The 454384-nt window shown below is 67.7% G+C and carries 409 protein-coding genes, 2 tRNA genes, 2 pseudogenes and 1 riboswitch (1 of these 414 cut by a window edge); of the genes and pseudogenes, 173 read left to right on the plus strand and 240 right to left on the minus strand.

Annotated features, from left to right (window positions below; genetic code table 11):
* Positions 1–222: 222 nt before the first annotated feature.
* Entirely contained in the window at positions 223–2259 is a 2037-nt protein-coding gene (locus ACILRJ_RS00005) for an Ig-like domain-containing protein (RefSeq protein ID WP_395679067.1), read from the minus strand.
* 185 nt (positions 2260–2444) lie between these two features.
* On the opposite strand from ACILRJ_RS00005, the gene grxD reads away from it, so the two are divergent.
* Positions 2445–3368, plus strand: a complete 924-nt coding sequence (gene grxD / locus ACILRJ_RS00010; protein WP_395679069.1) for a Grx4 family monothiol glutaredoxin — start codon at positions 2445–2447, stop codon at positions 3366–3368.
* A gap of 148 nt (positions 3369–3516) precedes the next feature.
* Positions 3517–4035, plus strand: coding sequence for an adenine phosphoribosyltransferase (locus tag ACILRJ_RS00015; RefSeq protein WP_395679072.1), 519 nt, complete (start codon positions 3517–3519; stop codon positions 4033–4035).
* Positions 4036–4069: 34 nt separating this feature from the next.
* Here the strand turns inward: ACILRJ_RS00015 and ACILRJ_RS00020 are convergent, their stop codons facing one another.
* From ACILRJ_RS00020 to ACILRJ_RS00040, 5 genes are all read right to left on the minus strand, one after another.
* A complete protein-coding gene (locus tag ACILRJ_RS00020) occupies positions 4070–6478 on the minus strand; it encodes a penicillin acylase family protein (protein ID WP_395679074.1) in 2409 nt (802 codons plus the stop codon).
* A 70-nt stretch (positions 6479–6548) separates the two neighbouring features.
* A complete protein-coding gene (locus tag ACILRJ_RS00025) occupies positions 6549–8237 on the minus strand; it encodes an AMP-binding protein (protein WP_395679076.1) in 1689 nt (562 codons plus the stop codon).
* A gap of 167 nt (positions 8238–8404) precedes the next feature.
* Entirely contained in the window at positions 8405–9115 is a 711-nt protein-coding gene (locus tag ACILRJ_RS00030; RefSeq protein ID WP_395679078.1) for a VIT family protein, read from the minus strand.
* A gap of 42 nt (positions 9116–9157) precedes the next feature.
* Positions 9158–9946, minus strand: coding sequence for an AMP nucleosidase (locus ACILRJ_RS00035; RefSeq protein WP_395679080.1), 789 nt, complete (start codon positions 9944–9946; stop codon positions 9158–9160).
* 73 nt (positions 9947–10019) lie between these two features.
* Positions 10020–11357 carry a hypothetical protein gene (locus ACILRJ_RS00040; RefSeq protein ID WP_395679082.1) on the minus strand — a complete coding sequence of 446 codons (1338 nt, stop codon included), beginning with the start codon at positions 11355–11357 and terminating at the stop codon, positions 10020–10022.
* A 241-nt stretch (positions 11358–11598) separates the two neighbouring features.
* Here ACILRJ_RS00040 and ACILRJ_RS00045 point away from each other — a divergent pair, with 241 nt between their 5' ends.
* Together ACILRJ_RS00045 and ACILRJ_RS00050 are read left to right on the plus strand one after the other, a co-directional pair.
* Positions 11599–14016 carry an acyl-CoA dehydrogenase gene (locus tag ACILRJ_RS00045; protein ID WP_395679084.1) on the plus strand — a complete coding sequence of 806 codons (2418 nt, stop codon included), beginning with the start codon at positions 11599–11601 and terminating at the stop codon, positions 14014–14016.
* 104 nt (positions 14017–14120) lie between these two features.
* The gene (locus tag ACILRJ_RS00050; protein ID WP_395679086.1) at positions 14121–14753 is read left to right on the plus strand and encodes a 2-hydroxychromene-2-carboxylate isomerase; all 633 of its coding nucleotides are present in this window, start codon (positions 14121–14123) and stop codon (positions 14751–14753) included.
* 168 nt (positions 14754–14921) lie between these two features.
* On the opposite strand, the gene ACILRJ_RS00055 is transcribed toward ACILRJ_RS00050, so the two are convergent.
* Both ACILRJ_RS00055 and ACILRJ_RS00060 read right to left on the minus strand, forming a co-directional pair.
* Complete coding sequence (locus ACILRJ_RS00055) at positions 14922–16643, minus strand: GGDEF domain-containing protein (RefSeq protein WP_395679088.1); 1722 nt, start codon at positions 16641–16643, stop codon at positions 14922–14924.
* A 77-nt stretch (positions 16644–16720) separates the two neighbouring features.
* A complete protein-coding gene (locus ACILRJ_RS00060; protein ID WP_395679090.1) occupies positions 16721–17782 on the minus strand; it encodes a threonine aldolase family protein in 1062 nt (353 codons plus the stop codon).
* Between the two features lie 114 nt (positions 17783–17896).
* Here ACILRJ_RS00060 and ACILRJ_RS00065 point away from each other — a divergent pair, with 114 nt between their 5' ends.
* Positions 17897–18538 carry a DUF4124 domain-containing protein gene (locus ACILRJ_RS00065; RefSeq protein ID WP_395679092.1) on the plus strand — a complete coding sequence of 214 codons (642 nt, stop codon included), beginning with the start codon at positions 17897–17899 and terminating at the stop codon, positions 18536–18538.
* Between the two features lie 22 nt (positions 18539–18560).
* Here the strand turns inward: ACILRJ_RS00065 and ACILRJ_RS00070 are convergent, their stop codons facing one another.
* Positions 18561–19058 carry a methylated-DNA--[protein]-cysteine S-methyltransferase gene (locus ACILRJ_RS00070; protein ID WP_395679094.1) on the minus strand — a complete coding sequence of 166 codons (498 nt, stop codon included), beginning with the start codon at positions 19056–19058 and terminating at the stop codon, positions 18561–18563.
* A 10-nt stretch (positions 19059–19068) separates the two neighbouring features.
* Positions 19069–20532: an AlkA N-terminal domain-containing protein gene (locus tag ACILRJ_RS00075; RefSeq protein ID WP_395679096.1), complete on the minus strand. Its 1464-nt coding sequence runs from the start codon at positions 20530–20532 to the stop codon at positions 19069–19071.
* A 93-nt stretch (positions 20533–20625) separates the two neighbouring features.
* On the opposite strand from ACILRJ_RS00075, the gene ACILRJ_RS00080 reads away from it, so the two are divergent.
* Together ACILRJ_RS00080 and ACILRJ_RS00085 are read left to right on the plus strand one after the other, a co-directional pair.
* Positions 20626–20892 carry a hypothetical protein gene (locus ACILRJ_RS00080; protein ID WP_395679098.1) on the plus strand — a complete coding sequence of 89 codons (267 nt, stop codon included), beginning with the start codon at positions 20626–20628 and terminating at the stop codon, positions 20890–20892.
* A gap of 50 nt (positions 20893–20942) precedes the next feature.
* Entirely contained in the window at positions 20943–21437 is a 495-nt protein-coding gene (locus tag ACILRJ_RS00085) for a hypothetical protein (RefSeq protein ID WP_395679100.1), read from the plus strand.
* On the opposite strand, the gene ACILRJ_RS00090 is transcribed toward ACILRJ_RS00085, so the two are convergent.
* Complete coding sequence (locus ACILRJ_RS00090; protein WP_395679102.1) at positions 21425–22204, minus strand: SDR family oxidoreductase; 780 nt, start codon at positions 22202–22204, stop codon at positions 21425–21427. The genes ACILRJ_RS00085 and ACILRJ_RS00090 overlap by 13 nt on opposite strands.
* A 73-nt stretch (positions 22205–22277) precedes the next feature.
* Here ACILRJ_RS00090 and ACILRJ_RS00095 point away from each other — a divergent pair, with 73 nt between their 5' ends.
* The 7 genes from ACILRJ_RS00095 (at position 22278) to ACILRJ_RS00125 (ending at position 28743) form a co-directional block, all read left to right on the plus strand.
* The gene (locus ACILRJ_RS00095; RefSeq protein WP_395679104.1) at positions 22278–22532 is read left to right on the plus strand and encodes a hypothetical protein; all 255 of its coding nucleotides are present in this window, start codon (positions 22278–22280) and stop codon (positions 22530–22532) included.
* A 192-nt stretch (positions 22533–22724) separates the two neighbouring features.
* On the plus strand, positions 22725–24557 hold the full coding sequence (locus ACILRJ_RS00100; protein ID WP_395679107.1) for an FAD-dependent oxidoreductase: 1833 nt from the start codon (positions 22725–22727) through the stop codon (positions 24555–24557).
* On the plus strand, positions 24554–26389 hold the full coding sequence (locus ACILRJ_RS00105) for a 2-oxoacid:acceptor oxidoreductase subunit alpha (RefSeq protein ID WP_395679109.1): 1836 nt from the start codon (positions 24554–24556) through the stop codon (positions 26387–26389). The genes ACILRJ_RS00100 and ACILRJ_RS00105 overlap by 4 nt, the downstream gene beginning before the upstream one ends.
* Positions 26390–26668 carry a hypothetical protein gene (locus tag ACILRJ_RS00110; RefSeq protein WP_395679111.1) on the plus strand — a complete coding sequence of 93 codons (279 nt, stop codon included), beginning with the start codon at positions 26390–26392 and terminating at the stop codon, positions 26666–26668.
* 11 nt (positions 26669–26679) lie between these two features.
* Positions 26680–27198, plus strand: a complete 519-nt coding sequence (locus tag ACILRJ_RS00115; protein ID WP_395679113.1) for a hypothetical protein — start codon at positions 26680–26682, stop codon at positions 27196–27198.
* Positions 27191–27691: a hypothetical protein gene (locus ACILRJ_RS00120; RefSeq protein WP_395679115.1), complete on the plus strand. Its 501-nt coding sequence runs from the start codon at positions 27191–27193 to the stop codon at positions 27689–27691. The genes ACILRJ_RS00115 and ACILRJ_RS00120 overlap by 8 nt, the downstream gene beginning before the upstream one ends.
* On the plus strand, positions 27688–28743 hold the full coding sequence (locus ACILRJ_RS00125) for a 2-oxoacid:ferredoxin oxidoreductase subunit beta (RefSeq protein WP_395679117.1): 1056 nt from the start codon (positions 27688–27690) through the stop codon (positions 28741–28743). Before ACILRJ_RS00120 ends, ACILRJ_RS00125 begins: the two co-directional genes overlap by 4 nt.
* 129 nt (positions 28744–28872) lie before the next feature.
* Here ACILRJ_RS00125 and sppA read toward each other — a convergent pair whose 3' ends face one another.
* Together sppA and ACILRJ_RS00135 are read right to left on the minus strand one after the other, a co-directional pair.
* Positions 28873–30720, minus strand: a complete 1848-nt coding sequence (gene sppA / locus ACILRJ_RS00130; RefSeq protein ID WP_395679119.1) for a signal peptide peptidase SppA — start codon at positions 30718–30720, stop codon at positions 28873–28875.
* 144 nt (positions 30721–30864) lie between these two features.
* Positions 30865–32229, minus strand: a complete 1365-nt coding sequence (locus ACILRJ_RS00135) for an MATE family efflux transporter (RefSeq protein WP_395679121.1) — start codon at positions 32227–32229, stop codon at positions 30865–30867.
* A 144-nt stretch (positions 32230–32373) separates the two neighbouring features.
* Between ACILRJ_RS00135 and ACILRJ_RS00140 the strand changes: the two genes are divergently transcribed.
* Entirely contained in the window at positions 32374–33636 is a 1263-nt protein-coding gene (locus ACILRJ_RS00140; RefSeq protein WP_395679123.1) for a DUF3667 domain-containing protein, read from the plus strand.
* Positions 33637–33704: 68 nt separating this feature from the next.
* Here ACILRJ_RS00140 and ACILRJ_RS00145 read toward each other — a convergent pair whose 3' ends face one another.
* The 3 genes from ACILRJ_RS00145 to ACILRJ_RS00155 are packed head-to-tail and all read right to left on the minus strand — an operon-like array spanning position 33705 to position 35399.
* Positions 33705–34460 (minus strand): DUF3106 domain-containing protein, encoded by a 756-nt coding sequence (locus tag ACILRJ_RS00145; protein WP_395679125.1) that lies wholly within the window; start codon positions 34458–34460, stop codon positions 33705–33707.
* Positions 34447–34803: a hypothetical protein gene (locus ACILRJ_RS00150; protein ID WP_395679127.1), complete on the minus strand. Its 357-nt coding sequence runs from the start codon at positions 34801–34803 to the stop codon at positions 34447–34449. The genes ACILRJ_RS00145 and ACILRJ_RS00150 overlap by 14 nt, the downstream gene beginning before the upstream one ends.
* Positions 34800–35399, minus strand: coding sequence for an RNA polymerase sigma factor (locus tag ACILRJ_RS00155; RefSeq protein ID WP_395679129.1), 600 nt, complete (start codon positions 35397–35399; stop codon positions 34800–34802). The genes ACILRJ_RS00150 and ACILRJ_RS00155 overlap by 4 nt, the downstream gene beginning before the upstream one ends.
* Positions 35400–35881: 482 nt before the next feature.
* On the opposite strand from ACILRJ_RS00155, the gene ACILRJ_RS00160 reads away from it, so the two are divergent.
* The 3 genes from ACILRJ_RS00160 (at position 35882) to ACILRJ_RS00170 (ending at position 41389) form a co-directional block, all read left to right on the plus strand.
* Positions 35882–38047: a primosomal protein N' gene (locus tag ACILRJ_RS00160; protein ID WP_395679131.1), complete on the plus strand. Its 2166-nt coding sequence runs from the start codon at positions 35882–35884 to the stop codon at positions 38045–38047.
* Between the two features lie 81 nt (positions 38048–38128).
* Positions 38129–40039 (plus strand): ABC transporter ATP-binding protein, encoded by a 1911-nt coding sequence (locus tag ACILRJ_RS00165; RefSeq protein WP_395679133.1) that lies wholly within the window; start codon positions 38129–38131, stop codon positions 40037–40039.
* 72 nt (positions 40040–40111) lie between these two features.
* Positions 40112–41389: a choice-of-anchor Q domain-containing protein gene (locus tag ACILRJ_RS00170; RefSeq protein WP_395679135.1), complete on the plus strand. Its 1278-nt coding sequence runs from the start codon at positions 40112–40114 to the stop codon at positions 41387–41389.
* 349 nt (positions 41390–41738) lie between these two features.
* On the opposite strand, the gene rpoH is transcribed toward ACILRJ_RS00170, so the two are convergent.
* From rpoH to rhlB, 11 genes are all read right to left on the minus strand, one after another.
* Complete coding sequence (gene rpoH, locus ACILRJ_RS00175) at positions 41739–42599, minus strand: RNA polymerase sigma factor RpoH (protein ID WP_395679137.1); 861 nt, start codon at positions 42597–42599, stop codon at positions 41739–41741.
* Positions 42600–42813: 214 nt separating this feature from the next.
* Positions 42814–43533, minus strand: coding sequence for a uracil-DNA glycosylase (gene ung / locus ACILRJ_RS00180; protein WP_395679139.1), 720 nt, complete (start codon positions 43531–43533; stop codon positions 42814–42816).
* Positions 43530–44384: a response regulator gene (locus ACILRJ_RS00185; RefSeq protein WP_395679141.1), complete on the minus strand. Its 855-nt coding sequence runs from the start codon at positions 44382–44384 to the stop codon at positions 43530–43532. Before ACILRJ_RS00185 ends, ung begins: the two co-directional genes overlap by 4 nt.
* On the minus strand, positions 44381–45376 hold the full coding sequence (ftsX, locus tag ACILRJ_RS00190) for a permease-like cell division protein FtsX (RefSeq protein WP_395679143.1): 996 nt from the start codon (positions 45374–45376) through the stop codon (positions 44381–44383). Before ftsX ends, ACILRJ_RS00185 begins: the two co-directional genes overlap by 4 nt.
* A complete protein-coding gene (gene ftsE / locus ACILRJ_RS00195; protein WP_395679145.1) occupies positions 45373–46053 on the minus strand; it encodes a cell division ATP-binding protein FtsE in 681 nt (226 codons plus the stop codon). Before ftsE ends, ftsX begins: the two co-directional genes overlap by 4 nt.
* A 144-nt stretch (positions 46054–46197) precedes the next feature.
* Positions 46198–47412, minus strand: coding sequence for a type II secretion system inner membrane protein GspF (gene gspF, locus ACILRJ_RS00200; protein ID WP_395679147.1), 1215 nt, complete (start codon positions 47410–47412; stop codon positions 46198–46200).
* Between the two features lie 154 nt (positions 47413–47566).
* On the minus strand, positions 47567–48295 hold the full coding sequence (locus ACILRJ_RS00205) for an alpha/beta fold hydrolase (protein WP_395679149.1): 729 nt from the start codon (positions 48293–48295) through the stop codon (positions 47567–47569).
* Between the two features lie 25 nt (positions 48296–48320).
* Positions 48321–49811, minus strand: coding sequence for a type II secretion system ATPase GspE (gspE, locus tag ACILRJ_RS00210; RefSeq protein WP_395679151.1), 1491 nt, complete (start codon positions 49809–49811; stop codon positions 48321–48323).
* Complete coding sequence (gene gspD, locus ACILRJ_RS00215; protein ID WP_395679153.1) at positions 49808–51871, minus strand: type II secretion system secretin GspD; 2064 nt, start codon at positions 51869–51871, stop codon at positions 49808–49810. Before gspD ends, gspE begins: the two co-directional genes overlap by 4 nt.
* A gap of 29 nt (positions 51872–51900) precedes the next feature.
* Entirely contained in the window at positions 51901–52794 is an 894-nt protein-coding gene (gene gspC, locus ACILRJ_RS00220) for a type II secretion system protein GspC (protein ID WP_395679155.1), read from the minus strand.
* A gap of 257 nt (positions 52795–53051) precedes the next feature.
* Positions 53052–54764 carry an ATP-dependent RNA helicase RhlB gene (rhlB, locus tag ACILRJ_RS00225; protein WP_395679157.1) on the minus strand — a complete coding sequence of 571 codons (1713 nt, stop codon included), beginning with the start codon at positions 54762–54764 and terminating at the stop codon, positions 53052–53054.
* 304 nt (positions 54765–55068) lie between these two features.
* On the opposite strand from rhlB, the gene trxA reads away from it, so the two are divergent.
* On the plus strand, positions 55069–55398 hold the full coding sequence (trxA, locus tag ACILRJ_RS00230) for a thioredoxin TrxA (protein ID WP_395679159.1): 330 nt from the start codon (positions 55069–55071) through the stop codon (positions 55396–55398).
* A 127-nt stretch (positions 55399–55525) separates the two neighbouring features.
* Positions 55526–57214, plus strand: coding sequence for a transcription termination factor Rho (rho, locus tag ACILRJ_RS00235; protein WP_395680741.1), 1689 nt, complete (start codon positions 55526–55528; stop codon positions 57212–57214).
* A gap of 101 nt (positions 57215–57315) precedes the next feature.
* On the opposite strand, the gene ACILRJ_RS00240 is transcribed toward rho, so the two are convergent.
* From ACILRJ_RS00240 to ACILRJ_RS00250, 3 genes are all read right to left on the minus strand, one after another.
* Complete coding sequence (locus tag ACILRJ_RS00240) at positions 57316–58164, minus strand: hypothetical protein (RefSeq protein WP_395679161.1); 849 nt, start codon at positions 58162–58164, stop codon at positions 57316–57318.
* Between the two features lie 176 nt (positions 58165–58340).
* The gene (locus ACILRJ_RS00245; RefSeq protein ID WP_395679163.1) at positions 58341–59312 is read right to left on the minus strand and encodes a patatin-like phospholipase family protein; all 972 of its coding nucleotides are present in this window, start codon (positions 59310–59312) and stop codon (positions 58341–58343) included.
* The gene (locus ACILRJ_RS00250; RefSeq protein WP_395679165.1) at positions 59309–60289 is read right to left on the minus strand and encodes a helix-turn-helix transcriptional regulator; all 981 of its coding nucleotides are present in this window, start codon (positions 60287–60289) and stop codon (positions 59309–59311) included. Before ACILRJ_RS00250 ends, ACILRJ_RS00245 begins: the two co-directional genes overlap by 4 nt.
* A 135-nt stretch (positions 60290–60424) precedes the next feature.
* Between ACILRJ_RS00250 and ACILRJ_RS00255 the strand changes: the two genes are divergently transcribed.
* Positions 60425–61000 carry a hypothetical protein gene (locus ACILRJ_RS00255; RefSeq protein ID WP_395679167.1) on the plus strand — a complete coding sequence of 192 codons (576 nt, stop codon included), beginning with the start codon at positions 60425–60427 and terminating at the stop codon, positions 60998–61000.
* 108 nt (positions 61001–61108) lie between these two features.
* Here the strand turns inward: ACILRJ_RS00255 and ACILRJ_RS00260 are convergent, their stop codons facing one another.
* Positions 61109–61936 carry a DUF6498-containing protein gene (locus tag ACILRJ_RS00260; RefSeq protein WP_395679169.1) on the minus strand — a complete coding sequence of 276 codons (828 nt, stop codon included), beginning with the start codon at positions 61934–61936 and terminating at the stop codon, positions 61109–61111.
* Positions 61937–62033: 97 nt separating this feature from the next.
* Between ACILRJ_RS00260 and ACILRJ_RS00265 the strand changes: the two genes are divergently transcribed.
* The 5 genes from ACILRJ_RS00265 (at position 62034) to ACILRJ_RS00285 (ending at position 69275) form a co-directional block, all read left to right on the plus strand.
* Positions 62034–64811 (plus strand): molybdopterin oxidoreductase family protein, encoded by a 2778-nt coding sequence (locus ACILRJ_RS00265; protein ID WP_395679171.1) that lies wholly within the window; start codon positions 62034–62036, stop codon positions 64809–64811.
* The gene (locus ACILRJ_RS00270; protein ID WP_395679173.1) at positions 64808–66574 is read left to right on the plus strand and encodes an SLC13 family permease; all 1767 of its coding nucleotides are present in this window, start codon (positions 64808–64810) and stop codon (positions 66572–66574) included. The genes ACILRJ_RS00265 and ACILRJ_RS00270 overlap by 4 nt, the downstream gene beginning before the upstream one ends.
* Positions 66571–67329, plus strand: a complete 759-nt coding sequence (locus ACILRJ_RS00275; RefSeq protein ID WP_395679175.1) for a 4Fe-4S dicluster domain-containing protein — start codon at positions 66571–66573, stop codon at positions 67327–67329. Before ACILRJ_RS00270 ends, ACILRJ_RS00275 begins: the two co-directional genes overlap by 4 nt.
* Before the next feature lie 9 nt (positions 67330–67338).
* Positions 67339–68346, plus strand: coding sequence for a dimethyl sulfoxide reductase anchor subunit family protein (locus ACILRJ_RS00280; protein ID WP_395679177.1), 1008 nt, complete (start codon positions 67339–67341; stop codon positions 68344–68346).
* Between the two features lie 131 nt (positions 68347–68477).
* Positions 68478–69275 (plus strand): YdiY family protein, encoded by a 798-nt coding sequence (locus ACILRJ_RS00285; RefSeq protein ID WP_395679179.1) that lies wholly within the window; start codon positions 68478–68480, stop codon positions 69273–69275.
* 198 nt (positions 69276–69473) lie between these two features.
* On the opposite strand, the gene hemC is transcribed toward ACILRJ_RS00285, so the two are convergent.
* The 4 genes from hemC to ACILRJ_RS00305 all read right to left on the minus strand — a co-directional run bounded on the left by hemC (position 69474) and on the right by ACILRJ_RS00305 (position 73010).
* Positions 69474–70391 carry a hydroxymethylbilane synthase gene (gene hemC, locus ACILRJ_RS00290; protein WP_395679181.1) on the minus strand — a complete coding sequence of 306 codons (918 nt, stop codon included), beginning with the start codon at positions 70389–70391 and terminating at the stop codon, positions 69474–69476.
* A complete protein-coding gene (locus ACILRJ_RS00295; RefSeq protein ID WP_395679183.1) occupies positions 70388–71119 on the minus strand; it encodes a LytR/AlgR family response regulator transcription factor in 732 nt (243 codons plus the stop codon). Before ACILRJ_RS00295 ends, hemC begins: the two co-directional genes overlap by 4 nt.
* Positions 71116–72174, minus strand: a complete 1059-nt coding sequence (locus ACILRJ_RS00300) for a sensor histidine kinase (RefSeq protein ID WP_395679185.1) — start codon at positions 72172–72174, stop codon at positions 71116–71118. Before ACILRJ_RS00300 ends, ACILRJ_RS00295 begins: the two co-directional genes overlap by 4 nt.
* A 167-nt stretch (positions 72175–72341) precedes the next feature.
* Positions 72342–73010, minus strand: coding sequence for an alpha/beta hydrolase (locus ACILRJ_RS00305; RefSeq protein ID WP_395679188.1), 669 nt, complete (start codon positions 73008–73010; stop codon positions 72342–72344).
* 146 nt (positions 73011–73156) lie between these two features.
* Here ACILRJ_RS00305 and ACILRJ_RS00310 point away from each other — a divergent pair, with 146 nt between their 5' ends.
* The gene (locus ACILRJ_RS00310) at positions 73157–75598 is read left to right on the plus strand and encodes a prolyl oligopeptidase family serine peptidase (protein WP_395679190.1); all 2442 of its coding nucleotides are present in this window, start codon (positions 73157–73159) and stop codon (positions 75596–75598) included.
* A gap of 25 nt (positions 75599–75623) precedes the next feature.
* Here the strand turns inward: ACILRJ_RS00310 and ACILRJ_RS00315 are convergent, their stop codons facing one another.
* From ACILRJ_RS00315 to ACILRJ_RS00340, 6 genes are all read right to left on the minus strand, one after another.
* Positions 75624–76544 (minus strand): hypothetical protein, encoded by a 921-nt coding sequence (locus tag ACILRJ_RS00315; protein ID WP_395679192.1) that lies wholly within the window; start codon positions 76542–76544, stop codon positions 75624–75626.
* Positions 76541–77473, minus strand: a complete 933-nt coding sequence (locus ACILRJ_RS00320) for a hypothetical protein (protein ID WP_395679194.1) — start codon at positions 77471–77473, stop codon at positions 76541–76543. The genes ACILRJ_RS00315 and ACILRJ_RS00320 overlap by 4 nt, the downstream gene beginning before the upstream one ends.
* 10 nt (positions 77474–77483) lie before the next feature.
* Positions 77484–78041 (minus strand): GTP-binding protein, encoded by a 558-nt coding sequence (locus ACILRJ_RS00325; RefSeq protein ID WP_395679196.1) that lies wholly within the window; start codon positions 78039–78041, stop codon positions 77484–77486.
* Positions 78042–78052: 11 nt separating this feature from the next.
* Positions 78053–79012 carry a hypothetical protein gene (locus ACILRJ_RS00330; RefSeq protein ID WP_395679198.1) on the minus strand — a complete coding sequence of 320 codons (960 nt, stop codon included), beginning with the start codon at positions 79010–79012 and terminating at the stop codon, positions 78053–78055.
* 67 nt (positions 79013–79079) lie between these two features.
* Positions 79080–79436, minus strand: a complete 357-nt coding sequence (locus tag ACILRJ_RS00335) for a roadblock/LC7 domain-containing protein (RefSeq protein WP_395679200.1) — start codon at positions 79434–79436, stop codon at positions 79080–79082.
* Between the two features lie 67 nt (positions 79437–79503).
* Entirely contained in the window at positions 79504–79953 is a 450-nt protein-coding gene (locus ACILRJ_RS00340) for a roadblock/LC7 domain-containing protein (protein WP_395679202.1), read from the minus strand.
* A gap of 277 nt (positions 79954–80230) precedes the next feature.
* On the opposite strand from ACILRJ_RS00340, the gene ACILRJ_RS00345 reads away from it, so the two are divergent.
* The 3 genes from ACILRJ_RS00345 to ACILRJ_RS00355 all read left to right on the plus strand — a co-directional run bounded on the left by ACILRJ_RS00345 (position 80231) and on the right by ACILRJ_RS00355 (position 81904).
* Entirely contained in the window at positions 80231–80917 is a 687-nt protein-coding gene (locus tag ACILRJ_RS00345; RefSeq protein WP_395679204.1) for a response regulator transcription factor, read from the plus strand.
* 123 nt (positions 80918–81040) lie between these two features.
* Complete coding sequence (locus ACILRJ_RS00350) at positions 81041–81469, plus strand: DUF3574 domain-containing protein (RefSeq protein ID WP_395679206.1); 429 nt, start codon at positions 81041–81043, stop codon at positions 81467–81469.
* 60 nt (positions 81470–81529) lie between these two features.
* Positions 81530–81904: a cupin domain-containing protein gene (locus tag ACILRJ_RS00355; protein WP_395679208.1), complete on the plus strand. Its 375-nt coding sequence runs from the start codon at positions 81530–81532 to the stop codon at positions 81902–81904.
* A 58-nt stretch (positions 81905–81962) separates the two neighbouring features.
* Here ACILRJ_RS00355 and trpC read toward each other — a convergent pair whose 3' ends face one another.
* The 4 genes from trpC to ACILRJ_RS00375 form a co-directional block, all read right to left on the minus strand.
* Positions 81963–82757, minus strand: a complete 795-nt coding sequence (gene trpC, locus ACILRJ_RS00360; protein WP_395679210.1) for an indole-3-glycerol phosphate synthase TrpC — start codon at positions 82755–82757, stop codon at positions 81963–81965.
* An 81-nt stretch (positions 82758–82838) separates the two neighbouring features.
* On the minus strand, positions 82839–83888 hold the full coding sequence (gene trpD / locus ACILRJ_RS00365; RefSeq protein WP_395679212.1) for an anthranilate phosphoribosyltransferase: 1050 nt from the start codon (positions 83886–83888) through the stop codon (positions 82839–82841).
* A gap of 19 nt (positions 83889–83907) precedes the next feature.
* Positions 83908–84798 (minus strand): TolB family protein, encoded by an 891-nt coding sequence (locus ACILRJ_RS00370; RefSeq protein WP_395679214.1) that lies wholly within the window; start codon positions 84796–84798, stop codon positions 83908–83910.
* Positions 84799–84812: 14 nt separating this feature from the next.
* Entirely contained in the window at positions 84813–85409 is a 597-nt protein-coding gene (locus tag ACILRJ_RS00375; protein WP_395679216.1) for an anthranilate synthase component II, read from the minus strand.
* Positions 85410–85621: 212 nt separating this feature from the next.
* Between ACILRJ_RS00375 and ACILRJ_RS00380 the strand changes: the two genes are divergently transcribed.
* Complete coding sequence (locus tag ACILRJ_RS00380; protein ID WP_395679218.1) at positions 85622–86209, plus strand: CHASE3 domain-containing protein; 588 nt, start codon at positions 85622–85624, stop codon at positions 86207–86209.
* Here the strand turns inward: ACILRJ_RS00380 and ybaL are convergent.
* The 5 genes from ybaL to pdsR all read right to left on the minus strand — a co-directional run bounded on the left by ybaL (position 86121) and on the right by pdsR (position 93749).
* Positions 86121–87857: a YbaL family putative K(+) efflux transporter gene (ybaL, locus tag ACILRJ_RS00385; protein ID WP_395679220.1), complete on the minus strand. Its 1737-nt coding sequence runs from the start codon at positions 87855–87857 to the stop codon at positions 86121–86123. The two genes, ACILRJ_RS00380 and ybaL, sit on opposite strands and share 89 nt — an antisense overlap.
* Positions 87858–88108: 251 nt before the next feature.
* Complete coding sequence (trpE, locus tag ACILRJ_RS00390; protein ID WP_395679222.1) at positions 88109–89581, minus strand: anthranilate synthase component I; 1473 nt, start codon at positions 89579–89581, stop codon at positions 88109–88111.
* A 106-nt stretch (positions 89582–89687) separates the two neighbouring features.
* Positions 89688–90725 (minus strand): sialidase family protein, encoded by a 1038-nt coding sequence (locus ACILRJ_RS00395; RefSeq protein ID WP_395679224.1) that lies wholly within the window; start codon positions 90723–90725, stop codon positions 89688–89690.
* 174 nt (positions 90726–90899) lie between these two features.
* Positions 90900–92936: an ATP-binding protein gene (locus ACILRJ_RS00400; protein ID WP_395679226.1), complete on the minus strand. Its 2037-nt coding sequence runs from the start codon at positions 92934–92936 to the stop codon at positions 90900–90902.
* A 123-nt stretch (positions 92937–93059) separates the two neighbouring features.
* A complete protein-coding gene (pdsR, locus tag ACILRJ_RS00405) occupies positions 93060–93749 on the minus strand; it encodes a proteobacterial dedicated sortase system response regulator (RefSeq protein ID WP_395679228.1) in 690 nt (229 codons plus the stop codon).
* A 305-nt stretch (positions 93750–94054) separates the two neighbouring features.
* Here pdsR and ACILRJ_RS00410 point away from each other — a divergent pair, with 305 nt between their 5' ends.
* Complete coding sequence (locus ACILRJ_RS00410; protein WP_395679230.1) at positions 94055–94240, plus strand: hypothetical protein; 186 nt, start codon at positions 94055–94057, stop codon at positions 94238–94240.
* Between the two features lie 307 nt (positions 94241–94547).
* Here the strand turns inward: ACILRJ_RS00410 and rpe are convergent, their stop codons facing one another.
* A complete protein-coding gene (gene rpe / locus ACILRJ_RS00415; protein ID WP_395679232.1) occupies positions 94548–95222 on the minus strand; it encodes a ribulose-phosphate 3-epimerase in 675 nt (224 codons plus the stop codon).
* A 30-nt stretch (positions 95223–95252) separates the two neighbouring features.
* On the minus strand, positions 95253–96044 hold the full coding sequence (gene djlA, locus ACILRJ_RS00420; RefSeq protein ID WP_395679234.1) for a co-chaperone DjlA: 792 nt from the start codon (positions 96042–96044) through the stop codon (positions 95253–95255).
* A 199-nt stretch (positions 96045–96243) separates the two neighbouring features.
* On the opposite strand from djlA, the gene ACILRJ_RS00425 reads away from it, so the two are divergent.
* A complete protein-coding gene (locus tag ACILRJ_RS00425) occupies positions 96244–97140 on the plus strand; it encodes a phosphoribosylaminoimidazolesuccinocarboxamide synthase (RefSeq protein WP_395679236.1) in 897 nt (298 codons plus the stop codon).
* Positions 97141–97290: 150 nt separating this feature from the next.
* On the opposite strand, the gene ACILRJ_RS00430 is transcribed toward ACILRJ_RS00425, so the two are convergent.
* The 6 genes from ACILRJ_RS00430 to ACILRJ_RS00455 form a co-directional block, all read right to left on the minus strand.
* Positions 97291–97755: a DUF962 domain-containing protein gene (locus ACILRJ_RS00430; protein WP_395679238.1), complete on the minus strand. Its 465-nt coding sequence runs from the start codon at positions 97753–97755 to the stop codon at positions 97291–97293.
* Between the two features lie 52 nt (positions 97756–97807).
* A complete protein-coding gene (locus ACILRJ_RS00435; RefSeq protein WP_395679240.1) occupies positions 97808–99916 on the minus strand; it encodes an Ig-like domain-containing protein in 2109 nt (702 codons plus the stop codon).
* A gap of 137 nt (positions 99917–100053) precedes the next feature.
* Complete coding sequence (locus ACILRJ_RS00440; RefSeq protein ID WP_395679242.1) at positions 100054–102180, minus strand: Ig-like domain-containing protein; 2127 nt, start codon at positions 102178–102180, stop codon at positions 100054–100056.
* 281 nt (positions 102181–102461) lie between these two features.
* On the minus strand, positions 102462–103211 hold the full coding sequence (locus tag ACILRJ_RS00445; protein WP_395679244.1) for a DUF2884 family protein: 750 nt from the start codon (positions 103209–103211) through the stop codon (positions 102462–102464).
* Positions 103212–103265: 54 nt separating this feature from the next.
* A complete protein-coding gene (locus ACILRJ_RS00450) occupies positions 103266–104126 on the minus strand; it encodes an NAD-dependent epimerase/dehydratase family protein (protein ID WP_395679246.1) in 861 nt (286 codons plus the stop codon).
* 5 nt (positions 104127–104131) lie between these two features.
* Positions 104132–104716 carry a hypothetical protein gene (locus ACILRJ_RS00455; RefSeq protein ID WP_395679248.1) on the minus strand — a complete coding sequence of 195 codons (585 nt, stop codon included), beginning with the start codon at positions 104714–104716 and terminating at the stop codon, positions 104132–104134.
* A gap of 170 nt (positions 104717–104886) precedes the next feature.
* Between ACILRJ_RS00455 and ACILRJ_RS00460 the strand changes: the two genes are divergently transcribed.
* From ACILRJ_RS00460 to ACILRJ_RS00470, 3 genes are all read left to right on the plus strand, one after another.
* On the plus strand, positions 104887–105210 hold the full coding sequence (locus tag ACILRJ_RS00460; RefSeq protein ID WP_395679250.1) for an antibiotic biosynthesis monooxygenase family protein: 324 nt from the start codon (positions 104887–104889) through the stop codon (positions 105208–105210).
* Positions 105211–105371: 161 nt separating this feature from the next.
* Complete coding sequence (locus tag ACILRJ_RS00465; protein ID WP_395679252.1) at positions 105372–107924, plus strand: choice-of-anchor B family protein; 2553 nt, start codon at positions 105372–105374, stop codon at positions 107922–107924.
* Between the two features lie 76 nt (positions 107925–108000).
* The gene (locus tag ACILRJ_RS00470; protein WP_395679254.1) at positions 108001–108339 is read left to right on the plus strand and encodes a glutaredoxin family protein; all 339 of its coding nucleotides are present in this window, start codon (positions 108001–108003) and stop codon (positions 108337–108339) included.
* Between the two features lie 212 nt (positions 108340–108551).
* On the opposite strand, the gene lpdA is transcribed toward ACILRJ_RS00470, so the two are convergent.
* Both lpdA and aceF read right to left on the minus strand, forming a co-directional pair.
* Positions 108552–110330, minus strand: a complete 1779-nt coding sequence (gene lpdA / locus ACILRJ_RS00475) for a dihydrolipoyl dehydrogenase (RefSeq protein ID WP_395679256.1) — start codon at positions 110328–110330, stop codon at positions 108552–108554.
* A 10-nt stretch (positions 110331–110340) separates the two neighbouring features.
* Positions 110341–111720 carry a dihydrolipoyllysine-residue acetyltransferase gene (gene aceF, locus ACILRJ_RS00480; RefSeq protein ID WP_395679258.1) on the minus strand — a complete coding sequence of 460 codons (1380 nt, stop codon included), beginning with the start codon at positions 111718–111720 and terminating at the stop codon, positions 110341–110343.
* Positions 111721–111805: 85 nt separating this feature from the next.
* Between aceF and ACILRJ_RS00485 the strand changes: the two genes are divergently transcribed.
* Positions 111806–112438 carry a glutathione S-transferase family protein gene (locus ACILRJ_RS00485; RefSeq protein WP_395679260.1) on the plus strand — a complete coding sequence of 211 codons (633 nt, stop codon included), beginning with the start codon at positions 111806–111808 and terminating at the stop codon, positions 112436–112438.
* A 106-nt stretch (positions 112439–112544) separates the two neighbouring features.
* Here the strand turns inward: ACILRJ_RS00485 and ACILRJ_RS00490 are convergent, their stop codons facing one another.
* Positions 112545–113447 carry a diguanylate cyclase gene (locus tag ACILRJ_RS00490; RefSeq protein WP_395679262.1) on the minus strand — a complete coding sequence of 301 codons (903 nt, stop codon included), beginning with the start codon at positions 113445–113447 and terminating at the stop codon, positions 112545–112547.
* A gap of 125 nt (positions 113448–113572) precedes the next feature.
* On the opposite strand from ACILRJ_RS00490, the gene ACILRJ_RS00495 reads away from it, so the two are divergent.
* Entirely contained in the window at positions 113573–115987 is a 2415-nt protein-coding gene (locus ACILRJ_RS00495) for a protein kinase domain-containing protein (protein WP_395679264.1), read from the plus strand.
* Positions 115988–116226: 239 nt separating this feature from the next.
* On the opposite strand, the gene ACILRJ_RS00500 is transcribed toward ACILRJ_RS00495, so the two are convergent.
* The 3 genes from ACILRJ_RS00500 to ACILRJ_RS00510 form a co-directional block, all read right to left on the minus strand.
* Positions 116227–117558, minus strand: coding sequence for a M48 family metallopeptidase (locus tag ACILRJ_RS00500; RefSeq protein WP_395679266.1), 1332 nt, complete (start codon positions 117556–117558; stop codon positions 116227–116229).
* 117 nt (positions 117559–117675) lie between these two features.
* Positions 117676–120132, minus strand: coding sequence for a protein kinase domain-containing protein (locus ACILRJ_RS00505; RefSeq protein WP_395679268.1), 2457 nt, complete (start codon positions 120130–120132; stop codon positions 117676–117678).
* Between the two features lie 22 nt (positions 120133–120154).
* Entirely contained in the window at positions 120155–120709 is a 555-nt protein-coding gene (locus ACILRJ_RS00510; RefSeq protein WP_395679270.1) for an ECF-type sigma factor, read from the minus strand.
* A gap of 151 nt (positions 120710–120860) precedes the next feature.
* Here ACILRJ_RS00510 and ACILRJ_RS00515 point away from each other — a divergent pair, with 151 nt between their 5' ends.
* Positions 120861–124100, plus strand: a complete 3240-nt coding sequence (locus ACILRJ_RS00515) for a hypothetical protein (protein WP_395679272.1) — start codon at positions 120861–120863, stop codon at positions 124098–124100.
* Between the two features lie 96 nt (positions 124101–124196).
* Here ACILRJ_RS00515 and ACILRJ_RS00520 read toward each other — a convergent pair whose 3' ends face one another.
* The 3 genes from ACILRJ_RS00520 to ACILRJ_RS00530 all read right to left on the minus strand — a co-directional run bounded on the left by ACILRJ_RS00520 (position 124197) and on the right by ACILRJ_RS00530 (position 125869).
* On the minus strand, positions 124197–124658 hold the full coding sequence (locus ACILRJ_RS00520) for a hypothetical protein (RefSeq protein ID WP_395679274.1): 462 nt from the start codon (positions 124656–124658) through the stop codon (positions 124197–124199).
* Positions 124659–124737: 79 nt separating this feature from the next.
* Positions 124738–125310, minus strand: a complete 573-nt coding sequence (locus tag ACILRJ_RS00525; RefSeq protein ID WP_395679276.1) for a DNA-deoxyinosine glycosylase — start codon at positions 125308–125310, stop codon at positions 124738–124740.
* A gap of 13 nt (positions 125311–125323) precedes the next feature.
* Positions 125324–125869, minus strand: a complete 546-nt coding sequence (locus tag ACILRJ_RS00530; protein ID WP_395679278.1) for a peroxiredoxin — start codon at positions 125867–125869, stop codon at positions 125324–125326.
* A gap of 138 nt (positions 125870–126007) precedes the next feature.
* Here ACILRJ_RS00530 and ACILRJ_RS00535 point away from each other — a divergent pair, with 138 nt between their 5' ends.
* Entirely contained in the window at positions 126008–126235 is a 228-nt protein-coding gene (locus ACILRJ_RS00535) for a hypothetical protein (protein ID WP_395679280.1), read from the plus strand.
* 66 nt (positions 126236–126301) lie between these two features.
* On the opposite strand, the gene ACILRJ_RS00540 is transcribed toward ACILRJ_RS00535, so the two are convergent.
* Together ACILRJ_RS00540 and ACILRJ_RS00545 are read right to left on the minus strand one after the other, a co-directional pair.
* Entirely contained in the window at positions 126302–127000 is a 699-nt protein-coding gene (locus ACILRJ_RS00540; RefSeq protein WP_395679282.1) for a hypothetical protein, read from the minus strand.
* A 64-nt stretch (positions 127001–127064) separates the two neighbouring features.
* Positions 127065–127622, minus strand: coding sequence for a DUF4124 domain-containing protein (locus ACILRJ_RS00545; RefSeq protein ID WP_395679284.1), 558 nt, complete (start codon positions 127620–127622; stop codon positions 127065–127067).
* 153 nt (positions 127623–127775) lie between these two features.
* On the opposite strand from ACILRJ_RS00545, the gene dinB reads away from it, so the two are divergent.
* A complete protein-coding gene (gene dinB / locus ACILRJ_RS00550) occupies positions 127776–128840 on the plus strand; it encodes a DNA polymerase IV (RefSeq protein ID WP_395679286.1) in 1065 nt (354 codons plus the stop codon).
* Between the two features lie 136 nt (positions 128841–128976).
* Here dinB and ACILRJ_RS00555 read toward each other — a convergent pair whose 3' ends face one another.
* Both ACILRJ_RS00555 and ACILRJ_RS00560 read right to left on the minus strand, forming a co-directional pair.
* Positions 128977–129960: a DMT family transporter gene (locus tag ACILRJ_RS00555; RefSeq protein ID WP_395679288.1), complete on the minus strand. Its 984-nt coding sequence runs from the start codon at positions 129958–129960 to the stop codon at positions 128977–128979.
* Positions 129961–129970: 10 nt separating this feature from the next.
* Entirely contained in the window at positions 129971–130165 is a 195-nt protein-coding gene (locus tag ACILRJ_RS00560; protein ID WP_395679290.1) for a hypothetical protein, read from the minus strand.
* 110 nt (positions 130166–130275) lie between these two features.
* Here ACILRJ_RS00560 and ACILRJ_RS00565 point away from each other — a divergent pair, with 110 nt between their 5' ends.
* Complete coding sequence (locus tag ACILRJ_RS00565; RefSeq protein WP_395679292.1) at positions 130276–131226, plus strand: LysR substrate-binding domain-containing protein; 951 nt, start codon at positions 130276–130278, stop codon at positions 131224–131226.
* A 116-nt stretch (positions 131227–131342) separates the two neighbouring features.
* A complete protein-coding gene (locus ACILRJ_RS00570) occupies positions 131343–132935 on the plus strand; it encodes a pyrroloquinoline quinone-dependent dehydrogenase (protein ID WP_395679294.1) in 1593 nt (530 codons plus the stop codon).
* A gap of 84 nt (positions 132936–133019) precedes the next feature.
* On the opposite strand, the gene ACILRJ_RS00575 is transcribed toward ACILRJ_RS00570, so the two are convergent.
* Positions 133020–133979 (minus strand): MBL fold metallo-hydrolase, encoded by a 960-nt coding sequence (locus tag ACILRJ_RS00575; RefSeq protein WP_395679296.1) that lies wholly within the window; start codon positions 133977–133979, stop codon positions 133020–133022.
* 39 nt (positions 133980–134018) lie between these two features.
* On the opposite strand from ACILRJ_RS00575, the gene ACILRJ_RS00580 reads away from it, so the two are divergent.
* Together ACILRJ_RS00580 and ACILRJ_RS00585 are read left to right on the plus strand one after the other, a co-directional pair.
* Positions 134019–135539, plus strand: a complete 1521-nt coding sequence (locus ACILRJ_RS00580) for a serine hydrolase domain-containing protein (protein WP_395679298.1) — start codon at positions 134019–134021, stop codon at positions 135537–135539.
* 48 nt (positions 135540–135587) lie between these two features.
* Positions 135588–136268 carry a glutathione S-transferase gene (locus tag ACILRJ_RS00585; RefSeq protein WP_395679300.1) on the plus strand — a complete coding sequence of 227 codons (681 nt, stop codon included), beginning with the start codon at positions 135588–135590 and terminating at the stop codon, positions 136266–136268.
* A 39-nt stretch (positions 136269–136307) separates the two neighbouring features.
* On the opposite strand, the gene ACILRJ_RS00590 is transcribed toward ACILRJ_RS00585, so the two are convergent.
* The 9 genes from ACILRJ_RS00590 to ACILRJ_RS00630 form a co-directional block, all read right to left on the minus strand.
* Positions 136308–138038, minus strand: a complete 1731-nt coding sequence (locus ACILRJ_RS00590) for a carboxypeptidase-like regulatory domain-containing protein (protein ID WP_395679302.1) — start codon at positions 138036–138038, stop codon at positions 136308–136310.
* Complete coding sequence (locus tag ACILRJ_RS00595; protein ID WP_395679304.1) at positions 138035–140212, minus strand: hypothetical protein; 2178 nt, start codon at positions 140210–140212, stop codon at positions 138035–138037. The genes ACILRJ_RS00590 and ACILRJ_RS00595 overlap by 4 nt, the downstream gene beginning before the upstream one ends.
* Entirely contained in the window at positions 140209–141378 is a 1170-nt protein-coding gene (locus tag ACILRJ_RS00600) for a BatA domain-containing protein (RefSeq protein ID WP_395679306.1), read from the minus strand. Before ACILRJ_RS00600 ends, ACILRJ_RS00595 begins: the two co-directional genes overlap by 4 nt.
* Entirely contained in the window at positions 141375–142265 is an 891-nt protein-coding gene (locus tag ACILRJ_RS00605) for a DUF58 domain-containing protein (RefSeq protein ID WP_395679308.1), read from the minus strand. Before ACILRJ_RS00605 ends, ACILRJ_RS00600 begins: the two co-directional genes overlap by 4 nt.
* Before the next feature lie 198 nt (positions 142266–142463).
* A complete protein-coding gene (locus ACILRJ_RS00610) occupies positions 142464–143456 on the minus strand; it encodes an AAA family ATPase (protein WP_395679310.1) in 993 nt (330 codons plus the stop codon).
* A gap of 76 nt (positions 143457–143532) precedes the next feature.
* Positions 143533–144255, minus strand: a complete 723-nt coding sequence (locus ACILRJ_RS00615) for a DUF4159 domain-containing protein (RefSeq protein ID WP_395679312.1) — start codon at positions 144253–144255, stop codon at positions 143533–143535.
* A 5-nt stretch (positions 144256–144260) separates the two neighbouring features.
* Complete coding sequence (locus tag ACILRJ_RS00620; RefSeq protein ID WP_395679314.1) at positions 144261–145592, minus strand: TldD/PmbA family protein; 1332 nt, start codon at positions 145590–145592, stop codon at positions 144261–144263.
* Positions 145593–145611: 19 nt separating this feature from the next.
* The gene (locus ACILRJ_RS00625) at positions 145612–146946 is read right to left on the minus strand and encodes a TldD/PmbA family protein (protein WP_395679316.1); all 1335 of its coding nucleotides are present in this window, start codon (positions 146944–146946) and stop codon (positions 145612–145614) included.
* A gap of 20 nt (positions 146947–146966) precedes the next feature.
* On the minus strand, positions 146967–148601 hold the full coding sequence (locus ACILRJ_RS00630) for a TldD/PmbA family protein (protein WP_395679318.1): 1635 nt from the start codon (positions 148599–148601) through the stop codon (positions 146967–146969).
* Between the two features lie 201 nt (positions 148602–148802).
* On the opposite strand from ACILRJ_RS00630, the gene queD reads away from it, so the two are divergent.
* The 19 genes from queD (at position 148803) to ACILRJ_RS00725 (ending at position 170899) form a co-directional block, all read left to right on the plus strand.
* Positions 148803–149162 carry a 6-carboxytetrahydropterin synthase QueD gene (gene queD / locus ACILRJ_RS00635; RefSeq protein WP_395679320.1) on the plus strand — a complete coding sequence of 120 codons (360 nt, stop codon included), beginning with the start codon at positions 148803–148805 and terminating at the stop codon, positions 149160–149162.
* Between the two features lie 172 nt (positions 149163–149334).
* The gene (locus ACILRJ_RS00640; RefSeq protein ID WP_395679322.1) at positions 149335–149730 is read left to right on the plus strand and encodes a phasin family protein; all 396 of its coding nucleotides are present in this window, start codon (positions 149335–149337) and stop codon (positions 149728–149730) included.
* Between the two features lie 408 nt (positions 149731–150138).
* Positions 150139–150507, plus strand: a complete 369-nt coding sequence (locus ACILRJ_RS00645; protein WP_395679324.1) for an ATP synthase subunit I — start codon at positions 150139–150141, stop codon at positions 150505–150507.
* Positions 150508–150511: 4 nt separating this feature from the next.
* Positions 150512–151381: a F0F1 ATP synthase subunit A gene (atpB, locus tag ACILRJ_RS00650; RefSeq protein WP_395679326.1), complete on the plus strand. Its 870-nt coding sequence runs from the start codon at positions 150512–150514 to the stop codon at positions 151379–151381.
* Between the two features lie 166 nt (positions 151382–151547).
* Positions 151548–151835 (plus strand): F0F1 ATP synthase subunit C, encoded by a 288-nt coding sequence (gene atpE / locus ACILRJ_RS00655; RefSeq protein ID WP_277871135.1) that lies wholly within the window; start codon positions 151548–151550, stop codon positions 151833–151835.
* A 61-nt stretch (positions 151836–151896) separates the two neighbouring features.
* Positions 151897–152367 (plus strand): F0F1 ATP synthase subunit B, encoded by a 471-nt coding sequence (locus tag ACILRJ_RS00660; protein ID WP_395679328.1) that lies wholly within the window; start codon positions 151897–151899, stop codon positions 152365–152367.
* A 3-nt stretch (positions 152368–152370) separates the two neighbouring features.
* The gene (locus ACILRJ_RS00665) at positions 152371–152904 is read left to right on the plus strand and encodes a F0F1 ATP synthase subunit delta (RefSeq protein ID WP_395679330.1); all 534 of its coding nucleotides are present in this window, start codon (positions 152371–152373) and stop codon (positions 152902–152904) included.
* Between the two features lie 115 nt (positions 152905–153019).
* A complete protein-coding gene (gene atpA / locus ACILRJ_RS00670; protein ID WP_395679332.1) occupies positions 153020–154567 on the plus strand; it encodes a F0F1 ATP synthase subunit alpha in 1548 nt (515 codons plus the stop codon).
* A gap of 73 nt (positions 154568–154640) precedes the next feature.
* Positions 154641–155504, plus strand: coding sequence for a F0F1 ATP synthase subunit gamma (gene atpG / locus ACILRJ_RS00675; protein ID WP_395679334.1), 864 nt, complete (start codon positions 154641–154643; stop codon positions 155502–155504).
* Positions 155505–155604: 100 nt separating this feature from the next.
* Positions 155605–157038, plus strand: coding sequence for a F0F1 ATP synthase subunit beta (atpD, locus tag ACILRJ_RS00680; RefSeq protein WP_395679336.1), 1434 nt, complete (start codon positions 155605–155607; stop codon positions 157036–157038).
* Positions 157039–157166: 128 nt separating this feature from the next.
* A complete protein-coding gene (locus tag ACILRJ_RS00685) occupies positions 157167–157589 on the plus strand; it encodes a F0F1 ATP synthase subunit epsilon (RefSeq protein ID WP_395679338.1) in 423 nt (140 codons plus the stop codon).
* Between the two features lie 162 nt (positions 157590–157751).
* Entirely contained in the window at positions 157752–159704 is a 1953-nt protein-coding gene (locus ACILRJ_RS00690) for a right-handed parallel beta-helix repeat-containing protein (protein ID WP_395679340.1), read from the plus strand.
* Positions 159705–159933: 229 nt separating this feature from the next.
* Positions 159934–161304, plus strand: coding sequence for a bifunctional UDP-N-acetylglucosamine diphosphorylase/glucosamine-1-phosphate N-acetyltransferase GlmU (gene glmU, locus ACILRJ_RS00695; protein ID WP_395679342.1), 1371 nt, complete (start codon positions 159934–159936; stop codon positions 161302–161304).
* 320 nt (positions 161305–161624) lie between these two features.
* Positions 161625–162917 carry a nucleotide sugar dehydrogenase gene (locus ACILRJ_RS00700; RefSeq protein ID WP_395679344.1) on the plus strand — a complete coding sequence of 431 codons (1293 nt, stop codon included), beginning with the start codon at positions 161625–161627 and terminating at the stop codon, positions 162915–162917.
* A gap of 112 nt (positions 162918–163029) precedes the next feature.
* Positions 163030–164037, plus strand: a complete 1008-nt coding sequence (locus ACILRJ_RS00705) for an NAD-dependent epimerase (RefSeq protein WP_395679346.1) — start codon at positions 163030–163032, stop codon at positions 164035–164037.
* 262 nt (positions 164038–164299) lie between these two features.
* A complete protein-coding gene (locus ACILRJ_RS00710; protein WP_395679348.1) occupies positions 164300–165637 on the plus strand; it encodes a hypothetical protein in 1338 nt (445 codons plus the stop codon).
* Positions 165634–166395, plus strand: coding sequence for a polysaccharide biosynthesis protein (locus ACILRJ_RS00715; protein ID WP_395679350.1), 762 nt, complete (start codon positions 165634–165636; stop codon positions 166393–166395). Before ACILRJ_RS00710 ends, ACILRJ_RS00715 begins: the two co-directional genes overlap by 4 nt.
* Before the next feature lie 171 nt (positions 166396–166566).
* Positions 166567–168399: a glutamine--fructose-6-phosphate transaminase (isomerizing) gene (gene glmS, locus ACILRJ_RS00720; protein WP_395679352.1), complete on the plus strand. Its 1833-nt coding sequence runs from the start codon at positions 166567–166569 to the stop codon at positions 168397–168399.
* 448 nt (positions 168400–168847) lie between these two features.
* The gene (locus ACILRJ_RS00725) at positions 168848–170899 is read left to right on the plus strand and encodes a hypothetical protein (RefSeq protein ID WP_395679354.1); all 2052 of its coding nucleotides are present in this window, start codon (positions 168848–168850) and stop codon (positions 170897–170899) included.
* A 58-nt stretch (positions 170900–170957) separates the two neighbouring features.
* On the opposite strand, the gene ACILRJ_RS00730 is transcribed toward ACILRJ_RS00725, so the two are convergent.
* The gene (locus ACILRJ_RS00730; RefSeq protein ID WP_395679356.1) at positions 170958–171230 is read right to left on the minus strand and encodes a hypothetical protein; all 273 of its coding nucleotides are present in this window, start codon (positions 171228–171230) and stop codon (positions 170958–170960) included.
* Between the two features lie 95 nt (positions 171231–171325).
* Here ACILRJ_RS00730 and ACILRJ_RS00735 point away from each other — a divergent pair, with 95 nt between their 5' ends.
* On the plus strand, positions 171326–171904 hold the full coding sequence (locus tag ACILRJ_RS00735) for a TIGR00730 family Rossman fold protein (RefSeq protein WP_395679358.1): 579 nt from the start codon (positions 171326–171328) through the stop codon (positions 171902–171904).
* Between the two features lie 39 nt (positions 171905–171943).
* Here ACILRJ_RS00735 and ACILRJ_RS00740 read toward each other — a convergent pair whose 3' ends face one another.
* Both ACILRJ_RS00740 and ACILRJ_RS00745 read right to left on the minus strand, forming a co-directional pair.
* Complete coding sequence (locus tag ACILRJ_RS00740; RefSeq protein WP_395679360.1) at positions 171944–172375, minus strand: TfoX/Sxy family protein; 432 nt, start codon at positions 172373–172375, stop codon at positions 171944–171946.
* Positions 172372–172884: a GAF domain-containing protein gene (locus ACILRJ_RS00745; RefSeq protein ID WP_395680743.1), complete on the minus strand. Its 513-nt coding sequence runs from the start codon at positions 172882–172884 to the stop codon at positions 172372–172374. Before ACILRJ_RS00745 ends, ACILRJ_RS00740 begins: the two co-directional genes overlap by 4 nt.
* A gap of 91 nt (positions 172885–172975) precedes the next feature.
* Between ACILRJ_RS00745 and ACILRJ_RS00750 the strand changes: the two genes are divergently transcribed.
* Genes ACILRJ_RS00750 through ACILRJ_RS00770 form a run of 5 tightly spaced genes read left to right on the plus strand, consistent with a single transcriptional unit; the run spans position 172976 to position 177133 of the window.
* The gene (locus ACILRJ_RS00750) at positions 172976–173716 is read left to right on the plus strand and encodes a TMEM175 family protein (protein ID WP_395679362.1); all 741 of its coding nucleotides are present in this window, start codon (positions 172976–172978) and stop codon (positions 173714–173716) included.
* Entirely contained in the window at positions 173713–174384 is a 672-nt protein-coding gene (gene bioD, locus ACILRJ_RS00755) for a dethiobiotin synthase (RefSeq protein ID WP_395679364.1), read from the plus strand. The genes ACILRJ_RS00750 and bioD overlap by 4 nt, the downstream gene beginning before the upstream one ends.
* Positions 174385–175812, plus strand: coding sequence for a hypothetical protein (locus ACILRJ_RS00760; RefSeq protein WP_395679366.1), 1428 nt, complete (start codon positions 174385–174387; stop codon positions 175810–175812). It begins immediately after the preceding gene.
* A complete protein-coding gene (locus tag ACILRJ_RS00765) occupies positions 175775–176125 on the plus strand; it encodes a hypothetical protein (RefSeq protein ID WP_395679368.1) in 351 nt (116 codons plus the stop codon). The genes ACILRJ_RS00760 and ACILRJ_RS00765 overlap by 38 nt, the downstream gene beginning before the upstream one ends.
* Before the next feature lie 24 nt (positions 176126–176149).
* A complete protein-coding gene (locus ACILRJ_RS00770; RefSeq protein ID WP_395679370.1) occupies positions 176150–177133 on the plus strand; it encodes an energy transducer TonB in 984 nt (327 codons plus the stop codon).
* Between the two features lie 94 nt (positions 177134–177227).
* Here ACILRJ_RS00770 and ACILRJ_RS00775 read toward each other — a convergent pair whose 3' ends face one another.
* Entirely contained in the window at positions 177228–178592 is a 1365-nt protein-coding gene (locus tag ACILRJ_RS00775) for a glutamate--cysteine ligase (protein WP_395679372.1), read from the minus strand.
* 122 nt (positions 178593–178714) lie between these two features.
* The gene (gene yihA / locus ACILRJ_RS00780) at positions 178715–179329 is read right to left on the minus strand and encodes a ribosome biogenesis GTP-binding protein YihA/YsxC (RefSeq protein WP_395679374.1); all 615 of its coding nucleotides are present in this window, start codon (positions 179327–179329) and stop codon (positions 178715–178717) included.
* Between the two features lie 178 nt (positions 179330–179507).
* Between yihA and ACILRJ_RS00785 the strand changes: the two genes are divergently transcribed.
* The 4 genes from ACILRJ_RS00785 (at position 179508) to ACILRJ_RS00800 (ending at position 182842) form a co-directional block, all read left to right on the plus strand.
* A complete protein-coding gene (locus ACILRJ_RS00785) occupies positions 179508–180248 on the plus strand; it encodes a c-type cytochrome (RefSeq protein ID WP_395679376.1) in 741 nt (246 codons plus the stop codon).
* A gap of 107 nt (positions 180249–180355) precedes the next feature.
* Complete coding sequence (locus ACILRJ_RS00790; RefSeq protein ID WP_395679378.1) at positions 180356–181042, plus strand: thiol:disulfide interchange protein DsbA/DsbL; 687 nt, start codon at positions 180356–180358, stop codon at positions 181040–181042.
* 128 nt (positions 181043–181170) lie between these two features.
* Complete coding sequence (locus ACILRJ_RS00795; protein WP_395679380.1) at positions 181171–181860, plus strand: thiol:disulfide interchange protein DsbA/DsbL; 690 nt, start codon at positions 181171–181173, stop codon at positions 181858–181860.
* 184 nt (positions 181861–182044) lie between these two features.
* Positions 182045–182842: an endonuclease/exonuclease/phosphatase family protein gene (locus ACILRJ_RS00800; RefSeq protein ID WP_395679382.1), complete on the plus strand. Its 798-nt coding sequence runs from the start codon at positions 182045–182047 to the stop codon at positions 182840–182842.
* Positions 182843–183237: 395 nt separating this feature from the next.
* Here ACILRJ_RS00800 and ACILRJ_RS00805 read toward each other — a convergent pair whose 3' ends face one another.
* A complete protein-coding gene (locus ACILRJ_RS00805; RefSeq protein WP_395679384.1) occupies positions 183238–186141 on the minus strand; it encodes a TonB-dependent receptor plug domain-containing protein in 2904 nt (967 codons plus the stop codon).
* Positions 186142–186343: 202 nt separating this feature from the next.
* Here ACILRJ_RS00805 and ACILRJ_RS00810 point away from each other — a divergent pair, with 202 nt between their 5' ends.
* Entirely contained in the window at positions 186344–188422 is a 2079-nt protein-coding gene (locus ACILRJ_RS00810) for a transglycosylase SLT domain-containing protein (protein ID WP_395679386.1), read from the plus strand.
* A 196-nt stretch (positions 188423–188618) separates the two neighbouring features.
* The gene (locus ACILRJ_RS00815; RefSeq protein WP_395679388.1) at positions 188619–189548 is read left to right on the plus strand and encodes a complex I NDUFA9 subunit family protein; all 930 of its coding nucleotides are present in this window, start codon (positions 188619–188621) and stop codon (positions 189546–189548) included.
* Between the two features lie 108 nt (positions 189549–189656).
* Here the strand turns inward: ACILRJ_RS00815 and ACILRJ_RS00820 are convergent, their stop codons facing one another.
* Positions 189657–190121: a group 1 truncated hemoglobin gene (locus ACILRJ_RS00820; RefSeq protein ID WP_395679390.1), complete on the minus strand. Its 465-nt coding sequence runs from the start codon at positions 190119–190121 to the stop codon at positions 189657–189659.
* A gap of 62 nt (positions 190122–190183) precedes the next feature.
* Between ACILRJ_RS00820 and ACILRJ_RS00825 the strand changes: the two genes are divergently transcribed.
* A complete protein-coding gene (locus ACILRJ_RS00825) occupies positions 190184–191422 on the plus strand; it encodes a multifunctional CCA addition/repair protein (RefSeq protein WP_395679392.1) in 1239 nt (412 codons plus the stop codon).
* Between the two features lie 142 nt (positions 191423–191564).
* Here ACILRJ_RS00825 and ACILRJ_RS00830 read toward each other — a convergent pair whose 3' ends face one another.
* Positions 191565–192737 carry a class I SAM-dependent methyltransferase gene (locus ACILRJ_RS00830; RefSeq protein ID WP_395680745.1) on the minus strand — a complete coding sequence of 391 codons (1173 nt, stop codon included), beginning with the start codon at positions 192735–192737 and terminating at the stop codon, positions 191565–191567.
* 82 nt (positions 192738–192819) lie between these two features.
* Between ACILRJ_RS00830 and ACILRJ_RS00835 the strand changes: the two genes are divergently transcribed.
* Positions 192820–193563 carry a pteridine reductase gene (locus ACILRJ_RS00835; RefSeq protein ID WP_395679394.1) on the plus strand — a complete coding sequence of 248 codons (744 nt, stop codon included), beginning with the start codon at positions 192820–192822 and terminating at the stop codon, positions 193561–193563.
* A 232-nt stretch (positions 193564–193795) separates the two neighbouring features.
* Here the strand turns inward: ACILRJ_RS00835 and folK are convergent, their stop codons facing one another.
* From folK to tsaD, 3 genes are read right to left on the minus strand one after another with little or no spacing between them, the layout of a single operon-like run.
* Positions 193796–194278 (minus strand): 2-amino-4-hydroxy-6-hydroxymethyldihydropteridine diphosphokinase, encoded by a 483-nt coding sequence (gene folK / locus ACILRJ_RS00840; RefSeq protein ID WP_395679396.1) that lies wholly within the window; start codon positions 194276–194278, stop codon positions 193796–193798.
* Positions 194279–194300: 22 nt separating this feature from the next.
* Positions 194301–194666 carry a dihydroneopterin aldolase gene (gene folB / locus ACILRJ_RS00845; protein WP_395679398.1) on the minus strand — a complete coding sequence of 122 codons (366 nt, stop codon included), beginning with the start codon at positions 194664–194666 and terminating at the stop codon, positions 194301–194303.
* Positions 194667–194718: 52 nt separating this feature from the next.
* Positions 194719–195774, minus strand: coding sequence for a tRNA (adenosine(37)-N6)-threonylcarbamoyltransferase complex transferase subunit TsaD (gene tsaD, locus ACILRJ_RS00850; protein WP_395679400.1), 1056 nt, complete (start codon positions 195772–195774; stop codon positions 194719–194721).
* A gap of 57 nt (positions 195775–195831) precedes the next feature.
* Between tsaD and rpsU the strand changes: the two genes are divergently transcribed.
* From rpsU to ACILRJ_RS00880, 6 genes and pseudogenes are all read left to right on the plus strand, one after another.
* A complete protein-coding gene (gene rpsU, locus ACILRJ_RS00855) occupies positions 195832–196047 on the plus strand; it encodes a 30S ribosomal protein S21 (RefSeq protein ID WP_131996031.1) in 216 nt (71 codons plus the stop codon).
* A 219-nt stretch (positions 196048–196266) separates the two neighbouring features.
* Complete coding sequence (locus ACILRJ_RS00860) at positions 196267–196713, plus strand: GatB/YqeY domain-containing protein (RefSeq protein ID WP_395679403.1); 447 nt, start codon at positions 196267–196269, stop codon at positions 196711–196713.
* Between the two features lie 12 nt (positions 196714–196725).
* On the plus strand, positions 196726–196923 hold the full coding sequence (locus ACILRJ_RS00865; protein WP_395679405.1) for a PspC domain-containing protein: 198 nt from the start codon (positions 196726–196728) through the stop codon (positions 196921–196923).
* Between the two features lie 44 nt (positions 196924–196967).
* Positions 196968–198743: pseudogene (locus tag ACILRJ_RS00870) on the plus strand (CHC2 zinc finger domain-containing protein); the annotation flags it as partial.
* Positions 198744–199077: 334 nt separating this feature from the next.
* A complete protein-coding gene (locus tag ACILRJ_RS00875; RefSeq protein WP_395679407.1) occupies positions 199078–199287 on the plus strand; it encodes a cold-shock protein in 210 nt (69 codons plus the stop codon).
* A gap of 74 nt (positions 199288–199361) precedes the next feature.
* Entirely contained in the window at positions 199362–199532 is a 171-nt protein-coding gene (locus tag ACILRJ_RS00880) for a hypothetical protein (protein ID WP_395679409.1), read from the plus strand.
* 66 nt (positions 199533–199598) lie between these two features.
* Here ACILRJ_RS00880 and ACILRJ_RS00885 read toward each other — a convergent pair whose 3' ends face one another.
* The 4 genes from ACILRJ_RS00885 to ACILRJ_RS00900 all read right to left on the minus strand — a co-directional run bounded on the left by ACILRJ_RS00885 (position 199599) and on the right by ACILRJ_RS00900 (position 203802).
* Positions 199599–200084 (minus strand): hypothetical protein, encoded by a 486-nt coding sequence (locus ACILRJ_RS00885; RefSeq protein ID WP_395679411.1) that lies wholly within the window; start codon positions 200082–200084, stop codon positions 199599–199601.
* A gap of 291 nt (positions 200085–200375) precedes the next feature.
* Positions 200376–201968 (minus strand): phytoene desaturase family protein, encoded by a 1593-nt coding sequence (locus ACILRJ_RS00890; RefSeq protein WP_395679413.1) that lies wholly within the window; start codon positions 201966–201968, stop codon positions 200376–200378.
* A 45-nt stretch (positions 201969–202013) separates the two neighbouring features.
* Positions 202014–203318, minus strand: a complete 1305-nt coding sequence (locus tag ACILRJ_RS00895; RefSeq protein ID WP_395679415.1) for an MFS transporter — start codon at positions 203316–203318, stop codon at positions 202014–202016.
* 4 nt (positions 203319–203322) lie between these two features.
* Positions 203323–203802 carry a glutathione peroxidase gene (locus ACILRJ_RS00900; protein WP_395679417.1) on the minus strand — a complete coding sequence of 160 codons (480 nt, stop codon included), beginning with the start codon at positions 203800–203802 and terminating at the stop codon, positions 203323–203325.
* Positions 203803–203955: 153 nt separating this feature from the next.
* Between ACILRJ_RS00900 and ACILRJ_RS00905 the strand changes: the two genes are divergently transcribed.
* On the plus strand, positions 203956–205929 hold the full coding sequence (locus tag ACILRJ_RS00905) for a S9 family peptidase (protein ID WP_395679419.1): 1974 nt from the start codon (positions 203956–203958) through the stop codon (positions 205927–205929).
* Between the two features lie 96 nt (positions 205930–206025).
* Here ACILRJ_RS00905 and cyoE read toward each other — a convergent pair whose 3' ends face one another.
* From cyoE to ACILRJ_RS00925, 4 genes are all read right to left on the minus strand, one after another.
* Positions 206026–206934, minus strand: coding sequence for a heme o synthase (gene cyoE / locus ACILRJ_RS00910; RefSeq protein WP_395679421.1), 909 nt, complete (start codon positions 206932–206934; stop codon positions 206026–206028).
* A 115-nt stretch (positions 206935–207049) separates the two neighbouring features.
* Entirely contained in the window at positions 207050–208189 is a 1140-nt protein-coding gene (locus tag ACILRJ_RS00915) for a heme A synthase (protein WP_395679423.1), read from the minus strand.
* A complete protein-coding gene (locus ACILRJ_RS00920; RefSeq protein WP_395679425.1) occupies positions 208189–208737 on the minus strand; it encodes a hypothetical protein in 549 nt (182 codons plus the stop codon). Before ACILRJ_RS00920 ends, ACILRJ_RS00915 begins: the two co-directional genes overlap by 1 nt.
* A complete protein-coding gene (locus tag ACILRJ_RS00925) occupies positions 208734–209489 on the minus strand; it encodes an SURF1 family protein (RefSeq protein ID WP_395679427.1) in 756 nt (251 codons plus the stop codon). Before ACILRJ_RS00925 ends, ACILRJ_RS00920 begins: the two co-directional genes overlap by 4 nt.
* 62 nt (positions 209490–209551) lie before the next feature.
* On the opposite strand from ACILRJ_RS00925, the gene ACILRJ_RS00930 reads away from it, so the two are divergent.
* Complete coding sequence (locus tag ACILRJ_RS00930) at positions 209552–209758, plus strand: twin transmembrane helix small protein (protein WP_395679429.1); 207 nt, start codon at positions 209552–209554, stop codon at positions 209756–209758.
* Between the two features lie 95 nt (positions 209759–209853).
* On the opposite strand, the gene ACILRJ_RS00935 is transcribed toward ACILRJ_RS00930, so the two are convergent.
* The 5 genes from ACILRJ_RS00935 to coxB form a co-directional block, all read right to left on the minus strand.
* The gene (locus ACILRJ_RS00935) at positions 209854–210720 is read right to left on the minus strand and encodes a cytochrome c oxidase subunit 3 (protein ID WP_395679431.1); all 867 of its coding nucleotides are present in this window, start codon (positions 210718–210720) and stop codon (positions 209854–209856) included.
* Positions 210721–210754: 34 nt separating this feature from the next.
* Positions 210755–211336: a cytochrome c oxidase assembly protein gene (locus ACILRJ_RS00940; protein WP_395679433.1), complete on the minus strand. Its 582-nt coding sequence runs from the start codon at positions 211334–211336 to the stop codon at positions 210755–210757.
* Positions 211333–211515, minus strand: a complete 183-nt coding sequence (locus tag ACILRJ_RS00945; protein ID WP_395679436.1) for a hypothetical protein — start codon at positions 211513–211515, stop codon at positions 211333–211335. Before ACILRJ_RS00945 ends, ACILRJ_RS00940 begins: the two co-directional genes overlap by 4 nt.
* Positions 211516–211608: 93 nt before the next feature.
* Entirely contained in the window at positions 211609–213216 is a 1608-nt protein-coding gene (gene ctaD / locus ACILRJ_RS00950; RefSeq protein ID WP_395680747.1) for a cytochrome c oxidase subunit I, read from the minus strand.
* A gap of 78 nt (positions 213217–213294) precedes the next feature.
* Positions 213295–214200, minus strand: coding sequence for a cytochrome c oxidase subunit II (gene coxB, locus ACILRJ_RS00955; RefSeq protein WP_395679438.1), 906 nt, complete (start codon positions 214198–214200; stop codon positions 213295–213297).
* 312 nt (positions 214201–214512) lie between these two features.
* On the opposite strand from coxB, the gene putA reads away from it, so the two are divergent.
* The 3 genes from putA to ACILRJ_RS00970 are packed head-to-tail and all read left to right on the plus strand — an operon-like array spanning position 214513 to position 218840.
* Positions 214513–217662 carry a bifunctional proline dehydrogenase/L-glutamate gamma-semialdehyde dehydrogenase PutA gene (putA, locus tag ACILRJ_RS00960; protein ID WP_395679440.1) on the plus strand — a complete coding sequence of 1050 codons (3150 nt, stop codon included), beginning with the start codon at positions 214513–214515 and terminating at the stop codon, positions 217660–217662.
* A gap of 23 nt (positions 217663–217685) precedes the next feature.
* On the plus strand, positions 217686–217919 hold the full coding sequence (locus ACILRJ_RS00965) for a hypothetical protein (protein ID WP_395679442.1): 234 nt from the start codon (positions 217686–217688) through the stop codon (positions 217917–217919).
* A 42-nt stretch (positions 217920–217961) separates the two neighbouring features.
* Complete coding sequence (locus tag ACILRJ_RS00970) at positions 217962–218840, plus strand: hypothetical protein (RefSeq protein WP_395679444.1); 879 nt, start codon at positions 217962–217964, stop codon at positions 218838–218840.
* An 11-nt stretch (positions 218841–218851) separates the two neighbouring features.
* On the opposite strand, the gene ACILRJ_RS00975 is transcribed toward ACILRJ_RS00970, so the two are convergent.
* The 3 genes from ACILRJ_RS00975 to ACILRJ_RS00985 all read right to left on the minus strand — a co-directional run bounded on the left by ACILRJ_RS00975 (position 218852) and on the right by ACILRJ_RS00985 (position 219679).
* Positions 218852–218980, minus strand: coding sequence for a hypothetical protein (locus ACILRJ_RS00975; protein WP_395679446.1), 129 nt, complete (start codon positions 218978–218980; stop codon positions 218852–218854).
* An 82-nt stretch (positions 218981–219062) separates the two neighbouring features.
* Positions 219063–219380, minus strand: a complete 318-nt coding sequence (locus tag ACILRJ_RS00980) for an addiction module antidote protein (protein ID WP_395679448.1) — start codon at positions 219378–219380, stop codon at positions 219063–219065.
* Complete coding sequence (locus tag ACILRJ_RS00985) at positions 219377–219679, minus strand: type II toxin-antitoxin system RelE/ParE family toxin (protein WP_395679450.1); 303 nt, start codon at positions 219677–219679, stop codon at positions 219377–219379. Before ACILRJ_RS00985 ends, ACILRJ_RS00980 begins: the two co-directional genes overlap by 4 nt.
* Before the next feature lie 116 nt (positions 219680–219795).
* Here ACILRJ_RS00985 and ACILRJ_RS00990 point away from each other — a divergent pair, with 116 nt between their 5' ends.
* On the plus strand, positions 219796–220929 hold the full coding sequence (locus ACILRJ_RS00990) for a hypothetical protein (RefSeq protein WP_395679452.1): 1134 nt from the start codon (positions 219796–219798) through the stop codon (positions 220927–220929).
* 540 nt (positions 220930–221469) lie between these two features.
* Here the strand turns inward: ACILRJ_RS00990 and ACILRJ_RS00995 are convergent.
* Positions 221470–222810: an OmpP1/FadL family transporter gene (locus ACILRJ_RS00995; protein ID WP_395679454.1), complete on the minus strand. Its 1341-nt coding sequence runs from the start codon at positions 222808–222810 to the stop codon at positions 221470–221472.
* Positions 222811–223026: 216 nt separating this feature from the next.
* Between ACILRJ_RS00995 and ACILRJ_RS01000 the strand changes: the two genes are divergently transcribed.
* Complete coding sequence (locus ACILRJ_RS01000; RefSeq protein ID WP_395679456.1) at positions 223027–223905, plus strand: hypothetical protein; 879 nt, start codon at positions 223027–223029, stop codon at positions 223903–223905.
* 3 nt (positions 223906–223908) lie between these two features.
* Here ACILRJ_RS01000 and ACILRJ_RS01005 read toward each other — a convergent pair whose 3' ends face one another.
* The 5 genes from ACILRJ_RS01005 to ACILRJ_RS01025 are packed head-to-tail and all read right to left on the minus strand — an operon-like array spanning position 223909 to position 229993.
* Positions 223909–224145 carry a formate dehydrogenase subunit delta gene (locus ACILRJ_RS01005; protein WP_395679458.1) on the minus strand — a complete coding sequence of 79 codons (237 nt, stop codon included), beginning with the start codon at positions 224143–224145 and terminating at the stop codon, positions 223909–223911.
* Entirely contained in the window at positions 224142–224981 is an 840-nt protein-coding gene (gene fdhD, locus ACILRJ_RS01010) for a formate dehydrogenase accessory sulfurtransferase FdhD (protein WP_395679460.1), read from the minus strand. Before fdhD ends, ACILRJ_RS01005 begins: the two co-directional genes overlap by 4 nt.
* Positions 224968–227874: a formate dehydrogenase subunit alpha gene (gene fdhF, locus ACILRJ_RS01015; RefSeq protein ID WP_395679462.1), complete on the minus strand. Its 2907-nt coding sequence runs from the start codon at positions 227872–227874 to the stop codon at positions 224968–224970. The genes fdhD and fdhF overlap by 14 nt, the downstream gene beginning before the upstream one ends.
* 44 nt (positions 227875–227918) lie before the next feature.
* Positions 227919–229463 carry a formate dehydrogenase beta subunit gene (locus ACILRJ_RS01020; protein ID WP_395679464.1) on the minus strand — a complete coding sequence of 515 codons (1545 nt, stop codon included), beginning with the start codon at positions 229461–229463 and terminating at the stop codon, positions 227919–227921.
* Positions 229460–229993 (minus strand): formate dehydrogenase subunit gamma, encoded by a 534-nt coding sequence (locus ACILRJ_RS01025; RefSeq protein ID WP_395679466.1) that lies wholly within the window; start codon positions 229991–229993, stop codon positions 229460–229462. Before ACILRJ_RS01025 ends, ACILRJ_RS01020 begins: the two co-directional genes overlap by 4 nt.
* A 305-nt stretch (positions 229994–230298) precedes the next feature.
* On the opposite strand from ACILRJ_RS01025, the gene ACILRJ_RS01030 reads away from it, so the two are divergent.
* Positions 230299–231852, plus strand: a complete 1554-nt coding sequence (locus ACILRJ_RS01030; protein WP_395679469.1) for an alkaline phosphatase D family protein — start codon at positions 230299–230301, stop codon at positions 231850–231852.
* Positions 231853–232351: 499 nt separating this feature from the next.
* On the plus strand, positions 232352–232951 hold the full coding sequence (locus ACILRJ_RS01035) for a class I SAM-dependent DNA methyltransferase (protein ID WP_395679471.1): 600 nt from the start codon (positions 232352–232354) through the stop codon (positions 232949–232951).
* 83 nt (positions 232952–233034) lie between these two features.
* Here ACILRJ_RS01035 and ACILRJ_RS01040 read toward each other — a convergent pair whose 3' ends face one another.
* The 9 genes from ACILRJ_RS01040 to ACILRJ_RS01080 form a co-directional block, all read right to left on the minus strand.
* Positions 233035–234756: an alkaline phosphatase gene (locus ACILRJ_RS01040; protein WP_395679473.1), complete on the minus strand. Its 1722-nt coding sequence runs from the start codon at positions 234754–234756 to the stop codon at positions 233035–233037.
* 120 nt (positions 234757–234876) lie between these two features.
* Entirely contained in the window at positions 234877–235866 is a 990-nt protein-coding gene (locus ACILRJ_RS01045) for a hypothetical protein (protein WP_395679475.1), read from the minus strand.
* A gap of 249 nt (positions 235867–236115) precedes the next feature.
* Positions 236116–236826, minus strand: coding sequence for a hypothetical protein (locus tag ACILRJ_RS01050; protein ID WP_395679477.1), 711 nt, complete (start codon positions 236824–236826; stop codon positions 236116–236118).
* Positions 236827–236835: 9 nt separating this feature from the next.
* Entirely contained in the window at positions 236836–237135 is a 300-nt protein-coding gene (locus tag ACILRJ_RS01055; protein WP_395679479.1) for a hypothetical protein, read from the minus strand.
* 14 nt (positions 237136–237149) lie between these two features.
* Positions 237150–237866 (minus strand): TIGR04255 family protein, encoded by a 717-nt coding sequence (locus tag ACILRJ_RS01060; RefSeq protein WP_395679481.1) that lies wholly within the window; start codon positions 237864–237866, stop codon positions 237150–237152.
* Positions 237867–238252: 386 nt separating this feature from the next.
* Positions 238253–238636 (minus strand): hypothetical protein, encoded by a 384-nt coding sequence (locus tag ACILRJ_RS01065; protein ID WP_395679483.1) that lies wholly within the window; start codon positions 238634–238636, stop codon positions 238253–238255.
* A gap of 76 nt (positions 238637–238712) precedes the next feature.
* Positions 238713–239123 carry a hypothetical protein gene (locus ACILRJ_RS01070; RefSeq protein ID WP_395679485.1) on the minus strand — a complete coding sequence of 137 codons (411 nt, stop codon included), beginning with the start codon at positions 239121–239123 and terminating at the stop codon, positions 238713–238715.
* A gap of 113 nt (positions 239124–239236) precedes the next feature.
* The gene (locus tag ACILRJ_RS01075; RefSeq protein WP_395679487.1) at positions 239237–240718 is read right to left on the minus strand and encodes an AAA family ATPase; all 1482 of its coding nucleotides are present in this window, start codon (positions 240716–240718) and stop codon (positions 239237–239239) included.
* Positions 240719–240902: 184 nt separating this feature from the next.
* Positions 240903–241151 (minus strand): helix-turn-helix transcriptional regulator, encoded by a 249-nt coding sequence (locus ACILRJ_RS01080; RefSeq protein WP_395679489.1) that lies wholly within the window; start codon positions 241149–241151, stop codon positions 240903–240905.
* A 524-nt stretch (positions 241152–241675) separates the two neighbouring features.
* Between ACILRJ_RS01080 and ACILRJ_RS01085 the strand changes: the two genes are divergently transcribed.
* Positions 241676–241834 (plus strand): hypothetical protein, encoded by a 159-nt coding sequence (locus ACILRJ_RS01085; protein ID WP_395679491.1) that lies wholly within the window; start codon positions 241676–241678, stop codon positions 241832–241834.
* Positions 241835–241889: 55 nt separating this feature from the next.
* Here the strand turns inward: ACILRJ_RS01085 and ACILRJ_RS01090 are convergent, their stop codons facing one another.
* The 7 genes from ACILRJ_RS01090 to dtd form a co-directional block, all read right to left on the minus strand.
* The gene (locus ACILRJ_RS01090) at positions 241890–242069 is read right to left on the minus strand and encodes a hypothetical protein (RefSeq protein ID WP_395679493.1); all 180 of its coding nucleotides are present in this window, start codon (positions 242067–242069) and stop codon (positions 241890–241892) included.
* A gap of 64 nt (positions 242070–242133) precedes the next feature.
* Entirely contained in the window at positions 242134–242295 is a 162-nt protein-coding gene (locus tag ACILRJ_RS01095) for a hypothetical protein (RefSeq protein ID WP_395679495.1), read from the minus strand.
* Between the two features lie 9 nt (positions 242296–242304).
* The gene (locus tag ACILRJ_RS01100; RefSeq protein WP_395679497.1) at positions 242305–242997 is read right to left on the minus strand and encodes a hypothetical protein; all 693 of its coding nucleotides are present in this window, start codon (positions 242995–242997) and stop codon (positions 242305–242307) included.
* Between the two features lie 42 nt (positions 242998–243039).
* Positions 243040–244263 (minus strand): tyrosine-type recombinase/integrase, encoded by a 1224-nt coding sequence (locus tag ACILRJ_RS01105; RefSeq protein ID WP_395679499.1) that lies wholly within the window; start codon positions 244261–244263, stop codon positions 243040–243042.
* 178 nt (positions 244264–244441) lie between these two features.
* Positions 244442–244517 (minus strand) — tRNA-Ile (locus ACILRJ_RS01110).
* An 85-nt stretch (positions 244518–244602) separates the two neighbouring features.
* Entirely contained in the window at positions 244603–246450 is a 1848-nt protein-coding gene (gene rpoD / locus ACILRJ_RS01115) for an RNA polymerase sigma factor RpoD (RefSeq protein ID WP_395679501.1), read from the minus strand.
* A gap of 167 nt (positions 246451–246617) precedes the next feature.
* Positions 246618–247058, minus strand: coding sequence for a D-aminoacyl-tRNA deacylase (gene dtd, locus ACILRJ_RS01120; RefSeq protein WP_395679503.1), 441 nt, complete (start codon positions 247056–247058; stop codon positions 246618–246620).
* Positions 247059–247195: 137 nt separating this feature from the next.
* Between dtd and ACILRJ_RS01125 the strand changes: the two genes are divergently transcribed.
* Positions 247196–248101, plus strand: a complete 906-nt coding sequence (locus ACILRJ_RS01125) for a lysophospholipid acyltransferase family protein (RefSeq protein WP_395679505.1) — start codon at positions 247196–247198, stop codon at positions 248099–248101.
* Here ACILRJ_RS01125 and ACILRJ_RS01130 read toward each other — a convergent pair.
* The 5 genes from ACILRJ_RS01130 to ACILRJ_RS01150 all read right to left on the minus strand — a co-directional run bounded on the left by ACILRJ_RS01130 (position 248070) and on the right by ACILRJ_RS01150 (position 253039).
* On the minus strand, positions 248070–248603 hold the full coding sequence (locus ACILRJ_RS01130) for a hypothetical protein (RefSeq protein ID WP_395679507.1): 534 nt from the start codon (positions 248601–248603) through the stop codon (positions 248070–248072). The genes ACILRJ_RS01125 and ACILRJ_RS01130 overlap by 32 nt on opposite strands.
* A gap of 65 nt (positions 248604–248668) precedes the next feature.
* The gene (locus tag ACILRJ_RS01135; protein WP_395680749.1) at positions 248669–248998 is read right to left on the minus strand and encodes a tetratricopeptide repeat protein; all 330 of its coding nucleotides are present in this window, start codon (positions 248996–248998) and stop codon (positions 248669–248671) included.
* Between the two features lie 198 nt (positions 248999–249196).
* Positions 249197–250348, minus strand: coding sequence for a patatin-like phospholipase family protein (locus ACILRJ_RS01140; protein ID WP_395679509.1), 1152 nt, complete (start codon positions 250346–250348; stop codon positions 249197–249199).
* A gap of 92 nt (positions 250349–250440) precedes the next feature.
* Positions 250441–251223 (minus strand): 3-hydroxybutyrate dehydrogenase, encoded by a 783-nt coding sequence (locus ACILRJ_RS01145; protein WP_395679511.1) that lies wholly within the window; start codon positions 251221–251223, stop codon positions 250441–250443.
* Between the two features lie 418 nt (positions 251224–251641).
* On the minus strand, positions 251642–253039 hold the full coding sequence (locus ACILRJ_RS01150; RefSeq protein WP_395679513.1) for a sigma-54-dependent transcriptional regulator: 1398 nt from the start codon (positions 253037–253039) through the stop codon (positions 251642–251644).
* Between the two features lie 158 nt (positions 253040–253197).
* Here ACILRJ_RS01150 and ACILRJ_RS01155 point away from each other — a divergent pair, with 158 nt between their 5' ends.
* On the plus strand, positions 253198–254193 hold the full coding sequence (locus ACILRJ_RS01155; protein WP_395679515.1) for a glycosyltransferase: 996 nt from the start codon (positions 253198–253200) through the stop codon (positions 254191–254193).
* A gap of 75 nt (positions 254194–254268) precedes the next feature.
* Here ACILRJ_RS01155 and ACILRJ_RS01160 read toward each other — a convergent pair whose 3' ends face one another.
* From ACILRJ_RS01160 to ACILRJ_RS01185, 6 genes are all read right to left on the minus strand, one after another.
* Entirely contained in the window at positions 254269–256434 is a 2166-nt protein-coding gene (locus tag ACILRJ_RS01160) for an ATP-binding protein (protein WP_395679517.1), read from the minus strand.
* Entirely contained in the window at positions 256413–256976 is a 564-nt protein-coding gene (locus ACILRJ_RS01165; RefSeq protein WP_395679519.1) for a DUF4390 domain-containing protein, read from the minus strand. The genes ACILRJ_RS01160 and ACILRJ_RS01165 overlap by 22 nt, the downstream gene beginning before the upstream one ends.
* Positions 256969–258336, minus strand: a complete 1368-nt coding sequence (rsmB, locus tag ACILRJ_RS01170) for a 16S rRNA (cytosine(967)-C(5))-methyltransferase RsmB (protein ID WP_395679521.1) — start codon at positions 258334–258336, stop codon at positions 256969–256971. Before rsmB ends, ACILRJ_RS01165 begins: the two co-directional genes overlap by 8 nt.
* On the minus strand, positions 258333–259250 hold the full coding sequence (fmt, locus tag ACILRJ_RS01175) for a methionyl-tRNA formyltransferase (protein ID WP_395679524.1): 918 nt from the start codon (positions 259248–259250) through the stop codon (positions 258333–258335). The genes rsmB and fmt overlap by 4 nt, the downstream gene beginning before the upstream one ends.
* 146 nt (positions 259251–259396) lie before the next feature.
* Complete coding sequence (gene def, locus ACILRJ_RS01180) at positions 259397–259900, minus strand: peptide deformylase (RefSeq protein ID WP_395679525.1); 504 nt, start codon at positions 259898–259900, stop codon at positions 259397–259399.
* A 294-nt stretch (positions 259901–260194) separates the two neighbouring features.
* Positions 260195–260446 (minus strand): hypothetical protein, encoded by a 252-nt coding sequence (locus tag ACILRJ_RS01185; RefSeq protein ID WP_395679528.1) that lies wholly within the window; start codon positions 260444–260446, stop codon positions 260195–260197.
* A gap of 283 nt (positions 260447–260729) precedes the next feature.
* On the opposite strand from ACILRJ_RS01185, the gene ACILRJ_RS01190 reads away from it, so the two are divergent.
* From ACILRJ_RS01190 to ACILRJ_RS01215, 6 genes are all read left to right on the plus strand, one after another.
* Positions 260730–261887 (plus strand): LysM peptidoglycan-binding domain-containing protein, encoded by a 1158-nt coding sequence (locus ACILRJ_RS01190; protein WP_395679530.1) that lies wholly within the window; start codon positions 260730–260732, stop codon positions 261885–261887.
* Positions 261888–262068: 181 nt separating this feature from the next.
* Positions 262069–263229, plus strand: a complete 1161-nt coding sequence (gene dprA / locus ACILRJ_RS01195; protein WP_395679532.1) for a DNA-processing protein DprA — start codon at positions 262069–262071, stop codon at positions 263227–263229.
* 310 nt (positions 263230–263539) lie between these two features.
* The gene (locus ACILRJ_RS01200; RefSeq protein WP_395679534.1) at positions 263540–266029 is read left to right on the plus strand and encodes a DNA topoisomerase I; all 2490 of its coding nucleotides are present in this window, start codon (positions 263540–263542) and stop codon (positions 266027–266029) included.
* 27 nt (positions 266030–266056) lie between these two features.
* Positions 266057–266488 carry a hypothetical protein gene (locus ACILRJ_RS01205; RefSeq protein ID WP_395679536.1) on the plus strand — a complete coding sequence of 144 codons (432 nt, stop codon included), beginning with the start codon at positions 266057–266059 and terminating at the stop codon, positions 266486–266488.
* A 9-nt stretch (positions 266489–266497) separates the two neighbouring features.
* The gene (locus ACILRJ_RS01210) at positions 266498–267052 is read left to right on the plus strand and encodes an L-threonylcarbamoyladenylate synthase (protein ID WP_395679538.1); all 555 of its coding nucleotides are present in this window, start codon (positions 266498–266500) and stop codon (positions 267050–267052) included.
* Between the two features lie 55 nt (positions 267053–267107).
* Positions 267108–268436, plus strand: a complete 1329-nt coding sequence (locus ACILRJ_RS01215; protein ID WP_395679541.1) for an AMP-binding protein — start codon at positions 267108–267110, stop codon at positions 268434–268436.
* Positions 268437–268922: 486 nt separating this feature from the next.
* On the opposite strand, the gene polA is transcribed toward ACILRJ_RS01215, so the two are convergent.
* Together polA and ACILRJ_RS01225 are read right to left on the minus strand one after the other, a co-directional pair.
* A complete protein-coding gene (gene polA, locus ACILRJ_RS01220; RefSeq protein ID WP_395679543.1) occupies positions 268923–271700 on the minus strand; it encodes a DNA polymerase I in 2778 nt (925 codons plus the stop codon).
* A gap of 103 nt (positions 271701–271803) precedes the next feature.
* A complete protein-coding gene (locus tag ACILRJ_RS01225; protein ID WP_395679545.1) occupies positions 271804–272556 on the minus strand; it encodes a hypothetical protein in 753 nt (250 codons plus the stop codon).
* 70 nt (positions 272557–272626) lie between these two features.
* On the opposite strand from ACILRJ_RS01225, the gene ACILRJ_RS01230 reads away from it, so the two are divergent.
* The 3 genes from ACILRJ_RS01230 to ACILRJ_RS01240 all read left to right on the plus strand — a co-directional run bounded on the left by ACILRJ_RS01230 (position 272627) and on the right by ACILRJ_RS01240 (position 276532).
* The gene (locus ACILRJ_RS01230) at positions 272627–273193 is read left to right on the plus strand and encodes an ECF-type sigma factor (RefSeq protein ID WP_395679547.1); all 567 of its coding nucleotides are present in this window, start codon (positions 272627–272629) and stop codon (positions 273191–273193) included.
* Positions 273190–275949, plus strand: coding sequence for a protein kinase domain-containing protein (locus ACILRJ_RS01235; protein WP_395679549.1), 2760 nt, complete (start codon positions 273190–273192; stop codon positions 275947–275949). Before ACILRJ_RS01230 ends, ACILRJ_RS01235 begins: the two co-directional genes overlap by 4 nt.
* 88 nt (positions 275950–276037) lie before the next feature.
* Complete coding sequence (locus ACILRJ_RS01240) at positions 276038–276532, plus strand: DUF2782 domain-containing protein (RefSeq protein WP_395679551.1); 495 nt, start codon at positions 276038–276040, stop codon at positions 276530–276532.
* 169 nt (positions 276533–276701) lie between these two features.
* On the opposite strand, the gene hemF is transcribed toward ACILRJ_RS01240, so the two are convergent.
* Entirely contained in the window at positions 276702–277682 is a 981-nt protein-coding gene (hemF, locus tag ACILRJ_RS01245; RefSeq protein WP_395679553.1) for an oxygen-dependent coproporphyrinogen oxidase, read from the minus strand.
* A 124-nt stretch (positions 277683–277806) separates the two neighbouring features.
* On the opposite strand from hemF, the gene ACILRJ_RS01250 reads away from it, so the two are divergent.
* Genes ACILRJ_RS01250 through ACILRJ_RS01265 form a run of 4 tightly spaced genes read left to right on the plus strand, consistent with a single transcriptional unit; the run spans position 277807 to position 281747 of the window.
* The gene (locus ACILRJ_RS01250) at positions 277807–278994 is read left to right on the plus strand and encodes a beta-ketoacyl-ACP synthase (RefSeq protein WP_395679555.1); all 1188 of its coding nucleotides are present in this window, start codon (positions 277807–277809) and stop codon (positions 278992–278994) included.
* A complete protein-coding gene (locus tag ACILRJ_RS01255) occupies positions 278991–279767 on the plus strand; it encodes a beta-ketoacyl synthase chain length factor (protein ID WP_395679557.1) in 777 nt (258 codons plus the stop codon). The genes ACILRJ_RS01250 and ACILRJ_RS01255 overlap by 4 nt, the downstream gene beginning before the upstream one ends.
* Positions 279764–280528 (plus strand): glycosyltransferase family 2 protein, encoded by a 765-nt coding sequence (locus ACILRJ_RS01260; RefSeq protein ID WP_395679559.1) that lies wholly within the window; start codon positions 279764–279766, stop codon positions 280526–280528. The genes ACILRJ_RS01255 and ACILRJ_RS01260 overlap by 4 nt, the downstream gene beginning before the upstream one ends.
* Before the next feature lie 7 nt (positions 280529–280535).
* Complete coding sequence (locus ACILRJ_RS01265) at positions 280536–281747, plus strand: cation:proton antiporter (RefSeq protein WP_395679561.1); 1212 nt, start codon at positions 280536–280538, stop codon at positions 281745–281747.
* Between the two features lie 99 nt (positions 281748–281846).
* Here the strand turns inward: ACILRJ_RS01265 and ACILRJ_RS01270 are convergent, their stop codons facing one another.
* Both ACILRJ_RS01270 and fabG read right to left on the minus strand, forming a co-directional pair.
* Positions 281847–282653, minus strand: a complete 807-nt coding sequence (locus tag ACILRJ_RS01270) for a hypothetical protein (RefSeq protein WP_395679563.1) — start codon at positions 282651–282653, stop codon at positions 281847–281849.
* A 152-nt stretch (positions 282654–282805) separates the two neighbouring features.
* Positions 282806–283534 carry a 3-oxoacyl-ACP reductase FabG gene (gene fabG, locus ACILRJ_RS01275; RefSeq protein ID WP_395679565.1) on the minus strand — a complete coding sequence of 243 codons (729 nt, stop codon included), beginning with the start codon at positions 283532–283534 and terminating at the stop codon, positions 282806–282808.
* Between the two features lie 143 nt (positions 283535–283677).
* Here fabG and ACILRJ_RS01280 point away from each other — a divergent pair, with 143 nt between their 5' ends.
* Both ACILRJ_RS01280 and ACILRJ_RS01285 read left to right on the plus strand, forming a co-directional pair.
* Positions 283678–284199: an RNA polymerase sigma factor gene (locus ACILRJ_RS01280; RefSeq protein WP_395679567.1), complete on the plus strand. Its 522-nt coding sequence runs from the start codon at positions 283678–283680 to the stop codon at positions 284197–284199.
* Between the two features lies 1 nt (position 284200).
* Complete coding sequence (locus tag ACILRJ_RS01285; RefSeq protein WP_395679569.1) at positions 284201–284860, plus strand: hypothetical protein; 660 nt, start codon at positions 284201–284203, stop codon at positions 284858–284860.
* A 33-nt stretch (positions 284861–284893) separates the two neighbouring features.
* On the opposite strand, the gene ACILRJ_RS01290 is transcribed toward ACILRJ_RS01285, so the two are convergent.
* Complete coding sequence (locus ACILRJ_RS01290; RefSeq protein WP_395679571.1) at positions 284894–286372, minus strand: hypothetical protein; 1479 nt, start codon at positions 286370–286372, stop codon at positions 284894–284896.
* A 336-nt stretch (positions 286373–286708) separates the two neighbouring features.
* On the opposite strand from ACILRJ_RS01290, the gene ACILRJ_RS01295 reads away from it, so the two are divergent.
* The 6 genes from ACILRJ_RS01295 (at position 286709) to ACILRJ_RS01320 (ending at position 294957) form a co-directional block, all read left to right on the plus strand.
* Positions 286709–288874, plus strand: coding sequence for a hypothetical protein (locus ACILRJ_RS01295; RefSeq protein WP_395679573.1), 2166 nt, complete (start codon positions 286709–286711; stop codon positions 288872–288874).
* Between the two features lie 88 nt (positions 288875–288962).
* Complete coding sequence (locus ACILRJ_RS01300) at positions 288963–289196, plus strand: hypothetical protein (RefSeq protein WP_395679575.1); 234 nt, start codon at positions 288963–288965, stop codon at positions 289194–289196.
* A gap of 1 nt (position 289197) precedes the next feature.
* Positions 289198–290364, plus strand: coding sequence for an SPFH domain-containing protein (locus tag ACILRJ_RS01305; protein WP_395679577.1), 1167 nt, complete (start codon positions 289198–289200; stop codon positions 290362–290364).
* A 137-nt stretch (positions 290365–290501) separates the two neighbouring features.
* On the plus strand, positions 290502–293015 hold the full coding sequence (locus tag ACILRJ_RS01310; RefSeq protein WP_395679579.1) for a M14 family zinc carboxypeptidase: 2514 nt from the start codon (positions 290502–290504) through the stop codon (positions 293013–293015).
* 104 nt (positions 293016–293119) lie between these two features.
* Entirely contained in the window at positions 293120–293641 is a 522-nt protein-coding gene (locus ACILRJ_RS01315; protein ID WP_395679581.1) for a tetratricopeptide repeat protein, read from the plus strand.
* Positions 293642–293760: 119 nt separating this feature from the next.
* Positions 293761–294957 (plus strand): plastocyanin/azurin family copper-binding protein, encoded by a 1197-nt coding sequence (locus ACILRJ_RS01320; RefSeq protein WP_395679583.1) that lies wholly within the window; start codon positions 293761–293763, stop codon positions 294955–294957.
* Between the two features lie 60 nt (positions 294958–295017).
* On the opposite strand, the gene ACILRJ_RS01325 is transcribed toward ACILRJ_RS01320, so the two are convergent.
* The 6 genes from ACILRJ_RS01325 to ACILRJ_RS01350 all read right to left on the minus strand — a co-directional run bounded on the left by ACILRJ_RS01325 (position 295018) and on the right by ACILRJ_RS01350 (position 300473).
* Positions 295018–295455: a phosphotransferase gene (locus ACILRJ_RS01325; RefSeq protein WP_395679584.1), complete on the minus strand. Its 438-nt coding sequence runs from the start codon at positions 295453–295455 to the stop codon at positions 295018–295020.
* On the minus strand, positions 295452–297827 hold the full coding sequence (locus tag ACILRJ_RS01330; protein ID WP_395679585.1) for an MMPL family transporter: 2376 nt from the start codon (positions 297825–297827) through the stop codon (positions 295452–295454). The genes ACILRJ_RS01325 and ACILRJ_RS01330 overlap by 4 nt, the downstream gene beginning before the upstream one ends.
* A 79-nt stretch (positions 297828–297906) precedes the next feature.
* On the minus strand, positions 297907–298578 hold the full coding sequence (locus tag ACILRJ_RS01335; RefSeq protein ID WP_395679586.1) for a LolA-related protein: 672 nt from the start codon (positions 298576–298578) through the stop codon (positions 297907–297909).
* A complete protein-coding gene (locus ACILRJ_RS01340) occupies positions 298487–299455 on the minus strand; it encodes an acyltransferase (protein ID WP_395679588.1) in 969 nt (322 codons plus the stop codon). The genes ACILRJ_RS01335 and ACILRJ_RS01340 overlap by 92 nt, the downstream gene beginning before the upstream one ends.
* Positions 299452–299733 carry a hydroxymyristoyl-ACP dehydratase gene (locus ACILRJ_RS01345; protein WP_395679590.1) on the minus strand — a complete coding sequence of 94 codons (282 nt, stop codon included), beginning with the start codon at positions 299731–299733 and terminating at the stop codon, positions 299452–299454. Before ACILRJ_RS01345 ends, ACILRJ_RS01340 begins: the two co-directional genes overlap by 4 nt.
* The gene (locus ACILRJ_RS01350) at positions 299730–300473 is read right to left on the minus strand and encodes a xanthomonadin biosynthesis protein (protein WP_395679592.1); all 744 of its coding nucleotides are present in this window, start codon (positions 300471–300473) and stop codon (positions 299730–299732) included. Before ACILRJ_RS01350 ends, ACILRJ_RS01345 begins: the two co-directional genes overlap by 4 nt.
* 170 nt (positions 300474–300643) lie before the next feature.
* Here ACILRJ_RS01350 and ACILRJ_RS01355 point away from each other — a divergent pair, with 170 nt between their 5' ends.
* Complete coding sequence (locus ACILRJ_RS01355) at positions 300644–301939, plus strand: NAD(P)/FAD-dependent oxidoreductase (RefSeq protein ID WP_395680750.1); 1296 nt, start codon at positions 300644–300646, stop codon at positions 301937–301939.
* 85 nt (positions 301940–302024) lie between these two features.
* Here ACILRJ_RS01355 and ACILRJ_RS01360 read toward each other — a convergent pair whose 3' ends face one another.
* Positions 302025–302315, minus strand: a complete 291-nt coding sequence (locus tag ACILRJ_RS01360) for a phosphopantetheine-binding protein (protein WP_395679594.1) — start codon at positions 302313–302315, stop codon at positions 302025–302027.
* A gap of 105 nt (positions 302316–302420) precedes the next feature.
* Here ACILRJ_RS01360 and ACILRJ_RS01365 point away from each other — a divergent pair, with 105 nt between their 5' ends.
* The 4 genes from ACILRJ_RS01365 to gfa all read left to right on the plus strand — a co-directional run bounded on the left by ACILRJ_RS01365 (position 302421) and on the right by gfa (position 306567).
* Positions 302421–303425, plus strand: a complete 1005-nt coding sequence (locus ACILRJ_RS01365) for a pteridine-dependent deoxygenase (RefSeq protein ID WP_395679596.1) — start codon at positions 302421–302423, stop codon at positions 303423–303425.
* Positions 303426–303776: 351 nt separating this feature from the next.
* Positions 303777–304760 carry a beta-propeller fold lactonase family protein gene (locus tag ACILRJ_RS01370; protein ID WP_395679598.1) on the plus strand — a complete coding sequence of 328 codons (984 nt, stop codon included), beginning with the start codon at positions 303777–303779 and terminating at the stop codon, positions 304758–304760.
* A gap of 4 nt (positions 304761–304764) precedes the next feature.
* Positions 304765–305877, plus strand: coding sequence for an S-(hydroxymethyl)glutathione dehydrogenase/class III alcohol dehydrogenase (locus ACILRJ_RS01375; protein WP_395679600.1), 1113 nt, complete (start codon positions 304765–304767; stop codon positions 305875–305877).
* A gap of 111 nt (positions 305878–305988) precedes the next feature.
* A complete protein-coding gene (gfa, locus tag ACILRJ_RS01380; protein WP_395679602.1) occupies positions 305989–306567 on the plus strand; it encodes an S-(hydroxymethyl)glutathione synthase in 579 nt (192 codons plus the stop codon).
* A 24-nt stretch (positions 306568–306591) separates the two neighbouring features.
* On the opposite strand, the gene ACILRJ_RS01385 is transcribed toward gfa, so the two are convergent.
* Complete coding sequence (locus tag ACILRJ_RS01385; protein ID WP_395679604.1) at positions 306592–307941, minus strand: alpha/beta hydrolase; 1350 nt, start codon at positions 307939–307941, stop codon at positions 306592–306594.
* Positions 307942–308188: 247 nt separating this feature from the next.
* Here ACILRJ_RS01385 and ACILRJ_RS01390 point away from each other — a divergent pair, with 247 nt between their 5' ends.
* Positions 308189–310513, plus strand: coding sequence for a Tex family protein (locus ACILRJ_RS01390; protein ID WP_395679606.1), 2325 nt, complete (start codon positions 308189–308191; stop codon positions 310511–310513).
* A 71-nt stretch (positions 310514–310584) separates the two neighbouring features.
* On the opposite strand, the gene ACILRJ_RS01395 is transcribed toward ACILRJ_RS01390, so the two are convergent.
* From ACILRJ_RS01395 to ACILRJ_RS01410, 4 genes are all read right to left on the minus strand, one after another.
* Positions 310585–310660, minus strand: a tRNA-Thr gene (locus ACILRJ_RS01395).
* A gap of 102 nt (positions 310661–310762) precedes the next feature.
* Complete coding sequence (locus ACILRJ_RS01400) at positions 310763–311428, minus strand: SPOR domain-containing protein (protein ID WP_395679609.1); 666 nt, start codon at positions 311426–311428, stop codon at positions 310763–310765.
* A 78-nt stretch (positions 311429–311506) separates the two neighbouring features.
* Positions 311507–312265 (minus strand): type III pantothenate kinase, encoded by a 759-nt coding sequence (locus ACILRJ_RS01405; RefSeq protein ID WP_395679611.1) that lies wholly within the window; start codon positions 312263–312265, stop codon positions 311507–311509.
* Positions 312262–313215, minus strand: a complete 954-nt coding sequence (locus tag ACILRJ_RS01410; protein WP_395679613.1) for a biotin--[acetyl-CoA-carboxylase] ligase — start codon at positions 313213–313215, stop codon at positions 312262–312264. The genes ACILRJ_RS01405 and ACILRJ_RS01410 overlap by 4 nt, the downstream gene beginning before the upstream one ends.
* A 317-nt stretch (positions 313216–313532) precedes the next feature.
* Here ACILRJ_RS01410 and ACILRJ_RS01415 point away from each other — a divergent pair, with 317 nt between their 5' ends.
* The 3 genes from ACILRJ_RS01415 (at position 313533) to ACILRJ_RS01425 (ending at position 317759) form a co-directional block, all read left to right on the plus strand.
* Positions 313533–313883, plus strand: a complete 351-nt coding sequence (locus ACILRJ_RS01415; RefSeq protein WP_395679615.1) for a hypothetical protein — start codon at positions 313533–313535, stop codon at positions 313881–313883.
* A 185-nt stretch (positions 313884–314068) separates the two neighbouring features.
* The gene (locus ACILRJ_RS01420) at positions 314069–314824 is read left to right on the plus strand and encodes a zinc-dependent peptidase (RefSeq protein WP_395679617.1); all 756 of its coding nucleotides are present in this window, start codon (positions 314069–314071) and stop codon (positions 314822–314824) included.
* 238 nt (positions 314825–315062) lie between these two features.
* Positions 315063–317759: a C25 family cysteine peptidase gene (locus tag ACILRJ_RS01425; protein ID WP_395679619.1), complete on the plus strand. Its 2697-nt coding sequence runs from the start codon at positions 315063–315065 to the stop codon at positions 317757–317759.
* 155 nt (positions 317760–317914) lie between these two features.
* On the opposite strand, the gene ACILRJ_RS01430 is transcribed toward ACILRJ_RS01425, so the two are convergent.
* The 11 genes from ACILRJ_RS01430 to ACILRJ_RS01480 all read right to left on the minus strand — a co-directional run bounded on the left by ACILRJ_RS01430 (position 317915) and on the right by ACILRJ_RS01480 (position 330353).
* The gene (locus ACILRJ_RS01430; RefSeq protein WP_395679621.1) at positions 317915–318892 is read right to left on the minus strand and encodes an FHA domain-containing protein; all 978 of its coding nucleotides are present in this window, start codon (positions 318890–318892) and stop codon (positions 317915–317917) included.
* Entirely contained in the window at positions 318880–320232 is a 1353-nt protein-coding gene (locus tag ACILRJ_RS01435) for a S1C family serine protease (RefSeq protein ID WP_395679623.1), read from the minus strand. Before ACILRJ_RS01435 ends, ACILRJ_RS01430 begins: the two co-directional genes overlap by 13 nt.
* 64 nt (positions 320233–320296) lie before the next feature.
* A complete protein-coding gene (locus tag ACILRJ_RS01440) occupies positions 320297–321454 on the minus strand; it encodes a glycosyltransferase family 4 protein (RefSeq protein ID WP_395679625.1) in 1158 nt (385 codons plus the stop codon).
* Positions 321451–322488, minus strand: coding sequence for a GDP-mannose 4,6-dehydratase (locus ACILRJ_RS01445; RefSeq protein WP_395679627.1), 1038 nt, complete (start codon positions 322486–322488; stop codon positions 321451–321453). The genes ACILRJ_RS01440 and ACILRJ_RS01445 overlap by 4 nt, the downstream gene beginning before the upstream one ends.
* Entirely contained in the window at positions 322485–324065 is a 1581-nt protein-coding gene (locus ACILRJ_RS01450; RefSeq protein ID WP_395679629.1) for a glycosyltransferase family 2 protein, read from the minus strand. Before ACILRJ_RS01450 ends, ACILRJ_RS01445 begins: the two co-directional genes overlap by 4 nt.
* A 1-nt stretch (position 324066) precedes the next feature.
* Positions 324067–326682, minus strand: coding sequence for a glycosyltransferase (locus ACILRJ_RS01455; RefSeq protein ID WP_395679631.1), 2616 nt, complete (start codon positions 326680–326682; stop codon positions 324067–324069).
* A 3-nt stretch (positions 326683–326685) separates the two neighbouring features.
* Entirely contained in the window at positions 326686–326925 is a 240-nt protein-coding gene (locus ACILRJ_RS01460; RefSeq protein ID WP_395679633.1) for a hypothetical protein, read from the minus strand.
* The gene (locus tag ACILRJ_RS01465; RefSeq protein WP_395679635.1) at positions 326922–327626 is read right to left on the minus strand and encodes an ABC transporter ATP-binding protein; all 705 of its coding nucleotides are present in this window, start codon (positions 327624–327626) and stop codon (positions 326922–326924) included. Before ACILRJ_RS01465 ends, ACILRJ_RS01460 begins: the two co-directional genes overlap by 4 nt.
* A gap of 1 nt (position 327627) precedes the next feature.
* Positions 327628–328389, minus strand: coding sequence for an ABC transporter permease (locus ACILRJ_RS01470; RefSeq protein ID WP_395679637.1), 762 nt, complete (start codon positions 328387–328389; stop codon positions 327628–327630).
* A gap of 49 nt (positions 328390–328438) precedes the next feature.
* Positions 328439–329779, minus strand: a complete 1341-nt coding sequence (locus tag ACILRJ_RS01475) for a hypothetical protein (protein WP_395679639.1) — start codon at positions 329777–329779, stop codon at positions 328439–328441.
* A gap of 22 nt (positions 329780–329801) precedes the next feature.
* Positions 329802–330353 carry a hypothetical protein gene (locus ACILRJ_RS01480; RefSeq protein WP_395679641.1) on the minus strand — a complete coding sequence of 184 codons (552 nt, stop codon included), beginning with the start codon at positions 330351–330353 and terminating at the stop codon, positions 329802–329804.
* Positions 330354–330413: 60 nt separating this feature from the next.
* Between ACILRJ_RS01480 and ACILRJ_RS01485 the strand changes: the two genes are divergently transcribed.
* From ACILRJ_RS01485 to ACILRJ_RS01505, 5 genes are read left to right on the plus strand one after another with little or no spacing between them, the layout of a single operon-like run.
* Complete coding sequence (locus tag ACILRJ_RS01485; RefSeq protein ID WP_395679643.1) at positions 330414–331532, plus strand: hypothetical protein; 1119 nt, start codon at positions 330414–330416, stop codon at positions 331530–331532.
* A 60-nt stretch (positions 331533–331592) separates the two neighbouring features.
* Entirely contained in the window at positions 331593–333149 is a 1557-nt protein-coding gene (locus tag ACILRJ_RS01490; protein ID WP_395679645.1) for a methionine biosynthesis protein MetW, read from the plus strand.
* Positions 333150–333168: 19 nt separating this feature from the next.
* The gene (locus ACILRJ_RS01495; RefSeq protein ID WP_395679647.1) at positions 333169–334254 is read left to right on the plus strand and encodes a glycosyltransferase family 4 protein; all 1086 of its coding nucleotides are present in this window, start codon (positions 333169–333171) and stop codon (positions 334252–334254) included.
* Complete coding sequence (locus ACILRJ_RS01500) at positions 334251–335336, plus strand: glycosyltransferase family 4 protein (protein WP_395679649.1); 1086 nt, start codon at positions 334251–334253, stop codon at positions 335334–335336. The genes ACILRJ_RS01495 and ACILRJ_RS01500 overlap by 4 nt, the downstream gene beginning before the upstream one ends.
* Entirely contained in the window at positions 335333–336514 is a 1182-nt protein-coding gene (locus ACILRJ_RS01505) for a glycosyltransferase family 4 protein (RefSeq protein ID WP_395679651.1), read from the plus strand. The genes ACILRJ_RS01500 and ACILRJ_RS01505 overlap by 4 nt, the downstream gene beginning before the upstream one ends.
* Positions 336515–336526: 12 nt before the next feature.
* Here the strand turns inward: ACILRJ_RS01505 and ACILRJ_RS01510 are convergent, their stop codons facing one another.
* The 5 genes from ACILRJ_RS01510 to ACILRJ_RS01530 form a co-directional block, all read right to left on the minus strand.
* On the minus strand, positions 336527–337912 hold the full coding sequence (locus ACILRJ_RS01510; protein WP_395679653.1) for an ATP-binding protein: 1386 nt from the start codon (positions 337910–337912) through the stop codon (positions 336527–336529).
* A gap of 11 nt (positions 337913–337923) precedes the next feature.
* A complete protein-coding gene (locus ACILRJ_RS01515) occupies positions 337924–338637 on the minus strand; it encodes a response regulator transcription factor (protein WP_395679655.1) in 714 nt (237 codons plus the stop codon).
* 48 nt (positions 338638–338685) lie between these two features.
* A complete protein-coding gene (locus ACILRJ_RS01520; protein WP_395679657.1) occupies positions 338686–338919 on the minus strand; it encodes a PepSY domain-containing protein in 234 nt (77 codons plus the stop codon).
* A 129-nt stretch (positions 338920–339048) separates the two neighbouring features.
* On the minus strand, positions 339049–339963 hold the full coding sequence (locus tag ACILRJ_RS01525; RefSeq protein ID WP_395679659.1) for an arginine deiminase-related protein: 915 nt from the start codon (positions 339961–339963) through the stop codon (positions 339049–339051).
* Entirely contained in the window at positions 339960–340550 is a 591-nt protein-coding gene (locus ACILRJ_RS01530) for a DNA-3-methyladenine glycosylase I (protein WP_395679661.1), read from the minus strand. The genes ACILRJ_RS01525 and ACILRJ_RS01530 overlap by 4 nt, the downstream gene beginning before the upstream one ends.
* Before the next feature lie 101 nt (positions 340551–340651).
* On the opposite strand from ACILRJ_RS01530, the gene ACILRJ_RS01535 reads away from it, so the two are divergent.
* Entirely contained in the window at positions 340652–341548 is an 897-nt protein-coding gene (locus ACILRJ_RS01535) for a DMT family transporter (RefSeq protein ID WP_395679663.1), read from the plus strand.
* Here ACILRJ_RS01535 and ACILRJ_RS01540 read toward each other — a convergent pair.
* Together ACILRJ_RS01540 and ACILRJ_RS01545 are read right to left on the minus strand one after the other, a co-directional pair.
* On the minus strand, positions 341523–341975 hold the full coding sequence (locus ACILRJ_RS01540) for a DUF2214 family protein (RefSeq protein ID WP_395679665.1): 453 nt from the start codon (positions 341973–341975) through the stop codon (positions 341523–341525). The two genes, ACILRJ_RS01535 and ACILRJ_RS01540, sit on opposite strands and share 26 nt — an antisense overlap.
* Positions 341976–342117: 142 nt before the next feature.
* Positions 342118–343074, minus strand: a complete 957-nt coding sequence (locus tag ACILRJ_RS01545; protein ID WP_395679667.1) for a pyridoxal-phosphate dependent enzyme — start codon at positions 343072–343074, stop codon at positions 342118–342120.
* A gap of 92 nt (positions 343075–343166) precedes the next feature.
* On the opposite strand from ACILRJ_RS01545, the gene pepN reads away from it, so the two are divergent.
* Positions 343167–345812 carry an aminopeptidase N gene (gene pepN / locus ACILRJ_RS01550; protein WP_395679669.1) on the plus strand — a complete coding sequence of 882 codons (2646 nt, stop codon included), beginning with the start codon at positions 343167–343169 and terminating at the stop codon, positions 345810–345812.
* 522 nt (positions 345813–346334) lie between these two features.
* Here pepN and ACILRJ_RS01555 read toward each other — a convergent pair.
* The gene (locus ACILRJ_RS01555; protein ID WP_395679671.1) at positions 346335–346520 is read right to left on the minus strand and encodes a hypothetical protein; all 186 of its coding nucleotides are present in this window, start codon (positions 346518–346520) and stop codon (positions 346335–346337) included.
* An 815-nt stretch (positions 346521–347335) separates the two neighbouring features.
* Here ACILRJ_RS01555 and mnmG point away from each other — a divergent pair.
* From mnmG to ACILRJ_RS01570, 3 genes are read left to right on the plus strand one after another with little or no spacing between them, the layout of a single operon-like run.
* Positions 347336–349210 carry a tRNA uridine-5-carboxymethylaminomethyl(34) synthesis enzyme MnmG gene (mnmG, locus tag ACILRJ_RS01560; protein WP_395679673.1) on the plus strand — a complete coding sequence of 625 codons (1875 nt, stop codon included), beginning with the start codon at positions 347336–347338 and terminating at the stop codon, positions 349208–349210.
* A gap of 18 nt (positions 349211–349228) precedes the next feature.
* Positions 349229–349897 carry a response regulator gene (locus tag ACILRJ_RS01565; protein ID WP_395679675.1) on the plus strand — a complete coding sequence of 223 codons (669 nt, stop codon included), beginning with the start codon at positions 349229–349231 and terminating at the stop codon, positions 349895–349897.
* A 22-nt stretch (positions 349898–349919) separates the two neighbouring features.
* The gene (locus ACILRJ_RS01570; RefSeq protein WP_395679677.1) at positions 349920–351284 is read left to right on the plus strand and encodes a sensor histidine kinase N-terminal domain-containing protein; all 1365 of its coding nucleotides are present in this window, start codon (positions 349920–349922) and stop codon (positions 351282–351284) included.
* A 251-nt stretch (positions 351285–351535) separates the two neighbouring features.
* Here ACILRJ_RS01570 and ACILRJ_RS01575 read toward each other — a convergent pair whose 3' ends face one another.
* The 3 genes from ACILRJ_RS01575 to glyQ all read right to left on the minus strand — a co-directional run bounded on the left by ACILRJ_RS01575 (position 351536) and on the right by glyQ (position 355688).
* Positions 351536–352354: a YbaY family lipoprotein gene (locus ACILRJ_RS01575; RefSeq protein ID WP_395679679.1), complete on the minus strand. Its 819-nt coding sequence runs from the start codon at positions 352352–352354 to the stop codon at positions 351536–351538.
* Positions 352355–352620: 266 nt separating this feature from the next.
* The gene (gene glyS / locus ACILRJ_RS01580; protein ID WP_395679681.1) at positions 352621–354783 is read right to left on the minus strand and encodes a glycine--tRNA ligase subunit beta; all 2163 of its coding nucleotides are present in this window, start codon (positions 354781–354783) and stop codon (positions 352621–352623) included.
* On the minus strand, positions 354783–355688 hold the full coding sequence (glyQ, locus tag ACILRJ_RS01585; RefSeq protein ID WP_395679683.1) for a glycine--tRNA ligase subunit alpha: 906 nt from the start codon (positions 355686–355688) through the stop codon (positions 354783–354785). The genes glyS and glyQ overlap by 1 nt, the downstream gene beginning before the upstream one ends.
* 70 nt (positions 355689–355758) lie before the next feature.
* Between glyQ and ACILRJ_RS01590 the strand changes: the two genes are divergently transcribed.
* Together ACILRJ_RS01590 and ACILRJ_RS01595 are read left to right on the plus strand one after the other, a co-directional pair.
* Complete coding sequence (locus ACILRJ_RS01590; protein ID WP_395679685.1) at positions 355759–357573, plus strand: GspE/PulE family protein; 1815 nt, start codon at positions 355759–355761, stop codon at positions 357571–357573.
* A gap of 11 nt (positions 357574–357584) precedes the next feature.
* Positions 357585–358322, plus strand: a complete 738-nt coding sequence (locus tag ACILRJ_RS01595; RefSeq protein ID WP_395679687.1) for a glutamine amidotransferase — start codon at positions 357585–357587, stop codon at positions 358320–358322.
* Positions 358323–358386: 64 nt separating this feature from the next.
* Here the strand turns inward: ACILRJ_RS01595 and ACILRJ_RS01600 are convergent, their stop codons facing one another.
* The 6 genes and pseudogenes from ACILRJ_RS01600 to ACILRJ_RS01625 all read right to left on the minus strand — a co-directional run bounded on the left by ACILRJ_RS01600 (position 358387) and on the right by ACILRJ_RS01625 (position 362296).
* Complete coding sequence (locus ACILRJ_RS01600; protein ID WP_395679689.1) at positions 358387–358599, minus strand: hypothetical protein; 213 nt, start codon at positions 358597–358599, stop codon at positions 358387–358389.
* A gap of 162 nt (positions 358600–358761) precedes the next feature.
* Entirely contained in the window at positions 358762–359520 is a 759-nt protein-coding gene (gene tatC / locus ACILRJ_RS01605) for a twin-arginine translocase subunit TatC (protein WP_395679691.1), read from the minus strand.
* 120 nt (positions 359521–359640) lie between these two features.
* Positions 359641–359818, minus strand: a pseudogene (gene tatB / locus ACILRJ_RS01610) (Sec-independent protein translocase protein TatB); the annotation flags it as partial.
* A gap of 19 nt (positions 359819–359837) precedes the next feature.
* Positions 359838–360056 (minus strand): Sec-independent protein translocase subunit TatA, encoded by a 219-nt coding sequence (gene tatA, locus ACILRJ_RS01615; protein WP_395679693.1) that lies wholly within the window; start codon positions 360054–360056, stop codon positions 359838–359840.
* A gap of 42 nt (positions 360057–360098) precedes the next feature.
* On the minus strand, positions 360099–360779 hold the full coding sequence (locus ACILRJ_RS01620; protein ID WP_395679695.1) for a lipid-binding SYLF domain-containing protein: 681 nt from the start codon (positions 360777–360779) through the stop codon (positions 360099–360101).
* 539 nt (positions 360780–361318) lie between these two features.
* Positions 361319–362296 carry a hypothetical protein gene (locus ACILRJ_RS01625; RefSeq protein ID WP_395679697.1) on the minus strand — a complete coding sequence of 326 codons (978 nt, stop codon included), beginning with the start codon at positions 362294–362296 and terminating at the stop codon, positions 361319–361321.
* Positions 362297–362460: 164 nt separating this feature from the next.
* On the opposite strand from ACILRJ_RS01625, the gene hemH reads away from it, so the two are divergent.
* Together hemH and ACILRJ_RS01635 are read left to right on the plus strand one after the other, a co-directional pair.
* On the plus strand, positions 362461–363576 hold the full coding sequence (gene hemH / locus ACILRJ_RS01630; RefSeq protein ID WP_395679699.1) for a ferrochelatase: 1116 nt from the start codon (positions 362461–362463) through the stop codon (positions 363574–363576).
* Positions 363563–364417, plus strand: coding sequence for an alpha/beta fold hydrolase (locus tag ACILRJ_RS01635; RefSeq protein ID WP_395680752.1), 855 nt, complete (start codon positions 363563–363565; stop codon positions 364415–364417). The genes hemH and ACILRJ_RS01635 overlap by 14 nt, the downstream gene beginning before the upstream one ends.
* A 138-nt stretch (positions 364418–364555) precedes the next feature.
* On the opposite strand, the gene ACILRJ_RS01640 is transcribed toward ACILRJ_RS01635, so the two are convergent.
* From ACILRJ_RS01640 to ttcA, 3 genes are all read right to left on the minus strand, one after another.
* Complete coding sequence (locus ACILRJ_RS01640; protein ID WP_395679701.1) at positions 364556–365311, minus strand: M48 family metallopeptidase; 756 nt, start codon at positions 365309–365311, stop codon at positions 364556–364558.
* A gap of 34 nt (positions 365312–365345) precedes the next feature.
* Complete coding sequence (locus ACILRJ_RS01645) at positions 365346–366263, minus strand: recombination-associated protein RdgC (protein WP_395680754.1); 918 nt, start codon at positions 366261–366263, stop codon at positions 365346–365348.
* Positions 366264–366396: 133 nt separating this feature from the next.
* The gene (ttcA, locus tag ACILRJ_RS01650; RefSeq protein ID WP_395679703.1) at positions 366397–367263 is read right to left on the minus strand and encodes a tRNA 2-thiocytidine(32) synthetase TtcA; all 867 of its coding nucleotides are present in this window, start codon (positions 367261–367263) and stop codon (positions 366397–366399) included.
* A 171-nt stretch (positions 367264–367434) separates the two neighbouring features.
* Here ttcA and tkt point away from each other — a divergent pair, with 171 nt between their 5' ends.
* Together tkt and ACILRJ_RS01660 are read left to right on the plus strand one after the other, a co-directional pair.
* Complete coding sequence (tkt, locus tag ACILRJ_RS01655; protein ID WP_395679705.1) at positions 367435–369432, plus strand: transketolase; 1998 nt, start codon at positions 367435–367437, stop codon at positions 369430–369432.
* Between the two features lie 93 nt (positions 369433–369525).
* The gene (locus ACILRJ_RS01660; protein ID WP_395679707.1) at positions 369526–369732 is read left to right on the plus strand and encodes a YdcH family protein; all 207 of its coding nucleotides are present in this window, start codon (positions 369526–369528) and stop codon (positions 369730–369732) included.
* Between the two features lie 126 nt (positions 369733–369858).
* Here the strand turns inward: ACILRJ_RS01660 and plsB are convergent, their stop codons facing one another.
* From plsB to ACILRJ_RS01675, 3 genes are all read right to left on the minus strand, one after another.
* The gene (gene plsB, locus ACILRJ_RS01665; RefSeq protein WP_395679709.1) at positions 369859–372384 is read right to left on the minus strand and encodes a glycerol-3-phosphate 1-O-acyltransferase PlsB; all 2526 of its coding nucleotides are present in this window, start codon (positions 372382–372384) and stop codon (positions 369859–369861) included.
* A gap of 85 nt (positions 372385–372469) precedes the next feature.
* Positions 372470–373423, minus strand: a complete 954-nt coding sequence (locus ACILRJ_RS01670; RefSeq protein WP_395679710.1) for a hypothetical protein — start codon at positions 373421–373423, stop codon at positions 372470–372472.
* Positions 373424–373736: 313 nt separating this feature from the next.
* Complete coding sequence (locus ACILRJ_RS01675; protein WP_395679712.1) at positions 373737–374642, minus strand: 5'-nucleotidase, lipoprotein e(P4) family; 906 nt, start codon at positions 374640–374642, stop codon at positions 373737–373739.
* A 117-nt stretch (positions 374643–374759) separates the two neighbouring features.
* Here ACILRJ_RS01675 and ACILRJ_RS01680 point away from each other — a divergent pair, with 117 nt between their 5' ends.
* Positions 374760–375776, plus strand: coding sequence for an AI-2E family transporter (locus ACILRJ_RS01680; RefSeq protein WP_395679714.1), 1017 nt, complete (start codon positions 374760–374762; stop codon positions 375774–375776).
* A gap of 36 nt (positions 375777–375812) precedes the next feature.
* On the opposite strand, the gene ACILRJ_RS01685 is transcribed toward ACILRJ_RS01680, so the two are convergent.
* Entirely contained in the window at positions 375813–377792 is a 1980-nt protein-coding gene (locus ACILRJ_RS01685) for a UvrD-helicase domain-containing protein (protein WP_395679716.1), read from the minus strand.
* 126 nt (positions 377793–377918) lie between these two features.
* Here ACILRJ_RS01685 and ACILRJ_RS01690 point away from each other — a divergent pair, with 126 nt between their 5' ends.
* Positions 377919–378161 (plus strand): hypothetical protein, encoded by a 243-nt coding sequence (locus ACILRJ_RS01690; protein ID WP_395679718.1) that lies wholly within the window; start codon positions 377919–377921, stop codon positions 378159–378161.
* Positions 378162–378444: 283 nt separating this feature from the next.
* Here the strand turns inward: ACILRJ_RS01690 and ACILRJ_RS01695 are convergent, their stop codons facing one another.
* On the minus strand, positions 378445–379272 hold the full coding sequence (locus ACILRJ_RS01695) for an NAD-dependent protein deacetylase (RefSeq protein ID WP_395679720.1): 828 nt from the start codon (positions 379270–379272) through the stop codon (positions 378445–378447).
* A 118-nt stretch (positions 379273–379390) separates the two neighbouring features.
* Between ACILRJ_RS01695 and ACILRJ_RS01700 the strand changes: the two genes are divergently transcribed.
* Entirely contained in the window at positions 379391–380032 is a 642-nt protein-coding gene (locus ACILRJ_RS01700; protein ID WP_395679722.1) for a thymidine kinase, read from the plus strand.
* Entirely contained in the window at positions 380029–380790 is a 762-nt protein-coding gene (locus ACILRJ_RS01705; protein WP_395679724.1) for a hypothetical protein, read from the plus strand. The genes ACILRJ_RS01700 and ACILRJ_RS01705 overlap by 4 nt, the downstream gene beginning before the upstream one ends.
* A gap of 120 nt (positions 380791–380910) precedes the next feature.
* Here ACILRJ_RS01705 and mutM read toward each other — a convergent pair whose 3' ends face one another.
* From mutM to ACILRJ_RS01735, 6 genes are read right to left on the minus strand one after another with little or no spacing between them, the layout of a single operon-like run.
* The gene (gene mutM / locus ACILRJ_RS01710; protein ID WP_395679726.1) at positions 380911–381723 is read right to left on the minus strand and encodes a bifunctional DNA-formamidopyrimidine glycosylase/DNA-(apurinic or apyrimidinic site) lyase; all 813 of its coding nucleotides are present in this window, start codon (positions 381721–381723) and stop codon (positions 380911–380913) included.
* Positions 381724–381754: 31 nt separating this feature from the next.
* The gene (locus ACILRJ_RS01715; protein WP_395679728.1) at positions 381755–382132 is read right to left on the minus strand and encodes a YbjQ family protein; all 378 of its coding nucleotides are present in this window, start codon (positions 382130–382132) and stop codon (positions 381755–381757) included.
* 30 nt (positions 382133–382162) lie between these two features.
* On the minus strand, positions 382163–382675 hold the full coding sequence (locus tag ACILRJ_RS01720) for a DUF4340 domain-containing protein (protein WP_395679729.1): 513 nt from the start codon (positions 382673–382675) through the stop codon (positions 382163–382165).
* A 24-nt stretch (positions 382676–382699) separates the two neighbouring features.
* Positions 382700–384064 (minus strand): GldG family protein, encoded by a 1365-nt coding sequence (locus ACILRJ_RS01725; protein ID WP_395679731.1) that lies wholly within the window; start codon positions 384062–384064, stop codon positions 382700–382702.
* A complete protein-coding gene (locus tag ACILRJ_RS01730; RefSeq protein WP_395679733.1) occupies positions 384061–384822 on the minus strand; it encodes an ABC transporter permease in 762 nt (253 codons plus the stop codon). Before ACILRJ_RS01730 ends, ACILRJ_RS01725 begins: the two co-directional genes overlap by 4 nt.
* Positions 384819–385751 carry an ABC transporter ATP-binding protein gene (locus tag ACILRJ_RS01735; RefSeq protein WP_395679735.1) on the minus strand — a complete coding sequence of 311 codons (933 nt, stop codon included), beginning with the start codon at positions 385749–385751 and terminating at the stop codon, positions 384819–384821. Before ACILRJ_RS01735 ends, ACILRJ_RS01730 begins: the two co-directional genes overlap by 4 nt.
* 160 nt (positions 385752–385911) lie before the next feature.
* Here ACILRJ_RS01735 and ACILRJ_RS01740 point away from each other — a divergent pair, with 160 nt between their 5' ends.
* On the plus strand, positions 385912–387117 hold the full coding sequence (locus ACILRJ_RS01740; RefSeq protein ID WP_395679737.1) for an acyl-CoA desaturase: 1206 nt from the start codon (positions 385912–385914) through the stop codon (positions 387115–387117).
* 265 nt (positions 387118–387382) lie between these two features.
* Here the strand turns inward: ACILRJ_RS01740 and rpmG are convergent, their stop codons facing one another.
* The 10 genes from rpmG to ACILRJ_RS01790 form a co-directional block, all read right to left on the minus strand.
* A complete protein-coding gene (gene rpmG / locus ACILRJ_RS01745) occupies positions 387383–387547 on the minus strand; it encodes a 50S ribosomal protein L33 (protein WP_395679739.1) in 165 nt (54 codons plus the stop codon).
* A gap of 10 nt (positions 387548–387557) precedes the next feature.
* Positions 387558–387794: a 50S ribosomal protein L28 gene (gene rpmB / locus ACILRJ_RS01750; protein ID WP_395679741.1), complete on the minus strand. Its 237-nt coding sequence runs from the start codon at positions 387792–387794 to the stop codon at positions 387558–387560.
* Positions 387795–388084: 290 nt separating this feature from the next.
* Positions 388085–388801 (minus strand): glycosyltransferase family 2 protein, encoded by a 717-nt coding sequence (locus ACILRJ_RS01755; protein ID WP_395679743.1) that lies wholly within the window; start codon positions 388799–388801, stop codon positions 388085–388087.
* 104 nt (positions 388802–388905) lie between these two features.
* Complete coding sequence (locus tag ACILRJ_RS01760) at positions 388906–389634, minus strand: DUF3379 family protein (protein ID WP_395679746.1); 729 nt, start codon at positions 389632–389634, stop codon at positions 388906–388908.
* Positions 389621–390184, minus strand: a complete 564-nt coding sequence (locus ACILRJ_RS01765) for a sigma-70 family RNA polymerase sigma factor (protein ID WP_395679748.1) — start codon at positions 390182–390184, stop codon at positions 389621–389623. Before ACILRJ_RS01765 ends, ACILRJ_RS01760 begins: the two co-directional genes overlap by 14 nt.
* 9 nt (positions 390185–390193) lie before the next feature.
* Positions 390194–390952, minus strand: a complete 759-nt coding sequence (locus ACILRJ_RS01770; protein ID WP_395679750.1) for a BACON domain-containing protein — start codon at positions 390950–390952, stop codon at positions 390194–390196.
* A 61-nt stretch (positions 390953–391013) separates the two neighbouring features.
* A complete protein-coding gene (locus ACILRJ_RS01775) occupies positions 391014–391883 on the minus strand; it encodes a ParB/RepB/Spo0J family partition protein (RefSeq protein WP_395679752.1) in 870 nt (289 codons plus the stop codon).
* A 74-nt stretch (positions 391884–391957) separates the two neighbouring features.
* Positions 391958–392740, minus strand: a complete 783-nt coding sequence (locus ACILRJ_RS01780; protein ID WP_395679754.1) for a ParA family protein — start codon at positions 392738–392740, stop codon at positions 391958–391960.
* Complete coding sequence (gene rsmG / locus ACILRJ_RS01785; RefSeq protein ID WP_395679757.1) at positions 392737–393408, minus strand: 16S rRNA (guanine(527)-N(7))-methyltransferase RsmG; 672 nt, start codon at positions 393406–393408, stop codon at positions 392737–392739. The genes ACILRJ_RS01780 and rsmG overlap by 4 nt, the downstream gene beginning before the upstream one ends.
* 68 nt (positions 393409–393476) lie before the next feature.
* Positions 393477–393899, minus strand: coding sequence for a hypothetical protein (locus ACILRJ_RS01790; protein WP_395679758.1), 423 nt, complete (start codon positions 393897–393899; stop codon positions 393477–393479).
* A 241-nt stretch (positions 393900–394140) separates the two neighbouring features.
* Here ACILRJ_RS01790 and hemB point away from each other — a divergent pair, with 241 nt between their 5' ends.
* The 4 genes from hemB (at position 394141) to ACILRJ_RS01810 (ending at position 396537) form a co-directional block, all read left to right on the plus strand.
* A complete protein-coding gene (hemB, locus tag ACILRJ_RS01795) occupies positions 394141–395130 on the plus strand; it encodes a porphobilinogen synthase (RefSeq protein WP_395679760.1) in 990 nt (329 codons plus the stop codon).
* A gap of 170 nt (positions 395131–395300) precedes the next feature.
* Positions 395301–396110 (plus strand): shikimate dehydrogenase, encoded by an 810-nt coding sequence (aroE, locus tag ACILRJ_RS01800; protein ID WP_395679762.1) that lies wholly within the window; start codon positions 395301–395303, stop codon positions 396108–396110.
* Between the two features lies 1 nt (position 396111).
* Positions 396112–396369, plus strand: coding sequence for a YkgJ family cysteine cluster protein (locus tag ACILRJ_RS01805; RefSeq protein ID WP_395679764.1), 258 nt, complete (start codon positions 396112–396114; stop codon positions 396367–396369).
* 45 nt (positions 396370–396414) lie between these two features.
* Positions 396415–396537, plus strand: coding sequence for a hypothetical protein (locus ACILRJ_RS01810; RefSeq protein ID WP_395679766.1), 123 nt, complete (start codon positions 396415–396417; stop codon positions 396535–396537).
* 15 nt (positions 396538–396552) lie between these two features.
* On the opposite strand, the gene ACILRJ_RS01815 is transcribed toward ACILRJ_RS01810, so the two are convergent.
* A complete protein-coding gene (locus tag ACILRJ_RS01815) occupies positions 396553–397089 on the minus strand; it encodes a gamma carbonic anhydrase family protein (RefSeq protein WP_395679768.1) in 537 nt (178 codons plus the stop codon).
* A gap of 105 nt (positions 397090–397194) precedes the next feature.
* Here ACILRJ_RS01815 and ACILRJ_RS01820 point away from each other — a divergent pair, with 105 nt between their 5' ends.
* The 3 genes from ACILRJ_RS01820 (at position 397195) to ACILRJ_RS01830 (ending at position 400776) form a co-directional block, all read left to right on the plus strand.
* Positions 397195–399240: a M3 family metallopeptidase gene (locus tag ACILRJ_RS01820; protein ID WP_395679770.1), complete on the plus strand. Its 2046-nt coding sequence runs from the start codon at positions 397195–397197 to the stop codon at positions 399238–399240.
* 119 nt (positions 399241–399359) lie between these two features.
* On the plus strand, positions 399360–400133 hold the full coding sequence (gene xth, locus ACILRJ_RS01825; protein WP_395679772.1) for an exodeoxyribonuclease III: 774 nt from the start codon (positions 399360–399362) through the stop codon (positions 400131–400133).
* Entirely contained in the window at positions 400123–400776 is a 654-nt protein-coding gene (locus ACILRJ_RS01830) for a YecA family protein (RefSeq protein ID WP_395679774.1), read from the plus strand. The genes xth and ACILRJ_RS01830 overlap by 11 nt, the downstream gene beginning before the upstream one ends.
* A gap of 88 nt (positions 400777–400864) precedes the next feature.
* On the opposite strand, the gene ACILRJ_RS01835 is transcribed toward ACILRJ_RS01830, so the two are convergent.
* The 8 genes from ACILRJ_RS01835 to rpmH all read right to left on the minus strand — a co-directional run bounded on the left by ACILRJ_RS01835 (position 400865) and on the right by rpmH (position 411470).
* Positions 400865–403099 (minus strand): DPP IV N-terminal domain-containing protein, encoded by a 2235-nt coding sequence (locus ACILRJ_RS01835; RefSeq protein ID WP_395679776.1) that lies wholly within the window; start codon positions 403097–403099, stop codon positions 400865–400867.
* A 64-nt stretch (positions 403100–403163) separates the two neighbouring features.
* A complete protein-coding gene (locus ACILRJ_RS01840) occupies positions 403164–405503 on the minus strand; it encodes an ATP-binding protein (RefSeq protein WP_395679778.1) in 2340 nt (779 codons plus the stop codon).
* On the minus strand, positions 405500–406711 hold the full coding sequence (locus ACILRJ_RS01845) for an EAL domain-containing protein (RefSeq protein ID WP_395679780.1): 1212 nt from the start codon (positions 406709–406711) through the stop codon (positions 405500–405502). The genes ACILRJ_RS01840 and ACILRJ_RS01845 overlap by 4 nt, the downstream gene beginning before the upstream one ends.
* A 145-nt stretch (positions 406712–406856) precedes the next feature.
* Positions 406857–407558 (minus strand): glutathione S-transferase N-terminal domain-containing protein, encoded by a 702-nt coding sequence (locus ACILRJ_RS01850; RefSeq protein WP_395679782.1) that lies wholly within the window; start codon positions 407556–407558, stop codon positions 406857–406859.
* Between the two features lie 181 nt (positions 407559–407739).
* Positions 407740–409089 (minus strand): tRNA uridine-5-carboxymethylaminomethyl(34) synthesis GTPase MnmE, encoded by a 1350-nt coding sequence (gene mnmE / locus ACILRJ_RS01855; protein WP_395679784.1) that lies wholly within the window; start codon positions 409087–409089, stop codon positions 407740–407742.
* Between the two features lie 4 nt (positions 409090–409093).
* On the minus strand, positions 409094–410812 hold the full coding sequence (gene yidC / locus ACILRJ_RS01860; protein WP_395679786.1) for a membrane protein insertase YidC: 1719 nt from the start codon (positions 410810–410812) through the stop codon (positions 409094–409096).
* Positions 410813–410928: 116 nt separating this feature from the next.
* Positions 410929–411309, minus strand: a complete 381-nt coding sequence (rnpA, locus tag ACILRJ_RS01865; RefSeq protein WP_395679788.1) for a ribonuclease P protein component — start codon at positions 411307–411309, stop codon at positions 410929–410931.
* 20 nt (positions 411310–411329) lie between these two features.
* Positions 411330–411470, minus strand: coding sequence for a 50S ribosomal protein L34 (gene rpmH, locus ACILRJ_RS01870; RefSeq protein WP_131993844.1), 141 nt, complete (start codon positions 411468–411470; stop codon positions 411330–411332).
* Between the two features lie 195 nt (positions 411471–411665).
* Here rpmH and dnaA point away from each other — a divergent pair, with 195 nt between their 5' ends.
* The 9 genes from dnaA to ACILRJ_RS01915 all read left to right on the plus strand — a co-directional run bounded on the left by dnaA (position 411666) and on the right by ACILRJ_RS01915 (position 422084).
* Positions 411666–412985, plus strand: coding sequence for a chromosomal replication initiator protein DnaA (gene dnaA, locus ACILRJ_RS01875; RefSeq protein WP_395679791.1), 1320 nt, complete (start codon positions 411666–411668; stop codon positions 412983–412985).
* Positions 412986–413197: 212 nt separating this feature from the next.
* The gene (dnaN, locus tag ACILRJ_RS01880; RefSeq protein ID WP_395679793.1) at positions 413198–414298 is read left to right on the plus strand and encodes a DNA polymerase III subunit beta; all 1101 of its coding nucleotides are present in this window, start codon (positions 413198–413200) and stop codon (positions 414296–414298) included.
* A 21-nt stretch (positions 414299–414319) separates the two neighbouring features.
* Entirely contained in the window at positions 414320–415396 is a 1077-nt protein-coding gene (gene recF, locus ACILRJ_RS01885; RefSeq protein WP_395679795.1) for a DNA replication/repair protein RecF, read from the plus strand.
* Between the two features lie 68 nt (positions 415397–415464).
* Positions 415465–417873, plus strand: coding sequence for a DNA topoisomerase (ATP-hydrolyzing) subunit B (gyrB, locus tag ACILRJ_RS01890; protein ID WP_395679797.1), 2409 nt, complete (start codon positions 415465–415467; stop codon positions 417871–417873).
* A gap of 158 nt (positions 417874–418031) precedes the next feature.
* A complete protein-coding gene (locus ACILRJ_RS01895) occupies positions 418032–419306 on the plus strand; it encodes a tetratricopeptide repeat protein (RefSeq protein ID WP_395679799.1) in 1275 nt (424 codons plus the stop codon).
* 242 nt (positions 419307–419548) lie between these two features.
* Positions 419549–420205, plus strand: a complete 657-nt coding sequence (locus tag ACILRJ_RS01900; protein ID WP_395679801.1) for an energy transducer TonB — start codon at positions 419549–419551, stop codon at positions 420203–420205.
* A 93-nt stretch (positions 420206–420298) separates the two neighbouring features.
* Positions 420299–421012 (plus strand): MotA/TolQ/ExbB proton channel family protein, encoded by a 714-nt coding sequence (locus tag ACILRJ_RS01905; RefSeq protein ID WP_395679803.1) that lies wholly within the window; start codon positions 420299–420301, stop codon positions 421010–421012.
* 3 nt (positions 421013–421015) lie between these two features.
* Positions 421016–421432: an ExbD/TolR family protein gene (locus ACILRJ_RS01910; RefSeq protein ID WP_395679805.1), complete on the plus strand. Its 417-nt coding sequence runs from the start codon at positions 421016–421018 to the stop codon at positions 421430–421432.
* Between the two features lie 250 nt (positions 421433–421682).
* Positions 421683–422084 carry an ExbD/TolR family protein gene (locus ACILRJ_RS01915; protein WP_395679807.1) on the plus strand — a complete coding sequence of 134 codons (402 nt, stop codon included), beginning with the start codon at positions 421683–421685 and terminating at the stop codon, positions 422082–422084.
* 17 nt (positions 422085–422101) lie between these two features.
* On the opposite strand, the gene ACILRJ_RS01920 is transcribed toward ACILRJ_RS01915, so the two are convergent.
* The 7 genes from ACILRJ_RS01920 to ACILRJ_RS01950 all read right to left on the minus strand — a co-directional run bounded on the left by ACILRJ_RS01920 (position 422102) and on the right by ACILRJ_RS01950 (position 426567).
* Complete coding sequence (locus ACILRJ_RS01920; RefSeq protein ID WP_395679809.1) at positions 422102–422866, minus strand: pyridoxine 5'-phosphate synthase; 765 nt, start codon at positions 422864–422866, stop codon at positions 422102–422104.
* A 154-nt stretch (positions 422867–423020) separates the two neighbouring features.
* Complete coding sequence (locus ACILRJ_RS01925) at positions 423021–424016, minus strand: PDZ domain-containing protein (protein ID WP_395679811.1); 996 nt, start codon at positions 424014–424016, stop codon at positions 423021–423023.
* 19 nt (positions 424017–424035) lie between these two features.
* Positions 424036–424506 carry a hypothetical protein gene (locus ACILRJ_RS01930; RefSeq protein ID WP_395679813.1) on the minus strand — a complete coding sequence of 157 codons (471 nt, stop codon included), beginning with the start codon at positions 424504–424506 and terminating at the stop codon, positions 424036–424038.
* On the minus strand, positions 424499–425095 hold the full coding sequence (locus ACILRJ_RS01935; protein ID WP_395679815.1) for an RNA polymerase sigma factor: 597 nt from the start codon (positions 425093–425095) through the stop codon (positions 424499–424501). The genes ACILRJ_RS01930 and ACILRJ_RS01935 overlap by 8 nt, the downstream gene beginning before the upstream one ends.
* Positions 425096–425142: 47 nt before the next feature.
* Positions 425143–425754 (minus strand): 4'-phosphopantetheinyl transferase family protein, encoded by a 612-nt coding sequence (locus tag ACILRJ_RS01940; protein ID WP_395679817.1) that lies wholly within the window; start codon positions 425752–425754, stop codon positions 425143–425145.
* 180 nt (positions 425755–425934) lie between these two features.
* Positions 425935–426192, minus strand: a complete 258-nt coding sequence (locus ACILRJ_RS01945; protein ID WP_395679819.1) for a GlsB/YeaQ/YmgE family stress response membrane protein — start codon at positions 426190–426192, stop codon at positions 425935–425937.
* Between the two features lie 87 nt (positions 426193–426279).
* Positions 426280–426567 (minus strand): hypothetical protein, encoded by a 288-nt coding sequence (locus ACILRJ_RS01950; protein ID WP_395679821.1) that lies wholly within the window; start codon positions 426565–426567, stop codon positions 426280–426282.
* Between the two features lie 122 nt (positions 426568–426689).
* On the opposite strand from ACILRJ_RS01950, the gene ACILRJ_RS01955 reads away from it, so the two are divergent.
* Positions 426690–427283, plus strand: a complete 594-nt coding sequence (locus ACILRJ_RS01955; RefSeq protein WP_395679823.1) for a DUF4126 domain-containing protein — start codon at positions 426690–426692, stop codon at positions 427281–427283.
* A gap of 10 nt (positions 427284–427293) precedes the next feature.
* Here ACILRJ_RS01955 and ACILRJ_RS01960 read toward each other — a convergent pair whose 3' ends face one another.
* The gene (locus tag ACILRJ_RS01960) at positions 427294–428340 is read right to left on the minus strand and encodes a LysR family transcriptional regulator (protein ID WP_395679825.1); all 1047 of its coding nucleotides are present in this window, start codon (positions 428338–428340) and stop codon (positions 427294–427296) included.
* A gap of 121 nt (positions 428341–428461) precedes the next feature.
* Here ACILRJ_RS01960 and aceB point away from each other — a divergent pair, with 121 nt between their 5' ends.
* From aceB to ACILRJ_RS01980, 4 genes are all read left to right on the plus strand, one after another.
* Positions 428462–430066, plus strand: a complete 1605-nt coding sequence (gene aceB, locus ACILRJ_RS01965) for a malate synthase A (RefSeq protein ID WP_395679827.1) — start codon at positions 428462–428464, stop codon at positions 430064–430066.
* Between the two features lie 61 nt (positions 430067–430127).
* Positions 430128–431432, plus strand: coding sequence for an isocitrate lyase (gene aceA / locus ACILRJ_RS01970; RefSeq protein WP_395679829.1), 1305 nt, complete (start codon positions 430128–430130; stop codon positions 431430–431432).
* Between the two features lie 557 nt (positions 431433–431989).
* Complete coding sequence (locus ACILRJ_RS01975) at positions 431990–433045, plus strand: diguanylate cyclase domain-containing protein (protein WP_395679831.1); 1056 nt, start codon at positions 431990–431992, stop codon at positions 433043–433045.
* A 145-nt stretch (positions 433046–433190) separates the two neighbouring features.
* A complete protein-coding gene (locus ACILRJ_RS01980) occupies positions 433191–435830 on the plus strand; it encodes a putative peptide modification system cyclase (protein WP_395679833.1) in 2640 nt (879 codons plus the stop codon).
* Positions 435831–435854: 24 nt separating this feature from the next.
* Here ACILRJ_RS01980 and ACILRJ_RS01985 read toward each other — a convergent pair whose 3' ends face one another.
* Positions 435855–436124: an NHLP-related RiPP peptide gene (locus tag ACILRJ_RS01985; RefSeq protein ID WP_395679835.1), complete on the minus strand. Its 270-nt coding sequence runs from the start codon at positions 436122–436124 to the stop codon at positions 435855–435857.
* 344 nt (positions 436125–436468) lie between these two features.
* Here ACILRJ_RS01985 and ACILRJ_RS01990 point away from each other — a divergent pair, with 344 nt between their 5' ends.
* Together ACILRJ_RS01990 and ACILRJ_RS01995 are read left to right on the plus strand one after the other, a co-directional pair.
* Positions 436469–437638, plus strand: a complete 1170-nt coding sequence (locus ACILRJ_RS01990; protein WP_395679837.1) for a putative peptide maturation dehydrogenase — start codon at positions 436469–436471, stop codon at positions 437636–437638.
* A 55-nt stretch (positions 437639–437693) separates the two neighbouring features.
* Entirely contained in the window at positions 437694–440249 is a 2556-nt protein-coding gene (locus ACILRJ_RS01995; protein WP_395679839.1) for a putative peptide modification system cyclase, read from the plus strand.
* Positions 440250–440260: 11 nt separating this feature from the next.
* Here ACILRJ_RS01995 and ACILRJ_RS02000 read toward each other — a convergent pair whose 3' ends face one another.
* Positions 440261–440521, minus strand: a complete 261-nt coding sequence (locus ACILRJ_RS02000; protein WP_395679841.1) for an NHLP-related RiPP peptide — start codon at positions 440519–440521, stop codon at positions 440261–440263.
* A gap of 171 nt (positions 440522–440692) precedes the next feature.
* Between ACILRJ_RS02000 and ACILRJ_RS02005 the strand changes: the two genes are divergently transcribed.
* Positions 440693–441898 carry a putative peptide maturation dehydrogenase gene (locus ACILRJ_RS02005; protein ID WP_395679843.1) on the plus strand — a complete coding sequence of 402 codons (1206 nt, stop codon included), beginning with the start codon at positions 440693–440695 and terminating at the stop codon, positions 441896–441898.
* A 45-nt stretch (positions 441899–441943) separates the two neighbouring features.
* On the opposite strand, the gene ACILRJ_RS02010 is transcribed toward ACILRJ_RS02005, so the two are convergent.
* The 7 genes from ACILRJ_RS02010 to ACILRJ_RS02040 form a co-directional block, all read right to left on the minus strand.
* On the minus strand, positions 441944–444193 hold the full coding sequence (locus tag ACILRJ_RS02010; RefSeq protein WP_395679845.1) for a molybdopterin cofactor-binding domain-containing protein: 2250 nt from the start codon (positions 444191–444193) through the stop codon (positions 441944–441946).
* The gene (locus ACILRJ_RS02015; protein ID WP_395679847.1) at positions 444183–444653 is read right to left on the minus strand and encodes a (2Fe-2S)-binding protein; all 471 of its coding nucleotides are present in this window, start codon (positions 444651–444653) and stop codon (positions 444183–444185) included. The genes ACILRJ_RS02010 and ACILRJ_RS02015 overlap by 11 nt, the downstream gene beginning before the upstream one ends.
* Positions 444654–444752: 99 nt before the next feature.
* On the minus strand, positions 444753–445340 hold the full coding sequence (locus tag ACILRJ_RS02020; RefSeq protein ID WP_395679849.1) for an NTP transferase domain-containing protein: 588 nt from the start codon (positions 445338–445340) through the stop codon (positions 444753–444755).
* Complete coding sequence (locus tag ACILRJ_RS02025) at positions 445333–446364, minus strand: XdhC family protein (protein ID WP_395679851.1); 1032 nt, start codon at positions 446362–446364, stop codon at positions 445333–445335. Before ACILRJ_RS02025 ends, ACILRJ_RS02020 begins: the two co-directional genes overlap by 8 nt.
* Positions 446365–446442: 78 nt before the next feature.
* On the minus strand, positions 446443–448221 hold the full coding sequence (locus ACILRJ_RS02030; protein ID WP_395679853.1) for a potassium/proton antiporter: 1779 nt from the start codon (positions 448219–448221) through the stop codon (positions 446443–446445).
* Positions 448222–448357: 136 nt separating this feature from the next.
* Positions 448358–449857, minus strand: a complete 1500-nt coding sequence (locus ACILRJ_RS02035; RefSeq protein ID WP_395679855.1) for a YifB family Mg chelatase-like AAA ATPase — start codon at positions 449855–449857, stop codon at positions 448358–448360.
* Positions 449858–450197: 340 nt separating this feature from the next.
* Positions 450198–450464, minus strand: a complete 267-nt coding sequence (locus ACILRJ_RS02040) for an accessory factor UbiK family protein (RefSeq protein ID WP_395679857.1) — start codon at positions 450462–450464, stop codon at positions 450198–450200.
* Positions 450465–450753: 289 nt separating this feature from the next.
* On the opposite strand from ACILRJ_RS02040, the gene glnK reads away from it, so the two are divergent.
* Complete coding sequence (gene glnK / locus ACILRJ_RS02045) at positions 450754–451092, plus strand: P-II family nitrogen regulator (RefSeq protein WP_395679859.1); 339 nt, start codon at positions 450754–450756, stop codon at positions 451090–451092.
* A gap of 112 nt (positions 451093–451204) precedes the next feature.
* Here glnK and ACILRJ_RS02050 read toward each other — a convergent pair whose 3' ends face one another.
* Complete coding sequence (locus ACILRJ_RS02050; RefSeq protein ID WP_395679861.1) at positions 451205–451762, minus strand: TMEM165/GDT1 family protein; 558 nt, start codon at positions 451760–451762, stop codon at positions 451205–451207.
* A 90-nt stretch (positions 451763–451852) separates the two neighbouring features.
* Positions 451853–451961: riboswitch (yybP-ykoY riboswitch) on the minus strand.
* A 332-nt stretch (positions 451962–452293) separates the two neighbouring features.
* Between ACILRJ_RS02050 and hemP the strand changes: the two genes are divergently transcribed.
* Positions 452294–452485 (plus strand): hemin uptake protein HemP, encoded by a 192-nt coding sequence (hemP, locus tag ACILRJ_RS02055; RefSeq protein ID WP_395679863.1) that lies wholly within the window; start codon positions 452294–452296, stop codon positions 452483–452485.
* Positions 452486–452495: 10 nt separating this feature from the next.
* Here hemP and ACILRJ_RS02060 read toward each other — a convergent pair whose 3' ends face one another.
* Positions 452496–453491: a multidrug resistance efflux transporter family protein gene (locus ACILRJ_RS02060; RefSeq protein ID WP_395679865.1), complete on the minus strand. Its 996-nt coding sequence runs from the start codon at positions 453489–453491 to the stop codon at positions 452496–452498.
* Positions 453491–454384: the 3' portion of a malonyl-ACP O-methyltransferase BioC gene (gene bioC, locus ACILRJ_RS02065; protein ID WP_395679867.1), read on the minus strand. It continues 21 nt past the right edge of the window; 894 of the gene's 915 nt are visible here — the last part of the coding sequence; its start codon lies off the right edge, out of view; the stop codon is at positions 453491–453493. The genes ACILRJ_RS02060 and bioC overlap by 1 nt, the downstream gene beginning before the upstream one ends.

Below are 454384 nucleotides of genomic sequence, written 5' to 3' on the forward strand. Positions count from 1 at the left end.
GCCTACGGCAGTTGGGCAAGTGCGCCAAAGTCGCCATTACCGCCTGCATGCGTGTCTTGCTCGTCCGACTCAACGCCATGGTGCGCGACAAGGTCGAATGGAAAATGCCTGTGACTGGGTGAAGACAGTTGCTCCCACAGTCTCGGCGTCGCTACGCTCGCACCTTGCCGCCGCGCTGCTCGCGTCGACATCTCCCCGGCCGGGAGATGTGACAAGGAGGCTCTAGAACGGGGGGGACTGCTCGTACACGAACACCGCGATCGTGCCGGTCGCGGTGCCGCCCTTGCCGTCGGACACGGTGTATTCGAAGTAGTCCTGGCCGAACCAGCCGTGGACCGACTGGTAGTGCACGGTGAAGTCGGGATTGATCGAGACCGTGTTGTCCGGCAGCGGGCCGGTGTGGGTGACCGAGACGACGGTGAGCGGATCACCATCCGGATCGGACGCGGCCTGCAGAACCGGGATGTCGATCGAGCTGCCCTTGAGCACGCGCACCGACAGTGGCCCTGCGACCGGCGGATGGTTCGGCGTGATGACGGTGACGTGCACGGTCGCGGTCGCGTTGCCGCCGTGGCCGTCGCTGATCGTGTAGGTGAAGCTGTCGTCGCCGAGGTAGCCCGCGGCCGGCGTATACACGACGCCACTCGCGCTTGTGCTCGCGCTGCCGTGCGCCGGCGGCGTCACCGCAGTGACCTGCAGCGTGTCGCCGTCGGGATCGCTGTCGTTGGCGAGCACGGCGATCGTGTTGTCGGTCGAGTCGCGGTCGACGGTCGCGACGTCGTCCTGCGCGACCGGCGGATGGTTGAGGTATTCGCGCGGCCCGAGCGTGGTGGTGCTCGTGTTGCGCTCGAAGCGGTACACGTCGACGGTGCGCTTGTGTTCGGCCGGGTTGCGCAGCGCGCGCTCGATCCAGGCGGGCGAAGCCTTGACCGGTTCCTTGATCCATTCGACCTGCGGCGACGGCGTCGGCGGCGACGGCTGCGTGGTTTCCTCGATGGTGAGGAAGTCGACGTCGACGCGGCGGTTCTTCTGCCGGTTTGCGCGCGTGTCGTTCGGGAAGGTCGGGTTCAGCTCGCCTTCGCCGTGCGTGTCGATCTGCTCCGCTTCGATGCCGTGCGCGACCAGGTACGCCTTCGCGCTCGCGGCGCGGCGTTCGGACAGTTTCTGGTTGTAGGCGACGCTGCCGACCGAATCGGTGTGGCCGACCACGCTGACTCGACTGACGCGGCTCGCCGACTTCAGTTTCGCGATGAGCTTGTCGAGGGCGGCGCGCGCGTCCGGGCGCAGTTCGGCATGGTCGAAGTCGAAGAACGCGTCACCGTCGAGGCGCACTTCGTTGCGCACGACCTGCGGCGCCACCGGCGCAGGCGCGGCGTCCACACGCGGGGCCTCGACCATGCGGAACGGTTGGCGTTGCCGGTAGTTCTGGCCAATGTCGTAGCGCAGCAGCAGCCAGCCGCGCGTGTCGTTCTTGTCGAGCTCGAAGTCGCCGCTCTTGTGCAGGCTCTCGCCGAGCAGCGAAACGCTGAAACCGGTGTTCGCGAAATACTTGTCGAGGCCGAGCGACAGCGTCCACTGGTCCGAGCTGTACTTGCCGCGCTCGTAGTCGAGGCCACCGCGCACGCGCAGCAGCGGCTGGTCGAAGTACTTGCCGAAGCGCACGCCGACGCCGTTGTCGTATGGATGCTCGAACGATTCGGTCAGCGTGTCGATCGTCTGCGTCTGCGTGTAGTCGCCGTTCGCGTCGCTGCCGGTGAGCTGGGTGACGTCGATGGTGTGGATCGCGCCAGCGAGGCGCGAGCCGCTGGTCGCATGCATGAGGTAGCCGTCGATCGACAGGTCGTTCTTCTCCCAGCCAAAGCCGAGCGAGAGCTTGCGGTCCTTCCACACGTTCTGGTCGAACGCGCCGAACGCCTTCAGCACGCTGGCACTGCCCGGGTGTTCGCTTTCTGCATCGGCGCTGCCGCGCAGCCAGTGGTAGTCGACCTGCACGCCACCGGCGCCGCCCTGGCCGAGCCAGAGCTGGGTCAGCCAGGCGTGGTCGTCGGTCTTGCCGAGGATGCCGAGGATCTCGCCGAGCACGTCGCCGTGTTCGTTGATGCCAAGCGAGATGCGCGCGTTCGAGCCGACGTAGGTCACCGGCACGTAGCCTTCACTCGGCGGTTGCGGCGGCGTCGCCTGCGCGGACGCAGCGGACGAAACCACGATGGAAGACAGCGCGAACCCGATTGCGACCGCCAGCGACTTGCGACGTGCCATGACACCCCTCCCCAGCCTGTGCATCTTTCCTTGCCGGAGTCCCCGGCGTCCTGCCGGCCTGCACGCCTCGCGGCGGGCGGATTCCGTGCCCCTTGCGGCGCGGATTATCGCCTACAAATCCGGGGGCAGCCAGACGCGTCCCGAACGGGCGCGTATCATTGCCGATTCGCCATCCGGAACCTGCCATGTCGCTCTCCCCCGCCACCCGCGCGCGCATCGAAACCCTGCTCGCGAACCACCGCGTCGTGCTTTTCATGAAGGGCACGCGCCATGCGCCGCAGTGCGGCTTTTCGGCCGCCGCGGCGGACCGACTCAACGCGCTGCTCGACGACTACCAGAGCGTCGACGTACTCGCCGACGAGGAGATCCGCGGCGGGATCAAGGAATTCGGCAATTGGCCGACGATCCCGCAGCTGTACATCGACCGCGAACTGGTCGGCGGCGCCGACATCGTGCAATCGATGTTCGATTCAGGCGAGCTGCATCGCGTGCTCGGCGTCGCCGAGCCGGATCGCACCCCGCCGCAGATCACGATCTCCGATGCCGCCGTCGAAAAGGTGCGCGCGGCGCTCGCGGACGCTGGCGAGGCAAGACTCTTCCTCGTCGTCGACGGCCGCTTCCAGCCGCAGTTCCAGCTGCGCGAACCGGGCGCGAACGACATCGTCGCGCTCGCCAACGGCCTCGAAGTGCGCTTCGACGCGGCCAGCGCGCAGCGCGCGCGCGGCGCCACGATCGACTGGACGCGCACGCCGCACGGCGAGGGCCTCGCGATCTTCCTGCCGCAGGCCCCGCAGGCACTGAAATCACTCGACGTGCACGCGTTGCAGCAACGCATGCAGGCGGGCGACATCCTCGTCATCGACGTGCGCCCGGAACAGGACCGCGCGATCGCACCGTTCGCCGGTGCCGACGTGCTGACCCCGGACTCGCACGCGCGCCTGACCGCGCTGCCGAAAGACACCGCGCTCGCGTTCATCTGCCACCACGGCAATTCCAGCCGCAATGCGGCCGAGCATTTCCGCGAGCACGGTTTCACCAACCTGTGGAACGTCGAAGGCGGCATCGATGCGTGGTCGGTCGAGATCGATCCGTCGATTCCGCGTTATTGAGGCTGGGGCCGGGGGCTGAGGGCCGAAAGGCATCGCAGCCCCGGCGCTCGCGCAATCCGGTCGCACCTGGCAGCACACGCGTGCGCGAGCGCACCAACCCCTTCGCATCCCGGTCACGCTCGCCAACACAGCCCTCGGCCCTCAGATCATGCAACAACTGCAAGCCCTGATCCGCGCGGTGCCCGACTTCCCGAGCCCCGGCATCGTGTTCCGCGACATCACGCCGCTGCTTGCCGACGCCGGCGGGTTCGCGCGCTGCATTGCGCTGCTGGCCGAGCCGTGGCGCGATGCGCAGGTGCGGACGGTGTGCGCGATCGAGTCGCGCGGCTTCATCTTCGGCGCCGCGCTCGCGACCGCGCTCGGCGCGGGTTTCGTGCCGCTGCGCAAGCCGGGCAAGCTGCCGCCGCCGGTCGTTGCGGTCGACTACGAACTCGAATACGGCCACGATCGCCTCGAGGCGCGTGCGGATGCGTTCCGCAGCGGCGAACGCGTGCTCATTGTCGACGACGTGCTCGCGACCGGCGGAACCTTGTGCGCGGCGCGATCGCTCGTCGCAAAGCTCGGCGCACAGGTCGTCGGCGCAAGCGTGCTGATCGAGCTGGCTGCGCTACCGGGTCGCGCGCGCTGGGGCGACGGCGCGCCGTTGCACGCACTGCTCGCGTATTGATCCACGCAATGCGTCTCGATGCAGCGGCTCCGCATCAGGGTGCGGGCGCGAATCTCAACGTGTGCTGCGCGGCGCCCGGCAGGAACGGCGTCGGCTTGCCCTCGGCCCAGTCCTGGTGCCCCGCGCCGTAGTACGGCGACAACGGGTGCCCGCTTTGGCCGCCGGACATCATGAAATACCCGTGCGCTTCGTCGCCCGGACGTACGGCGAAACGTTCCGACGCCCCGAACGAGGGACCTTGCACGCGCGGCATGTTGATGTCGCCCGGCAACGGCTGGTACGGCATGTCGAGCCGGCGCGCGATGAACGCGGGCAGCGCGCGCGACAGCGGATGCACGATGCGCATCGTGTTGCGCTCGCCCCACGTGCGCGCCGCGAGCCCGCCCGGTTGCGCGTCGAGTGTCGCGCCGATGCGTTCGGCACATGCGACGAGCAACGCATCCCAGTCCGCATTGCCGGGCGGCAGCAGGTGCGCGGGACGCTGCTCCAGCAGTTTCCACACCGCGTTTTCGACCAGCGACATCTTCGGCATCGCGAAATCGGGAAATCTGCGCCGTACAGCGGCGGAAAACCCGTCCAGCACGCTGTCGACGACTTCGTTGCGCCATGCGCGCACGAGCCGGTAGCCGACCGAATCGATGGCGGCCCTGCCGTTCCAGCCGGCCAGCGCCTCTTTCATTGCCGCGTTCAATGCCGACGCCGGTGCACGATCCAGTTCGCGCAGCATCAGGTCCTTCCAGCGTTCGAGCATGAGCGCGCGGTCGTCGAGCTGGATTTCAAGCATGTCCGCGGGCACGAACGCTGCGCGCGCGCGCAGGTCGTCGCGGATCTGGCGCGCACGCGCACCCATGTCGTAGCCGCCGTCGCCGAGCGAAGCCAGGGCCGCGTCGCCGACCACGCGCTGGTTCGCGGTCCACAGGCGTTGTTCCGGCGGATTCGAAACGACGGGCACATCGCCCGCATCAAGCCAGCCCGCCCAGCCGGATCCCGCCTGCGACCAGTCGCCAGGCAACGCGGGATCGAAGCCGCCCGTGCGTTTCGGAACGCGCCCGGCGATCGTCCACGCGATGTTGCCGGCGCTGTCGCCGACGATGAAATTCTGCGGCGGTATGCCGCTCGCCTGGGCGACCGCGACGGCTTCCGCGACCGTCCACGCTTCGTCCATCCGGCCAAGTTCGACGTCGATCGCACCCGGCTGCTGCGCGGTCCACGCGAGCGCGAGCGGTGTGCCGTCGGCATCCTTCGCGACGATCGGGCCCCATTGCGTCTCCTCGACGTCGAGCGTCGCGTCGGCAGCACCATGCACGTGCAGGATTTCGGTCCGCTTCGAAATGGCTGCCCAGCCCTCGGCGGTACGGTAGCGATCGGGGTTCGCCGGATCGCGCACCACGCGCGCCCAGTCGGCGGTGTCGATGTAGCTGTTGGTAAAACTCCAGGCGACCTTGCCGTTGCTGCCGATGACGACCGCGGGCATGCCGGGCAGGCCCGCGCCACTGATGTCGATGCTCGCGCCGGCGCGGTGTGGATCCGGATAAACCAAACGCACGCGGAACCACAGACCGGGCACGCGCAGATCGAGGTGGGCGTCGTTCGCAACCAGAGCGGCACCGCCGGCAAGCGCGCCGCCGACGGCGAAACTGTTGCTGCCTGGTGCACGTTCCGCATTCGCGTCCGTCGGACGCAGCAGGTGCGGATCGAGCGCATGCAGGTCGAGCTCGGCGGCGGAGGGCGGTTCGGGCCAGACCAGCGGCTCGTCGGTGATCGGCGCATCCCAGGTGCCGCCGCTGGCCACGAGATACCGGAATGCCGATTCCGGCAACGCCGCATGCATCTGCGCGAAAGCCAGTTCGCGCTTGTTCTCGGCATCGTGAAGGGTGAACGCCATCGCGGCGATCACGAGCAGGCTGTCTTCGCTGCGCCATGCTGCCGGCGTGGCGCGCGTCAGCAGATAGGTGAACGGTCGCGTCGACAACGCCGCCAGGCCTGCATTGATGCCGTCGCGGTAACAGTCGATGAGTGTGCGTTGCGCGGCCGGCAAGGCCTCGTAGGCCGCCTGCGCGCGTGCGCGCATGCGATGCGTGCGAGCCGTGCGATCGGCCGGCAGTGCAACCGCGCCGAGGATCTCCGCGAGTTCGCCGGCGGCGCGCCGGCGCAGCAGGTCCATTTCGAAGAATCGCTCCTGCGCGTGCACGTAGCCGAGTGCCCAGGTCGCATCGTTGCGACTGCCTGCGCGCACGGTCACGCTGCCTAGCGCGTCGCGTTCGACCGTTACTGGCGCACCAAGCGCCGGAGCGACGACCTCGCCGTCATAGCGCGGCAGGCTGCCGCGCAACGCGAGCCATGCGCCGAGCACGACCAGGATGAGGAGCACGGACAACAGGACGAGAAGACGTCGCAGGAAGCGCATCACGGGAATACACGGCCGCGGGAGCGAGCGGCGCATGATAGTGCACGTTCCGTGCAAGCGGGCGACATCCTGCGCCCGCCTGCCGTCCGGTGCGGCCCGACGCTGCTCACGTCAGCGGCCGATCGCTCAATTCGCGCCGCAGCAACTTGTCCACTGCCGAGCGTGGCAGCGCGTCGACGAACTCGATCCGCTTGGGCAACTTGAAATGCGACAGGCGTTCGGCGCACCACTGCGCGACGCCCGCCTCGTCGAGGGCCGGATCGCGCCGCACGACGAACAGACGCACGCGCTCGCCGTCTTCCTCGTCGGCCATGCCTACCGCGCAGACGTCGGCGATGCCGGGGTGCGCGCCGACGACGTCCTCGATCGCGGCGGGATACACGTTGGCGCCGTCGACGAGGATCATGTCCTTGATGCGACCGAGCAGGTAGAGCGCGCCGCTCGCCTCCATGCGGCCGAGATCGCCGGTGCGGAACCAGCCGTCGGCGGTGATCGCGCGCGCAGTCTCGTCCGGACGCTGGTAGTAGCCGGACATCATGAACGGGCCGCGCAGCCAGACTTCGCCGATCGCGCCGGGCGGCACCGCGCGCAGGTCGGCCTGGTCGGGGTCGCGCATCGTGAGCTCGACCGACGGGAACGGGAAGCCGACGCTGCCGACGTGACGCTCGAAACCGAGCTCGCCGGCAATCGGCACCGAGGTTTCGGTGAGGCCGTAGCCCTGCAACAGCGGCTTGCCGGTGATCTGCTCGAAGCGGTCACGGATGTCGGCGCGCAACGGCATGCCGCCGACGAGGCCTGAACGCAACGCGGAGAAATCGAGTTCGGCGAAACCCGGCGTCGCCATCAGGCGGTTGTGGAACGCGGGTCCCGCGAGGATCGAGTTGATCGGACGCTCGCGCCACGCGGCCACGACGCGCTCGGCGTCGACCATCTTCGGAAACAGGAGCTGCGTGACGCCACGGCTCGAATACTGCAGGAGGTTCACCGACATTCCGGCCGCGTGCGAGAACGGATGCACGCTCGCCACGAGGCCACCGGCGCCGCAGGTGTGTTCGGACATCGTGATGCGCAGGATCTCGATTCCGGCACGCATGTTCGCGTGGGTGGTCCGCACCGCCTTCGACACGCCGGTGGTGCCGCCGGTGTAGGACATCAGCGCGAGATCGTCGGGACGCACGATCCGTTGCACCGGTTCCATCGCTGCGCCCGCGCGGATCGCCTCCTCGAACGCGACCGCATGGGCCGGCCCCGGCGCAGCGATGCCGAAGAATTCGGCAGGAGCGCTGACCACGAGTTCGCGCATCGCATCCGCGCCGCGTGCCGCACGGGCCGTCGGCATGAGCACGTCGAGGCCGACGATCGCCTTGGGCGCGATCGCGGCGATCGGGCCTTCGAGCTCCTGGGTGGTCGCCGCGACATAGACCGGCATGACCGCGAGCCCGGCGATCCAGGCGGCGAGCAACGCGATCGGGAACGCGGGCAGGTTCGGCAGCATGAACAGCACGCGATCGCCTGCTTCGAGTCGCCATTCGTGCACGAAGAAGCGCGCGAGGGCATCGGCGCGCTGCAGCCATTCGCGAAAGGTCAGCAGCTCGCCGTCGAACTCGAACGCGATGCCATCCGCATGCTCCCTGCACGCGGCCTGCAGCAACGACAGCATGGTCGCGCCCGCTTCGATGTCGACGTCGCGCGGCATCGAATCCGGGTAGTGGACGACCCATGGGCGACGCGCATACCACGTGGCGGCGTCCTCGCCCGCGGGCAACTTCGAATCCTGGTGGTCGCTCGTCGACATGCCCTGCATGATGCTGCACCCCATTTGGCGTGTGAGCGCGAACGCGGACATCGCGTTCGGCGCAGGTCACACAAAGTGCAATTTTCCATGCAAGGCCCGTGCCGATCAGGCGATCGTCGATGCGTGCCGATGTACCCTTTTCAGCAAACGCGATTGCGCCGGATGGTTCAGACCGCGACGCCGAACAGCTTGCCGACCGCGGCGGTCGCGACCATCGCGAGGGCGCCCCAGAACAGCACGCGCACGGAGCCGGCGATGGCGGGCGCGCCTCCCGTGCGCGCCGCCACGGCGCCGAGAACGCCGAGCGCCACCAGCGCCACCGCGGCGACCGTCACCGCGACGTGCGCGGCCGGCGCCGGAACGACGGCGAGCAAGGGCAGTGCCGATCCCGCCGCGAAGGTGGCGGCCGAGGTCAGCGCCGCCTGGATCGGCCGCGCCCGCAGCGTCTCGCTGAGGCCGAGTTCGTCGCGCAGGTGCGTGCCGAGCGCGTCGTGCGCCATCATCTGGTCCGCGACCCGCCCGGCCAATTCGCGGTCGAGCCCGCGTCCGACGTAGATGTTGACGAGCTCCTCGCGCTCGCCCGACGGGTCGGACGCGAGCTCCTGCTGCTCGCGTGCGCGATCCGCCGCCTCGGTGTCGGTCTGCGAACTCACCGAAACGTATTCGCCGGCGGCCATCGAGAAACCGCCCGCCACCAGTCCGGCGAACCCCGCCAGCAGCACCGCCGACTTCGATGCCTGGGCACTGGCGACGCCGACAATCAGCCCGGCGGTCGAAAGGATGCCGTCATTCGCACCGAGCACGGCCGCGCGCAGCCAGCCGATGTGCTCGCTGCGGTGGCGTTCGCTGTGACGGTTCGCACGTGGATGTCTGGGCATGTTGCGTTCTCCCGCTGGCTTCGGTCGCGCAACCGCGATCGATCAGGCTTCGTTGTCGTCTTCGAAGCGCAGGTGCTTCACGCTGCGCCCGTTGCGGCGCACGAGCTTGAGCGCCTCGATGCCGACCTTGATGTGCGCCTCGACGAAGTTGGCGGTGATCAGCTTGTCGCTCGCCTCGGTCTTCACGCCTTCCGGGATCATCGGCTGGTCGGACACCAGCAGCAGCGCCCCGGTCGGGATGTGGTTGGCGAAACCGGCCGCGAAGATCGTCGCGGTCTCCATGTCGATCGCCATGCAGCGCGTCTTGCGCAGGTATTCCTTGAACGCGACGTCATGCTCCCATACGCGCCGGTTGGTGGTGTACACCGTGCCGGTCCAGTAGTCGTGGCCGAGGTCGCGGATCATGGTCGATACCGCGCGCTGCAGCTGGAACGCCGGCAGCGCCGGCACTTCCGGCAACAGGTAATCGTTCGAGGTGCCCTCGCCGCGGATCGCGGCGATCGGCAGCACGAGGTCGCCGAGCTGGTTCTTCTTCTTGAGGCCGCCGCACTTGCCGAGGAACAGCGCCGCGTCCGGCGCGATCGCCGACAGCAGGTCCATCACGGTCGCCGCATTCGGGCTGCCCATGCCGAAGTTGACCAGGGTGATGCCATCCGCGGTCGCGTTCGGCATCGGCCGGTCGCGCCCGCGCACCTCCACCCCGTGCCACTGCGCGAACAGTTCGACGTAGTGGCCGAAATTGGTCAGCAGGATATGCCGGCCGAAGCCGTCGAGAGGGGTACTGGTATAGCGCGGCAGCCAGTTGTCGACGATGTCGGCCTTGTTCTTCATCGGTCGATCTTCGCAGTTTCGTGCGGCCCGTCGCAACGTCCGCGCCGATCCGCCCCACCCGCGTCGCGCGCGGTCAGCGGCGGAACATGACCCACAGCATCCACAGCAGGAACGCGCCGTAGACGACGACACCGATCGAGCCGAGCGTGCCGGCGGCGAGCGACCAGCGGGCGTAGATGACGTCCGGTCGTGGCCGCGACCGCATCGCGCGCCAGTCCGACAATGGAGCACGCAGCGACCACGCGAGTGCGGCCAGGCCGAAGCAGGTGGCCAGCCACAGCAGCGAGCGCCACAGCGGAAACGGATGCGCATCGTTGGCGCCAGCGACGAGCGCGCGCGCGCCGGCGTTGAATGTGCTTGCCAGCGCCAACGGCACGGCCAATGAGAAGGATCGGTTGAGCGCACCTGCGGTCACGCACACGCCGAGCGCGGCGAGCGCCCATGCCAGCGTCGCGCGCCAGAGGCCGACGCTGTCGAACATCTCGCGCGCGCAGGTGCCACGCTCGAAACAGCTGCGCTCGCCGGCGCGATGGCGCGCAAGTTCGGCTTCATGGTCCAGCTCCGGCGTGCGGTAGTCGTTGCCACCGCGACGCACGGAGAGATGGAGATCGGGAACCGCGAGCGAGGATTCCGCGGCGACCAGTTCGACGCGATGGTCGTCGGTGCCGCGACCGCTGCGCAGCCATTCGATCGGCTCGCTCGCCGTCTTCCAGCCGAGATCGGCCATGCTCACGCACCAGAACGTGACTTCGAGGCCCGGCTTGAAGTCGATGTAACCATGCGGCTCGCAGCGCAGGCTCTTGTCGCGCTCGCCGTCCCACGAGACGACCAGGCGCAGCGGCGCGAGCGGCGTCGAGGTGATCGGCGCGGAGGCGAGGTTGCGCACCTTCACCGCGGCCCGGTAGTCGTGATAGCGGTCGATGTCGATACTCCACAAACCGGGCGTGATTGCGTTGAGCACGCGCCCGCGCGACATGTCCTCGCCGCCCTCGTAGCGCTCGAGCAGCGCCGGTGCAAGCGCGGTCTCGATCCGCACCGCGACGACTTTCGCCAGCACGTCTGCACGCAACGCGGCGAGCTCCTCCTCGTTGCCGCGGCCAGCCTCGAGCGCCGCGCCCACGTTCGCGAGCGACGGATCGTCGCGACCGAGGAAGCGGCGCCACGCGCGAGCCTGCATCCAGCGCGCATAGGCGGCGGCGTCCTCCGCTTGCTGCAACGCATAAAGCTCGGCGAATACCTGCGTGTCACCGGCCTCGTCGCCGGGCAGCGGACGCGCGCGCAGCGTGCGCATGGCCGGACTGTCGGCCGCGGCCGGCGGGACGTAGCGCGGCCCTTCGTAACGCGCCGGCCAGAGCAGGCCCGCGCCGAAGTACAGCGACAGAAGCAACAGCAGGATGGTGACGATGCGCATGCGACTCCCCCCGATCGAGCGACGCATTCTAGTGTCTGTCCCGCTTCGAAACCGTTCGTGTCGAGTGCAGCGGAACGCGTTCGCCGGACGACGAGCCGTCGAGAGAACGGATCCTGAGGCCAGGTTGCGCGATGAGGTGCGCAGGATCGGGCTCGGGGAAATTCCCGGAACACGCGGCGCTGTTCACCCGCGAGCGGGCATCGCCGTGGGCATAATCGGGCACCCGATCGGAGCTGACGCCATGTGGATCGCCGTACTCGTCGCGCTCGTGCTGTTCGCCGCGCTCGCCTTCCGCGGGCTCGGCTTTATCGCCTGGATCGCGGCGATCGGTACCTGGTTGCTCGGCTGGCGCCTCGCCGGCATCGCGCATCCAGGACTGTTCACGGCCTGCGTGATCGCCGCAATCGCGCTCGCCGCTCTGTTCGGCATTCCCGTGTTGCGGCGCGCACTGGTTTCGCGTTTCGTCATGCCGGTGTTCGCGAAAGTGCTGCCGCGGCTCGGCGATACCGAACGCATCGCGCTCGAAGCCGGCACGGTGTGGTGGGACGGCGACCTGTTCGGGGGCATGCCCGACTGGCAGAAGCTGCTGGATTTTTCACCGGCACCGCTCAGTGCCGACGAACAGGCCTTCATCGACGGCCCGGTCGACGAGTTGTGCCGGCGCCTGAGCGACTGGGAGGTCTACCAGCAACGCGACCTGCCGCCGGAGATCTGGGACTTCATCAAGCGCGAACGCTTCCTCGGCATGATCATCCCGAAGGAACATGGCGGCCTCGGTTTCTCCGCGATCGGCCATTCGCGCGTGGTCACGCGCATCGCGAGCCGCTCGGTCACCGCGGCGGTCACCGTGATGGTGCCGAACTCGCTCGGGCCGGGCGAACTGCTGCTGCATTACGGCACCGACGCGCAGAAACAGAAATACCTCGCACGGCTCGCGCGCGGCGAGGAGATTCCGTGCTTCGCGCTGACCGGCCCGGAAGCGGGCTCCGATGCAGCCGCGACGCAATCGGAAGGCATCGTAGAGAAGCGCATCGTCGATGGCGTCGAAGTGCTCGGCCTGCGCCTCAACTGGAAGAAGCGCTACATCACGCTCGCACCGGTCGCGACCCTGATCGGCCTCGCGTTCCGCCTCAAGGACCCGCACAGGCTTATCGGCGACAAGGAGGACCGCGGCATCACCTGCGCGCTGATACCGCGTGCAACCAGCGGCATCGAGATCGGGCTGCGCCACGACCCGATGGGCGTGCCGTTCATGAACGGCCCGATCGTCGGCAAGGACGTGTTCGTGCCGCTCGACGACGCCGTCATCGGCGGTCGCGAACAGATCGGCCACGGCTGGCGCATGCTGATGGAATCGCTCGCGGCCGGCCGCTCGATCTCGCTGCCGGCGCTGTCGATCGGCGCGGCCCAGCTCGCGACGCGCATCTGCGGCGCCTATGCGACCGTGCGCGAGCAATTCGACACGCCGATCGGCCGCTTCGAGGGCATCGAGGAGCCGCTCGCACGCATTGCCGGCCTCACCTACGTGATGACGGCCGCGCGCAACTTGACCTGTGGCGCACTCGACGCCGGCGAGAAGCCCGCGGTGATCGGCAACATATGCAAGGCGTATCTCACCGACAGCATGCGCCAGGTCATCGCCGATGCGATGGACATCCGCGCCGGCAGCGCGATCCAGCGCGGCCCGCGCAACGCGCTCGCACGCGCGTGGGACGCAGTGCCGATCGGCATCACGGTCGAGGGTGCGAACATCCTCACGCGTTCGATGATCGTCTACGGCCAGGGCGCGATCCGCTGCCACCCGTTCGTGCAGAAGGAAATCGACGCGGTCGCGAAAAACGACCTCGCCGCGTTCGACCACGCGATCTTCGGCCACGTCAACCTGTTCGTCACGCGCAGCGTGCGCGCGAAGCTGCTCGCGTGGAGCGGATCGCGCCTCGCCGGCGCGCCGCGCACCGAGGACACGCACCGCTACTACCAGCACCTGTCACGCTTCTCGGCCGCGTTCACGATCGTGTCGGACACCGCGATGGGCGTACTCGGCGGTTCGCTGAAACGGCGCGAGAAGATTTCCGGCCGCCTCGCCGATGCACTCGCCTGGATGTATCTCGCCAGTTGCGCGCTGAAGCGCTACCACGACGAGCCGAAGACGCGCCCGAACTTCGCTCTCGCCTCGTGGTGCGCCGAACTGTGCCTGTACCGCGTCCAGGAAGCGCTGGTCGGTGTGCTCGACAACCTGCCGGTACGCCCGGCCGCGGTTTTGCTGAAGCTGGCGATCTTCCCGCTCGGCGCGCGTTTCCGGCCGCCGTCCGACCGTCTCGGCAGCGAGGTCGCGCGCGACATCCTCGAGAACCGCGAGGCACGCACCAGCCTCACCGCCGATGTATTCGTGCCACCGCCCGGCGAACCCGGTCTCGGCACGCTTGAAGCCGCACTCGACAAGGCGGTGCGCGCAATCCCGATCGAGACGAAGCTGCGCGACGCGGTGCGCGCCGGCACGCTGGACCGCGCGCCCGGCTACCTGCTCGACGACCTCGGCGTCGCCGCCGGCGTGATCAGTGGCGCCGAGTACGACCTGCTCAACGAAGCGCGCGATGCACGCGACGAAGTGATCGCGGTCGATGCGTTCGATCCGCAGGTGTTCAAGACCCTGCACTGAGGCACGCCGCGAGAGCCGCCTCCCCGAGGGCGCCACTCCCGGGCTGGAGGGGAGGAAAGCGCGCGTGTGCTCCAATGGGCGCAACGATCGAACGGAAATCCACCATGACCACGGCCCGCTGGTACTTCGACTTCATATCGCCGTTCGCGTACCTGCAGTTGCCGGCGATGCATGCGCTGCGCGAGCGCATCGATGTCGTGCCCGTGCCGATCGTGTTCGGCGCGGTGCTTGCGCGGCACGGCCAGCTCGGCCCGGCGGAGATTCCGGGCAAGCGCGCGTTCACCTACCGCTTGGTGCAATGGCAGGCCGGGCGCGCCGGCATCGTGCTGCGCTTTCCTCCGTCGCATCCGTTTCCTTCGCTGGCCGCGTTGCGCCTGTGCGTTGCTGCGGGCAGCGGCTGGAACGCGGTGCAGGCGATCTTCGATCACATCTGGCGCGAAGGTGGCGCGGCCGGCGTTGACGATCTGCGCGAGGTCGCGCGATCGCTCGGCATCGGCGATGTCGCCGCCGAGATCGCGCGAGGCGAAGTCAAGGATGCGCTGCGCGCGAACACCGATGCGGCGCTCGGCGCCGGCGTGTTCGGCGTGCCGACGCTCGCGCTCGGCGACGAGTTGTATTGGGGCAATGACGCCACACCGATGATCGAGGATCGCCTCGCCGATCCGGCGTTGTTCGATGGCGCCGAGTACCGCCGCATTGCGACACTGCCAGTCGGCGTCGAACGCCCGCGCGGCTAGCGAAATCGCCTCGTCAACCCGCCGCAAGATTCGCACGATGGGCGCAGGCGCCATCTGTGGGAGCGGCGGAAGCCGCGATGCTTTTCGCTTCAGCGGCCGAGAGCATCGCGACTTCCGTCGCTCCCACAAAAAGACGCATCGCGCCGCGCTTTGCCGCAACGCCGTGCGTCACTCGCGCGGCAAGACGCCCTGCATCAATTCCCCCGCGGGCGATTTCGGACCGCGGTGCATGCTGACCAGGTTGCGGCCGCCGGTCTTGGACAGATACAGCGCGGCGTCGGCGCGCTCGATCAGGTCGTCGGGCGTCAGCACGTCCGCATCGAGGGTCGCGACGCCGATGCTGATCGTCAGGCCGACGCGCACGCCCGAGATCAGCATCGGCAATTCCTCCACGCGCTGGCGGATGCGTTCGGCCACGCCTTCGGCGTTGGCAGCGCTGGCGCCAGGCAGCACGACGAGGAACTCCTCGCCGCCGTAGCGGCCGAGCGCGTCGCCCTGGCGCAGTTCGCTCGCAATCGGTGCGATCACTGCGCGCAGGCACTGGTCGCCCGCGCGATGGCCGTAACTGTCGTTGACGCGCTTGAAGTGGTCGAGGTCGAGGAACAGCACCGCAAGCGGACGTTTTTTTTCGCGCGCGGCGAGAAATGCGGTGCGCAGGCGCGAGAGGATCGCGCGGCGGTTCAGCACGCCGGTCAGCATGTCGTGCTCGGCCAGCCGGTGCGCGACATCCCGCTCGTGGCGGATCGACACGATGTGATCGGCGAGGCCGAACGCGAGCACGATGCTGGCGAACGCGAACGCCGCCGGCAACGCGAACTCGAGCCAGGCTGGCTGCGGCCAGTGCAGGATCAGCTGCAGCGCGCGCACGATCACGAACAGCAGCCCCGGGGCCCACGCGCACAGGTAGTAGGCACCGCGCAGGCCACCGCGTTGCCACGCCAACAGCCCGGCGCCGAGCAGCATCGGCGCGAGCACGAGGAGCGCGAACGAGAGCGCGTCCTCGATCCACCAGCCGGGAGCGAACCACGGCACGGCCGCACACGCGGCGATCGCGACCAGCGGCCAGCGCATGCACGCCAGCACGCGATCGCTGCGCGGGGAGGCGTGCGCGAGGTCGAGGAACAGTCGCGAGAAATCGATCGACAGGACCGCCGCGGTCGCGGCCATCAGCCACGATACGCGCTCGCCGAGCGGCGCCAGCCAGGCGAACGGGGGAACCTCGAAACCGAGGCCGCATTCGTACAGCTCGAACAGCACGATGAACAGCATCTGCGCGGAGAAATACGCGTACATGCGTTCGCGCAGCACCAGGAAGAAGCTCAGCATGACCAGCAGCGTCGCCAGCTGCAGGGTCGGGAACAGCAGGTCCAGTCGCGCGTTGACGATGTCGCGACTGCGCGCGTCGATCGACTTCCTGACCGCGATTGCGCGCGGCACCGCAAGGCCCGGCTGGACGTGCAGATAGATCGGTACGCTCGCGTGCAGGCCGGCCGGCATCACGATTGCGAGCGCGTGACGCGTGAATTCACCGCTCGAGTCGGCGCGATAGATGCTGTACGGCGCGCGCGCGTACGCCGGCGGCAGGTAGGCGTCGAGCACGAGGCCTTGCGGCTCGGAAATCGTCAGCACGGCCGGGCGGCGCTCGGTCCAATCGGCGCCGAGGCTCAGGCGGTACCAGCGGCTGCCGCTGCGGGATGGCGTCAGCGCTGCATACGATTCGATGTCGAAGCGGCCATCGTAGGCGCCGGAAATCACCTTGGCCGCTTCGGCATCCTCGACGTCCAGCCGCTCGATCCGGACCGGCACATCGGCGCCAGCGACCGCCGCAGCCAGCAGCAGGACGGGCAGGATTGCCCATCGCCACTTCCGCTTCGCCGAACGTAGGTCCACGACACGCCTTTCCCGGAGTTCCCTAGGGGAATACGCAATTTGCGCGCCAAGCTCGGGGAATACCAGGAATCCTTTATCTATGACGCGTTTTGTCGCTTTTCCTCACAAAACGCGCGAATCAGGACCAACGCCCGTTCGATCGCCGCGCCATCGACGTCGAGGTGCGTCACGGCACGCACCCGTGTCGCACCCATCGCCACCATGCGCACGCCGCGCGCCTGCAGCCCCTGCACGAACGCGGCGGCACCATGGCCGCTCGCTCCGACGTCGAAATAGACCAGGTTCGTCTCGACTTCGGACGGATCGATCGCGATGCCCGGCAACCCTTGCAGACCCGCGGCAAGCCGGCGCGCGTTCGCATGGTCTTCGGCAAGGCGCGCGAGATGGTGGTCGAGGCCGTATTCGCAGGCGGCGGCGATGATGCCGGCCTGGCGCAACGCACCGCCCCAGCGCAGCTTCAAGCGGAACGCGTCTTCGCAGAACGTCCTTGAACCGGCCAGCACCGCTCCGCCCGGCGCGCCGAGTCCCTTGCCGAAATCGATCCAGACCGAGTCGTAGCCGCGCGCGAAGTCCGCGGCGGCAACACCGCTGGCGACGCAGGCATTGAGCAGTCGCGCGCCATCCATGTGGGTCGATAGACCCGCCGCATGCGCGGTCGCGGCGACGTCGTCGAGCGTGCCCCGCGACCAGATCGCGCCGCCGCCGAGGTTCGAGGTCTGTTCGACCACGACGAGCCGCTGGCGCGGTGCATACGGCGCATCGGCGCGGATCGCCGCGCGCAGTTGAGCGGCGTCGAAGATGCCGCGCGTTCCCTGCAGCGGCTCGATCATCACCCCGGCGAGCGCGGCCGGACCGCCCCCCTCGAAACCGATGATGTGCGAGGTTGCGTCGCACAGCACCGCCTCGCCGGGCCGGCAATGCACGGCCAACGCGATTTCGTTCGCCATCGTGCCGGAGGGCAGGAACAGCGCGGCTTCCTTGCCGAGCAGTTCGGCGCATCGCGCGACCAGCCGGTTGACGGTCGGATCCTCGTGCGCGCGTTCGTCGCCGACCTCGGCGCCGGCCATCGCCGCGCGCATCGCGGCGGTCGGCTTCGTCTTGGTGTCGCTGGCGAGATCGATCAGGTCGGCAGGAAGCATCACGTGCTCGGCATGGGGTCGGAACGCGCATCGTAGTCCGTCCGGCGCGACGCCGGCGCGCCCCCTGTGCAACGATTCGACCCGCGCCGCTCGAAGCGGTTTAGGATGGCGCCCATGCACCATGCGCCGATCCTGTTTGCCGCCCTGCTCGCCGCGCCGATGGCGTCGGCAACCGACATCTTCCGCTGCACCGATGCGAACGGCGCGACCTACCAGGACACGCCCTGCGCGCCGGGCTTCACGCAAACGGTCACGCACTACGCGGATCCGCCACCGCCACCGCCTGCACCGGCGCCACTCCCTGCGGACGACACGATTCCGACCACGGTCGACGCAGCGCCCGCACCGGCGCCCGCGCCGCAGGTCGCGGCGCCGGATTTCTACCTGTGCACCGCGACCGACGGCAGCCGCTACATCAGCGAGGATGGCGTCGGCCGGCGCAGCGCAGTGCCGTTCGCAATGGTTTCCGGCAACCGCCAGACCCTCTCGCAGGCGTACGGCGGCCCGAACGGGATCGGCGTCTCCGCGCCCGAACTGCAGAATCGCCCGACCATTCCCGCCAGCAAGGACCCGCTCGGCGCAAGCTACGTCTGGGTCGTCGACGAATGCCGCCACGCCGCCGCCGACGAAGCCTGCGCCTACCTGCGCAATGAACTCGACAAGGTCACCGGCAAGCTGCGCCGCGCATTCAGCGACACCGAAGCACAGCTGAAACGGGAACAGGCGACGCTGCGCGAGCGCATGGGCGGGTGCTGAGGAGGTCGCGGCTGCGCGACGACTACGACAACGCGAACGTCGCGCGCGGCGCGTGGCGACGCTCGTGCGCGAGCAGCCACTGCTTGGTCGGCAGCCCGCCGCCGAACCCGGTCAGCTTGCCGTTCGCGCCGATCACGCGATGGCACGGCACGATGATCGGCAGCGGATTCGCGCCGTTCGCGGCACCGACCGCGCGGCTCGCAGAGGGGTCGCCGACGCGCCGCGCGAGTTCGCCGTAGCTGATCGTCTCGCCGTACGGGATCTGCACGAGTTCGTCCCACACGTTCTTGCGGAAATCGGTGCCTTCGGCCGCGAGCGGCACATCGAACAGGTGCAGTTCGCCGGCGAAGTACGCCTCGAGCTGTTCGACGACGGCAGCGAGGCGAGCGCGTCCGCGCCACCAGTCCGGACCGATGCGCTTGCCCTGGTCGCCCCGTTCGAATTCGACGTAGCGCAGCCCGCGCTCGTCCGCCGCGAGCAGCAGCCGACCGATCGGGGTTTCCAGATAGTCGTATTCCATCGTCTGCACCTCACGAACCACGCCACAGCAGCATCACTGCATACGCGCGCCACGGCCGCCAATCCTCGCTGACCGCTTCCAGTTCGCGCGTGCTCAACGTGCGCCCCTGCCCTGCCGTGCGCCGAAGGATCAGATCCGCCGCGGGGAATGCATCCGGCTGCGCGAGTGCGCGCATCGCGATGTAGTGCGCGGTCCACGCGCCGATGCCAGGCAGGGCGACGAGGTCGCGTTCGAATTCCGCGAGCGACTGTTCCGCACGAAAGCCGATGCGGCCTTCGAGCACCGCCGCGGCGAGCCCACGGATCGTCGACGCGCGCGCACGCGTGATGCCGAGCTGTTCAAGTGGCGCATCGACGAGGCGTTCGGGCGTCGGGAACAACGCGCTCAGTCCGGCCGCTGCACCGCCCGCGTACGGCGTGCCGTGGGTCGCCGCGACGCGCGCAGCGAGCGTGCGTGCGGCCGCGACGCTGACCTGCTGGCCGAGCACCGCGCGGACCGCAAGTTCGAATCCGTCCCATGCGCCCGGCAGGCGCTGGCCCGGCCAGCGGCGGACCAGTGGCTTCAGCAAGGCACTGTCGCGCAGCGCGAGTTCGAGCGCGCGCGGATCCGCGTCGACGTCGAACATGCGCTTGACGCGCGCCGCGATCGTGCCGAGCGCGCTGCTCGATGGATGATGCACGCGCAGTGCGAGCGCGTCGTCGCCATCGATCGCGCTGACCGCGAACCAGCCCGGCACGCCATCGACGACGATGCTGCGCCGGTAGCCCGAGGCATCGACGGATTCGACCCCGGGAATCGTGCGCCGCCCGTAGAACTCGAGCAGGTGCGCGAAATCGTACGGAACCCGGTACGGCAGGCGCAGCACGAGCTCGTTCGCCGCGCCATCGCCGCTGCGGCCACGACGGAGCTCGCGCGGCGGCTTGCCGTACGTCGCGACGAACGCCGCATTGAAACGACGCACGCTCGCATAGCCGGACGCCTCCGCGATGCGCGATATCGGCAGCGCCGTTTCGCTCAGCAACTGCTTCGCGAACAGCAGGCGGCGCGTCGCCGCGACATCGAGCGGGCTCGCACCGAGCTCTTGCGCGAACACGCGGCGCAAGTGGCGCTCGCCGACGCCGACGCGCGCCGCGAGTTCGGGCAGCGAGCCTTCGTCGAGCGCGCCCTGTTCGATCAGTCGCAACGCGCCGCCGACCAGTTCGCTCTTCGCGCGGTGCAGAGGCGAACCCGGCGCCGCTTCCGGCCGGCAGCGCAGGCACGGCCGGAATCCGGCGGCCGACGCCGCGGCGGCGCTGTCGTAGTAGCGGATGTTCTTCACGCGCGGCGACGGCGCCGGGCAGACCGGCCGGCAGTAGATCCCGGTCGACGTCACCGCGATGTAGAACAGCCCGTCGAAGCGCGCGTCGCGGGTCAGGCGCGCCTGGTCGCAGACACGCGGATCGAGGGACGTGGTGGGCACGGCGGCAGCTTGCATGCGACCATGCTAGCGCAGCCGGAAGGCTTCGACTCGCCGTTTTCGGCTGCCGATGTCCGGCGCACGAACGGCGGTCAACGAGGACGCGACGTCATGGGCGACTTTGGTTGGACACTTTCAGTGACGATCGTCGCGGCCGCACTCGTCGCAGCCGTCTGCAACGCGCTCGTGCGCGACACGATCGCGGCGGTCGCGCTGTCGATCGCCTGCTCGTCCGCGTTGTGGTGGTATCTCGCCGCGCGCAAGGATCCGTTCTGGGTGATTGCGACGTTCGTGTTCGTGCCGATCATCGTCGGCGTATCGATCTTCATGGGCATGCTCGGTCGCGCTGCCCGCCGCGCGACCGACACCGAATGCTGACGTCTTCCATTGGAGCATGCCCGAACGCATCCACTCAGAATCCGTACTGCATGAACCCCTTCACTCGCCAGGTAGAAAAAATGCGATTTCCAATCCACTGGGTACTTGTGCTGATCCTGGCCGGATGTTCCGCGAGTTCGAGACCCGCATTTCGCGTCGAGCCGAATTATCGGTTTACGTTCGGACCAGAACGCGAGCTGCCCGTCGGGGCGATCCTGAGGTTCTCGTTCACAGGCATGAAGCCTTCCGAGACGTTCCTCGTCAACCGATGCGGAACGCCTTGCAACACGTCGAAGGTCGTCGCGTCCGTGAGCGGAGCGGAACCAGCTGAAGGAGACTTCCAGTTGCGTATCCGTGAATCCGGGGAGTACTACCTTTGGATACAAAAGAAGCTCGACAACGGCGAGACCGGCCCTGTCTCCATCGACAAGCTGCAGAGTTCCGACAAGACATTTTCCGCCGTATTCAGCGGTGGAACGGTAGTCACTGGCGCGATGGAGCTCCTGCCGGACAGCAGCCAAGGCCGCGCTGCTCAGAATCCATAACGGAGGAACCCGCCATCGACCGCGATGCATTCGCCGGTCACGTAGCTCGATGCCGGAAGGCACAGGAACGCGACCGCGCCGGCGACCTCTTCCGGTTCGCCGATGCGGCCGATCGGCGTGCGCAACAGCACGTCGTCGAGGTAGTCGGGATCGGCGAGCGGACCTTCCGTGCGTTGCGTGCGGATGTACCACGGCGCGACCGCGTTGACGCGGATGCCGTCCTCGGCCCATTCGCAGGCGAGGTTGCGCGTGAGCTGGTGCAATGCCGCCTTCGTGAAACCATACGGCGCGCCGGTGCGCACGTGGGTCAGGCCCGACACCGAGCCGACGTTCACGATCGCCGCGTTGCCGTGCTCGGCCAGATGCGCGTGCGCGAGGCGGCACATCTCGAATGCGCTCAGCACGTTCGTCTCGACCAGCGCACGGACTTCTTCGAGCGAATAGTCGAGCACCGGCTTCGACACGTTGCCGCCGACGTTGTTGACGAGCAGCGACAATTCGACGTCGAGGTCGGCGATCCAGTCGAACACTTCCAGGCGCTGTTCCTGGCTCGCGAGGTCCGCATCGCAGACAAGGATCTCGCGATCGGGGAACTCCTCGGTCAGTTCGCCGCGCACCTGCTCGAGGTGGATTTCGTCGCGCGCAACCAGCAACAGGTCCGCGCCGAGCGCAGCAAGTTCGCGCGCGCACGCAAGGCCGATACCCTTGCTCGCACCGGTGACGAGCGCGGTACGGCCGTCGAGCCGCCAGCGTGACGGGTTCGTCATGGCGATGTCCTCCTGCTTGTCCGCTCAGTGCCTGCGGCGCAGACTGTAACGGATCGACCTGCCGGAGTTCGCCATGATCCGCACTGCCGCACTTGCCGTCGCCGTACTCGCCCTCGCCGCGTGCGGCGGCACGCCCTCAGACTCGCAGGCGGACGCGGACAAGGCGGCCGCGGACCGCGCCGCCGAGCAGGCGGCCGCGAAGAAGCAGAAGACCGTGTTCGACGACCAGCTCAAGGCGCTCGACAAGGCGAAGGGCGTCGAAAAGCAACTGCAGGACGACAAGGAAAAGCGCGACGAGGAATTGCAGAAGCAGGAAAACGGCGGCTGAGCCTTCTTGCTCGTGTGGGAGCGGCGGAAGCCGCGATGCTCTTTTGGTCCCGACCGGCAGGACGCATCGCGGCTTCCGCCGCTCCCACAGCCGGCGCAGGCGACGCATGGTGCGGCGCGCTTTGCACCCCGGCGGCACAAGGTCTAGTCTCGCGGCGTAGCCATCACTGTGCGTTCCAGCAAGGGGCCAGTAGTGCAGCCAACCGATACGCGTGATCCCGCCTATTTCCACAAGGTTGTCGACTGCCAATGGGCCTGCCCGGCCCACACCCCGGTCCCCGAATACATCCGCCTGATCGCTGCCGGACGTTATTCCGACGCCTATCTCGTCAACTGGAAATCGAACGTGTTCCCGGGAATCCTCGGGCGCACCTGCGATCGTCCGTGCGAACCGGCGTGCCGGCGCAGCCGGGTCGAGGAGAGCGCCGGCGGCAAGCCGGAACCGGTCGCGATCTGCCGCCTCAAGCGCGTCGCGGCCGACCTCAAGGACGACATCCGCGATCGGCTGCCGCGACCGGCGACGACGAAGAATGGCAAACGCATCGCCTGCATCGGTGCCGGTCCCGCCTCGCTGACCGTCGCGCGCGACCTCGCGCCGCTCGGCTATTCGGTCACGGTGATCGAGGCCGATGCGAAGGCCGGCGGCTTCATGCGCACCCAGGTACCGCGCTTCCGCCTGCCCGAGGAAGTCATCGACGAGGAGACCGGCTACATCCTCGGCCTCGGTGTCGAGTTCATCGGCGGTCGGCGCATCGATTCGCTGAAAGGCCTGCTCGCCGAAAGCTACGATGCGGTGTTCGTCGGCTGCGGTGCACCGCGCGGGCGCGACCTCGACCTGCCCGGTCGCGCCGAATGCGCGGCGAACATCCACGTCGGCATCGACTGGCTCGCCTCGGTGTATTTCGGCCACGTCGAGAAGGTCGGCAGGCGCGTGATCGTGCTCGGCGGCGGCAACACCGCGATGGACTGTTGCCGTTCCGCGCGCCGGCTCGGCGGCGACGAGGTCAAGGTCATCGTGCGCTCCGGCTTCGACGAGATGAAGGCGTCGCCGTGGGAGAAGGAGGACGCGATGCACGAAGGCATCCCGATCCTCGACTACCGCGTGCCGAAGAGTTTCGTGCACGAGAACGGTCGCCTGACCGGAATGACGTTCGAGAAGGTGCGCGCCGAGCGTGACGCGAAGGGCCGGCGCACGCTCGTGCCGACCGGCGAGCCGGACGAACTGCACGCATGCGACGAGGTGCTGATCGCGGTCGGCCAGGAAAACGCGTTCCCGTGGATCGAGCGCGACATCGGCATCGCGTTCGACGAGCAGTGGGACATGCCGGTGGTCGACAAGACGACGTTCCAGTCGACCCTGCCGCACGTGCTGTTCGGCGGCGATGCGGCGTTCGGGCCGAAGAACATCATCTGGGCGGTCGCCCACGGCCACGAGGCGGCGCTGTCGATCGACAAACTGCTCGGCGGCGGCGACGTGCGCGAGCGGCCGCTGCCGATGGTCGAGATGATCTCGCAGAAGATGGGCATCCACGAGTGGAGCTACGACAACGACATCTCGCCGGACGAACGCTACAAGGTGCCATGGGCGGATGCGTCGAAGACGCTGAAGAGCATCAAACTCGAGGTCGAACTCGGCTTCGACGCGGAAACCGCGTGGAAGGAAACCCAGCGCTGCCTCAACTGCGACGTGCAGACCGTGTTCTCCGACAAGCAGTGCATCGAGTGCGACGCCTGCGTCGACATCTGCCCGATGGACTGCATCACGTTCACCGCGAACGGCGACGAAGCGGACCTGCGCCAGCGGCTGTCCGCGCAGGCGCTGAACACGAGCCAGGACCTGTACGTCTCGGGCACGCTGAAGACCGGGCGCATCATGGCCAAGGACGAGGACGTCTGCCTGCATTGCGGCCTGTGCGCCGAGCGCTGCCCGACCGGCGCGTGGGACATGCAGAAGTTCCTGCTCGAGATGACGCATGCGGGACCCGCATGCAGCGGCGCCGCCGCCGGCAAGGAGAAGGCCGCATGAAGGCGATCAGCGCGACCAACGACTTCGTCATCAAGTTCGCGAACGTGAACGGTTCCGGCTCGGCCTCGGCGAACGAACTGTTCGCGAAGGCGATCCTGCGCATGGGCGTGCCGGTCAGCCCGCGCAACATCTTCCCGTCGAACATCCAGGGCCTGCCGACCTGGTACGAGGTGCGCGTCAACGAGCACGGCTGGCTCGGCCGGCGCGGCGGCGTCGACCTGATGGTCGCGATGAATCCGCAGACCTGGGATGCCGACGTCAAGGAAATCGAGCCGGGCGGCTACCTGCTGTACGACTCGACGCGGCCGCTGCCGAAGTCGAAGTTCCGCGACGACATCCACGTCATCGGCATCCCGCTGACCGAAATGTGCAACCGCGCCTGGACCGACGCGCGCCAGCGCCAGCTGTTCAAGAACATCATGTACGTCGGCGCGCTGTCGCTGCTGCTCGACATCGACGTCGACATCATCGAGCGCCTGCTCGGCGAGCAGTACAAGGGCAAGGAGAAGCTGCTCGACGCGAACAAGCAGGCGTTGCACCTCGGTAGGGATTATGTGCGCGATCACGTCGCGCACCCGCTTGGGCTACGCGTGAGGCACTCCGACCGCGTCGGTGACAAGATCTTCGTCGACGGCAACGTCGCCGCCGCGCTCGGCTGCGTGTACGGTGGCGCGACGGTGTGCGCGTGGTATCCGATCACGCCGTCGTCCTCGCTCGCCGAGGCGTTCCAGAAATACTGCATGAAGTACCGCGTCGATCCCGCGACCGGCACGAACCGCTTCGCGATCGTGCAGGCCGAGGACGAGATCGCCTCGATCGGCATGGTCGTCGGCGCCGGCTGGAACGGCGCGCGCGCATTCACGACCACGTCGGGCCCTGGCGTGTCACTGATGACCGAGTTCATCGGCCTCGCCTACTTCGCCGAGATCCCGGTCACGATCATCGACGTGCAGCGCGGCGGTCCGTCGACCGGCATGCCGACGCGCACGCAGCAGGCCGACCTCATCTCGTGCGCGTACGCTTCGCACGGCGACACCAAGCATGTGCTGCTGTTCCCCGAGGACCCGCACGAGTGCTTCACGTTCTCGGCCGATGCGCTCGACCTCGCCGACCGCCTGCAGACGCCGGTGTTCGTCATGACCGACCTCGACATCGGCATGAACCAGCGCCTGTGCGCACCGTTCGCCTGGGACGACGCGCGCGTGTACGACCGCGGCAAGGTCATGACCGCGGAGGAACTCGAGGCCGGCAGGGACTTCGGCCGCTACAAGGACGTCGACGGCGACGGCATCCCGTACCGCACCTATCCCGGCACGCATCCGGACAAGGGCGCGTATTTCACGCGCGGCACCTCGCGCGATCCGTACGCGCGCTATTCGGAACGCGGCCCAGACTACCTCTACAACATGGAACGCCTGCTCAAGAAGTTCGACACCGCCAAGGCGCTGGTGCCGCAACCGCTGCTGCGCAAGGCGACGCAACCGACCACGCTCGGCGCGATCCATTTCGGTTCGACCGCGCCGGCGATGGACGAGGCAATCGAAGCGCTCGAACGCAACGGCGTGCACCTCGACACCCTGCGCATCCGCGCGTTCCCGTTCGCCGATTCGGTCGCCGACTTCATATCCGCGCACGAGCGCGTGTTCGTGGTCGAGCAGAACCGCGATGCGCAGCTGCGTTCGATGCTCGTCAACGAATTCGGCATGGATCCGGCGCGGCTGGTGCCGGTGCTGCACTACGACGGCACGCCGATCACCGCGCGCTTCATCACGCGCACGATCGAGCAGCAGGTCGGCGCGGCGCGCCAGCGCGAAGCGGACAAGGTGGCCTGAATGAACGCACTCTCGCCCGCGTTGCAGTCGCTGTTCTCGGTCGTGATGGCGCTGATGCTGATCCTTGCGCTCGCCCTGCTGTGGCGGCGCGACCGCTCGGTCTGGCTGCTCGTCGCGCTGGCCGCGGAAACGATTGGACTGGTGTTCCGGATCGTGCTCACCGTCATCCCCGACGTCATCCGCACGGCGCCGATGCTGTTCTCCGTGTGGACCCTTACCGCCCTCGCGTTCGCGCTCGGCCTGCTCGGCTACGCGATCGAGGCGAGCGCAAAGCGCTGATCATGCAATTCATGCGCGCCATCCACCCCGCCGTCGCATTCGGCATCGCGTTTGCGCTGTCGGCGACGCCGCCTTCGTCGCAGGCCGCGTCCAGGCGCAGCGTGAGCGACGCGGCGCTCGCCGCCGCCGCACGTTCGGCGCGCGTCGCCGACGTCGACTACGCGCGTGGCGAGTGCGGCGACGAGCGCAGCGTCCAAGCATGGCTCGACGACGCGGTCGGCGACACCGCGCGCATCACTTGGCGCGGCGGAGCATGCGTGCTCGCCAATCCGGACAACCCGATCGACGCCGGTTCGGACTGGTGCGGCGGCGCGACGATCGTGCCGAAGAAGGATCCGAAGCACCCGGCGCGCATCGAGGTCTATTTCGAGAAGCCGGTCGACGGCAAGCCGGGCAAGGCGTACGCGTTCCGCGCCGAGAACCACGACGTCGACGGCCTCGACTACAAGCGCGACACGCGCTCGTTCGAGATCGGCTACGGCCAGCGTTTCGTCGACGGCTATGCGATGCCGGAGGACGACTGTGACTGAGCGCGCGCCACCTGCGTCGTGGCTACTGGTCGTCGCCTTGCTCGCGACGACGGCGGCGGCGCAAGACCGCTATGCAGGCGTGTGGACGATCGCGCGCGGCGATCCCGCGCCCTGGGTCGGCGCCGAAGGTTCCGTGGATCCCGCCGAGGTGAAGCGCCTCGTCGGCCAGCACGTGGCGTTCGAGGCGAAGCGCATCCACGGCCCGGATCCGCTCGCCTGCAGCAGCCCGCGCTACGAGCTGACGGACGTCCCTGCCGAAGGCCTGTTCCAGGGCGGACTCGCCGAGTACGGCGACCCGGCGATCGGCGCCGACGCACTCGCGACGCGCGTCGGTTTCGCGAAACGCCCGATTGCGACGCTCGCGACCGGCTGCGAAGGCGCGATCGATTTCCACGCCACTGGCGACGACGAGTTGCTGTTCGCACTCGACAATGTGATCTACCGCCTGCACCGCGACGCCGCACACGCGACGCCGCCGAGGAAGACGCCGTGACCTACATCGCCAAGCCCAAGCTGCACCACCCGACCCTCGGCTGCAACGCGATCGGCTTCACGCGCCGCGACTACGAAGGCAAGATCTCGACGCTGTGCGCCGGCTGCGGCCACGACTCGATTTCCGCGGCGATCATCCACGCCTGCTGGGAACTCGCGATCGAGCCGCACCGCATCGCCAAGCTCAGCGGCATCGGCTGCAGCTCGAAGACGCCGGACTACTTCCTCGGCCAGTCGCACGGCTTCAACACCGTGCACGGGCGCATGCCGTCGGTGCTGACCGGCGCGAACCTCGCGAACCGCGAGCTCATCTATCTTGGCGTGTCCGGCGACGGCGACTCCGCCTCGATCGGCATGGGCCAGTTCGTGCACGCGATCCGTCGCGGCGTGAACATGGTCTACATCGTCGAGAACAACGGCGTGTACGGCCTGACCAAGGGCCAGTTCTCGGCGACCGCCGACCAGGGCTCGATGTCGAAGAAGGGCGTCGCCAACACCGATGCGCCGATCGACCTCGTCGGCCTCGCCATGCAGCTCGGCGCGAGCTTCGTCGCACGCGGCTTCTCCGGCGACAAGCAGCAGCTGGTGCCGATCATCAAGGCCGCGATCGCGCACCGCGGTGCCGCATTCATCGACGTGATCAGCCCGTGCGTCGCGTTCAACAACCACGCCGGCAGCACCAAGAGCTACGAGTACGTGCGCGAGCACAACGACGCAGTCAACCGCCTCGACTTCATCGAACCGCGCGCCGAGATCGTCGCCGACGTCGCGCCCGGCGACATCGTCGAAGTCGAGCAGCACGACGGCAGCGTGTTGCGCCTGCGCAAGCTCGACGCGAGCCACGACCCGACCGACCGCGTCGGTGCGATGAACTACGTCAACGCGCACCAGGCGAAGGGCGAAGTCGTGACCGGCCTGCTCTACGTCGACAGCGCCGCGCACGACCTGCACGGCCACCTCAACACGGTTGCGACGCCGTTCAACACGCTCGGTGCGAAGGAGCTGTGCCCGGGCATGGCGACGCTCGACAAGATCAACGCATCGCTGCGCTGAGATGGAACTCGCGGACTGGTTCGCGACACCCGCGACGCTGCCCGACGGCTATCCGCTGCCGCGCGCCGACGCGAATGGCTGCGCATTGCGCGGCGCACGCATCGCGGGCACTCCCTCAGAGCTACACGCTCAGTGCAGTTCGCAGAAGCAATGCGCGAACGCGCCGTAGCGCTTGCCACGCAGGGATTCGATCGTAGCGGCGACCTGTTGCAGCTCGCTGCTGCTGAACATGCCCGGCGGCAGGCGGAAACCGGTCCAGCGCGCGACGCGCACCATCGCTTCGCTGTCGCTGAAACTGAGCGCGACGCGTTCCCAGGTGCTGAGCTCGCGTTCGACGTAGCGCACCGAGTAGTCGTCGCCGAGCTTCGCGCGCGACGCCGCCGCGGCGATCGCGTCGCCGAGGCCACCGAGCTTGTCGACGAGACCGCGTTCCTTGGCCTGCGCGCCGCTCCAGACGCGGCCCTGCGCGATCGCGTCGACTTGCTCGGGCGTCTTGCCGCGCGCCTGCGCGACCTTGCCGATGAATTCGCTGTAGCCGCGGCGGATCACGCTGGTGATGATCGCCTCGAGCTGCGGTGACAGCGGGCGACGGATGTCGAGCGTGCCGGCGAGCGGCGTGGTGCCGACGCCGTCGGTGTGGATGCCGAGTTTGGCGAGCGTGTCCGGCACCGTCATGATGAGGCCGAAGATGCCGATCGAACCGGTGATCGTGTTCGGTTCCGCCCAGATCTCGTCGCTCGCCATCGAGATCCAGTAGCCGCCGCTCGCGGCGACGTCGCCCATCGAGACCACCACCGGCTTGCCCGCCTCGCGCGCCTGCGCGAGTTCGCGCCGGATCAGTTCGGACGAGACCGCATCGCCACCGGGCGAATCCACGCGCAGCACGATCGCCTTGACGTTGTCGTCCTCGCGCGCCGCGCGCACCAGTTGTGCGGTCGACTTGCCGCCGATCATGCCGGGCGGACGCTCGCCGGGCACGATCTCGCCTTGGGCGACGACCACCGCGACCTGGGAGCCGAAGCGCGACAGCGATTGCGGCGCGAGCGTGGCAAGGTACGACTTGTAGTCGACCTGGCGGAAACCTTCCTTGCCTTCGGCCGCGCCGAGCGCGCGCAACTGCTCGCGCGCCTCGGCGCGCGTCGTGAGCTGGTCGACCAGTTTCTGGTCGAGCGCGAGCCTGGCAAGATCGCCCGCATGCGCGGCGACGCGTTCGTCGTAGTGCGAAATGTCGTCGCTGATCGCGGCGACGTCAAGCTTGCGCAGCGCGGCAACCTCGGCAAGGTATTCATTCCAGATGCCGCCCATCCAGTAGCCGTCCGCCTCCTTCGAGGCGTCCGAAGCCTGATTGAGGATGTACGGCTCGGCGGCGGACTTGAACGTGCCGACCTTGATCAGGTGCACCTCGACGCCGAGCTTGTCGAGCGCATCCTTGTAGTAACTGCGGTAGTTCGCGAAACCTTCAAGCAAAACCGCGCCATCCGGATCGAGCAGGATGCGGTTCGCGTGCGCGGCGATCAGGTATTCGTTCTGGCCCATGCCGCCGGACAGCGCGATGACCTCCTTGCCGGTCGCCTTGAAGCGGTCGAGCGCGGCGCCGAGTTCGCGCGCGGTGGCGAGGCCGACGCTGGCGATCTCGTCGGGGATCAGCACGATGCGCTCGATGCGCGAATCCTTTGCTGCGCTGTCGATCGCGCGCAGCAGGTCGCGCAGCTGGACCTCCGGTGATTCGTTGCCGGCAATGCTCGCGAGTGCGCGCTGGGTCGGATCGGTCGAGAACTGTTCGACGATCGCGCCGCTCGGATCGAGCACCAGTGCGGTGCGTGGCGAGATCGTCGGTCGCTTCGCCAGGAACCCGCCGAGGAACGCGAGCAGGATCAGCAGGAAGATCAGGTTGAACACGAGCCGGCGGGTGAAGTTCAGCGCGTTCCAGACGCCCTGGAAGAAGCGGCGGATCACGCCGGGTTGGTTGCTCGACATCACGGATTCCTCGCCGCGCCAACGCGCGCTGTACTGTGGATCAGCCTACCCGATATGGGCGTGCGCCGGCATGCCGCAATCGTCATGCACCGGCGGATTCGCACGCCCGGTGCGCCACTACGGATTCGTGCAACCCCGTCGCACCTAGCCGCCGAAGTCGCGGCGCGCGAGTTTCCAGAACCGCCATGACAACAGCACCGCGGCCATGCTGAGGCCGGCGATCAGTCCCATCCACATGCCGCGCGCGCCGAGGCCGTGCGGGAACGCGAGCCACCACCCGACCGGCATGCCGACGCCCCAGTACGCGAAGGTCGTGATGAGCATCGGGATGCGCGTGTCTTTGAGGCCGCGCAGCGCGCCGTTCGCGGCGACCTGGATACCGTCGGAAAACTGGAACAGGCCGGCCAGCACCAGCAGTTGCGCAGCCAGCCCGATCACCAGCGCGTCGCTGGTGTAAAGGTTCGCGATCTGGCGCGGCAACAGCAGCATCGCGCCGGCGGACAAGGTCTGCACGACAAGGGTCAGGCCGATGCCGACGCGACCCGCGTCGCGCACGCCCGGACCGTCGCCACGCCCGACCGCATGGCCGACGCGTACCGTGGTCGCCATCGCGAGACCGAGCGGCACCATGAACGCGACCGAGGCGACATTCAGCGCGACCTGATGGCTCGCGACGACATCGGTTCCGAGTGTGCCGATGATCAGCGCGACCGCGACGAACAGGCTCGCCTCCATGAACAGCGTGACGCCCATCGGCACGCCGATGCGCAACAGCTCGCGCAGCGCGGCCGGATCGGGACGCTGCCAGTGCGCGAGCAGGTGCAGGTCGCGATAGTGGCGGCTGCGCAGCACGTACAGCGCGAATGCGACCGCCTGCAGCCACAGCACGAGGGCGGTCGCGACGCCGCTGCCCTGTGCACCGAGCGCGGGCAGGCCGAGGCGCCCGTACATGAACACGTAGCCGATCGGACCGAGCAGGACCAGACCGAGCAGGCTGAAGTACATCGTCGGGCGGGTCAGGCCGATGCCTTCGCCGAGTCCACGCAGGGCGAAGAACAGCGCCAGCGCGGGCGCACCGAACGCAATCGCATGCAGGAAGCGCAACGTGTCCGGCACCAGCGCGGGATCGATGCCGATGTGCGCGATGAGCGCCGTGCCGCCGAAGTAGACCCCCAGCGCGAGGGCGAGGCCGAGCGCGAGCGCGAGCCAGATCGCCTGATGGAACAGCGGCGCGATCGCCGCGCGACGGCCGGCACCGGCGAGCTGTGCGACCGACGGCGGCAGCGCCATCATCACGCCGATCACCGCGACCAGCGCCAGCGTCCACACGCTGGCGCCGACCGCGACCGCGCCAAGCGTGTGTGCATCGAGATGGCCGGCGAGCAGCACGTCGATGAGATTCATGCCGACCGCCGAAAGCTGGCCGAGCACGAGCGGCACCGCGAGGCGCAAGGTCTCTCGCAGCTCGCGCGCAAGACGCGGCCTGTGGCGATGTAAAATGGTCGGCATCGGGGGAACCTGTGCGCGGGATGACAGTGTACTGTCCCGCAAGTACCGTCAAATGATTCCGGCGTCTTCGGAATTTCTTCGCGTTACTCACGGGACAGTACACTAGCCGAGCACGGGGCACTTCGCTCGCAACGGACCGGATCGATGAACCACGAAGGCGCGCCCGAAGACGCAGCCGAGAGCGCCGGCGAAAGTCCAGCGCCCGCACCTCCCGCCGTCGAAACTCCGGCCGCGGCGACGCCCGCGGGTGCACCGCTGCGTGCCTGCGGCAACTGCGGCGCGCCGATGCACGGGCCGTTCTGCTACGCCTGCGGCCAGCCCGAGAAGGGCATGATCCGCCACCTCGCGAGCGTGATGGCGGATGTCGCCGACACGATCTTCAACGTCGACTCGCGAATCTTCCGCAGCATCCTGCCGCTGTATTTCCGCCCCGGCTATCTCACGAACGAGTACTTCGCCGGCCGCCGCACGCGTTACGTCACGCCATTCCGGCTGTTCTTCTTCCTGTGCGTGATCTCGTTCTTCGCGATCCAGCTCAGCCTGAATTTCGACGACATCAACTTCGTCGGCGAGGGAAACAACGCAGGCATCGAGCACGCGCAGACCAAGGCCGAGGTGGAAACACGCCTGCAGGCAGGCCTGCAAGGCCTCGCCACCGCGCGCGCGGCCGCCGGCAATCGCGCCAAGGTCGCGGCGAAACTCGACAAGGCCGAGTCCGAACTGCGCCACAAGGCCGAACAGCGCCTGGCCTGGCTGGCCTGGTCGGAGAAGAAGGACGCGGCGATCGCCGCCGGCAAGGCGCCGCCGCCGGAGCCGGACGAAGGCAACGACAGCGACGAGGTCGGCGTGTTGCAGTTCGACGGCGTGCCGTGGGATCCGGTCGCGCATCCGATCGCGGTCGACTGGCTGCCCGCATTCGCGAACGTCAAGCTCAACGCGATGGCGCAGCACGCAAAGGAAAACATCGCGGCAGCGAAAAAGCATCCCGCCGATGCGCTCGCGCGCCTGTTCTCGGTGCTGCCGCAGGCGCTGTTCGTGCTGATGCCGCTGTTCGCGATCCTGCTCAAGGTCGCCTATATCTTCAAGCGACGCCTGTACATGGAACACCTGATGGTCGCGCTGCACAGCCACGCCTTCATCTTCCTGTCCCTGCTGCTGGTGGTGCTCGTGCATCTCGCGGTCGGTTGGAGCGGCAACCATGCAACGTGGGCCACTCCGGTGCTGACGCTGGTACGCGCCGCGGTATGGACCTGGATTCCGGTCTACCTGTTCCTGATGGCGAAGCGCGTCTACAAGCAGGGCTGGTTCATGACCACGTTCAAGTTCTGCCTGGTCGGGTTCTGCTACATCATGCTGCTCTCGTTCGGCATTGCCGGCGCGGCGATTGCGAGCCTGGCGATTGCCTGAGGACCTATAGGGCTGGCTGGGAGAGCAAGAGCAGCGGAGCGAGTTCCGCGCTGCACAAGCCGCGGTCGCTAAGGTTTCGGCGCGGGCAACGTGGCAATGTATTCGTGTTGCTGCGTCTCGCTCATGCCGACCAGGCGCGTGCGCAACGCAACGCGATCGGCCGCGGGCAGCGTGCGTGCGTACTGACGCAGCGTGCGGCGTTCGGGCTGCGTGAACGACTGCCACATCGCGCGCAAGGCAGCGCGCTGCTCCGGCGACGCGTCGGCGAGCAGGCCCTGCCAGGCCTCGTTGCGTCGCTGTGCATCGGCGCCCGCACGAAACGCCGCGCGCTCGCCCGGCGACATCGCCTCGTAGCGTGCACGCAACGCCGCGCGCTGCTCCGGTGGCAGCTCGCGGAAATGCCGGAACGCGTCGCGCACGCCCTCCTGCTGCTCGGGCGACATGCTGCGGAAACGCTTCCAGCGTGCGCTGGCCTCCGCGCGCTGGCCGGCATCCATCGTCGCCCAGCGCGCGATGCGCTGTTCGATGAATCCGCGCCGCAGTGGTGTGGCGGTCTGCCAGCGCGACACGACATTGCGCAGGCGCGCCTGCTGCTGGGCCGGCAGCTGGTCCCATTGCCGCTGCAACGGCGCGAGCACCTGCTGCTCGGTCGCAGCGAGGCTCGACCATTCGACGCGCGCCGGCGCGTCGGCTTGCGTCGGTGCCTGCGCCGGTCCGGCGCAGGCCGCGAGCGGGAACGCCACGCCGAACGCCAGCGCAAGCGCCAGCCGCGCGCACGCCCGGTGCACGCCGGTTCCGCGCGGCGCCGGATCAGCCTTCGTCATCGTGCTGTTGCGCATCGAGCCATGCATAGAAATCGAGGTCGTCGACCATGTCGGGATTGTCATCGTCGGCAGCCAGCGCGTCGATGGCGCCGCTGTCCTGCACCGGCAGCGCGGGCGGCGACGGCAGTTCGCGGCGCGCGATACCCACCGCGAGCACGAGCGCGACCGCGCAGGTCGTCGCAACCCCCCACCACAAATGCCGCGCGTGTCGCGGCTGGGCAAGCGCCGCCTGGCGCGCGCGATTGAGGCGTGAAAGCGTCGCCGCGTCGAGGCCGTCGGCGGATTGCTGCAACAGGGCGACGGCGCGATCCACCCACGGTTCGTCGTTGCGGGGCGTGTTCATCGGTGGTCCTCCAGTCGCGTGCGCAGGTTAGCTAGCGCGCGCGACAAATGGGTCTTGACGCTGCCCTCGCTGCAGCGCATCGCGGTCGCGGTCGCGGCGACATCGAGACCTTCCCAGAGGCGCAGCAGGAATGCCTGACGCTGGCGCAGCGGCAACTTCTGCAGCGCGGATTCGAGCGCCTGCGATGCCTCGCCGTCGGCGAGACGGGCGAGCGGGCCGGGTTCGCGCGGATCCGGCACCGCGGCGACCGGATCGTCCGCGCCTTCCTCGTCGGCACGCCCGAACCAGCCGAGCCAGCGCCCGCGCACCTGCTGGCGGCGGTGCCAGTCGTTGATGCGGCTGTCGAGCACGCGCCAGAACAGCGGCCCCCATTCGGCCGCATCGCGCGTGCCGTAGTGGCGCACGAAACCGAACATCGCGTCCTGCACCAGGTCGATGGCATCCTCGCGCTGGCGCGTGGACAGCTCCGCCATGCGTAAAGCGCGCCGCTCGACCGCGCGCAGGAAGCGCTCGATCGCCTGCGCAGCATCGACGCGCTGGGCACGGTCGTCGGTCATCGACTCGGGAATCGCCATCAGGCAGGGGGTTTGCAGCATGGTCGGTGGGGCCTTTCCACGGGCTTTCGGACCTTTCCAACGCGGCGATACGCGAATGGTTGACCGGCGCCCGTGCAAACCCCGATCGAGCCGGCTTGTCAATGGGTTGTGCACAGCTGCAAAACGCCACAAGCCCCATGCTGCGAGCGCACGCGGCGCTCCCGTCCGCGCCCCGAGGTTCGATCGCAACTATTTGAATTACAAAGCCCATTACAGATTGATTAAACTTTCACCAACACAAGCACGGCGGCTTGTTCTCGCGCTCCGCGACGCTCCAGACGGGCAGTCATCCACAGAGTTATCCACAAACCTTGTGGATAAGCATTTTTTCCCCGTGTGGGTGGCAACTTAGGCGTGGATTCTCATGGTTTCGTGAGAAACAAAGCGCAAGCTTCCGTAGCCCTGCCGATGGGACGACGAGGCCGGCTAAACTGCCTCTCGCGGCGCGCTCGTGCGCACCCTTCAGACCCCTTCCCACGCCGATGACCTCGATCCTGCGCGTCGCCCTGCCGGTGCCGCTGCACACCGTGTTCGACTACCGCGAGGGCGACACGCCCGCCGCGGTCGGCAGCCGTGTGCGGGTGCCATTCGGGCGACGGGAACGGGTCGGCATCGTCGCCGCGCGGGTCGCCGCATCCGAGCTCGACGAGGAGCGTCTCAAGCCGATCGGCGCGGTCATCGACACGGCGCCCCTGCTCGACGGGGAACTGCTCGCCACCCTGCGCTGGGCCGCGCGCTACTACCAGCACCCGCTCGGCGAGGTGCTGTTCGGGGCGATCCCTACCCGCCTGCGCAGCGTGCGTGCGTTGCCGGAGCCGGGCATCGCTGCTTTCGCGCTTGCTGCGGGCGGGCGCGCGGCACTCGCCGATCCCGCACGCCGGCACGCGCCGCGCATCGATGCCCTGCTCGCCGCGCTTGCCGGCGGGCCGCGCAGCGCGGCGCAACTCACCGCGCTCGCCGGCGCCGCAGCGCGCCGCAGCGCCCTCTCACGCGGCTGGATCGAACCCGTACGCCTGACCGGCGCACCGGCGACCGCTGGCGGCACGCCCGGGCCGGCACTGAATCCGGCGCAGCGCGACGCCGCCGCGGCGGTGATCGCTGCGCGCGGCTTCGGCGCGTTCCTGCTTGATGGCGTGACCGGCAGCGGCAAGACCGAGGTCTATCTCGAGATCATCCGCGACTGCCTCGCGCGCGACCGCCAGGCGCTCGTGCTGGTGCCGGAGATCGCACTCACGCCGCAAACCCTGCGGCGCTTCCGCGAACGCCTCGGCGTGGACGTCGCGGCCCTGCATTCGGGCCTTGGCGAAGGCGAACGTGAGCGCGCGTGGCTCGCCGCCGCGCGTGGCGAAGCACCGGTAGTGCTCGGCACCCGTTCGGCGATCTGGGTGCCGCTGGCGCGACCGGGGCTGATCGTCGTCGACGAGGAACACGACACCTCGTACAAGCAACACGAGGGTTTCCGCTACCACGCGCGCGACGTCGCGGTGGTGCGTGCGAAGGCGCTCGACGTGCCGGTCGTGCTGGGCAGCGCGACGCCTTCGCTGGAATCGCTCGCGAACGTCGCCGCTGCACGCTACCGCAGCCTGCGCCTCGACCACCGCGCCGGGCTCGCGCAGCCGCCTGCCTTGCGCGTGGTCGACTTGCGCCACCAGCGACTGCAGCATGGGCTCGCGGCACCCACGCTGGACGCGATCGCGAGCTGCGTCGCGCGCGGCGAGCAGGTGCTGGTGTTCAAGAACCGGCGCGGCTATGCGCCAGTCCTCATCTGCCACGACTGCGGCTGGAGCGCGCACTGCCCCGATTGCGAGCGCGCGTTGACCCTGCATCGCGCCGACGCGCGCCTGCGTTGCCATCACTGCGGTTTCGAGCAGCGCGTGCCGAGCGCCTGCCCGGCGTGCGGCGGGCTGGCCCTCAATGCGCTCGGCGAAGGCACCGAGCGGCTCGAGGAAGTCCTCAAGTCACGGTTCGAGGGCGTCCCGGTGGTGCGCGTCGACCGCGACACCACGCGCGGACGACGCCTGCGCGATGCGCTGCTCGACAGCCTGCCTGGCGCCGGCGCACGCATCCTCGTCGGCACCCAGATGCTCGCCAAAGGCCACGACCTGCCGCACCTGACCCTCGTCGTCGTGGTCGGCGTCGACGAGGGCCTGTACAGCATCGACTTCCGCGCCAGCGAACGCCTCGGCCAGCTGATCGTGCAAGTCGCCGGACGCGCCGGTCGCGCGGAACGACCGGGAACGGTGATCCTGCAGACACACGCGCCGGACCATCCGCTGCTCGGCGTGCTGCTCGACGGCGGGTACCGCGCGCTGGCGCAGCGCCTGCTGCAGGAACGACGTGACGCAAGCCTGCCGCCGTTCGCGCAGTTCGCACTGTTGCGCGCGGAAGCAAAGGACAAGCTCGCGCTCGAGCGCTTCCTCGTCAGCGCGACGCAGGCCGCGGCCTGCGCAGGCATCCGCGCGCACGGACCGCTTGCGGCACCGATGCCACGCCGCGCTGGCGCGGATCGCGCCCAGGTTCTGCTCGAGTCGGCCGACCGCTCGACCCTGCAAGCCTTCCTGCCCGGTTGGCTCGACGCGCTGCGCGCGCTGCCGGACGAACGCCGCCTGCGCTGGTCGATCGACGTCGATCCGGTGGATCTGTATTGAGGAAAGCCGGAGCAGGCGACGCGATGTGCGATCCTCGCGCTCCGTCCATGGCCAAGGTCAAAGATGCCGCGCCAATACAGCATGGGAGGCCGCGCCGCGCCGGGCGCGCCACCACCGTCCGGTGGCGGTCCGCGCGAACCGCCACCGCCGAAGGCTCAGCCGAAGAACCTGCGCGAGCGCTTCAGCGCCTTGCGCAACCTGCCACCGTTCCTGCACGACCTGTGGGCGACCAGTCCCACCCTGCTGACGTCGGACCTCGTGCTGCGCGTGATGCGCGCGCTGCTGCCGGTCGCGACCCTGTTCGTCGGCAAGCTGATCATCGACGAAGTGGTCGAACTGCTGCGCGGCGGCGCGATCGCCGGCTCGCTGCACGATGCGCTGGCGAGCGGCCGCTTCCATCACCTCGCGTTGTTGCTCGGATGCGAGTTCGTGCTGGCGGTGCTGTCCGACCTGTTCGGCCGGGTGGTGTCGCTGCTCGACGCACTGCTGTCGGAGAAGTACACCAATGCGACCAGCATCCGCCTGATGCAACACGCGGCCACGCTCGACCTCGAGGATTTCGAGGACAGCGAGATGCAGGATCGGCTCGAACGCGCGCGCCGGCAGGCGGTCGGGCGCAGTTCGCTCATGGGCCAGTTGTTCGGCCAGGCGCAGGATCTCGTCACCGTGGTCGCGTTCGCCGCCGGCCTGGTCGTGTACGCGCCGTGGTTGATCCTGCTGCTCGCGCTCGCACTGGTGCCCGCGTTCCTCGGCGAGGCGCATTTCAACGCGCAGAGCTATTCGCTCAACTACGCTTGGACCACCGAACGGCGCGTGCTCGACTACCTACGCCAGACCGGCGCCAGCGCCGAAACCGCGAAGGAAGTGAAGATCTTCGGCCTCAACGCATTCCTGATCGAGCGCTATCGCTCGCTGTCGGAGGGGTTCTACGCGGCGAATCGCTCGCTGGCGAAACGTCGCGCGTTGTGGGGCAGCGCGTTCGCCGCGCTCGGCACGGTCGGCTACTACGCCGCCTACGCGTTGATCACGTGGCGCACCATGCATGGCGAATTCAGCATCGGCGACCTCACGTTCCTGTCGGGATCATTCCGCCGCCTGCGCAACCTGCTGGAAAACCTGCTGATCGGATTCTCGCAGCTCGCCGGGCAGGCGCTCTATCTCGACGACCTGTATTCATTCTTCGAGGTGCAGCCCGAGATCGTGTCGCCAAAGCAACCGCGGCCGTTTCCGTCGCCGATCCGCACCGGGTTCACGTTCGACGGCGTCGGCTTCCGCTATCCCGGCGCGGAGCGCTGGGCCGTGCGCGAGCTCTCGTTCACGCTGCAGGCCGGCGAGGTGCTCGCGCTGGTCGGCGAGAACGGCGCGGGCAAGACCACGCTGGTCAAGCTGCTCGCGCGCCTTTACGACCCGGACGAAGGTCACATCCTGCTCGATGGCCACGACCTGCGCGAATACGACCTCGCCGAGTTGCGCGCCCACGTCGGCGTGATCTTCCAGGACTTCGTGCGCTATGCGCTGACCGCGGCGGAGAACATCGCGGTCGGCCGCATCGAGGCACGCGAGGATCGCGCGCGCATCGTGCACGCGGCCGAACAAAGCCTGGCGGATCCGGTCATCCGGCGCCTGCCGCACGGCTACGACCAGACAATGGGCAAGCGCTTCCGCGACGGCTCTGACCTCTCCGGCGGCGAATGGCAGAAGATCGCGATCGCGCGTGCCTACATGCGCGACGCCGACGTGCTGATCCTCGACGAACCGACCGCCGCGCTCGACGCGCGTTCGGAGTACCAGGTGTTCGAGCGTTTCAAGGAATTGTCGGCCGGCAAGACCGCGGTGCTGATCTCGCACCGCTTCTCGACCGTGCGCATGGCCGACCGCATCCTCGTGCTGGAAGGCGGCCGCATCGAGGAGATCGGCACGCACGAGGAACTGCTCGGCGCGGGACGACGCTATGCCGAGTTGTTCGAATTGCAGGCAGCGGGCTATCGCTGAAGCAAAGCCACGTGTCCGGGTCGGCGACGAAACGGCGTTTTCCTGAGCATCCCCGTGCCCGGAGATTGCGCCATGTGTCCGATGTTCCGCTGGTTTGCAGCCCTGGTTCTGCTCGTCCTCGTCGCGCCGGCGGGTGCGCCGGCGATCGCCGGCACGACGACCTGGACCTGGCCCGGCCCATCGCCCTGCAATACGACCTTGCAGGCGTGCATCAACCACGCATCGAGCGGGGAGGTCGTCGAAATCGCGAGCAACGGTCCGATTGCCGAAACGATCGAGATCTCGGGCAAGAGCCTGAACCTGCGCCCTGCGAGCGGATTCTCGCCCGTGTTTGCCGGCGCCTCGTCCAACGATGCGATCGACATTTTCGGCGGCGCCGCGCTGGTCGGGATCGTCATCCAGGGCATGACCATCCGCGACGGCAGCATCACCGCGTACCAGGGCGGCAGTGCTCCGTTCTACGCGACCATCCAGGGCAACGTCATCGAGGCCGATGGACTCGACGCCAACCGCACGGCGATTGCGGTGCGACCGTTCGGCAGCAGCCCCACCGGCGAGATGCACTTCACGGTCATCGACAACGCGATCAACCTCGGCTTCCTGCAAGGCGATGATATCGCCGCGATCGGGGTCGAGGATCTGTCCGGCCCGACCACCGGCGTCATCGCAGGCAACGCGATTCTCGGCGGTGGCACCTGGAGCACGCTGGGCGCGATCCGCCTGCGCAACAGCGGCGGCAGCGCCGAGGTGGACATCCATCACAACCGCATCGCGGCGAGTGGCTACAACGGCGGCGTCGTGCTCGTACAGGACGACGCGACCGGGACGCTGGATGCGCGCGTCGTCAACAACCTCGTGACCGGCACGATCGACATCATGGGCCCGCAACCGGGCGCGATTTCGCTGCTCGCAAGCGCCGGCAGCCTGCATGCCGACGTGCTCGGCAACACGCTCGCGGGCAACGACACCGGTTTCATCGCGACGGCCAGCGCCGGCGCGAGCCTTACCGGCACGCTCGCCAACACGCTCATCGCCGACAACAGCGTGCGCGGCGTGGTGATCGGAACATCCATCGCCGGCGGCTTCATCAACAACCACAATCTCGTGTTCGGCAATGGCGCGAACACGTTCACGCCGGGATCCGGCACGGTGCAGGCCGATCCGTTGTTCGCCGGCCCCGGCGACTTCCGCCCGCGCGGAAACTCGCCCGTGCGCGACGCCGGCAACACCGCGCTGGCCGCCGGCATCGGCACCGATCTCGACGGCGCGCCGCGAGTGTCCGGAGCGGCGGTCGACATCGGCGCGTGGGAGATCGGCGATGTGATCTTCGCGAACGGCTTCGATGCGTGATCGAAGCGCACCGGGCGTGAAGGTGTTTCGACTTCGCGGAACTCCGTTCCGCGAGGCTCAGTCAGAACGGCACATGAGGCAAGCAGGCCGAAAATTGCTCCTGCATTTTCGGCATTCGGGCCGTCCGTGGCCGTCAGCCGAAAATTGCTCCTGCATTTTCGGCATTCGGGCCGTCCGTGGCCGTCAGCCGAAAATTGCTCCTGCGTTTTCGGCATTCGGGCCGTCCCTGGCCGTCAGCCGAAAATTGCTCCTGCGTTTTCGGCATTCGGGCCGTCCCTGGCCGTCAGCCGAAAATTGCTCCTGCGTTTTCGGCATTCGGGCCGTCCCTGGCCGTCAGCAACCTTCGCGCTCAGGCCTCGAACAAGGTCCGCATCTTCTTCATCGCGTTCGATTCGATCTGGCGGATGCGTTCGGCGGAGACGCCGTATTCGTCGGCAAGCTCCTGCAACGTCGCCTTTTCGCCGTCCTTCAGCCAGCGACGCTGGATGATGTCGCGGGAACGCTGGTCGAGCTTGATCAAGCCGCGCTGCAACGTGTCGAGGCTCGACTCCTCCTCCGACTCCGCCTCGACCATCGCATATGGATCGGCCGCGTGGTCGATCAGGAACGCGGACGGCGCCGGCTTTTCGTCGTCGTCGGCATCGGTCGGCGCGTCGAATGCGACGTCGCGACCATTGAGGCGTGCTTCCATTTCGAGCACGGTCGCGGCCGGCACGCCGAGTTCGCGCGCGACGGTGTTGACCTCTTCCGAATTCATCCAGCCGAGGCGCTTCTTCGACTTGCGCAGATTGAAGAACAGCTTGCGCTGCGCCTTGGTCGTGGCGACCTTCACGATGCGCCAGTTGCGCAGGATGAACTCGTGCATCTCGGCGCGGATCCAGTGGACCGCGAAGGACACCAGGCGCACGCCGTGCTCGGGGTCGAAACGCTTGACCGCCTTCATCAGCCCGATGTTGCCTTCCTGGATCAGGTCGGCGACCTGCAGGCCGTACCCGGAATAGCCACGCGCAACATGCACGACGAAGCGCAGGTGCGAAAGCACCATCCGCTTGGCCGCGTCGAGGTCGTTGTCGCCGTTGAAGCGACGCGCGAGATCCTGCTCCTCGTCCTGCGTCAGCATCGGGATCTGGTGGACCGCATTGACGTAGGCGTCGAGGCTGCCGATCGCGACCGGCATCGGGAAGTTGCTTGCGACCAAGGTATTGCTCATGGATCTGGACTCCTCATGCTGCCGTGACTCTAGCACTCGCCTCCTTGGAGTGCTAAACCCGGCCAGAGTTCCTGGTGGCCATCCCGCCACGCCTGAATACTGAACCGAGCGGTATTGTACCCTCAAGTTTTGTATTCTGCATGAGCGCTGGCGAAACAGTGTGTCCCATGGGTTCATGCTAAGTGCTTGATTAGCATGAAGCCAGTGGAAGAGGTCATGCCACGGAGACAGCTCCCGTCAGATCCGTGGCTGCGGGGAGGCGCCAGTCGACCGGTCCATGGCCGCGATCGCGCAGGTACTCGTTCGCGCGCGAGAAATGCCCGCAGCCGATGAAGCCCCGATGCGCCGACAGCGGCGACGGATGCGGCGCCTTGAGGACGAGGTGGCGCTGGCGGTCGATCAGCTTGCCTTTCGCCTGGGCATAGCTGCCCCACAGCAGGAACACGAGGTTCTCGCGCTCGCGGTTGAGTGCATCGACACAGGCGTCGGTGAAGCCTTCCCAACCCTTGCCCGCGTGCGAACCCGCGAGGCCGTGCTCGACCGTCAGCACGGCATTGAGCAGCAGCACTCCCTGCCGCGCCCACGGCAACAGGCAACCATGGTCGGGCCGCGCAATGCCGAGGTCGCGCTGGAGTTCCTTGAAGATGTTCTCCAGCGACGGCGGCACCGGCACGCCGGGGCGGACCGAAAAGCACAGTCCGTGCGCCTGCCCGGGTCCGTGGTACGGGTCCTGGCCGAGGATCACGACCTTGACCGCGTCGAACGGTGTGCAGTCGAGCGCCGCGAAGATCTGCGGCCCGGGCGGATAAATGACCTTGCCGGCGCGCTTCTCCGCACGCAGGAACTCGGCCAGCGCGAGCATCGACGGTTGTTCGAACATGGTGCCGACGCGCGCCTTCCACGTCGGCTCGAGCCGGACCCGGTCCTCGCTCACGCCGAGGCGCCGGCCTGTTCGCGCTGACGGCGCGACACGCGCAACTGGAACTGCAACTTGTTGACCAGCAGGCGCTCCTCGACCGGCTTGTGCACGAGGTCGTTCGCGCCAATGCGCAGCAGCGTGGTCTGGTTGGCCGGATTGTCGTCACCAGTCATCACCAGCACCGGCAATGCGCCCTTCGGCCAGCCGAAGTGGTTGCGGATGCGCTCGAGCAGGTCTCCTCCGCTGAGTTCGCCCTTCAGCACGACGTCGGTCAGCACGAGGTCGACGCCCGGCCCGTTGTGCTGCGCGCGCCATGTCTCGAGCAGGGCAAGCGCATCCTCGACGCTGACCACGTGCGTGACCTTGAAGCCGCACTTCTCCATCATGCGCCGCGTCGCCAGCGCGACCACGCGGCTGTCCTCGACATACAACACCGTGCCGTCGACCTGCTCCGCCGGCCTGACGTAGCCGCGGATGAACGCGGCGAGCGCATCGAAGCCGAGCGCCTTGTCGAAATAGTCGGTGACATGACTCGACAGCGTGCGCGCAACAAGACGTTCCTGCACGTCGCCGGAAACGACGATCAGCGGGATGTAGGCCTGGTTCGAGTTTTCGCGCAACAGGCGCGCGAGTTCGAGCCCGTCCATGTCCGGCAGGCGCAACGCGGTGGTGACGAGATCGAACACGCCGCCATCGAGGTGGGTGCGCGCCTCCGCACCGGTACCGCAACCGATCACCACCGCGTTCGGCAACTCGGTCTTCAGCACGCGCTCGATCAGCTGGCGTACCACGCGTGAACCGTCGACGACGAGCACGCGCGGCTCATCGCTGGAGATGTGGCGAGTGAGCGAGACCTCGCCGCTCATCCCGGCCGCCCCGCCGCCAGATGGCGCGCGGTCACGATCCATGCGCCGCACCAGCCGAGCAGCGCGCTCGCGACGACGACCGCGGCCACCGCGTTGAGACCGATGCCGTGCAGCGCGAAGCGATGTGCATAGCTGTCGACCAGCCGGCCGATCGGCTCGGCCAACGCAAGCTCCACCGCGGCGACGATCAGCAGTGCGAACGCGGCGCCGAGCAGGCCGTACCACAGGCCCGCGTACAGGAACGGGCGACGCACGAAGCCGTTGCTCGCGCCGATCATCTGCATCACCGAGATTTCCGCCGACCTTGCCTGGATGTCCATGCGCACCGTATTGCCGATCACCAGCAGGGTCGCCAGCGCGAGCAACGCGGCGACCACCGCGACCACACGCTCGCCGAAATGCAGGATTCCGGACAGCTTGCGCCGCCATGCCGCGTCATACTGCACCAGATCAACGCGCGTGTCCGCCCGCAATGCCGCAACCAGTGGCGGCTCGTCGAGATCGGTCGCCTCGCGCGGGGTCAGCACCAGCACGGTCGGCAGCGGGTTGCCCTGCAGCGCATCGAGCGCCTCGCCGAAACCCGACAGCTGGCGGAACTCGGCCAGACCCTGCTCCGGCGTGCGCAGCAGCACCGCGGCGACATCGCTGCGCCGGCGCAGTTCGTCGGCGCACGCGCTGGCGCTGCGCGCATCGAGGCCGGGCTTGAGGAACGCGGTCACCTCGCGCGCCTCGCGCAGGCCGCCGGACAATTCGCGCGCGTTGTCGAACACCAGCCAGAACAGCAGCGGCAGGGCGAGCGCGAAGCCGAGCACGAGCACGGTCAGCGCGGTCGACCAGGGTCTTGCGGCGAGCCGGCCGAGGCTGGAAAAGAAGCCGTAGAAATGCTGGTCGCGCCAGGCCGCGAGCCGCTCGCCGAGCGGTGCGCGCGGGCCGCGTGGCTCGGCGCCTTTGGGCGCCGGCGCGGCGCGATTGGGCGTTGCCTGCGGACTCATGCGGCCTTCGCCGGGGGATGGTAGTCGTCGACGAGGCGTCCATGGTCGAGCACCAGCACGCGCTTCTGCATGCGCTTGAGCAGCAGCAGGTCATGGCTGGCAATCAGCACGGTGGTGCCGACCGCACCGAACTCGGCGAACAGGTTCATGATCTCCAGAGACAGCTGCGGATCGAGGTTGCCGGTCGGCTCGTCGGCGATGATCAGCGGTGGCTTGGCGACGATCGCGCGCGCGATGCCGACGCGCTGCTGTTCGCCGGTCGACAGCGCGAGCGGCGACGCCTTCTCGCGTGCGAGCAGGCCGACCTTGTCGAGCGCCGCGCGCACGCGCTTGGCGGTTTCCGTGCGCGAGGTTCCGGCGATCAGGAGCGGCAACGCGACATTGTCGAACACGCTGCGGTCGGTCAGCAGGCGATGGTCCTGGAACACCATGCCGATGCCGCGCCGGTGTTGCGGGATGCCGCGCCGGCGCACGCGAGCAAGTTCGCGATCATTGACCGTGACGTACCCGCGAGTCGGCCGCTCCGCCAGACTCACCAGCTTGAGCAGGGTGCTCTTGCCCGCGCCCGAATGCCCGGTCACGAAGGCCATCTCGCCCGCCGCGATCTCGAAGCTGAGCTCGGCCAGCGCATCGAGTCCGGTGGTGTAGCGCTTGCTGACGTTGTCGAAGCGGATCATTGACGGCCGGGATTGGTGATTCGTGACTGATGATTGGCAAAAACCGCGTCCGCGGAGATTGTACGGGTTGCGCCCCGATTTGCATCCGGCACCGGGACGCCTGCTCGCCCGGTCCAATCACCAATCATGAATCACCAATCCGGGCTACTTCACCATCTGATTCAGATTGAAGATCGGCAGCAGGATCGCCAGCACGATGAACAGCACGATTGCGCCGACCACGAGGATCACCGCGGGACCGAGCACCGCGGTCAGCGCGGTCAGCCAGCGGTCGAGTTCGCGCTGCTGCTGCGCCGCGGCTTCTTCGAGCATGCGCGGCAACTGGCCCGAGCGCTCGCCGCTCGCGATCAGGCGCAGGGCGACCGGCGGGAACTGGCCGCTCTCGCCAAGTGCGCGCGAGAACGCGCTGCCCTCGCGCACCTTCAATGCGGCACGCTTCAACGCATCGCGCATCGGCAGGTTCGACACGACCTGCGCTGCGATCGCGAGCGCATCGAGCAGCGGCACCGCGCTGCTGGACAACAGCGCCAGCGTGCGTGTCGCGCGCGCGGTGTTGGCCGCTCGTACCAGCCGACCGACCAGCGGCAGGCGCAGCAGCACGGCATGCCAGCGCCACCGCGTTGCCTCGGACCGCAATGCGAGCCGCGCGAGCACGAGCACGGCGAGCAGCACCAGCACCAGCAGCCAGCCCCACGCGCGCAGGAATGCCGACAGCGCGATCAGTGCGCGCGTCGCCAGCGGCAACGCCTGGTGCAGGTTCTGGAACACGCCGACGATCTGCGGCACGACCCAGGTGAGCAGGCCGGCGACGACCGCGACCGCCACGATCGCCAGCAGCAGTGGATAGGCCAGCGCCGCAAGGATCTTCTGGCCGAGCGCATCGCGCGCCTCGGCATGGTCGGCGAGTTTCTCCAGCACCTGCGCGAGCCGGCCGGACTGCTCGCCCGCGGCGACGCTGGCGCGGAAGATCTCGGGGAAGCTGTCCGGGAATTCCGCCATCGCCTGCGCCAGGCTCGCACCTTCCATCACGCGCGCGCGCAGCGACATCGTCAAGCCGCGCTGGCGCTCGTTCTCGGCCTGCTCCGACAGCGCGCCGAGCGCCTCGTCAATCGGCAGGCCGGCGCCCACCAGGGTCGACAACTGGCGCGTCAGCAACGCAAGCTGCGCACCGCCGAGTCCGCGCCGACGCAGCAGCGGCTGCGTGCCGGGCGCCGAGCCTTCACGCACTTCCTCGACGACGAGCGGATTCAGCCCGCGCTCGCGCAGGTTGCCGCGCACCGCACGCGCGGTATCGCCCTGCAGCACCCCGCGCTGGGTCTTGCCGTTGCTGTCGAGCGCCTGGTAGGAGAAGGCGGGCATCTGCGGTTCCGTGTGACGACGAGCGAGTCGGTATTTGCCTTGCACTCTGGGAGCGGCGGAAGGCGCGATGCTCTTGCCAGCCCGCGGAAGCATCGCTGCTTGCGCCACTCCTGCAAGAGTAAACCGACGGCGCCGCCTTTCGCGACCATTCTTGTCAATCCGGGTGCAAGCGCAGTGTCCTGCCGCCATCGTTGCCTCCGATTCCGTGCGCTGCCCAGGCCGCGATCGCCTCGAGGCAAGCCTGCGGGCACGCCTGCAAGAGGAAATGCGGCCCATCGACCACGACCTCGTGCAGCGAGGCAGGCCGCGCATCGCGCACGATCGGAACGCGGACGAGTCGATCTCGCCGAGCGCGCAGGTGCAGCAGCGGGAGGTGCGTCGCGCATAGAGCGGCGGACTCGTCCAGCGTGCGAAGCAATGCAAGGCGCGCCGACAGGGTGGCCGCCGGCAAGGCACGCACGACGTCGCGCAGAGCGTCGACACGATCGTCCGACGCGTCACGACCGAGGCAGGACATCCGCAGCGCCAGTCGGAAAGCGGTACGGCGTGCGAGCGCGGTGACGAGGGAAATGGGCAGCACGCGCAGCAACGGATGCGGACAACGCACGAAACTCGCGACGAGCACGATCGCCTCGACGCGCGGATCGAGCCGCTGCAGGCGCAACGCGACCGGCCCCGAGAACGATTCCGCGACGATCAGGCAGCGGCCGGCCTCGCCGATTGCAGTGGCCGCATGCTTGGCATATGCATCGAGATCCGCGGCAAGGTCGTCGGGATATCGGACGACGACCGCATCGACGTCGCCAAGGCATTCGAGGAACGGCGTGAACAGGCGACCGCTGCCGTCAAGGCCAGGCAACAGGATCCAGCGCGGCGACGTCATCAGCGAACGCGCCGAACGCGGCGCGTCACTCCTCGCGCGTCACGCGCAGCACTTCCTCGGTCGAGGTGATGCCGGCGACGCACTTGCGCCAGCCGTCTTCGAGGATCGACGGCCCGCGCGTGCGCGCGTGGCGCTCGAGATCGGCTTCGGAGGCCCCTTCGTGCACGAGGCGGCGCAGCGCATCGTCGAGCGCGACCAGTTCGTAGATGCCGGTGCGACCCTTGTAGCCGCTCGCGCGGCCCTGCGCGGCGAGATCGGTGCGCGGGCGGTAGAGCGTCACGCGCGCGTCGGCCGGCTGGCCGAACGCGGCGAGTTCGGCCGGGGTCGCGGCGTACGCCTCGCGCGTGGCCGGGTCGAGCACGCGCACGAGGCGCTGCGCGAGCACGCCGACCAGCGACGAGGACAGCAGGAACGGCTCGACGCCCATGTCGCGCAGGCGCGTGACCGCGCCGACTGCGGAGTTGGTGTGCAGGGTCGACAGCACGAGGTGGCCGGTCAGCGACGCCTGCACCGCGACCTCGGCAGTCTCGAGATCGCGGATCTCGCCGACCATGACGACGTCCGGATCCTGGCGCAGGATCGCGCGCAGGCCACGTGCGAACGTCATGTCGACGCGCGTGTTGACCTGGGTCTGGCCGACGCCGTCGATGTAGTACTCGATCGGATCCTCGACCGTCATGAGGTTGCGCGACGCATCGTTGAGCTTGAGCAGCGATCCGTACAGCGTAGTCGTCTTGCCCGAGCCGGTCGGGCCGGTCACGAGCAGGATCCCGTGCGGCCGCGCGATGAGGTCTTCCAGGCGCGCACGCGTCGCGTCATCCATGCCGAGCTGGACGAGATCGAGCTTGCCGGCCTGCTTGTCGAGCAGGCGCAGCACGACGCGCTCGCCGCGGCCGGCGGGAATCGTCGACACGCGCACGTCGACCGGGCGACCCGCAATGCGCAGTCCGATGCGGCCATCCTGCGGCAGGCGCCGCTCGGCGATGTCGAGCTTGGCCATGACCTTGATGCGGCTGACCACCGCGGCGGCGATCGCCTTCTGCGGACTCAGCACCTCGCGCAGCACGCCGTCGATGCGGAAACGCACCACCAGGCGGTTCTCGTACGGCTCGATGTGGATATCGGACGCGCCTTCCTTGACCGCTTCGGTGAGCAGCGCATTGATGAGGCGGATGATCGGCGCGTCGTCGTCGCTCTCGAGCAGGTCTTCCGGCTCCGGCAGGTCGTCGGCAAGCGCCTTCAGGTCCATGCGCTCGTCGAGGTCGGACACCATCGCGCGCGCGTCATCGCCCTGTTCGTACAGGTCGCGCAGCAGGCGCTCGAACTCCTTGTCGCCGAGCGTGTTGAAATGCAGCGGCGCGCCGAGATGGCGGCGCAGTTCGGCCAGCACGTCGGTGCGCACGCCGGCGCGGCAGGCGATCTCGGCGGTGCCTTCCTTCCAGCCGGTCAGCGCGACGCCGTGGCGACGCGCGTAACCGAAGGCGGGACGCGCCGGACGCGCTGCGGCTTCGCTCACCGTTTCGGCTCCGTGCTGCGCGGCACCTGCGGATCGGCGAGGCCGGGGCGACCGTCGAGCGACGGGCTGGCGAGGAAGTCGTGCACCTCGGGCAGCATCGGCCGTTCCGCGCGCGGCGTGATCGGCCAGTCCTGCTGGCGCATCTGCAACTGCTCGGTGCGCATGTAGTTGTACTTCTCGCTCGACACTGCGGCCTCGGTCGCCGCGTCGCGCAGGATCCTCGGGTGCAGGAACACCATGAGGTCCTTCTTGGTGCGGTCGTTGGTGCGGTAGCGGAACAGGTTGCCGATCAGCGGGATGTCGCCAAGCGCGGGCACCTTCTGCACGTTGTCCTTGGCCTGGTTGTCGATCAGGCCACCGAGCACGAGCAGCGAGTCGTCCTTGACCAGCACGCTGGTGGTCAGCTCGCGCTTGTTGGTGATGAGGTCGACCGCGCCGCTCACGGTCGGTGCGAGCGAGGACACTTCCTGGTGGATGTCCAGGCGCACGGAGTCGCCGACGTTGATCTGCGGCTTGACCTTCAGCACGAGTCCGACGTCCTTGCGCTCGATCGTCTGGAACGGATTGGTGATGCCGCTGGTATTGCTCGTCGCCGTGGTCGCAGTCGCGTTGGTCGAGTACTGGCCGGTCAGGAACGGTACTTCCTGCGCGACCTTGATCTCCGCTTCCTGGTTGTCGAGCGTCAGCACCGAAGGTGTCGACAGGATGTTCGACTTGCCGTCCCCGCGCAGCGCGCTGACCAGCGCGCCGAGCTGGAAGATCGTGTTGCGTCCGACCTGCACAGTGCCGTCGATGTAGCCGAGGTTGAAGCCGTTGCCGACGCCGAGCGGATTCTGCGCTGCGGTCAGGATGTTGTTGCCGGGCGAGGTGCCGGTGAAATTCGTGCCCCCGACGATGTGGCGGCCATTGTTGCCGAGCGGCAGTTGCCACTGCACGCCGAGTTCGCTCGCAGTCTGGTCGGCGACTTCGGCGATGACCGCCTCGATCAGCACCTGGTTGCGGCGGATGTCGAGCTGGCGCACGACCGCGCTGAGCGAACGGAAGATCGCCGGCGGGGCGCTGATGATCAGCGCGTTGGTTTCTAGATGCGCCTGGATCGTAGCCACCGAAGCGCCAGCGCCGCCATTGCCGTCGCCCGCCTTCGCCGTCGGCGGCGCCACGCCGGACAGGGTCGTCGCGACGCCCTGCAGGATCGGCACGAGGTCCTTCGCGCTGGCGTAGTGCAGGTAGATCACCTGGGTGTCGCCGCCGTTCTCGATCGGCGTGTCGAGGTGCGCGATCAGCGCGCGCATCTTCAGGCGTCCGTTCTTCGCGCCGGCGAGCAGGATCGAATTCGTGCGCGTGTCGGCGAACACGCGCGCGCCTTCGCCGTTTGCCGGCGCGGCCTTGTCGTCCGCGAGCATCGTCAGCGTGCGCGCCATCTCGGAGGCGTTCGCATGGCGCAGCGGGATCATCTCGACCTCGGCATCGGACACCGTGTCGATGCGCTGGATGATGTCGGCGAGGCGCTGCACGTTGCCGGCGCGATCGGACACGACCAGCGAGTTGGAACTCGCATGCGCGATCAGTTGGCCGCCCTGCGGCATCAGCGGGCGCAGGATCGGCACCAGTTCCGCTGCCGAGACGTGCTTGACCGGCACGATTTCGGTGACGAGTTCGTCGGCCGCGCGCGCGCCGAGGCCGTTGACGCCGGTGGAGCCGTCCTGCTGCGCGGTCGTTTCCGGCACGATCTTGATCATGCTGCCGGACGCCACCGCGGCGAAGCCGTGCACGCGCAGCACCGACAGGAACACGTCGTAGATTTCGTCCGGCTTCATCGGCCGCGCCGACACCACCGTGACCTTGCCCTGCACGTTCGGGCCGACGATGAAGTTCTTGCCGGTGATCTCGCTCACCGTCGCGATCAGCGCGTTGATGTCGGCATCGTTGAGGTTCAGCGTGTGGCGACCATCGGCGGTCGTCGTGTGCCCGGTTTGCTGCGCGGCCGGCGCAGGGGTCTGGGCGTTCGCGCCGAGCGCGACGAAGGCGCCGATCAAGGCCGGTACGAGGAGTCGACGCATCGCGGTGGGTTTCCTGTTCGCTGTGCTGTTCATTGCAGTCCGACGGTGACGTCGGTCGGCTTGCCGCCGCGCAGTACGGTCACGCGGACCGAACTCGCGTTGCCGAGGCTGGACATGATCTGTTGCCCGCGCTCGATCGAATCGATCGGCGTGCCGTTCACCGAAGTCACGACATCGCCGGGTTGCAGTCCGATCTGGTTGAGCAGGGCGACGTCGGTGCCGGTCGAGAGGCGCACGCCGGACAGCTTGCCGCCATCGAGTACCGGCACGAGCTGCACGCGCTTCATCAGCTCGGCCGGATTCTGGCGCAGGCGATCGACGGTCTGCTGCCAGGTCGGCGGCGCCTTCGCGCTGGTTGTGCGGTTCGAACCGCTTGCCGCGCCCGCGCCGGCAGGCGCGGCAGCGACGCCACCCGTGACGCTGGTCGGCGTCGGCCGCACGACGTCGGCGGGCGCGAGGTTGGTGTCCCGCGCGAGCTTGAGCGTTTCCTCGCCACCGTCGCGCGCAACCACGATGCGATCCGCGTACACCGCGACCAGGCGCACACCAGGCGCGACCTGCTCGCCGACGCGCCAGCTGCGTTCGCCGTTGCCCGCATCGGCGATCACCGCGATGCCCGCCTTCGGGTCGGGATCGGCGAGCGTGCCGCGCAGGATGAGCGAGGTGGTCGTGCCGCTCGCGGCCGCTTGCGCGGGAGGGTTGCCGAACAAATGCCATTGCGCGATCGAGCGCGCCGGCGCGGGCGCGCCGCTCGACACGACACGGCTTGCCACCGCGCCGAGCGCGGCGTCGTCACTGGGCAGCAGCGCCCACAACAGGCGCACGAGCAGCCACAGCGCGAGCGCGGCGAGCACGGCGCAGCAGGCCAGGCCTGCGACCTCGGAGGCCCGACTCGAATCAGTTGCCAAACGGGACAGGGGCATGCGCTTGCGTCGCCTTCTTCCAGCGCGCAAGCGTAGCAAACGCGGCTCGCGTGCGGGCGGATCGGGTCGACGCGCAGACTGGAGGCCGGTCGCCGGCGTTTCGACCTCCCTCGCTGGCGCTCGCTGCGCTCAACGCGAACGGATGGAAACGCTACTGCTCGCCGCGCGCCAAGCGAACGGATGGCAGGTCCCGGGTCGCTGGATCCCCGCGTTCGCGAGCTTTCGCGGGGATGACGGGCAGTTGTTCGCGCCGAAAGCTACCGGCGACCGAACATGCGCATGATGCGGCGGAAGAAGCCCTGCTTCGGCGCATGCGCCTCGGGCGCCGCCACGGAGCTGGCCTGGGCCGCGTGCGGATGCGGCTTGCGTTCGACGATGCGCTGCTTGGGCGGTCCGCCGCGCTCGGAAGCCTGCGCTGCGGGAGCCGCGGTCTCGACGCCCTCGCGATGCTTGTTGCGTCCGCGGCCGCCGCGACGGCGGCGCTTGCGCGACGCCTCGCCATCGAGCGCGGCCGCGGCTGCCGGCGCATCGTCGCGCTGGACCGCCACGGGCGCGGCTTCTTTCACGACCGGCTTCGCGCCCGCCGGGCGCTCGCCGCGTGCGTGCTCGCCGCGCGGGCCACGCGACGAACCGCTGCGTGAGCCGGTGCGCTCGCGTTCGCCGGGGGCACGCGGTCCGCCGCGCGCGGGCTTGCCCGGCTTCGGTGGCGGGCCGGCGGTATTGCGCGCATCGTCGGCTGCTTCATCTTCCTCGATCGCGTGGGCGGCGGCACCCGCGGCGCGCGGGCGCGGCGGCGGCACCACCAGCATGTCCGGCGTGATCGGCGCGGTCGGGATCTTCTGCTCGATGTAGCTCTCGATGTCCGGCAGGCCCATCGCGTAGAGGTCGCAGGCGAAGCTGATCGCATCACCTTCTGCGCCGAGGCGCGCGGTGCGTCCGATGCGATGCACGTAGTCTTCCGCATCGTGCGGCAGGTCGTAGTTGAACACGTGCGAGACGTCGGGGATGTGCAGGCCGCGCGCAGCAACATCGGTCGCGACCAGGATTTCGATCTCGCCCTTCTGGAACTTGCCGAGCAGGCGCTCGCGCTTCGCCTGCGGCACGTCGCCGGACAGCGTGGCGACCGTGAAGCCCTGGCGCTCGAGCGAACGGGTGACCTTCTCCGCGGCGATCTTGGTGTTGAGGAAAACGATGCTGCGGTGGGCGTCGACGCGCGACAGCAGGTTGATCAGCAGCGGCTGCTTCTCTTCCTTGGCCGGGAAATAGACGATCTGGCGCACGCGGTCGGCGGTGACGTTGTCGGTCTCGACCGTGAGCTTCTCCGGCTCGTTCATGTGGTCGTAGGCGAGTTCAAGCACCCGATGGCTCAGCGTCGCCGAGAACAGCATGCTCTGGCGTTGCTCGCGCGGCGGCATGCGCCGGAACAGGAAGCGGATGTCCTTGATGAAGCCGAGGTCGAACATGCGGTCGGCCTCGTCGAGCACGACGGCCTCGATCGCGTTGAGGCTGAACACGTGCTGCTTGAGGTAGTCGATGAGGCGACCCGGGGTCGCGATGATCAGGTCGCAACCGGACTTGAGCAGTTCGCGCTGCTTGTCGTAGTCGACGCCGCCGTAGATCAGCGCGGACTTGAGCCCGGTGTCGCGGCCAATCGCACGGAAGTCCTTGTCGATCTGGATCGCCAGCTCGCGCGTCGGCGCGATCACGATCGCGCGTGGATCGGTCAGCTTGCGGTCGAGTGCGGCCGGGCGCGTGAGCAGGCGATTCAGCACCGCGACGAGGAACGCGCCGGTCTTGCCGGTGCCGGTCTGCGCCTGGCCGGCGACGTCGCGGCCGGTCAGTGCGATCGGCAGGGTCAGCGCCTGGATCGGCGTGCAACGGGTGAAGCCGCAGCCGTGCAAGCCGGACAACAGGAGCGGGTGGAGATCGAAACTTTCGAAGGTGATATCGGTAAGCGGATGCTGGGACATGGGTCCAAATCTGTGTGATGACGGAAAGGCGCCTGTGCGTTGCGGTGCGCCCGAAGCGCACTCGTCTCGCGAAGTTTGCGCCGCTGGGACGCGGCGCGCGGCCGGGATGGCGGCGCGTACCTGCTCTCTTGCAATGCGCGGGTGGCGTCCCCAACTTGCACCGGTCGGTCGTTTGGGCTCAAATGGGCCGTGCGTTCCGCACTCCCCGCTGTCCCGACTGCTCCGGCGCAACCGCGTGAGTGTAGCGGAACCCCGCCCGACGCGCGCGGTCGCGCCCAACCCCATGATTTCCGGAGAAGATCCCGTGAGCGAACACATTGCGCACGTGAGCGATGAGCAGTTCGAGGAGCACGTCCTCAAGTCCAGCGAGCCGGTTCTGGTCGATTTCTGGGCCGAATGGTGCGGCCCGTGCAAGATGATCGCACCGATCCTCGACGACCTCGCGGCCAGCTACAAGGGCAAGCTGAAGGTCGCCAAGATCAACATCGACCACAACCAGAAGACCCCGCGCAACTACAACGTGCGTGGCATTCCGACCCTGATGATCTTCCGCGACGGCAAGGTGCAGGCGACGCAGATTGGCGCCGTCAGCAAGACCCAGCTGGCGCAGATCATCGACAAGGCGATTGCCTGAGGGACGAGCGGCCAGGGGGCCATCGGTTTTTGCACACTGGCCCCTGCCCCCTAGCCCCTGCTCTCAACAGGTGCTAACGTAAACCCGGCGCCCGGAGCCGAACGCTGCTCCGCCCGCCTCTTCTTCGATCTTTCCCTCCAGTTCCAGCAACGGCGCCCAGCGAGGATTGCCCGTGTCCGAAAACGAAACGAATGATGGCGGCCAGGGTGCCGCCGCCGAAGGCCGTCCGGAGCCCCGGCAACGTGCCCCTCGCGGCCAGCAACAGCAGCAGGCGCAACAACCGGCGCAGGATGCTGCGCCAGCGCCGAGCGAGGCGCGCAGCCATGATGGCGGCGGCGACGGCGGGGATGGCAATGCCAATCCGCAGGGCGGCGGCCAGAACCAGGGCGGCCAACAAGGCCAGAACCAGGCCGGTCGGCGCGGTCGACGCGACCGTCGCGGCGGTCGCCATGGCGGCGGCGGTGGTGGCAATCCGCAACCCAACCGCGGTGGCATGTACGACGACGAGGAATTCGACGAGTCGAAGAACGGCGGCGGCAACGGCCCCCTGATCGATCTGACGGAACTCAAGCGGAAGACCGCGGCAGAACTGCTGCAACTGGCCGATACCCTCGGCGTCCAGGAAGGCGTCGCGCGGGCGCGCAAGCAGGACATCATCTTCCTCTTGCTGAAGGCGCATGCGCGCATCGGTGGCGGCATCTATGGCGAAGGCGTGCTCGAGATCCTGCAGGACGGCTTCGGCTTCCTGCGCGGTTTCGACGAGTCCTACCTCGCCGGCCCCGACGACATCTACGTCAGCCCAAGCCAGATCCGCCGCTTCAACCTGCGCACCGGCGACTACATCACCGGACGCATCCGCCCGCCGAAGGAGGGCGAGCGCTACTTCGCCCTGCTCAAGGTCGACCACATCAATGGCGAGCCGCCGGAAGTATCCAAGAACAAGGTCCTGTTCGAGAACCTGACGCCGCTGTTCCCGCGCAAGGCATTCCACCTCGAGCGCGGCAACGGTTCGTCGGAGGACATCACCGGGCGCATCCTCGACCTCGTCGCGCCGATCGGCCGTGGCCAGCGCGGCCTGATCGTCTCGCAGCCGAAGGCCGGCAAGACGATGATGCTGCAGAACATCGCGCAGGCGATCGTCTACAACCATCCCGACGCACACCTGATCATCCTGCTCATCGACGAGCGCCCGGAAGAAGTCACCGAGATGCGTCGCGGCGTGCGCGCCGAAGTCGTCTCCTCGACCTTCGACGAACCGGCCGTGCGCCATGTGCAGGTCGCCGAGATGGTGATCGAGCGCGCCAAGCGCCTGGTCGAGCACAAGAAGGACGTGGTGATCCTGCTCGACTCGATCACCCGCCTCGCGCGCGCCTACAACACGGTGGTGCCAAGTTCCGGCAAGGTGCTCACTGGCGGTGTCGACGCGAACGCGCTGCAACGCCCGAAGCGTTTCTTCGGCGCCGCGCGCAACGTCGAGGAAGGCGGCTCGCTGACGATCATCGCGACCGCACTGATCGACACCGGCTCGAAGATGGACGAGGTCATCTACGAGGAGTTCAAGGGCACCGGCAACATGGAAGTGCACCTGAACCGGCGCATCTCCGAGAAGCGCGTGTATCCCTCGATCGACATCAACCGCTCCGGCACCCGCCGCGAGGAACTGCTGATCGACCCGGACCAGCTGCAGAAGATCTGGATCCTGCGCAAGCTGCTGCATCCGATGGACGAGCTGGCCGCGATGGAGTTCATGCTCGACAAGATGAAGAACACGAAGACCAACGACGAGTTCTTCGGATCGATGAAACGCGGCGGTTGATCGCCTTCGGACATCCTGGAAGAGGCCGGCATTGCCGGCCTTTTTCGTTTGGATCGATCCTTCCGTGGAACGGAGCTTGCTCCGCTGCCCTGGTCCCTTCGCTAGTCCACGCTGCCGAGGTCCTGCGTCTCGGCGCGCCAGGTGTCGCCTTCCTTGACCATCAACACGCGGCCGGCGCGCTTGATCTCGTCGCGGTCGACGCCTTCGACCCGGAGCACGGCGTGATCGCCGCGCTGGATCGCCGACACGATCTTCACCGACACCGGCTTGCCGTCGCGCAGGTCCTTGAGCCCCTGTTTGGCGGCTTGCTCGTCGTCTTCCGGCAACTGCCAGCGCGAACCTTCGCCGAGCATCTTGCGCAGCGTCGGCAGGTCGCCCTTCGCCAGCGCAGCAAGATACGCCGCATACGCCTTGCCGGGCGCGCCGCCATCGGCCGGCAATGGCGTACCCGGGGTCGCGGCGGTGATGCTCGCGCTGAACGGCAGGTCGAAGTCGTAGGTCTTGCCGAAGAAGTCGTCCGGCTTGGTCATCTGCCAGCGCCCTTCGACGGAGCCCGCGGTCTGTTTCGCGAGCTTGAATTCACCCGAGCCGGACATGTTGAACGACTCGCTCGGTTGCTCGTGCGAGAAATACAGGCCGCATTCCTTGCCTTCGGCATTGATGCAGATGCGCACGAAGCCGCCCGGCTTGTCGCCGACCTGCTGGTTGACCTCGCTGCCCGGATCGAATGCGTCGGCGATCTTCTTCGCATCGAGCGGGTCGGTGGTCAGGAACAGGTAGGTCGACGCCGGTCCGCTGCGCTCCTCGTGCACGAAGGCGTAGGCGTGCCTGGTTTCCATGCGGATCTTGTCGTAGCGGAAGTACGGCGCGGCCGCGCCGGCGGCGGCTGCGCCGGGGCTCGCGATGGGCAGGGCCAGCAAGAGGCAATACAGCAGTGGTCGAACGTTCATGCGGATGGCTCCCCGGCGCCGCGAAAGGGGCGCCCGATACTACTAAACGGAAAACGGCGCGCGATCGAACGTCCGAATGTCCCGCGGTGCGCTTTCCAACCCTGCAGCGCGGCCGGGCGTTCACCCGCGCGCCCGCCAGTTGCGGCCGTACCCGCGATCCCGGGTTTCATCGCGCATCAGCGGCGCAGCGGCGCCCAGCGTGCCAGGGCCTCGCGCGTGCGGCGGCGGCCGAGTTCGATCAGCTCGTCGGCGCGATGGAATTCGTAGAACGCGCAGGCGTTGCGCGGGATGGTCACGAGCAGGTCCGGCGGCTGCGCTGCGAGCTTGAGGCGCGTGATCGTCTCCTGCACCGCATCGAGCGAGCGCGCGAACAGTTCCAGCGCGCCCGGCTCGCGCGCGGCCGCGATGCGACGTTCGCGGCGCTCGACGAACGAATCGACCAGCGCCGCCAGCCGTCGCCGCCGCTGCTGCAACTGGGGCGGCGCGGTTGCATCGTCGATTACCTCCGGCATCGATTTGCCGTCGTCGATCGCCGCCGCGTCACGCTCGTCGCCGAACGCTTCCGCCATCGCATTGACGTCCACCGCGATGGTGGCGTCGGTCAGGTCCCGCAGCGTCGGCGATACCGGCAGCGGATTGAGCAGGCCGCCATCGACCAGCAGGCGACCCTGGTAGTGGTGCGGGCGGAATACGGTCGGGATCGCGATCGAGGCGCGGATCGCATCGAACAGCGGGCCACGCGAAAACCACACCTCGCGCTGCGCATCCAGATCCACCGCGACCGCGGTGTAGGCCATCGGCAATTGCTCGATCGACACATCGCCGATCATTTCGCGCAGCAGGCCGCTGACACGCTCGCCCTTGATGAAACCGCCGCCGCGAAAAGTCCAGTCGATCAGGCGCAGCACGTCGTAGCGCTGCAACGGCAGCGCCCAGTCGCGGAACGCGTCGAGCTTGCCGGCCGCATGCATGCCACCGACCAGCGCGCCCATCGAGCTGCCGGCGATCGAGCGGATCGAAAACCCTTGCGCCTGCAGTTCCTCGATCACGCCGATGTGCGCGTAGCCGCGCGCGCCACCGGAGCCGAGCACGAGCGAGAGGTCGCGGCCCGTGCCGGCGGCGGGCGTCATGGCGTCGAGGCCGTTCACGACGGGCCTGCGCCGTAGGCGCCGAGTGCGAGCTGCAGCAGGATCTTCATCTCTTCGCGCAACGGGACCGGCGCGACGACTTCCGCATCGGGGCCGTATTTCAGCACATCCATCAGCAGCTCGCGCGAGTTGGAGTACGGCACGCGCAGCTCGTAGCGCCCATCCGGCAGGCGTTCGCCCTGCTGCTGCGAATGCCAGTGCTCGTCGGCAACCCAGCGCGCCGCGTGCGCGGAAAAGCGGATCGTCGCCCACGCTTTCGGCGCGCCGGAGAAGATGCCGTAACTGGATGCAAGGTGCGAATCGAGTTCGGTCGCGTCGCGATCGAGCGCGGCATCGTCCTGCGGTTGCGGCTCGCGGATGCGGTCGAGCGCGAAGCTGCGCAGCGCGTCGCGGCTGTGGTCCCACGCGTCGAGATACCAGTTGTCGCGGTAGTGGGCGAGGCGCTGCGGCGAGACGACGCGCTCGGTGGTGGCGTCGGTCGAGCGCGCGCGATAGCGGAACTTGAGCCGCTTGCGATTGAGCAGCGCCGAAGCGACCGCGCGGAACGCAGCCTGGTCGAGTCGGCGCGAACCGCTGGCGAGCACGCGGATGCGCTCCACCGGCAGCGCGCGACCGCTTGCATGGTCGGACAGGAGGCGCTCGATGCGCGCCCGGAACGGCGCCAGCGCGCCGGCCAGCACACCTGGATCGGACCGACCGAGCAGCTCGTTCAGCGCGAGCAGGGCGGCCAGTTCCTCGCTGGTCAGCCACAGTCCGGGCAGCTCGAAGCGCTCCGCTTCGTCCACCGCATAGCGGAATGTCGACTCATCCTCGCCGTACTCGATTGGCGCGCCGAGCGCATCGCGCAGGAACGCGATGTCGCGATAGAGGGTCGCGCGCGAGCAGGACAGCTCGTCCTTGAGGGTCGCGAACGAAACCGGGTGGCGCCTGGCTTTCAGGATACGATGCAGGGTCAGGATGCGTTCGTAGCGGTCCATGGAATGTCCTGTTCGCGGTCGTTTTCGCGTATGTGTCCGGCAAGATGCCGAGCGCGCGCGGCGATCGGCGCAGGATCGCACAAGCAGCGGCATCGCGGCGCGTTCCGTAATTCATCCAACCAGGGAGACGACCCCATGACGCTGTTTCCGAAGACCTGTGCCGGCCTTGCCATCGCGCTCGGTTGCTCGCTCGCCGTGGCGGGACCGAAGGAGGACCTGCACGCCGCATTCGCGAAGTTCCTCGCCGCGAAGAGCTTCCGCGCCACCGCCACCGACGTGAAGAAGGGCGAACAGGTGTCGAAGATGGAATTCGTCGCGCCCGACCGTTATCGCATCGACTCCGCCGGCCATCCAAGCCTGATCATCGGCGACACCATGTACATGGACATCGGCGGCAAGATGCAGGCGGTACCGGTGCCGGGCGTCGGCCGGATGGTCGCGCAGTACCGCAACCCCGAGTTCCTCGGCGAGATGGAAGCCGGGATGGACGTGAAGGCGCTCGGCGACGAGACGGTCGACGGCGAACCGGCCAAGGTCTACGCCTACACGCTGACCAAGCCGATGAAGTCGGATGCGAAGACGTGGGTTTCGGTGAATACGGGCCTTCCGATCCAGATCGAATCGACCGGCACGTTCATGGGCCACACCGCAACGACACGCGTGCACTACTCCGGATTCGACGATCCGTCGATCCACATCGACGCGCCCTGACCCCACCGCGCGGGACACGGCCATGTGGGCGGGGCTGGTGCATGCCAGCCCGCGCCGCATTCATGGACGCCATCGGGCTCGCAGGCAGGCTATCGCGGCCGGCGGTTCCTACGCCCGCACCACCTGTTCATCCTCGATCGCCTGGCGACCTGCGGCCTCGATGCCGGCTTTCCATTGCTCGGCCATCGCGGCGGCACCGCCCTTGTCCTTGCCGAGGCGATCGCCGAGTTTGAGCAACCACCGCGGCGGCTGCCCCGGCACCGGCGCCGCGACCACGCGCGTCAACGCGACATCCCACAGCGCCTTCAGGCCAATCAGCACATACAGGATGCCCAGCGGCGAATCGGTCGCCGCCATCGCCGCCATGCCGAAGATGATCGCCAGGTGCAGCACCAGCACGCGACCGATGCGCTGCTGCACCTGCGCCTTGATCCAGGCGAAGCTGCGCGAGCGCATGCCAGGCAGGTCGGCGACGAAGCCGGCGGCGAGCGCAAGGGACAACATCAGCGCACCCTGGCGGAATGCGTCCCACGAGAATTGCCAGAGCGGATCCTGCGGATGCCTGCTTGCGAGAAGCAGCGCGATCACTGCGACCAACAGGCCGTGCGCAAGCGTGAACACGAACGCGACCGTCGCGTACTCGCCGAGCAGGCCCCCTTTCGACGGTTTGCCATTGCTGCTGCTGCCGAGCTGGCCGCTGCGCCAGTGCCCGCGCTTGTGCGTGAGCCGCCGGTGAGTCGCGATGCGCAGGCAGGTGAACACCGCCACCAGCAGGTTCTCGAGCCAGTACATCACCAGCACGTTGGTCACCGACCAGTTGAGTCGCAGCACGCCGTAAACCGGAATCGCATTCGTGACCAGCACGATGCCGAGTGCGGCCAGTCGCCCGATCGCGCCGGGCGCGCTCGTTTCCCCTGCAGGCGGCGGCGGTTGCATCGCGATCTCCCGGGACGTGGCGTATGCATCATCGCATGGTGCCGCGACGGCGACGCTTGCTGGTTCCCTGCGCGGATGCATCCGCTACCATCGCAACATGCCGCACACCCCGTTGAACCTCCACAAGCCGACCGGCGACGCCGTCAAGACCACCACGTGCTACATGTGCGCGTGCCGGTGCGGAATCCGCGTCCATCTCAAGGACGGGCGCGTCCGCTACATCGACGGCAACCCGCGGCACCCGGTCAACCGCGGCGTGATCTGCGCGAAGGGGTCGGCCGGCATCATGCAGCACTACTCGCCGGCGCGCTTGTCCAAGCCCTTGCTGCGTGTCGGCGAGCGCGGTGCGCGCGAGTTCCGCGAGATCGAGTGGGACGAGGCGCTCGCGCTCGCGACGCAGTGGCTCGGCGACATTCGCGCGCGCGATCCGGACCAACTCGCGTTCTTCACCGGGCGCGACCAGTCGCAGGCGCTGACCGGCTGGTGGGCGCAGGCGTACGGCACGATCAACTACGCCGCGCACGGCGGCTTCTGCTCGGTCAACATGGCCGCCGCCGGCATGTACACGCTCGGCGGCAGCTTCTGGGAATTCGGCGAACCGGATTGGGACCTGACGAAGTACCTGATGTTGTGGGGCGTCGCCGAAGACCACGACTCGAACCCGATCAAGCTCGGCCTCGGCAAGCTGAAGTCGCGTGGCGCGAAGATCGTCGCGATCAACCCGGTGCGCACCGGCTACGGCGCAATCGCCGACGAATGGGTGCCGATCAACCCGGGCACCGACGGCCTGCTCGCCGGTGCGTTCATCCACGAACTGCTGCGCAACGATCGCGTCGATCTCGATTACCTCGTCCGCTACACGAACGCGCACCATCTGGTGATCCGCGCGCCGGGCGCGGCCGACGACGGCATGATCGCGCGTGACGCCGAGGGGCATGCATTGTGTGCGGTGCGCGGCACCCCCGTGATCGCGCACGCCGACGCGATCGACGTCGCACCGCTCGTCGTCGGCGAGTACACCCTGCCCGACGGTCGCACGGCGGTCCCCGCGTTCCAGTTGTTCGCCGAGCGTTATCTGTCGGACGAGTACGCACCCGACACGGTCGCGCCGGCATGCGGCGTCGATGCCGACACCATCCGCCGCCTCGCGCGGGAGCTCGCCGAGGTCGCGTTCGACCAATCGATCGTGCTGAAGCAGCGCTGGACCGATGCCTGGGGCCGCGAACACGCCGAGATGATCGGGCGCCCGGTCGCGATGCACGCGATGCGCGGCATCAGCGCGCACGCGAACGGCTTCCACACCTGCCGCGCACTGCATTTGCTGCAGATGATCCTCGGCGCAATCGACACGCCTGGGAGCTTCCGCTACCAGCCGCCGTATCCGAAGCCGGCTCCGCCGCCGAACCGTCCCGGCAAGACGCGTCGCGCGAACGGCACGCTGGAAGCCGGACCGCTCGGCTACGTGCACACGCCCGAAGACCTCGTCGTCGACGCCGCCGGCGAGCCACGCCGCATCGACAAGGCCTTCTCGTGGCAACACCCGTTCGCCGCACACGGCATGCTGCAGAACGTGATCGCGAACGCGTGCAAGGGCGATCCGTACCGCATCGACACCTTGTTCCTGTTCATGGCGAACATGGGCTGGAACTCGTCGATGAACACGACGGCGACGCGCGCGATGCTGTGCGAGCGCGATCCGGCGAGCGGCGGGTACGTGATCCCGCACATCATCTACGCCGATGCCTACGATTCGGAAACCGTCGCGTTCGCCGACCTCGTGCTGCCGGACACGACCTACCTCGAACGCCACGACTGCATCAGCCTGCTCGACCGGCCGATCTCCGACGCGGACAGCGCCAGCGACGCGATCCGCCAGCCGGTCACCAGGCCCGATCGCGACGTGCGCCCGTTCCAGGACGTGCTGCTCGACCTGGGTGCGCGCCTCGGCCTGCCCGGTCTCGTCGACGACACCGGCGCACCGAAGTATCCGCGTGGCTACGCGCAGTACATGGTCGAGCACGAACGCGCGCCCGGCATCGGCCTGCTTGCCGGCTGGCGCGGCGCCGACGGCACGCAGGAAGGCGTCGGCACGCCCAACCCCGACCAGCTCGCGCGCTACATCGAGCACGGCTGCCACTGGCACCGCGAGATCCCCGCCGCCGGCCGCTACTACAAGATGGCGAACCGCGACTATCTCGAATGGGCGAAGTCGCTCGCCTTCGTCGGCTCGACCCAGCCGATCGTGATGCAGTTCTACGCCGAATCGCTGCAACGCTTCCGCCTCGCCGCGAGGGGCCATGGCGCGACGCAACCGTCCGACCACGAACGAGCGCGCGTCGAACGCTACTTCGACCCCATTCCATTCTGGTATCGGGACATTGAAGCACCCGGCGACTATCCGCTCGCGGCAATCACCCAGCGCCCGATGTTCATGTACCACGCGTGGGGCTCGCAGAATAAATGGCTGCGGCAGATCGCGACGCGCAACTATCTTTGTCTGCACCCGGACACCGCACGCGCGCATGGCGTCGCCGACGACGACTGGATCTGGCTGGTCGCACCGCGCGGGCGCATCCGCGTGCAGGCGCGCACGCACACCGGCACCGCGCCGGGCACAGTGTGGACGTGGAACGCGATCGGCAAGCGCAAGGGCGCGTGGAAGCTCACCGCGAACGCGCCCGAGAATGTCGACGGCTTCCTGCTCAACCACCTCATCGACGAGTCGCTGCGCGACCGCGACAGCAACGCGACGCATGCCAATGCCGACCCGGTCACCGGCCAGGCCGCATGGTTCGACCTGCGCGTGCGCATCGAGCGCGATGCCGAGCCGAGGCGCGACGGCCACCGCGTCGAGCTCGCCGGGGCCGCCGGGTGAGCGGCGCCGCGTGGACCACGCTCGCGATCGTGCTCGGTGCGATTGCGATGTTCGCGAGCGAGAAGGTTCGCATCGACCTCGTCGCGCTGATCGTGCTCGTGCTGCTGGTCATGCTCGGCCTCGTCACGCCGACCGAAGCACTCGCCGGCTTCAGCAACGAGGCGACCATCACGGTTGCCGCGATGTTCGCGCTGAGTGTCGGCATCGAGCGCTCCGGTGCACTCGAGCCGCTTGGTCGCCTGCTCTCGCGCATCCGCCAGCCGTGGCTGCTGACCCTCGCGCTGATGCTCGCGATCGCGCCGATGGGCGCGTTCGTGAAGAACATCGCGCTGGTCGCGACCTTCCTGCCGCTCGCGCTGCGCGTGTGCGCGCGCACGAAGACGCCACCCGGCCGCGTGCTGCTGCCGATGGCATATGCCGCGCAGATGGGCGGCGTGTGCACGCTGATCGGAACTTCGTCGAACCTGCTCGCCGACAGCCTCGCGCAGAAGCATGGCCTGCCGCCGTTCGGCGTGTTCGAGTTCACGCGCATGGGTGCGTTGCTCGCGCTGGTCGGCATCGCCTACCTGATGCTGGTAGGACGCTGGCTGCTGCCGCGCCACCTTCCGGCCGAGGCCGCGAATGAAACCGAACTCGGCAAGTACGTGACCGAGCTGCGCGTGCGCGAAGGCTCGCCGCTGATCGGCCAGACGATCGCCGATGCGAAACTCGGCGAAACCTGGGGCGTCTACCCGCTCGAACTGCTGCGCGGCGAGCAGCACCTGTGGTCGCCGCGCGCGCAGCGCCTGGAAACGGGTGACGTGCTGCTGGTGCGCGGCGACTGGGACAAGATCGAGGACCTGCGCACGCGCGCACAACTCGACATCGACCCGGAGAACCGCTACGGCCCCGAGCACGGCCGCAGCCGCGTGCTGGTCGAGGCGATGGTCAGACCGGCCGGCCCGATCGAAGGACGCGCGCTCGGCGAGATCGCGCTCGCGCGCGAATTCGATGCGATCGTGCTCGGCATCCGTCGCCGCGGCGAAGTGCTGCGCAACGCACTCAAGGACGTCGAGCTGGTCGGTGGCGACGTGCTGCTGCTGCTCGTCGACGAGAAATCGATTGCCGCCGTGCGCAATGACGACCGCTTCGTGGTGCTCAGCGAGCGCGATGACACGCGCCGCACGCCGCGCCGTGCGATTGCCGCGATCGTGATCATGGCCGCGGTCGTGGTGCTGTCCGGGCTGCACGCGCTGCCGATCCCGGTCGCCGCGCTCGCGGGTGCCGTCGCGATGGCGATCGCCGGTTGCTACGGCAGCCGCGACCTCTACACCGGCATCGACTGGAAGATCATCGTCCTGCTCGCGGCGATCCTGCCACTCGGCAGCGCGATCGAAACCAGCGGCCTGTCGCAGGCGCTGGTCGACAACGGCATGCACCTGGTCGGATCGCACGGCCCGATCGCGGCGCTGCTGATGGTGTACCTGCTGACCGCGCTGCTGACCGAGCTGATGGGCCACAATCCGTCGGTCGTGCTGATGGTCGGCATCGCCATTTCGGTCTCGCACGCGGTGCATGCCGACGCGCGACCGTTCATCATCGCGGTCGCGTTCGCCGCGGCGACCTCGTTCGCGACCCCGGTGGGCTATCCGACCAACACGATGGTCTACTATGCCGGCGGCTACCGCTTCACCGATTTCATGAAGGTCGGCATCCCGCTGATCGCCGTGTTCTGCGCATTGTCGATGATCCTGATTCCGCACTTCTGGCCGCTCCAACCATGACGACCCTGCCACCGCCGACCGCGAGGAAACTCGGCCTCGTCATCGATCTCGACACCTGCGTGGGCTGCCACGCCTGCGCGGTCGCGTGCAAGGAATGGAACGACGGCGGCGATTTCGGTCCGCTGCCCGACGCCGATCCCTACGGCGCACAGCCGAACGGCGTCTGGTTCAACCGCGTGCACAGCTATGCGGTCGAGCAGCCCACCGCGAATGGCACGCGCGACCTCACCGTGCACTTCCCGCGCTCTTGCCTGCACTGCGAGACGCCGGCCTGCGTGACCGTGTGCCCGACCGGCGCGAGCTACAAGCGCGCCGAGGACGGCATCGTGCTGGTCGACTCGGACAAGTGCATCGGCTGCCAGCTGTGCGCGTGGGCGTGCCCGTACGGCGCACGCGAGTTCAGCATGGAACGCGGCACGATGCAGAAGTGCACGCTGTGCGTCGACCGCATCTACAACGAGACGCTCGACGAGGCCGATCGCCAGCCCGCGTGCGTGATGGCCTGTCCGACGCGTGCGCGCCATTTCGGCGATCTCGGCGACAGCGAGTCACCCATATCGAAACTCGTCGCCGAACGCGACGGCTACGCGCTCATGCCCGAGTACGACTACAAGCCGGTCAACCGCTACCTGCCGCCGCGACCGCGTCGCGACGGCTGCTCCGACGCAACGACGAAGGCCGCGCCGACGGAGACGCTCGACACCGCGAAATTACCCGGCGTGCTGCGCTGGCTCGATCGCGTGCTGTCGCGCTGAGGCCGCCCGATGCGTCCGACATTCTCGATCATCGCGTTCACGGTGCTGTCCGGTACAGGCTACGGCCTATTGTTCCTGTGCGGGCTCGCGCTCGCAGTGGGCTTGCCGCTCGATTCCTACCACGCATCCTCCTTCGACGACTTCCATTTCGGCCACCCGCCCGTGTCGGCGATTGTCATCGATCCGCACATCCCGTTCTTCACGCTGCTTGCGATCGGCGCGTTGTTGGCGGCCGCGGGGCTGCTCTGTTCGCTCGGTCACCTCGGCCAACCGCAGCGTGCATGGCGCGCACTGACGCAATGGCGCAGTTCCTGGCTGTCGCGCGAAGGCATTTTCGCAATCGCCACTTTCATCCCCTTGAGTGCGAGCGCATATCTACTGCTCACGACGTCTCATGCCGTTTCCTCGCGCGTGGCCGGCCTCGCGCTCGCTTCGTGCAGCTTCGCGACCGTGTTCTGCACCGCGCGCATCTACTCGAGCCTGAAGCCCGTGGGTGCATGGCATCAGCCACACGTATTGCCGACGTATCTGCTGCTCGGCCTGTATGGGGCGATGCTGTGGTCGACCGCGATCGCTTTCGTGCCCGCTCTCGCCGGCCTGCGCGACCCGGCGCAGTTATTGTGGCTCGCGCATGCCGTTCTCGTCGCACCCGCGTGCGCGCTGCTCAAGCGGGCCTATTGGCGTCGCATCGACGCATCATCGCCGCCGTCCGCGGGCCGAGCCACCGGCCTGGATGTGCTGGGCACCGTGCGCGCATTCGAAGCGCCGCAGACCGAAGAGAACTACCTGACGCATGAAATGGGTTTCGTGCTCGCCCGCAGGCATGCCCGCAAACTGCGTGCGATCGTGTTCTGGCTGATCCTCCTCGTTCCGCTCGGCATGCTTCCGGCGGCGTGGCTGATCGGCTGGCTTTCCGCGTGGATCTCGCTCGCGCTCGGCCTTCTCGCGCTGTTCGTCGAACGATGGCTATTCTTTGCCGAGGCGAAACACGCGGTGATGGCGTACTACCAGCGCTGAGCGCCCACGTCGACACGAAAGTTGACCGCGCCGCCACCAACGTTCACGCCCGATTCAATGCATGTCTCTACCATCCGCTCCCCGGGGCCGCTGATGCGGCCCTTTTGGTGCCCCCGAGGAGAGAAAAGACGATGAAGACGATCCTGCTGACCGCTGCCGTACTCGCTGCCCTGCCGGTTTGCGCATTCGCCGATGACGGCTGGTCGGGCGCGGGCGAACTCGGCTTCGCCGCTTCGCGCGGCAATGCGAAGTCTGAAAACCTGAACGCGAAGCTCACGTTCAAGAAGGAAGACGACGAGTGGAAGGACAATTTCTACCTGACTGCATTGCGCAGCAAGGGTGAAGTGACCGTCGCGACGCTCGACGGCAATGGCGGCATCGCCAACGTCAAGAACTACGACACGACCGCGAACCGCTACGAAGCCGGTGCCTCGATGGGTTACAAGCTCGACGAGCGCAGCTACATCGTCGGCGCGCTGCGCTACGAGAACGACGACTTCTCGCCGTTCCAGTACCAGGCCGTCGCGTCGATCGGTTACGGCTACACCGTGCTGAAGAACGCCAGCGACGAGCTGTCGTTCGAAGTCGGCCCCGGCTACAAGCGCTACCGTCCGATCGACACGGTCGACCTCAGCGTGGCGCCGCCTGTCGTCACCTCGTACAAGTCCGATGGCGAAGTCGTCGGTCGCGGCCTGGTCGCGTACAAGCACAACTTCACCGAAACGACCTCGTTCATCGACACGTTCCTGGTCGAGGCCGGCAGCAACAACACCTTCATCCAGAACGACGCGGGCCTGCAGGTCGCGATCAACAAGTCGTTCGCGCTGAAGGTCGGCTACCAGGTGCGCAACAACTCGGACGTCGCGCCCGGGATCAAGAAGACCGACCAGCTGATCACGACGAACCTCGTCTACAACTTCGGCGGTTGATGCAAAGCGGCGCGGGGTTCCGCGCCGCGCATCCCTGCCGGGCGGGAGCGAAGCGTAGGCGCTCCGGTCCGCATCGCTCGCGACCCGCGGCGCTACCGCCCATGAACTCACTGGGTCGGCGTGGCGCGCACGCTACGTGACATCCTTGCGGGGATGTCCAGCAGCCCACAGGCGGCGTGCCTGTCGGTAGCGGACGCGTCAGCCCTGCGGGTGCAGGATCGCGTCCGCGCCGCGCTCGCGCAGCAGCGCGGCGACTTCCCGCCCGAGCGCTTCGGGCGCGTCGCGCGGGCCGCTCGCTTCGGCGCGCACGAGGCGTCCGGTGCTGGCGTCACCGACGAGGCCCCACAGCGCGAGTCCGGTTTCCGTCTCGACGCAGTAGCCGGCGATCGGCACGTTGCAGCTGCCGTGCAGTTCCAGGTTCATCGCCCGCTCGGCGGCGACGCAGCGATGCGTGTCGGCGTCGTCGAGCCCGCGCAGCAGGTCCTGCACCGAGCTGTCGCCGATGCGGCACTCGACCGCGATCGCGCCCTGCGCCACCGCGGGCAGCCAGTCCGGCGCGGCGAGCCGCGCGGCGATGCGTTCGCCGAGGCCGAGCCGCTCTATGCCGGCGCAGGCGAGGATGATCGCGGCGTATTCGCTGGCGTCGAGTTTGGCGAGGCGCGTGTTGACGTTGCCGCGCAGGTCGGCGAGTTCGAGATCCGGTCGCAATGCGCGCAGTTGCGCCTGCCGGCGCAGCGAAGAGGTACCGACGCGCGCACCGCGCGGCAGTTCGGCGAGGCGCGTGTGCTGGTTGCTGATGAACGCATCGGCGGCATCCGCACGTTCGAGCACGGCGCCGATCGCGAAGCCGTGTTCGAGCTGCATCGGCACGTCCTTGAACGAGTGCACCGCAAGGTCGGCACGCTCCTCCAGCATCGCGACCTCGAGCTCCTTCAGGAACAGGCCCTTGCCGCCGATCGCCGCCAGCGGACGGTCGATGATCTGGTCGCCGCGCGTCGTCATCGGCACCAGTTCGACCACGAGGCCAGGATGCAGCGCGCGCAGGCGTGCGGCGACGTGCTCGGCCTGCCACAACGCGAGTGCGCTCTGGCGGGTGGCAATGCGCAGGATGTTCATAGGTTCCTTATCAGCTTGCGCAGCGCGGGCAGGTTGCGACGACTGACCTCGAGCGTCGCGGCGACGCCCTCGAGGTTGGCGAACAGGCGTCCGTCCGGCGTGCGGGTGAGACCAGTCAGCTTCGCGCGCGCGACCAGGCAATTGCGGTGGATGCGCACGAAGCGGCTTTCGAATTCGTCTTCGAGTGCCTTCAGCGGCTCCTCGATCAGCACCTCGCCGCGCGGATGGTGCACCACGACGTACTTGTCCTCGGCCAGCAGGTAATCGACATCGCTGATCGGCACCAGCACGAGGCTGCCGCGCACGCGCGCGCACAGGTGCGTGCGCGCCTGCGCGTCGAGGGCGCGCACGCTCGCGGCCGCGCCTTCGCCGCTCCAGCGCCGCACTTTCGCCAGTGCCGCCACCAGGCGTTCTGCACGCACCGGCTTCAGCAGGTAGTCGACCGCATTCGCCTCGAACGCGTCGACGGCATGGTCGCCATAAGCGGTGCAGAAGATCACCGCCGGCGCGTGGGCCAGCGTGGCGAGATGGCGCGCGACCTCGATGCCGTCCATCACCGGCATGCGGATGTCGAGCAGGACCACGTCCGGCGCGAGCCGGCCTATCGCTTCGAGGGCGTCGCGGCCATTGCCGGCCTCGCCGGCGATCTCGATGCCGTCGATGTCCGCGAGCAGCGCCGCCATGCGCTCGCGCGCCAGCGGCTCGTCGTCGACGATCAACGCCTTCATCGCTCGATCACCTCTGGCAGGTGCACGCTCACGCGGTATTTCCCCTCTGCCGGTTCGACGCGCAATTCGCCGCGCGCTCCGAAATGGTACTCGATGCGCGCGCGCACGTTGGCCAGCGCGACGCCGTTGCGGCGCGCCGATGCGCCGGGCGGGAGCGGATTGGCGATCGTGATCTCGACGCCGCCGGCGACGCGCCGCCCGCGCAGTTCGAGCGTGCCGCCCTCCGCGCGCGGCTGGATGCCGTGGTAGATCGCGTTCTCGATCAGCGGCTGCAGCAGCAGGCGCGGCAGCGTGAAGTTGCGTGGCAGGTCGCCGACGTCGAGATCGAGTGCGAGTCGGTCGCCGAGGCGCAGGCGTTCGATGTCGAGATAGCGCGAAACCAGATCGAGTTCCTCGCCAAGCGTGCCCGGACGATCATCCGCGCCGAGCGCCGCACGGAACAGGTCGGACAGGTCCTCGACCGTGCGTTCGGCGTCGGCGGGGCGGGTGCGGATCAGGCTCGCGATCGTGTTCATGCTGTTGAACAGGAAATGCGGGCGAATGCGCGCCTGCAGGGCGTCGACCTGCGCCTTCGCCGCCGCCCGCACGCGCTCGCGCCATTGCTCCAGAACATACAGGTAGCGCAGCAGGGCGGCCGCGATCAGCGCGCAGATCACCGCATTCGCGACCACGAAGCGCAGGCTGGCTTCGGGCGGCACGCTCAGGCCGAGGTTGAGCGCCTGGTCGAGCCGGCACACCACCGCACTGCCAAGCGTGGTCACCAGCACCGCGGTCAACCACGCGATGACCAGCCCGCCACGCTGGCTGAAACGCTGCAACGGCCTGCGCAGCGAACACAGCACGACGGCGTCGAGCAGGGCCAGCCATTGCACGTACAGGCTGAGCACGCCGAGGCGCGGCAACCAGGCGCGCGCATGTGCCTCGGGCACGAGCACGATGACCAGCGCGACCAGCTCGGCGACGACCATCAGCGCGAACAAAGTCGGCGCATTGCAGAACTGCGGCAGGCCTGCCGTGATACCCGCACGCTCATTGGTGGTGGCGCGTGATGGCACCGGCATCTCCCGATCGATCCCCTTCACCTTCCCGACCGTTCGTGTCGAGCGTGGCGAAACGAAGTTGCGCGTAGTCGAAACACCCGGCATCACGCCAGCCGTGCTCTTCGACTCCACGCCGTCGGCGCCGCGCCCGGAGCGACCGGAATTCCGAAACCGCCCCTACATTAACAGGCAGCGAGGCGCGCGCCGATCCAGGCGCGCAGGTCGGCGACCTCCTGCGCGCAGACCTGGTGCGCCATCGGGTAACTGTGCCAGGCGATGGCGTAACCGAGCGCCGTCAGCGCATCGCGGCTGGTGCTGCCGAGCGGCTGCGGCACCACCGGATCGACGCTGCCGTGCGCCATGAAGATCGGCGTCGCCGCATTGGCGCTGCTGCGCTCGGCCGCGGTCGCCGGTTGCAGCGGCAGGTAGGTCGACAGCGCGACGATGCCGGCAAGGGCTTGCGCGTGGCGCACGCCGCCGGCAAGCGCGATCGCGCCGCCCTGCGAGAATCCGGCCAGCAGCACGCGCGATGGCGCGATCCCGCGCTCGCCTTCGCGCGCGATCAGTGCATCGAGCTGGGCGATCGACTCGCGGATGCCGACCTCGTCCTGCTTGTCCTCGATGCGCGCGCCCTTGATGTCGTACCACGCGCGCATGCGCATGCCGCCGTTGATCGTGACCGCGCGCATCGGCGCATGCGGAAACACGAAGCGCAGCGGCGGCCACACCCGGTCGACCAGCTCGGGCACGATCGGCGCGAAATCGTTGCCGTCGGCACCGAGGCCGTGCAGCCAGATCACGACATGGGTCGGGTTGGTCGCGGTTTCGGTTTCTACGCAGGGCAGGATCAAGACGGTCTCCGGGGCAATGCCAGGCGCGTAGGCTGCCCGCCGCGCGCGGTTTTGCCAAGCGAACGGGCGCGCGCGCTGACTTCCGGCCCGGTCCGGCGGCGGCGCAACCGGCTATCCTGCGCCTTTGCGCCTGCCCGGAGCCCGCAATGGATCGTCTGTCCACCGCTTGCCTCGTCGCCCTGCTCTGCCTCGCCGCCGCGCCCGCTCGCGCGGTCACGCTGGAGCAGGCGATGGCCAATCCCGACTGGATCGGTCCGCCGGTCGAAACTCCGTACTGGAGCGCGGACGGGCGCAGCCTCTACTACGACCTCAAGCGCAGCGGCTCGCCGGTGCGCGATCGCCACCGCCTCGACCTCGCCGATACGCGCGACACGGTGCTCGATCCTGCCGCGATGGCGAATGCGGACGGCGCGGATGCGGTGTTCGATCGCGCGCGCACGCGCGCGGCCTTCGTGCGCAATGGCGATGTATTCGTGCGCGAACTGGCGAGTGGCCGGCTGCTGCAGGTCACGCGCACGCCCGAGGCCGAAGCCTCGCCGCAATTCTCCGCCGACGGCCGCAGCCTGCAATACCGCAGCGGAAACGCCTGGTTCTCGTGGGACATCGCCGGTGCGATTGGCGGCCCCGCGGCGATCCTGAAGGCCGAGAAGGACCCGGAGGCGAAGAAGCCGGACGATCTCGCTCAGGATCAATTGCGCTGGTTCTCGACCCTGCGCCGGATCAAGGCCGACCGCGAGGCGCAGAAGCAGCACGGCGACGAGTTCGCCAAGGGCGACCCGACGCGCGCACCGCTGCCGTTCTACCTTGGCGACGAGGTCACGATCGAAGCTACCTCGCTGTCGCCGGACGGTCGCTGGCTGCTGGTCGTGACCTCGCCCAAGGCGTACGAGCACGGCAAGCAGGGCAAGCTCCAGCGTTTCGTGACCGAATCGGGCTACGAGGAACAGGAGGACGAGCGCACCCGCGTCGGCCGCGCCGATCCGGCGCCGCAATCGCTGCTGCTGCTCGACCTCGCACGCCACACGCAGAGCGCGCTCGCGCTCGACGACCTGCCCGGCATCCATGACGATCCGCTGAAAGCGGTACGCGAAGAAAACGCGAAGGAGCGACCGGTCGACGACAAGCCCGCTTCGCAATCCTCGGCCCCCGGCCCCCAGCCCTCGTCGAAGAAGAAGGCCGACGCACCCGGGGTACGCGCCGTGCGCATCGTCGCCCGCGGCGAGGACGGTGGCGGCGGCGGCATCGTGTGGAGCGCGGACGGCAAGGGTCTGGCGATCCAGATCCGCGCGATCGACAACAAGGACCGCTGGATCGCGACGGTCGATTTCGACCGCGCGAAGCTGCTCACCCAGCACCGCCTGAGCGACCCGGCGTGGATCAACTGGGCCTTCAACGAATTCGGGTTCGAGCGCGACAACCGCACCCTGTGGTACGTGTCGGAGGAGAGCGGCTATGCGCAGCTCTACACCAAAGTCCCGGGCGGAAAGGCGAACGCGCTGACCAGCGGGCGCTTCGAAGTCTCTGCGCCGGTGCTGTCGCCGGACGGCCAATGGTTCTACCTGCGCGCGAACAGGGAAGCGCCCTACAGCTACGACGCCTACCGCGTTGCCGTCGGCGGCGGCGCGCTCGAACGCGTCACCTCGTTCAAGGGCCTGGAACAGTTCGCGCTGTCGCCGGACGGGCGCCAACTCGCGGCACTGCATTCGAGTGCATATGTTCCGGCGCAGCTCGCGGTCGTTGCCGTCGACGGCGGCGCCGTGCGCGAGCTGACCGACACGCGCACGCCCGAATACAAGGCGAGGCAATGGGTCGAACCGAAGATCGTCGAAGTGCCTTCGACGCACACGAAGCAGCCGATCTATGCGAAGTTCTATCAGCCGAAGGATTTCGACGCGTCGAAGAAGCATCCCGCGGTGATGTTCGTGCACGGCGCCGGCTACACGCAGAACGTGCATCTGCAGTTCCCGTACTATTTCCGCGAGCAGATGTTCCACAACCTGCTGCTCGAGCACGGCTATGTCGTGCTCGACATGGACTACCGCGCGAGCGAGGGCTACGGCCGCGACTGGCGCACCGCGATCTACCGCGACATGGGCCGCCCGGAGTTGGAAGACCTGATCGACGGCGTGCACTGGCTGGAGAAGAACGCATCGGCCGATCCGCAGCGCGTCGGCGTCTACGGCGGTTCCTACGGCGGCTTCATGACCCTGATGGCATTGTTCCGCGCGCCGGACGTGTTCAAGGCCGGCGCGGCGCTGCGCCCGGTCACCGACTGGGCACAGTACAACCACGAGTACACCTCGAACATCCTCAACACGCCGCAGCTCGATCCGATCGCCTACCGGCGCTCGTCGCCGATCGAATTCGCCGATGGCCTGCGCGGCTCGCTGCTGATCGCGCACGGCATGATCGACGACAACGTGCTGTTCGAGGACTCGGTGCGCCTGTACCAGCGGCTGATCGAGCTGCACAAGGATAACTTCGAACTCGCCGGCTATCCGCTCGACCGCCACGGCTTCACCAATGCCGATTCGTGGCTCGACGAGTACAAGCGCATTTACAAGCTGTTCGAGGCGAACCTGAAGTGATGCGATGCCGGCGACCCGGGCCTGCCTACGGCGCCGCCGCGATCGATGTGGGACCCGGGGACCCGGTCCGCGACTGCGCGTTGCGCGCGAATGCGCGCAACGCGCAGCGGGCCGTGGCCGCGTTGATTCGCGCGATCGCCTCCGCGGCCTGGTAACCACCGGCCACGATCACGACGATCGGAATGGCCAGGCGGCGCGCCATCGCGAACACGCGAAGATCGCGTTCGACGAGCGCGCGCGCGCTGAAGCCGCTGCAACTCTTGGGGTCGTGCTCGTGGCTGTCGGCGCCCGCCTGGTACAGCAGCAGGTCCGGCATGGTCGCGCGCACAAGCGCCTCGATGCGCTCCAGCGCCACCAGATGCGCGCGGCGACCGTCGCGGGCCAGGCGCACTTCGAACGGCCACGATCGTGCGTTGCCGATGCAGCCGAAGCGCGTGCCGAACATCGATGCGTTGTACAGGTTGGGCAGGCGTGCGGCGTATTCCTCCGTGCCATTGCCGCCATGCTCGTCGCAGTCGACGACGAACACCTGCAGGTCGGGGCGACAGTGCGCCACGAAAGCCAGTCCGTTGATCGGGCAGAAGCCCGCGCCCCTCTCGAATACGGCGTGGTGGAAGCCTCGTGCGAGGTTCATCGCAATGCCGTGGTCGAGCGCGTGGTTCACGGCTGCGAGCTGCCCGGCCAGCATCGCGTAGCTGGCGTCGCGCATGCGCGGCGACCAGGGGATGCCCTGGCTCGACGCGAGCGGCTCGGATCCGCACTCGAACGCCGCGAGGTAGGACTCGGCGTGCAGTCCGCGCAGCAGGGCACGATCGAGCGCGGGCGGCGAGACCAGCTCGGCCAGCCCGCGCTCGTGCAGGTAGCGCGCAGCCACTGCAAGGCGCGCCAGCGAGGGTACCTCGTGAGGCGAATAGTCCGGGTGGAAATATGTACGCAGCGGCGTCATCGGGCGGCGAGCGCTTCGCGCCGCGCGAATCCGCGCAGTTCGGCCAGCGTGGTCGAAGCGGGCGACAGCATGCGGGCGCGCACCTGCGCTTCGAGTTGCGCCGAGAATGCGCGCGCGCGGATCGGCGGTTCGACCGCGAGCGTCGTGAGCCGCAGGAAGCGCGCCTGGGCGACTGCAGCGAGCGGCAAGCATCGACCGTTCGACGTCATGCGCGCGTGCGACTCGTCGGCGTGCGACAGCGCGCACAGGGAACCTGGCGGCAACGTCACTCCATTCAGATCGACCGGCTCCAGCACGATCGCGGAGTGCGATTCGCCGAGATTCATCTTCTCGATCAGGTGCGGATCACCCGCGTCGTCGACGAACACATTGACGCTCCCGCCACGCCGCACGCGACCGTGCGCCAGCTCGAGAAAGAACTCCTCCGCCTGCGAGCAGCTGCCGATGGCCGGTTTCACCGGCATCGGCGGCATGCGGTAGCGCATGCATGCGTCGCGCGCGAGAAGTTGGTGGAGCAGGTCGACGAAGAGGCGGCTCTCTTCGCAGTCGAGTGCCGCGCGCACGGCGTGCACGCGATCACGCAGGCCAGCGAGCGCCTCGAGTGCATGCGCATGCTGGGCGCCCGCGGCGCGCACCGCGGCAGGCGCCTGGTCAACCCGACGCCAACCGGCTGACCAGCCTGCGCCGCGCAACGTCGCGGCCACGAACCCACTGTCACGCTGTGGCCAGCCCTCGAACACGTCAAGGTCCGCCGGATCATCGGAATCACCGGGGTGGTTGATGTAGGTGGCGAGGAACCGCGTTGCCTGCGTGTAGCCACACCCGCGACGGTCCGTGCGGTGTGCGGGAGCTTCGTCGAGCATGTCCTCGAGCACCGTGCGCAGGCGCAAGCCGTTTTCGCGAAAGCGCTCCACCAGTTCGTGCGACATGTTCGCGCCGCTAGTGCATCGCGACCAGCAGTGCACGGACCAGATGGGCGGTCTGGGCGCGGTCGCGTGCGTCGAATGTGAAGGTCGGAACGATCGGTCCGCAGCGACGGATCGCGCCGCGAATGGGTCCGAGCGAGAACGATGGCACCCGGTCGGTGTGGGTGATGCCTACCACCATGGCGACGTCGGACCGGATTGCACGCAGCTCGCGCAACCAGTACTCGCACTGGTCCGCAGCGTCCGCCGAGCTGCCGTCGAGCACGATGACGACCCCGAACGCGCCCTCGAGCACGATCGGGCGCATGAATGCGAAGCGATCCTGGCCAGGCATTCCGTACACGAGCAACGGCGTGCCGTCGTCGAGTACCGCCGTCGAAAAGTCGAGCGCGACCGTCGTCGTGGTCTTGTCGCCCATCGCACCGTCGCTGAGCGGCATCTCGGTCGCAATCGGCTCGCGATCGGTTACCGCGCGGATTGCGGTCGTCTTGCCCGCACCCACAGGGCCGGCGAACACGAGCTTTGCGACACCATCATCAAGCGTTCCCGCGACCACGGATTGTTCGGGCATGGATGCAGCGCTCATGGTCTGGACAATCCGAAATGCGCGGCGAGGCGGGACAGCAAGCCGCCGCGATTCGCCGCTACGAGCACCGCAGCAGGCACCGCCGCGGGCGCGGACTCATTGGCATCATCCAGCAATGCCGCCGCCTTGAACGCCCACAGGCAGGCGTCGACATCGCGTTGGGCCAGCCCGCAACGACGCGCGATGCCCGCGGCGTTGCCGCGCGATCGTTGCAGCGCCTGCACCACCTTGAGGGCTTCGACCAGGGACGCCGCGCTGCCGAGGTCGGGCCAGTCGCTCAGGCCGACCTCGCCCCCCGAAAACGGCGGCAACTCCGACCTGGCGTGCCACGCGCCCTGCAGCAGGAACGCATCGAGGCTCGCGCTCACTTCACCAAGCGGTGCCGCGCGCTGCCGTTCGGTGATCGGCGTGAAACTCCACTCCTTCACCGCGAGGCGCTCCCGCGCGCGCAGCTGGTCGCTGACGGTCGCACTCAGCACCCGCCCCGTGCTCGGCAGCAACCAGACGACGACGTTCTGCGAACGCGCTTCCTGGGAGCGTGCCTCGACATCGATGCCCGCGAGCGCGGGATCGAGTGCGAGGCGGACGAGAGCCGGCATGCTCGCAAGCTGCATGTGCGGCGCCGCCGGTGCCTGCAACAAAGGTGCGCGGGCATTGCCGGAGGCGCGCAGCAGCAGTTCGTGGAGAGCGCGCGTGAGGCGTGCGACGGTGGCCCCGGGCTCGTACAGTGCCGTCGATGGCCCGATCTCCAGGGCCGGCGTGCCCCGCCGGCGCGCGATTTCCAGCACGCGTCGGCCGTAGGCGTCGGTCGGATCGGCGGCGACCATGTCGCAGCGCGTGCCGTCCCATTCGGACGCACGTGCCTGCATCCGGTGCGCCGCCAGCGCCGTGGTGGCGAGTCGCAGGCGCTGCTCCATCGCCGGGTTCAGCCCCGCGTAGCGCAAGTCGAATTGCATGCATTCACCATTCTGACTTCGACGCCCCGGCCGCTGCATGCAGCCGGGACGTATCCCGCGACGTCGATCAGGAGAAGTCGACCGACTTCTCGAACGTACGGATCTCGTGCCTTGCCATCGCCAGGTTCGCCTTGGCGCGATCGAGCACGATGTACAGGAACAGCTTCTGGTTCGATTCGAGCGGGCGGACGACGTGGTACTGCTTGGTGAGACTGATGAGGATGTCTTCGATGGTGTCGTTGAGCTTGAGGTTGTTGGCGACCTTGCGCTTCGCCTTCACGACTTCCGCGTTGCCGGCCGCCGCGATTTCGAGGTTGACGCCGCTGCCGTCGCCGGCGAGAAGCATGCCGCTGTCGGCGTCCACCAATGCGGAGGCCATGTAGCCATCGATGCTGCGCAGTGGTTCGAGAGAGACCTTTGCCATGTCTGTTTGCCCTGTTTTGTGGAACGAAGCGGTTCCCCCGCTCACGGGGCCGGAATTCCGGCGGTCTTCAAGCCGCGGCCGCAGAAGCGTCCGCGATGATCCGGGAGAGCCGCTCGGCGGTGTCGAGCGCGGCGCGCAAGGTCAGCGCCATCACCTCAGATCCATCCGCGCCGACGGAAAGCATGTAGCCGCGACCCACGTGCGGCACGCGTACGACCACGATGGAGCCATGGTCGGTGGCGACGACCGAGTAGTTGCAATGGCCGCGCAACGCATCCTTGGCGAACGATTCACTCAGGGCGAGCAGCGAGCTCGTCATGGCGGCGATCCGTTCGCCATTCGATTGGGCGTCGGCATTGATGCTTGCGAGCAGCCGGCCATCCGCGGTGCCGAGGCAGGCGAATCGCAGGGCGCTCGAGCGCTTCAGCAGGAGTTCGAGGCATTCGACCGCCTGGATGCGCAGCATTTCGGACGAAGCGGGACGAAGTCCGTCCGGTTTGCGCTGCGTTCCCCCCATGCCCGCCTCCGTAAACGTTTACAACACCGGATCACCCACTAGCTCACCGAGTAGTGGAGCTGCAACTCCGACCTCGGTAATGGCTTCATTTTCAGCACTGCTGTGTGTACCGTATATCGGGGTTTCACCTACGCCTTTTGGCTGAAACATCCTGTTCGACATGCTTTCATCGGACAGTAAATATTTGAAATAACACGCAAAATCACCCTTGCACGACTTGGCTCTTAATGTGATGCTGTTCACAATCCTTCACTAATTGGCGCTGGATCGCATGCCGATGCCACATCGACCTTCGCTCGTCGTGGGTTCCGGCCATCCCCTTTGGCTGCGCGGATTCCTGGATCTCGCGTATTCGCTGGAGCCGATAACGGTTGCCGGTGCGGCGGACAATGCGCGCCATCTTTCGGCGCTGCTCCGCAAGCACAAACCCGATGTGCTCGTCATCGATGTGGCACTCGTCGTGGCCACGCGACAACTGCTCGATGCGGATCCGCACATCCCGCGCATCCTCGTCGTCGGCGCGCGGCCACATGCAGGCACCCGCCCCGTATTCGGCGCCTATTGCTCCTGCGGCTACGTCAACGAGCGCGTTCCGTCTGCGGCGATCACGCGGCTCCTCGAGGTCGTGACCGCTTGTCCGCTGCCACGCGCCGGGCTCGCGGCCTGTGAAGGCTGTGAGGTGCGTCGTACCCTGGTACCGCCCCCTTTGCCGCTGACCGAGCGCGAAAACGAAGTGTTCGTGCGCATCGGCTTGGGCCATCGGCCAAGCCAGATCGCGGCGAACCTCGGCATCCAGGTGAAGACCGTCGACGCGCATCGTGAATCGGTGAAGCGCAAGCTCGGCTTCGGATCGGCCGCGGACCTGCAAGCCGCGGCATTCGCCTGGCGCGATGGCGACCTGCTCCCCAACCGACAAAGCGAATCCAGGCCGCGACACGGGCGGCGCAAGCCCGTAGGCGAGTGATGATCGCGGCACTTGCCCGTCGCGCGCCATCCGAAAGCCAGGCCCACATGCGTGCACGCACGCGGCATCCATCGCATGGTTGAATCACGTCAGTACACCCATGTGCAGTCCGGGAAACGCGAAATGATCCGGCGGCTTGCACCCCGCATCCTCGTCGTCGCAACCGCCCTGCTCGCCGGCTGCCACGCGGACTGGGTGCGCGAGCATCCGCTCGGCTGCCGCCTCGACGAACAGCGGCTGGTGCGCGATGCGCTGTACTTCGGCCGCGCGATTCCCGGCGGCGGCGAAGTCGATGAGGCGGCGTGGCAACGGTTCGAGTCCGATGTGCTCGGGCCGGCGTTTCCGCGCGGCTACACCGTCCTCGACGCGCACGGCCACTGGCGCGGCGCCGACGGCACAACCATTGGCGAAGCGAATCGCGTCGTCATCCTCGTGCATGCCGACGACAGCGTGACCGAGTCGCGCGTACGCGAGGTGGCCGCGCGCTATCGCACGATCTTCCGGCAGGAATCGGTGCTGCGCGAGCGTGCGGCCGTGTGTGCTTCGTTCTGAGCCTTGCATCGGCACGCGACATCCGCATCTGGACAACTGACGGTTCGAGAGGAGCACCCCATGTCCGCCACTGCCTCACCCCGAAGCGTCGCCCGCTCCCTGACCGAACTGTGGTCGCCGCGCGTCGTCGGCGAGCTGGATGATTCGTACGTGAAAGTCGCCAAGGTGCACGGCACGTTCGGCTGGCATGCGCATGCCGACGAGGACGAGCTGTTCTACATCCTCGATGGCCGCCTGCGCATCGAGATGGAAGCAGGCGCGGTGGAGATCGGCGAGGGCGAGATGTTCGTCGTGCCGAAAGGCGTGCGGCACAACCCGGTCGCCGAGCGCGAATGCCTGCTCATGCTGATCGAGCGCAAGTCGACGCTGCATACCGGCGACAGCGTGAGCGAGCGCACGCGCTCGATCGAGGACCAGCTGCGACCACTCGTGTAGGAGCCCATCCCCCGGATCAAGTCCGGGGCAGGCCCTGTGGGCGACTGGCCTTCGCGAGTCAGTGCGCGAAGAACAGCCGCGCGAGTTCCGCGCCGGGATCCGCCGCGCGCATGAACGCCTCGCCGACGAGGAATGCGCCGACGCCGGCGTCGCGCATCTTCGCGACGTCGGCGGGCGTGTGGATGCCGCTCTCGGTGACCAGCACGCGGCCCTCGTCGACGCGGCTGCGCAGGCGCAGCGTCGTGTCGAGCGAAGTCTCGAACGTGCGCAGGTTGCGGTTGTTGATGCCGACCAGTGGCGCCGGGATGTCGAGCGCGCGTTCGAGCTCGGCTTCGTCGTGGACTTCGACCAGCACGTCGAGATCGAGCTCGGCCGCGAGCAGGGCGAGTTCGAGCAGCGCGGCGTCGCCGAGCGCGGCAACGATCAGCAGGATCGCGTCGGCGCCGATCGCGCGCGCCTCGTACACCTGGTACGCGTCGATCGTGAAGTCCTTGCGCAGCACCGGCAGTGCACACGCCGCACGCGCCTGTCGCAGGTACATCTCGCTGCCGTGGAAGAAATCCGCATCGGTCAGCACCGACAGGCAGGCCGCGCCGCCGGCCTCGTAGCTGCGGGCGATCGCGGCCGGGTCGAAGTCGGCGCGGATCACGCCCTGCGACGGACTCGCCTTTTTCACTTCCGCGATCACGGCCGGCAGGCCGGCATCGAGCTTCGCCTCGATCGCGGCGGCGAAGCCGCGCGTCGGCGGCAGGTCGCCGACCTGCGCGGAGAGTTCGCTCAGCGGCAGGCGTGCGCTGCGCTCGGCGATCTCTTCGACCTTGCGGGAAAGGATGCGTTGAAGGATGTCGGTCATGGCGAGGGCTGAGGGCTGAAGGCTGTTGTGGGAGCGGCGGAAGCCGCGATGCTCTTTCGCCATGGTGGGCCGGGGCCCACCCTACGCCGGCGAGGCCGCTCCCGCGGCGAGCCGTCGCGTCGCGGCGACGAACGCGTCGAGCTTCGCGCGCGCAGCACCGCTCGCGACGGCCGCGCGCGCGCGGTCGATGCCGTCCTGGATCGAGCCCGCGAGGTCGGCCGCGTACAGTGCAGCACCCGCATTCAACAGCACGATGTCGCGCGCGACGCCCGGTGTGTCGTCGAGCGCTTCCAGCAGCAGTGCCTTCGACTCGTGCGCATGGGCGACACGCAGGTTGCGGCTCGACGCCATCGCGAAACCGAAATCCTCCGGTTCGATCACGTACTCGCGCACCTCGCCGTCGCGCAGTTCGCCGACCAGGGTCGCCGCACCGAGCGAGATCTCGTCCATGCCGTCACGGCCCCAGACCACCAGTGCATGGCGCGCGCCGAGTTGCTGCAGCGCGCGCACCTGGATGCCGACGAGGTCGGGATGGAACACGCCCATCAGGATGCTCGGCGCGCCAGCGGGATTGGTCAGCGGGCCGAGGATGTTGAACAGCGTGCGAACGCCGAGCTCCTTGCGCACCGGCGCGACGACCTTCATCGCCGGGTGGTGGTTCGGCGCGAACATGAAGCCGATGCCGGTCTCGCCGAAGCAGCGCGCGACCTGCGCCGAGTCGAGGTCGATCGAAGCACCGAGCGCCTCCAGCACGTCGGCACTGCCGGACTTCGACGACACGCTGCGGTTGCCGTGCTTGGCGACCTTGGCGCCCGCAGCGGCCGCGACGAACATGCTCGCGGTCGAGATGTTGAACGTATGTGCGCCGTCGCCGCCGGTGCCGACGATGTCGACGAAGTGCGCCGGCGTACCGACGTCAACCTTCGCCGCAAGCTCGCGCATCACGCGCGCGGCGCCGGCGATCTCGCCGATCGTCTCCTTCTTGACGCGCAGCGCCGCGATGATCGCCGCGACCAGCGTCGGCGAAACCTCGTTGCGCATGATCTGCCGCATCAGGTCGACCATCTCGTCGTGGAAGATCTCGCGGTGTTCGATCGCGCGTTGCAGCGCTTCCTGCGGGGTGATCGGCATGGTCGGTTCGTACTCGCGCTCAGCGCACGCGATAGTGGATGGAATGAATGTCGGCAAGTCCCTGCCCGCCGGCGCGTACGCCCGAGAACAGCAGCGTGCCCGGATGCGCGCGGTCGTCGGAAGGGCCGAGAATCCAGCCGCCGTCGACGTTCACGCGCGTGTCCAGGCGCTGCGGATGCATGTAGCGCCCACCCTCGCGCACGGCCGACCACAGGGCGATCGGCGCATGCTCCACATCCTCGGAGCGCGCGAATACCAGCACGCGTCCGTCGTCGACGAAGGCGGCGTCGAAATCGTCGCCGGGCCCGTTGACCTCGCCGGCGAGCGGTTGCGCCGATTGCCAGGCGCCGCCATGCCACGCGCTCAGGAACAGGTCATGTCGGCCCGCGCCGCCGCGCCCGTTCGTCGCGAACAGCAAGGCCCGCCCGTCCGGCGAAGGCGTGGGCGCCCATTCGTCGCCGGCGCTGTTGATCGACGCCCCCGCGTTGACGGGCACGCCGAACGTCGCACTGCGCGGATCGAACGCGACGCGCCAGAGGTCGTCGCCACCGAGGCCGCCGGAGCGATTGGAGAAGAACCAGAGCGTGCGCCCGTCCGGCGTGAACGCAGGATCGAACTCGTTCTGCGGCGAGTCGAACGACACCGCGACCGGCGCGCTCCAGCCCGACCCTTCTCGACGGCTCATCCAGATGTCCCAGCCACCCGCACCGCCCGGGCGATTGGTGCTGCCCCACAGCACGGTGTTGCCGTCGGCACTCACCGCCGCGCGGATTTCCGAGTAGTCCGAAGAAACGACGCCGGGCAGCAACACCGACGCATCGCCTTCGAGTTCGAACGCAGGCTCGCGCGGCGACTGCGTCGCACAGCCGGCGATGGCGAGCAGCGCGAGCGCCGCTCCGGCACGTGGCATGCGAGGTGTCGCCATCACGCGGCCCTGGGCAGCGACTGCGACAGGAAATTGCGCAGCATCGCGTGGCCGTGTTCGGTCAGGATCGATTCGGGATGGAACTGCACGCCCTCGATCGGCAGCGTGCGATGACGCAGGCCCATGATCTCGTCGAGCGAGCCGTCCGCGTTTTCGGTCCACGCGGTGACCTCGAGGCAATCGGGCAGGGACGCCTGCTCGACCACCAGCGAGTGGTAGCGCGTCGCCTCGAACGGGTTCGGCAAACCGGCGAATACGCCCTTGCCTGCATGGCGGATCGGCGACGTCTTGCCGTGCATGATCTGCTTCGCGCGGATCACCTTGCCACCGAATGCCTGCCCGATCGACTGGTGGCCGAGGCAGACGCCGAACACCGGGACCTCGCCACCGAGACGCTGCAGCACTTCCAGCGACACGCCCGCATCGTCGGGCGTGCCCGGCCCCGGCGAGATCACGATCGCCGACGGTCGCAGCGCGCGCAGCGCGGCCAGGGTCATCTCGTCATTGCGGATCACGCGCACGTCCTCGCCGAGCTCGCCGAAGTACTGCACGAGGTTGAACGTGAACGAGTCGTAGTTGTCGATCATCAGCAGCATGTGCCAAACAATCCCGAGGTGTGTCGCGGCCGCGCCGCGGTGTGCGCCGAAGAGGCGATTCGCGTAGTTTCGCACGCCATGCGGCACGAAGGGCGTGTTCGTGGATTTCCCGCCCTGCGCATTCGATACGGAGGCTGACCGGTGGGCACCACCGTCGAGCAGATCGTCCCCGCTACCGGCGTTTCGCGCTGCGCCTGGTCGGATTGTTCGTGGTGCTCGCGGCAATACTGGCCGTGGTTGCGGCACGCGTCTACCGCACGGTCGGCGATCTGGTCGACACGAACGAGTCGGTCAACCACACGCATCAGGTGAAGGAACAGATCATTGCGGCGACCGCGACGCTGCTTGGGGCGGAAGCGGCGCAGCGCGCCTACATGATCGGCGGACACGCCGATCGACTCGCCGAGGTGTACGCCGCCCTGCCGCAGCTTCCGCAACGAACCGACCGCCTGCGCGGGCTGGTTGCCGACAACCCCGAGCAGAGCGCCAACGCAGCGCGCTTTGCCACCGTGCTGGAGCAGCGACGGCAGATGATCCGCGAGTTGCTGGATGTCTTCCAGCAAGGCGGCCTTGGCGCCGTGCGCTCCGACACGCGCTTCGCACTCGCGCAGGAACAGGATGCGCTGGTGGACCTGCTGTCCCGGCGCATGGACGAGCGTGCAGGTGTGCGTCGCCGATCGCAGCTGACGCGACAAGCCGGCCCGCGCATCGTCAGGCAGGAGTGTCGTCACCCGGGCCGGCGTCGCGTGCCATCGGGGGCGTGTTCGGCGCGTTCGCGCCGCGTTCGAACCAGCGCGTGAGGCTGTCCACCGACTCGCACATGCTGCGCGCGATCTCGCGCTCGCCCATGACCGCCGCGTCGGCTCCGGCGCCGAGCAGGTAGGCCATTTCCTCGTCCGAGTGCGCGCGCGCGAGTACCGCTATCCGCGGATTCGCCTCGCGTGCGTGGCGGATGATCTGGCCGGCTTCGAGCACCTGGGGGATCGCGACGACGAGCGCGCGGGCATCGGCAACGTGGACAGCTGCGAGCTTGTCGACCGCCGCCGCATTGCCGACCAGCGACGGAATGCCCTGCTTGCGCGCAAGCTCTGCCGCGTCGGGGTCGGGCTCGATCAGCGCGAGCGCCACGCCGGCTTCGTGCAGGCGCTGGCCGACCAGCGAGCCGACGCGACCGAAGCCGACGAGGATTACGTGGTCGCGATCGGGCATCGGTGGACCCGGTGGCGGATCCGGCTCGACCGGCATTGCAGCCGCCGTCGCGGCGTCGCGGCGCGCGAACCAGCGGTCGAGCGCAGCGAACAGCAGCGGGTTCGCACAGATCGAGAGAATCGCACCGGCGAGGATCAGGTCGCGACCGTCCTTCGGCAGGAGGCCGAGCTCGATGCCGAGGCCGGCCAGGATGAACGAGAACTCGCCGATCTGCGCGAGACTCGTCGAGATCGTCAACGCAACCTCGGTCGGGCGCCCGAACGCACGCACGATCGCGAATGCACCGATTGACTTGCCAACCAGCACGATCGCGACAACACCGAGCACCGGCAGCGGCTCGCGCACGAGGATCGAGGGATCGAACAGCATGCCGACCGAGACGAAGAACAGCACTGCGAATGCATCACGGAACGGCAGCGAATCCTGCGCCGCCTGGTGGCTCAGCTTCGATTCGTTGAGCACCATGCCGGCGAAGAACGCACCGAGCGCGAACGAGACGCCGAACAGCATGGCGGCGACGTAGGCGACGCCGAGCGCTAACGCGAGCACGGCGAGCGTGAACAGTTCGCGCGAGCCGGTAGCCGCCGTGCGTTCCAGCAGCCACGGAATCGCGCGACGGCCGACGATCAGCATCGACGCGACGAACGCGGCGACCTTCGCCAACGTGATTGCGAGCGTCAGGTAGACATTCGCGTCACCGTGCGCGGTGCCGCCGAGCAGACCCGCGAGCGCCGGCAACAACACCAACGCGAGCACCATCGCGAGGTCCTCGACGATGAGCCAGCCGATCGCGATGCGCCCGCGCTGCGTCTCGAGCAGGTTGCGCTCCTCGAGCGAGCGCAGCAGCACCACCGTGCTCGCGGTCGACAGCGCGATGCCGAGGACGATGCCGGCGCCGAGCGACCAGCCCATCGCCCACGCGAGCAGCATGCCGAGAAGCGTCGCGATCGCGATCTGCGTCGCCGCGCCCGGCAGCGCGATCGCCTTCACCGAGAGCAGGTCTGCCAGCGAGAAATGCAGGCCGACGCCGAACATCAGCAGGATCACGCCGATCTCCGACAATTCCGGCGCGAGCGCCTGGTCGGCGACAATGCCCGGCGTGAACGGGCCGACCACGATCCCGGCGACGAGGTAGCCGACGATCGGCGGGATGCGCAACCGCTGCGCGATCATGCCGGCTACGTAGGCCAGCACGAACGCGGACACGAGGGTCATGATCAGCGGGGTGTGGTGCGGCATCCGGGCTCCATCGATGGGTGCGGTGCGAAGAGTCCGCAGCGAGTCGTCGGCACAGTCTAACCCCTGGCAGCCGCGTAAACCGTGTGGTCGAGGGATGACGGGACGCGCGCAGGGCGGTACGCGCGAGGCGCTTGCCGCCGGTTCGGCTTCCGCGAGATCTCGGCGGGACTTGCGCTGCGCGCTCGGCCCGCCCTGCGCACTCGAGTTGCCCCATGTGTTCGACCCGCCACGGATGGATGGCCTCCGGTGGATCAGAGTCCGCCGGCTGCCTGCGCGACCGCGCGGAACAGCGCGCGACCCTTGTTCATCGTTTCCTCCCATTCCTTCGCGGGATCGGAGTCGTACACCACGCCGCCGCCGGCCTGGACGTACAGACGTCCATCCTGGATCACCGCGGTGCGGATCGCGATTGCGGTGTCGGCGTCGCCGTTCCAGCCGATGTAACCGATCGCACCGGCGTAGAGGTTGCGCTTGTGCGGTTCGAGCTCCTGGATGATCTCGATCGCGCGGATCTTCGGTGCTCCGCTGACGGTGCCGGCCGGGAACGTCGCCTTGAGCACGTCCATGTACGAAAGCCCGTCGCGCAACTCGCCCTCGACCTGGCTGACGATGTGCATCACGTGCGAGTAGCGCTCGATCACGAAGCTTTCGGTCAATTTCACGCTGCCGGTCCTGCTGACGCGGCCGACATCGTTGCGGCCGAGGTCGATCAGCATGAGGTGCTCGGCGCGCTCCTTGGTGTCGGCGAGCAGTTCCTGCTCCAGCGCGTGATCCTCCTCGGGCGTCCTTCCGCGCGGGCGCGTGCCGGCGATCGGTCGCACGACGACGCGGCCTTCCTTCAGGCGCACGAGGATCTCCGGCGACGATCCGACGATCTGGGTCGGGCCCAGGTCTATGAAATACATGTACGGCGACGGGTTGAGCGCGCGCAATGCGCGATACACGTCGACCGGGCGCGCGCGGAACGGCACCGACAGGCGCTGCGACGGCACGACCTGGAAGATGTCGCCGGCGCGGATGTATTCCTTCGCCTTCTCGACCATCGCCTCGTACTGTTCGCGCGTGAAGCTCGACTCGAAATCGCCTTCGCCGAGCGCGGTCGGGTCGAGCACGTCGGGATAGCCGGAACCGGAATGGCGCAGGCGGAATGCGAGCTCGTCCAGGCGGCGGCGCGCACGCGCATGCGCCTGCGGCTGCGCAGGATCGGCGTGCACGATCAGGTACAGGCGGCCCTTGAGGTTGTCGAAGACCGCGACTTCCTCGCTCAGCATCAGCAGCGCATCCGGCGTTCCGAGCTCGTCGCGCTTCGTGCGCGCGAGGCGCGGCTCGATCCAGCCGATCGTCTCGAAACCGAAGTGCCCGACCAGGCCGCCGCTGAACGCGGGCAGCCCCTCCACCGGCGCAACCCTGTAGGTTGCGCGGATCTTCTCGATCTCGCCGAGCGGATCGACCAGCTCGCGCGTCTCGATCACCTCACCGAGATCCTCGACCGTGAGCGTGTTTCCGCGCAACGCGTACACGCGCCGGCACGGCAGGCCGATGATCGAGTGACGCCCCCAGTTCTCGCCTCCCTCGACCGACTCGAACAGGTACGCGTACGGACCGTCGGCGAGCTTGAGGTAGACCGACAGCGGCGTGTCGAGATCGGACAGCACCTCGCGCACGACCGGGATGCGGTTGTAGCCCTGGGCGGCGAGTGCGGCGAATTCTTCCTGCGTGATCACGCTGACAACCTGCGATTGGCGGCCCGCGAAGATAACAGGGAATCGCCAGGGTGGGATGCCGCCGCGAACGCTTCGCCCGTCCGCCGGGCAGCGTACTGCCGTACTTCTACGCGCCTTCCATTCCGTCTGCGAAAATCGAGTCGACCACGACGACGCGCGCTTCGCGAACGATGTCCATCTCGACCGGGTCGGCGGGTGGAAGGTGCCCACTGCCCCAGTACAGCTCCACCTCGGTCGACGAGGCACCGATGAGTGGATGCGGCTCGACCGCATCCTCATCGGTCACTCCCGGCAGTGCGAGCGCGCCGCTCCAGGTCGTTCCGTCGACGGAACGGCGCACGGCGAGATCGAAAAGGCTGCCGTTCTGGCGGATCCAGAACAGCGCGAAGGCACCGTCGGGCATCACCACCGGCAGCGAGTCGTGGTTGTTGCCGGCGACCGCGAAATCCTGCCGCGGGGCGCTCCAGTCGCGCACGTCGTGCGTCGTCTTCACGTACATCGAGAGCACCGTGCTGCCGACCTGGTAGCTCGCGAGATAGAGCCCGTCGCTGTCGCGATAGGCGATGCGCGGCAATTGGCTGCCGCTCGCGATCTGCGTCTTCAGGGTGTCCCAGGTCATTCCGCCATCGACCGACTCGGCGACGTAGCTTCCACTGCCGAGGCGTTGGTAGCTCATCGTCAAGGTACCGTTCGCGTGGCGGACCACGTGCGGATTGATCTCGCCGCCGGTCGTCCAGCCGAGTTCGAGCGGGTTCTGCTCGGTGAAGGAGATGCCATTGGTGCTCGTCGCGCGCCAGAGTCGATAACTCGAATTGGTGCCGGTTCCCTTGAGATAGAACAGCACATAGCTCGCGGGCCCGAGCTGGAGCAGCGACGGGTGGCGTTCGCTCGCGGCACTGGCAACGATCGGTACCGGTGTCGTCCAGTTGGCGCCGCCATCGGTCGAACGCGTCAACAGCAGATCGCCGGCGAACGTCGACGCGTTCAGCCGCTCGAACACGACGATGCGCGCGCCGTCGTCGCTCGACCGGATCACCGACGGCATGTAGTCGATCTCGTCGCCGCTGGTGACCGGCTCGGCGGCGCTCACCGCTCCGATGAATGCGAGGACGATCGCTCCGAGGGTGCGGGTCGTATGCTTCATGCGCAGGCTCCGTGGGGTCGATGGTCGCGGCGGGAGCGCCGCGCACGAATGGATCATTACGACATCGAACGCTCGAAACGACACGCCGCGCTGCGGCACGACAGGATGTAGGGCGGTACGTGCGAAGCGCGTGCCGCCGACGCGGCGGGACTCGCGCTGCGCGCTCGACCCGCCCTACGACGCTCGATCCGACGTGCCTTCGGCGAGGCGCCGGCGCGACATGCCCGGCATCGCGATCGAGAATGCGACGCCGCTGCCATCGGCGAGGTTCGCGGCATCCGCGCGGCCTCGGTGCAATTCGGCGACGAGGCGCACGACGTAGAGGCCGAGGCCGAGGTGCGGCGCCTCGCCGCCGCGCGAACTGCGTTCGCGCATCGACACCAGCGAATCGAACAGGCGCTCCTGCATCGTGGGCGGCAACTGCGGCCCCTGGTTCGCCACGCGCACGACCGCAGTGTCGGCCACGGAATGCAGCGACAGCGCGATCCAGCCGTCGGCCGGCGTGAACGAGCAGGCGTTGTCGAACAGCTTGTCGAGCGCCTGTGCGATCAGGTCGGGAGCGCCGTGGAATGGCACGCCTGCCGGTGGCAAGTCCACGCGCAACTCGCGCTCGCCGCAGAGCGCGCGATAGCCGTCGGCGCAGCCGGCGACGAGCGCACGCAGGTCGAAGTCCTCGGCTTCGGCGGAGGCGATCGCGCGTTCGACCCGGCTCGCCTCGCTCATCGCACGCACGATCGTGCCGAGGCGCTCGGCGCCATCGCGCGCGCGCGAAAGGTACGGGCGCGCCGCTACGGGCAGTTCCTGGTGGTCGAGATTGTCGAGCGAGGACTTGACGATCGCGAGCGGCGTGTTGAGCTCATGCGAAAGTTTCGAGGCCAGCGTGCGCAGGTAGTCGGTGTAGGCCGCGACCTCGTCGACCAGCTTGGCGAAGCTGCGCGCGAGATCGCCGAGCTCGTCGGGCGAATCGGCCAATGGCATCGGACCGTCCAGCCGTCCCGACGTTCGTACCGCACGCTCGGCTGCGTTGCGCAGGCGACGGATGCGCAGCGACAGCGAGGCGCCGAACAGCAGCAGGATCGCGGCGGCGATCGCCATCGCCACCAGTGTCGCGCTGGCGAGGCCGACCAGCGCACGGTTCGCGAGCAGCGGCAATGCGCGATTCGCCTGTTCCAGCACCAGTGCGCCGTGCTGGCCGTCGTCGCCCTGCAGCGGAATCGCCGCCGTCAACACCACGGCGCCATCGCGATCGGCCGCGCGCCAGCTGGTCGCGGGAATGCCGGAAAGCGCCTGCCAGACCTCGCTCGCGTCGAGGCGCGGGCGCGTGCCGTCAAGTTGCGCGGAGCCCGCGAACGAAGGCGCGATCAACACGCGATAGACGAAGTTCGCGAAACCGCCGGGTGCATCGCGCGGCGCGACGCCGGCCGCATCAAGCTTGCCGGCATCGGCGACCAGCCAGCCGTCGCTCGCGACCACGCGCGCGCGCGCATGCGCCGGCACCAGCGCCTGCAGCGAGCGCGCGGCGGCCTCGTCATAAGCGATCACGCGCCGCAGTTCGGCCGCGACCACGCCGGGCGAAGCAGCATCGTGCAGGGCGAAGCCGATGCGCCCGGGCATCACGCCGTGCGGCAAGCGCATTTCGATGCGATAACCGGAACCGTCCTCCTGCAGCATGCCGGCAAGATGCGCGGGCGGCAGTTCACCTTCGCCGATCGCTGGCGCGTCGAACGCACCGGGCGCGGCACTCGACAACCGGTAGCGGCGCGTCTCGCCCGCCTGCTCGAGTGCCAGTTCGACGTGGTCGCTGACGGCCGTGCGCGGATCGGCCGGATCGAAGCGCGTGCGCGTCGCGTCGCGCACCTCGGCGAGCAGGTAGAGGTCGCCCTTGCTGCTTGCGAGGGTGACGCGCAACCGCTGCGCATCCTGCTGTGGGCCGAGCGCCTGCGCGAACGGCCGCAACTCGCTCCAGTCGTCGGCATACCCGTCGACGACGATGCGATCACGCGCCGGCTGCACGTACAGCACCGCGCCGCTCGGCGGCGACGCGATCCCGCGCGCCTCGACCGCCTTCGCGAGCATTCCGGCCGACGCCAGCAACGCCTGCTCCTGTCCCTCGCGCAACAGCAGTTCGACCTGGCGCACGAACTGCCAGCCCGCCCACGGCAACGCGAGGGTGGAGAGGGCGACCAGCAGCAATTTGATGCGCAGGGACATGGACGGGAATCGGGAATGGAGAATCGGGAATGGTGGCACCCAGGCAGGAATCGATCATTCGCAAACGGAGTGCTTGATCGCTTTTCGCACCCTTTTCGATCCCCGATTCCCGAATCCCGGCTGTCAGGGCTTCCACCGATATCCGGCGCCATGCACCGTGTCGATCGCGTCGAAGGCGGGGTCGATCGCGATGAACTTCTTGCGGATTCGCTTGATGTGCGAAGTGATCGTCGCGTCGTCGACGACGACTTGCGCGTCGCGCATGAGCTGGTCGCGGCTCTTCACGTGGCCGGGGAAACGCACCAGCGTGTGCACCATCCAGAATTCGGTCACCGTCAGCGGCACGTCGGCGCCGTTCCAGGTAACGCGCATGCGCTCGGTTTCGAGCTTGAGCGGGCCTTGCGCGAACACGCTGTCGGCGGCGACCGGCTTGCGCAACGCCTCCATGCGCCGGAACAGCGCGTTGATGCGCGCGGCGAGCTGGTGCAGCGAAGTGTCCTTGGCAAGGTAGTCGTCGGCGCCGAGGCGCAGGCCGGAGATCACGTCGAAATCCGAATCGCGCGCGGTCAGGAACAGGATCGGCAACGTCGCCGATTGCGCGCGCAGGCCGCGGCACAGTTCGAAACCGCCTTCCGGCTCGTCGCCGAGGCCGACATCGATGATGACGAGTTCGGGCAGGCGTTGCGCGAATGCGGTCTCGGCATCGCGGCGCGAAGCATAGCCGCGTACTTCGTAGCCGAGGCGGGTCAGCGCCTCGACGTAGTTGGCGCGGATCAGCGGTTCGTCCTCGACGATGGCGATGCTGCGCGGCATGGCGATGGTTCCTCGTGATGTCGGCGCCGAGCTTACGCAGCGGTGCCACGCGCGCGCAACGCCCGCGGGTCAGCGGTCAGCAAAATGCCAGAACTCGCCGCCGCCACGCCTTGCCGCGGGCCGCGCCGGCGCCGCGGCGCGCGTTGCAATTGCACTCGCCTGACCGACGAAGGAAACACCGATGAAACCGCTCCGCCCCGACCCGAATGCCGAACTGCATGCGCGCGAACGCCTGCGCATCGTGTTCGCCCTGGGTTCCCTGTTGCTCGGCCTGCTCGCCGCGGCGCATTTCTGAGGAGCCGCCCATGGACCGCTCGAACGACCTGCTTCGCGGCGCACTGTGCGCACGCGACCCGATTCCCGAGGCCATCGCCGATTCGCTCTGGCTGGGCGGCGAGGCGATGATCGCGCCGGCAAACCTGCGCGAGTTGTGCGATCTGCGTTCGGTTGCAACGGAAAGCACCGCCGATCCGTCATGGTTGGTGATTTGATGGCGTGATCCGCGGGTTCGGTGGGACTCGCGCCGACTGCGGCCGTATCCACCGCCGGGATCGCGCGCCGCATCCCACCCTACGTATCCAGACATGTTTGCTGTACCCGCGCCGGGCAGTTTGCCCCTCCCTCCCCCGGGCCCGGCGCGGTTTCTTTCCAGGCTGGGCTGCCAGGAACTGTCCCGGATTCAACGCCGCTCGTATCGAGGGCCGGCCGGACGAAGTTCCGCCATCTCGCATTCCGTGCTCTTCGACCCCGCGCCTTCGGCACTGCGCTCAGCGCGAACGGAGTTTGGACCGTTCCCGGCTAGCCATCCGCGATCGCCGCCTGCATGCGCGCGATCACCGCAGCGTAGTTCTTCTCGTTGAACACGGCGGAGCCCGCGACGAAGGTATCGGCGCCGGCGCGCGCGATCTCGGCGATGTTCGACGGTTTCACGCCGCCGTCGATTTCAAGGCGGATCGCGCGGCCGCTCGCATCGATCCTCTCGCGCACCCGGCGCAGCTTGTCGAGCGCGGCCGGGATGAAGCTCTGGCCGCCGAAGCCCGGATTGACCGACATGATCAGCACGAGGTCGAGCTTGTCGAGCACGTGGTCCAGGTACAACAGCGGCGTCGCCGGATTGAACACGAGGCCGGCCTGGCAACCGGAATCCTTGATCAGCTGGATCGTGCGGTCGACGTGTTCGCTTGCCTCCGGGTGGAAGCTGATCACGCTTGCGCCGGCCCTGGCGAAGTCCGGCACGATGCGGTCGACCGGCTTGACCATCAGGTGCACATCGATTGGCGCGGTCACGCCATGGTTGCGCAATGCCTCGCACACCAGCGGGCCGATGGTCAGGTTGGGCACGTAGTGGTTGTCCATCACGTCGAAGTGGATCCACTCGGCACCGGCGGCGACGACGGCGTCGACCTCCTCGCCGAGGCGCGCGAAATTCGCGGATAGGATCGAGGGAGCGATGATCGGCGATTGCTTGGCCATGGTGCTTCTCCGTGTAGGGCGGTACGCCCGCTATTTCAGGCCGCGCTCGCTCTTGATGCGCTCGTAGGCCGCATTGATCTCGCGCGATCGCTGTTCCGAACGACGCTTCACTTCGTCCGGCACATCGCTGCCGAGCTTGTCCGGATGGTGCTGGCTCATCAGACGACGATACGCCTGCTTGATCGCGCGCTCGTCGGCCGTGCGTTCGACGCCAAGCACCGCATAGGGATCGACCTCGGACGGCCGTGGCGGTTGCGGCCGCGGACCGTTGCCGGCGGGCCCGCGCGGACCTTGCCAGGCCGAGTAGCCGCGCATCGCCGACAACGCGGCGAGTTCGTGCTCGCTGACGTGCAGCACGGCGCAGAGTCGGCGCATGAGCGCGAGCTTGGGGCCGGCGAGCGGTCCTTCGGCGTGCACCAGGTCAAGCAGCAGGTCAAGCACGATGAACGCGTGGTCGCGCCGGCCCTGGCACCAGTGCTGCAAATCGCCGAGCGCGATGTTGACGTTGAAGTCCGGCTGCTTGCCGACGGAGAACCGCTCGATCGCGGCGCGGCGCTGTTCGGCGTCGAGGTTGAGGCGCGCGATCAGCGCTTCCGCCGCGTCGATCTCCTGCTGCGAAATACGTCCGTCGGATTTCGCCAGCGCACCCGCGAACGCGAACAGCGGTTCGATGAAGCCGCTGCCGAGCGGTGTCTGGCGCGGTCGCGCGGCGACGCTGTCGTAGAAGTGCCCGAGGAACGCACCAATCAGCGCGCCGAACGGGTTGTGGAACAGGATCCAGCCGAGGATCGCACCGACCAGCTTGCCCGCGTAGCCCGTCATCAGCCGCTCCGCGCGCGTCTGTCGCCAGCCACGGCGCATCCGCGCCACGGCACTCGCGACGGCAGGCTGGACGCAGATCGGGGATACGCGGGGACTGGCTGCACGGCGGTCGCAGGCATCGAAAGGACGAATTCTAGCAAGGGCGCTCGAACATCGCGGACGCCGCTACAATTGCCGCCCCGCGCCCCGGAGTGCCCGCGTGCCGACCGTCCTGTCGCAATCCAACCTGCCTGGCCTCGAGCTCGTGCATCGCGGCAAGGTGCGCGATGTCTATGCACTGTCCGCCGACGAGCTGCTGATCGTCGCCAGCGACCGGTTGTCCGCGTTCGACGTCGTGCTGCCCGATCCGATCCCGGGCAAGGGCGAGATGCTGTGCCAGATCTCGAATTTCTGGTTCGGCAAGACCGCCTGCCTCGTGCCCAACCACTTGACCGGCAAGGACGTCGCCAGCGTGCTGCCGGCGGGCACCGATGTCGCGCTGTACGCGAAGCGCAGCGTGATCACGAAACGCCTGAAGCCGGTGCCGGTCGAAGCGATCGCGCGCGGCTATCTGATCGGCTCGGGCTGGAAGGACTATCAGGCGACCGGCACGTTGTGCGGCATCCGGCTGCCGGCCGGCCTGCGCCAAGCCGAACGCCTGCCCGAGCCGATCTTCACGCCGTCGACCAAGGCGGCGGTCGGCGATCACGACGAGAACGTCAGCTTCGATCATGTGGTCAACCTCGTCGGTCGCGAGATGGCCGGGCGCGTGCGCGACGCGACGCTCGAGATCTACCGCTACGCCGCCGACTACGCGGCCGGGCGCGGCATCCTCATCGCCGACACCAAGTTCGAATTCGGCACCGACGCCGACGGCACGCTGTACGTGATGGACGAAATGCTGACGCCGGACTCGTCGCGTTTCTGGCCGGCCGACCTGTACCGCGTCGGCATCAGCCCGCCGAGCTACGACAAGCAGTTCGTGCGCGACTACCTGGAAACGCTCGACTGGAACAAGACCGCGCCGGGACCGCACATTCCACCCGAAGTGATCAGCGGCACCGCGGCGAAGTACGCCGAAGCACTGCATCGGCTTGCCGGCATCGAGCTCGCGTAGAGTGGGCCATCGGCCGCCAGTAGACCCCCTTGGGTGGGACGCAGCGTGGATTCCCCTTGATCGATGCGAGGACGCTCCACGCGAGTCCCGCCGTACGCCGCTTCGGCGGCACGCGCTTCGCGCGTACCGCCCACGCCACGCCGGGCTCCGCTAGTACGCGACGCCGAGCTTGCGCATGAGCTTGCCGGTCAGCCATGCCGGACCGATCAGCAGGTAGGCGAGATCGGTGAAGAACGACGGTCGGCGGCCTTCGATGAGGTGGCCGATGAACTGGCCGACCCACGCGACGACGAACACGCCGATCGCAAGCCAGAGCAGTTGCTGGCCACCGAGCGTGCGGTACAACCACTCCGTCAGCAGCGCGAGCAGCACGAACAAGACCAACATCGCCGCGCCAAGCGGCCGCGAAAGGCGCCAGTAGAACGTGAAGGCGCCGATCATGACGAAGGCGCACCACAGTCCCGCGCGCCCGATCGAGGCGGGCACCGGCAGCAGCCACAGCAAGGCGATGACCGCCCACAGGATCGCCGGCACGCAGATCCAGTGGATCAGCCGGTTGGTCGGATGCTGGTGATCCGCGCTGTAGCTGGCGAACCAGTCGTTGATGCCGCGCATGCTGCCTCCCGGTCGAACGCGGAGCGTCTCCGTCCAATGCACCGAGTGTTCCTCAGTGAACGATCACCGTCGGATTGGAAACCTGGATCAGACCGCCGGCGCTGACCAGCATGCTGGCCATTTCGCCCTGCATCTCCACCGTCGCGGCCGGAAAATCGGTCGGATCGAGCAGCGAACCGTGCTCTCCCTGGACGAAGCGCACGACGCCCCGCAGACCGTTGATGTCCTGCGCGTGCACGGTGTCCGTCACGCTGAAGAGTTCGAGCGCGGAAATCAGCGGTTCGGTACCCGACAACGGTGCGCCCTGCACGCGATTCGGAATCACCTGATCGGGCGGCACGTCGCCACTGCCGACCACTTCGTGCAACAGGATGCGCTTGCCGAGCAGCGCCGGGGCAGACGCATGGTTGATCGGATCGCCGGAATCAATCACCGTCTGGGCCGCCACCATCCAGGCATCGTAGGCCGGCGTGCCCGGCAGCAATCCTGCGGCACCCAGCCCGGCGCGGACGCGCGGACCGAACGTCGGCGACGCCTCGAGCAGTCGCGCAATGCCACCACCCGGTACGCTGAGCACCGCTGTGTGGACGTACTCGTCCTCGTTGGCGAGGAAGACCGTGCCGACGATGCTGCCGAGCGACTGGCCGACGAAGCTGATCCTGCTGGCGTCCACGTTCGGCAGCGTCGATGCCGTGTGCGACAGCTGCAGCAGGTCCGCCGCGCCCTGGCGCAGGTTGTCGCGCGAGGTGAGCAGGCTGGTCAGGTTGATGAAGTACGAGCCGGAGCCGTCGATCGTGCCGTCCGGACCCGGCGCGCCGGTCGTGTTGTTGGACAGGTCCAGATCGAACGTGCGCTCGTGCGCGATCGCGCCGAACGGCGTGTTGCCCACGTAGAACGGATTGCTCGTGCTGGTCAGGCCGTGCAGCGGCAGGTCGATCGCGACGACCGCGAAGCCCTGCGCGGCGAGCGTGCCGGCAATCGCGAACATGTCGGTGCGGTTGCGCGTGATGCCGTGCTGGAAGATCACCAGCGGCCAGCCCGCAGCGGGCTTGGTCTTGCCCGAGGCCGCGTTCGGATAGGTCAACAGCAGCGGCACGGTCTGCGTGCCGGTCGCCTTCGGCACCGGGTTGCACGCGGTCAGGTTGACCGAATTGGGATCAAGCCCGAATCCCGCGCACTGCGAAATGTACGCACCTGCGGTCGCATTCCAGTGCTTGGTCAGCGCCGCGGTCGGATCGGACTGGCTCGGCGCCGTCAGGTAGTACGGCAGGTCGATCGTGCCGATCGCAATGTCCGCGACCGGCGGCAGGCCCAGACCGAGGTCGGCGAGCGTCTTGCCCGTCGGCGCGACATGCGTGACCGCCGGCGGCGACGCTTGGGTGATCGCGGTCAGTGCGCGCATCGTCGGCGTGATGCTCTGCGTCGTTGCAACCCAGGTCAGCGCGATCGAGCCGGCGGGAACGCCGGCGCCGACCGCGGCAGCGGCCTGCGAACTGTTGAGCTGACGCAGCGGTTCGAGCTGGCACGCCTGCGCATCGGCCAGTGCCGGACTGGTCGAGTGACCGCCCACGCACAACGGCTTCGATCCGCTCGAAAGCAGATACGTCAACGAGCCGCGGACGCCGACGCCGGATGCATCCTTGATGCCCTTGGTCAGCACGGCCATGTAGGAGGTGCGCTCCTTCAGCGGCCGCGTCGGCACGATCGCCAGCGTCTTCTTGCTGGTGTCGGACGGTGCCAGCGCGGCGACGAATTCCTGCGGCGAGGCCAGTTCGCGCACGACGCCGGTGACGGCCCCGCCCGGACCGCTCAGCGTGACTTCGAACACGCGCACGTTGCCGGCCAGCGAGGTCGGGTCGATCGGCGCGGAGAAGCCGGTCGACCACGGCGCGGTGGTGCCAAAGCCATCCAGCGCGTTCAGCGCCGCCTTCACACCCGCGTCGGCGGCGGCAGGATCGAACGGGATGTTGAGCGTGAGGTCCGTCGTGCCCGACAACAGCAGGTTGTTCGGGAACGGGATGATGCCGTGCGCGGGGTCGAAACTGGCGCTGGCATGGAACGGAACCGGCGCCGTGTAATCGTAGGCCCGCGCGTCGCGCAAAGCGGGACCCGCGAACAGCAGCGCCGCGATCGCCGCGGCTCCGAACGAACGAACATGCATGGGATCGGGACTCACTGGTTTCCCCGCGACACGGCGGCAGGGAAGGATACCGCGCGACGGGACGGAACGGACCGTCGATGATCGTCGCGCGGTGCGGACACGAATGGCGTGTCCGCACCCGTCATGCGATGCAGTGCTTACTGCGGGCCCTGGATGACCGAGGAATTGGAGACGACGACCGCATTGCCGGCCGAAACGAGGAAGCTCGCCATCTCGGTCTGCATCTCTACCGTGGCCGCGGGGAAGTCGGTCGGATCCAGCAGCGACCCGTGCTCACCCTGGAGGAAGCGCACCGCACCGTGCAGGCCGTTGTTGCTCAGCAGCACGGTCTGCGTGATCGGCGCGAGACCCAGTGCCGCGATCAGGGGTTCCGTGCCGGACAGCGGCGCGCCGAGCACGCGGTTCGGGATGACCTGGTCGGGCAGCACATCGCCGCCACCGATCACCTCATGCACGAGGATGCTTTTCGGCAGCGGATCCTCCGCATTCTCGCGCGGCGTCAGCAGCGTGTGATTGCCGGCGAAGTTGATCGGATCACCCGATTCGATCACGGTCTGGGTCGCCGCGAAATATGCGTCGTAGGACGGCGTGCCCTGCACGAGACCCGCCGCCGCAAGGCCGGCATGGATGCGCGGGCCGAACGCGGGCGACGCATCGAGCAGTCGCGCGATGCCGCCGCCCGGCACGCTGAGCACGCCGGCCCGCACGGTCGGATCGTTGGCGAGGAAGACCGTGCCGACGATGCTGCCGAGCGACTGGCCGACGAAGCTGATCTTGCTGGCGTCCACGTTCGGCAGCGTCGATGCCGTGTGCGACAGCTGCAGCAGGTCCGCCGCGCCCTGGCGCAGGTTGTCGCGCGAGGTGAGCAGGCTGGTCAGGTTGATGAAGTACGAGCCGGAGCCGTCGATCGTGCCGTCCGGACCCGGCGCGCCGGTCGTGTTGTTGGACAGGTCCAGATCGAACGTGCGCTCGTGCGCGATCGCGCCGAACGGCGTGTTGCCCACGTAGAACGGATTGCTCGTGCTGGTCAGGCCGTGCAGCGGCAGGTCGATCGCGACGACCGCGAAGCCCTGCGCGGCGAGCGTGCCGGCAATCGCGAACATGTCGGTGCGGTTGCGCGTGATGCCGTGCTGGAAGATCACCAGCGGCCAGCCCGCAGCGGGCTTGGTCTTGCCCGAGGCCGCGTTCGGATAGGTCAACAGCAGCGGCACGGTCTGCGTGCCGGTCGCCTTCGGCACCGGGTTGCACGCGGTCAGGTTGACCGAATTGGGATCAAGCCCGAATCCCGCGCACTGCGAAATGTACGCACCTGCGGTCGCATTCCAGTGCTTGGTCAGCGCCGCGGTCGGATCGGACTGGCTCGGCGCCGTCAGGTAGTACGGCAGGTCGATCGTGCCGATCGCAATGTCCGCGACCGGCGGCAGGCCCAGACCGAGGTCGGCGAGCGTCTTGCCCGTCGGCGCGACATGCGTGACCGCCGGCGGCGACGCTTGGGTGATCGCGGTCAGTGCGCGCATCGTCGGCGTGATGCTCTGCGTCGTTGCAACCCAGGTCAGCGCGATCGAGCCGGCGGGAACGCCGGCGCCGACCGCGGCAGCGGCCTGCGAACTGTTGAGCTGACGCAGCGGTTCGAGCTGGCACGCCTGCGCATCGGCCAGTGCCGGACTGGTCGAGTGACCGCCCACGCACAACGGCTTCGATCCGCTCGAAAGCAGATACGTCAACGAGCCGCGGACGCCGACGCCGGATGCATCCTTGATGCCCTTGGTCAGCACGGCCATGTAGGAGGTGCGCTCCTTCAGCGGCCGCGTCGGCACGATCGCCAGCGTCTTCTTGCTGGTGTCGGACGGTGCCAGCGCGGCGACGAATTCCTGCGGCGAGGCCAGTTCGCGCACGACGCCGGTGACGGCCCCACCCGGACCGCTCAGCGTGACTTCGAACACGCGCACGTTGCCGGCCAGCGAGGTCGGGTCGATCGGCGCGGAGAAGCCGGTCGACCACGGCGCGGTGGTGCCAAAGCCGTCCAGCGCGTTCATGGCGAGCTTGGGACCTGCATCGGCCGCGTTCGGATCGACCGGGATGTTGAGCGTGAGATCCGTCGTGCCCGACAACAGCAGGTTGTTCGGGAACGGGATGATGCCGTGCGCCGGATCGAAATTGGCGCTCGCATGGAACGGAACCGGCGCCGTGTAATCGTAGGCCCGCGCGTCGCGCGCCGCCAAACTGCCAAACAACGCCGCGGCGATGGCCGCGGTCGTGATCATTCGAACCTGCATGGGCGTGCCCCTTTTTGTCTGGCGTCCTGGAGTGCGTCGTGATGGTGAAACGCACGGCATCTTAGGTCGTTCAAACGAGCGTTGGCAACGCTGCACTGCGGCGAGAAACGCGCGACGGCAAGGCGCTGCGGCGCAGCAAACGTCGCGTGCGGTGCATTAAGGCCGCGGTGCGCGCCGGTCCACATACGGTTGCGTAGCGACGCGCACATGACCTTGCGCAGGGCGGGACCTCGCCGCGTGCGCGGCGAGTCGCGCCATCAACCCACCCTTCAGCGATCGATTTCGACCAGATCGAGCGCGCGGCCCTCGCCATCGCGCAGCCCCTGCTGCAACTCCTGCAGTTGGCGAATCGAGGGGCACAGCGCCGCGATGTCCGGGCGCAGCTCGCCAAGGCGCCGCTCGATCTTCGGCTGCAGGCCATTGCCGAGCTCCGCCGCACGCGCCTGCAGCGCGACCGCGGCATCGACGTCGCCATCGAGCGCCGCGGTCAGCGCCTGGCCGCCGAGGTCGGCGGTCAGCAGCGGCACGAGGTCCTCCGCCATCGCATCGACGTCCCGTTCGAACGCCGCGCCCTGCCAGTCGCGCGTGCTGGCACTGGTGGCGATGCGACGACGCAGATCTGCCACATGCGCGGCGATGCGCTTGTCGAGTTCGGCGCGTGCCGGCGCGCTCGACACGAGGGCACGCGTTTCACTGCGCACGACACCGGCCGCGAGGTCCAGTCCACGTTGCGCGAGAGCGCGCGCCTTCGGCACCAGCATGCGCACTTCGCGCACGAACAGCGCGAGGCGATCGCCATCCTCGGCGTTGAGCGGCATCGGCGCGCCGTCGATGCGCAGGGCGCCGTCGCGCATCTCGATGCGCCGGCGTGCCGGTGCCGCGCGTTCGAACAGCAGGCTTCCCGCGGTGAGCGTGAGGTCGTAGCTGCTGCCGGCGTGACAGGTATCGAGCAGATCCGCGGCGGGAGCCGCGCTCCAGGTTCCGGCGGTGATCGCGAACAGCAGCCAGATGCGCTTCATGCTTCACTCCGGATCCAGTGTGTTGCCCCACATCAGGCGCGAATCACCGTATCGTCAAACCGGCGGTCTGAACCGTGACGGCATCGGCGACGCGAACCAGCACGCCGCATCCGGGCGGAACGCGCGTGGCGCCCAGCCGAAGTCGGCGGTTGCCTCGCGGTCGTCGGCAACAAGGTCGCGCTGCAGCCGTTCGAGCGCGGGCAGACGGTGCGCGAACGGCCGCCACAGTGTCAATGGCAGCGGCAGCGACAGCGCGCGAAACGGCAGCGAGGCGTGCACGCGTTCCAGCATCTCCGAGAACGCGAGCCGCTCGCCACCACCGAGCGCATAGACCTTGCCGGCGCTACGCGGATTCGTCGCCACCGCGACGCATGCGCCGGCGAGATCGTCTGCATGCACCGGCTGGCGCAGGCCATGCGCGGCGGGAATGCGCGGGAACACGCGCCAGCGGCGGGCGAGATGCGCGAGCGGCGTCAGGCTGCGGTCGACGGCGGCGCCATAGATCAGGGTCGGACGCAGCAAGGTCCAGGCGCCGGCACGCGCCTGCGCGGTGGTCATCACGGACTGCTCCGCTTCGTGCAGGCGCTCGACCAGCGCGCGTTCGGCGGCGTCCGGCGAGGCCTGCTTGCTTTCGATGCTCATCGAGCCGAACGCGACGACGCGAACGATGCGTGCAGGCGTGCGCGCGAACCAGCGCGCGAACGCATCGAGCGGACCACAGCTCAGCACCAGGTCGAGCGCGGGCAAGTCGGGCAGCACATGCTCGAGATCGCCGATGCGCCACTGCAATCGTGCATCGTCGCTGTCACGCGCGACACGGCTGAGCGCGATCACCTGATAGCCGGCGCCGAGCAGGCGCGGCAGCAAGTACCGGCCGATCGCGCCGCTCGCGCCGCACACCAGCGCGACCGGCATCGACCTCAGTGCTCCAACGCGTGCTCGTCGGCGACCGGCGCGTTTTCCGCGGGCGTCGGCGCCGGCGGAATGCGCAACGCGCGCGCATAGTCGGCCAGCACGTCGATCTCGCCGAGTCCGCCGTCAAGCGGTCCGGCCGCCTTGTGCAGCGGGCTCTTCTGCAGCGCCGCGCGCGCCTCGAACAGCTTGCGCCGCGCACCTTCGACATGCGCGACCAACTGGTCGAGGGTGGCCTTGTCGGCGCCGAAGATCATCTCCACCGGTTGCAGGCAGTACTGCACGGCGGTGTCGAACTGGCGCACCCGCTCGCGATAGTCGTCGATCTGCGCGCTGACGTCCTCGAGATGGGCGCGCGCCGAACCGAGCGGCGCGTCGAGTCGGTTGGCGACCGCGACCAGCGCATCGTGCGCCACGGCGCCGGTGTCCACTCGCGGCCCGTTGGTCGCGCCGTCGAGTGCATTCTCCAGATCGATCTTCTCGTACACCAGCTCGTGGTTGCGCGCGCGCTCCCTGTTCAGCTCGCGCCACAGCCACGCGACGACCAGGGCGGCCGAAACGATCGTCAATCCCAACACCAGCCACGCCAGCATCCCGTCCTCCCCGCAGCCGCGCCGCGATGGTCCCAAGGGTCATTATGGCCGTGAAAACCGCCTCCGTGACAGTTTTTGCGCGCATTCCCTGCGGGAACCCTTCCGCCGGGCGGGAAATGCCGTCGTCGCCGGCCCGTGCGAAGATGGCCCGACACTACCGGGGACGCTCCATGATCGCGCGCATCTGGCGGGGCATCACGCTGGCCGAGAAGGCGGACGCGTACATCGCACGCCTCAACGAAACCGGGCTCAAGGACTATGCGAACACGCCTGGCAACCGCGGCGTCACCGTGCTGCGCCGCGTGCAGGGCGAGCACAGCGAGATCGTGCTGATATCGCTCTGGGACTCGATGGAAGCGCTGCGCGCGTTCGCCGGCGAGAACCCCGAGCGCTCGGTCTACTACCCCGAGGACGAGAACTACCTGCTCGAGATGGAGCCGCTGGTGCGCCTGTACGAGGTCGCCGACACGACCACGCTGCCAAATGGCGGGTAGGCCCGATCCGGTGGTGAGCGAGCGTTTCGACTTCGCCCGCTGCCGCTCGCCGCGCTCGACGCGAACGGATGGTGAAGCCGAAAGGGACTGACGCAAGCACGCGACGCCGGCTAGACTACGAAGCTTGCCGTGGTCCTGCCGTCGCTTTGGGGAGAAAGTCGATGTCGATCCTGCGCGCCCTGTGCGCCATCGTGTTGTTGTCGTTCGCGCTCGCCGAAAGCGCGCACTCCACCGCCGCCGTGGCCAACGGCCCCGAACGCGAAATGCAGGCGATCCGGGCGGCGCGCCCGGTTGCACCACGGCCGCTCGCCCCGATGCACGCCACGCCGTGCATCGCGGGCATGGCCGGCATCTATCCGTGCTCGAACATCGACCTGCTCGCGTTCGTACCGGTGAGCGAGTTCGCCGCGAGCAGCACCAACAGCCTGTGGGGCTGGACCGATCCGGTCGACAACACCGAATACGCGCTGATCGGCGCCGACAACGGCATCGCGTTCTATCGCCTGACCGATCCGACCCATCCGACCTATCTCGGCAAGTTGCCTACGCACGCCGGCACCGGCAGCTCGCTCTGGCGTGACGTGCGCGTGTACGAGGGTCATGCGTTCGTGGTCAGCGACAACAATCCCGGCCACGGCATGCAGGTGTTCGACCTCGACGCGCTGCGCGGCGTGACCACGCCGCAGACGTTCGCCGAGACTGCCTGGTACGGCGCCTTCGGCAGCAGCCACACGATCTCGATCAACGAAGCGACCGGCTTCGCCTACGTGCCCGGCAGCAACCTCACCTGTCCCGGCGACTCGGCTCATGGCGGCCTGCAGATGCTCGACATCCACGTGCCGGACGCGCCGGTCTTCGCCGGCTGCGTCAGCGACGCGGCCTTCACGCACCTCCCCAACGCCGGCTACACGCACGAATCGCAGTGCTGGGTCTACGCAGGTCCCGACAGCGCGCACGTCGGCAAGGAGATCTGCGTCGACTCGAACGGACCGACCAAGCGGATCGCGATCGTCGATGTCAGCAACAAGGCGGCGCCCGTCACTCTGTCGTCGGTGACCTATGCCGGCGCCTCGTATCCGCACCAGGGGTGGCTCACCGACGACCACCGCTACCTGTTGGTCGACGACGAACTCGACGAGCAAGGCAACGGTCACAACGCCCGCACCTACGCGTGGGACGTGTCCGACCTCGACGCGCCGGTGCTGGTCGGCCACCACGACAGCGCGCTCGGCGTGATCGACCACAACCTGTACGTGCATGGCCAGTACGTCTATCAATCGAACTACGAGGCGGGATTCCGCATCCTGCACATCGACAACCTGTCGGCCGCGCAGCTCAGCGAAGTCGCGTACTTCGACACCTATCCCGCGAGCAACACCGCAGCATTCAACGGCAGCTGGAACAACTACCGTTTTCCCGGCAGCGGCAACGTGATCGTGACCGGCATCGACGAAGGCTTCTTCGTGCTGGAGCCCCACCTGTGCACGGCGCCGGCGACGCCGACCCTGACGGCGACGCCGAACCGCGACCAGCACATCGATCTTGCCTGGACCGGCTCGGCGCCCGACGCGACCTATCGCGTCGAGCGTGCGCAGGGCGGTTGCAGCGGCCACTTCGAAACGATCGCCGATCAGCTCGCGGCGACGACATTCGACGACACGAGCGTATCCGGCCAGGTGGACTACGGCTACCGCGTCATCGCGCGCGATGCGAGTGGCGTCTGCGCAGCGCCCGCGTCGACCTGCGTCGAGGCCCGCACCAGCGGCGCCTGCACCGCACCGCCGTTGTTCGCCGGCATCGCCAGCGCGCAGAACGCCGGATCCGCGCAATGCCGCGTCGACCTCGCGTGGCCCGCCGCGACGCCCGCCTGCGGTGCGACGGCGTCGTATTCGGTCTATCGTTCCGATCTCGCCGACTTCACGCCCGCTGCGGCAAACCGTATCGCGAACGGCGTCGGTGACCTCGCTTATGCCGACTCGTTCGTCGCCGGCGGCGTGCCGCAGTACTACGTCGTGCGCGCAGTCGATGCGTCGAATGACAGCGAGGATGCCAACGTGGTCCGCCTCGCGGTTACCGCAACCGGCGCGAATGCCGACGGCACATTCCTTTCCGGCGCCGAGCCCGGCGATCCGCCGTTCGAGGCGGAATCGGCCGACCAACCGGCAACTCTGGCGCCGGACCAGATCGAACACGCAGGCTGGCACATGTCGACTTCTCGCAAGCACGGCGGCGCGCAGAGCTTCTGGTCGACCGCGGCGAACAACCTGTGCGTCACCCTGGTGACGCCGGCGCTCACGCTGAGCGCGGGACAGTCCTCGCAACTCTCGTTCTGGAGCGCGTGGGATGTCGAGCAAGGCTGGGACGGCGGCGTGGTCGAGGTCTCCACCGATGGCGGCACCAACTGGGCGCGCCTGACACCGGCCGGCGGCTATCCGGCGACCATCACCCAGGGCGGCACGCTGTGCGGCGTCGCCGTGGGTTCGGGCGCATTCACCGGCATGGGCCACTTCAGCTGGTCGCCGTACCAGATCGACCTTGCCGCCTACGCCGGCCAGAGCGTGAAGCTGCGCTGGCTCTATCGCACCGATACCGCACAGACCGGCGAAGGCTGGTTCGTCGACGACATCGCGCTCACCCACGCGCAGGTGCCGGGCACCTGCACGGTCGGCAGCGACATGGTCTTCGCGAACGGCTTCGACGGCGCCACGCCCTGACCGCGGGAACTAATCGCGGCGCGCACGCTCTGACGTGCTGCGTCGCCGACCGGCGACCCGACCGGGAGGATCACCGATGTTGCAGCGACTGCTGTTTGCGTGTCTGTTGGGTGCTTTTTTCGCTGGGTCCGGCGCGATCGCACAGGAAGCGCTGACCGACATCCACGCGCCGAAAGTCACGATGTACGCGACGGCGACCTGCGGCTACTGCGCCAAGGCGCGCGCCTACTTCGCCGAACACGCGGTACCGTACGAGGAGCGCGACATCGAGAAGTCCGAGCAGGCCGCCGCCGAATGGAAGGCGAACGGCGGCGTCGGCACGCCGCTGATCCTGATCGGCACCGCCAAGATCAACGGTTTCGACCAGAGCAGGATCGAGGCGGAACTCGCGAAGTACCCGCGCGCGGAAGCCTAGCAACCCATCGCGGTACTGTGGGAGCGCCGGAAGCCGCGATGCTCTTTAGTTTCAACAAGAAAAGCATCGCGGCTTCCGCCGCTCCCACAATCGATGCCTGCTTCTTCTTCGGCAGTGCGTAGGGCGCGTCGAGCGCGCGGCGCGAATCCCGCGAAACATCACGACACCCTCGCCCACCATCGAACCGCGGCACGCGCGGTGCGCGTACCGCGCTACTTCTTCTTCGGCAGGTACAGGTCGGTGATCGTGCCTTCGTAGACCTCGGCTGCCATGCCGACCGATTCGCTCAGGGTCGGATGCGGATGGATGGTCAGGCCGATGTCGGCGGCCTCGCAGCCCATCTCGATCGCGAGCGCGATCTCGGCGATCAGGTCGCCTGCATTCGGCGCGACGATCCCGGCACCGATCACGCGGTGCGAGGCTTCGTCGAAGATCAGCTTGGTGAAGCCCTCGGTGCGACCGATACCGACTGCACGCCCGGATGCCGCGTGCGGGAACTTGCCGACGCCGTATTTCACGCCCTGCTTCTTCGCTTCGGTTTCGGTGAGGCCGACCCAGGCGATCTCCGGGTCGGTATAGGCGACCGACGGAATCACGCGCGCGACGAATTCGCTCTTTTCGCCGGCGGCGACTTCCGCCGCAACCTTGCCTTCGTGCGTGGCCTTGTGCGCGAGCATCGGCTGGCCGACGAGGTCGCCAATCGCGAAGATGTGCGGCACGTTCGTGCGCATCTGCCGGTCGACCGCGATGAAGCCGCGATCGTTGACCTGCACGCCGGCCTTGTCGGCGCCGATCTTCGCGCCATTCGGCGTGCGGCCGATCGCGACGAGCACGCGGTCGAACAGCATCGGCTCGGGCGCCTTCTCTCCTTCGAACGTCGCCTTGAGGCCTTTCTTCTCGGCTTCGATCTTCGCGACCTTCACCTTGAGATGGATGCCCGCGTAGCGCTTCGCGAGGCGCTGCTGCAGCGGGCGCACGAGGTCGGGATCGGCACCCGGCATCAGTTGGTCCATCAGCTCGACCACCGTGACTTCGCTGCCGAGCGCATCGTAGACGCAGGCCATCTCGAGGCCGATGATGCCGCCGCCGACGATGAGCAGTTTCTTCGGCACGTCGGCGAGCAGCAGCGCGTCGGTCGAATCCATCATGCGCGGGTCGTCCCACGGGAAGCCCGGCAATTTCAGCGCCTGCGAACCCGCGGCGATGATCGCCTTCTCGAAGCGCACGAGCCTGGTGCCGTCCTTCGTCGCGACCTCGATCTCGTGAGGCGACACGAACGTGCCCGTGCCTTCGACGACGCGCACCTTGCGCTGCTTCGACATGCCGGCGAGACCGCCGTTCATCTGCGCAACGACCTTGTCCTTGTACGCGCGCAGCTTGCCGAGCTCGATCGTCGGCGCGCCGAACGTGATGCCGATATCCGCCGAATGCGCGGCCTCGTCGATCACGCGCGCCGCATGCAGCAATGCCTTCGACGGGATGCAGCCGACGTTGAGGCAGACGCCGCCGAGCGCGGCGTAGCGTTCGATCAGCACGGTGTCCTGGCCGAGGTCCGCGGCGCGGAATGCAGCCGTGTAACCGCCCGGACCGGAACCGAGTACGACGACCTGGCACTCGATGTCGGCCTTTCGGCCGCTAGCGGAAGCCGCTTTCGGTGCTGGCGCGGGCGACGCGGGTGCGCTTGCAGGTGTCGGCGCGGGCGCACCACTCGCGGGTGCCGCGGCAGGCGCCACCTTCGCGGCATTCGGCTCCACGGTCTCGATCACCGCAACGACCGCGCCCTCGGCGACTTCGTCGTTGAGCTTGACGCGGATTTCCCTGACCACGCCAGCGACGCTCGACGGCACTTCCATCGTCGCCTTGTCGGATTCGAGCGTGACCAGGCCCTGGTCCTTCGCCACGGTGTCGCCGACTTTGACGAGGATCTCGATGACCGGAACGCCCTTGAGGTCGCCGATATCGGGGACTTTGACTTCGATCGCGTTCGTCATGTCATCGTCCTCAGAGCAGCACGCGCCGCATGTCCGCGAGCACCTGACCGAGGTACGCGGTGAAGCGCGCGGCCGAGGCACCGTCGATGACGCGGTGGTCGTAGCTGAGCGACAGCGGCAGGATCAGGCGCGGCACGAACGCGGTGCCGTCCCAGTGCGGCTTCATCGACGACTTCGACACGCCGAGGATCGCGACTTCCGGCGCGTTGACGATCGGCGTGAACGCGGTGCCGCCGATGCCGCCGAGCGAGGAAATCGAGAAGCAGCCGCCGGACATGTCGGCGGGCCCGAGCTTGCCATCGCGCGCCTTCTTCGCGAGTTCGCCGGTTTCCTGCGCGATCTCGATAACGCCCTTCCTGTCCGCATCGCGCAGCACCGGCACGACGAGGCCGTTCGGCGTGTCGGCGGCGAAACCGACGTGGAAGTATTTCTTCAGCACGAGGTTCTCGCCGCTCGCATCGAGCGAGGCGTTGAACTCCGGGTATTTCTTCAGCGCGGCGACCACCGCCTTGATCAGGAACGCGAGCATGGTCAGCTTGATGCCGGCCTTCTCGTTTTCCTTGTTGAGCTGCACGCGCAACGCTTCGAGCTCGGTCACGTCGGCATCGTCGTGCTGGGTGACGTGCGGGATCATGACCCAATTGCGCGCGAGGTTCGCACCGGAGATCTTCTTGATCTTCGACAGCGCCTTCGTCTCGACCTCGCCGAACTTGGCGAAATCGACCTGCGGCCACGGCAGCAGGTTGAGGCCGCCGCCGACTGCACCGCCGGACGCCGCGCGCGGCGCGCCACCGCCGGCGAGGGCGGCCTTGACGTAGTTCTGCACGTCGTCCTTCGAAATGCGGCCCTTGCGCTCGCTGCCCTTCACGTGCGCGAGGTCGACGCCGAGTTCGCGCGCGAACAGGCGCACCGCCGGGCTCGCATACGGCACCTGGTCCGGCATCACCGCGCTCGCGTCGAACGCGACCGGCGGCGTACGCGGCGCGGCGGCATCACCCTTCGCCGGCGCGGGCGCAGGCGGCGCGGGATCGCTCTTCGCGGCGGGCGCGACCGCCGCGGCGGGTGCCGGCTTCGGCGCCTCCGCCGGCTTCGGCGCTTCGGCCTTCGACTCGCCGGCCTCGATCAGCGCAACGACGTGGCCCTCGGCAATCTCGTCGCCGACCTTGACCCTGACCTCGCGCACGACGCCGTCGAACGGCGCCGGCACTTCCATCGTCGCCTTGTCCGATTCGAGCGTGACCAGGCCCTGGTCGCGCGTCACCGTGTCGCCGACCTTCACCAGTACCTCGATGACGGGGACGTTGGTGTAGTTGCCGATGTCCGGCACCTTCGCTTCCTGGACAGCCATGCTTGCTCCGGATCCTGAGGCAGGTGTGCAAGTTTCGCCCATTTCGAGGTCCGCCGTCATGCGCAACGGCGCGCGCCGCGCACGCGAGTAGAATCCGCCGTCCCTCGCAGCCGCTCCGGAGTCCACGATGTACGTCCTCTACTACTCCCCCGGTACCGCCAGCATGGCGGTCCACCAGACCCTGCTCGAGCTCGACGTGCCGCACGAACTGCGCAAGCTCGACCTCGACGCCAACGCGCAGAAGAGCGCGGAATACCTGCGCCTCAATCCGAACGGCACCGTACCGACCCTGATCGTGGACGGCGCGCCCGTGTACGAATGCGCGGCCCTGCTCCTGCTGCTCGCCGAGCGCCATGCCGACGCCGCGCTCGCGCCGCGGCCCGGCGACCCGAAGCGCGCGGCGTTCCTGCAATGGATGGTGCACTTCGCCAACACGCTGCAGCCAGCGTATCGCCAGTGGTTCTATCCGCAGGACTTCGCACCGGCCGAACACGAGAAGGAATCGAAGGAGTTCGCACGCCGCCGCATCGAGGCGGTGTGGGACCGCCTCGAAGCACACCTCGCCGCGAACGGCCCGCACATCGTCGGCGAGCACTTCGGCATCGTCGACCTGTACGCGACCATGCTGATGCGCTGGTCGCGCAACATGCCGAAGCCGGCGACCAGCTGGCCGCATGTGGCCGCACTCGCGCAACGCGTCAAGGCACGCGCGAGCTGGAGGCGCCTGTACGACATCGAAGGCCTGACCGAGTGGGCGTGAGCCCCGTGTAGGGCGGTACGCGCGAAGCGCGTGCCGCCGACCCGCGCGCGCGGCGGCCTGCGGCGACACTAGTCGCGCGCGAACGCCTCGCGCGCTTCGTGCCGCCCTACTCCGCGACGCAGACGCGGTTGCGGCCGTCCTGCTTGGCGCGATAGAGCTCCGCATCGGTCGCGCGCATGAGGTCGGCGACGCCGGCCATGCCGGGCTTCCAGCACGCCACGCCGATGCTCACCGTGACCTTGCGAGGTCCTGCGCTGGCGTCCAGTTCGAGCGCCTCGATCGCGCTGCGCAGCCTTTCCGCGAAAGCCGCCGCTTCGCCGATGTCCTGTTCCGGCAGCACCGCGGCGAATTCCTCGCCGCCGATGCGCGCGACGATGAATTCGCCGCGCGCATTCGCCTGCAGCGACGCTCCCACCAGTTTCAGCACCGCGTCGCCGGCCGGGTGACCGTAGAGGTCGTTTACCGACTTGAAGTGGTCGAGGTCGATGATCAGCAAGGCGAGCGGACGCTGGTGGCTGGTCGTGCGCGCCAGTTCGCGCTCGAGCAGTTCGAGGAAATGGCGCCGGTTGTACAGGCCGGTCAACGGATCCATCGTCGCGAGCTGGTAGATCTCGTCGTGGTAGCGCGCCTCGACCGAGGAGCGCTCCATGAACTTCAGCACGCAGCTGCCGACCGTGATGTGGTCGCCGTCCTTGAGTTCCGCTTCGATGATCGGCTGGTCGTTGAGCAGGGTCTTGTTGGTCGAATCGAGGTCCTTGACGCGATAACCGCCCGGTCCTTTCCATACCTGCGCGTGCTGGCGCGAGACGCTGCGCTCGACGATCTGGAAGTCGCACTCAGGCGCGCGCCCGAAGACCAGCGCCTGCTCGCCGATGTCGATGCGCTGGCCGAGGCGCTGCCCCTGCAGCACGACGAGGCAGGCGTCGGATGCGCCGCGCAGTTCGAAGCCGCGCTGCGGCCGGATCGTGCGGCGCTGGGTGGTGCTGGAGTCGTTGTCGCGCGATTTCATGACGGTCGGGTTGCGTCGCGGCCTGCCATCAGCGCGAGTGTACGCGAAGACACCGGGGACGCGACCACGGGCGCTGGCAATTGGCGGCCAAATCCATAGACTGCGACGCGGACAGGGGGCACGCCATGCACACCAACAGCAGTGATGCCACCGAATTCGTCGCCGTCGCCGCCGCGGCGGGACCGGACCAGACCCTCCTGCCCGGCACGAAGATCGATGCCTACGTGATTCGCGGCGTGCTCGGCGAAGGCGGCATGGGCCGCGTCTACCTCGCCGAGCAGATGCGACCGGTGCACCGGGAAGTCGCGCTGAAACTGATCCGCGAGCAGGTGTCGAGCCCGCTTGCGCGCGCGTACTTCGACGTCGAGCGGCAGGCGCTGGCGCAGATGCAGCACCCGGCCATCGCGCAGGTTTTCGACGCCGGAACCACCGAGCAGGGACACCCCTATCTCGCGATGGAAGTGGTCGAAGGCAGCCCGATCACGCGCTTCTGCCGCGACGAGGGCTTGCGCCGCGACGAGCGCCTCGCACTGTTCGCGCGCGTCTGCCATGGCGTGCAGCATGCGCACCAGAAGGGCATCATCCATCGCGACCTGAAACCGGCGAACGTGCTGGTGCGCCGCGTCGACGGCACGCCGATGCCGAAAATCATCGATTTCGGCATCGCGATCGGCGGTGTCGCCGGCAGCGATGGCGTCGCGGCGCAGGCGACCGCGACCGATCGCGCCGGCACCAGCCTGTACATGAGTCCGGAACAGGCCGGCCCGCAGTCGCGCGGGATCGACACGCGCAGCGACGTCTACTCGCTCGGCGTGATGCTGTACGAAGTGCTGACCGGGGCCGATGCGGCGGCGCTGACATCGATCGCCCATCATTCGACCCGCCCGCTGCACGAGACGCTGCTGGCGGCGATCGACAGCGACACAAGCGTGGCACAGGCGGCGGGAACCTCGGGCGCGCTGCTGCAAGCCTCGCAGCACCTGCCGCAGGAGCTGCGCGCGATCCTGCGCAAGGCACTCGCGCTCGACCGCGCCGATCGCTACGACTCCGCCGCTGCACTCGCCGACGACCTCGAGCGCCTGCGTGAGCATCGCCCGCTGCGGGCGATGCCGGCGACGCGCTGGTATCTCGCGCGAACGTTCATCCGTCGCCATCGCTTCGGCCTCGCCGTGAGCGCGCTGATCGCCTGCTCGCTGATCGCCGGCATCGCACTCGCACTTGGCGGCATGGCGAGGGCGCGCGAGTCGGCGGCACGCGCCACGCTGGAAGCGGCAAAGGCGGAACAGGTCGCGGACTTCACGCGCGGCATGCTGGCCGGCATCGACCCGAACCGCGCCAAGGGCATGGACCGCAGCCTCATGCGCCTGGTTCTTGATTCGGCCGCGGAGCGCGCCGGTCGCGAGCTTGCGACGCAACCCCCGGTTCGCGCGTCGATCGAACGCACGATCGGCGACAGCTACGCCTCGCTCGGCGACTATGCGATCGCGCAGCGCCATTTCGAGGCCGCGATCGAAGCCGGCGAACAGGCGCACGCGACCGTCGCGCAACGGGCGCGCGCGAAGGCGCGCGCGGCGACCAACCTCGCCAACTACGACAAGGCGAGCAACGCGCTCGAGTTGGCGCAGCAGGCGTTCGCGCTCGCGAGTTCCCTGCCGACCGGGGATCGCGATCGCCTGGAGGTCGAATCGACGCTCGGCTCGATCGAGGGCCTCGCCGGCAAGCCCGAGGAGGCGCGCACGCGCCTGCGCCGCGTGCTGGGCGAGCAGCGCCGCCTGCTCGGCGATGAAAGCGAGGACGTGCTCACGACGATCGACAGCCTGACCTCGGTCGACATCGACACCGCCCATCTCGATGAAGCGCGCCCGTTGCTCGAGGAAATGCTCGCGCAACGGCGCAAGCAATACGGCGACGAGCACTCGAAGACGATCGACGCGATCAACGGCCTCGCGATCGTCGCGCTGGAACAGAAGCGCTACGCCGACGCGGAGAAGCTGCTTGCGCCGCAATTGCCGACGCTTGAACGCGTGTTCGGCAAGGATCATCCACTGACGATGCGCCTGGTCAGCAACCTCGGCGGCGCGATCCGCCAGCAGGGTCGCAACGAGGACGCCCGGCCGTACTACGAACGCGTCGCGGCGCTCGCGCTCAAGCTGTACGGGCCGGCGAACCCATCGACGGTGATCGCCGAGTCGAACCTCTCCTTGCTGTTGCGCGATACCGGCGACCTCGCCGGCGCGGAAGCACACGCACGCACGGCGGTGTCGAACGGCGACATCGCATTCGGCGACAACGCGATGCGCGCGATCATGCATCGCGAACTGGCGACCGTGCTGTTGCGCGAACGCAAGTTCGACGAGGCTGAAAAGGAACTCGGCGTCGCATGGGACGTGTTCACCCATGCCGAGGGGTTCGGGCCGGCACATCCACGCGCACAGGATGTCGTCGACACGTTCGTCGAGTTGTACGACGCGTGGGGGAAGCCCGCGAAGAAGGCGGAATGGGGCGCGCGCAAGAGCGCGCCCGCGGCAAAGGGCGGCTAGCGAGCCGAAGGACGCGGGTCGTATATCGGCACCGGTAGTTCGACTTCGCGGAGCTTCGCTCCGCGTGCCCGACGCGAACGGCTCAGGAACCCGCGTGCCCTCAGCGCCGCAACCTATCCTCCGTTCACCGGCACCGCAGGCGCGGAGTCGAAGGGCCTCGCAGCCAGCGGGTTTCGACTCCGCTCGCTGTCGAAGCAGCTGCGCTCAACGCGAACGGATGAGGGGAACCCTTTCGCGGCTTATGGCAATGGCGCGTTCGCAGTGTGGTTGTCCTGGTGTTCCTTCAGCCACAGCATCGAGCCATGCACGCGGTCGTAGCCGCTCGGGTGGTCGTAGAACAGGATTTCCTCGAGGGGTCCCGGGCGCAGCTTGCGATAGGTGCTGAGGCGCATCGCCGCCATCGCGAAACCATTCGGCTCGCCGGCGGCGTTGAGGCCGAACGCATCGGCCTCGGCTTCGGCCTGGCGGATCATCGAATTCGTCAGCGGCGTCACCAGCAGGAAGAACAGCGAGAGGATCGCAATCGCCAGCGGCAGTGCGGCGGGGTCGGCGCGATCGCGCAATCCCAGGCGGCCACCCCAGCGCGCAAGCGCGCGATCGAACGTGCAGTGCACCACGAAAAAGCCAAGCAGCAGGATGAGGCTGAGGTAGACCGTCAGGCGCAGGCCGTGGTTGAGCACGTAATGACCCATCTCGTGGCCCATGACTGCCTTGATTTCCGCCGGCGAGGTCTTGTCGAGCAGGTTGTCGTTGAGCGCGACGCGCGTGGTGCCGAGGAAGCCGGACACGTTTGCGCTGATGCGCGTGGTCTGCCGCGAGGCATCGAACTCGACCACGTTGTCGGTCGGGATCCGGTTCGCGCGCGCCAGCGACAGCACCGCCTCGCGCACCGCGCCTTCGCGCAGCGGCTTGTAGTCATTGAACAGCGGATCGACGAACACCGGCGCGAGCATGATCAGGAACAGGATCAGCACGAACGCGCCGCCGCTCGCCCAGATCCACCAGCGCGCGCCGGCGCGGCGCACCGCGCCGTACAGCAGCGCAAGCACGGGAGGCACGATCACCAGCGATACCAGCAGACCCTTGGCCTGGTCGCCGAACCACGCGCCGAAGTCCTGCGTCGCGAGGCCATAGGCATGCTCGCGGAAATATCCCTGGTAGATCGCGAGCGGCAGGCTGAGCAGGAAGCCGGCGAGCAGCCACGGGAACGCGTAGATCAGCGGTTGCAGCCAGCGTCGGCGCGTGATTCGTTCGGCGAAATCGCGCATGCGTCGCGACAACCCGCTCCACAGCAGGATCGCAGCGACCGCGAGACCGTACAGCGTTCCCCACAGGGTCAGCCAGTAGTTGCCCTCGAAATAGTCGTCGGACAATTTGCGCTGTTCCGGCGAGAGCAGCGCGAGATACGCCTCGGTCGCCTTGTCGACATCGAACGCCGGGCCCGGTCGCGCCGCATCGGGAATCTGCAGGCCGGGTGGCAGGTCGCGCACGAGGGGGGCATCGGCATGCGCAAGGGAGATTCCGATCCAGATCGACAACACGATCGCGATACCGCGCAGCAAATGCCTCATGACGCTCCCCTGGCAGACGGACACATGCGCCCGAAGCGTTGCAGCGTCCGCGATCGTTGCCGCAGCGTCAACCGCCAGAGGTCGTAATGCCGCATCGGCATCGACCGCCCGGAAGTCTCAGCGTCCTGCCTGCACCGCCTGATCGCAAGCAGCAGGCGCATCGTTGGGGACACTCGCAGGCGGGAGTCTCTTCGACAGTGCCCGCGCCTGATCATATTCGTCTCTCGCATAGTCGAACTTCGCCAGCACCGCGACCGCCGAACGCGCGCATGCGGCCGCGCGAGCAAGGTCGCCCGTGGCGGCATCGAGCTGCGCTTGCGCCAGATCGATGCTGCCGACGATGCGTCTCGCGGGATCGCTGTCGACGTGCGCATTCGCGCGCGCCTGTCCGATCAGGCCCTGCACCTCGTCGTAGCGATGCATGCCGAGCAGGAGCCTGGCCACGATCAGCGGTCGCTTGCCATCGTCGACCGGAACCGATGAGGGGCGCTCGGCCACACGCACCAGCATGCGCCGGTATGCAGCGAGCGCGAGCTCGGACTGGCCGAGGCGCTCGTAGGTTTCGCCCAGCGCCTGCAGCGTATTGGGACTGCCGAGATCGTCGAGCGCGGGCGCCGCATCGAAAATCTCCAGCGCGTGCTGCAAGGTCGGCACGGCAGCAGCGGGGTTGCTGGTATGCGATTGCGCGACGCCATACCAGGTCAGGGTACGTGCATAGCGCGGGCTGCGCTCGCCGAATACCTTCGCCACGCGCGGCACCAGCTCCTGCATCAGCGCCGCCTGCTCTTCGTAGCGGTCGAGATTGGAGAAGGTTATCGCGAGCGTCTGTCCCGCCTGCAGGGTGCGCGGATGTTCCCGGCCGAGGCCAGCCTCGAGGGTGCGAAAGCTGCTCTCGATCAGCGGCAATGCATCCGCATCCCGATCGAGTGCGCTGAGCGCGATTGCATACATCATCTTCGCCATCGCGGTTTCTGCGTGCGTGTCCCCGAGCACGGCACGGTCTTCGTCGAGTACGCGATGCAACGCCTCGGCCGACTCTGCGCGTCGACCGCTGCCGTACAGCACGGAGGCGCGATAGCGCGCGATGCGCAGGCGCAGTTCCGCGTGCGAATCGTCGTCGACGAGCAGCGCCAGCGCTTCGTCGAACATCGGCAGCGAGCGCGCCGATTCGGTGTATTCGAGCGTGTAGGCGAGATTGCCGATGGCCTGCGCCAGGATCGAGGCGTCGCCAGCGGGTTCGCGCAATGCGGGTACCGCGGTCTCCAGCAAGGCCCGCGCCTGGGCGAATTCGCCACGCTCGATATGGATCGCGCCCAGTGTCGCCGCCAGTTCCGCGCGCAGCGTCTTCGGCATCTGGCGATCATCGACGATGCGTTGCGAGCCTCGTTGCAACAGGTCCTCGACCGTCGGCACGTGGCCCTGATGCGTCGCCGGTTGCGCTTCGCCAAGCAGGCCGGTGAGGAATCCCAGACTCGCGCGCGCACGTTCCGCCTGGGTCGCCGCCGCGGCGGCAGCGGCGCGCGCAATATTGCCTTCGCGCGCGAGTTGCGACCCGAGCAACGCCAACGTGAGCGCAGCCGCGATGCAGGCGGTGGTGACCCAGGGATGCCGCGTGACCGCCAGGCGGAGGCGATAGCTCCAGCCGCCGTCGCGAGCCGCCACCGGTCGGCGCGCCATGCGCGCACGAACGTCATCGCGCAGTGCAGCCACCGACGGATAGCGCGATTCGATGTCGTCGTGCGTGCACTTGGCGATGATCGATGCAAGATCGGCTTCGGCGACGGCGGCACCCGCCAGCGGCGCGCACTCGCCTGCATGCGCATCGGCCCGCGTCGCGTCGAGGCCTGTCGATTCGAGGGCGCGCCATCGACCCGTGCAAACCAGGGCATGCAACAACAGGCCAAGCTGGAAAACGTCCGATGCCGTGGTGACCACTTCGCCGCGTGCCTGTTCGGGGCTGGCCCAGCCGGGCGTAAGGGCCTGCGGCGCACCTGTGCCCGCGTCGGCAAGCGCGGCAATGCCGAAGTCGAGCAGCTTCACCCAGCCGTCCGCCGAAACGAGGATGTTGGCGGGCTTGATGTCGCGGTGGACCACGAGTCGCTGGTGCGCGAATGCCACCGCGTCGCAGACCTGCACGAACAAGCCGAGGCGTTGCTGCAGGTCGAGGCCACGTTCGTGCACGTGCCGGTCGATGCGCAAGCCCTCGATGCGCTCCATCGCGAACCACAACCAGCCGTCGTCGCTCTGCCCACCGTCGATGAGGCGCGCGATATGCGGATGATCGAGCGCCGCGAGCAGGCTGCGCTCACGCCGGAACAGTTCCTGGATCCCGCTCGCCTGCGCATTGCCGCGCACGAACTTGAGCGCAACCTGCTGCGCGAAGCCGCCGTCGACGCGTTCGGCCAGATACACCACGCCCATGCCGCCGCGTCCGAGTTCCCGTTCGACGCGGAACGCTCCGATGCGCTGCCCCGTTACCGCCGGCTCCACTGCGGCCCACTGCTGGGCCAGGCGTGCGAACAAGCGCCCACGCAAGGCGCCACCGGGTTCGAGAAAATCAGGCGCTTCGATCACGTCGGCACCTCGCACCCGCAGGTCAGGCTTCCAGTTCGGCTCGCAGCCATTCACGCGCCAACTGCCAGTCGCGTTGCACGCTGCGCAGGCTGGTCTGCATCGCCTCTGCCGTCTCTTCCTCGGTAAGCCCTGCGAAGAAGCGGCACTCGACCACGCGCGCCCGGCGCTCGTCCAGACGCATCAGCGCGCCGAGCGCATCGTCGAGTGCCGCGTAGCGTTCGGCTTCGCGCAACTCCGCGGCGTCCACCTCATCCAACGCAAGAGCGCGCTCACCCCCGCCACGCTTCTGCGCCAGGCGCTCGCGCGCGTAGTCGACGATGACCTGGCGCATCACGCGGGAAGCCAGCGCGAAGAAGTGCCCGCGGTCGTTCGGGGCGACGGCGCCGCTCATGCGCAGGTAGCATTCGTGCACCAGCCCGGTGGTGCCCATGGTCTGTTCGCGCCACTGGCCCGCGAGCTGGCGGTGCGCGATATGCCGCAGGTCCGCGTAGATCGCGGCGGCGAGTTGCTGCCGCGCAGCGGCATCGCCGGCCCCGGCCAGCACCAGCATCTGCGTGATGTCCCCGTTGCTGCCCATCTCCGCCCCCGGGCCTGCCACTGCGGCGGGCGACTTCGGCCGTTACGCCGTTGCGCCGTCCGCTGGATCGATTGTAGCCGGCTGCCAGTGCGTGGCGGGTTTCGCCGTCGTTTGTCGTTGGGGCAAGCATCCGCAACGCCAGGGGAACGTCGTGAAACCTTGCAAACGCATTGGCCGGTGCATCGGAAGTCTCGTCGCAGCCCTCATCGTCGCGCAGGCCGGTCGCGCGCATGCCGGCTGCACGATCTACGTCAGCGATACGGACGATGCCGAGGAACCGTTCTGGAGTGCCTCCGGCGGCAGCGACGACAGGATGCTTTTCCGCGAGGCCGTCGAAGTCGGTTACGGAGACGCGCGCTGCTACACGAGCTTCGAAATGGCACGCATCGAGGGCGGCAACTTCGTCCATGATCCGATCTTCTGTGCTAGCACGGACAATTCGCGCAATTGGCGCCTTTCATTCTCCAATCCGGGCTGCGGCCCCAACGACGGCGACACGATCCGTTTCTGGGACGCCATCCGCGGCGGCACGCAGATCACCTTGTCCTACGGATTCGTGCGGCTCGATCCACGCGACAGCATCGATGGGGGAGCCTTCGAAGCGGGCGCACGCCCGAATATCGCGCTGCACGGCGCCCCGACGTGTCCGGTCTTGCAATCCGGCGCGATCGTCACGGGCTTCCCTGTCTCGATCAGTGCGGACTACGCCACCGGGACCATCGGCAACCTGTATGTGGAAGGATTTTGCGGCTTCGGCATCTGGGCCCCCCGAACGAACGGCTTGCGCGTGCGCAACATCGTGTTCTCGTCGATCAGCGGCAATGCGGTCGGCGGCGGCACTGCGCTGATCCTCGGACAACTGGAAGGCACCTCGGACGAGAACGACAAGTGCGTGCGCGGGGTGCAGATCGGAGGCACCGGCAGCGGCCAGCAGAACTATTTCTTCGATATTGCGGGGCACGCGATCAGCGCCTGGGACACCTGCACCGGCGACCTGTCCGATCGCAACAACAAGTTGTTCAACAACTACATCGGCCAGTGCGAGGCATTGGATACCGGCCCCGGTCTCGAGGCGTGCCCCGACGGCACGCCGAACCAGGGCATCGGGGGCAGCGGCATTCGCATCGTCGACACCAACGACACCATGGTCGGCGGCGCGGGCCCTGGTGAAGCCAACTACATCGCGCGCGCGGCGATGGGCGTCGACATCTACGGCAACAATGCGGCCCGGAATGCGGTGCGCGGCAATCGCATCGGTGTCTCGCGGCAAGGCGATTTCGCGCGCGGAAACGGCACCGGCGTGCGGATTTCCGGCGGCGCGGACAACAACATCGTCGGCGGCACCGGCGCCGGCGAAGGCAACACGATATCCAGCAACACTTCGCGCGGCGTGACCATTGACGGCGCCGGCACCAGCGGCAACCGCGTCAGCGGCAACGTGATCGGCCTGACCACGGCGCGCACCCAGCTGCGCCCGAACGGCGACGGCATCGGAATCACCGGCGGCGCCGATGGCGCGCAACTGGATCACAACGTGATCGCAGGCAACACCTTCTGGGGCATTTACGTCAATGGCGGCAGCGCGCATCTCATCGACGACAACGTCATCGGCCTGCGCGGCGGCGCCAACGACCCCAACGACAACAACCCCGCGGCAAACGGCAATGGCGGCGTATGGATCAACGATGTCGGCGGCAACACGGTGGGGCCCGGCAATCGTATCGCCGGCAACCAGGGGCCCGGCGTGCTCGTCGCCGGAGAGAATGCCGATGGCAATGTGATCAAGGGCAACGTGATCGGACTCGACAACGGCAACAGCGCGGTCGCCAACAGTGGCCCCGGCGTCTACATCCTGGCCGGTCCCGACGACAGCGTCGTCGGCGGTGCCGCGCTCGCAGACGGCAACATCATCGGCGGCAACGGTGGCGCCGGAATCCATGTGAGCGGCAACACCACCGATGCCACGACGATCCGCTACAACTTCGTCGGCACCGACCGCAGCGGCAACGTCGCGCGCGCCAACGGCGTCGAGGGCGTGCGCCTCGACCAGGGAGCGAGCCATGCGGTCGTCCGCCAGAACCTGGTCTCCGGCAACGTCAACGACGGCATCAAGCTGGAGACGGGCGCGAACGGCAACCTGGTCGTTCTCAACCAGATCGGTTTCTCGGTCGGCGGCGCGGCGCTTCCGAATGGCGCTTCCGGCATCTCGCTGCTTTCCGCCGCGCACGACAATACGATTGGCGATGCCAGCTCGCCCTTTATGATCAACTACATCGCCGGCAATACGGGGACCGGCGTGTTCGTCGCCGATGCCGGCACGGCGCACAATATCGTCGGGGAGAACCTGATCGGCGTGAGCGGCCTCCCGAACGGCACCGGCGTCTTCGTGACTGCGGGGGCCGTCGACACGCAGATCCTCGGCAACGTGATCGAAGGGAATACCGGGAACGGCGTCGCGATAGCGGGCAGCGGCACCATTGGCAATCCGGTGGTCGACAACCTGATCCGCGGCAACGGCGCGCTCGGCATCGATCTTGGCGCAAACGGCGTCACCCTGAACGACGCAGGCGACGGCGATGGCGGTCCTGACAACCAGCAGAACTTCCCGAGCCTCGACAACGTGATCGTCGGCACGAACTCGGCGACCCTGACAGCCAGCCTTTCCAGCCAGCCGAACCAGACCTACCTGCTGACGTTCTACCGCAGCGATCATTGCGATCCGAGCGGATACGGCGAAGGTCAGGTCAGGCTCGGTTCGGCGACCCTGCATACCGGGGCCAATGGAGTTGGCAGCATCAGTGGCCTGTTGTACAGCGTGCCGAACAGCCAGACCCGGCAGAGCTGGGGCTCCGCGATCGCGACCTCTCCAGGCGCCGATACGTCGGAATTCTCACGCTGCGTGGCGCTTTCAGACAAGATCTTCGGTGACGGTTTCGACAGCCCGGCGACCTCCAACGTCCTCGAAGCGGATGCGCAAGAGGAGACAGCGCCAGCGGATGATGCCTCGGGTCTCGACGGAATCCAGGCGGCTATCGAAATGCATGCGGACGGCTCATCGTCGATCTCGCTGCGAATCGCGAACACCACAGGCGCAAAGCTGCCCGAACAGGTCATCGGCGCGACGGTATCGGGGCTGGCCGTGGTGGATGGGCTTCGCGCAAGCGTGGGCCGTTGCGCGCTTGCAGGTCGCATGGAATGCCGATTGCCCGCACTGGCGGCGGGGTCCGAGGCCACGATCGAGTTCCGTCTGGATCCGGTGCAATCGACCAGCACGACGTTGTCGGTCGTACGCGAGGTGCATGGAGCAACGGTATTGCGCAAGCGCTACTCCGCGACCGCCGCGGACTCCCCAGGATCGCCCGATGCGTCCAACGCGGCCAAGGGCGAGTGATTTCATCCCTGGTCAAGTTCGCGGTGTTCGCGTCACTACGGATGCCGCCGCAACGGCCGCCCACGGGCGGCCGTTGCGCCTGTTGCCAGGGTCGGACTACTTGTGGATCGTGCCGGCCTTCTCGATCGTGAAGCCACCGACGCTGACACCCAGTTCGACGCCTTCGCCGGAACCGGCCAGCGCGAGCGAGACGGTGCCCTTCGACAGCACCTGCGCGGTGCCGGACTTCACTGCGCCCGCGCTCACGTCGCCTTGCGCATAGGTACCGAGTACGTCATTGATGTTGTGCACGTCGGTGAAGCGGCCGTGACCGTTGTCGATGTGCGACTTGCCGACCGTGATCCCGCCGCCCTTGGCGGAGATGTCCACGGCCATCGATTCGCCGTTCTCGCACGACACCGTGCCGTGGCCTTCTGCGTGCTTGAAGATCAGCGACCAGCCGGTCAGCGAGAAACTCAACTTGCAGTCGAGGTTGGCCGGCGCCGCGTGCGCCTGGGCGGTACCGAACAGGGCGAGCGCGAGGCCGGCGCCGAGCAGGGGAAGAGTGCGTTGCTTCATGGCCTGAGTTCCTTGAGTTTGGACCGGGCGCAGTCTCTGCGCAGTCGCCTGAACGGAACGCGACCTGCGTGGCGCACACTCAGTAACGGGTCAGTTTCGACCACGCAAGCAGTTCGCGCCAGCACGCGAGCTTGTGTGCGCGCGTGAGCGAGGCGTTGGCCGGACTCGTCGATGGCAGCGCGAGCACCTGCGGCATGCGCGCGGCATCGATATCCGGCGCGATGCGGCGCCTGAATACCTGCAGCGCCTTTGCGCCATTCAGCGCGATCGCGGCAATGGTCGGTTCGCGCGCGAGCAGGCCCGCGATGTCGTTCGGCACTTCGCTCGCCACGAGGATGTCGCTGTCGAGGCTGCCACGTCGCTCGCACCGTTCCAGCACATCCCAGATGCCGACACCTCGCGCATGCAGGCGCGCGATGCGCTCGGCATAGTCTAGCTGGGGACCGGCATCGAACAGTTCGCCCATGAACGGCCAGAACAGGTTCTGCGCATGGCCGTACGACTGGCGCAGCGCCAGCGAGGCAAGGCTCGGCACGGTGCCGAGCACGAGCACGCGGCATTCGGCGCCGATCTGCGGCGGAAAGCTCTCGACGTGCGGCGACGCGTCGGTGGCAGCGACGACCGGCGCATCGGCGCTGCGGGGGCCCGACATCGGTGACGCGGAATCAGTCGGTGGCTTTCTTGAGCGCGGCAAGGTCGGCCAGCACCTGTTTGGAGTTTTCCTTCGGATCGACGTCCTTGTAGCGCCTGGCCACCTTGCCGTCCGGATCGATCAGGAACGTCTCGCGGCGCGCGTAGCTGAAGCCGAGCTTCGAGGTCAGCACGCCATACGCCTTCGCGGTTGCCCGGTCCGCGTCCGACAGCAGGCGGAACGGCACGTGGTACTTCTCGGCGAATTCCGCATGCGACGCGACGTCGTCGAGGCTGACGCCGAACACGTCCACGCCGGCCTTGCGCAGCGCAACGATGTCGTCGCGGAACGTGCACACCTCGGTGGTGCAGCCGGGGGTGAAATCCTTCGGATAGAAATACAGCACGACCCACTTGCCGCGCTCCTGCGCCAGCGTGTGCCAATCACCCTTCTGGTCCTGCAGGCGATAGTCGGGAGCGACCTGCCCTGCTTCCGGTCCCGTGATGGCGGGCTCGTCCGCGCCGAACGACGGCGCGGCGAGCAGCAGGAACAGGAAGCCAAGTACGCTGGCGCGCTTCACGGGAACGACCTCCATCAAACGGAACGGTGTGGCGACGCGATCGACACAGTCTACGCCTGCCCTCGCCGGAAACCGGCGCTCGCCGCGAATCCATTCAGGACGAGTACGCTATGAATGGCGGCGAAGTGGAGCCGGCCAATGGCGAACATGGTCCTCAAGCATCTGTACCACGCGCGCGGCAGCGACGGGAACGACTACGAGATCCATGTCTATGTCGAACCGGCGAGCCATGAGAACGCGCACATCGAGCGTCTCGCAAAAGTCTGCCTGGCCGATGGCGGCGAACTTCGCGTGCTGTCGAAAAGACACTACCGGATCGTCGCGAGCGGGATCACGCTCGAGGCGCACGATCCGGGCGCGGTGTAGGGTCGACCCGCCCGCCGGTCTGGAACGCGAAGGGCGGAAGACCGAATCGTCGGGCCGGGGCCCGCGCTACTTCCTTGCAAGCGGCGGAAACTTCGCGGCGTCGTAGCCGCCGACTTCGAACACCAGAGTGCGCGCCGGCTTGCCCTTCTCGGTCACCTCGACGCTGAATTTCTGCGTGTCGGCGAGCCTGGCGATGAAACCCTTGTCGTCCTTGATGAACAGTGCAGGTTCGCCGGTATCCGGCAGGTACGCCGCGACCTTCTGCGGCTTGTCGTCGAACTTCGCCGCGAGGTTGCACACGCCGCGACACTCGAAGCCCTTGCCGCCACCGAACAGGTACACGCTCTGCCCCCACGCGGAATGCCGACGCAGGATCAGTCGCACGCGCTTGTCGGCGGTAGCATCGCTGCTGTAGATCGACGCGGTCACCTGGTCGCCGCCGGATTCCTTGCCGGCCTGGTAGCTCCACAGCGCGACGAGGCGGCGATGCGTGACCGCAGCCGTGGCTTTCGCGCTGACGCCGGCAAGATCCTTCTGCACTTCCTGCGCCGCCGCGGTTCCCGGGTATTTCTCGACGATCTCCTTGCCGACGGGTGCCGCGAATTCCCATTGCTGTTGTTGCAGCATCTGGCGCCAGGCTTCGAGCGCCTTCGCCTGTTGCGCGTCGGCGACCGGCGCCGGCGCGGCATTCGTCGACGGTGGCTGCGACGGTGAACACGCGGCGAGCAGAGCCGCAGCCAGCACGAGGGAAATACGACGACGCATGCGGTTCGCTCCGGTGGAAGGCACCGGCCATCCTACCCGCATGCGTCGACTCGCGCCGCGCCCATCAATAACGCCGGCACGGATCGCGACCGGCATTCCTGTCGTAGGTCGAGACCGACTCGTCGTGCTCGTGGCCGCGGCGCCCGATCGATCCGGCGCGGGCGAGCCGGCGACAAGCCTCGGCGCGCGGCAGCGGCGTTGCCGACACCTTGACCGGCTTCGCGCCCTGCTTGCGCGATCCGGCCGCAGCGCGAGGATCGGGAATCGACTTCGGACAGCGCGCATGGCGATAGAACACTTCGCCCCCTGCGCCCCGGCATTCCCACGACATGACCTCGCGCACGCGTGCGGCGCGTGTCGGCCTGCGCGTCTTGTGCTCGCGCTCTCCCCTGCCCATTGGGGCGCGGGAATGGTCGGAAGCGGGCGCCGCCGCCGGCGCCGCCAGCAACTCGATCTGCGACTGTTGCTGCGTCACCGCGCACACGCGGTCCTGGTATGCAATGTGGCCCTGCGTGTCGCGGCACTTGTACACCGAGGCCGCCGACGACGAGGTGGCCGCGACCAGCGCGAATGCGGCGAACATCCGCGCGAGTGCCGTGCCGTTGCGCCCGATGGCGTCCATGCCGGTCTCCCTCCCTGTGCCGAGCGCGCATGCTCGCGCATGCGCCGCGGGTGCGCGATGGCAGGATCGCGCGACGTCGCGTAGGAAATCGTCGCGACTGCCTCGCCGCCGTTGCGTGGTAGTAGCATCGCGACCACTCCCACCTGGCCCGCGATGCGCAAGTTCATCCACATCGACATGGACGCGTTCTACGCGTCGGTCGAACAGCGCGACGATCCCGCCCTGCGCGGTCGCCCGGTCGTGGTCGCCTGGCGCGGCGCGCGCTCGGTGGTGTGCGCGGCGAGCTACGAGGCGCGCACGTTCGGCGTGCGCTCGGCGATGCCGGCCGTGCGCGCGGAACGCCTGTGTCCGGACGCGGTCTTCGTGCCGCCCGACTTCGCGCGCTACAAGGCGGTGTCGCAACAGGTGCGCGAAATCATGCTGCGCCACACCGACCTGGTCGAGCCGCTGTCGCTCGACGAAGCGTATCTCGACGTGACCGAACCGAAATCCGAGCTGCCGAGTGCGACCGCGATCGCGCGCGCGATCCGCGCGCAGATCCGCGAGGAGACGCAGCTCACCGCTTCCGCCGGCGTCGCGCCTGCGAAGTTCCTCGCCAAGATCGCCTCCGACTGGCGCAAGCCGGATGGCCTGTTCGTGATCCGGCCGGACGAGGTCGATGCGTTTCTCGCGCCGCTTCCGGTCGCGCGCATCCACGGGGTCGGCAAGGTCATGGACGGCAGGCTGGCCGCGCTCGGAATCCGCACCGTCGGAGAACTGCGCGCGTTCGATCCGCTCGCGCTCGAAGCGCGCTTTGGACGTTACGGCCGACGCCTGTCGGAACTCGCGCACGGCATCGACCACGGCAAGGTTCGGCCGGACCGGCCGACCCAGTCGATCTCTTCGGAGGACACGTTCGCGACCGACGTGCCGCTGGGCGAGACGGAAGCCGTGATCCGCGATCTTGCCGCCAGGACGTGGGCAGCGACGCGCCGTACCGAACGCATCGGCCGCACCGTGGTGCTGAAACTGAAGACACGCGAATTCCGCATCCTTACCCGCAGCCGCACACCGGATGTGGCGCCGCGTTCGGCCGACGAACTGGCCGCGATCGCGCTGGCGTTGCGCGATGCGGTCGAGCTGCCGGCGATGACCCTGTACCGCCTCGTCGGCGTCGGCCTAGCGAACTTCCACGACCCCGACGACACGCCGGGGCAGGCGGCACTTTTCGATGCCTGAAGGTCATGCCTGCATCCTGCTTCGTGCTCCACAAGAGCGTGCGGATCTGCTCTTGTAGCGCCGTGCTTGCTCCGCCGCCTTGTTCTTGCATTCCACGAGCCGGGCAAGCCCGGCTCCACCAGCAAGCGCTCGGCCCTCAGCGGATCTGCACCTGCGCGCCGTGCCAGAGCGCGACGCAGGCATGACACAGCTTCGCCAGCGCGGGCTTCGCTGCTGGCGCTGGCGGGACGACGGCGGGCTTGCGCGCGCCACGCACGGTCAGCGCGACACCGACGAGCGTGAGTGCGCCACCCGCGATGGCGAGCGTGCCCATGGTCTGGCCGAGCCACAACCACGCGATCAGGCCGGCCAACAGCGGTTGGCCGTACAGGAAGCTCGACACCACCGACACCGGCGCGCGCGACAACGCGAAGCTCCACGCGATATAGCCGAGGATGGTCGGACCAACCCCGAGCCAGATCGCGCTGGCGATCTGCGGTGTCGATGCGAGCGCGATCTTCTCCGGCAGGTGCAGGCCGAACGGCAACAGGCCGAGCGTGCCGACGAAGATGCTCGCGGCGGTGAAGCCGAGCGGCGTGGTCCGTTGCAGCAGGGGCTTCTGCCCGACGAAGTAGATGCTGGTGACCAGCACGGACACGAGCACGAGCAGGGCCATCGGCTCGAAGCGGATCGCGCGGCCCGAACCGAGCGTAACCAGCAGCGCACCGGCGAACGCGACTGCGAGGCCGACCAGGATGCGCGCGCCGAGCGATTCGCCGAGGCGCAACGCCGCAAGGGCCGCGGTGACACCGGGCGCGAGCGAGACGATGACCGCCGCAGAACCGGCCGGCACGCGCGTCATCGCATAGCCGAGCGACAGCTGGTAAACGGTCATGCCGAGCAGGGCCAGCACGATGACCGCCAGCCAGTCGCGGCGCGGCGGCAGCTTGATCACGCCGAACGCGACCGGCAGCGCGAAGATCAGCGAGGCGACGAGGAAGCGCAGCAGCGCAAGCTCGGCCGGCGAGAACGCCTGCAAGCCGTAGGAGATCGCCGCGAACGCGGACGACCAGACCACCAGCGTGAACGCGGCCGCGATCAGCGGCAGCGCGGTGACGGACGGACGCACGGAGAGGTTCATGATGGCGTGCTCAGCAATGCAGTGCGGCGGCCGCGGGCGCCGGCTCGCGCGGGGTCGGTGTGGCGACACGCGGCGCCGCCGCAGCGTCGGCGGCAGGATCGGCAAGCGCCGGCGACGGGCGCGTCGGCGCCCACGAGATCGGCTCGACCGGGTAGCCGTGCAGGCCCAGCAAGCCGGCGGCGATACCATTCAATTGCTTCAACATGGCGCTCTCTCCCATCAGGTTGCGGTGCGGCGTTGGAGGCGACAAGATAGGCCTCATACGCGTGTTCCGGTAGCGACATGTTTGATAGTCAGGCTTGAGGAATTTCGAACATGGAACGCACTCCGCTGAACGCCCTGCAGGTCTTCGTGACGGCTGCGCGCGCGCAGAACATGACGCGCGCGGCGGAGCGCCTGCACCTGACCGTGAGCGCACTCAGCCACCAGGTGCGCCTGCTCGAGCAACGCCTCGGCGTGACCTTGTTCGTGCGCGGACCGCGTGGCCTCAAGACCACCGCCGAGGGCGCGTTGTTGCTGCAGCGGATCGGCCCGCATTTCGATGCGATCGACGCCGCGCTCGAGCCGTTGTGCTCGCGCCGCGACTGCGTGCTCAGCATCAGCGCCCTGCCTTCGCTCGCGTCGAGCTGGCTGATGCCGCGCCTGCCGCAGTTCGTCGCGCAGCATCCGGACTTCGAGTTCAACCTCGATTCGTCGGTCGCGCGCGTCGACTTCGCCGATGGCCGTTTCGACGGCGCCCTGCGTTATGGCCCTGGCCACTGGGACGGCGTGACTGCGGAACTGCTGTTCGAGGAATGGCTGACGCCGGTCGCGAGCCCCGCGCTGCTGAAGGGTCGCAAGCCGCCGCGTCTCGACGAACTCGGCGACTGGCCGCTGCTGAGTCCGGACGATCCGTGGCCACGCTGGTTCGAGCAGTTCGGCGGCAAGGAACCGAAACGCTACGTCGCGACCTTCAGCGATTCGGACACGCTGCAGCGCGCGACCGCCGAAGGCCTCGGCATCTCGCTCGGCCGCGCCACGCTGATGCGCCCGCTGGTCGAAAGCGGTCGCCTCGTCGTGTTGTTCCCCGAGCGGATGAAGGCGCGCTACGCGCATTACCTCGTCTACCCCGAACGCTCGACGCGCCATCAGGGCTTCCAGGCGTTCCGTGCGTGGCTGCATGTGCAAGCGAGCGCGTTCCAGGCGAGCGGCCAGAACGAGCCGTTGCAGGCACCCGCGCGCACCGCCGCGAAGAGCGGCTCGAAGCCGCGTCGACCACGCGGCTGAACCGCCGCGAAAGATCGCGGATTCGCGACCTGCGACCGACGGCGTATGATCGCGCCCGGTCGCCGCTGGCGCACGCCGCTCGACGGTGATCTCCCGCCCTTGCCGGAGTCGCCCTCATGCGCCTGCCATGTGCTTTCGTGCCGTTTGTCCTCGCCTGTCTGCCTGCGGCACATGCCGCGGAACGCCACGACTGGCCAAGCTACAACCGCACGCTGACTTCCGAGCGTTACGCGCCACTGGATGAGATCAACACGAAGAACGTTTCCGGCCTGAAGATCCTGTGCAGCTATGACACCGGCGACCAGACCGGATTCCACACCGGATTGCTGCAGGTTGACGGCGCGTTGTTCGGCACGACGGAGCACGACCTGTTCTCGATCGACCCGGATACCTGCAAGGAGAACTGGCGCGCGCACGAGAGCTACGCCTCCGGCATGCTGAAGAGCAACCGCGGACCGGCGTTCGCCGAGGGACGCGTTTTTCGCGGCACCACCGATGGTCGCGTGCTGGCCTACGAGGCAAAGACCGGCAAGCGCCTGTGGGCGACGACGATCGCCGATCCGGCGCGCGGTGAATCGGTGCCGGCCGCGCCGATCGCTTGGAACGGCCTCGTTTTCATCGGCAACGCCGGCAGCGACAACAAGGGCGTGAAGGGCCGCATCTACGCGCTCGACGCCAACGACGGCCGCATCGTGTGGGAGTTCTACATGGTGCCGAAGGACGACGGCGATTTCGCGCGCGGACCGCAGGCGCCGAACTCGGCTGCCGAACACGTCGGCTCGTGGAACACGGACGAAGGGTTCCCGATCACCGGCGGAGCGACCTGGTCTTCCTACACGCTCGATCCCGAGCGCGGCCTGCTGTACGTGCCCGGCGGCAACCCCGCGCCCGATTTCGTCAACGCGCATCGCGCCGGCGACAACCTGTTCACCAGCTCGGTGGTGGTGCTCGATGCGAAGACCGGCGCGTACCGGAACCATTTCCAGATGGTCAAGCGCGACTTCCACGACTGGGATGCGTCGACCGCGCCAAGCCTGTTCACCAGCAAGGGCGGTCGCCGCCTGCTTGCCGAGGCACCGAAAGACGGCTTGCTGCATGTGATCGACCTCGCCAGCGGCGCGCAGGTTTACCGCGAGCCGGTCACGCGCATGTTCAACGTGGACGCGCCCATCACGCCGGAGGGCACGCGCTTCTGTCCGGGCTCGCAGGGCGGCGCCGAATGGAACAGCCCGGCCTACGATCCGCGCACCAACTTCATCTACACAGGCGAAGTCGACTGGTGCAGCACCGTGCGCGCGGCCGCGAAGGAGGAGATGGTCAAGGCGCCGACCGGGCTGCCGTGGAGCGGTTCGCCCGATGGCTTCGGCAAGCAGGACGACACCAGGGACTGGGCCGGCTGGATGACCGCAACCGACGCAGACAGCGGCAAGCGCGCGTGGCAGTTCAAGGCACCGTACCCGCTGATGGGTGGCATCACGCCGACCGCGGGCGGCGTACTGTTCTTCGGCGACATGGGCGGCCACTTCTACGCGTTCGACGCAAAGCGCGGCAAGCCGCTGTGGTCGACCGACCTTGGCGGCGCCGTCGCGGGTGGCGTCATCACCTACGACACCGGCGCCGGACAACGCGTAGCCGTCGCCGCCGGCATGACCTCGCCGATCTGGCCGACGCCGAAGGTCAACGGAAAAGTCTTCGTGCTCGGCCTGTAGCGGCCACGACTCGCGCACGCGGCGGGACGCGCACGCGGCGCGTGCCGCCAGTCGATCACGACGGGACTCGCGCGCGCCCGGCCCCTACAGGCACAAGGGCGTGGTCTTCGACGCATCGCGCAGGATGCCTTCGAGGTAGTAGCCGAGCAGGCCGCGCGCGAGTTTCACGTCGCCCGTCGGGATCAGCGTATCCGCATCGTGCAGCCAGCCGTCGATGCAGGCGTCCTTCGATGCCTTGCTGTCCGCGCAAGAGAGGAGTCGGTCGAACGCCCTTCGGTAGGTCGCGAACTGCGCGCGTGTCATCGGTGCGCCATGTCCGGGAACGAGCGTGGCAAAGCCGATCTGGTCCAGATGCGCGAGAGATGCCTTCCAGCGCGCCGGACAGGCGGTGTCGAACAGCGGTGCCGGCAATGTGACCAGATCGCCCGCGGCAAGCACATGCGTGGCCGGGTCGAACAGCCAGACGTCGCCGGCGGTGACCGCGCGGGTCTCGAGGCCGACCTGCACGCGGCGTCCGGCGATGCGCGTCATTCCACCCTTCACGATGCGCTCGTCCGGATACAGCGCCGGACCTGCGTCGATCAGCGCGAGCTCGTCGCGCAGTGCGGCCTTCTGCGCTACATCGCCGTCGGGTGTGGCGAGAACCTGCTCGATCTGCGCGCGATATCCCGCGAGAAAACCGCGCATCGCATCCTCGATCGCACCGCTCGCGTGCACGCGCGCGGCCGGGAACATCTTGCGCAGCAGCGCGTTGCCGCCGACGTGGTCGAGATGCCAGTGGCTGTTGAAGATCGCGACGATCGGCAGGCCGCGCGAGCGCGCGTAGTCGACAATCTGCCGGGTATGCGCCACGTGGCGGCCCGTATCGAACACGACCAGGCCGTCGGCACCGTCGAACACGAGCGTGTTGCCATCGGGCTGCTCTCCCGCAATGAAACGGCCGGGCAGCAGTTCGACGCCGGTGGCGAGCGCCGCCGCCGACGCGCTTGCGCCGCTTGCGAGGACCGCAACGGCGATGGCCAACGAGACGAGCGTGCGGTGCATCGAACGGTCTCCATGATCCGGTGAAACGAGCATCCCACGATGATCGGGCGCCAACCCGTGCCGTCAGTCCCGCAAAAGCCGGACGCAATCGCCGCCTGCGCCGAAGCGTGCGGCGACGACGACGAAGCGTCGTGGGCGCGGGTCAACCGCGCCCGCTGCAGCGCGTTCGACGACAGCATGAAGCCTGCATTCCTTGCCATCGTCCTGCTCGTCTGCGCCAGCGCCACGCGCGCGGACCCGATCGACGACATCGTGCGCGACGCGCTGGCGCGCAGCCACATTCCCGGCGCCGCCGTCGCGGTGATCGAGCGCGGCCGCATCGTCAAGCTCGCCGCCTACGGCATGGCGAATCTCGAATGGCAGGCGAAAGTCGACGTCGACACCGCCTTCCAGCTCGCTTCGGCCACCAAGATCTTCACCGGCATCGCGCTCATGCGCCTGGTCGAACGCGGTCGGCTGTCGCTCGACGATCCGCTGTCGAAGTTCTTCGCCGACGCGCCGGCTTCATGGCGGACCATCCGCGTGGCGCAGCTCGCTACGCACACATCGGGCCTCGACGATGACCTCGGCCAGCCGCGGCCGCAGACCGTCGAGGCCATCGTCGCCGCCGCGAAGCAGCGGCCGCTGGTGTACGCACCCGGCAGCGAAGCGCGCTACGGATTCACCGATTTCGTGGTGCTGCGTGCCGTGCTGGAAATCGCTGCAGGAAAAGCGCTGCCGGCGATCTTCGACGACGAGATCTTCAAGCCGCTGCATCTCGATGCGCCGCGCTTCGCATTCGCGCGCAACCAGGGACCGTCGATCCGCTCCGCCGATGTCGTGCCGCATCGCGCGTCCATCCACGCCTGGAGTGACGGCCGACAGCGCGTCAGCGAATTCCTGTACGGCGAGCAGGGCTACGGCGCCGGCGGCCTGTACGCGTCGATCCGCGACCTCGCCAGCGTATTCGTCGCGCTCGACCAGGGCACCCTGCTGAAGAGCGCGAGCTGGCAAGCGTTGCAGACCCCGCCGACCCTCGCCGATGGCCGCCGCGGCGGCTTCGGCATTGGCTGGACGGCTCGCCGCTATCGCGGCACGTCCGTGGTCGGCCACAGCGGTGGTCCCGCACTCGCCGACATCCTGCGCATCGACGCGCGCCAACTGACGATCGCCGTCCTGTGCAACCAACAGCACTATTACCCGCTGCTTGCCGAAGCCATCGCCGATCTCCATCTCGCGCCGCTGCCGGCAACCCCTTCGATCGATGACGCGGAGCCTGCGGTCACCGCCCTGTTGCGTGCGACGCTGCGCGACGCGGCGCGCGGCCGGCTCGATGTACGGCATTTCGAACGCGCAGCGGCAAATCCGTCGGTCGGATTCCTGTCCGACTTCGGCCGGGCACTGCTCGAGGCGGTCGGTCCCGCCCGCGGCATCGACCTGCTCGCCGATCGACGCACAGAGGGCCGGCGCGTGCGCAGCTATCGCGTGTCGTTCGCACACAAGACGATGACGTGGCAATTTGAAACGAACGATGCCGGCCGCATCGAAACCCTGCGGCCGGCGGGCGAAGACGAACCCTGAAGCGTCGCCCGGCACCGATCCGCTACCATCGCGGCCACGGAGGTCCGCATGATCGTCGTCCATCACCTCAACGACTCGCGCTCGCAACGCATCCTGTGGCTGCTGGAGGAACTCGGCCAGCCGTACGAGATCGTGCGCTACCAGCGCGATCCGCACACCCTGCTCGCGCCTGCTTCGTTGCGCGCGGTGCATCCGCTCGGCAAGTCACCGGTCGTCGTCGATGGCGACGAAGTGCTGGCGGAATCCGGCGCGATCATCGAGCGGCTCACCGACCGCTACGGCAACGGCCGTCTCGCGCCGCCTGCGGACTCGCCGGGGCGCGGCCGCTACCTCTACTGGCTCCACTACGCCGAGGGTTCGGCGATGCCGCCGCTGCTGCTCCGCCTGGTCATGGATCGCATCGAGAGCGCGAAGATGCCGTTCTTCGTCCGCCCGATCGCGCACGGCATCGTGGCGAAAGTGCGTGCCGGCTTCGTCGATCCGCAGTTGCGCTTGCACATGGACTACATCGACGCCGAACTCGCGCGCAACGAATGGTTCGCCGGCGACCGATTCAGCGCCGCCGACGTGCAGATGAGCTTCCCTCTTGAAGCCGCCGCCGCGCGCGGCGTGCTGGCCGATCGGCATGTTCACGCACGCGGCTGGCTCGTGCGCATCCACGCGCGATCTGCGTATCAGCGCGCACTCGCACGCGGCGGGGACTACGCCTACGCGAGCGCACTCGCGTAGTGCGGGACGCGCGTCGCGCGCGCCACCCCGCGTGCTCGGCTACCGAGCCCCGCGCGCACGCTCGAGCGTCCAGAGCAGCGCGACTACCGCAAGCCAGGCGAGGAAGAACGGCCAGCGTGGCCAGGCCACATCGCGCGATGCGGCCGCGACCGCACCCGCTGCTCGCGCGTCGGCCAGCGTCCGGGTCGCCGCAGCATCGTCGGCCGCAGCGAGTGCGAGTGCTTCATCGGGCGCGCGCACGTGGAACGGCCAGCGCGTACCGTTCGACAGGAGTGCATGCCAGCCGGGCACGGCCGGCCAGTAGGCAGCGCACCGACGCGCAGCGTGTCCGACAACGTCGAGCGGCACGGCGTCTCCGCGTGGTGGTTCGACGCGCGCGTCCGCGTCGATCCCGCACAGGGCCATCCGCCGGTCGACGCGCGCATCGGCGTCGATGATCGGCTGTGCGGCGCCGCGCGCGCGCGCAAGCGTCGCGAGCGTTCCGCTCCACAGCGATGCATGCCGCGCGCTCTCGCCGGTGAGGCGCAGGCGGAACGCATCCGCAAGCGTCCACACCGCGACGCGACCCTGTCCTTGCGCGCGCCACGAAGCCAGTACGGCGCCATCGTCGGCGCGCAGCAGCGGCGCCGCGTCTTGCGCCTGCACGTCGAGCGGCGCACGCGTGAACGCAAGCCTGCCCGCGGCGAGGCCGAGCGCATGATCGAGTGCCAACGGCTTCGGCGCGGCATCGGTCACGCGAAGGCGAAAGCCAAGTGCGGCCCAGTCGTCCGCGACCGCCGGTGGCGGCATCGAGGTCACTCGCAGCAGCAGGCCGAGGCCGTTGTCCACGGCGTCACGCAACGCGTCCGTCTGCGTCGGCGACAGCGCCGCCCACGCGCGCTCGTCGACGATCGCGACATCGGTCTTCGCGAGCGTCGGCGCATCGACCAGCGACGCGCCTTCGTTCAGTGCGATGCCTTCGCTGAGGCCCACACGGCTGTCGAGCGCCACGCCCGCGTCGACGGCCCAGCGACGTAGATACTTGAGTTCGGCGTCGGGCGCGCCGGCGAGCAGCAGCACGCGCAACGGCACGCCGGCATCCACGACCAGCGGCGTCGCCACCTCGTCGACCGGGGTCCCGTCGGCGGCGCCTATCCCGAGCGCGAACATTGCCGTGCCTTCGCCCTTCGCGAACGCATCGAGCGTAAAGCGCCCTTGCTCATCGGTCGTCGCCGATGCGACGACCGCAGCGGACGGATCACGCAGCGTGACGCGCGCAGCGGGAGCACCTTCGACACGACCTGCGATGCGCCAGGCATTGCCGGCGCGCACGACGCGCGGCGCGTCGAGTTCGACCAGACCGCGCGGCAACGGCGCCGCATCGAACTGCACGTCGAGACCGCGCGCGGCATCCCGATCGCGTACCGGCAGGCCGCCGCCCACGACGCGCAGGCGACGCACGTCGGGATGGTGACGCAGGGCGGTGCCGAGGTCGGGCACGCGTTCGACCGTGCGCGCCGCATCGACACCGGGCAAGGCAACGACCTCGGTGCCGGGCGGCGTCGCGGCAAGTTGCGCCGGCGTCGCGCGTGGCGTCAGCACGACGAGCTCGCCGGCTGCGTAGCGTTCATGCGTTGTCGGCGGGAACAGGCAGAGGCCGAGCAGCAGTGCCGCGACGAGCTGCAACGCGACGCGCAATGCACGCCACCGTTGCCCATCGCGCCCGCTGCGCACGACGCCGACCGCGGCGGCGAACACGAGAGCAAGTATCGCCAGCGTGGCCACGTTCATCGAGGCGCGCGCTCGAGCGCTTCGAGATACGCGCGGCCTTGCGCGTCCAGCTCGACGCGCGGCGCGCTCGCGGCCGCGGGCGTCCCGAGGAGCGGCCACAAGGCCGCGCGCAGGCGCGCACGGCACTTGTCGCAGGCGGGATCACGGCTCACCCGATCGAGCGCGGCAAGCACATCGAGCGCATCGCCGCGCGTCGCCAGCGCGCGTTCCGCTGCTTCCCGATCGATCGTCGCATTGCGCGCGCCCGCATCGAGCGAATGCCACAGGACGGCGAGCGCGGTCGACGGATCCTCCGCGGCACCGAGCGTGCCGACGCGATCCGCGAGCTCCTTGCGTTCGCCCCCGAGCCGCCTCGCTTCGTCCGGCACCGGCAGTTCAAGGCCGACTCGCGCGAGATAGATGCGCGTCGCCTGCTGCACCTGCTTGATGTAGTCGAGCGCGCGCTGTTCGTACGGCAACGCCTGCTCGGGCGCGCCCTGGCGCAGGTGCAACTCGGCCTGCCACATCTCGGCCAACGCGGACTTCAGCGTCGCCCTCGTTTCCGGATCGAGCAGGGTCGCCGCCTCGGCGATGTCGTGCACGTGACCGTATTCGGCCACGACGTCGCCCGCGTCGCCGAATTTCGCCGGCGCTGGCGGCGCGGTCGCCTCGTGCGCGTCGTGCGCGGCGGCGAGCGCACCCGCCTGCGTGTCGGCCGCGCCGACGGTGCCTTCCGGCGCGTGCTCGGCATGGGTCTCGGATTCTTCGCCGAGGAACTGGCCGTAACGCAGGCGCAGCAGTTTCTGGTCGACGCCGATGCCGTCCGAGCGTCCAAGGAACTTCGCCTGGTCGAGCCGCGAGCGCTCCGCGATCAGCGCCTCGCTGTCGAGGATGATCTGGCGCTGGCTGCGGAAGTACGCCGGCATCGTCTTCTGCACGATGCCTTCAAGGCCGCCGCCATCCTTCGACGCCGCCTGCGGCCAGCGCAGGATCACGCCCGGTCCGCGCGTGACGTTCGCTGCGGGCGCGCGATTGTCGGTGACGACGACACGTGCGACGACGTCGTCACCCGTCGAGAAACCCAGAGCCGCGAGATCAATCGCATAGCCGTAGCGCAAGGCGACGCCAGAATCACCGTCCCGCCGGGACGACGGCAGACTGTATTGCGCGTCGCTGCTTGGACGGGAAATCGGTTGCCCCACGAGCACGTTGACCTGCTCCTTGAATGCGATGTTCTCGCCGCTGCCATGCGCGAGCGTGACGACCAGTTCGGCCTTGGCGATGCCGTAGTCGTCGGCGGCCTCGAACACCAGCGGCCACGACGGCTGCATGGTGTCGACGAGGTTGAGACTGTGAGCCGGTTCGATCACGCGCACTTCCGGCGCGCGGTCGGCGAGCACGTCGATGCGGTGCAGGCCGTCGTCGGCGAGCGGCGGCGCGCCATCGACGACGATGCGATAGAGCGCCGACGCGGTCGCGTTGGCCTCGCCGCTCCAGGCGTCGCCGGTGCGTTGCAGCGCGATGCGCCGTCCATCGTGGAATTGCAGTGCGGCTGCTCGCGGACTCGGCGCAAAGCGCAGCTGCCAGCGCAGCCGCGTGTCCTGCGGCACGCGCGCATCGAGTGCGGACTGCGTCGACGCAGCGATGCCGGTGTAGGCGGGCGGAGCGAGCGCGAGGGTCGATGCCTCGATGCGCGTCGCGTCCGGCGACGCCTTCGCGTGCTCGCCATCGCTTCTGGTTGACGCGTCGCGGGCGTTCGGAGCAAGCGCCACGGCCAGCGCAAGCAGTCCGCCGACGATCGCAGCCAGCGCTAGCGCGCGCCATGGCCATGCGGAGCGCACGTCGGCGCCGACTTCATCGAGGCGGCGCAGCAGGCGCGCACGTTGCAGCGCCGGCAGCGGTGCGAGCATGTCGCGCCCGAACAGCAGCGATGAGCTGTCTTCCATCGCGGGCTCGAGCGCGTCGAGCCGCCGCGCGAGCCAGCCGGCATCGACGCGGCGCGCGGCACGTACTGCGGCGACCGCCAGCAGCAGCGACGCAATGACCGTGGAGATCGCCGCCGCACCGCCGCCGAAACGGTACGCGACGGCGGCGACCAGCGCGAGCGCCGCCGGCGCGCCGATCCCGAGCGCGATCGCGATCTCCCGGCGCGTGGCAGCAGCTCGCCAGCGTTCGATGCGCGGATCGAGCGTCATGCGCGCGGCTCCGGGCGACGCGCCGTAGCGACGATGCGTTCGAGCGCAAACAGCACGGCGATCGCGAGCGCGAGCCAGGCATCCAGCGGCCGCGCCGCGGCGAGCGAGCGCGCGGAATGCACAGCCCCGCCGTCGACCAGCGCCGGCGCCATCGCGCGTGCGGCGGCGCGATCCGGCGCCGGCGGCGTGCCGGCGAACGCGACACGCAGCCGCTCCGGAAATCCGGGGTCGAGCAACTGCGGCAACCGGTCCGGCGCGAGCGCGTCGGGCAAGACGATCGCGTGCCCGGCACCGATGCGACGATCGCGCGCGACGACGTCGCCGTGCGCGTCGCGCCAGAGCGCGTCGCCTTCGTCGCCCGCGTGCGCGAGGAGCGCGCGGCCGCCGCGTTCGATCCACGGCAGCACATCGCGCGGCGGTGTCGGCGCGAGCCACACCAGCCAGCTCGCGTCGTCGGGGATCGGCTTGCCTACTGCAGCAGCGTCGAGCCGGTAGCGCCCTGGCTCGCGCACGTTCCACGCCGCGACGGCGGCTTCGACGTAACGCACGGAGGCCGCGTCCTCGTTTGCGTAGCGCACCACGGCGCGGATCGGGCTCGCATCTTCCGCATTCGGCGATGCCGGCATTGCGCCCGCGACGACGTGCCATTCGAGCGCATGCACGAGTCGCGCGCGTTCGCCATCGAGTCCGGCGAGCTGCCGTGGCACGACCACCTGCAAGGTTTCGCCATCCGGCAGCTGCGCATCCGCTTCGCGCAGCAGGCTCGCCAGCGGCACGCCGCCCGCCGCAAGCGTTTCCTCGAAGCGCGGGAACGCCGGCGCGAGCCAGCGCCAGTCCGCATGGGAGCTGTCGACCGCGGCCAGCGCCGCGCCACGATCGACGCCGGGCGCAACGTACACGCGCGGCGTCGGAGCCGCCGTCGTCGCCTCGAGCGCGAGTCGCGCGAGCAGCAGCGCGAGCAGGGCGAGCAGCAGCAGGCGCACCAGCAGCAGCCACGGGCGTTCGAAGCGCAGGCGGCGCTGAGGCTGGATGCGCGAGCCGATCCAGCGCAGCGCGGCGAACGGAGTCGTCTCCAGCTCGACCCGCCGTACGAGGTGGATAAGCAGCGGCAGCACCCACGCCGCAAGCGCAGCGAGACCGAGCGGCGCGAGCAGGGCGAAACTCATCGCCCGGCGCCGCTCGCCGAACCGAACAGGACACGCAGCGGCGCATCGACCGCTTCGTCGAGCACGTGCCCGGCATGGCGGATACCGGCCGCGGCAAACCGCTGCGCGAGGTTGCGCCGCGCGTCGGTGAAGCGCGCGAGGAAATCGGCGCGCACGCCGGCGGCGTCGACGCGGCGCTCGGCACCCGTTTCCTGCTCGACGAAACGATGGCTGCCACGGAACGGAAAGTCGTGTTCGTCGGACGCGATCAGCTGCACGCTGGCGATCTCGCGGCGCGCGAGCGCGAGACGCACGGCGAGATCGACCGCCGCGTCGTCGAAGAAGTCGGACAGGAAAACGACCAGTGATGCGGGCGCGATGCGCTCGAACAGCGGCCGCAGCGCGGCATCCGTCGGCCACGCGCCACCCGTGCGCGCTTGCGCGAGCGCGAGCAGGCAGCGGTCGCGCTGGCGTGCGCCGCTGCCGGCGGGAATCGCCTGCAGCGTATCGCCGAGCAGGACGAGGCCGAAGCGGTCGCCCTGGCGCAACGCGAGTTCGATCGTGCAGGCAGCGAGGACGCGTGCCGCGTCGAGCTTGTCGCGTGCCGCACCGGCGCGATCGCGCTGCGCCATCGACGCGGTCGCGTCGAGCACGATCCAGACCGCAAGCGGGCTGTCGCGCTCTGCCTCGCGCACGAAGTAGCGGTCCGAGCGCGCGTAGAGTTTCCAGTCGATGCGCCGCGGCTCGTCGCCGGGCTCATAGGCGCGGTATTGGGCGAACTCGAGCCCGGCGCCGCGGCTGCGGCTCGAATGCTGGCCGAGGCCGTCGCCGCCGGCCGGCGCGCGCGTCGCGAGGCGCAGGCCGCGCAAGCGCGCGCGCACGTCGGGCGGGATCAGGTCGGCCTGCATGGCACAAAGCGGAAAGACTGGAACGCGAAACGCCCCGGGTACACGAAGGAGCATGCTGCTGCACGAGCAAGCGGGCGCGGCCTCGCAACGCCACGAACCAAGCCTGCCGCCTGGCGACTGCGCGAAGGAAATGCCTTTCCATCGCGTGCCCGGCGTGCCTCGTGTTGCAGGCTCCTCTGCTTTTGCACGGCCTTGCCTCTACGGAGCGGGCAACGCGCGCAACAGGACGGCGACGACGTCATCGCTGCTGCGCTGCTCGGCTTCGGCCGCGAACGACAGCAGCAGTCGATGGCGCAACACCGGCGGGGCGAGCGCATGCACGTCCTCGCGCGTTGCGGCGAGGCGACCGTTGATCAGCGCGCGCGCCTTGGCGGCGAGCACGAGTGCCTGGCCCGCGCGCGGTCCGGCGCCCCAGCGCACCCAGTCGCGCACTTCGGCCACGTCGCTCGTCTGCGGGCGCGTCGCGCGCACGAGGCGGGTCATCCATGCCAGCAGTTCGTCGCCGACATGGACCTCGCGTGTGAGCGCCTGCAGCGCGATGACCTCGTCGCCGGACATCACCGGCATGATCCGCGCGGCCGCCGCACCGGTCGTCTGCGCAATGATCGTGCGCTCCTCCGCCTCGTCGGGATAGTCGACGCGCACATGCAGCAGGAACCGGTCAAGCTGAGCCTCCGGCAACGGATAGGTGCCGGCCTGTTCGAGCGGGTTCTGCGTCGCCAGCACGAAGAACGGCTGCGGCAGGCGGTGCGTCGTGCCGGCATAGCTGATCGTGCGCTCCTGCATCGCCTCGAGCAGCGCCGACTGCGTCTTCGGCGGCGTACGGTTGAGCTCGTCGGCGAGCAGCAGGTTGGTGAACACCGGACCCTGCTGGAACTTGAAGTAGCGCTTGCCGGTGCCGTGGTCCTCTTCGAGGATCTCGGTGCCGACGATGTCGCTCGGCATCAGGTCCGGCGTGAACTGGATCCGCCGGAAGTCGAGCGCGAGCGCGTCGCCGAGGACGCGCACGAGCAGGGTCTTGCCAAGGCCCGGCACGCCCTCGAGCAGGCAGTGGCCGCCGGCGAGCAGGCCGATCAGCAACTGCTCGACGACCGCGCGCTGGCCGACGATCACCTGGGCGATCGCCTCGCGCAGTGCGTCGAGCCTTGCGAGTTGCTGCCGGACGGATGGTTCTGTGTGCTGTACGTTCATTCGAAAAACCCGGGTTCGTCGTTGCGGCAAACCGGAAAGTGGATTGCGGCGTTTGCCGGAATGACGGTGAATGGAGTCACGCGGTCAGCGCGTAGATGACGACATTGACCGCGAACTTCGTGTTGTCCTCGGCGAGAAAACGCTTGTTGCGCCAGTCGTAGTCCCATTCGCAGCCGTAGTCCTTGTTGCTGTAGAGCACCCCGAGGCGGCCGTCGAGCGCGATGCCCTTGAGGTACTCGTGCACGAGGTCGTCGCCCCAGCCGTTGAGCTCGAACGCCGTGTTCGGCGGGCCGTCGAAACGGAAGAAGCTTTCGAACAACGGATGCGTCTTCGGCAGCTTCTGCAGTGCATCTTCGCCGAAGATCGCGGCCATCTCGCGTTCGAACGACTTCGCGAACAGGCCGTCGATGTCGTGGTTGCAGTCGTCGACGAAAACGAAACCGCCATTGCGCACATAGCGCTCGAAGTTGCGTCGCTCGTCCGGATTGAACTCGACCAGCTTGTGCCCGGCGAGGTAGCAGAACGGTTGTTCGAGCATGCGCGGATCCGACAGCGGAAGCACGCGCTCGCGCGGATCGACACGCAAGGTCGTGTACTGGATCAGCGCGTCGAGCAGGTTCGACGGCATGCGCTGGTCGACGTCCCAGTCGCCCGACTCGTACATCAGGCGCGTGAACCAGAAATCGTAGGTCGATGGTGGCGGCGATGCCGTCGCCGCTTCGGCGAGCGCGGCGCGCGGCGCCAGCAGGGCTGCGCCGCAACCGGCGAGGACCAGACGCAGGAATTCGCCGCGGGTCATGCGGTTCAAACCGCCTCGGACAGCGAACTGAACGTGAAGTCGCGCACGCGCAGGGACGGCAGCCGCAACGGGAACTGCGGCGCGTACATGGTCACCATGCGCTCGGTCGCGCCGACCGCCTCGATGTTGTTGAGCATGACGACGACCGATTCGAGGAAGCGGAAATTGCGGATCGGGTACTTGATCTCGCCGTCCTCGATGTAGAACGTGCCGTCGCGCGTGACGCCGCTCAGAAGGATGGTCTGCGGGTCGGACAGCGTGACGTAATGGGTATGCGTGACGAGCAGGCCGCGGCGCGTGCCGCGCACGAGATCCATCGTCGACTGGTCGGTTCCGGCCATTATCAGGTTGCCCATCTGGCCGGTCGCCTTGCGGCCCTGCTGTTGCGCCCAGTAGCGTGAATACTGGAGCGGTTCGATCTTGCCGCGCGTGACGATCGGGATGCGCTCGCGCGCGACGCCTTCGTCGTCCCACGGCAACACCGGTACCTGTGCGTCCCACGGATCCGAATACAGCGTCACGGCCTCGCCGAACACGCGCTCGCCCGCGCGGTTTCCGCCACCCTTGCGCGAGAGCGGACTGCGCCCTTCGTCGGCCTCGCGTGCATCGAAGCCGAGGTACAGCATCAACGGTGCGAGCGCCTGCGGCTCGAACACGACGGTGTACTTGCCCGGCTCGAGCGTCTTCGCCTCGACCGAAGTCTTCGCGCGCTCGATCGCCGAACGGATTTCCACCTTCGGATCGAACTTCGCGACGTCGAGCAGGTTGCGCGCGACCCAACCCGAACCGCGCCCGTCATCGGTGCGTACGGTGCACGTGAAATCCATCGCCGAGGACTTCTGGTAGCCGAAGTTGCCCTTGCTGTTGGCGAGCGCGTTGAAGTTCTGCGCATCCGCGAAGAAACCCGCCGCGACCAGGTGCTCGCGCCGGCACGGCTCGATGCACGCGGCCGCGACCTGCGCGCGGTACTGCGGCGTGATGGCCGCGGTCGGGCCGGCGAACGTGTCGCTCGCCCTGTAGTCCTGCGGCGTGATCGCCGGCACGAACTCCGGATTCTCCGGAGCGAGCCGCGCCAGTTCCTCGGCGCGGCGTACCGCCGCTTCGATCGACGCGTCGTCGAAGCGGTTCGTCGTCGCGGTGCCGACGCGCCTGCCGAACGCGACCTCGACCGCGAGGTCGGCGTCGCTCACGTGGCCGCTGGTGGACACGCCGTTCAGCGCGTAGCGGATATTGCCGCCACTCGAACCGGACAATGTCGCGACGCACTGATCGGCCTTCGACAGGCCGATCGCGCGGTCGAGGATGGCCTTCGCCTGCTGTTCGCTGTAGATGGCCATCGTGGCTCGCGACGATCCGCTACACCGCGTCGGACAACGAGGTGAACGTGAAATCACGCACCTTCAGCGGCGGGATCATCATCACGAACGGCGATTCGTCGTCGGCGACGCGCACGGGCTTGCCGATCTCCTCGATGTTGTTGAGCATGATCGCGGGCGACTCGTTGAAGCGGAAGTTCTTGATCGGGTATTTGATCTCGCCATCCTCGATGTAGAACGTGCCGTCGCGGGTCAGGCCGGTCAGCAGCACGGTCTGCGGATCGACCAGGCGGATATACCAGGTGCGCGTGATCAGCACGCCCTTCTTGGTGCCCTTGACCAGGTCCATTGTCGACTTGTCGCCGCCGACCATGATCAGGTTGCCGGGCTGGCCGACCGCCTTCTTGCCCTGCTTCTGCGCCCAGTAGCGTGAATACTGCAGGTAGTCGATCTTGCCACCGGTGACGATCGGGGTGCGCTCGCGCGCGAGGCCGTCGTTGTCCCACGGCAGCACTGCGGACTGCTCGTCCCACGGGTCGGCGTACATCGTCACGCGTTCGTCGAACAGCTTCTCGCCGAGCTTGTTGCCGCCGCCCTTCTTCGACAGGAAGCTGCGTCCTTCGTCGGAGCGGCGCGCGTCGAAACCGAACATCATGAACGAGATCAGGCCCGCGCTCGCGGCCGGCTCCATGATCACGGTGTACTTGCCCGGCTCGAGCGCCTTCGCCTCGGCCGAGCCCTTGGCCTTGCTGATCGCCGTCTGGATGTCGCTCTTCGCATCAAACCCGGACACGTCGCCGAGGTTGCGCGCGACCCAGCCCGACCCGTGGCCGTCGTCGGTGCGCACGGTGCACGTGAAGTCTACGCCGGTGGTCTTCTGGTAGCCGAAGTTGCCCTTGCTGTTCGCGATCGCCGAGAAGCTCGCGTTGTCGGTGAAGAACCCGGCCGCGACCAGCTTGTCCTTGCGGCACGGCTCGATGCACGCGGCAGCGACCGACGCGCGGTATTCGGGCGTGATCGCCGCGGTCTTGTCGCTCCAGGTGCCGCTCGCCTTGTACGCCTGCTTGTCGATCGCCGGCACGAATTCGGGATTCTCCGGCGCGAGCTTCGCCAGCTCTTCGGCGCGGCGCACGACCGCCTCGATCGAGGCGTCGTCGAAGCTGTTGATCGTAGCGGTGCCGATGCGCTTGCCGAACGCGACCTCGACCGCGAGGTCGCAGTCGCTGACCCGGCCGCTGGTCGACACGCTGTTCAACGCGTAGCGGATGTTGCCGTTGATGCCGCCGTTCAGCGTCGCGCTGCACTGGTTGGCTTTTGACGCCTTGATCGCCTTGTCGAGGATCGCCCTGGCCTGGTCTTCGGTGTAGATGCTCATTCGATGTGTCCTCCGCGCGCTCAGCCGAGGCTGCGTGCCGTGTTGATGACGTTGGCGCCGTTGAAGCGCGCGGTGCTGGAGCCGTGCGAGACCGCCGATACCTGGCCCGGCTGGCCCTTGCCGTCGAAGAACGAGCCGCCGAAACGGAAGTCGCTCTCGTCGCAGACCGCGGCGCAGGAATTCCAGAATTCCGGCGTGCGGATCTGATAGGCGACGTCCTCGAGTGGCTGGGTCACCTTGCCGTTCTTGATTTCGTAGAACAGCTGGCCGCCGAACTGCGCGTTGTAGCGCTGCTGGTCGATCGAGAAGGAACCGTCGCCGACGATGTAGATGCCGTTCTCGATGCCCTTGATCATGTCGGCCGGCGACATCTTGTCCTTGCCCGGCGCGAGTGACACATTGGCCATGCGCTGGAACTGCACGCTCGACCACGAATCGGCGTAGCAGCACCCCTGCGACTCCTTCAGGCCGAGGATGTGCGCCTGGTCGCGGATCACCTGGTAGTTGACCAGGGTGCCGTCCTTGATGAGGTCCCAGCGCTGCGTCTTGACGCCCTCGTCGTCGTAGCCGACCGCGCCGAGCGTGCCCTTCTGCACCTTGTCGGCGAAGATCGTGACCTTGTCGCTGCCGTACTTGAACTTGTCCTTCCACTTGTCGAGCGTGGCGAAGCTGGTGCCTGCGTAGTTCGCCTCGTAGCCGAGCACGCGGTCGAGTTCGAGCGGATGGCCGACCGACTCGTGGATCGTCAGCCACAGATGCGAGGGATCAAGCATGAGGTCGTACTTGCCCGGCTTCACCGACTGCGCGGTCAGCTTCTCCTTCGCCTGCTTCGCCGCGGCGATCGCGTCTTCCTTCATGTCGTAGGAGTTGCCATATACGATCGCGCCGCCCGGCAGCTCGACCTTGTCGGCCTTGTTGCCGTCGAGATACTCGAAGCCCATGCCGCGCGGCGCCGACAGGCCGGCGCGGATGCGGAACTTGCCGGTCTTCTGGTCGACAGCGGTGACCTGCATCGGCGCCCAGATGCGGTGGACGTCCTGGTCGATGTAGGAGCCGTCGGTAGAGGCGAAGTATTTCTGTTCGTTGACCAGGAACAGGATCGAGTTGATGAAGCTCGCGCCCGCCTGCATCGCCGCCGCGTTCACGCCGAGCAGCAGGTCGACCTTGTCCTTGAGCGGTACTTCCATCGAGTTCTTGACGATCGGGGTCGACCAGCTGACCTCGCCGACACCCTTCACCGGCGCGAGCTCGACGGGCCTGGCCTGAATCTTGGAGTTCGCCTTGGCGATCGCGACCGCTTCCTTCGCCGCCTTCGCGACGCTGTCCGGACTCATGTCGCTGGTCGCGGCGAAGCCCCAGGTGCCCTTCGCGATCACGCGGATGCCGATGCCGCTCGACTCCGTATTGACGACGTTCTGCACCTTGTCCTCGCGCGTGATCACGAACTGGCGCAGGTAGCGCCCGATGCGCACGTCGCAATAGCTCGCGCCGGCCGATTTGGCCGCGCCGAGCGCAACATCCGCGAGCTTCTTCTTGGTCGCGACGTCGATCTTCGTCAGCAACGCCTCCGCGGCGATGACGCGGCCGTGCAGGGCCGGCAGCAGCAGGCCACCAAGGCCCACGCCGGTCATCTTGAGGAAATCACGCCTTTCCATCTGTGCCTCCGGGTAACGAGTCGCCGCCAGCGGGCGTCGGTCGATCTTGTCGGAAGCGCGCGGTCCTTGCTACGTGACAAACGGCATAGGCGAGACATCTTCGCCGCGACGTCGGGATCCAGCCGGATTCATCCTTCGCAAGGCCGAGATTGTTCCGGGCTGACAGGCGGAGGGCGCTTGTCGCTGCGCTAGACTTGCACGATGGAGATTTCCAAGACTTTCCGCGTCGAGGCGGCCCACCGCCTGCCGAACGTGCCGGCAGGACACAAATGCAGCCGCCTGCACGGGCATTCGTTCGCGATCGGCATCCATGTGCGCGGACCACTTGATGCGCAGCTCGGCTGGGTGATGGACTACGCCGACATCAAGACTGCGTTCGCGCCGCTGTACGAGCAGCTCGACCACCACTACCTCAACGAGGTTGCCGGCCTCGAAAACCCGACCAGCGAGCAGCTCGCGCGCTGGATCTGGGATCGCCTCAAGCCGCGCCTGCCCCTGCTGTCCCGCGTGGTCGTGAACGAAACCTGCACCACCGCCTGCGAGTACGCCGGCGCCGATTGATTTCTTGCGCTGCGCCAATCTAGCGAAGCGCGCTCAATTCATTGAATTGAAAAGAAACACCCCGGTACTCTGGCGGGCGTTCACGTCCCGTTTCGATATTCTTGTTGCGTCGCAACAAATCCCCTGCTAGGATGCGCCTCAACACTCCCCCCATACCCAAGAGGTATCGAACATGTTCGAGCAGATCAACACCCAGACCCTGTCGCTCGGCAAGAGCTATGCCGATGCCTTCGTGAAGGCCCAGGGCCTCGCCCTCGCCGGCTTCGAGCGCATCACCGAGCTGAACCTGAAGACCTTCGAGGACCGCGTCAAGGCGTCCGTCGAGTTCTGGACCGAAGCCGCGGAAGTGCGCGACCTCGAAGCTGCCAAGTCGATCTCGGCCAAGGGCGTCCAGCTCGCCAAGGAAAGCGCCGAGAAGCTGTATGCGAACGGCCAGGAAGTCCTCGGCGTCTCGATGAAGACGTCGGAAGCGATCGGTTCGCTCGCCAAGAGCTCGTTCGAGTCGGTCAACGAGACCGTCACGGACACGATGAACAAGACGGTCAAGGCGGCCAAGAAGGCCGGCTGATCGAAGAAGTCCCCAGAAAGACAGCGCGCTACTCCCCTTGGCGCACTGTCGGACTTGAAGGCCGGGCCTCTCTGCCCGGCCTTTTTTATGTCCATGGATGGACGGTACACCTGAAATGCAGGAGCAATTTCAGGTGTACAGGATGGACCGAATCCCGGAAATGCAGGAGCAATTTCCGAGATGCCACGCGCTGCCCGAACACCGGACATGCGCTGGTAGGTCACAGGGAGCGGCACTTGCCCCACTGCGGCAACATGTCGCGCCAACCGCCGCCGGACGCCACCCCAAGCCCGACGCATTTCGATTGCGGCCCACACCCCGCGCTTGATAAACTGCGCGGCCTTTTGGAGAGGTGGAGCGCGCCGGGAACGCGCGCCGCGAACGATCCTCCGCCGGCGGGAGTTCCGAGTGCGAAATTCCATCGCCCATGGCTGGCGTGTGGCGGCCCGCACCGCGTCCCTGCAGCTCGGTGCGACCTTGGCGGTATCGCTGGCGGTGGCGGGGTTCGGTTGGCGGACAGGCCTCGCGGCACTGGTCGGCGGCAGCATCGTCTCCATGGGAAACATATTGTTTGCAGTGCGCCTGTTCGGCCGTGGCGTGGCCCCGGCGCGCAGCGTTTTGCGCTCCGCCTGGGCGGCGGAGGCACTGAAATGGGTCTGGCTGTGCGCGACGCTGTACCTCGCGATAGCCGTATGGAAGCTGCCGTTTCCCGGCCTGATCGGCGGGATCCTGGCCGCGCAGTTCGCGTTTTGGATCGCCCTCATCGCAACCAGGTAGAACGATGGCAACCGAAGAAGCCGGCTCGGGCAACATGACCGAATACATCCAGCATCACCTGCACCACTGGCAGCTGAGCTTGGGTGACAACGCGTTCATGACGCTCAACCTGGACACGCTGTTCTTCACGGTGCTGACCGCGCTGGTGTTCTTCCTGCTGTTCGTGCGCGTTGCACGCCGCGCCACCGCGGGCGTGCCGGGCAAGCTGCAATGCGCGATCGAGATGGTCGTGCTGTTCGTCGATGGCCTGGTCAAGGAAACCTTCCACGGCAAGAGCAGGATGATCGCGCCGCTGCTGATCACGATCTTCTGCCTCGTGTTCCTGATGAATTTCATGGACCTGCTGCCGATCGACCTGCTGCCGTGGGCGTGGGCAAGCGGCCACCGCCTCGCCGGCCACGATCCTGCGCACGCGTACCTGCGCATCGTGCCCACCGCCGACCTCAACACCACGCTCGGCATGGCACTGACCGTGTTCCTGCTGATCCAGTACGTCGGCATCAAGAACAAGGGCGTCGGCAAGTTCTTCGGCGAATTCCTGACCGCGCCGTTCCACGCGGAAGGCATGGTCGGCAAGATCGCGCTGGTCATCCCGAACCTGCTGCTGCGCCTGATCGAGGAATGCGTGCGCCCGGTTTCGCTGAGCCTGCGACTGTTCGGCAACATGTACGCCGGCGAGCTCATCTTCATCCTGATCGCGGTAATGACGCTCGGCAGCAGCCTTGGCACGTTCTCGACCTGGCCACTCGGCATCGGCCAGTTCATCGCCGACTTCGGCTGGACGGCGTTCCACATCCTGATCATCACGCTGCAGGCGTTCATCTTCATGGTGCTGAGTCTCGTGTACCTCAGCATGGCCGCGGAAAGTCACTGATTGTGCAATCGTCCTTGATTGCGAAGGCAGAGCGGCCGTCCGTGGCCGCACTTTCAAAGTGAAGCCCGGGCGTTCTTCGATGGACGCCCGGATCGAAAGACCCGCTTTATTTTTTGCGCTGTAGCACCCGATTTTTCATCACCCTAGTAGAGCCACGGAGAAGAACATGGAAACCATCGCCAACGTCGCACAGGTCGCCGATGTCCTGAGCATGACCGTCATCGCTGCCGCGATCCTGATCGGCCTCGGCGCCCTCGGCACCGCGATCGGCTTCGCGATCCTCGGCGGCAAGTTCCTTGAAGGTTCGTCGCGCCAGCCGGAGCTGACCCCGATGCTGCAGACCAAGATGTTCATCGTCGCCGGCCTGCTCGACGCCGTGCCGATGATCGGCGTCGCGATCGCGCTGCTGCTGCTGTTCGCGAACCCGCTGCTCGGCCACATCGGCGCCAAGTAAGAACCGCAGGCATCGTGGCGGCCTCGCGCATGGCGCGGGCCGCCGCTAGCAGGAGCAGACGATGATTCCGAATCTCACCCTGGTCATCCAGGGCCTGGCGTTCTTCGCCGTGGTCCTCATGGTCATGAAACTCGGCTGGCCGCACATCATCGCGGCGATCGAGGACCGGCAGAACAAGATCGCCGAAGGCCTGTCGCAGGCGGAGAAGGCGCGCAAGGAGCTCGCCGATGCCGACGCACGCGTCGCCGACGAGATCAAGAAGGCGCGCGCGGAAGCGGCGACGATCATCGACAAGGCGCACCAGCAGGCGACCCAGATCGTCGACAAGGCGCGCCAGGACGCGATCGTCGAAGCGACCAAGCAGAAGGCGATCGCCGCTGCCGACATCGAGGCGCAGGCACACAAGGCGCGCGATGAACTGCGCGGCAAGGTGGCTTCGCTGGCGATGGCAGGCGCCGAGAAGATCCTCAAGCGCGAGATCGACGCGAACGCGCACAAGGCGCTGATCGACCAGCTCGTCACCGAGATCTGACCGATGTCGAACGCACTTTCCCTCGCCCGTCCGTATGCGCGTGCCGCGTTCGAGCTGGCGCGCTCGCAAGGCGCGCTCGGCCCGTGGGCCGGCAAGCTCGCCTTCGCCGCACAGGTCGCCGCCGATGCGCGCGTCGCCACGTTGTTCAGCGATCCGCGCGTCGCGCAGGCCGATCTCGTCGCGCTGGTAACGCCGGAAGGCGAAGCGGCGGATTCGCCGTTCGCCGGTTTCGTGCGCGTGCTCGCCGAGAATCGCCGCCTGCCGGTGCTGCCGGAAGTCGGCGCGCTGTTCGAAGAGCTCAAGCAGGAAGCCGAGCGCGTGCTCAAGGTGAACGTGCGTTCGGCCACGCCGATCGACGCCGGCGAGACCGCCAAGCTCAAGGACGCGCTCAAGCGCCGCTTCGGCCGCGACATCGAGATCGAGCAGTCGATCGATGCCGGGGTGCTCGGCGGCGCGATCATCGACGCCGGCGATGTCGTCATCGATGGTTCGGTGCGTGGGCGTCTGGCGCGCCTGGGACAGGCGTTGAGTAACTAGTGCGGTCGTTCATGCCCGCGAAAATCAAGGAGCAGGCATCCGTGCCTGCACTGTTCATCTAAAAGCTCATTCTTCGTGTGCCGCGCAAGCGGCGCATGACCCGAGGAACCAAGCCATGGCAACCACGATCAATCCGTCCGAAATCAGCGAGCTCATCAAGAGTCGCATCGAGAAGTTCAAGCTGTCCGCGGAAGCGCGCAACGAAGGCACGCTGACCGGCGTGTCGGACGGCATCGTGCGCATCCACGGCCTCAACGACGTGATGTCGGGCGAGATGGTCGAGCTGCCGGGCGACACGTTCGCGCTCGCGCTGAACCTCGAGCGCGACTCGGTCGGCGCGGTGGTGCTCGGTGCCTACGAGCACCTGCGCGAAGGCGACACCGCCAAGACCACCGGCCGCATCCTCGAAGTGCCGGTCGGCCGCGAGCTGCTCGGTCGCGTCGTCGACGCCCTCGGCCAGCCGATCGACGGCAAGGGTCCGCTCAACGCGAAGCAGACCTCGCCGATCGAGAAGGTCGCGCCGGGCGTGATCTGGCGCAAATCGGTCGACCAGCCGGTGCAGACCGGTTACAAGTCGGTCGACTCGATGATCCCGGTCGGCCGCGGCCAGCGCGAGCTGATCATCGGCGATCGCCAGACCGGCAAGACCGCGCTCGCCGTCGACGCGATCATCAACCAGAAGGGTTCCGGCATCAAATGCATCTATGTCGCCATCGGGCAGAAGCAGAGCTCGATCGCGAACGTGGTGCGCAAGCTGGAGGAGAACGACGCGCTCGCGCACACGATCATCGTCGCGGCGTCGGCATCCGAATCGGCCGCGATGCAGTACATCGCGCCGTACTCCGGCTGCGCAATGGGCGAGTTCTTCCGCGACAACGGCGAAGACGCGCTGATCATCTATGACGACCTGACCAAGCAGGCGTGGGCGTATCGCCAGATCTCGCTGCTGCTGAAGCGCCCGCCGGGCCGCGAAGCGTACCCGGGCGACGTGTTCTACCTGCACAGCCGCCTGCTCGAGCGCGCCGCGCGCGTCAACGAGGAGTATGTCGAGAAGCACACCAACGGCGCGGTCAAGGGCAAGACCGGCTCGCTCACCGCGCTGCCGATCATCGAGACGCAGGCTGGCGACGTTTCCGCGTTCGTGCCGACCAACGTGATCTCGATCACCGACGGCCAGATCTTCCTCGAGACCGACCTGTTCAACGCCGGCATCCGCCCGGCCGTGAACGCCGGCGTCTCGGTGTCGCGCGTCGGTGGCGCTGCACAGACCAAGATCGTCAAGAAGCTCTCCGGCGGCGTGAAGCTCGCGCTCGCGCAGTACCGCGAGCTCGCCGCGTTCGCGCAGTTCGCGTCGGACCTCGACGCCGCCACGCGCGCCCAGCTCGAGCGCGGCCAGCGCGTGACCGAGCTGATGAAGCAGAAGCAGTACGCGCCGCTGTCGATCGCCGAACTCGCGCTGTCGGTTTACGCCGCGGAGAAGGGTTACCTCGACGACCTGCCGCTGAACAAGGTGCTGCCGTTCGAAGCCGCGCTGCACGCGCACTTCCACGGCAACTACGCCGATCTCATGAAGAAGATCGTCGACACCGGCGACTGGAACAACGACATCGAAGGCGCATTCAAGAAGGGCCTCGAAGAGTTCAAGAAGACCGGCAGCTGGTGACGCGCAGGGTGGGCCGAGGCCCACCGCTTCGAGCGATGACGGCGGACCAAGGTCCGCCCTACCGAGAGACGAAATGGCAGGCGCAAGAGAAATCCGCACCAAGATCAAGAGCGTGCAGAACACCCGCAAGGTGACGCGCGCGCTCGAAATGGTCTCGGCATCGAAGATCCGCAAGGCGCAGGACCTGATGCGCGCTTCGCGTCCCTACGCGCGCCTGATGCGCCAGGTCATCGGCCACATCGCGCGCGCGAATGTCGAGTTCAAGCATCCGTTTCTGGTCGAGCGCAGCGACGTGAAGCGCGTCGGATACGTGGTCGTTTCGACCGACCGCGGCCTGTGCGGCGGCCTCAATTCCAACCTGTTCCGCAAGATGCTCGGCGAAATCCGCGCGTGGCAGGACAAGGGCGTGGAAGTCGACATGGTCTGCATCGGCCAGAAGGCGACCCAGTTCTTCCGTCGCCTGAAGGTCAACATGGTCGGTTCGGTCACGCACCTCGGCGAAAAGCCGCAGGTGGCGCAGCTGATCGGCGTGATCAAGGTCATGCTCGACGAGTACACCGCCGGCCGCGTCGACCGCCTCAACCTCGTCTACAACGACTTCGTCAACACGATGACGCAGAAGGCGACGATCGACGCGCTGCTGCCGCTGCCGCCGTCGGAAGAGCTGGCTACTTCGCACGGGTGGGACTATCTGTACGAACCCGACGCGGAAACTGTGCTCGAGCACGTGCTGACGCGCTACATCGAGTCGCTGGTTTACCAGTCGGTGCTCGAGAACCTCGCCAGCGAGCATGCCGCGCGCATGGTCGCGATGAAGAGCGCCTCGGACAACGCGACCAAGGCGATCGGCAATCTCACGTTGATCTACAACAAGGCGCGCCAGGCGGCGATCACCCAGGAAATCTCGGAGATCGTTTCGGGCGCCGCGGCGGTATAGGTCGAAGTCAAACAGCAGCCATCCATGTCTGCACTTTTCAACAACAGCACGGCGTCGGCCGCGCTGCGGCAAATTTGAAAGAGTTACTCGGAGCAATCCCATGAGCCAGGGCAAAGTCGTACAAATCATCGGCGCCGTCGTCGACGTCGAATTCCCGCGCGAGTCCGTGCCGAAGGTGTACGACGCGCTCAAGATCGACGGCATGGCGATCACGCTCGAGGTGCAGCAGCAGCTCGGTGACGGCGTCGTGCGCACGATCGCGCTCGGCTCGACCGACGGCCTCAAGCGCGGCCTCGTCGCCAACAACACCGGCGACGGCATCAAGGTGCCGGTCGGCAAGGCGACCCTCGGCCGCATCATGGACGTGCTCGGCAATCCGATCGACGAAGCCGGCCCGATCGGCGCGAAAGACGAGTGGGTCATCCATCGCAAGGCACCGGCCTACGACGACCAGGCCGCGGCGAGCGACCTGCTCGAAACCGGCATCAAGGTCATCGACCTGGTCTGCCCGTTCGCCAAGGGCGGCAAGGTCGGCCTGTTCGGCGGCGCCGGCGTCGGCAAGACCGTCAACATGCTCGAACTCATCAACAACATCGCGACCCAGCACGCGGGCCTGTCGGTGTTCGCCGGCGTCGGCGAGCGCACGCGCGAAGGCAACGACTTCTACCACGAGATGATCGATGCCGGCGTCGTCAAGCTCGACGACAAGACCCAGTCGAAGGTGGCGATGGTGTACGGCCAGATGAACGAGCCGCCGGGCAACCGCCTGCGCGTCGCGCTGACCGGCCTGACCATGGCCGAATACTTCCGCGACGACATCGACCCGGCGACCGGCAAGGGCCGCGACATCCTGTTCTTCGTCGACAACATCTACCGCTACACGTTGGCCGGTACCGAAGTGTCGGCGCTGCTCGGCCGCATGCCTTCGGCGGTCGGCTACCAGCCGACGCTGGCCGATGAAATGGGCCGCCTGCAGGAGCGCATCACCTCGACCAAGACCGGCTCGATCACCTCGATCCAGGCCGTCTACGTGCCCGCGGACGATTACACCGATCCGTCGCCGGCGACCACGTTCGCGCATCTCGATTCGACCGTCGCGCTGTCGCGCGACATCGCCTCGCTCGGCATCTACCCGGCGGTCGATCCGCTCGCCTCGACCAGTCGCCAACTCGATCCGCTGGTGATCGGCCAGGAACACTACGACGTCGCGCGTCGCGTGCAGGGCACCCTGCAACGCTACAAGGAGCTCAAGGACATCATCGCGATCCTCGGCATGGACGAGCTTTCCGAAGACGACCGCAACACCGTCTACCGCGCGCGCAAGATCGAGAAGTTCTTCTCGCAGCCGTTCACGGTCGCGCAGGTGTTCACCGGCGCACCGGGCAAGTACGTGACGCTGAAGGAAACCATCCGCGGCTTCAAGATGATCTGCGACGGCGAGTGCGACCACCTGCCGGAACAGGCGTTCTACATGGTCGGCGGCATCGACGAGGCCTTCGAGAAGGCCAAGGCGATGGAGAAGAAGGCCGCCTGACGGCGCCTTCGGGAATCGGGAATGGGGAACAGGGCATCGTCAACGGCGACAAGCCGACGAAACCTGCTCCGACCATCCCCGATTCCCCGTTCCAGATCCGGTCGAACAAGCGAAGCGAGAGAGAGACAATGAGCACAATCCGCTGCGACATCGTCAGCGCCGAGGAAGAGATCTTCCGCGGCCAGGCGCAGATGGTCATCGCGACCGGCGAGATGGGCGAGCTCGGCATCGCACCGCGCCACGCCCCGCTGATCACGCGCCTCAAGCCCGGTCAGGTGCGCGTGCAGCTGGAGAATGGCGAGGAGCAATTCTTCTACGTCTCCGGCGGCATCCTCGAGGTGCAACCGAACGTGGTCACCGTGCTCGCCGACACCGCGATCCGCGCCAAGGACCTCGACGAGGCCGCCGCACGCGGCGCCAAGGACGAAGCCGAGCGCGCGCTCGCGAACCGCACCGACGCGCTCGAAGTCGCACAGGCGCAGGCACAGCTCGCCCAGGCACTGGCGCAGTTGCAGGCGCTCGAGCGCCTGCGTCGCGCACTCAAGCACTGAGCTGCATCGCACGAAGCAGGATTGAAGACGCCGGCGAAAGCCGGCGTTTCTGTTGATGCTCGCCGCGCGCCACACCGCACGGCACGGCAATTCGCGGCGCGCGTCACACCCGCGGGAAGCCCGCGTGGCAGACTATCGGCGACGTCGATCATCCCGGTTGCCATGCGCCATCGCCTTCCCTTGTCCGTGGCAGCGGCCTGCCTGTGCGCAGCATCCGCGCAGGCACAGAATGCCGCGAACTTCAGCGCGCTCGACGGCTACGGCAACTTCGTCGCCGGCGGCGTCGTCGCGACCGTCACTGGCGATGCGAACGGCAACGCAAGCGCGCAGCTGGAATGGCGCGCGCAAGGTGCGCCGGTCTGGCGCGCGGGACATCCGCTGGTGCGCGTCGATGCGACGCATTTTCTCGGCAGCCTGTTCTGGCTCGTCACGGGACAGGCCTACGACGTGCGCGTGACGCTCGCCGATCCGGACGGCGTCACGACGCCGGTACGCAGCACGGTTGTCGCGACGCGCGCCGAGCCCGCAACCTTCGCGCCGACGCGCACCCTGTACGTCTCGCCGGGTGGTGATGACAGCCGCGACGGCAGCAGTCCCGCGCAAGCGGTGCAGACGATCCAGCGCGGCGCGAACCTTGCGCAGCCGGGCGATCTCGTCTGGATCGCCGCGGGCGTCTACCGCGAGAGCGTCAGCCTGCCGCGCTCGGGCACGCCGACCCAGCCGATCGTGTTCCGTGGCGCGCCGGGCGCGATCCTCGACGGCGCCGACGCCGGCATCGCCGCGGGCGCGGGCTGGACCAACGCCGGCAACGGAGTGTGGTCGCGCGCGACCGGTTTCTCCACGGCGCTGGTGGTCAGCGACCAAGGCCGCCTGTTCCCGTACGCGAGTGCCGCCGATCTGGCCGCCCTTTCCTCGGGCGCACCCGGAGGATTCTTTTTCGACGGCACCACCCTGTCGGTGAAATTCAGCGACGGCTCGACCGCCGCGCAGCGCCACCTCGACGTGGCGCGCCTCGCCGCCGGATTCGTCGTCGACGGCCTGCACCACGTGCGCATCGAGAACCTCGAGATCCGCCACTACGGCGGCGACGAGTACGGCAAGGGCGTCTATCTGCGCTATGCCAGCGACACGATCGTGCGCGGCAACGCGATCCACGAGAATGCGGCGACCGGCGTCTGGCTCAAGGGCGGCGATCGCAACCTGATCGAGCGCAACACGATCGGCGACAGCTCGATCTTCGGCTGGCCATGGGCCGCGACCCACGACAGCAGCGCGCAGAACAACGCGGTGTATTTCACCAACGACCTCGGACGCGGCAACGTGATCCGCTACAACACCGTGCACGACACCTACGACGGCCTGCACCCGTGCGGCGACAGCGCGCCGGCGAGCGGATTCAGCAACGAGACCGATGTCTACGGGAACACGATCTACCGCCACAACGACGACGCGATCGAAGCCGAGGGCTACTGCGCGAACGTGCGCATCTGGGGCAACCGCATCCACGACAGCCTGATGGCATTCGCGGTCGCGCCAGCGGGCACCGGACCGGTGTGGATCGTGCGCAATACCGCCTGGAACCTCGGCAGCACGCATTCCGCCCTCGTCGACGGCTACACCTCGAGCGCGATCAAGATCAACAGCGACTACCCGACGCCGGTCGGGCCACTGCTGCTCTACCACAACAGTTTCGCGACCACCGTGCCGGGAACGGATGCGGTGGTCCTGTTCGACCCCGGCGTCACCACTACCTTGCGCAGCCGCAACAACGTCTATTCGGCACCCGGCCACGCGCTGCGCAAAATCAACACGATCGCGCTCGATCTGGACTACGACGACCTCGATGCCGGGACGGCGCCGCTGGTGCGCTGGTACTCGAACAGCTACGCGACGCTCGCCGCTTTTCAGCTGGGCGTCGGCCAGGAACTGCACGGGCTGGCGACCCCTCCCGCGCTCGCCGATCCCGCACATGGCAACTTCATGCCTGCGTCCGGCAGCGCGCTGGTCGACCGCGGCCTGCCGTTGCCCGGCATCAACGACGAGGCCGTCGGCGCCGCGCCGGACATCGGCGCGGTCGAGTACGCCGACCTGATCTTCGCCGACGGGTTCGACTAGCGGTCGTTTCCCGACTCCCGACCTGCGCCGGCGCCGACCGGCGGACTCCGAAGACCGCCGATCGGCGCGGGGCGACGCGACGGGAGGGCGGCGCTCCCTCTAGAATGTGACCGACGTCTCATGCGGATCCCTCGCAGGTCCGCAGGATGGGTGGCGCGGCAACGCCGCGACCTTGGCGGCCGGATGCGTCCCACGCGGCGCAGGCGGCATCCTGTTGAGAGGATTTTCCGTGACGAGCACACCCCTGCATGTGATCGTCCTCGCCGCCGGCGAGGGCAAGCGGATGAAGTCGTCGAAGCCGAAGGTGTTGATGCCGCTCGCCGGCCGGCCGATGCTCGCGCATGTGCTCGATACTGCGCGCGCATTGCAACCGGCGCGCATCCACCTCGTCTTCGGCCATCTCGGCGAGCAGGTGAAGGCGGCGCTGACCGACCTCGGCGACCTCGCGTGGGTGCATCAGGCGGAGCAGCGCGGCACCGGCCACGCGGTCAAGCTCGCGATGCCGGAGATCCCCGAGGACGCTCGCGTGCTGATCCTTTACGGCGACGTGCCGCTGATCCGTACCGAAACCCTGCGCAGCCTGCTCGCACTGCCGAACCCGCTCGCCGCACTGGTCACCCAGCTCGAAAATCCCTACGGCTACGGCCGCGTCGTGCGCGACGGCATCGGCCGCATCCGCGCGGTGGTCGAGGAAAAGGACGCGACGATCGAGCAGCGCGCGATCACCTGGGTCAACAGCGGAATCCTCGCCGCCGATGCACGCCGCCTGCGTGTGTGGATCAACAACCTGACCGACCGCAACGCGCAGCGCGAGTACTACCTGACCGACGTGTTCGAACAAGCCAACGACGAGGGCGAGCCGGCCGAAGCGGTGGCCTGCGCGAACCCGCAGGAGGTATTCGGCGCGAACGACCCGTGGCAACTGGCCGGACTGGAACGCATGCACCAGCGCCTGCGAGCGACCCAGCTCGCCGCCGCCGGCGTGCGCTTCGCCGACCCGGTGCGCTTCGACGTGCGCGGCGACGTGCGCGTCGGTCGCGACGTCGAGATCGACGTCGACGTGATCCTCGAAGGCCTGGTCGAACTCGGCGACGAAGTGCGCATCGGCCCGTTCTGCCGCGTGCGCAATTCGACGCTCGCCGCCGGCACCATCGTGCATTCGCATTGCAATCTCGACGGCGTGGTCACGCACGGCCCGTGCGACATCGGCCCGTTCGCGCGGCTGCGCCCGGGCACCGAACTCGGCGCACACACGCGCATCGGCAACTTCGTCGAGACCAAGAAGGCGCACTTCGGCGAGAACTCCAAGGCCAACCACCTGAGCTACGTCGGCGACGCCGAGATCGGTCGCGACGTCAACATCGGCGCCGGCACGATCACCTGCAATTACGACGGCGTGAACAAGCACGTGACCACGCTCGAGGATGGCGCGTTCATCGGCTCCAACACCGCACTGATCGCCCCGGTGCGGATCGGCAAGGACGCCACGATCGGCGCCGGTTCGGTGGTCGGCAACGAAGCGCCGGCCGGCGAGCTCACGCTCGCGCGCGCGCGCCAGACCGTCGTGCCGGGATGGAAGCGACCGAAGAAGACGACCTGACGGCGGTCAGGGTGCGTCGCCGAATCGGCAACCGTGTTTCGACGCCGCTGCGCTCGACAAGAGCGGACCTTCCATTCCGAGCGGGCCCGTCCGCCTGAGCACGGGTACGGCTCAAGAGTTCCGTTCCTTGGGCGCAGCCATGTCCTGGGCGGAGTAGAAGGGCGCGCAGCGCCGGAGTCGAAGGGCAAGACCCCAGAGGGGGAAGTGTTTCGACTCCGCTGCGCAGCGCTCAACACGAACGGACCCAGGGCGGCATTCTCGGTTGTTCGATTCTTGCGGGGCGGCACACTAGACTTGCGCAACGCTGCCCCGAGGTTTGCATGACCGCCGCTCCCCTGCCCCGCGCCGACGACATCCGCGTCGCGATCATCGGCCTCGGCTATGTCGGCCTGCCGCTCGCGGTTGGGTTTGGCCGGCAGTTGCCGACCCTCGGCTTCGACATAAACGAGACGCGCATCGCGGAGCTGCGCGCGCACCGCGACCACACCCTGGAAGTCACCACCGAGGAGCTCCAGGCGACAGCGCAACTGCGCTTCAGCGCGGACAACGCGGACCTGGCCGCCTGCAACGTGTTCATCGTGACCGTGCCGACGCCGATCGACGATGCCAAGCGCCCGGACCTGCGCCCGCTCGAAGCAGCCAGCCGCACGGTCGGCCGCGCGATCGGTCGCGGCGGCGTCGCGATCTTCGAGTCGACCGTGTACCCGGGCGCGACCGAGGAAGTGTGCGTGCCGATCATCGAGCGCGAGTCGGGGCTCAAGTACAACGTCGACTTCCATGCCGGGTACAGCCCCGAGCGCATCAATCCGGGCGACAAGCAGCATCGCCTCGAAACGATCATGAAGGTGACATCGGGTTCTACGCCCGCAGCCGCCGACTTCGTCGACGCGCTGTATCGGCGCGTCATCAGCGCGGGCACGCACAAGGCCTCGAGCATCCGCGTCGCCGAGGCGGCGAAGGTGATCGAGAACACCCAGCGCGACCTCAACATCGCGCTCATCAACGAACTCGCGCTGATCTTCCACCGGCTCGACATCGACACCGGCGAGGTGCTCGCCGCGGCGGGCACGAAGTGGAATTTCCTGCCGTTCCGGCCTGGCCTTGTCGGCGGCCACTGCATCGGCGTCGATCCGTACTACCTCACGCACAAGGCGCAGCAGATCGGCTACCACCCGGAAGTGATCCTGTCCGGCCGACGCATCAACGACGGCATGGGCCAGCACGTCGCCCAGCGCGTGATCAAGCTCATGACGCAGCGACGCATCCATGCCGCCGGCGCGAACATCCTCGTGCTCGGCCTCGCGTTCAAGGAGAACTGCCCGGACCTGCGCAACACGCGCGTGATCGACGTGGTCGACGAGTTCAGGAGCTACCACGCGAACGTCGACGTGCACGATCCGTGGGTCAGTGCCGACGAGGCACGCCGCGAGTACGGCATCGAACTCGCGCCCGAACTCGTCCCCGGCCGCTACGACGCGGTGATCCTCGCGGTCGCGCACCGGCAGTTCGTCGAACTGGGCGGCGAGCGCATCCGCGCCCTCGGCAAGCCCGGCTCGATCGTGTTCGACGTCAAGCAGGCGTTGCCGCGCGAGCTCGTCGACGACCGGTTGTGAAACGCGGGGATCGGGGATTGGGGATTCGTAAAATCGCCGGCCCGCAGTCCACCATTCACCCTTGGCTTCTCTCCACTCCCCAATCCCGAATCCCCAATCCCGGCCCTTCAACATGCGCATCCTCGTCACCGGCGCCGCCGGCTTCATCGGATCGACCCTGAGCGAACGCCTGCTTGCGCGAGGCGACGAAGTACTCGGTTACGACAACCTCAACGGCTATTACGATCCGACACTGAAGGAAGCGCGCCTCGCCAAACTGACGCCGCACGCGAACTTCTCGTTCGTGCGCGCAGCGCTGGAGGACCGCCCCGCGCTGGAGCGCGCGTTCGCCGGGTTTCGGCCGGAGCGCGTCGTCAACCTCGCCGCACAGGCGGGCGTGCGGTACTCGCTGACCAACCCGTATGCATACATCGAGGCAAACCTGGTCGGCTTCATCAACGTGCTCGAAGCCTGCCGCCACGGTGGCGTCGAACACCTCGTGTATGCCTCGTCGAGTTCGGTCTACGGCGCGAACCGCAAGCTGCCATTCTCGGTGCAGGACGCGGTCGACCATCCGGTCAGCCTGTACGCGGCGACCAAGAAGGCGAACGAGCTGATGGCGCATACCTACAGCCATCTGTACCAGTTGCCGACCACCGGCCTGCGTTTCTTCACCGTGTACGGCCCGTGGGGGCGACCGGACATGGCGCTGTTCCTGTTCACCAGGAAGATCCTCGCCGGCGAGCCGATCGAAGTGTTCAACCACGGCAAGCACACGCGCGACTTCACCTACATCGACGACATCGTCGAAGGCGTGATCCGCACGCTCGACCGCGTGCCCGCGGGCGACCCGGCCTTCGATCCGCTGCATCCCAATCCCGCTTCCTCGGGGGCGCCCTACCGCGTCTACAACATCGGCAACCACCAGCCGATCGAGCTGGCCCATTACATCGCGGTGCTCGAAGCGAAGCTCGGGCGCAGCGCCGAGAAGATCCTGCTGCCGCTGCAGCCGGGCGACGTGCCCGACACCTACGCCGACGTCGCCGAGCTGTCGCGCGACACCGGCTACGCGCCTTCGACCCCGGTCGAGGTCGGCATCGGACGCTTCGTCGACTGGTATCGCGCGTACTACCAGGTCTGATCCTGATGCGGGCAAGCCACGCGCTTTGTCACCGGTCCCCGTTGCGGAGAGGAGTACGCGCGCAACGCGGGCGGTGCGCGGCGCGAGCGTTGCGGGCGTGCTCCACCCCGGCCATCCCCGGAAGGGAGCGGCGCAGACAGTGCTGGCGGTCACGCGGAAACGGCTGCGCTTGGAATACTCTTTGCAAGACGGTCCACGAGCCATCCGACCGCGCGAATGGACGGAACACCGTATCCGGCGGGTATCCCGGGGAGGCGAATCGATGACCGACAAGGTCCCGCTGGGCGAACTGCTGCCGGTGCTCGCGACGGAGGCGCGCCGGCGCATGCTCGTGCTGGGTGCGACATTCGCGCTCATCGCGATCACCGCACTGGTCATCGGCATCGGCCTGCCGCGCCGGTATGAATCCTCGACCACACTCGTGCTGGAGCCAAGCCGCATCGCAACGGCGTTGCCGGGCGATCGCGCGGTACCTGCCGGTTCCGTCGATCACGTCGCGCGCGCACGCGAACTGCTCGCCAACCGCAAGGTCATAGACGAAGTCCTCGCCGCCGATGGTGCGGCCGCGCAGCGCTCCGCGGCCGAGCAGGACCAGATGGTCGAAGCGCTCGGCGAGCGCATCGAAATCACCAGCCCGCGCGACGATCAGGTCCGCATCCGCTATCGCGACGACGACCCGCTGAGGGCGTTGCGCATCACCCGGCAGCTCGGCGAGCTTTTCGTGCGCGAGCGGCTTGCCGCGCAGGAACGCGAGAGCCGCAGCGTTTTCGACTTTCTCGACCGCCAGGTCAAGGCGTACCAGCGCAAGCTGACGGACGCCGAAGACAAGCTCAAGAGCTATCGCGAAGCCGCCGATGCCGTCACGCCGGCGAACGACGGAAAGGCGCGCGTCAGCCAGTTGCTCGACCAGGTCGAACGGGCGCGCCGCGAACTGGTCGAGCAGCGCGCGCGCGAGGACGCGCTCGCAACACAGCTGGCGGAGCCATCAGCCGCGCCGGCCACGGACACTGCGCCGGCCACCAGCTCCTACGAGGAACTTCGCGACAAGCTCGCGGTTGCACGTCGCGAACGTGTCGCAACGGCATCGCGTCTCGACCAGGCCGAGGCCGCACTGAAGACCGACCTGGGCAAGACCGATGGTGCCCATGCGAACAATGAACTGGCCGGCGTGATTCGCGATTACGAGGCCAACCGCAGCGTCGTCGAGGATCTGCTCAAGCGGCGCGAGAACGCGCGCATCGCGATGGATCTGGACAGCCACCAGCAAGGCCTTTCCGTGCGCATACAACAGCCCGCGACGATGCCGCAGCATGCGTCGGGCCTGCGCCTGCTGCACCTTGCGGTCGGCGGCCTGCTGCTCGCGATCCTGGTGCCGCTCGGCATGCTGCTCGCGCGGGCGCGCCTGGACCCGCGCGTGCGCTCGGCGGCGCAGGTCGAACGCCTGACCGGATTGCCGATGCTGGCGACGATCCCGACCTGCCCGACACCCGCGGAACGTCGCCGCACGACCATGCATGCGAGCGCACTGGCATTGATCGTTTTCGGCGTGCTGCTTTGTTACACGGCGGCATTCCTGCTCCAACTGAGGGCTTCGCCATGAACGGCGACGACAGCAGCAAACCCGCAGGCGCAGTCCCCGACGAAGCCGTCACGGGCGCGGCGCGCGTCCTTGCGAGCCGCACGATCGCGCGCATGGCCGAGCTGAATGCGCTGACCACGCTGCAACTCGACGAGCGCCGCCTGATCCATCGCGGCGAATCGGCACGCGCGCAGGCTGACGCATTCCGCGAGATCCGCACGCGCCTGCTCGCGCGCGGCGGCGAGCACAATTTCATCACCCTGGTCACGGCGGTGAGTCCCGCCTCGGGCGGCAGCTTCGTCGCACGCAACCTCGCGGCGGCGTTCGCATTCGACGAGACGAAGACCGCGCTGTTGATCGACTGCAATCCGCGCGATGCGGCGCAGCACAAGGCGCTCGGCACCGAAGCCAGCCCCGGCCTGATCGACTACCTCGACCACCCGGCGATGGGCATGGAACCGATCATCCACCGCACCGGCATCCCGCGCCTGCGCCTGATTCCGACCGGCACCGCGCGCGAGACCGGTACCGAATACTTTTCCTCGTTCCGCATGCGCGCCGCGCTCGATTCGCTGCGCTGCCGCTACCCGGACCGCTACCTGTTCCTCGACGGGCCCGCGGTGAAAGGCGCACCGGACGCGCGCATCCTGTCCGACCTCGCCGACTTCGTCCTGCTGGTGGCCGGCTACGGTCGCGATACGCCGAGTGCGATCGCGCAGGCGGCCGCGGCGTTCGCGCCGGAGCGTTTCGCGGGGGTGGTGTTCGACGAGCTCGGCTAGTCTGGTCGTCCCGGCGAATGCGGGGACCAAAGTCCTGGCTCACCTCGCGCTCCCGAAAGAATCGCGAAAGGCGCCGGCCACGCCTTCGCCAGAGTTGCGGTTTATCATCGCGTTCACGCAGGGCGCGCCGGGCAGGCGAACCCTCTCCCCGACGCCAAGGAACTGAAGTCCATGTGTGGAATCGTCGCCGCTACCGCGGCCCGCGACGTAGTGCCGGTGCTGATCGCCGGCCTGAAGGCACTGGAATACCGCGGCTACGACTCCGCCGGCATCTCGGTGCTGGAAAACGGCCGCCTCGCGCGCGTGCGTGCCGCCGGCAAGGTGCGCGAACTCGAATCGCTGTACGAAGCGGCCCCGGTCGCCGGCAGCAGCGGCATCGCGCACACGCGCTGGGCCACCCACGGCGTGCCGAACACGGTCAACGCGCATCCGCATGTATCGAGCGAGCGTGTCGCGGTCGTGCACAACGGCATCATCGAGAACCATGCCGAGTTGCGCAGCGAACTCAAGGCGCAGGGCTACCGCTTCGATTCGGACACCGATACCGAGGTGATCGCCCATCTCGTCGACGCCGCGATCGCCGCCGGCGCGGACCTGCGCGGGGCGGTCATCGCCGCAACGAAGCGACTGCACGGCGCCTATGCGATCGCGGTGATGAACCGCGACCAGCCCGGCCAGATCGTCGGCGCGCGCCGCGGCAGCCCGCTGGTCGCCGGCCTTGGCGACGGCGAGAACTTCCTCGGCTCCGACGTGCAGGCGCTGATTCGCCAGACCAGCCGCTTCAAGTACCTTGAGGAAGGCGACGTCGCCGAGATCAGCGTCGGCGGATGCGCGATCTTCGACGCCGACGGCAACCCGGTCGAACGCATCGAGCGCAGGAGCGAGCTGTCCGCCGACGCGGTCGAGCGCGGCGAATACCGCCACTACATGCTGAAGGAGATCTTCGAGCAGCCGCGTGCGATCGCCGACACGCTCGAAGGCCGGATCGCCGAAGGACGCGTGCTGCCGAACATCTTCGGGGTCGATGCCGACAAGCTGCTTGCGCGCGTGAGGAACGTGCAGATCGTCGCCTGCGGCACCAGCTTCCACGCCGGCCTCGTCGCGCGCTACTGGATTGAAGCGATGGCCGGCCTGCCGTGCAGCGTCGAGGTCGCGAGCGAATACCGCTACCGGCGCGTGGTCGTGCCGGAAGGAACGCTGTTCCTCGCGGTGTCGCAATCGGGTGAAACGGCGGACACGCTGGCCGCGCTGCGCGACGGCCGCAACCGCGGCTACCTCGGCTCGCTCGCGATCTGCAACGTGCCCGAATCCAGCCTCGTGCGCGAATCCGACCTCGTGCTGATGACGCGCGCGGGCCCGGAGATCGGCGTCGCCTCGACCAAGGCATTCACCACCCAGCTGACCGCGCTCGCGCTACTCGCGCTCGAACTCGCGCGCCTCAACGGCGCCAGCGCGGAAACGATCGCGGCCCACGTCAGCGAACTCGCGACCCTGCCACGCGTGATCGGCGAAGTGCTCGCGCTCGAGCCGGAAATCGCGCGCCTCGCCGAACGCTTCGTGCCCAAGCACCACGCCTTGTTCCTCGGGCGCGGCGTGCACTACCCGGTCGCGCTCGAAGGCGCGCTCAAGCTCAAGGAAATTTCCTACATCCATGCCGAGGCGTATCCGGCCGGCGAACTCAAGCACGGCCCGCTCGCACTGGTCGACGAGGACATGCCGGTAATCACCGTCGCGCCGAACAACCAGCTGCTCGAGAAGCTGAAGTCGAACCTCGAGGAAGTGCGTGCGCGCGGCGGCGAGCTGTTCGTGTTCGCCGACACCGACGCACCGTTGACCCAGCAGGGCGAGCGCGGAGCGGTCATCAAGGTCGCCTCCGGTGGCAACCTGATCGCACCCGCGGTGTTTACCGTGCCGCTGCAGATGCTCGCCTATCACGTCGCCGTGCTGCGCGGCACCGACGTCGACCAGCCGCGCAACCTCGCCAAGAGTGTGACGGTGGAATAAGTGCCGGCCACGATAGCCGTCCGCAAACCGTAGAGCCCTGCCAGCCCGCGCAGCGCGGCGATCAGTGCCTGCCCGACATGGCTCGCCGGCGAGCACGCCTGTCGCAGGTGGTCGAACGGCGCTTCCTTGCAGGGCTTTCGGTCGAACAGACCGCCGAAGTGCTAGAGATCGTGCCGCGCAACGCCGTGCGGCGCCGGCCGCCGGGTGATATGCGGCTTGCAACCGGCGGCATGGTGCCCGGCAGGGAGTTCGACGTACGGGCGAATCCGGCTCCGCCACCACCGGCGGCGCGCTGATCTTCGCCAGCGGCTTCGATTGAGGCGGGCGCGAACGCCGCGGCGGCGCGCGCCTTTTTCGTGAACCACGCCGCGCTTTGCCTGCGCAGTGCGCCGCGATCGAACCACGGCACGAGCGCCAGAATGGGTTTCGTACGGAAGGAGAATCCATCATGTTGCGCCAGCGCCTGTTCTGCGGCTTAGTCCTGCTCGCCGCACCCTGCCTTGCGAGCGCAAGCGTGCGCACCTGGCCAACCACCGGCCCGTGTGCCAGTGGAACCTTGCAGGCCTGCATCAACGGCGCCGTCGACGGCGACATCGTCGAAGTCGCGAGCAATGCGGTCATCAACGAGTCGCTCTCGTTCGGCGTGCCGCTGACCCTGCGCGCGGCGAGCGGCTACGCGCCGCGAATCGCCGTCGACCAGGTCATCACGGCAACCGCGACGATTGACGGCGACTATGCGATCGAGGGCTTCACCCTGCAGCGCGGCTTCGTCTACGTAACCCACAGCGCCGGCAACGCGAACGTCCGCGTGCGGCGCGTGCGCGTACTCGCGCCGATGGCGACCGGCCCCGCGCAGATCTCGCTGTACAACAACACGACGTCGCCGCTCAGCTACGACATTGGCGAGAACGACCTCGCCTTTGCATGGGACACCTACGACGGCGCGATCCACGCTGCACTGCAGGTCCTCGACACCCAGACCGGCAGCAGCGAAGGTCGCATCCACGAGAACCGCATCGCTGCCGCCGGCGCGTGGGCGGCCGGCGTGCTGGTGGTCAGCAACAATCGTACGCACACCACGCGCGTCGACGGCAACTGGGTCCGTGGCGGCAGTTCCTACGGCAGCATCGACCTGCGCCAGGGCAGCTTCAGCGGCGGCGCTGGCACGCTGACCGCATACGTGGTCAACAATGTCGTCACGCCGCTGCGCCAGCCGGCCGACGCCTACGGCATCAAGGCCGAGGCGAATGCCGGCGGCCTCGCCCTGCAGGCGTTCAACAACACGGTGACCGGCGCTTACAGCGGCGTCAACGTCTACGCGGCGAGCGGCACCACGCTGAGCGGGCGCATCGCCAACAACCTGCTCGCCGGCAACATCCTCAACCTCGCCTACAGCAACAGCGGCAGCGGCGGCGTCGACAACGACCACAATCTGCTCTTCGGCGGCAGCACCAGCGGCATCACGCCCGGAGCCGGCGCGGTCACGGCGGATCCCCTGCTGCGCGGCGCACCCGGCAATCCGTGGCTCAATCCCGGCTCACCCGCCATCGATGTCGCCGACAGTGCAGGCCTGTCCAGCGTCCTCGCGAGCGCCGGCCTCGCACGCCTCGACGGCGCCGGCCTGCGCCGCTTCAAGGGTGCCGCCAATGCCGCCGACATCGGCGCGCTCGAATACGGCGACACGACGTTCCTGCACCGCAGCGCCAATCCGCCGGCGAGCGTCTACAGCACCCTCGACGATGCCAGCGTCAATGCGCAGGCCTCACACCGGCCGCAGCTGACGGCGAACTGGAATCCCGACGGCAGCACCGGGCTGTACTGGAACCATGCGGTCAGCGCGTACTGGAACAGCATCACGTCGCGGTGGTCGCTGCGCGACGAAGATCTCGTCCCGTTCGGCGACGACGTGCGCTTCAACCTGTTCGCGCCGGCCGGCGGCGACGGCAATTTCGCGCATGTCGCGACGGCGGCGAACGTCAGCGGCTTCACCACGCGTCTTGCCGCGAGCGGCCTCGACGACGCGCCGGACCGCATCCTGCTGGTGACGCGCAACTCGGTCGATCCCGGCGGTACCGTCTACGACGACGTTCATCCGTTCGGCGTGTTCTACTTCGCGTTCGGCGGCCCCGGCTCGTGGTTCGTCTCGCACCTGGACTCGACCGTGATGGGCGAGGGCGGCGGTTACAACGTGTACTGGCAGGCGCCGAGCGCGAATGCGTACCGGCACCTCGCGACCGCCGGCAACATCGCCGGCAACTACACCCTGCTCGACCACCCGCTGCTGAATGACCACGCATGCGCGCGCCCGCATGTGACCCAGAGCGCGGGCCAGGGCGTCTTCAACGGTCACCAGGTCGGCGTCTGGTACACCGGCTCGCGCTGGTCGGTGTTCAACCAGGACGGCGCGGCGATGCCGGTGAACGCCGAGTTCGACGTCATCGTCGATGCGCAGCAGGCATTCGAATGCAACGACGTGATCTTCGCCGACGGTTTCGATTGATCGCCGCCGCAGCGCCGCCGCGCGTCTCGTCGACGCGCGGTTCGCAAGCGGCAGGACTTCACCAGCGCGGAACGCCGGCATCATCCGGCAGTCGGCCTTCGCGGTACAGCCGCTCCAGATAGCCGATCAACGCATCCATCACCAGGCGTGTCTCCGCGCCGTTCACTTCGACGGCACGCTCGATCTGCGCCTTCGACAACGGCCGGCTCACGGTCTCGCCGGCCTGCTTCGCCAGTTCGATCGCCAATTCCGCCAGTCGGATCGAATAGCCGCGCAGGTTCGCCGCCTCGTTGACAAACTCGCGCGTGAGCGCAAAGTCCTGAATCGCCATGGCACGCTCCTCCCGGAATGGTCGCCTGAGTGTTGCACCGGAACACGCCGCGCGCACGGATGCATGCAGCATGGCGGCTGATGCACAATGCATGCATGCGAATCTGTGTCTATTGCGCGTCGAGCGAGCACGTCGACCGGCGCTATCACGAGGCCGCCGCCCTGCTCGGTCGCACACTGGCGCAAGCGGGCTGCACGCTCGTCTACGGCGGTGGCGGCTCGGGCCTGATGGGCACGCTCGCCAGCGCGGCGCTCGACGCCGGCGGCGAAGTCATCGGCGTCATCCCGCGTTTCATGATCGAAGTCGAATGGCAGCATCCCGGCGTCGCCAACCTCGAAGTGGTCGAGGACATGCGCGAGCGCAAGCATCGCCTGCTGACCGGGTCCGACGCGGTGGTCGCACTGCCCGGCGGCTGCGGCACGCTGGAGGAGCTGTTCGAGGCGATGACGCTGAAGCGCCTCGCGCTGTACGCGAAGCCGATCGTGCTGCTCGACATCAACGGCTTCTACGCGCCGCTCGAACGCTTCCTCGAACAGACCATCGAGCAGCGGTTCATGAACCCGCAACACCGCGGCCTGTGGACGAGCGTCGCGCGCGTGGAAGAAGTGCTGCCGACGATCCGCGCAACACCGGACTGGGACGCGAGCGCACGCGACTACGCGGCCGTACGCTGACACTCCTGGACGCGAAGCGGTTGCGGTACGCGGATCGTCCTACTCGAAGCGGCTCAATTCGCGATCCGTGTCGCCGCCGGAGGAGCCGGACTCGCCATCGGGATCGTCGAACAGGCTCATCGGCGCGGCTTCTTCGCCACCCTGGTCGTTGCGGCTCGCCTGGCCGGGCTCGCTCGCGGCCTTCTGCTTTTCCCAGCGGGTCTTGATCGGATTCGCTGATTCCGCCGATTCGAGTGCACCAAGCAGTTCCTGCTTCTGTTCTTCCGGCAGGTCCGCCCAATGGCAATCGGCAAGCGCACCAGCCATCGAATAAAGCAGGTTGAGGCTTGGCCGGAAGCCGGCGCGCTTGACCTTGAGGAAGGTCTCCACCGGCCCGATGCGTGCGAGGTCCTCGGTCGTGCGTACGCCGACCTGGCGTAGCCACGCAGCCGACTTCGGACCGACGTTGCGGATCTTCACGTCGCGACTCATGTCGTTGGCACCCCATGGTTTGGCAGCAACGATGCAACGAACACCGTGCACAAGGCTTCCATGCCGGCGCGGTCCTCGTCGTCGAAGCGCGCCAGTGAAGGACTGTCGACGTCCCACACGCCGATGAGCGCACCGGACGCATCGACCAGCGGCACCACAATCTCCGACTGGGATGCGCTGTCGCAGGCGATGTGGCCATCGAACGCGTTGACGTCGCGCACCAGCTGGGTCTCGCGCGTCGCCGCTGCGGTACCGCACACGCCCTTGCCGAGCGCGATGCGCACGCACGCGGGCTTGCCCTGGAACGGACCGACGACGAGTTCGCGCCCGTCGAAGAAATAGAAGCCGCACCAGTTGATGTCCGGCAACGCATGCCAGGCCAAGGCCGCGAAGTTCGCGGCGTTCGCGATGCGGTCGCGTTCGCCATGCAGCAGGCCGCGCGCCTGCTGGGCGAGCTCGGCGTACAGCGCCGGTTTGAGGGAGGCGTCAATCGGTGCCGCGACGAACATGGTGGGCATGCCCTGCCGGTATCGAATCGCGATTGTAGCGCGTGCCCGAGCGTCGGTGCCGCTGGCATACTGCGCCGACCCCGGAGCCGCAATGAACGAAGCCGACTTTTCGCAGGAGCATGGTTTTCGCATGCGCGGCGCGCAGCCGACGCGCATGGACGCCTTCGTCGACGCAGCATTCGCGTTCGCCGTGACCCTGCTTATCGTCTCCGTCGGCCACGTGCCGTCCACGGTGCCGGACCTGATCCAGGCGATGCGCGGCGTGCCGGCGTTCCTGGCCAGCTTCCTGCTTCTCGCGCGCTTCTGGCTGTCGCATCGCCACTGGTCGCGCTGTTACGGGCTCGAGGATGGCCCGAGCGCGCGTCTCAGCCTCGCGCTGGTCTTCGTGGTGCTGATCTACGTGTACCCGCTGCGCATGGTTGCCAACATGACCTTGGCCGTGCTCAGCGGTGGTGCGCTGGCCGAGCAGTCGATCGAAATCCACACGCTCGCCGACCTGCGGTCGCTCTACCTCGCCTTCGCTTCGGGCTACGGTGCCGTCGTCGTCATCTTCACCCTGCTTTACCGTCACGCGCTGGCGCGCGCGGACACGCTGCAACTGACGGCGGGCGAACGCGTGCGCACGCGCAGCATGGCCGAGCGCTACCTGTCGCTGGCGGGTGTCGCGCTGCTTTCGCTGGTGCTGGCCGTCCTGCTTCCGGCAGGGCAGCATTCGATGCTGATCTACTGGGCGCCGGGCATGGTCTACGCACTGATCTATCCGGCCACCCTGCTGATTGCGCGCCGCGAACGCGCGGCGCTCGCGGCGGTTTCACGGCCGAACCTTGCATGAAAGGCCTGTTCGTCACCGGCACCGACACCGGCATCGGCAAGACCTGGTCGAGTTGCGTGCTGCTCGCGGCCTTGCGCGCACGCGGCCTGAGGGCGGCGGGGATGAAGCCGGTCGCGAGTGGTTGCCGTGAAACATCCGCGGGCCTGCGCAACGAAGACGCCGAGGCCCTCATCGCGGCGAGCGATCCGGTGCCCGCCTATGCCGACTGCAATCCCCATGCATTCGCCGCCCCGATCGCGCCGCATCTCGCTGCGGCAATGAACGGCGCAGAGATCACCCTTGCGCCGGTCAGCAACGCCTATGCCCGCCTCGCGATGACGGCCGATCGCGTCGTGGTCGAAGGCGTCGGCGGCTGGGCGGTGCCGTTGTCGGACGCGCTGATGCAGGCCGATCTCGTGCGCACACTCGACTTGCCCGTGATTCTCGTGGTCGGCGTGCGCCTGGGGTGCCTCAATCACGCGCTGCTGAGCGCGCGCGCGATCGCTGCGGACGGCTGCCGGCTGGCCGGCTGGATCGCCAACCGCATCGATGCACAAATGCCGTTCGCATCCGCCAACATCGATGCCCTGCACGCGCGCATCGCAGCGCCGCTGCTCGGCGTGCTCGAGCACGCACCGAGTGGCACGAGTGCGGAGTTCGCGCATGCGCTCGACCTGCGAGCGTTCTGAGTGACACGCTTGACGCTCGTCGCAGCGGCAAACCAACGCGCTGCGCCGTGGCTGGTTGCCGCCTGCGGACTCGCCTTCGACGTCACCGCATGGTGGCCGGGACTGATGTCGTTCGACTCGGCCTATGCGTGGTGGCAGGCGCGTGGCGGCGAGAGCACCGACATCGTCGCGCCCGCGATGATCCACGCATGGCGCGCGTGCGAATGGATCGCGAGCGGGCCCGGTCCGATCCACGCCGTGCATCTCGCGCTGTTCTGGAGCGGTCTCGCCCTGCTCGCCGGAACGCTTCCACGCGGTCGCCCCGCGCAGTTCGCGACGATGTGCCTGCCCGCCTTCGTGCCGGTGTCGATGCTGTTGCGTGCGCATGTGTGGACCGATGTGGCGCTCGCTGCCTCACTCGTCGCCGCGACCGGCCTGCTGGCACAGGCGCACACATCGCGCGTGCGCGGCTGGCTGGTGCCGGCGCTTGTGCTGCTCGCGTACGCCTCGCTGCTGCGCCACAACGCGTTGCCCGCCGTGCTGCCACTGCTGGCGTGGTGGTCGTGGTTGCTGCTGCACGGCGCTCGCGCGGCGTCACCACGCGCCGTCGTGGTGCTCGTGGTCGCCGTATCGTTGTGCCTGTTCGGCACGGGGCGTTGGCTCGCGCGCCAGGTCGATCGCCAGGTCCCGGTGTGGCCTTCGCTGGCACAGTTCGACCTTGCCGCGATCTCGATCGAAACCGGGCGAATGCAGTTGCCGGCGTTCATGATCGGTTCCGGGCTCGACCTGCCGGAACTCGCGCTCGCGTTTCGTCCGTGGAGCAACCTGCCGATGCTGACCGGTACGCGCCACGGCATGCGCGCGCCGTTCGATCCGCCGTTGACGCCGGATGAACTCGCCCAGTTGCGAACGGCATGGATTGCCGCGGTCGTCGACCATCCCGCCGCGTGGCTGGCCCATCGCTGGCGCGTTTCGCGCGCGCTGTTCGGCACGCATGCGCCGGACTGGCCGATCACGCTGATCGTGGTCGACGCCGAATATGCCTACCGCGACAATCCGCCGGTTGCACGCAACGAGGGCAGGCTGCACGCGGCACTCATGCGCGCCGCGAACGCCGGCGCGTCGACGCCGGCACTCGCCGCGTGGCCATGCCTGCTGGCCGGACTGCTCGTGCTGCCGGGCGCGTGGCGACGACGCCGCGAACGCGCCTGCGGCCAGCTGCCGTTGCTGCTGCTCGCGAGCGCATGGGCGTATGCGTTGCCGCTGTGCGTGCTCGCCCCATCGGCCGAGTTGCGCTACCTCGACTGGCCTTGCCTCGCCAGCCTGATCGCATTCGCCTGCGTCGCCTTCGCGCCGCGCACGCGGCACGCTGCTAGACTCGATCCAGAGACCCATGCAAAGGATCGACGAGATGAACACCGTGCAACGCTACATGTTCAGCATCGATGACCTGCCGAAGGCGCGCGGCGAATCGCACGAGCTTTCGTTCCAGGGCGGCTCCTCGGAGAGTTTCGCCGCCTTGTTGCAGCAGGCGCTGCGCGAGCCGTCGCTGTGGCAACGCTGGAAAGCGATGCAGCCCGATCCCGATGCGGTCGACCCGGGCCTTGGCGCGAACGATCCCGCCGCGACCGTCGAAGCGCATCAGTCCGACGTGCACGTCAGCGTCGAAGTGAAGAGTTCGCTGCCGCACGCGATCATCAAACACCGCATGACGCTGCTGATCGGCAAGCACTGGACGCTGCGCGACGTCAGCGCGGTGTAATCCATCGCAGAAGGAGCGTCGAGTATGGTCACGATACGCAACCACCTTGCCCCGTCCGCACGCCGCCATCACGCCACTCGAACCGACTGGCGCGCGGTCATCATCACGGTTTCTGCCCACGTCGCGCTCGTGCTCGCCCTGCTTGCGACGCCGGTCGCCGAACCGCTGCGGCGCGGCGCCGAAATGATCCTGATCCATCTCGACGGCGAGGCGGTGCACGTGCCGACCGCACCGAATGATGCTGTCGCGGATCCGGGCACCGCTGCTTCCGCGACGGCGCGGCGCGGCAGCGCGCCGGCGAAAGCCGCGCCCGCCCGCGCAACCCGCAGCGAACCGGTCGTGGTCACCGAAGGTCGCGAGGCGGTCGGCGCGTCGAACAGCGCATCCGTCGCCGGAGCTGCGGCGGGAGCAGGCACAGCCGGCGTCGGCGGCTCGCGCGACCGCGATGCGGGGACGTGGACCGGTCCGAAGTTCCGTCCACCACGCGTCGTCGAACGCGTGCTTCCCGCCTATCCTCGCGACGCCTACCTGGCGGGCCTGCAAGGCAGCGTCAACGTGCTCGTCACGGTCGATGCCGAAGGTCGCGTCACCGACACTCGCGTCGAATCATCCAGTGGCGTCGCGTCGCTCGACGCGGCCGCCGCCGAAGGCGTGCGTGCGTGGACGTTCAAGGCCGCCGAAAAGCTCGGCAAGCCGATCGAGGCCCAGGCGATCGTCGCGATCGACTGGAAGTATCGGCCCGGCATGACCTTCGGGCCGATGCCGGTCGAGAACCGTCGCCTGCTGCAAAAGGACTGGTCGATCGCGAACCAGATCCATGTGCCCGGCGAGAATCTGGACGCGCTGCCGGCGAAAGCGGCGGCACAGCGCACGCAACCCTGCCCGGACGAGGATCCGGGGGAAGCCAGCCAGCGCTATGACGCGATGGCATTCGGCTCGAAGATCGTTGCGGCCAACTGGAACGATCCCGTGACCGGCCGTTGCCGCAAGGGCAAGCGCGCGCGCTGACGAAAGGTCACACGGCGCACTTGACGCCGTGCAACCTGCCGCACATCCAGCCTCGACGGCGTGATGCCGTCGAGCGCGCCGAAGCACGCGTCAGTCAGTAGGCGAATTCGCGGAACACGCGGTCGATGTCGCCGTTCCACTCGCCATGGAACAGTTCGAGCTTGCGTTCGGCCGGCGTCTGGTTCGCGTCGACGATCTGCGCCAGGATGTCGAGGTACATCGACTCGTCGGCGCCGTGGCGGTTCCTGCGCGCGCGCCGCCCCAGGCCGTGCGCGGAAATCTTCAGCGCCTCGACGGCGATGTCGTGCAGCGTGCCGCCGCGGAACGGCAGCTTGAGCGCGTGCTTCGGCACGCCGTCGCGCAGGGCGTGGCGCTCTTCGCGCGTGAAGTCCTTGACCAGGTCCCATGCCGCATCGAGTGCACTCTGGTCGTACAGCAGGCCGACCCAGAACGCGGGCAGCGCGCACAGCCGATTCCACGGCCCACCGTCGGCGCCGCGCATCTCGAGGTATTTCTTCAGCCGCACTTCCGGGAACGCGGTGGTGGTGTGGTCGGCCCAGTCGCGCAGGTTCGCCTTCACGCCCGGCAGTTCGGCGAGGTCGCCGACGAGGAACTTGCGGAACGACTTGCCGGCGAGGTCGACGTATTCGCCGCCGCGGTAACTGAAGTACATCGGCACGTCGAGCAGGTAGTCGACGTACCGTTCGTAGCCGAAGCCGTCCTCGAACACGAAGTCGAGCATGCCGGTGCGATCGGGATCGGTATCGGTCCAGATGTGCGAACGATAGCTCTGGTAGCCGTTCGGCTTGCCTTCGGTGAACGGCGAGTCGGCAAACAGCGCGGTCGCGACCGGCTGCAGCGCGAGCGCGACGCGGAACTTCTTCACCATGTCGGCCTCGCTCGAATAATCGAGGTTGACCTGCACGGTGCAGGTGCGCGTCATCATGTCGAGTCCGAGCGAGCCGACCTTGGGCATGTACTCGCGCATGATCTTGTAGCGGCCCTTAGGCATCCACGGCATCTCGTCGCGGCGCCATTTCGGCTGGAAACCCATGCCGAGGAAGCCGACGCCGATCTCGTCGGCGACGGTCTTCACCTCCTGCAGGTGGCAGGCGACTTCGCAGCAGGTGTCGTGGATCGTCTCCAGCGGCGCGCCGGAGAGTTCGAGCTGCCCGGCGGGCTCGAGCGTGACCGAGGCCGTGTCGCGCAGCAGCGCGATGAGCTTTCCGTGCTCCTCGACACGCTGCCAGCCGAAACGCGTCATGCCTTCGAGCAGCACGCCGATGCCGCGTTCGCCTTCCCAGGTCGGCGGACGCAGGTCGTCGAGGCGGAAGCCGAACTTCTCGTGCTCGGTGCCAATGCGCCAGTCCGCGATCGGCTTCTCGCCGCTCGCGACATATTCGACCAGCTGGTCGCGCCCGCGGATCGGTTCTTCCTTGACGCTGCTGGGACCGGACATCGGGAACCTCGCGGGTGGGGCGGTCCGCCAACATGGGGATGCGGCGGTCGAACTAAAGCCCATCGGGTGCGGCCTCTTGCGGCGGGTCGCGCACAGGGTGCTTTCCTACGCAGCCGCGCTCCTCACGGTATTTCGAGCCAGCGCGCAACCAGCGCGCGCGCCTCGTCAAGACCGGTCTTCGCCAGCGACGAGAACAGCTGCGCGCTCGCGCCCGGCGCAATCGTCGCGATCTCCTTGTTCACCGCTGCCAGCGTGCGCAGGCCTTCGCTGCGCGAGAGCTTGTCAGCCTTGGTCAGCAGGCAATGGCAGGCACGCCCGCTCGCCGCGCCGAATTCAAGCATGTGGCAGTCGAAGTCCTTGAGCGGATGGCGCGCGTCCATGACCAGCACGAGGCCCTTGAGCGACTCGCGCGTGCGCAGGTAGGTGTCGATCACGCCGCGCCAGTGCAGACGCATCGCCTCGGGCACCTTGGCGTAGCCGTACCCGGGCAGGTCGATCAGGCGGCGCGCCGGGTCGTCGACCGGGAACACGTTGAGCAACTGGGTGCGACCGGGCGTTTTCGACGTGCGCGCGAGGCCCTGCTGGTCGCAGATCGCGTTGAGCGCACTCGACTTGCCCGCGTTGGAGCGCCCGGCGAATGCGACCTCGTTGCCGGTGTCCGGCGGCAGCTGGCCGAGCTTGTTCGCGCTGGTCAGGAATTGCGCTTTTCGGAACGGATTGGAAGGCTTGGAAGACACGGCAGGTCTCGGTCGGTTGCAGCACGGGCAATGCCGGTGCGAAGGCGGAGCGGCAGGCCGTCCCGCAGCGACGGTTTGACCGCCTTCGGGGTCGCGGGGATAATTCTGCGGTTTTCCGCCCGTGCGCCGATTTCGGCGACGCGTCGCGGCCATCCCACGGATTTTGCGGAGTGAGTGTATGAGCTTTCGGCGCGTCTTTGTTCAGTCCCTGTTCGCCCTGACGGCGCTGGCCGCAGGCCCGGTACTGGCGCAGACCCCGCCGAGCGAGGCGCCTGCCGCGCCGGCGCCGGCCGCCGCTGCGACCGAAGCGCCGCAGGCCGAGGCGCACGCCGGCCCGCTGTTCGGCGACGCCAAGGCGGGCGAGGCGAAGGCGGCCGTATGCGGCGCCTGCCACGGCATCGACGGCAACCCGACCGACAAGCAGTACCCGAAGCTGGCCGGGCAGAACGAGGCGTACATCGCGCGCCAGATCGGCCTGTTCAAGAGCCAGAAGCGCCAGAACCCGATCATGATGGGCTTTGCCGCGACCCAGAGCGACCAGGACATGCACGACATCGGCGCGTTCTTCGCCGGCAAGGCGTCGCTGCCGGGCGTCGCCGACGACAAGTTGATCGAGCGCGGCCAGGCGCTGTATCGCGGCGGCGACAGCCAGCTCGGCGTGCCCGCCTGCATGGCCTGCCACGGACCGGACGGCCGCGGCATGGCCGGCGCCGGCTTCCCGCAGCTGGCCGGGCAGTGGACCGACTACGTCGCGCTCAAGCTCAAGGAATGGAAGGCCGGCACGACCTGGGGCGACGACGCCAACGCGAAGGTGATGCCCGCGATCGCGCAGAAGCTTTCCGACGCCGACATCACCGCGCTCGCCTCGTACGTCGAAGGCCTGCACACGGCTGCGGGAACCTCCGCCGCCGCGAAGTGATCCAAGCCGCGCGCCGATTGCGTCCGCATTCAGCGGTCGCACCCGACACTCGCGCCGCGTCGACCGGCGGCCGCCGCGCCGCCACCGCCCTTTGCAGGAGATCCTCGATGTTGAACGGCCCCCTCAAGACCGTTTCCGCGCTGTTGTTCGGCCTCGCCATCAGCGCCGGAGCGCACGCCGCCGAAGCGTTCGAAGCCGGCAAGCACTACTTTCCGGTCGAGCCGGCGCAGCCGACCAGCACTGGCGACAAGGTCGAGGTGGTCGAGGTGTTCTCGTACGCCTGCCCCGCCTGCAATTCGTTCCAGGCGACGATGCACAAGCTGAAGGCGGCGCTGCCGGCGAACGCGGAACTCGTCTACCTTCCGGCGGCGTTCCGCCCGGACGAGGACTGGCCGGTATTCCAGCGCACGTTCTACACCGCGCAGGCGCTCGGCGTGATCGACAAGAGCCACGACGCAACCTTCGACGCGGTGTGGAAGGACGATGGCACCTTGCGCATCAGCGACGCGGTGACGCACCGCCCGGTCAAGCCGATGCCGACGATCGACGATGTTGCAAAGACATTCGCGAAGTTCGGCGTCAAGCCGGAGGACTTCAGCGCAACCGCGAATTCGTTCGCGATCAATACCAAGATGAAGCGGGCCGATGCCCTGATGAAGGCCTACGGCGTCGATTCGACGCCGACCCTCATCGTCAACGGCAGGTACCGCCTCACGGCGAGTTCGGCTGGCGGCCTCGACCAGGTGGTTCCGTTGGTCAAGTTCCTCATCGACAAGGAAACGGCAGGCAAGTAGCAGCCGCCTCGAATTCGGAACCGTTCCTGTCCAGCATGGTGGAACCGGGTTTAACCGACTTTGCGGCATTCGTACCCGGTCACATGTGCGATCGTCCTTATCGCAAGAATCAAGAAGAGGAATACCTGATGTTCAAGCGACTTGGTTTGCTGCTCGCCGGCCTCATGCTGGCTTCATTCGCGTGCGCGGACGAAGTCGTCGCGCCGGCCACGCCTGCTTCGCCCGCCGCGTGGGAAGCCGGCAAGAACTATTTCCTCGTCGATCCGCCGCAGCCGACCAGTTCGGGCGACAAGGTCGAGGTGCTGGAGATCTTCTCGTACGCCTGCCCGCACTGCGCGCACTTCCAGCCGTATGCGGAACAACTCAAGCAGTCGCTGCCGGCGTACGCGCGCTTCGGCTACATGCCGGCGATCTTCAACGCGCAGTGGGAACCGTATGCGCGCGCGTTCTATGCGGCCGAGTCGCTCGGTGCGCTCGACAAGACGCATCAGGCGCTGTTCGACGCACTGCATCGCGACCACATGCCGCTGCGCTCGATCGAGGATCTCGCCTCGTTCTATGCCGAGCACGGCATCGACCGCGCGAAGTTCCTGTCGACGGCCAGCTCGTTCGAGGTCGAAAGCAAGCTGTCGCACGCGATCGCGATCGTCAAGGCCGACGGCATCGACGGCACGCCGAGCATCGTCGTCGCCGGCAAGTACCGCGTCACCGGCCAGTCGGCAGGCGGTTATCCGCAGATGATCGAACTCGTCAACTTCCTCGTGAACAAGGAACACGGAGCGAGCGCAAAGCCGGCCAAGGCCGCCGGGAAGAAGTGATCCGCCGCATCGCTGCGCGAGCTCTCTCCCTCTCCCCGCCGGGGAGAGGGCCGGGGTGATGGGACGTACGCAAACACGCTCGCGCGCGACTATCCGCGACGCGAAGAGGCGAACAGGACCCGCGCCCTTGTTCACGCCCGCTCGCTTGCTTGCCGCGCTGGCGCGTGCCGGCTAGCCTCGCGCAATGACCCATCCCGCACCCGCCGCGCCCGCTGACTCCGATCCGCGGCGGTTGAACCTGCTCAGCTGCAACATCCTCGCGGGCGGCAGCATCAAGCGCTACCGCGACTACGTCACGCACAGCTGGAAACACGTGCTGCCGCATGGCAAGCGCGCGAACCTCGACGGCCTCGCACGCGTGATCGGCGACTTCGATCTGGTCGGACTGCAGGAAGCCGATGCCGGCTCGCTGCGCTCGGGCTTTCTCAACCAGACCCAATACCTCGCCGAAGCGGCGCAGTTCCCGTACTGGACGCACCAGCCGAACCGGCGCGTGTCGCGCCTGGCGACCTCCAGCAACGGCCTGCTCGCGCGCCTGCAACCCGACGAAGTGCTCGACTACCCGCTGCCCGGCCGCATCCCCGGCCGAGGCGCGCTGTGGGTGCGCTTCGGTGAAGGCAAGTCGTCGCTGGTGGTGGTGATCGCGCACCTGTCACTCGGACCGACCGCACGCGCGCGCCAGCTCGCCTTCCTTGCCGAATTGCTCGGCGAGCATCCGAACGCGATCCTGATGGGCGATCTCAACACGCCCGCGCAGGGTCAGGAATTCGACCGGCTTTATGCGCGCACCTCGCTGGTGCGACCCGACCACGCACCCGCGACGTTCCCGAGCTGGCGCCCGACCCGCGCGATCGACCACATCCTCGTGTCGAAGGGCATCGAAGTGGAGAAGCGCTGGGCGCTGGCGCATCCGGTGTCGGACCATCTGCCGATCGCCGCGACGCTGCGCCTGCCGGCGGCGATCACGACGCCCGGCAAGTAGGGCGGTGCGGGGATGCTGCAGATTGCGTAGGGGCCAATCGCGACGTCTCCCCGGTAGCAAGGCGGTACGCACGAAGTGCGTGCCGCCGGCACGACGATGGCGTGCGGCGGGACTCGTGCTTCGCGCTCGACCCGCCCTACGACCACTGCGCCTGCCCGCGGCGCTCGTGACAAACGCGTAGGCCTGCCGCAAGTGTTCGCGGATATCTTGAACAACCGTGGACGGGCATTCCGTCCATCCATGGCATGCCGAAAATTGCTCCTGCATTTTCGGCATTCCGTCCATCCATGGCATGCCGAAAATTGCTCCTGCATTTTCGGCATTCCGTCCATCCATGGACATCAGAAAAAGGGCCGCACAAGGCGGCCCTCTCCCTCCCCATCAAGCGTTGACGATCAGAACTTGTACGTCGCCTGGACGTAGGTGAAACGTCCTGGCAGATCGTACGTGCCGGCGTCGTAGCCGTTGAGCGTGCACGTGTAGCAGACCGGCGGATCCTTGTCGAAGAGGTTGTTGATGCCGAGCACGAGCTGCAGCTTGTCGACACCGAGCGCGTTCGTCCAGCTTACCTGCGCATCGTTATAGACCACGCTCCCAAGGTGATGCACCGAGCTGGCCGTCTCGCAACCCGGAATCTGCGGGCCGGTGAAGACGACCGAGCTGCAGAATTCCTTGACGCTCTGCGTGTAGCGGAGGTTCCAGTTGACGTCCCAGTCGCCGCGCGTCCAGCCAAGCTGCGTATTGATACTCCACTTCGGAATCGAGCCGTTGTCGGTTTCGATGCCGACCTGGCGAGCCGACACGTTCCCGAGCGAATCGACTTCCTTGTACTTGTGCACCCAGGTGCCCTGCAGCGAGCCGCGCAGGCGACCGAAGCTGAATTCGTCACTCGCCCAGTTGATCTTCACGTCGAGGCCGTCGGTGCGGATGTCGCCGAGGTTGGTCAGGGTATTGCGCGGCGGATTGAGGTTGCCGCCGGGCTGGCGCGTGAAAGCGGAGCAGAGCGCCGCGTCGGTGCCGCCGGAGCGGATGCACGCATTCAGCAGACCCTGGATGTCGAGTGCGCCGATCGCGTCGCTGATCTTGTGGTTGTACCAGGTCAGCCCGAAATCGAGGCGCTGGGTGCCGGCGAGGCCTTCCGCCCAGCTCGGGCTGTAGACCGTGCCGACCTGCCAGCTCTTCGAATCCTCGGGCTGCAGATTGCGATTGCCACCGGTGATCGTGGTGATCTGCGTATTGGCCTGCTCGAACGACGTCGGCACACCCTGCGCGGCGCAACCGGCGACGTATTCCGGTCCTGCGGGACCCGGCGAACCGGTGGTACCGCACGGATCGACGAGCGTCGCGCCGAACTGCGTCAGGCCGTACAGCTCGCCGATGTTCGGCGCGCGGAAGCCGGTTGAATACGAACCGCGGAACAGCCAGTCGGCGCTCGGCTGCCAGCGGAAGCCGACCTTGCCGGTCGTTTCACCGCCGAACGTGGAGTAGTCCGAATAGCGACCGGCGGCGCTCAGGTCGAGCGTCTCGAACACCGGCATGTCGATTTCGCCGTAGACTTCCTTCACGTTGTACGACGCCGAGACCGCAGCCGCCTGCGAGTCCTGCGAATCACCGCTCTGACGCAACGGATCAGGATCGAACGAGCCCTCGTAGCGGCGGTATTCCGCGCCAGCCGCGAACGCGACCGCGCGCGAATCGATGATGTTGAACAGATCGCCGGTCAGGTTGAACGAAACGACGTCGAGCTTCTGCTTGCTCGAGTCAACCTGGGTCGCCCGGATCCAGTTGATCATTTCCTGCGTCATCGGCCGCGCCTGGCCACCGAACAGGTCTACCGGCACGCAGCCCGGGGTTGCCGCGCAGACGGCCGGATCACCGAGACCCAGCGCAAGATGCGAAAGGTTGAAGCCGTTGTAGAACGTCTGGTCGGCCTTGTTTTCCGAGTGCACGACGTTCGCATCCCACGACATGCCGCGACCGAGCTCAAGCTGTCCATTCAAGCCCGCATTGAAATACCAGGTATCGACGTCCTGGTTGAAGATGCGCGGACCGACTTCGAGCGGGCGCTTGGTGATCCAGCCGAGGTTGCTTGACGGATCGAGGTCGATGCCGAACGGGTTGTACGGATTGTTCGCCGAGATGAAGATCGAATCGGCGATGCCTCCAGTGCCCGCGTATGGACCGACGAAGATCGGTTCCGGCGCAGCCTGGTTCGCCGACGTGCGGTTGTTGTAGAGCGCACGCACATGCAGCGTCGTCGTGTCGGTGAACTGGTAGCTCACATTCGCATAGATCGACTTGCGCTCGTTCGGCGTCAGCAGGAGGTTGTACGGCGCGAAATTGAAGCGGTCCTGCGAGCCGGTGAAATTGTGGTAGGAACCGCCGGTCGGATCGTTCGGATCCCACGACGGCGTCGTCGTGCCATTGTTCAGCGTGATGTCGTACCAGTTCTCCTGCGCAGCATCGCAACCGCCGTACTGGTCGATCGGAAGCGAAGGATCGCAGAACGTGAAGCGTCCCTGCGGTGTCGCCGAACTGCCGGCACGCAGGCCCGCGTACGGTTCCGGCACCGACGACTGCCACCACTTGCCGGCGCTGACCGCGTCCTGCTTGAAGTAGCTCGCGTTGAGGACCGCACTGAAATGGTCGCCGCTGCCGCCAACGGTCAGCGAGCCCTGCTTGGTGGCGCCACCGAAACTGCTGTAGCGGCCGTAGTAGCCGCTGACTTCGGCGCCATCGAAGGTCTTGCGCGTGATGATGTTGATGACGCCGGCGATCGCGTCGGAACCGTAGATTGCCGAAGCGCCGTCCTCCAGCACTTCGATGCGGTCGATGATCGACACCGGGATCGTGTTGAGGTCGGCCGCACCGCTGACGCCGGACGCCGAAGATTCGTTGACCCAGCGGATCCCGTCGACGAGCACGAGCACGCGCTTCGAGCCGAGGTTGCGCAGATCGACCTGCGCGGAACCCGCGCCGATGCCGCCACCATCGGACGGATAGCCGAAGTTGCCCGACGAGTTGAATTTCGCATTGAGCGCCTTGCCGCTCGAGGACAGCTGCTGGAGGATGTCGCCGACCGTCTGCAGGCCGGTGCGCTCGAGCTGTTTGCGGTCGATGACGAGCACCGGCGACTGTGCTTCCACCTCGGACTGCTTGATGCGCGAGCCAGTGACTTCGATCGCCTGCAGCTTCTGCACATCGTTGCTGTCCTGGGCAAGGACGGGTGAGGCGTAGAGCGCGCAGAGAATGGCGCCCGCAAGGGCATGTACGGCATGGTTGGCCAGACGTGAACGCATGGAACTCTCCAGGGTAAGGATCACGGAATGCTTCGGAGCAGGCATACGTCGGTGGCCCTCCCCCGGCGTGATGCGTCAAGAAAATGTAAAACAAATGTTTCGTTATTGCTATTGCCGGAAGAAATGACCTAACCCGGCCGCCCACATGCGGCGTCGCAGCAAGGCTAAACTACTGGCCTTCCTGACAAATCCGGTCCAGTCCATGCTTCGTCGTCGATTCCTCCTCGGTCCTTGCCTGCTCGCCTGCGTCGTCCTGCTGGCGCCGCCGGTCGGTGCCGCCGACCGCGCCAGCCAGCGCAGCCAGTTCCGCGCCGCGCTGGCGGCCGCCGGGCGCACGCCGGAGGCGGCCTGGAAGAAGCTCGCCGACGGCCTCGAGGACTACCCGCTATATCCGTATATCGAACTCGCCGCGCTGCGACCTCACCTCGGCAAGGCCGGTGCGACGGAAGTCACCGCGTTCCTCAAGCGCTGGCCGGACACGTTGCCCGCCGCCGACCTGCGCAGTGCGTGGCTGCGCGAACTTGCGCGCCGCGGTGACTGGAAGACCTTCGCGGCGACCTACGTCGCCAGCGACGACCGCGAACTGCAATGCGACGCCCTGCTCGGCCGACTCGCCTCCGGCGCATCGCTCGATGCAGCGCGCGACATCGAACCGTTCTGGAACGGCGAGCGCGGACTGCCCGACGCGTGCAAATCGGTGCTGCGCGCCGCGCGCGTGCAGGGCCTCGTCAGCGACGCCAGCGTGTGGGAGCATCTGCTGCGCGCGGCCGATGCCGGCAGCGTGAACGCGGCAGGCGATGCCGCCTCCCTGCTCACCGGTGCCGAGCGCATCGCCGCCGATCGCATCCTCGCGGCGCTCGGCGATCCGCGGGCGACACTCGCGAAGGCAAAGGCGTGGGCCGACGAGGCGCGTGCGCGTGACGCCGTTTCGTATGCGTTTGTCCGCCTGGCACGTCGAGACAGCGACGCCGCCGAAACGCTGTGGGCCGAACTGGAAGCGCGTTTCAAGTGGGACGACGCGCAGAAGAACCGCGTGCTCAACGCGATCGCGTTGTATCGCGCGACGAGCTATTCGCCCGACGCGCTGGCGCGCCTGAAGGCGCTGCCGGATGCCGCTGCCGACGACGCCACGCGCGAATGGCGCGTGCGCATCGCGCTCACCGGCGGCGATTTCAAGGAAACGCTGGCGGCACTCGAGCGCATGTCCGACACGCAGAAGGCCGACGCCCGCTGGCGCTACCTGCGCGCGCGCATGCTCGCCAAGCTCGGTCGCGAGGCCGAATCCGCATCGCTGATGGCCGAAGTCGCGCGCGAGGCGAACTTCCACGGCTTCCTCGCGGCGGACTGGAGCAGCCGGCCTTACGCGATCTGTCCGAACACGCTCGCCGGCGACACCAGTGCGGAAGCTGCGCTGGAGCAGCACGGCGATCTCGAACGCGCGTATGAATTCCGCGCGCTCGACATGCTTTCCGAAGCGCGGCGCGAATGGAAGTTCGCGATGGGCAAGCTCGACGCGAACCAGCAGCGACTCGCCGCCGATGGCGCCTACCGCAAGGGCTGGTACGACCGCGCCGTGTTCGCGTTTTCGGCCGATCCGCAAACGCAGCGCCTGTACGAACAGCGCTTCCCCCTCGGCATGGAGAAGCACGTGCGCGCGAGCGCGGCCGATGCCGGCATCGACCCGGCGTGGGCGTACGCGATCATCCGCGCCGAGAGCGCCTGGATGACCGACGCGCACTCGCATGCGGACGCCTACGGCCTGATGCAGCTGCTGCCCGGCGTCGCGAAGAAGGTCGCGAAGTCCGCCGGGCTGCCGTATGCGCGCGCGTCCGACCTGTTCGACCCGGCCTTCAACATCCGGCTCGGCACGCGCTTCCTCGGCCAGATGGCCGACGCCTACGACGGCAGCCCGTGGCTCGCAAGCGCCGCCTACAACGCCGGGCAGGCACCGGTCGGGCGCTGGCTCGACGCCCGCGGCACGCTCGAACCGGATTTCTTCGTCGAGACGATTCCGTACAAGGAAACGCGCGAGTATGTCGCACGCGTGCTCGCCTTCAGCGTGATCTACGACTGGCGCATGAACGGCAAGGCGCTCGCACTGTCATCGCGCATGCCGAAGTTCGGCCAGGCCTACCGCGCGCCCGACGCGACCACGCCGCGCAAGGACGTCGTCTGCCCGGCGAACGAACCGGTCGAGAAGAAGGCCGAGGAACTCGCGCCGACCGATGCGCCCCCGGTCGAGGCGCCGCGCGACGCGACGCCGACGCCTGCGAACCCGTAGAGGCAGGAATCGCCCGGCGCGGGCGGCCCTTGCATCTTCTTCTGTGGGAGCAGCGGGAGCCGCGATGCTTTCGCGGGACGGCAGGACAAGGCGAAGCAAGAAGCATCGCTTCCGCCGCTCCCACAGGAAACGTCGATCCGCGTTTGCAACTACCGCGCAGACGTTGTAAACCGGTCGTTCCGCAATGGAGCCGCCGATGAAACCGCAATCGATCGTCGTGCTCGGAGGCACCGGTTTCGTCGGCCGCCATCTGGTGACGCGCCTGCAGCGCGATGGCCACTCGATCACCCTCCTGACGCGCAACCGCGACCTGCATCGCGAGCTCGGCGTGCTGCCACGCGTTCGCATCGTCAACGCCGACGTGCATGAGCTTGCGACGCTCGCGCGCCACCTCGCCGGTGCCGATGCGGCAATCAACCTGGTCGGCATCCTCAACGGACGGCGCGGACGCGGCAACGACTTCCGCGCCGCCCATGTCGAACTGACGCGCACGCTGATCGCCGCCTGTGCCCAAGCGCGCGTGCCACGCCTCGTGCAGATGAGCGCCTTGCGCGCGGGTGAAGGCGAGAGCGACTACCTGCGCACGCGCGGTGAAGCGGAGGCGCTCGTGCGCGCGTCGCCGCTGGCGTGGACGATCTTCCGGCCCTCGGTGATCTTCGGTGACGGTGACGGCCTGTTCTTCCGCTTCGCGTCGTTGTTGCGCATCGCACCCGTGTTGCCGATCGCACGCGCGCATGCCCGGTTCCAGCCTGTCCATGTCGGCGACGTCGCCGAGGCGTTCGCGCGGGCGATCGCCCATCCGCATAGCATCGGCCACGTCTACGAGCTCGGTGGCCCCGAGGTCGTCGCGCTCGGCGACGTGGTGCGTCGTACCGCGCGCATGATGGGCAAGCATCGGCTGGTACTGCCGTTGCCGGACGCCCTCGGCTTCATGCAGGCGTGCATTGGCGAATGGCTGCCGGGCAAACCGATCTCGCGCGACAACTTCCGTTCACTCGGCCTCGATTCGGCCGCACGCGAAGACGGGCTCGGCGCGCTCGGCATCGTCGCGACACCGATCGATGCGGTGATGCCGGCACTGCTTGCCAGGCAAAACCTGTGGGAGCGGAAGCCGCGAGGCTCTTGAGGCGTAGGGCGGTATGCGCAAGGCGCGTGCCGCCGCTCCGGCATGACCGCACCGCCGGGCGGACTCGCGTACGTCGCGGCGGGACTCGCGCGGCGCGCTCGACCCGCCCTACTGGCCGACGATCTGCTTGCGCATCGGCCCGAACAACGCGAGCAACTGCTGCTGCAGGTCCTTCGGCACCGCGACCTTGTCGAACGCGCGCACGAGGTCGCCGACGAAGCGGTCGAAGTCCTCATCGGTGAGGTTGAGGCCACCATGCGCCTCTTCCATGCTGCGCCCGGTGTATTCGCACGGTCCACCGGTCGCCGCGCAGAACTGTTCGACCAGCAGGCGGCGCAGGTCGGGCATGTCGGTGTTGGCAAAGAACAGGTTGATGTGCGGGTCGTTGTGGATCTCGACCAGCGCCGCATCGACGACCTTCTCGATGCCGGCCTGTGCACCGAGCGCGCGGTACAGCGTGTCGTCGCGCTTGGCCGCCGCCGGTGGAGCCTCCGGTTTGCGCGCCGGCGCGGAACATGCGGCCGTGAAGAACGCGACGAGGATGATGCCGGCGTAACGATTTGCGATGTGCACGTGCTGTCCCCCGCTGGGTTCGCTGGCACAATGCCAGCCGGTTTCCCCGGGCAAGTCAAGGCATGCGCATCTATCTCGTCGGCGGCGCGGTCCGCGACACGCTGCTCGGCCACGGCAGCGTCGACCGCGATTTCGTCGTCGTCGGTGCGACGCCGGACGAGATGCGCGCACAGGGCTATCGGCCGGTCGGCAAGGATTTTCCGGTATTCCTGCACCCTTCGACGCAGGAGGAATACGCGCTCGCGCGCACCGAACGCAAGACCGGTCGCGGCTACCACGGCTTCGCGTTCCAGGCCGATCCGTCGGTCACGCTGGAGCAGGATCTCGAACGCCGCGACCTGACCATCAATGCAATGGCGATGGACGCGGACGGCGCGATCGTCGATCCGTTCGGCGGCCAGCGCGATGTCGCGGCGCGCGTGTTGCGCCACGTGTCGCCCGCGTTCGCCGAGGATCCGGTGCGGGTGCTGCGCGTGGCGCGTTTCGCCGCGCGCTACGCGCCGCTCGGTTTCCGCATCGCCGAGGAAACGCTCGCGTTGATGCGCGGCATGGTCGATGCCGGCGAAGTCGACCATTTGGTTGCCGAACGCGTCTGGACCGAGACGCGCAAGGCGCTGGCGGAGCCGGCGCCGTCCGCGTTCGTGCGCGCCTTGCGCGCATGCGGCGCGCTGCGCGTGATCTTCCCCGAAGTCGACGCGCTGTACGGCGTGCCACAACGCGCCGAATACCACCCGGAAGTCGATACCGGCGCGCACATCGAGCTCGTGCTCGACGCGGCCGCAAGCCTCGCGCCCGGCGACGACCTGGTCGGCTGGTGCGCGCTCGTGCACGACCTCGGCAAGGCGCTGACGCCCGTGGACGACCTGCCGCGCCACGTCATGCACGAGCATCGCGGCGTCGAACCGGTGCGCGCGATCAACGCGCGCCTCAAGGTGCCGGTCGAACATGCGGCACTCGCCGAACTCGTCTGCCGCTTCCACCTCGATGCGCATCGCGCGCTCGAGTTGCGTCCGTCGACCGTGCTCGAGCTCCTCGAAAGGCTCGACGCGTTCCGCAAGCCCGCGCGCCTGGCGACCTTCCTGCTCGCCTGCGAAGCGGACAAACGCGGCCGCCTCGGCCTCGCCGACGCCCCCTATCCGCAGGCGGACTACCTGCGTGCCGCGCATGCGGCCGCGCGCGCGATCGATGCAGCCGCGTTCGTGGCCGCGGGCATCACCGGGCCGAAGATCGGCGAGGCGATGCGCGCGGCGCGCGTCGAGGCGATAGCGCGCGTGAAGCAAAAGCTGAGGGCCGAGGGCTGAGGGCCGAGGCTGCCGAGCCACGACATTCGCCCGAGCGATCGAACGCGCGCAACGCGTATGGCGGCTCGCGCTGCACGCGTGCCGCCGGTTGCCGCGCGGGTCGCGGGATGCGGCTGGACTCGCGCGTTGCGCTCGACCCGCTCTACAACCGATGCGAAAGGTCGAACGCGCGCAGGCCGGGCAATGCTTCGACGCCGCCGCGCGTGAATGCGATCGCCTGGAAGCGTTCACCCATGTCGCCGGGCAGGGTCAGGCGCTTGACCTCGGCGATGCGCTGCACCCGCAGGACCTCGGGCAGGTCGTCGCCAACGAGATCGAGCAGGCCGCTGGCGAGCAGGAACTGGCCCTGCGGCGCGTAGCCGGTGAAGTCCAGTCCGGCGCCGACGCCGGCTTCGGCGAGCGCGGTGAAGTCGACGAATGCGGTGAGGTCGGTCAGGCCCGGCCAATGCAGCGGATCGGCGTGCGCGCGGTGGCGGTAATGGCACACCAGCGTGCCGTCGCGGCGTTCGGGCAGGTAGAACTCGCGGCGCGGATAGCCGTAGTCGACGAACAACACCGCGCCTGCTTCGAGCGATCCGCACACCGCCTGCACCCAGTACGGCAGCTGTGGCAGCACTTCGGATCGGTAGCCGTCGTCGAACGGCGCGCCGAGCGCGCGCTCGAGGTGGCGCACCGCGTTGGCAACGAGCAGGTCGGCCGGGCGGTCGATGCACACGAAGCGTTCTCCCTCGAGCGCAACATGTTCCTCGAACACTTCGCCGTCCTTCAGGGTGAAACGCGTGGTCGGCAATGCATCGACGACTTCGTTCGCGAACAGCACGCCGCGCCAGCCGGCTTCGGGCGGTCGCGCGATCCACTGCACGCGCGCGGCGACCTCGGGCGGCAACTCCGCGGCGATGCGCTCGCGCTGTCGGGCGGCGAGGTCGGCGCTCGGTTCGAGGATGAGGAACCGGCGCGGCAATGCGTCCTGGGCGGCGAGTTCGCGCAGCGCGGCGAGCGCGAACGCACCGCTGCCGCCGCCGAGTTCGAGGAAATCCGCGTCGGCGCCAAGCGCACGCAAGGTCGGCGCGAATGCGCGCGCGATGCAACGCGCGAACAGGTCGCCAAGTTCCGGCGCGGTGACGAAGTCGCCGGCGGGGCCGAACTTGGTGCGACCGGCACTGTAGTAGCCGAGAGCGGGGGCATACAGACACAGTTCCATCCAGCGCGCGAACGGCATCGGCCCGTTCACGCGGATCTCGTTGCGCAGCAGCGTCGCCAGATGCTCGGCATGCGCGCGCTCTTCGGTGCCGGGTTCGGGCAGGTTCGTGTTCAGAGGGCTGGTCGGCCGCAGCGTTCTGCGGCACTCTCGGCAGGATGCATGGCGCGAGCATAACCCGACGAAGCGGAGGCAAGGCATGATGGATGGCGGGCAACGGCGGGTGGCGCTGGTGACCGGCTCGGCGAAGCGCGTTGGCGCGACGATCGCGCGCACGCTGCATGCGGCCGGTTACGACCTCGCCCTGCACGCCCGCAATTCGTATGCGGAGCAGGAGGCGCTCGCGCATGAACTGGAGGCGGTGCGCCCCGACAGCACATTGACCCTGCAGGCCGAGCTCGCCGATGCCGATTGCCTGCCCGATCTTGTCGACGCCGTGCTCGCGCGCTTCGGCCACCTGGATGCGCTGGTCAACAATGCCTCGGCGTTCTACCCCACGCCGCTGGCGACGGTCACGCCGTCACAGTGGGACGAACTGTTCGCGGCGAACGCGCGTGCTCCGCTGTTCCTCGCCCAGGCCGCGGCGCCGCATCTGGCCGGACGCAACGGCGCGATCGTGAACCTCATCGACATCTATGCCGAGCGACCGCTGCCGCGCTACAGCGTCTACTGTATGGCGAAGGCCGCGCTCGCCGCGGCAACGCTCGCGCTGGCACAGGAACTCGCGCCACTGGTGCGCGTGAACGGCGTCGCACCCGGGGCCGTGCTGTGGCCCGACGGCAAGGACGAAGCGGCGCGCAAGGAACTCATCGCGCGCACGCCACTGCAACGTGCGGGCACGCCCGAGGACGTTGCCGGAGCGGTGCTGTGGTTGTTGCGCGACGCGCGCTTCGTCACCGGCCAGATCATCCGCGTCGACGGCGGCCGCTCGCTTTCGATGTGAGGGCGGTGTCGCAGGCCCATGGCGGGGCCCGCCGCGCGCATGCCGCCGGATGGTCCGCCGACACCTGCTGCGGGACTCGCGCTGCGTGCTCTACCCGCCCTACGGCGCAGAGTCCCACCGTGCGCCAGGCAATGAATTGCCGAAGCCTCGTAGGGCGGTACGCGCGGCGCGCGTGCCGCCGAATGGTCCGCCGACACCTTCGGCGGGACTCGCGCTGCGCGCTCGACCCGCCCTACAACGCGACGCGCTCGAACACGTTGGCGCGGTCCGGCGATGAGGACCACAGTTCGGCCAGCGTGCGGCCGTCGCCCGGGACGCGCAGGTCGGGAGCGATTTCGGCGAGCGGTTTCAGCACGAACGTTTCGCCGAGTTCACGCCGCGGCACCTGCAGGTTGCCGGGACCGTCAATGATCGCCTCGTCGAACAGCACGACGTCGATGTCGAGCGTGCGGCTGGAGAACCGGGCCACGTCGCGGCGACGGCCATGACGGTCCTCGAGCGCATGCAGCCACTCGTTCAACCCGGATGCGTCGAGGTCGCTGTCGATGCCCGCAGCGAGATTGATGAAATCGGGACCGTCGAAGCCGACCGCGGGAAAGCGGTACGCCGTCGACGCGATGACGGCGCCGAAACGTGCACGCAGTTCCGCGAGCGCCGCGCGCAGGTGGCGTTCGGGTTCGAGGTTGGAACCGAGACTGAGCCAGGCTTTGTGCATCGCATCGCGGCGGAAGCCGCTCCTATGAAGCGGGCGAGCGTTCGCCGCGCTCGATGATGACGCCGACTGCGCGCGAGCCGGTCACGGCGCCGGGCTTGGACAGCTTCAGGCGCAGCCAGCGCACGCCGAATTCCTCGCGCAGGATCGCGGCGCAGCGCTCGGCCAGTGTTTCGACCAGCCCGAAGTGCGATTCGCCGACGAACGCGATCAGGCGCTTGGATACCGCCTTGTAGTCGAGCGTGTCCTCGATGCGATCGCTCGCGGCGGGCCTGGTGTTGTCGAACGCCATCTCGATGTCGAGCGCGATCGTCTGCTTGATCGTGCGCTCCCAGTCATAGATGCCGATGACGGTCTCGATGCGCAGGTCTTCGATGAAAACGAGGTCCATGGGGAACCGTAGTTGGTGATTGGTGAAATGTGATTGGCGAGCGGGGCAAGCGTCACGATGCCGCGAGTGCTGGCAACGAGGCGAGATCCCAGCGCGGCTGCACCTTGATCGCGGATGTCTCGTGCTGTCCGGCGGCGAGGCGCAATGCGCCGGCGAGCGCGATCATCGCGCCGTTGTCGGTGCAGAATTCGAGGCGCGGGAAGTGCACGCTGAATCCTTCGCGCGCACCTGCGCTGGCGAGATCCGCACGCAGACGCCGGTTCGCGCCGACGCCGCCGGCAATCACGAGCCGGCGCGCGCCGGTCTGCGCGAGCGCGCGGCGGCATTTGATCGCGAGCGTCTCGACGATTGCTTCCTCGAACGCGCACGCGACATCGGCGCGGGTCTGGTCCGACTGGTCGCTCGCCTGCCAGGCCAGCAGCACCTGGGTCTTGAGGCCCGAAAAGCTGAAGTCGAGACCGGGACGGTCGGTCATCGGCCGTGCGAAGCGGAACTTGCCGGGCTGCCCCTGTTCGGCCAGCTTCGCAAGCGCCGGACCGCCGGGATACGGCAGGCCCATGAGCTTGGCAGTCTTGTCGAACGCCTCGCCGGCGGCATCGTCGAGCGTGTCGCCGAGCAGGCGGTAGTCGCCGATCGCGGCGACCTCGATCAGCATCGAATGGCCTCCGGACACCAGCAGCGCGACAAACGGCGGCTCCGGCGGATCGGCTTCGAGCAACGGCGCGAGCAGGTGGCCCTCCATGTGGTGCACGCCGATCGCCGGAATGCCGAGCGACCAGGCCAGCGCGCGCGCCGCGGTCGCACCGACGAGCAGGGCGCCGACCAGGCCCGGTCCGGCCGTGTAGGCGACCCCGCCGAGGTCGGCGACGCCAAGCCCGGCCCTGGCCAGCGTCTCGCGCACCAGCGGCAGCAACTTGCGCACGTGGTCGCGCGAGGCCAGTTCGGGCACCACGCCGCCATAGTCGGCGTGCATGCGGATCTGGCTGTAGAGCGTATGGGCGAGCAGGCCACGCGCGCAGTCGTAGACCGCGACCCCGGTCTCGTCGCAGGAGGTCTCGACCCCGAGCACGGGGCCGGTCTGCCGGAGTTTTGCAAAGGAGGGTTCCATCGGGATAGAATACACGGCTCGCCCGACAGCCCCGGGTGATTTTGCATTGGAGAGTTTATGCCCAGCGTCAAAGTTCGCGAAAACGAACCGTTCGAGTTTGCCCTGCGCCGCTTCAAGCGCACCTGCGAAAAAGCCGGCGTGCTGGCCGAAGTGCGCAAGCGCGAGTTCTACGAAAAGCCGACCCAGGAGCGCAAGCGCAAGCGCGCCGCCGCGGTCAAGCGTCACCTTCGCCGCGTTTCGCGCGACGTGACCAAGCGCCAGCGCCTGTATTGATCGCCCCGCGGCGACCCGACCGGGTTGCCGCCTCGATGAAAGGGCTGTTCATCGGCCGGCATTGCGCAAGCGATGCCGGCTTTTTGTGTTTGGCCTGGAGAAGCCGGGGCTGAGGGCTGGCACGGCCCCGCAACCCGCGGGTTTTGGCACTCTTGCGTCTCTCTCGGCAGAATCGCCGTCTTTGCAGCACTCAGCCCTCCGCCTCAAGGATTCCCGACCATGTCCCTCAAAGCACAACTCACCGACGACATGAAAGCCGCGATGAAGGCCGGCGAGAAGGATCGCCTCGGCGTGATCCGCCTCGTCAATGCGGCGATCAAGCAGCGTGAAGTCGACGAGCGCATCGTGCTCGACGACGCACAGGTGCTCGGTGTGCTCGAGAAGATGCTCAAGCAGCGCAAGGACTCGGTCACGCAGTACGAAGCGGCGGCGCGCGACGACCTCGCCGCGGTCGAACGCTACGAGATCGGCGTGATCCAGGCCTACCTTCCGGCCCAGCTTTCCGCCTCCGAGATCGACACGATCGTCGCCCGGGCGATCGCCGATTCCGGCGCGACCAGCGCAAAGGACATGGGCAAGGTGGTCGGGCTGATCAAGCCGCAGCTTGCCGGGCGCGCGGACATGGGCCAGGTCTCGGCGCTGGTCAAGCAGAAACTTGCCGGCTGAGGCGCGAGGACCATGACCGCACCAGGACCCCTGCGCCGTTCGCGCCGCAACCGCATGATCGGCGGCGTCATGGGCGGCCTTGCGCAGCATTTCGGTTTCAGCCCGAACGGGCTGCGCATCATCTACGTGATCGGCTCGATCCTGTCCGCGGCATTCCCCGGCGCGCTCGTGTACGTGATCCTGTGGCTGTTGATCCCGCTCGAAGACTAGGCGTGTCGCGCCACCGCCGGCACGCGCTCGTGGCATCCTGAGCCATGCCCGGCCGCATCCCCGAAAAATTCATCGACGACCTGCTCGCACGCGTCGACATCGTCGACGTGATCCAGGAACGCGTGCCGCTGAAGAAGGCCGGGCGCGACTGGTCGGCGCGCTGCCCGTTCCACGACGAGCGCTCGCCCTCGTTCACGGTGAGCCCGGCCAAGCAGTTCTACCACTGCTTCGGCTGCGGCGCGCACGGCAGCGCGATCGGATTCCTGATGAACTACGACCGCCTCGAATTCCCCGATGCGGTCGAGGAACTCGCGAACCGCGCCGGCCTCAAGGTGCCGTACGAGGGTGGTCGCGAGGCGCCGCGCGAGGACAGCAGCGACCTCTACAACCTGCTCGATGCCGCGGCAACGTTCTACCGCCGCCAGCTCGGCGAAAGCACGACCGCGCGCGCCTACTTCGCGAACCGCGGCCTCGACGAGGCGACCCTGGCGCGTTTCAACCTCGGCTTCGCGCCGGATGCATGGGATGCGCTGAAGAACGCGCTCGGCACCAACGCGCAGCGCATCGCGCTGCTCGAGAAGAGCGGCATGCTCACCAGCGGTGAGCGCGGCAGCAAGTACGACCGCTTCCGCAACCGCGTGATGTTCCCGATCCTCGATCGGCGCGGCCGCACCATCGCGTTCGGCGGCCGGATAATCCCGGAAGTGCGTGCTTCTGGTGAAGAGTCCGGCGAGGGACCGCCGGTTCTTGATCCTCGCGCGCAGGATGCGCGCAAAGGTGAAACCGGTCCGAAGTACCTCAACTCGCCCGAAACCCTGCTGTTCCACAAGGGCCGCGAGTTGTTCGGCCTGTGGCAGGTGCGCGAGGCGCACACGAAGATCCCGCGCCTGATCGTCGTCGAGGGCTACATGGACGTGATCAGCCTGCACCAGTTCGGCGTGCCGCAGGCGGTCGCGACGCTCGGCACCGCGACCACGCGCGACCATGCCGAGATCCTGTTCCGCCAGTGCGCGGACGTCTACTTCTGCTTCGATGGCGACCGTGCCGGGCGCCAGGCTGCCTGGCGCGCGGTCGAATCGGTACTGCCGCGCATGCGCGACGGCCGCCAGGCGCTGTTCCTGTTCCTGCCCGACGGCGAGGACCCGGACACGCTGGTGCGCAAGGAAGGACTGGCCGGCTTCGAGCAGCGACTCAAGGACGCGATGCCGCTCAGCGAATTCTTCTTCGCCGAGATCGGCAAGGACGTGAACCTGGGTTCGCTCGATGGCAAGGCGCGCCTCGCCGAGCGCGCGCGACCGCTGCTGGCGCAGATTCCCGACGGCGCATTCCGCGACCTGATGCTGGCCGAACTCGACAAATCGACCGGCGTGCACGTGCAGGTCGCTCCGCCGCCGACCGACGGCAGTGCGCGGCCGAAGCCGGCACGCCCGCAGCAACGCTCGCTGGTGCGCGCGGCGATCACCCTGCTGGTGCAGCGTCCCTCCCTTGCCCTCGCGCTCGATCCGCCATGGTCGTTCGCCGAGCTGCGCCAGCCCGGAATCCCGTTGCTGGTCGAACTGATCGCGCTGTGTCGCGCGCGCGCCAACCTCGGCACCGGCGCCCTGCTCGAGCATTTCGCCGAACGCGACGAGGCGAAGGCGTTGCAGAAGCTCGCGATGACGGACTTCCCGGGAGGAGAGACCGAGGCGCGTGCGGAGTTCGTCGATGCGGCGGTCCAGCTCGAACGCCAGACCTTGCAGCAGCGCATCGACGACTTCCTGAAGAAGGACACCGAAGGCGAGACCAGCGAGTCCGAGCGCGCCATGTTGCGCACCCTGCTCGATTGCCGGCGGCGCGTCGACGAGTTGCTGCGCCGCAAGCCGGATGCCGGGTTCGGCGAGGCGGAAAAGGCCGAGCTGCGTTCGCTGCTGGCCGGCGATGGATCCGGGCCGCGCTCCTCAACCTGAACGGATCTCCTTGACCGGCTCGCTTCGCCGAGCGATTCCCTGTATGGTGGGCGCACTGTGTTTGTCAGGGTCACTGTGAATCGTGACCTGATGCGGTCGATCTTACGATTTGCTTCATCGCCACCTCGCTTCCTCCTTGCCAACCCCAGTCTCGGTTCGGGATGTCCCCGGATCGCGAATTTCATTTTTCAAGTTGCAGGAGAAAGTCATGGCAAATCGCCAGAACGGTACCGTCAAGTGGTTCAACGATGCGAAGGGTTTCGGTTTCATCACGCCGGAAAGCGGCCCCGACCTGTTCGTGCATTTCCGCTCGATCCAGGGCACCGGTTTCAAGAGCCTGGCCGAAGGCCAGCGCGTGAGCTTCGTCGCCGTGCAGGGCCAGAAGGGCATGCAGGCTGACGAAGTGCAGCTGGCCTAAGCCGCTACACGTTCGCTAGAGTCACCAAACCCCGGGTCGCGAGGCCCGGGGTTTTTCATTGAAGGGAGCCGCCGATGGCGATGAAGCCGAACTACAATTTCGAGAAGCGCCAGCGCGAGCTCGCGAAGAAGAAGCAGCAGGACGAAAAGCGCCTGAAGAAACAGCAGGCGAAAGCGGGCACCAAGGACGCGGTCGCAGAGGAGTCCCGCGCTCCACGCGACCCCGCGGAAACCGGCTCCCGCTGACCCGGTCCGCTCCGCGCGCGTCGCGGGGACCGTCGCAGCGCGCGGACGACGTGCCGGCGGTCGATCTCAGCCCTGTTTGCACCCGGGTTTCGTGCAGCCTCTCGCGGCCTTCTCGCGCATCAGCTTCCGGCCTGCTTCGCGATCCGCCTCGATTTCGCCGTAGGTACGGCACTGCGTGGTCGCGATGCGCGAGCCGGTCGTCGCTGCGCGCTCGCAGACCAGGCGGTCGCGGTCGCGCTTCTCGAGCGTCGCGTTGACGCTTTCCTGCGCGTTGAACAGGGCGACCTGGTCGTCCTTGCCCATGGTGTCGACGCTGCCGGATTTCTCGAGCAGCGCCCGCATGCGATCGAGGTTCTTCTCGACGTCGGCGCGCTCGCTCTCGGTGACGTACGAGTACCGTCCACCTTCCTGCATTTCCTTGTGCAGTTCGGCGACCACTTCCAGGAACGCGTCCTTCGTCGTCGCCTTGAGTGGCGGCGCGGTTTCGGCCGCGCGGGCGGACGTCGCAAGGGCGGCAAGCAGCAACGCGGCGAGCACGAAGGTCCTGGTCACGGCGTCGGTTCCTTCATCCAGGCGGGTGATTGCGCGCGATCCTAAGCGCGCGGTCCCGTCGCGTCAACGACACGTTTCGTAAACCGGCAACGCTTCGTCGCACGTCGCGGTGGCGGCGACGCGCGCCGCACCGCGCCGCCTGCGGCCGGATGAACCGCATCAGTCGATCGAAGGATGCGTCGTTGGCGTCGTGCACGCCGGCATGACACGTCGAGGTCGATCGCCGCCTGTGGGTTGGTCGGCCCTGGCATCCACGGACACCGACAGGCGCCCGCGGCGCGCGCGAATTCCTCAGCGCAGGTCGGACAGCACCACGCGCGCAGCGTTGTGGCCTGGCGCGCCGGTCACGCCGCCGCCGGGATGCGTGCCGGCGCCGCACAGGTACAGACCCGGCAACGCGCCGCGATAGCCGGCCTGGCCGAGCATCGGCCGCGCGCTGAACAGCTGGTTGAGGGACAGCGCGCCGTGGAAGATGTCGCCACCGAGCAGTCCGAAGTCGCGCTCGAGGTCGAGCGGCGACTTGATCTGCCGACCGAGCACGGACGCCTTGAAGCCGGGCGCCCACTGGTCGACCGTGTCGATCATGAGGTCGGCGACCTCGTCTCGATGGTCGTCCCACGAACGTCCATCCGGCAGCTGCGGTGCGACATGCTGGCAGAACAGGCTCGCGACATGCTGACCGTTCGGCGCGAGCGAATCGTCGAGCGTCGACGGGATCAGCAGCTCGACGATCGGCTGCTTCGACCAGCCGTGCGCGCGCGCGTCGAGGTAGGCGCGATCCATGTAGTCGAGGCTGGGCGCGAGGATGATGCCGGCGGTCAGGTGATCGCCCGGCTCGGGCAATGCGCGGAAGCGTGGCAGTTCGCTCAAGGCGACATTCATGCGGAACGTGCCCGAGCCGCAGCGCCAGTTCGCCATGCGCTCACGCGTCGGCGCCGGCACCACGCCCGGATCGAGCAGGCGCTCGTACAGCAGTTTCGGATTCACGTTGGCGATGACGCAGCGCGCACGCAACGTCTCGCCCTGTTCGGTGACGACACCGACAGCCCGCCCCTTCTCGACGATGATCTCGCGCACGCCGCAACCGGTGCGGATTTCGACGCCGGATGCGGTCGCCGATTTCGCCATCGCCTGCGTGATCGCGCCCATGCCGCCGATCGCGTGGCCCCACGCTCCCTTGACGCCGTTCACCTCGCCGAACACGTGGTGCAGCAGCACGTAGGCGCTGCCCGGCGTGTACGGGCTGGCGTAGTTGCCGACCACGCCGTCGAAGCCGAACAGCGCCTTGATCGGATCGCTCTCGAAGAAGCGTTCGAGGTACTCCGCCGCCGAGATCGCGAACAGGTCGAGCAGGTCGGTGCGCAGGCTCGCATCGAGCGCCTTCACGCGCTTGCCGAGCCGGCCCGCGCGCAGCAGTTCCGGCAACGCCTTCAACCAGCCGCCGTCCGTGACATTCGGCGGCGGCTCCAGCGCGAGCGCGCGCAGCTCGTCGGCGATCGCGTCGAGGCGGCGTTCGTACTCGGGCAGGCGCTCGGCGTCGCGCCGCGAGAACTTCGCGACTTCATCGCGCGTGCGGCCACCGCCGCTGATGAGATACCGGTCGTCCGCCAGCGGCAGGAAGTTGTTGAGCTTGCGCTGCACGATCTTCAGACCGTGCGCCGCGAGATCGAGATCGCGCATCACCTTTGGCTGCAGCAGCGACACCGTGTACGCCGCGACCGAGTTGCGGAAACCCGGATGGAACTCCTCGGTCACTGCCGCGCCGCCGACGACATCGCGTTGCTCGAGCACGACGACCCTGCGCCCGGCCTTCGCCAGGTAGGCCGCACAGACGAGGCCGTTGTGGCCACCGCCGATCAGGATCACGTCGAGAGGTTCGGTCATCCGGCGATTATCCGATGTGGGCGCGGTGCGCGCCACGCTCAGGGTTCAGCTCCCCTTCTCACGCGGGCCTCGCCATGCAGCAACGACGACGCCGAGCGCGCACAGCGCCGACACGTACCACGCCGGCGCGAACGGGTGGCCCTGCATCAACAACGTGACCAGCGGCGGCGTGAGGCCGCCGAAGATCGCGTAGGCGATGTTGTAGGCGAACGAGATGCCGGAGAAGCGCACCGGCGGCGGGAACGCCTGCACCAGCAGCAGCGGGATCACGCCGACGACGCCGACGCAGAAGCCGGCGAGCGCATACAGCGGCACCAGGCGTGTCGGATCGGAGGCGATGCCGTAGTAGAGCGCCGGCGCGGCGAACGCGAGCGCGACGCAGCCGAGGCCGAGCGTGCGCCAGCCGCCGATGCGGTCGCCAAGCAGACCAAACGCGACGCAACCGATCGTCAGCGCGAGCGTTGCGACGCTGTTCGCCGACAGCGCGGTCGCGGCGGGAATCGCAAACAGTTTCTGGATCAGCGTCGGCGTCAGCAGGATCACGACAACGATCGCCGCGGTCAGCAGCCAGGTCAACGCCATCGCGACGACGACCGCGCGCGCGTGGCCGCCGAGCACGACACGCAACGGCAGGCCGCGCACGAGCTCGGCGCGCCGGCGCATTTCCTCGAACACCGGCGTCTCGGCCAGCATGCGGCGCAGGAAGACCGCGAGCAGCCCGAACGCGCCGCCGGCGATGAACGGCAGGCGCCAGCCATACTCGAGAACCTCGGCCGGCGACAATCCGCGGTTGACCGCGGTCGCGACCAGCGAGCCGAGCAGGATTCCGGCGGTGAGGCCGGCGGTCAGGGTGCCGCAGGCGAAGCCGATGCGCCGCGGCGGCACGTGCTCGGCGACGAAGGTCCATGCGCCCGGCACTTCGCCGCCGACAGCGGCACCCTGCAGGACGCGCAGCACGAGCAGTGCGAGCGGTGCGGCGTAGCCGATCGCGGCGTAGGTCGGCAGCAGTCCGATCGCGAGCGTCGGCAAGGCCATCAGCAGCACGCTCAGCATGAACATGCGCTTGCGTCCGTCGCGGTCGCCGAAGTGCGCCATCACGATGCCGCCGAGCGGGCGGGCGAGATAGCCCGCCGCAAACAGGCCGAACGTCTGCAACTGGCGCAGCCAGTCCGGCGTGTCGGACGGGAAGAACAACTGCCCGATCGTCGCGGCGAAGAACACGAAGATGATGAAATCGTAGAACTCGAGCGCGCCGCCGAGCGCGGCGAGAAACAGCGTGCGCAGGTCGCGCCGGGTCAGCGCGTCGCCACCCGCGGCGCGCGTGGCGCCGGCCATCGCGTCGGTCGTCATCGGCTCAGAGCTTTCCGGCGAGGTCCTTGCCGATCGCTTCCGGCGTGTCGGTCGGTGCGTAGCGCTTGACGACGTTTCCTTCCTTGTCGACCAGGAACTTGGTGAAGTTCCACTTGATCGCCTCGCTGCCGAGCAGGCCTTTCGCTTCCTTCTTGAGGTACTTGTAGAGCGGGTGCGTGTTCGCGCCATTCACCTCGACCTTGGCGAACAGCGGGAATTTGACGTCGTAGTTCAGCGAGCAGAAGTTCTTGATCTCGGCCTCGTCGCCCGGCTCCTGGTGGCCGAACTGGTCGCACGGGAAACCCAGCACGACCAATCCCTGTCCCTGGAATTTCTCGTACAGCGCTTCTAGTCCGGTGTACTGCGGCGTGAAGCCGCATTTCGACGCGACGTTGACGACCAGCATCGTCTTGCCGCGGTATGCAGACAGCGATTGCTCGTCGCCGTCGATGGTCTTCGCGCTGAAATCGTAGATCGATGCCATGCCAGCCTCCTGGTTCCGCGCGAGTGTACGCCGGGCCCCGCCGCGCGTGCATCCGTGCGGTGCGATGCGGCGGCGCGTCAGGACCGCTCCGCACTGGTCCTGCGCGTCCGCGTCGCATACGCTCGGGCGATTGCGTGCCACGAGGACGACCCGATGACGCGAGCGCTTGTTCCGATCCTGCTCTGCGCGATGAGCGCCTGCTGCGCGCTCGCCAGCGCCGGCGAAGTCCGTCGCGAGGAGCGCGACACGCGCATCAGCGAGGATATTCCGGAGATACCGCCAGCCCTGGTAGAACGCCTGCAGCGTTACGCGAACACGCGCTCGGCCGGACTTGGCGGCTGGACCGCGGATGGCTCGGCGATCCTGATGGGCACGCGTTTCGCGAACACCACCCAGGTGCACCGCGTCGGCATGCCGGGCGGCGCGCGCGAACAGCTCACGTTCTACGACGAGCCGATCGCGATGGTCGCACCGAACCCGAAGCGCGACGGCTTCGTGTTCGGCAAGGACATCGGCGGCTCCGAGTTCTGGCAGTTGTACTGGTTCGACGGCGCCACCCGCGAGACGCGCCTCTTGACCGACGGCAAATCGCGCAATGCGTCGCCGCTGTGGTCGCACGACGGCACACGGCTCGCCTACACGAGCACCGCGCGCAACGGCAGCGACAGCGACGTGTGGGTGCTCGACCTCGCCAGCGGCGATGCGAAGCCGGTCGTGATCGCGGGTGGCAGCTGGAGCGCGACCGACTTCTCGCCCGACGGCCGGTCCCTGCTGGTGCAGCAGGACGTGTCCATCAACGACGTGCGCCCGGGCGTGGTCGATCTCGCCAGCGGCAAGCTCACCCTGTTCCCGGTCGACGCCCGGCCTTCCGATGGCGGGAAAGCCGCGTTCGGCGCATTCCGCTGGACCCGCGACGGCAAGGGCGTCTACTACACGTCGGACGAAGGCAGCGCGTTCCTGACCCTGCGTCATCACGACATTGCCAGCGGTCGCGTCACCCACCTCACTGCGAACGCGCCGTGGAACGTGGAGGTATTCGCACTCTCCCACGACGGCCGCCGACTCGCCTACGTCACCAACGAGGAGGGCTACGGCACGCTGCATGTGATCAACACCGATACGCGCGCGGAACTCGCGCTTCCGCCGCTGCCGAAGGGCGTGATCGGCTCGATCGACTTCGATCCGTCCGATACGCGCATTGCGTTCGACCTCAATTCGGCGACCTCGCCGAGCGACCTCTACACGGTCGACCTCGGCAATGGCGGCGTCGCGCGCTGGACCAGGAGCGAGATCGGCGGCCTCGATGCATCGAAGTTCGTCGTGCCGGAGCTGGTGCGCTTCCCGACCTTCGACAAGGCCGCCGGCAAGCCGCGCACGATCCCCGCGTTCTACTACCGCCCGCGCACGGCGAGCGCCGACGCGAAGGCGCCGGTCGTCATCAACATCCACGGCGGCCCGGAATCGCAGGCGCGACCGGTGTTCAGCGCCGACATCCAGTTCCTCGCCGACGAACTCGGCATCGCCGTGCTGGTGCCGAACGTGCGCGGCTCGGACGGCTACGGCAAGGACTACCTCAAGCTCGACAACGGCTACCAGCGCGAGGACTCGATCAAGGACATCGGCGCCCTGCTCGACTGGATCGCGAAACAGCCTGAACTCGACGCGCAGCGCGTCGCCGTGCAGGGAGGCTCGTACGGCGGCTACATGGTGCTGGCGTCGATGACGCACTACAACGACCGCCTGCGCGCCGGCATCGACGTCGTCGGCATTTCCAACTTCGTGACCTTCCTCGCCAACACCGAGAGCTACCGCCGCGACCTGCGCCGCGTCGAGTACGGCGACGAACGCGATCCGAAGATGCAGGCGTTCCTCGCGAAGATCTCGCCGACGACGAACGCGAAGGCGATCAGCAAGCCTTTGTTCGTTGCCTCCGGCACAAACGACCCACGCGTGCCGGCTTCGGAGGGCCAGCAGATCGCGGCCACCGTGCGCGCAAACGGCGGCGACGTCTGGTACCTCGAGTTCAAGGACGAGGGCCACGGCTTCCGCAAGAAGGCAAACAGCGACTATTACCGCACGGCGGCAATGCTGTTCTGGCAGAAGTATCTGCTCGGCGCCGCGAATTGACCGGGAGTCGCTGTCGGAGCGGCGGACGCCTCGGCTGTGCAACAGCCGGCCGGGCTTTGCTCCGGCAGCGCGGATCCGGCTCCCCTGCTCGTCTTGCTAGCCGACGCGTTGCAGCACGATCGCGGGGCCTGCATCGGCCGTATCAGGCAGCCAATGGTCGACGAGCAGGAACGCGAACAGCGCCATCAGGTAGATGATCGAGAAGTTGAACACGCGCATCGGGAACAATGGATCGGGCGGGTTCATAAGGCGGATCGCGTACCAGAGGAAGGCGCCGCCGAGCACGAGCGCGCCGCCGAGGTAGAACAGCCCGCTCATGCCGGTCAGGTACGGCAGCACGGTGATGACGACCAGCAGCACGGTGTAGAACAGCACGTGCCAGCGCGTGTAGGTCACGCCGTGCGTGACCGGCAGCATCGGCACCTGCGCGCGCGCGTAGTCGTCGCGGCGGAAGATCGCCAGCGCCCAGAAATGCGGTGGCGTCCAGATGAAGATGATGAGGAACAGCAGCAGCGCATACGGATGCACCTGGCCGGTCACCGCGGCCCAGCCGAGCACCGGCGGCGCGGCGCCGGCGGCACCGCCGATCACGATGTTCTGCGGCGTCGCACGCTTGAGCCAGGCGGTGTAGACGACCGCGTAGCCGATCAGCGACGCGAACGTCAACGCCGCGGTCAATGGATTGACGAGTGCGATCAGGATCGCCATCGACAACGTGCCGAGGATCAGCGCGAACGCGAGCACCTGGGTCGGCGTCAGCGCGCCGGTCGCGAGCGGCCGGTGCGAGGTGCGCGCCATCAGCTTGTCGATGCGCTGGTCGATCAGATGATTGATCGCCGCGGCCGACGCCGCGGCGAGCCAGATGCCGATGAACCCTGCAACCGATTCGCGCAGCGGCGGCAAGCCGGGCACGGCGAGGAACATACCGATGACCGCGGTGAACACGATCAACGCGACCACGCGCGGCTTGGTCAGTTCGAGGTATTGGCGGGCGATCGGCGGCATGGAGGGATCGGGTTTCGGATCGGGATCGAAGTTTGGAAATCCAGAAAAGACCGGAGCACGAGCAAACGATGGAGTGAGAGCCCGTTCCTGCTCGAACGTGCTCGTCCCTGGTGTTTCAGTCTTTCGCTGTTCCCTGCACGCGCACCAGCAGCGCGATCAGGCTGAACAGCAGCAGTGCTGCGCCCGCATTGTGCGCGGTCGCGAGCGGCAATGGCAGCAGCAGCTTGACGTTTGCGATGCCGAGTGCGACCTGCGTGCAGAGCAGCAGCGCGACCGCCGTCGCGTTCGCGCGCAGGCCGCGTCGCCATGCCAGCACTGCGGTGGCGAGCACGTGGCCGAACACGACGAGCGCGCCGATGCGATGCGCGATGTGGATCGCCGCGCGCGCGGCGCCATCGAGCACGCCGCCTTCGTAGTTCACGCCGATGCCACGCCAGAGCACGAATCCCTCGCGGAAATCCGGCGACGGCCACCACGAGCCTGCGCAGCGCGGGAAATCCATGCCGCAGGCAAGCGCGGCGTAGTTCGCACTGGTCCAGCCGCCGAGCGCGATCTGCAGCGACAGCAGCACGAGCGCGACGACGACCATCGCCTTGAGCCGGCGCTGCGCGGCGTCGGGCGCGCGCGGATGGGCAAGCGCCAACGCGACATAGGCGAGCAGGGAGAACGTGAGCAGGCCGCCGAGCAGGTGCCCCATCACGACCACGGGCTTGAGCAGCAGGGTCACCGTCCACATGCCGAGCATGGCCTGGAAGACCACCACGGCGAATGCGACGACCGCGACGCGCCACGCGGGGGCGCGATCGAGCCTTGCTGCGGCGACGAGGGGCAAGAGGATCGCGATCCCGGACAGCGTCGCCGATGCGGCATGCGCGCCCTTGACGTAGAGGAACACGCCGATCGCCGCGGCGACCGCGGCCGCCAGCAGCATCAGGACCAGAGCGCGGCGGCGCCACACCGCGACCAGCGCCAGCGCCAGCACCAGCATGCCAAGCGTGCCGGCGAGCATGCGGTGCACCTGCTCGCGCCAGGCCTTGTGGGTCTCGAATGGGCGATCCGGGAACGCCTCGTTGGCACGCGCGATCTCCTGCTCGTGGCCGGGCCAGGTGGCCTTGCCGTAGCAGGTCGGCCAGTCCGGGCACGACAGGCCCGCGTTCGACAGCCGCACGAAGGCACCGAACACGATCACGAGGAACGCGAACAGGGTCGCGAACGCGGCCAGGCGGGCGGACGTGAAGAGCGCGCGCATGAACATCAGCCCTTGATCACGCGCGCAAGGTCCTTGCGCAGCTTGTTGCCGTCGTAACCGATCGGATAGCGCAGCACGAGAAAACCGTGCGGATCGGCGAACGCGACCGCGACCTCGTCGACGCCGGCCGGGCGCAGCGCCGCCAGCGCGCCGTCGGCGTCGCGTGCACGCGCCACCGGCTTCATCGTCGCCAGCGCTTCCGCGTCGATGTCACCGAGCACGACGACGCGCACGCGGAAAGCGTTCTGGTTCAAGGTCAGGCGCGCGCGGCGCAGTTCATCGATGCGTTCGAGGCAGGCCCTGGCGCACGACGGTCCGGGCACGGCGAACACCGTCCACGACCAGTCCTCGTCCTTCCACGCAATCGGCTTGCCGTCGTCGCCGACGAAACGCGCGGCGGTCAGGTCCTGCGGCGGTTCGATCAGGGTGCCGTAGTTGCGCGTTCCGGCCGGGCGCCAGCCGAGCGTGTTCAGCACATAGGCGGTCAACAGCGGCGCGGCGAACAGCAGCAGGATCAGGATCAGGCCGAGGCGATTGCGGTTGCGCGGTGTCATCGTGGATTTCCCCTTGCGATCGGCCTTGATCGCCCATTGCGCCGGTGCAGGATCGCAAACGTCGCGACGACGACAGCGGCGAACGTGAACCAGGTGAAGGCATAGCCGTAGTGGCGCTCCGGCGGGAACACCTCGGGCTTCCAGTTGCGCACGAAACCGCGGTTCTCGGAATCGGCCGACACCTGCAGCAGCACGCGCGGATCGAGCCTGCGACCAAGGTCTGTGGCGATCTCGCCGAGGTCGACATAGATCGTCGTCTTCGGCCAGTTCGCCTGCGCGGGCAGTGCATTGCCGCCGAGACGGATGCCGGCGCCCGGCGGCGGAGCGTACAACGCGCGCAGGTGCTGCACGCCGGCCGGCGGTGCCGGAAACTGCGGCGAATCGCCGCGCATGTCGCGCGCCAGGAAGCCTCGGTTGACCAGCAATGCATCGCCGCCCGCGCTCGGCACGAACACGTTGAACAGCATCACCCCGGCGCGACCGTCGCGGACCTGGTCGTCGAGCACGTAGGCATGGCCGGGATCGAACGTGCCCTCGACGTCGACCAGCGGCCAGCGCGTCGCATCGGCGGAGTGTCGCGCCTGCGCGAGCTTGACGGGCGCCTGCTCGGCGGCATGCGCATACGCCGCGAACAGCGCTTCCTTTTCGTGCGCGCGACGCAATTGCCAGCTGCCTAGCAGGACGAAGGCGCCGACACCGACCAGCATCAGGACGATCCCGAATACGCGCGGCCTGCGCCAGCGGTCAGCCATGATGGGCCGGCGCTATAATCGATCGGTCAGCCGGACGTGCGTTCCGGCCGGAAGCGCAAGCCATGCTCGGCACCGTCCTGATCGTCGTGTTCTTCATCGCCATCGTCTACAACCTCGGCGCCGGCCTGTATTTCATGATGACCGACAAGGGCGGCACGGACCGCACGGTGAAGGCGCTGACGCGCCGCATCGCGCTTTCTGTGCTGCTGATCGCGCTGGTCATGCTCGGCATCTGGACCGGCATCATCCGCCCGCATGGGATCGGCTGACGCCGCGCGGGATCGCGGATTGGGGACAGCGAAAAACCCGACGTCGCTCAAGGCCGCTTGTCGAATCCCCGATCCCCAATCCCGAATGCCGGCTCTCAGAGCACGTACACGAACAGGAACAGCCCGAGCCAGACCACGTCGACGAAGTGCCAGTACCAGGCGACCGCTTCGAAGCCGAAGTGGTGGTCCTTGGTGAAGTGGCCCTTCGCGCAGCGGAACCAGATCACCGTCAGCATGATCGCGCCGAGCGTGACATGCATGCCGTGGAAGCCGGTCAGCATGAAGAACGTGCTGCCGTAGATGCCGCTGCCGAGGGTCAGGCCGTGATGGGTGTAGGCCTCGGCGTATTCGTGCGCCTGATAGCCGAGGAAGATCACGCCGAGCACGACGGTGAGGGCGAGGAAGATCAGCAACTGCCTGCGGTTGCCGGCGCGCAGCGCATGGTGCGCGATCGTGATGGTTACGCCGGACGACAGCAGCAGCAGCGTGTTCAGCAGCGGGATGCCCCACGGCGACAGCGTCGAGAACACGCCGCCGACCGCGCCCGGGCCGTTGGTCGGCCATGCCGCGGAGAAGTTCGGCCACAGGAAATGGTTGGTGAGCGCGCCATGTCCTTCACCGCCGAGCCACGGCACCGACAGCGCACGCGCGTAGAACAGCGCGCCGAAGAACGCGGCGAAGAACATCACTTCGGAGAAGATGAACCAGATCATCCCCATGCGGAACGAGACGTCGACCTGGCTGTTGTACTTGCCGCTGATCGACTCGCGGATGACCGTGCCGAACCAGCCGAACAGCATGAACACGAGGATCGCGATGCCGAGCGCCATGATCGGCTTGCCGATGTCGGCCTCGTTGAGCCAGAGGCCTGCGCCGCCGACGGTGCCGAGCAGGCCGAACGAGCCGATGATCGGCCAGTGGCTGCCGTGGGGGACGTAGTAAGCACCTTGTGTCTGGGCCATGACGGGATCTCGGTCGGTACGATGGATCAGGGTATCAGCCCGCCGCCGGCAGCGGCGAGCCTGTTTCGGAGAGGCGCCTGGTGGCGACCTCGTTCGCGTAGAACGTGTACGACAGGGTCAGCTCGCGCACGTCCCTGGGCAACTGCGGGTCGATGAAGAAGCGCACCGGCATGCGACGCGACTCGCCGGCCTTCAGCACCTGCTCGGTGAAACAGAAGCATTCGGTCTTGTTGAAGTACGACGACGCGGTGCTCGGCGCGATGCTCGGCACCGCATTGCCGACGATCGCCTCGCCACCGGTGTTCGTGGCGTCGAACCAGACTTCGGTCAGCTTGCCCGGATGCACGTCGATGCCGGGCATCTCGGGCGCGAACACCCACGGCAGGCGGCTGTTCACGCTGGCAATGAACTGCACGCGCACGCTGCGGCTGCTGTCCTCGACCAGTCCCGCGGCGCGGCTCTGGTCGACCGCGCCGGCGGCGAGCTTGATGCCGAGCACGTGCTCGCACACGACGCGATACAGCGGCACCATCGCGAAACCGAACAGGAACGCGCACGCGACCACCACCGCTGCCGTCTTCAGCACGCCCCGATTGCGCTGCACGGACGTATTCACCGCCGCAGCACCACTTCGCCGATGGCAACCAGGTAGATCGCGATCGCCACCATGCCGGCGATCAACGCCGTCCGCCGCGCACGGGCGCGGGACAGTGAGCGTTCATCGATTACGGGCTGGCCCTTCATTTCTTCAACTGCGCCTGTTCGAAGCGTGCTGTTCCTCGGGAGTGCGGCCATGGATGGCCGCTTCTTCTGGAACGGCAGTGCACACACCGGCCGCCGAATCCGCGCTCCCTCCATGGAAGCGGCGGTCATGGACGGCCGTACAAATCAGTGACTAACGTCGCCATGGGCCAACATGTCGTCTCGGATCACCGGCGGCACCGTGAACGTGTGGTGCGGCGCCGGCGACGGCACCGTCCATTCGAGGCCGTGCGCGCCTTCCCACACCTGGGTGGTCGCGCGGTTCTTCGAGTAGTAGACCGCGTGGATGATCACGCCGACGAAGATCAGCTGGCTGGCACCGAACCAGAAGCCGCCGATCGACGAAATCATGTTGAAGTCGGCAAATGCGACGTTGTAGTCGGGGATGCGGCGCGGCATGCCGGCGAGGCCGAGGAAGTGCTGCGGGAAGAACAGCACGTTGACCGAGATCACGCTCATCCAGAAATGGATCTTGCCCCACTTCTCCGAATACATGTTGCCGCACCACTTCGGCAGCCAGTAGTACACCGAGGCCATGATCGCGAAGATCGCGCCGGTCACCAGCACGTAGTGGAAGTGCGCGACGACGAAATAGGTGTCCTGGTACTGGAAGTCGGCCGGCACGATCGCGCACATCACGCCGGAGAAACCACCGATCGTGAACAGGATGACGAACGCGATCGCGAACAGCATCGGCGTCTCGAACGTCAACGAGCCTTCCCACATGGTGGAGACCCAGTTGAACACCTTCACGCCGGTCGGGATCGCGATCAGCATCGTCGCGTACATGAAGAACAGCTCGCCGCCGAGCGGCATGCCGACCGAGAACATGTGGTGCGCCCAGACGATGAACGAGAGGAACGCGATCGACGCGATCGCATACACCATCGCCTGGTATCCGAAGATCGGCTTGCGGCTGAAGGTCGGGATGATCTCCGACACGATGCCGAACGCCGGCAGGATCATGATGTAGACCTCGGGGTGACCGAAGAACCAGAAGATGTGCTGGAACATCACCGGGTCGCCGCCGCCGGCCGCGTTGAAGAAGCTGGTGCCGAAGAACTTGTCGGTGAGCAGCATGGTGACCGCGCCGGCGAGCACCGGCATCACCGCGATCAGCAGGAACGCGGTGATCAGCCAGCTCCACACGAAGATCGGCATCTTCAGCAGGTCCATGCCGGGCGCGCGCATGTTGAGGATCGTCGCGATGATGTTGATCGCGCCCATGATCGAGCTGATGCCCATCAGGTGCACCGCGAAGATCATGAAGGCGACGTTGCTGCCGCCCTCGAGCGACAGCGGCGGGTACATCGTCCAGCCGCCCTGCGGGCCGCCGCCGGGCATGAAGATCTCGGAGATCAGCAGGAAGAAGGCGAACGGAAGGATCCAGAACGACCAGTTGTTCATGCGCGGCAGCGCCATGTCCGGGCCGCCGATCATGAGCGGGATCATCCAGTTGCCGAGGCCGACGAAGGCCGGCATGACCGCGCCGAAGATCATGATCAGCGCATGCATCGTGGTCATTTCGTTGAAGAACTCCGGCTGCACGAGCTGCATGCCCGGCTGGAAGAGTTCCGCGCGGATGACCATCGCCATCGAACCGCCGGTGAAGAACATGATCAGCGAGAACACCAGGTACAGCGTACCGATGTCCTTGTGATTGGTCGTGAACAGCCAGCGATGCAGGAAGCCTTGCGGCTTGTGATCGTGGTCGTCGTGGGCGTCGTGATCGATCGCGGGATTGGCAGCAGCCATGATCTGGAACCTCTCTAATCTTCGCTCGCGTTCACGCGTGAACGCACAAATTTCCCGTCAACCTTGCGATGCAGGTGCCGGCGCCGGGGTCGCCTGCGCGGTTGCACCGGCCTTGGCGGCGGCCGCGGCAGCTTGCTGCGCGGCCAGCCATTGTTCAAATTCGGCCTTCGGCAATGCCTTCACGACGATCGGCATGAAGCCGTGGTCCTTGCCGCACAACTCCGCGCATTGGCCGCGGTACGTGCCCGGTTCGTCGATCTTCGTCCAGTTGTCGTTGATGATTCCGGGGATCGCGTCCTGCTTCCAGCCGAGGCTCGGCACCCACCAGGCGTGGATGACGTCGTCGGCGGTGATCACGAAGCGCACCTTGACCCCCACCGGCAGCACCAGCGGCTTGTCGACGTTGAGCAGATAGCTGGAGAAGTCACCGTCCTTGACCGAATGCGGGTCGATGCCCGAATCGAGCTGGCGCGCCTTGTTCGAGTCGGCATCGAGGCTCGACACGAAATTCACGCCGGTCGCCTTGTTGTAGTAGTCGACGTACTCGTAACGCCACTTCCACTGGTAGCCGGTGACCTTGATGGTCATGTCCGAATCCTTCGCGTCGGCCATGTCGACCAGCAGCTTGGTCGCCGGCCACGCCATCACGACCAGGATCACGATCGGGACCACGGTCCAGATCGCCTCCATCATCGTGTTGTGGCTCCACTTCGCCGCGACCGCACCCTTTGATTTGCGGAAGCGCACCATCGCCACGATCATCGCGCCAAACACGATGATGCCGATCACGACGCAAACCCAGAAGGCGAGCATGTGCACGCCGTGGATGCGCTGCGAGATCGACGTCACGCCCGGAGTCATGTTGAGCTGCCACGGCTGCGGATTCGCGAACGCGGCGCCGCTCGCCAACGATGCGAGTAGCGCGAACGCGCGGCGGGCGCGCTGGACCCCGGATGAAATCATCGCCATCACCTTTCTGGTTTGCTCGGATGCGCCCCAATGCGCAGTCGCCGCGACGGCCCGACGGGCCCTCGGCCCATGCGCAAAGTCGGGAGCGTAACCCGACAATGATAGTGGAGCGTGCGCGGCAGCGGCAACCTCGCGCCCGCCAGCGGCGCTGCGCGGCTGCGCCAAACTGCCGCAGCCGGCGCCAGCCCGAAGCCGCCATATGCACCTCGCAAGGCCGCCGGCGGCCTTGGCCCCCGCCCGCCGCGTCACTACACTAGCGGGCCCCGCGCCACGGGCCCTTGCGGCGCGCCGTTGCCGAGATCCGCCTTGAGCGAACCGCTGCTGCCCGAAGTTCCCCCTGTCGCCGATCCGGTGTGGGCACGCATGACTGCCGCGTGGACCCGCGACGAGGGCGAAGCCGTCGACGAACTGCTCGCCCAGGCCAGCCTGCCGCCGGTCGAGCGCGAGGCGGTGCTGGCGCGCGCCTCCGAACTCGTCGCCGGCGTGCGTGCTCGGGCCAGCAAGCAGAGCGCGGTCGAGTCCTTCATGCGCCAGTACGACCTTTCCAGCGAGGAAGGCGTGCTGCTGATGTGCGTGGCCGAGGCACTGCTGCGCATCCCCGACAAGCTGACCGCGGACAAGCTGATCCGCGACAAGCTCGGCGAGGCGGACTGGAAGAAGCACCTCGGCGGCAGCGATTCGGTGTTCGTCAATGCCTCGACCTGGGGCCTGATGCTGACCGGCCGGCTGGTCAATCTTGCCGACGAGACGCGCCGCGACGTCACCGGCGCGTTCAAGCGTCTGGTCGGTCGCGCCGGCGAGCCGGTGATCCGTCTTGCCGTGCGCCAGGCGATGCGCATCATGGGCCACCAGTTCGTCATGGGCCGCACGATCGAGGAAGCGCTCGACCGCTCCGCGCAGAAGGAGCACGCCGCCTACCGCTATTCCTACGACATGCTCGGCGAATCCGCGCTCACCGGCGCCGATGCCGAGCGCTACCACCGCGCCTACAAGGATGCGATCGACGCACTCGGCCGGCGCGGACCGTTCGACAGCGTGCTCGCAGCGCCGTCGATCTCGGTGAAGCTTTCCGCCCTGCATCCGCGCTACGAAGTCGCCAAGCGCGCGCGCGTGCATGCGGAACTGACGCCGAAGCTGCTCGAACTCGCGCAGCTCGCCAAGGCGAACGGCATCGGCATGACCGTCGATGCCGAAGAATCCGACCGCCTCGAACTTTCGCTCGAAATCATCGGCGCGGTGTTCGAGCACGAATCACTGGCCGGCTGGAATGGTTTCGGCCTTGCGGTGCAGGCGTACCAGAAGCGCTGCCCGTTCGTGATCGACTGGCTCGCCGAGCGCGCGCGCAAGACCGGACGCCGCTGGTGCGTGCGCCTGGTCAAGGGCGCGTATTGGGATTCGGAGATCAAGCGCGCGCAGGAACTCGGCCTCGCCGGGTATCCGGTCTACACGCGCAAGCCGAACACCGACGTGTCCTACCTCGCCTGCGCGAAGCGCCTGTTCGCGGCCGGCTCCGAGTTGATCTACCCGCAGTTCGCGACCCACAACGCGCACACGATCGCGGCGATCCACCACCATGCGCAGCGGCGTCCGTTCGAGTTCCAGCGCCTGCACGGCATGGGCGCCGACCTCTACGCCGGCGTCATCGGCGAAGACCACCTCGACGTGCCGTGCCGCGTCTATGCGCCGGTCGGCAGCCACGAGGACCTGTTGCCGTATCTGGTCCGTCGCCTGCTCGAAAACGGCGCCAACACCTCGTTCGTGAACCGCGTCGTCGACGAGAGCGTGTCGATCCGCGACCTCGTCGCCGACCCTTGCGAAACGGTCCGCGCATTTTCCTCCAAGCCGCACCCGCGCATCGCGCTGCCGGTCGGTCTCTATGGCGACAGCAGGAAGAATTCCATGGGCGTCAACCTCGCCAACGACAACGAACTCAAGGCGCTCGCCGAAGCCGTCAATGCGCCGCGCGCGCCGTGGACCGCCGCACCGCTGGTGCCGGGCGCGACCAGCAACGAAACCGCCCGCAAGGTCACCAGCCCGACCGATCGCCGCCAGGTGATCGGCGAAAGCCGCAACGCCGATGCGGCGACGATCGAGAAAGCACTCGCGAATGGCGTCGCTGCGCAGCCGGAGTGGGATGCGTTGCCGGCGGCGAGCCGCGCGACGATCCTCGAGCACGCGGCCGACCTGCTTGAGCAGCGTCGCGGCGAGTTCATCGCGCTGTGCGTGCGCGAAGCCGGCAAGACGATTCCGGCCGCAATCTCCGAAGTGCGCGAAGCGGCCGACATGTGCCGCTACTACGCGGCGCTCGCACGCAAGCTGTTCGGCCAGCCGGAAACGCTGCCGGGCCCGACCGGCGAATCGAACCAGCTGTTCCTGCGCGGACGCGGCGTGTTCGTCTGCATCAGCCCGTGGAATTTCCCGCTCGCAATCTTCATGGGCCAGGTCGCGGCCGGCCTCGCCGCCGGCAACGCGGTCATCGCCAAGCCGGCCGACCAGACCACCCTCGTCGGCCATGCCGCGGTCAAGCTGCTGCACGAAGCCGGCGTGCCGCCGGCGGTATTGCAGTTCGTGCCGGCCAAGGGCTCGGTGCTCGGCAACACCCTGCTCACGAAACCCGAGGTCGCCGGCGTCTGCTTTACCGGCTCCACCGAAACCGCGTGGACGATCAACCGCACGCTCGCCGCGCGCAACGCACCGATCGCCGCGCTGATCGCCGAGACCGGCGGCCAGAACGCGCTGATCGCCGATTCATCGGCGCTGCCGGAACAGCTGGTCAAGGACGTGCTCGCGTCCGCGTTCGATTCCGCGGGCCAGCGCTGCTCGGCCGCGCGCGTGCTGTTCGTGCAGGAAGACATCGCCGACAAGGTCATCGCGATGCTCAAGGGCGCGATGGACGAACTGGTGGTCGGCGATCCCGCCAAGCTCTCGACCGACGTCGGTCCGGTCATCGACGAACCCTCGCGCACGTTCCTGGTCGAGCACGCCGCGCGCATGGACCGCGAGGCGAAGAAGATCAACGAGGCGAAACTCGCGCCCGGCACCGAGGAAGGCACCTTCTTCGCACCGCGCGCGTACGAAATCCCGGCGCTCTCGCTGTTGACCCAGGAAGTGTTCGGTCCGGTACTGCACGTGCTGCGCTGGAAGGGCAGCGAACTCGACCAGGTCATCGACGCGATCAATGCGACCGGCTTCGGCCTCACGCTCGGCGTGCACAGCCGCATCGACGCGACCATCGAGCATATCGCCAAGCGCGCCAAGGTCGGCAATTGCTACGTGAACCGCAACCAGATCGGCGCGGTCGTCGGCGTGCAGCCGTTCGGCGGCGAAGGCCTCAGCGGCACCGGCCCGAAAGCCGGCGGCCCGCACTACATCGTGCGCTTCGCGACCGAGCGCACGCTGACGATCAACACGACGGCGGCGGGCGGCAATGCGTCGTTGTTGACGCTGGGTGAGTAGGTTGTCTTCTGAAGGAGCGCGATATGGGCGAGTTCACAGTCGAGCACAACGCGATAGATTCGGCAGGGAAAAGCCAGCCAGTTATCGAATGGCGAGGAGATCACGGAACAGCTCAAGTGCATGATGATGCTGATCTGAAGGACCCGAAGTTCTATTCGCGCTATACGCTTTCTGACGGCACCACAAAATTGGAGCTGCAGGCAGATGGACGCAAGCTTCGGGATCCAAACGGGAACTTCCTAGAACTCGAGAAGTAGGTAGAAAGTTGACAACACTATCCGTTTCGCTGCGAGAACATCATGGGATTGAAGCTGTGGTTCCTGCCAAAGCCGTCCGAAGACGTGATGTTGAGGATGATCGCAGGCTTGGTCGCGTCAATTCATACCCCGATTGTGCAGACTGCGAAACGGGAAATAGATGAAGCGACATCAACGCTGCCATCTTTGCGATCAAGAGGCATATTGTCGCTATTGATGATGCAAGTGTCGCTCTTGTCGGCTCTGGCAACGATCGAAAAGAAGCACCCAAAGCGGGTCGCGCGTGCACTCTACGAACAGTTCGAGAAGACTGCTCTCGACACCTTCGAGCTTGGGGATCGACAGCAAGTTTCCGCGGCTTTCCAACGGCTAAAGGCTGAGATTGGGGACGCGTTTGGGACAGAATCAGTCGATAGAATCAACAGAGCTGGGCTCACGCTTCTCACTTTGGCTTGCCAAAACAATACGACCTTCAACGGTAATCAGCTTGGCGCAACCTGCCTCGCCTCAATCAAGGTGTGGTCTGAAGCCGAAAAGTTCGCCGATATCGCGCTCTTGGCGTACACGGATTGGAAAGACAAAACCGCCTATGACGCGTTTCTACGGTCGTCATCTAAGGTGGTTATTGCGGGCTACCGCTCAATTGCTAAGCAGCACGGTCTATCTCCGAGCCTTGCCGTTTCTGACTACCTCATTATGGAAACATATTCGACTATTTGCGAATCTTTCCGAGCCGCTGCAGAGAGTCGGGGAGAGCGGATTGCCGCAGAACAGTTGAATCGCATCGCCCTGAAGTTTCTTCAGGTCAGGGAGCAAAGCGGCGATGAGTTCTACCGCGAGCATTTGGACTACGAAATTGATCGCTACCTGAACTCCGGCCTTCGCGAGGACTATCAGAAGGGTATTCGGTTGTTCCAATGACCCGACCCGGCTCACAGCAGTTCGCGCCCAACCGGACCGTCTTCGAGTGAAGCCGCGTCGAGATGCCAGCGCGCGGACGACTTCGGACTCGCCGCGAGTCGGTCCGCGAAGCTGCGATGCGCCGGCGTTATGGACAGCACGCGCTCCTTGATGGCGCGTTCGACGACCGAATCGGCTTCGACGCCGCGACAATTCGCTATGTTATTCAGAGTCGACGTGCGGCTATCGCGATTGCGCATGCAGGCGCACGCCGAGTGCGCGCGTGACTTTCAGAATCGTGTCGTAGCGCGGTTTCGCGCCGACGGCCAGCGCCTTGTACAGGCTTTCGCGCCCGAGCCCCGAGTCCTTCGCGAGTTGCGTCATGCCGCGCGCGCGCGCCGCTGTCCTGACCGCCGTGAGGAACATTTCGGGGTCCGGATCTTCGAGCGCCGCGGTAAGGTATTCGGCGACGGAATCATCGTCCGTCAGATAAGCGGCCGCATCAAAGTCCCTCACGCCGAGCGCCACGAGGGATTTCGGGTTCGCCTTCGTGATCTTCATTTCGACTCCTTGAGGTAACGCGCCATCTCGATCGCGCGCTTGATGTCGCGTCGCTGCGTCGACTTGTTGCCGCCGACGAGAAGCAGGTAGACGGCGTCGCCGATACGCGTGAAGTACACGCGGTAGCCGGCCCCGACATGGACGCGCATTTCCGAAATGCCTTCGCCAACTGGCTCGCAATCACCGACGTTGCCGGCCTGCGCGGACTCGATGCGCTGCGCGATCCGCGCGCGTGCCTTCGCGTCGCCGAGCCGGCGAAGCCAAGTGTCGAACGCTTCCGTGCGGACGAACCGATTCATGGCCCATCATGCCGTATCCGATCGGATACGGCAAGTCTTGCCGCCGCCATGCCGTTGTTCGGGTTTTCGCCACGCCTTCGCGTACTGGATCGGGAAACACCGCTCCGGAGACGATCATGCGCACCCGCGCCTGCACCATCCTTGCCGCGCTTGTTCTGCTCACGCTGCTGCCTTCCGTCTCGACCGCCGCCACCTGGTGCGTGCGCAATGGCACCGAACTGCAGCAGGCGCTGACCGACGCCGCCGCATCCAGCAGCGACGACGAGATCCGCGTGCGCGAGGGCATCTACACCGTGTTCAACCAGCCGTTCACCTACAACAGCCAGAACGCGGGCTGGCTGTTCGTCACCGGCGGCTGGTACACCATCGACAACAACGACTGCGCGCAGCAGCGGCTGGAGGCGTCGCGCACGATCCTCGAAGGCGCCGGCCAGCACCAGGTGCTGCGGCTGTACCGCCAGAACGGCAGCACGCTGACCTCGCGCATCGGCGTGCAGAACCTCACCCTCACCAACGGCTGGGGCGATCCGTCGCTGAACCAGCAGGGCGGCGCGCTCGTGATGGCTTCCTACGCGGATGCCTACACCGAGTTGTGGCTCGACAACCTCGTCGTCAGCAACAGCAGCGCGCAGTTTGGCGGAGGCGCCGAGCTGTACGTGACGAACGGCATGGTGCGCGTCGCCAACAGCCTGTTCGCGAACAACAACGCTGCGATCGCGGAGGCGCACATCGCGATCAGCGCGCCCTCGACCGAGCCGGGCGCGACCAGCGCGGTAATCCTCGCCAACAGCACGTTCGTCGGTGGCCGGTGTCCGGGCGGCAGCGGGCGTGGTTGCAGCGTGCGCGCGGGGCTCGGCGGCGGCGTGCGGATGGACATCGTCAACAGTCTGTTCCACGACAACCAGATCTCCGACGTCGACCTCGAAGGACTGGCCTTCGTCGGCCTCGGCGATGGCACCGCGTACGCCGACTCCAGCCTGGTGGCGACGACGGGCGGTTCGCTGGTGCTCGATGCGACGCGCGCGCTCGCCGGCGATCCGCATTTCATCGATGCGCCGAACCGCAACTACCGCCTGCGCGACGATTCGCCGTTCATCAACCAGGGCCTCGGCATGGTGCCGCTGTATCCGTTCTTCAGCGCCGATCTCGACGGGCAGCTGCGCACGCGCGATGGCACGCTCGACCCCGGCGCCTACGAGAACCGGACCTGGGATTTCATCTTCGCCAACGGGTTCGATTCTGAGGGCTGAGGGCTGGGTGGGCTCCGACATCCGGGACCGAGTAAGTTGCTCTGCTTCCGCGCGCAGGAGCGCGCTGCTCCGGATCGGGGTCCCCTTCGGCAACGGTGAACGGCGGACGAAACAGCCCGCAGGGGCGCGCGCACGATGCGCGCGCGTTCGCCGTCAGCGCACGGATGCGCTGTCGGCGAACCTCGGCCGATGTTCACGCACCCGCTGGGCAGGATGCCCGGCGGGCGTTGCCGTTGGGGTGCCCTTCTCTTTGGTGACTTTCTCTTGGGGGAAGCCAAGAGAAAGTTACCGGCCCGCAGGGATGCGGGACGAACACGCACGGACGCGGGTAGGTCCTCGCACGAAAGGAGTCAAAGTGAATCGTGCGAGCCATCCATGGCCCTGCCGGAAATCGCTCCTGCATTTCGACCCACATGGATGTGGGGAGTGTCCGCAGGTGTCGGGAACACCCGCGGGCCGGCATTCCGTCCATCCATGGACATCAAAAGCGACGGGCACCCGAAGGTGCCCGCCGGTCCCTCCCCAATGGGTGCGCTCGCGTCAGAAGATGTACTGCCCCGAGATGCCGAGTACGTTGCCGGAACTCGAGAACGAACCGACCAGGTGGTTGAACGTCGAAGTCGTGTGGTCGATCTTGCCGTCGTCGACCCACAGGTGCACGTAACCGGCGTCGAAGCGCAGCGCGTCGCTCCACTTGTAGCCGACACCGACCGAGAGCCAGGTGCGGCTGCCGTCAGGCACGCGCGGCGTGCGCGTGATGTCGTTGGTCGGCGTTTCGTCGTAGGCGATGCCGGCGCGCAGGGTCCATTGATCGTCGAGGCGATAGTCGCCGCCGATCGAGTAGAACCAGGTGTCGTCCCAGTTGAAATCCTGCGCGCGCGTGAACGGTGCCATTGTCGGCGACTCGTAGCGGATCAGCAGGTTCTTGAAGCTCGACCAGTGGGTGTAGCCGATGTCCGCACCGAAGCTCAGGCGATCATCGAACGTGTGCCACCAGCTCGCGGTCACGAACCACGGCGTGTCGAAGTCGGCTCGGCCGGCCTGATTGACGAACGCGCCGCCGAGCAACGGCAGCACATTCGAGGGCACCAGGAAATTCGCATCGCCTTCGAGCGTGTGATCGATCTGAGAGTGGTAGCTGAGGCCGATGCGATCGCTGCCGGTCGGCTTCCACAGCAGGCCGAGCGTCCAGCCGTAACCCCAGTCGTCGCCCTTGAGGCCGCCGTACCCATCCGCTTCCTGCGGCAACAGTGCGCCATTGGTCGGGGCCGCGAGGATCGTGCCGAAATCGACGACCTGGGTCAGCTCGGCGCTGGTGCGTTGCGCGATCAGGCTGCCGCCGATCGAGAACTGGTCGTTGATGCGGTAGGAGGCAGCGAATGCGAGGTCGATCGACTCGAGCTTCGAAAGCACGCCTTCGTAACGCAGCACCGAACGATCGTCGTATTCGGTCTGGAAGCCGAACGGTGCGTTGATGGTCGCGCCGACTGTCCAGGCGTCGTTGATCCGGTGCGTGAAATACATTGCCGGCACCGGCTTGGTGATGCCACCGTCGCCGCCGTTGCCGCCGCTGATGGGCTGGCCGAGCAGATCGGTACCACTGCCGCTGAACTCGGTCTTGAAATTGATGACATTGAGATCGGCCTGGGCGCAGTTCCCGGCGCCCAGATCGCTCATCGCCGCCGCGTTCGTCGCCACCACCGAGCAATCGCCCGGCGCCGCGGCACTGCCCGCATAGGCGCGACCGAGTCCCTGTACGCTGTTTTCCTTCAGCTGGAAGCCGCTCGCCTGCGCGTCCTGGGCCATGAAGGCCGCCGCGAGCGCCAAGGGCAGGGCGGCAAGCGCCGGGGCTAGCCAGGTCCGATGGGTCTTGTGCTGCATACAGCGCTCCTTGGAGGCGAACGGTTTCTTTGCGGGTCTGTAACGAATCCGCAGCGATCTTAACGTCAAGTTCTGCAATCTGGCCATCGTGCGCTGCCGCAAACGGGAGCGTATGGTTGGAGGCGGGATGCCAGCGGGGACGGGGCGTTTCGTGAACGAGGCCCATGAACCGTCGACCGTCCCTCGTTATGGTCGCCCCTACACCGAGGAAACAGCATGCGGACGCCGTGGATCCTTGCAGCCGTGACGCTTGCCGCCGCATCCGGGCTGGCCACCGCGGCCAGCACCGTGCGCCTGCCGGGTTCGATGTGCCCGGGGGGTGACGCGATCTTTGCCGACGGTTACGAAAGCCCGACGGCAATCCCGCACGATCCGTCCAATGGCAGCGGCGGCGCTTTCCCGGGCAACGTCACGCGCACGATCAACGTGGCCGGCATCGGTACGCGCAGCTACTACCTGCACGTACCGCCCGGCTATGCGCCATCGCAATCCGCACCGTTGCTCCTGGCGCTGCGCGGTCAGTCGCTGCCAACCGCGAGCGCGGCTCAGCAGGTGCGCGCCGACTGGACGAGTTGGGCCGACAGCAATGGTTTCCTGGTGCTCGCAGCGGTCGGCAATTCGACCCAGGGCGGCTGGGGCGCGAATGGCGACATCGCCGAAATCAGCGCCGCGCTCGACGATGCGCTCGCCGCCTACAACATCGAGCGCAGCCGCATCTACCTGTGGGGTTATTCGGCAGGCGCGCACTACGGCCATGCGCTCGCGCTCTCGAACACGGACTATTTCGCCGCGTATGCCGTAAGTGCGGGATCGCTCGAGCAGTACGCGTGCACCGACGACGGCTCCTTCCCGCCGACCTGCGCGAGTCTGCTCGCCGCGACGCTGCCGAAAATCCCGGTCGACATCCACATTGGCAACAGCGATCCGCTGTACACCCAGTACGGCGCCGGGGCAGATCCGCAGCGTTTCCAGACCGGCGGCTGGATCACGAATCGCAACCTGTACTTCACGCTCTTCGTCGGCGGGCACATCTACACAAGCGCGCATCTCGGCCAGATCTGGAACCACCTTTGCCCGTTCGCGCTCGGACCGTAGCGGTCAGGCGCGCGCGGCAGGATCGTCCTGCGCCAATCGCGCAACGCCCTCGCGCGCAAGCGCGCCGAGCCCGGCACCGCCCGCCGCGAGATGCGCGTGGATCTGCCGGCGCATGCGTGGCTCCCAATACCGGCGGATGTGCGCCGCGACTCCCGCGACAGCGGTTGCATGATCGGGCTCGGAGTGGAAGAACGCGGCGATGTCATTCGCCATCCTCACCAGAGGTCCGACGCCACTCATGCCTGCTCCTGCGCCATTTCGGCGATGCGCTGCGGGTGCGCGTAGACGACGTGATCGTCACCGCGCGCGAAGCCGACCAGGGTCACGCCGGCCTGCTCGGCGAACTGGATCGCGAGCGCGGTCGGCGCCGAGATCGCAACGAGCAGGGTGATCCCAGCGGTCGCGGCCTTCTGCACCATTTCGTAGCTCGCGCGGCTCGTCACGACGAGGAAGCCCTCGTTCACGTCTGCGCCGGCCCGCGCCAGTGCGCCGACCAGCTTGTCGAGCGCGTTGTGGCGCCCGACATCCTCGCGCAGGAGCACGAGCCCGCCGGCGGCATCGAACCACGCCGCCGCATGCGTCGCGCCCGTTGCCACGTTCAGTGGCTGACCTTCGTGCAGCTTAGCGAGAGCGCCAGCGAGGACGCGCGCATCGATGCGCGGCCCTGCACCGACGCGCGGAGGTTGGCGCAGCGCATCCTCGAGCACCTGCGCGCCGCACAGGCCGCACCCGGTGCGGCCGGCCAGGTTGCGTCGCCGTCGACGCATCGCTTCGGCGCGCGCGGGCGGCACCTGCAGACGCAATTCGATGCCCTCGATCAGGCGATGCACATCGATGCCGTGCAGTTCATCGGCCGCGTCGATCAGCGCCTCGCTCAGCGAGAAGCCGAGCGCGAGATCCGCGAGGTCGTACGGCGTCGCCATCATCACGACATGCGGCTCGTCGTTGTAGACGAACGCGATCGGCACTTCCTCGGCGATCGCATCGTCGGCGCTTTCGATCACGCCCGCGTGCCGACGGAGCACCGTGCGGCGCACACAGCCGGCCGGCTCGCTGATCGGCTCAGTGCGGGGCATCGAGGGCCGCATCGCGTGCCTGCTCCAGCAGCGCCTGCTGCTGCTCGTCGAACGCATGGAAGCGCTTCTGCCACTCCGATGGCTGGCTGACGCGCGTGACCTCGACCGCGGTGACCTTGTACTCCGGGCAGTTGGTCGCCCAGTCCGAGTTCTCGGTCGTGATCACGTTCGCGCCGGAGCCGGGGAAGTGGAACGTCGTGTAGACGACGCCCGGCTGCATGCGCTCGCTGATCGCCGCGCGCAGCACGGTTTCACCCGCGCGGCTCGCCACGCCGACCCAGTCGCCATCGCGGATGCCGCGCTGCTCGGCGTCGTGCGGATCGATCTCGAGGCGATCCTCGTCGTGCCAGCGGCTGTTCGGCGTGCGTCGCGTCTGCGCGCCGACGTTGTACTGGCTGAGGATGCGCCCGGTGGTGAGGATCAATGGATACTTCGCGTTGACCTTTTCGCTGGTCGGCACGTACTCGGTCAGCATGAAGCGACCCTTGCCGCGCACGAACGTATCTACGTGCATGGTCGGCGTGCCTTGCGGGTGCCCGGCGTCGCACGGCCACTGGATGCTGCCGAGTTCGTCGATGCGCGCGAAGCTGATGCCGGCGAAGGTCGGCGTAAGGCGCGCGATCTCGTCCATGATTTCGGACGGATGCGTGTAGTGCATCGGATAGCCGAGCGCATTCGACAGCAGCTGGGTGATTTCCCAGTCGGCGTAGCCGCGCGTGCCGTCGGAATTCCTCGGCTCCATCACCTTGCGCACGCGCGAGACGCGTCGCTCGGCATTGACGAAGGTGCCGTCCTTTTCGAGGAACGTCGAGCCGGGCAGGAACACGTGCGCGAACTTCGCCGTCTCGTTGAGGAACAGGTCCTGCACGACCACGCATTCGAGCGCCGACAGCGCGGCGGTGACGTGCTGAGTGTTCGGATCGGACTGCGCGATGTCCTCGCCCTCGATGTAGAGCGCCCTGAAACTGCCGTCGAGCGCGGCCTCGAACATGTTCGGGATGCGCAGGCCGGGCTCCGCCTGCAGGTGCACGCCCCAGGCCTGCTCGAAGCTCGCGCGCACCGCGTCGTCGGAAACGTGGCGGTAGCCGGTGAACTCGTGCGGGAACGAGCCCATGTCGCACGAGCCCTGCACGTTGTTCTGCCCGCGCAACGGATTCACTCCGACGCCGACACGCCCGATATTGCCGGTCGCCATCGCGAGGTTCGCGATCGCCATCACCGCGGTCGATCCCTGCGAGTGCTCGGTCACGCCAAGGCCATAATAGATCGCTGCTTTGCCACCGCTCGCATACAGGCGAGCCGCCGCGCGCACATCGGCGGCCGGGACGCCGGTAACGTCTGCGGTCGCTTCGGGTGACCGCTCCGCCGCGCCGACGAACGCGCGCCAGCGCTCGAAGGCGGGAATTTCGCAGCGTTCGCGCACGAACGCCTCGTCGACAAGACCTTCCGCAACGACGACGTGCGCAAGCGCATTCAACAGCGCGACGTTGGTGCCCGGCCGCAGGCGCAGATGGAAATCCGCCTCGACGTGCGGCGTGCGCACCAGTTCGATGCGGCGCGGATCGGCGACGACCAGCTTCGCCCCCTGGCGCAGTCGCCGCTTCATCTGCGAGGCGAACACCGGATGCGCATCGGTCGGGTTCGCGCCGATCACGAAGATCACGTCCGCCTGCATGACCGAATCGAAGTCCTGCGTCCCGGCCGACTCGCCGAGCGTGCTCTTCAGACCGTAACCGGTCGGCGAATGGCACACGCGCGCGCACGTGTCGACGTTGTTGGTGCCGAACGCCGCGCGCACGAGCTTCTGCACCAGATAGGTCTCTTCGTTGGTGCAGCGCGAGGAGGTGATGCCGCCGATCGAATCGCGCCCGTGTTCCGCCTGGATGCGCCGGAACTCGGACGCGGCGTGCGCTATCGCCTCGTGCCACGACACCTCGCGCCACGGATCGGAGATCTTCGCGCGCAGCATCGGTTTCAGGATGCGCTCGGGATGGGTCGCGTAGCCGGTCGCGAACCGGCCCTTCACGCAGGAATGGCCGTGGTTCGCCTGGCCATCCTTGTTCGGCACCATGCGCACAAGTGCGTCGCCGCGCATCTCGGCGCGGAACGAGCAGCCGACGCCGCAATAGGCGCAGGTCGTCACCACGCTGCGATCCGCCTGCCCCTGCTCGATCAGCGACTTCTCCATCAGCGCGCCCGTCGGGCAGGCCTGCACGCAGGCGCCGCACGACACGCATTCCGAATCCATGAACGGGTCGTCCTGGCTGGCGACGATCTTCGAGGCGAACCCGCGCCCCTGCACGGTCAGCGCGAACGTGCCCTGTTGCTCGTCGCACGCGCGCACGCAGCGCGAGCAGACGATGCACTGCGCAGGATCGAAGCGGAAATACGGGTTGGACGAATCCGCCCCGGCGTGCAACGGATTGCCATTGCCATCGGCGCGCATTGGCGCGAAGTGCCCGGCCCCATCGAAGCCGTAACGCACCTCCTCGACTCCGACACGCTCGGCCATGGCCTGCATCTCGCTTGCGAAACTCCCGGCGAATGCGTCAAGCGGGTGGTCGGACAGATACAGCTCCATCACCCCGCGGCGCAGCTGCTCCAGCTTGCCGCCGTGGGTCGTCACCCGCATGCCCGCCGCTACCGGCGTCGTGCACGACGCGGGAAAGCCCTTCATGCCCTCGATCTGCACCAGGCACAGCCGACACGAACCGAATGCATCGAGCAGTTCGGTCGCGCACAGCTTCGGAATCTCGATGCCGATCTCCGCCGCCGCGCGCAGCACGGAGGTACCTGCCGGCACGCTGACCGCGCGCCCGTCGACCGTCAGCGCAACGGACTGGGTTGCGCGGGATTTCGGCGTACCAAGATCGGTTTCGGCGATCGACAACATGGCATTGCTCCGCTGCTTCTCTGCTTCGTCATCGTGGATGTCGCTCAACCCTTCCCGCCGGGTATTTCAAAATCCTCGCGGAAGTGCTGCAACGCGCTGCGTACCGGGTCCGGCGTCAGGCCACCGAGCGCGCACAGCGACGCGCTGCGCATCGTCTCGCACAGGTCGTCCAGCAGTGCGAAGTTCTTTTCGCGCTCGATGCCGGCACGCAGGCGATCGAGCACCTCGACACCACGGGTCGAGCCGATCCGGCACGGCGTGCACTTGCCGCACGATTCCACCGCGCAGAACTCCATCGCGTAGCGCGCCTGCTCCAGCATGTCGACCGTGTCGTCGAACGCGACGATGCCGCCGTGGCCGAGCATCGCGCCGATGGCGGCGAACGCTTCGTAATCGAGCGGCGTGTCGAATTGCGACTCCGGCAGATAGGCGCCAAGTGGTCCGCCGACCTGCACCGCGCGGATCGGCCGCCCCGAATACGATCCGCCGCCGTAGTCGTACAGCAGCTCGCGCAAGGTCACGCCGAACGCCTTCTCGACCAGCCCCGTGTACTTGAGGTTGCCCGCAAGCTGGATCGGCAGGGTGCCGCGCGAACGACCTACGCCGTAGTCGCGATAGAACTCCGCGCCGCGCTCGAGGATGAGCGGCACCGAAGCCAGCGAGATCACGTTGTTGACGACGGTCGGCTGACCGAACAAGCCCTTGATCGCGGGCAGCGGCGGCTTGAAGCGCACCTGTCCGCGCCTGCCCTCGAGGCTGTCGAGCAGCGAGGTTTCTTCGCCGCAGATGTAGGCCCCGGCGCCGAGCCGCACTTCGAGCTCGAAGCGCCGACCGCTGCCGTGCACGTCGGCGCCGAGCCAGCCGCCGGCGTAGGCCTTCGCGATCGCCGCTTCGAGCGCGCGATGTGCGTGCGGATACTCGCTGCGCAGGTAGATAAAACCGTGTTCGGCACCGACCGCGAGGCCGGCGATCGTCATGCCCTCTACCAGGCAGAACGGATCGCCTTCCATCAGCATGCGATCGGAAAATGTGCCGGAATCGCCTTCGTCGGCATTGCAGACGATGTATTTGTGCGCGGACGGGGTATCCAGCACGGTCTTCCACTTGATGCCGGTCGGGAACGCGGCGCCGCCGCGGCCGCGCAGGCCCGACTCGGTCACGACCTGCACGATGTCGGCGGGCGCCAGCGCGAGCGCATTGCGCAAGCCGCGATAACCACCGTTCGAAATATAGTCCTCGACGTCGAGCGGATCGCCGATGCCGACACGCGCAAACGTGAGGCGCTCCTGCCGAGCGAAAAATGGCTGCTCCTCGACGCGACCGATGCGCAGCGCATGCGCGCCACCGCCCAGGAAGCCGGCTTCGAACAATCCGGGCACATCCGCGGCGGCGACCGGCCCGTATCCGATCCGATCCCCTGCTTCGACCTCCACCAGTGGTTCGAGCCAGAACAGGCCGCGCGAACCGGTGCGCACGAGCTCGATCGCGATCCCGCGCGCGTGCGCCTCCGCGACGATCGCGCTCGCGATCGCCTCGGCGCCGAGAGCGAGTGCCGTCGCGTCGCGCGAAACGTACACACGCACGCTCATGTACTTGCCTCGCGCATGCGCCGCACCAGTGCGTCGAACGCATCCGCCGTCACGCGTGCATGCAACTCGTCCGCGTCGACCAGCAGCGACGGGCCGCAGCCGCAATTGCCAAGGCAATACACCGGTTCCAGCGTGATCGCGCCGTCGGCTGTGGTCTGATGGAAATCGATGCCGAGCGAGTGCCTTGCATGCGCCTCGAGCGCGCGTGCGCCTAGCGCCTGACACGCTTCGGCACGGCACAGGCGCACGATGTGGCGGCCCGGTCGCGTGCTGCGGAAATCCGGATAGAAACTGGCGACGCCATGCACCTCCGCACGCGTCAGGTTGAGGCCGTGCGCAACCACCGGCAACGCCGCGGGTGGTATCCAGCCGAGCGCATCCTGGACCGCGTGCAGGATCGGCAGCAATGCGCCCGGACGCGCGCGATGCGCGGCCAACGCGGCCTCGACGACGGCGAGTTCGTCGGCAGCCAGATCGACCGCGTGCTCGCGCCGGCGCGGCGACTCCAACGGACGCGGTTGCACGGCCATTTCACACTCCGTCGGTCTTCGCATGGCTTGCGGGACAGCCCGCCCGTCACTCTACAACAGAGCCTAGCGGGAGGGGCGTCATGGCGATCGGATGCGCGTCCCACCGGCGTTTCGACTTCGCTCGCTCACGCTCGCTGCGCTCGATGCGAACGGGCTGGAGGAACGCCACGCTCGACGCGAGCGGGTGAAGCGCGAGCGCGCGGCCGCGCGGCGCATGACTTTTTCGCGCAACGCGCGCGCCATTGGACTGCCACGATGGCCGGCGATGCTGCACGGTGTCCTTCGACAAAGACCGGGCGCGACGCATGCACGACGCCACGCGCGGCCACGCTGGCTGGTCGCGACGACAATTCATCCTCGGTGGCGCGTCCGCGCTCGGGCTCGCCGGCCTCGCGCTCGGCAGCGGCCCGCCGATGCGCGGTCGCTTCGACGCGTACCCGTTTGCGCTCGGTGTCGCCTCGGGCGATCCGTCGGCGGACGGCTTCGTGTTGTGGACGCGCATCGCCACCGCGCACACGGACGCCCTGTTCCTGCCCATGCAGGACTACGAGGTCGACTGGGTCGTCGCCGAAGACGAGGCGCTGTCGCGCGTGGTGCGGCGCGGGCGCGGCATCGCGCGCGCCGAGTCCGCGCATGCACTGCATGTCGAAGTCGACGGCCTCGACGCCGACCGCTGGTACTGGTACCGGTTTCACTGCGGTGGCGAGGCAAGCCCGATCGGGCGCAGCCGTACCCTGCCCGCGGCCGGCGCGCGCGTGCAACGCCTGCGCCTCGCGCTCGCCTCGTGCCAGCACTACGAACACGGCTGGTACGCCGCGTACCGGCACATGCTCGGCGATGACCTCGATCTCGTCCTGCATGTCGGCGACTACATCTACGAAGGCTCGTGGGGTCCGCAGCTGCGCCGGCACGAATCGCCGCACGGCGCGCAAACTTTGGCCGACTACCGCAACCGGCATGCCTGCTACAAGTCCGACGCCGACCTGCAACGGGCACACGCCGCGTATCCGTGGCTCGTGACGTGGGACGATCACGAAGTTTCGAACGACTACGCCGGCCTCGTTTCCGCTTACGGAGAGGCGCCGTCCGCGTTCGCAACGCGCCGCTCGGCGGCCTACCGCGCCTACTGCGAACACATGCCGCTGCGCGCACGCAGCCGCGCGGGCAACCTGCTGTACCGGCGCTTCGCATTCGGCGACCTCGCCACGTTGAGCGTACTCGACGACCGCCAGTACCGGGCTGCGCACGCGTGCGCCGAACGCGGCGCGCAACTCGGGACCGATTGCGGCGAGCTGCGCGCTCCGCAACGCAGCCTGCTCGGTGCGCACCAGCAGGAATGGCTCGAACGTGGGCTCGCCGACAGCGATGCGCGCTGGAACGTGATCGGCCAGCAGACGCTGGTCGCGCCATTCGTGTCGCGCGGCGACGACGCCATCGAACGCGTGTGGAACGATGGCTGGGACGGCTATCCGCGCGCGCGCGAACGCCTGCTCGGCTTCATCGGCGAGCAACGCATCCGGAACGTGGTGACGCTCGGCGGCGACGTGCACGCGTTCTACGCCAACGACCTCAAAGTCGACTTCGCCGACCCGGCCAGCACAACCGTCGCGAGCGAGTTCGTCGGCACTTCGATCAGTTCGGCCGGTGACGACTACGCCGAACGCGTGCGCGACCTGCACCTGAATCCGCACGTGCGCTACTTCGACAGCCGCTCGCGCGGCTACCTGCGCTGCGAGATCACACCGGACCTGTGGCGCAGCGACTGCGTCGCGGTCGACGACGTGAGCGACCCGCACAGTCGTGCGCGCACCCTTGCGAGCCTGCATGTAGAGACCGGCCGCGCAGGCGTGCAAGTCTGAATCGAAACGCCCGGGCTCGGCGCCATCGCCGGCGTTTCGACTTCGCTCGCTTGCGCTCGCTGCGCTCAACGCGAACGGAGTCGGTATCGCGCTGCACTCGACCCAAACGGAGTGGACCACCGGCTGCGCTCAACGCGAACGGAGTCGGTATCGCGCTGCACTCGACCCAAACGGAGTGGACCACCGGCTGCGCTCAACGCGACTGGAACAGTCCAGGCGTCCCCGAGTCCGTTCGCCCTGAGCGCAGGCCTGCAAGGCCGGAGTCGAAGGGCTCGGCGCCACCGCCGGCGTTTCGACTTCGCTCGCTTGCGCGAGCTGCGCTCAACGCGAACGGAAGTGGCGTCGCGCTGCGCTCGCGAACGGAGGTGGTGTCGGGCTGCGCACGACGCGAACGGAGTGGGTGTCGGGCTGGGCCCGACGCGAACCGGCGGAGCGGGAATCGCCGCGATCAGCGCAACTCGCATACCATGCGTGCTGCATCGGTGGACGGACGGCCCGCATGGCCAAGCAATACGATCGCGCCTATTACGACAAGTGGTACCGCAGCGCGCAGCACCGCGTCGGTTCGCGCGCGGAACTCGCGCGCAAGGTCGCGATGGTCGTGCATCTGGCCGAGCACTATCTCGCGCGACCCCTGCACAACGTGCTCGACATCGGTTGCGGCGAAGCGCCGTGGCGCGCGCCGCTGCTCAAGCTTCGCCCGAAACTCGACTACCGCGGACTCGATTCGAGCGAGTACGTGGTCGAACGCTACGGTCGTTCGCGCAACATCGGCCTGGCGACGTTCGGCCAGCTCGGCGAGTTGCGCTTCGATACCCGCTACGACCTGATCGTGTGCAGCGACGTGCTTCATTACGTGCCGGCCGCGGAATTTCGGCGCGGCCTCGCCGGCGTGGTCGAATCGCTCGAAGGGCTGGCGTTCCTCGAACTGTTCACCTCGCGCGATGGCGCCACCGGCGATACGCGCGGCTTCATCGCGCGCACTCCGGCGTGGTACCGCGCGCGCTTCACCGGGGCCGGCCTGTTGCCCTGCGGCTCGCATGGCTATCTGTCGCCGCGCTTGATGCGCTCGGTCGCGGCACTCGAAGTGCTTGCGTAGGGCGGGTCGAGCGCGCAGCGCGAGTCCCGCCGTCACCACCTTCATCGTCAAGCATCGGCGGCACGCGCGTTGCGCGTACCCCCCTAGGGGCGGGCTCTTGCAGCAAGCTGCAACAGCTGCTCGCGCGTCGGGCGCGTGACCGGCACGCCGTTCGCATCGCAGGCACCGAGTTTGCACAACTGCGTGCGGATCGCGTCGGCGTTCTGCGCGATCACGTGGAACAGCGCGTTCTCCTCCATCGATCCGTGCACCGCGGCCGAGCCCGGTCCGCGCGCGAACACCGCGACGTCGTCGCCGCCGTGCGTCTCGGCGCCGAGCGGGATCATCGATTCCTGCTCGTAGTCTTCGGCCTCGGTGTCGACGTGCTCCAGGTTCGGGCGACCCTGTTCGGCGCGCTGGTAACCGGTCGGATCGTGTGGATAGTGCTTGGCGCCTTCCGGCTGGCGCTCGCTCGCGCCGGGATAGCCGGGGCCGTTTGCGTACTGCAGCGTCGTGTAGGGCAGCCCGATCGCATCGCGCGAGAAGTCCTTGCTCGGCGCGCCTTCGCCGCTCGAACCGCGCACCTTGCCGAGGATCGGATTGCCCCGCGCCGGATAGCCGACGAAAGCCAGTGTGTGGCTGTGGTCCGCGGTGACGAGGATGAGCGTGTCGTCGGCCGAGGTCATCGCGTTCGCGACCTCGACCGCGTGCGCGAATTCGATCGTCTCGTTGAGCGCGCGGAACGCATTGCCGGCGTGGTGGCCGTGGTCGATGCGGCCGCCCTCGACCATCAGGAAATAGCCGCGCGGGTTCTTCTGCAGCACGGTCAGCGCCGCGCGCGTCATCTCCGACAGGCTCGGCTCGCCACCCGGGTCCTTCGGCCGCTCGTTCTCGTACTTCATGTGCTCGACCTCGAACAGGCCGAGCACGTGGTCCGCGTGCCCCAAATCGAGCGCGTTCAACTGCTGCGCGTTCCACACGTAGCTGGCCCCCGGCTTCTTCAGCCATTCGGCGATGAGGTCGCGACCGTCGAGGCGCTTGCCGGGGAAGCCCGCGTATTCGGGATCGTGCTGGTCGGCCGGCATGAACTCGGTGCGGCCGCCACCAAATGCGACGTCGATGCCGTTGCCGATGCCGAACTCGACCAGCTGGCGCGCGAAATCGACGCAGCCCGACGCCGCCTCCTTCGCCGGGACCTCGGTGTCGACTTCCCAGTTGCGCTCAGGCAGATGCGCATACGTCGCCGCCGGCGTCGCATGCGTGATGCGGGTGGTGGTGACGACGCCGGTGGCGAGTCCGGCCGCGGCGGCGAGCTCGAGTGCACTGACGACTTCGGTGCCACGGCTCGATGCGCAATCGCCGCGCGTCGCGCGCTGGTCGACGCCGATCACGCCGGCGCGCGTCTTCATGCCGCTCATGATCGCGGTCATCGTGCCGGCCGAGTCCGGTGTCTGGAAATCGGTCTCGTAGGTGCGGCTCAACGCGGTCGCCGGGAAGTTCTCGAAGCTGAGCCGGTTTTCCTCGCCCGAGCCGCCCTTGCGCTGGCCGTCGAGGATGCGCGCGGCCGCGATGGTCGGGATGCTCATGCCGTCGCCGAGGAACACGATCACGTTCTTCGCGTGTGCGCGCTGCGGCAGGTTCGCGTGCGCAGCGGACGCGCCGGCGCGGAACCACCAGTCCGGCGTCTCACCGTCGGGATGGTGGATCACCGGAACCTCGATCGTCGCGGCGCCGCGATTGAGCGCGCGCGGCGCGGTCGGTGCGCAGGCGCACAGCAGGCTGAGCAGGAGGCTGACGCTGGCGACGCGCACAAAGGTCGGGGACATCGGCGAAGGCATCCGGGTGCATGAGGCGATGCAACAGTGCATCACAAGTCCGTTGCACGCGCCATCGCGGTGGCCGGCATTCATGGCGTGAACCCGCAGTGGCGCGACGACCGGGTTTCCCTATCCCGGGCGCTGGCGGCGCGCGCTCGCCGACTTCGTCGTGCGTGGCTTCGCGGCGGCCTTGCGTTTGCGCGCCGGCGCGGACGGTGCGGCCATCGGCGCGGCACCCGCCAAGGCCGACATGCGCAGGCCGCGCAACGCGGCGCCGATCAGCGGCGTGCGTCCGGCGTGGGCGTCGAGCGCCTCCATCCAGCGCTGCGCGACGAGTTTCCAGCCCGGCGCGGTGAAATGGATTTCGTCGTGCCAGTACGACGCCGGCATTGCGGCGACGGTCGGGCGCAGGTCGAAATAGCTCGCGCCCGGAATCGCCGCGACGCGCGCATTGAAGCGGTCGTTGACGGTGGCAACGAGGGCTCGCGCCGCCGCGAGGTCGAGGCCGCAATGCTGCAGCAGCCATGGTCCGACCCACGGACCGATGCCGAGCAACGGCAACCAGGTCGAACCCGGCACCAGGGTCGGCACGATCGGGCCATAGCCATTCGTCAGCACCGGCGCATCGCCGGGCACGAGGCGTGCGAGCAACTGGCTCCAGCGCGCGGCGACGAGGTCGAAGATCGCGTCGAGTGCAGCATCATCGATCTGCGCCGCGCCGTTGCCGCCGCTGACGTAGGTCTGGATCTTCGGGATGAAATCGTTGCCGCCGCCGCTGACCATGAACGCGTCGAACGCGAACGGCTTGTCTTGCCGCGCGAATTCGCTGCGCACGTAGTCGAGCGCGATCAGATCGTGGTCGGTCGGCATCTGCTTCATCTCGAAGCCGACCTTGGCGATCGACAGCACGTTGAAGCCGGGATGGGCGGGATCGACGGAAGCGACCCAGTCGTCGTCGTTGAGCAACTGCACGACCGACTTGCCGCGCCACCAGCCGCCCGGCGCGGCGAGCCAGGAATCCCCTGTCGCGAACACCTTGATCGCCTTGCTGCGACTCTTGCAGCGCGCGAGGAAGCGGTCGCAACGATCGAGCGGGTATTCGCGCACCGGGCCAGGCATGGCGCTCCTCCGGCGGCTATCGAGCCGCCATCCGCAGCATATTCCAGTTTGCAGCATCGCACCGACGGAGCGGCAACGGGGCTGGTCAATCAGATGGTGGCCCACCAGCTATCGCAAAGTTGGCGTATGTTTCTGTTCGGCAAGCACATGTGCGTTGCAGGATCACCTGCGTACTCACAATCGTACTCACAATCGCCAAGCATTCAATTCGTGCGCCAAGAACTCCACTCGTGAAGCCACAGCACAACGTTAACTTGCAGCACCCCAAGCGCGCCTAGCAACTGCATTCCACAGCCTCCGAAGCCTACTTAATGGAAGCGCTGATCTCGCGTCACCGGATACGGCAGATGGGCGCCGCTCGTTTTCAAATGCACGGCAAAAGTGCATGGCGAGCTTTACCAGTAGGAGATACCAACCTAAGCCGCTGAGGGTGGCTTGCCGACGTTTCTTGTCGTCCGCAGTAAGCGTTTCCAATGGGATGGACTGCAGCGAGTCGAGAAATACCACTGAGTCTTCAGCCAGCCCACCCCCGCCTTTCGGAAGGTAGAACATCATCGTATTGGTCTGCGATCGAATGCCATCGACGATGCCATCGACCCGTTTGATGTCGAGCGACTTTTCAAGATATGCCCGAAATTTGGCGATAGTCGCGACGGGCGCGAGTACAACTTGCATGGCCCTTGTGCGATCGTTGTCAGTGCAGATATCGCACGTATTGCTCAACACCATGAACGTCTGAGGTTCAAGACTTGGAACGCCAGCACGCATGCGAACCCAGGTAATAGCATTGAAGACGTCGCCCTGCCAAATCGCAGCCGCTTCACCTGAACCGTAAAAAGCTGATCCACTCAGCGCCTGTCCTTTTACGATTTTCCGAAGCTCGCTCAGTAGCTCTATCTGATCTTCCGGCGACAGATAGCTGGGTAGCGTCGATTTGATGTCATCGAAAAGGCCGGCCACAGCGAGAGCTCAGTCGAAGATCTCGTCCCAGCCCTGCGTGATTAGTCTTGCGACGTCCTGATCGAACCCAGTCTGCATGCTCGAGAATTCATCAACTAGACGTGAGAATTCCGCACCGATCGACCCCACTGTCGTAACGCGATAGCTAAACGCCACGCTCGAGCTCGATGCCAACTGGCTGACGTTGTATTGAATCTGATTGTGCGCCGGCGAAAACTTGACCTCCGCTGATGCAATCGCGTCTAGCGGATAGCCCGTAAGAGCTGAAGTAACGCCCATCGTCGGCAAACTCAACGTACCGATAGCCATAACGACCCCCGTCGCTACCCGTGGTAAACCGGCTTGAAGGAACTAATAGTATCACTGGACAGCAATTTGAAAAAAGTATCCCTTTCAAGCGCATGAACTCTCTCGAATCCGTCCTCAACCTCCGCCCAAGCCTCAAAGCGCTTCTCAAGGATTGAATCGATGTCTATGACGGCGCCCTGCATAACTTCCGCGGAGTCCCCACGCTTTGCTTCGACATTTGTCGCGACTTGTAGCACCAAAACCAGATCATCAATGCGGAAATCCACGCGCGACTGAAACGAACTCGGTTCGCGCCCGATAGCATCGAAAGGAAACAGTACTTTGGTCCTTGCGAGCTGCTTCTTCACGCCATCGCCGGAGAGCAGGTTCACGTACCGCACAGATACACGCGTAACTCCTGCTTCGAACATTTCAATAATAGGCCGCACCGTTTCATGGAGCCGCGCTTTGAAGTTATCCCAACCGCCATATTCGGTGCTTGTGAAAGCAACCGACCTGTCACCCAACAGAATGCGCGAATTGCTGTTCGACATCTGGTAGGTGGCGGCGAAACGAAATGATTCATCCGCGCCCCGCAACTCAAACGGAACTCGTTTAGCTGCCGTTTCTTCTAGATTCGGAAACTGCGAGCCAAACATTGCCATCACGGGTCCGATCGGAACCGGTTGCTCGACAAAACGCGGGGAGAAGAACCGAACTTCCGCAATAGCTTCGATGATCGGTTCGATCATCAGCTTAGAGGGTACGGGCTCGCTCACACGAAACTCATCGCATATCTCTCGGGGTCGCGCTCTCACAGACCACGCGCAACGCCTCGAGTTCCCCCGGAATTGGACGCGGCGAAGAGTAACGCCCGAGGCACGATTGTGCAAAGGGCGCCAATCCTGCTGCGGGGCAGCACGCGCCTTGGGTTGAGGTAGGCACTGTAGCCATCGCACAGCCCTCTCGCCTGCTGAGCAGTTTAGACCCGCCTCGTCGCCTTGGAGTGCTTCCACTGCCACACACGCCCGGCGTCCGTTGATGCACTTGGCGCGCATGGGAGCGCCTTGGCAGCTGCGGCGGGCAAAGCCCAACCGCGGGCCGAAAAACTGTCCGATATGTTCGGAACCGAACGCCTCTAGCCGTCCTGGCGCGTGATCTCAGCGCAAACCCGATGCGTCCAAGCCTCGCACGCTGGTGATGCCTGCACGCGCGCCCACCACTCCCGGGCGGCCAATCCGCCATCCAGCAACAGCGCGTCGACGCGCACTCCGCTGGGATCGCAGAGAACAAGCGTACCGTTACTCGCAGGCTTGTGGCGGACCAGCTTCGGCGCAACCCGAAACCCATGCGCCCGAAGCTCATGAATCGCTGCGATGAATTGCGGAACACGTCGATCCATGTCCACATCCATCGGCTTGACTGAGCCGCGACCGAGTAGCGTGAGCAGCACGCGAGCCGCGAAGGGAGAGCGGTCGGGATCGGGGAACGTCGTTGCTTTGGAGTCGTTGTTGGTGTCCATGTGTTCGCGTCCTTGCGTTGTGTGTTGATGAATCGGCCGCGCCCGGCGTCCTGCCGAGCGCGACCATTGGATCAGGCTATGCGCCTGCACGAGCAAACGCCGCTTGCGCCGCCTGCGCGAAGCTCTGCGCCTCGCCAGCCGAGGAGGCTGCCGTGGTAGCGGTCGGCGCTGGCGCGGGCTCGTGCGGCCGCGTAGCGAACGGCAAACGGGCATCAAAGTGCGGCGCGGTGCGAACCGCGTCCCGCATCTGATCGACAAGGCGCGTCGCCTCATCGGCAAGCGCCGTCCCTTCACGGATCACGTTCGCCATCCTCGGGCTGATCCGCCTGGCCGCGTCCGCACACCCGGCGATCCCAGAGTTCCAGAATCGCGCGTTGATGACGTCGAGCGCTCGCTGTTGCGCTTCACGCAGGGCGCGTGTCGTGTCTCTGAGTTCCCCGTAGATAGTGGCGAGCGATATCGTCGCGGCGTGCTGCTCATTGTCCATGTGTGTTCGTTCCTTGTCGTTGATGCGGCATCGTTGCCGCGTTGGTGAAACGGCGCAGGGCGCGCCGCGGTGGTGGGCTCGCGTGTGCAGGCCGTTGCGAGGAGCGGAATCCGTCAATGCAGAGTTGCCGCGTCCGGGCCGACCTCGGTGCTTGGATCGGGGCTTGCGCCAGTTGTCGAGTTGCTCCAATTCCCCCGTACCCCCTGCACAACTGGCGCAGGATGTGCGCCGATGTGCGGGTTTGCGACAGTTCCAACAATCGGCGCAACCGGCGCAACCATCCAGCGTTGCCGCGCCTTGCGCGCCGGCGTGGTGTAGTCCTCGCGAACAATCGCCCCCGAGTCGGCGAGGCGACCGAGCGCCGGCCAGAATTTGCCCGCGGGCCGGAGTGCTTCGGGGAACCCGGCTAGCGTCTTGGCGTGCGCGTGTGTGTTGCCCGGCCCCGCTCGGCCGGTTCCGATGGAGTCGCCGCGTTCGATGGCGCTTGCGATGCATCGCAAGAGGTCCGCATCGTGCGCATGCTCGAATGCCGCGCCCGCACCAGCGGAGAGCGGAACGGGAACGCCGTCGCCGTTGAACCGCAACCGGATCGGATCGGCCTTGCGCGACAGGTTCGCTTTCTCGTGTCGCAATTCCAAGCCGCCAGACTCCGACTCGACCAGCGCAAGCCGACTGCGCGCCGAGTTATGCCACGCGGTACTACCGCTGTACGTGTTGCCGGCTGAGCCATGTCGTGCCGCTTGCTTGTCGATGTGCGCGAGCAATAGCAGCCCGGCGCCGCTATCGCGCGCAATCTTCGCGAGCGCTCGAACGAACGCGCGCACCTGGCGCCGGTCATTCTCGTTGGCGTCGAAAGCATCGCTTGCGTTGTCGACGACGATCAGCGTCGCGCCGGTCGCGGACTCGCTGACTTGCCGCATGGCAGCTGTCTGCTCGAGCGTCGCCCGACCGCCGCTCACCGCCTCATGTGCCAACGCACAAGAATCTGCGTCCGTGCCGTCGAGGATGACGACGTTTTGGGCGATCGTGTTGGCGTCGAGGCCGTAGGCTTCCGCAATCAAGCGTAAGCGCCATCGCACGACCTCGGCGGGATCTTCGAGCGTCACGAATACCACGCGCCCCTGTGCGCATTGCAGGCCGCACCACGGCACGCCACACGCCACGTGCGCAGCGATGACTAGCGCGAGGGTGCTCTTTCCCGTGCCGCCGTGCCCGCCGAGCATCGTTGCTACAGAGCGCGGGACGATGGTGTCGACGGCGAATCGCACGGGCGACAGCAAGGCGCTCCGGAGGTCGCCAACGGCTACGCTACGCAGCACGACAACAACCGGCGCGGCGGTCGCTGCTGCGGCCATGCCATAGATGGGTGCCGCCGCTCGGGTCGGCCGCGGCTCGCCTAGTGTCCGGCGTGCCGCAGGATCCTGTGCATACGCGATCATTGGCGGGCCGTTCGCGTCCCACCATTCAGCGGTGCGCGCCTTCATTTGCCAGCCCGCGTCCAGCCGGGATTGCCACTCCGTCGCATACGCAAGCAGCGCTTCCCCTTCGCTGACATGCGGCAGGCCGAGCGCCCGCGCTTGATACTCGCCGAACACCAGCTTGGCGCCCAGACTCGACGTCGTCTAATGATCGGCGCGCGAGCTTGCGCACCGCTTCTTGCTCGCTCAGCCCTTCGCCGATTGGCGCGGTTGGCGTAAAATACTCACTGTCCACGTGATTCCATTCGAGCCGTCCGGCGTTCCGTCGCTGGGCGGCTTCTTCGTTTTTGTGGGTCAGCGGTCAATGTGCCGCGCCGCGTTCGGCGAAGCGTGCGTCGAGCCATTCGATCACGCTGGCGCGACTCCACAAGCTGGCGCGCCCGACCTTGGCCGGGGCCGGGAATCCAAGAGCTTTCATTGCCGCATAAATGGACGATCGACGCATGCCGGTTTCGCGCGTGATGTCGCGAAGGCGCCAGCACAGCGGCAACACACGCTGATCTGTAGCGCGCTCGCGGTCGATGGTGGGGAGTTCGTCCTTGATGGTCATGCGTTGCTCCTTTTGTAGAAGGTCGCAGGGTTGCGACTTGGAGCAAAGCTATCCCAGACGTCTGCGCGGGTTAACAGCTCAGCGTGGACGCGGGTAAAAATCGGCGGCAAAAGTACGAGGAACGGCGTGCGGCTTTTCCTCGGGTTTAGCACGCGGCGAAAAGTGAAGGGCAAGTGGCGTCTTTTTCTTGCGCAAAAATTTTCTGAGTGAGTGCCCCCGTCGGCCTGATCCTGCAGAGCAAGAGGGGTACCCCGGGGGGACAAAGGCGAACGCTTGCCGCGCTCCAGCGCGTGAGTAGGGGTACTAGAACAACTTGGGTCGGCCCTGTTGTCTCGCGCGAGAGGGCTGGGTGGGGGTGGGGTCGAGACGAGCGGCTGCGCGTTGTGCGGATCGTTTCGCCGCTTCGCGCGCGCCGTTACGCGCAATGCGTACGCATTCCCCAGGCGCTTGCGCGTCCCCTCGAGCTATGCAAACTCGACCCAGCCCGGCACCCTCGCCGGGGCGACAACACAGGGGAACACACGATGGCTGCGAACCTCGAAAACCTCACACGCGCCGAAGCGCTCGCGCATGTCCTCGCCGCGGCAACCGCGCACGACGATGGCGCGTTGGATGCCGCACACGTCAACGCCACGGCTCGGGCAATCGCCGACCTACTTGGCGGAGTGATCGGCGCGGATTGAAATTGCCGAGGGGATGCGAGCCGGCCAGTGTGTGACCGCGCCGGCTCGCGCGCGGTCAGTCCGTCAGCGCTTGCATCTTCGACCTGCGTTCCGCTGCCGTCAGGAGCTCGTTCGCGAAGTCCGCGTTCACGATCCTGCGCGCCCGCTGCGTCGTCGTCAGCGCGGCCCACAGTGCGGCTTGCTCGGCTTGCTGCCGGTCCGTCTCCGCCCGAACGCCCGCCGGGATCGGATTCACCTCTGCGACCTCGATTATCTTCGTTCCCATGGCGTTTTTCTCCCACGCTGCGCGGGGCACAGCCCTACGCCGGGAGCTTGTTCGCCGGCGGCCGCTTGCGCAGCATCGCCTCGCGTCCCTGCGGCGTCAGCGGCGCCTTCCCCTCGCGCAAGCGCTGGTGCGCCCACTCGCGGAGCTTCGCGTCCTGCTCCGGCGTCAGTTCCTTGCGGGGCGGGTTCGTCGGCATCACTTCCAATCAGGACAGCCGCACAAGCAGTGACACACCTGTTAGACCGATGGCCACGATCAATGGGAGCAGCAAATCGGAAAACGCATCCTCGCGGATGGCTGACCACAACGCGGCAGCCCAGACGATCCGCCTACGCTGCCACTCCGCAAACGGGACCTGTTCCTCAGCGTATTTCTTGTAGTCGTCTTCCGCTATGCCCAAATGAAGGTGTGTGCGGTTGCCAGACCGGTCGCTCAGAGAATCTTGATCGAACGTTTTCAACCAGTCCGCAGACCGCGCAAAGCAACGCTTCAATGCGATGCCCTCTTCCACTTGGCGGACGTACTCGGTGTAGACCCTATGCCCACTGCTATTCGTTGAGCGATATATTTCCGCCTTTTCGCGCGCTGACTGCGCAATGCATTGCAGGCGACGGGCCGTGAAGCGGCGGAAACCGCGCCCCCTGCCAATTTGCCGGTCGACGTCCTTGGCGATTCTGCTCCATTGTCCTTTTGCTGCGAGCAAGAACTGCCACAAGAAGTAAGCCCACATGATGCCGGCACCGACAATCAGCACCCACGGCCGCCCAAGGTGTACCGCGCCGAAGAGTGTCGTAGCAGTCTCGGACACACTGCCTTGAGCGGTGTTGTACAGAATGATGCCCAGAGATATCGCGTACAGGTCGCGCCTGCGCTTCTCCAAGTCTCCGCCGTCCGCCACAGCTCCCTCCTAACTTCGTCATTGTCGGCGAGGCCGAGCCGCTTACCCACGCTTGCGAATGGGCACCACGCTGGCTCCGACGCGCAACGAATCCAGATAGTCTGCCCAAGCCTGCATCATCTTGCGGCGCTCGGGTAGGTGCGCCGTACGGTTGTACGCCCGCCCGAGCGGGTCGCGCACGGCATGCGCTAGCTGTTGCTCAATGTAGTCGGGGCGAAAGCCGAGCACCTCATCCAACATAGTGCGCGCCATTGCCCGAAAGCCGTGGCCGGTCATGGTGTCGCCGTCGTAACCTAGCGTGCGCAGCGCCGCGTTGATCGCGTTTTCCGACAGCGGCCGGCGAACGGATCGACCGCCCGGAAACACATACTCACTCGATCCCGTGAACTGGCGGGCTTCGCGCAGAATCGCCAGCGCCTGGGACGAAAGCGGCACGATGTGCGGCGTTTTCGTCTTGCTCGTGACGAATCGCCATTCCTCGGCTTCCATGTCCACGTCTGCCCATCGCATCGTCCGAAGCTCGCCCGGGCGCACGAACACCAGCGGCGCCAGCTTGAGCGCACACATGACGGACAGCGTTCCTTGGTAGCCGTGGATCGCACGCAGCAATGGCCCAACCTTGCCCGGCTCCGTCACGCTCGCGAAGTGCTCGACGTTCGGCGACGGCAGCGCGCCGGCGAGGTCGGCGGAGGGGTCCCGCTCGGCTCGGCCCGTTGCAATGGCATATCGGAACACCCTCCCGGCCAGCGCCCGCGCGCGGTGCGCAGTCTCGATGATCCCGCGTTGCTCGATCTTGCGGAGCGCGCCAAGTAGGGCCTTGGCGGTCACGTCAGCAACCGGAGTATCCGCGATGGGCGCAAGGTCTTTTTCGAGCAAACGACGTTCCCGCTTCACGGACCCGGCCGTGAGAGTCCTTGCGCGCTGCGCCATGAACTCGGCGGCGACTGCGGCGAATGTGTTGGCCGCGTGCTCGGCCTGTACGTCCCGGCGCGCGCGGGCCGCAACTACCGGGGATATGCCCGCGTTGAGCGTCGCACGCGCGTCGTCGCGCCGCTTTCGTGCCTCGGCGAGCGACACCTCCGGATACTCGCCGAGTGCGAGCATGCTTGCCGCACCGTTGAAGCGGTAGCGGTAGCGCCAGAGTCGCGCGCCACTTGGGCGCACCTCAATGGCAAGGCCGTTTGAATCCGCTACGCGGTAGACCGCATCACGGGGGCGCAGACTGCGCAACTTCGTGTCGGTCAGAAGCTGTGTGTTCGCGGGCATGTGTGAGTACCGGGATTGTGAGTACGGCGCCGGATCGCGGCCGTGGTACTCACAAGGTTACTCACTTTTCAACTGGATGTCAGTGGTCAGCCATGGACACCAGTGGACAATACACACTTAATTTTCTTTGCGTTTAAGCGATCGTTTGGACGAAGGTGGATGTCAGTGAATATCTAGTTGGTGGGCCCACCAGGACTCGAACCTGGAACCAAGGGATTATGAGTCCCCTGCTCTGACCATTGAGCTATAGGCCCGCAACGGGACGATTCTAGCGTGCCGAAACGACAACGGCGCCGGACTCGCGTCCGGCGCCGTCTTGTCCTCGGCGGATGGCTTGATTCAGTCGATGTCGAGGAACGAACGCAGCTGCTCGGAGCGGCTCGGATGGCGCAGCTTGCGCAGTGCCTTCGCCTCGATCTGGCGGATGCGCTCGCGCGTGACGTCGAACTGCTTGCCGACTTCTTCCAGCGTGTGGTCGGTATTCATGTCGATGCCGAAGCGCATGCGCAGCACCTTCGCCTCGCGCGGGGTCAGTCCGGCGAGCACGTCGCGCACCGTTTCCATGAGGCCGATGTTGGTCGACGACTCGACCGGCGAGACGATCGTCGCGTCCTCGATGAAGTCGCCGAGGTGCGAATCCTCGTCGTCGCCGATCGGCGTTTCCATCGAGATCGGTTCCTTGGCGATCTTGAGCACCTTGCGGATCTTGTCCTCGGGCATCTCCATCTTGATCGCGAGCTCGTCCGGGGTCGGCTCGCGGCCCATCTCCTGCAGCATCTGGCGGCTGATGCGGTTGAGCTTGTTGATCGTCTCGATCATGTGCACCGGGATGCGGATCGTGCGCGCCTGGTCGGCGATCGAGCGCGTGATCGCCTGGCGGATCCACCAGGTCGCGTAGGTCGAGAACTTGTAGCCGCGGCGGTATTCGAACTTGTCCACCGCCTTCATCAGGCCGATGTTGCCTTCCTGGATCAGGTCGAGGAACTGCAGGCCGCGGTTGGTGTACTTCTTCGCGATCGAGATCACCAGGCGCAGGTTCGCCTCGACCATTTCCTTCTTCGCGCGGCGCGCCTTCGCCTCGCCGATCGACATCGCACGGTTGATTTCCTTGATGTCGGCGACGTTGAGATACAGCGTCTGCTCGGTCGCGATGAGCTTTTCCTGCTCGGCGACGATCGCGTCGCGGTTCGCCTTGATCGCCGGCGACCACTTCTGGCGCTTGCGCGCGAGTTCGTCCGCCCACTCGACATTGGTCTCGTTGGACGGGAACAGCTTGAGGAAATCCTTGCGCGGCATGCGCGCATGCTTTATGCACAGCTCGCCGATGACGCGCTCGTGGTTGCGGATGTTGTTGACGACGTCGCGCAACTTCTTGACGAAGCCGTCGATCATGATCGCCGGCAGCTTGAGCTTGAGGAATGCCTCGGCCATCTCGTCGCGCAGCTTCTGCGACTTGCGGTCGTTGGCGCCGTGCTTGTCGGCGGACTTCTGGAACTTCGCGTAGATCTGGCGCAGCTCGTCCATGCGGCGCGCGACCTCGGCCAGGTCGATGCCGGTGTCGACCGGATCGGATTCCTCGGCGCCACCTTCCGCGTCGTCTTCCTCCTCCTCGGCCGCATCGGAGACTTCGACCGCTTCGGCCACCACCACGTCCGGCTGCTCGACGTCAGCGAAGCCCGCAAGCACTTCGGACAGGCGCTTCTTGCCTTCGGTGTGCTGGTCGTATTCCTCGATCAGCAGCTGGATCGACCACGGGAAGCTGGCCAGCGCGGTCTGCACCTGGTTCAGGCCTTCCTCGATGCGCTTGGCGATCGCGATTTCGCCCTCGCGCGTCAACAGCTCGACCGTGCCCATTTCGCGCATGTACATGCGCACCGGATCGGTGGTGCGGCCGACTTCGGCGTCGACCGCGCTGAGCACGGCGACCGCTTCCTCGGTCGCGGTGTCGTCATCCGTCGCGACCGGCGTCTCGGGGAGCATCGTCTCGGTATCCGGCGCAACTTCGTGCACCTCGATACCCATGTCGTTGATCATGCCGATGATGTCTTCGATCTGCTCCGGGTCGACGATGTCGTCGGGCAGGTGGTCGTTGACCTCGGCATAGGTCAGGTAGCCCTGCTCCTTGCCCTTGATGATCAGGGTCTTGATCTCGGACTGCTGTTGCTCCTGGGTATGCGCTGCGGCCATGTCGGTTTCCGGATGTGTTCTGTACGGCGAAGGAAAGAAAGTATAGGAGCCGCGTCAAGGGCAGCCGAAGGTCCTGATCCGTATACGCAAATGAGGGCCCGCGGCGATCATCACGAGCGGCATCGAATGCAATGATTTGCAAATCCGGGCGCGCTCCGGCGCCCGTCTCAGCGCGCCTCGAGCCAGAACGTGACCGGCCCGTCGTTGACCAGATGGACCTTCATGTGGGCGCCGAACCGCCCGATTTCCACCCGCGCGTGGGATTCGCGGGCCCGATCGACCAAGTGGTTGAACCAGCGCTCGGCCTCGTCGGGTGCCGCTGCGGTCGAAAATCCGGGTCGCATCCCGGAGCGCGTGTCCGCCGCCAGCGTGAATTGCGAAACCAGCAGCAGGCCGCCGCCAGTATCGGCCAGCGAGCGGTTCATGCGGCCTTCGGCATCGGCGAACACGCGGTAGCCGAGGATGCGTTCGAGCAACCGCCGGGCCTGGGTCTCGCCATCGCCCGGCTGTACCGCGACCAACGCCAGCAGACCCGCCTCGATCGCACCCGTCGTGCGCGCCTCGACCTCCACGCGCGCCTCGCTGACACGCTGGATCAGGGCGATCATCGCGGATGGGCCAGCGGCCAGGAACCGACGCGCAGCGCAATCGACATGGTTCAATCCGGCAGTGCGAAGCGGTTATGGTGCCGCATCGACCACCGTCCCGCCCAGCGTTGCCGATGCCTCGAATCTTCGCTCGACCCATGACCCAGCCTCTTCTGTCCTGGCCCATCGCACTGCTCTATGGCTGCCTGCGCCTCGTCGGCCGCTGCCCGCTGCCCCTCGTGCATGCACTCGGCGCAGGGTTCGGCTGGCTGTCCTGGTGGTCGCGCGGGCGCGCCCGCCGCATCGCCGAGCGCAACCTCTCTCTGGTACTAACGCAAGAGAGCGCCGAAACAAGACACCGGCTCGCACGCGCGAGCCTGATCGAGACCGGCAAGGCGGTCGCCGAGATCGCCGCGATCTGGGGCACCCGGCCCGAAAAGGCACTTGGGCTGATCCGGGAGATCCGTGGCCGCGAGCATTTCGACGCCGCGCTCGCCGCCGGGCGCGGCCTGGTCGTCGCAGCGCCGCACCTCGGCTGCTGGGAGCTGCTCAATTACTGGCTCGCGACGCAAACGCCGCTCGCGATCCTGTACCGCGCACCACGGCACACCGCGCTGGAACCGATGCTGCTGCGCGCTCGCGGCGCGCTGCCGGTGGAACAGGTTCGGGCCGAGGGCGCGGGCGTGCGCACCTTGTACAAACGCCTTGCCGCCGGCGGCGTCGTCGGCATCCTGCCGGATCAGCAACCGCGTCAGGGGGAAGGCGTTTCGGCGCCGTTCTTCGGCTTGCCGGCGCCGACGATGGTGCTTCTGCCGCGCCTCGCGAACCGCACCGGCGCGGCGGTGCTTTTCAGCTTCGTCGAGCGCCTGCCACGCGGTTCCGGCTACCGCGTGCACTTCCTGCCGGCGCCGGACGGCATCGCCGATGCCGACATCGGACGCGCCTGCGCGGCACTCAACCGCGGCGTCGAGGAGTGCGTGCGCCGTGCGTTCACGCAGTACCAGTGGACGTACAAGCGCTGGCCGAATTCGCTCAACGCCGATCGATCGACTCGATCAGCATGAGCTCGCAGGCGCCCGCGCCGCTGTCTTCGCGGCTGAGCGAGCTGCGCCAGCGCCAGCCGTCCGCGCGGCTCGCCTCCACCAGCCGCCCGCGCAGTTCGACGACGTCGCCGACACGCACGCGCGCGAGCGACCGCGCGACGGCGGCGTCGGCGGGGATCGCGTGCAGGTTGGTGGCAGAACGCACGATTTCGGCGGGCGGGATCGGCGGCGACGTGCGCCAGCGATAGCTGAAATAGCGTGCGGACTGGCGGATCTCGAGCGCATCGATGGTCGCACTGTCGGACATGCGGCCCCAGCCAAGCGCGAGATCCGTCGGCGAAAGAGCTGCTCCGGCATCGAATGCGTAGTCCTCGCGCGACAGCACGCGCGCCTCGATGTCGAAATCGGCGAGCGGCTGCAACACGCTGTCGCCGAGTCGCACGAGGGCCGGGTCACTGGCCTCCGTCTGCCGCGGCGCAACCTCGACGAGCACGCCCGCGCGATGCGCGATCGGCCGATGCAACGCCCAGTGGGCGGCGCCGGCGATGCCCAGGCCGAGCGAAAGCAGCAGCAGGGGATGCAGGCGGTTCAGGGCGTTGCCGGCCTCTGCAGGCGGCGCAGGAACACGCCCATCTCCTTCGCCGCCTGCTCGTCGCCGCGTTCGCGCGCGACCGCGATGCCGGACTCGAACGCGGCGATCGCCGCGACGGCATCGCCGTGTTCGGCGAGCGCTCGACCCAGCAGCTTCCACGCCGCCGAGTAATGCGGGTCGAACGCGAGCGCCTCGCGCAATGCGACCGCGGCGCCGCCAGCATCACCCTGACCCAACAAGGCATTGCCGAGCGAGAAACGCAGCAGGGCGCCGTCGCGCGGGCCGCCGAGCTGGGTACGCAGGCGGGCGATGAAGTCGGGTTCCATGCCGACATCATCGCGCGTCAGCGTTGCGGATACACGCGGCGTGGCCAATTCCATTGAATCCTCCCCAAGTGTCGGATGTCCCGCTTGCAACGCACGGAGGCGCGTTCGGATGACCTGGTGTGGAGGATTGAGGATTGAGGGTTGAGGGCTTGGCGGCGTGCGTCGCGCGTATCACCCTGCGTGGCCTGGCCGCCGTTCCTACCGTTGCGCGCGGTGGATGTCGTGCGTGACGACTCCGAGGCTGCGGTCCGGCAAGGCGAAGAATTCGGGCCGGGCGAGGCTGTCGTGCATGTCGTCGCGCCCGCTTGCCCAATGCGTGCGCATCGTCGCCGGACCGAACGCGTAATCCTTGTATTGCTCCTCGTAGCACTTCGCGCGATAGATCAGGTGAACGATATTGAACACGCGGTCGCACAGCCACGGCTCGAGCTCGCCGCGCAGTCCCGCCGGCAGGGATCCATCGGGGATGCGCTCGAGCAGCAGGCCGAGTGCATTGCGCAGGCGCTGGCGCGCGGCAACCTGGTCCGTGCCCTGGCGCGTGCGGCTCGAGAACTGGATGTCCTTTTCGCGCTCCAGCACGTCGAGCACGTTGCGGGGCAGCGGACCGCGCGCGCTCCACAGGTCGACCTGCAACACGAGCGTGTCGCGCCTGGGCACCGATTCGAGCACGTATTCAAGCGGAGTATTGGAGACGAGGCCGCCGTCCCAATAATGTTCGCCGTCGACGACGACCGCAGGAAACGCCGGCGGCAGCGCGCCTGACGCAAGTATGTGTTCCGGACGGATGCGTTCCAGCGCGGAATCGAAATAGCGGAAGTTGCCGCTCGCGACATTGGTCGCGCCGATCGACAGGCGCACGCCGTCGCTGTTGATGCGGTCGAAATCGACCAGCCGTTCCAGCGTTGCCTTGAGCGGGGTGGTGTCGTAGAAACTGGTCGCCGCCGCGCTGCCGTCGGTGAGCGCGAATGGAGTGAGCGGCCGCGGCGTGTAGAACCCCTGTTGACCGTGCGCGATCGCACCGAATGCGCCGAATGCGTTCAACCACGCATCGAGCGGGCCGCCACTCGGCAACCAGTCGGAGATTCCGGCGAACGCTCCGAGCGGACCCGCCGGCACGCAGATCGTGTCCCAGAATTCGCGCAGGCGCTCAAGCCGGCGTTCCGGCGCATTGCCGGCGAGGATCGCCGCGTTGATCGCGCCGATCGAGGTACCGGAAAACCAGGCCGGGCGGATGCCCGCGTCGTGCAGCGCCTCGTACACGCCGCACTGGTACGCGCCGAGCGCACCGCCTCCCTGCAGAACCAGCGCAACGGTCTCGTACTGCCCGGCCAGTTCGGCGGGTGACAACACCTGCTCGCGAGGCCTCGCGCGTTTCGAGGGCCGCGTCGCCGCCACGGCCACGCGCGATGGCCTTCCCGTCTTGATCCCCGATTCCCGGCTTTTCACTGCATGTGCCAGCCATGGCTGACGACAATGCTCTGCCCGCTCAGCGCATTGGTCTGGAACCCGGCGAAGAACAGCGCGCAGGCGGCGACGTCGTCGACCGTGGTGAATTCGCCGTCGATGGTTTCCTTGAGCATGATCTTCTTGACCACCTCGTCCTCGGACATGCCGAATTCCTTCGCCTGCTCCGGTATCTGCTTCTCGACCAGCGGCGTGCGCACGAAGCCGGGACAGATCACGTTCGCGCGCACGCCGTGTTCCGCACCTTCCTTGGCGACGACCTTGGCGAGGCCGATCAGGCCGTGCTTCGCGGTCACGTACGGCGCCTTCAGCTTCGAGGCTTCCTTCGAGTGGACCGAGCCCATGTAAATGATCGCGCCGCCCTTGCCGCGTGCGTACATATGGCGCAACGCCGCGCGCGTGGTCAGGAACGCACCATCGACGTGGATGGCCATCAGCTTCTTCCAGTCGGCGTAGGAAAACTTGTCGACCGGATTGACGATCTGGATGCCCGCATTCGAGACCAGGATGTCGACTGCTCCGAGCTGCTTCACGACCGCGTCGACGCCGGCATCGACCGCCGCCTCGTCGGTCACGTCCATCGCGATGCCGATCGCCCTGGCGCCGCCGCCAACCAGTTCCATCGCGGTGGCGTTGGCCGCGTCGAGATTGATGTCGGCGATCGCGACCGCGGCACCGTTCTGCGCGTAGACCTCGGCGATGCGCTTGCCGATACCGCTGGCCGCGCCGGTCACGATCGCCACTTTGCCGTCAAGTCGCATGGTTGGTTCCTTCAATGGAAGCGGCTCGCGCCGCGAAATCGAGCCTGTCCAGACATTCCCGTTGTCGCCGATGCCCGCGTGTTCCTGCAAAGACACGGCATTCGGGCCATCCTGGCCTTGCCGAAAATTGCTCCTGCATTTTCGGCATTCGGGCCATCCTGGCCTTCAAAAAAACGGCGCCACGCGGGCGCCGAGAGGGAGTGTGATGAAACTGTCTACTCCGACCGCGCCACGCGGCTGAAGTTTCCGCGTTGCAGCATGCGCTAGGCAAGCGTTCAGTTCCGGATACCAACCAGCCTGGCCGGAGCGATGCCTTGAAGCCGCTCTGGAGGGGGAGGCCCCGTGAGTCGAAATATCACCCGCGCCTCGGCGCGCAGGGCGGGTGGAGCGCGCAGCGCGAGTCCCGCCGCGACCTGCCTCATCCCTCAGCCTTGGCATTCTCCACCCGCCGCGGGTCGATATCGAGATCCTTGAGCTTGCGATACAGGTGCGTGCGCTCCATGCCGACCGCCTTGGCCAGCTTGCCGACGCTGCCGCCGGCGGCTTCGAGCTGGTGTTGCAGATACGCGCGCTCGAACTGGTCGCGCGCTTCGCGCAGTGGCAGCGAGAAGTCGATGCCGGCGCCGACCGCCGGCGTCGCGGTGGCGGCCGCGCCGCCAATGCTGCCGAGCCCCGCGTCGACCTCGTCGAGCGTGACTTCGCTGGTGCTGCCGAGTACGAGCAGGCGTTGCACCAGATTGCGCAGCTCGCGCAGGTTGCCGGGCCAGGCGTAGTGGCGCAAGCGGTTCTGCACCGCGACCGGGAAATTCCGATACGGCAACTGGTCGCGGTTGGCAAACCAGTCGGCGTGATAGCGCAGGAGTTCGGGAATGTCGTCGCCGCGCTCGCGCAGCGGCGGCACGGCGAGCGGAACGATCTTGAGCTGGTAGTACAGTTCCTCGCGGAAGCGCCCGGCGGCGACCAGCGCGGCGAGATCGTGCGAGCTTGCCGCAATCACGCGCGCATCGAGCGGAACCGGTTCGTGGCCACCGCAGCGGATCAGCGCGCGTCGCTCGATCACGCTCGACAGGCGCAGCTGCAATTCGGGATCAAGGTCGGCGACTTCGTCGAGGAACAGCGTGCCGCCGTTCGCCTGCTCGAACAAGCCATGCTGCACGCCGTTGCCGTCTTCCGCCCCGAACAACGCCAGCGCCGCGGTTTCGCGCGCGATCGCGCCGGCGGCGACGGTCACGAATGGGCCGGCGCGACGACCGCTGCGCTCGTGCAGCGCGCGCGCGATGGCTTCCTTGCCGGTGCCGGGCTCACCGACGACCAGCACGCCGGTGTCGTGCGCGGCGATCTTCTCGATCTGCGCGCGCAACACCTGCATCGCGCGGCCCGAGCCGACGAGATCGCCGGGCGCGGGCAGCTGGCGGCGCAGGCCTTCGTTCTCGCGCTTGAGCCGACCCGCTTCGAGTGCGTGGCCGACGACCAGCAGCAGCTTGGCCAGCGAGATCGGTTTCTCGATGAAATCCCATGCGCCGAGGCGGGTTGCTTCGACCGCGGTCTCGACCGTGCCGTGACCGGAAATCATGATGACCGGACACGGCAATCCACCGCGCTCGCTCCATTCGCGCAGCAGGCTGATGCCGTCGAGGTCGGGCATCCAGATGTCGAGCAGGACCACGTCCGGGCGCTGACGCCTGCGCGCCTCGCGCGCCGCCGCGGCGGATTCGGCCACGTCCACGACATAGCCCTCGTCGTCGAGGATGTCCTTGATCGTCGCGCGGATATCCGGTTCGTCGTCGACCACCAGCACGCGTGCGCCCGCTGCCATCGCCCGCTCCAGCGTTGCAAAAAGGAGACAGGGAGCATAGCGCAGTGTCCCCGCACACGGTATGCAGGGGCCGCCATCGATGGTTACCCTTGTGCGCCCGATCCTTCGCCCGTTCGCATGCCGACCTTTGTTCCACACCCGCTCCGAAGGCGCCGCCGATGACGCGCGTACAGGTCATCGCACGCGACAACGGCGCCGGACTGTCGCGCGATCTCGCTATCCTTGCGCGCGCGCTCGGCGAAGCGGGCTTCGAGGTCACGCTGAGCGCGATCGGCGCAGGCGGCCTGCGTCGTCAGGCAACCTTGTTGAAGCGCCAGGCACAGGTGGCGTGGCGGCGCTGGCGTGGCGGCGAGGACGCGGGCCGCTTCGACGTCAACCTGATGGACGAACGCGGACGCCCGGACTACCTGCCACTCGCGCGTCGAAACGTGCTGCTGCCGCATCCGGAATGGTTCGACGAAGCGGACCGGCCGCGCCTCGATGCGTTCGACCGCGTCTACACCAAGACGCGCCATGCGGTGCCGATCTTCGAAGCACTCGGCTGTCGCGCGGAGTTCGTCGGCTTCACCAGTTTCGACCGGCGTCTGCCCGACGTCGCGCGCGAACCGATGTTCTTCCATCTCGGCGGCCGCAGCATCAACAAGGGCAGCCAGCCGCTGCTCGACCTGTGGCTGCGCAAGCCGCACTGGCCGATGCTGACGATGGTGCAGCGCACGCCCTTGCAGCGCCCGGCGCAGCTGCCCGGCAACGTGCGCCTGATCGATGACTATCTCGACGACGCCGAACTGCAACGCCTGCAGAACCGGCACCTGTTCCACCTGTGCCCGTCCGAGACCGAAGGCTTCGGTCATCACCTGGTCGAAGGCATGAGCGTCGGCGCGATCGTCCTCACGACCGATGCGCCGCCGATGAACGAAATGGTGGCTGCCGATTGCGGCGTGCGCGCCGCGTATTCGCGCACCGGAATGCAGCGCCTCGCGACCACCTATTTCGTCGACCCGGTCGCGCTCGAAGCCGGTGTCGAACACCTGCTCGCGCTCGATGCGGAAGAACGGTGCCGGCGCAGCGGCGCCGCACGCGCGTGGTGGGAAGTGAACGACCGCGCGTTCCGCCAGCGCCTCGCCGACGCCGTCACAGCGCTCGCATCTTCGTAGGGCGGGTCGAGCCGCGCAGCGGCGAGTCCCGCCGAACGCGAAGCCGGCGGCGCGCGCTGGACGCGTACCGCCGCCCTACGCCTGGTCGAGCGGAAGGCGCAGGGTGAACTGCGCGCCGCCTTGCGCGCGATTCTCCGCGCGCACGCTGCCGCCGTGTTCCTCGGCGATCTTCTTGACCACCGCGAGGCCGATGCCGGTGCCGCGGGCCTTGCTGCTGGTGTAGGGCTCGAACCAGCGTTCGCCGAAGTCGGCCGGCAGGCCGGGACCGTTGTCGGCGACCGACAACTCGACCCACGCCTCGCCATCGTCGCGCAGCACGCGCGTGGTCACCTGCAACTGCGGCTTGTGCGCCTCGCCGATCGCTTCGAGCGCGTTCTTGATCAGGTTGTGCAGCGCCTGGCGCAGGCGCACCGCATCGACGCGCACGCGCGGCTCGCCCTCGGCGAGCTGGCGCGTCAGGGTCAGGCGCTGGTCGTTCTCGTACAGGTCAAGCACTTCGCCGACCAGCGCGTGCAGCGCGATCGGCCGCGTCGCCAGTTGCGGCGGTCGCGCGTAGTCGCCGAACGCGTTGACCATCGTCTTCAGCGCCTCGACCTGGCTGACGATCGTATGCGTCGCGCGATCGATCAGCTCGCCTTCCTCCGGCGAGAGGCGCCCGAGGAAGCGTCGACGCAGGCGTTCGGCGGCGAGCTGGATCGGCGTCAGCGGATTCTTCACCTCGTGCGCAAGGCGGCGCGCGACTTCGCCCCAGGCAGCGTCGCGCTGGGCGCGATTGAGCACGGTCAGGTCGTCGAACACCGCCACGTAGCCGGCCTGTTCCGGCAAGACGGTGCCGCGCACCATCAGGCTGCGGCGACCGTGCGCGGTGTCGAGCACGACTTCCTCGCGCCATTCGCGCACGTCGTCGCGCAGGTGGCGAGCGAGCGGTTCGGTGAAGGCGGCGAGGTCGGCGTGTCGCTTGCCGATCTCGCCCGCGCTGGCGCCGAGATGCTGCTCGAAGTCGACGCCGAGGATCTCATCGGCGGCACGGTTGGCGACGCGCACGCGGCCTTCGCGATCGAAGCCGAGCACGCCGGCCGAAAGGCGCTCCAGCACCGCTTCGAGCCAGGCGCGCTGCTGCTCGGTCTCGCGCGCGCTCTTCTGCGCGCGTGCGCCGGCGAACTCGAGCTCGCGCGTCATCTGCGCGAACGAGGCGACGAGGAAGCCGAGCTCGTCGTCGCTCTGCGCCGGCAGCGGCGTGTCGTAACGGCCGGCGCCGATCGCGCGGGTCGCCGCGGCGAGCCGCCCGACCGGCGCGACCAACCGGCGCGCGATGCCGAATGCCGCGAGCACGACCACCAGCACCGACAGCAACAGGACGAAGGTGAGGATCAGCGCGAACGTCAGCTTGAGCGAACCGCGCAGGAACTTGAGGCGCTGGAAATCGAAGCTGGCGCGCTCGATGCGTGTGGTCAGCGGCTGCAACCGCGCGGGCAGCGGGAACAGGCCTTGCAGCAGTCGCTGCTGCGAAGCCGGTGCGCCATCGGTGCTGGCGATCGGCAACAGCACGCGCAGGATCAACGCATCGCCGAGCGGCTCCGCCGCCGCATAGCGACGATCGCCCTGCACACGCAGCAGCAGGCTGCCGTCCGGAATCGGCGGATCGAGGTAGCGCGGGTCCGAACTCGCGCTCGCCTGCACGCGACCGTCGGCACCGAACACGCTGAGCTGGATCGCGCCGAGCGAATCGATCGCGCCATCGAGGCTCGCCTGCACCGCCTCCGGCGGGTCCGCGGACAATTGCTGCGCGAGCTCTGTGCTGGCGCTTTCGGCGACATGCAGGCGTTCCTCGACGACCACCCGGCCGAGTTCGAGCGCATCGTCGAGCGCCTGTTCGAGGCGCAGGTTGAACCAGTTGTCGATCGTCGCGTCGAGGAAGCGCAGTGCGAAGCCGTACACGACGATCGACGCCGGCACTGCGAGCAGGATCAGCAGGCGCAGCAGGCGCCGGTTCAGGCGCGCGCCCGGCACGCCACGCTGCACGTCGCCGCGCAGGCGCCACAGGCGCAGGCCGATCGTCGCGACCAGTACGACCAGCGCGACAATCGCGGTGCCCAGCACCCAGCGGTAGTGCGCGGCGAAGCGCGCGCTGTCCGCTGCGGCGTCTTCGGCCAGCTTCAGCGAGGCGACCAGCAGCGCTCCGACGGCGAGTGCCGGCAGCACGCGTCGCAGCAGGAAGTTCAGTGCGTCGCGACCGGCCATGAGCTGTCCGCGGAAGCAAGTTGCCAGGCCGGCTCGAACAAGGCGGGCAAGCGCAGTGCGCCCGGCAGCGCGGCGGGATCGATCGCCGCGCGCACGCGCAGGCTGGTGCCCGCCGGCAACTGCGCGAACGTCGCCGGCAGGTTGATGCGCAGAGCACCGAGCGCGGCGACCAGCCAGGCCTGGGTGGCGAAGCTGCGCACGTCATCGCTGCTGCCGACGCGCAACTGGTAGCGACGCGACAGCGGGAAGTAGCGCAGCTCGACGCGCGGGCGGGCACGCACGCGCGAGCCCCACGCGCCGGCGCGCACGTCGATCACGAACGTGACCGGAATGCCGTGGTCGAGCGCGTCCTGCATCGGTCCGCTCAGGCGGCAATCGAGGCCGAGTTCGAGCTGGGCGTTTCCACCAAATGAGAGCAATTGCGCATTGCGCACGCCGAGCGAACCGGGCTCCTGCTGCAACAGCAGGCCGCAGCCGGCGAGCAGGGCGCAGGCGGCGACGAGCAGGCCCGCGCAGACGCGGCGCCAACATCGATCAGGCAATCTTCTCGAGCAGGCCATAGTAGAAGCCGTCCATGCCGCCTTCGCCGGGCAGGTTCTGGCGGCCGACGCCGGCTGCGTGACCGCAGTGCCCGGGCAGCGGCAGCGCGCGTGCATCATCGTGGTCGGCGAGGAAAGCGGCAAGCACGCCCTCGTTCTCGGGGCGCAGCACCGAGCAGGTCGCGTACAGCAGGCGCCCGCCCGGTGCGAGCAGCGACCACAGCGCCGCAAGGATCGCCTGCTGGGTGCGCACCAGCGGTGCGATGTCGGCAGCGCGTCGGTGCAGCTTGATGTCGGGCTGGCGTCGCACGATCCCGCTTGCCGAACACGGTGCGTCGATCAGGATGCGCTGGAACGGCCGGCCATCCCACCAGTTCGCCGGTGCGAGCGCATCGCCGGCGACGACACTCGCACCGAGGCCCAGGCGGGCGAGGTTCTCGCCGATGCGCGGCAGGCGCGCCGGATCGTTGTCGAGCGCGACAAGTTCCACGTCCGCGCGTTCGAGCAGGTGCGCGCTCTTGCCACCCGGCGCGGCGCACGCGTCGAGCACGCGCTGGCCGTCGCCGGCGTCCAGCAGGTCGGCCACGCGTTGGGCCGCGCCGTCCTGCACCGAGAACGCGCCTTCCGCATAGCCGGGCAGGCGCGTGACGTCGCTGCTGCGCTCAAGCACGATCGCGTCGGCGAGATCGGCGTGCGCGGCCGCGGCGACGCCATCGGCGGCGAGGCGAGCGAGCAGGTCCTCGCGCGTGCCGCGGCGGCGATTCACGCGCAACGTGAGCGCGGCTTCGCGGTTGTTCGCCGCGAGTATCTCCCCGGCACGATCCGGCCAGTCGCGCGCGAGTGCATCGATGAGCCAGCGCGGATGCGCGCTGCGCGTGACCGCGTCCTGATCGAGGCGCGCGCCAATCGCTTCGCGCTCGCGCGCATAGCGGCGCAGCAAGGCGTTGGCGAGCCCGGCGTACTGCGCCAGGCCGAGCACGCGCATCGCCTCCACGCTCGGCGCCACGACCGCATAGTCGGCTACGCCGAGCACGTCGATCTGCACCGCTGCGAGCACCAGCAGCGCGCGCGCTTCGCGCGCCTTCGGCGGCAGCGGCTTGTCCATCAGCGAGGCAATCGCGGCGTCATGGCGCAGCCACCAGCGCGAGGCTTCGAACAGCGAGGCGGCGAGCAGGGCGCGATCGCGCGGATCGGCGACACGCGGATTCGCGTCGACCAGCACGCGCCGCAGCGACACGCCCTCGAACACGACGCGCGCGAGCGCACGCGCGGCTTCGGCGCGCAAGCCCGCGCCCGGCACAGGTGCGGGCGCGGGCGCGGGCGCGGGCTTGCGCGGTCCCCGCGACGGGCGGCGCTCGCTCATGCCGGCGCCTTGCGACGCGCGTTGAGCCAGTCGCGCACGGCGATGCGGCGACCACCATCGCGCTGCACTTCGCGCACGCGCAGCAGGCCGTCGCCGGTCGCGATGTCGATCGCTTCGCGCGAGGTCGCGACGATGCACCCCGGCTCCCCGCCGGTGCCGGTGATCGCCTCGGCCGACCAGATCCGCAGGCGTTCGCCGTCGATGACCGCCTCGGCCACCGGCCATGGGTCGAACGCGCGCACCTTGCGTTCGAGCTGTCGCGCGGACTGGTTCCAGTCGAGGCGTGCTTCGGCCTTGTCGAGCTTGTGCGCGTACTCGACGCCGTCCTCGCGCTGCGCGGTCGCCGCGAGCGTTTCGCCACGCAGCACGCGCGCAAGGCCTTCGGCGAGCGTCGCCGCGCCGAGAACGGCAAGGCGGTCGTGCAGACTGCCGCCGGTGTCGCCCGGCGCGATCGGCGTGCGCGCTTCGAGCAGCACGGGACCGGTGTCGAGGCCCGCTTCCATCTGCATCAGGTCGACGCCGGTTTCCAGATCGCCGGCGAGGAGCGCGCGCTGGATCGGCGCCGCGCCACGCCAGCGCGGCAGCAGCGAAGCATGCACGTTCCAGCAGCCGAGGCGCGGAATCGCGAGCACCGATTTCGGCAGGATCAGGCCGTAGGCCACCACGATCATCAGATCCGGCGCATGCGCCGCGAGGCGCGCGCGCGCGTCCTTGTCACGCAGGGTTAGCGGCTGCTCGACCGCGACCCCGGCAGCGCGCGCAGCCTGCTTGACCGGACTCTCTCCGAGCTTGCGCCCGCGGCCGGCCGGTCGATCCGGCTGCGTGTACGCCGCGACGACCTCGGCCCCGCTGGCGAGACAGGCGTGCAGCGAAGGCACGGAAAATTCGGGTGTTCCAGCGAAAACAAGGCGCATGGCAAGGCCGTGGGTGGTGATTCTTGATCGGTGATTCGGAACCCGCACTCGCACCATCGACCGACGCTCGTGTCATCGCGGCATCGACCGATGGCGACCCTCGCAGGCCTTCACCAATCACCAACCACCATCACGAATCCCGGCTCTCAGGCGCTCTGGCGACGCTTCTTCTCTAGTCGCTTCAGCAGCAGCGAGCGCTTCAGCGCGGAAAGGTGGTCGACGAAGACCTTGCCGACGAGGTGATCCATCTCGTGCTGGATGCACACCGCGAGCGGGCCTTCGAAGTCGCGCTCGAACGCGTTGCCCTCGACATCCTGCGCGGCGACCTTCACATGCAGCGCGCGTTCGACGTCGGCGTAGATGCCCGGAAACGACAGGCAGCCTTCCTGGAATACCTGCAGGCCGTCCTTCTCGAGCAGGCGCGGATTGATCAGCACCAGAGGCTGGTCGGAGTTCTCGGACATGTCGGCGACCAGCAGTTGCCGATGCTCGTCGACCTGGGTCGCGGCGAGCCCGACTCCGGGCGCGGCGTACATGGTTTCGAACATGTCGGCGACGAGACGCTTGAGTTCGGCGTCGAACACGGTCACCGGCTGCGCCTTGGTGCGCAGGCGCGGGTCGGGAAATTCGAGGATCGTAAGCAGGGTCATTGGCGGCAAGCTGCGGTCAGGCCGCAATCGGATCAAGGGGTTGCCTATTGTAAGGGGAGCCCGCCGCGAAGCGGTAGGGCGCGCGCGGGTCGAGCGAAGCGAGTCCCGCGTCCGTTGCGAACACGGCGGCACGCGCGTTGCGTGTACCGCCCTGCCGGCCCCGTACCCTCCAAGCCTTCGACCCCCGGTCCGCGCGCGGCAGTCCGGGAGGCATCTCCTTCAATCGTCAGCGCCGACGACAGCGACGCTGCCTTTCACACCGAGCGCGAGGTCGAGCGCGGCGTCCGCGCCGGACTACGTGACGCGACCGCCGGCTACGGCGAGCACGACCTGCGTGCCGACGACGTGCGCCCACGCGCTGCCCTGCTCGACGCCGTGTTCGGCGACAACGAGGCCATGTACACGCAGCCGTCGAGACCGATCGCCTCGACGCGGAAACGGCCGCCGAGCGCGTGCCCGAGCACCGTCCGCCCCGCTGAGTCCGCCGCCTTCAGCGTTGCCCGTCGCGATGAACGTCACGTCGCCATTCACGCCCGCCGCGCTCACGACGACCGCGTGGATGCCCGGCGTCGCGTCCCACCGAGCGTCGCGACGCCGTTCTGGTCGGCCGTCTGCGCCGCACCGCTGGGCGTGCCATCGCCGCTGCACGCCGCGTCAAGGCGATCTGACCAACCCAACACCCAGGGACGCCGAATGGGAATTGCGTCACAAAATGACGCCGCTTGCCGGAAACAGGCGCGCCGGACTACCTGCGACGCAGTCGATTTTCCTGCGCCTTAAATTTCCATTACACTCGGGAAAACCTTTGGGGATCGGGGGATTGGCCGTCATGCTTAAAAAACTGCTTTCGGTTTCAGTCGGCCTGCTGCTGACGTTGACGGTGTACGCCGCCACGGTCGAATGGGCGGACAACCATCCGGATCGCTATGTCGTCAAGAAGGGCGACACCCTCTGGGACATCTCGGCGCGCTTCCTCAAGCAGCCGTGGCTATGGCCGGAGATCTGGCAGGACAACAGCCAGGTGAAGAACCCGCACCTGATCTATCCGGGTGACGAGCTCGTCATCAGCGGACGACACCTCGGCCGCGGCGGCGTCGGTCCGCATGTACGCGCGAGCGGCTACGACGAGGCGATCCCGCCGATCCCGTTGTCGGCCCTCAAGCAATGGCTGAAGAACACGCGCATCGTCGCCGAAGACGAATACCGCGACGCGCCGCATGTGATCGGCCTCGAGGAGAACCAGCTGCGCGGCTCGCCGGGCCAGCTGGTCTACGTGCGCGGTCTCAACGCGCAGCCGGGCACCAAGCTCGCGCTGGTGCGTCCGTCGGGCCGCTACTACGACATGCCGCCGGAAGACGACGGCCGTCCGCGCGAGGTGTATCGCCAGGCGAAGGACGACTTCCACGATCGCCGCCCGGACATCCTGTGGCGCCACGGTCCGAACGAGTTCACGCTGTCCGGCAACGTACGCTTCCTCGGCTACGAGATGCGCGATTTCGGCGTGGTGCAGGTCACGCGCAGCGGCGACGTGTCGTCGGCGCTGGTGATCAGCTCCGACTTCGAGGTCAAGGCCGGCGACTACGTGCTGCCGATCGACACGCGCCCGTACGATGACCAGTACGTGCCGCACTCGCCGCCGAAGGTGCCGGAGAACATGCGCGTGATCGCGTTCAGCGACGCGCTCGACGCGGTCGGTCCGCGCCAGGTCGTTGCGCTGTCGCGCGGCAGCGAGGACGGCATCGAGAACGGCCAGACCTTCAGCATCTATCACGAAGGCGACGTCGTCGCCGACGAGACCGATTACCCAGAAGGCCGCACGCGCCGCTTCTTCCATCCGCACGACGCGAAGGTGAAGCTGCCGTCGGAATTCATCGGTCACGTGATGATCTTCCGCACGTTCCAGCGCGTCAGCTATGGCCTCGTCATGGACGCGGTGAAGCCGGTGCATGCGGGCGACTTCCTGTTCGATCCGAACAACGTGCCGTAGCGGGCAGCCCACGAGTTCTTCCGAACGGCCTCCTTCGCGGGGCCGTTCGCTTTTTTGGGGGCTGGGCGCCATCGCGGCTTGCGCCGCTCCCCCTCTCGGCACTCAGCCCTCAGCCTTTTCCTACACGCGGCCGCGGCGATCGCCGGCCGCGGGCACGCAGATGCCTCGCTAGACTGCCCGCATGGACATCGAAACCAACCGCGCCGCGTTGGAAGCGTGGCTGATCCTGCTGCGTGCGCCCGGCCTCGGACCGGTGTCGCTGCGCGAGTTGCTCGCCACGCACGGCGACGTGCGCAGTGCGCTCGCTGCAGCACGCCGCGGCGCGCATGCGCGTGCGCGCGACGAGGCCTGCCGCGATTGGCTGCGCGCCCCGGATGCGCCGCGCATTGCCGCCGATCTCGACTGGCTGGCGCAGCCGTCGCATGCATTGCTGACCTGCGATGGCGCCGAGTTCCCTGCGCTGCTCGACGACGCACCGGGCGCGCCCGCGGCGCTGTTCGTAGCCGGCGACTGCAGTGCGTTGTGGCAACCGCAGGTCGCGATCGTCGGCAGCCGCAATGCAAGCCAGGGCGGCTGTGCGAACGCGGATGCGTTCGCACGCGCGCTCGCGGCAGCCGGCTTCGCGATCACCAGCGGACTCGCAGAAGGCATCGACACGGCCGCGCATGCGGGCGCGCTCGGCGCCGGCGCGGCAACGCTCGCCGTGCTCGGCACCGGACCGGATCGGGTCTATCCGGCGCGCCAGGGTCCGCTGGCCGCTCGCATCACCGCGCAGGGTGCGCTGGTCAGCGAGTTCCCGCCCGGCACGCCCGCGCACGAAAGCCATTTCCCGCGCCGCAACCGCGTCATCGCCGGGCTTTCGCTTGGCACGCTGGTGGTCGAGGCCGGAATCCGCTCCGGCGCCCTGATCACCGCGCGCAATGCGACCGAAGCCGGCCGTGAGGTGTTCGCGATCCCCGGATCGATCCACAACCCGCTCGCGCGCGGCTGCCACCAGCTGATCCGCCAGGGCGCCAAGCTGATCGAGACCGCCGACGAGATCATCGGCGAGCTGGCGCCGTTGGCGCAGCGGCTCGGCGCGAACCTGCGCGAACGCCTGGACGAGTCGACGGAGCGCGTATCGTCGCGCGGACGAGACGCGCAGCCGTCACGCGCGGACGATCCCGACTACGCACGCCTGTACGCTGCGCTCGGTCACGACACCCTCGGCGTCGACCAGCTGGCCGATCGCAGCGGCCTGCCGGTCGCCGCGCTGGCCTCGATGCTGCTGATGCTGGAGCTGGAGGGCGAGGTCGTCGCCGAACGCGGCGGCTACGCCCGTCGGAGCGCGGCGCCCGGCTGAACACGGAGCGGAATTTCCAATGAAGTCCTTGTGTTACGCCTGCGTACCCCCACTCATCGGCCTCTCCGGTCGGGTACCGGCCGGGCACAGCCGTGCTTGACAGTCCGGCGTGCGGCGTGTTTCCACTAAAAAGAGAATCGCCGGCAATGGCCGGACGGCCACATCCACGGAGCTTCTGATCGGACGGTCGTCATCCCCGCGGGGCATGACAAGTTGAATCCGGATTGTTCAGAGGCTCCCGAGCCCACCATCGCCGGCGGACGATCCGCGCGATGCCCATCGCACTACCGTACGGGCGCCAAGGACTCCAATGGCAAAGAACCTTCTGATCGTCGAATCGCCGGCCAAGGCGAAGACGATCAACAAATACCTCGGCAAGGACTTCCACGTACTGGCGTCCTACGGCCATGTGCGCGACCTGGTTCCGAAGGAAGGCGCGGTCGCGACCGATCGCGGCTTCGCGATGAACTACGAGGTGATCGAGCGCAACGAGAAGCACGTCGATGCGATCGCCAAGGCGGCCAAGGTCGCCGATTCGCTCTACCTCGCGACCGACTTGGACCGCGAAGGCGAGGCGATTTCCTGGCACATCGCCGAGATCCTGAAGCAACGCAACCTGCTCGAGGGCAAGGCGCTGCACCGCGTGGTGTTCAGCGAGATCACGCCGCGCGCAATCAAGGAAGCGGTGGCGAATCCGCGCGCGCTGTCGATGGACCTGGTCAACGCGCAGCAGGCGCGTCGTGCGCTGGACTACCTGGTCGGCTTCAATCTCTCGCCGGTGCTGTGGCGCAAGGTGCAGCGCGGCCTCTCCGCCGGCCGCGTGCAGTCGCCCGCGTTGCGCATGATCGCCGAGCGCGAAGAGGAAATCGAAGCGTTCAAGGCGCGCGAGTACTGGACCATCGAAGCCGACTGCGCGCATCCGGACATGGCGTTCAAGGCGCGCCTGCTGAAGCTGCGCGGCAAGAAGTTCGAGCAGTTCGACCTCACCAACGAAACCGACGCGCACGCCGCGCGCGACGCGCTGACGCGCTCGGCGCAGAGTCGTCTGGTCGTCGCCAACGTCGAGTCGAAGGAGCGCAAACGCCGGCCGTCGCCGCCGTTCACGACCTCGACCCTGCAACAGGAAGCCGCGCGCAAGCTCGGCTTCACCACCAGCCGCACGATGAAGATCGCGCAGGGCCTGTACGAAGGCGTCGCGCTCGGTGACGAGGGCGTGGTCGGCCTGATCACCTACATGCGTACCGACGCGGTGTCGCTGTCGGCCGAGGCGATCGCCGAGCTGCGCGACGTGATCGGCCGCGACTACGGCCCGCGCGCGCTGCCGGAGCAGCCGCACGTCTACCGCAACAAGTCGAAGAACGCGCAGGAAGCGCACGAGGCGATCCGCCCGGTCTCGGCGCTGCATCGTCCGAAGGACATCGCGCCGTTCCTCAACGACGAACAGCGCAAGCTGTACGAACTGATCTGGAAGCGTGCGCTCGCCAGCCAGATGCAGCACGCGACCCTCAACACGGTCAGCGTCGACCTCGACGCCGGCGGCGATTCGATGTTCCGCGCCAGCGGCACGACGGTGGTCGATCCGGGCTTCCTCGCCGTCTACGAGGAAGGCCGCGACCAGAAGAACGCCGAGGACGAGGACGAGGGCCGGAAGCTGCCGAAGATGACGATCGGCGAAGCGGTGCCGCTCGCCGCGATCCATGCCGACCAGCACTTCACCGAGCCGCCGCCGCGCTACTCGGAAGCGTCGCTGGTCAAGGCGCTGGAGGAATACGGCATCGGTCGTCCGTCGACCTACGCGAGCATCATCCAGGTGCTGCTCAACCGCGAATACGTGATCCTCGACAGCCGCCGTTTCAAGCCGACCGATGTCGGTCGCGCGGTGGCGAAATTCCTGTCCGGGCATTTCGCCAAGTACGTCGACTACGACTTCACCGCCAAACTCGAAGACGAACTCGACGCGGTCAGCCGCGGCGAGGAAGACTGGGTGCCGCTGCTGGAGAAATTCTGGAAGCCGTTCAAGGCGCAGGTCGACGACAAGAATGAAACCGTCGACCGCTCCGAGGCGACCGGTGCGCGCGAGCTCGGACCCGATCCGAAGACCGGCAAGCCGGTGCAGGTGCGCCTCGGCCGCTACGGCCCATTCGCGCAGATCGGCACCAAGGACGACGAGGACAAGCCTAAGTTCGCCTCGCTGCGCGCCGGCCAGAGCATGCACACGATCACCCTCGCCGAGGCACTTGAACTGTTCAAGCTGCCGCGCAACCTCGGCCTGTCCGAAGCCGGCGAGGAAGTCAGCGTCGGCGTCGGCCGCTTCGGTCCGTTCGTCAAGCAGGGCGCGACCTACGCCTCGCTCAAGCCCGAGGACGATCCGTACACGATCGAACTCGAGCGCGCGCTGCAACTCGTGCGCGAAAAGGCCGAGATGATCGCGAACCGCACGATCAAGGATTTCGGCAACGGCATCCAGGTGCTGAACGGCCGCTACGGCCCGTACATCACCGATGGCGAGAAGAACGCGAAGATTCCCAAGGACAAGGAACCGTCCGAACTGACCGAAGCCGAGTGCGTCGAGCTGATCGCCGCGGCGCCGTTTCGCCCCAAACGCGGCGGTGGACGCTTCGGCAAGGGCAAGGCGGCCAAGGCCGCTCCTGCGAAGAAAGCAGCGGCGAAGCCTGCGGTCGAGAAGCCGGCGGCGAAGAAGGCGCCTGCGAAGAAGGCGGCCAGGAAGAAGGCTCCTGCGAAGAAAGCGGCAAAAAAGGCCTCGGCCAGGAAACCCGCGAAGAAAGCGTCAAACGCCTGAAGCTCGAACTCTTGGAGGAGAAATTCCATGCGCGCAGCATTGCTGCTTTCAACCATGGCCATGCTTTCCATTGGCACGGCCAGAGCGGACGATGTCTGCACCGAAGCGGCCAAGAAGATTGCCGACGCCACGGCCGTCTACGTCGAAAAGGGAGCGGCCGCTTTCTGGGAACGCGTGCTCAAGGACGGACCGCTGGAAGGTGACAAGAGAAGCATCGGCCAGGTACAGGCCCTCGGCCAGATCGAACAGTTCTTCGGCCAGATCCAGTCGTCGTCCATTCTCAGCAAGAAGGCGATCGGAAAGAAGGACTGCTACGTCGTCTGGATGCTCGAATACTCCGATGGTCCCGCTTTCGCGGTCGCCAACTACTACCAGAGCAAGAAGGGCGTCGTTGCCACGTCCATGAACTTCAAGACAGAGCCGGAGGCAGTCCTGCCAACTCGGCTTCTCGTTGATTGACCGGCCGCCTTGGATCATTTCCAAGTTGCTGCCGAAGTTCTGCAAGCGGGTGGCGTGGTCGCCTACCCGACCGAGGCGGTGTTCGGCCTCGGCTGCGATCCGCGCAACCATGCCGCGTTCGAGCGCCTGTTCGCGCTCAAGCAACGCCCGCCGACCCAGGGCGTGCTGCTGATCGGCGCGGATTTCGAGCAGGTAGCGCCGTACATCGACCTGGCCGCGACGCCCCACGCCGCACTGATGCGCGTGCGCGCGAGCTGGCCGGGTCCGCACACCTGGATCCTGCCGCGGGCGGCCGGCGTGCCGGAATGGATCGCCGGCGGCCATGCCGGGATCGCGTTGCGTGTCACCGCCCATCCGCCTGCGGCCGCGCTGTGCCGTGCATTCGGCGGTGCGCTCGTCTCGACCAGCGCGAATCGCCATGGCGAGCCACCGGCGCGTTCGGCTGACGAGGTCCGGCTTGCGTTCGGGACGTCGCTCGATGCGATCCTGAATGGACCGACCGGGGGACTTGAGCGGCCGACGCCGATCCGCGACGCTATCAGTGGGGAAAGCGTACGCGGCTGACGGGCGACGCGCCGATGGGTGCCACCGCCGGCCGATCCGGGGATGGGAGAAAGGAATGTCTGCAGTACCCGAAGGCCGGATCGTCGCGCCGGCGTTGCCGCTGCTCGCGCAGGCTGCGCCGGACCGCGTTTTCGCCTGGTCGCAGGGTCGCGCGATCACGCTCGGTGAATTTCTCGCCGACGTGCATGCGGCCGCGGCCGTGTTGCCGCCCGGCGACGCGATCAACCTGTGCGAGGACCGCTATGCGTTCCTCGTCGCGTTCTGCGCGGTCGCATGTCGCGGCCATGCGAACCTGTTGCCGGCCTCGCGCGCACCGCAGGCGGTCGCCGAAACGCTCGCCGCCTATCCGGGGAGCCATGCCGTCATCGATGCGGACCTGCCGACGCCGGGCACGCACGGCCGCCGCGACGAGGTGCCACTCATTCCGGCCGCTCAGATCGTCGTCATCGGCTTCACCTCCGGCAGCACCGGCAAGCCGAAGCCGAACGCGAAGCGCTGGGCGTCGTTCGCGGCGAGCAACGCGCGCAACGTCACCGCGTTCGAGGCATTGATCGATTTCGCCGCGACGCCGCTCGCGCATGTCGTCGCGACCGTGCCCCCGCAACACATGTACGGCATCGAGCTGTCGGTGCTGCTGCCGCTGCTCGGGCCGTTCTCGGTGCACGCGTCGCGCCCGTTGTTCCCGGCCGACGTCGCCGCCGCACTCGCCGCGGTGCCGGCGCCGCGCGTATTGGTGACGACGCCGGTGCATCTGGCCGCTCTGCTGCGCGAGGACGTCGAACTGCCCGCGCTGGCCGCGATCACCTCGGCGACCGCGCCGCTGTCGCAGGAACTCGCCGTCCGGGCGGAGCGCCGCTACGGCGCGCCCGCGCTCGAACTGTTCGGCTCGACCGAAACCTGCGTGATCGCGCAGCGCCGCTGCGCGCTCGGCGAGGACTGGCGCCTGCATGAGGGCGTGTCGCTGCGGCCGCAGCCGGACGGAACCCTCGTCGACGCGCCGTGGTTCGAGCAGGCGATTGCGCTGGCGGATCTGGTCGAGCTGTTGCCCGGACAGCGCTTCCGCTTGTGTGGCCGGCATGCCGACCTGGTCGAGATCGCCGGCAAGCGCGCCTCGCTCGGCGACCTCACCCACCGCATCGTGGCCTTGCCCGGCGTCGAAGACGCCGTCGCGTTCCAGCTCGACGAAGCCGATGCGGCCGGTGTGCGCCGCATCGCCGCACTGGTCGTCGCGCCGACTCGCTCCGAATTGGATTTGCTGCAGGAATTGCGCGCGTCGATCGACGCAGCCTTCCTGCCGCGCCCGCTGCGCAAGGTCGCCGCGCTGCCGCGCAACGAAACCGGCAAGCTGCCGCGCGCTGCGCTGCTGGCGGCACTGCGCGACTGAACCACGGTAGAGGCACGGCGGCGGCTGGCGCGCGCTCGAGACGCCGCAGAAGCGCACCTTGCGCGAATCTTCGCCTCGCACAAAAGAAAAGCCCCGAGGGCCAGGGGGAGCCCTCGGGGCGGGAAGACCGATCTGGGGAGGGATCGGACTTCATTTGGAACGTCGATCTGGGGAGGATCGAACGTCCCGGGGTTGCACTCAGGGAGGTGAGTCAACCAGGGCGCCGTTGCGTGCGCCCGGTGAGATAGATCGGGATCGAGGCGAAAAGTTTCCAGTACCGTCGCATGAAGATTTATCGTGCATTCAGTCTGCGGATTCACCGTGACTTCCGGCCTATGCCTGATTGCGGACTGAGGGCCAAAGGCGGCGATGTCCACCCTTGTGGCAGCGCACTCATTCCCGCGCGAAAGCGGGAATCGATCGAAGCAACCCATCGGGGTCCACAGGATCGCAATCAACCCTGCACCCCCAGCTCCCAGTCCTCGTTCAATGGGCCTCGTCCCAGTTCGCCCCGACGCCGACGTCGACAACCAGCGGCACATCGAGTGCGGCCGCGCCGGCCATGCGTTCGCGCACGCCCGTGACGATCGCGTCGACGGTGTCCTCGCGCACTTCGAACACGAGTTCATCGTGCACCTGCATCAGCATGCGCGCGCTGTTCTCCTGCCCGAGCAGCCACGCATCGACCGTGATCATCGCGCGCTTGATGATGTCGGCCGCCGTGCCTTGCATCGGCGCATTGATCGCGGCGCGTTCGGCGCCGGCGCGTTGCGCCGCGTTGCGCGAATGGATGTAGTCGAGGTACAGGCGCCGCCCGAACACGGTTTCGACGTAGCCGTCGCGGTGCGCCTGCGCGCGCACGCGCTCCATGAAGTCGCGCACGCCCGGATAGCGCGAGAAGTAGCGCGCCATGTAGTCCTGCGCCTCACCGCGACCGACGCCGAGCTGGCGCGCCAGGCCGAATGCGCTCATGCCGTACATGAGGCCGAAGTTGATCGCCTTCGCCGCGCGTCGCTGGTTCGCGTCGACCTGCTCGAGCGGCAGTCCGAACACTTCCGCGGCGGTCGCGCGATGCACGTCCTGGTTGCCGTGGAACGCGGCGAGCAGGCCCGGATCGCCGGACAGGTGCGCCATGATGCGCAGCTCGATCTGCGAATAGTCCGCCGCGACCACCCTCCAGCCCTCCGGCGCGACGAACGCCTGGCGGATGCGCCGGCCTTCCTCGGTGCGGATCGGGATGTTCTGCAGGTTCGGTTCGACCGACGACAGGCGTCCGGTCGCCGCGGTCGCCTGGTTGTAGCTGGTGTGCACGCGACCGGTGCGCGGATTGACGTTGTCGGCGAGCTTCTCGGTGTAGGTCGAGCGCAGCTTGGCGAGGCCGCGGTAGTCGAGGATCAGGCGCGGCAACTCGTGCTGGTCGGCAATCGCCTCCAGCGCTTCCTCGTTCGTCGACGGCTGTCCGCCCGGCGTCTTCATCAGCGCCGGCAGCTTCAGTTCGTCGAACAGGATCGCCTGCAGTTGCTTGGGCGAATCGAGGCTGAAGCTGCGCCCGGCGATGGCGTGCGCCCGCTCGTTCAACGCGTGCATGCGCTTGGCAAGTTCGTGGCTCTGGCGCTTCAGCGCAGCCGTGTCGATCAGCACTCCACGCTGTTCCATGCGCGCGAGCACCGGCACCAGCGGCATCTCGATCGTCTCGTACACCGTGCGCAGGCCCGGCTCGGCTTCGAGCTTGGGCCACAGCGCGCGATGCAGGCGCAGGGTCACGTCGGCGTCCTCGGCGGCGTAGCGGCACGCCGTATCGAGATCGACCTGCGAGAACGCGATCTGCTTCGCGCCGCGTCCGGCCACCTGCTCGTACGTCACGGTGTCGTAACCGAGGTGGCGCCTCGCGAGCGTGTCCATGTCGTGGCGCGATGCGGTGGAATTGAGCACGTACGACTCCAGCATGGTGTCGTGCGCGATGCCTTGCACGACGATGCCGTGCGTCGACAGCACGTTGATGTCGTACTTCGCATGCTGGCCGAGCTTCGGCCGCGCGGGATCCTCGAGCAGCGGCTTGAGGCGCGCGAGCACGAGCGCGGCGTCGAGTTGCGCGGGCGCACCCGGGTAATCGTGCGCGAGCGGGATGTAGGCACCTTCACGCGGCGACACCGCGAGCGACAGGCCGACCACGCGCGCCTGCATCGGATCGAGCGAATCGGTCTCGCTGTCGAACGCGATCAGCTGCGCTGCGGCGAGCCGGACGAGCCACGCATCAAGCTGCGCCTCGCTCGTCACGAGTTCGTAGCGGCCCGGACCGGCCAGTTCCGGATCGGCGCTTGGTGCCGGCGCCGGCGAGATTCCGCGCACGCCGAATTCGCGCCGTTGCGGCAGCTCGGCCGCGGGCAGGTCCGGCGCGGCGCGCGCGGCCGGCTCGCTGCCGGCGTCGAGTTCCTTCAGGGCCGCATTGAACTCGTAGCGGCGATAGAGCTCGCGCAACGTCTCGGCGTCGCGCTCGCGCAGGTGCAGGTCGCGCGGGCCTTCGGCGAGCGGCACGTCGGTGCGGATCGTCGCGAGTTCGCGCGACAGCGGCAGCTGCGGCAACGCCTTGCGCAGGTTCTCGCCGATCTTGCCGCCGACCTTGTCCGCATTCGCGATCACCGCGTCGAGGTTGCCGTATTCGGCCAGCCATTTCGCCGCGGTCTTCGGCCCGCACTTCTCGACGCCGGGGATGTTGTCGACGCTGTCGCCCATCAGCGCGAGGTAATCGACGATCTGGTCGGGGCGCACCCCGAACCTCTCGATCACCGCCGCCGTATCGAGGGTGGTATTCGTCATCGTGTTGACCAGCTCGATGCCGGGCACGACCAGTTGCGCGAAATCCTTGTCGCCGGTCGAGATCGTGACGTCGATGCCGTCCGCACGCGCGCGCCGCGCGAGCGTGCCGATCACGTCGTCGGCCTCCACGCCGTCGACACGCAGGATCGGAAAGCCGAGCGCGGCGACGATCGCGAGCATCGGCTCGACCTGGGCGACGAGGTCGTCGGGCATCGCCTGACGGTTCGCCTTGTACTCGGCGTAGAGATCGTCACGGAACGTGCGCCCGGGTGCATCGGCAACGAAAGCGAGGTAGTCGGGCCGCTGCTTGAGGATCGTGCGCAGCATGTTGACCACGCCGAACAGCGCGCCGGTCGGCTCGCCGGCGGCATTGGTCAGCGGCGGCAGCGCATGGAACGCGCGGTACAGGTACGAGGAACCGTCGATGAGGACGAGACGTGGCGGCATGGCGGGCCAGCAGGACAACGGGCGCGCAGCTTCGCGCGCGCCCGCGGCCTTTGCAACGTCGGCGACCGAAGCCGCGCTCCGTGCAGCGCGAGCAGAGACCGGCTCAGCAGCCCTGCGGCGGAGGGCTGAGCGTGCAAAGGTCGAGATTGAGCAGGTTGTTCTCCATCTGGTCGCGGAAGATCACGTCACCGTTGGCGAACACGGGAACCTGCGGATAGCCGACCACGCCGATGTCCGGGTTCACGCGCCAGGCGATGGCGTTGTTGCCCACCTGCACCTGTGTCGCGCGCACTGGAATGAGGATTTCGAGCCAGAAGCCCATCGCCATGCCCCAGGCGCCGCTGTTGGACAGACCACCGCGCAGCGGGCGCACCGCGAGCCCCTGCAGCCCTTGCGGAAATGTCGTCGGGCAGCCGTAGTCGGGGTCGGTGTCCATGTCGTGCAGGCGATTGGGGTTGGGCAGGATCGCGTAGCAGAACGTCGGATTGTCGGCCGACACGGCGGTCTCGACGCCCGGTGGCAGGATCAGCTCGATGCCGACCGCACTGCCGGTGCATGGATTGCCCGGGTGGGCGAGCACGAGATGGGTGTAGAACACCTCGCCGACCGCGGGCGAGAAATCCGGTGGCGGATGGCTGAAGCCGGTGTAGCCGAGCACGCGGTCGGCGAAGATCGGCGGGTCGCTGAGGCAATACTGGACCGTGCCGATGTGCGCGATGATGCCGTTGTACCAGGGCGTGATCACGTCGGGCTCGGACAGCGACAAGGGTCCGGGCAGCTGCGCGACCGCCGCGGTCGACAGCACGAACGCGAACCCCATCGCAGTCCGCAGGGCGTGTTGAAGACGTATGATCATGGCACGGCTCCGAAGGCAGTTCGATGATTGTTACGCAGAACCGCGGCGAAAACCCGAACGGCCTCAAGGCGTGAGTGACGGCGCCGCCGACCATGACGTGACCCGCCTGATCGCCGCCTGGCGCGGCGGCGACGAGCACGCGCGCGAGGCGCTGGTCGAGCGCGTCTATGCCAACGTGCGCGCGATCGCGGCGCAATCGCTGCGCCAGATGCCCGGCGCGACGCTGAGCGCGACCGATCTCGCACACGAGGCGCTGATCCGCCTGCTCGGCACCGACGCCAGCTGGACCGACCGCCGCCACTTCTTCCACGTCGCCGCGCAGGCGACGCGCCAGATCCTCGTCGACGCCGCACGTCAGCGCCTCGCATCCAAGCGCGGCGGCGGTGCCGAGAAAGTCGGACTCGACGACGCGCTCGGCGTCGCCGCGAACGACGGCGACGACGAGCTGGTCCGCGTCGATGACGCGCTGCGCGATCTCTCGCAGAACGACGCGCGGCGCGCGCAGATCGTCGAATTGGTGTATTTCGGCGGCCTCAGCCGGGTCGAGGTCGCGCATGCGCTCGAGGTTTCCGAAGGCACCGTCGACCGCGACCTGCGCCTTGCGCGCGCGTGGCTGCGCACCGCGCTCGAAGCATGAGCGAATCGACGATCGACACGCTTGCGCCGCATTTCGAGCGCTTGCGCCTGCTGCCGCCGGACCTGCGCGCGCAGGAACTCGCAGCCCTGGCGCTGGACGAGGACATGCGCGCGCGCCTCTCGCGCCTGCTCGCGGCGGATGCCGACGACGCCGACCCGCTCGCCGAGATCATCGCGGGCGGCGCCGCACGGCTGGCGCAGCCCGCGCAGCAACAGCTCGGCGCCTGGCGTCTCAAGCGCGAACTCGGTTCCGGCGGCATGGGCACGGTATTCCTTGCCGAACGCGCCGACGGCCAGTTCACGCGCGAGGTCGCCATCAAGCTGTTGCGCGGCTTCCCGACCGCCGAGGCGACGCGGCGCCTGCGCCAGGAACGGCAGATCCTCGCCGGACTCGACCATCCGAACATTTCCGGCCTGCTCGACGGCGGCGAGACCGCGCAGGGGCAACCGTGGCTCGCACTCGAATACGTCGACGGCGTGCCGCTGCTGGAACAGGTCGCCCGCCACGCACCGACCCTCGGCGAACGGCTCGCCCTGTTCGACGCAATGCTCGATGCGGTTGAGCATGCACACCAGCATCTGGTCGTGCATCGCGACATCAAGCCGGCCAACGTGATGGTCGCCGCCGACGGCACGGTCAAGCTGCTCGATTTCGGCATCGCACGCCTGATCGAAGCCGGCGAGGACTCGCAAAGAGAGACCTCGACGCGCGTGTTCAGCCGCGGCTACGCCAGTCCCGAGCAGGAACAGGGTCGCGCGATCACTACCGCGAGCGACCTCTACAGCCTCGGCGTGCTGCTGCACGAGATGCTCACCGGCCGGCGCGACGAGACCGACTTGCGCACGCCGTCGATCGCGCCGCTGCCGCTGGATGCGGACTTGCGCGGCATCATCGCCAAGGCGACCGCGCCCGATCCGGCGCTGCGCTACGCCAGCGCCAGCGAGTTCCGTGACGACCTGCGCCGCTACCGCGAGGGGCGCCCGGTGCGCGCGGCGCGCTGGACACGCGGGTATCGCCTGCGCAAGTTCGTCGCGCGCCATCGCCTCGCCTTCGCCACGGCCATGCTGGCCGTGCTCGTGCTGGCGGGCTTCATCTGGCGGCTCGAGCGCGAACGCACGCGCGCACGCGCCGCCGAAGCGGCCGCACAGGTCGCGCTGGCGGCGTCCGAACGCGATGCGCGGCGCGCGCGCGCTTCGCTCGACTTCCTCAGCGACGCGATCGCCGCCGCAGCGCCCGACGTCGCGATGAGTCGCCAGGTCAGCGTGCGCGACCTGCTCGACGCAGCCCGCGCGAAACTCGCGCAACGCACCGATCCCGCCCTGCTGCGGCCGATGCAGCGCCTGCTCGCCCATCTGTACGGCGACCTCGGCGATGTCCGCGGCGGACTCGAGCTCATGCGCGAGGGCGTGCGCGAGTCGGAACCTGCCGATCGCACCGAAGCGCTGCGCCTCGCCGACGACTTCGACCAGTACGCGAGTCTTCTCGGCCTCCAGGGCGACATCGATGGCGCGCTTGCCGCCGCGCACAAAGGCGCCGACTGGCGCCAGCGCTTCGCGCCGGACGACCGCATCGAGCACGTGCGCAGCCTGTTGACGCTCGCCCTCGTGCACCATCGCGGCGGCAACGACGAGCAGGCGATCGTGACGCTGCGCGAGGCGATGGCCGAAGCGAAGGCGTTGCCCGGCATTCCGCTCGAACTCTACGCGAGCATCGCGCAGTCGCTCGCTGCGCTGCTCGCGACCGCGGGCGATGGCGATGCCTCGCTCGCGATCGCCGACGAGGCGCTCGCGCGCGTCGACGCCGAGCGGCCAAAGGAATCGCCCGAACACGTGCTTCTGCTGCGCGCGAAGGCGAGCGCGAAGAGCGCCGCCGGCGACGTCGCCGCTGCCGAGCAGCTGCTGCGCGAGGCGATTGCGTTGCAGCAGCGCGTGGTCGATCCCGGAGGCGCGCGCATGATGGAGCTCGTCAACGACCTCGCCATCGCGGTCAATGACCTTGGCCGCTACCGCGAGGCGGCCGCGCTGCTGCAGGAATCGGACCGGCACATGGTTGGCGCCGGCATCGACGGCGCGGCCGACCGCGCGGTGTCGCAAGGCAATCTTGCCGCGGTGCTTGAAAGTGCGGGCGACTATGCCACCGCGCTCGAGCACTACCGGCTCGCCTACGCGATTCTCGACGGCGGCGGCATCGCCGCCGATCACCAGGTGCGCCGGCGCATCGAGCGGCAGGAGGCACGTACGCTCGGCCTTGCCGGAGAGCATGCGCGCGCGCTCGAGCGCCTGACCGACCTGCGCGCGCGCGCCGCACGCATCGACGGCGAGGCATCCGGCGAGTACGCCATGCTCACCTGGCAACTGGTGATCCTCGCGCGCAGCATGCATCGCCCCGACACCGGCCTGCCACTGCTGGTCGAGGCGGAGCGACTCTGGCACGCACTGGCGCCGGCGGAGCATCCGATCTTCCTGCACGTGCGCCGCGCGCGTGCCGCGTTCGCACTCGACCGCGGCGACCTTGCGACCGCCGGGAGCGAGCTGCGCGCAGCGGTGGCCGGCTTCGAGGCGGTGCAGGCGCAACCGGTCGACCTCGCGATCGCGCGCAGCGAGCTTGCCGCGGTCGAACTGCGCTCGGAACACCCCGAAGCGGCGCGCGCGCTGCTCACGCAGGCGATGCCGGTGCTGCGCGACAACCTGCTGCCGACCGAGATCAACCGCGCCGCGGCGGAGCGCACCGCCGCGGCGTTGGCGCAAAAGCGCTGACCTGAATGGACATGCGAGCGTGCGTGCGGACGCACGCACACACCCGCGGGCGTCTGCTAGTCTGGAGACAACCTGCGAGGTATTGCCCATGAGCCCGACTGTCCGCATGCTGATCCTGCCTGCCGCCTTCGCCCTGCTTGCGATGGGTGCGAGCCAGGCCGCACAGAAGACGCCGAACAAAGCCGACGTGCCGCCGCCACCGGGCATCAATGACCCGGGCGTGGCGGGCAACGCACCGACACCGGCGGCGGCCCAGGAAGCACCCGCCGCCGCGCCCGCGGCGAACGACGATCCGCTCGCGCCGTTGCCGAAACCCGACGCGCGCCTCGTGCGCGACAAGGCCTCGCGCGACAAAGCCGCGGGCGACGATCGCATCGCGAGCAGCGAAGTCGTCAAGCGCAAGCAGGGCGACGACACGGTCGAGGAATACCGCCAGAACGGTCGCGTCTGGATGATCAAGATCGTGCCGATCCATGGACCGATCCAGACCTTCGTCACCAACGACGGCAGCGGCCGCCTCGTGCGCGATCCGAAGGAAGGCCCGGTGTCGCCGGTGTACTACTCGTTGTACGAGTGGAAGTAGGGCGGTACGCGCGGCGCGCGTGCCGCCGTGAAGCCCGGTGAACCAGCGGCGGCACTCGAATCAACGCCCGACCGAGATACCGCGCCTCGCGCGCGTCGTACCGCCCTTCGGACCGAGGTAGGGCGGTACGCGCAACGCGTGTGCCGCCGGTTCGTCCGGCGCGATTGCCTCAACCAGCGAGCCAGTCGCGCGGCTTGAGGTAGTCGGCGAGTTTCGCTTCCGCAGAACCTTCCTGCGGCGTGTACCCGTACTCGAAGCGCACGCGCGGTGGCAGCGACATCAGGATCGATTCGGTGCGCCCGCCCGATTGCAGGCCGAACAGGGTGCCGCGGTCGTGGACGAGGTTGAACTCGACGTAGCGGCCCCGCCGGTACAGCTGGAACTCGCGCTCGCGTTCGCCATGGGGCATGCCCTTGCGGCGCTCGACCAGCGGCAGGTACGCGTCGAGGAACGCATTGCCGACACTGCGCGTGAGGCCGAAGCAGCGTTCGAAGCCGCCCGCGTTGAGATCGTCGTAGAACAGGCCGCCGACGCCGCGCGTCTCGTTGCGATGCTTGAGGAAGAAATACTCGTCGCACCACTGCTTCCAGCGCGGATAGACGTCGTCGCCGAACGGCGCGACCGCGTCGCGCGCGACCGTGTGCCAGTGCACGACGTCCGCGTCGAACGGGTAGTACGGGGTCAGGTCGAAACCGCCGCCGAACCACCAGCTGCGGTCATTGCCTTCGTGATCGGGCCGTGCCTCGAAATAGCGCACGTTCATGTGGGTGGTCGGCAGGTACGGGTTGCGCGGATGGACGACCAGGGACACGCCGAGCGCACTCCAGGGCGCGCCGGCCAGCTCCGGCCGATGCGCGCTCGCAGCCGGCGGCAAACGCGACCCGGAGACCTGCGAGAAATTCACGCCGGCCTGCTCGAACACGGCGCCGTCCTTGAGCACGCGCGTGCGTCCAAGCCCAACGAGCGCACTGGACGCCGCAGGCCGCCCGCCAGCCTCCGCTTCGCCCCGTGTCCACGCATCCTCGACGAATCGGGCCGAGCCGTCCGCTGCCTCGAGCGCGCCACAGATGCGCTGCTGCAACGCATCGAGGTAGTCACGCACGGCCTGGATGCGCTGGCTGGCGACGGCGGGTTCATGTTCGGCTGTCATCGAGGGATTCCGGCGCGCGGCAACGAGTGGGCAGTGCGGGCCGCATCGTAGCAGCCGCGCCGACCGGCCTGTCCGGGCAGGTCCGTGTGTCATAATTTCAAGCCATTCCGACCCTGTTCGACGCGTGCCCAGCCGCATTCCGCCGCTTGCCATCACCGCGCATACCGCAACGTCCGCGCTCGGGCGCGGACGCGCTGCGCACATCCAGGCGTTGCGCGATCGGCGCAGCGGCCTGCGCGCGAACGATTTCACCGCGACGCCCCTGGCCTGTGCAATCGGGCGCGTCGACGGCATCGAACAGGTCGCCTTGCCCGACGAGCTGGCCCGGTACGACTGCCGCAACAACCGCCTCGCCTGGCTCGGCCTCGGTGCCGACGGCTTCCTGGGCGCCGCGCGCGCGGCGATCGCGCGCCACGGTGCGCAACGCGTCGCGCTGCTGGTCGGCACCTCGACAGCGAGCATCGGCGTGACCGAACAGGCGTATCGCGAACTCGACGCCGACCGGTTTCCTCCCGCACTCGCCGTCCCGCATCTGCATACGCCGCACTCGCTCGGCCTGTTCCTCGAGGCCGTGCTCGGCACGCGCGGCCCGTGCATGACGATTGCGACCGCCTGTTCGTCGAGCGCCAAGATCTTCGCGCAAGGCGAGCGCCTGATCCGCCTCGGCATCGTCGATGCGGCGATCGTCGCCGGGGTGGACTCGCTGTGCGGCAGCGTCCTGTTCGGTTTCAACGCGCTCGAGCTCATCTCGCCGGAAGCATGCCGACCGTTCGACGCGGCGCGGCGCGGCATTTCGATCGGCGAAGGCGCCGGCTTCGCCCTGCTCGAACGCGAAGGCGACGGTGCGCCGCGCCTGCTCGGCCACGGCGAATCCTCCGATGCACACCACATGTCCACGCCGCACCCGCAAGGGCTGGGCGCGCGCCTCGCGCTGGCCGACGCGCTCGCGCGAGCCGGCATTGCCGCGGACGAAGTCGACTACGTGAACCTGCACGGCACCGCGACGCTGAAGAACGACGAGGTCGAGGCCACCGTACTCGCCGACACGTTCCCGGCACGCACGCGCGCGAGTTCGACCAAGGGCTGGACCGGACACACGCTCGGTGCGGCCGGCATTCTGGAGGCCGTGCTGGCCCTGCTGGCGATCGAACACGGCCTTGTGCCAGGCACGCTCAACACGACCACGCCGGATGCTGCGTGCGGACCACAGCTCGCGCTCGGGAACGAATCGCGCGCGATCCGCGTCGCGCTCAGCAATTCGTTCGGTTTCGGCGGCAACAACTGCACGCTCGCCTTCGGATGCGCCGCATGAACGGCACGTTGACCGTGCATGTCGAGGGTATCGGCTGGTGCTCGCCCGGCGTTGCCGGCTGGAACGCCGCGCGCGACACGCTGCGCGAGGGCGCCATGGCGACGACCGGCGACGCGAAGGGCGCGCCGGCGCTGCTGCCCGCCAGCGAGCGCCGGCGTGCGCCGGAAATCGTGCAACTCGCGTGCGATGTCGCCGGCCAGGCCTGCACGATGGCCGGGCATTCCCCCGCCGACCTTCCCTGCGTGTTCGCCACGATGCACGGCGACCATGCGATCACCGAGAACATGTGCCTGACGCTCGCCACCCATCCGCTCGAACTTTCGCCGACGCGCTTCCACAACTCCGTGCTCAACGCGGCTGCCGGGTACTGGACCGTCGCGACACACTGCCATGCCGCGTCGAATGCAGTGTCCGCGTCGGGGGGCAGTTTCGCCGCCGGCCTGCTCGAAGCGGCGGTCGAGGCGCACGCGGACGACCGGCCGACGCTGTTGGCGGCCTATGATTCATCGGCCCATGGCGCCCTCGCCGATACGATGCGACTCGAAACGACCTACGGGATCGCGCTTGTGCTGAATCCTCGCCGCGGTCCGCGCGCGCTGGCGAGCCTGCGCCTGCGCCACGACGGCGGTACGCAATCACCGCCGCCGGCGGCCACCGGCACGCCGTTCGAGTCCGCATTGCCACTGTTCCGCCTGATCGCCGCCGGGCGCGGCGGCGAGGTGCGCATCGCCAGCGGGCGTTCGGCTGCGCTCGTGATCGAGGTGCTCGCATGAGCGCGACGGATCCCGCCCGCGTCGTCGTGGTGATTCCGGCGTTGAACGAGGAGCGCGCCATCCGCGGCATCGTCGAATCGGTGCTCGCGATCTGCCCGCACGTGATCGTGATCGACGACGGTTCGACCGACCGCACGGTCGAATGCATCGCCGACCTGCCACACACGCTGATCCGGCACGCGACACCGCTCGGCAAGGGCCAGGGCCTGCGCGACGGTTTCCGCAAGGCGCGCGAACTCGGCTTCGACGCGGTGATCGCGATGGATGGCGATGGCCAGCATCAGGCCAGCGACATCCCGCGCCTGCTCGCCGCCGCGCGCGCGCATCCCGAACACATCGTCATCGGCGCGCGCATCCGCAACCGCGACAACCAGCCAAAGGCTCGCCGGCGCGCGAACGCGGTCGCCGACTGGGGCATTTCGTGGGGCTGCGCGCTGCCGATCGCCGACACCCAGAGCGGCCAGCGCTACTACCCGCTCGCGGCGCTCGAACTCGCCGACCTCCCGGCCGACGATTTCGTGTTCGAGGCCGCGCTGCTGATCGCGGCGACGCGCGAGAAAAAGCTCGGCGTGGTCTCGGTGCCGATCGAGTCGCGCTATCAGGGCGAGTTCCGCCTCAGCCATTTCCGTCCGGTGCGCGACGTCACGCGCATCACCTGGTACACGATCCGGCGCATCCTGCACTACGGTCGCGTGATCGACAGCTATCGCCGCGGCCACGACCGTCTGCCGCTGATCTACGATCCGCCCGCGGACGCGTGAGGCGTCGATGCCGCACCTGCTGCTGCAACTGAGCGTCATCCTCGCGACCGCGCGCGTGCTCGCGCTGCTGCTCCGCCGGCTGGGGCAACCGGCCGTGATCGGCGAGATGATCGCCGGCTTCGTGCTCGGCCCGATCGTGTTCGGCGCGCTTGCGCCGGAATGGCACGTCGCGCTGTTTCCGAAAGATGGTCTCGCTGCGCTGCAAGGTCTCAGTCAGGTCGGACTCGTGCTGTTCATGTTTATCGTCGGCGCAGAGCTGCGTGCGCCCGATGGCGCGCGCGCACCACTCGCCACCGCGGCCTGGGTCGGCATTCCGGGCGTGCTGCTGCCGGGCGTGCTCGGCCTCGCGATCGCACCGGCGCTGCATGCGGACTTCGCGCCTGCCGGTGTCGGCGTGTGGCCGTTCGCACTGTTCATGGCCGCGGCGCTCGCGATCACCGCGTTCCCGGTAATGGCACGCATCCTCAAGGACCGTGGACTCACGCGCTCGCGGATCGGCCAGCTCGCGCTCGCCGCGACCGCGATCGCCGATGTGCTGGTGTGGCTGTTGCTCGCGTTCGTGATCGCCTCCATCTCCGCGCATGGCAACAGCACGTTCGCGCGCACGATCGCCGGCCTCGCGCTCGTGTGTGCGGTCGCGTTCGGCGTGCTGCGGCCGCTGCTCGCGCGCCTGCTTGCACGCCACGCGAGCGACAGCCGTCCCGGCGGTGCCGTGCTCAGCGCGCTGCTTATCGGCACCTGCACGATGGCCGCCGCGACCGAATGGCTCGGCCTGCATGCGGTGTTCGGCGCGTTCCTCGCCGGCCTGTGCCTGCCGCGCGACGACCGCCTGCTGGACACCCTGGTCGAGCGGCTCGAACACGTCGCGGTGCTGGTGCTGATGCCGGTGTTCTTCGCACTCGCGGGACTCGCGACGCGCGCCGACGCGTTCGCCGGTTCCGGCCTGTCGGCACTGCTGCTGATCCTCGCCGCGGCCGTGCTCGGCAAGGTGCTCGGCGCCGGTGGCGGCGCGCGCATCGCCGGCTTCGGCTGGCGCGAGTCGCTCGCGGTCGGTTCGCTGATGAACGCGCGCGGCATGATGGAACTGATCGTGCTGAAGGTCGGCCTCGATGCCGGTGTGATTGGCGCCGACCTGTTCACCCTGCTGCTCGCGATGACGATCGTGACGACGCTGATGGCGACGCCGATGCTGGATGCATGCCGGCGTGGCACGGCGTAGGGCGGGTCGAGCGCGGAGCGCGAGTCCCACCGCACCTCGATGTTGCGGCGGCACGCGCTGCGCGCGTACCGCCCTACGCGACCGAATCCCCCGCGCCGATCAGTCGCCGACGATGCGCAGGCCGAAATACAGCGAAGCATCGCCGACGAACTGCGCGCTGCCGTGGATGTTGAGCCGCAGCGTCGTCGGCTTCTTGAAGAACTGGCGTGCCTGCGCATCGCTGAGGCCGTAGTTCTGCACCAGTGACTGCTTGCTGACGAGGCCGGCGATGCAGACCGCCGAATCGCGGTTGCGCTGGAACGAATGCTGGCCCGGCGCGAGCGGCACTTCGTAGCGCTCGGACGAGGTCATTCCAGTCAGCAGGCTGCCGCCGAACGGCAGGCCGGTGTTCGGATCGATCAGCGCGGGATCGTCGAGCACGGGATTCTCGACCGTAACTGTCGGCACATAGCTCAGTTGCGCGACCGCCGATGCCGCGGTCGGATTGTCGTAGTCGACCTGCAGGTAGGGCGAGAACCAGTAGCAGATGAGCGAGTTCGCGGCGTTGCGCGGCAAGGTCACGTGGCCGACGTCATCGAACGCGAACGTCGTCGCCGCGGGCGCGGCCGCGAGCACCTGGCAGCGATCGGCGTCGCTGCCGCTGCAGTCGGCGGCCAACTCGATCCAGGCGTCGGCCAGGCCGAGCCAGTTCAGCGTGCGGCCGAACGAGTCGGCGTCGCCGACGTCGGCCGCGGACGGGCCTGCCTTCGGCGTGATTGCGGCCGCTGGCGAAGTCGCGGCCGGCAGGCGGATGTCGGCGGAACCGGCGATGTCCCCGGCGACCGCGGTCGCGCGCGGCACAGCGGCAAACGTGGACGTGCAGGCGAGCGCCAGGGCGGAAGCGAGAATCGAAAGGCGGGCATTCATGGTGCGGACTCCGATGGTGGACGCCGCCATCGTGGCGATGTGCGGCGCGCGCTGTCGCGAGCCGCGGCGCACAAGCGACGCCAACCACGTCACAGTTCGCGTGCGAGGCCCGCGCGGCTGAAGAGGCCTGTTCGAGCCTGCGGGCGGATCGCTCAGCCCATGCCGCCGTTGATGCCGATGACCTGGCCGTTGATGTAGCCGGCCGCGTCCGAACAGAGGAACGCGACCAGCGCGGCGACCTCTTCGGGCGTGCCGGCGCGGGCGGCGGGCACGATCGCCTTTATCTGTGCCTCGTCGAATTGCGCGACGCTCATGCTTCCTGCGACCACTCCGGGTGCAACCACATTCGCGCTGATTCCGCGCGAGGCCATCTCGCGCGCGAGCGATTTCGTCGCGCCGTGCAGCGCCGACTTCGCCGCGGCGTAGTTCGCCTGGCCGCGGTTGCCGAGTACCGCCGCGACCGACGAAATCGACACGATGCGGCCCCAGCGCGTGCGCGCCATCGGCAGGAGCAGCGGCTGCACGACGTGGAAGAAGCCGTGCAGCGACACGTCGATCACGCGATGCCACTGCTCTTCGCGCATGCCGGCGAGCGGCGCATCGTCGTGGATGCCGGCGTTGTGCACCACGATCTGGATCGCGCCGTCGTCGAGTTCCCGCTCGAGCAGCGCGCGCGTCGCCGCCGCATCCGTTAGGTCGAACGCGATCGCGCGCGCATGCCCGCCCGCCGCGAAGATCGCATCGACCACGGCCTGCGCCCGCTCGCGGCCGCTGTTCGCATGCACCAGCACCTCGCAGCCGGCCGCCGCGAGCGCACGCGCGATCGCGCCACCGATGTCGCCGCTGCCGCCCGTGACGAGGGCGCGTCTGGATGGGTTCATTGCCTGGCTTTCCCGCTCGAAGAGTTGCGCCCATGATGGCGGCTTTGGCCTGTCCGGCCAATCCACCCGCCGCGTGTGAGGTTTCGCGCGCCAGCGCGAATCACCTTGCACGTTGTATATGCGCGGGAGTGGATCGGGTGGACATGGCACGGGAGCGGGTCGACGGCATGGTCGTGCGCGAACAATTCCAGCAGCTGCTGGAGAATCACCGCGGCATCGTGCTGAAGGTCGCACACGCGTACTGCGGCCACGCCGAGGACCGGCGCGACCTGGCGCAGGAGATCGCGGCGCAGGCGTGGAAGGGATTTCGCGGCTACGACCCGGCGCGGCCGTTTTCGACCTGGCTGTACCGGATCGCCCTGAACGTCGCGATCTCGCACCTGCGTGCCAGCCGCGGACGCGAGCCGCTGGCGTTCGACGAGATTGCCGAACCGGCGCACGACGAAGACACGCCGCGCGAAGCGGACGACGGCATCCGCGCGCTGTACCGCTGCATCGAACGCCTCGATCCGCTCAACCGCGCCCTGATGCTGCTCTACCTCGACGAGCGCGGCCAGCGCGAGATCGGCGAGATCCTCGGCCTCTCGGAAACCAATGTCGCGACCCGAATCGGCCGCCTCAAGCAACGCATCCGCGAACAACTCTCCCCCACCGACCGGTACTGACATGGACACGACGATGGAACTCGACGACTTCAAGCTTGCGTGGAAAACCCTCGACCGCCGTCTCGAACGGCAGACCGCGATCGACCTGCAATTGCTGCGCGATGCACGCGTCGATCGCGCGCGCCGCGGCCTGCGACCTCTCGCCTGGGGGCAGGCGTTGCAGATGCTGATCGGCGCGGCCGGCATGCTTGTATTCGCGCCTTACTGGGTCGAGCACCGCCACGAACCCGCACTGCTCGTCTGCGGCCTCGTGCTGCACGCGTACTGCCTCGCCCTCGTCATTGTCGGCGCAATCGTCGAGGCGCGCATCGCGGCGATCGACTATGCCTCGCCGGTGCTCGAGATCCAGCACCGCCTGCTCGCGCTGCGTCGCGCCTACGTCATCGGCGGCATGCTCGTCGGCCTGCCGTGGTGGTTCATCTACGTGCCTCTGCTGATCGTGCTCGGCGACGGCCGCATGCTGGAACAGGCGCCCACGGTCGTCGCGATCCAGCTTGCAATCGGCGCCGCCGGCCTGCTCGCGACCTGGTGGTTCCATCGCTGGGCGAACCGTCCCGAGCGCGCCGCCTTCGGCCAAAGGCTCGACAACGGCGCGGCCGGCGGCAGCATCCGCCGCGCGCAGGCGGCGCTCGAACAGCTTGCCGAATTCGAGCGCGACTGAGCGGCGCCGCCGCGCGCCGCCCGAACACGCGGTTCAGTGCGCGCGCTCCGATGCCGCCCTGACCGTCCAGAGGGCGCGATTGGCGATCGACGGCTCCGGTGCGTCGACCAGGCCGCGCCACAGGTTCACGCGCTCGGCGAACGCCGGGTGATCCGGCCACGGATCCTCGGTCGGCGAGGTGACCCAGGCGTCGAGGAAGTGGTAGGCCGCGCGTGCCTCGACGGCATCGTGGCCCGGATCGAACGCGGACTCGCGCGCGACCGGCAGGAACAGCAATGCGGCGCCGTAACGGTCGGCCTGCTTGTCCGCCGTGAGGCGATCGAACAACGCCGAACGCTGGCCCGGATCGAATGCGCGCACCTGCGTCGTGACGGTTTCGACGAGGCGGCGCAGCGCCGCATCGGCATCCGCCGGAGACGGCGCAGGCGCCGTGAAGGCGATGCGCCCGATCGTGTCGGCGAAGGCTCCCTCGCCGACGCGCCAGCTCAATCGCTCGCCGCCGCGTGCGAGTTGCGCAGCGCCCGGCGGCGAGGCGACGAGGCGACCGGTGAGGTCGATGTCGGCGAGCATGTCGCCAATGACTTCGGCGATTTCAGGCTGCACGCGCGCGAGCGCGCGCGGCATGCGCTCGCCCCACCACGGCAGCAGCAGCAGCGGCAGCCACGCCGCGAACAGCACCGCATTGCGCGGCAGGCCGGCCATCAGCACGCGCATGCCGTTCAACCACAGCCAGATGCCGGCAGCGAACAGCAGAAAAGTGCTCAGCAAGGCCAGGGGGCTGCCGGCGCTGCGCCGCGCGGCGACGAAGGCGGCCGGCATCGCTTCGCCCGGCGCGTGCGGATCGAGCGCGAGCGGAAACACCGGCGACGGCGCGCTCCAACCGGCGAGCGCGTATTCGAGCGGTCGATCGAGTCGCCGCTGCAATGCGTCCCACGCGGTGGGCGAAACGCGAGCATCGAAACCACTGAACGGCGGATGCGCCTTCAGCCAGGCGGCCTCGGCACTGCCGATGCGCACCTGCGGCCGCGCGAAGCCACGTTCGTCGCGCGGCATCGCGAACGGCACGTCGGGCGCCATCGTGGTGTCGTCGACGAGCATCGACAAGGTTTCCTCGCCGTGCACGTTGAGGCGATTGCCGCAGAATGCCCGCTGCTGCGGCGCGCCCCACTCGCCGTCGTAGGCGACCACCGCACAATGCGTCGCGCGCGCAGGTCCTGCCCAGTTGCCGCGATCGCCTTGCGCCACCGGATCGAATTCGAGCGCGAGCCAGCTGTCGACGAAGTGCCCGACCGCGTTCGCGGTGTAGGTGCGGAAACGCCAGGCGTCGACGAAGTGCTGCGGACCGACCAGCCAGCCCGCGCTCAGCAGCACGATCGCGAGGCCAAGCGGAAACGCCGCCGCGAAACGGATCAGCGGCGACACCGCGTAGCCTGCCGCCTGCTGCAGCAGGAAGGCGCGCCAGCCACCGGGCGGGGGCGGAGCGGGTTTCGGTGCCACTCGCTTGTCCTTCATCGCATCCGCCGTCCGTGCGCGCAGGCGCACCCCCGTCGCATCATGAAACGAACCGCGGTCGCGGTGGCGACATCGCCGCGCGTCCTCCGCGCAACGAAAGCTTCGCGAACGCGCAGCTAACGCGCAGTCCACGAGCGAAGCGTACGTCAATGTGCACTGCGGGGTCGCGCCTACGCGCGCCCCGGGCCACGCCTGCACGCCGCGAGCCAGCCGGAGCGCACCTTGCGGGCCCCGTTTTCCGTTCCATGTCGATGATGCCGGGCCGATCGGCAAACCGCATCACGAATCCCGCGCACGGGCGCGGCTAGGATTTGCGCGCTACCTGGGGAGTGGATCATGTCGATTTTTCGTTTCTTGCTGCCGGCCGCAGTCGGCCTTTTCGGCGCAACTGCCGGCGCACAGCCGCTGCAGAACCCGATCCTGTTCGTCACGCAGTTCCCGATCGGCGGTGACTTCACCGCGATCGGCAGCGTGTTCGGCAACCACCGCACCGACATGGAGTCGACCGGTCGCGGCGGCGACCTGATGATCCGCTATCCGGACGGGACGCTGCGCAACCTGACGGCCGAGGCCGGCTACGGCAACGCCGGCATGCAGGGTGCGAATGCAATCGCGGTACGCGATCCGGCGGTATCGTGGGATGGCACGCGCGCGGTGTTCAGCATGGTTATCGGCGCGCCGACGCAGCAATACCAGTGGGGCACCTGGTACTGGCAGTTGTACGAAGTCAGCGGCCTCGGCCAGGGCCAGCCGGTGCAGATCACCAAGGTCCCGAACCAGCCGGACCATTTCAACAACGTGAGTCCGGCCTATCTGTCCGATGGCAGTTTCGTGTTCGTCAGCGATCGCCCGCGCAACGGCGCCGAGCACCTGTACCCGCAGCTCGACGAATACGAGGAAGCCGCGACGCCGACCGGGCTGTGGCGATTGCAGCCGGCGAGCGGTCGCCTCGACCTGCTGCAGTACGCGGTGTCCGGCTCGTTCAACCCGATCGTCGACAGTTTCGGCCGCGTGCTGTTCACGCGCTGGGACCACCTGCAGCGCGACCAGCAGAACGACAACGCCGGCAATCCCTACGGCACGTTCAACTGGACCGGCGAAGCGTCGAACTCGATCGCGACCGCGGATCGCAGCGAGGTGTTCCCGGAACCGCGCATCGCGGCGAACGGGTCCAACACCGAGGGATTCACGATCAATCACTTCTTTCCGTGGATGATCAACCAGGACGGCAGCGGCGAAGAGACCCTCAACCACGTCGGCCGCCATGAGTTGCACAGCTACTTCAACCGCAGCTTCAACGACGACAACAACCTGCACGAATTCATCGCGCCGCAGGACCGCAAGACGATCGAGAACATGCTGCAATTGCGCGAGGACCCGGCGGCACCGGGCCGCTACATCGGCATCGACGCTCCCGAGTTCTACACGCATGCGTCCGGGCAGATCATCCGCCTCGATGCCGCACCGACGACGAATCCGGCGACGATCACCGCGCAATACCTGACCCCGCGCAGCACGGCGTCATTCTACGACGGCACCGTGCCGGCCGATTTCAGCGGCCACTACCGCAACCCGCTGCCGCTCGCCGACGGCCGCATGCTCGCCGCGCATGCGATCGACCCGCGCCGCGCCGGCAACGACGGCACGCGCGACCATCCGCTGCCGCGCTACCTGTTCCGCATCAAGCGCCTGGCCGCGAACGGTGGCGTGCTCGCACCGGTCGAGAACCTGACCGCCGGCATCAGCAAGTCGATCAGCTACTGGGATCCGGACGTGCAGGTCAGCTACAACGGTCCGTTGTGGGAACTGTCGCCGGTCGAGGTGCGCGCACGTGCGGTACCGCCGGCGACCGCGTCGACGCTGCAGGCACCGGAGCAGCAGGCGTTCACGCTCGAGAACGTCGACGTCTCGGTATTCCGCTCGTGGTTGCGCGCGAACCAGCTCGCCCTGGTCGTGATGCGCAACGTGACCACGCGTGACGCCGCCGACGAGCAGCAGCCGTACAACCTGCGCGTGCCCGGCGGCGTGCAGACACTGGGCAATGGCGGCACGCCGTACGACATCGCGCACATGCAGTTCTTCCAGGGTGACCAGATCCGCGGCCTCGGCGGCACTACGTCGCCGAATGTAGGACGACGCGTGCTCGCACAGGCGCTGCACGACCCGGTCGCGCAGCGTGCGAACACGCCGAATCCGGGCGGCCCGCCCGGCAGCGCGCCGATCTTCACGGACGGGTCGGTCGCGCTGTTCGCGCCGGCGTCACGTGCGATGGCGTGGCATTCCACCGCGGCCAACGGCACGCCGGTCGTGCGCGAGCGCTACTGGATCAGCTTCCAGCCCGGCGAGATCCGCGCCTGCGACGGCTGCCACGGCGTCAACCAGCAGAACCAGGCCGGCAAACCAGCCGCGGCGAACACCGCGCTCGCGCTGCGTGCCCTGCTCGCGCGCTGGCGCGATCGGCAGGTCGACCAGATCTTCGCCAACTCGATGGAGCCGCGCTGACGCGATCCGGGCGGCCCAGGCCGGGTTATATTGAAGACGGCCGCGGCACGAGGATCGCGGCCCGTCTTGCCACCTGGGGGATACCGTCGTGCTTCTGCTGCGACTGCTTCAATTCGCGTTCGTCGTGCTGTTGCTGTACTTCCTTGTCACGCAGTTGACCCTGCCGGCGATCAAGGGAACACGCTTGTTCCCGATGTTCGATGCGCGCCGGCGCGCGGCGCTGGACAAACTGAATCGCGCACGCGAAGCGCGCGAGGTCGAGGAAGTCGAGAAGGAAGCGCAGTCCGCGCGCAAGCCGCACACGGGAGACGACGATGTTTAACATGCGCAATCTTGCACTGGTCGCGTCGGCGATCGCTGCCGTATTCGTGATCGCGATGGCCGGCGAGCTGGTCGAGCACCTCGACGCCCAGGAAATCATGGTGATCCAGTCGGTGAACGGCAACCTCACCGTGTACGACACGCCGGGCTACCACCCGCAATGGTTCGGCAAGGTGACCAAGTACGCGCGCCGCGCGTCCTACGATTTCGAGGCGCCGATCCGCTTCAACGACGGCGCGCAGGCGAAGATGCACGGCTCGATCCAGTTCGAAATCCCGACCGATGCGCAGACCCTGATCATGCTGCATTCCAAGTACGGCAGCGCGCAGACGCTGCAGAGCCAGCTGGTCGAGCGCGTAATCGACAAGTCGATCTTCATGTCCGGCCCGCTGATGTCCTCGAAGGAATCGTATGCCGAGAAGCGCAACTCGCTGATCACCTACGTCGAGGACCAGATCACGCACGGCACCTACCAGACGCGCCAGCACGACATGAAGACGAACGATCCGATCACCGGCGTCGAGAAGACGATCACCGCGGTCGAGATCGTCGCTGACGACAAGGGCATGCCCAAGCGCCAGGAAGATCCGGTGCTGACGCCGTTCGGCATCAAGACCTTCAACTTCACGATCAGCGAAGTCAACTACGACGCAACCGTCGAGGCGCAGATCAAGGGCCAGCAGCAGATCACGATGGACGTGCAGACCGCGATCGCGACCGCGAAGAAGGCGGAGCAGCAGGCGATCACGGTCGCGAAGGAAGGCGAAGCGGCCGCGGCGAAGGCGAAGTGGGAGCAGGAAGTCATCAAGGCGAAGGCGGTGGTCGAGGCGCAGCAGGCACTCGAGGTCGCCCAGCTCGACACCAAGAAGGCCGAGCAGGAGAAGGCCGCGAAGATCCTGCGCGCCGAGGGCGAATCGGAATACAAGCGCAAGATCATCAGCGCCGACGGTGCGCTCGAACAGAAGCTCGCCGCCTACAAGGAAGTGCAGGCCGCGTGGGCGCAGGCGTTCGCCGACTACAAGGGCCCGTCGCTGGTGCCGTCGGTGGTCATGGCCGGGCAATCCGGCGGACCCGGTGCGACCGGTGCACAGGCACTCATCGACATGATGAGCGCGAAGACCGCACGCGACCTCGCGCTCGACCTGTCGGTGCCCGCCGGCGCGAAGTAGCGTCGTTCCGTCGAGCACTTCGCGCACGACAGGTTCGCGAAAGGTTTCGTTCATGCAACCGGAATTTTCCGCCTCGGGATTCCGGTCGACGACGCAATGCGACTACCATCCGGTGTTTGCCATCGGGGAGTCGAGCCATGCGCAAGTGCGTGCTCGCTGCGGCGTTCGCCGCAGCCGGGATCGGAACCATCGGCGTTGCACGCGCCGAGAGCGCCACGTCGTGGATCGTGGAGGCCGCCTATCCCGACGTGGCAACGCTGCAACGCGTCGCCACGCGCTACGAGCACCTGATCGTCGACCGCAAGCGCGGCGTGTTGCGCGTCGAGACCGACGAGGCCGGCATTCGCGCACTGGAAGACGACGGACTCGCGGTCAGCATCGACCTCGCCGCGTCGGCGCGCCTCGGTGATTTCTACGCCAGGCTGCAACAAGCGCAGCAAGGCGGCCTCGGCCCCGACTCGATCCCGGGCTTCGCCTGCTTCCGCACGGTCGAGGAAACCTACGCCACGATGGATTCGATGGTGTCGAACCATCCTGACATCACCACGATCGACGCTATCGGCCCGACCTGGAAGAAGACACAGAACGCGGCGCAGGGCTACACCATGCGCGCGCTGCGCATCACCAACCTGGCGACCGCGGCGGGGGATCCGGATCGGCCGAAGATGGTCGTGTTCGGCTCGATCCACGCGCGCGAGTACGCGCCGGCGGAGTTGACCACGCGTTTTGCCGAGTGGCTCGTGAACGGCTACGGCAGCAACCCCGAGGCAACCTGGCTGGTCGACCACAACGATTTCCGCCTCGTGCTCGAAGCGAATCCGGACAGCCGCAAGATCGCCGAAACCGGCGTCTACCAGCGCAAGAACCAGGACAGCGTCACGGCGCCGTGCAGTGGCGCACCGAGCATGTCGTCGCAACCGGGCGTCGACCTCAACCGCAACTTCCCATTCCACTGGAACATCACCGGCGGCCAGGGTTCCAGCGGCACCTTCTGCGACCAGACCTACCGCGGCCCGACCAGGGGTTCGGAGCCGGAGACGCAGAATCTCGTGAACTACGTCGCCGGCAATTGCGACAGCGCCGGCAATTGCAGCGGAGGCGTGTTCCCCGATCGCCGCAATGGACCGATGAATCCACCGAATGTCGGCAGCGACGGCGGCGCGGCCGCGCCGGACGACACGCGCGGCTTCTTCATCGACATCCACAGCAACGCCGCGCTCGTGTTGTGGCCGTGGGGCGACACCACCAGTGCCGCACCGAACGGCCCGGCGATGCGCATCCTCGGTCGGCGCCTGGGCTGGTTCAACGGCTACACGCCGGAGCAGTCCGACTCGCTCTATCCGACCGATGGCACCACCGACGACACCATGTACGGCCTGCTTGGCGTGCCGGGTTTCACGATCGAGACCGACGGCAACGACTTCTTCCAGGACTGCGCCTCGTTCGAAGCGAGCACGGTGCCCGACAACCTCGCCGCACTGCGCTATGCCGCGCGCTCGCTGCATGCGACCTACCAGTTGCCGGCCGGCCCGGACGTTCTCGACATTGCCGCCGGTTCCGACCTCGTCGTCAGCGGTGACCGGCTGGCGGTCTCGGCGCGCATCGACGATACGCGCTTCAACCAGTCGACTGCGGGCGACAGCGTTCCCGGCACGATTCGCAACATCGGCAGCGCGAGCGCGTTCGTCGACACGCTGCCGTGGGACGCGGGCGCGCTCGCGCACCCGCTCGCCGCGAGCGACGGCACGTTCAACGCGCCGATCGAGAGCGTCGCCGGCGCGATCGACACGAGCGGGCTCGCCGTCGGCGCGCATCTGGTCTACGTGCAGGGCGTCGATGCAGCGGGCAATCACGGCCCCCCGAATGCCGCGATGATCGACATCGTCAACGGCACCGATGTCGGCACGCTCGCCGGCCAGGTCGAGGACCGCACGACCTACGCGCCGCTCGCCGCGACGATCACGCTGTCGAACGCAAGCGAAACGCACATCGCGTCGAGCGACGCGGGTGCCGGCGCGTATCGCGCGCATGCATACCCGGGCAGCTACAGCGTGCACGTCGCCGCGCCGCATCATCTGTCCGAGGATCTGACCGGCGTCGTACTCGCGGCCGGTGCCAGCGTCACGCGCGACGTCGCGCTGTATCCGAACTGCACGGTGCTGTCCGACGACGTCGAAAGCGGCAACCAGGGCTGGACCGCGCAATCGCCGTGGGTCATCCAGAGCAACCTCGGCGGCAACGCGACGCACGCCTGGAACACGCCGAACTATGGCGACAACCTCGACAGCTCGCTGACTTCGGCCAGCCACAATCTCGCCGGTTATGCCGACCTGGCCCTCGATTTCACCGACCGCTGCGCGACCGAGAGCGGCTGGGACTATGGCCACGTCGAGTTCAGCACGAATGGGGGATCGAGCTGGACCTCGTTGTACTCGTGCAGCGGCCAGAGCAGCTGGCAGTCGCATCACCTCGACTTGCCGGCCGCGGCAAACGGCGCGACCGCGTTCAAGCTGCGTTTCCGCCTGAGCAGCGACACCAACACCAATGACGCCGGCTGGGCGATCGACAACATCCGCATCGAAGCCGGTGGCGCCGCGTGTCGCGCGCAGCAGCCACCGGACGACCGCATCTTCGCCGACAGCTTCGACTGATCCGGGCGGAAGCCGCGACCAACCTCGGTCGCCCCGGACCGCACGCTCTCGCGGCGCCGGCTTTCGTCTATGCTCGGCGCTCTCGTGAATCGGAGCGCCCTCGCATGAAGAACCGCATCGCCGCCGCACTCGCGGCCAGCCTGTTCGTCGCCGGCATCGGCATCGGCTACGCCGCCCAGAAGGTCGCGCCGCAGGTGTTCCACGGCAAGTCCAAGGAAGACGCCGCGAGAGCCCTGCTCGACGTCGCGCGCGTGCAGGCCGGCGACGGCAGCTGGGAACGCATCGCGATCGGTCGCGTGCTCTACCTCGGTGGCCACAAGCAGGAAGGCCAGGCCGTTTTCGACGCGATGCTCGCCGGCAAGCACGAGGACAGCGACGAGTTCCGCATCGCGCGCGTGTACCGCGAGGCCGGCGAATGGGCGAAGGCGAAACCGCTGTTCGACCGCTTCGTCGCCAACAATCCGAAGGACGAAAAAGGCCTTGCCGAAGTCGGCGCGTTCTACCTGCTCAACGGCGATCGCGATGCCGCGGAGAAGCTGTTCGACCGTTCGTTCGCGATTTCGGCCGAAATCTGGGCGACTGTCGGCGCCGCCGGCGCCTATCTCGGCGTCGTGCCGGAGGAATAGCGGGACCGGCTGACCGACCGTTGCGGCGGTCGGGCAGTCCCGCGCACCACGACGCCAACCTTTCGGCGTCATTCGGGTACCTACGCCGTAGCGATACGCCGCAGCCACCCGGAGTCTTCATGTTCACCCGCATCCTGATCGCGTTCCTCCTCCTCGCCTGCCTCGCCGTTCCGGCCACGGCAGCCACCTTCAACGTGTCCGTGACGAGCAATCGCTTCGTGCCCTCGTCGCTGACGATCCATGTCGGCGACACGGTCACGTTCACGAATGCGGGCGGCTTCCACAACGTCGTCGCGGACAACGGGTCGTTCCGCTGCGCACGCGGCTGCGATGGCGTCGCCGGTGGCGACGGCACCCCGAGCGCCTCGGCCTGGAGCAACTCCATCACGTTCAACACCGCTGGTGGCGTCGGCTATCGCTGCGAAGTACATGCCGGCATGGGCATGGTCGGGTCGATCGAGGTCGAGGACGCGCCGGCAAGCACGTTCAATCCCAACCAGCACGGCCTCAGCGGCTCGTGGGCGAATGCCGCGACCGATTCGCAGGGTGTGGTCCTGACCGTGTGGCCCGACCTCGTCGCGCCCGGCCGCGGCTCGCTGTTCGGCGGCTGGTTCACCTACGACGTCAGCGCCGCCGGCGGCCAGCGCTGGTACACCGTGCAGGGCGACGTCAGCAGCAACGACGACAGCGCGACCATGCCGATCTACCAGACCCAGGGCGGAGCGTTCGACAGCAACCAGGCCAGCAGCACCGCTGCGGTCGGCCAGGCGGTCATGCACTTCGACGACTGCACCCACGGCTCGCTCGCCTACACCTTCAGCGACGGCAGCGGCCGCAGCGGCACGATTCCGCTGACGCGCCTGCTCGCCAACGTCAACTGCTCCGCCGACGGCACCAATACCGGTGGCGGCGCCTACCTGCGCTCCGGCGCATGGGCCGATCTCGGCACCAGCGGACAGGGCCTGGTGATGGACTTCAATCCACCGCAAGGCGTCTTCTTCGCCGCCTGGTACACCTTCCTCGCCAATGCCGGCCAGAACGCCGGTGGCGCCGGCCAGCACTGGTACACGCTGCAGGCCGCGATCCCGGCGGGCTTCTCCACGCTGACCAACGTCGGCATCTTCGAGAGCACCGGCGGCGTGTTCGACCAGCACGCGACCACCACCACCGCGCCCGTCGGCAGCGCCAACCTCACCTGGCAAAGCTGCAGCAGCGCGACGATGACCTACACGTTCACCGCGGGTCCCAATGCGGGCCTCAGCGGAACTCTCGATCTCACCCGGCTCGGTCCGGTACCGGCGGGTTGCACGCTGTAACCTCCATGGCGAGAGGCGACATGCAGCACGACCGCGACGCGGTCGTGCTGCGTCGCCGTCTCAGGCACGCGTCGTGACGATGACCGCCGCCCGCCCGCTGGCGATCAGCGCGCCGGCATGCTCGACGCGGAACGCGTATTGCCAGGAACCTTCGCCACCGAGCAGACGCTCGGCGTGCACGTCGAGCAGGCCAGCGAGATCGTCGACGCGCGCGACGCGCAGATCGACGTCGCGCAGCGATACCAGGTAGCCCGGCGCGGCGGTGCCGCCCGCTGCACGCGCGAGCAGGCCGCCATGCACGGCCATCGCCTGCGCGCCGTACTCGCACAGATGCAGCGCGCGCAGGCGATCGTCGCTGCGCAGCGGATTGTCGATCGCGCCATGCGACTGGGTGCGCGCGTGGATCGACGTCGCATCCCAGGCGACGACCTCGTCGAGCAGGCACATCGATCCCGCGTGCGGGATCAGCTTCGCCCAGTCGGACTTCGGCAACGTCATGCGCCAGGTCCAGCGTGGGCTTGTTCCCGTTGCCCTGCGGGCTCCGCGCGCCCGGTCGGGCCGCTGCCCCGCGCCATCAGGATCGACAGGCAGAAATGGAAACCGACGCCGAGCGCGACGGTGAGGCCGATCGCGCGCAACACCGGCAGCGACGACCATGCCTGCAGGCCGAACACGAGCAGCGCGGACAGAACGCAGACCAGCGTCGCGTGCAGCGTGCGGCGAGCTTCCGCGGCGTCCGCGACCGGTCGCTCGAAGAACAGCGCGTAGTGCAGGCCGAGCCCGGCGGCGAGCGTGACCGCGACGAGGTGGAACAGCGACAACGACAGGCCGCTGCCGCGTTCGGCCACGATCACCAGCAAGGTCGCGAGCGACATCGGCGCGAGCACGTGCCAGGCACGCCGCACGCTGCGCAGCGCGATCACTACGGTCAGCGCAAGCAGCCCCAGCGCGATGCCGAGCGCGCGCAGGATGCGCTCGCGATAGGCGACGACCAGCGATTCGGAAGCGCCCTTGAGGTCAAGCAGGCGCACACGCCCGCCACTCGCGTCGGCAAAGCGCGCGAGCGCCTCGGCATCATGCACGCCGGACAGCGTCGCGAGCCCGAGCCAGCCGTCGCTGCGCGACACCAGCATCGAGGCAAGACGTCCGCCAAGCGGCGACTTTGCGAACTCCGCCGCGCCGAGCGGTGCGAGGCCGCGCGCGGTTTCGACATCGGCGAGGAATGGATCGAACAGGCCGTTGCGGAACGGCAGGCCACGCTCCGCTTCGGCGAGCGCGGCCGCGAGCATCGCGCGATCGGGCAACTTGACCTGACGCGCGCGCTGCGTCGCGAGGCTCGGCAGGTAGCGGCTCGGCAATTCGGCCGCATCGAGCGCGCCGGCGTGCACCAGCTCGGCGACGCGCGCTTCGAGCGATTCGGACAACGCGAGCACGCCGTCCGCGTCGGGTGCGCCCAGCACCAGCAGGTAGCGCACATCCGGCGCACCGAGTTCGCCGCGCAGCTTCGCATCGCGCAGCAGCAGGTCCTGCGGCACCGGCGTGAGGGCGGCGAGATCGTTCTCCCACATCGGCCCGGGTGCGCGCCACAGCACGACCAGTCCGAGTGCCGCGAGCAGCCATGGCAACCAGCGCGGTCGCGGCAGCGCGTCGAGCGCCCGCGCGGCGCGTGCGAGGCCGGGCGTTTCGGCGACGTCGCGGAAACGTATGGGCAACACGCGCGGCAACAGGTATCGCGTGGTAAGGCCAGCGGCGAGCAGGCCGGCAATGGTGAACACCGCAAGCTGCTGCAGGCCGCTCACCCCGGAGGCGAAGAACGCGAGATAGGCGATCGCGGCCGAGGCGATCGCGGTGGCGAGCAGCGGCCAGAGTGCGCGCACGCTTGCGAGCGCGTCCTCGCCGGCACGCCGATGGCTGAGCACGCGGATCGGATATTCCTGCGCGACGCCGAGCAGGGTGAAGCCGAATGCAAGCGTGATGCCGTGCGCGCTGCCGAACCCGAGCGCCAGCGCGGCGGCGCCGGCGAGACCGCCGCTCAACACCGGCAGGCCGGCGAGCAGCAACGACGGCAGGCTCCGGTAGGCGAACAGCAGCAGCAGCACGAAGCCGAGCGTGCTGATCGCACCGATGCGATCTGCCTCGGCGCGAGTCTGCGCATTGATGAGCACGGTGAACCAGCCCGGTCCGCTGATCGTCAGCTTCGCCGCGTCGGCCCCAGGCAGCGCCCGGAATGCCGTCTGCAAGGCATCGATCGCGGCGCCCTGCGCCGCCGGATCGAAACCGGCGCCGCGGGTCTGCGCAAGCAGCAAAGCGGCGCCGTCGGACGAGAACCAGACGCCGTCGCGCAACGTGGGTTGCTTTGGCGGCGACCAGCGTTCCGCAAGCGCCAACGTCTCCAGGGTCGGATCACGCGGCAGCAACGGTTTCAGCAGGGCCGCCGCTGGCGACGCGAGATCCTCGACGCGCTGATCGAGTTGCTCGGCGAGGTAAGCGGCATCGAGTGCATGCGTGTCGAGTGTCGGTGACAGCAGCCAACGGTATGGCAGCAGCGTTTCGTCCAGTGTGGACGGGTCGAATGCACCGTTGATCGCCTGCTCGAAATGCGCGTCGGCGTGCAGCGCTGCCACCAGTCCGCGGCTGAGTTCGGCCCGTTGCGTTTCCGGCCCGCCCTCGATCGCGAGCAGCAACAGGCGCGAACCCGGTCCCTCGCCGATCTGCTCCATCAGCAGTTGCTGGTCCGGCGTCCGCGGCGGCGGCATGAAACTGCGCAGGTCGGTGCTGATGCGCAGCGAATGAAATGCGAACGCCGCGAGCGCGGCGAGTGCGAGCAGCCACGCGGCGAGCAATGACCAGCGGCCGAGGCGTGGCGTCACGCGCTGCCCTCGTGCCGCAGGAGCGGCTTCTGCCGTGATGGCCTGCTGGAGGGCTGAGGAACCCGGGAAGCGTCGATGCTCATTTCGCTTCGATGCCGCGGCACAGCGCATCGACCTGGGGTTGCGATACCTGCACCGCGAGCTTGGCCGCGGCGAGGCGGTCGACCAGCAGCACGCTGACATCGCCGTCCGCTTCCTCGGTGCGGAAGCACAGCGGCGTGTCGCCGCTGCCGTCGACGGTGATCGCGCGGACGCGACGTGCAAGGCGTGCGTCGCGCGGCGTCAGCACCAGTCGCCACGCACCCATGCGGCCGCTCGCGGCGAGCGTGAAGTCGCGCGCGAGCGCGGCCGCGTCGCCACCGAGCAGGGCGGCGAAGCCACGCAGGAATCCCTCGAGTTCTGGCGCCTGGCCGAGCGAGAACGTGCGAGGTGCGCGCGAACCGCGCTGCACGCTCGCCTCGCCGTTGGCGACTTTCGTCTGCTCCCGGTACGGCGCGTCGACGCGCTTGCCGAGCTGGCCGGGGCCGAGATATTCGAGTTCGCCGTGCAGGATCAGCGGGCGTTCGAGCAGGCCCGAGAACCGCACTTCGGCATAGGCGGTGCGCGCCGGCGCCTCGCGCTTGAGCGCGGCGACGAGCGTTGCGGCATCCAGCGCCGTTTCAGGCGAGGTCGCGCGCGACGGCGACGGCAGGCACAGCGCGCCGGCCAGCAGCAGGCTCCACGCCGCGCCCTTCGAGATTCCAGAAGTCATGCCAGTTGAACCAGTTGTAGGGATCCTGCCGCACATGGTGTTCGAGCCGCTCCGCATAGCGCTGCACCACCGCGCGCAGGCCGGCCTCGCGCTCGCGCCGCGGCAACACGAGTTCGTCCGCAAGCGGCTCGAAGTACAAATCGTAGCGGTTGCCGCCGCGATACATGCCAAGGCACAGCACGATCGGCACCTTGAGGATCGCGCCAAGCAGGAACGGCGCGGTCGGGAACGGCGCCGGCGCGCCGAGGAAATCGGCGAGCAGGGTCGCCTCGTGTTCGCGCGCGCGATCGGCGAGCAGGGTCGCGAGTGCGCCACCGGCGAGCGCTTCGGACAACGCCAGCACGATCTCGGTGCCGGGGCGCGACGCATCGATGACGTTGCGGCCGATTTCCGGGTTCAGCGCGTGCAGCAGCTGGGTCAGCGCCGGGGTCTTCTGCGTGTCGAGCACGACGCGCACCTGGACGTCGGGGCGCTCGGCGGCGGCCACGCGCAGCACCTCGAAGCTGCCGACGTGGGCGCCGAGCAGGAGCACGCCGCGGTCCGCGCGCATGCGCGAGGTCAGCTCGTCGAGGCCATGCACGCGCACGTCGAAGCGCGCATGGCGTTCCGCGAGCAGGAACACGCGGTCGAGGATCGTGCCGGCGAAGCGGTGGATGTGGCGCAACACCTGCCACGCGTTCGCGCGCCGGCCGGTCGCGCGTTCGAGGAACGCATACGAGACGCGCCGCTCGTACGGACGACGGAAGTAGAAGTACAAGGTGATCGGCAACAGGCAAAGGCGCGCGACGCCACGTCCGCACTTGAGGCCGATCGTGCGGATCAACCAGATCGCGAAGCGGCCGCCGCCCTCGCGCCGCTTGCTCCAGTGTTCGCTCATGCGAGCTCCGCCTCGCCGCTGAGGAGTGGCTGGCCGGCACGCTCGATGCGGAAGCGCGCACGCTGGTCGTCGCGCTCGATCGACAGCTCGGCGTCCTCGCAGGGCAGCAGCGGCGCATGGAATTTGACCACGCGAATGCGCGCGATCGTCCCGCCGGCATCACGCGCGAGCGCCTGGGCGACGCGGTCGAGCAGGACCACGCCGGGTACGACCGGATTGCCGGGGAAGTGCCCGGGCAGGCTCGGGTGGTCCACCTCGATGCGGATGCGCGCGCTCATCGTGGACTCTGCGTGGCGTCGGCGGCGAGGCTGTGCAGCAGGGCCGGCCAGCGCTGCACGACCCGCGCGATGAAGTGCGGCAACGAAGGATGTTCGATCCCGCGCAGGTGCCAGCGGCGGAATGCGTATTCGATCACCAGCACCAGCGGCACCAGCGCATAGCCGCCGACATGCAGATACAGGCGCCAGCCCGGCAGCGCGAACAACGCCGGCAGCGGCCAGCCGAACGCGGCGAACAGGCCACCCGGCGCGAGGCAGAAGATCACGCCGAGCAAACACGCCTGCAGGCCGAGCAGCACCGCCCAGACCCGGGTCAGGTTGCGCGCATAGGCGGCGACGCCCGGCAGCGCGAGCCGATCGCGCCCTTCGAGGATCGCGATGAAGCGAGCAATCAAGGGCTCGCGCCCGCGGCGCAGCGTGCCGGCGAACAGGACGCACAACGCTGCATTGACGAGGATCGGCAGCGCGTCGAGCGCAAGCAGTCCTTCGCCGCTCGCTGCAAGCAGCCCGAGCGCAAGCGTGGCAGCCGCAACGACACCCCAGGCGGCGACGCTGCGCCGGCGCAGTGCCGGCGACAGCAGCGCTCCGACCAGCACGAGCAGCGCGAATGCGGCGAGCCAGCCGAATCCGCCGGACGATGCCCACGTCGCCAGCACGAAGTAGGCGAGCACGCCGGCTATGAGCACGCGCGAGCGTCGCTTCGACGGCGTGCTCGGATCGGCGGGTGCGGGGAGTGTCACGGAATTCAACGGGCGAAAGCCGAGGGTGTTCGGGAAGCAGCGGAAATGTACCATGCACGCGCCGCGTCTATGCGATGTGCGGCTCCCCGCCCGCGTCCGTGGCGCGGGTTTTCCCGGAATGGCGCGAGGAGTCCGCAGTGCAGGCGACGGAAAATGCGATCGAGTGCGACGTGCTGGTGGTCGGTGGGGGTCCGGGCGGTTCGACCGCGGCGACCCTGCTGTGCAAGCAGGGCCTGCGCGTGGTGCAGCTGGAGAAGGATCGCCATCCGCGCTTCCACATCGGCGAGTCGCTGCTGCCGGCGAACCTGCCGATCCTCGACGCGCTCGGCGTGATGGACAAGGTGCGCGCCCTCGGCGTGCTGAAGCTCGGCGCGGATTTCCCGTCGCAGGACGGCAACTACCAGACCTTCCACTTCCGCCGCTCGCTCGGCAGCACACCGCCGCACGCGTTCCAGGTCAAGCGCGAGGAATTCGACCAGATGCTGTTCGAGCACGCGCGCGCCAGCGGCGTCGACGCGCGCGAGAACGTCAAGGTCGAGAAGGTGGATCTCGGCGGGGTCGGCCAGGTCGTCGCACACGCCAAGGACGCAGCCGGCGCGGCGCTGACGATACGCGCGAAGTATCTGGTCGACGCAAGCGGGCGCGACACCCTGCTCGGCAACGCGCTCAAGCTCAAGCGCAAGAACGACGCGCACCAGAGCGCGGCGATCTTCGCCCACTTCACGGGAGTGGAGGCGCGCCCGGGCGACGACGCCGGCAACATCAGCATCTACAACTTCGAGCACGGCTGGTGCTGGTTCATCCCGCTGCGCGAAGGCGTCATGAGCATCGGCTGCGTGTGCCGCCCCGAATACCTCAAGCAGCGCCGCGGTCGCAACGAGGAGTTCCTGCTGGCGACGCTCGCGTCGATGCCCGATGCACAGCGCCGCATGCAACAGGCGCGGATCGTTTCGGACGTGCGCGTGACCGGCAACTATTCCTACACGTGCGAGCGCATGCACGGGCCGGGCTGGGTCATGGTCGGCGACGCGTGGGCCTTCGTCGACCCGGTGTTTTCGTCGGGCGTCTACCTCGCCATGCACAGCGGCAAGCAGGCTGCCGCGCTGGTCGGCGCGATCCTCGAACAGCCGGCGCGTGAAGCCGCTCTGCAGGCCGCGTTCGAGAAGCGCATCCGGCGTGGCGTGCGCGTGTTCTCGTGGTTCATCTACCGCTTCAACTCGCCGGTGATGCGCCACCTGTTCGCGCACCCGGGCAACCAGTGGCAGCTGGAACAGGGCGTGATCTCGATGCTCGCCGGCGACGTGTTCGACAACCCGCTCGTGATGCGCAAGCTGAAGCTGTTCAAGTTCGTCTACGCCTGCTACGGCGTGCGCGACCTGCGCCGCTGGCTCGGCGAGCTGCTCGAGCGGAGGCGTCAGGCGAAGGTCGCATTCAGCGGCGGCAATACGCCGGTGGATCCGGCGTGAAGCCTGTTCAGACCCGCGGGCGAGTTCGGAAGAGTCGCGATTGCGCGCACCCGGCGCGCTGTTCGGAACCTCGAATCCGCAATCCCTAGTCCCGGCTCTTGTGCTGCTCGATATGCGCGGCCAGTGCGCGCAGGCTGCCGAAGATGTTGCGGTTGTCCGGGTTGTCCGAGCGCAACTGGAATCCGTAGCGCTTCGACACGGCGAGTGCGAGTTCGAGCGCGTCGATCGAGTCGAGGCCGAGGTCGCCGCCGAACAGCTGCGCGTCCGGCGCTATCGCGTCGGGCTTGACCCAGTCGATGTTGAGGCTGTCGACGATCAATCGGGCAAGTTCATTCTCGGCCGGGGTCTGGGCGGTGGCGCTGGCATTCACGTTCATGGGCGTTGGATCGCTCGGACTTTCGGGCGGCAATGGGCCCTCCAGTGTATCATCCGCGCCCCGTTGCGCGGCCCGTGCGCGACTTCCAGGACGCCTGCCGCACCGATGTCGACCGCGCTGAATCCCTCCGCCGCACCCGCGGCGGCGCTCTCGATCCGCTATGAGCACGGCGAACTCGCCGCGCTGCTCGCGGCGGACGACGTGCTGGCGGTGATCGGCTTCGGCAGCTCGGGACCGCGATCGCCCGACCCGCGCGTGCTGCGCGTCGGCCTCGAACCGCTTTCGAAAACCCTGCTCGAAGTCTGGCGCGGCCGCGCGCCGGTGCACAGCGGCCGCGACGGCGAGTTGCGCTGGAGCAGCGACGGCGAACACGTGTACTTCGCGATCGAGCTCGACGAGGCCGCCTGCGGCGGCATCGACGCAGCCGCCGAACAGGCGTATGCCTGCATCGGCACCTTCCTCGCCGCGCGCGAGACGCCACACGTGCTGCGCCTGTGGAACTACCTCGATGCGATCAATCTCGGTGACGGCGACGACGAGCGCTATCGGCGCTTCTGCGACGGTCGCGCGCGCGGCATGAACGCACACGTGCCGACCCGCTATCCGGCGGCAACCGCGATCGGCCGTCACGACGGCGTGCGCACGCTGCAGATCTACGGACTCGCCGCGCGCCATCCGGGCACACCGGTGGAGAACCCGCGCCAGGTCAGTGCTTGGCGCTACCCGCGCCAGTACGGACCGACCGCACCGACATTCGCGCGCGGCATGCGCAGCGGCGTCGACCAATTGCTGATCTCCGGCACCGCGGCCGTGGTCGGGCATGCCTCGCGCCACGCCGGCGATCTCGATGCCCAGCTCGACGAAACGCTGGCGAACCTCGACAGCCTGCTGCAACAGGCCGGCGCCTCCAACGCGGCCCTCGGCACGCGCAGCCTGCTCAAGGCGTACGTGCGGCACGAGGCCGATGCCGCGCATGTCGCCGACGTTCTGCACGCGCGATTGCCGGGACTCGGCGGCCTGCTCCTGCTCGGCGGAGACATCTGCCGCAGCGAGCTGCTGGTCGAGGTCGATGGCGTGCACCAGCTCGATCCCCCGAACCGGTTGCGTTGAGCGGCAGCAAGAGAAGCCGAAACGCCTCGCGACCCTCGACTCCGGCGCCCCGCGCCTGCGCTCAGGGCGAACCGCCTTGCGTGGATCCGCGGTAAACGCCCCCAGACCATTCACGGGCACGCGAGGACCTTACCCAAACCGTTCGCGTTGAGCGCAGCGAGCGAGAGCGAGCGAAGTCGAAACGCCGTCGTCACACCCAACGGCCCCTTCGACTCCGGCCTGCGGCCTGCGCTCAGGGCGAACGGTTTTGGTTCGGCCTGCGCCCGGGGGGAATGGCTTTGGTTCGTTTCCCCTGCGCTCCGGGCCACGCTTGGCGTATCGTTGGCATTCCCTGCGCCGCGCCGGTCACCCATGTCGCTCCTGCCATACACCCGCTTCGCCTGTGCGCTGCTCGGCGCCGTGACTGCCGCCACCGCCGCAGCCGCACCTTTCGCCTATGTGCCGAACCAGAAGAGTGGTTCGATCTCGGTCATCGACACCGCCGGCGACACGCTGGTGCGCACGCTGACCGCGCAAGGCAAGCTGGGCGACCGCGTGCAGGCGATCGACGTCGATGCGCGTGGCACCACGCTGTATGTCGTCGATGCCGGGCACGAACAATTGCTGGCCGTCGATATTGCCACCGACCGCATGCTGCACACGGTCGCGATCGGCGCCGATGCCGAGGGCGTTCGCCTCGCGCCGGATGGCAAGACCCTCGCGGTTTGCGCCGAGGGCCAGCACCAGGTGCTGCTGGTCAACGCCGCGACGTTCACGATCGGCGCACGCATCAAGGTCCGCGGGCGCAACCCCGAACACTGCGAGTTCTCGCCGGACGGCGCGTTCCTCGTCACCAGCAACGAAGGCTCCAGCGACCTCGACGTGATCGACCTCGCCACGCGCAGTTCGATCGACACGATCGCGACCGCCGGCCATCCGCGCGGCGCGGCCTTCCTGCCGCATTCGCAGATGCTCTACGTCGCACAGGAAAGCGCGAACGGCGTCGACCTGATCGACTTCGGCGCGCGCACCAAGGTGCTCACGATCGCCACCGCCGAGCGCGCCGCCGGCGTCAGCGCCGCGCCGAACGGCCAGCGCGTCTACGTTGCCAACGGCAGTGGCAGCGTCAGCGTCATCGACGTCGCAAGCCATGTCGTGATCCGCGAAATCAGCGTCGGCAAACGCCCGTGGAACATGGCGTTGACCCCGGACGGGAAGAAGCTCTACGTCGCCAACGGCCGCTCCAACAGCGTCAGTGTCATCGACACCGGCAAGCTCGCGGTGGTCGCCGAGATTGCGGTCGGCGAGCTGCCGTGGGGCGTGGTTATCCCGTCATCGAAACCGCGAGGAGACTGACCCGATGAAGACCCGCGCCGCCGTCGCGTTCGAAGCCGGCAAGCCCCTGTTGATCGAGCAGGTCGATCTCGAAGGACCACGCGCGGGCGAAGTGCTCGTGCGCATCGTCGCAACCGGCGTCTGCCACACCGACGCGTTCACGCTCTCGGGCGCCGATCCGGAAGGTCTGTTCCCGGTCATCCTCGGCCACGAAGGCGGGGGCATCGTCGAGGAAGTCGGCGCAGGCGTGACTTCGCTCAAGCCCGGCGATCACGTGATCCCGCTGTACACGCCCGAATGCGGCCAGTGCAAATTCTGTCTGTCGGGCAAGACCAATCTCTGCCAGGCGATCCGCGCGACGCAGGGCAAGGGCCTGATGCCCGACGGCAGCTCGCGTTTCTCGCTCAACGGCAAGCCGATCCTGCACTACATGGGCACGAGCACATTCTCCGAGTACACGGTGTTGCCGGAGATCGCACTCGCGAAGATCAACTCCGCGGCGCCGCTCGAGAAGGTCTGCCTGCTCGGCTGCGGCATCACGACCGGCATCGGCGCGGTGCTGAATACCGCGAAGGTCACGCCCGGGTCGAGCGTCGCCGTGTTCGGCCTCGGCGGCATCGGCATGTCGGTGATCCAGGGCGCGGTGATGGCGAAGGCTTCGCGCATCCTCGCGGTCGACACGAACCCCGACAAATTCGTGATGGCGAAGCAGCTCGGCGCGACCGACTGCATCAACCCCAAAGGCTTCAAGGACACGCCGATCCAGCAGGTGATCGTCGAACTCACCGATGGCGGCGTCGACTATTCGTTCGAATGCATCGGCAACGTCAACGTCATGCGTTCGGCACTCGAGTGCTGCCACAAGGGCTGGGGCGAGTCGATCATCATCGGCGTCGCCGGCGCCGGCCAGGAGATATCGACGCGACCGTTCCAGCTGGTGACCGGTCGTGTCTGGCGCGGCTCGGCGTTCGGCGGCGTCAAGGGGCGCTCGCAGTTGCCCGGTTACGTCGATCGCTACATGAGCGGAGAACTCAAGATCGATGAATTCGTGTCGGCGGAACTGCCGCTGGAGCAGATCAATCACGCGTTCGATCTCATGCACGAAGGCAAGGTGATCCGTTCCGTGATTGTTTACTAGTGCGATCCATCCGGGAGCGCCGCGATCTGGCAAGCGCGATCTTCACTGGCGCTGCGACTCCCGGGTGGTCCAACCGCGGCCGTCCTTGGCCGTACTTCTAACCGGGAGGCAATGGTCATGACTGTCTCGATCCATCCATCCGTCGATGGCGGCGTCCGGAAAGGCGACCCGAATTTTGCAGGCGGCACGCTGAGCTGCAAATGTGCAAGCAACCCGGTCACCGTCGAAGTCGGGGCGCAGAGCGCGCACAATCATGTCTGCGGTTGCACGAAGTGCTGGAAGCCGGCTGGCGCGCTGTTCTCGATGGTTGCCGTGGTGCCGCGCGACAAGGTCAGGATCAGCGCGAACGCGGACAAGCTGAAGATCGTCGACGAGAAGGCCGCGATCCAGCGCCACGCATGCAGGGACTGCGGCACGCACATGATCGGCCGCATCGAGAACAAGGCCCATCCGTTCCATGGCCTCGACTTCATCCACACCGAACTGTCGTCCCAGGATGGCTGGTCGGCGCCAGGCTTTGCCGCGTTCGTGTCGTCGATCATCGAATCCGGTGCAGACCCCGGCAACATGGACGCGGTACGCGGCCGCCTCAGGGAACTCGGCCTCGAGCCGTACGACTGCCTCAACCCGCCGCTGATGGACGCGATCGCGACGCACATTGCAAAGGCATCCGGCGCCCTGAAGTCCTGAGCGTTCACGGCGCACGACGGGTGTTCACGCGGTCGCCGGGGGAAAGCGTGCATCGAGCCAATGACGAATCGCGCCGAGAGCGCGCGGCGCGAACGTCTCCTCGATGATCGGGTATTCGTATGCCTCGCCGGTGGTGCAGGTCTGCAGCAGGTGGTTGAGGCCGGCGAGCTCGATCGTCTCGACGTCGCGATGACCGGTAGCGGCGAACGCGCGCGCGATCGCTTCGAGGTTGCCGCACGGCACCTGACGGTCGAGGCTGCCGTTGATCGCCAGCACGGGCATGCGCAACGACGCGAACAGGCGCGCCGGTTCGAGCTGCAACGCGGAGCGGAACCACGCCTCGTTGTAGCGCGCGATCCACGTCTGCGTGCCCAGCGCGCGCATCGAAGCCACCGCGTCGAAGCGCACCGCGCACGCATCGAGTGCCGCGCCGTCGATCAGTGTCGCGTCATCGCGCAACATCGCGAACACGGCGAGAGCGAACGCCCGGTGGCGCTCGATCGCCGCATCGCCGAAGCCGAGCCGGCGCAAGGAATCCCCCTCACGTTCGGCCAGCACGTCGGCGAGCGGTGCGCCGGCTGCCGCCATCGTCACGAGGAAGGCGACCCGCGGCCGTTCGCCGGCGACGATGCTCGCAACGGTGCAACCCATGCTGTGGCCGAGCAGCCCGATCGGCACGCCGGCGAGATTGGCGCGCGTCGACAACCAGTCGAACGCGGCGCGCGTGTCGTCCGCTTCGTCGCGCACCGTGATCGCGGAGCGGTCGCCGGTCGATGCACCGACACCGCGATCGTCCAGGCGCAGGCTTGCGTAGCCGTGGCGCGCGAGATGATCTGCAAGCACGAGGAAGGGCTTGTGGCCGAACACGGTCTCGTCGCGATCCATCGCGCCCGAGCCCGGTACCAGCAGCGCGAGTGCACGCGGCGTTGCGCGAGGCTTCGTCAGCGTGCCGGCAAGGCGACCACCAACGCCCTCGATGAAGACGTCTTCGACTTCGTACGGGAACGGCGCCACGGGAAGTTGCGGTCGCTCCGGCGCGACGGGTGCGGCGACCCCGCGGTGGAACGTGACCGGTCGCACGGCGTTGCCGTCGACGAGCACGCCGGCAAGTTGCCCGCCACCGTCGCTCAGGCGCCCCGCGAACACGCCGAGCGAACGGCTGCGGAAGCGCAGCTCGCCGCCGACCAGCGACACCTCGGTGAACGGCATTCCGCTGCGGTGCAACTGCGGGAAATCCGCGTGTACCGACCAGCCACCGTCTTCCGCGGCATCTACATGCAACACCAGTGCGACGCGGCTGCCGGATACATCCACATGACCGCTCCACGCGCCTTCGATTGCGTGTTCCAGCGGTCCTTCTTTTCGCTCGATCAACGGCATCTCCCGTGCGTGCGCGCGCTGCGCACTGCTCTTTTCACCATAGCAGCGGATCCGCGCCGTGCGACGCCGTCGATGGACGACCGTTCACGCGCTGGCCTACAATGTCTTCACAGGCTCGCGGGGTGCAGATTTCGATCAACCGCGCGGATCGCGTGAAGCGATGCCACACCATCCACAATGAACTCGAGGGCCGCCACGGCGGCCCTTTGCATTTGCGCTCCTCCAGGAATCGAAGCACTGCATGCTCAGCATCGAACAACGCATCGCCGCGGACATCGCCGCGCAACCGGCCCAGGTCAAGGCCGCGGTGGAACTCCTCGACGGCGGCGCGACCGTGCCGTTCATCGCCCGCTACCGCAAGGAAGTCACGGGCGGGCTCGACGACACCCAGTTGCGCCTGCTGGAGGAACGCCTCGGCTACCTGCGCGAACTCGAAGACCGGCGCGCGGCGATCCTCGACAGCATCGCCGAGCAGGGCAAACTCGACGACGCGCTGAAGGCGCAAATCCTCGAAGCCGAGACCAAGGCGCGGCTCGAGGACCTCTACCTGCCGTACAAGCCGAAGCGCCGCACCAAGGCGCAGATCGCGCGCGAGGCCGGGCTCGAACCACTCGCGCTCGGGCTGCGTGATGATCCGACGATCGCGCCCGAGGTGCGTGCAAGCGCGTTCGTCGATGAAGCGAAGGGCGTGCCCGACATCAAGGCCGCGCTCGACGGCGCGCGGCAGATCCTCATGGAGACGACCGCCGAGAACGCGATGCTGCTCGGCGAGCTGCGCGATTCGGTATGGTCGAAGGGACAGATCCGCGCGAAGGTCATCGAAGGCAAGGAAAGCGAAGGCGCGAAGTTCCGCGACTACTTCGACCACGCCGAGGCGATCGCGAAGATTCCCTCGCATCGCCTGCTTGCGCTCATGCGCGCGCGCAACGAAGGCATTCTCGCGCTCGAACTGCTGCCGACCGTCGATCCCGAACAGGGCCACATCGAAGCCGAAGGCCGCGTCGCCGTGCATGCTGGCATCGCGGCGCGCGGCCGCGCGGCAGATGCATGGCTGCTGGAAACCTGTCGCCTGACCTGGCGCGTGAAGCTGCATCTGTCGCTCATGCTCGACCTGTTCGCGCGCGCGCGGGAGGCCGCGGAGGAAGAAGCGATCCGCGTGTTCGGCGACAACCTGAAAGACCTCATGCTCGCCGCGCCGGCAGGGCCGAAGGCGGTCATGGGCCTCGATCCCGGCATCCGTACCGGCGTCAAGGTGGCGGTCGTCGATGCGACCGGCAAACTGCTCGCGACGACGACCGTGTATCCGCACGAACCGCGCCGGCAGTGGGACCAGGCGCTCGCCGAACTGGGCGCGCTGAGCCTGAAGCATGGCGTCGAGCTGATCGCGATCGGCAACGGCACCGCCTCGCGCGAGACCGACAAGCTCGCCGGCGAAATGATCAGGAAGATCGGCGAGCGCGCGAAGATCGCAAAGATCGTCGTCAGCGAGGCCGGCGCGTCGGTGTATTCGGCGTCCGAACTCGCCGCGAAGGAGTTTCCGACGCTTGACGTGAGCCTGCGCGGCGCGGTGTCGATCGCGCGGCGCCTGCAGGATCCACTCGCCGAACTGGTCAAGATCGAGCCGAAGGCGATCGGCGTCGGCCAGTACCAGCACGACGTCAACCAGTCGAAGCTCGCGCGCGCACTCGACGCGCGCGTCGAGGACTGCGTCAACGCGGTCGGCGTCGACGTCAACACCGCCTCCGCGCCGCTGCTCGCGCGCGTCGCCGGCCTGTCGGCGGGCGTGGCCGAGAACATCGTCAAGTTCCGCGACGAGCACGGCGCGTTCGCGACGCGCGCGGCGCTGAAGAAGGTGCCGCGCCTCGGCGACAAGGCGTTCGAACAGAGCGCGGGCTTCCTGCGCATTGCGCACGGCGCCAATCCGCTCGACGCCGGTGGGGTGCATCCGGAAGCGTATCCGGTGGTCGAACGCATCATCGCGGCCTGCGGGCGCGAGGTGAAGCAACTGATCGGCGACGGCGCGTTCCTGCGCACGCTGCGCGCGGAGGACTACACCGACGAGCGCTTCGGCGTGCCGACCGTGCGCGACATCCTCAGGGAACTGGAGAAGCCCGGCCGCGATCCGCGCCCGAGTTTCGTCGCGCCGACATTCGCGGACGGCGTCGAGGACCTCAAGGACCTCGCCGTCGGCATGGTGCTCGAAGGCCGCGTCACCAACGTCGCCGCGTTCGGCGCGTTCGTCGACATCGGCGTGCACCAGGATGGCCTCGTGCACGTGTCGGCGCTGTCGCACACGTTCGTCAAGGATCCGCGCGAAGCGGTCAAGGCCGGCGACATCGTCAAGGTCAAGGTGATGGAGGTGGACCTGCAACGCCAGCGCATCGCGCTCAGCATGCGCCTCGACGATGTGCCGGGCGAGGCGCGCGGCGGCGCGCGCGCTCCGCGTGAAGAACGTGGCGGCAATCCCGGTGGCCGGCGCGAAGCGCCCGCTCGCAAACCGGCCAGCGCACCGGTTGCCGCGAACAACGCGTTCGCGGATGCGTTCGCGCAAGCGCGCAAGAGCTGATCGTACGTCCAGCCTCCGCCGCGTTGCGGCAGAGGCAACTGTGCCTGCTCGTCGCGCGGCAGTTGCGCGGATGGTGCCGCTTATCCGACTCGAACGGATGACCTACCGCTTACAAGGCGGTTGCTCTACCAACTGAGCTAAAGCGGCGTTTGCGGGGCCTAGTGTAGGGCCGGTCGAGCGCGCAGCGCGAGTCCCGCCGTCATGCGCCCACACCGCGACCAACATGACCGCGGGCATACGCGGCGCGCGTCATTCGCACTTCGCAACCTGCATGCGCGCCTCGCCGGCGTTCGCGACGCGGCTGGCGAGGTCGTCCGGCTCGGTGCCGGCGAGCGCGAAGTCGAGCCAGTACACGGGCAGGTCCTCGGTGCGCGCGTTCACTTTCGGGTTCAGGCCGAGGCCGGCGATTTCGGCGCGGCGGCGCTCGGCATTGCCCTGGTCGCGGAACAGTCCGAGCGAAATCGTGTTCTGCTGGTCGCCCGCGGTGACCACGTAGTAGTCGCGCACGCCCTTGGCGGACAGCGTGCGCGCGGTCGCAAGCGCCTGTTCGCGGCTCGGCATCGCCGGCAGGTACACCCAGTAGCCGCGCGTCTGCGTAGCATGTTCCTCGCGCATGCGGATCCGCTTGGTCAGCGGCGTGAGCGCGTTCATCGCCGCGCGCGTGTCGGCCTGGGTCTGGAACGGGCCGTAGCGGCGGCACTGGTCATTGGCGAGATCGGCCGGGCTCTCGGGCGCGCTCGCCAGTTCGGCGTGATCGCCTTCGGCGTTGTCGCGCTCGGCAAGCAGTTCGAGCCGGGGCACGCCGGGATCGGTCGCGGGCGCCTCTTCCGACTGCGGACGGTTCGCGAACAGCAGCCAGCTGGCGCCGCCGATGTTCAGCGCGAGCAGGAGCATGAAAAGGACGCGGATGAACATCGGTTCCCGGTGCGATTCGACGTGCGGAAGGAATGATTCTAGCGAACCCGCGTGCTCTTGCAGCGGCCCGTGGCGCCGTCAGGCCTGCGTGTCGTCGCCGCCGGCGGGCGCCTGCGCCCACAATGCGAGGCCATGCAGCACGAGGTCGTGCACGCGTTCGAGCGGTTCGAGCAAGGTTTCCAGCTCGTCGCCACCGCCGCCGCCGAGCAGCAACGGTGGCGATGCACCGCACCGGCGCGCGACGTTGTCGCGGAAACGGTCGATCGCACCGGCGGCCGCGTAGAGCGAGCCACTGACCACGGCATCGGCGGTCGAGCGCGGCAGCTCGCGCAGGTGGCCGCCGGGCGCGTCGACGCGCGCAGTCGCGGCCAGCAACGCCTTGCGCATCTGCGGTGGACTGGCAACGATCAGGCCGCCAAGATGCTCCCCGGTGGCGTCGATCGCATCGACCGTCAAGGCCGTGCCCGCGCTGACCAGCACCTGCAGGCGCGGCTTGCGCGCATGCGCGGCGGCCAGCGCGAGGAAGCGGTCGACCCCGAGTCGTTGCGGTTCCGCGTAAGCGTTGCGGATGCCGAGCGCGGCCGCCGGGCTGCGCACGAAATGCACGCGACAGTGCAGGCGCTCGCGCACGAACGCTTCGAGCTCCGCTTCGCGCGCGGCCGATACGACACTGGCGACGAACACCGCGTCGATGCCCACGAGTTCGCCCCACTCGCGCCGCAGCTCGACCGCGAGCGGCACGCCGACATGCGCGAAGACGCCGCCGGGGCGCGCCCTGCCATCGACGGCCAAGGCCCATTTGAGCCGCGTGTTGCCGAAGTCGATCAGCAGGTTCATGGGCGCATCCGCAGGCTGACTTCGCCGCTGTCGACGACCTCGTCGCCATCGGCGAACGCGACGCGCAGCGCGCCGCGTGCGTCGATGCCACGCGCGATGCCGCGGCGCCTGTGGCTACCCTGCAGCAACTCGACGTCATGTCCTTGCAGGGCGTCGAGCCGCGCATAGCTCTCGGCGAACGCAGCGAAGCCGCATGCGGCGAAGCGGTCGAGCCCCTCGATCAGATGATCGATGAGCCGCGCCGCCACCTGCACCCGCGAGGGCGCCGCTGCAAGCGTGGCGAGATCGATGCACGCCTGGTCGATCGTCGCGGCGGCCGCGCCAAGGCGCAGGTTGAGACCGACGCCGACGATCGCGTGGCACGGCCCGAGTGCATCGCCGCCGAGTTCGACCAGGATGCCGCCGAGCTTCGCGCCGCGCGCGACCAGATCGTTCGGCCACTTCAGCGCGACCTCGTCGATCGCGCACGCGGCGAGGGCTTCGGCCATCGCCACGCCGACCGCGAGGCTGAGTCCGGCCAGCGAACTCATCGGCCCTTCGAAGCGCTTCAGCACCGACAACGCGATGCCGCCACCGAGCGGCATCCGCCAGGCGCGACCGCGGCGGCCACGCCCGGCGCTCTGCATCTCGGCGAGGCAGACCAGACGGTCGCGCGTATCTTGATCGGCTCGTCGCGAAAGCTCGCTGTTGGTGGAGTCGAGCTGCCAGTGCACGACGAGATCACCGAGGCGCTCGCGCGTGGCCGGGGCGAGCGCCGCGCGCAGGCCCGGCGCGTCGAGCAATTCCACCGGCGCGTGGAGGCGGTAGCCGCTGCCCGGCTGCGCATCGATTTCGACCCCGGCCTCGCGCAGGCGCTCGACCTGCTTCCAGACCGCGGCACGCGTGACGCCCAGGCGCTCGGCCAGCTCGATGCCGGATACCGCAGGTCGCAGGCACAGCTCGGCCAGCACGGCGCGAGCGCCCGTCGCGGAATCGGCTGGGTCGGTGGAAGGGAGAATGCGGGTTTTTCGTTCAGCCACGGTCGAAAGGCAGGAATCGGGGACGATGCCGCAGTGTAGCCGCGGCGCGGCGGCTCGACGGCGACGCTGTCCGCGAAGTGTCCGCGGGTGTCCGGCGGACAGGCAGCGACCGCGTGCGGCCCTTGCCGCACCGTGCCGGAAGTCATTGGCACAGGTCGTGCTTCCTCGACAACGGACCGGCTGGAGTCGGGACCCGGATCATGCGAGCATGGCGGCCTTCCTCGGCCGCTCACGCCAGGAAAACAGCCATGAACAAGACCGCCCTCCTCCTCGTCGTCCTCCTCGGCACGACCGCGAGCGCCTCCGCACTCGCGCAGGGCGCGTCGTTGCGCGGCGCCGGCCTGCTCGCTCTGGACACGACCGAATCGCACGCCAACGCCGTCGTCGAGATGATCGACAGCGGCGGCGGCTCGACCGGCGCGCGCGCGTTGCGCGGCAGCGATGCATCACCACGCGCACGCGGCGACGCCGAGCGCGTTGCGCCCGTGCCGGATCCGCTGCCGGAAAAACTGATCGGCGATCCCGCCGCACCCGCCGCCGCCACCCCGAAGCGCCCGACCTATCGCTGGCAATCCCTGGTCCCCGGCGCAATCAAGTGAGTCCAGGATGAACTCATCCCGTGCAGTACCGGGATGTGCGCCGACACGGGCTCCAGTTCCATTGATGAATGAACGCATCCCGTGCAGGTCAGGGATGCACGCCGACACGCGATCCAGCCTGGATCGAACCTTCATCCGTCGACCGTCGCCATGCTGGCGCACGTCGGTGCGTCCACAGGCTTTTGATGCGCACATGGCTTGAGCGCTTCCAGCGTGCGCTGCAGCCTTCACCGCGCATCGGCGACGCCGATTGGCACTCGCTGTGCGGGTGTTCGCTGTTGTTCGGTCGCCTCGACGACGGACAACGCGCGGCACTGCGCGCGCTGGCGGAACGGTTCCTCGCCAGCAAGCGCTTCAGCGCGGCCGGCGGCCACGTCCTCGAACCGGGCCATTGCCTCGCGATCGCCGCCCTCGCCTGCCTGCCGGTGCTGCGCATCGGTTTCGGCGCGCTGGCAGGCTGGCGCGAGGTGATCGTCTATCCGGGCGAATTCCGCGTGAAGCGCGAGCACCACGACGAGCACAGCGGCGTCGTCACCGAGGGCGAGGAAGACCTCATCGGCGAGGCGTGGGAACGCGGCCCGCTGGTGCTTTCGTGGGCCGACGTCGCAACCGATCTCGCTCATCCGTTCGACGGGTTCAACGTCGTCGTGCACGAGATCGCGCACAAGCTCGACCTGCTCGACGGGGCAATGAACGGCGTGCCGCAGCTGCCGCCGTCGCTCGCGCGGCGTGAATGGATCGCGACGATGCAGGCCGGCTACGACCGGCTGGTGCGCGCGGTCGAGCGCGGCCGCGACACCTTCATCGATCCGTATGCAGCCGAGAGCGCCGATGAATTCTTTGCGGTGACAAGCGAGCTGCACTTTTCCGATCCGGGCGGGTTCGCCCGCGCCGAGCCGGCAGTAGCCGCCTTGTTGGCGCGCTACTACGACCACCGCTGACGCGCACAGCGCTGCTGGCGGCGGTCGGACAGTGGATGGGCAACCAAAGCCTGTTTCGACTGCGCGGAACTTCGCGCTGCTGCGCTCGACACGAACGGACTCTGGGGGGTGACGGCGCCCGGATCGCATCCGGGGCGCCTTGCTGAACTCCGGTTGCGGTCAGGTGGTCGGACCGGTAGCCTGCCAGGTTGCGTCCCAATTCGCCGCGCGGGCACTGCTCCCGCTACTGCCCTTGCCCATGCCCTCGAATTTCCTTTTGCGCGCGACCGCGCTGATCCTGCTCGCGGCTTCCCCGGCCGCATTCGCCTGCAGCGGCGAACTGCACATCGAGCTGGAGCATGCGGGCGTATATACGCTCGACCATGCCGCGATCGTCGCGGCCCAACCGGGACTCGCCGATTGCGCGGTGGACGACCTGTGGCTGCGCCAGGCCGGCAAGGAGGTTGCGCTGCGCGTCGTCGCCGCGGGTGCGCGGTTTGCCGACGGGGATCACGTCGAATGGATCGGCCAGCCACTGCACGGACCGGAAAGCTGGTACGACCCGTACAGCGTCAACAACGCCTACGTGCTCGGCGCCGCAGCGGGTACGCATGCACGCATGCGCGAGGCCGAGGCGCAGGGAAGCGGACACGCGGCGCTCGAACGCGCGCTGCACCTCGAGCAGGAAAACCTGATGATCCGGCTCGACCAGGAGCAGCAGAAGCCGGGCGAGGAACCCGACGTCTGGCAATGGGCGAAGCTGACCCATGTCGATCCCAGGCCGTTCGAGCTGCGTTTCGATCTCGCCGACCTCGATGTGCGCGGCGGCGAGTCCCGCCTCGTGCTCGCGCTGCGCGGCCTTTCCGCGCTGCAGCCGCCGCCGAAGGACAAAGGCGACAAGCCGGCCGACCACGTGGTCGAACTTGACCTCAATGGCCAGACGCTTGCCCCGCTGCACTGGGACGGGCGCGACGAAGTGCGGCGCGAGTTGCAGGTCGCGACATCGCGCCTGAAGGTGCACGGCAACACGCTCACGCTGCGTGTGCCGAAGCGCGAGCTGCCGTGGGCGGCGACGAGCGATGTCGTCGACGTCGTGATGCTCAACTGGATCGAGGCGCACTATCCCGCCGAGGGCAACCTCGACGCGGACACCACCGCGCTGCGCGTGCGCGCGGATGCGAGTGCGTCGCTGCAACTCGTCGCGCGCGGCAACGATGCGCCCATGCTCTACGGCAGCGATGGGGTGCGCCGTGTTCCACGTGCGCTCGGAGGCGACCGCTACGCGTATGCGCCCGCGGCTGCAGGCGTCGACCTGCTGCCGGCGACCGCAGGCAGCCTGGCCAAACCCCTGTCGCTGCGCGCGGTCACCGGCAGCGAGTGGCGCGAACCGAAGCAGGGCTACGACTACCTGATCGTCGCGCACCCGCGTCTCGTCGATGCGATCCGGCCACTCGCCCGTTTCCACGAAAAGCGCGGGCTGAAGGTCGCATTGCTCGACATCGACGCCGTGTACGACCAGTTCAACCACGGCATCGCCCATCCGCAGGCGATTCGCAACCTGGTCGACACGGCCTATCACCGCTGGCCGTCGAAGCCACGCTTCCTGTTGCTGGTGGGGGATTCGAGTTTCGACATCCGCCATGAAACCTACAACGACCTCGCCTACGCGAAGTGGACCGATCGCGAACTGCTGTTTCCCGGGCATTTCGGCGCCGTACCGGGCGGCGAGTACGAGAACAAGCCGAAGAAGCTGTCGGATCGAAACCTGATCCCGACCTGGCAATTCCCGTCGCCGGAAGGCCAGTCGGCCAGCGACAACTGGTTCGGCGCGGTCAACGGCGACGACTGGCATCCGGTGGTCGCGGTCGGGCGTTTCCCGGTGGTCGAGCCGGCTGAAGTGACGGCGATCGTCGACAAGACGATCGACTACATCACCAAGCCGCAGCTCGGCGCCTGGCGGCGCGACGTGATGTTCATCTCCGACGAGATCGCATCGTTCCAGAAGGCGTCCGACGAGATCGCCGGCGCGCTCGGCAAGGTCGGCTTCCTGGCCGACAAGGTCTATGCAAAGCCCGACGTGACCGAGAACGCGGTGCATCAGCGCGCGATCCACGACGGCATCGACGAAGGTCGCCTGCTGGTGCACTTCATCGGCCACGGCGGGCGCTACATCTGGCGCACCGGTCCACCCGACCTGCGCAAGAACCAGGACCTGTTCACGCTCGATGACGTGTCCAAACTCGGCAATGGCGGACGCCTGCCGATGGTGCTGTCGATGACCTGCTATTCGGCACCGTTCGACAACCCGACCGAAGACTCGATCGGCGAGCGCTTCCTGCGCGAGAAGGACAAGGGCGCGGTCGCGGTGTTCGCCGCGTCGTGGCGCAACACGCCCTCACCCGCGTTCAGCAAGACCATCATCGAGAACCTGCTCGAACCCGGCGCAACGATCGGCGAGGCGATCGTGCGTGCGAAGAACGCATCGCAGGACCGCATTCTGGTCGAGATGTACAACCTGCTCGGCGATCCGGCATTGGTACTCGAACGCCCGCGCGACGCGCTCCTGCTTGCGCTCGACGACGATCGCTGGAACCGCGGCGTGCTGGTCGACCTGAAGCAGGCGCGCTTCGACGGCAAGGTGACGGTCGACTGGCTCGACGCGCGCGGCACGAAACTCGCCTCGTCGAACTACCAGGCGAACGACACGCGTTTCCGCCTGCCGATACCGTCGTTCGGCAAGGACCGCGCGACCCAGTTGCGCATTTACGCGGTTTCTCGGCAGAGCGGGCGCGACGCGGTCGGCGGCCTCGACTTCGGCACGAGCAAGGAGCCGGCGCGCGCGTGGACCGCATCCGCGATCGCGTGGTGGAAGCGCCTCACGCAACCCGCGCCGAAGCGCTCGGAGCGGCGCGAGGACACGATCGCAATCCTCGACTTCGACGGACCCGCGCGCTGAGCAACGAGCGTGCGAGGCGGCGGCGGGACTGGCGCTGCGCGCGCTCGACCCGCCCTGCGTGAAGAACGGCGTCAGAACACGCAGCTGCGCGACAACGCCGGATTCACGGTCGGGACGGTACGCGCGCAGCGCGTGCCACCGGATCGCCAAGCGCATCAATCGTCGTCGGAACCGGCATCGTCGCCGGCCGGCTCGTCCGCGCGCGCGGTATCGATGCCGGCTTGCAGGTCCCTGCTGCCGGCGAAGAAAACACCCGGCTCCTCCGCGCGGGCGATGCGCAGCCAGGGCGGCGCCAGCCGCTGCAGCATCGCCGGCTGGCCGTAGTTCGCGCGCCACTCCGACAGTTTGAGGCTCTGCGTGCCGATGCCGAGCGCAACCAGTGCCGCTACCGCGATCGCCTTCAGCGGCAGGCGCTTGCGACTGAGCGCGCACAGGTGGGCGAAGCAGGTCGCGCCGAGTGCGATCCACGCGCTGACATAGGCGTAGCGCGCCAGCGCAGTCCACGACAGCGCGAATGCGCCGAACTCGCCGAGAGGATCGTACAGGGAGTATGCAAGCAGGCCGGCGGAAGCGATCAGCAGGTGCGTGCCGAATCGCGCATGACCCGCAAACAGGCGCGAGATCGCCGCCCACGCCGATGTCCACAGCAGCGCGACCGCGGCGAGGGCCAACACGCCGGTGAGGTAGCGAACCAGTTTCGGCTCGCCCGTCTCGCCCAGCCACAACTCGAGCACCGCAAGCGCGAGCACGAGCGCGCAACAGGCCAGCGCCGCCGGCCACGGCGAGCGGGCGTGCCGCAGCGGCAGTTCCGGCGCGACCGTGTCGCTGCCGCGATGCAGGCGCAGCTGCGTATGCCCCATGCGCACGATCGTGCCCGGCGCAAGCACGATGCGCGTCTGCGCGCGACGCTCGCCCTCGACATGCAGCCCGTTGATGCTGCCGAGGTCCTCGGCGATCCAGCGACCGTCGGCATCGCGCGCGATGCGCAGGTGGTGCGCGGCGACGTGCGCATCATCCAGCACGATGTCGTTGTCCCAGGCCCGGCCGAGGGTGAACATGTCCGCGCCGACGCGCTGGCGCACGACGTGCTCGCGATGGCGCGACAGCAGCTCGATCCAGATCACTTCGTCCATGCCAGCGCCTCCATGAAACGCCGGCCAAGCGCGAGCGCGTTGTCGTAGCTGATGCCCTGCATCGAGATGCGCGAGACCAGTGCTTCCCGGTCGCGGTCCTGGGTGATCGTGGTCAGCGCGATGTCGTACACGCCGGCGAAATCGCGATACGCGCGCGCGCACCAGATCGCACGCAGCGGCGGCGCGTGCGCGTCGGCGGGCGCGACGAACGATTCGTGGCATTGTGCTCGCGTGTGGCGCTTGCGCGACCACGAGCGCGTCATCGCGGCGGTGCGGTAGTACGGCGTCACGAACGCGGCGAACTGGAACGCGTTGAGTTCGCTGCTGCGCACGTAGGCATACGTGAACTCGGCCGCGCCGCTCTCCATGTCATCGGCGATGAACAGCGAGCTCTGCGTGCTGCAATTGGATCCATCCATGCGCGCGCGCGGCTTGGGCGTCTGTTCGGCGTTGGTCTGCGCCCAGCAGTTGAACCAGGGCGCCTCGCTTTCCGGCGCCTGGTACGGACCGAATGCGGTCATGCGCAGGCCCTTCGCGGCGAGCGCCGCGTAGAAGCCGGCCTGCCAGTCGAGCAGCTGGCGACTGATCTCCTCGCGCGCCTGCGCGACACCGAGCGGCGCACTGCTGCGCGCGCGTTCGAGCAGCGCGGCCGCCTTGCGCGCGGGCACGAGGAAGCTGACCAGTTCGCCGTCGAGGCGCTTGGCGACATTGATGCCGACCACGCGCGTCGAACCATCGACCGCGGGACCGCCGCTCATGCCCGGATTGATCGCGCCGGTGAAATGCACGCGCTCGTTGTAGCTGCGCTCGACCAGGCCGTTCCAGGTGCCTTCGACGATGGTGAAGCCGAGATCGAGCGGGTTGCCCATCGCATACGCGCGCTCGCCGCGCGGAAGCTCGCCGGCGACCGCGCGCGGATCGAACTCGAGGTGCGGCAGGTCCTTGCCGTCGAGACGCACGACCGCGAGATCGTTCGCGATGTCGATCGCGAGCAGGCTGAGCGTGCCTTTGCTGCCATCGGGTCGCGCGAATTCGAGCCGGTAGGTCTTCGGCTCCAGTGCGAACTGCGAAACGACGTGGTAGTTCGTGATCGCGAGGCCGTCCGCGCTGACCAGAAAGCCCGAGCCGATCGACGATTGCCGCCCGGCCGCTTCGACCAGGGTACGGATCTGCAGCAGGCTCGGGCGCGCGTTCGCGTAGATGCGTTCGGCGGTCGCCGACACGTTCGTTTCCGCAGGCGCTTCGGCGGACGGCGTCGGCGCCAGCGCCTGCGCCCTTGCAGTGGCGGCGCCAGCCAGCACGAGCAGGCCGAAACCCAGTCGGATCGGGGTACGCAGCATTGCGGGACGTTCTCCTGGCAGGTCGCTGCAGCCTAGCGCACGAACTCGCGCTCGCGCCATCCTGTCAGGCGGACGCCAGCACTTCGCGATACACCGCAACCGTCGCATCCACGCACGCCGACCAGGTGAACGCGCGTGCATGCTCGACCCCGGCGGCGGCGACGCGCGCGCGCCACGCGGCATCGGTGAGTACTCGCTCGATGCCGTGCTGCAGGGCGCGTTCGTCGAGCGCGTCGACGCACACGGCCAGCTCGCCGTCGCGTCCGCGCACGATCTCCTCCAGCGACGAGCCCTGCGAGGTCAGCACCGGTACGCCGCTCGCGAGCGCCTCCAGCACCGGCAGTCCGAAGCCCTCATACAACGACGGGAATGCGAACGCGTGCGCGCCGGCATACAACAGCGGCAGCTCGGCCTCCTCGACATAGCCGAGTCGACGCACGTCACGACTCCGTTCGAGCGGCTCCAGCGTGCGTTCCAGTTCGGCGTTGCGCCAGCCGCGCGCACCGACCACCACCAGCGGATGGCGCGCACGCAACGGGGCCGGCAAGGCGGCATACGCGCGCGCAAGCCGCGCGAGGTTCTTGCGCGGTTCCTGCGTCGCGACCACCAACAAGTAGGCCTGCCCTTCGAGCCCGTGCCGCGCCAGCACCGCCGCGCATTCGCCGGGCGCGCGTGGGTGGTACGCGGTATCGACGCCGAGCGGCACCACGCGCAGCTTCGCGCGCGGCACGCCGAGCCTTGCGACGATCTCGTCGGCGATGAAGTGCGAATCGGTTAACACCGCGGCGGCCTGTTCGAGCGAGCGCGGCAAGTGGCGATCGAGGAATCGCACGCGCTCGGGCGGATGCGTCTCCGGATGGTTCAGCCACGACAGGTCGTGCACGGTGGTCAAGGCGACGCCATCGAACGGCATCAGCACATAGTTCGGCGTGTGCAGCAACCAGTCGCGCATGCCGCGCGTGTGCAGGCGGAACAGGCCTGCGCGCAGCTGCGTGTACGCTTCCAGCGCGGCGCTCTTGAACGGCACGTGGCGCCGCACCGCGGCAATCGTGCGGTTCGCACCGAGTGCGTGCTCGGGATCGTCGACCCACTGGTAGGCGGAATACAGCTTGAGTGCATCCACCTCCGCGTGCCGCGCCAGCCCGCGCGCGAGCTCGAGCGCATAGCGCCCGATGCCGGTCAGCGGCGCGGTGATCGCATCGACGTTGAAGATGACCTTCACGAAGCTTCGCGTTCGCGGGCGAGGTCGGCTTCCACCATGCGCCGCGCGAGTCCGGCCAGGTCCAGGCTCGGCGCGAAACCGAGGTCGCGGCGCGCCTTCGCCGCATCGCCGACCAGCAGCGGCGCGTCAACCGGGCGGAAGAATGCCGGATCGACGCGCACGCGCACGCGTTCGCGGCCGCGTTCGACGCCGACTTCGTCGAGGCCGTCGCCGAACCAGTCGAGCGTGAGCCCGGCGGCGGCGAACGCGGCGGTCGCGAAGTCGCGGATGCTCGCGGCGTGGCCGGTCGCGAGCACATAGTCGGCTCCGATTTCACGCTCGGCCATCGCGACCATTGCGGCGACGTAATCGGGCGCATAACCGAAGTCGCGCCGCGCATCGAGATTGCCGAGCGCGACCTCGTCGGCGCGACCGAGCGCGATGCGCGCGACCGCGCGGCTGAGCTTGCGCGTGACGAACGCTTCATCGCGCCATTCCGATTCGTGGTTGAACAGGATTGCGCTCGATGCGCGGAGCGCGAAGCTCGCGCGCCAGCCACCGATCGCGGCGTGCGCGAGCAACTTGGACACGCCGTACGGTGACGCCGCCGCCAGCGGCGTCTGCTCGTCCTGCGGCGCCTGTGCTGGCGCGCCGAAGATCTCCGCGCTCGCGGCGAGCACGAAATGCGTGCGCGGCGCATGCAGGCGCACCGCCTCGAGCAGGTTCAGCGTGGCGAGTCCATTGGCAGCAATGCTCGCCTGCGGATCGCGGAACGAATCGGCGACACGCGACTGGCCGGCGCAATGCAGCAGCGCATCGGGTTGCAGCTCCGCCAGCAGGGTGGCACACGCGGCGGCATCAGCCGGATCGAGTGCGACTCGGCGCAGGCGCGCGTCGTCGGCGAGGCCGAGTTCGCACAGGCGCCACGACTCGCCGTCGTGGCCGGGACGATGCGTGCCGATGACCTCGGCCCCTCGTTCGAGGAGACGCGCCGCCAGCAGCGCGCCGTCCTGGCCACTGACGCCGGTGACGAGTGCGCGCCGGATCGGGTTCATGCATCGCCTCCACGAATCGGGGTCGGCGGCAGCAGTGTGCCGGCGGCGAGTGCGGCCGCCGCGCTCGCCGCGAACGGTTGCGCGACCAGCATGACTGGAATGTCGAGCAGGCCGCACAGGATCGCCACCGCGGAGTCCTTGCGCTCGGCGACGACGAGATGTTCGATTGCGTGCAGCTGGAGCCACGCCCACAGCGCTCGATAAGAGGCTTCGGGATCGCGCGCGTTCCAGTCGTTCGCCGCGACGACCCTGCCGCTGGCCAGCAACTCGTTGCGCTTGCCATTCGCGCGCAACTGCCACACCTCGACGTCGTCCCAGCGAGGCGCGTCGTCGCCGACCCACAGGAGGCGCGCCTTCGGCGCCGCCTCGGCGCGCGCATCCGCATATGTGCGGCGCACGCGCCAGTCGAGCACCAGGCGTTCATACGAGTGCAGGCTGGCGCCGACATCCGCCTCGTAGCGTGGCCAGCGTTTGCGCAGCACCGCCATGCCGGCGCGGCCGAGCACGGCACGGCGCTCGTCGCCGAAGCTTGCGCTGCGTGCATGGCGCACGAACACGTTGCTGGCAATCACGTGGTGCATGCCGCGCGCGGCGGCGCGCTGGCACCAGTCGTTTTCCTCGCCGTAGCCTTGCGGGAACGCCGCTTCATCGAACGCGCCGACCGCGTCGAGCGCGTCGCGACGCAGGTACATGCAGAAACCGTTGCCGGTCGGCAGGTGTGGATGGACAAGACCGGCGCGCTGCCACAGCGCGCGCGCCGCGCGTTCGGTGTCCCAACCGGCGGGCAAGGCGTTGTACCGCTCGAGCTCGGGCACCGAAAATGCGCCGGCGTTGTCCGACACCGCGGTCGCGCTCGCGATGGCGTCGTCCGCATGCGCCGCCCGGCGCAGCCCGGTGAGCCAGTTCGGCCCGACCTCCGTGTCGGCGTTGAGCAGCACGACATCGGCGCGACCGGCCTCGGCAATGCCGCGGTTGGCGGTCGCGGTGAAGCCGCGATTGGTTTCGTGGTTCAGGACCCGGATACGCGACTGCGCCGCGAAGCGCGCGAGCAGCGGCGCGATCGCAGTGTCGGTACTGGCATCGTCGATCGCGACGATGCGCGCAGTGCCGCTCGTGTGCGCGAGCAGCGCATCGAGGCAACGTTCGACCAGTGGGGCGGCGTTGTACACCGGCACGACAACCACGACTTCGCGTGCCGCGATGTCGGTGCCGAACGGCAGCAGGCGCGACGCCGCAAGCGGCTCGATCGCCGCGTTGTTCGCGCGCGCCGATGCAGGGGCGAGCCCGGCCTTGCCGAACCCGAGGCGCACCGGCGTCGCCGCGAGCGCCGCGCCGTCGCGCGTGCGGCGCGGCAACAGGATCGCGGATGGCGTGCCGGATGGCGAGAACGGGAAGGTGCAGCGCGCCTGTCCGTTCGCGTCGGGTGCGATGTCCGCGAAATGGCAGCCGTCGAGTTCGAGGGCAATCGTCGTGAGCGCCGCAGGGGTGCATGCAAGGCGCAGCTCGCGGCCATCCCACGCGGCGTCGAGCAGTGGCTCGTGCAGCACGATCGGAGGCCGTCGCAGGAAGCCGAACATCTCAGGCCACGCCCGCGGGAGGCGACGGCGTCGCCTGCAGGATGCTGCGATCGGCGATCGCGGCGTGCAGCGCGCGCTGGCCGGGGGAAAGCTCCGCCGCGCGCGCGTGCGGCTCGCGTATCGGCGCATCGATCCACGCATGCAGCACGTCGGCCGATGGCATGTGCACGCGATCGATGCCAAGTGCGTGCAGCTCGTCGTGCAGGGCCTGGGTGGTCGCCTGCGGCTGCGCGCACAGTGCGTTGTAGTCGACGAGCACGCGCGGCCAGCCGCGGCTCGCCTCGAACGCCTCACGCGTGTAGCGCTCCCACAACGCAAGCGCCTCGCCCGCCGCGAAGCCGTCGCGCGCGGCGAGCGAGGCCGCGACCGCATGCGGGTCGCGCACGACATGCACGAACAGCGGCCGCGTCAGCAGCGGCAGCAGTTCGCGCGCGAGCAGGCACAGGCGTGGGTCCTTGAACAGCCACGGTCGCTGCGCGTCGAATTCGTCGATGAGCGCCGCGACTTCGCGGCGGAACGCATCGACCGCGGCGGGCGGCGCGCCCGCCGGCGGCGAACGCCAGTCACCGCGCGCGGCCGCGAGCCGGCGCACGCAGGCCATGTGCAGGCGTCCGGATTCGTAGTGGCCCTTCGGGTTGTCCGGGCCGACCAGCAGATCGTTTTCGGGACCGACCGACACGCCCATGCGCGCGAGCAGTCCCGCGACACTGGAAGTGCCGGAGCGGTGCATGCCGAGCACGACGATCTGCCCGCTCGCGGGTCGCGCGAGGTCGAGCGGTCGATGCGCAGGCGGCGGCGCGCACGGCGCCGGCAGCGCCGCGAGGTCGCCGATGATCTGCGCAAGACGATCCGCACTCGCTTCGACATCGTGCGCGCGCGCGAACGCTTCGGCGCGTGCGCGCGCGTCGCCGTCATCGCTGCGGAGGCGCGCTGTACGCAAGGCGGAGACGAGCGCATCGTGATCGGGTTCGGCCCAGCCGAGGCCGGGATGTCGCGGATCGTCGCCACGCTTCGCCGCAACGGCGATGCCGTGCGCGCGCGCGAGTGCGCCCTGGCTGCCGAAGTCGGTCGCGACCAGCACGCGGCCGCAGGCGAGCGCATCCGCCGCGTACGGGTCCCAGCCAGCGCCGCGGCGCGCACTCACGTAGATGTCGCCGCTGCACAGCAATTGCGCGCGCTGATGCCAGGGCAGGCCCCAGCCGGCGAGCACGCGGATGCGCGGATCGGCGGCCGTGAACGAGCCCAGCGTCGCGGCGATCGCATCGGCTTCGCGCACCGGCAGGACGACAAGCACCAGTCGCACTCCCGTCTCGGCCCCGAATGCGTCGCGGAACGCGGCGACCAGTCGCTCCGGCGCATCGCGCGCGAAATCCTCGACGACCGCGAGCACGCTGCAGGTCGCGGAAGGATCGCGCACCGAGGGCACGTCGGGATGGCAATAGTCGCGGTCGACGCCAATCGGCAGCAGTTCGATCGGCACCTCGACGCCGGCGGCGCGGAACGCGTCGCGCTGGAACGCATCGGGCACGACGAGCAGATCGAGAGAATGCGCGGCGTCGGCCCATGCCTGCGGCACGCGCTCCCATTCGCCGATGCCGATGCCGATGCGACGACGCCCCTGCGCGCGCGCGAACGCGTCGCCGGGCGCGCAGACGAGGGCGGCATCGGCCGGTTGCGGCCATTGCCGGCGCATCGCCAGTTCGAGTCGCGCATCATCGCCGCTGCCGATTTCCGGCACGAGCGCGGCGTGGCTCATGCGCAGGCCGCGCGCGTCGAGGCGTCGCACGAGCAGGCGCGCGAGATGCGCATGCGCATGCGGCGCGCGCGTCGGCCCCTGCCACAGCACGTTGCCGCGCATGTGCGCGCGCAGGCGCGCCTGCCAGCGCGCCGCGAACGTGGCGCGGCTCTCGGCCCACAGGCGCTGGCGGAAACCGCCGTCGTCGCCGGTCGATCCGTGCTGGTCGTGGCGCAGCGTGACCGCGCCGGCGACCACGCTGGCGATGCCGACGTCGGCAGCGCGCAGGCAGTAGTCGGTGTCCTCGAAGTAGCTGTGGAACGCGTGGTCGAGGAAACCGATGCGTTCGAGGCAGTCGCGCCGCAGGTACGCCAGCGCGAACGCAACCGCCTGCACCCGGCGCAGGCGCGGATACTGGCCGACCTCGCGCTCGACGCGACCGGACTCGGTCTGCTGGCCGTGCAGGTCGTCCGCTTCGATATAGCCGCCGACGTGGTAGACGCGTCCTTCCGCTTCGGGACCGAGCAGGCGGCAGCCGACCACGCCGATGTCCGGCGCTGCATAGGCCGCATCGCGCAGGCGTTGCAGCCAGTCGGCCTGGGTGAAGACGAGATCGTTGTTGAGCAGCACCACGTCGTCGTCGGGCGGCGCGGCGGCGATGCCGGCATTCATGCCGCGCACGAAGCCGAGATTCGACGGCAGGGAGATGACGCGCACGCGCGCGGCGTAGTCGGCGAGGCCGCGCGGCGTTTCGTCGCTGCTGCCGTTGTCGACCACGATCACGTCGGCGGCGAACAGGTCGCTGGCAAGCAGCGAATCGAGGCAACGACGCGTCAGCGGCCACTGGTTCCAGGCCAGCACGATCAGGGTCGCGCGGCGCACGGGTCAGGTTCCGTCGCGCGCGAACAGCAACGCCAGCGCGCGCAGGGTTTCGCCCTGCGCGTACTCGGCGACCGGTGTCGCGAACAAGTCGGTCGCGACGCTGCGATGCATGCACCGCGTGTCGGCGAGCAGCGCGCTCCAGCCTGCCTGCGGCCCGCGCGCGCGGCGCAGCGCGACCAGCAGCGCCGCGCGCGGTGCGAGATCGAGGGTGCGCGCCAGCGCGGCAAGACGATCGGTGTTCATGCCGGCTTCGCCACGTGCAGGTCGCGATGGTAGGCCTCGAACACCTCGTCGCGCGGCCCCTCGAGCACGCTGCGACCGTGCTCGATCCACACCACGCGGTCGCACAGGCGCGCGAGTTCGAGTTCATTGTGACTGACCAGCACGACGGTATGACCCTCGCCCATGCGTGCGCGCAGCGCAGCGCCGGACTTCTGCTGGAACTCGGCGTCGCCGACCGCCAGCACCTCGTCGATCAGCAGCACGTCCGGCTCGACCTGCATCGCGACCGAGAACGCGAGGCGCATGTTCATGCCGGACGAGTACGACGCGATCGGCTGCTCGAAAAAGTCGCCGAGTTCGGAGAATTCGCGGATCGCGTCGAGCCGCTTGACGATCTCGCGCCGGCGCAGGCCGAGCATCAGGCCGGAAAGCACGGCGTTGTCGCGACCGGACAGGTACGGCACGAAACCGAGCGCGAGCGCGAGCAACTGGCATGAAACCGGACCGCGTTTCACGCTGCCGCGGTCGGGCGCGACGATGCCGGCGATCACGCGCAGCAGCGTGCTCTTGCCGGCGCCGTTGCGGCCGATCACGCCAAGCCGTTCGCCACGGCGCAGCGAAAGACTCACGTCCTCGAGCGCCCAATGGCGCTGGCCGGCGATGCTCCGCCCGAAGTTGAAGGCAACACCGACATTGCGAAGTTCGATCAGCGTCTCGCCCATGTCAGCTCGCCAGTTTCGGATAGCGCGGCGCCAGTCGCCTGACGATCGCGGCACCGGCAAAACACACCGCGATCGAGACCAGGCTGACCTTTACCAGCGCGAGCCAGTGCGGCCATGCGCCGTGCATGAGGATGCCGCGCGTCGCATCCATGATCTGCGCCACCGGGTTCAGCGCCAGCCATTCGTTCAACGGCGCCGGCACGTTCGACAGCGAGAACACCACGCCGGACAGGAACATCACGACCGACAGCACCTGCTCGATCACGAAGCGCACGTCCGGCAGCAGCGGCACGATCGCCGAAATCATGAAGCCGATGCCGGCGGCGAACACGAACACGACCAGGAACAGCGGCGGCAGCGCGAAATAGGCGAGGTTCGGCGGATAGCCGCAGCACCAGAGGATCACCAGCAGCAGGGCGAAGATGCACAGGAACTTGACCGTGTCCGACAGCATCGCGACGACCGGAAACACCAGCGGCGGCAGGCGCACCTGGCGCACCAGCCCGAGGTTGCTCCAGATCGCGTAGCCGCCGTGCGTCATGCACGACTTCATCCACTGCCAGACGGTCAGGCCGATCAGCAGTTGCGGCACGTAGTCGGGCCCGCCGCTGTGCAGGATCACGTCGAACACGAACCAGAAGGTCGCCATCATCAGCGCCGGTTCGAGCACCCACCAGACGAGGCCGAGGTAGCTGCGCGCGGTTTCGGCGCGCAGTTCCGCATAGGTGCTGAACAGGACAAGTTCGATCAGATGGAGGCGCATCGGCGGATTGGGTGGAAAGCGCCCGCGAGGATACCGGATTGCGCGGCAATCATCCCGCGCAAAGGCCATCGAGCCAGGGACCGGCGAACGCGAGGAACAGCAACAGCACGGCGAGCACGGCGCCGATGGCGAGGCGCGGCAGTGTCCGTGCGATCGCCGCGTCTGCGTCGCCGCGCTCGCGCGATGCGCACAGGAAGCTCGCCGCGAAACCGCACAGGAACGGCAGCAGCGGAAGCAGGAAGCGCGCCTTGACGTGGATCAGCGCGAACAATGCGAGCTGATAGGCGGCGAACAGCGCAACCAGCACGAACATCCGGTCCGGCCGGCGCCGCCAGGCAGCGATGCCGAACGCCGCTGCCGCGAGGATCAGGGCATGCAGCGCATCGTTCGCAACGGACAGGCCACGCGTGAGCCAGGGTGGCGTGTGGTAGGCCGACAGGTGTCCGGCACACGCGAGGCCGGGCAATTGCGACACCAGTGGCGTCTTGGCGCTGAACAGGCGGAAGTACTGCCGGCCGAACTGGGAAGCCAGCAGGGGCGCCCCGCCGCGCTCCTCGACCAGCGCGCGCACCTTGTCGAGGTAGATCGCATTGCGCTGTTGCGGCGTCGCCCCACTGGCAAGGAATTCGGGCAGGGTCACGCCGCCCATGTCTTCGACGTAGTCACTGCGCCAGCGATCGGTGAGGCCGATCCACAGGTTGTAGATCGAGCTGTCCGCGATCATCGGCTTGCCGTATTCGCGCCAGCCATGCCACAACGCCGGCGCGGTCACGAGGCCGAGGCCGAGCACGAAACCCGCCACGAGGCGCGGGCCCTGGCGCGGGTTTCCGCGCGGCACGAGCGCGAGCAGGAACGCCGGCCAGAACACCGACAGCAGGCTCTTGGCGAGGATCGCGCCGCCGACCGCCGCGCCAGCGGCGAATACGCGCTGGCGCGCGAGCAGGCACAACGCCGCGAGCAACAGCGACAGGTGCAGGGTTTCCGGCCACAGCCAGTGGGCGTACGCGGCGATCGCCGGGTTCAGCAGGAACAGCGCCGCCGCGCCGTTCGCGGCAGCGACGCTGCCACCGAAACGCCGCCAGAAATCACGCAGCAGGCCGGCGCAGGCGATGAACAACGCACTCTGCGCCAGCTGCGCGATCCACACGTGCGCGCCGAACAGCGCGTACAACGCGGCCAGCCACAACGACTGCAACGGCGGCCAGATCGTGCCCTGCATCCACTCGCCGCCGGCGAGGATCCCCAGCGCGCGCGCCTGGTAGCCCTGCTCGTCGCCGACCAGCGCCTTGGCGCCGCCGCCGTAATACGCCAGCCACAACGCACCCTGCGACAGCGCGAACAGCGCGAGGAAGAGCGCCAGCCAGCGGCGACGCGCGACGGTCGGCTTCATCGCACGCCTTTGCCGTCCAGCCTCAGCTGCTTGCGGATGCCGGCGCCGGGGTCGCCGGCGCGGCGGCCGGCGCGCTGCCGACGGCGCGACGCTTGGGCGGCGCGCGGAACGTCGGAGTGAATTTCTCGTGGGCGCCGCTGGTGGTGATGCCTTCGACGTAGTACCAGTATTCCCTGCACGGATCGATCGCGTCGTCGCGATACTCGTACTTGTGCGTCTCGTCCGAGGTGCCGGCGCCGAGGATCGGCTCCTTGGTCAGCTTGGTGAATTCGCCTTTCTCGCTGTCGCCGCGGAACACGTCGAAACCGAAGTTGTTCTGCTCGCTCGCGGTGGTCCAGCGCGCAGTGTTGGCGATGCGCTGGTCGGCCGGCAGCTTCGACTGGTCGCCACACTCGCCTTCGGGTATCTCCTTCGCCGGCGCGGCCGGCGCCGCGTTCTCGCTCGGCTTCGCGGTCGCCTGCGCGTTCGGCGCGGGCGCGGCAGGCGCCTTCGCGGTCGTCGCCGGCTCGGGAGTGGACGGACTGCACGCACACAGCGTGGCGGCGATCAGGGTGGCGACGGCGAGCTGGCGCATGGGGACTCCTCGGAATGGCGCGGCTGGACAATGGGCGGCGTCGGCAACGATAGTCGGCCCATGTACCCACTGGCAACCGGCCCGCGCCAGGCCCCGACGCGCGCACTCCTGCGGGTGTTGCTTGCGCTGTGCGCCCTGTCCAGCAACGCCGCGCGCGCGCTCGACTGGCAGGTCGACGTCACACCCGCGGGCGAACTGTTCCCGGTGCTGCAGTTGTCGCAACCGCCACGCACCGTCGGCGACGGGCTGGTCAGCGTGCACGTGCGTGCCGAGCACGGCTTGCCGGCACGGCTGCGCCTGCGCATCGAGACACCGGGCCTGCGCGCTCCGGCAAGCGTCGAGGTGACGCCGGGCGCAGGCACGACGCGCATCGACCTGCACCCGCGCCTGGACTGGGATGTCGCGGCGTTGCGCGAGCTGCGCTCGCCGCGCCGCCAGACCCTGCTCGCAACCCTCGTGGCGGACGACGGACGCACCGAAGTGCAGCGGGTCGAGGTTCGCCTGCATGCGCTCGACGATGCCCCGTATTACGTGCGCGAGAGCGGCGAACGAGTCGATCTCGGATGGGTCTTCGCCGGCTACGTCGATCCGCACGATCCCGCGGTCGATGACGTGCTGGCGATCGCGCGCACGCTCGCTCCGGACTTCGACAGCGCGCCCGCAGATCGTGCCGCGGACCGCCGCCGCGTCGGCGCGATCTGGGCCGCACTGGAGCAGCACGGCGTGCGCTATGCGGCCGGCGACCCGGCGCTCAGCCGCGGCCCGACCGTCTGGAGCCAGCGCGTGCGTCCACCCTCGGCGAGCTGGCGGGAACGGCGCGCGAGCTGCATCGATGGCAGCGTGCTGATCGCATCGGCGCTCGAACGCATCGGCCTGCGCGCGCTGATCGTGCTCGTGCCCGGCCACGCATTCGTCGGATTCCGCGGCCACGACGGCGCGAGCGAATTCCTCGAGACGACCCTGCTCGGCACGACAGCGGCGCGCAGCGGGGCCGCTTCCACATCCCGGTACGCGGCCGCACTCGCCGCCGGTCGCGCGCGCTGGCGACGGGCCGCGTCGCGCCTCGACGGCCACCACGCGCCCGACTATGCCCTGCTCGATATCGGCAAGGCGCGTGCGTATGGCATCATCGCGATCCCCACGGCGCCCGGCGTCGGCGGCACCGCCCGCGGCGATTAGCGATGCGGGTCGACGCCGTCACCTGTGCGACGCGGCGACCCGAGCGGATTCTGGTGCAGCGTGCAAGTCGAACCCCAGCGCGATTTTCTCGAACGCGTCAAAACGGAAATCCTCGCGGAGGCAGCGCGCCTGCGCGCGAGTACGCCGCTGCCGCGCGTCGATCCTCCGGCCGACGAGACGACGTTTGCGGCCCCGGTCATCGACGGCATCGAACGGCAACGGCTCGACTACGCCATCGAGGAACTGACCGGCAGCGACTACGTCGCGTTCGTCGAGCAGGCATTCCGCGCGGTACTCAAGCGCCCTTCCGACGAAGGCGGCCGCGAGCAGCAGGTGCAACTGCTTGCACAGGGTGCAGCCAAGGCCGAAGTGCTCGGCAACCTGCGCTGGTCGCCGGAGGGTCGGCGCATCGGCGTGCGCGTGCGCGGCCTGCTGCCGCGCTACGCGTTGGCCAAGCTCGGCCGCGTGCGCGGCGTCGGCTTCCTCGTGCAATGGGCCCTCGCGTTCGCGGCACTGCCGTTGCTGCTGCGCCACCAGCGCGCCGCCGACACGCAGGCCGCAGCGCGCCATGGCAGCCTGCTCGCGCGCATCGACGAGCGCGACGGTGGCGTGCAGCACGAGCTGGCGCGGTTGCGCGCGCAACTCGACCCGGTGCTTGCCGCGCATGGAGCCGCCATCGCGACCCACGCCGCCGCGCTTGCTGCACGCGACGAATCGCGCCGCGAGCTTGAACAGCGCCTGCAGGCGCAGCAAGGCGAGCACGCCCGGCTGGTCGATGCGACCTTGCAGGCCACATCCGCACGCCTCGACGGCATGCAGCATCGCGAAGACGGCCTCGGCGAACGCATCCGCCTGATCGACACGGCCTTGCAGGCCACGCACGCGCGCTTCGAAGACATGCAGCGTCGCGAAGATGCACGCCTCGGCGACATGCAGCGTCGCGACGAGGGTCTTGCCGCCGAGATCGCCGAGCTGCGCCAGTACGTGCACGCAATGAACCACTGGACAACGACGCTGCAACGCAGCCTCGACGAGCTCGAACAGGTGGCGCAGGATGCGCGCGGCGAAACCGACGCGCTGTACGCGGCGATCGCCGCCGAAGGCGCCACTGCACGCGCGGCATCGAATGCGACCGCGGCGGCCGCGTTCGCGCGCGACCTGACGCACGGCGCGCGCGTGCTGGATCTCGGCAGCGGCGACGGCAGCTGGCTGCGTGCACTGGCCGCGCTCGGCCTTGCCGGCAACGGGGTCGAACCGAATGCGACGCTCGCGCAGCGGGCGCGCGACGCCGGCGCCGACGTCGCGACCGGTGACGCGTTCGCGCTGCTCGGCCGCGCCGCGGATGCGAGCCTGGACGGTCTCGCGCTCGATGCCGGCCTGCTCGCACACGACGAATTCGCCGTGCTGGAGTTCTCGCGTCATGCACCGCGCGTGCTGAAGCCGCGGGCGCCGCTGCTGCTGCGCTTCGACCTGCCTGCACGCGGCGCGACAGTCGCACCCTTGGCGGACCGCCTCGTGCGTGCGCGCGCGTTGCTGGCGGCGAGCGGGTTTGCCGCGGTCGAGACCCTCGACGGCACGGGCGCGCCCGGCCTGCTTGCCCGCCGCGGGGAGGGCTGAGGCCTCGGCCCGGTCCCGCATGCGCATCGCCGTCCTCGTACCCGGCCTCGCCCCGCACGACGCGGTCAGCAACGACGCCCTCGGCATGACGGCGGCCTTGCGCCGGCTCGGCCACGAGGTCGGCGTGTTCGCGCCGCATGCGCGCGGCGTCGCCGAACCCGCCCTCGCGCCGGACACGATCGAGAACTGGCTGCGCTCGCCTGACGACGTCGTGCTGTACCACTATTGCGTCGGCTGGGATTTTGCGCTCGCGCTGTTCCGCCGCACGCGCGCACGCCGCATCCTGCGTTACCACAACATCACGCCGCCGGAGTTCTTTGCCGGCTGGTCGCCCGGCTACGAGGCTGCATGCATCGAAGGGCGCGCGCAGCTCGATGCCTACGCTGCGCTCGGCTGCGAGCTGTACCTGGGTGATTCCCCCTACAACATCGAGGACTTCACGCGCCGCGGTGTCGACGCTGCGCGGTGCGCGGTGCTCGCACCGTTCCACGAGGTCGAGCAGCTGCTGTCGCTCGCGCCGGACCCCCGTCGCATCCCGGCCGGCAAGCCGCTGCTGCTGATGATCGGTCGCATCTCGCCGAACAAGGGCTATCTCGAACTCGTCGACGCGCTCGCCGCGGTCGTCGCCGGCGGATTGCCGGACGCGCGCCTGCTGATGGTCGGCAAGCTCGACCCGAACCTTGCCAGCTACGGCGAGGCGCTGCGCGCGCGCATCGCCGAGCGCGGCATGCAGGCGCACGTGACCTGGCTGCAGGACGCGAACGGCGCCGAACTGCGCGCGGCCTGTGCGCAGGCGAGCGCGCTCGTGATGCTGAGCCGGCACGAGGGCTTCTGCGTGCCGCTGGTCGAGGCGATGGCGATCGGCACGCCAGTGATTGCACTCGCCTCCAGTGCGATGCCGTCGACGCTCGGTGACGCCGGACTGCTCTGGCCGGAGGACGCCGACGCCTGGGTCATCGCCGCGGCGGTGGCGCGCGTGCATGCGGACGCCGCGTTGCGCACGGCACTGCGCGAGCGCGGCCGCCGGCGCTACGCCGACGTGTTCGCGCCGGAGCGCCTCGTGCAAGGTCTCGCCACGATCCTCGGCGAGCACGGTTTCGCATGAAGGCCGCGATCCTGCTGCCGGTGCTTGCGCGCCACGACGCCGTCGGCAACGACGCGCTCTCGATGGCACGCATCCTGCGCGAACGCGGCATCGACACGCGCGTATTCTGCGACGTCGCGGTCGGCGTCGAGGAACCGACCTGGCGCTGCGACGCGTTGCTCGACTTCGCCGGTGGGCCAGGAGACCTTGTCATCTACCACTTTTCGGTCGGCGCACCGGCCGCGCTCGACATCCTGCGACGCGCGCGCGGCTACCGCGTCGTGCGCTACCACAACATCACCCCACCGGAATTCTTCGTTCCGTATTCGCAAACACACTCAGATGCGTGCCTGGCCGGGCGCGCGGAGATCGAGCCGGTCGCGCGGCTCGGTTGCGAACGCTACCTTGGCGCTTCGCACTACAACCTCGCCGAGCTCGTCGCGGCCGGCGCTCCGGCCGAACGCGGCGCGGTGGTCGCACCGTTCCATCGGGTCGACGACCTGATCGCCGCCGAGGCGGATCTCGACCTGCTCGATCGCCTCGGCGACGGCGCGCGCAACGTGCTGATGGTCGGCCGCGTGTCGCCTAACAAGGGCCATGTCGAACTGGTCGACGCATTCGCCGCGTATGTCGACGGCTACGGCGATCCCGCCCGACTGATCCTCGTCGGCAAGTCCGACCCGCGCCTGTCCGGCTACACGGACGCGATCCGCGAGCGCATCGCACACCATCGTCTCGGTGCGCGCGTGCTGTGGCTGGAAGACGTCAATGAGGCGCGACTGAAGGCGGCCTACCTCGCCAGCCATGCGTTCGTCACGCTCAGCCGCCACGAGGGGTTCTGCGTACCGCTGATCGAGGCGATGGCGCTCGGCGTGCCGGTCATCGCGCGTGCGACGAGCGCCATCCCGGAGACGACCGGCAACGGCGGTCTCGTCTGGGATACAGCCGATCCGTGGCCGTACGCGGCGAGCGTCGCGCGCGTCGCAAGCGATCGCGAATGCCGTGGCCCCTTGCTCGATGCCGCCCGCGGACGCTACGACACCGAGTTCGCGCCCGACGTGCTGCGCGAGCGCTTCCTCGCCGCGCTGGAGCCGCGCTCGTGAAGCGCGTCGCGATCGTCGTGCCGCGCTGCCACGAAAGCCTCGTCGGCGGCGCCGAGGCGCACGGGTGGCAGTACGCGACCATGCTCGCCGACGAATACGCCGTCGATCTGCTGACGACGACCGCCAGTGATTACGTGAGCTGGAACAACGACCTGCCCGAGGGCGACGAACTGCGCGAGGGCGTGCGCATCCGGCGCTTTCGCGTCACCCGCGGGCGCGGCGACTATTTCCACGACCTGCACCGGCGCCTGCTCGCGCACTTCGCCGCCCGCACCGAGGCACCGCGTGTCGACTGGCCCGAATCGCTGCAGGAGGAGTTCATCCGTGCACAGGGCCCTGTGTGTACGGGGCTCGAGCGGTATCTGGCCACGCACGGCGACGACTACGCGGCGGTGATCTTCCTGACCTATCTGTATCCGACCACGTACGATGGCTCGCGCGCGTTGCGCCATCGCCGCTGGGGTCTGGTGCCGACGCTGCACGACGAGCCGCCGGCCTACTTCGACGCGTTCGCGCGGATGGCGCGCCGCGTGCCGCGCTTTCTCTGGAACACGGAGGCGGAACGACGCCTCGGCAAGCGCTTGTGGGGCGTCGACGGCGGCGGCATCGTGGCGATGACGGTCTCGACCCAGCGCGTGGCACCGGCCAGCGAGGCGGCCCCGTATGTGCTCTACAGCGGCCGCATCGACACGCACAAGGGTTGCGCCATGCTGGTCGAAGCGTTCGAGGCCTACAAGCGCGAACGCCCGTCCGACCTGCAGCTGGTGTTGACCGGCGCCGATCACATCGGCGTGCGCACTTCGGCCAACGTGCGCTACCTCGGCTTCGTCGACGAAGCGCGCAAGTTCGCGTTGATGGCCGGGGCACGCGCGTTCGTGCATCCGTCGCCGTACGAGAGCCTGAGCATCGTCGCGCTCGAGGCCATGGCGCAGGGCACCCCGATCGTCGTGAACGGCGCATGCGAGATCCTCGTCGACCACGTCATGGCAAGCGGCAGCGGCTACGTGTTCCGCGGCGTGGCGGAACTGGCTGGGGCGCTCGACGCCATGCTCACGCTCGATGACGCCGCGCGCACGCGACAGGCGTGCGCCGCGCGCGACTACGTGCTGTCGCGCTATGCGCACGACAGCGTGCGCGCTCGCCTGATCGCCACGGTCGAGGCGCTCGCCGATAACTGATGACAATCCGCGTCAGCGTGCGGCGAGGCGCACCTTGAAGCGCGCGCCGCCGAGACTGGGCGAGCGGTCGACCTGCACCTCGCCGCGGTACGCCTTGACGATGTCCTGCACGATCGCCAGCCCGATGCCGTGGCCCTGCACGCGTTCGTCGCCGCGCACGCCGCGTTGCAACAGGTGCTCGACCTTGTCCTCAGCAATGCCCGGGCCGTCGTCCTCGATCGCGAACTCGAGACCGGCGCGGCGTGCGCCGGCCGGCAGCGCGCTGGCATGCAGGACCACGCGCCGCCTCGCCCACTTGAACGAGTTCTCGAGCAGGTTGCCGAGCAGTTCCATGAGGTCGCCCTGGTCGCCGTGGAAACGCGCGGCCGGATCGATCTCGAATTCGCACAACACGCCCCTCGACGCGTAGACCTTTTCTAGGCTGCGCACGATCTCTTCGGCATACGGTTCGATCAGCAGCGGCGCGGCGAAGGTCTGGTGGCCCGAGGTCGCCGCGCGCGAGAGCTGGTAGGCGACGATCTCGTCCATGCGGCCAACCTGTTCGAGCACGGTCCAGCGCAGCGCCTCGCCCTCGCTGTCGGACTCGAGCTGGCTGCGCATCACCGCGAGCGGCGTCTTCAGGCTGTGCGCGAGGTCGGACAAGGTATTGCGGTAGCGCTTGACGCGATCGCGCTCGACCTCGATGAAGTTGTCGAGACTGCCGGTCAGTCCCGACAGCTCGATCGGGTAGTCGGCGCCGAGTTGTTCCTGCGTGCCGCGTTCGACGCGCGCGAGATCGGTCGCGACACGACGCAGTGGCGCGAGGCTCCAGCGCAGCACCGCGAGCAACAGCAGCAGCAGCGCGATGCCGAGCGCGCCGAGCCAGGTCAACAGGGTGCGCCGGTACACTTCGATCTGCGCGCGCAGGGTGGCGCTGTCTTCGGCGACGTAGAACGTCAGGTGCAGCACAGACTTGTTGCTGCTGTTCCAGTCGACACCCTGGGCCAGCACGAACAGCGCGCCGAGCGAGGTCTGCACCGGTCCGCGGAACTCGGCCGGTCCGCGTGGCAAGTCGGCGTCGAATGGAAGGTCGCGACCGCTCGCCGACGGCGAGCGCCAGTGGTCGTCCTTGCTGCCGAGGATCTTCGCGCCGACGATGCCCGCATACAGGCCGCTCGGCGAGGGCTGGTCGAAGCGCGGGTCCGGCCCGACTTCGGGCGGGATCAACGCGCCGGCGCGCGTCGTGTCCGATCCGGCGAGATAGGCGTACATGTACCCTTGCAGCCGCTCGCGCAGGGCGCTTTGCGCCGCGTCGTAGAACGCGCGGTCGAGCGCGAAGAACGCCAGCGCGAGGAACGCGGCCAGCACCACGCCGGCGGCGGCGAGTGAGCGCGCTTGCAGCGAGAGCGGGCGCGCCACGCGAGCCGTACTCAGGCGCTGTCGGTCTGCGCCTCGTCCGCCGGTGCATCCGTGCGTTCGAGCGCGAAGCGGTAGCCGCGGCCACGCACGGTTTCGATCGGCTTGATCGCGTTGTCCGGATCGAGCTTGCGGCGCAGGCGACCGATGAACACTTCGAGCACGTTGGAGTCGCGGTCGAAATCCTGCTGGTAGATGTGCTCGGTGAGATCGGCCTTCGAGACCAGCTCGCCGGCGTGCAGCATGAGGTACTCCAGCACCTTGTACTCGTAACTTGTGAGATCGACGCCGCTGCCGTTCACGCTGACCGTCTGCGCGGTGGTGTCGAGGATCACCGGGCCGCATTCGAGCGTCGGCCGCGACCAGCCACTGGCGCGCCGCACCAGGGCGTTGAGACGCGCGAGCAGTTCCTCGACGTGGAAGGGTTTCACCAGGTAATCGTCGGCGCCGTTCTTGAGGCCCTGCACCTTGTCCTGCCACGAAGAACGCGCGGTCAGGATCAGGATCGGGTAGCGCTGGCCCGCCTCGCGCAGCTGCTTGACCAGATCCATGCCGGAAAGCTTGGGCAGGCCGAGGTCGATGATCGCAACGTCGAACGGCACCTCGCGCCCGAGATAGAGGCCTTCCTCGCCGTCCCCGGCGGCGTCTACCGCGAAACCGTCGCGCTTGAGGCGCGCGGCCAGTGTCTCCCGCAAGGGAGCTTCATCTTCAACGAGCAATACGCGCATGTTTCCTCCGGGTCTCGCCGTCCGTGTCCTGTTTTCTACTGCTCTGCTCTACTGCTCGGCCTGCACCTGCACGATACGCACCTGGCCGTCGCGGGTCAGGATCTTGATGCGATAGACCTTGCGCTTGCCGACGTTCAAGGTCTGCACCGAGAGCACCTTGCCGTCGGCCTCGCGCTGCGCCTGGGCGACCGCTTCCTGCAAGCTGACTTCGCGCGCGCACGCATCCGCGGCCAGGACCGCGAGCAGCGCGCACAGCAGGATTCGGGTTCGACCGGTTCGCATCACTTCGTCCGCATCATACGACCACGCCCTCGTTCCATGGCCAGGTGTTGCCGCAGTCTCGTCAGCGCGCATTGAATTTGGGCTGAACCCGCACCCGGGCAGCGGATTCTCGACGTCTCCCGCCCCATGTCAAAAGATCTCGGCCACGCAGCAGCGCAGGCTGCCGCCGGCCTTTTCGGTCTCGTCGAGCTCGACCGCGCCGATCGCGAAGCCCGACCGGGCGAGCAGGGCGCGTTGCGAGGAATCCAGCGCGTCGGCTGCGCGCGCGCTCATCCACGCGCGCTCCGGCCCGAGCGCGATCGCATTGCCGGCAAACGCCTGCTTCTGCGCCGGCGACAGGAACACCGCATTGCCGGCGTACGCCTGCGCGATCGCCTGCGCGACCCGCGCATCGGCGAAACCGTCGGCGGCGAGGAGCGCGGCGCGCCCGGCCAGCACCGCCAGCACGACATTGGTGTGGTATTCACCCGGCGCGAGGTCGAACGCGAACGTCAGCCGCAAACCGAACGCTGCGTGCATCGCGCGCGCGCCCTGCATGTCGCAGCGCTCGGAGAGGCCGCAGTAGCCGATCCCGCGCGCGCGGTCGATGACGAGGGCGCCGGTCAGCTCGGCGACGAAGTCGCCGCCGGAGAGATCGGTTTCGCGGTAACCGAGCACGTCGCGGAAGAAGCCGCGGATGTCGGCGCGCGCGGCCTCGCGCCGGCGCACCGGATGGCGCATGCATCCGACGATCAGTTGCCCGCGTGTGGTCGCGAACACGTTGTTGGGGAACATGCCATCCGGACTGTCCGGATCGCCCGGAAACATCACCACCGGGACGTCCGCGCCGAGCCGGCGCGCCAGTTCCGCGTGCTGCTGCAGCGCGCGCGCGGGGTCGGGCACACGCGCGAGGTCCATGTAGCGATTGTCCTGCGCCGATTCGGCCGCGAGTGCCGCGCTCGCCGGACAGACCAGGAATGCGCCGCGCGCGGTCGCCGGTCCGCGCATCGGATGGCGTGCGGCGGAAAACTCGGCGAGGAAGCGGTCCGGGTCGCTGACGATCATCGGGAACGGGTTCCTGCGAGGGGGCGATGGCGAAAGCAATCGACGACGTGGTCGTTGACCATGCCGGTCGCCTGCATGAAGGCGTAGCAGATGGTCGAGCCGACGAAGCGGAAACCGCGCTTGCGCAGATCCTTGCTCATGCGGTCCGACACCGGTGTCGTCGCCGGCACCGGCGCGCTCGCGCTCCAGCGGTTCTGCAGCGTGCGTCCGTCGACGAACGACCACAGCAAGGCATCGAGGCTGCCGTGTTCGTCGATCGCGGCGAGTGCGGCGCGCGCGTTGTCGCGCACCGAGGTGATCTTGAGGCGGTTGCGGATCAAGCCGGCGTCGCCGAGCAGGGTCTCGATGCGGCGATCGCTCAGGCGCGCGCACGCGGCGATGTCGAAGCCCGCGAACACTCGCCGGTAGTGGTCGCGTTTGTCGAGCACGGTGCGCCAGGACAGGCCGGCTTGCGCGCCTTCGAGGCAGAGGAACTCGAACAGCGCGCGATCGTCATGCAGCGGCACGCCCCATTCGTGGTCGTGGTAGTCGCGCAGGCTGTCGCTGCCGGCAGCCCAGGCGCAGCGCGTGCGGCGGTCTTCGTGCATGGCGTCGCTCCGGTGCGGTCCGCTGTCCTCGGGTCCGCTGTCATGAGTCCGTGGTCATCAGGCCCGCTATGATAGCGGGCCGCCTGCCCGCGATCGCACCGATGACTGCCGCTTCGCCTTCGCGTCGTCCCGCCCTCGTCGCACTCGCGCTGCTGACCCTGGTCTGGAGCTACAACTGGATCGTGATGAAGCAGGCGTTGCAGTTCAGCGGCCCATTCACGTTCTCCGCGCTGCGATACGTGTTCGGCTCGCTGGTGCTGTTCGCGGTGCTGCTGCTGCGCGGTGAATCGCTGCGACCTCCGCCGCTGCTGCCGACCGCACTGATCGGCCTGGCGCAAACGCTCGGCTTCCAGTTGCTGGTGCAGTCCGCACTGGTCATCGGCGGCGCCGGCAAGACCGCGCTGCTCGCGTACACGATGCCGTTCTGGGTCGTGCTGCTCGGCTGGTTGGCGTTCGGCCAGCGCCCCGATGCGCGCCTCGCCGCCGGCCTTTGCGTCGCCGCATGCGGCCTCGCGCTCGTGCTCGAGCCCTGGAACGGTTTTGGCGGCGCGCGCAGCTCGCTGCTCGCGCTCGGCGGCGGCCTCGCATGGGCGATCGGCGTCGTTGCCTCCAAACGCCTGTTCGAACGCGGTGGTGTCAGCGCGCTGTCGCTGACCGCGTGGCAGATGCTGATAGGCACGCTTGGCGTGGTCGCGGTCGCGCTGGTCGTGCCGGAGCGCGCGATCGAATGGAGCCACTGGTTCATCGTCGCGCTCGTCTACAACGCGCTGCTCGCGTCCGGCCTCGCCTGGCTGCTCTGGTCATACGTGGTCGCGCGCCTGCCCGCGAACGTGGCCGGCCTGTCGAGCCTGGCCATCCCGATTGCCGGCATCGCGTTCGCATGGGCTCTGCTCGGCGAACGACCGAGCCTGGTCGAAGGCGCCGGCATCGTGCTGATCGGCGTCGCGCTGGCCCTCGTCAGTTTGCGTCGACCTACCGCGCCAACCCGCGCGACATGATCACCGCCGCGAGCGGAATCAGGCCGATCAGGTGCAGTTCCACCGCGACCCAGCGACGCGCGCTGCGCCATTCGGTTTCCGGCACGCGCCAGCTGGCATCGGCGTTGCGCGCGCGACGCCAGCGCAGGAAGGCACGCGTCGGCAGGATCGAAAGCAATCCGACCAGCACGAACAAGCCGAGCTTGAGGTGGAACACCGGGTTGTGTGCGTAGAACGACCAGCCCTTGAGGCCGAATACCGCGCGCGCGGCGCCGGTGGCGACCACGATGCCGGCGAGCACTCCGAAGCCGGCATCCGCGCGCACGAGACGTGCGAGGTCGAGCGCATCCGCGCCCGCGCGCAGCAGGGTCCATTCCTTGGCGAGAAACCAGACCAGGGCGAAGATCGCGGCGAAGTGCAGGTAGGCGAGGATCGCGTCGCTCCACATGGTTCTGCTCCGAAGGGAAAGAGTTGAGACCCGGGAGCCCTTGAACAATGCTCGTCATCCCCGACGGGGTCCCGCGTCTTCAGGCCTTGAAATCCAGGACACCGGATTCCGTGTTCGCGGGACGACGGCAAGGAAGCGTTGTTCAGAGGCTCCTCTGGCAAAAAAATCCCGGATCGACGTTGCCGCCGGACAGGATCACGCCGACGCGGCGGCCGGCGAAGCGGCCTGGATGGGCGAGCACGGCGGCGAGCACGGTCGCCGACGACGGTTCGACCAGTTGCTTGAGCCGTTGCCACAGCAGTTTCATTGCCGCGAGCGTATCGCTGTCGGCGACCGGCAGAACCTCGACTGCATGCCGGCGCAGCAGATCGAGATTGATCGCTCCGATCGTCGCGCGCAGGCCGTCGCACATCGTGTCGCTCTGGATATCGGTCACGCGCTCGCCGCGGCGCAATGATTCGTACGCATCGGCGGCGCCGGCCGGCTCGGCTGCGAACAACGCCACGCCGGGGTTGATCGCGCGTGCAGCAATCGCGCTGCCGCTGGCGAGGCCGCCGCCTCCGACCGGAGTGATCACGACGTCGAGCAGGTCGACTTCGTCGAACAGTTCGAGTGCGGCGGTGCCCTGGCCGGCGATCACGCGCGGATCGGTGTACGGATGCACGAGGATCGCTCCCGTCCGCGCCTGCACCTGTGCCGCCGCCTGTTCGCGCGCGCGGGTGGTCGGCGCGCATGCGTGCAGGGTCGCGCCATAGGCCGCGATCGCGTCGAGCTTGGTCTTGACCGCATCTTCCGGCACGACCACGTGGGCGGCGACGCCGCGCGTCCGCGCGGCCAGCGCGAGCGCCGCACCATGGTTGCCGGAGGAATGCGTGACGACACCGCGGCGCGCTTCCTCGTCATCGAGCGACCACACCGCATTGCAGGCACCGCGGAACTTGAACGCACCTGCGCGTTGCAGGTGCTCGCACTTGAAGAACAGCTGCGCGCCTGCGAGCGCGTCGAGCGAGCGCGAACGCAGCACCGGCGTGCGCTGCGCGTGCGGCGCGATGCGCGCGGCAGCTGCCTCGATCGCGGCGAAATCGGGCGCGGTCGTCATGACGGGCATCCGGATGCACAAGCGCGGCACGATACACGCGGCGCAGCCCCGCATGCTAGCCTGCGCCGGTCCAGTCCGACCGCTCGCTCCCCATGAACGAAACCGTTGGCGCGAAGCCGACCGTGTTCCTGCGCGACTACCGCCCGCCCGCGTGGTGCGTCGGCACGATCGAGCTCGAAATCGATCTGGACGCGGATGCCACGGTCGTCACCGCACGCACGACGCTGCAGCAAGCGTTGCCCGGGGTCGAGTTGCGCTTCGATCTCGCTGCACTCGAACTGCTCGAAGTGCGCATCGACGGGCGCGTGCTCGCCGCGGCCGAGTACCGGCTCGACGAGACGAGCCTCGCCATTCCCGGTGTGCACGACGGCGCGATCGTGCAGACCTGCGTGCGCATCGCGCCGGCGCGCAACAGCGCGATGCAGGGGCTTTACCTGAGTGGCACGCGCGAGCACGGCTTCCTGCTGACCCAATGCGAGGCGGAAGGTTTTCGCCACATTACGCCGTTCCTCGATCGAAGCGACGTGCTGGCACGCTACACCGTCACCCTGCGTGCCGAGCGCGCGCGCTATCCCCTGCTGCTCGCGAACGGCGATGCGGATGGCGCCGGCGATCTCGGCGATGGACGCCACTGGGCGCGTTTCGTCGACCCGCATCCGAAGCCGAGCTACCTGTTCGCGCTGGTCGCCGGCCGGTTCGAGTCGATCGAGGACCATTTCGTCACCGCCGAGGGGCGTGCGGTTCGCCTGCTGATCCACGCCGAGGCCGACGCGATCGGTCGCTGCGGGTGGGCGATGCAATGCCTGAAGCTGGCGATGCGGTGGGACGAGCAGCGCTTCGGTCGCTGCTACGACCTCGACGCGTTCCACATCGTCGCGACCCACGACTTCACGATGGGCGCGATGGAGAACAAGGGTCTCAACATCTTCAACGCGAAGTACCTGCTGGCCGATCCGGCCAGCGCGACCGACGACGACCACCGGCACGTGCTGGCCGTGATCGGCCACGAATATTTCCACAACTGGAGCGGCAATCGCGTGACCTGCCGCGACTGGTTCCAGTTGTGCCTGAAGGAAGGCCTGACCGTCTACCGCGAACAGGAGTTCGAGTCCGACGTCGCCTCGCGCACGCTGCGCCGGATCGAGGACGTGCGCCTGCTTTGGCGCGCGCAGTTCAGCGAGGACGCCGGGCCGCTCGCGCATCCTGTGCGGCCGGATCGCTACAGCGAGATCAACAACTTCTACACCGCGACCGTGTACGAGAAAGGTGCCGAGATCGCGCGCATGCTCGGCGTGGTGCTCGGCCGTGACGGATTCCGGCGCGGGCTCGACCTGTATTTCGAACGGCACGATGGCACCGCGGCGACCGTCGAGGATCTGCTCGCCGCGCTCGGCGACGCGAACGAGCGCGACCTTTCTGCGTGGCTGGCGTGGTACGCACAGGCCGGCACCCCCGTGCTGCATGCGCGCGGACACCACGATCCGCGCCGACGCTGCTACGAGCTCACCCTACGCCAGCACACGCCGGCGACGCCGGGACAGCCGTACAAGCAGCCCGTGCCGATTCCGGTCGCGGTCGCCCTGTACGGTGCCGACGGTGCTGCGCAGCGTCTTCGTCTCGACGGCGAAGCGGGCAGCGACGCATGCGAACGCGTGCTGGTGCTCGGCGCGGAGAGTGCGACGTTCCGCTTCGTCGATATCGAATCGTCACCGGTCGCGTCGCTGTTGCGCGGCTATTCGGCGCCGGTGCGACTGGTGCAGGACTCGACCGCGGAGGAACTCGCCGCGCTGGCGTGCCACGACGACGACGGCTTCAACCGCTGGTTCGCAGCGGACACGCTGGCGCGACGGCTGTTCGCGCAGGCACACGCCGAGGGCGAACCGGACGCGCACCTGCTGAGCTTGTGGACGCGCTGCCTCGGCGCCATGCTCGACGAGCGCGAACTCGATCCCGCGCTCGCGGCCGAGATGCTCACCGTCGCCGATTCCGCCTCGCTCGCGGATAGCCTCGTCGACGTCGATCCCGAGGCGGTGCACCAGGCGCGTGCGCGCATCGAGACGGCTCTCGCAAGCGCGCTCGAAGCACGCCTGCTTGCGCGCTATCGCGCCTTGCACGGCGACGGCGGCTCGATCGACTCGCGCGCGCAGGCGCGCAGGCGCCTGCGCAACACCTGTCTCGCGGCGCTGTGCCGCGCCGACGTGCGGCACCGCGTGCTGGCGCAGGCGCACTACGCGGGCGCGCACAACCTGACCGACCGTCTCGCCGCGCTTGGCGTGCTGCTCAGCGTGCGCGATGCGGGCGTCGATGCGGCGCTCGAGGGCTTCGCGCGACACCATGCGGGCGAGCCGCTCGTGCTCGACAAATGGTTCAGCCTGCAGGCGACCGAAGCCGACCCGCGCGCGTGCGATCGCGTCGCCACCCTGCTCGCCCACCGCGCATTCCGCTGGACCAACCCGAACAACGTGTTCGCCCTGCTCGGCGCATTCGCGCTGCGCAACCCGCGCGCATTCCATCGCGCCGATGGCAACGGCTACCGCCTGGTCGCCGATGCGATCCTCAAACTCGATGCGATCACGCCGCAGGTCGCCGCACGCCTCGCGACGGCCTTCGGCGCCTGGCGCCGGCACGAGCCGCTGCGGCGCGCGCTCATGCATCGCGAACTGGACCGCATGCGCGCGCGCGAACGGATTTCTCCGGATCTCGCCGACATCCTCGCGCGCAGCCTGGCGGCCGAGTGAGCCGCGCCAAGGCAACCATCGCGTCGCGTTCGCAATAGCGGCGCTTGCACCGCCTGCTTCGGCTTTGCTGAACCCGGAAAGCTCCGCTCTACAGAGAAGCAATGCGGCTTTCCGTCCGCCCCTGGACACGCCGGGAGGGCATTCCGCCCATCCATGGACACACCGGAATTTGCTCCTGCAATTTCGACTCACAAGGATGTGGGGAGTGTTCGCGCGCGCCGGGAGCGAGCGCGGGGCCGGCATTCCATCCATCCATGGACACACCGGAATTTGCTCCTGCAATTTCGACCCACAAGGATGTGGGGAGTGTTCGCGCGCGCCGGGAGCGAGCGCGGACCTGCATTCCGTCCATCCATGGACACACCGGAATTTGCTCCTGCAATTCCGGCATTCCGTCCATCCATGGACATCAAAAAACCGGGATCGCGCGTTGCGCAATCCCGGTCTTCCCCTGTTCCACCGGTTGCACGGCCGACCAGGGTGTCGACCGCACGAATTTGTCACGGAGTGTGTCGCGCAGCGTCAGGCAGGCAGGCGGCTCAATGCTTCGTTAATCTTCGCGCAGCGGGTTTCGAGCTGGCCGATCGCGTCGTCTCGTTGCGGCTCGCCGCGGGCGCTGTCCATCGCCATTTCCAGGCGACCGAGTTCGATCATCAGATCGTGGCGCAGGAAGAGGGGGTTGATGCTCATGCTGGCGAAGTTGCTCATGTCCGTTCTCCGTGGGTTCCGCTGTACCAAGGTCAGAGCAAGCCCTGTGCCAAGTGCGAAAACCGCGTTTTTTGCATTGCCATCGCAGCGGACCGCGCGCATGATCGGCGTCGCAGGCGACACGCGTGGTCCAAACCTGACGCGTCCGGCACAACGCGCGCGGTGGCAGACAGGAGTTCGCGACGATCGTCACAGTCTGCCAGCGGTCGTTACGGCAACCTTGCGGCGTTGATGGGTTCGAGCAACCCGTTTCGCCATGGCCTGAAGGGGACAGGCCTGTGACATTCTGCAACGAGCGCCGATCGCGGCGCGTCCAGACGCCCTGACGGCTCGACGAATCCCGGTCACTGGCGCCCGGCACACGGTCCTCTTGGATACCCCCTGTTCCTACGACCGCCGGGCGCCAGCCTCTTCCCGCAAAATGCAGGTCACGCCGCAGACGCAACCGCGCGCGGACGCAAGACCGCCAATGCCTCGAGGTTGCCAATCGGTCGTGGAAGCCGTGCTTCTCATCAGGGAGTGCGGGCACGGATGTGCGCTGTCGGGCGACCCCGAAGCCGTTACCTGGCAGGTTCCGCCCGGTCAATCCGAGGGAAGCGATCCGGAGCGGATCGCAAAAGCATAGGTGCTCCCACCGACGCAGGTCGGCCCCTGAATTCCGACCATCGACGTGCTCGCATACGCCGCGCGTCGGTGGGAGTGTAGTGGTGCAGCAGCATGTTCCGTGCCAGCAGCGCGCACGCACCGGGCTGGATAGAATGCGCGCAGGCCCGGCGATCGCGGTCCGCGCGATGCACCAACGATTGTGAAAACCAATGTACGACCATGACGTCATCGTGATTGGCGGTGGGCATGCGGGCACCGAGGCGGCGCTCGCTAGCGCGCGCTGCGGGGCACGCACCCTGCTGCTGACCCACAACATCGAAACCATCGGCCAGATGAGCTGCAATCCCGCGATCGGCGGGATCGGCAAGGGTCATCTGGTCAAGGAAATCGATGCGCTCGGCGGCGCGATGGCAGCGGCGGCGGATCGCGCAGGCATCCAGTGGCGCACGCTGAACGCGTCCAAGGGTCCGGCGGTGCGCGCGACGCGCTGCCAGGCCGACCGGGTTTTGTACAAAGCGGCCATCCGCCGTCGGGTCGAGACGCAAGCGGGCCTCGCGCTGTTCCAGCAGGCCGTCGATGGGTTGATCGTCGAGCACGGGCGCGTCTGCGGTGTGCGCACCCAATCCGGCCTCGAATTCCGCGCGCGCGCGGTCGTGCTGACCGCCGGCACCTTCCTCGCCGGCAAGATCCACGTCGGCCTGACCCAGCACGCCGGCGGTCGCGCCGGCGATCCGCCCGCGCAACGGCTGGCGGAAACACTACGCGAACTCGCCCTGCCGGTCGGTCGCCTCAAGACCGGCACGCCGCCACGCATCGACGGCCGCACGATCGACTGGTCGATGCTGGCGGAGCAGCCGGGCGATGATCCCGCACCGGTGTTCTCGTTCCTCGGCTCGACGGCCGACCATCCGCGCCAGGTCAGCTGCTGGATCACGCACACGAGCGAGCATACGCACGCGATCATCCGTGGCGGGCTCGATCGCTCGCCGTTGTACGGCGGCGTGATCGAAGGCACCGGTCCGCGCTACTGCCCGTCGATCGAGGACAAGGTCGTGCGCTTCGCCGACAAGACCTCGCACCAGATCTTCCTCGAACCCGAAGGGCTCGACACGTTCGAGATCTATCCGAACGGCATCTCGACCTCGCTGCCATTCGACGTCCAGGTCGAGCTGGTGCGTTCGATCCGCGGGCTCGAGCACGCGCATGTCACGCGCCCCGGCTATGCAATCGAATACGACTACTTCGATCCGCGCGGCCTCAAGGCCTCGCTCGAAACGAAGGCGCTCGATGGCCTGTACTTCGCAGGACAGATCAACGGCACCACCGGCTACGAGGAAGCCGCCGCGCAAGGCCTGATTGCCGGTCTCAACGCGGCGCGCGCGACGCAGCAGCGCGAAGCGTGGACACCGCGCCGCGACGAGTCCTACATCGGCGTGCTGATCGACGATCTCGTCACCAACGGCACCAGCGAGCCGTACCGAATGTTCACTTCGCGCGCGGAATACCGCCTGCAACTGCGTGAGGACAACGCGGACCTGCGCCTGACCGAACGTGGCCACACGCTCGGCTGCGTACCGGCCGAGCGCCTCGACGCGACGCTGCGCAAACGCGATGCGATCGAGCGCGAAGGTGCGCGCTTGCGCGCGCTGTGGGCAACGCCGTCCAACGCGCTCGGGCGCACGGTCGAGGCCGCGCTCGGATTCGCGCTGACGCGCGAGACGAATGCACGCGACCTGCTGCGCCGGCCCGGCATCGGCTACCGCGCGCTGGTCGCGCTCGACGGCATCGGTCCTGGTGTGGATGACGAAGCCGTTGCCGAGCAAGTCGAGGTCGAAATCAAGTACGCCGGCTATCTGGAACGCCAGCAGGAAGAGATCGAACGCAGCCGTCGCCACGACGAGGCGCCGATTCCGCCGGCTTTCGATTTCGACGCGGTGCGCGGTCTGTCTGCCGAAGCCCTCGGCAAGCTGAAGCACGTGCGTCCGCAGACGATCGGCGAAGCGCGGCGCATCTCGGGCATGACACCGGCCGCGGTTTCGCTGTTGCTGGTCCACCTCAAGCGCGCCGGCAAGCGCGTCGCCTGAGCATCGGAGCCGCTCGCCATGCGGATTCTGGTGGTTGAAGACGATGCGCTCGTCGCCGACGCGATCCGGCGCGGGCTGGCCGAAGCCGGCTATGCGGTCGACCATGTCGAATCCGCCGAGCGCGCCGGCACCGCACTCGGGACCGAATCGTTCGACCTCGCGGTGGTCGACATCGGCTTGCCCGGCGTCGACGGCCTGGTGCTGCTGCAGCGCATGCGCCGCGCCGGGACCGCGGTACCGGTGCTGATCCTGACCGCGCGCGACGCGCTCGCCGATCGCGTCAATGCGCTCGACCTCGGCGCCGACGACTACCTCGTGAAACCGTTCGCGCTGCCCGAGCTCGTCGCTCGCTGCCGCGCGCTGATCCGGCGCAGCCGCTCGGCAGCGAGCGCGGAACTCGTGATCGGAGAGCTGCGTCTGGACCTCGCGGCGCGGCGCGTCGAAGTCGAGGGCAAGGCGGTCAGCCTGACCCGCCGCGAATGGGCCGTGCTCGAATGCCTGTCGCTCAACATCGGTCGCGTCGTCGCCAAGGATCGCCTGCTGCAGGCGATCGCGAACTGGGACGAGGATATCGGCGCGAACGCGATCGAGGTCTACGTCTCGCGCCTGCGCACCAAGCTCGGTGGCGCTGCGCCGATCCGCACCGTACGCGGACTCGGCTACCGCCTCGATGACACGCCCGGATGAACGCGCTCAGGCGATGCGGCCTGTGAACGCGGGAGCCGGCCCCGCGCCGTCGGTCAGCCGTCGCCTGCTCGGCCTGCTGCTGCTGCCGCTGGCGCTGCTGCTCGGCATCGGCGTGTTCATCGACTACCGCACCGGCTCGGCCTCGATCCGCGCGGCCTATGACCGCGCGTTGCACGAAATGGCGCTCGCGGTGGCGGCGCATCTGCATGACGCCGATTCGGATGGCCGCATCGACGCCGACCTGCCGCCGCAGGCAGTGGCGGTGCTGCGCGCGGACAGCGTCGATGCGATCTACTTCGTGGTCCGCGCGGCGGATGGCCACGTCATCAGCGGCGACGGCGACCTTCTGCCCGCCGCGGATGCGCAGCATGAATTCAGCGATGGCCTGTTCCGCGGTGAAACGATCCGCCTGGTGACCCATGCGACGCGCATCGGCCACACCGAGGTCACGATCACGATCGCCGAGACCACTCGCAAGCGCGCCGCCGCGATCCGCAACATCCTTGCCACCATCGTGCTGACCGACATCGTGCAGCTCGGCGGCACCCTGCTGCTGGTGTGGATCGGCGTGCGCTACGGCGTGCGTCCGCTGCGAGCGCTCGGCGAACAGATCGCGCAGCGTTCGGCGCGCGACCTCGCGCCGCTTGACCGCGCGCAGGTGCCGAGCGAAGTGCGTCCGCTGGTGCACACGCTCAACGCGCTGTTCGAAACCGTGCGCGACAACGCGCGCGCGCAGCAACAGTTCCTCGCCGATGCCGCACACCAGCTGCGGACGCCGCTGAGCGGGATAATCGCCCAGCTCGACCTGCTCGCGCGCGAATCCGGCGACAACGCACTGGCCGCACGCCTGCGCGCCCTGCACGAAGGCACACAACGCCTCGCGCACACGGCGAACCAGTTGCTCGCGCTGGCGCGATCGGAGCGTTCCGCGACCACCCACGACGACTTCCACGTCGTCGATCTCGAGGCGCTCGCCACCGACGCGGTTGCGCAGTACCTGGACCGGTCGCTGCTCGCCCGCATCGATCTCGGCGCGGAGACGGCGCCGGCACGCACGGTCGGAAGTGCGTGGCTGTTGCGCGAGCTGCTCGGCAATCTCGTCGACAACGCCCTCACGTACACGCCGCCCGGCGGCCGCGTGACGGTGCGCAGTGGCGTGGACGGAGCGGTCCGCTTCATCGAGGTCGAGGACGACGGTCCGGGGATCCCGCTGGCCGAGCGCGGTCGCGTGCGTGAACGCTTCCGCCGGTTGCCCGGCTCGCCCGGCAATGGCTGCGGCCTCGGCCTCGCGATCGTCGATGAGATCGCGCACGCACACGAGGCGACGTTCTCGATCGAGGACGGCGCCGGTGGACGCGGTACGCGTGTGCGGGTCGAATTCCGGTAAATCCGGACCGCTGGCGCAGGAGGGTTTCCAGGAGGAGCTTGTCAGCTTGCCGAAAGCGACGCGGCGCTATTGTCCATTCGCGATGTGCGCCGCGACCTTCCACCCCAGGGAAGTAACGGCCGATTCGCCAAGGCGGCCCATTCCCCCAGGTTGGGCCGCCTTCTTTGTGTCCATGGATGGACGGTATGCCTGCAATGCAGGAGCAATTGCAGGCATCTGCGGAATGGCCCGAATGCAGCGCTGCCTACGGCCTACTTCTTGCGCGTAGCGTCGACCTTTTCCTGCGCCATCGGCAACGCCTTGCTCGCCGCGTCATGCATGGACGCTGCCTCCGCCGCGCTGACCTCGCCGCCACCGTGCTTCTCGTTGACGAGCAGGGTGCCGTCGTCGGACCAGCCGACCATCGCACCGCCCTTCTGCTGCACGACCATCGGCTTGCCCTCCTTGGTGAACGCGTAATAGACCGCGCTGCGGCCGCCGGCGTCGAGCTCGGTGTTGACGCGCATGAAGCGCACCGAAGCGCCTTCGTAGAACGCATCCCAGGCAATCGAGGCCGTGTCCGTGGTGTAGGTGCCGGCTACCTTCTTCAGCGCGCCGATGCGGCCCTGCAATTTCGAGTACTCGTCTTTCAGCTTCTCCGAAGGCGTCGCTTCGGCAGTCAGCAGGATCTGGATGCTGGCAGGCGCGCCGTGCGTCAACACCGGCGAGGTCAGGCCCGGCAGGAAGCGGCGGTCACCATCGGTCAGCACCGCATTCAACACGTAGGTCCGCCCGGCCGTGATGCGCGAGCGGTCGAAATCGACCGAGAAGGCGTACGGCGGCGCGCCATTGACGTCGATCGTCTTCGTTGCGATCGGCGGTTCCGGCTGCCCTGCGTCGACCAGTTTCAGATCGAGCTTGGCACCCGCACCGATCGCGATCGGGTCGCGAAGGGTCACCGTGCCGGTGATCGCGGTGCCGGCGGCAATCGCGTTCGCGGCCTGCGCCTTGCTGTCGGCTTCCTGCTTGCCCGAATCGCATCCGCCGAGGAGTGCGAGTGCGGCGATCGCCGCGATCCAGTGAGTGCGCATGGCTGATTCTCCAATTGACGAAAGCTATCGTATACCCGACGCCGATCCGTGCCGAGCTTGGAACGCAAGGCACCACGTGATCGGGGTTTGCGCCACGGCGGCTGCAAGCATCGGGCCACGGCGTGCGACTTGCGCCACGATAATCCGCGCGGCGCGAAGGCGCAATCGCACCGACCTGCTGGCGCGTGAACGGCCGGCCACTCCTGCGTTAGCAGTCGCCGCTCAAAGCACCGGCACGCGACCGGCTTGCAACGGCGAAGTCGACCTCACGCGGCCGGCAGCAGCGAGACGTCGGCGACGCGCAGGAACATGACGCGCAGGTTGCTGAGCAGGGCGAGTCGGTTCTCCCGCACGTCGGCATCCTCGTCCATGACCATTACCTCGGCGAAGAAACGATCGACGACATCGCGCAGCGTCGCCAATTTGCGAAGGACGCCAACATAGTCGCGCGATTCGAGCAGGCTTCGATAGTCTTCGCCAGCCGTATCCAGCGCACGCGCAAGGTCTTTCTGGGATTGCGGATCGCTCGGACGTGCGGTGTAACTCTGCTGCGTCGTGAAATTCGCCTGCTTGAGGATGTTCGCGATGCGCTTGTTGGCGGCAGCCAGGGCTTGTGCCTCCGGCAGGCGCGCGAACTCGACGACCGCGCGCAAGCGCTGGTCGAAATCGACGAGATCGGGCGGCGCGAGCGAGCGCACCGCTTCGAACGCGTCCGTGGGAATGTCACGATCAGCGTAGTAGCCTCGCAGGCGGTCAAGGATGAAGTCGTACAGTTCAGCCGCAAGCTCCGCGCGGCGCGCGCCCGGATCGAATGCAGTCGCAGCGGCACCGACCTTGGCTTTCGGCACGCCCGCCGCGAGCGCGCTCTCCGGCAACTGCGCAAGCGCCTCGTCGAACTGCGCGCGCAAGTCGAGCATGAGTCCACCCTCGACCAGCGTGCGCGCGAGGCCGAGCGCGGCGCGCCGCAGCGCGAACGGATCCTTGTTGCCGGACGGCTTCATGCCAACCGCGAAGATGCCGGCGAGCGTGTCGATGCGCTCGGCCACGGCGAGCACCTGACCGAGCTTGCCTCGCGCGATGTCGTCGCCGGCGAAGCGCGGGCGGTAGAACTCGTCCAGAGCGAGCGCGACTTCCGCGTTTTCGCCGTTCGCAGTCGCGTAGTAGCGGCCCATCGTGCCCTGCAGCTCGGGGAACTCGCCGACCATGCGCGTCATGAGATCGCACTTGGACAGGGCCGCCGCGCGTGTCGCAAGCGCGGCATCGATCTCGACGCCCGCTTCGCGCAGACGATTGGCGATCACGCGCGCGAGCTCGGCGACGCGCACGGTTTTGTCCCACAGGGAACCCAGCGCCTGCTGATAGGTGACGTTCTTCAGCGCATCCTGCTGTGCCGCGAGCGGCGACTTGAGGTCTTCATCGAAAAAGAACTTCGCATCGGCGAAGCGCGGGCGGATCACGCGCTCGTAGCCGTTGCGGATCTCGGCCGGGTCCTTGGATTCGATGTTGGCGACGCCGATGAAATGCTCGGTCAGCGCCCCCGCGACATCGAACGTCGACACGAATTTCTGGTTCGTCTCCATCGTCGTCACCAGCGCCTCCTGCGGCACCGCGAGGAAATCGCGATCGAACGCACACGCGATGCCGACGGGCCACTCGGTCAGGTTCGCGATCTCGTCGACCAGGGCGTCGGACAGGCGCGGAATGGTGCCTGCGAGCGCGACGCGCGCGACTTCCTCGCGTACGCGCGCGCGGCGCTCCGCCGGATCGGCCAGCACCTTCGCCATGCGCAGCGCGAGCAGCCACGAATCCGCGTCGACGATGTGCACCGGATGCGGATGATGGAAGCGGTGACCACGCGAGCTGCGTCCTGAGCGGATGCCGAACACCTCGCCGTCGATGACCTGGTCGCCGTGCAGCATGACCAGCCAGTGTGCCGGACGCACGAACGCGTAGTCGTGGTTGCCCCAGCGCATCGGTTTCGGAATCGGCAAGGCCTTGAGCGCTTCGACGAGGATTTCCGGCAGCAGCACCGCGGTCGCCTGCCCCGGCTTCTCGCTGCGCGCGACGAAGCGCTCGCCCTTGGCGTCGCTGGTGCGCTGCAGCTGGTCGACCGCGAGGCCGTTCTTCGCGGCGAAGCCGAGCAACGCCGGTGTGGGCGCGCCGTTCGCGTCGAGGCCGATGTTGGCGTAGGGGCCGAGCGCTTCGGACTTCTGCAATGGCTGCTCGGCGGCGACGCCCGGCACGAGCACGGCGAGCCGGCGCGGCGAACAGTATGCCTTCGCGCCGGCAAGATCGGCCGTGATGCCGCGTTTCGCGAGTCCGTCGGTGATGCCGGCGGCAAACGCCGCGGCGAGTTCATCGAGCGCCTTCGGCGGCAGTTCCTCGGTGCCGAGTTCGATCAGCAGCGATGCGTCGTTGGCGGCCGACATCACGCGGCCTCCTTGTTCTGCTTCAGTCCCGGGAAACCGAGCTTTTCGCGCTGCGCGTAGTACGCCTCGGCGACGCTGCGCGACAGGCTGCGCACGCGCAGGATGTAGCGCTGGCGTTCGGTCACGCTGATCGCGCGGCGCGCATCGAGCAGGTTGAACGTGTGGCTCGCCTTCATCACCTGCTCGTAGGCCGGCAACGGCAGGCCGGCCGCGACCAGACGCTGCGCCTCGCCTTCGCAGGTGTCGAACCAGTCGAACAGTCTGGCCACGTTCGCGTGCTCGAAGTTGTAGGTACTCTGCTCGACTTCGTTCTGGTGGAACACGTCGCCGTAGGTGACAACGCCGTGCGGCGCGTTGGTCCAGACCAGGTCGTAGACGTTGTCGACGTTCTGCAGGTACATCGCGAGGCGTTCGAGGCCGTAGGTGATCTCGCCCGTGACCGGGCGGCATTCGAGCCCGCCGGCCTGCTGGAAGTAGGTGAACTGGGTGACTTCCATGCCGTTCAACCAGACTTCCCAGCCGAGGCCCCACGCGCCGAGCGTCGGCGATTCCCAGTTGTCTTCGACGAAGCGCAGATCGTGCACGAGCGGATCGACGCCGAGCGCCTTGAGCGAGCCGATGTAGAGGTCGAGGATGTCGTCCGGGTTCGGTTTCAGCACGACCTGGTACTGGTAGTAATGCTGCAGGCGATTCGGATTCTGGCCGTAGCGACCGTCGGTCGGCCGACGCGACGGCTGCACGTAGGCGGCGGCCCACGGCTCCGGTCCGATCGCACGCAGGAACGTCGCCGGATGGAACGTGCCGGCGCCGACCTCGGTATCGAGCGGCTGGATGAGTACGCAGCCCCGTTCCGCCCAATAGCGGTTCAAGGTCTGGATGACTTCCTGGAAGGTCGGTCCCGGCATGCGCCAACTCACAAAGATGCGTACGAAAAGCGCGCTAGTATAGCGACGGATACCCTGCCGGACTCGCATCATGGCCAGCGCGACCCCGCTCCCGGGCGCCCCGAAACCGCACGCGCTCGGCCTGCACCGCCGCCTCGACCTCGACGAGACGCTAACCGCCCTGCTCGCCGACGGGCTCTTGACCGAGGCCGATGCGAAGCGCGTGCGCCTCGACATCCGCACCACGCGTGGCCGCAGCGAACTGCATCCGCTCGTGCTGGTCGCCAATCTCAAGCTCGCCGACCTGCGCCATCCGGACAAGCCGCTCAGCCTCGAAGTGCTGACCCATTGGCTGGCCGAGAAAGCCGGCCTGCCCTATCTCAAGATCGATCCGATGAAGATCGACGTGGCGAGCGTGACCCAGGTGGTCAGCCACGCCTATGCGACGCGCTACCGGATCCTGCCGGTCGCGGTCACCGACATGCAGGTGGTGTTCGCGACGCCGGAACCGTTCGATACGCGCTGGGTCGCCGATCTCGGCCACATCCTGCGTCGCGACATCCAGCGGGTCGTCGCGAGTCCGCTCGACGTCAACCGCTATCTCGCCGAATGGTGGAGCGTGCAGCGCTCCATCCAGCGCGCGAAGGACGCCAAGAACGATCCGCGCGACGGCCGTGCGATCTTCAATTTCGAGCAGCTGGTCGAGCTCGGCAAGACCGGCGACGTCGGCGTCGACGACCGCCATGTCGTGCACATCGTCGACTGGCTGCTGCAATACGCGTTCGAGCAGCGCGCGTCGGACATCCACCTCGAGCCGCGCCGCGATACCAGCAATATCCGCTTCCGCATCGACGGCGTCATGCACAAGGTGTTCGAGCTGCCGACCCCGGTGATGACCGCGGTGACTTCGCGCATCAAGATCCTCGGCCGCATGGACGTCGCCGAGAAGCGCCGGCCGCAGGACGGGCGCATCAAGACGCGCTCGCAGGAGGGCCGCGAGGTCGAGCTGCGCCTGTCGTCGATGCCGACCGCGTTCGGCGAGAAGATCGTGATGCGCATCTTCGACCCGGACATCGTGGTCAAGGAGTTCCGCCAGCTCGGCTTTTCTCCATCCGAGGAGAAGCTGTGGCGCGAGTTCGTCGACCGTCCGCACGGCATCGTGCTGGTGACCGGCCCGACCGGCTCGGGCAAGACCACCACGCTGTACTCGACCCTGAAGGTGCTGGCCACGCCGGACCTCAACGTCTGCACGGTCGAGGATCCGATCGAGATGGTGAGTCCCGAGTTCAACCAGATGCAGGTGCACCAGGCGATCGACCTCGACTTCGCAGCCGGCGTGCGCACGCTCATGCGCCAGGACCCGGACATCATCATGGTCGGCGAAATCCGCGACCTCGAAACCGCGCAGATGGCGGTGCAGGCGTCGTTGACCGGCCACCTCGTGCTGTCGACGCTGCACACCAACGATGCGCCGAGCGCGATTACGCGACTGCTCGACCTCGGCGTGCCCAATTACCTGATCCAGTCGACCGTGACCGGGATCGTCGCGCAGCGCCTGGTACGCACGCTGTGCCCGCATTGCAAGGTCGAAGTCCCGCTCGACGTGCAGGCGTGGGCCGCGCTCACGCATCGCTGGCCGCTGGCGCCGCCGGCAAAGGTGTACGGGCCGAAGGGTTGCCTCGAATGCCGCAAGACCGGCTTCCTCGGCCGCACCGGCATCTACGAGATGATGCGCGTGTCGCCGGCGATCCGCGCCCTGATCCAGCCGGACATGAACCTCGCCAAGCTCAGCGAGACCGCCTACGCGGAGGGCATGCAACCGTTGCGCGCATCCGCCGCGGCACAGGTCGTGCGGGGCGTGACGACGATCAAGGAAGTCGCCAACGTGCTGCCGCCGACCGAATGAGCCACAACGGCATGGCTGGTGCCGCCGCGCAGAAGATCCTGATCGTGCAGACGGGCAACACCCTGCCCGCCGTGCGCCGGCGCCACGGCGACTTTCCCGGCTGGTTCCAGCGCGGACTCGGCCTGCATCGGGACGCGCTGGACATCGTGCAAGCGCATGCGGGGGAGGCGCTGCCGGATGCGCGTGCGTATGCGGGCGCGATCGTGACCGGCTCGCCGTCGATGGTCAGCGAACGCCTCGACTGGAGCGAAGCGACCGCGGACTGGTTGCGCGGAGCCGTGCGGGCCGGACTGCCGATTCTAGGCGTCTGCTACGGGCACCAGCTGCTCGCGCACGCCCTCGGGGGTCGTGTCGACTACCACGCGCACGGCCGCGAGATCGGCACGGTCGCGATCGAACGGCGGCCGGACGCTGGCGACGATGCGCTCATGGATGTCGCGCCTGCCCGGTTCCTCGCCCATGTTTCACATCGGCAGAGCGTGCTCGACCTGCCGGAGGGCGCGGTGGTGCTCGCAAGCTCTGCACACGACCCGAACCACGCGGTGCGCTACGCGCCGCGCGTGTGGGGATTGCAGTTCCACCCGGAATTCAGCGTCGAGATCATGCGCGGCTACCTGCGCGCGCCTGCGCGGGTCGCGAACGGCGACTGCCCATTGCCATGCTGCCGGCAACGCGGCCACGCACCGGCGCCGGTGACGCGACGCCTGTTGCAGCGCTTTCGGGCGATTGCCCTTTGCGAAGTGGGCTGAGCGGCTGGGCGCGCGGTCGGGCTGCCCCTGCAGGAGCGCGCTTGATGCCGGCGGACTGCCGCTCCTACTTGCGACGGCCGGCGCGGCGGATCGCGGCGAGCGGATCGCCGAGCTTCAGGCCGGACAGATAGTCGCTGATCGCCTCGTTGGTGACGTCGTAAAGCGGGCGACCCATGACCGCCGCAGCGGCCTTGAGGCTGTCGCGGACGCGCTTGGAGACACGCAGGCTGGCGTCGCGTGCGTCCTCGGTTTCCCTTGCAGCAATGGACTTCTTCATGTTCGCTCCGGACAGCGGATTGTGCCGTCACACTTTATTTTGACTGTTTTAGAAGTGTAACTGTGTGGACTGTACGCCGTAGTATGCCGAAGCGCATGATTTTGTGACGATTTGTTAAGCCGGACGGTCCGCCAGGGACGCTCCGGCGCCCACAGTCGCCTTTCACGCAGGGCGGTCGGCGGCCGGAGGAGCGCGCGTCAGGAAGCGGGCGCCGAGAATGCCAACCTCGTACAGCAGGCACATCGGCACCGCGAGCATGGTCTGCGACAGCACGTCGGGCGGGGTCAATACGGCGGCGATCGCGAACGCGCCGACGATCGCGTAGCGGCGGCTGCCGGCAAGCTGCGCCGGCGTCACGATGCCGAGCGCGACCAGGATCACGAGCACCACCGGAACCTCGAAGCACAGGCCGAAGGCGAGAAACAGCATCAGCACGAAATCGAGATAGCGGCCGATGTCCGGCGTGACCGCGACACCGGCCGGCGCGACGTTGGTCATGAACGCGAACACCGCCGGCAGGACGAGGAAGTACGCGAACGCACAGCCGATGTAGAACAGCACCACCGACGATATCAGGATCGGCACCGCGAGGCGTTTTTCATGGCGGTACAGGCCGGGCGCGACGAATGCCCAGAGCTGGTACAGCACGAACGGGATCGCTGCGAACAAGGCGACAAAGAATGCGAGCTTGAGCGGGGTCAGGAACGGCGAAGCGACCTCGGTCGCGATCATCGTCCCACCCTGCGGCAGGTGCGAGATCAGCGGCAGCGCGAGCCAGCCGTACAGCTTGTTCGCGAACGGCAGCAGGGCCAGCAGCACCAGCATCACCGCCGCAACGGCTTTCAGCAGGCGTTCTCGCAGCTCGACCAGATGCGAGATGAAGGACGCCTCGCCCTCGCCTTCGTGCTCAGCTTCGCTCATCGGACGGCGCTGCAGGCGGTGTCGTGGGGTTTGCGCGCACGGCAGCCTCGACATCGGCCTTCGTGGCCTGCACGTCGGCGCGCACGTCCGCGGCGCGGCGTACCTCGTCGATCGACTTCCTGAGGTCTTCCGCCGCGAGTTCGCGCTCGATCTCGCCGCGCACGTTCAGCCAGCTCGCGCGGGCGCGCCTCACCAGCGCGCCCGCGGTGCGCGCGACACGCGGCAGGCGTTCCGGCCCGAGCACGAGCAGGGCGACGACCGCGACCAGCGCGATCTCGCTGAAGCCGACATCGAACATGACGATCCCGAAGCGCGCGTCAGTCGACGCGCTCGGCCTTGCTGTTGGTCGTGCCGGCACTCTCCGCCGGCGGGTCCGCCTTCAGCTGCGCCTTGTCGTCGCCGTCCTGCATGCCCTTCTTGAAGCCCTTGATCGCGGCGCCAACGTCCTCGCCGACGTTGCGCAGCTTCTTCGTGCCGAATACCAGCGCGATGATGACCAGCAGGACCAACCAGTGCCAAATGCTGAAACCGCCCATGAGGACTACCCGTACGTGGTGAAGCGGACGCCGCGCGCCGCGTTACTTCGTAGTGTACTCCTCCAGCAGATCGCGGAAGTCCACGATAGGGTTCGGCACCTTGGAAACGCCGCCGTCGAAGATGCGGCGTGTCGTCACGCCGTCGCCGTAGACGGCCTGGTTGGCGTCGTTGTCGATCGTGATCGCGGTGCCGTCGAGCGCGGCGCCGGCGAACAGGCCGCGAGCGCGCGAGTAGGAATAGATTTCGGCCTTCAGCTGCGCATCGGTAGAGGCCTGGGCCGATCGTCCGACCGGGCCGGCCGCGGCCGAGGCGTCGGCACCGAGCGTGAACTTGCCGTGCACGATCGAATCGACGCCACGCTGGGTGCGGAACACGAGGATCACGTCGGTCGAGGACACGCCGGCCTGGAAGCCGATGCTGCCGCCGGTCATGCTTACGAACGCCGGGTTGGACCAGGTGCCATCGCGCGTCTTCACCGCGATCAGGCCGTTGCCATGGCGACCGCCGATGACGAGGCCTGCCTTGATCACATCCGGAACCACCGCGATCGCGTGCGCGTTCTGCAACAGGTCGCGCGGTACCGCCTTGTCCGGCGCTTCCATCACTTCCTTGAGCACGCGCACGGCGTTTTCGGCGCGCTGGTTCTCTTCCTCGCCTGCGTGCACGAATGACGTCAGCGAGAGGAACAGGGCCGCAACGAGTGTACTACTTGAAAATTTCATGGTTTTCACTGGATTATGTGGGAGCGCTCGGTTTACATCCCACAACCGACGCGTGGACGGCAACCTTTTTGGCCAGGAAGTTCGTCGACTGTTCATCAACGTGAACGCCGTCGATCCCCACTAACCTAGGAAGTTCGCATGAAAATCTCTCTCATGTTCGCGCTGACAATCGGCGCATTCGCATGCAAATCGATTCTCGCGTCCAGCGAATTCCCGAATGCCTGGCTCGAATGCAATGTAGGAAATCAAACGGGTATCTATACGAAGAATGCATGCTATCTCTACACGTCGAGTGGCCCGAGTTCGCAGGTCGCATACTATCGGCCAAGTTCTATGATTAATTCATGGCTCATGGATTCTTCGGGCCCAACGTATCATTTCACAGGATGCACGGAGATCACCGGCCCACAAACAGGTTGGATCCCTACGTGTGCGGCAACCGTACCGAATCATCGATCTCATACAGCGACGATCTACGTAGATGGCTACCCAGGCATGACGTCCAGCGCAGTCGCATCGTACGACGCCGGCATTGTTCCCTAGGCCCTCGCGAGAGGCACGCTCGCTCTGCCGCGATTCAGGCGCCGCGAGAGTTCGCATTCGCGAAGCTCTCGTTGGCGAAAGAACACGGCCGCAGGAAGAAGCATGCACAAGGCAAGCAGGCCCCAGATCGAAACCACCGGTGCCGCCACCGGAGCGCTCCCTGCGGGGCATTGCCTAGTGGAGGTCGCAAAACCCTTCATGCCGACTTGGCGTAACGCTTCCGGCCCGGTGATCGGCCCCTTAAGGGTCATTCGACCTGTTTCGGGGTCGATCACCGCCAAATCACTCCAGTCCGGCGTAACCGAGCCCGAAGCAGGCGGGACGTAGTTCAACACGGCCCAGAGCGTTCCATCCTCGGCGAAGCTCATGGAAACGGAATTGAGCGCAGCGGGAGCTTCTGTCCCGAAGGAGCCGATCGCCGTCGCGGATGCGTCGCTCTTATTGACGCGATAGAGCGTATGGTCGCCGTCACCACCAGTGCCATACAAGGCATCGCCGTCTGCGACCAAACCTGAAATCGAATGCCCGGTCGAGCCGACGAGGGTGGGAGTGCCGCTGGCTGGATCGACGCGCCACAACTGCTGCAGCGTGCCGGAAACGAGCCACAGCACGTCGTCGCAGTCGGATGTCATGCCTAGGTCGAGGGCGTCAAATTGTCCGGAGCCCTGATCGCTCAACCCGAGGTTTCCGATGACCTGACTGGAGCCCGACGACAGGTTGATTCGAAGCAGGGCCTTCAGGCTGCCGGAGACGGCATAGGCGGAACCATCACCGAGCAAGGTGAGGCCACTGATATTGCCGATCCTTTGGCTACCGAGGAAACCAGCGCTACCGATCGGACTCGCAGTCCGTGTTTCAAGGTCGATTCGGTAGAGCGTATCGAACGCCTCGCCATAGGAGACCGTCGCCGCACCCGCTGGAATGGCGGCGACAGCGAACATCCCTGCGGCGATGAGGCAGGTCAGCAAGCGCATGGCGGCATGTTATCGTTATGGTAATCGTCTGCCTCGCGGTTCTCCGCGATGGCACCCCGAGTCTAACCAGCAAATCCAAGGCCGTCAAAACCCTGTCCGGCGGCCCCTGCCCGGCCACGCCGCGGCGCACGAATGCGCGCCGCCCCGTCGAACCCAGCCAAACAATGCCCCGCTATTTCGGACTGTCCAACCATCGCCACGGCGACCCCACCGCGGCGGCCGTGCTGCTCGTCAACCTCGGCACGCCGGAAGCGCCGACGCCACGTGCGGTGCGGCGCTACCTCGCCCAATTCCTGGCCGATCCGCGCGTCGTCGAGCTGCCGCGCTGGCTGTGGCGGATCGTGCTGCATGGGCTGATCCTGCGCGTGCGCCCGGCGCGTTCGGCCGCGCTCTACGCGAAGATCTGGACCGCGCAGGGCTCGCCGCTGGCGGTCGGGACCGCGGCGCTGGCCGAGCGCCTGCAAGCCTCGCTGCGCGCGCAACGACCGGGCCCGATCCTGGTGCGCCACGCGATGCGCTACGGCCAACCCGGGATCGGGCCGGTCCTGCGTGAACTCGCCCAAGCGGGCGTGCAGCGGGTGCTCGTGCTGCCGCTGTTCCCGCAATATTCCGCGACCACCACCGCTTCGGCCCTCGATGCCATCGCACGCGAGTTCGCGCGCTGGCGTTGGGTGCCGGAACAGCGGGTCATCACCGATTATCACTCCGACGCGCGGCACGTCGAAGCGCTCGCGCGCAGCGTCGAGGGGTACTGGCAGCGCAACGGCCGCGCGCAGCGCCTGCTGCTGTCGTTCCACGGCATTCCCGAGCGCAACCTGCGCCTCGGTGATCCCTACTTCTGCCAGTGCCACGCGACCGCGCGGCGCCTGCGCGAACGGCTCGGCCTCGGCGAAGAGGAGCTGATCGTCACGTTCCAGTCGCGCGTCGGGCGTGCGAAGTGGCTGCAGCCGTACACCGAAGCTACCCTGCGCGACCTGCCTGCGCAGGGCATCCGCCACGTGCAGGTGCTGTGCCCGGGCTTCGCGATCGACTGCCTCGAAACGCTCGAGGAAATCGCGCTCACCAACCATGCGCGTTTCCTGCACGCGGGCGGCGACCGCTTCGAATACATTCCGGCGCTGAACGCCGGCGACGATCAGGTCGCGGCGCTCACTGATCTTGTGTTGCGCCATGCACAGGGTTGGCCCGAGTTCGATCCCGCTTTCGACGCCGCGCGCGCAGCCGCGCAAGCAGGCGCCGCGCGCGCGCGCCACGAACAGATCCGTGATGCGCGCCGCTGAGGAACTGCGCTTCGATTTGCCACACGCGACGCTTGCCGCGAAGCGCTGGGGCGATCCTGCTTCACCGCCGCTACTCGCCCTGCACGGCTGGCTCGACAATGCCGCCACGTTCGATGCACTCGCGCCGCTGCTCGCGCGGCGCTGGCAGGTGGTCGCGCTCGACCTGCGCGGACATGGACGCTCGTCGCACATCGCAGCCGGCGCGTGGTACCACTACGTAGACTATTTCGACGACATCCGCGCGACGCTCGACCATTGCGGCTGGCACCGGGTGGACCTGCTCGGCCATTCGCTCGGCGGCACCCTCGCGAGCCTGTTCGCGGCGCTCTATCCCGAACGCGTCGGCGAGCTGCTGCTGATCGAAGCGCTTGGGCCACTCACGCGCACGCTCGATGAGGCCTTGCCGCAGCTGCGGCGCGCGCTCGACCAGCATGCGGCGTTTTCTGCGCGCCGCCCGTTGCGCGTGTTTCCGACGCTCGCCGAAGCGATCACCGCGCGCATGCTCGCCAACGACCTGTCCGAGCCGGCCGCGCGCGCGATCGTCACGCGCGGCATCGAACCCGCCGATGGTGGCCACGTATGGTCGAGCGATCCCCGCCTGACCCTCGTCAGCCCGCAGCGCTACACCGAAGACGAAGTGCTGGCCATGCTCGGCGCCATACGCGCACGAACGTCGCTCGTGCTCGCCGACCCCGCGACGAGTTATCTGCCGTCGGCGATGATGGACGCGCGCGCAGCGCGTGTGGCCGACATCCGCGTGGTGCGGCTACCGGGACACCACCACCTGCATCTCGAAGATGCGCCCGCAGTCGCCGCAGCGTTGCTACAAGCGAAAGATTGAAACACCAAGCACACCGCGCACGCGAAGAAACACCGTGAGCAATGGTCGCCATCCCCGCGACTGCGAGCCTAGCGAGCGAAGACGACGAGCAACAAGCCCGCGATCGCGCCGGCCGTGTACAACAACGACGCGCTCGATTCACGCCTGGATCAGGCGATTCAGTTCGGCCTTCAGCGCCTGGCCATTGAGTCGCAGCCAGTCACGCTGTTCGCGCCACTCCGGATAAAGGCTCTCCACCAGCGCCCAGAAGCGCGGTGAATGACTGCGGATGCGCAGGTGGCAGAGCTCGTGCACGACCACGTAGCGCAGCGCCGCGGGCGGAGCGAGCGCGAGGGCAAGATCGAGCGTTACGCGGTCGCGCGTGTCGAGGCTCCCCCAAAGGCTCTTCAGTGGGCGCAGCTTGACCGCAGTCGGAGCGCGCGCGAGTTCCGGGCAATAACGTGCGAGATAGCGGCTGACGTCGCGGCGGATCTGCGCTTCGAGGAACGAGCGAAGGAGCGCGCGCGCCGCCGGCAGGGTCGACTTGCCGTGCGGTCGCGGCAGGGTCAGCACGAGGCGGTCGTCGACCTGCTCGATCCGCGGATAGGCACCGTCGCGCCATGAAAGGCGCGTGGTTTCGCCACGCAACGGCATCACCGTCGCCGCGCCCGGCTTCAGCGCCGGCGGCGCCGAACCGAGGCTGAGCTCGTCGAGCTTGCGTTCGAGCCATTCGCCATGTTTGCGCAGGAATGCGAACACCTGGGCCGGATGCGTACCTTCGGGATAAGTGACTCTCGCGCCACCTGGCGTCACGGTCAGGCGCAGGCGGCGCGCCTGCGGATGGCTCTTGCGCAGCACCTTGATCGTTTCGCCGGCCTGCGTCGCCAGTTCAAGGTAGTCGTGCGCAAGTTCCACTTCATTTCTCCGACTGTTCCACGCGCGCGGCGCGTCAGTCGCGCTCGCCCGGGCGGGGGATTCCAAACCACTTTTCCAGTCGCTCGAACAGGGTCCTCAGCTCGAGCGTCATCAACGCAAACGTCGCATCCAGTTCCGCACGCGCCGATTCCGCCGTGCCGTCGCCGAGCTCGTCGAGCACGACGTCGAGGAAGCGGAGCTTGCGCACGACGAGGTCTTCGCCGAGCACGAAACTCATCCGGTCATCGAACACGAGGCCGAGCTGGAATACCTGCTTGCCTGACTTCAGATGCTCCCGGACTTCGTCCGATTCAAGGTCCTGGCGGCGGCAGCGGACGATCGCGCCAGCCTCCGCCGGGTCGCGCAATTCGACTTCCTCGCCGAGCACCAGTCCTTTTGGCAGTTTCCCATCTATCAGCCAGCCCGTCATCAGGTTCCGCGGCGATTCCGCCGGCGCCATCGGAGTCGCCGGGAAACGGCCGAGGGCCTCGCGGACCTGGCTGACCGCATCTTCGGCCGCCTTGCGGCTGGCGCTGTCGACCACGAACCAGCCCTGCTCGGCATCCAGATAAGCAGACAAGCGTGACGGGCGTATGAACGCGCGCGGGAGGAGTTCCGAAATCACCTCTTCCTTCAATCGCTTGCGTTCTTTCGCGCCGGGTCGGCGACCTTGCTTGTCGGCGATCTTGGCGATGCGATCGGCGAGTTCCTCGGCCACTACGACACCGGGCAACAGGCGCTCCTCGGAGCCGATCGACACCAGGCAGAAGGCACCGGACGCGTGCATGAGTTCATCGCTTTCGCGCCCGTACGGCGAAACAAAACCGCGCGTCGCGAGCTCGAGCGGTCCGCAATCGCGTAATCGATGCGTTTCGAGGTCTTTTGGCAGACGTTTGATGGATTTTGTGACACTTTCCGGGAAACGAAACAGGCTGAGATTGCGAAAGAACATGAGCAGGTCGGGATCCGTGGTTGGAATCGAAGAAAAAGCGTGTCCACGCGGCGAAGACCGGAGTCCGGCGTGACTTGCAGATGGAGCGGAGGCGCCAAGCCCGGAATTCGCCCGGGCGACGCAGCAGGCGAGCTTACTCCGTCTCGTGCGCGGGCTCCGCGCCGGCGAGCCATGCGTGCGCATCCGCGGCGGCTTGCCCGACACCCGCACCCAACCCCGCGAAGTCGAACAGCGCGCGGTCGGTGAGGTGCGAGGGCGCGACGTTGCCGAGCGCGCGGAAGATGTTTTCGATCCGGCCGGGCTGCTTGCGCTCCCATTCGGCCAGCATCGCCTTGATCGCCTTGCGCTGCAGGTTCTCCTGCGAGCCGCACAGGTTGCACGGCATGATCGGGAACGCCTGCTGTTTGGCGTACGCCGCGAGGTCATCCTCGGCGCAGTAGGCGAGCGGGCGGATCAGCACGTTGCGCCCGTCGTCCGAACGCAGCTTCGGCGGCATGGCCTTCAGCGTCGCCTGGTGGAAGAGGTTGAGGAACAGCGTCTCGACGATGTCGTCGCGATGATGACCCAGCGCCATCTTCGTGTAGCCGTGCTCGGCCGCGTACGCATAGAGCGAGCCGCGTCGCAGGCGCGAGCACAGGCTGCACATGGTCCTGCCTTCGGGCACCACGCGCTTCACGACGCTGTAGGTGTCCTGCTCGATCACGTGGAACGGCACGCCGCGCGCACGCAGGTACGCGGGCAGCACGTCGGGGTCGTAACCGGGCTGCTTCTGGTCGAGATGCACCGCGACGAGCTCGAAGCGCACTGGCGCCTTCGCCTGCAGCTTGAGCAGGATATCGAGCAGGGCGTAGGAATCCTTGCCGCCGGACAGGCAGACCATCACGCGATCGCCGTCCTCGATGAGGTTGAAGTCGGCGATCGCCTGGCCGACCTGATGGCGCAGGCGCTTGGCGAGTTTGGCCGCTTCGTAGTCGTGTTTGCGGGATGGAATCGCGTTCATGACCGCGCATTGTAGTCGGCACCGGCGCCGGTTCCAGATCGTTCACTTCCGCGGCCGGCGCCGATGCGGCAAAATTCGGGGCTCTGCGCACCGGCAAGGAGGCCGGGCGAATCCCCTCCGCACGTCCGCCCGGCACTGCCGGCCTCGCGCGTGCTCATCCGGAGTTGCGTCATGACCACCCCGAGCGTCGACACCGCCCGCCTCGCGAACGCGATCCGCTTCCTGTCCGCCGACGCGGTCGAAGCGGCGAAGTCCGGCCATCCCGGCATGCCGATGGGCATGGCCGAGATCGCGGTCGCGCTGTGGACGCGCCAACTCAAGCACAATCCGTCCAATCCGCTGTGGGCCGATCGCGACCGCTTCGTGGTGTCGAACGGCCACGGCTCGATGCTGCTGTACTCGCTGCTGCACCTGAGCGGCTACGACTTGTCGATCGACGAACTGAAGAATTTCCGCCAGCTGCATTCGAAGACGCCCGGCCATCCGGAAGTGCATGTCACGCCCGGCGTCGAGACGACTACTGGCCCGCTCGGCCAGGGCCTCGCGAACGCGGTCGGCATGGCGCTGGCAGAGAAGCTGCTCGCGGCCGAGTTCAACACCGACGATGCGCGCGTGGTCGACCACCACACCTACGTGTTCCTCGGCGATGGCTGCCTCATGGAGGGCATCTCGCACGAAGCCTGCGCGCTGGCGGGCACATGGCAGCTCGGCAAGCTGATCGCACTGTACGACGACAACGGTATCTCGATCGATGGCCAGGTGCAGGGCTGGTTCACCGACGACAGCGCGGCACGCTTCCGCGCCTATGGCTGGCAGGTGATCGGTCCGATCGACGGCCACGACGTCGACGCCATCGATCGCGCGATCCGCGACGCGAAGGACCACACGACGCAACCGAGCCTCGTCATCTGCCGCACGACGATCGGCAAGGGCGCGCCGACGCGCGCGGGCACCGCCAAGGCGCACGGCGAGGCGCTCGGCGCCGACGAACTCGCGGCAACACGCAAGGCACTCGGCTGGAACTACGCTCCGTTCGAGATTCCGGCCGACATCATCGCCGGCTGGGACGCGCGCGCAGCCGGCGCGCACGCGGAAGCCGCATGGAACGCACGGCGCGAGGGCTATCGCGCGAAACACGCCGAACGCGCCGCCGAACTCGAGCGCCGCCTCGCCGGAGAATTGCCTGCCGACTTCGCCCAGCGCGCGGCACAACTCGTCGCCGAAGCGAACGCGAAAGCCGAAACAGTCGCCTCGCGCAAGGCGAGCCAGTACGCGATCGAGGCGTTCGCGCCCGCGCTGCCGGAGATGCTCGGTGGGTCGGCCGACCTCACGCATTCGAATTTGACGTTGTGGAAAGGCGCGCCGCTGCTCAGTGGCGGCGGTACCGGTCGGCACATCAGCTACGGCGTGCGCGAATTCGGCATGGCCGCGATCATGAACGGCATCGCGCTGCACGGTGGCTACATTCCGTTCGGCGGCACCTTCCTCACCTTCAGCGACTACAGCCGCAACGCGATCCGCATGGCCGCGCTGATGAACCAGCGCGTGATCCACGTCTTCACGCACGACTCGATCGGTCTCGGCGAAGACGGTCCGACGCACCAGTCGATCGAACATGTGTCGTCGCTGCGCCTGATCCCGAATCTCGACGTCTGGCGCCCGTGCGACACGGTGGAGAGCGCGGTGGCATGGAAGCTCGCGCTCGAACGCAAGAGCGCGCCGACCGCGCTGGTGCTGTCGCGCCAGAACCTGCCGTTCGTGGCGCGCAGTGATGCGCAGGTCACTGCGATCGAGCGCGGTGGTTACGTGCTCTCCGACAGCGAAGGCGCGCCAGCGCGCGTGCTTGTCGCGACCGGTTCGGAGATCGGCCTCGCGCTGGCGGCGAAGAAGCTGCTCGACGCGCAAGGCCTGCCGACGCGCGTGGTGTCGATGCCCTCGACCGAAGCCTTCGATCGCCAGGATGCCGCCTATCGCGCGAGCGTGCTGCCGGCCGGCGTGCGCAAGGTCGCGATCGAAGCCGGCACGACGGCGCTGTGGTGGAAGTACGTCGGCGAGGGCGGCGCGGTCGTCGGCATCGACCGCTACGGCGAATCCGCGCCGGCGCCGAAGCTGTTCGAGTTCTTCGGCTTCACGCCCGAACACGTCGCCGCAGTGGCGCGCGGAGGGTAGGGTGGGTCGAGCCGCCTGTGGCGAGACTCGCAAGCGGGCACCAACGGCGGCACGCGCTTCGCGTGCAACGCCCTACGGTAGACTGCGGGGGCCATGTTCCCCGACGATCCCGCCGCCATCGTGCGCCGCCTGACCGAGCTGAAGATCGAGCATCGCGATCTCGATGCCGCGATCGCGCGCCTGCCGTCCGGCCCGGGTTGCGACGAGCTGCAGCTCACGCGCCTGAAGAAGCGCAAGCTCAGGCTCAAGGACATGATTGCGTATCTCGAGAACAAGCTGATCCCCGACCTCGATGCTTGAGCGGAAGCGCAAGTTGCCGTCATGGCTGCGAAGCGGGGATCCGGCGACGTGGCCGTTGGAAGGGAAGCCTCAGGATTCCCGAAGCTGGAATGACGACCCGGACGTGCTCGTTCAGACCGTCCCCAACTAGTCGCCAGACTCGTCCTCGGCCGCGCGGGTCAGTTCGGCCTGCTTTTCCGGCGTGAGCTTGAGGATGCCGTGGCGGATCTCGCGCGACAGGATCACGCGCGCGTCCTTCGCGACCTCTTCCAGCGTGAGGTCGAAATCGAGCTTGCCGTTGTCGTCGGCCCAGATCACGCGGCGCTCGCGCAGCTTCTGGATGAATCCGCGGAACAGGCTGCGATCGAAGAATTCCGGTGCGTTGAGTTCGTGCAGCAGCGACAGGCGCTGCGCGCTGAGGAAACACAGGTTCTCGAGTTCGCTCGCGCTGAGCGTGCACGGGCCGTTCTTCACCAGCAACGCCAACCCGATGTAGTAGCGTTCGATCGCCGGAAGCAGCGTGTGTGCGAGCGCGCGCAGGCGGAATGCGGGGTCGCTCTGGCCCGGCCCGCGCTCCATGATGCGCCCGTCCGCGTCCGCTTCGAGCAAGCCCTGCGCGATGAAGAAATCGAGCGTCTTCTGGATGCGTTCGCCGAATTCCTCTTCGCTCCATGGCAGGAACAGCTCCGCCTGCACGAACGGATAGATCAGGCGGCCAAGGCGCAGGATGGATGTGCGAGCGAGGCGACGGTTGTTGAGGAAGCAGCACGCCACCCACGAGGCCGTCGCGAACAGGTGGGTGACGTTGTTGCGGAAGTAGCTCAGCAGCACGCCCTGTTTGGCGTCGACGGTCAACACGTCGCCGAGCGGATGCGCGACCCGGCGGATCCACTGCATCTTTTCGCCGTAGGCGACGATCGCCGGTGCGTCGAGCGGCGTGACGGTCATGCGGTCGGAGTAGGGCAGCGTCGCCAGCAACGCCTTGTACAGATCGAGCTGCGCGAGCAGGTCGGCTTCCGCCATCGCGTGCTTCGGCGTCGCCAGCAGCGCGACGGCGAGCAGGTTGATCGGGTTGACGTGGGCAGCACGATTGATGTTGACGAGGATGCGTTCGCCGAGGGTATCGACGGCGCTCTTCAGCCACGCCGGTTTCGCCTCCGGGTTGCTGGTCGCGTCTTTCCAGTCCGGCGCAATGTCATCGAGCAATGGCGACAGGAACAACGGCTCGCCGAAGTTGACGGTCACCGCGCCGTAGTTGTGGCGCAACGCACCGAGACCGCGGATCAGCGCGCCCCAGGATTCCTTCTCCTTCGGCTTGCCCGACAGCTCGCCGATGTAGGAATCGCCTTCCATGATCTTTTCGTAACCGATGTAGACCGGCTGGAATACCACCGGGCGATCCGGCTGGCGCAGGAAGCTGCGCAGCGTCATGGACAACAGGCCGCCGCGCGGTTCGAGCGTGCGGCCGGTGCGCGAGCGTCCGCCCTCGATGAAATACATCAGAGAGATGCCGCGCGCGATCAGCTGGCTCATGTACTCGCGGAACACGGTCGAGTAGAACGGATCGCTGAAACTTCGGCGCAGGAAGAACGCGCCGCCACGACGCAGCAAGGAGCCGATCAGCGGCAGGTTGAGGTTCACACCGGCCGCAATGTGAGGCACCGCGAGGCCGTTGCGATAGAGCAGGTACGGCAGCAGCGCATCGTCGGTCGTGCTGCGGTGGCAGGGCACGAACACGACTTCGTGGCCGGGCACGATCTCGCGCAGTTTGTCGAAATGGTTCATCTGCACGCCGTGGTAGATCTTCTCCCACAGGGCCGTCAGCAGGAACGAGGCCGAACGCACGACCAGGTGCGACTGGTCCGCCGCGATTTCCCACGCGAACGCGTGCGCCTTCTGCGCAGCCTTGTCGCGATCGATGCCTTCCTTGCTCGCATTCGTTTCGATCGCCTGCTGCACCGGCGCCGCGTTGACGACGCCATCGATGAGCGTGCGCCGATGCGACAGGTCGGGCCCGATGACGGCGGCGCGGATGCGGCGGAAGTGCGCACGCAGGATGCGCTGCAGCTTGCGCACTCCACGCTCGGCCTCGGGCTGGTCCGCAATGACTTCGCGCAACGACACTGGCGCCGCGAATTGCACGTGCGTGTCGCGTCCGTTCAACGCAAGCGCCAGCAGGCGGCGGAAGCGCCCGACCACGACCCAGTTTTCCGAGAACAACACGCTGAACCAGCCCGATTCGCGATCCGGCGCGCGACCGACGAAGATCGACACCGGCACCAGGCGCACGTCCTTCTCCGGATCGGCGCGCACGATGTCGGCGAGCAGGCTCAGCGTTTCCGAGCGCGTCGGGTGCGGCTGGCGACCGAACACGCGCGGCCGGCGCGACAACGCGATCACCGCGCGGCGGCGCTTGATCGGCAGGCGATCGGCGGCCGCATACGGCGAGGGCAGGCCCGCTTCCTCGCAGGCCTGTTCGAGGATCAGGGTGTCGGACAGTCCGTAGCGTTCGATCACATAGACCGTCGGCCGCGGATCGTCGGGCAGCAGCCCATGCACGTCATCGGGTGTGCGGCGTATGCGGATCCACGGACGCAGCAATGCGCCGAACGCCTTGAGCCAGGCAGGCACCTGCGCGCTGGTCGAGCGCGGTACCGTTTGCGAGTCGTTCATTGCGCGAAGTCTAGCAGTACGCCTTGGCGCGCCGGCACGCCGCTGCAACCGCGCGAAGTGCGCGCGGTTGCAGAGCTTTCGCGAATCAACCCTTCGGCGGCGCTTGTGCGGCTGCCGGTGCCGGAGCGGCGGGCGCCGGCGCGGTCACCGCATCGCTGGCCGCGGCGGCGGCGGCCTTTTCCTTCAGCTTCTCCATCATCTGCTTGCCGTACCAGCGGCCATCGACGTTGACCATCTCCGCGGTCGCATCGAGCGGAGCGCCGAGCAGGGTGTAGTGCAGTTGCACCGTCGCGTTCTTGCCGTCGTTGGAGACGACCTTCGCCTGCACCGAATCGAGCGTCTGGTCGAGCGAGAAACCATACACGCCCAATGCGTCCTTGATGCCTGCGAACGCGATGCGCGCCTTCGCCATCGACTGGTCGTAGTCGAGCGCGCGCGCTTCATCGAGCGACTTGAGGTTCATGTCGCGCGCGCTCTTGCTGACGATCGCGATGACCTTCTTGATCGACTCCGGCTCGGTGAAGCGCGTGTTCTGCACCCATGCCACCAGCGCATCGACCGCGGCACCCGCCTGGGTGCGCTCGGCTTCGGACAGGCTCTGGTTCTGCTGGATCATGTTCTTGACGACCGTGCTGCCCATCGACGCGTACATCGGAATCTGCTGCTGGTACGTCGCGTCGAACTCCTTCAGCTTCGGCTCGATCTCGGCGAACAGCTTCTGCTCGGCATCGGGCGCCGTCAGCTTGGTCATGGTCTCGTTGAACTTCGCGCGATCCTCGTCGGTGATCGGCTGCTCGTCCTTGTCCTTGGCCCAATCCGCCTTCGCCTTGGCGAATTCGGCCGGCGGCAGCGCGTTCTGCATCAGGCCGTTGATGTCGCCCTGCTTGAGCAGCTTGATCGAAGCGAGGATCGCTGCATCGGGCGACGACGGCGACGCGGTGACGGCCGGTGTGGCGCCATTGTCGGCTTGCTTGTCGCAAGCGGCGACGAGAACCAGCAGGGACGCCGCCAGCGTGGCGCGGACCAAGGGCTTGAACATGGATATTCCCCAGCAGTAGTCAGGAAGAGGGCGCGAACTGTAGCAGCGTCAGCGGGTTCCATGCATGGACATGCCGGGAAATTGCTCCTGCATTCCCGGCATTCGGGCCATCCATGGCCGTCAAAAAAAGAAAACCCGGAGGGCGGGGCCGTCCGGGCGGAATCCGGCAACGCCGGAGGAGGAAAGTTGTGCGTCGTTCTCTGGGGGTTGTTCGTCGAGTGGCGGCGGTACCCTGCAACGACTCCAATGGCGCGATTCTACTTACGCAATAAACTTCATGCAATACCTTACGTTAAGTACTGCAATGCGATGATTAGTAACGTAAATTCTCTCGCTTTTCGAGTCTCCGGGCGGATTCCGGCTTCGACCATTCGTTGTTGAACAACGCCGGCTCCCACGAGCCATAGGTCGGGTTCGGCAGCACGAACCAGCGCTCACCGAACCAGTCCAGGTAGCCGGCCACCGCATCGCGGCGGCCTTGCGGCGTGTTCGCGAGCACGTCGACGAAATCGCCGAGCTGGTCGCCGAGCTGCAGGAGCACGCGGTGCCTGCGGCCGACCAGTTCGCGCCGACAGCCCTTCTCGCTGCCGACCTGCTCGCAACCCTCGACGACCGTGCCCAGGCCGAGGAACACGGTCTCGTCGGCCGAGAGCGGAAACCCTACCGCACGCAGGTTGTCGAGCGTCGCCTCGTTGAGGTCCTGTGCGCGATTGGACAGATAGAACACGGTCACGCCGTGCCGGGCGGCGAATCGGGTGAACTCGAGCGCTCCCGGCAGCGCCTTCGCCGCTTTCTCGCGACACCATTGCGACCAGCTGTACTCGTCGAAGGACTTGCCGTCGCGGACGAGGCGCGCCTGGTAGGGCGAGTTGTCGAGCACGGTCTCGTCGATGTCGACGATCACCGCCGGCTTGAGGCCGCGCGGCCTGTTCTTGCGCGCGTCACGCGGCAACGCGTCCCAGTTGCGGTCCTTCAGCGCGAGCAGCAGTTTTTCGCTCGCCTGCCGATACACCTCACGATAGACCAGGTCGTGTTCGACGGCCGTCTGCGTCCAGGCGACCGCGTTGAGGTTGTCGTTTGCGGCAGGACCCGCCCGCGCAGGCGTCGCGGCGGGTGCCGGCGTCGCCACGGCGGGCGGCGCCGGTGGTGCCTTGGTGGTCGCGCACGCCGCGAGCAGGGAAACCGCGGCAGTCAGGATCAGCCGTCGAAGAGTCGACATCGGTGCTCCGGGATTGGAAAGGGCGCGGGCAGCCCCTACGATCCATGCAGTGTATGACACGCGATCGCACGGACGCCCGTCGCGGCGACGCGCCCCCGCCCACCACCAGGGATGTCCATGGAACCGTCGCACGGCCCGCGCATCCGCCTCGCCTCGTATCTGCTCACCGGGCTGGCACTGCTGCTGATCCTCAAGCTGCACCTGCTGCCGGCCCTGCTCGCCGGCCTGCTGGTGTACGCGCTGGTCGAGGCACTCGTGCCGGCGCTGCAACGGTTGCTGCCCGGCGCCCACGCACGCGGCCTGATCGTCGCCCTGCTCAGCGTCGTGGTAGTCGGCCTGCTTACGCTCGCGATCATCGGAGGCGTCTCGTTCATGCGGCACGAGCTGGGCGCACCGGGTGCGTTCTTCGAAAGCCTGATGCCGATGATTGATCGCGCGCGCGCGCAGCTGCCTCAGGTGATCGTCGACCATCTTCCCGACAGCATCGACGACTTCCGCAGCGTGGCGATCGAGTGGCTCCGCAGCCATGCCGCGCAGTTGCAACTGGCGGGCAAGACTGCGGCGCGCGTGGTGGTGCACCTGCTGATCGGAATGGTGCTCGGTGCGATGGTCGCGCTCGCCGATGCGCGCACCCACCCGGATGCGCGCCGTGGCGCGCTGGTCGATGCGCTGGTGGAGCGCTGCCGCGGTCTCGTCGCGGCGTTCCACGACATCGTGTTCGCGCAGGTGAAGGTCTCGGCGGTCAACACGCTGTTCACCGCGATCTTCCTGCTCGTGGTGCTGCCGCTGTCAGGCCACCCGCTGCCGTTCGCCAAGAGCCTCGTCGTGGTGACCTTCGTCGCGGGCCTGCTGCCGGTGGTCGGCAACCTGATCTCGAACACGCTGATCTTCGTGGTCGGCCTGTCGGTATCGTTCGGCGTCGCGGTCGCCGCCCTGGTCTACCTGATCCTGATCCACAAGTTCGAATACTTCCTCAACGCGCGCATCGTCGGCACGCAGATCCGCGCCCGAGCCTGGGAATTGCTGATCGCGATGTTGTTCATGGAGGCGGCGTTCGGTGCAGCCGGTCTCGTCGCGGCACCGATCTACTACGCCTATCTCAAGCGCGAGCTCAAGGCTGCCGATCTGTTGTAGCTGCAAAAGCCAGGAACACGAGGAAACCCGAACGAGTCAGTCGGCGAGCAGGCTGGCAAGGCGCGCGATGTGCGAGGACGCGAGTTCCTGCTTGTGCGCGGCGTCCAGCTCGGCATCGCGGCCCGACCAGTGCAGATCGTCGGCGGGCAGTTCGGCAAGGAAGCGGCTCGGCAGGTTCGACAGGATTTCGCCGAAGCGCTTGCGCCGTTTCGCGTACGACACCGACAGCTGTTCCTTCGCGCGCGTAATGCCGACATACATCAAACGACGCTCCTCCTCGATGCGGCCTTCCTCGACGCTGCCCTCGTGCGGCAGGGTCGTGTCGTCAACGCCGACGAGGAACACGAAACGGAACTCGAGTCCCTTGGCCGAATGCAGGGTCATCAGGCGCGCCGAATTGCCGGGATCGTCGCGGTCGCCGTGACTGAGCAGCGCGAGCTGCGCGGCGAGGTCGCCGGCGGCGCCGTCCTTCTGCATCGCACGGAACCATTCGGTAAGTTCCTTGAGGTGCTCGATCCGCCGTCCACGCAGCGCGGGTTCCTTGACCTGCGCCGCGATGTGCTCGGCATAACCGATGCGCGCGACGAGCTCCTCGACCAGTTCGGCCGCCGGCGTGCGTGCGGCCTTTGCAGCGAACTCGCGGATCAGGCTGGCGAAGCCAAGCAGAGACGAAGCTGCTCGCCCGGTCAGCTGGCCGAGTACGGCATCGTTCTGCGCCGCGCGCAGCAACGAGACATGGCGGGTGCCGGCGAGTTCGCCGAGCTTTTCCAGCGTGGTCGCGCCGATGTCGCGGCGCGGCAGGTTGACCACGCGCAGGAACGCCGCATCGTCGTCCGGGTTGTTGACCAGGCGCAGGTAGGCGAGCAGGTCCTTGACCTCGGCGCGATCGAGGAACGCGGTGCCACCGGTCACGTGGTACGGCACACGCGCGAGCCGCAGCGCTTTTTCCAGAGCGCGCGACTGGTGGTTGCCGCGATAGAGGATCGCGAACTCGTGCCACGGCGCCTTGTGCTTCTCGGCGAGGTGCGCAATCGCGCCGGCGACGCACTCTGCCTCGTGCTCGTCGTCGCGGCATTCGAGCACGCGGATCGGCGGGCCCTCGCCCTGCTCGCTCCACAGGCGCTTCTCGAACAGGTGCGCATTGCGCGAGATCACCGCGTTCGCGCAACGCAGGATGCGCCGTGCGCAGCGGTAGTTCTGTTCGAGCTTGACCACGCGCAGCTTCGGATAGTCACGCGAGAGTTCAGCGAGGTTCTCCGGGTTCGCGCCGCGCCAGGCATAGATCGACTGGTCGTCGTCGCCGACCGCCGTGAACAAGCCACGCTCGCCAGCGAGTACCTTCACCAAACGATACTGCGCCGAATTCGTGTCCTGGTATTCGTCGACAAGCAGGTAGCGCAGGCGTTCGCGCCAGCCTGCGCGCGCGTCCTCGTCGCCTTCTAGCACGGCCAGCGGCAGGCGGATCAGGTCGTCGAAGTCGACCGCATTGAACGCGGCGAGGCGGCGCTGGTAGGCCGCGTAGATCTCTGCCGCCTCGCGCTCGCGCGCACCGGCTGCGGCGGCGGCCGCCTGTTCCGGTGTAAGGCCTTCATTCTTCGCGCGCGACACCAGTGATTGCAGGGCGAACAGCGCATCCGGCTTGATCGCCTTCGGCGCGAGCTCCTTGATCATTCCCTGGGTGTCGTCGGCATCGAGCACCGAGAAACCGCGGCGCAAGCCTGCGCGCGCATGTTCGATCTGCAGGAACTTGAGTCCGAGCGCATGGAACGTGCATACGGTCAGTCCCTCCGCCGAGGCACCGGAGACGAGCCTGCCGACGCGCTCGCGCATCTCGCGCGCGGCCTTGTTGGTGAACGTGATCGCGGCGATCTTCGCCGCCGGCACCTGGCGACGTTTGATCAGGTGCGCGATCTTCTCGGTGATCACGCGCGTCTTGCCCGAACCCGCGCCGGCCAGCACGAGCAGGGGGCCGTCGCAATACTCGACGGCGGCGCGTTGTTGCGGGTTGAGGTTCATTGGCGCGACCCGGGACGGACCTGCGATTGTGCCGCGCGCCGGTCGCCGCCGACAGCTTGACAGCCGCGCTTGGGGTTTTTCACGCCGGATCGTGTAAGAGGCTGGACTGCACCTGCGGACGCCCCGATGCCGCTTGCCCGCTCTCCGCTGCAACCGCTCGCCGCCGCGCTGCTGCTGGCGGTCGGCGATGCCGCCGCTTCCGGCCTGATCCTCGTGGACGCCGCTGGCGACACGCATGTCGACGGCCGCTGCACGCTGCGCCAGGCGGCGACGTTCGAGGACCTGGCGATCTCCGGCGGCCACGGCGACATGGGTCGGCGGCGGCATTATGCGGCGCGGACGACACCATCGGGGGCGAGCACAACCTGATCGGAGGGATCGAAGCGGGCATCACGTATCCGCCGGACGCCCTGCGCTGCGACCCGCAGCTGCGACCACTCGCCTGGAACGGGGGACCGCCTTGACGCAGGCGCTCCCCGCCGGATCGTGCGCGATCGATGCGGGCGGCTCCGTCCTGTTCTTCCCTACGACCCGCGCGGTCCGGATCATCCGCGCCCGATCGGCACCGCAGTCGACATCGGTGCCTACGAGTAGGACCCCGGTGACCCCGACTACGACGCCGTCTTCGCCGACGGCCTCGCCTGGGGCGCGCTCAGAATGCGCGCAGCAGCGATTCGCAGTCGGCTTCGATCTTCAGCGCGAGCAATTCGTCGGCACGCGTGCGGCCGAGGTTGATCGCCGCGACCGGCTTGCCCGCATGCGCGGCCTCACGCGCGAAGCGGAATCCGGAATACACCATGAGCGACGAGCCGACGACGAGCATCGCATCGCTGCGCTCCAGCGCGTCGAACGCGCGCTCGACGCGCTCGCGCGGCACGCCTTCGCCGAAGAACACGACGTCCGGCTTGAGCAGGCCGCCGCAGGTTTCGCAGGTGGGCACGACGAAGCGCTCGAACGGCAGACCTTCGAGCTCGGCATCACCGTCCGGCGCATCAAGTGCGTCGAGCGCGGTCCAATCCGGGTTGAGGCCTTCGAGCACACGCTGGACGTGCGCACGCGGGATCCGTCGTTCGCAGCCGAGACAGCGTACCCGGTCGAGCCGGCCGTGCAGGTCGATCACGTCGCGGCTGCCAGCGGCTTCGTGCAGGCCGTCGACGTTCTGCGTGACGAGCTGCGTGACCTGCCCTGCCTGTTCGAGCCGCGCCAGCGCGAGATGCGCTTCGTTCGGCTTCGCCGCGCCGAAGCGGCGCCAGCCGACGAGACTGCGCGCCCAGTAGCGTGAACGCTTCGCAGCGTCGCCGATGAACGCCTGGAAGCTGAGCGGCGGCTTGCGCTTCCAGCCGCCGTCGCGGTCGCGATAGTCAGGGATTCCCGATCCGGTGCTGACCCCGGCACCAGTCAGCACGAGCAAGCGCGGGTGCGCTTCGACGAAACGTGCGAGCGCATCCAAGTCGGCATCCACCGGGCGAACCGCATTCATGTCCGCATTCTCGCATCGGGGACGGTTCGCTGTGCGAAACTTGCAGATCCCACGGCTGCGGCATGTGGCCCCGTGCCGTCCGCGCCCGTTTTCGATCCCGACTCCAATCCAGCTCCCAATGGCGAAACTCTACTTCTACTACTCGGCGATGAACGCCGGAAAGACCACCACGCTGCTGCAGAGCGCGTACAACTACCACGAGCGCGGCATGCGCACGCTGATCCTGACGCCGCAGCTCGACACGCGCGCCGGTGAGGGCGTGGTCGCCTCGCGCATCGGCCTGCGCGCGAACGCGCGTCGCTTCACGCGCGAGGAAGACCTCGTCGCGATCACGCGCGCCGACATCGCCGCGCGCGGCAAGCTCGACTGCGTGCTCGTCGACGAGGCACAGTTCCTGTCCAGGGCGCAAGCGTGGCAGCTCAGCGACATCGTCGACGTGCTCGACATTCCGGTGCTCGCCTACGGCCTGCGCACGGATTTCCGCGGCGAGTTGTTCGAAGGCAGCCGCTACCTGCTCGCCTGGGCCGACAACCTCGTCGAGATCAAGACGATCTGCCACAGCGGCAAGAAGGCGACGATGGTCGTGCGCGTCGACGAACATGGCCGCGCGGTCACCGACGGTCCACAGGTCGAGATCGGCGGCAACGATCGCTACGTCTCGGTCAGCCGCGCCGAGTTCAAGAAGATAATGGCGGGCGAAAGCACGGTCGAACTGCAACAGTCCGTGCTGCCGCTCGACCTGCCCGGAGAATCCGCGTGAGCGCGCCAGCGTGGCCACGGCCGCAATGGCACGACAGCGGCGATGAAGCCTTCCTGCTCTGGTTCGTCTTCGGCGACTTCGATCCGGACCTGCGCATCGATGCGCACAAGTACCGCACGCGCGGCCTGCCGGCCGGCATCGACGCCGTTCGCTACGCGAACCGCGCACTCGAACGCTGGGACGGGTATCCACTCGCCGGTACGCTCGGGCGCCTGCTGTGGGACGAGGACGCGCGCCTGTTCGAACGTGCGAAGGCCGCTGGCGACTGCTGGATGCTGCGCGGTACGTTGCAGGATCCGCCCGACCTCGATGCGCTGCGCGACCTCACGGGCTCGATCGCGGCGCTCTGCGACGGCGGCGGCATCGCAGTCGTCGATCCGCAGATCCTGTCGATGTTCGACGCCATGCAATGGAGCCATCGCCACCTCGCACGCGATGCGTTCGTGGCGCGCGAGCATGTGCTGATCCTGTGCGACGAGGACGAAACCCACGCCGGACGCGTGCGCGTGCACACGCGCGGCATGCGCAAGTTCGCGCGCCCCGATATCGACGTGCGCAACGTGCCACCACACGCGGCCAACCTCGCCGGCGAACTCGCGGCACGCTTCGTGGAATTCCAGTGCGCCGGCGGCCTCGTCGCCGACGGCCACGTGGTCGAGTTCGACGACGCTCCCGACGGACTCGTCGCGCACCTCGCCGGTACGCTCGACGATCCCGCGTTCAACAACCGCCATCTCGCGCTGCGCTGGCCGGACTGAGTACCGGGTCCGTCGGCAGACAGCCACGCGCCCCACCTGTGGGCAACCGGCATCGCGATGCGACCCGAAGGTTGCAATCGCGCGCCGGGTGCGCTCCTGCGGTTGCTGCCGCTGACCTCGTCAGCGCTGGCAGCGCGTGCAGGAGAATGTCGAGCGCTGGCCGACGACGCTCGCCTTGATCGGCGTCGCGCAGACGCGGCACGGCTCCCCTTCGCGGCCGTAGACGAACAGCTCCTGCTCAAAATAGCCGGGCACGCCATCGGGACTGATGAAGTCGCGCAGGGTCGTGCCGCCGCGTTCGATCGCATGTGCGAGGATGCGTTTCACTTCAAGCGCGAGTCGCGCGTAGCGCGCGCGCGAAACGTCACCAGCAGCACGCCGCGGATGGATACCCGCGGCAAACAGCGCTTCGCTTGCGTAGATGTTGCCGACGCCGACGACGATCGCCTGGTCCATCAGGAACAGCTTCACCGCCGCCTTGCGACCGCGCGAGCGCGTCCACAGCAGGTCACCGTCGAACGCTTCCGACAGCGGCTCTGGGCCGAGCCCGGCGAGCAGCTCGTGCGTCTCGCCGCGCGGTTGCCACAGCTGCGAACCAAAGCGGCGCGGGTCGGTGTAACGCAGCACAAGCCCCGAGTCGAGGCGCCAGTCGACGTGGTCGTGCGCGCCGATCGGCGTGGCCGCCGGCAACACGCGCAGCGATCCGGACATGCCGAGATGCAGCAGCGCGCTGCCGGGCTCGGTGTGCACGAGCAGGTATTTCGCGCGCCGCTCGATCGCGTCGATGCGCTGGCCCGGCAAGCGCGTGCATAGTGCGCGCGGAATCGGCCAGCGCAGGCGCGGCTGGCGGATATCAAGCGCAACGACGCGACGGCCGATCAGGTGCGGCGCAAGGCCACGGCGCGTGGTTTCGACTTCGGGAAGTTCAGGCATGGCGGTGGCCGGTAGCCTTGGCGAATCGGACTCAGTCCACCTCGACGACCACGGCGGTGCCGTAGCAGAGCACCTCGGTCAATCCGGCCATGAGTTCGGTCGCGTCATAGCGCACGCCGATGATCGCGTTCGCGCTGCGCTGACGCGCATGCATGACCATGTCCCGGTAGGTTTCGGCACGCGCCTGCTCGCACAGGCTGGTGTAGATGCTGATGTTGCCGCCAAACAGCGACTGCAGGCCGCCGAGAAAGTTGCCGACGATCGAACGCGAGCGCACGGTGATGCCGCGCACGAGGCCGATGTTGCGCACGACGCGATAGCCGGGCAGCTCGAAAGCGGTTGTCACCAGTGAATCATTGAGCACGACGCTGGCGTTCGGAGTTGTCGCAGCATTGAAGGTTTCGACCATGTGCGGATTCCTTTCGGTTGTGCCCGGCTGTCAGGGCGACGGCGCGCTGTTCGCGCCCTTGCCAAGATCGATCGGCTCGAACAGGCGCGCGGAGAAATTGTCCGGCACCAGCGCGATTGCGCCCTCGACGGAGACATAGCGATCGTTGCGGATCGCATCGGTGGTGCCGAACATGATGGTGGTGGTGTCGATGACCAATGTCGCCTGCGGCGGATCGAGTCCGACTTTGCCTAGCTCCAGGTCTCTCGCCGCGTGGCGGAATCGCACCGGCGCGTTCGCGATCGCGAGCAGTTTCGCGACCTGCGCTTCGTCCGCCGGTTGCGCCTGCGGTGCGCGCATCAGCCAATGGCCGTCAACCTTCTCGAAGCGTCGCGTGGTGCATCCGATGCAGCGGACTTCGAGCCGCCGTACGGCGGCGATGTCGATCGTCGTCAGCGGATCGCGTGCCAGCACTCGCTCGTGGCGCAGCTCCGCGACGACGGCGGCACCCAGCAGGGCCGTCGCCGCGAGCAGGAACAGCAGGGTACGCGTGCGCCGCTTCATGCCGGCAACGATAGCAGGGACATGTCAGTGCCGCCGGCGGCGCCACCAGATCAGGGCGCCGCTGCCCGCGAGCAGCAGCGGCAGGATCACGAGGAACGCCGCCGCGAGCGCGCTCAGCGTTGCCTGTGACAGGTTCAATTGCCGATCCGGCGCGCTGCGGTCCGGCACGCTGACCTGCGCATCGTCGCCGAGCAGCCAGTCGAACACGCGCTGGCCGAACTCGGCGTTGCCGCCGTTGCCGAGGAAACTGTTGGAGAGGAAGTCGCCGTCGCCGATCACCACCACGCGCTGATCATTCCGGTCCGGTCGCGGCGACACGCGGCTCAACGCGAACGCGAGGTCAAGTGGCCCAGGAATCTCTCCCGCGTCGGCGTCCTGGCGGATCGTGTCGCCGGCTTCTCCGCCCTTCGGGATATGCGAGGTCTCGTTCCACGACTTCGCACTCGACTGCAACAGCGAACCCATCGCCCAGCGCGAGTCGGCGAGCTTGGCGAGTGCGGCTGGCTGCGGCAGCAGCGTGGTCAACGCGAAATCCGCATCGATCGGGTGTTTCGGATAGGTCGTGATCGCGACGAAGCTCGGGTCGCTCAGGCCGAATGCGGTACCGCTGCCATCGACGACCGTGCCGGGCAGCACGCGGATGCCGAGCGCATGCGCGAGGCTGTCGAGACCGCCACTGGCTTCGAGCGCGGGTTCGCCGGGTTCGGCGAGCCACAGCAGGGCCCCGCCCCGATCGACGTAGTCGACGAGTTCCGCCGCTACCGGGGGCGCGAGCTTCACCTGCGGGTTCGCGACCACCACGAGATCGACGTTGTCCGGCACCTTGCCGGTACTCGCGAGCGGCAACGGCACCGCGCGCAATCCGCGTCCGCCGAGCGCGGAAACGAACTTGCCGAGATCCGCGTTCGCCTCGCCGAGCGGCTGGCGCTCGCCATCGCCTTCGAGGAACGCAACAATTCGTTCGCGCGTGCGCGACAGGCGCAGCAATGCGGCCGAAAATTCGGCCTCGCTGAGTACCTTGAGGCGCTCGCTGCGGTCGCGGAAGCGCAGCTCCAGCTCGCCATCGACGGCGACCCCGGCCTTGCGCATCGCATTCGGATCGGCATCGGGATCGACGAAACGCAGGCTGAGGTCGGGCTTGGCGCGTCGGTAGCGATCGACGAAATCGGCGATCACGGCGCGCAAGCCGCCCTGGCGACTCGCGTAGCTGGTCACTTCGACCGGCCCGTCGAGCGTCTTCAACAATGCCAGCGAAGCCTCGCCGAGGCTCGCGCCCTGCGCATGGCTCCAGTCGCGGTTGAAGCCGAAGCGCGTGCTGAGGAAACCGAGCAGCGCCGCCAGCACTACGACGAGCAGCGTGTACAACGCGTTGCCGAAGCGCTCCTTCATGCGTCGGCGCTCCCGCGCAGCGCGTCCAGGCGACGTGTCGCAAGCGCGAGGGCGACCGCGGTGACGAGCAAGAAGTAGACGATATCGACGCTGGCGACAATGCCGCGGAAGAACGGTTCGAGATGGCTTGGCAGGGCAAGCCAGTTGATGCCGGAATTGGAGATGCCCTGCAGGCGCGCGCCGGCGTCGACGACCGCGAGCAGGCTGCTGATCGCAATCGCCGCGGCGGCGGCGAGTGCCGGCTGCGATGCCCACGCCGAACAGGCGATGCCGATCGCGGCCAGCGCCGCGGTGAACAGTGCGAGACCGAGCAGGGCGGCCGCGACCTTGCCGAGATCGAGCGTGGTGCCGAACGACAGCAACAACGGCATCGACGCCACCAGTGCGATCAGCAGGAGCAGATACCCGAGCGCGCCGAAATACTTGCCGAGCACAATGCGCAGGTTGCCGACGCCGCTCGCGAGCAGCAACGGCAGCGTCGCCGCACGGCGCTCGCCAGCGAACGCGCGCATCGTGACCAGCGGCACCAGCGGCAGCAACAGGTTCGAGAAACCGCGCAGCAGCGGTATCGCGACCAGATCGGTGACACCCGGCGCGTCCTTGAGCCCGCCGAGTTTCGGCGCGAGGTCGATGAATGCCTGCAGCGCGAGCAGGAACTGCCATGCCATGAACGCGAGCACGACCGCGGCGAGCGTCCACGCGAACGGCTGCACCAGGAGGCGCCGCCATTCGTGACGAGCAATCAAGCCGGCACTCATGCGGCGACACCGCGCGCATCGCTCGCGGCGATCGCGAGGAAGGTCGATTCGAGCGGCAGGCGGTCGCCGCCCAGTGCGGTCAGGCCGAACCCCGCGCCTACCACCGCGGCGGCGAACGCGTCGACGGCAGTGCCTGGGGCGAGCCGGACGCGCCACTGCATTGCGTCGATCGGCTCGGCCGCGTCGACCATCGGCAGGCGGCGCCAGTCCTCGCTGTGCAGCGCTTTCGAAACACCGACGCACAGCGCGGAGGTTCCGGCCGCCTGTGCCGCGCCGACATGGCGCAACTCGCCCCGGTGCAGGATCGCGACGCGATCGCAGCAGGCGGCGACGTCGGGCAGCACATGGGTCGACAACACCACCGCATGCTCCCGACCGAGTCCGCGCACGAGCTCGCGCAACTTCAGCGCCTGTACCGGATCGAGACCCGAGGCCGGCTCGTCGAGCACGATCAACTCCGGTTCGTGCACGATCGCCTGCGCCACGCCGACGCGCTGGCGGTAGCCCTTGGACAGCGCGCCAAGTGGTCGCCGCCGCACGTCGCCAAGCTCACAGCGTTCCAGCACGCGATCGACGGCACCACGGACCGCCGCGCGCGCGACGCCATGGAGGCGCGCGCAGAACCCGAGGAACTCGAGCGCGGTCAGCTCCGCGTGCAGCGGCGGCGTCTCCGGCAGATAACCGATGCGCCTACGCGCGAGTTCGGGCTGTTCGTGGAGGTCGGCGCCAGCCAACCGTACGCTGCCGGATGTTGGCGCGAGCACGCCGGCCATCATGCGCAGGGTGGTGGTCTTGCCGGCGCCATTGACGCCGAGCAGGCCGAGCACCTCGCCTCGCGCGAGTTCCAGGCTGACCGCGCGCACGACTTCGCGGCCGGCAAGGCGTCGGCCGACCTGATCGAGCGCGAGGATGGGAACAGCAGTCGTCACAGCCTTCGATTGTTAAGGTTTAATGGGCGCCACGGCAAGCGTTCGCAACGACGCGAACACCGTCACGACAAGAGTCGCAAAGCTTGACGAATCCACATGGCGGCCCCATCCCTGGACGCGTATAGTCGCGGTCTACCCTGCCGCCAGGTGCGCCCCACCCATGTACGACACCTTGATTTCCCTCGCCGCACGCGGCGTGACCCAGGCTTCCTGGGGCACGTGGATCGTGTACCTGCTGGTCGTCACCCAGCTCACGATCTTCGCGGTGACGCTGTATCTGCATCGCAACCAGACGCATCGCGGCGTCGACTTCCACCCGGTCGTCGCGCACTTCTTCCGCTTCTGGTCGTGGCTGACCACGGGCATGGTGACGAAGGAATGGGTCGCGATCCATCGCAAGCACCACGCGAAGGTCGAGACCGAGGAAGATCCGCACAGCCCGCAGGTCTACGGCATCAAGAAGGTGTTCTGGGACGGCGTCGGCCTGTATCGCGACGCGAGCGAGAACGACGACGACATGGAGAAGTACGGTCGCGGCACGCCCGAGGACTGGATCGAGCGCCATCTCTACAGCGCCCACCCGTACTGGGGCCCGACCCTGATGCTCATCATCAGCCTGGTGCTGTTCGGCACGGTGGGTGGTGCGCTGTGGGCCATCCAGATGATGTGGATCCCGTTCTGGGCTGCCGGTTTCGTCAACGGCATTGGCCACTGGTGGGGCTATCGCAATTTCGAATCGGCCGACACTTCGACCAATCTCTCGCCGTGGGGCGTGTGGATCGGCGGCGAAGAGCTGCACAACAACCACCATGCTTTCCCGAGTTCGGCCAAGTTCGCGCTGCGCAAGTTCGAGTTCGACATCGGCTGGGCAGTGATCCGCCTGTTCGAGATGATCGGCATGGCGAAGGTTCTGCGCGTCGCGCCGTCGCTCGACATCCGCCCGAACGTGAACCTCCCGGACACCGAGACCGTGAAGGCGCTGCTCGCGCATCGCTTCCACGTCATGAGCGACTACTTCCGCGGCGTGATCGCGCCGACCCTGCGCGATGAAGCAGCCGACGCCGGCGCCGGCATCAAGGCGCTGCCGCGTCGCCTGCGCAAGGCACTTGGCAACGGCGGCCGCTGGCTCGACGCCGCCTCGCGCGAGCGCATGACCGCATTCACTGACAAGCACCCGCAGCTGCGCACCGTGTGCGAGTTCCGCGCACGCCTGGCCGAACTCACCGAACGCAACGGCCGCAATGCGGAAGGCATGCTCGACGCACTGCGCGAATGGTGCCGCGAAGCCGAGGCGACCGGCATCCGCACGCTGGCGGAGTTTGCCGCGCGGTTGAAGGGTTATCGCCTCGCGGGCGAACGCGCCTGAGCGTGGTTTGCCGAATGCGCGATTGAAGAAGCCCGCCTTGCGCGGGCTTTTTCATGCCCGGTTCTCGCCGCAACTCATCGTGTGGCTGGAGAGGGGCTCCCGCGAGCGACGCTTGAGCCAATGGCCTCTGCCGCAGTGCGGACATCGTCGCAGGCATTCCGGCGGTCGATGCAAAAAAAACCCGCCACAAGGGCGGGTTTCTGGAGACGCTGGATCCCGTGTCAACGTACATCCATGTACTGCTCGGGATGAGTGCATCCTGCACTCACTTGATCTTGCCTTCCTTGTACTCGACGTGCTTGCGCACGACCGGGTCGTACTTCTTGACCAGCATCTTTTCCGGCGTGTTCTTCTTGTTCTTGTCGGTGGTGTAGAAGTGGCCGGTGCCGGCCGAGGAGATCAGACGGATCTTGTCGCGCTTGGATGCCATGTTCTACTCCTCAGACCTTTTCGCCGCGCTTGCGCAGCTCGGCGATGACGACTTCGATGCCCTTCTTGTCGATCGTGCGCAGCCCATGGCTGGACACGCGCAGGGACACCCAGCGGTTCTCGCTCGGCACCCAGAAGCGGCGATCGTGGAGGTTCGGCAGCCAGCGGCGCCGCGTCTTGTTGTTGGCATGTGAAACGTTGTTGCCGGTAAGTGCTCCCTTACCGGTGACCTGGCATGTTCTGGCCATTGCGAACCTCTCGGTATCTGTATTCCGTCCTTGGCCAGGACGGCATCGGCCCAGCGGCGGCGTTGCGCCATGCGGTGCTGGAAGCCCCTGACCAGTCGACGCGGGCGGACCGCATGCCGGAATCCGCGAGCCCGAAAGGGCGATGAACGGTCGAGGGAGCCGTGCTTTATAGCCGAATCAGCGGCTTCCGACAAGTGGGCCGGCCCTTTCGCGGGACTTTCGCCTGATCTTTGCGCGGGCTCCGCTCAGCGTCGACGTTGATGGATAGGTGCCATCGGGGACCGGGCGGATCAGACTTCTTCGATGCCCGTGCGCTTCGAGCGCTTGATCAGCCAGGCGACGCCGCGAAGGTCGGCGATGCCGACGAGGGCACGATTGAGGTTGTTGTACTTCGAGCTGCCGCTGCCGCGCGGCCGATGGTTGACCGGCACGGACTTCACCTGCCAGCCGGCGCGCTGCATCAGCGCCGGCAGGTAACGATGCATGTGGTCGAAATAGGGCAGGTCGAGGAAGGCAGCGCGCTCGAACAGCTTGATGCCGCAACCGGTGTCCGGGGTGTCGTCGCGCAACAGGCGTGAGCGGATCGCGTTTGCCCACTTCGAGGCCCAGCGCTTGCTGCCCGAGTCCTGCCGGTTTACGCGCCAGCCGGCGAACAGCTTGATCGCCGGCGGCGACTCGTCGCGCATCGCCAGCAGTTTGGGAATGTCAGCCGGATCATTCTGGCCATCGCCGTCCAGGGTGGCGATCCAGCTGCCGCGTGCCGCCTTCACGCCGCTGCGGATCGCCGTGCTCTGGCCGCTCTGCTGCAGGTGGCGGATCACGCGCAGCTCCGGATGCCCGGCCTTCGCGGCACGCAGCACGTCGAGGGAATCGTCGCGGCTCGCATCGTCCACGTAGACGACCTCGAACTCGACGCGCCCGCGCAGGGCCGCGGCGATCTCGGCGAGCAGCGGCGGGATGTTGCCGCGCTCGTTGAATACGGGCACGACGACGGACAATGCAGGCATGACGGTTCGCAGGTTCGCGGGTGGCGCATTATCGCCGAATCGACTGCGGACCGACGCAGCTGCGCGTAATTGCCGCGGCGAACCGCTTCCCCCAGGCTCCAGCCTCAGAGGCTGCCGGCAGCGACCTTCGGCAAACCCTCGAGCGCGTCGCGCCAGGCGTGTTCGAGCGCGTCGAAGCGCTGGCCCGATTGCGCGAGCATGTACAGGGTGCCGTCCGCGATCGGCACTTCGCGTGCGACCAGGCCGTCACGCCGGAAATCCTTGCTGGCGGTGGCGCGCTCGCGCACGACATAAACAACGCTGACCGGGCCGCCCTCGCCGGCGCTCACCATGTGCACGCTGGGCCAGCGGCCGATGCCGCATTCGGCGACATAGACGACCTGCGGCGGCACATCGGCGAGTTTGACGCCGCGATCGGCGAACGCCTGTTCGACATCGACCATCGGCACCGGCGTCTGCAAGGCCAGCGCCGCGTGTTCTTCCGCAGCCGTCACGTGGGCCGCGACGAGGTCCGGCAACGATTGGGCCGCACGCTGGTAGCGCACGACGCCGAACGCGAGCAGCAGGCTCGCGGCCGCCGCAAGCGCGATCCAGCCAAGCCGGCGGCGCGGCTGCTTCGTTTCGACCGGGTTCGCGCGTTGCGCGGCGAGGATGCGGTTCGCCAGGTCGCCCGGCACCGCGACCGCGAGCGCATTCGCAAGGCGCGCCTCGAAGGCTTGCGCGGCGGTGGTGGCAGCGGCGCAGCCCGCACAGCCGGCCAGATGGGCCTGCGCCGCGGCATCGACGACCTGCGGCTCGCTGCCGAGCCGACGGCGGAACTCAAGGCAGTCCATGCAACACCGCCTCCGTCTCCTTGCCGTCGAGCAGGCCGCGCAGTTTCTGCCGTGCGCGGAATACCTGGGTCATGACCGCCGACTCCGTGATGCCGAGCTGCGCCGCGACCTCGCCGCAGGAAAATCCGCCAAGCACCTGCAGCACCAGCGGCTCGCGATATTTCGGTTCGAGTTTCGCGATCGCCGCGCGCAGCACCGAGTCTTCGCCGAGCTGTTCCGGACTCGGCGCGTCGTCGCTGAGGTCGAGATCGCCGATGTCGGTGGTCGGCATCGGCTTGCGCTCGTACAGGCGTGCATGTTCGCGACGCAGGATCGTCGCCAGCCATGCCTTCGCGGCGACGTCGTCACGCAATGCATCAAGCGCCCGCCACGCGCGCAGGAAGGTCTCCTGGACCAGGTCCTGGGCGAGCGCGTCCTGGCCGCAAAGCCAGTACGCGTAGCGGTAGAGTTCGCCCGAATGAGCGCGCACGAGTGCCTCGAACTGTTGCTGGCGATTGACCGCCGAAGCAACAGACCGGGGTTTGCCGTCCTGGCTTGCAACCTCCGTCATGCGGGGGGATCACCCATCGAAGCCGTTCTGGAAGATCAGGTCGGGAGTATTGACAGTGAAACTGACCGGCAACGTCAATGGGTCGTGCGCCACGTCGTTGCTGTGCACGCATATGTTCGCATTGTACGCGCCCGCTGTCAGTCCGGTCGCGTCGAGGGTGACATCGACCGTTGCGCCGACACCGCCTGCGCCGATCGAGCCTGAGAGCGGCGCGAGCTGCAGCCACGGCACCGCGGCGGGTGCAACACAATCGGCGGATGAGCTGTCGACCGTCCAGTCGAGTGCGGCGCTGCCGCTGTTGGCGATCGAGAACGTGCTGGCAGTCGAGGTGCCCGCTTCGGCACTCGCGCTGATCGAACCAGGATCCACGCTGGCGAATGGCGTACTCGCTACGATGATGATGCCGGACATGCCGATGCCGCCGCTCGCACCGTGCGCCTCGCAGTAGTAACCGATCGTTCCCTCGCTCGGGAACGCGACGGTCGAGCTCCAGGCGTTGCCGCTGGGGTTGCCGGCAGGGCTGGCGCCGCAGGCGTCGGAGCAGTGGAACGACGTGATGGCGCCGTCGTCGGAGGTGACGTTGTGGAAGCCCAGTCCGGCGATGTCGTTCTTGAACGTGACCGTATCGCCGGGTGCGATCGTCAGCGGCGATGGGTCGTAATGGCGCCCGCCGGGCCCGTTGCGCGCGATCACGACATGGTCGGCGGCAAACGCGGGAACGACGGCAAAAAGGTTCAGGCAGGCAACGGCGAGCGTGATGCGGCGCATGGCGGTACTCCCCAGGGGTGGTACCCATGGGTACCGGAATCGCGCCGTCGGGTTGCCGTCCTCAATGGATCCGTTCGAGGATGCCGTCCAGCTCGTCGAGGCTGTGGTAGTGGATCACCAGCTTGCCGCGCCCGTTGCGCGCATGCGCGAGCTTGACCCGCGTCGCGAGTTTTTCGGCGAGATCGCGTTCCAGCGCCGCAATGTTCGGGTCCGCCTTCGCGGCGGGCTTGGCGGGCTTGGCGACACTGCCGCCGTCGGCGCGGCGCACCGCGTCCTCGAGTTCGCGCACCGACCATTTCTTCTCGACCGCCTCGAACGCGAGCGCGACCGCGCGCTTCTCCGGCAAGGTCGCCAGCGCGCGCGCATGGCCCATCTCGAGTTCGCGGTCGTCGAGCAGGCGCTTGATCTCGGCCGGCAGTTCGAGCAGACGCAACAGGTTCGACACCGCCGCTCGCGAACGCCCGACCGCATCTGCGGCCTGCTGGTGGGTCAGGCCGAATTCGGCGATCAGCCGCGACAGCGCCTGTGCTTCCTCCAGCGGCGACAGGTCTTCGCGCTGGATGTTCTCGATCAGCGCCATCGCGACGACAGCCTGATCCTGCACGACCTTCACCAGCGCCGGAATCTCGACCAGCCCGGCTTTCTGCGCCGCGCGCCAGCGGCGTTCGCCGGCGATCAGCTCGTAGCGACCCGGCGCGATCGAACGCACGATGATCGGCTGGATCAGCCCCTGCGCCTTGATCGATGCAGCCAGCTCGTCCAGCGGTTCCGTCTCGAAGTGGTGGCGCGGCTGGTACTTGCCGGGCTGGATCGCGGCGATTTCGAGCGTGCGCAGTTCGCCTTCGGCTTCGGGGGCGGCGGGCGCATCGCCGCCGCCGAGCAGGGCGTCGAGACCGCGGCCAAGACTGGAAGGACGTTTCTTCGCTGCCATGAATGGTTTTCCTCGTGCGCTCGTCCATGATCGCGAAAGCAAAGCGCGGCCGTCCTGGCCGAACTTTCCCGATTTCAGTGCGTGGCAGCCGCGGTGCCGTGTTCGCGCCGCAGCATTTCGCCCGCGAGCCCGAGATACGCGACTGCGCCACGCGATTCGCGGTCGTACAGGTTGATCGGCTGGCCATGGCTCGGCGCTTCGGCGAGGCGGATGTTGCGCGGGATGATCGAGCGCAGCACCTTGTCGCCGAAGTGCTTGGTCAACTGCAGCGAGACTTCGTTGCCGAGGTTGTTGCGCGCGTCGTACATCGTTCGCAGCAGGCCTTCGACCTCGAGGGCGGGATTCAAGCGCATACGCACCGCTTTGATCGTGTCGAGCAAGCTGGTCAGGCCCTCCAGCGCGAAGTACTCGCACTGCACCGGGATCAGCACGCCATGCGCGGCGGTCAATGCGTTGATGGTCAGCAGATGCAGGGTCGGCGGACAATCGATCAGCACCGTCTGGTAGCGGTCGCCGAGCTTGGCGATCTGCTCCTTCAGGCGCGATTCGCGCGCCAGGGCATCCATCAGCTTGAGTTCGGCGGCGGTAAGGTCGCCGTTGCCGGGCAGCAGGTCGAAACCGCCTTCGGTCGCGACGATCGCGCGCTCGATCGGCGCCTCGTCGAGCAACACCTCGCAGCCGTTCGGCTTGGCGGCGCGCTTGTCGACGCCCGACGCCATCGTCGCGTTGCCCTGCGGATCGAAGTCGATCAGCAGCACGCGCCGCCCGCTCTCGGCCAGCGCCGCAGCCAGGTTCACCGCGGTCGTGGTCTTGCCGACGCCGCCCTTCTGGTTCGCGATCGCGATGATGCGCGTCATGCTCGTGCCACCCGTTCCGGTCCAACCGGCGCGCCCGCGCCGGAACCGCTGATTATGACCACGTGTCGCTCGGCGTCCAAACCGGGGACCGCGAGCGACTCGACTGCCTCGATCGTGAAACCCGCCGGCAGCGCGTCGAGCTCGTCCTTGGGAAAGCGCCCCTTCAGCGCCAGCCAGCGCCCGCCCGGGGCCAGCAGGTGGCCGCCCCAGGCCAGCATGTCGGCGAGGCTCGCGAACGCACGCGCGGTGATGCAGTCGAAGCGCCCCTCGATGGATTCGACCCGGCCCTCGACCACGCGCACGTTGGCGAGTCCGAGTTCACGCACCGCCGCACGCAGGAAACGCGTCTTCTTGCCGTTTGAATCGACCAGCGCGACTGCACGCTCGGGTGCGATGAGCGCGAGCGGGATGCCCGGCAGGCCGGCACCGGTCCCGAGATCGGCCAGTGTCGCGCCCGTCACGTATGGAGCAACCGCAAGCGAATCGAGCAGATGGCGCGTGACCATCTCGGCCGGATCGCGAATCGCGCTCAGGTTGTAGGTCGCGTTCCAGCGATGCAGCAGGTCGAGGTAGTCGAGCAGGCGTTCGACCACGGCATCAGGCAGGTCGAGGGGCAGCGCGGCGAGGCCGGCGCGAAGGCGCTGCCGACGCGGATCGCGGTCAGACATGGCGGTCGCAACGAGACGGGGCCGCGCAGTATCGGCGCGCGCGCGGGCAAAATCCACCGCCGCCGGGTTCAGGCTGCGGCGGCGAGATCGATCCGGGCAACCAGCAGGCCGCTCTCGCGCAGCTCGCTGTTGAGCGACTGCTTGAGCCAGCGGCGGCGCGCATCGGTGTCGTCGGGCAGCACGGCATAGTCGAACAGGCGGCGCGTGGTCACACGCAGCAGGCCCTCGACATCATCGATCACCACGTCGGCCTGTTGCGGGTCGACCACCTGGAAATACACCAAGGCGCGGTAGTCGCGCTCGCCACGCCGCAGATCGTTGACCGCGACCGTCGAGCCCGCAAGATTGATCTTGTGCGCGACCCGCTCGAGCAGGGGCAGCACCAGATGCACGCCTTCACCGACCGTGCGGATGCGACCGCTGCGGTTGCGCAGGGTATAGACCTGACCATGCGGGATGCGCCGCACGCAGGCCAGGGACAGCAGGATCATTCCGCACACGGCGGCCAACAGGATCGGGGAAACCACGTTCTTATCTCTTGGAAACCGCAAAAACGGTGCAGCAAAGGAATCGACGAACGCACTGGACCACGATACCGGCCCCACTACTAACGATTGCTTAACAGTTTTTCGTGCTGCGCCGCGAAAACCCGCACCACATCCTGTCGTCCGGCCTCGCGGTCCCGCGCCGTACAATGTGCAATTCCCTGAACTGGCGCGCCGGATTACCACGATGTCCTACCCGCACACCCGCCTTCGCCGCATGCGCCGGGACGCGTTTTCGCGCGCCTTGATGCGCGAAACCGACCTTGCCCCGTCCGACCTGCTCCTGCCGCTGTTCGTGCGCGAGGGCCGCGACGTCAGTGAGCCGGTACCCTCGATGCCGGGGGTCGAACGCGTGTCGATCGATCGACTGCTGCGCATCGCCGGGCAGGCACAGGAGCTCGGCATTCCCGCGCTGGCGCTGTTTCCGGTGACTCCGCCGGAGGCGAAATCGCTTGATGCCGCCGAGGCCTGGAATCCCGACGGCCTCGCGCAGCGCGCGGTGCGCGCGCTGAAACAAGCGTTTCCCGAGCTCGGCGTGATCACCGACGTCGCGCTCGATCCGTTCACGACCCACGGCCAGGACGGCCTCGTCGACGACCACGGCTACGTCGTCAATGATGCGACCGTCGAGGCGCTCGTGCGCCAGGCGGTCTCGCATGCTGAGGCCGGCGCCGATGTCGTCGCGCCGTCGGACATGATGGACGGGCGCATCGGCGCGATCCGCGCCGCGCTCGAAGTCGACGGCCACATCAACACGCGCATCCTCGCCTATTCGGCCAAGTACGCCTCGGCGTTCTACGGCCCGTTCCGCGATGCAGTCGGCTCGGCCGGCACGCTCGGCAAAGGCAACAAGTACACCTACCAGATGGATCCGGCCAATTCCGACGAGGCGATGCGCGAGATCGCGCTCGACCTCGAAGAAGGCGCCGACATGGTGATGGTGAAACCGGCGATGCCGTATCTCGACATCGTGCGCCGCGTGAAGGAGCGCTTCGGCGTGCCGACCCTCGCCTATCAGGTCAGCGGCGAATACGCGATGCTAAAGGCAGCATTCGCCAATGGCTGGCTCGACGAGCGCGCCTGCGTACTCGAAGCCCTGACCGGCATCCGCCGCGCCGGCGCCGACGCGGTCCTCACCTACTTCGCGCTCGATGCCGCGCGATGGCTGCGCAGTTAGCATCTGAAACACAGGGCAGCCCGTGAAATGGAAGCCCTGCATCTCAAGTCGTCATCCCGGCAATAGCCGGCATCCGGGTTTCGGCCCTTCCGGCAGGAACCGGATTACGGCTTTCTCCGGAGTGATGAATCTTCTGCTTTCCTTCGTGTGCTCAGGCCTTCCCCGACGTCATGACTCGTTACGCCGTGTTTGGCCAGCCGATCTCGCATTCGTTGTCGCCACGCATCCACGCTGCGTTCGCGGCACAGCTTGGCATCGACCTCGACTATCGCGCGATCGAGGCAGGTCGCGGTGCGTTCGCGTCGGCGCTGGCTGCGTTCGCGCGCGATGGAGGGCGCGGCGCAAACGTGACCCTGCCGCTCAAGCAGGATGCTTCCGCGCTGTGCTCGGAATTGTCGGACCGCGCACGTCGTTGCGGCAGCGTGAACACGCTGGCACGCGCGGGCGATGAATGGCATGGCGACAGCACCGACGGCATCGGTTTGCTGCGCGATCTCGCACGTCACGGCATCGAAACGCGGGGGGTGCGCGTGCTGCTCCTCGGCGCCGGCGGCGCCGCGCGTGCGGCCGCATTCGCGCTCGCCGACGCCGGTGCGCGCGAACTCGTCGTCATGAATCGCACCGCGACGCGCGCACAGGCCCTCGCCGTTGCGCTCGGTACACCGGCGCGCACCTGCGACCGGGACGCGCTGCAACGCGAGCCGACGTTCGATATCGTGGTCAACGCGACCTCGGCCGGCCATGCGGGCGACGTCTTCGCATGGCCGCTTGCGGCCGAAGCAACGCCCACCGCGTGCTACGACCTGTCTTACGGCGGGGCGGCACGCGCATTTCTTGCGGCCGCGCGCGCTGCGGGCGCGCGAGTCGCTCTCGACGGACTCGGCATGCTGGTCGAACAAGCCGCCGAGTCGTTCGCGCTCTGGCACGGGTGCGCACCCGATACGACGCCGGTCCATGCCCTACTGCGCGCGGAAGCCTGAAATGGAATGCCGCGCCGGCTGTGGCGCCTGCTGCATCGCGCCGTCGATTTCCTCGCCGATTCCGGGCATGCCGCATGGCAAGCCGGCCGGCATCCCGTGCGTGCAACTCGGCGATGATTTCCGCTGTGCGATCTTCGGCAGGCAGGAGCGACCCGACGTGTGCGCGTCGCTGCGACCCTCGCCGTCGATGTGCGGTGGCGACCGCAACGAGGCCTTGCACTACCTCGCCGAACTGGACTCGGCAACGCGCCCGCGCTGAATCGACCGGAGCGGGGCGTGCGCATCGAACCCGTCGTCCACGGCCGTGGCTCAGCTCGGCTGGCGCGACTGGATCGGTGGCCAACTGCCGGCACCGGCGATCGTCCTGCTGCTCGCGCTGGCCGGCATGTCGCTGCTGGCCGAACCCGTGGAGGCCGAAGGTGGTTGAGGCGGTGCCGGTCGCTCAGGCGCTCTGCGCGAGGTAGCGGTCCTTCAGGCGCACGTAGTGCTGCGCCGAGTAGTACAGCCGCTCGATCTCCTGCGCGGACAGCTTTCGCACGCAGCGCGCGGGATTGCCGACCCACAGTTCGCCTTCGCCGACGATCTTGCCGGGCGCGACGAGTGCGCCCGCACCGATCATGCTGTGGCGATGCACGACCGCGCCGTCGAGTACGGTCGCGTGCATGCCGATCAGGCAGGCGTCGTGGATCGTGCATGCATGCACGACCGCGGCATGGCCGATCGTGACATCGCTGCCGATGAGCAGCGGGAAGCCGTCGTCGGTGTATTCGCCCGCATGCGTCACATGCAGGATCGACCCGTCCTGCACATTCGTGCGCGCGCCGATGCGGATGTGGTGCACGTCGCCGCGCACGACCACGCCGGGCCAGAGCGAAGCGTCGTCGCCGAGTTCGACATCGCCGATCAGGTGGGCGGCTGGATCGACGTAGGCGTTCGCGCCGAGCCGCGGCAGGATGCCCTGGTAAGGTCGGATGTGCATGGGTAGGAGCCGCGAAAAAGAACCAAGCGTAGCACCGACCGGCACGCTTGATTTCCGGCGCGCGACCCGCCACGTTGTCCGGCCGATCCGTTCGAATCCCGCCCGATGACTACCGCCAATCCGCTCCTTGCCGATACCACCCTGCCGCAGTTTTCGGCGATCCGCCCCGAACATGTGGAGCCGGCGATCGACGCGCTCCTCGCCGACTATCGCGCACGCACGGAGGCGTTGCTCGCTTCGGATGCGCCACGCGATTTCGCCCGCGTGATGCTGCTCGGCGAGGAACTCGAAGATCGCCTCGGTCGCGCCTGGGCGCCGGTTTCGCACCTGCACGGCGTCGCCGACTCGGAGGAACTGCGCAAAGCGTATGCCGCCGCGCAGGAGAAGATCGTCGAGCACGCGAGCGAGCTCGGACAGAACCGCGCGTTGTTTGCCGCGGTGAACGCGGTGGCCGCGCGCGCGGACAGCGCCGGGCTGCCGCGCGCTGCACGCACCCTGATCGAACACGAACTGCGCGATTTCCACCTGTCCGGTGTCTCGCTCGAAGAGCCGGCGCGCTCGCGCTTTCGGGAGATCGCGAGCGAACTCGCCAAGCTCGCGACCGAATTCGAGGAAGCGGTGCTCGATGCGACCGATGCCTGGAGCGAAGCGATCGTGGACGAAGCCGGTCTTGCCGGCATTCCCGAATCCGGTCGCGCGGTGTTGCGCACGTATGCCGCGGAGAAGTCGCAGGACGGCTGGCTCGTCACGCTCAAGCAACCGAGCGTGCAGGCGGTTCTGACCTATGCCGACGACCGCGAGCTGCGCGCGCGGGTCTACCGCGCGTACCAGACGCGCGCGTCCGACCAGGGTCCGAATGCGGGCGAGTACGACAATTCGGCGCGCATCGAGCGGATTCTTGCGTTGCGCCACGAGGCCGCGCAGTTGCTCGGCTTCCGTGACGCCGCAGAGGAATCGCTGGCCACCAAGATGGCACCCTCGCCGGACGCGGTGTTCGCCTTCCTGCGCGATCTCGCCGCGCGCGCCAAGCCGGTCGCGCAGGGAGAACTTGCCGAACTGCGCGCGTTCGCCGCTTCCGAACTCGGCATCTCGATGCTCGAACCGTGGGACGTCGGCTATGCGTCCGAAAAGTTGCGCGAGAAGAAGTATGCGTTGAACGAAGAGGAACTCAAGCCCTACTTCGCGCTCGACCCGGTCATCAACGGCTTGTTCGCGATCACCGAGCGCGTGTTCGGCGTGACGCTGCGCCAGCGCGACAATGTCGATACCTGGCATCCCGACGTGCGCTACTACGACCTCGTGGATGCCAGCGGGCGCGTGTTCGCCGGCGCCTATGTCGATCTCTGCGCGCGCAGCGGCAAGCGCGGCGGCGCGTGGATGGATGTGTGCGTGAACCGCTTCGAGCGTGGCTCAGCGGTGCAACAGCCGGTGGCGTTCCTTACCTGCAATTTCGCTCCGGCCACGGCGAGTACGCCGTCGCTCCTCACGCACGACGACGTGCTCACCCTGTTCCACGAGTTCGGCCACGGCCTGCATCACCTGCTGACCGAAGTCGGCCTTCCTGGCGTTGCCGGCATCAGCGGTGTCGAGTGGGACGCGGTCGAGTTGCCGAGCCAGTTCATGGAGAACTTCGGCTGGCGACGCGAAGCGCTCGACCTGTTCGCGCGCCACTGGCAGACGGGCGAGCGCCTGCCAGACGCGTTGTTCGATCGCATGCTTGCGGCAAGGCATTTCCATGCCGGCCTGTTCCTCGTGCGCCAGCTCGAGTTCGGCCTCTTCGACTTCCGCATCCATCGCGAGTTCGATCCCGCACGCGGCGCGCGTGCGCTGGAAATCCTCGCCGAGGTCCGCGCTGAAGTCGCCGTGATCCAGCCACCGGCATGGCAGCGCTTCCCGCACGCGTTCACCCACATCTTCGCGGGCGGCTACGGAGCGGGGTACTACAGCTACCTCTGGGCCGAAGTACTGTCGGCGGACGCGTTCGCACGCTTCGAGGAGAACGGCGTGTTCGACCGCGCCACCGGCGAGGCCTACCGCAAGGCGATCCTCGCCGTCGGCGGTTCGCGCCCCGCGCTCGAATCGTTCGTCGAGTTCCGCGGACGTGAACCACGAGCCGATGCGCTGCTGCGCAGCTACGGCCTTGTCGCGTAGAACGGTAGTGGGACTCGGCCTCGCGCGATGGCGGTCCTGCGCGGCAGAGTCGAGTTCGAATGCGCCGCATCGAGTCGACGTCCGGCGCGCGGCGTCCCACCCTACGCTAAGATGCGCGGATGAAGATCGCGAGCTGGAACGTCAATTCGCTCAACGTGCGGCTGCCGCACGTCGAGCGATGGTGTGCACAAGCGAAGCCCGACGTACTCGCGTTGCAGGAAACGAAGCAGGAGGATGCGAAGTTTCCGCGCGCGGCGATCGAGGCACTCGGTTACCACGTCGCGTTCTCCGGACAGAAGACCTACAACGGCGTCGCGCTGCTTGCGCGTACGCCGGTGCAGGATGTGCTGACCGATTTGCCGGGCCTCGACGATACGCAGCGGCGCATCCTCGTCGCGACGGTCGGCGACGTGCGCTTCGTCAATCTTTACGTCGTCAACGGCCAGGCCGTTGGCAGCGAAAAATACGCCTACAAGCTTGACTGGCTGGCGAAGGTCAGCGCGTTCCTCGCCGAGGAAATCCGGCGCCACCCGCGCATGGTCGTGATGGGCGACTTCAACATCGCGCCGGACGATCGCGACGTGCATGACCCGGCCGCGTGGCACGAGCAGATCCTCTGCTCGACGCCTGAGCGCGACGCCCTCAGGCGCCTGCTTGATCTCGGCCTGATCGACAGTTTCCGTTTGTTCAATGAGGAGGCCGGGCACTACAGCTGGTGGGACTACCGCCAGGCCGCGTTCCGGCGCAATCTGGGTTTGCGCATCGACCTCGTGCTCGCCTCCGAGGCGCTGCGCGGCCGTTGCCGCACTGCATCGATCGAGCGCGAGCCGCGCACGTGGGAGCGTGCGTCCGATCACACACCCGTCGTACTGGAAATCGAAGATGGCATCTGACTGGTTGGTTTCGCCGAGCGACAGCGAGCTGGAGGAACTGGACCAATTCCTGCGCGCGCGCGCAGGTGAGGAAGACATGCTGCTCGACGGCGTGCATGGGTTCCTGACCGCGCTGGCGATCGGTCCGGCGCCGGCGAAGCCGGAGGAATGGCTGCCGGAAATCCTGCACGAGCCCTTCGTCGACAGCGACGAAGGCGAGCGCGTGCTGACCCTGCTCGCACGGCTGAACGACGCGATCGCACCGGAACTGGAAACGGGCAGCTACGAACCGATCCTCGGCGAACTGGATATCGAGGAAGGTGCGCCGGCGTTCACCGCGCGCGGCTGGTGCGAGGGTTTCTCGCGCGGCATCGACCTGCGCGCACCGTCGTGGGAGGGGCGACTCGGCCACGATTCGGATTTGATGGAACTGCTGTCGCCGATCATCGCACTCGCGATCGACGATGGCGTGTTCGAAAGCGACGCCGAGTTCGCGCCGCTTGGCGACGATGAATACGACGAGTGCCTCGCGCAGATCCCGGGCGCGGTCGGCGCCGTCGCCGAATACTGGCGCACGCATCCTCTCGCCGACGACGAACGCGCCCCGACACCGGAAGACGGCGCCTCGCCACCACGCCGGCGCGGTGGGCGTTGGGTGCATTGAGCTGCGGGCCGGGTAGGAGCGGCGCGGCTGCGACGGCCATTCGGCCTACGCCAGGCATCGGTCGCGCTTGCGGCGCTCCACTTCAGCATCAGGGCAATCCACGGGGCTTTAGCTTCTCGTCGAAGTACGCGGCGATCATCGTGTAGACATGCACCTTCAACGCCGGTGTCGACAATCCGTGTTTCGCGCCCGGATAGGTCATCAGGCGGAACTGGGTGCCGTGTTGCTGCAGGGCCGCCATCAGCTTGGTCGAATTCGCGAACAGCACGTTGTCGTCGGCCATGCCGTGCACGAGCAGCAGTTTGTCCGCCGGCAATCCATCGAGCCAGTGCAGCACGCCGGAGCGTTCGTAGCCATCCGCATTGGACTGTGGCGTGTCGAGATAGCGCTCGGTGTAATGCGTGTCGTACAGAGTCCAGTCGGTCACCGGCGCGACCGCGACGCCAGCGGCGAAATCCTTGCCCGCCTTCGCCAGCAGCATCAGCGTCTGGTAGCCGCCGTAGCTCCAGCCGAAGATGCCGATGTGCTGCGCGTCGACATACGGTTGCGCCTTCAGCCAGGCGACGCCGGCGAGCTGGTCGGCGACTTCCGCCTGGCCGAGCTCGCGGAAAATCGCATCGGAGAATTTCCGGCCGCGCCGCGGCGTGCCGCGGTTGTCGAGCGCGAACACGACGTAGCCGTGCTGCGCCATGTACTGCTCGAAATGCGCGCCCCATGCGCGGTTCACGTACTGGCGGCCGGGGCCGCCGTAGTAGGTCATGAAGACCGGATAACGCTTGCCCTGCTCGAAGCCGAGCGGCTTGTACACGCGATAGTGGAGGTCCTGGCCGTCCTCGCTCTTGACGCTGCCGAACAGCGGTTCGACGAGGCTGTCGCGATACGGCCAGTACGGATGGCCGGGCTTGAGTTCGTTCTGTTCGATCCATGCGATGCGGCTGCCGTCGGGCTTGCGCAACGACACCTGCGGCGGCGTGCGCGGATCGGACCAGGTATCGACCCAAGCGGCAGCGTTGTCGCCGAAGACGGCCTCGTGCCAACCCTCGCCGTCGCTGATGCGGCGCGCGTGGTCGGCTTCGCTGCCATCGAGGCGCGCCGCATACACCTGCGCCTGCAGCGGATCGTCACGCCCCGCAGAGAAGTAGACGTTGCCACCCTCCTCGTCGAGCGCGAGCAGCTTGTCGACATCCCACGCGCCGCGCGTCAGCGCTCGGCGCACGCGACCGTCGAGGCCGGTCACGTAGAGGTGCTTGTGGCCGTCGCGTTCGGACGCCCACACGAATGCATCCTCGTTCTTCAGCCAGCGCAGGTCGTCGTGCAGGTTGATCCAGGTCGCACTGCTCTCGCTGAGAACGGTGCGCTGCCGCTGCGTCGCGAGATCCACCACGACGAGGTCGAGCTGGCGCTGGTTGCGACTCTCGCGCTGGTAGCTCAGGCGCTTGCCATCCGGCAGCCAGTCGACCCGCGCGAGGTAGACGTCGTCGGTGTCGCGCCCCATGTCGATCCAGCGCGTCTTGCCGCCACGGGGTGCGACCACGCCGATGCGCACGCCCGCGTTCGGGCGACCGGCAGCGGGATACCGCTGGCGCACGGTGGTGCTGCGGTCGGCGTACACCTCGGTGCGCTCGACTTCGTCGACCTTCGATTCGTCGTAGCGTTCGAACGCGATCGCGCTGTCATCGGGCGCCCACCAGTAGCCGGTCGCGCGGTCCATCTCCTCCTGCGCGACAAACTCCGCCTCGCCGTTGTGCACCGCTGCCTTGCCGTCATGCGTCAACTGGAAATTGAGGCCGTGCGTAAGATCGACGACATACAGGTTCTGCCGGCTCACGAATGAAACGTAGCCGCCGCGTGGCGAGACCTTTGCATCGTTGACCTCGAAGCCTGCCGGAGTGAGTGCGCGCAGGTTCATGCCCGGCTTGGCATCGAGGTCGTAGAGCCACAGGCGTTCGTCGACGCTGAACAGCAGCTTGCGGGAGTCCGGGGACCAGCGATACGACACGATGCCCTTCAGCTGCGCGATGCGTTCGCGCTCGCGACGCGCCTTCTCCGTATCGGACAATTCCTTGTGCTCGCCGAGCGCGGCGGAATCGACCAAGCGCGACATCGCGCCGCTCGCGATGTCGTACTGCCACAGGTCGAGCTGGTTCTGGTCGTCCGCGCGACCGCGCAGGAAGCCGACGCGCATTCCGTCCGGCGCGATCTTCAACGCACGCGGACTCGCCCCATTGAGATCGGGGTCCGCGTAAATGCGTTCGATGCTGAGGCGTTCGGCATGCACGAGGGGACTCAGCACCAGCAGGGCGGACAGCAGGAAAGGTCGCATGGGTAGCTCCGTGTGAATCTCGCCATTACAACGCAGGCGAGGCGCAGCGCCAAGGCGTGCTCGATCATGCGGGCGGCTTCAACTCCTGCGCGCCGAAGCGTTCGAGTTCAGCGGCGAGTTCGGCGACCTCCGCAGCAACCCCATCCAGCATCAGTGCACGCGCGGTCCGTTCGATGCGGTCCGCGCAGGCGACGAGCGTCCCGGCACCAACGAGACCGCTGGCGCCCTTGATGCGATGCGCCTCCCGCGCGACGCGCAGGGCATCGTGTTGCGCCAGGGCTTCGCCGAGCGCGGCGAGATCCTGACGCGTGCTGTCGAGGAAATCGTGCAGCAGTTCGTGGTCAAGCGGCACGGCCGGACGCGCCGCGGCGGGCAGGGCCTGCGGCGGCGACGCCGGAACCTCCGGCGCGCGCGCAATTGCCGCCTCGTCCAGCGGCAGGTAACGCTGCAACGCGGCGGCGAGCAGTTGCAACGGAGCCGGCTTGGCTATGAAGTCATCGATGCCGGCGGCGCGGCTGCGCTCAACTTCCTCGGTGCTGACATTCGCGCTCATCGCAATGATCGGTTGGCGCGCGCGCGTGCCGCTGCGCTCGTTCTCGCGCACCGCTTCGGCGAGCGCATAGCCATCGCAGCGCGGCATGTGCAGGTCGGTCAGGAGCAGGGCGAAGCGGCCGCTGCGCCAAGCCCGCAATCCTTCCTCGCCATCGACCGCGGTCTCGCAGGCGTAACCGATCTGCTGCAGCTGGCGCGCGATCACCGCGCGATTGGTCGGATGATCGTCGACGAGCAGGATCAGGCGACCCTGGCGCTCGGCCACGGCAACGCTCGGCGCAGTGCGGGTCGGCATTGGTGTCGGCGGCGGCGTGCGTGCCAGCGCCGCTTCGGCCACCGGAAGGCGCACGACCAGACTCATCGTGGTGCCGACATCGAGCTGACTCTCGACGTGGATTTCGCCACCCATCAACTCGGCCAGCCGGCGGCAGATGACGAGACCAAGTCCGCTGCTGTCGCCACGCTGGATGTTGCCATGCGCCTGCGCGAATGGCTGGAACAGGCGCGCCTGGTCGGCCGTGCTGATGCCGATGCCGTTGTCGCGCACGCGCAGCGCGATCAGTTCGCGCCGGTCAGCGCTGGCGAGCCGGTCCAGCTCGACGATGACCTCGCCGCGCTCGGTGAACTTCAATGCATTCGACAGGAAATTGCTGAGGATCTGGCGAAGGCGCAAGGCGTCGGCGAGATGCGCCGGCGCGATGCGCTCGTCGATCCTGCATTCCAGCCGCAATGCCTTCGACGATGCGGTGGCGAGGAAGTTTCCGGTCGAAGCGCGCACCAGTTCGCGCAGGTCCACCGGCACCGGATTGATCTCGAGTTTGCCTGCCTCGATCTTCGAGAAATCGAGGATGTCGCCGATGATCTGCAGCAGGCTCTGCGCGGAATCCTGCACGATCTCGACCTGCTGGCGCTGGTCGGCGTCGAGCTCGGTGCGCGCGAGCAGTTCGAGCATGCTCGCGACGCCGACCATCGGCGTGCGGATCTCATGGCTCATCGCGGCGAGGAACGACGACTTGGCGTGGTTCGCCGCCTGCGCACGCGCTTCGCTTTCGAGCAGGCTGGCTTCGTAGTGGAGCAGGTCGTGACGCATCGCGATGAGCGACTCGTGCACCTCGCCCAGCTCGCCCTCGGGCACGTAGCCGCCCGGCTCGTAGCCGCGTTCGCGCGCGTGCCGCGCGAGATGCTTGAGGCTTTCCACACCCTTGTAGATGTTGCGCAGCATGCTGCGCCCGACCAGCAGCACGACGCCCAGCGCGACGAGGCTGAGCAGCACGCGCCAGCGACCGAGGCGTGTCGCGTCGTGGAGGTGATCGCCGATCATCCGTTCGGTGTCGAACATCTTGAGATCGGCAAGGAACTTCAGGCGCGAGGCGACCGGGTCCATCGCCGGATACAACTCGGTATCGGCGAAGCGGCCGAGCGCGCGGATATCCTTCGCATTGAAGATATCCAGCAACCTGCCGGCCGCACGATCCGCGGCGACACGCGCATGGCCGATCTCGTCGACGACGCGGCGCTGCTCGGGCGGCAGGTCGGTCGCCACGAGTTCCTTCCAGTCACGCTCGATGGTCGCGCGCGCGCCCTGCACCACGTCGATGCCCTGTTCCCAGCCCATCAGGTTGTTGCGCACGCGAAAGACTGCACTCACGATGTCGAGGCCGTACGCATCGGAGATCGATTTCGCCAGACGCAGCCCCGAGAGCGATTGCTGTTGCACGCTGCGGAACGTCGCGATGTCGGCGCGCAGGTTGAACTCGTCGAGCAGCAACACCGTGAGGCCGGTCAGCAGCAGCAGGCCGAACAACGCCTGCAGCTGCACGCGGATGCGCAGGCGGCGGTGCAGCGGGATCATCGGGTTCTTGCGCCGGCGCCATCCGGCTTGTGCCAGTCGGCGATCGCGGCCAGCAGCTGGTCGCCCGGGACCGCCGCGCTGATCAGGAAACCCTGCACCTGCTGGCAGCCGAGCTCGGCCAGCATCTGCCATTCCTCCACCGTCTCGACGCCTTCGGCGACGACCGTCAAGTGCAACTTGCGAGCGAGATCAAGGCTCGCTTCGACCACCGCTCGCTTGCGCGATTGCGCCGGCGCGCCGCTGACGAAGCCGCGGTCGATCTTCAGCTCGGTGAACGGGATCTGCGACAGCTGCGCGAGCGAGGAATAGCCGGTGCCGAAGTCGTCGATCGACAGACCGAAGCCTTTCAGGCGCAGGCGCGCGAGCACATTCAGCACATGTGCCGCCTCGCTCATGACCGAACTCTCGGTCACCTCGATCACGACATCGCGCGGGCGCACACCGCAATCCATGACGATCTGCTGATAGCGATCGGCAGTGGCGATATCGACCAGATTCAACATCGATACGTTCACCGACAGCTTCAGGTCCATGCCGGCATCGGCCCAGCGCCGATGCCAGCGGCAGCTGCGTTCGAGCATGCGTTCGGTCAGTTCGCCGATCAGCCCTTCGCGTTCGAACAGCGGCACGAACCGGCTCGGTCCGATCAGGCGACCGCCATGCGTCCAGCGCGCGAGCGCCTCGACGCCGACGACGTGGCCGGTGCTGATCGCGACCTTCGGCTGGAACCACGGTTCGAACTCGTCGGCGGCGAGTCCGCGGCGCAACGCGCCCGGTCCGATTTCGACGTCCGGTTCGGCGACCGGGTCTTCCTCGTTGTTGTGGAACTGGCCAAGCACTTCGGCCAGCTTGACCGTGGTCAGCGGCTTCTCGACCACGCCGAGCACGCGCAGGCCATACGCGCGCGCCATGCCCTGCACGGTGTTGAGCAGGGCAGGGTCGAGCGCGCTGGTCAGCGCGATCGCGCCGACGCGCTTCTGCTGCGCCAGGTGACCGATGAACTCGATGCCATCCATTTCCGGCAGGTCGAGATCGACCAGCACGATATCGGTCGGCGTCGATGCCGCCTGCAGCACAGCAAGTGCGGCGCGGCCATCCGCCGCCACGTCCACGCGCTTGAGACCCAGCTCCTCGAGCAGGCGCAGCGCGACGCGGCGCTGGAAGCCATGATCCTCGACGATGAGCACCGACAGGTCAGAAAGCCGCATCGCTCACCCTCCCCCGATGGTGACCCAGACTAGCGCAACTCGCGGCGATGTGGACGACACCACCGCGGACGCGGTGTTCGATGGCGCGGAGCGAAGCGCGTTGTACACGGCATTCGCGGGGTAGCCGGCGGTTGTCGGAGACTCTCTAGCGAGTGACAGCGCCCTGCCCGAACAGGATGCGCCGCTCTTCCTCGCCGAGCGGCTGGTTGGTTGGCGGACTGATCTCGACACCGCGCGCATACGCCCGCTGCGTCGCCTCTCGTTGTGAGATGGCTTCCTGCCAGCGTCGTACCTCGGCGAACGGCGCGAGGTCGAGCGGCGCCTTGGAATACGGACTGATCCATGGGTAACAGGCCATGTCCGCGATCGTGTAGTCGTCACCGGCGATGAAACGGCGCCCGGCGAGCTGGCGATCGAGCACGCCAAGCAGACGCTGCGCCTCCCGCGTGTAGCGCTCGATCGCATACTCAATGCGTTCGGGCGCGTAGACCGTGAAGTGGCCGTACTGGCCGGTCATCGGCCCGAGCCCGCCCATTTGCCAGAAGAGCCATTGCAGCACCTCGTTGCGCCCGCGCGGATCCCGCGGGATGAAACGCCCGGTCTTGTCGGCGAGATAGAGCAGGATCGCGCCGGACTCGAACACGCTGATCGGCGCGCCTCCGTCGGCGGGCGCATGATCGACGATCGCCGGCATCTTGTTGTTCGGCGAAATCGCTAGGTAGTCAGACTGGAACTGGTCGCCCTTGCCGATGTTCACGGGCTTGATCGTGTAGGCAAGCCCTGCTTCTTCGAGAAAAAGGGTGATCTTGTGGCCGTTCGGCGTGGGCCAGTAGTACAGGTCGATCATGCTCGTCTCCTTAGCGGACCCATTCTGTGGTTGGGATCGGTCGCGTGTTTCTCAACCGTCGCCTTGTCGTCGTCCGGCGAAAGCCGGAACCCAGCGACTCTGTTCGGCTGCGAAGGCACCAGGCGCCGGTTCCCGTGTCATCGGCCATCCATGGCCTGCACGGGATTGGTTCATCCGGGACTCACTTGCCGATGCAGAAGGTCGAGAAGATCTCGCCGAGCAGGTCGTCGTTGCTGTATTCGCCGGTTATCTCGCCGAGGTGATGCTGGGCGACGCGCAGCTCCTCGGCGGCGAGTTCGCCGGCGCGCGTCTGCGCGAGGATGTCGGCGGCGGCGTTGATGCACGCGTCGGCGTGCTCGAGTGCTCTGACGTGGCGGGCGCGCGCGGTGAACGCGCCGGCGTCGCTGTCCCGCGCGGCGCCGGCGTGCGTCTTCAGCGCATCCACGAGCAGTTCGAGGCCGGCGCGCGAGTGTGCGGACAAGCCGATGCGGAGGCGGCCGTCCCGCACGTCTACGCGCGGCGATTCGCCGTCGAGGTCGATCTTGTTGCAGACGACGATGCGCGCGGCGGTTCGCGGCGTACCATCGAACAGGAGTTCGTCTTCGTCGGCGTGTTCGCGATCGGTCACCAGGACGGCGACATCGGCCCGTTCGAGCTCGACACGCGCGCGACGCACGCCTTCGCGCTCGACGGCGTCACTCGCTTCGCGCAGGCCGGCGGTGTCGACCAGGGTGACGGCCACTCCATCGAGCTCGACCGTCTCGCGCAGCACGTCGCGTGTGGTGCCGGCGATTTCGGTGACGATCGCGCGCTCGCTCTGCGAGAGCGCGTTGAGGAGACTCGACTTGCCGACGTTGGGTCGCCCGACGATGACGACGTGCAGCCCATCGGCGAGGCGCACGCCGCGTCGCGTCGCCGCCAGCAGCGTGCGCGAATCGGCGCGCGCAGCATCGACCAGCGCGGCCAGGCCGGCGTCGGCAAGGAAGTCGATTTCCTCTTCCGGAAAATCGATCGCAGACTCGATCCATACGCGCAGGCGCACGACGCGTTCGGTCAACGCGCGCACGCGTTCGGAGAAATCTCCTTCGAGGCTGCGCTGCGCGGCGCGTGCGGCCGTTTCCGAGCCGCTCGCGATCAGGTCCGCGACCGCTTCAGCCTGGGCCAAGTCGATCTGGCCGTTGAGGAACGCGCGCTCGGAAAATTCGCCCGGGCGCGCGTGACGCGCCCCCAGTTCGAGAACACGCGCGAGCAACAGGCGCAGCACGACGGGACTGCCATGCGCCTGCAGTTCGAGCACGTCCTCGCCGGTGTACGACCGTGGCGCCGGAAACCACAAAAGCAGGCCACGATCGATGACCTCGCCGTTGCCGGCACGGAACGCGGTGTAGTGGGCATGGCGAGGCCGCGGGGCGCGGCCGAACAACGCGAGCGCGATCGTCGCGGCGAGCGGGCCGGACACACGCAACACGCCGACACCGCCTGCACCGGGCGCACTTGCCACGGCTGCGATGGTGTCGGCGCGCGTGTTCATCACATCAGGCTGATGCTTTCTCGCCGGCCTCGATGCGCCGCGTGATGATCCACTGCTGCAACAGGCCGAGGCCGCCGTTGACGGTGTAGTACAGCACGAGGCCGGCCGGGAAGAACGCGAACAGCACCGAAAACGCGACCGGCATGATCTTCATCATCTTCGCCTGGGTCGGGTCCATGCCGGCGGTTGGCGTCAACGTCGTGGTTGCGATCATCACGAGCGCATTGAGGACCGGCAGCACGTAGTAGGGGTCGGGCGCGGTGAGGTTGTGGATCCAGCCGATGAAGGGTGCCTGGCGCAGCTCGACGCTCTCCAGCAAGACCCAGTACAGCGCGAAGAACACCGGGATCTGGATCAGCATCGGGAAACAGCCGGCGAGTGGATTCACCTTCTCCTTCTGATACAGCTCCATCATCGCCTGATTCTTCTTCTGCGAATCGCCGGCGTAGCGTTCGTTGAGCGCGGCAATGCGCGGCTGCAGCTTGCGCATTTTGGCACCGGAGCGGAACTGCGTTTCACTGAGCTTGAAGAACGCAGCCTTGATCAGCAGCACCAGCAGGATGATCGCGAAACCCCAGTTGCCGGTCAGCTTGTGCAACTGCGCAAGCAGCCAATGCAACGGTTCGGCGATCACCGTGAACATGCCGTAGTCGACCGTCAGGGAGAGTCCCGGCGCGACCTGGTCGAGCGTGCTTTGCAGTTTCGGACCGATGTACAGGCGCGCGCGCGCGATCTTCGTTTCGCTCGGGGCGACGGTGATCGACGGCGACTGGGCGGTGATCAGATAACGTCGAACTTCGCCGCCTTGCGCGGTTCTCGCAAGGTAGGTACTCGTGGTGTACTTGTCCGCTTCGGCGGGCTCGGGAATCCATGCGGCGAAGAAGTAGTGCTGCAACATCGCAGCCCAGCCACCGGCGAACTCGACCTGCAGCGGCTTCTTCTCGAAGTCGTCGAACTTGAGTTTCTGGAACTTGTCGGTCGGGCTGTACCACGCGGCGCCGACGAAGCTATAGCGCTCGATGTTGCTGTAGCCCTTGATGCCGCTGGTGTCGACGACCGGAGGCACCCGCTGCAGCCTGCGGTAGGCGTTGCCGCTCCATGCCGTCGCGCCGTGGTTGGCGATTTCCTCGCGCTGCTCGATCACGTAGCTGCCGCGCTTGAAAACGAGCACCTTGCGCACGCTGATGCCGCCGGCGTCGCTCCAGGTCAGCGGCACCTCGACCGTGTCGCTGCCATCGGCGAGCGCATAGGAGAGCTTCTCGGCGCTGAATTTCGCCTGGTGGTCGGGCGCGGCACCGACGGCGCTGACGAGGCCGCTCTGCACTTCGAAGAAGCTCGCGTCGCTGCTGTCGAGCAGGCGCTTGGGATGTGCGTAGTCCTTTGGCTGCAGCGGATAGGCGAGCAGATCGGCGACCACGACGTTGCCGCCGCGGGTGTCGATCTCGACACGCAGCACATCGGTGTTTACGACGACACGCGCACTGGCCTCACCCTCGGCAGCGGCATTCGGTATGGCGGGCGGCGCGGCCGTGCCGTCCGCTCGTGGCGGTGACGGCGCGGCCGCATCGGCGGGGCTGGCGGCTGGCGCGACGGCGGCACCGTTGGCAACGGTCGCCGCAGCATTCGTCGACGCTGCCTTGTTGTAATCCTCCTGCCACTGCATCCAGAACAGGTAGCCGATGAACAGCAGGGCGATCAGCAGGAAATTGCGCGGGCTCGTCATGATGGAACCGGTTGGGCGAAAGGGAGCCTCGTCGGCGCTCGCGGCCCGGTCGCGCAAGTCGCGACCGCTTCGATGTCGAGGACGGGGGCGGGCGCGCGCTGGGCGCGGCGTGCAAGTCAGTCGCGCATTGTGCCGGCGGCACCGGTCACGTTCAACGCCACAATGCGCTGCCACAGCTGGGCGAATTCGGCATGCAGGGCCGGATTGTCCTGCAGGTCGGCGCTGCTGCGCGCTATCACCAGGATATCCAGCGCCGGAAACATCGCGCGATGACGGCGAAAGCTGTCGCGTGCAATGCGCTTGATGCGGTTGCGGCGGACCGCCTTGCGGGAAACCTTCCTGGACACGGCCAAGCCCATGCGCACGCCGGTCGTTTCACTGGCTGCGACTTCGGCGATGAGGTTTCGGCTGGAGACGCGACGGCTGCAGGTGCGCAGCCGGGCGAAATCCCGGGCGGTCAGCAGGCGCGCGTCACGAGGAAAGGTCGCGCGCGCCATCGGCGATTCCGCCGAAGGGGTCAGACCGCGAGGCGCTTGCGGCCCTTGGCACGACGCGCGTTGATGACCTTGCGGCCGCCACGGGTCTTCATGCGGGCGCGGAATCCGTGGTCGCGGACGCGCTTGAGATTGCTCGGCTGGTAGGTGCGCTTGGTGGCCATGGCTTACGCAATGCGTTGAAGGAAAAGGGCGCGGATGGTAGGGGCCACGGGCCCGCAATGTCAAGTTGACGGCCGACCGGTTGCCCAAGGGCGCGGCGTCGCCGCGCAACGGGAGCCGGGAGTGTACTGCTAGACTTCCCCTCTTGCGGTCGCCCGCTTCGCGGGCTCGTACCGCCTTCTGGAAGCAACCTGGCAATGAGCGATCTTTGGCGACGCTGTCTGTCCCGCCTCGAGGCGGAATTCAGCGTGGAGGACCTGCATACCTATCTGGCGCCACTGCAGGTAAGCGAAGAGGAGTCCGGCTTCACCCTGTGGGCACCGAATGCCTACACGATGGAGACGGTCCGCGAACGGTTCCTGGGGTCGATCGTCGAAGTCCTCGAACACCTCAGCGACGGGCCGGTAGCGGTGGAGGTCAAGGTCGGCACGCGGGAACGCGCCGCCGCGCGGCCGGCCAGCCGTTCGCGCGCGGGCACTGCACGCCCGGCCGCGCCGGAGTCGAACCTGGAACCGAGCTACACGTTCGAGAATTTCGTCGAGGGAAAGTCCAACCAGCTGGGCAAGGCGGCCGCGACCCAGGTCGCGATGAATCCCGGCCGCGCCTACAACCCGCTGCTGCTGTACGGCGGGACTGGGCTCGGCAAGACCCATCTGATGCATGCGGCCGGCAACCTGATGCGCGCCAACAAGCCCGATGTGAAGATCATGTACTTGCGTTCGGAGCAGTTCGTCAGCGGCATGGTGCGCGCGTTGCAGCAGAAGGGCATGGATGACTTCAAGCGACGCTTCCGTTCGGTCGATGCGCTGCTCATCGACGACATCCAGTTCTTCGCTGGCAAGGAAGCGACCCAGGAAGAATTTTTCCACACGTTCAACGCACTGTTCGAGGGCAAGCAGCAGATCATCCTGACGTGCGATCGCTACCCGAAAGAAGTGGATCGCCTCGAACCGCGCCTGAAATCGCGGCTGGGCTGGGGCCTTTCGGTCGCGATCGAGCCGCCGGATTTCGAGACGCGTGCGGCGATCGTGCTGGCCAAGGCACAGGCGAAGAACGTCGAGCTGCCGGAAGAGGTGGCGACCCTGATGGCGAAGCGGATGCGCTCGAACGTGCGTGATCTCGAAGGCGCGCTGAACACGCTGGTCGCGCGTGCGAACTTCGAAGGTCGGCGCATCAGCATCGAGTTTGCCCAGGAGACATTGCGCGACCTGCTGACCGTACACGCGCAGGCGATCACGATCCCGAACATCCAGAAGACCGTGGCAGACTACTACCAGTTGCGCCTGACCGACCTGTTGTCGAAAAAGCGCAGTCGCTCGATTGCGCGACCGCGGCAGATGGCGATGGGGCTTGCCAAGGAATTGACCGAACACAGCTTGCCCGAGATTGGCGATGCATTCGGCGGCCGCGACCATACGACCGTGCTGCATGCTTGCCGCACGATCCGTGATTTTCGTGAGACGGATGGCAAGCTGCGCCAGGATTGGGAAAAGCTCGTGCGCGCGTTGACCGAATAGGATTCGGGCGCCAGCCTGTGGACAAGCTGTGGGGAGACCACGCCGCAGATTATTATCCACAGACAGCCCACAGGTGCGCAGGTCAATTGCCCGCACGGTTTGCTCGCTGTAATACGTTGAAATAAAACAAATTTATGGCGTAGTCCGGGTTACACACAGGACCTACAACAACCAACGCTCCACAAAAAACATAAAGACAGGACGGACCGACCATGCGATTCAGCATTCAGCGCGAAACCCTTCTGAAGCGTTTGCAGCACGTCGTTGGCGTCGTCGAACGCAGGCAGACCCTGCCGGTGCTCGCGAACCTGCTTTTTGTGGTGGATGCTTCCGGTATTTCGCTGACCGGTACCGATCTCGAAGTGGAGATGATCGCGCGCACCAGTGCGGAAGATCTCGATCCCGGCGAGGTCACGGTGCCGGCGCGCAAGCTGTTCGACATCTGCCGCGCGTTGCCGGACGGATGTCGGATCAAGTTCGAGCAGAACGGCGATCGAGTGACGGTAACTGCGGGGCGAAGCCGTTTCACCCTCGCAACGCTGCCCGCGACCGAGTTTCCCACGGTCGACAACATCGATACGGTCGAGCGCGTCGCCCTGCCGGAAGCGCAGCTGAAGGAATTGATGGATCGCACGGGCTTTGCGATGGCGCATCAGGATGTGCGCTATTACCTCAACGGCATGCTGTTTGACCTGCGCGAACATTCACTGCGTTGCGTGGCGACCGATGGACATCGGCTTGCGATGGCCGAGACGCGGCTCGACGCGAAGATCGCTTCTCCGCGCCAGGTAATCGTCCCGCGCAAGGGCATCAACGAGCTGCAGGGCCTGTTTGAACCTGGCGAGGGCATTGTTGAACTGGAGTTCGCGCGCAACCACCTGCGCGTGCGGCGTGGGGACGTGACATTCACGTCCAAGCTCATCGACGGCCGCTTCCCGGACTACGAGGCGGTGGTCCCGATCGGCGCCGACAAGGAAGTGCGTGTGCAGCGCGACGACATGCGCGCGGCATTGCAGCGCGCGGCGATCCTGTCGAACGAGAAGTATCGCGGCGTAAAGATCGAGGTCGCGCCGAATCGGCTGCGCATCGTCGCGCACAACCCGGAACAGGAAGAGGCGGTGGAAGAGGTCGAGGCACGCACCGGCGTGTCCGAGCTCAGCGTCGGTTTCAACGTGAACTATCTGCTCGATGCGCTCGGCGCGATCAGCAGCGACGAAGTCCTCTTGTGCCTGCGAGATGGGCAGTCGAGCTGTCTGGTGCGCAAGCCCGACTCGGACGATACCCGCCACGTGATCATGCCGCTGCGGCTCTGAACGCGCTGTGGGGCGAGCGGCGTGAGGATTCGCAGCCTGCGGATTGCGAACTTTCGCCTGATCGAAAGCGGCGAGGTCGAGTTTGCCCCCGACTGGAACGTGTTCGTCGGCGGTAATGGGGCCGGCAAGACGACCTTGCTGGAAGCCGCGTTCCTCTTGTCTCACGGGCGCTCGTTCCGTTCGACCGCGCGGGACAGCCTGTCCCGCGAAGGCAGCCCCGGGTTTTCGGTTTTCGGCGACCTTGCGCGGGCGACCGCCGATGAACGCGTTGGGCTTTCGCGCAGCCAGCGCAAGCTCGAGGCCCGCCTCAATGGTGCTGCGATCGCAATCGGTGACCTGATGCGTCACACCGCGGTTGTCTGTTTCGAGCCTGGCTCTCATGAGCTGATCAGCGGCGGGTCGGACGAGCGCAGACGCTACCTTGATTGGGGCGTGTTCCACGTGGAACAGGATTTCCTTTCGGTATGGCGCCGCTACCAGCGCGCGCTCCGCCAACGCAACGTGCTGTTGCGTCAGGCCGCCGCCGAATCCGAAGTTGAGCCATGGAGCGTCGAGCTGGCGATCGCAGCGACGTCCCTGACGGCGCAACGCCGAGTGTATTTCGACCTATTGCGATCTCATGTGACCGACTATCTCGGCGAATTTCTGCCCGAACTCGGCGAGGCGGCGTTGGCGTTCGATCCAGGGTTCGATGAAGAGCTCGATCTGGCCGAGGTGCTGGCGGCGACGATTGATCGGGACCGAGCGCGCGGCTACACCGGCGCAGGCCCGCACCGAGCCGACTGGTCCGTGACGTTCGTGGGCGCCCGGCGCAGGGAGTACCTCTCGCGCGGGCAGGAGAAGCTTTGCGCGTTCGCGCTGGTGTTGGGACAGGCGCGCCAGTTCGCCAGCCGGTTTGGTGAATGGCCGATCGTGTGTCTCGATGATCTCGCGTCGGAGGTCGACGCGGAGCATCTGCGGCGGATCCTCGACGCGGTCGACCGGACCGAGGCCCAGGTGCTGCTGACCGGCACGGAGGAGCCGCGCGATCTCGCCGGGGTGCGCCGGCCCGTTGCGCGGTTCCACGTGGAACAAGGGCGTGCCGCGCGGCTGCTATAATCCGTGGATTCAACTGTTGACTGCCGGCATGCCCCGTGGCACGCCGGATTTGCCGTGCCGGAGACCGAATGACCGACCAATACGATTCAAGCAAGATCAAGGTCTTGAAGGGGCTCGAAGCCGTCCGCAAGCGTCCTGGCATGTACATCGGCGACACGGACGACGGCACCGGTCTGCACCACATGGTGTTCGAAGTCGTTGACAACTCGATCGACGAAGCGCTCGCGGGTTACTGTGACCACGTCGTGGTGACCATCCATACCGACGGCTCGGTCAGCGTCGAGGACAACGGCCGCGGCATTCCGGTCGGCATCCAGGAAGAAGAGGGGCGTTCCGCGGCCGAAGTCGTCATGACCGTGCTCCACGCCGGCGGCAAGTTCGACGACAACAGCTACAAGGTCTCTGGCGGTCTGCATGGCGTCGGCGTTTCGGTGGTCAACGCCCTGTCCGATCACCTGTGGTTGACGATCTATCGCGACGGCCACGAGCACCATCAGGAATACGCCCTCGGCGAGCCGCTCTTCCCGTTGAAGGTGGTTGGTCCGTCGACCCGCCGCGGCACGACGGTGCGCTTCCACCCAAGCCTCGGAACGTTTTCCCAGATCGAATTCCACTATGACATCCTTGCCAAGCGCTTGCGTGAGCTCTCGTTCCTCAATTCCGGCGTCAAGATCGAGCTGACCGACGAGCGCAGCGACAAGCGTGATGTCTTTGAATATGAAGGCGGAATCCGCTCGTTCGTCGAGCATCTGGCCCAGCTGAAGACGCCGCTGCACGCGCGCGTGGTGAATTTCAGCGCGCAGCACGAGGGCACCACGGTCGACGTCGCAATGCAGTGGACCGACGCGTACCAGGAAACCGTCTTCTGTTTCACCAACAACATCCCGCAGCGCGATGGCGGCACCCACCTGGCCGGCTTCCGCGGGGCTCTCACGCGGACGCTGTCGAATTACATCGAGACGGCCGGTCTGCAGAAGACCGCGAAGGTCGCGCTGTCCGGTGACGACATGCGCGAAGGCCTCATCGCGGTCCTGTCCGTCAAGGTGCCGGATCCGAAGTTTTCGTCGCAGACCAAGGACAAGCTCGTTTCGAGCGAGGTCAAGGGTGTCGTCGAATCGATCGTCAACCAGAAGCTCGAGGAATTCCTGCTCGAGAATCCCGCCGAGGCGCGAGCGATCGCAGCCAAGGTCGTCGACGCGGCGCGTGCTCGCGAAGCAGCGCGCAAGGCGCGCGAGATGACCCGACGCAAGGGCGCGCTCGATATCGCGGGTCTGCCCGGAAAGCTTGCGGACTGCCAGGAAAAGGATCCGGCGCTTTCCGAACTGTTCATCGTCGAGGGCGATTCCGCCGGCGGTTCGGCGAAGCAGGGCAGGAACCGCAAGAACCAGGCGATCCTGCCGCTCAAGGGCAAGATCCTCAATGTCGAACGCGCGCGCTTCGACCGCATGCTCGGCTCGGCCGAAGTCGGCACCCTGATCACCGCACTCGGCACTGGCATCGGCAAGGACGAGTTCAACGTCGACAAGCTGCGCTACCACCGCATCATCATCATGACCGACGCGGACGTCGATGGTTCGCACATCCGCACGCTGCTGCTGACGTTCTTCTACCGCCAGATGCCGTCCCTGATCGAGCGCGGCCACATCTACATCGGCCTGCCGCCTCTATACAAGTTGAAACAGGGAAAACAGGAAATTTACCTGAAGGACGACGCGGCGCTGAACACCTACCTGATTTCCAACGCGGTCGATGGCGCCGAGCTCGCCTACGCGCCGGATGCGCCGGCGGTGACCGGCACCGGCCTCGAGAAATTGATGGCGCTGTACCGCGCCGCGCTCGACCAGATCGAGCGGCTGGCTTTCCGATTCGACGGCGCGTTCCTGCGTGCGCTGCTGGATGCGCCGTTCGCCGCGGATGCCTGGAACGACGAGTCCGCGCTGCAGGCGTGGATCGAGCGGCTGTCGGCAACGCTCGCGAGTTCCGGCCTCGGCAAGCCGCGCTACTCGCTGCGCATCCAGCCGGGCGGTCCGGAGCACGCGCAGTCGCTGGTCATCGAACGGGACCAGCACGGCCTGCGCCACACCCAGGTCCTGCCGGCGAAGTTCCTCGCGTCACCCGAGTTCCGACCGATCGTCGAAGCCGCAGGCCAGCTCGCCGGCCTGATCCAGCCCGGTGCGCTGGTGCGTCGGGGTGGCAAGAGCCTCGCGGTGGGCGGATTCGGTGCGGCCTACGAGTGGTTGATGGACGAGGCCAAGCGGGGTCGGACCATCCAGCGCTTCAAGGGTCTCGGCGAAATGAACCCGGAGCAACTGTGGGACACCACGGTGAACCCGGATACGCGGCGCCTGCTGCAGGTCAGCATCGAGGATGCGGTCGCGGCGGATCAGATCTTCTCGACCCTGATGGGCGACGTGGTCGAGCCACGGCGTGAATTCATCGAGCAGAACGCCTTGCGGGTCGCCAACCTCGACGTCTGACCCTTCCGCCGCACGCGATGGATGCTGCCACGCAACATCCATCGCGTTCGATTGCCGGCTTGTGTCCTTCGCAGGCTCGGCGGTACCCTCAATGCCCTCGTTTTCGTCACCCGCGCGGTAGACGACAACCTTCGTATGTCCCAGTGGGGTGAATCGTCATGAAGCTCTCGAAGTGGCTCCTGGTCGGCGTGTGCAGCGTCGGCCTCGCATGCAGCGCCGGCGTGTTCGCGAAAGACAAGAACGAGGCGAACAAGTATCCGAACGCCACGCGCCAAGACCCCAAGGTCAGCATGTCGTCGAAGGACCAGACGCTGCTCAACAAGGCCGCTGACCTCGTCAATGACGGAAAGTCGGCCGACGCGCAGCCGATGATCGAGAAGGTTCTCGGCAACAGCGGCTCGAGCGCGTACGCGCAGGCGTTTGCGCACCAGCTGACGGCGCAGGTCTACTACGATCAGGAAAAGGGCGCGCAAGCGATCGAGGAATACAAGAAGGCGATCGCATTCGACGCGTTGCCGAACGACGCGCAGTTCCAGCTGATCTACGCACTCGCGCAGACGCAATTGCAGGAAGAGAAGTACCAGGATGCGCTCGCCACGCTGGCCGACTGGGAAAAGCAGACCGGCACGCAGAGCGCCGACGAACAGGCCCTCAAAGCCAACGCCTACTACCGTACCGAGCAGTTCCAGCCGGCGATCGACACGATGAAGAAGGCGATGTCGATGACCGACAAGCCGAGTGACAGCTGGTCGCAGATCCTGATGGCGAGCTACTTCGAACTGAACCAGTACGACCAGGCCGCCGAACTTCTCAAAGGCCAGCTCGCAAAGGATCCAAACAACAAGAAGCTGATCAACCAGCTCGCGACGGTCTACATACAGGGCGACAAGGATCAGCTGGCGCTCGAACTGATGGCCAAGGCAAAGGCCCAGGGCTTGGTCACGACTAACGACGACTATGTCCAGCTCGCGAAGATGTACGCAGCGGCCGACAAGCCCAAGGATGCCGCTGCCACGCTCAAGGAAGGTTTCGGCAAGAACGCGCTGCAGCCCACCTACGACAACTACAAGCTGCTGGGCGACGTCTGTACCCAGAGCGAGGATGACGCCTGCGCGATCGAGGGTTATGGCAAGGCATCGCCGATGGCCAAGGACGGCAACGTCGACTACCAGCTCGGCTACCTAATGTTCTACGCCGACAAATCGAAAGATGCGGTCGACGCCCTGAGCCGGGCCATTTCACGCGGCAGCCTGCGTCAGGAAGGCGAAGCCTACCTGCTGCGCGGCGACGCCGAGAACGACCTTGGGCAGGGCGCGGCGGCGACGGCCGACTGGCAGAAGGCCGCGGGTTTCGCCAGCACCAAGTCGATGGCCGAGCAGCGCCTCAAGGCGGCCAAGGGTGGCGTAAAGATCAATCGCGCCAAGAAGAAATAGCCGCGCGCCGGAAAGCCGACGCAACCCCGCTGTGCTCGTCCTGACGTTGCAACCTTTCGTGTTACCGGAAAAACGACACACAACTCCATGATCGGCCGTCGATCGAGCAATGCAAACGCTTGTCGTAAGGGCATCGCCTGTTGTACCTTGGCCTGCTCTTGCGCCAGCGCTCCCGGGGAAGGGAACGAGCGTCGGCATCGATCGGGCGACCGCACAGACTCAATTTTCGTTGGTCAATACTGATGGCTGATACCAATCAATCTGGCGGCGACTCTTTCAGCTGGCGACGCGTAACAGCGTTTGCCAGCGCGTTCGCGCTGCACGTTTTTGCATTCGCGATGATGATGGCGCCGGTTGCACCGCCGCCCGCGAAGGACAAGGCCGTCGACAAGAAGGTCACGGTCGAGTTCATCGAACCGCCGCCACCGCCGCCGCCGCCGCCGCCGCCGCCGCCGGAGCCGCCGAAGAAGCCGCCGCCGAAGGTGATCGAGAAAGTGTTGCCGCCGCCGAAGGCGCCGCCGCCGCCACCGGCTCCGCCGATCGTGGAGGAGGCGTCTCCGATGTCGGTCCCGGCCGCACCGCCGGCACCACCCGCGCCGCCACCGCCGCCGGAAGACATCGCGCCGAGCGAAAACATCAGCTACCGTAAGATGCGTCCGCCGCGGTACCCGCCGATGGCTGCGCGTCAGCATCAGGAAGGCAAGGTCCTTCTGAAGGTGTTGGTTGGCGTCGACGGCTCGCCACAGGAAGTGACGGTCGAGAAGTCCAGCGGCTCGCGCCTGCTGGATCAGGCAGCCATCGAAGCCGTCAAGACCTGGAAATTCAATCCAGGTTCAAAGGGTGGCAGACCCGCGCCCGGGTATGCCTTGGTTCCCATTGATTTCCATTTGTCCGAATAGGGTAGCGCCATGCAGCAAGATGCCTCTCAGACCCCCGCAGCGGCTCAGCCTGCTGTCGTTCCCCCTCCTGGCGGTGGCGGCAATGCCGCGGCCATGAGCCAGATGGGTTTCCACGACCTGATCCAGAACTTCGACCTGCTTGGCTGGATCGTGTTCGTGACCCTCTGCGTCATGTCGATCTCGTCGATCTACTTCGTGGTCGCGAACTTCCTGCGCAACAGCATGATTCGTGCGCGCATGGAGAAGGTCATCAATACGTTCTGGGATACGCCGTCCGCGCAGGACGCCGTGCGCTTCCTCGAGGACCAGCCGAAAGGCGAACCGTTCTCGAAGATCGCACTCGACGCCGCACAGGCCGCCGCGCACCACCAGCGCAACGAAGGCAGCCGCCTCGTCGAAGCCCTCAACCGCTCCGAGTTCATCGACCGCTCGCTGCGCCAGGCCGTCGCGCGCGAAAGCCTGCGCCTCGAAGGTGGCATGACCGTGCTCGCCACGGTTGGTTCGTCGGCACCGTTCGTCGGCCTGCTTGGCACCGTGTGGGGCATCTACCACGCGCTGATCAAGATCGCCGCGTCGGGCAACGCTTCCATGGAAGCGGTGGCGGGTCCGGTCGGCGAAGCGCTGATCATGACCGCGTTCGGTCTGTTCGTCGCGATCCCGGCGGTGCTTGCGTACAACTTCTTCGTGCGTCAGAACCGCGTGATCTACGCGCGCTTCGACGAGTTCGCGCACGACCTGCATGATTTCTTCGCAACGGGTTCGCGCGTCGACAGCGGCGCAGTTCCGGTTGCCGCAGCGAGGAAGTAAGCCATGGCAATGAGTACGGGTGGTTCGGGCGGCGGCCCGATGGCGGAAATCAACGTCACGCCGCTCGTCGACGTGATGCTGGTGCTGCTGATCATCTTCATGATCACGGCACCGCTGATGTCTCACAAGATCCGGATCGACCTGCCACAGGCCAATCCGAACGTGGTCGACCAGCCCCAACCGGAGCCGCTCGATCTCGCGATCAAGGAAAACGGCGACTTGTTCCTCAACGACGAGCCGGTGACCGACGCGATCCTTCAGTCGCAGCTGCGCGTCGCGGCACAGAAGAACCCGCAGCCGGAGTTGCAGATCCGCGCCGACAAGCCGACGCAGTGGCAGAAGATCGCCACCGTGATGGCCGAGGCGAAGTCGGTAGGCATGGTCAAACTGGGCTTCATGACGACTGGCGGCAACGAATAGCGGGCGTTTGGAACAAGCAGCAAGACCAGAAAAGGCGCCATGGCAACATGGCGCCTTTTTTAATGTCCATGGGTGGACGGCAAAACGGAAATGCAGGAACCATTTCCGTTGTACCCCACGCTGCCGCGCGGATCGAAGGATGATGGCCCAGCCCGGGTCAGCCGTTCGCCTGGCGGTACAGATTGCGCGCTCGCATGCTGCGGGCGTAGGCTGGGACCGCGGAGATCGAACCGCGAAACGGAGAACCGGTATGACCACCGATGCGTTCCGTTCCCATGCCGCACGTGCCGAAATCAACGTCACGCCGCTGATCGACGTGCTGCTCGCCCTCGTCGTGATCATGATCGTCGCCGCGCCGATGGCGCTGCACCGCCTGCCGCTGCCCGGCGATTCGCACCGCCAGACGGCACCGCCGCGGACGCTCGCGCTGTCGATCCTTTCCACGGGCGAGCTCTACCTCGGCGGCATCTCGATGAGCCGCGCGCAGCTCGCCCGCACGCTGTCGGCCGAAGCGCTCGTCATGCCGCCGCCATCGCTCGAAATCCGCTCCGACGCGGACACGCCCTACGAGAAGGTCGCCGATGCGCTTGCACTGGCGCACGGCAGCGGGCTTGGTGCGATCAGCATCCTCGACGCACGCGCACAACCGTGACGCGCGGACCCCGCTGATCAGCCGGCAGCGAGAATCGCGAGGTAGGCACGCACGGTCGGCGCGAGTCCGTCATACAAGGCCTCGCCAATCAAGGCGTGGCCGATCGAGACTTCGGCGAGGAACGGAATCGCCTGTTTCAGTGCGCCGAGGTTGCGCTGGTTGAGATCGTGTCCGGCGTTGACGCCGAGCCCGGCTGCGCACGCCCGCTCGGCCGTGCGCACGCAGTCGGCGAGTGCGGCAGCGTAGTCGCCGCCAGCGAACGCGTTTGCATACGGCTCGGTGTAAATCTCTATGCGATCCGCGCCGATCTCCGCTGCACGCTCGACGTCGGCGCAACCGGCGTCGATGAACAGGCTGACGCGGCAACCGATCGCCTTCAGCTCGCGCACCAGAGGCATCAGCCGCGCCGCATCCTGCGCGAGGTCGAAGCCGTGGTCGGAGGTGATCTGTGCGTCCCCATCCGGAACCAAGGTCGCTTGCGCCGGACGAGCGGCGCGCACCAGTTCGATGAAACCCGGATAGTTTCCGCGTGGCGGTGCAAACGGATTGCCTTCGAGATTGTACTCGACCGCTGTCGCCGAGCCGTCCGACCGAAGCATCGCACCGACGCGCAAAACATCGTCGACGCGGATGTGTCGCTGGTCCGGTCGCGGGTGCACTGTGATGCCGTGGCAGCCGGCATCGATGGCGACGCGCGCGGCCTTGAGCGGATCGGGTTCGGCATGTCCGCGCGAATTGCGCAGCACGGCGATCTTGTTGATGTTGACGCTGAGGGCGGTCATTGCGGGATGATCGCCGAACGCCACGAGCCTGTCGAACGAATGTGGATTCGACGGCACATCACGGGCTCGGCGGCGTCTCCACATTTCTCGCTGCCGCGAGCTGCGATTACCGCGAACGCTCGGAACGTATCAGCAGGCGAGCGCCGCGCTTCGCTCAGCGACAGCTCTCGCTGATCTGCTTCCACGCCACCGGCGACCAGTACGCGCCATCCTTCCAATCGCCACGCCTGGCGTCGTCGAGATGCGCCGCGATCAGGCTGGTGGTGTCCGGCGCCACCTCGACCTCGATCGTCTTGTAGTGGCTCGCGCTCGGACCGGAGTTGCGCAGGCGGTCATTGAACGGCAGGTAGCGGCTGTCGATCAGCTCGGCCACCTTGACCGTGTGTCGACCGGCAGCAACGCGAAACGAGTGCGATCCCTGCGGTCCCGGCGCCACGCCATCGATGCTGATGATCTTCGCGGCATGCAGGCCCTGCTGATGTGGCGCGACGTCAAAATCGCTGATGCGACCACAACCGCTGTTCGGGCCGGAACCGTCCGCCGAGGCGACCAGCTCACCGTCGCCGATGGTCAGCCGCATCGCCGGCAGCTGGATGCTCGACAAGGTGCCGTTCAACGACAGCGTGCGATCGTCGCGACGCACGTCGAAGCCGAGCGCGCCGCCATTCGGCAACGCTTCGATGGTCCCGCGCAGCAGCGCCGCCGCAGCATCGGACTCGGCCAGCGAGCGGCCGTTGACCGCGACCAGCACGTCGCCACTGCGCACGCCCATCTTCTGCGCGGCACCGCCGGGCGTGATCGCCAGCACATGCACGCCGTCGCGGTCCTTGCGCGCGCTGTCGACCAGCACGCCGAGGTTGCTAACTTGCTGTGCCGGCGTTTCGATGGCGAGGTGGATGTCCCCCGGGCCCGCGTTGCCGAACGCGCCGCTCTCGATCAATTCGGTCATCACCGCGCGCAGCTCAGCGCGCACTCGTTGTTCGACACCGACGCTGGCGCCCGCTTCGCTGGCCAACATCGCGCCGGTCGAGGTCGCCGTCAGCGGCGCCGGCGCTTGCGCGTACGCACCGCCGACCGCAGTGAGCGCGAGTGCAAGCGCCGAGACCAGGTGCGCGTGCCGCAATCGGGTACCACCGGAAAGACTGTTCATCTCGTCACCTCACCTTCGATCATATCTGCGTGATGCTGTCGCCGCGATCGCCCGCACCACGGCGCAACCCGTCGATCATTCCGCGCAGCGCGCGATTTCGCTGCTGCCACAGCGGGGAAAGCTCCTCGGCGCCGGCGCCGCGGTCGTAAGCGGCCTGCAGCTGCGCGTCGATTGCACGCAAATGCGTCCCGCCCATGCTGGCCGCATGGTCACCTGCAAGGCCCGCCCACTCCTGTTCGAGTACGCGGGACTGTTCCTGCACCGTGCCGTGCCCGCCGTCGTCCGGGATCGCGCGGCGCAACCCGGGAGCGATCAGCACGAGTGCGAGCATCGCCGCGGCGGCGGCGCCGAGCACACCCGCGGCCTGCCAGCGTCGACGCGCGACGCGCTGCTGCTGGCGCGCGACGATGCGCGGCCACAACGCCGGATCCGGATTGAATTCCGGCAATCGGGATGGATCGAAGCGGCCGCGGCGGCCGAACTCATTCATGCTCATGCTCTCCGGCATCGATGCCTGCTTCATCGCCGAGGCGCTTCAACGCGCGCGCCAGGATCGATTTTGAATAACTCTCGCTTTGACCGAACAGGTCCGCGAGTTCCTTGTGGGTGTAGCCCTCGACTTCGTGCAGCACCACCACCGCGCGCGCGCGCGCGGGCAAGCGCTGCAGCAGCGACCACGCATCCACGCCGTCCTCGGCATCCGTCGAAGCCGCCGGCAACGCATCGAACAGCGCGTCGACATCCTCGTCGCGAAAGCGTTGTCGCGAACGCAGCACGTCGATCGTCGCGTTCGCGGTCAGGCGCTTGAGCCAGGCACCGAACGGCGCGTCGCCGCGAAACCCGCGCACGGTCGCGAACATCTTGAGGAACACCTCCTGCACGATGTCCTCGGCCGCGCTCGGCTCGCCGAGCACGCGCAGCGCGAGCGTGTAGCAGGCGCCGGAAAACCGCTGGTAGATCGTCGCAAACGCCGCCATCTCGCCGCGTTGGGCGCGCTCGAGGACACGCCGATCGAGCGACTGTCCAAAGCCGGTACCTCCGGTTGGCGCCTCCACGTAGCTGGTCTGTCCGTCTGCCATTCCTGCAAAAGGACGGCCAGGCGGGTCCGAGCGTCGCGCGTCGCCGGTCACGGCGCCAGCCGAAACAGGTTCAACTCGCGCGGCGGACCGCGCCAGGCGATGCTGCCGGTGAGTCCGGGCGCCGGCGTGAACCGGCGTACCTGCCACTCGTCGGGTCGCCCCGCCTCGGGCGCCATCCGGCATGGCGGTCCGGCTTGTCCGTCCGGATCCAGCGCGAATTCAACCCGGTCGAGGCCGAAGGAAAGGCCCTTACCGAGCGCCTTCAGGACCGCCTCCTTGTGCGTCCAAAGATGCAGGAATGCCGCCGACCGCTTGTCCGGTGTCAGCCGCGCCAGCGCCGCGCTTTCCCCCGCGGAAAAAAAACGTTTCGCCAGGCCGGCGGACGGATTGCGCGCGTATTCCTCGATGTCGACGCCGAGCGCCTGATTGCGCGCGAACGCGAGCGCCACGTGCTTTCCGGCATGGCTGAGGTTGAAGTCCAGCCATGGCAGCGCGGGCACGAACGGCTTGCCGTGGTGCCCGATCGCGATCTCGAACGCCGCCGCGCCGGCATACTCGCGCAGCAGCCGCTCAAGCGCCGCGCGCGCGGCGACACGCACGGCACGCGCGTTTCCGGCGCCCGTGTCCAGCATCCACAGGTCGATCGCGCGTTCGAGCACCGGCGCGGATTCGCGGCCACCTCGAGCGGGAGAATCGGACCCGGGGCCGTCATCACTTGTCATCGCGCGGGGAGCAACTCGACACGCGTCGTTGTTGCCGCGTCGCCGGCTTCCCGGCCATGCATGGGTGTAAAAAGGCCGGCTCGCGCCGGCCCGTTGCTGGTCAGTCGTGGCACGGTCTCACGTCGCGCGTTTGAGCAATCCGATCAACACCAGCAGGACAATCGCGCCGATCATCGCATTGATGATTGCGGCGATCATGCCGCCCCCAATGGCGAGTCCGATACGTGGCAGCAGGAAGCCTGCGAGGAAGGCGCCGACGATGCCGACGACGATATTTCCGATCAGACCGAAGCCGTGGCCTTTGACGATTTGGCCGGCCAGCCAGCCGGCAACGGCACCAACGACGAGGAAGATGAGCAGCGATTCAAGGGTCACGCGAACCTCCGGCAGGGAGTCGCCCAATGCGACGGCCCGATTGTGCGTCCATACCGTCGGCCAAGCATGATGCACTGCGGCGAAGGATCAACTGCCCTGCGGCGGATCGATCGGCGCCGCGGCGGCTCGCGCTGGCGGCGCGGCGGGCGTCGGACGAACGGGCGGCTTGCGCATCGCCATCATGTCCTCGCGCGAGGCCATCGCCAGTTCGGGCCGCGAGCTGGCGGCGATCCGACTAGCGGCGAGCGAACCGATGAAGCCGATGAAACCGACCAGGGCGATCAGCATGGCGATCGCGAGCAGTGCTGCATTGTGGGTGGTGAACACGACGATGGTTCCGAGTATCGTCATGCCGAGCAGGATCCAGCGAGCCATCATGCACCTGCGGAAGATGGGGAAATCGCAGAGCGCAAAGTTAGCAGAACCGCCGTCGCCCTGCTGCGCCGCCAGTCGGCAAGATCGCACCGCAGCCCCGACATCAGCAACCCGAAAAAGCCATGGATTCACTCTCGCAACTCGCACTCGCCGGCGGCCTCGCCTGGGCCAGCGGCATTCGACTGTACGTGACGATCCTCGTCGTCGGCCTGCTCGGCCGCTACGGGTATCTGCACCTGCCGGACTCGTTGCTCGTGTTGCAGCACACCTGGGTACTCGTGGCTGCCGGGGTCATGACCGCCGGCGAGTTCCTTGCCGACAAGGTGCCGGCGTTCGATTCCCTTTGGGACGCGCTGCACACCTTCATCCGCATTCCGGCCGGCGCGTTCCTCGCATGGGGCGCAATGGGTGACGCGACGCCCGCCGCGCAGATGGCCGCGGCTATCGTCGGTGGCCTGATCACCAGCGGCACGCATCTGGCGAAGAGTGGCAGCCGCGCCGCCATCAACACCTCGCCGGAGCCGTTCACGAACTGGACCGCCAGCGCGAGCGAGGACGGCCTCGTCCTCGGCGGCCTGTGGCTCGCGATCGCGCATCCGTTCGCCTTCCTCGTCGCGCTGGTACTATTCCTGTGCCTGATCGCGTGGCTGCTGCCGAAGGTGTTCCGTTACGTTGCGCGGATTTTCCGGCGCCTGGCTCCCAGCCCCAGTCCCTAGCCCGAGCCTGTCAGCGCTCCGAGTGGCCTGCTTCCCAGTAGTCGCGGCGCGTGAACAGTCCGGGCCGAACCAGATCGACAAAGGCCTGTGCCTCGGTGCTCAGGTACTTGCCCTTGCGTACGACGACGCCATAGCTGCGCTGCGGAAAGTACGCGCTCATGTTGCGCACCGCGAGCCGCGCATGATCGTCCTCGCCGATGCAGATGCCGGTGACGATCGAGATGCCCATACCGAGCGCGACGTATTGCTTGATGACTTCCCATCCGCCGACCTCGATCGCGACGTGGAACGGCACCTTGCGCTGCTGGAAGATCAAGTCGACCAGGCGATACGTGGTCAGGCGCTGCGGCGGCAGGATAAGGCCGTACGGTGACAGATCCTCGAGCCGCACTTCGCGCCGTCGCGCGAGCGCGTGGTCCGGCGGCATGATCAGGATCGGGTCGTATGCCTGCACCGCTTCGTAGCTGAGGTCGTTCGGCACGTCGAGCATCGAGCCGACCGCGAAGTCGACCTGGTCGGAGCGCAGCAGCGCGAGACCATCCTTGCCGGTGACGTTGTGCAGTTGCAGCTTCACCCCCGGGTGCTGTTCGCGGAACGCGGCAACGAACGGCGGCAGCAGGTACTGGATCGTCGAGGTGCCCGCGGCGATGTGCAGCTCGCCGCCGGACAGACCGGCCTGTGACGCGCGAAAGCGCTGGTCGAGCTGGTCGAGGCCTTCAACCAGTGGCAGGGCGAGGTCGTACAGGGCCTGGCCCTCGCGCGTCGGGGCTACGCGCCGCCGCCGGCGCTCGATCAGGGTCGCACCCAGTTCCTGTTCGAGCGCGCGCAGCTGCAGGCTGACCGACGGCTGCGACAGGAACAGCGCTTCCGCCGCGCGCGACAGCGTGCCGAGCTTCACGATCATGCAGAACGCGCGCAACTGCTTGAGTCGACTGCCTTTGTAGTAGAAGCGCGGGGTTGCGGCAGGGTTCTTCACCGCGTCGAGGGCGGCGCCGCCGCCGCCGCGCGGCGTTGGCCGTTTGCGGTTGCCGGCGGCGCGACTCGCGTTGGTCTTCATGGCGCAGATTCAATCAGTTGTCGAGTGACTTGACAATATCAATACATCAGATTGAAAGGTTTGCTTTGTCAAAGTCAGATGTTCCCGCATAGGCTTGCCGCATTGCATCACCGGAGCCGCCATGAACGTCGTACGCGAGGACATCCCACCCCAGGCCGTCGTCATGGCCGCCCTGCAGACGCGCCATGCGAACCTGCTCGGCCCTGCCGCGCTGGCCTTTCTGGTCGATCTTCACGAGCGCTTCGATGCGCGGCGGCAGGCCCTGCTGGAAGCACGGCGCCAGCGCCAGGCACGCTTCGACGCGGGTGCGCTGCCCGACTTCCTGCCGGAAACGCGTGCGCTGCGGGAAGCCGACTGGCGCGTCGCGCCGATCCCGCCCGCGCTGCAGGATCGTCGCGTCGAGATCACCGGACCGGTCGATCGCAAGATGATCATCAACGCGCTCAACTCCTGCGCAAAGGTGTTCATGGCCGATTTCGAGGACTCGACCGCGCCGTCGTTCGCCAATCTCGTCGACGGTCAGCTCAACCTGCGCGACGCGGTCGCCGGCACGATCGACTACACCGCGCCCGATGGTCGTCGCTATGTCGTCTCGAACGATCCCGCGGTGCTGGTAGTGCGGCCGCGCGGCTGGCACCTGCCGGAACGCCACCTGCAGATCCGCGGCCAGGCGATCGCCGGCGCGCTGTTCGACTTCGGCCTTTTCGTGTTCCACAACGCGCGTGCGCTGCAGGCGCGCGACCGGGGTCCGTACTTCTACCTGCCAAAGCTGGAAAGCCATCACGAAGCGGCGTTGTGGAACGACGTGATGGACCACGTCGAGGCCGTGCTCGGCCTGCCGCAGGGTGCGATCAAGGTGACCGTGCTGATCGAGACCCTGCCCGCCGTGTTCGAGATGGACGAAATCCTGCATGCGCTGCGCACGCGCATCACCGGTCTCAACTGCGGCCGCTGGGACTACATCTTCTCGTACCTCAAGACATTGCGCGGCCATCGCGATCGGGTATTGCCGGAGCGCGGCCAGGTGACCATGACAGTGCCTTTCCTCAAGCACTACAGCGAGCTCCTGATCCGTACCTGCCATCGGCGCGGCGCGTTCGCGATGGGCGGCATGGCCGCGCAGATCCCGATCAACCGAGACGCCGCCGCCAACGAGGCTGCCATGGCGAAAGTGCGCGCCGACAAGTTGCGCGAAGTGACCGCCGGGCACGACGGTACCTGGGTCGCGCATCCGGCGCTGGTCGCGGTTGCGCGTGAGGTGTTCGACGAACACATGCCGATGGCGAACCAGGTGCACATCGCGCGCAGCGACGTCGTTGCCGATCGCGACACCCTGCTCGCGCCCAGCACCGGCGGCATCACGCGCGCCGGTTTCGATGGCAACGTCGAGATCTGCCTGCGCTACCTCGCCGCGTGGATCGACGGCCAGGGCTGCGTGCCGATCAACCATCTCATGGAAGACGCCGCGACCGCGGAGATCTCGCGCGCGCAATTGTGGCAATGGCTGCATCGCGATGGTGCGGAAGGGGCGCGCTTCGATGACGGCGCACCGATCGACCTCGACACTTTCGACGCCGCGCTGGCCGCCGCGCGCATGCGCCTGGCCGCGACCGCGATGCCAGGCCAAGCACGCGTCGGCGAAGCCGCCGACCTGCTCGCGCGCCTGACGCATGCCGCCACGCTCGCCGATTTCCTCACGCTCGAGGCGTACCCGCTCCTGCAATGACCGCCGTTCCCCCAGCCGCCAGCCCCAGCCCTCAGCTTCAGCCATTTCCCAAGGATCCGCCATGAAGACGCAACAGCCGACCGCCGAACAGATCAAGCTGGACTGGAGCAACAACCCGCGTTGGCACGGCGTCGTGCGCAACTACACTGCCGAGGACGTCGTGCGTCTGCGTGGCAGCGTGCACGTCGAGCATTCGCTCGCGCGGCTCGGCGCCGAGAAGTTGTGGACCTCGCTGCGCAACGAGCCGTTCGTCAACGCGCTCGGCGCGTTGACCGGCAACCAGGCGATGCAGCAGGTCAAGGCTGGCCTCAAGGCGATCTATCTTTCCGGCTGGCAGGTTGCCGCCGACGCGAACGTCGCCGGCGAGATGTATCCGGACCAGTCGCTGTATCCGGCCAACTCGGTGCCGCTGGTGGTCAAGCGCATCAACAACACCTTGCTGCGCGCGGACCAGATCGCGCATGCGGAAGGCAATGACAGCGTCGATTACCTTCAGCCGATCGTGGCCGACGCCGAGGCGGGTTTCGGCGGCGTGCTCAACGCGTTCGAACTGATGAAGGCGATGATCGAGGCCGGCGCCGCCGGCGTGCACTTCGAGGACCAGCTCGCGAGCGTGAAGAAGTGTGGCCACATGGGTGGGAAGGTGCTGGTGCCGACGCGCGAGGCGGTCGAGAAACTCAATGCCGCGCGCCTCGCCGCCGATGTCTGCGGCGTGCCGACCCTGCTCGTCGCACGCACAGACGCCGAGGCGGCCGACCTGCTTACGTCGGATGTCGACGACAATGACAAGCCGTTCACCACGGGTGAACGCACCGTCGAAGGCTTCTACAAGACGCGCAACGGCCTCGATCAGGCGATCAGTCGCGGGCTCGCCTACGCGCCGTACGCCGACCTGGTCTGGTGCGAGACCGGCAAACCGGACCTCGCATTCGCGCGCGCGTTCGCCGAAGCGATCCACGCGAGGTATCCCGGCAAGCTGCTCGCCTACAACTGCAGCCCGAGCTTCAACTGGAAGAAGAACCTCGACGACGCCACCATCGCGAAGTTCCAGAAGGAGCTCGCTGCGATGGGCTACCGCTTCCAGTTCATCACGCTGGCCGGGTTCCATGCGCTGAACTATTCGATGTTCAACCTCGCCCACGGCTATGCGCGCCGCCAGATGAGTGCATTCGTCGAGCTGCAGGAGGCCGAGTTCGCCGCCGCCGACCGCGGCTTCACCGCGGTCAAGCACCAGCGCGAGGTCGGTACCGGTTACTTCGACGCGGTGACCCAGACGGTGCAGCAGGGCCAGTCCTCGACCACCGCGCTGAAGGGCTCCACCGAGGAGGAACAGTTCCACGGCGACCCGGCCGCGCGCGCCGCCTGAGCCTTGCCGTGGGGAGTGGCCCTGCAGGAGCGCACGCTTTGGTGATGCGCTTCCGCGGAGAAGGAACCCTCAGCCCTGACACAGGCACACCGAACCACCGCAGGGCGGTGGCTCGGGTGTTTCCGGGAGAGAGGGCCGGAAGGTGCAGCCGACCGGCATCGGAACTGGGCGGGAGAGAGGGAACCCGTGGCCGCTGGGGAGTGAGCCGTGGGTCTGCCGTTCCGATGCCGGCGGTGCCCTGGTGAACACCGCGAGAGCGGCGGCCTGAACCAGGGCGGCTGGCAGTTCAAGCATCAGCAAGAACCGTGCCGCACAGGTCCAGCATCGCGCTGGCACATGACAGGAGGACGAAACAGGGCAGCGGACCGTCGCCGTGAGACACCGGTCACGGAATCCGTCCTACGCGTCGCCTGCCACCCTACCTACGCGCATGGCGGCATTGGCGCACATGCGGAATAGCTGTTTTCTTACGACGCCGGTTGTCACTACATGCCAGCCCCTTCGCTACATGGGGTACCATGAATGAACAGGCCGAGAGCCCCACGGGGGAGGTTCGAGTGTCCAGCGAGAAGGCAGAGTCGACCAGCGAGCTGGCGCAGGTATTGAGCGCCGCGCCAATGCGTCCGGCGTTGCTGCCGCGACAGCTGTCCGACGAGGAATTCGCGCTGTTCGCGCGAGCCGGTTCGGCACGTCAGGTCGGTCAGGGCGAGATCATCTTTCGCCGCGGCGAACTCGGTCGCAGCATGTTCATCGTCGAGTCCGGCCAGGTCCAGCTCGAGTTCGGCGACGGCCTGCCGGACAAGGTGATCGGCGCGCGCGAATTCTTCGGCGAGCTGGTGCTGTTCATCGGCAGCCATACGCGCGTCGCGAACGCGCTGGCACTCGGCCCGGCCACGCTGCGCATCGTCGACCAGGAAACCTTCGAAAAGCTGGTCGCGAGCGAATCGCGCCTGCTCGCGCAATTCATGCGTCGCTCGTTCTCCTATCTAGTCGCCAGCGAGCAGCAGCTGATCCAGAGCCTCAAGCGCCGCAACGAGGACCTCATGGTCACGCTGGACTCGCTGCGCCAGACGCGCACCCAGTTGTCGACCGCACAGCGGCTCGTCCAGACGGACGAATTGTCCGGTCTGTGCAACCGGCGCGGTCTGTACATGTTCCTCGAAAGGCTCGACGAACATCGCCTGCCCGGCACCGTGCTCGCCCTGCTGCTGGTCGACCTCGACCGCTTCAAGCAGATCAACGACCGCTGCGGCCACCTCGTCGGCGACCAGGTGTTGCGTGCGATCGCCGAGGAAGTGCAGAACGCGGCCTCCTCGGTCGATGTGCCGTGTCGCCTCGGCGGCGACGAGTTCGCGTTGCTGATGCAGGTTACCGGCGAAGAGGAGTTGCGCGCGCGCGCCACCCAGATCATCAGTTCGGTGCGCGCACTGCGCTTTCCCGGTACCAAGGACCGGTTGAGCGTGTCGGTCAGCATCGGCGGCAGCATGTGCGGCGAGCAATCCGACTGGGCGGTCTGGTACAGCGATGCGGATGCAGCCCTGTACGAAGCGAAAGGTCGTGGTGGCGATGGCTATCACGTGGCGGTGCATCCGCCGCTGCATTGCGTCGTCTGAGCGAGAGTCCTGCGCAGGCAGGGAAACCGATACGGGTGCGGGCGCGAACCGCCGCATCGACCGCACAAGGACCGGCGTCGTCGCCTGACGCGCCTCGCCGGACCGCGAAGCGCAGGCGCGAGCTGCGCTGCAGGGCGACCAGGGCATGAACGCATTGGCACAACCGGCGGGACCGATCGCACCAAGCGTCGCGATTCCCCTGCTGCGCACGCTCGTGCTGTGCGACCTGGTCGATTCCACCGCGCTGACCGAGCGCCTCGGCGACCAGCGCGCGGCCGACCTGTTCCGCAAACATGATCGCCTCGCGCGTGCGTTGTTGCCCATCCACGGCGGCCGCGAGATCGACAAGACCGACGGCTTCCTGCTGATGTTCGAACGCCCGCTGCAAGCGGTCGCGTTCGCGCTCGACTACCAGCGCGCGTTGCGTGAACTGAATGCGGCCGAGGGCAGCACCCTCGCAGCGCGCGTCGGCATCCATGTCGGGGATGTCGTCGCCTGGGACAACAGTCCCGAAGACATCGCGCGCGGCGCCAAGCCATTCGAGATCGAAGGCCTCGTCAAGCCGATCACTTCGCGCCTGATGCAGCTTGCGCTGCCGAAGCAGATTCTCCTGTCCGGCGTCGCGCATGCGCTGGCACACCGCGCGCAGGGCGAACTTGGCGAGCGGCTGGAGACGGTACGCTGGCGCACGCACGGCCGTTACCGCTTCAAGGGCATCCCGGACCCGATTCCGGTATTCGAGGTTGGCGACGAAGGGTTCGCGCCGCTGAAGGCGCCACCGTGGTCGGGCAAGGCGCATCGCGAGGTGCCGTTCTGGCGTCGCCCGGCCACCCTTGGCATCGAGTTCGCCGCCGTGCTCGCGCTGCTTGTCGCGCCGGCGTGGTACCTGTTGAAACCCGCGCCCGCGATTGCCTTCGCGCAGCGCGACTGGGTCGTCGTCGGTGACCTCAGGAACCTCACTGGCGACACGAGTTTCGACGCCTCGGTACAGGCCGCGTTCCGCATCGGTCTCGAGCAGTCACGCTACGTCAATGTGCTGTCGACCCTGAAGGCGCGAGAAACAGTCCAGCGGATGCAGCGCGACCCGGAGAAGACCCCGGTCGACCGCGCAGTCGGTGCCGAGATCGCGATCCGCGATGGCGCACGCGCCGTGATACTGCCGACAATTGCGGAAATCGGCGGTCGGGTGCGCGTGACCGCCGAGGTGGTCGATCCTCAGACCCAGACCACGGTGTATTCCGAATCCGCCGACGGCATCGGCGCGGAATCCGTGCTGCCTTCGCTGGACGCGGTAAATCAGAAGTTGCGCGTGCGCCTGGGCGAAGCCCTGGCTACCGTGTCGAAGGAGTCGCGGCCGCTGGACCAGGTGACGACGAAGAACCTCGATGCGCTGCGCGCGTATTCGCTTGGGGTAGAGGCGAGCATCCGGAACAACATGAAGGAGGCCTCATCGCTCTTCCGGCAGGCGCTCCAATTCGATCCTCAATTCGCGCTGGCGCGCATCAATTTGGGCGAGTGTCTTGCCTATGCGGGGGATAACTCCGGCGCCACGGCGGAGATGCGCAAGGCAGCGTCCGCGGAAAACCTGACGCCTCGTGACGCGCTGTATGCCAAGGCGTGGCTGGCGAATTTCGAGAATCCGCGCGCCGCTCTCGAGGACTGGCAAGTGCTTGCGCGGCTCTATCCGGATTTTCCGCGCGCGAGCGGCGCCCTGGGATTCTTCCAGTACCAGGCCGCCAACGACTTTTCCGCGGCGATTGCTGCAACCGAACAGAATGCCGTCAATACGAATCCGCGGCGCGGCGTTGCAGATTATCTGCTCGGTGTACTGTACTTGGGCGATGGCCGTTATGCCGAGGCCCAACGACGCTTCGATCAGGCCGAAGCGAATGGGTTCAAGACGCAGAACGTGTATCGCGCGTACCTGTTCGCGGCTCAGCGTGATTTCACCAAGGCATCCACGTTGTTGTCACAAGGCACGAAAAGCGGGCTCGATAGCGAAGACGCGGAATTGCAACGCGCGCGCGCGCTGCTTTCACTCGATCGAGGAGACTGGGACGCTGCGCTGGCCGAGTTTGCGGGATCGCGCGAAGTCGATGTGGCGGACGACTCCGATCGGCAGATCACGAAGCTGATGCTGCATTCATTGAGCGATACGCCAGCCGAATTCAAGGTTCGTGCATCGACTTACTTGCGAGAGTGGTCATCGATGCCAAGCGCGCATCGCGAAAGCGACACGGGCCAATTCAAACTGTTGCTTGCCGCTTACCTTTCCGCTCGCGCCGGGGCGATGCCACTGGCAGCCACTGCCCTCGATCGTGTGACCGCGCAGAGTCGAAGCGGCGACTATCCATATCTGGTGAGCCTGCTCAGGGTCGTCGAGGCCGAGCTGGCACGCGCAGGCGGCGATGCGAAGAAGTCCATTTCAATGCTCGGAGCGACCGTGGATGGCCGCGAATATTATTTGACGCATCGGGCGCTGATGGACGCGTACGCCGCGACGAATGACTACGCGCACGCACTGCGTGAGTCGCATTGGTTGGCCGAACATCGCGGCCGCGCGTACGCCGAGCAGTTTGGACAGGCGACGCTCAATCCGCTCAATGTTGCATTGGCGAACCTGGCGCTGCTGGATGCGGCAGAGTTCGCCAGTGCACAAAAGAACCTGCCCGCCTCGCGCGAGGCACTCGGCGGTTTCCGCAAAGCTTGGCCGAACGCGGACAAACTGCCGTTCCTCAAACAGCGGCTCGAGGCGCTGAGCGAAGCCTATCGCGCGGCGCACTGAGTCGGGTTCAACGGTGTGGCAACGTCATCCCACCTGGGGGACGCGCATGGCCATGGCGCTGGCGACGTCGACATCCGACAGGTTGTCGAGCAACTTGGCGTAGTCATCCGCCGAGGCGAGCGTTCGCGGACAAATGCACGCAGCTGGAAGGTGGACAATCGTCTCTGCATCGACCCCGAGGTCGCGCAGCGCTGCGGCCGGTTTTGCAGCGAAAGCCGAGCGGAATGCGTTGTCCTTGGCGAGCTTGCCGAGCAATGTCCTCGCCTGTTGGTCCGTAAGCTTGGAATCAGCCATGAATCCCTCCCGTAGTCGAAACCGGCGGCAATGTGGCATACCTGCTCCCTCACCGCCACACAGGAGCTGGGACTAGCGATGCAAGGGCTATACCAGTCACTCGAGGTGAGCGGCTTGCACCTTCCGCGATCCATGGTTCCGACAACATGGGCCGAGACGCCGATTTCATCGATGCGCGTGCCGAGTCAAAAGCCCGCTCGAAATGGCTTCGTGCGACGGTTTTCGACGACGGCTACGTCGCAATGCCCGCGCCGCTGCCGCGGCATCCGCGTCGAAGACGCGGGTGAGCTGGGCTGTGCATCGCGTAGTCTGCGTCTTGTGCTGCTTTCACACCTGGAATAACCATGCGCTTGCGCCGCTGCCAGACCCTGCTGATCGAGCCCCGCGAACGGCGCGAACTCGATCTTGAATTGCTGCTTTCGGTCGCGCCCAAGATCGGCTCCTCGCTCGAATGGTTCGCTCTTGCGCCACACCTGGACAAGGAGGTGCCGCTCGATCCGGCCGAGTTCGCCGTGCTCGGTGCGGTGTCGCCGACCGACTGGATCGACCGGGACGAGCTGGTGGGTGCACATGCGCCCGTCCTGGTGGATGGCCTCCGCGCCAAGGGTCTGCTCGTCGCCGAAGGCGGCGAAGCGGCGGCGGAGGTGGCCGATCGTGCGCTACGCGCCACGCACTGGCGCCCGCTGTCGGCGGTGGCGCATCGGCATTCGCGCTGGCGCAGCATCGATACGGCGGCCGAGGCACGGCGGCTGGACGAGATCTGTGGCGACGAGTGGCTGGACCATTTCGGCGCGCCGCCGCCGCCCGCAATCGACTGTGCCGCCGAAGGCAGGCGCGTCGCGCTGCCGCGCGCGGAAGTCTCCGCGCTGGACCGACTACTTGACCGCCGCGTGACCTGCCGCAATTTCGATCCGGCTCGCGGCCTCAGCCTCGACGAGGTCGGCGCGGTGCTCTGGCGCGCGTTCGGCGCGCGCACCGAGGTGGAAATCACCGGCGTGCGCGTGCTCAAGAAGGGCGTGCCTTCCGCCGGCGGGCTGCATCCGACCGAAGCGTACCTGCTGGTGCAGCGCGTCGACGGTGTCACGCCGGGCCTGTACCACTACCATCCGCTGCATCACGCGCTGGAGCGCTTGCGCGAGCTGTCATCGAACGAGGCGGACGAACACAACCAGCGCTTCGTCGCGGCCCAGGCGCACTTCCGCTCGGCCCCGCTGCTGCTCGTGATGGCCAGCCGTTTCGAGCGCAATTTCTGGAAGTACCGCAACCACGCCAAGGCCTATCGCGCCACGATCCTCGATGCGGGCCACCTGTCGCAAACGCTGTATCTCGCCGCGACGGAACTCGGTCTTGCCGCGTTCATCACTGCCGCCGTGAACGAGGGCGACATCGAAGACGCGTTCGGGCTCGATCCGATGCAGCAGGGTGTGATCGCGGTCAGCGGCTTCGGCCATCGCTCGGCGCAGCGCATCGACATCGAATTCGATCCGCTCCATGCGGTATGGCCGCCAACATGAGTGGCGGGCCCGCCGCGGAGTCCCCGCTGGCACTCGCGACCCGTTCCGGCGCAAAATGCCACCTGCCTGCCAGGGGACCACGTCGGGCGTGAACGCAGAGGCATCATCAGGGATCGAAGCAGGCGTGACCGGCACTACTTCGGTGCTGCGTACGCTTGTGCTCAGCGACCTGGTCGATTCGACCGCACTGGTCGAGCGCCTCGGCGACCAGCGCGCGGCCGAACTGTTCCGCAAGCACGACAAGGTCGCGCGTGCACTGATGCAGCGCCACGGCGGCCAGGAGATCGACAAGACCGACGGCTTCCTGCTCGTGTTCGAGCGCCCGATCCAGGCCGTCGCCTATGCGCTCGCCTACCAGCGCGAGCTCGCCCAGCTCGGCGCTCAGGAGAAGATCGACCTCGCCGCGCGCATCGGCATCCATGTCGGCGACATCGTCGTATGGGACAACAGCGCCGCCGACGTGCAGCGTGGCGCCAAGCGCACCGAAGTGGAAGGCCTGGTCAAACCGGTCGCCGCGCGCCTGATGGGCCTCGCCCTGCCGCGACAGATCCTGATGTCCGGCACCGCTTACGACATCGCACACCGCGCCCAGGGTGAACTCGGCGAAGCGCTCGCACGCGTGCGCTGGCGCACGCATGGCCGTTACCGCTTCAAGGGCGTGCCCGACCTCGTGCCGGTATTCGAGGTCGGTGAAGAAGACTTCGCGCCTCTGCGCGCCCCGACCTGGTCCGGCAAGGCGCACCGCGAGATGCCGGTCTGGCGCCGGCCTACCGCGATGGTCATGGAAGCGATCGCCCTGCTGCTTCTGCTCGCGGTACCGACGTGGTACCTGCTCAAACCCGCGCCGGCGATCGCCTTCGCGAACCGCGACTGGGTGGTGGTGGGCGATCTGAAGAACCTGACCGGACAGAAGGTGTTTGACGAGTCCTTGCAGAGCGCGTTCCGCGTCGGACTCGAGCAATCCCGCTATGTCAACGTCGTTCCGCAGATGCAGGTGCGCGATTCGCTCAAGCGAATGGAGCGCGATCCGATCGCCACCGCGGTGGACCGCACGATTGGCGCCGAAGTCGCTGTGCGCGAAGGTGCGCGTGCACTCGTGATCCCCACCGTTGCCGAAGTCGGCGGCCACGTGAGGATCACTGCCGAGATCGTGGATCCGAACACGCAGACGACGGTGTACAGCGACTCCGTCGATGCGCAGGGGGACGAGGGGCTGTTGCCCGGAATGGACGATTTGTTGCGCAAGATGCGCGGACGACTGGGCGAATCGTTGGCGTCGGTCAGCGAGGCATCAAGGCCGCTCGCGCAGATCACTACCAGCAACATCGATGCGCTGCGCGCATTGGGCAAGGCCGAAGAAGAATACGGCCGCGGCAAGATCAACGATGCGATCATGCTACTCAAGGAAGCCTTGCGACTCGATTCGAAGTTCGCCCTGGCCTGGGTGCGATTGAGCACGCTGCAGAATGCCTTCCTCGGCGACGCAAAGGCAGCGCACGCAAGTCTGCAGTCCGCGCTCGCAAACCGTGACCGTCTGAGTGCTCGAGAGCAACTCTTCCTTGACGGCACGGTGGCACAGTACGAAGACGCAGACCGTTGGATCGAGAAATGGACTGTCGCGACTCAGCTTTATCCCGACGCAGTCGCTGCGCAGCAAAACCTCGGAATTGGCTATTTGTGGTATCAGCATCAACTCGACGAGGCCATCCCGCATTTCTTGGCAATCGCCAATTCGCGACATCCGCTGCGCGGACTCAGCTGGTGCGCCCTCGCCGTGATCGAGACTGAGAAAGGGAACGATTCAGTCGCAATGTCGCACATTGCGAGGGCTAGAGAACTTTCTGCAGTGATGCCACATTTCGAGGACGTGGCGCCCGATCTCGCTGCGCGCCGATATGCAGCGGCGACTGCTCGCCTGAAAGCCGTTTCATCGTCGCTTCCCGAAGCGCTCCAGGCGGAGCGCCAATTGAAATTCGCGGCGATCGCCGTAGATCAGGCGGATGACGCCACCGCGAAGTCGGCGTTGGAGGCAGCGGCGCAATACGCCGATAAGTCGTCCTCTGCCCCACAGCGAGCGAGAGTTCGACTCGCGCGGGCTGCGTTCGACAATGCGACCGGCGCGACCGGCGCCGCGCAGCAACTCGTGTCGCTGATCGACGGTGAGATCATGCGGCTCAGCGAGCAGGATACGACCATAGACGGAAGTGCGCCGATCCATCTTGCGTTGGCAGCGATGCTTGCGAGCCGCTCCGGCAACTTTTCGAAGGCGAAAGCAGCGCTGGATGCATCGCGAGCAAATGCGCTCAATCACGGGTTCTACGATCGCGCAGCGCTGTGGCGGACCGCTGACTGCGAAGTACGACTCGCGAAGGAACCCACATCGCGCGCTACGTGCCTCGCAGGCCTCGTCGATGGACGCGAGTATTATCAAACTCACGTCGCCCTGCATCTCGCGTACAAGGCAGCGGGCGCGGATGACAAGGCAGATGAGCAGGCCGCGTGGTTGCGGACACATCGCGGTCGCGCTACCGCCGAACTCGAGAACGAGGTCGCGCTCATTCCGAACCTGTTGGACGCCCGACTATTGTCGGGCGCCCGAGCCCCCCGTTGACAACAGCTGCCTTATTTCGCCCCGATGACGATGAACACGGCGATACAGCTCTTGTCCGTCTGCGGATCGGCAAGAAACTGCTGGCGGATCTTTGCGATATCTGTCATCGAGGGCAGGGAACGGACAGACGGCACTGCCGAGGGGTCAACGGAGATTCCGAACGGCTTCAACGCCGATGCGGGATCACCAAGCATCTGTTCGCGAAATGCCTGGTCGGTCGACAGCATTTCCAGAACTTTCGCAACGGCGTCGTTCGATGCACCTTGGATCATGATTTTCCCCTTCCTGAACGGAGTGTGCGATCACCGCGCAACGCTCAGGCGTCGAACGCGGCCTTGGTTTTTGCGCGCCGCGTTCAGTCGCGACAATGTGAATCATCGACGGGGCACACGGCAGCGGCACCGCCTTTCTAGCACAACTTGTCTCGCGGAACGCAGCCAGCGATGAGCGATTCGACTTGGGTCAGGCGTTGCTTTGCAGTCTATTTGCACACCGAGAGGCGAACCAGCCTCGATTTTGGGGAGTTGCTTTCCGGGCGCGATCCCGTGATCAAGGCGCGCGTCTGCATCGCCCTGGCGCCCCACCTGGCGGCACCCGTTGAGCTCGACTCGCCGCTGGTTGCCGCGCTTGATCGAATCGACGAGATGGAGTGGATGTCGTACCAGCAATTGGGCCACTCGATCGACCTGGCCCTGCTGGCGCGCCTGATCGATTGCGGTCTCGTGTTCCAACGTGGCATCGAAACGCGCGCCTACCACCGTGATTGTGCGCTGCGCGAATCGCATTGGCATCCTCTGCTCGCCACCGCGCACGCATTGTCACGCTGGAGTAATGTGGACAGCCTCGAGGCCCAGGAAGGCTCCGGCATCTGCTCGACGGCAGACCTCATTGCTGCCAGCGGCTTGCCGCCACCGCATTATCATTCGCGCAGTGACGCCGAAGCGCGTGTAGCGCTTGAGCGACCTCGCATAGGTGCACTCGATGAGGTCATGCATCGACGCACGACGTGCCGCAATTTCGATCCCGACGCCACGCTGCCAATGACGGATCTCGCGACTATCCTTCATTGTACGTTCGGCGAGCAGGGTCGCGAGCAAATCGAACCCGGCGCCGTGGCGTTGAAAAAGAACCATCCCTCGGGTGGCGGCTTGCATCCTCTGGAGGCGTACCTGCTGGTCCAGCGTGTGGAAGGTGTCGATCCGGGTCTCTACCACTACAACGTCGAGTCGCACGCGCTCGATCGGCTGCCAACCCCCGCCGAATTCGACATCGCCGATTTCGCGCGCCGCATGGTTGCAGGACAGCACTACTTCGCGGATGCAGCCGTGCTGCTCGTCGTCGCAGTTCGCTTTCCGCGGTCGTTCTGGAAGTACCGCAAACACCCCAAGATATATCGCGCGATCCTGATCGAGAGCGGCCACGCATCGCAGAATCTCTACCTGGCCGCGACCGAACTCGGTCTCGGTGCGTATGTGACCGCGGCGATCAATGAAATCGACATCGAAGCGGCGTTTGGACTAGACCCATTGCTGGAAGGGCCGATCGCCGTGTGCGGGTTCGGTCCGCGCGCCCACACGCGAACCACGGTCGAACTCGATCCCTCCGAACGCGTGTGGGACGCGACGGGGCATCTGAAGCGTCCGACGTGATGGCCACGCGACGAGGCATTGCCGCACCGGCGTATCGGCAGATCTTCAGGCCAACCGGAACGGCAACTTGCGCAACCGCTTCCCTGTCAGTGCAAACACCGCATTGCCAACCGCCGGCGCGATCGGTGGCAACCCGGGTTCGCCACAGCCGCCCATCGCGTCCGTGCTTGGCACGATGTGCACTTCGACGACCGGCATCTCGGGCAGGCGCAGCGCGGGGTAGTCGTGGAAGTTGCTCTGCTCGATGCGGCCGTCCTTGAGCGTGAGTTCGCCGTGCAGCGCGGCCGACAGGCCGTAGGCGATCGCGGACTGCATCTGCGCCTCGACCGTCAGCGGGTTCACGACGGGTCCGCAATCGATCGCGCAGACGACGCGATGCACACGTATGGCGCCCTTCTCGACCGAGACCTCGGCCACGTGTGCGACGTAGCTGCCGAACGAGGCGTGCACGGCGAGGCCGGCGCCGCGGCCCGGTGGCAGCGGCTTGCCCCAGCCGAATTTCTCCGCCGCAAGGTCGAGTGCGCGACGTTCGCGCGCGTCCTTCGGCAGCATCGCGCGACGGTACGCAAGCGGATCCTGCTTGGCGGCATGCGCGCATTCGTCGAGGAAGCTCTCGACCACGAACGCGGTGTTCGAGTGTCCGACCGAACGCCACCACAGCACCGGCAGCGGGCTCGACGGCGAATGCAGGTCGACGCGATGCGCGGCGATCGCCGCGAGGTACGGCGAATCGGCCGCGCCTTCGACCGAGGTCGCGTCGACACCGTCCTTGACCATCATCGGCTCGAACGGCGTACCGGCCGCGATCGACTGGCCGACCAGCGTGTGCGTCCACGCCGCAGGCCTCCCGTCGGCAGCGAGCGAGGCACGCAACCGCGACAGCCACATCGGCCGGTACCAGCCGCCGCGGATGTCGTCCTCGCGCGTCCACACCACCTTGACCGTGCGCTTTGCCGCCTTCGCGACGAGCGCGGCCTCGACGATGAAATCCGATTGCGGATTCGCGCGTCGACCGAAGCCACCGCCGAGGAAGGTCGTGTGGATGCGTACTTTCCCCGGCTCGATGCCGAGCGCCTTCGCGACGTTCAGCTGGTCGACACCCTGGAACTGCGTACCGGTCCAGATCTCGCAGCCGTCGGCGCCGAGCGTGACGGTGCAGTTCAGCGGCTCCATCGGTGCGTGGGCGAGGAACGGCGTTTCGTACTGCGCCTCGATGACGGTGTTCGCCGCTTTCAGGACTGCCTCGGCGTCGCCGGCGACTTTCGCTGGCGCGCCCGGTGTCGCGGCCAGCTTGCGGTATTCATCGCGCAGCGCGGGCGTCGATGCCTTCGCGAACGCGCCCTCGTCCCACTCGAGCGCGAGCGCATCGCGCCCCTGTTTGGCAGCCCAGAAATGATTGCCGAGCACGGCGACGCCGTTCGGCACCTCGACCACGTCGATGACGCCGGCGATCGCCTTCGCCTTGGTTGCGTCGAACTTCTTCAGCTTCGCGCCGAACATCGGCGCGCGCGCGATCACCGCCACCGCCATGTCGGGCCGTTTCACGTCGATGCCGAACTCGGCCGCGCCGGTCGTCTTGGCGAGGCTGTCGAGGCGGCGCGTCGGTTTGCCGATGATGGTCCAGTCCTTGGGCGCCTTCAGCTTCACGTCGGCAGGCATCGGCAACTTCGCCGCGGCTTCGGTGACCTCACCGAAGCGCACGCGATGAGCGCCATGCACGATGACGCCGCGCTCGACGCGGCAATCCGACGCCTTCACGCCGAGCTTTGCCGCTGCCGCTGCGATCAGCAGTTCGCGCGCCATCGCGCCGGCCGTGCGCAACTGGTCGAACGATTCCCAGGTGCTGGTCGAACCGCCGGTCATCTGCGTCCCGTACGCGGTGTGCGCGTACTCCTGCGCGGCCGGCGCATGTTCGACACCGATCGCGCTCCAGTCGCAGCCGAGTTCCTCGGCGACGACCATCGGCAGCGAGGTCCAAACGCCCTGGCCCATTTCCGAATGCTTGAGCAGGATCGTCACGCGGTCATCGGCTGTGATGCGGATGAACGCGTTCGGCGAAACGGGCGGCTTCGCGACCGGTGCCGCTGGCGCCCCTTCGGCCAGCGCACGACGCATTGCCTGCGGCAGGAAGCAGGCCACGACCAGTCCGGCTGCCACGGATGCAGCCGCCTTCAGGAAGGCGCGGCGCTCGACACCCTCACGGCCGGCAGCTTCGCCAGCGAGCGGGGTTCCGCACGCGGCAGTTTCGCCTGCCCGTCGCCGCAGCTCCTCGGGATTCATGCCGTCACGCCACATGACCGCTCTCCTTCGACAGTTCGGCCGCGCGATGCACGGCGCCGCGGATGCGCTGGTAGGTGCCGCAGCGGCAGAGGTTGCCGGCCATCGCGGCATCGATGTCGGCATCGCTCGGCTGCGGTTTCTGCGCGAGCAGCGCGACCGCGCTCATAATCTGGCCCGACTGGCAGTAGCCGCATTGCACGACGTCGAGTTGCTGCCACGCGCGCTGCACCGGGTGCGAGCCGTCCTTCGACAGGCCTTCGATCGTCGTGATCGACTTGCCGGCTGCGGCGACCGCCGGCAGCACGCACGAGCGGACCGCCTGGCCATCGAGGTGGACCGTGCACGCACCGCACTGCGCCATGCCGCAACCGAACTTGGTGCCGGTCAGGCCGACGAGGTCGCGCAGCACCCACAACAGCGGCATGTCGGTCGGCGCATCGACCTCATGCGACTGGCCATTGACGACGAGCTTCATAGGACGTCTCCCGCGGCGGGCCAAGCGCTGAGGCTACTCCCGTCGCGCTGCCCGCGCCATCGCCTTCTCGTCGATGCCGAACGCGTACAGGGCGCGTTCCTACCGGCATGGCGGCCGCGCGAGATCGCCCGGTGTATCGAGGTCCTGCGCAAGCGCCGGTGCATCGATCGCGACGACCTCGGCGGTGCGCGTGCGCAGCAGCGAGCGTGCACCGACATCGCCTCGCAGTCGACCGATCTCGTCGAACCAGCCGCGCGGCAGGATCGCCGGCACGCCGAGCACAGCGGCATACGCGCTCGCGACGGCGCGCGCCGGATCGCTGCGCCATGTCGCGCACAACACCGCGAGGTGCGCGGCTTCCAGCGCGGGTTGGTCGGTCAGGGCGACGAGCGCGCCGTCGACATCGGCCGGCAGCGCCGCGAGACCTGCGCGCAGCGAGGCCGACAGGCCCTCTGCGGGGTCGCGCGCCAAGACGCAGTGCGCATCGACCCCGGCGAGCACCGCGCGCATTGCTTCGGCTTCGTGACCGAGCACGACGACGAGCGCGGCCGGTCTGGTCGTCAGCAACGCGCGTGCGGCGCGGCGCAGCAGCGCTTCACCGTCGATCTCGACCAACTGCTTCGCATGGCCCAGCCGCGTCGACGCGCCGGCCGCGAGCAGGATCGCCGCGTGGCGCGGCTCAGCCATGCGCTGGTTGCGCGAACGTCTGCTGCAACTGGGCCGCGATCGCGAGCGCTATCGCCTCCGCACCTTCACCGCCGAGCGGCAGGCCGACCGGTGCGTGCAGGCGCGCACCGAGCATCGCGCCCTCGTCGTCGCCGATCTCCCTGAGCAGTTCGTCGCGCCGCTCGGTCGGTCCGAGCAGGCCGATGTAGGGAATCTGCGAAGCGGCCAACGCGCGCAGGCTGCGTGCATCGAGATCGAGGTTGTGGTTCATCACCAGCGCCGCATCGAAGCGCGCGCGCGCGAAGATCGTGGCAAGCTCGTCGGGCCCGTCCCGGTGCTCGGCGTCGACGCCCGCCGACGCTGCAAAGCGCAGCCAGCGTTCGCGGTGTTCCGCCAGTTCCACGCGCCAGCCGAGTCGACGCGCGAGCGCGAGCAGAGGGGGTGTCTCCGGCCCGGCGCCGAGCAGCAGCAGGCGCGGTGCACGTGCGACATGCAGGCGGCACGCATCGTCCGGCAGCGCGTCGTCGTCGACCGGCCCTCCGCATTCGTCGAACGCGAAGCGCTGCTCGCCGACGACTGCGCGGCCGGCGCCGGTACGCGTGTCGCCGGCGACCAGCGTCAGTTCGAGATCGAGGTCGTCGGCGAGCGCCGCGCGCAAGGCGCTGCGCAGCGGTGACGCCTTCGCGGGCAACGGCAGCAGCAGCACGTCGGTCGATCCGCCGCAGCCGGTGCCGGAACCGAACACGCGGTCCTCGTCGCCGCTGCTGTCGAAGCGTGCTGCCTGCGCCGCACCGTTCGCCAGTACATCGCGCGCGCGTGCTTCGAGTTCCGCTTCGAGGCAGCCGCCGGACAGCGCGCCGACGCGCACGCCGGCCGCATCGAGCAGGATCAGTGCACCGGGCTTTCGATAGGTCGAGCCGCTGCTGCCGACGACCACGCACAGCACGCTGTCGCGGCGTGCCGTGGCGAGCGCGTCGACTCCGGCGACGAGGGCGCGCAGACCGCCGAGTGGCGGCAAGTGAGACAGTTCGACTTCGATCGGCATGCGAACGACTTTCCGAGGGGTCGGCCATCATAGCGATGTGGATGTGGCAACGACGCAGACCACGTCACAGCTCGTCGCTCAACGCGCGACGAACCGTTGCGGCAGCAATCGCGCGAGCCATGGTCGGCGTACCAGCACGTTGCCGAGTCGCTCGAGCTTGAGACCGACCTTGCGCACGCCATCGTCATCGAGCTCGCGCGCGATCAGGCTGACCGGGCCGAGCCGCACGCGGTCGCCGACCTCGATCGTGTGTTCGTAACGCCGTGCGAAATGCTCGGCGAGCGTGAGCGGCGCGTCCTTGGCGCGGATCGGCAACGCGTAGAAATCCGCGACGTCGGCGAGGCGCACGTCGGCATCGAAGCTGAACTCGCCGAACATTTCGCGTTCCGCCTCGATCGCCTCATCCGGCGGCGCGAACAGCCAGTCGAGCCGGTACACGCGTCCCGGCGGCGCGAGCAGGTAGGCATAGTCGCCACTGCTGAGCGAACCCGCGACATCGGGCATGTGGATCTCGCCGTTGCGCACGACCATCACCAGCCGCGCCCAGCCGGGAAGCGCGGTACCGATCAGGATGGTGGCGCCCGGGGCGACCGCATAGCCGACCATCTCGCGTTCGAGCGAGCCGGGCAGGTCGAGCTCGACGCGCCGCACGGCACGGTCGCGATGTGGCAAGGCGACGTCGAGCAGGCGCGCGGCGAGTCCGAGCGTCCAGCCTTGCACCAGCAGCGAGGCGAGGACGACGACGAACGCTACGTTGAAGATCAATTCGGCATTCGGCAGCTTCATCAGCATCGGGATCGACGCGAGGAAGATACCGACCGCGCCGCGCAGTCCGACCCAGGCGATGAAACCGATCTCGCGCTTGCCATAGCGGAACGGCACCAGGCACAACGCGACCGCGAGCGGTCGGCCGACCAGCATCAGGAACGCGGCAATGCCGAGCGCGGGCCAGAGTGCATCGCCGAGCGTGTGCGGCGTCGCGAGCAGGCCGAGCACGAGGAACATCACGATCTGGCACAGCCAGGTGCCGGCATCGAATACCGACAGCAGGTTGGCGAAGCCGGGCACGTTGCGGTTGCCGACGATGACGCCGGCGACGTACACCGCGAGGAACCCACTGCCGTGCAGCGAGCCGGTCGCACCGAACACGAACAGCGCCGCGGTGCCCAGGAACAGCGCCGCGAGCCCGCCCGACAGCGGCAACGTGCGCAGCGCGGCGGCAATCGCGAAACCACCGAGCGCACCGCCGAGCGCACCGATGCCGAACTGCAGCGCAAGCTCGCGCAAAAGCTCCGAACCTTCGATGCCGGATGGCGCCGCGAGGAACTCGGCGAGCAGGGTTGTCAGCAGCACGGCGACAGGATCATTTGCGCTTGACTCGATCTCGAGCGTTGCGCCGACGCGGGAACGCAATTGCAGGCCGCCCGCGCGCAGCAGGAAGAACACCGCGGCCGCGTCGGTCGACGCCACCACCGAACCGAGCAGCAGTGCCTGCACCAGTCCGAGTCCGAGCAACCATTGCGCCGCAAGCCCGGTCAGCGCCGCCGTGACCACCACGCCGACCGTCGCCAGCAGCAGGGTCGGCGCGAATACTCCACGGAAACTCTCGCGGCGCGTGCGCAGGCCGCCGTCGAACAGGATCACCGCGAGCGCGAACGAGCCGATGCGGTAGGCGCCGGCGACGTCGTCGAAGCGGATGCCGCCCGGCCCGTCGATCCCGGCGAGCATGCCGACCACGAGGAACACCAGCAGCAGCGGCGCACCGAACCGGCGCGCGAGCAGGCTCGACCCGATGCCGATCAGGATCAGTGCGGCGGCCGCAGCGAGCAGCCAGTAGGTGTTGTGGATCGCATTCATCGCAACCCGATCATATCCGCACCCGTTGTCGGGAGCGGTGGCAGCGTTGCAGGACGGAGCTTGCTCCGCTGCGCTTGCGCTTGGCGTGACCTGAGCCGAGCAAGCTCCACAAAAAGGCCGACCACTGCCCGGAGGCTCAGGCCCTGAACCGCCGGTACTGGATCGCCTCCGACAGATGCTCCGCGTCGATGCCGTCGCTGCCGGCGAGATCGGCCGCGGTGCGCGCGACGCGCAGCACGCGATGGTAGGCGCGCGCGGACAGGCCGAGGCGTTCGACCGCGCGGTCGAGCAGGCCATGCAGGCGATCGTCGAGCACGCAGTCGCGTTCGACCTCGCGGTTGCCGAGCCACGCGTTCGGCTTGCCGGCGCGCTGCAACTGGCGCGTGCGTGCGGCGATCACGCGCGCGCGCACGTCCGCGCTCGTCTCGCCGCGGTGGCCGTTGCGCAGGTCCGCCTGCGCAACGCGCGGCATCTCCAGCTTGAGGTCGATGCGGTCGAGCAGCGGACCGGAGAGGCGTGCGCGATAGCGTGCGATCGCGTCCGGCGTGCAGCGGCAGCGACCGCCCGGATCGCCTTCGTAACCGCACGGGCACGGATTCATCGCCGCGACGAGCTGGAAGCGTGCAGGAAACTCCGCCTGGCGCGCGGCGCGCGAGATCGCGATGCGGCCCGACTCGAGCGGTTCGCGCAGCACTTCGAGCACATGGCGATCGAACTCGACCACTTCGTCGAGGAACAGCACGCCGTGATGCGCGAGCGAGATCTCGCCCGGGCGCGGCACCGAGCCACCGCCGACCAGCGCTACCGCCGATGCGGTGTGGTGCGGCGCGCGAAATGCGCGTTGCTTCCAATTCGCGACCTCGGTGTCGTGGCCGGCGACCGAGCGCACTGCCGCGAGTTCGAGCGCCTCGCCTTCGTCGAGCGGCGGCAGGATGCCCGGCAGGCGGCTCGCGAGCATGGTCTTGCCCGTGCCTGGCGGACCGACCAGCAGCAGGTTGTGTGCGCCGGCCGCGGCAATTTCCAGCGCGCGGCGTGCATGCGGCTGTCCGCGCACGTCGGCGAGGTCGGCGAATACGCGCGCGGCCTCCGCGCCGACTTCGCCCGCCTGGGCTTTCGGCAAATCGATGCGCCCGGCCAGGTGCGCGCAGACTTCCAGCAGCGAGCCGGCGACGCGCACATCGGCCTGCTCGACCAGCGCGGCTTCGGCGCCGTTGCCGCGCGGAACGACCACGCGCCGACCGCGCCGCGCCGCCTGCAGCACCGCTGGCAGGACGCCGTTGACCGCGCGGAGTTCGCCGGACAAGGCGAGTTCGCCGATGAATTCGTAGCCCTCGAGTGCCTGGCGCGGCACGGCGCCGTTCGCGGCGAGCACGCCGATCGCGATCGGCAGGTCGAAGCGACCGCCGTCCTTGGGCAGGTCGGCTGGCGCGAGATTGACCGTGACCTTGCGCTGTGGCCATTCCAGTTGCGCGTTGAGGATTGCGGCGCGCACGCGGTCGCGAGCTTCCTTCACCGCGGTTTCCGCCAGGCCGACGATCGAGGTTCCCGGCAGTCCGCCGGACAGGTGTACCTCGCACGACACCAGTGGCGCGGCGATGCCGTCCTGCGCGCGGCTGTAGACCACGGCGAGGCTCATGCGTGCGTGCCTTGCGGAAAAAAAGAGCCCGCTGTCCGCGCCGTGGGGTGAACTGCGCTGGTCAGCGGGCGTCCCGGGAAACGAATCCGGTGGATGCATTCCATGCGTGCGACCTCCCTGCCGCCGGCACACTCGCCCGTTGCCGCCGTGGGCGTCGCACCGCATGTGTAGCCGAAAAACCTGCGTCGCGAAAAACTTGAACTCGGACCTCGAACCCAGGCCGTTCGTGTTGAGCACAGCGGAGCGAAGTTCCGCGAAGTCGAAACACCGGAAACATCCGTGATTCCCGTGCCCTTCGACTACGCGCCGTCGGCGTTGCGCTCAGAGCGAGCGGAAATTTCTAATGTCGCGGCGAACTGTCGATACCGAGCGCGCGTTCCAGCGCGAGCAGTTGCTGTTCGAGTTCCTCGATCTTTTCGCGCGTGCGCAGCAGCACGCAGCGCTGCACGTCGAATTCCTCGCGCGAGACAAGATCGAGATCGCGCAGGCCAGCCTGCAGTGCGCTGCGAAACGTCGCGGTGAGATCGGCGCGCGCTTCGTGAAGTCCTGGCGGCACCAGCGCGGCAAGACGCTGGGCAAGCGAATCGAGGGATTGGATCTGGATCATGCGTTCACCCTGGCATGCGGATGGATCTGCTGCGGTTGCCCCGTGACCTGTTCCGGTCGTTCGGGACCTGTTCCCCCCGCTCCGTGGGGGCGACCGATGGCGAACGCAATGTCCGCCACCGGCCGGAGCCTCCCTGCGGCGTCGTTCCTTCGACGCGCCTCCCCGCCAGAATCAGTCTACGCGGGCGCGCGGATTGCGCCAGACGGCGAATTCGGAACTCCTTGTAGGAAATTTCCTACACCGGTCGATCCGCTATAGTCGCCGCCGGACACGACCCAAGGAGGCTGCCATGCAGATGGTCATGGCGATCATCAAGCCGTTCAAGCTCGACGACGTGCGCGAGGCGCTCGCCGAGGTCGGCGTGCAGGGCATCACGGTCACCGAGGTGCGCGGCTTCGGACGCCAGAAGGGCCATACCGAGCTGTACCGCGGTGCCGAATACGTGGTCGATTTCTTGCCCAAGATCAAACTCGAGGTCGCGATCGCCGACGAGCAGGTCGAACGTGTGGTCGAGGCGATCAGCCAGTCGGCGAACACCGGCAAGATCGGTGACGGCAAGATCTTCGTTTGGCAGCTCGACCGCGTCGTGCGCATCCGCACCGGCGAACTCGACGCCGACGCGTTGTAGGGCGGATCGAGCCCAGGCGCGAGTCCCGCCGCCCCATCGCGAAGGGGCGTCACGCGCGTTTTGTGGGAGCGCCGGCTTCCGCCGCTCCCACATCGGCGACGTCGCGTGATGGTCACTTGAGCACGATCCACGCCCCGAGCGCAGCGAACAACACCGCCGCGGCGATGCGCGCGGCCTTCAGCGGCAGCCGCGACGCGAAGCGTGCGCCGAGCCAGACCACCGGCACGTTCGCGAGCAGCATGCCGATCGTGGTACCGGCGACGACCTGCCACAGCGGGTGGTATTGCGCGGCGAGCACCACGGTCGCGACCTGGGTCTTGTCACCCATCTCGGCCAGGAAGAACGCGATCAGCGTCGCCACCAGCACGCCATGGGTCGAGCCGCGTTCGGCGCCTTCCTCGTCGGCCGCGTCGGGTTTGAGCGTCCACAGGGCGACCGCGAAGAAACTCAGTGCGACGATCCAGCGCAGCGTCTGCGGCGAGAACCATTGCGCGACAACCGCGCCAGCGGCGCCCGCGAGCGCGTGGTTGGCCAGCGTGGCTACGAAGATGCCGATCACGATCGGCCATGGACGGCGGTACTTCGCGGCAAGGATCAGCGACAACAGCTGGGTCTTGTCGCCGATCTCGGCAATCGCGACGGCAGCGGTCGAAACGAGCAGGGTCTGCAAGGAAAGCTCCAGCGGGCCGGGATCTGGACGCGATGGTACGCGCGCGCAGTCCCGGCCCGGGTCTGCCCGCACGCACCAAAGGTCTTGCCGGACGGGATCGCGATGATCCGTCGCGCGCGCCATGACGTTGTCCGCCAAGTGTGTTGACGCGCGCCCCGCGACGGTTCGCCGCGGTCGACTACTCCCCGATGGAGTGTGCGCAGTGTAGTCGGGTGGCGCGATGGTCGCCAGGACGGCAAGCGCGACTCGCAGGACGCTTCGACTCCGCGTCCTGCGGCCGCTGCGCTCAGCGCGAACGGCTTATTCATGGAACTCCGAGCCTCACCTCCGTTCGTTCCGGGCGCAGGCGCGCAACGCCACCTCACACCGTTCGAACCAAGCGCAGACGCGCAGCGCCGGAGTCGAAGGGCTTTCCAACCGGACTCCGCACACCGCTTCCGCCCTTGGCAAGGAGCGGATACATTTGGATTCAATGACTTGACACGTCAATGCGAATCATTATCATCAGATTCCCATCGACTGGAGCTCGCCATGTTCGACTCGAACACCGCCCTGCCAGAGAACACCAACCCCTCTGGCGTCACCAGCGTCGCGCCTCCGCGTGCCGCGCGCATCAGCAGTGGCCGTCTGCTCGCCGGCCAGCGTGAACTCGTGATCGAACACGCCGGCCAGGAGTATCACCTGCGCCTGACGCGCAACGACAAGCTGATCCTGACGAAGTAGCGTCGTTCGCTCACGCGCCGCGATCGGTCGCGACCGCTTCCGCGTCCGGTGCGTCGATCGCCGGGCCGCGGCCGACGAGCCAGCCGAGCCCGACGATGCCGGCGACGACCAGTACTGCGCCGAGTACGGCGACGCCGTGCGGCGCGGGTTCGCCGAGCAGTACGACACCCAGCGCGCTCGAGAACAGCAGTTCGGCCGCCTGCATCGCCTCGACGGCGCCGAGTGCGGCGGGATCGTTGCGGACCATGCCGGTCGCGCGGAAGAACAGGATCGTCGCGATCGTGCCGGTGAACAGCGCGACGCCACCGGCCAGCAGCACCTGCGTCATCGGCGGCGGCCCGGCCACCTGCCACGCGCCCGCCGCGACCAGCCAGAAGAACGGCTGGCTCGCGAGCGTCATGCCGAACACGCGCTGGGTCGCGTCGAGTGGCTCGCCGCTGCGCTCGAGGTGCAGCAGGATGGCGCGGTTGCCGAGCGGATAAAGCACCGCCGACGCCGCGACCGCGGCGAGCGCAAACCACGCGTCGCGATCGAGGTGGCCGCCGAAGTGCGCGCCCTGCATGAGTGCGACGCCCGCGACGATGACGGCACCGAGCGCGAGTGCGGCGCGCGGCAGGCGCGCGCGACGTCCTCGATACAGCAGCGGCCCGAGCAGCATGCCGGCGATGACCGTGAGCTGGAACGTGCCGGCGACCAGCCACGCGGGCGCGTACGCGGCGGCCCAGGTCAGGCAGACACAGAACAGCCCGAATCCGATGCCGCTCCATGCCAGCCATGCGAGCGGATGCGCGCGCAACGCGCGCCACACCGGCGCATGTCCGCGTTGCACGGAGAGCACGAGCGCGAGCATCGGCAGCGTCAGCAGATAGCGCAGCGACGCCGACCACGCCCAGTGCCCGCCAGCGTTCGCGATCGCGCGATTGAGCACGTAGGTGGACGTGAAGAAGAGCGCGGCGGCAAGTCCGAGCAGGACCGCGACCAGCGCCTGGCGTGCGCGCGCCTGCATCAGCGGCGCCGGCTGCCGCGCAGCCGTTCAATCGGGAAACTCGCGACATCGCCGCCGTGTCCGCGCACGGGCTGGCCGGGCACGGGAGCGCGCGCGATCGCGTAGACGACCTCGTAGGTCGCCGGCAACACGCCATCATGGCGGAAGCGCTCGTACGCGGCGATGACGCCGGCGAGGTGCGCCTTGCCGGTCAGGCTGCGCTGGCGCCGCGCATCCGCATTGGTTGCACCAATCGCGCGCAGCTCGCGCATGAGGTCGCGCGCATCCGCGTAGGTCAGGGTGAAGTCGTCGCGTTCGAGCACGGGGTCGCGGAATCCGCTCGCGAGCAGGCCGTCGCCGATGTCGTGCATGTCGATGAAGCGGCTCACATGCGGCATGCGATCGACCTCGGCGAAAGCGGCGCGCAGTTCCTTCAGCGTGTCCGGCCCGAACGTCGAGAACAGCAGCAGGCCGTCCGGCCGCAGCACGCGACGGAATTCCGCCAGCGCAAGCCCGGGATCCTCGCACCATTGCAGGCACAGGCTGGAATGCACGAGGTCGACGCTGGCATCGGCGAGCGGCAGCGCCTGCGCGTCGCCGCAAAGAACAACAAAGGGGTCAGGTTCATTTTCGGAACGCGTCGCGGGGTCGTCGTCGCGCTTGCCCCACTTCGTTCTCCCCACCTGCAACATCGGCAGCGCGAGATCGAGTGCAATCGTCTGAGCCTCCGGGTAGCGCGCGGCCAGTGCCACGCAGCCTTCGCCGGGGCCGCAGCCGACATCGACGATGCGCCGTGGTGCAAAGTCGGAGATGCCGTCGAGGTGCTCGCGCAGGCGCGTCGCGACTTCCGCCTGCAAGGCCGCATGCGCGGCATAGCTCGCTGCCGCGCGACCAAACGCGCGGCGGATGTGCGT

The organism is Dokdonella sp. (assembly GCF_044227025.1).
Lineage (GTDB): Bacteria > Pseudomonadota > Gammaproteobacteria > Xanthomonadales > Rhodanobacteraceae > Dokdonella_A.

Bases quoted from the DNA above. Each gene is read 5' to 3' on its own strand.
- xth (WP_395679772.1), top strand. From the start codon at position 399,360: ATGAAGATCGCGAGCTGGAACGTCAATTCGCTCAACGTGCGGCTGCCG.
- ACILRJ_RS01215 (WP_395679541.1), top strand. From the start codon at position 267,108: ATGTCTGCAGTACCCGAAGGCCGGATCGTCGCGCCGGCGTTGCCGCTG.
- atpE (WP_277871135.1), top strand. From the start codon at position 151,548: ATGGAAACCATCGCCAACGTCGCACAGGTCGCCGATGTCCTGAGCATG.
- ACILRJ_RS01200 (WP_395679534.1), top strand. From the start codon at position 263,540: ATGGCAAAGAACCTTCTGATCGTCGAATCGCCGGCCAAGGCGAAGACG.
- glyS (WP_395679681.1), bottom strand. From the start codon at position 354,783: ATGTCGGCCGCCAACGACGCATCGCTGCTGATCGAACTCGGCACCGAG.
- ACILRJ_RS00620 (WP_395679314.1), bottom strand. From the start codon at position 145,592: ATGGCCATCTACAGCGAACAGCAGGCGAAGGCCATCCTCGACCGCGCG.
- ACILRJ_RS00690 (WP_395679340.1), top strand. From the start codon at position 157,752: ATGCGCCATCGCCTTCCCTTGTCCGTGGCAGCGGCCTGCCTGTGCGCA.
- ACILRJ_RS01910 (WP_395679805.1), top strand. From the start codon at position 421,016: ATGGCAATGAGTACGGGTGGTTCGGGCGGCGGCCCGATGGCGGAAATC.
- ACILRJ_RS01030 (WP_395679469.1), top strand. From the start codon at position 230,299: ATGCACGACGCCACGCGCGGCCACGCTGGCTGGTCGCGACGACAATTC.
- ACILRJ_RS01955 (WP_395679823.1), top strand. From the start codon at position 426,690: ATGGATTCACTCTCGCAACTCGCACTCGCCGGCGGCCTCGCCTGGGCC.
- rhlB (WP_395679157.1), bottom strand. From the start codon at position 54,764: ATGTCCCAGCATCCGCTTACCGATATCACCTTCGAAAGTTTCGATCTC.
- ACILRJ_RS01780 (WP_395679754.1), bottom strand. From the start codon at position 392,740: ATGACGCGCATCATCGCGATCGCGAACCAGAAGGGCGGCGTCGGCAAG.
- rpoD (WP_395679501.1), bottom strand. From the start codon at position 246,450: ATGGCCGCAGCGCATACCCAGGAGCAACAGCAGTCCGAGATCAAGACC.
- ACILRJ_RS01960 (WP_395679825.1), bottom strand. From the start codon at position 428,340: ATGAAGACCAACGCGAGTCGCGCCGCCGGCAACCGCAAACGGCCAACG.
- ACILRJ_RS01190 (WP_395679530.1), top strand. From the start codon at position 260,730: ATGCTTAAAAAACTGCTTTCGGTTTCAGTCGGCCTGCTGCTGACGTTG.
- ACILRJ_RS00140 (WP_395679123.1), top strand. From the start codon at position 32,374: ATGAACCACGAAGGCGCGCCCGAAGACGCAGCCGAGAGCGCCGGCGAA.
- ACILRJ_RS01310 (WP_395679579.1), top strand. From the start codon at position 290,502: ATGCGCAAGTGCGTGCTCGCTGCGGCGTTCGCCGCAGCCGGGATCGGA.
- ACILRJ_RS00495 (WP_395679264.1), top strand. From the start codon at position 113,573: ATGCACACCAACAGCAGTGATGCCACCGAATTCGTCGCCGTCGCCGCC.
- ACILRJ_RS01060 (WP_395679481.1), bottom strand. From the start codon at position 237,866: ATGATCGAACCGATCATCGAAGCTATTGCGGAAGTTCGGTTCTTCTCC.
- ACILRJ_RS01370 (WP_395679598.1), top strand. From the start codon at position 303,777: ATGTCGCTCCTGCCATACACCCGCTTCGCCTGTGCGCTGCTCGGCGCC.
- ACILRJ_RS01530 (WP_395679661.1), bottom strand. From the start codon at position 340,550: ATGCACGAAGACCGCCGCACGCGCTGCGCCTGGGCTGCCGGCAGCGAC.
- ACILRJ_RS00325 (WP_395679196.1), bottom strand. From the start codon at position 78,041: ATGCCCGAACAATCCGTGGTCGCGGGAACGCTTGATGATGGTGTCGCA.
- ACILRJ_RS00625 (WP_395679316.1), bottom strand. From the start codon at position 146,946: ATGAGCATCTACACCGAAGACCAGGCCAGGGCGATCCTCGACAAGGCG.
- ACILRJ_RS00155 (WP_395679129.1), bottom strand. From the start codon at position 35,399: ATGCTGCAAACCCCCTGCCTGATGGCGATTCCCGAGTCGATGACCGAC.
- ACILRJ_RS00570 (WP_395679294.1), top strand. From the start codon at position 131,343: ATGCGCCTGCCATGTGCTTTCGTGCCGTTTGTCCTCGCCTGTCTGCCT.
- ACILRJ_RS00905 (WP_395679419.1), top strand. From the start codon at position 203,956: ATGACGCGAGCGCTTGTTCCGATCCTGCTCTGCGCGATGAGCGCCTGC.
- ACILRJ_RS01635 (WP_395680752.1), top strand. From the start codon at position 363,563: ATGCGCGCCGCTGAGGAACTGCGCTTCGATTTGCCACACGCGACGCTT.
- ACILRJ_RS00900 (WP_395679417.1), bottom strand. From the start codon at position 203,802: ATGGCATCGATCTACGATTTCAGCGCGAAGACCATCGACGGCGACGAG.
- ACILRJ_RS02005 (WP_395679843.1), top strand. From the start codon at position 440,693: ATGAGCGATTCGACTTGGGTCAGGCGTTGCTTTGCAGTCTATTTGCAC.
- ACILRJ_RS00510 (WP_395679270.1), bottom strand. From the start codon at position 120,709: ATGGGCAGCAACGGGGACATCACGCAGATGCTGGTGCTGGCCGGGGCC.
- ACILRJ_RS00330 (WP_395679198.1), bottom strand. From the start codon at position 79,012: ATGCAATTCGACTTGCGCTACGCGGGGCTGAACCCGGCGATGGAGCAG.
- pdsR (WP_395679228.1), bottom strand. From the start codon at position 93,749: ATGCCGCGCAGCATCGCCATCGTCGAGGACGAACCGCTGATCCGCGCC.
- ACILRJ_RS01435 (WP_395679623.1), bottom strand. From the start codon at position 320,232: ATGCTGCGTACCCCGATCCGACTGGGTTTCGGCCTGCTCGTGCTGGCT.
- ACILRJ_RS00895 (WP_395679415.1), bottom strand. From the start codon at position 203,318: ATGACGACCGACGCGATGGCCGGCGCCACGCGCGCCGCGGGTGGCGAC.
- ACILRJ_RS00340 (WP_395679202.1), bottom strand. From the start codon at position 79,953: ATGGGGGGAACGCAGCGCAAACCGGACGGACTTCGTCCCGCTTCGTCC.
- ACILRJ_RS00050 (WP_395679086.1), top strand. From the start codon at position 14,121: ATGACCACGGCCCGCTGGTACTTCGACTTCATATCGCCGTTCGCGTAC.
- ACILRJ_RS00145 (WP_395679125.1), bottom strand. From the start codon at position 34,460: ATGACGAAGGCTGATCCGGCGCCGCGCGGAACCGGCGTGCACCGGGCG.
- ACILRJ_RS00170 (WP_395679135.1), top strand. From the start codon at position 40,112: ATGTGTCCGATGTTCCGCTGGTTTGCAGCCCTGGTTCTGCTCGTCCTC.
- ttcA (WP_395679703.1), bottom strand. From the start codon at position 367,263: ATGAACGCGATTCCATCCCGCAAACACGACTACGAAGCGGCCAAACTC.
- ACILRJ_RS01000 (WP_395679456.1), top strand. From the start codon at position 223,027: ATGCGGACGCCGTGGATCCTTGCAGCCGTGACGCTTGCCGCCGCATCC.
- ACILRJ_RS00915 (WP_395679423.1), bottom strand. From the start codon at position 208,189: ATGTTCATGCGCGCGCTCTTCACGTCCGCCCGCCTGGCCGCGTTCGCG.
- ACILRJ_RS00775 (WP_395679372.1), bottom strand. From the start codon at position 178,592: ATGTCCGGTCCCAGCAGCGTCAAGGAAGAACCGATCCGCGGGCGCGAC.
- ACILRJ_RS01920 (WP_395679809.1), bottom strand. From the start codon at position 422,866: ATGACCGCCCTCAGCGTCAACATCAACAAGATCGCCGTGCTGCGCAAT.
- ACILRJ_RS00065 (WP_395679092.1), top strand. From the start codon at position 17,897: ATGCACCATGCGCCGATCCTGTTTGCCGCCCTGCTCGCCGCGCCGATG.
- ACILRJ_RS01155 (WP_395679515.1), top strand. From the start codon at position 253,198: ATGACGCGCGTACAGGTCATCGCACGCGACAACGGCGCCGGACTGTCG.
- tsaD (WP_395679400.1), bottom strand. From the start codon at position 195,774: ATGGAACCCTCCTTTGCAAAACTCCGGCAGACCGGCCCCGTGCTCGGG.
- mutM (WP_395679726.1), bottom strand. From the start codon at position 381,723: ATGCCTGAACTTCCCGAAGTCGAAACCACGCGCCGTGGCCTTGCGCCG.
- ACILRJ_RS00945 (WP_395679436.1), bottom strand. From the start codon at position 211,515: ATGGCCGCACTCCCGAGGAACAGCACGCTTCGAACAGGCGCAGTTGAA.
- ACILRJ_RS00315 (WP_395679192.1), bottom strand. From the start codon at position 76,544: ATGACGCCGCTGCGTACATATTTCCACCCGGACTATTCGCCTCACGAG.
- cyoE (WP_395679421.1), bottom strand. From the start codon at position 206,934: ATGCCGCCGATCGCCCGCCAATACCTCGAACTGACCAAGCCGCGCGTG.
- hemB (WP_395679760.1), top strand. From the start codon at position 394,141: ATGTCCTACCCGCACACCCGCCTTCGCCGCATGCGCCGGGACGCGTTT.
- ACILRJ_RS00535 (WP_395679280.1), top strand. From the start codon at position 126,008: ATGGCGAACATGGTCCTCAAGCATCTGTACCACGCGCGCGGCAGCGAC.
- def (WP_395679525.1), bottom strand. From the start codon at position 259,900: ATGACCCTGCTTACGATCCTCGAATTTCCCGACCCGCGCCTGCGCACC.
- ACILRJ_RS00160 (WP_395679131.1), top strand. From the start codon at position 35,882: ATGACCTCGATCCTGCGCGTCGCCCTGCCGGTGCCGCTGCACACCGTG.
- ACILRJ_RS00795 (WP_395679380.1), top strand. From the start codon at position 181,171: ATGTTCAAGCGACTTGGTTTGCTGCTCGCCGGCCTCATGCTGGCTTCA.
- ACILRJ_RS00310 (WP_395679190.1), top strand. From the start codon at position 73,157: ATGGATCGTCTGTCCACCGCTTGCCTCGTCGCCCTGCTCTGCCTCGCC.
- ACILRJ_RS00590 (WP_395679302.1), bottom strand. From the start codon at position 138,038: ATGAACGTGGCCACGCTGGCGATACTTGCTCTCGTGTTCGCCGCCGCG.
- ACILRJ_RS01755 (WP_395679743.1), bottom strand. From the start codon at position 388,801: ATGCCTGCATTGTCCGTCGTCGTGCCCGTATTCAACGAGCGCGGCAAC.
- ACILRJ_RS00095 (WP_395679104.1), top strand. From the start codon at position 22,278: ATGATCCGCACTGCCGCACTTGCCGTCGCCGTACTCGCCCTCGCCGCG.
- gyrB (WP_395679797.1), top strand. From the start codon at position 415,465: ATGACCGACCAATACGATTCAAGCAAGATCAAGGTCTTGAAGGGGCTC.
- fdhF (WP_395679462.1), bottom strand. From the start codon at position 227,874: ATGTTGTCGATCGCCGAAACCGATCTTGGTACGCCGAAATCCCGCGCA.
- ACILRJ_RS01315 (WP_395679581.1), top strand. From the start codon at position 293,120: ATGAAGAACCGCATCGCCGCCGCACTCGCGGCCAGCCTGTTCGTCGCC.
- ACILRJ_RS01565 (WP_395679675.1), top strand. From the start codon at position 349,229: ATGCGGATTCTGGTGGTTGAAGACGATGCGCTCGTCGCCGACGCGATC.
- ACILRJ_RS00025 (WP_395679076.1), bottom strand. From the start codon at position 8,237: ATGTCGACGAGCGACCACCAGGATTCGAAGTTGCCCGCGGGCGAGGAC.
- ACILRJ_RS00045 (WP_395679084.1), top strand. From the start codon at position 11,599: ATGTGGATCGCCGTACTCGTCGCGCTCGTGCTGTTCGCCGCGCTCGCC.
- ACILRJ_RS00005 (WP_395679067.1), bottom strand. From the start codon at position 2,259: ATGGCACGTCGCAAGTCGCTGGCGGTCGCAATCGGGTTCGCGCTGTCT.
- ACILRJ_RS01400 (WP_395679609.1), bottom strand. From the start codon at position 311,428: ATGTTCATCCGCGTCCTTTTCATGCTCCTGCTCGCGCTGAACATCGGC.
- ACILRJ_RS00660 (WP_395679328.1), top strand. From the start codon at position 151,897: ATGATTCCGAATCTCACCCTGGTCATCCAGGGCCTGGCGTTCTTCGCC.
- ACILRJ_RS00965 (WP_395679442.1), top strand. From the start codon at position 217,686: ATGGGCGAGTTCACAGTCGAGCACAACGCGATAGATTCGGCAGGGAAA.
- ACILRJ_RS00770 (WP_395679370.1), top strand. From the start codon at position 176,150: ATGGTCACGATACGCAACCACCTTGCCCCGTCCGCACGCCGCCATCAC.
- ACILRJ_RS00920 (WP_395679425.1), bottom strand. From the start codon at position 208,737: ATGACACCGCGCAACCGCAATCGCCTCGGCCTGATCCTGATCCTGCTG.
- ACILRJ_RS00790 (WP_395679378.1), top strand. From the start codon at position 180,356: ATGTTGAACGGCCCCCTCAAGACCGTTTCCGCGCTGTTGTTCGGCCTC.
- ACILRJ_RS01980 (WP_395679833.1), top strand. From the start codon at position 433,191: ATGAACGCATTGGCACAACCGGCGGGACCGATCGCACCAAGCGTCGCG.
- ACILRJ_RS00880 (WP_395679409.1), top strand. From the start codon at position 199,362: ATGGCGATGAAGCCGAACTACAATTTCGAGAAGCGCCAGCGCGAGCTC.
- ACILRJ_RS00970 (WP_395679444.1), top strand. From the start codon at position 217,962: ATGGGATTGAAGCTGTGGTTCCTGCCAAAGCCGTCCGAAGACGTGATG.
- dinB (WP_395679286.1), top strand. From the start codon at position 127,776: ATGCGCAAGTTCATCCACATCGACATGGACGCGTTCTACGCGTCGGTC.
- ACILRJ_RS01730 (WP_395679733.1), bottom strand. From the start codon at position 384,822: ATGAGTGCCGGCTTGATTGCTCGTCACGAATGGCGGCGCCTCCTGGTG.
- ACILRJ_RS00060 (WP_395679090.1), bottom strand. From the start codon at position 17,782: ATGCTTCCTGCCGACCTGATCGATCTCGCCAGCGACACCAAGACGAAG.
- ACILRJ_RS01205 (WP_395679536.1), top strand. From the start codon at position 266,057: ATGCGCGCAGCATTGCTGCTTTCAACCATGGCCATGCTTTCCATTGGC.
- ACILRJ_RS01280 (WP_395679567.1), top strand. From the start codon at position 283,678: ATGGCACGGGAGCGGGTCGACGGCATGGTCGTGCGCGAACAATTCCAG.
- ACILRJ_RS00995 (WP_395679454.1), bottom strand. From the start codon at position 222,810: ATGCAGCACAAGACCCATCGGACCTGGCTAGCCCCGGCGCTTGCCGCC.
- ACILRJ_RS00615 (WP_395679312.1), bottom strand. From the start codon at position 144,255: ATGACCCGCGGCGAATTCCTGCGTCTGGTCCTCGCCGGTTGCGGCGCA.
- ACILRJ_RS00740 (WP_395679360.1), bottom strand. From the start codon at position 172,375: ATGAGTCGCGACGTGAAGATCCGCAACGTCGGTCCGAAGTCGGCTGCG.
- grxD (WP_395679069.1), top strand. From the start codon at position 2,445: ATGTCGCTCTCCCCCGCCACCCGCGCGCGCATCGAAACCCTGCTCGCG.
- tkt (WP_395679705.1), top strand. From the start codon at position 367,435: ATGACCACCCCGAGCGTCGACACCGCCCGCCTCGCGAACGCGATCCGC.
- ACILRJ_RS00785 (WP_395679376.1), top strand. From the start codon at position 179,508: ATGAGCTTTCGGCGCGTCTTTGTTCAGTCCCTGTTCGCCCTGACGGCG.
- ACILRJ_RS00700 (WP_395679344.1), top strand. From the start codon at position 161,625: ATGACCGCCGCTCCCCTGCCCCGCGCCGACGACATCCGCGTCGCGATC.
- folK (WP_395679396.1), bottom strand. From the start codon at position 194,278: ATGCACAAAGCCTGGCTCAGTCTCGGTTCCAACCTCGAACCCGAACGC.
- trpC (WP_395679210.1), bottom strand. From the start codon at position 82,757: ATGACCGACATCCTTCAACGCATCCTTTCCCGCAAGGTCGAAGAGATC.
- ACILRJ_RS00710 (WP_395679348.1), top strand. From the start codon at position 164,300: ATGACCGACAAGGTCCCGCTGGGCGAACTGCTGCCGGTGCTCGCGACG.
- ACILRJ_RS01990 (WP_395679837.1), top strand. From the start codon at position 436,469: ATGCGCTTGCGCCGCTGCCAGACCCTGCTGATCGAGCCCCGCGAACGG.
- dnaN (WP_395679793.1), top strand. From the start codon at position 413,198: ATGCGATTCAGCATTCAGCGCGAAACCCTTCTGAAGCGTTTGCAGCAC.
- ACILRJ_RS01645 (WP_395680754.1), bottom strand. From the start codon at position 366,263: ATGTTCTTTCGCAATCTCAGCCTGTTTCGTTTCCCGGAAAGTGTCACA.
- glyQ (WP_395679683.1), bottom strand. From the start codon at position 355,688: ATGCCGGGACCGACCTTCCAGGAAGTCATCCAGACCTTGAACCGCTAT.
- ACILRJ_RS00555 (WP_395679288.1), bottom strand. From the start codon at position 129,960: ATGAACCTCTCCGTGCGTCCGTCCGTCACCGCGCTGCCGCTGATCGCG.
- ACILRJ_RS02030 (WP_395679853.1), bottom strand. From the start codon at position 448,221: ATGAATGCGATCCACAACACCTACTGGCTGCTCGCTGCGGCCGCCGCA.
- ACILRJ_RS00750 (WP_395679362.1), top strand. From the start codon at position 172,976: ATGAACGAAGCCGACTTTTCGCAGGAGCATGGTTTTCGCATGCGCGGC.
- hemH (WP_395679699.1), top strand. From the start codon at position 362,461: ATGCCCCGCTATTTCGGACTGTCCAACCATCGCCACGGCGACCCCACC.
- ACILRJ_RS01425 (WP_395679619.1), top strand. From the start codon at position 315,063: ATGCCCTCGAATTTCCTTTTGCGCGCGACCGCGCTGATCCTGCTCGCG.
- ACILRJ_RS01840 (WP_395679778.1), bottom strand. From the start codon at position 405,503: ATGATCCCGCTGCACCGCCGCCTGCGCATCCGCGTGCAGCTGCAGGCG.
- ACILRJ_RS00260 (WP_395679169.1), bottom strand. From the start codon at position 61,936: ATGCAACCGCCGCCGCCTGCAGGGGAAACGAGCGCGCCCGGCGCGATC.
- ACILRJ_RS01740 (WP_395679737.1), top strand. From the start codon at position 385,912: ATGTACGACACCTTGATTTCCCTCGCCGCACGCGGCGTGACCCAGGCT.
- ACILRJ_RS01535 (WP_395679663.1), top strand. From the start codon at position 340,652: ATGACTGCCGCTTCGCCTTCGCGTCGTCCCGCCCTCGTCGCACTCGCG.
- ACILRJ_RS00020 (WP_395679074.1), bottom strand. From the start codon at position 6,478: ATGCGCCGCTCGCTCCCGCGGCCGTGTATTCCCGTGATGCGCTTCCTG.
- tatA (WP_395679693.1), bottom strand. From the start codon at position 360,056: ATGGGCGGTTTCAGCATTTGGCACTGGTTGGTCCTGCTGGTCATCATC.
- ftsX (WP_395679143.1), bottom strand. From the start codon at position 45,376: ATGAGTCCGCAGGCAACGCCCAATCGCGCCGCGCCGGCGCCCAAAGGC.
- ACILRJ_RS01065 (WP_395679483.1), bottom strand. From the start codon at position 238,636: ATGGACACCAACAACGACTCCAAAGCAACGACGTTCCCCGATCCCGAC.
- ACILRJ_RS01720 (WP_395679729.1), bottom strand. From the start codon at position 382,675: ATGAAGCGGCGCACGCGTACCCTGCTGTTCCTGCTCGCGGCGACGGCC.
- plsB (WP_395679709.1), bottom strand. From the start codon at position 372,384: ATGAACGACTCGCAAACGGTACCGCGCTCGACCAGCGCGCAGGTGCCT.
- ACILRJ_RS01270 (WP_395679563.1), bottom strand. From the start codon at position 282,653: ATGAATGCCCGCCTTTCGATTCTCGCTTCCGCCCTGGCGCTCGCCTGC.
- ACILRJ_RS01305 (WP_395679577.1), top strand. From the start codon at position 289,198: ATGCGCAATCTTGCACTGGTCGCGTCGGCGATCGCTGCCGTATTCGTG.
- fmt (WP_395679524.1), bottom strand. From the start codon at position 259,250: ATGCGCCTTGTTTTCGCTGGAACACCCGAATTTTCCGTGCCTTCGCTG.
- ACILRJ_RS00595 (WP_395679304.1), bottom strand. From the start codon at position 140,212: ATGACGCTCGATCCGCGCATCGAACGCTGGCGAGCTGCTGCCACGCGC.
- ACILRJ_RS00250 (WP_395679165.1), bottom strand. From the start codon at position 60,289: ATGGACCGCTACGAACGCATCCTGACCCTGCATCGTATCCTGAAAGCC.
- ACILRJ_RS01345 (WP_395679590.1), bottom strand. From the start codon at position 299,733: ATGAGCGCGCGCATCCGCATCGAGGTGGACCACCCGAGCCTGCCCGGG.
- atpA (WP_395679332.1), top strand. From the start codon at position 153,020: ATGGCAACCACGATCAATCCGTCCGAAATCAGCGAGCTCATCAAGAGT.
- lpdA (WP_395679256.1), bottom strand. From the start codon at position 110,330: ATGACGAACGCGATCGAAGTCAAAGTCCCCGATATCGGCGACCTCAAG.
- ACILRJ_RS00980 (WP_395679448.1), bottom strand. From the start codon at position 219,380: ATGAAGATCACGAAGGCGAACCCGAAATCCCTCGTGGCGCTCGGCGTG.
- ACILRJ_RS00355 (WP_395679208.1), top strand. From the start codon at position 81,530: ATGTCCGCCACTGCCTCACCCCGAAGCGTCGCCCGCTCCCTGACCGAA.
- rpoH (WP_395679137.1), bottom strand. From the start codon at position 42,599: ATGAGCAATACCTTGGTCGCAAGCAACTTCCCGATGCCGGTCGCGATC.
- ACILRJ_RS01850 (WP_395679782.1), bottom strand. From the start codon at position 407,558: ATGATCGACCTGTACTACTGGCCCACGCCGAACGGCCACAAGATCACC.
- ACILRJ_RS01360 (WP_395679594.1), bottom strand. From the start codon at position 302,315: ATGAACGTGAATGCCAGCGCCACCGCCCAGACCCCGGCCGAGAATGAA.
- ACILRJ_RS02015 (WP_395679847.1), bottom strand. From the start codon at position 444,653: ATGAAGCTCGTCGTCAATGGCCAGTCGCATGAGGTCGATGCGCCGACC.
- ACILRJ_RS01460 (WP_395679633.1), bottom strand. From the start codon at position 326,925: ATGAACACCGATCGTCTTGCCGCGCTGGCGCGCACCCTCGATCTCGCA.
- ACILRJ_RS00075 (WP_395679096.1), bottom strand. From the start codon at position 20,532: ATGCAAGCTGCCGCCGTGCCCACCACGTCCCTCGATCCGCGTGTCTGC.
- ACILRJ_RS01375 (WP_395679600.1), top strand. From the start codon at position 304,765: ATGAAGACCCGCGCCGCCGTCGCGTTCGAAGCCGGCAAGCCCCTGTTG.
- ACILRJ_RS01325 (WP_395679584.1), bottom strand. From the start codon at position 295,455: ATGACGTTGCCGAAGTCCGACTGGGCGAAGCTGATCCCGCACGCGGGA.
- ACILRJ_RS01085 (WP_395679491.1), top strand. From the start codon at position 241,676: ATGGCTGCGAACCTCGAAAACCTCACACGCGCCGAAGCGCTCGCGCAT.
- ACILRJ_RS00580 (WP_395679298.1), top strand. From the start codon at position 134,019: ATGATCGGGCGCCAACCCGTGCCGTCAGTCCCGCAAAAGCCGGACGCA.
- ACILRJ_RS01820 (WP_395679770.1), top strand. From the start codon at position 397,195: ATGACTACCGCCAATCCGCTCCTTGCCGATACCACCCTGCCGCAGTTT.
- ACILRJ_RS01575 (WP_395679679.1), bottom strand. From the start codon at position 352,354: ATGCGCACTCACTGGATCGCGGCGATCGCCGCACTCGCACTCCTCGGC.
- ACILRJ_RS01020 (WP_395679464.1), bottom strand. From the start codon at position 229,463: ATGAGCGTGCGTGTGTACGTTTCGCGCGACGCGACGGCACTCGCTCTC.
- ACILRJ_RS01150 (WP_395679513.1), bottom strand. From the start codon at position 253,039: ATGGCAGCGGGCGCACGCGTGCTGGTGGTCGACGACGAACCGGATATC.
- ybaL (WP_395679220.1), bottom strand. From the start codon at position 87,857: ATGCCGCACCACACCCCGCTGATCATGACCCTCGTGTCCGCGTTCGTG.
- dtd (WP_395679503.1), bottom strand. From the start codon at position 247,058: ATGATCGCCCTGATCCAGCGTGTCAGCGAGGCGCGCGTGGAGGTCGAG.
- ACILRJ_RS01950 (WP_395679821.1), bottom strand. From the start codon at position 426,567: ATGGCTCGCTGGATCCTGCTCGGCATGACGATACTCGGAACCATCGTC.
- ACILRJ_RS00455 (WP_395679248.1), bottom strand. From the start codon at position 104,716: ATGCTGGCGTGGCTGGTGTTGGGATTGACGATCGTTTCGGCCGCCCTG.
- yidC (WP_395679786.1), bottom strand. From the start codon at position 410,812: ATGACGAGCCCGCGCAATTTCCTGCTGATCGCCCTGCTGTTCATCGGC.
- rpmB (WP_395679741.1), bottom strand. From the start codon at position 387,794: ATGGCCAGAACATGCCAGGTCACCGGTAAGGGAGCACTTACCGGCAAC.
- atpD (WP_395679336.1), top strand. From the start codon at position 155,605: ATGAGCCAGGGCAAAGTCGTACAAATCATCGGCGCCGTCGTCGACGTC.
- ACILRJ_RS00865 (WP_395679405.1), top strand. From the start codon at position 196,726: ATGACCGCACCAGGACCCCTGCGCCGTTCGCGCCGCAACCGCATGATC.
- ACILRJ_RS00560 (WP_395679290.1), bottom strand. From the start codon at position 130,165: ATGTTGAAGCAATTGAATGGTATCGCCGCCGGCTTGCTGGGCCTGCAC.
- ACILRJ_RS01925 (WP_395679811.1), bottom strand. From the start codon at position 424,016: ATGAACAGTCTTTCCGGTGGTACCCGATTGCGGCACGCGCACCTGGTC.
- ACILRJ_RS01520 (WP_395679657.1), bottom strand. From the start codon at position 338,919: ATGCGAACCGGTCGAACCCGAATCCTGCTGTGCGCGCTGCTCGCGGTC.
- ACILRJ_RS01545 (WP_395679667.1), bottom strand. From the start codon at position 343,074: ATGACGACCGCGCCCGATTTCGCCGCGATCGAGGCAGCTGCCGCGCGC.
- ACILRJ_RS01715 (WP_395679728.1), bottom strand. From the start codon at position 382,132: ATGGTCGAAACCTTCAATGCTGCGACAACTCCGAACGCCAGCGTCGTG.
- ACILRJ_RS01760 (WP_395679746.1), bottom strand. From the start codon at position 389,634: ATGGACTGCCTTGAGTTCCGCCGTCGGCTCGGCAGCGAGCCGCAGGTC.
- ACILRJ_RS00335 (WP_395679200.1), bottom strand. From the start codon at position 79,436: ATGGCAAAGGTCTCTCTCGAACCACTGCGCAGCATCGATGGCTACATG.
- ACILRJ_RS01895 (WP_395679799.1), top strand. From the start codon at position 418,032: ATGAAGCTCTCGAAGTGGCTCCTGGTCGGCGTGTGCAGCGTCGGCCTC.
- ACILRJ_RS00890 (WP_395679413.1), bottom strand. From the start codon at position 201,968: ATGACCGAACCTCTCGACGTGATCCTGATCGGCGGTGGCCACAACGGC.
- ACILRJ_RS01035 (WP_395679471.1), top strand. From the start codon at position 232,352: ATGGCCAAGCAATACGATCGCGCCTATTACGACAAGTGGTACCGCAGC.
- hemF (WP_395679553.1), bottom strand. From the start codon at position 277,682: ATGACAGCCGAACATGAACCCGCCGTCGCCAGCCAGCGCATCCAGGCC.
- gfa (WP_395679602.1), top strand. From the start codon at position 305,989: ATGGTCATGACTGTCTCGATCCATCCATCCGTCGATGGCGGCGTCCGG.
- ACILRJ_RS01040 (WP_395679473.1), bottom strand. From the start codon at position 234,756: ATGTCCCCGACCTTTGTGCGCGTCGCCAGCGTCAGCCTCCTGCTCAGC.
- dnaA (WP_395679791.1), top strand. From the start codon at position 411,666: ATGAGCGATCTTTGGCGACGCTGTCTGTCCCGCCTCGAGGCGGAATTC.
- ACILRJ_RS00990 (WP_395679452.1), top strand. From the start codon at position 219,796: ATGCGCACCCGCGCCTGCACCATCCTTGCCGCGCTTGTTCTGCTCACG.
- ACILRJ_RS00525 (WP_395679276.1), bottom strand. From the start codon at position 125,310: ATGTCGGGCCCCCGCAGCGCCGATGCGCCGGTCGTCGCTGCCACCGAC.
- ACILRJ_RS00545 (WP_395679284.1), bottom strand. From the start codon at position 127,622: ATGGACGCCATCGGGCGCAACGGCACGGCACTCGCGCGGATGTTCGCC.
- aceF (WP_395679258.1), bottom strand. From the start codon at position 111,720: ATGGGCGAAACTTGCACACCTGCCTCAGGATCCGGAGCAAGCATGGCT.
- ACILRJ_RS01935 (WP_395679815.1), bottom strand. From the start codon at position 425,095: ATGGCAGACGGACAGACCAGCTACGTGGAGGCGCCAACCGGAGGTACC.
- ACILRJ_RS01805 (WP_395679764.1), top strand. From the start codon at position 396,112: ATGGAATGCCGCGCCGGCTGTGGCGCCTGCTGCATCGCGCCGTCGATT.
- ACILRJ_RS01625 (WP_395679697.1), bottom strand. From the start codon at position 362,296: ATGCGCTTGCTGACCTGCCTCATCGCCGCAGGGATGTTCGCTGTCGCC.
- ACILRJ_RS01295 (WP_395679573.1), top strand. From the start codon at position 286,709: ATGTCGATTTTTCGTTTCTTGCTGCCGGCCGCAGTCGGCCTTTTCGGC.
- dprA (WP_395679532.1), top strand. From the start codon at position 262,069: ATGGACATCGAAACCAACCGCGCCGCGTTGGAAGCGTGGCTGATCCTG.
- ACILRJ_RS01690 (WP_395679718.1), top strand. From the start codon at position 377,919: ATGCCGCTTGCCCGCTCTCCGCTGCAACCGCTCGCCGCCGCGCTGCTG.
- ACILRJ_RS01700 (WP_395679722.1), top strand. From the start codon at position 379,391: ATGGCGAAACTCTACTTCTACTACTCGGCGATGAACGCCGGAAAGACC.
- ACILRJ_RS00605 (WP_395679308.1), bottom strand. From the start codon at position 142,265: ATGCAGGCCGACCTGATCCCGCCCGACGTGCGCGCGCGCTTGCGCGGC.
- ACILRJ_RS00930 (WP_395679429.1), top strand. From the start codon at position 209,552: ATGCTCGGCACCGTCCTGATCGTCGTGTTCTTCATCGCCATCGTCTAC.
- ACILRJ_RS00810 (WP_395679386.1), top strand. From the start codon at position 186,344: ATGCTTCGTCGTCGATTCCTCCTCGGTCCTTGCCTGCTCGCCTGCGTC.
- ACILRJ_RS01985 (WP_395679835.1), bottom strand. From the start codon at position 436,124: ATGGCTGATTCCAAGCTTACGGACCAACAGGCGAGGACATTGCTCGGC.
- ACILRJ_RS00295 (WP_395679183.1), bottom strand. From the start codon at position 71,119: ATGAAGGCGTTGATCGTCGACGACGAGCCGCTGGCGCGCGAGCGCATG.
- ACILRJ_RS00730 (WP_395679356.1), bottom strand. From the start codon at position 171,230: ATGGCGATTCAGGACTTTGCGCTCACGCGCGAGTTTGTCAACGAGGCG.
- ACILRJ_RS00460 (WP_395679250.1), top strand. From the start codon at position 104,887: ATGATCGCGCGCATCTGGCGGGGCATCACGCTGGCCGAGAAGGCGGAC.
- ACILRJ_RS01450 (WP_395679629.1), bottom strand. From the start codon at position 324,065: ATGTTCGGCTTCCTGCGACGGCCTCCGATCGTGCTGCACGAGCCACTG.
- ACILRJ_RS00110 (WP_395679111.1), top strand. From the start codon at position 26,390: ATGAACGCACTCTCGCCCGCGTTGCAGTCGCTGTTCTCGGTCGTGATG.
- rpmG (WP_395679739.1), bottom strand. From the start codon at position 387,547: ATGGCATCCAAGCGCGACAAGATCCGTCTGATCTCCTCGGCCGGCACC.
- ACILRJ_RS01465 (WP_395679635.1), bottom strand. From the start codon at position 327,626: ATGGGCGAGACGCTGATCGAACTTCGCAATGTCGGTGTTGCCTTCAAC.
- ACILRJ_RS00985 (WP_395679450.1), bottom strand. From the start codon at position 219,679: ATGAATCGGTTCGTCCGCACGGAAGCGTTCGACACTTGGCTTCGCCGG.
- ACILRJ_RS00040 (WP_395679082.1), bottom strand. From the start codon at position 11,357: ATGCGCATCGTCACCATCCTGCTGTTGCTTCTGTCGCTGTACTTCGGC.
- ACILRJ_RS00665 (WP_395679330.1), top strand. From the start codon at position 152,371: ATGTCGAACGCACTTTCCCTCGCCCGTCCGTATGCGCGTGCCGCGTTC.
- gspF (WP_395679147.1), bottom strand. From the start codon at position 47,412: ATGCCCGCCTTCTCCTACCAGGCGCTCGACAGCAACGGCAAGACCCAG.
- ACILRJ_RS00030 (WP_395679078.1), bottom strand. From the start codon at position 9,115: ATGCCCAGACATCCACGTGCGAACCGTCACAGCGAACGCCACCGCAGC.
- ACILRJ_RS01675 (WP_395679712.1), bottom strand. From the start codon at position 374,642: ATGTCGACTCTTCGACGGCTGATCCTGACTGCCGCGGTTTCCCTGCTC.
- ACILRJ_RS00350 (WP_395679206.1), top strand. From the start codon at position 81,041: ATGATCCGGCGGCTTGCACCCCGCATCCTCGTCGTCGCAACCGCCCTG.
- ACILRJ_RS00465 (WP_395679252.1), top strand. From the start codon at position 105,372: ATGTCGATCCTGCGCGCCCTGTGCGCCATCGTGTTGTTGTCGTTCGCG.
- mnmG (WP_395679673.1), top strand. From the start codon at position 347,336: ATGTACGACCATGACGTCATCGTGATTGGCGGTGGGCATGCGGGCACC.
- ACILRJ_RS01915 (WP_395679807.1), top strand. From the start codon at position 421,683: ATGACCACCGATGCGTTCCGTTCCCATGCCGCACGTGCCGAAATCAAC.
- ACILRJ_RS00520 (WP_395679274.1), bottom strand. From the start codon at position 124,658: ATGAAGCAACGCACTCTTCCCCTGCTCGGCGCCGGCCTCGCGCTCGCC.
- ACILRJ_RS00410 (WP_395679230.1), top strand. From the start codon at position 94,055: ATGGACCGCTCGAACGACCTGCTTCGCGGCGCACTGTGCGCACGCGAC.
- hemP (WP_395679863.1), top strand. From the start codon at position 452,294: ATGTTCGACTCGAACACCGCCCTGCCAGAGAACACCAACCCCTCTGGC.
- ACILRJ_RS00435 (WP_395679240.1), bottom strand. From the start codon at position 99,916: ATGCATGTTCGTTCGTTCGGAGCCGCGGCGATCGCGGCGCTGCTGTTC.
- ACILRJ_RS01260 (WP_395679559.1), top strand. From the start codon at position 279,764: ATGAGCGCGACGGATCCCGCCCGCGTCGTCGTGGTGATTCCGGCGTTG.
- aceA (WP_395679829.1), top strand. From the start codon at position 430,128: ATGAAGACGCAACAGCCGACCGCCGAACAGATCAAGCTGGACTGGAGC.
- ftsE (WP_395679145.1), bottom strand. From the start codon at position 46,053: ATGATCCGCTTCGACAACGTCAGCAAGCGCTACACCACCGGACTCGAT.
- ACILRJ_RS01320 (WP_395679583.1), top strand. From the start codon at position 293,761: ATGTTCACCCGCATCCTGATCGCGTTCCTCCTCCTCGCCTGCCTCGCC.
- ACILRJ_RS01125 (WP_395679505.1), top strand. From the start codon at position 247,196: ATGACCCAGCCTCTTCTGTCCTGGCCCATCGCACTGCTCTATGGCTGC.
- ACILRJ_RS00240 (WP_395679161.1), bottom strand. From the start codon at position 58,164: ATGAACGTTCGACCACTGCTGTATTGCCTCTTGCTGGCCCTGCCCATC.
- rsmB (WP_395679521.1), bottom strand. From the start codon at position 258,336: ATGAGCGAGCGCCGCCCGTCGCGGGGACCGCGCAAGCCCGCGCCCGCG.
- ACILRJ_RS01595 (WP_395679687.1), top strand. From the start codon at position 357,585: ATGGCTGGTGCCGCCGCGCAGAAGATCCTGATCGTGCAGACGGGCAAC.
- ACILRJ_RS00745 (WP_395680743.1), bottom strand. From the start codon at position 172,884: ATGTTCGTCGCGGCACCGATTGACGCCTCCCTCAAACCGGCGCTGTAC.
- ACILRJ_RS00150 (WP_395679127.1), bottom strand. From the start codon at position 34,803: ATGAACACGCCCCGCAACGACGAACCGTGGGTGGATCGCGCCGTCGCC.
- ACILRJ_RS00205 (WP_395679149.1), bottom strand. From the start codon at position 48,295: ATGACGTCGCCGCGCTGGATCCTGTTGCCTGGCCTTGACGGCAGCGGT.
- ACILRJ_RS02010 (WP_395679845.1), bottom strand. From the start codon at position 444,193: ATGTGGCGTGACGGCATGAATCCCGAGGAGCTGCGGCGACGGGCAGGC.
- ACILRJ_RS01265 (WP_395679561.1), top strand. From the start codon at position 280,536: ATGCCGCACCTGCTGCTGCAACTGAGCGTCATCCTCGCGACCGCGCGC.
- sppA (WP_395679119.1), bottom strand. From the start codon at position 30,720: ATGTCGAGCAACCAACCCGGCGTGATCCGCCGCTTCTTCCAGGGCGTC.
- ACILRJ_RS01340 (WP_395679588.1), bottom strand. From the start codon at position 299,455: ATGAGCGAACACTGGAGCAAGCGGCGCGAGGGCGGCGGCCGCTTCGCG.
- ACILRJ_RS00265 (WP_395679171.1), top strand. From the start codon at position 62,034: ATGCCGCACACCCCGTTGAACCTCCACAAGCCGACCGGCGACGCCGTC.
- ACILRJ_RS01830 (WP_395679774.1), top strand. From the start codon at position 400,123: ATGGCATCTGACTGGTTGGTTTCGCCGAGCGACAGCGAGCTGGAGGAA.
- ACILRJ_RS00285 (WP_395679179.1), top strand. From the start codon at position 68,478: ATGAAGACGATCCTGCTGACCGCTGCCGTACTCGCTGCCCTGCCGGTT.
- ACILRJ_RS00685 (WP_395679338.1), top strand. From the start codon at position 157,167: ATGAGCACAATCCGCTGCGACATCGTCAGCGCCGAGGAAGAGATCTTC.
- aceB (WP_395679827.1), top strand. From the start codon at position 428,462: ATGAACGTCGTACGCGAGGACATCCCACCCCAGGCCGTCGTCATGGCC.
- ACILRJ_RS01390 (WP_395679606.1), top strand. From the start codon at position 308,189: ATGCTCAGCATCGAACAACGCATCGCCGCGGACATCGCCGCGCAACCG.
- ACILRJ_RS00610 (WP_395679310.1), bottom strand. From the start codon at position 143,456: ATGAACGTACAGCACACAGAACCATCCGTCCGGCAGCAACTCGCAAGG.
- polA (WP_395679543.1), bottom strand. From the start codon at position 271,700: ATGCCGCCACGTCTCGTCCTCATCGACGGTTCCTCGTACCTGTACCGC.
- ACILRJ_RS01540 (WP_395679665.1), bottom strand. From the start codon at position 341,975: ATGTGGAGCGACGCGATCCTCGCCTACCTGCACTTCGCCGCGATCTTC.
- ACILRJ_RS00485 (WP_395679260.1), top strand. From the start codon at position 111,806: ATGTACGTCCTCTACTACTCCCCCGGTACCGCCAGCATGGCGGTCCAC.
- ACILRJ_RS00445 (WP_395679244.1), bottom strand. From the start codon at position 103,211: ATGAAGCGCATCTGGCTGCTGTTCGCGATCACCGCCGGAACCTGGAGC.
- ACILRJ_RS01500 (WP_395679649.1), top strand. From the start codon at position 334,251: ATGAAGGCCGCGATCCTGCTGCCGGTGCTTGCGCGCCACGACGCCGTC.
- ACILRJ_RS01525 (WP_395679659.1), bottom strand. From the start codon at position 339,963: ATGATCGTCAGCGACCCGGACCGCTTCCTCGCCGAGTTTTCCGCCGCA.
- ACILRJ_RS01095 (WP_395679495.1), bottom strand. From the start codon at position 242,295: ATGCCGACGAACCCGCCCCGCAAGGAACTGACGCCGGAGCAGGACGCG.
- ACILRJ_RS00275 (WP_395679175.1), top strand. From the start codon at position 66,571: ATGACGACCCTGCCACCGCCGACCGCGAGGAAACTCGGCCTCGTCATC.
- ACILRJ_RS00815 (WP_395679388.1), top strand. From the start codon at position 188,619: ATGAAACCGCAATCGATCGTCGTGCTCGGAGGCACCGGTTTCGTCGGC.
- trpD (WP_395679212.1), bottom strand. From the start codon at position 83,888: ATGCCGATCACCCCGCAGGAAGCGCTGCAACGCGCGATCGAACACCGC.
- ACILRJ_RS00090 (WP_395679102.1), bottom strand. From the start codon at position 22,204: ATGACGAACCCGTCACGCTGGCGGCTCGACGGCCGTACCGCGCTCGTC.
- ACILRJ_RS01515 (WP_395679655.1), bottom strand. From the start codon at position 338,637: ATGCGCGTATTGCTCGTTGAAGATGAAGCTCCCTTGCGGGAGACACTG.
- ACILRJ_RS01770 (WP_395679750.1), bottom strand. From the start codon at position 390,952: ATGCGCCGCATCACGCTCGCCGTTGCCTGCCTGAACCTTTTTGCCGTC.
- ACILRJ_RS00115 (WP_395679113.1), top strand. From the start codon at position 26,680: ATGCGCGCCATCCACCCCGCCGTCGCATTCGGCATCGCGTTTGCGCTG.
- ACILRJ_RS01680 (WP_395679714.1), top strand. From the start codon at position 374,760: ATGGAACCGTCGCACGGCCCGCGCATCCGCCTCGCCTCGTATCTGCTC.
- ACILRJ_RS01005 (WP_395679458.1), bottom strand. From the start codon at position 224,145: ATGAGTGGCGTCGGACCTCTGGTGAGGATGGCGAATGACATCGCCGCG.
- ACILRJ_RS00255 (WP_395679167.1), top strand. From the start codon at position 60,425: ATGACGCTGTTTCCGAAGACCTGTGCCGGCCTTGCCATCGCGCTCGGT.
- ACILRJ_RS00540 (WP_395679282.1), bottom strand. From the start codon at position 127,000: ATGCGTCGTCGTATTTCCCTCGTGCTGGCTGCGGCTCTGCTCGCCGCG.
- ACILRJ_RS01470 (WP_395679637.1), bottom strand. From the start codon at position 328,389: ATGCGCCTCCATCTGATCGAACTTGTCCTGTTCAGCACCTATGCGGAA.
- ACILRJ_RS01815 (WP_395679768.1), bottom strand. From the start codon at position 397,089: ATGCACATCCGACCTTACCAGGGCATCCTGCCGCGGCTCGGCGCGAAC.
- ACILRJ_RS00875 (WP_395679407.1), top strand. From the start codon at position 199,078: ATGGCAAATCGCCAGAACGGTACCGTCAAGTGGTTCAACGATGCGAAG.
- gspC (WP_395679155.1), bottom strand. From the start codon at position 52,794: ATGCCCCTGTCCCGTTTGGCAACTGATTCGAGTCGGGCCTCCGAGGTC.
- bioD (WP_395679364.1), top strand. From the start codon at position 173,713: ATGAAAGGCCTGTTCGTCACCGGCACCGACACCGGCATCGGCAAGACC.
- ACILRJ_RS01240 (WP_395679551.1), top strand. From the start codon at position 276,038: ATGAGCCCGACTGTCCGCATGCTGATCCTGCCTGCCGCCTTCGCCCTG.
- ACILRJ_RS00575 (WP_395679296.1), bottom strand. From the start codon at position 133,979: ATGCACCGCACGCTCGTCTCGTTGGCCATCGCCGTTGCGGTCCTCGCA.
- folB (WP_395679398.1), bottom strand. From the start codon at position 194,666: ATGGACCTCGTTTTCATCGAAGACCTGCGCATCGAGACCGTCATCGGC.
- ACILRJ_RS00630 (WP_395679318.1), bottom strand. From the start codon at position 148,601: ATGGAAAGGCGTGATTTCCTCAAGATGACCGGCGTGGGCCTTGGTGGC.
- ACILRJ_RS00860 (WP_395679403.1), top strand. From the start codon at position 196,267: ATGTCCCTCAAAGCACAACTCACCGACGACATGAAAGCCGCGATGAAG.
- ACILRJ_RS00400 (WP_395679226.1), bottom strand. From the start codon at position 92,936: ATGTCCCTGCGCATCAAATTGCTGCTGGTCGCCCTCTCCACCCTCGCG.
- ACILRJ_RS02040 (WP_395679857.1), bottom strand. From the start codon at position 450,464: ATGATCCAGATCCAATCCCTCGATTCGCTTGCCCAGCGTCTTGCCGCG.
- rnpA (WP_395679788.1), bottom strand. From the start codon at position 411,309: ATGGCGCGCGCGACCTTTCCTCGTGACGCGCGCCTGCTGACCGCCCGG.
- ACILRJ_RS01905 (WP_395679803.1), top strand. From the start codon at position 420,299: ATGAGCCAGATGGGTTTCCACGACCTGATCCAGAACTTCGACCTGCTT.
- ACILRJ_RS01930 (WP_395679813.1), bottom strand. From the start codon at position 424,506: ATGAATGAGTTCGGCCGCCGCGGCCGCTTCGATCCATCCCGATTGCCG.
- ACILRJ_RS00935 (WP_395679431.1), bottom strand. From the start codon at position 210,720: ATGGCCCAGACACAAGGTGCTTACTACGTCCCCCACGGCAGCCACTGG.
- ACILRJ_RS01080 (WP_395679489.1), bottom strand. From the start codon at position 241,151: ATGACCATCAAGGACGAACTCCCCACCATCGACCGCGAGCGCGCTACA.
- ACILRJ_RS00440 (WP_395679242.1), bottom strand. From the start codon at position 102,180: ATGATCACGACCGCGGCCATCGCCGCGGCGTTGTTTGGCAGTTTGGCG.
- ACILRJ_RS02060 (WP_395679865.1), bottom strand. From the start codon at position 453,491: ATGCAGGCGCGCGCACGCCAGGCGCTGGTCGCGGTCCTGCTCGGACTT.
- coxB (WP_395679438.1), bottom strand. From the start codon at position 214,200: ATGATTTCATCCGGGGTCCAGCGCGCCCGCCGCGCGTTCGCGCTACTC.
- djlA (WP_395679234.1), bottom strand. From the start codon at position 96,044: ATGACGGGCTACGCGGGCAAGCTGGTCGGTGCGATCCTCGGCTGGATC.
- aroE (WP_395679762.1), top strand. From the start codon at position 395,301: ATGACTCGTTACGCCGTGTTTGGCCAGCCGATCTCGCATTCGTTGTCG.
- ACILRJ_RS01285 (WP_395679569.1), top strand. From the start codon at position 284,201: ATGGACACGACGATGGAACTCGACGACTTCAAGCTTGCGTGGAAAACC.
- ACILRJ_RS01775 (WP_395679752.1), bottom strand. From the start codon at position 391,883: ATGGCAGCGAAGAAACGTCCTTCCAGTCTTGGCCGCGGTCTCGACGCC.
- ACILRJ_RS00800 (WP_395679382.1), top strand. From the start codon at position 182,045: ATGACCCATCCCGCACCCGCCGCGCCCGCTGACTCCGATCCGCGGCGG.
- ACILRJ_RS01055 (WP_395679479.1), bottom strand. From the start codon at position 237,135: ATGGCTATCGGTACGTTGAGTTTGCCGACGATGGGCGTTACTTCAGCT.
- queD (WP_395679320.1), top strand. From the start codon at position 148,803: ATGGAGATTTCCAAGACTTTCCGCGTCGAGGCGGCCCACCGCCTGCCG.
- ACILRJ_RS01475 (WP_395679639.1), bottom strand. From the start codon at position 329,779: ATGAAGCCGACCGTCGCGCGTCGCCGCTGGCTGGCGCTCTTCCTCGCG.
- ACILRJ_RS02000 (WP_395679841.1), bottom strand. From the start codon at position 440,521: ATGATCCAAGGTGCATCGAACGACGCCGTTGCGAAAGTTCTGGAAATG.
- ACILRJ_RS00925 (WP_395679427.1), bottom strand. From the start codon at position 209,489: ATGGCTGACCGCTGGCGCAGGCCGCGCGTATTCGGGATCGTCCTGATG.
- gspD (WP_395679153.1), bottom strand. From the start codon at position 51,871: ATGCGTCGACTCCTCGTACCGGCCTTGATCGGCGCCTTCGTCGCGCTC.
- ACILRJ_RS01845 (WP_395679780.1), bottom strand. From the start codon at position 406,711: ATGCGGCTTTCTGACCTGTCGGTGCTCATCGTCGAGGATCATGGCTTC.
- rsmG (WP_395679757.1), bottom strand. From the start codon at position 393,408: ATGTCTGACCGCGATCCGCGTCGGCAGCGCCTTCGCGCCGGCCTCGCC.
- mnmE (WP_395679784.1), bottom strand. From the start codon at position 409,089: ATGAACACGCGCGCCGACACCATCGCAGCCGTGGCAAGTGCGCCCGGT.
- ACILRJ_RS01365 (WP_395679596.1), top strand. From the start codon at position 302,421: ATGTCGACCGCGCTGAATCCCTCCGCCGCACCCGCGGCGGCGCTCTCG.
- ACILRJ_RS00015 (WP_395679072.1), top strand. From the start codon at position 3,517: ATGCAACAACTGCAAGCCCTGATCCGCGCGGTGCCCGACTTCCCGAGC.
- ACILRJ_RS02035 (WP_395679855.1), bottom strand. From the start codon at position 449,857: ATGAGCCTCGCCGTGGTCTACAGCCGCGCGCAGGACGGCATCGCCGCG.
- ACILRJ_RS00070 (WP_395679094.1), bottom strand. From the start codon at position 19,058: ATGGAATACGACTATCTGGAAACCCCGATCGGTCGGCTGCTGCTCGCG.
- ACILRJ_RS01590 (WP_395679685.1), top strand. From the start codon at position 355,759: ATGGCCAGCGCGACCCCGCTCCCGGGCGCCCCGAAACCGCACGCGCTC.
- ACILRJ_RS00165 (WP_395679133.1), top strand. From the start codon at position 38,129: ATGGGAGGCCGCGCCGCGCCGGGCGCGCCACCACCGTCCGGTGGCGGT.
- ACILRJ_RS01660 (WP_395679707.1), top strand. From the start codon at position 369,526: ATGTTCCCCGACGATCCCGCCGCCATCGTGCGCCGCCTGACCGAGCTG.
- ACILRJ_RS01670 (WP_395679710.1), bottom strand. From the start codon at position 373,423: ATGTTCAAGCCCTTGGTCCGCGCCACGCTGGCGGCGTCCCTGCTGGTT.
- ACILRJ_RS00395 (WP_395679224.1), bottom strand. From the start codon at position 90,725: ATGAAGCATACGACCCGCACCCTCGGAGCGATCGTCCTCGCATTCATC.
- ACILRJ_RS00735 (WP_395679358.1), top strand. From the start codon at position 171,326: ATGCGAATCTGTGTCTATTGCGCGTCGAGCGAGCACGTCGACCGGCGC.
- ACILRJ_RS00185 (WP_395679141.1), bottom strand. From the start codon at position 44,384: ATGAGCGGCGAGGTCTCGCTCACTCGCCACATCTCCAGCGATGAGCCG.
- ACILRJ_RS00280 (WP_395679177.1), top strand. From the start codon at position 67,339: ATGCGTCCGACATTCTCGATCATCGCGTTCACGGTGCTGTCCGGTACA.
- ACILRJ_RS01600 (WP_395679689.1), bottom strand. From the start codon at position 358,599: ATGAAGAAGTCCATTGCTGCAAGGGAAACCGAGGACGCACGCGACGCC.
- ACILRJ_RS00490 (WP_395679262.1), bottom strand. From the start codon at position 113,447: ATGAAATCGCGCGACAACGACTCCAGCACCACCCAGCGCCGCACGATC.
- ACILRJ_RS00085 (WP_395679100.1), top strand. From the start codon at position 20,943: ATGAACCCCTTCACTCGCCAGGTAGAAAAAATGCGATTTCCAATCCAC.
- ACILRJ_RS00345 (WP_395679204.1), top strand. From the start codon at position 80,231: ATGCCACATCGACCTTCGCTCGTCGTGGGTTCCGGCCATCCCCTTTGG.
- ACILRJ_RS00640 (WP_395679322.1), top strand. From the start codon at position 149,335: ATGTTCGAGCAGATCAACACCCAGACCCTGTCGCTCGGCAAGAGCTAT.
- ACILRJ_RS01495 (WP_395679647.1), top strand. From the start codon at position 333,169: ATGCGCATCGCCGTCCTCGTACCCGGCCTCGCCCCGCACGACGCGGTC.
- ACILRJ_RS02025 (WP_395679851.1), bottom strand. From the start codon at position 446,364: ATGCCGATCGAAGTCGAACTGTCTCACTTGCCGCCACTCGGCGGTCTG.
- ACILRJ_RS01135 (WP_395680749.1), bottom strand. From the start codon at position 248,998: ATGGAACCCGACTTCATCGCCCGCCTGCGTACCCAGCTCGGCGGCCCG.
- ACILRJ_RS01025 (WP_395679466.1), bottom strand. From the start codon at position 229,993: ATGGCCGTGCAACCGCGTCCGTTGGAGTCGCCGCGCCGGCGCGAGCAC.
- ACILRJ_RS01725 (WP_395679731.1), bottom strand. From the start codon at position 384,064: ATGAAGGAGCGCTTCGGCAACGCGTTGTACACGCTGCTCGTCGTAGTG.
- ACILRJ_RS01485 (WP_395679643.1), top strand. From the start codon at position 330,414: ATGTACCCACTGGCAACCGGCCCGCGCCAGGCCCCGACGCGCGCACTC.
- fdhD (WP_395679460.1), bottom strand. From the start codon at position 224,981: ATGCCCCGCACTGAGCCGATCAGCGAGCCGGCCGGCTGTGTGCGCCGC.
- ACILRJ_RS00450 (WP_395679246.1), bottom strand. From the start codon at position 104,126: ATGCCGGTCGCGCTGGTGTGCGGCGCGAGCGGCGCGATCGGCCGGTAC.
- ACILRJ_RS01480 (WP_395679641.1), bottom strand. From the start codon at position 330,353: ATGCGCCAGCTCGCCGTCGCCACCCTGATCGCCGCCACGCTGTGTGCG.
- ACILRJ_RS00035 (WP_395679080.1), bottom strand. From the start codon at position 9,946: ATGAAGAACAAGGCCGACATCGTCGACAACTGGCTGCCGCGCTATACC.
- ACILRJ_RS01105 (WP_395679499.1), bottom strand. From the start codon at position 244,263: ATGCCCGCGAACACACAGCTTCTGACCGACACGAAGTTGCGCAGTCTG.
- ACILRJ_RS01415 (WP_395679615.1), top strand. From the start codon at position 313,533: ATGAACAAGACCGCCCTCCTCCTCGTCGTCCTCCTCGGCACGACCGCG.
- ACILRJ_RS01235 (WP_395679549.1), top strand. From the start codon at position 273,190: ATGAGCGAATCGACGATCGACACGCTTGCGCCGCATTTCGAGCGCTTG.
- ACILRJ_RS01070 (WP_395679485.1), bottom strand. From the start codon at position 239,123: ATGGACAATGAGCAGCACGCCGCGACGATATCGCTCGCCACTATCTAC.
- glmS (WP_395679352.1), top strand. From the start codon at position 166,567: ATGTGTGGAATCGTCGCCGCTACCGCGGCCCGCGACGTAGTGCCGGTG.
- ACILRJ_RS01290 (WP_395679571.1), bottom strand. From the start codon at position 286,372: ATGAAGGACAAGCGAGTGGCACCGAAACCCGCTCCGCCCCCGCCCGGT.
- ACILRJ_RS00135 (WP_395679121.1), bottom strand. From the start codon at position 32,229: ATGCCGACCATTTTACATCGCCACAGGCCGCGTCTTGCGCGCGAGCTG.
- ACILRJ_RS01695 (WP_395679720.1), bottom strand. From the start codon at position 379,272: ATGAATGCGGTTCGCCCGGTGGATGCCGACTTGGATGCGCTCGCACGT.
- ACILRJ_RS01420 (WP_395679617.1), top strand. From the start codon at position 314,069: ATGCGCACATGGCTTGAGCGCTTCCAGCGTGCGCTGCAGCCTTCACCG.
- ACILRJ_RS01790 (WP_395679758.1), bottom strand. From the start codon at position 393,899: ATGATCCTGCTGTCCCTGGCCTGCGTGCGGCGCATCCCGCATGGTCAG.
- ACILRJ_RS00705 (WP_395679346.1), top strand. From the start codon at position 163,030: ATGCGCATCCTCGTCACCGGCGCCGCCGGCTTCATCGGATCGACCCTG.
- atpG (WP_395679334.1), top strand. From the start codon at position 154,641: ATGGCAGGCGCAAGAGAAATCCGCACCAAGATCAAGAGCGTGCAGAAC.
- ACILRJ_RS00600 (WP_395679306.1), bottom strand. From the start codon at position 141,378: ATGAGTTTCGCCCTGCTCGCGCCGCTCGGTCTCGCTGCGCTTGCGGCG.
- ACILRJ_RS01430 (WP_395679621.1), bottom strand. From the start codon at position 318,892: ATGGACGAAGTGATCTGGATCGAGCTGCTGTCGCGCCATCGCGAGCAC.
- ACILRJ_RS00765 (WP_395679368.1), top strand. From the start codon at position 175,775: ATGAACACCGTGCAACGCTACATGTTCAGCATCGATGACCTGCCGAAG.
- ACILRJ_RS00565 (WP_395679292.1), top strand. From the start codon at position 130,276: ATGGAACGCACTCCGCTGAACGCCCTGCAGGTCTTCGTGACGGCTGCG.
- ACILRJ_RS00805 (WP_395679384.1), bottom strand. From the start codon at position 186,141: ATGCGTTCACGTCTGGCCAACCATGCCGTACATGCCCTTGCGGGCGCC.
- ACILRJ_RS00375 (WP_395679216.1), bottom strand. From the start codon at position 85,409: ATGCTGCTGATGATCGACAACTACGACTCGTTCACGTTCAACCTCGTG.
- ACILRJ_RS00725 (WP_395679354.1), top strand. From the start codon at position 168,848: ATGTTGCGCCAGCGCCTGTTCTGCGGCTTAGTCCTGCTCGCCGCACCC.
- ACILRJ_RS01405 (WP_395679611.1), bottom strand. From the start codon at position 312,265: ATGAACCTGCTGATCGACTTCGGCAACACGCGGCTCAAATGGGCCTTG.
- ACILRJ_RS00500 (WP_395679266.1), bottom strand. From the start codon at position 117,558: ATGAGGCATTTGCTGCGCGGTATCGCGATCGTGTTGTCGATCTGGATC.
- ACILRJ_RS00715 (WP_395679350.1), top strand. From the start codon at position 165,634: ATGAACGGCGACGACAGCAGCAAACCCGCAGGCGCAGTCCCCGACGAA.
- ACILRJ_RS02020 (WP_395679849.1), bottom strand. From the start codon at position 445,340: ATGGCTGAGCCGCGCCACGCGGCGATCCTGCTCGCGGCCGGCGCGTCG.
- rpe (WP_395679232.1), bottom strand. From the start codon at position 95,222: ATGGCCAAGCAATCGCCGATCATCGCTCCCTCGATCCTATCCGCGAAT.
- ACILRJ_RS01225 (WP_395679545.1), bottom strand. From the start codon at position 272,556: ATGATCATACGTCTTCAACACGCCCTGCGGACTGCGATGGGGTTCGCG.
- ACILRJ_RS01620 (WP_395679695.1), bottom strand. From the start codon at position 360,779: ATGAAATTTTCAAGTAGTACACTCGTTGCGGCCCTGTTCCTCTCGCTG.
- ACILRJ_RS01145 (WP_395679511.1), bottom strand. From the start codon at position 251,223: ATGCGACTTGACGGCAAAGTGGCGATCGTGACCGGCGCGGCCAGCGGT.
- ACILRJ_RS00105 (WP_395679109.1), top strand. From the start codon at position 24,554: ATGAAGGCGATCAGCGCGACCAACGACTTCGTCATCAAGTTCGCGAAC.
- ACILRJ_RS00585 (WP_395679300.1), top strand. From the start codon at position 135,588: ATGATCGTCGTCCATCACCTCAACGACTCGCGCTCGCAACGCATCCTG.
- glnK (WP_395679859.1), top strand. From the start codon at position 450,754: ATGCAGATGGTCATGGCGATCATCAAGCCGTTCAAGCTCGACGACGTG.
- ACILRJ_RS01555 (WP_395679671.1), bottom strand. From the start codon at position 346,520: ATGAGCAACTTCGCCAGCATGAGCATCAACCCCCTCTTCCTGCGCCAC.
- ACILRJ_RS00835 (WP_395679394.1), top strand. From the start codon at position 192,820: ATGATGGATGGCGGGCAACGGCGGGTGGCGCTGGTGACCGGCTCGGCG.
- ACILRJ_RS00825 (WP_395679392.1), top strand. From the start codon at position 190,184: ATGCGCATCTATCTCGTCGGCGGCGCGGTCCGCGACACGCTGCTCGGC.
- ACILRJ_RS01995 (WP_395679839.1), top strand. From the start codon at position 437,694: ATGCCACCTGCCTGCCAGGGGACCACGTCGGGCGTGAACGCAGAGGCA.
- ACILRJ_RS01765 (WP_395679748.1), bottom strand. From the start codon at position 390,184: ATGACGGAGGTTGCAAGCCAGGACGGCAAACCCCGGTCTGTTGCTTCG.
- rpmH (WP_131993844.1), bottom strand. From the start codon at position 411,470: ATGGCCACCAAGCGCACCTACCAGCCGAGCAATCTCAAGCGCGTCCGC.
- ACILRJ_RS00370 (WP_395679214.1), bottom strand. From the start codon at position 84,798: ATGCCACGTGCCGGAGCGGCGCTCGCGCTGCTCGCCATCGCCGGCTGT.
- ACILRJ_RS01685 (WP_395679716.1), bottom strand. From the start codon at position 377,792: ATGAACCTCAACCCGCAACAACGCGCCGCCGTCGAGTATTGCGACGGC.
- hemC (WP_395679181.1), bottom strand. From the start codon at position 70,391: ATGAACATCCTGCGCATTGCCACCCGCCAGAGCGCACTCGCGTTGTGG.
- ACILRJ_RS01445 (WP_395679627.1), bottom strand. From the start codon at position 322,488: ATGAACCCGATCCGGCGCGCACTCGTCACCGGCGTCAGTGGCCAGGAC.
- ACILRJ_RS01335 (WP_395679586.1), bottom strand. From the start codon at position 298,578: ATGACTTCTGGAATCTCGAAGGGCGCGGCGTGGAGCCTGCTGCTGGCC.
- atpB (WP_395679326.1), top strand. From the start codon at position 150,512: ATGGCAACCGAAGAAGCCGGCTCGGGCAACATGACCGAATACATCCAG.
- ACILRJ_RS01900 (WP_395679801.1), top strand. From the start codon at position 419,549: ATGGCTGATACCAATCAATCTGGCGGCGACTCTTTCAGCTGGCGACGC.
- ACILRJ_RS01160 (WP_395679517.1), bottom strand. From the start codon at position 256,434: ATGGCCGGTCGCGACGCACTGAACTTCCTGCTGCGACGCGTGCTGCCG.
- ACILRJ_RS00430 (WP_395679238.1), bottom strand. From the start codon at position 97,755: ATGCGCGGCATCAACGACTGGTTCGCCAGCTACAGCGCGGATCACCAG.
- pepN (WP_395679669.1), top strand. From the start codon at position 343,167: ATGAACGAAACCGTTGGCGCGAAGCCGACCGTGTTCCTGCGCGACTAC.
- tatC (WP_395679691.1), bottom strand. From the start codon at position 359,520: ATGAGCGAAGCTGAGCACGAAGGCGAGGGCGAGGCGTCCTTCATCTCG.
- ACILRJ_RS00470 (WP_395679254.1), top strand. From the start codon at position 108,001: ATGTTGCAGCGACTGCTGTTTGCGTGTCTGTTGGGTGCTTTTTTCGCT.
- ACILRJ_RS01835 (WP_395679776.1), bottom strand. From the start codon at position 403,099: ATGCGACCTTTCCTGCTGTCCGCCCTGCTGGTGCTGAGTCCCCTCGTG.
- ACILRJ_RS01045 (WP_395679475.1), bottom strand. From the start codon at position 235,866: ATGCCTGGCCCGGTGCGCGAATACCCGCTCGATCGTTGCGACCGCTTC.
- ACILRJ_RS00080 (WP_395679098.1), top strand. From the start codon at position 20,626: ATGGGCGACTTTGGTTGGACACTTTCAGTGACGATCGTCGCGGCCGCA.
- fabG (WP_395679565.1), bottom strand. From the start codon at position 283,534: ATGAACCCATCCAGACGCGCCCTCGTCACGGGCGGCAGCGGCGACATC.
- rpsU (WP_131996031.1), top strand. From the start codon at position 195,832: ATGCCCAGCGTCAAAGTTCGCGAAAACGAACCGTTCGAGTTTGCCCTG.
- ACILRJ_RS01255 (WP_395679557.1), top strand. From the start codon at position 278,991: ATGAACGGCACGTTGACCGTGCATGTCGAGGGTATCGGCTGGTGCTCG.
- ACILRJ_RS00320 (WP_395679194.1), bottom strand. From the start codon at position 77,473: ATGTCGCACGAACTGGTGGAGCGCTTTCGCGAAAACGGCTTGCGCCTG.